The 461,373-nt window shown below is 44.8% G+C and carries 390 protein-coding genes, 9 tRNA genes, 3 rRNA genes, 1 other RNA gene, 1 pseudogene and 1 other annotated feature (2 of these 405 only partly in view); of the genes and pseudogenes, 253 read left to right on the top strand and 151 right to left on the bottom strand.

Annotation, left to right across the window (positions count from 1 at the left end):
- Positions 1-863: the 5' portion of an outer membrane channel protein TolC gene (gene tolC / locus OCU77_RS14820; protein WP_107303032.1), read on the bottom strand. 439 nt of this gene lie to the left of the window's left edge; only the first 863 of its 1,302 coding nucleotides appear in the window; the start codon lies at positions 861-863; its stop codon lies beyond the left edge, outside the window.
- Between the two features lie 287 nt (positions 864-1,150).
- On the opposite strand from tolC, the gene nudF reads away from it, so the two are divergent.
- The 8 genes from nudF to idi all read left to right on the top strand — a co-directional run bounded on the left by nudF (position 1,151) and on the right by idi (position 9,618).
- Entirely contained in the window at positions 1,151-1,795 is a 645-nt protein-coding gene (nudF, locus tag OCU77_RS14815; RefSeq protein ID WP_107303033.1) for an ADP-ribose diphosphatase, read from the top strand.
- A 38-nt stretch (positions 1,796-1,833) separates the two neighbouring features.
- Positions 1,834-2,226: a DUF1249 family protein gene (locus OCU77_RS14810; protein WP_048899497.1), complete on the top strand. Its 393-nt coding sequence runs from the start codon at positions 1,834-1,836 to the stop codon at positions 2,224-2,226.
- 107 nt (positions 2,227-2,333) lie between these two features.
- Complete coding sequence (gene cpdA, locus OCU77_RS14805; protein ID WP_048899466.1) at positions 2,334-3,158, top strand: 3',5'-cyclic-AMP phosphodiesterase; 825 nt, start codon at positions 2,334-2,336, stop codon at positions 3,156-3,158.
- Positions 3,158-3,754 (top strand): esterase YqiA, encoded by a 597-nt coding sequence (gene yqiA / locus OCU77_RS14800; RefSeq protein ID WP_239686011.1) that lies wholly within the window; start codon positions 3,158-3,160, stop codon positions 3,752-3,754. The genes cpdA and yqiA overlap by 1 nt, the downstream gene beginning before the upstream one ends.
- A gap of 83 nt (positions 3,755-3,837) precedes the next feature.
- Positions 3,838-5,721, top strand: coding sequence for a DNA topoisomerase IV subunit B (gene parE / locus OCU77_RS14795; RefSeq protein WP_048899468.1), 1,884 nt, complete (start codon positions 3,838-3,840; stop codon positions 5,719-5,721).
- Positions 5,722-5,826: 105 nt separating this feature from the next.
- On the top strand, positions 5,827-8,094 hold the full coding sequence (parC, locus tag OCU77_RS14790) for a DNA topoisomerase IV subunit A (RefSeq protein WP_107303034.1): 2,268 nt from the start codon (positions 5,827-5,829) through the stop codon (positions 8,092-8,094).
- Between the two features lie 163 nt (positions 8,095-8,257).
- Entirely contained in the window at positions 8,258-8,980 is a 723-nt protein-coding gene (locus tag OCU77_RS14785) for a 1-acylglycerol-3-phosphate O-acyltransferase (protein WP_048899469.1), read from the top strand.
- 101 nt (positions 8,981-9,081) lie between these two features.
- Positions 9,082-9,618: an isopentenyl-diphosphate Delta-isomerase gene (idi, locus tag OCU77_RS14780; protein WP_048899470.1), complete on the top strand. Its 537-nt coding sequence runs from the start codon at positions 9,082-9,084 to the stop codon at positions 9,616-9,618.
- A 58-nt stretch (positions 9,619-9,676) separates the two neighbouring features.
- On the opposite strand, the gene OCU77_RS14775 is transcribed toward idi, so the two are convergent.
- From OCU77_RS14775 to OCU77_RS14730, 10 genes are all read right to left on the bottom strand, one after another.
- Positions 9,677-10,063 (bottom strand): Rid family detoxifying hydrolase, encoded by a 387-nt coding sequence (locus tag OCU77_RS14775; RefSeq protein WP_048899471.1) that lies wholly within the window; start codon positions 10,061-10,063, stop codon positions 9,677-9,679.
- Positions 10,064-10,216: 153 nt separating this feature from the next.
- Positions 10,217-10,711 carry an arginine repressor gene (locus tag OCU77_RS14770; RefSeq protein ID WP_084711813.1) on the bottom strand — a complete coding sequence of 165 codons (495 nt, stop codon included), beginning with the start codon at positions 10,709-10,711 and terminating at the stop codon, positions 10,217-10,219.
- Positions 10,712-10,950: 239 nt separating this feature from the next.
- Positions 10,951-11,985, bottom strand: a complete 1,035-nt coding sequence (locus OCU77_RS14765) for a serine protease (RefSeq protein WP_084711814.1) — start codon at positions 11,983-11,985, stop codon at positions 10,951-10,953.
- Positions 11,986-12,200: 215 nt separating this feature from the next.
- Complete coding sequence (gene pyrI, locus OCU77_RS14760) at positions 12,201-12,665, bottom strand: aspartate carbamoyltransferase regulatory subunit (protein WP_048899472.1); 465 nt, start codon at positions 12,663-12,665, stop codon at positions 12,201-12,203.
- A gap of 16 nt (positions 12,666-12,681) precedes the next feature.
- Positions 12,682-13,611, bottom strand: coding sequence for an aspartate carbamoyltransferase (gene pyrB, locus OCU77_RS14755; protein ID WP_048899473.1), 930 nt, complete (start codon positions 13,609-13,611; stop codon positions 12,682-12,684).
- A 478-nt stretch (positions 13,612-14,089) separates the two neighbouring features.
- Complete coding sequence (locus tag OCU77_RS14750) at positions 14,090-15,100, bottom strand: ornithine carbamoyltransferase (protein ID WP_048899474.1); 1,011 nt, start codon at positions 15,098-15,100, stop codon at positions 14,090-14,092.
- 127 nt (positions 15,101-15,227) lie between these two features.
- Complete coding sequence (gene arcC / locus OCU77_RS14745; protein WP_048899475.1) at positions 15,228-16,139, bottom strand: carbamate kinase; 912 nt, start codon at positions 16,137-16,139, stop codon at positions 15,228-15,230.
- Positions 16,140-16,225: 86 nt separating this feature from the next.
- Positions 16,226-17,446 (bottom strand): arginine deiminase, encoded by a 1,221-nt coding sequence (arcA, locus tag OCU77_RS14740; protein WP_048899476.1) that lies wholly within the window; start codon positions 17,444-17,446, stop codon positions 16,226-16,228.
- A gap of 1,120 nt (positions 17,447-18,566) precedes the next feature.
- Positions 18,567-20,012 (bottom strand): YfcC family protein, encoded by a 1,446-nt coding sequence (locus OCU77_RS14735; protein ID WP_048899477.1) that lies wholly within the window; start codon positions 20,010-20,012, stop codon positions 18,567-18,569.
- 168 nt (positions 20,013-20,180) lie between these two features.
- Positions 20,181-20,399: a hypothetical protein gene (locus OCU77_RS14730; protein WP_144414912.1), complete on the bottom strand. Its 219-nt coding sequence runs from the start codon at positions 20,397-20,399 to the stop codon at positions 20,181-20,183.
- A 541-nt stretch (positions 20,400-20,940) separates the two neighbouring features.
- On the opposite strand from OCU77_RS14730, the gene rraB reads away from it, so the two are divergent.
- Entirely contained in the window at positions 20,941-21,342 is a 402-nt protein-coding gene (rraB, locus tag OCU77_RS14725) for a ribonuclease E inhibitor RraB (protein WP_048899478.1), read from the top strand.
- 63 nt (positions 21,343-21,405) lie between these two features.
- Here rraB and OCU77_RS14720 read toward each other — a convergent pair whose 3' ends face one another.
- Positions 21,406-22,320: a bifunctional helix-turn-helix transcriptional regulator/GNAT family N-acetyltransferase gene (locus OCU77_RS14720; protein WP_084711815.1), complete on the bottom strand. Its 915-nt coding sequence runs from the start codon at positions 22,318-22,320 to the stop codon at positions 21,406-21,408.
- A gap of 309 nt (positions 22,321-22,629) precedes the next feature.
- On the opposite strand from OCU77_RS14720, the gene OCU77_RS14715 reads away from it, so the two are divergent.
- Both OCU77_RS14715 and OCU77_RS14710 read left to right on the top strand, forming a co-directional pair.
- Positions 22,630-22,761 carry a hypothetical protein gene (locus OCU77_RS14715; RefSeq protein WP_261855992.1) on the top strand — a complete coding sequence of 44 codons (132 nt, stop codon included), beginning with the start codon at positions 22,630-22,632 and terminating at the stop codon, positions 22,759-22,761.
- The gene (locus OCU77_RS14710; protein WP_107303035.1) at positions 22,758-23,756 is read left to right on the top strand and encodes a M48 family metallopeptidase; all 999 of its coding nucleotides are present in this window, start codon (positions 22,758-22,760) and stop codon (positions 23,754-23,756) included. Before OCU77_RS14715 ends, OCU77_RS14710 begins: the two co-directional genes overlap by 4 nt.
- Before the next feature lie 86 nt (positions 23,757-23,842).
- Here the strand turns inward: OCU77_RS14710 and OCU77_RS14705 are convergent, their stop codons facing one another.
- From OCU77_RS14705 to pepA, 4 genes are all read right to left on the bottom strand, one after another.
- Positions 23,843-24,247: a DUF2061 domain-containing protein gene (locus tag OCU77_RS14705; RefSeq protein WP_048899481.1), complete on the bottom strand. Its 405-nt coding sequence runs from the start codon at positions 24,245-24,247 to the stop codon at positions 23,843-23,845.
- A 195-nt stretch (positions 24,248-24,442) separates the two neighbouring features.
- Positions 24,443-27,316 (bottom strand): valine--tRNA ligase, encoded by a 2,874-nt coding sequence (locus OCU77_RS14700; RefSeq protein ID WP_107303036.1) that lies wholly within the window; start codon positions 27,314-27,316, stop codon positions 24,443-24,445.
- A gap of 28 nt (positions 27,317-27,344) precedes the next feature.
- Positions 27,345-27,797, bottom strand: coding sequence for a DNA polymerase III subunit chi (locus tag OCU77_RS14695; RefSeq protein ID WP_048899482.1), 453 nt, complete (start codon positions 27,795-27,797; stop codon positions 27,345-27,347).
- A gap of 54 nt (positions 27,798-27,851) precedes the next feature.
- Positions 27,852-29,360 carry a leucyl aminopeptidase gene (gene pepA, locus OCU77_RS14690; protein ID WP_048899483.1) on the bottom strand — a complete coding sequence of 503 codons (1,509 nt, stop codon included), beginning with the start codon at positions 29,358-29,360 and terminating at the stop codon, positions 27,852-27,854.
- A gap of 196 nt (positions 29,361-29,556) precedes the next feature.
- Between pepA and lptF the strand changes: the two genes are divergently transcribed.
- Both lptF and lptG read left to right on the top strand, forming a co-directional pair.
- Positions 29,557-30,663 carry an LPS export ABC transporter permease LptF gene (gene lptF / locus OCU77_RS14685; protein WP_048899484.1) on the top strand — a complete coding sequence of 369 codons (1,107 nt, stop codon included), beginning with the start codon at positions 29,557-29,559 and terminating at the stop codon, positions 30,661-30,663.
- On the top strand, positions 30,656-31,726 hold the full coding sequence (gene lptG / locus OCU77_RS14680; RefSeq protein ID WP_048899485.1) for an LPS export ABC transporter permease LptG: 1,071 nt from the start codon (positions 30,656-30,658) through the stop codon (positions 31,724-31,726). The genes lptF and lptG overlap by 8 nt, the downstream gene beginning before the upstream one ends.
- A 66-nt stretch (positions 31,727-31,792) precedes the next feature.
- Here lptG and OCU77_RS14675 read toward each other — a convergent pair whose 3' ends face one another.
- A complete protein-coding gene (locus OCU77_RS14675) occupies positions 31,793-32,284 on the bottom strand; it encodes an RDD family protein (RefSeq protein WP_107303037.1) in 492 nt (163 codons plus the stop codon).
- A 420-nt stretch (positions 32,285-32,704) separates the two neighbouring features.
- On the opposite strand from OCU77_RS14675, the gene OCU77_RS14670 reads away from it, so the two are divergent.
- The 17 genes from OCU77_RS14670 to OCU77_RS14590 all read left to right on the top strand — a co-directional run bounded on the left by OCU77_RS14670 (position 32,705) and on the right by OCU77_RS14590 (position 47,380).
- Positions 32,705-33,019, top strand: coding sequence for a PTS sugar transporter subunit IIB (locus OCU77_RS14670; protein ID WP_048899486.1), 315 nt, complete (start codon positions 32,705-32,707; stop codon positions 33,017-33,019).
- Positions 33,020-33,127: 108 nt separating this feature from the next.
- Positions 33,128-34,462 carry a PTS sugar transporter subunit IIC gene (locus OCU77_RS14665; RefSeq protein ID WP_048899487.1) on the top strand — a complete coding sequence of 445 codons (1,335 nt, stop codon included), beginning with the start codon at positions 33,128-33,130 and terminating at the stop codon, positions 34,460-34,462.
- A 62-nt stretch (positions 34,463-34,524) separates the two neighbouring features.
- Positions 34,525-34,854 carry a PTS lactose/cellobiose transporter subunit IIA gene (locus OCU77_RS14660; protein ID WP_048899488.1) on the top strand — a complete coding sequence of 110 codons (330 nt, stop codon included), beginning with the start codon at positions 34,525-34,527 and terminating at the stop codon, positions 34,852-34,854.
- Complete coding sequence (locus tag OCU77_RS14655) at positions 34,847-36,157, top strand: 6-phospho-beta-glucosidase (RefSeq protein ID WP_048899489.1); 1,311 nt, start codon at positions 34,847-34,849, stop codon at positions 36,155-36,157. Before OCU77_RS14660 ends, OCU77_RS14655 begins: the two co-directional genes overlap by 8 nt.
- An 81-nt stretch (positions 36,158-36,238) precedes the next feature.
- On the top strand, positions 36,239-36,970 hold the full coding sequence (gene chbG, locus OCU77_RS14650; protein ID WP_107303038.1) for a chitin disaccharide deacetylase: 732 nt from the start codon (positions 36,239-36,241) through the stop codon (positions 36,968-36,970).
- Between the two features lie 106 nt (positions 36,971-37,076).
- Complete coding sequence (locus OCU77_RS14645; protein ID WP_048899490.1) at positions 37,077-38,072, top strand: LacI family DNA-binding transcriptional regulator; 996 nt, start codon at positions 37,077-37,079, stop codon at positions 38,070-38,072.
- Between the two features lie 178 nt (positions 38,073-38,250).
- Positions 38,251-38,335 (top strand) — tRNA-Leu (locus tag OCU77_RS14640).
- Positions 38,336-38,560: 225 nt separating this feature from the next.
- Positions 38,561-40,216 carry a methyl-accepting chemotaxis protein gene (locus tag OCU77_RS14635; protein WP_048899491.1) on the top strand — a complete coding sequence of 552 codons (1,656 nt, stop codon included), beginning with the start codon at positions 38,561-38,563 and terminating at the stop codon, positions 40,214-40,216.
- Between the two features lie 427 nt (positions 40,217-40,643).
- Positions 40,644-42,186 (top strand): 16S ribosomal RNA (locus OCU77_RS14630).
- Between the two features lie 99 nt (positions 42,187-42,285).
- Positions 42,286-42,361: transfer RNA gene (locus tag OCU77_RS14625), tRNA-Glu, on the top strand.
- Between the two features lies 1 nt (position 42,362).
- Positions 42,363-42,438, top strand: a tRNA-Lys gene (locus OCU77_RS14620).
- A gap of 31 nt (positions 42,439-42,469) precedes the next feature.
- Positions 42,470-42,545: transfer RNA gene (locus OCU77_RS14615), tRNA-Val, on the top strand.
- Positions 42,546-42,586: 41 nt separating this feature from the next.
- Positions 42,587-42,662 (top strand) — tRNA-Ala (locus OCU77_RS14610).
- A 310-nt stretch (positions 42,663-42,972) separates the two neighbouring features.
- Positions 42,973-45,864, top strand: a 23S ribosomal RNA gene (locus OCU77_RS14605).
- Between the two features lie 127 nt (positions 45,865-45,991).
- Positions 45,992-46,107, top strand: a 5S ribosomal RNA gene (rrf, locus tag OCU77_RS14600).
- The 16S, 23S and 5S rRNA genes sit together here with 5 tRNA genes alongside, the layout of an rRNA operon.
- A gap of 66 nt (positions 46,108-46,173) precedes the next feature.
- Positions 46,174-46,250 (top strand) — tRNA-Asp (locus OCU77_RS14595).
- 824 nt (positions 46,251-47,074) lie between these two features.
- Positions 47,075-47,380: an MliC family protein gene (locus OCU77_RS14590; protein ID WP_048900310.1), complete on the top strand. Its 306-nt coding sequence runs from the start codon at positions 47,075-47,077 to the stop codon at positions 47,378-47,380.
- A gap of 177 nt (positions 47,381-47,557) precedes the next feature.
- Here the strand turns inward: OCU77_RS14590 and OCU77_RS14585 are convergent, their stop codons facing one another.
- The 14 genes from OCU77_RS14585 to hemL all read right to left on the bottom strand — a co-directional run bounded on the left by OCU77_RS14585 (position 47,558) and on the right by hemL (position 70,418).
- A complete protein-coding gene (locus tag OCU77_RS14585; RefSeq protein WP_107303148.1) occupies positions 47,558-48,970 on the bottom strand; it encodes a phosphoglucomutase/phosphomannomutase family protein in 1,413 nt (470 codons plus the stop codon).
- A gap of 62 nt (positions 48,971-49,032) precedes the next feature.
- Positions 49,033-51,438, bottom strand: a complete 2,406-nt coding sequence (locus OCU77_RS14580; protein ID WP_107303147.1) for a GH36-type glycosyl hydrolase domain-containing protein — start codon at positions 51,436-51,438, stop codon at positions 49,033-49,035.
- Between the two features lie 32 nt (positions 51,439-51,470).
- The gene (locus OCU77_RS14575; RefSeq protein ID WP_107303146.1) at positions 51,471-53,408 is read right to left on the bottom strand and encodes a beta-N-acetylhexosaminidase; all 1,938 of its coding nucleotides are present in this window, start codon (positions 53,406-53,408) and stop codon (positions 51,471-51,473) included.
- The gene (locus OCU77_RS14570; RefSeq protein ID WP_048900311.1) at positions 53,408-54,307 is read right to left on the bottom strand and encodes an N-acetylglucosamine kinase; all 900 of its coding nucleotides are present in this window, start codon (positions 54,305-54,307) and stop codon (positions 53,408-53,410) included. The genes OCU77_RS14575 and OCU77_RS14570 overlap by 1 nt, the downstream gene beginning before the upstream one ends.
- Complete coding sequence (locus tag OCU77_RS14565; RefSeq protein WP_048900312.1) at positions 54,300-56,036, bottom strand: glycoside hydrolase family 9 protein; 1,737 nt, start codon at positions 56,034-56,036, stop codon at positions 54,300-54,302. The genes OCU77_RS14570 and OCU77_RS14565 overlap by 8 nt, the downstream gene beginning before the upstream one ends.
- 94 nt (positions 56,037-56,130) lie before the next feature.
- A complete protein-coding gene (locus tag OCU77_RS14560; RefSeq protein WP_048900313.1) occupies positions 56,131-57,126 on the bottom strand; it encodes an ABC transporter ATP-binding protein in 996 nt (331 codons plus the stop codon).
- A 27-nt stretch (positions 57,127-57,153) separates the two neighbouring features.
- The gene (locus tag OCU77_RS14555; RefSeq protein WP_107303145.1) at positions 57,154-58,125 is read right to left on the bottom strand and encodes an ABC transporter ATP-binding protein; all 972 of its coding nucleotides are present in this window, start codon (positions 58,123-58,125) and stop codon (positions 57,154-57,156) included.
- Positions 58,125-59,150: an ABC transporter permease gene (locus OCU77_RS14550; protein WP_107303144.1), complete on the bottom strand. Its 1,026-nt coding sequence runs from the start codon at positions 59,148-59,150 to the stop codon at positions 58,125-58,127. Before OCU77_RS14550 ends, OCU77_RS14555 begins: the two co-directional genes overlap by 1 nt.
- Before the next feature lies 1 nt (position 59,151).
- Positions 59,152-60,138, bottom strand: coding sequence for an ABC transporter permease (locus tag OCU77_RS14545; protein ID WP_048900315.1), 987 nt, complete (start codon positions 60,136-60,138; stop codon positions 59,152-59,154).
- A gap of 141 nt (positions 60,139-60,279) precedes the next feature.
- On the bottom strand, positions 60,280-61,959 hold the full coding sequence (locus OCU77_RS14540) for an ABC transporter substrate-binding protein (RefSeq protein ID WP_048900316.1): 1,680 nt from the start codon (positions 61,957-61,959) through the stop codon (positions 60,280-60,282).
- Positions 61,960-62,794: 835 nt separating this feature from the next.
- A complete protein-coding gene (locus tag OCU77_RS14535; protein WP_048900342.1) occupies positions 62,795-66,181 on the bottom strand; it encodes a response regulator in 3,387 nt (1,128 codons plus the stop codon).
- Between the two features lie 344 nt (positions 66,182-66,525).
- The gene (rsmC, locus tag OCU77_RS14530) at positions 66,526-67,545 is read right to left on the bottom strand and encodes a 16S rRNA (guanine(1207)-N(2))-methyltransferase RsmC (protein ID WP_048900317.1); all 1,020 of its coding nucleotides are present in this window, start codon (positions 67,543-67,545) and stop codon (positions 66,526-66,528) included.
- A gap of 106 nt (positions 67,546-67,651) precedes the next feature.
- Complete coding sequence (locus tag OCU77_RS14525; RefSeq protein WP_084711874.1) at positions 67,652-68,737, bottom strand: AI-2E family transporter; 1,086 nt, start codon at positions 68,735-68,737, stop codon at positions 67,652-67,654.
- A 382-nt stretch (positions 68,738-69,119) separates the two neighbouring features.
- Positions 69,120-70,418, bottom strand: a complete 1,299-nt coding sequence (hemL, locus tag OCU77_RS14520) for a glutamate-1-semialdehyde 2,1-aminomutase (RefSeq protein WP_107303150.1) — start codon at positions 70,416-70,418, stop codon at positions 69,120-69,122.
- 339 nt (positions 70,419-70,757) lie between these two features.
- Between hemL and clcA the strand changes: the two genes are divergently transcribed.
- Positions 70,758-72,092 carry a H(+)/Cl(-) exchange transporter ClcA gene (gene clcA / locus OCU77_RS14515; RefSeq protein ID WP_390624772.1) on the top strand — a complete coding sequence of 445 codons (1,335 nt, stop codon included), beginning with the start codon at positions 70,758-70,760 and terminating at the stop codon, positions 72,090-72,092.
- 59 nt (positions 72,093-72,151) lie between these two features.
- Positions 72,152-72,493, top strand: a complete 342-nt coding sequence (gene erpA, locus OCU77_RS14510; RefSeq protein WP_048900320.1) for an iron-sulfur cluster insertion protein ErpA — start codon at positions 72,152-72,154, stop codon at positions 72,491-72,493.
- A 112-nt stretch (positions 72,494-72,605) separates the two neighbouring features.
- Here erpA and OCU77_RS14505 read toward each other — a convergent pair whose 3' ends face one another.
- Positions 72,606-73,925, bottom strand: a complete 1,320-nt coding sequence (locus OCU77_RS14505) for a peptidoglycan DD-metalloendopeptidase family protein (protein ID WP_107303143.1) — start codon at positions 73,923-73,925, stop codon at positions 72,606-72,608.
- Positions 73,926-74,053: 128 nt separating this feature from the next.
- Here OCU77_RS14505 and tyrS point away from each other — a divergent pair, with 128 nt between their 5' ends.
- Entirely contained in the window at positions 74,054-75,241 is a 1,188-nt protein-coding gene (tyrS, locus tag OCU77_RS14500; protein WP_107303142.1) for a tyrosine--tRNA ligase, read from the top strand.
- Between the two features lie 78 nt (positions 75,242-75,319).
- Here the strand turns inward: tyrS and OCU77_RS14495 are convergent, their stop codons facing one another.
- The 9 genes from OCU77_RS14495 to gltB (OCU77_RS14455) form a co-directional block, all read right to left on the bottom strand.
- A complete protein-coding gene (locus tag OCU77_RS14495; RefSeq protein ID WP_048900321.1) occupies positions 75,320-75,736 on the bottom strand; it encodes a VOC family protein in 417 nt (138 codons plus the stop codon).
- 179 nt (positions 75,737-75,915) lie between these two features.
- Positions 75,916-76,524: a TRIC cation channel family protein gene (locus tag OCU77_RS14490; protein WP_048900322.1), complete on the bottom strand. Its 609-nt coding sequence runs from the start codon at positions 76,522-76,524 to the stop codon at positions 75,916-75,918.
- A gap of 54 nt (positions 76,525-76,578) precedes the next feature.
- Positions 76,579-77,412 (bottom strand): vitamin B12 ABC transporter substrate-binding protein BtuF, encoded by an 834-nt coding sequence (gene btuF, locus OCU77_RS14485; RefSeq protein WP_048900323.1) that lies wholly within the window; start codon positions 77,410-77,412, stop codon positions 76,579-76,581.
- Positions 77,413-78,369: a cobalamin biosynthesis family protein gene (locus OCU77_RS14480; protein ID WP_048900324.1), complete on the bottom strand. Its 957-nt coding sequence runs from the start codon at positions 78,367-78,369 to the stop codon at positions 77,413-77,415.
- Entirely contained in the window at positions 78,369-79,067 is a 699-nt protein-coding gene (gene mtnN, locus OCU77_RS14475) for a 5'-methylthioadenosine/S-adenosylhomocysteine nucleosidase (protein ID WP_107303141.1), read from the bottom strand. The genes OCU77_RS14480 and mtnN overlap by 1 nt, the downstream gene beginning before the upstream one ends.
- A gap of 147 nt (positions 79,068-79,214) precedes the next feature.
- Positions 79,215-80,627 (bottom strand): FAD-dependent oxidoreductase, encoded by a 1,413-nt coding sequence (locus OCU77_RS14470; protein ID WP_107303140.1) that lies wholly within the window; start codon positions 80,625-80,627, stop codon positions 79,215-79,217.
- A 12-nt stretch (positions 80,628-80,639) separates the two neighbouring features.
- Positions 80,640-85,103: a glutamate synthase large subunit gene (gltB, locus tag OCU77_RS14465; RefSeq protein ID WP_107303139.1), complete on the bottom strand. Its 4,464-nt coding sequence runs from the start codon at positions 85,101-85,103 to the stop codon at positions 80,640-80,642.
- 433 nt (positions 85,104-85,536) lie between these two features.
- On the bottom strand, positions 85,537-87,009 hold the full coding sequence (locus OCU77_RS14460; RefSeq protein ID WP_048900325.1) for a glutamate synthase subunit beta: 1,473 nt from the start codon (positions 87,007-87,009) through the stop codon (positions 85,537-85,539).
- Positions 87,002-91,549 (bottom strand): glutamate synthase large subunit, encoded by a 4,548-nt coding sequence (gltB, locus tag OCU77_RS14455; RefSeq protein ID WP_107303138.1) that lies wholly within the window; start codon positions 91,547-91,549, stop codon positions 87,002-87,004. Before gltB (OCU77_RS14455) ends, OCU77_RS14460 begins: the two co-directional genes overlap by 8 nt.
- Before the next feature lie 622 nt (positions 91,550-92,171).
- On the opposite strand from gltB (OCU77_RS14455), the gene OCU77_RS14450 reads away from it, so the two are divergent.
- The 4 genes from OCU77_RS14450 (at position 92,172) to OCU77_RS14435 (ending at position 98,092) form a co-directional block, all read left to right on the top strand.
- Positions 92,172-93,107 carry a TIGR01212 family radical SAM protein gene (locus OCU77_RS14450; protein WP_048900326.1) on the top strand — a complete coding sequence of 312 codons (936 nt, stop codon included), beginning with the start codon at positions 92,172-92,174 and terminating at the stop codon, positions 93,105-93,107.
- A gap of 147 nt (positions 93,108-93,254) precedes the next feature.
- Positions 93,255-95,084 carry a sensor domain-containing diguanylate cyclase gene (locus tag OCU77_RS14445; protein WP_239686055.1) on the top strand — a complete coding sequence of 610 codons (1,830 nt, stop codon included), beginning with the start codon at positions 93,255-93,257 and terminating at the stop codon, positions 95,082-95,084.
- 162 nt (positions 95,085-95,246) lie between these two features.
- Positions 95,247-97,610 carry an aerobic respiration two-component sensor histidine kinase ArcB gene (gene arcB / locus OCU77_RS14440; RefSeq protein WP_048900327.1) on the top strand — a complete coding sequence of 788 codons (2,364 nt, stop codon included), beginning with the start codon at positions 95,247-95,249 and terminating at the stop codon, positions 97,608-97,610.
- Entirely contained in the window at positions 97,607-98,092 is a 486-nt protein-coding gene (locus tag OCU77_RS14435; protein ID WP_048900328.1) for a hypothetical protein, read from the top strand. Before arcB ends, OCU77_RS14435 begins: the two co-directional genes overlap by 4 nt.
- Before the next feature lie 87 nt (positions 98,093-98,179).
- Here the strand turns inward: OCU77_RS14435 and arcA (OCU77_RS14430) are convergent, their stop codons facing one another.
- Positions 98,180-98,899 (bottom strand): two-component system response regulator ArcA, encoded by a 720-nt coding sequence (gene arcA / locus OCU77_RS14430; RefSeq protein ID WP_048900329.1) that lies wholly within the window; start codon positions 98,897-98,899, stop codon positions 98,180-98,182.
- Positions 98,900-99,567: 668 nt separating this feature from the next.
- Here arcA (OCU77_RS14430) and OCU77_RS14425 point away from each other — a divergent pair.
- Positions 99,568-100,059, top strand: a complete 492-nt coding sequence (locus OCU77_RS14425; protein WP_048900330.1) for a putative 4-hydroxy-4-methyl-2-oxoglutarate aldolase — start codon at positions 99,568-99,570, stop codon at positions 100,057-100,059.
- A 63-nt stretch (positions 100,060-100,122) separates the two neighbouring features.
- Here the strand turns inward: OCU77_RS14425 and OCU77_RS14420 are convergent, their stop codons facing one another.
- Both OCU77_RS14420 and aceK read right to left on the bottom strand, forming a co-directional pair.
- Positions 100,123-100,584, bottom strand: a complete 462-nt coding sequence (locus OCU77_RS14420) for a hypothetical protein (RefSeq protein ID WP_048900331.1) — start codon at positions 100,582-100,584, stop codon at positions 100,123-100,125.
- Between the two features lie 278 nt (positions 100,585-100,862).
- On the bottom strand, positions 100,863-102,578 hold the full coding sequence (aceK, locus tag OCU77_RS14415) for a bifunctional isocitrate dehydrogenase kinase/phosphatase (RefSeq protein ID WP_048900332.1): 1,716 nt from the start codon (positions 102,576-102,578) through the stop codon (positions 100,863-100,865).
- Between the two features lie 299 nt (positions 102,579-102,877).
- Positions 102,878-102,993 (top strand) — a sequence feature (Thr leader region).
- Positions 102,994-103,076: 83 nt separating this feature from the next.
- Here aceK and thrA point away from each other — a divergent pair.
- From thrA to thrC, 3 genes are read left to right on the top strand one after another with little or no spacing between them, the layout of a single operon-like run.
- Positions 103,077-105,548 (top strand): bifunctional aspartate kinase/homoserine dehydrogenase I, encoded by a 2,472-nt coding sequence (gene thrA, locus OCU77_RS14410; protein WP_048900333.1) that lies wholly within the window; start codon positions 103,077-103,079, stop codon positions 105,546-105,548.
- Position 105,549: 1 nt separating this feature from the next.
- The gene (gene thrB, locus OCU77_RS14405) at positions 105,550-106,506 is read left to right on the top strand and encodes a homoserine kinase (protein WP_107303137.1); all 957 of its coding nucleotides are present in this window, start codon (positions 105,550-105,552) and stop codon (positions 106,504-106,506) included.
- A gap of 2 nt (positions 106,507-106,508) precedes the next feature.
- A complete protein-coding gene (thrC, locus tag OCU77_RS14400; RefSeq protein ID WP_048900334.1) occupies positions 106,509-107,795 on the top strand; it encodes a threonine synthase in 1,287 nt (428 codons plus the stop codon).
- A gap of 126 nt (positions 107,796-107,921) precedes the next feature.
- Here the strand turns inward: thrC and OCU77_RS14395 are convergent, their stop codons facing one another.
- Both OCU77_RS14395 and grcA read right to left on the bottom strand, forming a co-directional pair.
- The gene (locus tag OCU77_RS14395; protein WP_107303136.1) at positions 107,922-109,100 is read right to left on the bottom strand and encodes a dicarboxylate/amino acid:cation symporter; all 1,179 of its coding nucleotides are present in this window, start codon (positions 109,098-109,100) and stop codon (positions 107,922-107,924) included.
- Between the two features lie 298 nt (positions 109,101-109,398).
- Positions 109,399-109,776: an autonomous glycyl radical cofactor GrcA gene (gene grcA, locus OCU77_RS14390; protein ID WP_048900335.1), complete on the bottom strand. Its 378-nt coding sequence runs from the start codon at positions 109,774-109,776 to the stop codon at positions 109,399-109,401.
- A gap of 409 nt (positions 109,777-110,185) precedes the next feature.
- Between grcA and nfo the strand changes: the two genes are divergently transcribed.
- The 3 genes from nfo to OCU77_RS14375 all read left to right on the top strand — a co-directional run bounded on the left by nfo (position 110,186) and on the right by OCU77_RS14375 (position 112,979).
- Positions 110,186-111,037 carry a deoxyribonuclease IV gene (gene nfo, locus OCU77_RS14385; protein ID WP_048900336.1) on the top strand — a complete coding sequence of 284 codons (852 nt, stop codon included), beginning with the start codon at positions 110,186-110,188 and terminating at the stop codon, positions 111,035-111,037.
- A gap of 531 nt (positions 111,038-111,568) precedes the next feature.
- Positions 111,569-112,249 (top strand): uracil-DNA glycosylase, encoded by a 681-nt coding sequence (gene ung / locus OCU77_RS14380; RefSeq protein ID WP_048900337.1) that lies wholly within the window; start codon positions 111,569-111,571, stop codon positions 112,247-112,249.
- Between the two features lie 190 nt (positions 112,250-112,439).
- Entirely contained in the window at positions 112,440-112,979 is a 540-nt protein-coding gene (locus OCU77_RS14375; RefSeq protein ID WP_048900338.1) for a hemerythrin domain-containing protein, read from the top strand.
- Between the two features lie 90 nt (positions 112,980-113,069).
- Here OCU77_RS14375 and OCU77_RS14370 read toward each other — a convergent pair whose 3' ends face one another.
- Positions 113,070-113,252: a DUF3545 family protein gene (locus tag OCU77_RS14370; RefSeq protein ID WP_048900339.1), complete on the bottom strand. Its 183-nt coding sequence runs from the start codon at positions 113,250-113,252 to the stop codon at positions 113,070-113,072.
- Between the two features lie 735 nt (positions 113,253-113,987).
- On the opposite strand from OCU77_RS14370, the gene OCU77_RS14365 reads away from it, so the two are divergent.
- Positions 113,988-115,415 (top strand): alanine/glycine:cation symporter family protein, encoded by a 1,428-nt coding sequence (locus OCU77_RS14365; RefSeq protein ID WP_048900340.1) that lies wholly within the window; start codon positions 113,988-113,990, stop codon positions 115,413-115,415.
- Positions 115,416-115,506: 91 nt separating this feature from the next.
- Here the strand turns inward: OCU77_RS14365 and OCU77_RS14360 are convergent, their stop codons facing one another.
- On the bottom strand, positions 115,507-116,235 hold the full coding sequence (locus tag OCU77_RS14360) for a hypothetical protein (protein ID WP_048900341.1): 729 nt from the start codon (positions 116,233-116,235) through the stop codon (positions 115,507-115,509).
- 260 nt (positions 116,236-116,495) lie between these two features.
- Here OCU77_RS14360 and yaaA point away from each other — a divergent pair, with 260 nt between their 5' ends.
- Both yaaA and OCU77_RS14350 read left to right on the top strand, forming a co-directional pair.
- Positions 116,496-117,275: a peroxide stress protein YaaA gene (gene yaaA, locus OCU77_RS14355; protein WP_107303135.1), complete on the top strand. Its 780-nt coding sequence runs from the start codon at positions 116,496-116,498 to the stop codon at positions 117,273-117,275.
- A 112-nt stretch (positions 117,276-117,387) separates the two neighbouring features.
- A protein-coding gene (locus OCU77_RS14350) for an IS3 family transposase (RefSeq protein WP_390624771.1) occupies positions 117,388-118,628 on the top strand; the annotation gives its coding sequence in 2 pieces (ribosomal slippage) (positions 117,388-117,760 and positions 117,760-118,628; 1,242 coding nt in all).
- A gap of 105 nt (positions 118,629-118,733) precedes the next feature.
- Here OCU77_RS14350 and srmB read toward each other — a convergent pair.
- Positions 118,734-119,993, bottom strand: a complete 1,260-nt coding sequence (gene srmB, locus OCU77_RS14345; RefSeq protein WP_048897978.1) for an ATP-dependent RNA helicase SrmB — start codon at positions 119,991-119,993, stop codon at positions 118,734-118,736.
- A gap of 152 nt (positions 119,994-120,145) precedes the next feature.
- Positions 120,146-120,862 (bottom strand): tRNA1(Val) (adenine(37)-N6)-methyltransferase, encoded by a 717-nt coding sequence (locus tag OCU77_RS14340; RefSeq protein WP_048897979.1) that lies wholly within the window; start codon positions 120,860-120,862, stop codon positions 120,146-120,148.
- A gap of 348 nt (positions 120,863-121,210) precedes the next feature.
- Here OCU77_RS14340 and brnQ point away from each other — a divergent pair, with 348 nt between their 5' ends.
- The gene (gene brnQ / locus OCU77_RS14335) at positions 121,211-122,518 is read left to right on the top strand and encodes a branched-chain amino acid transport system II carrier protein (RefSeq protein WP_048897980.1); all 1,308 of its coding nucleotides are present in this window, start codon (positions 121,211-121,213) and stop codon (positions 122,516-122,518) included.
- A gap of 86 nt (positions 122,519-122,604) precedes the next feature.
- Here brnQ and fldB read toward each other — a convergent pair whose 3' ends face one another.
- The gene (gene fldB, locus OCU77_RS14330; protein WP_107302801.1) at positions 122,605-123,123 is read right to left on the bottom strand and encodes a flavodoxin FldB; all 519 of its coding nucleotides are present in this window, start codon (positions 123,121-123,123) and stop codon (positions 122,605-122,607) included.
- A 281-nt stretch (positions 123,124-123,404) separates the two neighbouring features.
- Between fldB and xerD the strand changes: the two genes are divergently transcribed.
- The 8 genes from xerD to OCU77_RS14290 all read left to right on the top strand — a co-directional run bounded on the left by xerD (position 123,405) and on the right by OCU77_RS14290 (position 134,065).
- Complete coding sequence (gene xerD / locus OCU77_RS14325; RefSeq protein ID WP_239685906.1) at positions 123,405-124,259, top strand: site-specific tyrosine recombinase XerD; 855 nt, start codon at positions 123,405-123,407, stop codon at positions 124,257-124,259.
- Positions 124,260-124,514: 255 nt separating this feature from the next.
- The gene (gene dsbC / locus OCU77_RS14320) at positions 124,515-125,243 is read left to right on the top strand and encodes a bifunctional protein-disulfide isomerase/oxidoreductase DsbC (RefSeq protein WP_048897982.1); all 729 of its coding nucleotides are present in this window, start codon (positions 124,515-124,517) and stop codon (positions 125,241-125,243) included.
- Positions 125,244-125,405: 162 nt separating this feature from the next.
- Positions 125,406-127,130, top strand: a complete 1,725-nt coding sequence (recJ, locus tag OCU77_RS14315; protein WP_107302800.1) for a single-stranded-DNA-specific exonuclease RecJ — start codon at positions 125,406-125,408, stop codon at positions 127,128-127,130.
- 295 nt (positions 127,131-127,425) lie between these two features.
- Positions 127,426-128,524 (top strand): peptide chain release factor 2 gene (gene prfB, locus OCU77_RS14310; protein WP_107302799.1). Its coding sequence is split into 2 segments (ribosomal slippage): positions 127,426-127,500 and positions 127,502-128,524, totalling 1,098 coding nucleotides; the frame shifts between segments, so codons are not numbered across the junction.
- Between the two features lie 32 nt (positions 128,525-128,556).
- Entirely contained in the window at positions 128,557-130,062 is a 1,506-nt protein-coding gene (lysS, locus tag OCU77_RS14305; RefSeq protein ID WP_048897983.1) for a lysine--tRNA ligase, read from the top strand.
- A gap of 248 nt (positions 130,063-130,310) precedes the next feature.
- Positions 130,311-130,736: a hypothetical protein gene (locus OCU77_RS14300; protein WP_048897984.1), complete on the top strand. Its 426-nt coding sequence runs from the start codon at positions 130,311-130,313 to the stop codon at positions 130,734-130,736.
- 478 nt (positions 130,737-131,214) lie between these two features.
- Positions 131,215-132,489: a dicarboxylate/amino acid:cation symporter gene (locus OCU77_RS14295; RefSeq protein WP_048897985.1), complete on the top strand. Its 1,275-nt coding sequence runs from the start codon at positions 131,215-131,217 to the stop codon at positions 132,487-132,489.
- Between the two features lie 232 nt (positions 132,490-132,721).
- Entirely contained in the window at positions 132,722-134,065 is a 1,344-nt protein-coding gene (locus tag OCU77_RS14290; protein ID WP_107302798.1) for a VpsR-related response regulator, read from the top strand.
- A gap of 72 nt (positions 134,066-134,137) precedes the next feature.
- Here the strand turns inward: OCU77_RS14290 and OCU77_RS14285 are convergent, their stop codons facing one another.
- Positions 134,138-134,599, bottom strand: coding sequence for a PACE efflux transporter (locus OCU77_RS14285; RefSeq protein WP_048897986.1), 462 nt, complete (start codon positions 134,597-134,599; stop codon positions 134,138-134,140).
- A gap of 132 nt (positions 134,600-134,731) precedes the next feature.
- Between OCU77_RS14285 and OCU77_RS14280 the strand changes: the two genes are divergently transcribed.
- Positions 134,732-135,613 (top strand): LysR family transcriptional regulator, encoded by an 882-nt coding sequence (locus OCU77_RS14280; RefSeq protein WP_048898210.1) that lies wholly within the window; start codon positions 134,732-134,734, stop codon positions 135,611-135,613.
- Positions 135,614-136,019: 406 nt separating this feature from the next.
- Positions 136,020-136,265 (top strand): hypothetical protein, encoded by a 246-nt coding sequence (locus tag OCU77_RS14275; protein ID WP_048897987.1) that lies wholly within the window; start codon positions 136,020-136,022, stop codon positions 136,263-136,265.
- A 92-nt stretch (positions 136,266-136,357) separates the two neighbouring features.
- Here OCU77_RS14275 and OCU77_RS14270 read toward each other — a convergent pair whose 3' ends face one another.
- Positions 136,358-137,392, bottom strand: a complete 1,035-nt coding sequence (locus OCU77_RS14270) for an NADP(H)-dependent aldo-keto reductase (RefSeq protein ID WP_107302797.1) — start codon at positions 137,390-137,392, stop codon at positions 136,358-136,360.
- Between the two features lie 234 nt (positions 137,393-137,626).
- On the opposite strand from OCU77_RS14270, the gene OCU77_RS14265 reads away from it, so the two are divergent.
- On the top strand, positions 137,627-137,929 hold the full coding sequence (locus OCU77_RS14265; protein ID WP_048897988.1) for a DUF6482 family protein: 303 nt from the start codon (positions 137,627-137,629) through the stop codon (positions 137,927-137,929).
- 31 nt (positions 137,930-137,960) lie between these two features.
- On the opposite strand, the gene mutH is transcribed toward OCU77_RS14265, so the two are convergent.
- The gene (mutH, locus tag OCU77_RS14260; protein WP_048897989.1) at positions 137,961-138,644 is read right to left on the bottom strand and encodes a DNA mismatch repair endonuclease MutH; all 684 of its coding nucleotides are present in this window, start codon (positions 138,642-138,644) and stop codon (positions 137,961-137,963) included.
- A 745-nt stretch (positions 138,645-139,389) separates the two neighbouring features.
- Between mutH and rppH the strand changes: the two genes are divergently transcribed.
- The 5 genes from rppH (at position 139,390) to OCU77_RS14235 (ending at position 144,895) form a co-directional block, all read left to right on the top strand.
- The gene (gene rppH / locus OCU77_RS14255; RefSeq protein ID WP_048897990.1) at positions 139,390-139,911 is read left to right on the top strand and encodes an RNA pyrophosphohydrolase; all 522 of its coding nucleotides are present in this window, start codon (positions 139,390-139,392) and stop codon (positions 139,909-139,911) included.
- 41 nt (positions 139,912-139,952) lie between these two features.
- Complete coding sequence (gene ptsP / locus OCU77_RS14250; RefSeq protein ID WP_107302796.1) at positions 139,953-142,208, top strand: phosphoenolpyruvate--protein phosphotransferase; 2,256 nt, start codon at positions 139,953-139,955, stop codon at positions 142,206-142,208.
- Positions 142,209-142,217: 9 nt separating this feature from the next.
- Positions 142,218-143,021 (top strand): sulfite exporter TauE/SafE family protein, encoded by an 804-nt coding sequence (locus tag OCU77_RS14245; protein WP_048897991.1) that lies wholly within the window; start codon positions 142,218-142,220, stop codon positions 143,019-143,021.
- 31 nt (positions 143,022-143,052) lie between these two features.
- Positions 143,053-143,859, top strand: a complete 807-nt coding sequence (gene lgt / locus OCU77_RS14240) for a prolipoprotein diacylglyceryl transferase (RefSeq protein WP_048897992.1) — start codon at positions 143,053-143,055, stop codon at positions 143,857-143,859.
- A gap of 184 nt (positions 143,860-144,043) precedes the next feature.
- Positions 144,044-144,895, top strand: coding sequence for a thymidylate synthase (locus OCU77_RS14235; protein WP_048897993.1), 852 nt, complete (start codon positions 144,044-144,046; stop codon positions 144,893-144,895).
- A gap of 171 nt (positions 144,896-145,066) precedes the next feature.
- Here OCU77_RS14235 and OCU77_RS14230 read toward each other — a convergent pair whose 3' ends face one another.
- Positions 145,067-146,209: a Na/Pi symporter gene (locus tag OCU77_RS14230; RefSeq protein ID WP_107302795.1), complete on the bottom strand. Its 1,143-nt coding sequence runs from the start codon at positions 146,207-146,209 to the stop codon at positions 145,067-145,069.
- 487 nt (positions 146,210-146,696) lie between these two features.
- On the opposite strand from OCU77_RS14230, the gene nhaA reads away from it, so the two are divergent.
- The 4 genes from nhaA (at position 146,697) to OCU77_RS14210 (ending at position 149,520) form a co-directional block, all read left to right on the top strand.
- Positions 146,697-147,854 (top strand): Na+/H+ antiporter NhaA, encoded by a 1,158-nt coding sequence (gene nhaA, locus OCU77_RS14225; protein WP_107302794.1) that lies wholly within the window; start codon positions 146,697-146,699, stop codon positions 147,852-147,854.
- A gap of 1 nt (position 147,855) precedes the next feature.
- Entirely contained in the window at positions 147,856-148,119 is a 264-nt protein-coding gene (locus OCU77_RS14220) for a hypothetical protein (RefSeq protein ID WP_048897994.1), read from the top strand.
- A gap of 128 nt (positions 148,120-148,247) precedes the next feature.
- Positions 148,248-149,135, top strand: a complete 888-nt coding sequence (gene nhaR, locus OCU77_RS14215; protein ID WP_048897995.1) for a transcriptional activator NhaR — start codon at positions 148,248-148,250, stop codon at positions 149,133-149,135.
- A gap of 91 nt (positions 149,136-149,226) precedes the next feature.
- Entirely contained in the window at positions 149,227-149,520 is a 294-nt protein-coding gene (locus OCU77_RS14210; RefSeq protein ID WP_048897996.1) for an ArsR/SmtB family transcription factor, read from the top strand.
- Positions 149,521-149,591: 71 nt separating this feature from the next.
- On the opposite strand, the gene rpsT is transcribed toward OCU77_RS14210, so the two are convergent.
- Positions 149,592-149,852, bottom strand: a complete 261-nt coding sequence (rpsT, locus tag OCU77_RS14205) for a 30S ribosomal protein S20 (protein ID WP_048897997.1) — start codon at positions 149,850-149,852, stop codon at positions 149,592-149,594.
- Between the two features lie 210 nt (positions 149,853-150,062).
- On the opposite strand from rpsT, the gene murJ reads away from it, so the two are divergent.
- From murJ to ispH, 6 genes are all read left to right on the top strand, one after another.
- Complete coding sequence (gene murJ, locus OCU77_RS14200; RefSeq protein WP_048897998.1) at positions 150,063-151,622, top strand: murein biosynthesis integral membrane protein MurJ; 1,560 nt, start codon at positions 150,063-150,065, stop codon at positions 151,620-151,622.
- An 81-nt stretch (positions 151,623-151,703) separates the two neighbouring features.
- Complete coding sequence (gene ribF / locus OCU77_RS14195) at positions 151,704-152,666, top strand: bifunctional riboflavin kinase/FAD synthetase (protein ID WP_048897999.1); 963 nt, start codon at positions 151,704-151,706, stop codon at positions 152,664-152,666.
- Between the two features lie 5 nt (positions 152,667-152,671).
- Complete coding sequence (gene ileS, locus OCU77_RS14190) at positions 152,672-155,518, top strand: isoleucine--tRNA ligase (protein ID WP_048898000.1); 2,847 nt, start codon at positions 152,672-152,674, stop codon at positions 155,516-155,518.
- Complete coding sequence (lspA, locus tag OCU77_RS14185; protein ID WP_084711734.1) at positions 155,518-156,045, top strand: signal peptidase II; 528 nt, start codon at positions 155,518-155,520, stop codon at positions 156,043-156,045. The genes ileS and lspA overlap by 1 nt, the downstream gene beginning before the upstream one ends.
- A gap of 137 nt (positions 156,046-156,182) precedes the next feature.
- Complete coding sequence (gene fkpB / locus OCU77_RS14180; RefSeq protein WP_048898001.1) at positions 156,183-156,617, top strand: FKBP-type peptidyl-prolyl cis-trans isomerase; 435 nt, start codon at positions 156,183-156,185, stop codon at positions 156,615-156,617.
- A 12-nt stretch (positions 156,618-156,629) separates the two neighbouring features.
- Entirely contained in the window at positions 156,630-157,577 is a 948-nt protein-coding gene (gene ispH, locus OCU77_RS14175; protein WP_048898002.1) for a 4-hydroxy-3-methylbut-2-enyl diphosphate reductase, read from the top strand.
- A gap of 90 nt (positions 157,578-157,667) precedes the next feature.
- On the opposite strand, the gene OCU77_RS14170 is transcribed toward ispH, so the two are convergent.
- A complete protein-coding gene (locus OCU77_RS14170) occupies positions 157,668-160,802 on the bottom strand; it encodes an efflux RND transporter permease subunit (RefSeq protein ID WP_107302793.1) in 3,135 nt (1,044 codons plus the stop codon).
- A gap of 12 nt (positions 160,803-160,814) precedes the next feature.
- Entirely contained in the window at positions 160,815-161,966 is a 1,152-nt protein-coding gene (locus OCU77_RS14165; protein ID WP_107302792.1) for an efflux RND transporter periplasmic adaptor subunit, read from the bottom strand.
- 156 nt (positions 161,967-162,122) lie between these two features.
- Between OCU77_RS14165 and dapB the strand changes: the two genes are divergently transcribed.
- From dapB to OCU77_RS14145, 4 genes are all read left to right on the top strand, one after another.
- Positions 162,123-162,932 carry a 4-hydroxy-tetrahydrodipicolinate reductase gene (dapB, locus tag OCU77_RS14160; RefSeq protein WP_048898005.1) on the top strand — a complete coding sequence of 270 codons (810 nt, stop codon included), beginning with the start codon at positions 162,123-162,125 and terminating at the stop codon, positions 162,930-162,932.
- A gap of 519 nt (positions 162,933-163,451) precedes the next feature.
- Positions 163,452-164,591 (top strand): glutamine-hydrolyzing carbamoyl-phosphate synthase small subunit, encoded by a 1,140-nt coding sequence (gene carA / locus OCU77_RS14155; RefSeq protein ID WP_048898006.1) that lies wholly within the window; start codon positions 163,452-163,454, stop codon positions 164,589-164,591.
- A 17-nt stretch (positions 164,592-164,608) separates the two neighbouring features.
- Positions 164,609-167,833 (top strand): carbamoyl-phosphate synthase large subunit, encoded by a 3,225-nt coding sequence (carB, locus tag OCU77_RS14150; protein ID WP_048898007.1) that lies wholly within the window; start codon positions 164,609-164,611, stop codon positions 167,831-167,833.
- A gap of 588 nt (positions 167,834-168,421) precedes the next feature.
- Entirely contained in the window at positions 168,422-169,270 is an 849-nt protein-coding gene (locus tag OCU77_RS14145) for a magnesium transporter (RefSeq protein ID WP_048898008.1), read from the top strand.
- Positions 169,271-169,352: 82 nt separating this feature from the next.
- On the opposite strand, the gene dacB is transcribed toward OCU77_RS14145, so the two are convergent.
- Complete coding sequence (gene dacB, locus OCU77_RS14140; RefSeq protein ID WP_261855990.1) at positions 169,353-170,885, bottom strand: serine-type D-Ala-D-Ala carboxypeptidase; 1,533 nt, start codon at positions 170,883-170,885, stop codon at positions 169,353-169,355.
- Between the two features lie 116 nt (positions 170,886-171,001).
- Positions 171,002-171,985 carry a porin gene (locus OCU77_RS14135; RefSeq protein ID WP_048898009.1) on the bottom strand — a complete coding sequence of 328 codons (984 nt, stop codon included), beginning with the start codon at positions 171,983-171,985 and terminating at the stop codon, positions 171,002-171,004.
- Between the two features lie 492 nt (positions 171,986-172,477).
- On the opposite strand from OCU77_RS14135, the gene greA reads away from it, so the two are divergent.
- Positions 172,478-172,951: a transcription elongation factor GreA gene (gene greA, locus OCU77_RS14130; protein ID WP_048898010.1), complete on the top strand. Its 474-nt coding sequence runs from the start codon at positions 172,478-172,480 to the stop codon at positions 172,949-172,951.
- Between the two features lie 97 nt (positions 172,952-173,048).
- Here greA and yhbY read toward each other — a convergent pair whose 3' ends face one another.
- Positions 173,049-173,345, bottom strand: a complete 297-nt coding sequence (yhbY, locus tag OCU77_RS14125; protein ID WP_048898011.1) for a ribosome assembly RNA-binding protein YhbY — start codon at positions 173,343-173,345, stop codon at positions 173,049-173,051.
- A 178-nt stretch (positions 173,346-173,523) separates the two neighbouring features.
- On the opposite strand from yhbY, the pseudogene rlmE reads away from it, so the two are divergent.
- The 15 genes and pseudogenes from rlmE (at position 173,524) to nlpI (ending at position 189,765) form a co-directional block, all read left to right on the top strand.
- Positions 173,524-174,115 (top strand): annotated as a pseudogene (gene rlmE / locus OCU77_RS14120) (23S rRNA (uridine(2552)-2'-O)-methyltransferase RlmE).
- A gap of 49 nt (positions 174,116-174,164) precedes the next feature.
- Complete coding sequence (gene ftsH, locus OCU77_RS14115) at positions 174,165-176,126, top strand: ATP-dependent zinc metalloprotease FtsH (RefSeq protein ID WP_162845623.1); 1,962 nt, start codon at positions 174,165-174,167, stop codon at positions 176,124-176,126.
- Between the two features lie 93 nt (positions 176,127-176,219).
- On the top strand, positions 176,220-177,059 hold the full coding sequence (folP, locus tag OCU77_RS14110; RefSeq protein WP_048898012.1) for a dihydropteroate synthase: 840 nt from the start codon (positions 176,220-176,222) through the stop codon (positions 177,057-177,059).
- Positions 177,060-177,069: 10 nt separating this feature from the next.
- Positions 177,070-178,407 (top strand): phosphoglucosamine mutase, encoded by a 1,338-nt coding sequence (glmM, locus tag OCU77_RS14105; RefSeq protein WP_048898013.1) that lies wholly within the window; start codon positions 177,070-177,072, stop codon positions 178,405-178,407.
- Positions 178,408-178,661: 254 nt separating this feature from the next.
- Positions 178,662-178,994 carry a preprotein translocase subunit SecG gene (gene secG / locus OCU77_RS14100; RefSeq protein WP_048898014.1) on the top strand — a complete coding sequence of 111 codons (333 nt, stop codon included), beginning with the start codon at positions 178,662-178,664 and terminating at the stop codon, positions 178,992-178,994.
- Between the two features lie 11 nt (positions 178,995-179,005).
- A tRNA-Leu gene (locus tag OCU77_RS14095) sits at positions 179,006-179,090 on the top strand.
- 58 nt (positions 179,091-179,148) lie between these two features.
- Positions 179,149-179,225 (top strand) — tRNA-Met (locus tag OCU77_RS14090).
- A 173-nt stretch (positions 179,226-179,398) separates the two neighbouring features.
- The gene (rimP, locus tag OCU77_RS14085; RefSeq protein ID WP_048898213.1) at positions 179,399-179,854 is read left to right on the top strand and encodes a ribosome maturation factor RimP; all 456 of its coding nucleotides are present in this window, start codon (positions 179,399-179,401) and stop codon (positions 179,852-179,854) included.
- 22 nt (positions 179,855-179,876) lie between these two features.
- Positions 179,877-181,364: a transcription termination factor NusA gene (gene nusA / locus OCU77_RS14080; RefSeq protein ID WP_048898015.1), complete on the top strand. Its 1,488-nt coding sequence runs from the start codon at positions 179,877-179,879 to the stop codon at positions 181,362-181,364.
- 25 nt (positions 181,365-181,389) lie between these two features.
- Positions 181,390-184,131, top strand: a complete 2,742-nt coding sequence (infB, locus tag OCU77_RS14075; protein ID WP_107302790.1) for a translation initiation factor IF-2 — start codon at positions 181,390-181,392, stop codon at positions 184,129-184,131.
- Between the two features lie 112 nt (positions 184,132-184,243).
- Positions 184,244-184,648: a 30S ribosome-binding factor RbfA gene (rbfA, locus tag OCU77_RS14070; protein WP_048898016.1), complete on the top strand. Its 405-nt coding sequence runs from the start codon at positions 184,244-184,246 to the stop codon at positions 184,646-184,648.
- 3 nt (positions 184,649-184,651) lie between these two features.
- A complete protein-coding gene (gene truB / locus OCU77_RS14065; RefSeq protein WP_048898017.1) occupies positions 184,652-185,599 on the top strand; it encodes a tRNA pseudouridine(55) synthase TruB in 948 nt (315 codons plus the stop codon).
- A gap of 162 nt (positions 185,600-185,761) precedes the next feature.
- On the top strand, positions 185,762-186,031 hold the full coding sequence (gene rpsO / locus OCU77_RS14060; RefSeq protein WP_048898018.1) for a 30S ribosomal protein S15: 270 nt from the start codon (positions 185,762-185,764) through the stop codon (positions 186,029-186,031).
- Positions 186,032-186,413: 382 nt separating this feature from the next.
- A complete protein-coding gene (gene pnp, locus OCU77_RS14055) occupies positions 186,414-188,534 on the top strand; it encodes a polyribonucleotide nucleotidyltransferase (RefSeq protein ID WP_048898019.1) in 2,121 nt (706 codons plus the stop codon).
- Positions 188,535-188,856: 322 nt separating this feature from the next.
- Positions 188,857-189,765, top strand: coding sequence for a lipoprotein NlpI (gene nlpI / locus OCU77_RS14050; protein ID WP_193391644.1), 909 nt, complete (start codon positions 188,857-188,859; stop codon positions 189,763-189,765).
- A 272-nt stretch (positions 189,766-190,037) separates the two neighbouring features.
- Here the strand turns inward: nlpI and OCU77_RS14045 are convergent, their stop codons facing one another.
- From OCU77_RS14045 to OCU77_RS14035, 3 genes are all read right to left on the bottom strand, one after another.
- Positions 190,038-190,916, bottom strand: coding sequence for a U32 family peptidase (locus tag OCU77_RS14045; RefSeq protein WP_048898021.1), 879 nt, complete (start codon positions 190,914-190,916; stop codon positions 190,038-190,040).
- Between the two features lie 12 nt (positions 190,917-190,928).
- Positions 190,929-191,936 (bottom strand): ubiquinone anaerobic biosynthesis protein UbiU, encoded by a 1,008-nt coding sequence (gene ubiU, locus OCU77_RS14040; protein ID WP_048898022.1) that lies wholly within the window; start codon positions 191,934-191,936, stop codon positions 190,929-190,931.
- Between the two features lie 202 nt (positions 191,937-192,138).
- Complete coding sequence (locus OCU77_RS14035; RefSeq protein ID WP_048898023.1) at positions 192,139-194,178, bottom strand: sensor domain-containing protein; 2,040 nt, start codon at positions 194,176-194,178, stop codon at positions 192,139-192,141.
- A 243-nt stretch (positions 194,179-194,421) separates the two neighbouring features.
- On the opposite strand from OCU77_RS14035, the gene ubiT reads away from it, so the two are divergent.
- The 15 genes from ubiT (at position 194,422) to deoD (ending at position 208,293) form a co-directional block, all read left to right on the top strand.
- The gene (ubiT, locus tag OCU77_RS14030) at positions 194,422-194,943 is read left to right on the top strand and encodes a ubiquinone anaerobic biosynthesis accessory factor UbiT (RefSeq protein ID WP_048898024.1); all 522 of its coding nucleotides are present in this window, start codon (positions 194,422-194,424) and stop codon (positions 194,941-194,943) included.
- Complete coding sequence (locus tag OCU77_RS14025; RefSeq protein WP_048898025.1) at positions 194,933-195,436, top strand: GNAT family N-acetyltransferase; 504 nt, start codon at positions 194,933-194,935, stop codon at positions 195,434-195,436. The genes ubiT and OCU77_RS14025 overlap by 11 nt, the downstream gene beginning before the upstream one ends.
- 13 nt (positions 195,437-195,449) lie before the next feature.
- Positions 195,450-195,575, top strand: a complete 126-nt coding sequence (locus OCU77_RS14020; RefSeq protein ID WP_261855989.1) for a hypothetical protein — start codon at positions 195,450-195,452, stop codon at positions 195,573-195,575.
- Positions 195,576-195,588: 13 nt separating this feature from the next.
- The gene (locus tag OCU77_RS14015; RefSeq protein WP_048898026.1) at positions 195,589-195,990 is read left to right on the top strand and encodes a DNA polymerase III subunit psi; all 402 of its coding nucleotides are present in this window, start codon (positions 195,589-195,591) and stop codon (positions 195,988-195,990) included.
- Positions 195,980-196,426 carry a ribosomal protein S18-alanine N-acetyltransferase gene (rimI, locus tag OCU77_RS14010; RefSeq protein ID WP_048898027.1) on the top strand — a complete coding sequence of 149 codons (447 nt, stop codon included), beginning with the start codon at positions 195,980-195,982 and terminating at the stop codon, positions 196,424-196,426. The genes OCU77_RS14015 and rimI overlap by 11 nt, the downstream gene beginning before the upstream one ends.
- A gap of 242 nt (positions 196,427-196,668) precedes the next feature.
- Positions 196,669-198,249 (top strand): peptide chain release factor 3, encoded by a 1,581-nt coding sequence (gene prfC, locus OCU77_RS14005; RefSeq protein WP_048898028.1) that lies wholly within the window; start codon positions 196,669-196,671, stop codon positions 198,247-198,249.
- A 122-nt stretch (positions 198,250-198,371) separates the two neighbouring features.
- The gene (glgX, locus tag OCU77_RS14000; RefSeq protein ID WP_084711735.1) at positions 198,372-200,489 is read left to right on the top strand and encodes a glycogen debranching protein GlgX; all 2,118 of its coding nucleotides are present in this window, start codon (positions 198,372-198,374) and stop codon (positions 200,487-200,489) included.
- Between the two features lie 31 nt (positions 200,490-200,520).
- Positions 200,521-200,748, top strand: a complete 228-nt coding sequence (locus tag OCU77_RS13995) for a hypothetical protein (RefSeq protein WP_048898029.1) — start codon at positions 200,521-200,523, stop codon at positions 200,746-200,748.
- Positions 200,738-201,535, top strand: a complete 798-nt coding sequence (locus tag OCU77_RS13990; protein WP_048898030.1) for a TatD family hydrolase — start codon at positions 200,738-200,740, stop codon at positions 201,533-201,535. The genes OCU77_RS13995 and OCU77_RS13990 overlap by 11 nt, the downstream gene beginning before the upstream one ends.
- A 218-nt stretch (positions 201,536-201,753) precedes the next feature.
- Positions 201,754-203,019: a NupC/NupG family nucleoside CNT transporter gene (locus tag OCU77_RS13985; protein WP_048898031.1), complete on the top strand. Its 1,266-nt coding sequence runs from the start codon at positions 201,754-201,756 to the stop codon at positions 203,017-203,019.
- 341 nt (positions 203,020-203,360) lie between these two features.
- Positions 203,361-203,534: a XapX domain-containing protein gene (locus OCU77_RS13980; protein WP_048898032.1), complete on the top strand. Its 174-nt coding sequence runs from the start codon at positions 203,361-203,363 to the stop codon at positions 203,532-203,534.
- Between the two features lie 368 nt (positions 203,535-203,902).
- A complete protein-coding gene (gene deoC, locus OCU77_RS13975; RefSeq protein WP_048898033.1) occupies positions 203,903-204,676 on the top strand; it encodes a deoxyribose-phosphate aldolase in 774 nt (257 codons plus the stop codon).
- 143 nt (positions 204,677-204,819) lie between these two features.
- Complete coding sequence (gene deoA, locus OCU77_RS13970; protein WP_107302789.1) at positions 204,820-206,169, top strand: thymidine phosphorylase; 1,350 nt, start codon at positions 204,820-204,822, stop codon at positions 206,167-206,169.
- A gap of 12 nt (positions 206,170-206,181) precedes the next feature.
- The gene (locus OCU77_RS13965; RefSeq protein WP_048898034.1) at positions 206,182-207,402 is read left to right on the top strand and encodes a phosphopentomutase; all 1,221 of its coding nucleotides are present in this window, start codon (positions 206,182-206,184) and stop codon (positions 207,400-207,402) included.
- A 171-nt stretch (positions 207,403-207,573) separates the two neighbouring features.
- Positions 207,574-208,293, top strand: a complete 720-nt coding sequence (gene deoD, locus OCU77_RS13960) for a purine-nucleoside phosphorylase (RefSeq protein ID WP_048898035.1) — start codon at positions 207,574-207,576, stop codon at positions 208,291-208,293.
- 113 nt (positions 208,294-208,406) lie between these two features.
- On the opposite strand, the gene OCU77_RS13955 is transcribed toward deoD, so the two are convergent.
- Positions 208,407-209,021, bottom strand: coding sequence for a YtjB family periplasmic protein (locus OCU77_RS13955; protein WP_107302788.1), 615 nt, complete (start codon positions 209,019-209,021; stop codon positions 208,407-208,409).
- 307 nt (positions 209,022-209,328) lie between these two features.
- Here OCU77_RS13955 and serB point away from each other — a divergent pair, with 307 nt between their 5' ends.
- The gene (gene serB / locus OCU77_RS13950; protein WP_107302787.1) at positions 209,329-210,279 is read left to right on the top strand and encodes a phosphoserine phosphatase; all 951 of its coding nucleotides are present in this window, start codon (positions 209,329-209,331) and stop codon (positions 210,277-210,279) included.
- Between the two features lie 120 nt (positions 210,280-210,399).
- On the opposite strand, the gene OCU77_RS13945 is transcribed toward serB, so the two are convergent.
- Entirely contained in the window at positions 210,400-212,757 is a 2,358-nt protein-coding gene (locus OCU77_RS13945) for a PilZ domain-containing protein (RefSeq protein ID WP_107302786.1), read from the bottom strand.
- Between the two features lie 147 nt (positions 212,758-212,904).
- Here OCU77_RS13945 and radA point away from each other — a divergent pair, with 147 nt between their 5' ends.
- Positions 212,905-214,284: a DNA repair protein RadA gene (radA, locus tag OCU77_RS13940; RefSeq protein ID WP_048898036.1), complete on the top strand. Its 1,380-nt coding sequence runs from the start codon at positions 212,905-212,907 to the stop codon at positions 214,282-214,284.
- Positions 214,285-214,411: 127 nt separating this feature from the next.
- Here radA and OCU77_RS13935 read toward each other — a convergent pair whose 3' ends face one another.
- From OCU77_RS13935 to ettA, 3 genes are all read right to left on the bottom strand, one after another.
- Positions 214,412-215,401 carry a M23 family metallopeptidase gene (locus tag OCU77_RS13935; RefSeq protein ID WP_048898037.1) on the bottom strand — a complete coding sequence of 330 codons (990 nt, stop codon included), beginning with the start codon at positions 215,399-215,401 and terminating at the stop codon, positions 214,412-214,414.
- Positions 215,402-215,416: 15 nt separating this feature from the next.
- On the bottom strand, positions 215,417-215,785 hold the full coding sequence (locus OCU77_RS13930) for a PilZ domain-containing protein (protein WP_048898038.1): 369 nt from the start codon (positions 215,783-215,785) through the stop codon (positions 215,417-215,419).
- Positions 215,786-216,165: 380 nt separating this feature from the next.
- On the bottom strand, positions 216,166-217,833 hold the full coding sequence (ettA, locus tag OCU77_RS13925; RefSeq protein WP_048898039.1) for an energy-dependent translational throttle protein EttA: 1,668 nt from the start codon (positions 217,831-217,833) through the stop codon (positions 216,166-216,168).
- Between the two features lie 138 nt (positions 217,834-217,971).
- Here ettA and sltY point away from each other — a divergent pair, with 138 nt between their 5' ends.
- Together sltY and trpR are read left to right on the top strand one after the other, a co-directional pair.
- Positions 217,972-219,888, top strand: coding sequence for a murein transglycosylase (gene sltY, locus OCU77_RS13920; protein WP_244915174.1), 1,917 nt, complete (start codon positions 217,972-217,974; stop codon positions 219,886-219,888).
- A gap of 58 nt (positions 219,889-219,946) precedes the next feature.
- A complete protein-coding gene (trpR, locus tag OCU77_RS13915; RefSeq protein ID WP_048898040.1) occupies positions 219,947-220,255 on the top strand; it encodes a trp operon repressor in 309 nt (102 codons plus the stop codon).
- Between the two features lie 145 nt (positions 220,256-220,400).
- Here trpR and yjjX read toward each other — a convergent pair whose 3' ends face one another.
- Both yjjX and OCU77_RS13905 read right to left on the bottom strand, forming a co-directional pair.
- Positions 220,401-220,940, bottom strand: a complete 540-nt coding sequence (gene yjjX, locus OCU77_RS13910) for an inosine/xanthosine triphosphatase (RefSeq protein ID WP_048898041.1) — start codon at positions 220,938-220,940, stop codon at positions 220,401-220,403.
- Positions 220,941-221,219: 279 nt separating this feature from the next.
- A complete protein-coding gene (locus OCU77_RS13905; protein WP_048898042.1) occupies positions 221,220-221,858 on the bottom strand; it encodes a helix-turn-helix domain-containing protein in 639 nt (212 codons plus the stop codon).
- A gap of 517 nt (positions 221,859-222,375) precedes the next feature.
- Between OCU77_RS13905 and OCU77_RS13900 the strand changes: the two genes are divergently transcribed.
- Both OCU77_RS13900 and OCU77_RS13895 read left to right on the top strand, forming a co-directional pair.
- Positions 222,376-224,088 carry a class I SAM-dependent methyltransferase gene (locus tag OCU77_RS13900; RefSeq protein WP_107302784.1) on the top strand — a complete coding sequence of 571 codons (1,713 nt, stop codon included), beginning with the start codon at positions 222,376-222,378 and terminating at the stop codon, positions 224,086-224,088.
- Between the two features lie 673 nt (positions 224,089-224,761).
- Positions 224,762-226,333, top strand: a complete 1,572-nt coding sequence (locus tag OCU77_RS13895; protein ID WP_048898043.1) for a hypothetical protein — start codon at positions 224,762-224,764, stop codon at positions 226,331-226,333.
- 53 nt (positions 226,334-226,386) lie between these two features.
- Here the strand turns inward: OCU77_RS13895 and OCU77_RS13890 are convergent, their stop codons facing one another.
- Positions 226,387-226,854: a hypothetical protein gene (locus OCU77_RS13890; protein ID WP_144414894.1), complete on the bottom strand. Its 468-nt coding sequence runs from the start codon at positions 226,852-226,854 to the stop codon at positions 226,387-226,389.
- 106 nt (positions 226,855-226,960) lie between these two features.
- On the opposite strand from OCU77_RS13890, the gene OCU77_RS13885 reads away from it, so the two are divergent.
- Positions 226,961-228,076, top strand: a complete 1,116-nt coding sequence (locus tag OCU77_RS13885) for a hypothetical protein (protein ID WP_048898045.1) — start codon at positions 226,961-226,963, stop codon at positions 228,074-228,076.
- Positions 228,077-228,283: 207 nt separating this feature from the next.
- A complete protein-coding gene (locus OCU77_RS13880) occupies positions 228,284-228,979 on the top strand; it encodes an inovirus Gp2 family protein (protein WP_048898046.1) in 696 nt (231 codons plus the stop codon).
- Between the two features lie 39 nt (positions 228,980-229,018).
- Here the strand turns inward: OCU77_RS13880 and OCU77_RS13875 are convergent, their stop codons facing one another.
- Positions 229,019-229,414: a lecithin retinol acyltransferase family protein gene (locus OCU77_RS13875; RefSeq protein ID WP_239685892.1), complete on the bottom strand. Its 396-nt coding sequence runs from the start codon at positions 229,412-229,414 to the stop codon at positions 229,019-229,021.
- 687 nt (positions 229,415-230,101) lie between these two features.
- On the opposite strand from OCU77_RS13875, the gene OCU77_RS13870 reads away from it, so the two are divergent.
- Positions 230,102-230,239: a helix-turn-helix domain-containing protein gene (locus tag OCU77_RS13870; protein ID WP_239685908.1), complete on the top strand. Its 138-nt coding sequence runs from the start codon at positions 230,102-230,104 to the stop codon at positions 230,237-230,239.
- Positions 230,240-230,348: 109 nt separating this feature from the next.
- On the opposite strand, the gene OCU77_RS13865 is transcribed toward OCU77_RS13870, so the two are convergent.
- From OCU77_RS13865 to radC, 4 genes are all read right to left on the bottom strand, one after another.
- Positions 230,349-230,909: a tyrosine-type recombinase/integrase gene (locus OCU77_RS13865; RefSeq protein ID WP_031494450.1), complete on the bottom strand. Its 561-nt coding sequence runs from the start codon at positions 230,907-230,909 to the stop codon at positions 230,349-230,351.
- A 182-nt stretch (positions 230,910-231,091) separates the two neighbouring features.
- Entirely contained in the window at positions 231,092-231,535 is a 444-nt protein-coding gene (locus OCU77_RS13860) for a DUF2787 domain-containing protein (RefSeq protein WP_048898050.1), read from the bottom strand.
- Between the two features lie 27 nt (positions 231,536-231,562).
- Positions 231,563-231,997 carry a DUF2787 family protein gene (locus tag OCU77_RS13855; RefSeq protein ID WP_048898051.1) on the bottom strand — a complete coding sequence of 145 codons (435 nt, stop codon included), beginning with the start codon at positions 231,995-231,997 and terminating at the stop codon, positions 231,563-231,565.
- Positions 231,994-232,464, bottom strand: a complete 471-nt coding sequence (gene radC, locus OCU77_RS13850; protein WP_048898215.1) for a RadC family protein — start codon at positions 232,462-232,464, stop codon at positions 231,994-231,996. The genes OCU77_RS13855 and radC overlap by 4 nt, the downstream gene beginning before the upstream one ends.
- A 241-nt stretch (positions 232,465-232,705) precedes the next feature.
- On the opposite strand from radC, the gene OCU77_RS13845 reads away from it, so the two are divergent.
- From OCU77_RS13845 to OCU77_RS13810, 8 genes are all read left to right on the top strand, one after another.
- On the top strand, positions 232,706-233,143 hold the full coding sequence (locus OCU77_RS13845) for an RNase H family protein (RefSeq protein WP_048898052.1): 438 nt from the start codon (positions 232,706-232,708) through the stop codon (positions 233,141-233,143).
- Positions 233,144-233,262: 119 nt separating this feature from the next.
- On the top strand, positions 233,263-233,481 hold the full coding sequence (locus OCU77_RS13840) for an AlpA family transcriptional regulator (RefSeq protein ID WP_084711748.1): 219 nt from the start codon (positions 233,263-233,265) through the stop codon (positions 233,479-233,481).
- A gap of 118 nt (positions 233,482-233,599) precedes the next feature.
- Positions 233,600-233,770, top strand: a complete 171-nt coding sequence (mads1, locus tag OCU77_RS13835; RefSeq protein WP_048898053.1) for a methylation-associated defense system helix-turn-helix domain-containing protein MAD1 — start codon at positions 233,600-233,602, stop codon at positions 233,768-233,770.
- Positions 233,767-236,646: an SNF2-related protein gene (locus OCU77_RS13830; RefSeq protein WP_048898054.1), complete on the top strand. Its 2,880-nt coding sequence runs from the start codon at positions 233,767-233,769 to the stop codon at positions 236,644-236,646. The genes mads1 and OCU77_RS13830 overlap by 4 nt, the downstream gene beginning before the upstream one ends.
- Before the next feature lie 9 nt (positions 236,647-236,655).
- Positions 236,656-238,035 carry a DUF3696 domain-containing protein gene (locus OCU77_RS13825; protein ID WP_048898055.1) on the top strand — a complete coding sequence of 460 codons (1,380 nt, stop codon included), beginning with the start codon at positions 236,656-236,658 and terminating at the stop codon, positions 238,033-238,035.
- The gene (locus OCU77_RS13820) at positions 238,028-238,516 is read left to right on the top strand and encodes a hypothetical protein (RefSeq protein WP_239685893.1); all 489 of its coding nucleotides are present in this window, start codon (positions 238,028-238,030) and stop codon (positions 238,514-238,516) included. Before OCU77_RS13825 ends, OCU77_RS13820 begins: the two co-directional genes overlap by 8 nt.
- A 10-nt stretch (positions 238,517-238,526) precedes the next feature.
- Entirely contained in the window at positions 238,527-241,652 is a 3,126-nt protein-coding gene (locus OCU77_RS13815) for a site-specific DNA-methyltransferase (RefSeq protein ID WP_048898057.1), read from the top strand.
- Positions 241,652-245,587, top strand: coding sequence for a DEAD/DEAH box helicase family protein (locus OCU77_RS13810; RefSeq protein ID WP_084711736.1), 3,936 nt, complete (start codon positions 241,652-241,654; stop codon positions 245,585-245,587). Before OCU77_RS13815 ends, OCU77_RS13810 begins: the two co-directional genes overlap by 1 nt.
- 57 nt (positions 245,588-245,644) lie before the next feature.
- Here the strand turns inward: OCU77_RS13810 and OCU77_RS13805 are convergent, their stop codons facing one another.
- From OCU77_RS13805 to smpB, 4 genes are all read right to left on the bottom strand, one after another.
- Positions 245,645-245,947: a hypothetical protein gene (locus OCU77_RS13805; protein WP_048898058.1), complete on the bottom strand. Its 303-nt coding sequence runs from the start codon at positions 245,945-245,947 to the stop codon at positions 245,645-245,647.
- Positions 245,948-245,956: 9 nt separating this feature from the next.
- Complete coding sequence (locus OCU77_RS13800; protein WP_107302783.1) at positions 245,957-247,198, bottom strand: integrase domain-containing protein; 1,242 nt, start codon at positions 247,196-247,198, stop codon at positions 245,957-245,959.
- Positions 247,199-247,363: 165 nt separating this feature from the next.
- Positions 247,364-247,733: a transfer-messenger RNA gene (gene ssrA, locus OCU77_RS13795) on the bottom strand.
- Positions 247,734-247,839: 106 nt separating this feature from the next.
- Positions 247,840-248,322, bottom strand: coding sequence for an SsrA-binding protein SmpB (smpB, locus tag OCU77_RS13790; RefSeq protein ID WP_048898059.1), 483 nt, complete (start codon positions 248,320-248,322; stop codon positions 247,840-247,842).
- Positions 248,323-248,483: 161 nt separating this feature from the next.
- Between smpB and OCU77_RS13785 the strand changes: the two genes are divergently transcribed.
- Positions 248,484-248,918: an SRPBCC family protein gene (locus OCU77_RS13785; RefSeq protein ID WP_048898060.1), complete on the top strand. Its 435-nt coding sequence runs from the start codon at positions 248,484-248,486 to the stop codon at positions 248,916-248,918.
- Positions 248,908-249,222 carry an RnfH family protein gene (locus tag OCU77_RS13780; protein ID WP_048898061.1) on the top strand — a complete coding sequence of 105 codons (315 nt, stop codon included), beginning with the start codon at positions 248,908-248,910 and terminating at the stop codon, positions 249,220-249,222. The genes OCU77_RS13785 and OCU77_RS13780 overlap by 11 nt, the downstream gene beginning before the upstream one ends.
- A 113-nt stretch (positions 249,223-249,335) precedes the next feature.
- On the opposite strand, the gene bamE is transcribed toward OCU77_RS13780, so the two are convergent.
- The 3 genes from bamE to nadK all read right to left on the bottom strand — a co-directional run bounded on the left by bamE (position 249,336) and on the right by nadK (position 252,708).
- Positions 249,336-249,692, bottom strand: a complete 357-nt coding sequence (bamE, locus tag OCU77_RS13775) for an outer membrane protein assembly factor BamE (protein WP_048898062.1) — start codon at positions 249,690-249,692, stop codon at positions 249,336-249,338.
- Between the two features lie 220 nt (positions 249,693-249,912).
- A complete protein-coding gene (recN, locus tag OCU77_RS13770; RefSeq protein WP_107302782.1) occupies positions 249,913-251,580 on the bottom strand; it encodes a DNA repair protein RecN in 1,668 nt (555 codons plus the stop codon).
- Between the two features lie 237 nt (positions 251,581-251,817).
- Positions 251,818-252,708, bottom strand: coding sequence for an NAD(+) kinase (gene nadK, locus OCU77_RS13765; RefSeq protein ID WP_239685909.1), 891 nt, complete (start codon positions 252,706-252,708; stop codon positions 251,818-251,820).
- Positions 252,709-252,894: 186 nt separating this feature from the next.
- Here nadK and grpE point away from each other — a divergent pair, with 186 nt between their 5' ends.
- The 3 genes from grpE (at position 252,895) to dnaJ (ending at position 256,885) form a co-directional block, all read left to right on the top strand.
- Positions 252,895-253,518 carry a nucleotide exchange factor GrpE gene (gene grpE / locus OCU77_RS13760; RefSeq protein ID WP_048898064.1) on the top strand — a complete coding sequence of 208 codons (624 nt, stop codon included), beginning with the start codon at positions 252,895-252,897 and terminating at the stop codon, positions 253,516-253,518.
- Positions 253,519-253,731: 213 nt separating this feature from the next.
- Positions 253,732-255,651: a molecular chaperone DnaK gene (gene dnaK, locus OCU77_RS13755; RefSeq protein WP_048898065.1), complete on the top strand. Its 1,920-nt coding sequence runs from the start codon at positions 253,732-253,734 to the stop codon at positions 255,649-255,651.
- A gap of 88 nt (positions 255,652-255,739) precedes the next feature.
- Positions 255,740-256,885, top strand: coding sequence for a molecular chaperone DnaJ (gene dnaJ, locus OCU77_RS13750; protein WP_048898066.1), 1,146 nt, complete (start codon positions 255,740-255,742; stop codon positions 256,883-256,885).
- Between the two features lie 116 nt (positions 256,886-257,001).
- Here dnaJ and OCU77_RS25220 read toward each other — a convergent pair whose 3' ends face one another.
- Positions 257,002-257,433, bottom strand: a complete 432-nt coding sequence (locus OCU77_RS25220) for a type IV pilin protein (RefSeq protein WP_084711737.1) — start codon at positions 257,431-257,433, stop codon at positions 257,002-257,004.
- 100 nt (positions 257,434-257,533) lie between these two features.
- Between OCU77_RS25220 and OCU77_RS13735 the strand changes: the two genes are divergently transcribed.
- From OCU77_RS13735 to mepA, 6 genes are all read left to right on the top strand, one after another.
- On the top strand, positions 257,534-258,088 hold the full coding sequence (locus OCU77_RS13735) for a pilus assembly FimT family protein (RefSeq protein WP_107302781.1): 555 nt from the start codon (positions 257,534-257,536) through the stop codon (positions 258,086-258,088).
- Entirely contained in the window at positions 258,073-258,723 is a 651-nt protein-coding gene (locus OCU77_RS13730; protein WP_048898069.1) for a PilW family protein, read from the top strand. The genes OCU77_RS13735 and OCU77_RS13730 overlap by 16 nt, the downstream gene beginning before the upstream one ends.
- A 2-nt stretch (positions 258,724-258,725) precedes the next feature.
- The gene (locus OCU77_RS13725) at positions 258,726-260,057 is read left to right on the top strand and encodes a hypothetical protein (RefSeq protein WP_048898070.1); all 1,332 of its coding nucleotides are present in this window, start codon (positions 258,726-258,728) and stop codon (positions 260,055-260,057) included.
- A complete protein-coding gene (locus tag OCU77_RS13720) occupies positions 260,047-260,487 on the top strand; it encodes a type IV pilus modification PilV family protein (protein ID WP_048898071.1) in 441 nt (146 codons plus the stop codon). Before OCU77_RS13725 ends, OCU77_RS13720 begins: the two co-directional genes overlap by 11 nt.
- Before the next feature lie 339 nt (positions 260,488-260,826).
- A complete protein-coding gene (locus tag OCU77_RS13715) occupies positions 260,827-261,804 on the top strand; it encodes a sugar-binding transcriptional regulator (RefSeq protein WP_048898072.1) in 978 nt (325 codons plus the stop codon).
- Between the two features lie 126 nt (positions 261,805-261,930).
- Positions 261,931-262,791 carry a penicillin-insensitive murein endopeptidase gene (gene mepA / locus OCU77_RS13710; protein ID WP_084711740.1) on the top strand — a complete coding sequence of 287 codons (861 nt, stop codon included), beginning with the start codon at positions 261,931-261,933 and terminating at the stop codon, positions 262,789-262,791.
- A 123-nt stretch (positions 262,792-262,914) separates the two neighbouring features.
- Here the strand turns inward: mepA and OCU77_RS13705 are convergent, their stop codons facing one another.
- From OCU77_RS13705 to rdgC, 3 genes are all read right to left on the bottom strand, one after another.
- Positions 262,915-263,169: a YfhL family 4Fe-4S dicluster ferredoxin gene (locus tag OCU77_RS13705; RefSeq protein WP_048898073.1), complete on the bottom strand. Its 255-nt coding sequence runs from the start codon at positions 263,167-263,169 to the stop codon at positions 262,915-262,917.
- Between the two features lie 9 nt (positions 263,170-263,178).
- Positions 263,179-264,570 carry a prephenate-dependent tRNA uridine(34) hydroxylase TrhP gene (trhP, locus tag OCU77_RS13700; RefSeq protein WP_048898074.1) on the bottom strand — a complete coding sequence of 464 codons (1,392 nt, stop codon included), beginning with the start codon at positions 264,568-264,570 and terminating at the stop codon, positions 263,179-263,181.
- Positions 264,571-264,855: 285 nt separating this feature from the next.
- Positions 264,856-265,767, bottom strand: a complete 912-nt coding sequence (gene rdgC / locus OCU77_RS13695; RefSeq protein ID WP_193391647.1) for a recombination-associated protein RdgC — start codon at positions 265,765-265,767, stop codon at positions 264,856-264,858.
- 167 nt (positions 265,768-265,934) lie between these two features.
- On the opposite strand from rdgC, the gene OCU77_RS13690 reads away from it, so the two are divergent.
- The 5 genes from OCU77_RS13690 to OCU77_RS13670 all read left to right on the top strand — a co-directional run bounded on the left by OCU77_RS13690 (position 265,935) and on the right by OCU77_RS13670 (position 274,483).
- Positions 265,935-267,176 (top strand): exonuclease SbcCD subunit D C-terminal domain-containing protein, encoded by a 1,242-nt coding sequence (locus OCU77_RS13690; RefSeq protein ID WP_048898220.1) that lies wholly within the window; start codon positions 265,935-265,937, stop codon positions 267,174-267,176.
- Between the two features lie 20 nt (positions 267,177-267,196).
- Positions 267,197-270,997: an AAA family ATPase gene (locus tag OCU77_RS13685; protein ID WP_048898075.1), complete on the top strand. Its 3,801-nt coding sequence runs from the start codon at positions 267,197-267,199 to the stop codon at positions 270,995-270,997.
- Between the two features lie 207 nt (positions 270,998-271,204).
- Complete coding sequence (gene phoB, locus OCU77_RS13680; protein WP_048898076.1) at positions 271,205-271,894, top strand: phosphate regulon transcriptional regulator PhoB; 690 nt, start codon at positions 271,205-271,207, stop codon at positions 271,892-271,894.
- A gap of 80 nt (positions 271,895-271,974) precedes the next feature.
- Positions 271,975-273,285, top strand: a complete 1,311-nt coding sequence (phoR, locus tag OCU77_RS13675; RefSeq protein WP_048898221.1) for a phosphate regulon sensor histidine kinase PhoR — start codon at positions 271,975-271,977, stop codon at positions 273,283-273,285.
- 187 nt (positions 273,286-273,472) lie between these two features.
- The gene (locus OCU77_RS13670) at positions 273,473-274,483 is read left to right on the top strand and encodes a PstS family phosphate ABC transporter substrate-binding protein (RefSeq protein ID WP_084711749.1); all 1,011 of its coding nucleotides are present in this window, start codon (positions 273,473-273,475) and stop codon (positions 274,481-274,483) included.
- A gap of 98 nt (positions 274,484-274,581) precedes the next feature.
- Here the strand turns inward: OCU77_RS13670 and ppx are convergent, their stop codons facing one another.
- Genes ppx through OCU77_RS13655 form a run of 3 tightly spaced genes read right to left on the bottom strand, consistent with a single transcriptional unit; the run spans position 274,582 to position 278,748 of the window.
- Entirely contained in the window at positions 274,582-276,105 is a 1,524-nt protein-coding gene (gene ppx / locus OCU77_RS13665; RefSeq protein ID WP_048898077.1) for an exopolyphosphatase, read from the bottom strand.
- Positions 276,074-278,194 carry a polyphosphate kinase 1 gene (gene ppk1, locus OCU77_RS13660; protein WP_107302780.1) on the bottom strand — a complete coding sequence of 707 codons (2,121 nt, stop codon included), beginning with the start codon at positions 278,192-278,194 and terminating at the stop codon, positions 276,074-276,076. The genes ppx and ppk1 overlap by 32 nt, the downstream gene beginning before the upstream one ends.
- A gap of 38 nt (positions 278,195-278,232) precedes the next feature.
- Complete coding sequence (locus OCU77_RS13655; protein WP_048898078.1) at positions 278,233-278,748, bottom strand: glycine cleavage system protein R; 516 nt, start codon at positions 278,746-278,748, stop codon at positions 278,233-278,235.
- Between the two features lie 384 nt (positions 278,749-279,132).
- Between OCU77_RS13655 and OCU77_RS13650 the strand changes: the two genes are divergently transcribed.
- The 4 genes from OCU77_RS13650 to phoU are packed head-to-tail and all read left to right on the top strand — an operon-like array spanning position 279,133 to position 284,631.
- Entirely contained in the window at positions 279,133-281,409 is a 2,277-nt protein-coding gene (locus OCU77_RS13650; protein WP_048898079.1) for an ABC transporter permease subunit, read from the top strand.
- A 28-nt stretch (positions 281,410-281,437) separates the two neighbouring features.
- The gene (gene pstA, locus OCU77_RS13645) at positions 281,438-283,075 is read left to right on the top strand and encodes a phosphate ABC transporter permease PstA (RefSeq protein WP_048898080.1); all 1,638 of its coding nucleotides are present in this window, start codon (positions 281,438-281,440) and stop codon (positions 283,073-283,075) included.
- A 10-nt stretch (positions 283,076-283,085) separates the two neighbouring features.
- Positions 283,086-283,904, top strand: coding sequence for a phosphate ABC transporter ATP-binding protein PstB (gene pstB, locus OCU77_RS13640; RefSeq protein WP_048898081.1), 819 nt, complete (start codon positions 283,086-283,088; stop codon positions 283,902-283,904).
- Positions 283,905-283,914: 10 nt separating this feature from the next.
- Positions 283,915-284,631: a phosphate signaling complex protein PhoU gene (phoU, locus tag OCU77_RS13635; RefSeq protein WP_048898082.1), complete on the top strand. Its 717-nt coding sequence runs from the start codon at positions 283,915-283,917 to the stop codon at positions 284,629-284,631.
- Here the strand turns inward: phoU and OCU77_RS13630 are convergent.
- The 4 genes from OCU77_RS13630 to OCU77_RS13615 all read right to left on the bottom strand — a co-directional run bounded on the left by OCU77_RS13630 (position 284,624) and on the right by OCU77_RS13615 (position 288,082).
- On the bottom strand, positions 284,624-285,562 hold the full coding sequence (locus OCU77_RS13630; protein WP_048898083.1) for a LysR family transcriptional regulator: 939 nt from the start codon (positions 285,560-285,562) through the stop codon (positions 284,624-284,626). The two genes, phoU and OCU77_RS13630, sit on opposite strands and share 8 nt — an antisense overlap.
- A 77-nt stretch (positions 285,563-285,639) precedes the next feature.
- Positions 285,640-286,446: a polyphosphate kinase 2 gene (gene ppk2 / locus OCU77_RS13625; RefSeq protein ID WP_048898084.1), complete on the bottom strand. Its 807-nt coding sequence runs from the start codon at positions 286,444-286,446 to the stop codon at positions 285,640-285,642.
- 68 nt (positions 286,447-286,514) lie between these two features.
- Positions 286,515-287,270: a copper homeostasis protein CutC gene (locus tag OCU77_RS13620; protein WP_048898085.1), complete on the bottom strand. Its 756-nt coding sequence runs from the start codon at positions 287,268-287,270 to the stop codon at positions 286,515-286,517.
- A 203-nt stretch (positions 287,271-287,473) separates the two neighbouring features.
- Positions 287,474-288,082, bottom strand: coding sequence for a peroxiredoxin C (locus OCU77_RS13615; protein WP_107302779.1), 609 nt, complete (start codon positions 288,080-288,082; stop codon positions 287,474-287,476).
- 132 nt (positions 288,083-288,214) lie between these two features.
- On the opposite strand from OCU77_RS13615, the gene OCU77_RS13610 reads away from it, so the two are divergent.
- The 3 genes from OCU77_RS13610 (at position 288,215) to aceA (ending at position 292,786) form a co-directional block, all read left to right on the top strand.
- The gene (locus OCU77_RS13610) at positions 288,215-289,111 is read left to right on the top strand and encodes a hydrogen peroxide-inducible genes activator (RefSeq protein WP_048898086.1); all 897 of its coding nucleotides are present in this window, start codon (positions 288,215-288,217) and stop codon (positions 289,109-289,111) included.
- 649 nt (positions 289,112-289,760) lie between these two features.
- Positions 289,761-291,374 (top strand): malate synthase A, encoded by a 1,614-nt coding sequence (gene aceB / locus OCU77_RS13605; protein WP_048898087.1) that lies wholly within the window; start codon positions 289,761-289,763, stop codon positions 291,372-291,374.
- A gap of 107 nt (positions 291,375-291,481) precedes the next feature.
- Positions 291,482-292,786 carry an isocitrate lyase gene (gene aceA, locus OCU77_RS13600; RefSeq protein ID WP_048898088.1) on the top strand — a complete coding sequence of 435 codons (1,305 nt, stop codon included), beginning with the start codon at positions 291,482-291,484 and terminating at the stop codon, positions 292,784-292,786.
- Between the two features lie 182 nt (positions 292,787-292,968).
- Here aceA and OCU77_RS13595 read toward each other — a convergent pair whose 3' ends face one another.
- Both OCU77_RS13595 and OCU77_RS13590 read right to left on the bottom strand, forming a co-directional pair.
- Positions 292,969-293,565, bottom strand: a complete 597-nt coding sequence (locus OCU77_RS13595; RefSeq protein ID WP_048898089.1) for an acyl carrier protein phosphodiesterase — start codon at positions 293,563-293,565, stop codon at positions 292,969-292,971.
- Between the two features lie 107 nt (positions 293,566-293,672).
- Entirely contained in the window at positions 293,673-294,119 is a 447-nt protein-coding gene (locus tag OCU77_RS13590; protein ID WP_048898090.1) for a CBS domain-containing protein, read from the bottom strand.
- Positions 294,120-294,355: 236 nt separating this feature from the next.
- On the opposite strand from OCU77_RS13590, the gene OCU77_RS13585 reads away from it, so the two are divergent.
- The 6 genes from OCU77_RS13585 (at position 294,356) to secF (ending at position 301,218) form a co-directional block, all read left to right on the top strand.
- On the top strand, positions 294,356-295,420 hold the full coding sequence (locus OCU77_RS13585; RefSeq protein ID WP_107302778.1) for a S1 family serine peptidase: 1,065 nt from the start codon (positions 294,356-294,358) through the stop codon (positions 295,418-295,420).
- An 81-nt stretch (positions 295,421-295,501) separates the two neighbouring features.
- Positions 295,502-296,560 carry a tRNA preQ1(34) S-adenosylmethionine ribosyltransferase-isomerase QueA gene (queA, locus tag OCU77_RS13580; protein ID WP_048898091.1) on the top strand — a complete coding sequence of 353 codons (1,059 nt, stop codon included), beginning with the start codon at positions 295,502-295,504 and terminating at the stop codon, positions 296,558-296,560.
- A 333-nt stretch (positions 296,561-296,893) separates the two neighbouring features.
- Positions 296,894-298,021 (top strand): tRNA guanosine(34) transglycosylase Tgt, encoded by a 1,128-nt coding sequence (gene tgt / locus OCU77_RS13575; protein ID WP_048898092.1) that lies wholly within the window; start codon positions 296,894-296,896, stop codon positions 298,019-298,021.
- 22 nt (positions 298,022-298,043) lie between these two features.
- Positions 298,044-298,379 carry a preprotein translocase subunit YajC gene (yajC, locus tag OCU77_RS13570; RefSeq protein WP_048898093.1) on the top strand — a complete coding sequence of 112 codons (336 nt, stop codon included), beginning with the start codon at positions 298,044-298,046 and terminating at the stop codon, positions 298,377-298,379.
- A gap of 25 nt (positions 298,380-298,404) precedes the next feature.
- Complete coding sequence (gene secD, locus OCU77_RS13565; RefSeq protein WP_107302777.1) at positions 298,405-300,258, top strand: protein translocase subunit SecD; 1,854 nt, start codon at positions 298,405-298,407, stop codon at positions 300,256-300,258.
- Positions 300,259-300,270: 12 nt separating this feature from the next.
- Complete coding sequence (gene secF / locus OCU77_RS13560; RefSeq protein ID WP_048898094.1) at positions 300,271-301,218, top strand: protein translocase subunit SecF; 948 nt, start codon at positions 300,271-300,273, stop codon at positions 301,216-301,218.
- An 85-nt stretch (positions 301,219-301,303) separates the two neighbouring features.
- Here secF and OCU77_RS13555 read toward each other — a convergent pair whose 3' ends face one another.
- Positions 301,304-301,990: a leucine-rich repeat domain-containing protein gene (locus tag OCU77_RS13555; protein WP_048898095.1), complete on the bottom strand. Its 687-nt coding sequence runs from the start codon at positions 301,988-301,990 to the stop codon at positions 301,304-301,306.
- A gap of 181 nt (positions 301,991-302,171) precedes the next feature.
- On the bottom strand, positions 302,172-302,972 hold the full coding sequence (suhB, locus tag OCU77_RS13550; RefSeq protein ID WP_048898096.1) for an inositol-1-monophosphatase: 801 nt from the start codon (positions 302,970-302,972) through the stop codon (positions 302,172-302,174).
- Between the two features lie 247 nt (positions 302,973-303,219).
- Between suhB and trmJ the strand changes: the two genes are divergently transcribed.
- The 23 genes from trmJ (at position 303,220) to OCU77_RS13435 (ending at position 326,034) form a co-directional block, all read left to right on the top strand.
- Positions 303,220-303,951, top strand: a complete 732-nt coding sequence (gene trmJ / locus OCU77_RS13545; protein WP_048898224.1) for a tRNA (cytosine(32)/uridine(32)-2'-O)-methyltransferase TrmJ — start codon at positions 303,220-303,222, stop codon at positions 303,949-303,951.
- Between the two features lie 112 nt (positions 303,952-304,063).
- Positions 304,064-304,582 (top strand): Fe-S cluster assembly transcriptional regulator IscR, encoded by a 519-nt coding sequence (gene iscR, locus OCU77_RS13540; protein WP_048898097.1) that lies wholly within the window; start codon positions 304,064-304,066, stop codon positions 304,580-304,582.
- 31 nt (positions 304,583-304,613) lie between these two features.
- Positions 304,614-305,828, top strand: a complete 1,215-nt coding sequence (locus tag OCU77_RS13535; protein WP_048898098.1) for an IscS subfamily cysteine desulfurase — start codon at positions 304,614-304,616, stop codon at positions 305,826-305,828.
- Between the two features lie 34 nt (positions 305,829-305,862).
- The gene (gene iscU, locus OCU77_RS13530; RefSeq protein WP_048898099.1) at positions 305,863-306,249 is read left to right on the top strand and encodes a Fe-S cluster assembly scaffold IscU; all 387 of its coding nucleotides are present in this window, start codon (positions 305,863-305,865) and stop codon (positions 306,247-306,249) included.
- A 21-nt stretch (positions 306,250-306,270) separates the two neighbouring features.
- The gene (iscA, locus tag OCU77_RS13525) at positions 306,271-306,594 is read left to right on the top strand and encodes an iron-sulfur cluster assembly protein IscA (RefSeq protein ID WP_048898100.1); all 324 of its coding nucleotides are present in this window, start codon (positions 306,271-306,273) and stop codon (positions 306,592-306,594) included.
- 76 nt (positions 306,595-306,670) lie between these two features.
- The gene (hscB, locus tag OCU77_RS13520) at positions 306,671-307,186 is read left to right on the top strand and encodes a co-chaperone HscB (RefSeq protein ID WP_048898101.1); all 516 of its coding nucleotides are present in this window, start codon (positions 306,671-306,673) and stop codon (positions 307,184-307,186) included.
- A gap of 14 nt (positions 307,187-307,200) precedes the next feature.
- Positions 307,201-309,054 carry a Fe-S protein assembly chaperone HscA gene (hscA, locus tag OCU77_RS13515; protein WP_048898102.1) on the top strand — a complete coding sequence of 618 codons (1,854 nt, stop codon included), beginning with the start codon at positions 307,201-307,203 and terminating at the stop codon, positions 309,052-309,054.
- Between the two features lie 2 nt (positions 309,055-309,056).
- Complete coding sequence (fdx, locus tag OCU77_RS13510; RefSeq protein WP_048898103.1) at positions 309,057-309,395, top strand: ISC system 2Fe-2S type ferredoxin; 339 nt, start codon at positions 309,057-309,059, stop codon at positions 309,393-309,395.
- Between the two features lie 124 nt (positions 309,396-309,519).
- The gene (gene iscX, locus OCU77_RS13505; protein WP_048898104.1) at positions 309,520-309,720 is read left to right on the top strand and encodes a Fe-S cluster assembly protein IscX; all 201 of its coding nucleotides are present in this window, start codon (positions 309,520-309,522) and stop codon (positions 309,718-309,720) included.
- A gap of 266 nt (positions 309,721-309,986) precedes the next feature.
- A complete protein-coding gene (gene pepB, locus OCU77_RS13500; RefSeq protein ID WP_048898105.1) occupies positions 309,987-311,297 on the top strand; it encodes an aminopeptidase PepB in 1,311 nt (436 codons plus the stop codon).
- 114 nt (positions 311,298-311,411) lie between these two features.
- A complete protein-coding gene (gene pepB, locus OCU77_RS13495; RefSeq protein ID WP_107302776.1) occupies positions 311,412-312,689 on the top strand; it encodes an aminopeptidase PepB in 1,278 nt (425 codons plus the stop codon).
- Positions 312,690-312,735: 46 nt separating this feature from the next.
- Complete coding sequence (gene ndk / locus OCU77_RS13490) at positions 312,736-313,164, top strand: nucleoside-diphosphate kinase (protein ID WP_048898106.1); 429 nt, start codon at positions 312,736-312,738, stop codon at positions 313,162-313,164.
- 230 nt (positions 313,165-313,394) lie between these two features.
- Positions 313,395-314,516, top strand: coding sequence for a bifunctional tRNA (adenosine(37)-C2)-methyltransferase TrmG/ribosomal RNA large subunit methyltransferase RlmN (locus tag OCU77_RS13485; protein WP_048898107.1), 1,122 nt, complete (start codon positions 313,395-313,397; stop codon positions 314,514-314,516).
- A 177-nt stretch (positions 314,517-314,693) separates the two neighbouring features.
- Entirely contained in the window at positions 314,694-315,452 is a 759-nt protein-coding gene (gene pilW / locus OCU77_RS13480; RefSeq protein WP_048898108.1) for a type IV pilus biogenesis/stability protein PilW, read from the top strand.
- On the top strand, positions 315,442-316,437 hold the full coding sequence (gene rodZ / locus OCU77_RS13475; protein ID WP_048898109.1) for a cytoskeleton protein RodZ: 996 nt from the start codon (positions 315,442-315,444) through the stop codon (positions 316,435-316,437). Before pilW ends, rodZ begins: the two co-directional genes overlap by 11 nt.
- Positions 316,438-316,450: 13 nt before the next feature.
- Entirely contained in the window at positions 316,451-317,572 is a 1,122-nt protein-coding gene (gene ispG, locus OCU77_RS13470) for a flavodoxin-dependent (E)-4-hydroxy-3-methylbut-2-enyl-diphosphate synthase (RefSeq protein WP_048898110.1), read from the top strand.
- 94 nt (positions 317,573-317,666) lie between these two features.
- Complete coding sequence (gene hisS / locus OCU77_RS13465; protein ID WP_048898111.1) at positions 317,667-318,935, top strand: histidine--tRNA ligase; 1,269 nt, start codon at positions 317,667-317,669, stop codon at positions 318,933-318,935.
- 13 nt (positions 318,936-318,948) lie between these two features.
- Complete coding sequence (locus OCU77_RS13460; RefSeq protein ID WP_048898112.1) at positions 318,949-319,560, top strand: YfgM family protein; 612 nt, start codon at positions 318,949-318,951, stop codon at positions 319,558-319,560.
- Between the two features lie 12 nt (positions 319,561-319,572).
- Positions 319,573-320,730: an outer membrane protein assembly factor BamB gene (bamB, locus tag OCU77_RS13455; protein ID WP_107302775.1), complete on the top strand. Its 1,158-nt coding sequence runs from the start codon at positions 319,573-319,575 to the stop codon at positions 320,728-320,730.
- Between the two features lie 200 nt (positions 320,731-320,930).
- On the top strand, positions 320,931-322,433 hold the full coding sequence (der, locus tag OCU77_RS13450; protein WP_048898113.1) for a ribosome biogenesis GTPase Der: 1,503 nt from the start codon (positions 320,931-320,933) through the stop codon (positions 322,431-322,433).
- A gap of 86 nt (positions 322,434-322,519) precedes the next feature.
- On the top strand, positions 322,520-323,404 hold the full coding sequence (locus OCU77_RS13445) for an alanyl-tRNA editing protein (RefSeq protein ID WP_048898114.1): 885 nt from the start codon (positions 322,520-322,522) through the stop codon (positions 323,402-323,404).
- Positions 323,405-323,986: 582 nt separating this feature from the next.
- On the top strand, positions 323,987-324,217 hold the full coding sequence (locus OCU77_RS13440; protein ID WP_048898115.1) for a zinc ribbon domain-containing protein: 231 nt from the start codon (positions 323,987-323,989) through the stop codon (positions 324,215-324,217).
- Positions 324,218-324,414: 197 nt separating this feature from the next.
- Complete coding sequence (locus OCU77_RS13435; RefSeq protein WP_107302774.1) at positions 324,415-326,034, top strand: ABC transporter ATP-binding protein; 1,620 nt, start codon at positions 324,415-324,417, stop codon at positions 326,032-326,034.
- Between the two features lie 154 nt (positions 326,035-326,188).
- On the opposite strand, the gene ltaE is transcribed toward OCU77_RS13435, so the two are convergent.
- Together ltaE and xseA are read right to left on the bottom strand one after the other, a co-directional pair.
- Positions 326,189-327,199, bottom strand: coding sequence for a low-specificity L-threonine aldolase (gene ltaE / locus OCU77_RS13430; protein ID WP_048898116.1), 1,011 nt, complete (start codon positions 327,197-327,199; stop codon positions 326,189-326,191).
- Positions 327,200-327,544: 345 nt separating this feature from the next.
- On the bottom strand, positions 327,545-328,900 hold the full coding sequence (xseA, locus tag OCU77_RS13425) for an exodeoxyribonuclease VII large subunit (RefSeq protein WP_048898117.1): 1,356 nt from the start codon (positions 328,898-328,900) through the stop codon (positions 327,545-327,547).
- Between the two features lie 256 nt (positions 328,901-329,156).
- On the opposite strand from xseA, the gene guaB reads away from it, so the two are divergent.
- From guaB to OCU77_RS13405, 4 genes are all read left to right on the top strand, one after another.
- Positions 329,157-330,620: an IMP dehydrogenase gene (gene guaB / locus OCU77_RS13420; protein ID WP_048898118.1), complete on the top strand. Its 1,464-nt coding sequence runs from the start codon at positions 329,157-329,159 to the stop codon at positions 330,618-330,620.
- 119 nt (positions 330,621-330,739) lie between these two features.
- On the top strand, positions 330,740-332,323 hold the full coding sequence (guaA, locus tag OCU77_RS13415; RefSeq protein ID WP_048898119.1) for a glutamine-hydrolyzing GMP synthase: 1,584 nt from the start codon (positions 330,740-330,742) through the stop codon (positions 332,321-332,323).
- Between the two features lie 355 nt (positions 332,324-332,678).
- Complete coding sequence (locus OCU77_RS13410) at positions 332,679-334,238, top strand: AbgT family transporter (protein WP_107302773.1); 1,560 nt, start codon at positions 332,679-332,681, stop codon at positions 334,236-334,238.
- Between the two features lie 479 nt (positions 334,239-334,717).
- Entirely contained in the window at positions 334,718-336,274 is a 1,557-nt protein-coding gene (locus OCU77_RS13405; protein WP_048898120.1) for an AbgT family transporter, read from the top strand.
- 139 nt (positions 336,275-336,413) lie between these two features.
- On the opposite strand, the gene fghA is transcribed toward OCU77_RS13405, so the two are convergent.
- A complete protein-coding gene (gene fghA / locus OCU77_RS13400) occupies positions 336,414-337,259 on the bottom strand; it encodes an S-formylglutathione hydrolase (protein WP_107302772.1) in 846 nt (281 codons plus the stop codon).
- Positions 337,260-337,383: 124 nt separating this feature from the next.
- On the bottom strand, positions 337,384-338,514 hold the full coding sequence (locus OCU77_RS13395) for an S-(hydroxymethyl)glutathione dehydrogenase/class III alcohol dehydrogenase (RefSeq protein WP_048898121.1): 1,131 nt from the start codon (positions 338,512-338,514) through the stop codon (positions 337,384-337,386).
- Between the two features lie 211 nt (positions 338,515-338,725).
- Here OCU77_RS13395 and OCU77_RS13390 point away from each other — a divergent pair, with 211 nt between their 5' ends.
- The 3 genes from OCU77_RS13390 (at position 338,726) to OCU77_RS13380 (ending at position 340,592) form a co-directional block, all read left to right on the top strand.
- Entirely contained in the window at positions 338,726-339,595 is an 870-nt protein-coding gene (locus tag OCU77_RS13390) for a LysR substrate-binding domain-containing protein (RefSeq protein ID WP_048898122.1), read from the top strand.
- A 111-nt stretch (positions 339,596-339,706) separates the two neighbouring features.
- Entirely contained in the window at positions 339,707-340,174 is a 468-nt protein-coding gene (tadA, locus tag OCU77_RS13385) for a tRNA adenosine(34) deaminase TadA (RefSeq protein ID WP_048898225.1), read from the top strand.
- Between the two features lie 22 nt (positions 340,175-340,196).
- Positions 340,197-340,592: a VOC family protein gene (locus OCU77_RS13380; protein ID WP_107302771.1), complete on the top strand. Its 396-nt coding sequence runs from the start codon at positions 340,197-340,199 to the stop codon at positions 340,590-340,592.
- Between the two features lie 109 nt (positions 340,593-340,701).
- On the opposite strand, the gene OCU77_RS13375 is transcribed toward OCU77_RS13380, so the two are convergent.
- Both OCU77_RS13375 and mltF read right to left on the bottom strand, forming a co-directional pair.
- Positions 340,702-340,857, bottom strand: a complete 156-nt coding sequence (locus OCU77_RS13375) for a hypothetical protein (RefSeq protein WP_160314702.1) — start codon at positions 340,855-340,857, stop codon at positions 340,702-340,704.
- A gap of 245 nt (positions 340,858-341,102) precedes the next feature.
- Entirely contained in the window at positions 341,103-342,617 is a 1,515-nt protein-coding gene (mltF, locus tag OCU77_RS13370) for a membrane-bound lytic murein transglycosylase MltF (protein ID WP_048898124.1), read from the bottom strand.
- Positions 342,618-343,023: 406 nt separating this feature from the next.
- Between mltF and purL the strand changes: the two genes are divergently transcribed.
- The 3 genes from purL to glnB all read left to right on the top strand — a co-directional run bounded on the left by purL (position 343,024) and on the right by glnB (position 348,036).
- Complete coding sequence (gene purL, locus OCU77_RS13365) at positions 343,024-346,941, top strand: phosphoribosylformylglycinamidine synthase (protein ID WP_107302770.1); 3,918 nt, start codon at positions 343,024-343,026, stop codon at positions 346,939-346,941.
- A gap of 252 nt (positions 346,942-347,193) precedes the next feature.
- Positions 347,194-347,595, top strand: a complete 402-nt coding sequence (locus OCU77_RS13360) for a hypothetical protein (protein WP_239685896.1) — start codon at positions 347,194-347,196, stop codon at positions 347,593-347,595.
- 102 nt (positions 347,596-347,697) lie between these two features.
- Positions 347,698-348,036, top strand: coding sequence for a nitrogen regulatory protein P-II (glnB, locus tag OCU77_RS13355; RefSeq protein ID WP_048898126.1), 339 nt, complete (start codon positions 347,698-347,700; stop codon positions 348,034-348,036).
- Positions 348,037-348,260: 224 nt separating this feature from the next.
- Here the strand turns inward: glnB and OCU77_RS13350 are convergent, their stop codons facing one another.
- A complete protein-coding gene (locus OCU77_RS13350; protein WP_107302769.1) occupies positions 348,261-350,294 on the bottom strand; it encodes an acyltransferase family protein in 2,034 nt (677 codons plus the stop codon).
- Positions 350,295-350,653: 359 nt separating this feature from the next.
- Between OCU77_RS13350 and OCU77_RS13345 the strand changes: the two genes are divergently transcribed.
- Positions 350,654-351,127, top strand: coding sequence for a Dps family protein (locus OCU77_RS13345; RefSeq protein ID WP_048898127.1), 474 nt, complete (start codon positions 350,654-350,656; stop codon positions 351,125-351,127).
- A 118-nt stretch (positions 351,128-351,245) separates the two neighbouring features.
- On the opposite strand, the gene OCU77_RS13340 is transcribed toward OCU77_RS13345, so the two are convergent.
- Complete coding sequence (locus OCU77_RS13340) at positions 351,246-351,869, bottom strand: YitT family protein (RefSeq protein WP_048898128.1); 624 nt, start codon at positions 351,867-351,869, stop codon at positions 351,246-351,248.
- A gap of 466 nt (positions 351,870-352,335) precedes the next feature.
- Here OCU77_RS13340 and glyA point away from each other — a divergent pair, with 466 nt between their 5' ends.
- The 10 genes from glyA (at position 352,336) to OCU77_RS13290 (ending at position 362,092) form a co-directional block, all read left to right on the top strand.
- Complete coding sequence (glyA, locus tag OCU77_RS13335; RefSeq protein ID WP_048898129.1) at positions 352,336-353,586, top strand: serine hydroxymethyltransferase; 1,251 nt, start codon at positions 352,336-352,338, stop codon at positions 353,584-353,586.
- 152 nt (positions 353,587-353,738) lie between these two features.
- Positions 353,739-354,188 carry a transcriptional regulator NrdR gene (nrdR, locus tag OCU77_RS13330; RefSeq protein WP_048898130.1) on the top strand — a complete coding sequence of 150 codons (450 nt, stop codon included), beginning with the start codon at positions 353,739-353,741 and terminating at the stop codon, positions 354,186-354,188.
- Positions 354,189-354,194: 6 nt separating this feature from the next.
- A complete protein-coding gene (gene ribD, locus OCU77_RS13325) occupies positions 354,195-355,346 on the top strand; it encodes a bifunctional diaminohydroxyphosphoribosylaminopyrimidine deaminase/5-amino-6-(5-phosphoribosylamino)uracil reductase RibD (protein ID WP_107302768.1) in 1,152 nt (383 codons plus the stop codon).
- 30 nt (positions 355,347-355,376) lie between these two features.
- Positions 355,377-356,033, top strand: a complete 657-nt coding sequence (locus OCU77_RS13320; protein WP_048898131.1) for a riboflavin synthase — start codon at positions 355,377-355,379, stop codon at positions 356,031-356,033.
- Between the two features lie 27 nt (positions 356,034-356,060).
- Positions 356,061-357,164, top strand: coding sequence for a bifunctional 3,4-dihydroxy-2-butanone-4-phosphate synthase/GTP cyclohydrolase II (gene ribBA / locus OCU77_RS13315; protein WP_048898132.1), 1,104 nt, complete (start codon positions 356,061-356,063; stop codon positions 357,162-357,164).
- Between the two features lie 211 nt (positions 357,165-357,375).
- Positions 357,376-357,846, top strand: coding sequence for a 6,7-dimethyl-8-ribityllumazine synthase (ribH, locus tag OCU77_RS13310; RefSeq protein ID WP_048898133.1), 471 nt, complete (start codon positions 357,376-357,378; stop codon positions 357,844-357,846).
- Positions 357,846-358,316: a transcription antitermination factor NusB gene (nusB, locus tag OCU77_RS13305; protein ID WP_048898134.1), complete on the top strand. Its 471-nt coding sequence runs from the start codon at positions 357,846-357,848 to the stop codon at positions 358,314-358,316. Before ribH ends, nusB begins: the two co-directional genes overlap by 1 nt.
- An 82-nt stretch (positions 358,317-358,398) precedes the next feature.
- Positions 358,399-359,373, top strand: coding sequence for a thiamine-phosphate kinase (gene thiL / locus OCU77_RS13300; protein ID WP_048898135.1), 975 nt, complete (start codon positions 358,399-358,401; stop codon positions 359,371-359,373).
- Positions 359,374-359,376: 3 nt separating this feature from the next.
- Positions 359,377-359,862 carry a phosphatidylglycerophosphatase A gene (gene pgpA / locus OCU77_RS13295; RefSeq protein WP_048898136.1) on the top strand — a complete coding sequence of 162 codons (486 nt, stop codon included), beginning with the start codon at positions 359,377-359,379 and terminating at the stop codon, positions 359,860-359,862.
- A 163-nt stretch (positions 359,863-360,025) separates the two neighbouring features.
- The gene (locus tag OCU77_RS13290; protein WP_048898137.1) at positions 360,026-362,092 is read left to right on the top strand and encodes a hypothetical protein; all 2,067 of its coding nucleotides are present in this window, start codon (positions 360,026-360,028) and stop codon (positions 362,090-362,092) included.
- A gap of 108 nt (positions 362,093-362,200) precedes the next feature.
- On the opposite strand, the gene dxs is transcribed toward OCU77_RS13290, so the two are convergent.
- The 3 genes from dxs to xseB are packed head-to-tail and all read right to left on the bottom strand — an operon-like array spanning position 362,201 to position 365,225.
- The gene (gene dxs / locus OCU77_RS13285; protein WP_107302767.1) at positions 362,201-364,063 is read right to left on the bottom strand and encodes a 1-deoxy-D-xylulose-5-phosphate synthase; all 1,863 of its coding nucleotides are present in this window, start codon (positions 364,061-364,063) and stop codon (positions 362,201-362,203) included.
- Positions 364,064-364,087: 24 nt separating this feature from the next.
- Entirely contained in the window at positions 364,088-364,990 is a 903-nt protein-coding gene (ispA, locus tag OCU77_RS13280; RefSeq protein ID WP_048898138.1) for a (2E,6E)-farnesyl diphosphate synthase, read from the bottom strand.
- Positions 364,983-365,225, bottom strand: a complete 243-nt coding sequence (gene xseB, locus OCU77_RS13275) for an exodeoxyribonuclease VII small subunit (protein ID WP_048898139.1) — start codon at positions 365,223-365,225, stop codon at positions 364,983-364,985. Before xseB ends, ispA begins: the two co-directional genes overlap by 8 nt.
- 206 nt (positions 365,226-365,431) lie before the next feature.
- Here xseB and pomA point away from each other — a divergent pair, with 206 nt between their 5' ends.
- The 3 genes from pomA to thiI all read left to right on the top strand — a co-directional run bounded on the left by pomA (position 365,432) and on the right by thiI (position 368,854).
- On the top strand, positions 365,432-366,193 hold the full coding sequence (pomA, locus tag OCU77_RS13270; RefSeq protein WP_107302766.1) for a flagellar motor protein PomA: 762 nt from the start codon (positions 365,432-365,434) through the stop codon (positions 366,191-366,193).
- Positions 366,194-366,204: 11 nt separating this feature from the next.
- Positions 366,205-367,125: a flagellar motor protein MotB gene (locus OCU77_RS13265; protein WP_048898140.1), complete on the top strand. Its 921-nt coding sequence runs from the start codon at positions 366,205-366,207 to the stop codon at positions 367,123-367,125.
- 280 nt (positions 367,126-367,405) lie between these two features.
- The gene (gene thiI, locus OCU77_RS13260) at positions 367,406-368,854 is read left to right on the top strand and encodes a tRNA uracil 4-sulfurtransferase ThiI (protein ID WP_107302765.1); all 1,449 of its coding nucleotides are present in this window, start codon (positions 367,406-367,408) and stop codon (positions 368,852-368,854) included.
- A 128-nt stretch (positions 368,855-368,982) separates the two neighbouring features.
- Here thiI and OCU77_RS13255 read toward each other — a convergent pair whose 3' ends face one another.
- From OCU77_RS13255 to OCU77_RS13245, 3 genes are all read right to left on the bottom strand, one after another.
- Positions 368,983-369,651 (bottom strand): helix-turn-helix transcriptional regulator, encoded by a 669-nt coding sequence (locus OCU77_RS13255; protein ID WP_048898141.1) that lies wholly within the window; start codon positions 369,649-369,651, stop codon positions 368,983-368,985.
- A gap of 114 nt (positions 369,652-369,765) precedes the next feature.
- Positions 369,766-371,043, bottom strand: a complete 1,278-nt coding sequence (locus OCU77_RS13250; protein WP_048898142.1) for an L-cysteine desulfidase family protein — start codon at positions 371,041-371,043, stop codon at positions 369,766-369,768.
- A gap of 10 nt (positions 371,044-371,053) precedes the next feature.
- Complete coding sequence (locus OCU77_RS13245; protein ID WP_048898143.1) at positions 371,054-371,434, bottom strand: Rid family detoxifying hydrolase; 381 nt, start codon at positions 371,432-371,434, stop codon at positions 371,054-371,056.
- 298 nt (positions 371,435-371,732) lie between these two features.
- Here OCU77_RS13245 and OCU77_RS13240 point away from each other — a divergent pair, with 298 nt between their 5' ends.
- Complete coding sequence (locus OCU77_RS13240; protein ID WP_048898144.1) at positions 371,733-372,467, top strand: AzlC family ABC transporter permease; 735 nt, start codon at positions 371,733-371,735, stop codon at positions 372,465-372,467.
- A 1-nt stretch (position 372,468) separates the two neighbouring features.
- Positions 372,469-372,792: an AzlD domain-containing protein gene (locus tag OCU77_RS13235; RefSeq protein WP_107302764.1), complete on the top strand. Its 324-nt coding sequence runs from the start codon at positions 372,469-372,471 to the stop codon at positions 372,790-372,792.
- A 90-nt stretch (positions 372,793-372,882) separates the two neighbouring features.
- On the opposite strand, the gene OCU77_RS13230 is transcribed toward OCU77_RS13235, so the two are convergent.
- From OCU77_RS13230 to OCU77_RS13210, 5 genes are all read right to left on the bottom strand, one after another.
- Positions 372,883-373,500, bottom strand: a complete 618-nt coding sequence (locus OCU77_RS13230) for a DJ-1 family glyoxalase III (RefSeq protein WP_048898145.1) — start codon at positions 373,498-373,500, stop codon at positions 372,883-372,885.
- Positions 373,497-374,405 carry a ketopantoate reductase family protein gene (locus OCU77_RS13225; protein WP_048898146.1) on the bottom strand — a complete coding sequence of 303 codons (909 nt, stop codon included), beginning with the start codon at positions 374,403-374,405 and terminating at the stop codon, positions 373,497-373,499. The genes OCU77_RS13230 and OCU77_RS13225 overlap by 4 nt, the downstream gene beginning before the upstream one ends.
- Positions 374,406-374,539: 134 nt before the next feature.
- Positions 374,540-375,187, bottom strand: a complete 648-nt coding sequence (locus tag OCU77_RS13220; RefSeq protein WP_048898147.1) for a helix-turn-helix transcriptional regulator — start codon at positions 375,185-375,187, stop codon at positions 374,540-374,542.
- A 167-nt stretch (positions 375,188-375,354) separates the two neighbouring features.
- Complete coding sequence (locus tag OCU77_RS13215; protein ID WP_048898148.1) at positions 375,355-376,632, bottom strand: L-cysteine desulfidase family protein; 1,278 nt, start codon at positions 376,630-376,632, stop codon at positions 375,355-375,357.
- Positions 376,633-376,642: 10 nt separating this feature from the next.
- On the bottom strand, positions 376,643-377,023 hold the full coding sequence (locus OCU77_RS13210) for a Rid family detoxifying hydrolase (protein WP_048898149.1): 381 nt from the start codon (positions 377,021-377,023) through the stop codon (positions 376,643-376,645).
- 308 nt (positions 377,024-377,331) lie between these two features.
- Between OCU77_RS13210 and OCU77_RS13205 the strand changes: the two genes are divergently transcribed.
- Positions 377,332-378,066: an AzlC family ABC transporter permease gene (locus OCU77_RS13205; RefSeq protein WP_048898150.1), complete on the top strand. Its 735-nt coding sequence runs from the start codon at positions 377,332-377,334 to the stop codon at positions 378,064-378,066.
- 1 nt (position 378,067) lies between these two features.
- Positions 378,068-378,391, top strand: a complete 324-nt coding sequence (locus OCU77_RS13200; RefSeq protein ID WP_048898151.1) for an AzlD domain-containing protein — start codon at positions 378,068-378,070, stop codon at positions 378,389-378,391.
- A 580-nt stretch (positions 378,392-378,971) separates the two neighbouring features.
- Here OCU77_RS13200 and OCU77_RS13195 read toward each other — a convergent pair.
- The 6 genes from OCU77_RS13195 to OCU77_RS13170 all read right to left on the bottom strand — a co-directional run bounded on the left by OCU77_RS13195 (position 378,972) and on the right by OCU77_RS13170 (position 384,480).
- Positions 378,972-379,739 (bottom strand): outer membrane protein OmpK, encoded by a 768-nt coding sequence (locus OCU77_RS13195; protein WP_048898152.1) that lies wholly within the window; start codon positions 379,737-379,739, stop codon positions 378,972-378,974.
- A 427-nt stretch (positions 379,740-380,166) separates the two neighbouring features.
- Complete coding sequence (locus tag OCU77_RS13190) at positions 380,167-381,540, bottom strand: AmpG family muropeptide MFS transporter (protein ID WP_107302763.1); 1,374 nt, start codon at positions 381,538-381,540, stop codon at positions 380,167-380,169.
- A gap of 163 nt (positions 381,541-381,703) precedes the next feature.
- Positions 381,704-382,099, bottom strand: coding sequence for a hypothetical protein (locus OCU77_RS13185; protein ID WP_239685902.1), 396 nt, complete (start codon positions 382,097-382,099; stop codon positions 381,704-381,706).
- 17 nt (positions 382,100-382,116) lie between these two features.
- A complete protein-coding gene (locus tag OCU77_RS13180; protein ID WP_107302762.1) occupies positions 382,117-382,683 on the bottom strand; it encodes a peptidylprolyl isomerase in 567 nt (188 codons plus the stop codon).
- Positions 382,683-383,252: a YajG family lipoprotein gene (locus OCU77_RS13175; protein WP_048898154.1), complete on the bottom strand. Its 570-nt coding sequence runs from the start codon at positions 383,250-383,252 to the stop codon at positions 382,683-382,685. Before OCU77_RS13175 ends, OCU77_RS13180 begins: the two co-directional genes overlap by 1 nt.
- Positions 383,253-383,355: 103 nt before the next feature.
- Complete coding sequence (locus OCU77_RS13170) at positions 383,356-384,480, bottom strand: methyltransferase (RefSeq protein WP_048898155.1); 1,125 nt, start codon at positions 384,478-384,480, stop codon at positions 383,356-383,358.
- 104 nt (positions 384,481-384,584) lie between these two features.
- Between OCU77_RS13170 and bolA the strand changes: the two genes are divergently transcribed.
- From bolA to nqrM, 10 genes are all read left to right on the top strand, one after another.
- Positions 384,585-384,893: a transcriptional regulator BolA gene (bolA, locus tag OCU77_RS13165; protein ID WP_048898156.1), complete on the top strand. Its 309-nt coding sequence runs from the start codon at positions 384,585-384,587 to the stop codon at positions 384,891-384,893.
- A gap of 356 nt (positions 384,894-385,249) precedes the next feature.
- Positions 385,250-386,335, top strand: coding sequence for a TRAP transporter substrate-binding protein (locus OCU77_RS13160; protein ID WP_048898157.1), 1,086 nt, complete (start codon positions 385,250-385,252; stop codon positions 386,333-386,335).
- 415 nt (positions 386,336-386,750) lie between these two features.
- Positions 386,751-388,091: a Na(+)-translocating NADH-quinone reductase subunit A gene (locus tag OCU77_RS13155; RefSeq protein ID WP_048898227.1), complete on the top strand. Its 1,341-nt coding sequence runs from the start codon at positions 386,751-386,753 to the stop codon at positions 388,089-388,091.
- A gap of 3 nt (positions 388,092-388,094) precedes the next feature.
- Positions 388,095-389,339, top strand: a complete 1,245-nt coding sequence (locus tag OCU77_RS13150) for an NADH:ubiquinone reductase (Na(+)-transporting) subunit B (protein WP_048898158.1) — start codon at positions 388,095-388,097, stop codon at positions 389,337-389,339.
- Positions 389,329-390,123 (top strand): Na(+)-translocating NADH-quinone reductase subunit C, encoded by a 795-nt coding sequence (locus OCU77_RS13145; RefSeq protein WP_107302761.1) that lies wholly within the window; start codon positions 389,329-389,331, stop codon positions 390,121-390,123. Before OCU77_RS13150 ends, OCU77_RS13145 begins: the two co-directional genes overlap by 11 nt.
- Positions 390,116-390,748: an NADH:ubiquinone reductase (Na(+)-transporting) subunit D gene (locus tag OCU77_RS13140; RefSeq protein WP_107302760.1), complete on the top strand. Its 633-nt coding sequence runs from the start codon at positions 390,116-390,118 to the stop codon at positions 390,746-390,748. Before OCU77_RS13145 ends, OCU77_RS13140 begins: the two co-directional genes overlap by 8 nt.
- 7 nt (positions 390,749-390,755) lie before the next feature.
- A complete protein-coding gene (gene nqrE, locus OCU77_RS13135; RefSeq protein WP_048898159.1) occupies positions 390,756-391,352 on the top strand; it encodes an NADH:ubiquinone reductase (Na(+)-transporting) subunit E in 597 nt (198 codons plus the stop codon).
- A 21-nt stretch (positions 391,353-391,373) separates the two neighbouring features.
- A complete protein-coding gene (nqrF, locus tag OCU77_RS13130; RefSeq protein WP_048898160.1) occupies positions 391,374-392,597 on the top strand; it encodes an NADH:ubiquinone reductase (Na(+)-transporting) subunit F in 1,224 nt (407 codons plus the stop codon).
- Between the two features lie 273 nt (positions 392,598-392,870).
- On the top strand, positions 392,871-393,893 hold the full coding sequence (locus OCU77_RS13125; RefSeq protein WP_048898161.1) for an FAD:protein FMN transferase: 1,023 nt from the start codon (positions 392,871-392,873) through the stop codon (positions 393,891-393,893).
- Positions 393,894-393,902: 9 nt separating this feature from the next.
- The gene (gene nqrM, locus OCU77_RS13120; protein ID WP_048898162.1) at positions 393,903-394,124 is read left to right on the top strand and encodes a (Na+)-NQR maturation NqrM; all 222 of its coding nucleotides are present in this window, start codon (positions 393,903-393,905) and stop codon (positions 394,122-394,124) included.
- Positions 394,125-394,193: 69 nt separating this feature from the next.
- Here the strand turns inward: nqrM and OCU77_RS13115 are convergent, their stop codons facing one another.
- A complete protein-coding gene (locus OCU77_RS13115; RefSeq protein ID WP_107302759.1) occupies positions 394,194-395,426 on the bottom strand; it encodes a response regulator in 1,233 nt (410 codons plus the stop codon).
- 378 nt (positions 395,427-395,804) lie between these two features.
- On the opposite strand from OCU77_RS13115, the gene dinB reads away from it, so the two are divergent.
- Positions 395,805-396,836 (top strand): DNA polymerase IV, encoded by a 1,032-nt coding sequence (gene dinB, locus OCU77_RS13110; RefSeq protein WP_048898228.1) that lies wholly within the window; start codon positions 395,805-395,807, stop codon positions 396,834-396,836.
- Between the two features lie 93 nt (positions 396,837-396,929).
- On the opposite strand, the gene OCU77_RS13105 is transcribed toward dinB, so the two are convergent.
- On the bottom strand, positions 396,930-398,390 hold the full coding sequence (locus tag OCU77_RS13105) for an aminoacyl-histidine dipeptidase (protein ID WP_107302758.1): 1,461 nt from the start codon (positions 398,388-398,390) through the stop codon (positions 396,930-396,932).
- Between the two features lie 1,348 nt (positions 398,391-399,738).
- On the opposite strand from OCU77_RS13105, the gene OCU77_RS13100 reads away from it, so the two are divergent.
- From OCU77_RS13100 to OCU77_RS13075, 6 genes are all read left to right on the top strand, one after another.
- Positions 399,739-401,028: an NCS2 family permease gene (locus tag OCU77_RS13100; RefSeq protein ID WP_107302757.1), complete on the top strand. Its 1,290-nt coding sequence runs from the start codon at positions 399,739-399,741 to the stop codon at positions 401,026-401,028.
- 46 nt (positions 401,029-401,074) lie between these two features.
- Positions 401,075-401,533 (top strand): xanthine phosphoribosyltransferase, encoded by a 459-nt coding sequence (gene gpt / locus OCU77_RS13095; protein WP_048898164.1) that lies wholly within the window; start codon positions 401,075-401,077, stop codon positions 401,531-401,533.
- A 248-nt stretch (positions 401,534-401,781) separates the two neighbouring features.
- Positions 401,782-403,044, top strand: coding sequence for an esterase FrsA (gene frsA / locus OCU77_RS13090; protein ID WP_107302756.1), 1,263 nt, complete (start codon positions 401,782-401,784; stop codon positions 403,042-403,044).
- Positions 403,045-403,198: 154 nt separating this feature from the next.
- The gene (crl, locus tag OCU77_RS13085) at positions 403,199-403,606 is read left to right on the top strand and encodes a sigma factor-binding protein Crl (protein WP_048898165.1); all 408 of its coding nucleotides are present in this window, start codon (positions 403,199-403,201) and stop codon (positions 403,604-403,606) included.
- Between the two features lie 166 nt (positions 403,607-403,772).
- Positions 403,773-404,954 (top strand): glutamate 5-kinase, encoded by a 1,182-nt coding sequence (proB, locus tag OCU77_RS13080; protein ID WP_048898229.1) that lies wholly within the window; start codon positions 403,773-403,775, stop codon positions 404,952-404,954.
- Between the two features lie 90 nt (positions 404,955-405,044).
- Positions 405,045-406,286 (top strand): glutamate-5-semialdehyde dehydrogenase, encoded by a 1,242-nt coding sequence (locus OCU77_RS13075; protein WP_048898230.1) that lies wholly within the window; start codon positions 405,045-405,047, stop codon positions 406,284-406,286.
- Between the two features lie 99 nt (positions 406,287-406,385).
- Here OCU77_RS13075 and OCU77_RS13070 read toward each other — a convergent pair whose 3' ends face one another.
- The 5 genes from OCU77_RS13070 to OCU77_RS13050 all read right to left on the bottom strand — a co-directional run bounded on the left by OCU77_RS13070 (position 406,386) and on the right by OCU77_RS13050 (position 409,307).
- Positions 406,386-406,598, bottom strand: a complete 213-nt coding sequence (locus OCU77_RS13070) for a DUF2897 family protein (protein ID WP_048898166.1) — start codon at positions 406,596-406,598, stop codon at positions 406,386-406,388.
- Complete coding sequence (locus OCU77_RS13065) at positions 406,599-407,294, bottom strand: M15 family metallopeptidase (protein ID WP_048898167.1); 696 nt, start codon at positions 407,292-407,294, stop codon at positions 406,599-406,601.
- Positions 407,294-408,424: a succinyl-diaminopimelate desuccinylase gene (dapE, locus tag OCU77_RS13060; protein ID WP_107302754.1), complete on the bottom strand. Its 1,131-nt coding sequence runs from the start codon at positions 408,422-408,424 to the stop codon at positions 407,294-407,296. Before dapE ends, OCU77_RS13065 begins: the two co-directional genes overlap by 1 nt.
- 14 nt (positions 408,425-408,438) lie before the next feature.
- Positions 408,439-408,804: an ArsC family reductase gene (locus OCU77_RS13055; RefSeq protein ID WP_048898168.1), complete on the bottom strand. Its 366-nt coding sequence runs from the start codon at positions 408,802-408,804 to the stop codon at positions 408,439-408,441.
- 110 nt (positions 408,805-408,914) lie between these two features.
- Positions 408,915-409,307, bottom strand: coding sequence for an MAPEG family protein (locus tag OCU77_RS13050; RefSeq protein WP_048898169.1), 393 nt, complete (start codon positions 409,305-409,307; stop codon positions 408,915-408,917).
- Positions 409,308-409,754: 447 nt separating this feature from the next.
- On the opposite strand from OCU77_RS13050, the gene OCU77_RS13045 reads away from it, so the two are divergent.
- Positions 409,755-410,033 (top strand): winged helix-turn-helix domain-containing protein, encoded by a 279-nt coding sequence (locus OCU77_RS13045; RefSeq protein ID WP_048898170.1) that lies wholly within the window; start codon positions 409,755-409,757, stop codon positions 410,031-410,033.
- Between the two features lie 87 nt (positions 410,034-410,120).
- Here the strand turns inward: OCU77_RS13045 and OCU77_RS13040 are convergent, their stop codons facing one another.
- From OCU77_RS13040 to narQ, 3 genes are read right to left on the bottom strand one after another with little or no spacing between them, the layout of a single operon-like run.
- Positions 410,121-410,456 carry a DUF4156 domain-containing protein gene (locus OCU77_RS13040; RefSeq protein WP_048898171.1) on the bottom strand — a complete coding sequence of 112 codons (336 nt, stop codon included), beginning with the start codon at positions 410,454-410,456 and terminating at the stop codon, positions 410,121-410,123.
- Positions 410,457-411,083, bottom strand: coding sequence for a response regulator (locus OCU77_RS13035; protein WP_048898172.1), 627 nt, complete (start codon positions 411,081-411,083; stop codon positions 410,457-410,459).
- A 10-nt stretch (positions 411,084-411,093) separates the two neighbouring features.
- Positions 411,094-412,785 carry a nitrate/nitrite two-component system sensor histidine kinase NarQ gene (gene narQ, locus OCU77_RS13030; protein WP_048898173.1) on the bottom strand — a complete coding sequence of 564 codons (1,692 nt, stop codon included), beginning with the start codon at positions 412,783-412,785 and terminating at the stop codon, positions 411,094-411,096.
- Between the two features lie 319 nt (positions 412,786-413,104).
- On the opposite strand from narQ, the gene napF reads away from it, so the two are divergent.
- The 6 genes from napF to OCU77_RS13000 all read left to right on the top strand — a co-directional run bounded on the left by napF (position 413,105) and on the right by OCU77_RS13000 (position 417,648).
- Positions 413,105-413,596, top strand: a complete 492-nt coding sequence (napF, locus tag OCU77_RS13025; RefSeq protein WP_048898174.1) for a ferredoxin-type protein NapF — start codon at positions 413,105-413,107, stop codon at positions 413,594-413,596.
- 3 nt (positions 413,597-413,599) lie between these two features.
- Entirely contained in the window at positions 413,600-413,872 is a 273-nt protein-coding gene (locus OCU77_RS13020; protein WP_048898175.1) for a chaperone NapD, read from the top strand.
- Entirely contained in the window at positions 413,869-416,358 is a 2,490-nt protein-coding gene (gene napA, locus OCU77_RS13015) for a periplasmic nitrate reductase subunit alpha (RefSeq protein ID WP_107302753.1), read from the top strand. The genes OCU77_RS13020 and napA overlap by 4 nt, the downstream gene beginning before the upstream one ends.
- 76 nt (positions 416,359-416,434) lie before the next feature.
- A complete protein-coding gene (locus OCU77_RS13010; protein ID WP_048898176.1) occupies positions 416,435-416,908 on the top strand; it encodes a nitrate reductase cytochrome c-type subunit in 474 nt (157 codons plus the stop codon).
- An 11-nt stretch (positions 416,909-416,919) separates the two neighbouring features.
- Entirely contained in the window at positions 416,920-417,492 is a 573-nt protein-coding gene (locus tag OCU77_RS13005; RefSeq protein WP_048898177.1) for a NapC/NirT family cytochrome c, read from the top strand.
- A gap of 21 nt (positions 417,493-417,513) precedes the next feature.
- Positions 417,514-417,648, top strand: a complete 135-nt coding sequence (locus OCU77_RS13000; protein WP_084711743.1) for a TIGR02808 family protein — start codon at positions 417,514-417,516, stop codon at positions 417,646-417,648.
- Positions 417,649-417,714: 66 nt separating this feature from the next.
- On the opposite strand, the gene OCU77_RS12995 is transcribed toward OCU77_RS13000, so the two are convergent.
- The 3 genes from OCU77_RS12995 to OCU77_RS12985 all read right to left on the bottom strand — a co-directional run bounded on the left by OCU77_RS12995 (position 417,715) and on the right by OCU77_RS12985 (position 418,930).
- On the bottom strand, positions 417,715-417,927 hold the full coding sequence (locus OCU77_RS12995) for a hypothetical protein (RefSeq protein WP_048898178.1): 213 nt from the start codon (positions 417,925-417,927) through the stop codon (positions 417,715-417,717).
- A gap of 138 nt (positions 417,928-418,065) precedes the next feature.
- Entirely contained in the window at positions 418,066-418,515 is a 450-nt protein-coding gene (locus OCU77_RS12990; RefSeq protein ID WP_084711744.1) for a DUF1499 domain-containing protein, read from the bottom strand.
- A gap of 76 nt (positions 418,516-418,591) precedes the next feature.
- Positions 418,592-418,930: a DUF2956 domain-containing protein gene (locus OCU77_RS12985; protein ID WP_048898179.1), complete on the bottom strand. Its 339-nt coding sequence runs from the start codon at positions 418,928-418,930 to the stop codon at positions 418,592-418,594.
- A 496-nt stretch (positions 418,931-419,426) separates the two neighbouring features.
- On the opposite strand from OCU77_RS12985, the gene OCU77_RS12980 reads away from it, so the two are divergent.
- Both OCU77_RS12980 and OCU77_RS12975 read left to right on the top strand, forming a co-directional pair.
- Complete coding sequence (locus tag OCU77_RS12980) at positions 419,427-419,852, top strand: DUF2919 domain-containing protein (RefSeq protein WP_239685903.1); 426 nt, start codon at positions 419,427-419,429, stop codon at positions 419,850-419,852.
- Between the two features lie 5 nt (positions 419,853-419,857).
- The gene (locus OCU77_RS12975; RefSeq protein ID WP_048898180.1) at positions 419,858-420,262 is read left to right on the top strand and encodes a hypothetical protein; all 405 of its coding nucleotides are present in this window, start codon (positions 419,858-419,860) and stop codon (positions 420,260-420,262) included.
- Positions 420,263-420,283: 21 nt separating this feature from the next.
- Here OCU77_RS12975 and OCU77_RS12970 read toward each other — a convergent pair whose 3' ends face one another.
- Positions 420,284-421,744: a GGDEF domain-containing protein gene (locus OCU77_RS12970; protein WP_160314703.1), complete on the bottom strand. Its 1,461-nt coding sequence runs from the start codon at positions 421,742-421,744 to the stop codon at positions 420,284-420,286.
- A gap of 304 nt (positions 421,745-422,048) precedes the next feature.
- Here OCU77_RS12970 and OCU77_RS12965 point away from each other — a divergent pair, with 304 nt between their 5' ends.
- The gene (locus OCU77_RS12965) at positions 422,049-422,945 is read left to right on the top strand and encodes a Dyp-type peroxidase (RefSeq protein ID WP_048898182.1); all 897 of its coding nucleotides are present in this window, start codon (positions 422,049-422,051) and stop codon (positions 422,943-422,945) included.
- A gap of 187 nt (positions 422,946-423,132) precedes the next feature.
- Here OCU77_RS12965 and crr read toward each other — a convergent pair whose 3' ends face one another.
- The 5 genes from crr to cysZ all read right to left on the bottom strand — a co-directional run bounded on the left by crr (position 423,133) and on the right by cysZ (position 427,916).
- Positions 423,133-423,642 carry a PTS glucose transporter subunit IIA gene (gene crr, locus OCU77_RS12960; protein ID WP_048898183.1) on the bottom strand — a complete coding sequence of 170 codons (510 nt, stop codon included), beginning with the start codon at positions 423,640-423,642 and terminating at the stop codon, positions 423,133-423,135.
- 43 nt (positions 423,643-423,685) lie between these two features.
- The gene (gene ptsI / locus OCU77_RS12955) at positions 423,686-425,413 is read right to left on the bottom strand and encodes a phosphoenolpyruvate-protein phosphotransferase PtsI (protein ID WP_048898184.1); all 1,728 of its coding nucleotides are present in this window, start codon (positions 425,411-425,413) and stop codon (positions 423,686-423,688) included.
- Positions 425,414-425,468: 55 nt separating this feature from the next.
- Positions 425,469-425,726, bottom strand: coding sequence for an HPr family phosphocarrier protein (locus OCU77_RS12950; protein ID WP_048898185.1), 258 nt, complete (start codon positions 425,724-425,726; stop codon positions 425,469-425,471).
- Positions 425,727-426,038: 312 nt separating this feature from the next.
- The gene (gene cysK, locus OCU77_RS12945) at positions 426,039-427,007 is read right to left on the bottom strand and encodes a cysteine synthase A (protein ID WP_048898186.1); all 969 of its coding nucleotides are present in this window, start codon (positions 427,005-427,007) and stop codon (positions 426,039-426,041) included.
- A gap of 147 nt (positions 427,008-427,154) precedes the next feature.
- Entirely contained in the window at positions 427,155-427,916 is a 762-nt protein-coding gene (gene cysZ, locus OCU77_RS12940) for a sulfate transporter CysZ (RefSeq protein ID WP_048898187.1), read from the bottom strand.
- A gap of 458 nt (positions 427,917-428,374) precedes the next feature.
- On the opposite strand from cysZ, the gene zipA reads away from it, so the two are divergent.
- From zipA to OCU77_RS12925, 3 genes are all read left to right on the top strand, one after another.
- On the top strand, positions 428,375-429,763 hold the full coding sequence (zipA, locus tag OCU77_RS12935; RefSeq protein WP_053111778.1) for a cell division protein ZipA: 1,389 nt from the start codon (positions 428,375-428,377) through the stop codon (positions 429,761-429,763).
- A 120-nt stretch (positions 429,764-429,883) separates the two neighbouring features.
- Positions 429,884-431,899, top strand: coding sequence for an NAD-dependent DNA ligase LigA (ligA, locus tag OCU77_RS12930; protein WP_107302752.1), 2,016 nt, complete (start codon positions 429,884-429,886; stop codon positions 431,897-431,899).
- A 560-nt stretch (positions 431,900-432,459) separates the two neighbouring features.
- Positions 432,460-433,590, top strand: coding sequence for a porin (locus OCU77_RS12925; RefSeq protein ID WP_048898188.1), 1,131 nt, complete (start codon positions 432,460-432,462; stop codon positions 433,588-433,590).
- Positions 433,591-433,777: 187 nt separating this feature from the next.
- Here the strand turns inward: OCU77_RS12925 and OCU77_RS12920 are convergent, their stop codons facing one another.
- Positions 433,778-434,455 (bottom strand): YccT family protein, encoded by a 678-nt coding sequence (locus OCU77_RS12920; protein ID WP_048898189.1) that lies wholly within the window; start codon positions 434,453-434,455, stop codon positions 433,778-433,780.
- 657 nt (positions 434,456-435,112) lie between these two features.
- On the opposite strand from OCU77_RS12920, the gene OCU77_RS12915 reads away from it, so the two are divergent.
- From OCU77_RS12915 to gltX, 3 genes are all read left to right on the top strand, one after another.
- Entirely contained in the window at positions 435,113-436,252 is a 1,140-nt protein-coding gene (locus OCU77_RS12915; protein WP_048898190.1) for a porin, read from the top strand.
- A gap of 69 nt (positions 436,253-436,321) precedes the next feature.
- Positions 436,322-436,972 (top strand): YccT family protein, encoded by a 651-nt coding sequence (locus OCU77_RS12910; RefSeq protein ID WP_048898191.1) that lies wholly within the window; start codon positions 436,322-436,324, stop codon positions 436,970-436,972.
- Positions 436,973-437,114: 142 nt separating this feature from the next.
- Complete coding sequence (gene gltX, locus OCU77_RS12905) at positions 437,115-438,545, top strand: glutamate--tRNA ligase (RefSeq protein WP_048898192.1); 1,431 nt, start codon at positions 437,115-437,117, stop codon at positions 438,543-438,545.
- A gap of 81 nt (positions 438,546-438,626) precedes the next feature.
- Here the strand turns inward: gltX and OCU77_RS12900 are convergent, their stop codons facing one another.
- Positions 438,627-438,803: a hypothetical protein gene (locus OCU77_RS12900; RefSeq protein ID WP_162845622.1), complete on the bottom strand. Its 177-nt coding sequence runs from the start codon at positions 438,801-438,803 to the stop codon at positions 438,627-438,629.
- Between the two features lie 424 nt (positions 438,804-439,227).
- Between OCU77_RS12900 and OCU77_RS12895 the strand changes: the two genes are divergently transcribed.
- Entirely contained in the window at positions 439,228-439,767 is a 540-nt protein-coding gene (locus OCU77_RS12895) for a phosphatase PAP2 family protein (RefSeq protein WP_048898193.1), read from the top strand.
- A 584-nt stretch (positions 439,768-440,351) separates the two neighbouring features.
- On the opposite strand, the gene OCU77_RS12890 is transcribed toward OCU77_RS12895, so the two are convergent.
- A tRNA-Arg gene (locus tag OCU77_RS12890) sits at positions 440,352-440,428 on the bottom strand.
- A gap of 47 nt (positions 440,429-440,475) precedes the next feature.
- Positions 440,476-441,609 (bottom strand): flagellar assembly protein FlgT, encoded by a 1,134-nt coding sequence (locus OCU77_RS12885; protein WP_193391648.1) that lies wholly within the window; start codon positions 441,607-441,609, stop codon positions 440,476-440,478.
- Between the two features lie 211 nt (positions 441,610-441,820).
- On the opposite strand from OCU77_RS12885, the gene OCU77_RS12880 reads away from it, so the two are divergent.
- Entirely contained in the window at positions 441,821-442,456 is a 636-nt protein-coding gene (locus OCU77_RS12880; protein WP_048898195.1) for a FlgO family outer membrane protein, read from the top strand.
- An 8-nt stretch (positions 442,457-442,464) separates the two neighbouring features.
- A complete protein-coding gene (locus tag OCU77_RS12875; RefSeq protein WP_048898196.1) occupies positions 442,465-442,890 on the top strand; it encodes an LPP20 family lipoprotein in 426 nt (141 codons plus the stop codon).
- Between the two features lie 155 nt (positions 442,891-443,045).
- On the opposite strand, the gene OCU77_RS12870 is transcribed toward OCU77_RS12875, so the two are convergent.
- Positions 443,046-444,752, bottom strand: coding sequence for an ABC transporter substrate-binding protein (locus tag OCU77_RS12870; RefSeq protein ID WP_084711746.1), 1,707 nt, complete (start codon positions 444,750-444,752; stop codon positions 443,046-443,048).
- A gap of 281 nt (positions 444,753-445,033) precedes the next feature.
- On the opposite strand from OCU77_RS12870, the gene OCU77_RS12865 reads away from it, so the two are divergent.
- The 7 genes from OCU77_RS12865 to OCU77_RS12835 all read left to right on the top strand — a co-directional run bounded on the left by OCU77_RS12865 (position 445,034) and on the right by OCU77_RS12835 (position 454,124).
- A complete protein-coding gene (locus tag OCU77_RS12865; protein WP_048898197.1) occupies positions 445,034-445,804 on the top strand; it encodes an ABC transporter ATP-binding protein in 771 nt (256 codons plus the stop codon).
- Between the two features lie 105 nt (positions 445,805-445,909).
- Complete coding sequence (locus tag OCU77_RS12860; RefSeq protein WP_048898198.1) at positions 445,910-446,683, top strand: ABC transporter substrate-binding protein; 774 nt, start codon at positions 445,910-445,912, stop codon at positions 446,681-446,683.
- Between the two features lie 183 nt (positions 446,684-446,866).
- Entirely contained in the window at positions 446,867-447,607 is a 741-nt protein-coding gene (locus OCU77_RS12855; protein ID WP_048898199.1) for an ABC transporter permease, read from the top strand.
- Between the two features lie 3 nt (positions 447,608-447,610).
- Positions 447,611-448,288, top strand: a complete 678-nt coding sequence (locus OCU77_RS12850) for an ABC transporter permease (RefSeq protein WP_048898200.1) — start codon at positions 447,611-447,613, stop codon at positions 448,286-448,288.
- Positions 448,289-448,559: 271 nt separating this feature from the next.
- Positions 448,560-449,627 (top strand): efflux RND transporter periplasmic adaptor subunit, encoded by a 1,068-nt coding sequence (locus tag OCU77_RS12845; protein ID WP_048898201.1) that lies wholly within the window; start codon positions 448,560-448,562, stop codon positions 449,625-449,627.
- 3 nt (positions 449,628-449,630) lie between these two features.
- The gene (locus OCU77_RS12840; RefSeq protein ID WP_107302751.1) at positions 449,631-452,789 is read left to right on the top strand and encodes an efflux RND transporter permease subunit; all 3,159 of its coding nucleotides are present in this window, start codon (positions 449,631-449,633) and stop codon (positions 452,787-452,789) included.
- Positions 452,790-452,951: 162 nt separating this feature from the next.
- A complete protein-coding gene (locus OCU77_RS12835; protein WP_053111781.1) occupies positions 452,952-454,124 on the top strand; it encodes a BamA/TamA family outer membrane protein in 1,173 nt (390 codons plus the stop codon).
- Positions 454,125-454,344: 220 nt separating this feature from the next.
- On the opposite strand, the gene grxB is transcribed toward OCU77_RS12835, so the two are convergent.
- Positions 454,345-454,998, bottom strand: coding sequence for a glutaredoxin 2 (grxB, locus tag OCU77_RS12830; RefSeq protein WP_048898202.1), 654 nt, complete (start codon positions 454,996-454,998; stop codon positions 454,345-454,347).
- Between the two features lie 105 nt (positions 454,999-455,103).
- A complete protein-coding gene (gene xthA, locus OCU77_RS12825) occupies positions 455,104-455,910 on the bottom strand; it encodes an exodeoxyribonuclease III (RefSeq protein ID WP_048898203.1) in 807 nt (268 codons plus the stop codon).
- Between the two features lie 344 nt (positions 455,911-456,254).
- Here xthA and OCU77_RS12820 point away from each other — a divergent pair, with 344 nt between their 5' ends.
- The 4 genes from OCU77_RS12820 to OCU77_RS12805 all read left to right on the top strand — a co-directional run bounded on the left by OCU77_RS12820 (position 456,255) and on the right by OCU77_RS12805 (position 461,142).
- Positions 456,255-457,214, top strand: coding sequence for a glutathione S-transferase family protein (locus OCU77_RS12820; RefSeq protein ID WP_048898204.1), 960 nt, complete (start codon positions 456,255-456,257; stop codon positions 457,212-457,214).
- 205 nt (positions 457,215-457,419) lie between these two features.
- The gene (locus OCU77_RS12815) at positions 457,420-458,352 is read left to right on the top strand and encodes a LysR family transcriptional regulator (protein ID WP_107302750.1); all 933 of its coding nucleotides are present in this window, start codon (positions 457,420-457,422) and stop codon (positions 458,350-458,352) included.
- 257 nt (positions 458,353-458,609) lie between these two features.
- Positions 458,610-459,677: an alanine/ornithine racemase family PLP-dependent enzyme gene (locus OCU77_RS12810; RefSeq protein ID WP_048898205.1), complete on the top strand. Its 1,068-nt coding sequence runs from the start codon at positions 458,610-458,612 to the stop codon at positions 459,675-459,677.
- 46 nt (positions 459,678-459,723) lie between these two features.
- Positions 459,724-461,142 (top strand): YfcC family protein, encoded by a 1,419-nt coding sequence (locus tag OCU77_RS12805; protein WP_048898206.1) that lies wholly within the window; start codon positions 459,724-459,726, stop codon positions 461,140-461,142.
- A 156-nt stretch (positions 461,143-461,298) separates the two neighbouring features.
- On the opposite strand, the gene OCU77_RS12800 is transcribed toward OCU77_RS12805, so the two are convergent.
- On the bottom strand, positions 461,299-461,373 hold the end of the coding sequence (locus OCU77_RS12800; protein ID WP_107302749.1) for a response regulator. It continues 1,839 nt past the right edge of the window; only the last 75 of its 1,914 coding nucleotides appear in the window; its start codon lies beyond the right edge, outside the window — the gene reads right to left on this strand; the stop codon is at positions 461,299-461,301.

Genomic DNA, 461,373 nt, shown 5'->3' with positions numbered 1-461,373 from the left:
TTATCAGACGATGATGGGTCAAGTTCGTTGTAGTTGTAACCAGCGTTAAATCCTAGTGTTGGTAGGTGGCCAGATTCAGCTAAAGCAATGCTATCACGTGCGATATCTTGCGAGATACGTGCTGTAAGTAGTGACAGGTTTTCTTTCTCTGCGTCTTGGATCAATTGCAGCACTTTAGATTGTGGACGGCTAGCTGAGAAGCGAGCGGTATCCAAAATGTTGAGATCTGTGTGCTCTTGACCTGTGATCTCACGTAAACCTTCATAGCTGTTGGTTAACGCGTTTTCTTTCAAGATTTCATCAGCTAATACGCTATCGTACTGAGCTTGCGCATCATGTACGTCAGTGATCGCAGATAGACCCACTTCAAAACGTTGTTTGGTTTGTTCTAGTTGACGACCAACTGCCGCTTTTTCAGCACGAACAAACTCTAGGTCGTCCATCGCTTTAAGTACATCAAAGTACGCTTGGCTTACACGCAAGATCAAACCTTGCTGCGTTGCAGCAAAAGAAGCATCGCTTTGGCGCGCTTTTTTCTCAGCAATGTCTAGGTTTACCCAGCTAGCACGATTGTAGATAGATTGGCTAAGGGTCATACCAGCATTAAAGCCGTTGTCGTTTGATGCATTATTATCTGCTAGTTCAGTGGCATTGTAGCCAGCATTCAGATTGATCTGTGGCAGCAAAGTACTACGCGATGAATTGATTGCTTCAAATGACGCATCTTTGTCCGCAGCCGCTCTTAATAGTTGCGGATCATTTTGTTTCGCTTGTTGATAAATTTCGGCAAGGTCATCGGCCAATACAGAGTGGCTGATGCTACCTAGGGCTACGCTCATAAAGAGTGGGAGCAATTTTTTCATGGATGCCTTTCCTGGTCCTGACAGTCAAAATAGTGCAAGCGATCAGTGTAACGAAAGAATGCTGACAGTAAACTGATCAATTCGCTATTTTACTTATAATTGTTATTAAGTGTGAAACCTTGGTTCGTAAACTTGAATCACATCATTGATATTACTGTATAAGATTGTAAGCGATATAAAAAATTATACGACTTAAATAAAATCACAATAATTATCAAAAATGTTGAATAAAATCATTGCTGATATTCAACTTGAGTGGAAAAATAGTGCTAAAGGAGAACACAAACATGAGCAAAGATTCCACCACAGTGTCAGCGCAGGTAGTGTATACCAAGGATGATGTCGAAATTTTGTCAACAAAGCCGCTGTATCAGGGCTTCTTCAAAATGGTGTCTTACACCTTCAAGCATAAACTCTTTTCTGGCGGTTGGAGTGATGAGCTCAATCGTGAAATGTTTGAACGCGGTCATGCTGCGGTGTTGTTACCCTACGACCCGTTTCACGATCAAGTTGTGCTGGTGGAGCAATTTCGAATCGGTGCATTAGCGGCGGATTGTGAACCTTGGCAGCTTGAAATGGTTGCGGGCATGATTGAAGAAAATGAAGTGTCAGAAGAGGTTGCTCGTCGCGAAGCTCACGAAGAAGCTGGGATAGAGGTCAATGAGGTGGAGAAAATCACCCGTTACCTTGCCAGTTCAGGCGGTTGTTCTGAAACCCTCGACGTGTTTGTTGGTCGTGTTGAAAGCAAGCTTGCCTCGGGCATTCATGGTTTACCCGAAGAAGGCGAAGATATTCGTGTTCATGTGGTGTCGCGCGAACAAGCCTACCAATGGGTAGAATCTGGTAAAATAGAAAATGCGGCTTCTATCATTGCGCTACAATGGTTGCAGCTAAATTATTTACGTCTCCAACAGCTATGGTGCAAGGATTAAGTTTGAAGAACCGATATACCGTTGATCTTGCTGGTATCATGCGTTTGTATGAAACCAACTATGCGAAGCTGCTCCCATTACTACCAAAATCTGATGAGGTAGGAGACAGCTGTGTGTATCAAGTTTTTGGTCATGAATATACGATAACCATTACTGAGTCAACGCGCTATACCACGGTGATTGAACTGCTTCAGCAAGACGAAGCATCACTCCCTGTCTATATGTATCCGCATCTAATTATTCGCTTGTACCACGATGCACGAGTGGCAGAAGTGTGTTCAGCGCAGCAGATTTCGCGCTTGAAGCCAAGGTATGATTACCCCAATATGCGAATGCATCAACAAGATGAAAAACATCAAGTTAACCGCTTCCTTGGCGATTGGTTAGCTTATTGCCTGAAAAACGGCATCAGCAAACAATCGGTTTGTTGATATTCTATTGGTTGCTACCATTATAAAAAATAGATTGGGACAATGAGTGGTAACCCCTCTCGTGGTTACCCGTACATACATTGAGACATTACAGGATTTAAACGATTTTGCAGACGTATACGTTGCCTCAGCAAGGTCCAGATAAGGTTGTCTTGCTTCAAATTACTGATACGCATTTATTTGATGACATATCAGGAAGCTTATTAGGCATAGAAACAAAGAAAAGTTTTCATGCAGTGCTTGATGCTGTAGACGATGCTGCGCGTCCGTTTGATGCGATTGTAGCCACGGGAGACATATCCCAAGATCACAGTGAAAACTCCTACCAACGCTTTGCTGACGGCATAAGTCGTTGGAAACAACCTTGTTTCTGGCTTCCAGGTAATCATGATTACCAACCGACCATGCGCTCCGTGTTGCCTTCACAGCAAATTAAACCTTGCGAGCAAGTGCTTGCGGGGGATCATTGGCAAGTCATTTTACTCGACAGTCAAGTACCGGGCGTACCTCATGGTGCCTTGAGTTCGACTCAACTTGAAATGCTTGATAGCGCATTAAGCACACACCCAGAGCGCCATGCGTTAGTGCTGCTGCACCACCACCCGCTCGAAGCGGGGAGCTACTGGCTGGATCAGCACCAGCTACATAATAATGAAGCGCTATGGTATGTGCTGGATCAGCACCCACAAGTGAAAGCGGTACTGTGTGGTCATATTCATCAAGAACTGGATCGTATGTACCGAAATGTTCGGGTGCTTGCGACGCCGTCGACATGTATTCAATTCTTGCCTGATTCGAATGACTTTGCACTCGACCAAGTCAACCCAGGTTGGCGTTACTTAGAGCTTTATAACAACGGTGATATTTGTACTCAGGTGTCTCGTGTGCAAGGGCCACAGTTTGCCCCACAATTTGACGCAGCAGGGTACTAATGATGGAAACCGCACCTAAAAAGCCGTTGCTACTGTATATACATGGTTTTAATAGTTCGCCGAAATCATTGAAAGCTCAGCAAATGCTGGAGTATTGCCGTCAGTATCGCCCTGATATTCGCGTCGAGATCCCACAGATGCCGTGTTATCCCGCCCAAGCTGCGGAGTTCATTGATAATAAGGTACAAGCATTAGCGAAAGATCACCGCATTGGCTTAGTAGGCAGTTCATTAGGTGGCTATATTTCGACGTGGTTGAATGACCGCTACCAACTGCCCGCTGTCTTGGTGAACCCTGCGGTGAAGCCTTATGAGTTACTGGCTGATTTTTTAGGTGAGCAGGTAAACCCATACACTGATGAACGCTATTATTTAGCGCCTCATCATATGGACGAGCTACGCTTAATGGATGTCGTTAGTGTGACCCGCCCACATCAATTGTGGTTGCTGCAGCAAGAAGGGGATGAAGTGCTCGATTATCGCCAAGCAGTAACTAAGTATGCCGACTGTAAACAAACGGTTGAAGCTGACGGAGATCATAGCTTCGTCGGATTTGAACGCTTTCCTGCCGACATCATTCAATTTCTTGGTCTTTGAGCCGATTATAACGACCTCAGCTTGACAAGTGAGCTGGGGTTACTGACTATTGTTGCCAAAATTTTCTCGTAAACTTCCGTGATATGACAGATCAAAGCTATAACGCTGGAGCCATTGAGGTTCTAAATGGCCTTGAGCCAGTACGCCGCCGTCCCGGCATGTACACTGATACGGTACGCCCTAACCACTTAGGTCAAGAGGTGATCGATAACAGTGTCGATGAAGCATTAGCCGGCCATGCCCGCAAAGTTGAAGTCATTCTCCATGCGGACCAATCCTTAGAAGTTACTGATGATGGGCGTGGTATGCCTGTCGATATTCACCCTGAAGAAGGGGTGTCAGGGGTTGAGTTAATCCTCTGTAAACTCCATGCCGGTGGTAAATTCTCAGGCAAGAACTATCAGTTCTCAGGTGGTTTGCACGGGGTAGGTATCTCGGTCGTGAACGCCTTATCAAAGCGCGTGGAAGTCACGGTTAAACGTGATGGTCAGGTGTATCAAATTGCCTTTGAAAATGGTGATAAAGTTTCCGAGCTTGAAGTGATAGGGACTTGCGGCCGACGTGCCAAGGGTACTCGCGTGCATTTCTGGCCTGATGGTAGCTATTTTGATAGCCCTAAATTTTCAGCCTCGCGCCTGAAAAACAATTTGAAAGCCAAAGCAGTACTTTGCCCTGGCTTAGAGATTGTATTTACCGACAAAAATACTGATGAAACCATTCGTTGGTGTTACGAAGATGGCTTGAAAGACTATCTAGCCGAAGGCGTAAAAGGCTATACCTTATTGCCAGAAGAACCGTTTACAGGCGTATTCAGTGCGCAAACTGAAGCGGCCGACTGGGCGTTATTATGGTTGCCTGAAGGTGGCGAACTGATCACTGAAAGTTACGTTAACTTGATCCCGACGGCGCAAGGCGGTACGCACGTAAACGGCTTACGCCAAGGTTTGCTTGATGCCATGCGTGAGTTCTGTGAATTCCGTAACCTGCTGCCTCGTGGTGTGAAGTTAACCGCCGATGATATCTGGGAGCGTTGTGCTTACGTACTGTCGGTGAAGATGCAAGATCCCCAGTTTGCGGGTCAAACGAAAGAACGCTTGTCGTCGCGCCAATGTGCGGCGTTTGTATCGGGTGTGGTGAAAGATGCCTTCAGCCTCTGGTTGAATGAGCGCCCACAGCTAGCAGAGCAATTGGCGGAAGTATGTATTGCCAATGCCCATCGCCGTATGCGTGCCAGCAAAAAAGTGGTGCGTAAGAAAGTGGCTTCTGGCCCTGCACTACCAGGTAAGCTGGCCGATTGTTCGCAACAAGATTTAAATCGCACCGAACTCTTTTTAGTGGAAGGTGACTCGGCGGGTGGTTCAGCGAAGCAAGCTCGTGATCGTATGTTCCAAGCGATCATGCCGCTGCGCGGTAAGATTCTGAATACGTGGGAAGTCTCTGCTGATCAAGTATTAGCATCGCAAGAGGTTCACGATATCTCTGTTGCTTTGGGTATCGACCCTGACAGTGATGACTTGAGCGGCCTGCGTTACGGTAAGATCTGTGTTCTTGCCGATGCGGACTCCGATGGTCTTCACATCGCAACCTTGTTGTGTGCTTTGTTCATGAAGCACTTTGAAGCATTGGTTCGTGCTGGTCATGTGTTCATCGCAATGCCACCACTGTACCGAATCGACTTAGGCAAGGAAGTGTATTACGCCCTTGATGAAGGCGAGAAGAACGGCATTCTAGAGCGTCTGAGCAGCAAACGTGGCAAGGTGAACGTACAACGATTTAAAGGTCTGGGTGAAATGAACCCACTCCAGTTACGTGAAACCACCATGGATCCAAATACACGTCGCTTGGTGCAACTCACTATTGATGACGACAGCCAAACCAACGAGATGATGGACATGCTGCTAGGTAAAAAACGTGCAGAAGACCGTCGTCACTGGTTACAAGACAAAGGCGATATGGCTGAAGTGTAACGGCGAGCGTTACGTTCAGGTGGGGTTACCCCAATAACGAATGATGGAGGCTGGTGGCATGACGCTTACCAGCCTTCAAAGTAAGATTGAAACGGATTACCGACGATGACTGATGTCTCAATGGACGGCGTTGAACAGCTTCCGCTAAGGAAGTTTACCGAAGACGCTTACCTCAATTATTCCATGTACGTAATCATGGATCGTGCTTTACCTTTCATTGGTGATGGCCTTAAGCCTGTACAGCGCCGTATTATTTACGCGATGTCAGAGCTGGGTTTATCGGCCACCGCTAAATACAAAAAATCGGCGCGTACCGTCGGTGATGTATTAGGTAAGTACCACCCGCATGGTGACTCGGCATGTTACGAAGCGATGGTATTAATGGCACAGCCATTCTCATACCGTTACCCGCTCGTTGATGGCCAAGGTAACTGGGGTGCGCCGGATGATCCGAAATCTTTCGCAGCAATGCGTTATACCGAATCGCGCTTATCACGTTTTTCTGAAGTGCTACTGGCTGAACTAGGTCAAGGCACAGCAGATTGGGTGCCAAACTTTGATGGCACCATGAACGAACCAAAAATGCTGCCAGCACGTCTGCCGCATATCCTGCTTAATGGTGTCACCGGTATTGCCGTAGGTATGGCAACCGATATTCCACCGCATAATGCCCGTGAAGTGGCTAATGCTGTGGTGCATTTAATTGATAACCCTAAATCTGAACTTGATGATTTGATGGGGTTTGTACAAGGCCCTGATTATCCAACTGAAGCGGAAATCATTACCCCTAAAAGCGATCTTAAAAAGTTATATCGCACGGGTAAAGGCAGTATCAAAATGCGGGCGATTTGGCATAAAGAAAACAGTGAGATTGTCATCACTGCCTTGCCACATCAAACCTCTGGTGCGAAATTACTTGAGCAAATCGCGAACCAGATGCGCGCTAAAAAGTTGCCTATGGTTGAAGACTTACGTGATGAGTCTGACCATGAAAACCCAACGCGTATCGTGATTGTGCCGCGCTCTAACCGCATTGACTGCGATCAGTTAATGAATCACCTGTTTGCCTCGACGGACCTTGAGAAAAGCTTCCGTGTGAACTTGAATATGCTGGGGCTTGATGGTCGTCCGCAGGTGAAAGGGCTGGTAACCATTCTAGGTGAATGGTTGGAATTCCGTCGCTCAACGGTGCGTCGTCGTTTGCAATACCGTTTAGACAAAGTGCTGGCACGCCTTCATATTCTTGAAGGTTTATTAGCCGCTTACCTTAACATTGATGAAGTGATTGAGATTATCCGTAATGAAGATAATCCTAAAGCCGAGTTGATGTCGCGTTTTGATTTAAGTGCAATTCAAGCAGATGCGATTTTAGAGATTAAACTACGTCAACTGGCGAAGTTAGAAGAAATCAAAATCCGTGCAGAGCAAGATGAATTAGCGAAAGAACGTGATTACCTAGAGAAATTACTGGGCTCAGAGCGTCGCCTAAACACCTTGATCAAAAAAGAAATCATTGCCGATGCTGAGAAATATGGTGATGAGCGTCGTTCACCTTTGGTTGAGCGTGAAGAAGCGAAAGCGCTGACAGAGCGTGATTTGATCCCTAGTGAAGCCATCACTGTCGTGTTATCAGATAAAGGTTGGATCCGCCATGCTAAAGGGCATGATGTTGATCCTTCAACACTGAGCTACAAATCGGGTGATAATTACTTAGCGCATGCGCGTGGTAAGAGTAACCAACCTGCCATTTTCTTGGGAACCGATGGTCGTAGTTACGCGCTTGAGTCGCACTCATTACCATCGGCACGTAGTCAGGGGGAGCCGATCACAGGTCGCTTAAACTTGACGGCGGGCAGTCATGTACGCCAAGTGCTGATGTCGGAAGATGAGCAAATGTGGCTGATGAGTTCAGATGCAGGCTACGGCTTCATCTGTAAAGGTAGCGACATGGTATCGAAGAACCGTAATGGTAAAGCGCTACTTACTGTCCCTGAAAGTGCTTTGGTGCTACCACCGCAGCCGGTGAGGGATCTTGATAGTGATGATGTATTAGTGATCACCAATGAAGGGCGCATGCTGATGTTCCCTGTCAAAGATTTACCGCAGTTGAGTAAAGGTAAAGGTAATAAGATCATCAATATTCCAGCCGCACGATCGAAAGCGCGTGAGGAAATGGTGGCACACATGATCATCTTGCCAGCGAATAGCCATATTACTCTGCATGCCGGTAAGCGTAAGCTTGGTTTGAAACCATCGGATTTGGATAACTTCCGTGGTGAGCGCGGTCGCCGTGGTGCAATGTTGCCACGTGGCTTACAACGCGTGACAGAGATGGAAATCTCAGCACCGGAAGCTGACGCCAGCGAAGAATAAATGAGTGTGCGGTGAACAACATCGCACCTAGCTCAATGTTCTAGAACATAGATAAAGCCCTCAGTGATGAGGGCTTTGTTTTTTCTGATTGGTGCGGAAAAGAGGGTGTAATTTCCTGTTGCCTAAGTATACTAGCGAACGCTTGTACGCTGAGGAGATATCAATGATATTGTTGTTCCGCATGATCGCCATGGCACTTTTTGCCGTGTTCATGTTTGTATTTGGCTGTGGCTACTGCCTATTAAGCCCTCGTAATCCGACACACGTATATACCTGTGGCCGCCAATTTAGCAAAATGGCACGTATCTTAGGGATCAAACTTGAGGTTCGCTACGCTGATGGCGCTGAAGGTGTGGGCTCCAGTGTATATATAGCTAATCACCAGAATAACTACGATCTATTTACCGTGTCTGGTGCCATCATGCCACGCACTGTGACTGTGGGTAAAAAGAGCCTTGTATGGATGCCTTTATTTGGGCAGCTGTACTGGATCACAGGGAATATTTTGATCGACCGCGCTAATCGCAGCAAAGCGGTAGGGACGATTGGTCAGATCGTAGAAAAGATCAAACAACGTAATGTATCGGTATGGATGTTCCCTGAAGGGACACGTTCTCGTGGTCGTGGTTTGTTGCCATTTAAAACCGGCGCTTTCCATGCTGCCATTGGTGCAAACGTGCCTGTGGTACCTATTGTGTGTAGCTCGACGGAAAACGTGAAGCTGAATCGTTGGGATAACGGTGTGGTGATCGTTGAAGTTATGGCGCCCGTATCGACTGACGGTTTGACCAAAGAAGATGTACGTGGCTTATCTGATACTTGTCGAGAGCAAATGAAAGACAAGCTTGAACAGCTGAATGCAGAGGTCGCTCAACGCGCCGCATAAGTCTGATTACACCCGTACAATGAAAAGGATGAGCTTTTAGCTTGTCCTTTTTCTTTTGTTTTAAAATAAAAAATAGATGTAACGATTGGTAAGGCTGTCGTATGAAGAAAGAGCAAGTGGTACTTGTGACACCCGAAGGTGAAACGATTGGGTTGCAAGAGAAAATGCAGGCGCATTACGGTGGTCAGTTACATTTAGCCTTTTCAGTGCTTTTGTTCCGAGAGGGGCAAGATGAGCGTGAATACCTGCTGCATCAACGTGCGTTAGGGAAGTATCACAGTGGCGGCTTGTGGACCAATACCTGTTGTTCACATCCTCGCCAAGACGAGTCTTTTGTTGCGGCGGGCATTCGCCGTCTTGAGGAAGAGATGGGCATTGCTGAGCCGCTTCCATTACAAGACATCGCCACTTTCTTATACCGCGCAGAGCTTGATAATGGCTTGGTAGAGCACGAGCTCGATCATGTGCTTATTGCTAACTGTGGCCCACTTAATATTAATCCGAGTGAGGATGAAGTGATGGCGTATCACTGGTGGCCTGAATCTGAGTTGGTTGCCGCCTTAGCGGACAAGCCTGCTAATTTTACAGCCTGGTTTCCACAAGTGTGGCAGCTTGTTTTGGCGCATGTGACGCAATAGCTAATTAGAACTTATAAAAAAAGCTGCCATCGGCAGCTTTTTTTATGAGTGTTGAGCATTACTTACGAACAGCAATTGCTTCAATTTCGATTTTCACGTCTTTAGGTAGACGAGCAACCTCAACACAAGAGCGCGCAGGGTAAGGTGCGTTGTGCTCATCAAAGAATGCACCGTACACTTCATTAACCGCTGCGAAGTCGTTGAGATCTTTTACAAATACTGTCATTTTAACAATGTCAGCAACTTTAAGACCTGAAGATTCAACCACTGCTTTTACATTGTCTAGTGACTGGCGAGCTTGCGCTGCAATGTCTTCTGCTACTTCGCCTGTTTCAGGGTTAACTGGGATCTGACCTGAAGTCAGTACCATGTTGCCTAGGTCAACACCTTGTACGTAAGGGCCAATTGCTGCTGGTGCTTGTTCGGTGTGTAGAACTTGAGTCATTGATAATCCTTAAATAAGTATCAAAGTAAATACCAAGCGACATGCCATCATGCAGCACTCACCGTTAGGCTGCTTGGTATTGAGCAGTTGAGAGTCTAGAGGCTAGCAACTCTCATTGCTAGAGGTCAAAGATTTTCAATCGATAAAGGCAATTTAGGCAGGAATACCTAAACGGGTTTTGACCACTTTTTCACACTCATCAATGCGATTGATATCTTTCGGTGCCACCATCACGGTATCGTTACCACCAACGGTACCTAATATTTCAGCATGTGGTTGGACATCAATTAAGCGAGCCACCAATTGTGCACCACCTGGGTGGGTTTTAACCACCACAACAAGCTGGTTGTGAGTGATAAATTCAATTTGTGACGCGATTGAAGAGCCCACTTGTACTGGCTCATTCTCAACGGTGAGACAGTACACTTTCTTGCCATAAGCGTTAGGCACTTTTGCTACGCCCATGCGAGAAAGCAGGCGTGATACCGTTGATTGGCTGACATCGGTATAACCCATGTCGATCAAGCTTTGGCGAATATCATCTTGGGTAGAAAAGCTTTGCTGTTGCAACAGACGTTTACATGCGGTCATGATGTCTTCGTCAGATGCACTCAACTCTAGCGCGCCGTGTAATTCGTATCCATTCACGGGCAACTCCTTTTTATTTTAGTAGGTACAAAGATCGTATCTTGTAGCTATTCAGCGCAGAGCGTTGGGCTGTTGGTGTAGCAAGGTCAACAGCGTTAGCGAGCTGAATCGTTACTTTATTTGTTATGAGGTTTTGTGTGCGAGATTATTCAAGCCTTGCATAATCTTGCACAAGAATCATACCAGTAAGATCGTATCGTTTGTTTGACCCTAGTCACCAAAATAATGAACTGGTTGCACTACCAATAGGTAGGTTGAAACCCTATTTCATTTAGGAGCTTATTGTTTGCCTTTGGTGGTGTCTTTATTTGTTCTTTTTGTGGGGTATCTCCCTGTTTTTGTTGTGAATTAATGGTTGTTGCCTGACTGTCAGAAATCGTCGTTATTTGTGGTGTTAGCACGCTGGGAGAGGACGAGGTGAGCGACGAAGATAATGGGTGTTGTACTACAGCGTAATGGTTGAAAACAGAAATAGTTGCGCTGGTGTTTTCTTCACCATTATGCCCTTGGTGTGTGATTGAGTGAGTGCTGGATGAGGCTGGCATTGAACGATTACCAAGTAAATCGTGGGGGGTATTAATATGCTCGATATAGGGCGCGACTTGAATATTGGCAAGATCTGGGCTGGCGTAGGCAGTGTTAACGCCTAGTTGGGTTAACCAATCAAAGATCAAGGTGGCTGGTACAAATTGAGTATATCGCTCAGCGGCACGTAAGTTTTCAATGTCTTCTGGGTTATCTAATATTGCGACTGTGATCCCAACGATTTGCCCTTGTGCATTAAAGACCGGGCCACCACTCATGCCTGACATACTTGGCGCATCACTTAACGAATATAAGCACTTACTATTGGTATCGAGTACGTCTTGTAAGTATTTTCCTTCCCCTTTTATCGTGGTGCCCAGTAGTGAGTGGCCTTGATGACTGACGGCTTGATCGGGATAGATCAACCCCCATTGAGGAATTGCATCAGCAGGGGTACGCGATCGAACTAAGGATAAATCGCAGTACGGGTGATGAATGACATCCAGATCCCACGACAACTGAGCAACATGTTTGGCGGTGATCTGGTATTGCTCATTGATGGGTACTGAAGAGCCAAAGCCCCCGAACAACATAGGGACACCAATGACGACCATGTTATTGGCTTGATGTGAGCGGGTGTGTTCGACACTCCCATTGCTCGCGATACATTGGGTTAATGAAAGTGCGAGGATCGTGGTTAGCAATACCCTACCGTAGTGCTTGATTGTGAGTGAGGTTAATTGTGCCATTGCCGTATGCCTATTAATAATTGTTATGGGCAGCCAGCACGTAAAGCGAAAGTGTGGTGATACCGTGGGCTGCTTTTAACAAATTAGCCATCACGATAAAGCGGCGTTGCGGTAGAAATGAGAATAAAAAAGCCTGCTCATTTATGAGCAGGCTTTCTTGTTATTTGAGCATTAAAGCCAAGTATTAATACAAGGCTTAGTGATGCAAAAATGTCTTAGCGACGTTCTGTCATGATTTCGCGTGAGAATACTTTCTCGCAGTATTTACACTTAAGCTGTACGTCTTCATTTTTGTTAATCACTTTGAAGCTGCTATCAACAGGTTCACCGTGAGTAATACAGTTACTATTTGGACATTCGAAAATCGCATTGATTTGCTCTGGCAGTGTCAGGCTTAGTTTCTTCGCAACTTCGTAGTTTTCGATTTGGTTAACCGTTGCTTTCGGTGCGTACATCGCAAGCTGGTTAGCTTGATCTTCGCTGATGAAGACATTTTCAATTTTGATCAAATCTTTTGCACCCTGCGCCGAAGATGGCAGGTTTAAACCAACAGTGACACGTTGGTTAGTTTTGTGCATTTGAAACAGTTTTAGAATCTTGATACCAACGTTCGCAGGAATGTGATCGATAACAGTACCGTTCTTAATTGCTTCAACCTGTAGTTGAGTTTCTTTAGTCATGACTGCGCTCTCCTGCTTAAAGTTGTTCGTTTAGTACAAGTGCTAGTAGGGCTTCACGGGCGTAAACCCCATTTTCTGCTTGCTCGAAGTAGTAAGCATGCTTCGTTTTGTCGACATCAACGGTGATTTCATCCACACGTGGTAGTGGGTGAAGGACTTTCAGGTTGTCGCGTGCTTCTGTCAACATTGGTGCTGTCAGGATGTAAGCTGCTTTCATGTGCGCGTATTCAGATTCATCGAAACGCTCTTTTTGTACGCGAGTCATGTACAGTACATCGAGTTCAGGAATCACTTCTTCCATGGTGGCGTGCAGGCTGTAGTTGATGCCGGCTTCGTCTAATTCTTCGCAGATGTAATCAGGCATCGCCAGAATTTCTGGTGCGACAAAGAAGAAATTGATGTTATCGAATTTTGATAATGCTTGGGTTAGTGAGTGTACGGTACGGCCGTATTTTAAATCACCCACAAATGCGACGTTAAGGTTATCTAGGCGACCTTGGGTTTCGAAGATAGAGAACAGGTCAAGTAAGGTTTGTGTCGGGTGCTGGTTTGCACCGTCGCCGCCATTAACAATCGGCACACCGTTTGAAAACTCAGAAGCGAGGCGTGCAGCGCCTTCTTGTGGGTGGCGCATAACGAAAGCGTCAACGTATGAAGAAATAACCTGTACTGAGTCGGCCAGGGTTTCACCCTTTTTCGCGAGTGATGTGTTACCGCCGTTATCGAAACCGATAACAGTGCCGCCTAAGCGTTGAACAGCAGTTTCAAATGATAGGCGAGTACGGGTTGAAGGTTCAAAGAAACAGCTTGCCACTACTTTATCTTTAAGTAGTGTCGGATTTGGTTCAGCTTTTAGCTTTCCAGCCGTTTCAACAATCAGTTCTAGTTCACTGCGGTTTAATTCCGGTATGGAAATGATGTGCTTTTGGAACAGCGAATTCGCCATGGCTCTCTTCCCTTCTGTTGATTCAATATACGAACGAAACACTGTCTGCTCTCTCTTTCTTAGTAAAAAACAGACAAAAAAAAGCCCCCTTAAAAAAGGAGGCTCTTTTTGTAAAAAACAGAAATAATGAAAAACGCAACTAACGCCATTTTTCGGCGCGTCTTTAGCAAATTTTGCTGAAGAATAGTCATCATTTCCCATCTCTGTTTAGACAAATTGCGAAGGATTATACGCCCATTTTTTATGAGCGCAAGCGTTTGCGTAAACTATTCATTTAATGGAAGTTTATGCATATTTACCTGCATATTTTTCATGGCTTGTTATTGGGGTAACTGACTGAAAGTTTAAGTTTTTTGACAGGAGTATTGAGGGCGGTTATTCAATCGTGCTGTGATATAAATGCAAATGCCAACCCGAAGGTTGGCATTAATTATAAGAGCTTTACTATTCGTTCAGAATAAAAACTCAAGAGAGTCGATTATTGACCTAGCGTAGCAACCATTACAGCTTTGATTGTGTGCATACGGTTTTCAGCTTCGTCGAATACGATAGAGTGCTTAGACTCAACCACTTCGTCTGTTACTTCAACGCCGTCTTTTAGCATTGGGTATTCTTGAGCTAGTTCTTTACCAACAGTTGTGTCTTCACCGTGGAATGCTGGTAGGCAGTGCATGAATTTAACATGTGGGTTGCCAGTCGCTTTTAGCATTTCCATGTTTACTTGGTAAGGTAGCATTAGGTTGATACGCTCAGCCCAAGCTTCTTTCGCTTCACCCATAGATACCCATACGTCAGTGTATAGGAAATCACAACCTTGAACGCCTTCTTGAACGTCTTCAGTCATAGTGATTTTAGCGCCAGTTTCTTCTGCGATTGCACGACATTGTGCTACTAGCTCTTCTTCAGGCCAGTATGCTTTTGGTGCAACTAGGCGGATGTCCATGCCCATTTTCGCTGCGCCAACCATTAGAGAGTTACCCATGTTGTTGCGAGCATCACCTAGGTAAGCGAAAGTGATTTCGTGTAGTTGCTTGCCACGACCATGCTCTTGCATAGTTAGGAAGTCAGCTAGGATTTGAGTTGGGTGGAATTCGTCTGTTAGGCCGTTCCATACTGGAACACCAGCGTGTGCGCCTAGTTCTTCAACGATTTCTTGACCAAAGCCACGGTACTCGATGCCGTCGTACATACGACCTAGAACGCGTGCTGTATCTTTCATTGATTCTTTGTGACCGATTTGAGAACCAGATGGGCCTAAGTAAGATACTTGAGCGCCTTGGTCAAATGCAGCAACTTCGAATGCACAGCGAGTACGAGTTGATGTTTTTTCGAAGATAAGAGCAATGTTTTTGCCAGTTAGGCGAGGCTGCTCGTAACCGTTGTATTTCGCTTTTTTCAATTCTGCAGAAAGTTCTAGCAGATGTTGGATTTCACGTGGAGTGAAGTCTAGTAGTTTAAGGAAGTTACGGTTGCGAAGATTAAAAGCCATGATGATTTCCTCTTAAGAATCGGTATCTCTCTGCCGACAGCGACCTTGGTAGTTAATAGTGGTCAGCTGTCGGTAAGTAGTATCTATTGTTTATCGTATTATTGCGTTCTTGTGAATAACTATTTTGTTATTCTGAAATAATATTCGTGCCAGCTTCACCTTTCAGGATGCGTAGGCCATCTTCTAAAGCACCGATACCTACTAATTTGCCACCTTGATTGATGAATTCACATGACGCTTCGATTTTTGGCCCCATAGAGCCAGCATCAAATTCGTAATTCGCTAATTCTGCTGGAGTCGTGCTGCTCAATGCTTTTTGCGTTGGCTTGCCCCAATCCAGGAATACTGCTTGTGCATCTGTCAGAATCAACAGTGCATCAGCTTCAAGTTGTTTCGCGAGGAAAGCTGCTGACATGTCTTTGTCGATTACAGCTTCTACGCCAACTAATTTACCGTCAACTTTCTTCACTGGGATACCGCCACCGCCAGTACAGATTACAAGGTGACCTTGTTTAATCAGTGCTGTGATTGCATCGTCTTCTACGATACCGGTTGGTTGTGGGCTTGGTACTACGCGACGGAAGTATTCGCCGTCAGGTTTTACTGTCCAGTGGTATTTTTCTGCTAGGTCACGCGCTTCGGCTTCTTGGTATACAGGGCCGATAGGTTTTGTTGGGTCTGCGAATGCTGGATCTGCTGGATCAACAGTCATTTGAGTCAACATGCATGAAACGTGTTGTTCTGGTAGTAGGTTTTTCAGCTCTTGCATCAGCATGTAGCCGATCATGCCTTGTGTTTCTGAACCTAGTACGTCTAGTGGGTATGGATTTACTGCTTTGTATTCCAAACCTTGAAGTGCTAGTAGGCCAACTTGTGGACCGTTACCGTGTACTAACACCACGTTGTATTCTTCTGCGATAGCCGCGATAGTTTCAGCAGCTTTTGCGATATTGATTCGTTGAGTTGAAGCCTCTAATGGCTCACCGCGACGAAGTAGTGCGTTACCACCCAATGCAACAACAACAGTTTGCTTAGTCATGGGATTATTCTCTCTTGGTTTTAAAGTGGTTAGCCGATAGCTTTACCGGCTAACCGTCTGAGCATTGTCTAGTAAAAGACTATTGCTTAGATGCCGTCACGTTCGATTGGGCAGCTCATGCAGCGAGCGCCACCGCGGCCACGGCCAAGTTCGTCACCTGGGATAGGTAGAACTGTGATGCCTGCTTTGTCGTATTTTTCGTTAGTGTAAGTGTTACGCTCGTAACCAATTACAACACCTGGTTTAACAGTTAATACGTTGTTCGCATCGTTCCATTGCTCACGCTCAGCTTCGAAGCTATCACCACCAGTAGTGATTAGGTTTAGCTTGTCTACGCCTAGTGCTTTCTCGATTGCAGTTACGAAGTAACCTTCTTCTTTCACTTTAACAGCGCCAGACTCGTCACCAGTTAGGCTCCAGCATTGAACGTCTTTACGTACAACTTCTGGGTATACAGAGAATGTATCTTCACGCATGTGAGTCATTACTGTATCAAGGTGCATGCAAGAGCGGTGCTTAGGTAGTTGCATTGCGATAACTTGTTTCGCTTCGCCGTGTTTGAATAGGCTAGAAGCAAGTTGTTCAACACCTTGAGCAGTAGTACGCTCAGACATACCGATAAGTACTGCGCCTTTACCAATTACTAGTACGTCACCGCCTTCGATTGTTGAGTTGTCGTAGATTTTTTCTTCGTCGCCAAAGTATTTAATGAAGTCTTGGCCAGCGAAGGTTGGGTGCCAACGGTAGATTGCACGAACGTGGTTTGTTTCACGTTGACGAGCAGGTTTTGCCATTGGGTTGATTGAAACACCGCCGTATACCCAGCAAGATGTATCACGAGTAAATAGGTGGTTTGGTAATGGCTCAACGATGAAGTCAGTAGGCTCGTGCATACCTTGCATCATTGAAGAAGATTGAATTGGTAGCTCAGCGTAGCTTAGGCCGCCTAGAAGAATAGAAGATAATTCTTTGCTAGGAAGGTCAGCTAGGAAGCAGCGAACGTCATTTGCGAATGCTGGACCTAAGCGGTAGTCAGAGATCTGTGTGTTAAGAAGCCATTCTTTTGCTTCAGGCACTTCTAGCGTATCTGCTAGTAGGTCACCAAGAAGCATTACTTCAACACCTTGCTCACGTAGTGTGTTAGCAAATACGTCGTGTTCTTGGCCAGCGCGCTCAACAGCTAATACATCATCAAATAGTAGATCGTGACAGTTTGATGGAGTTAGGTGAGTTAGCGCACGCTCTGGACGGTGAATTAGAACGCGGCGTAATTGACCTATTTCAGAACCTACGTAGAACTTACTCATGATCGTATCTCTCTATTTAATATGCCAACAAATTCCGGTTGGCTTTATTTATTTTATGGCGGGGAAACTAACGTTTGTTTATTTCCCTGCTCTCCTTTGTTGTGAATCATTCTACTCTTAACGGGGTATTAGTCTTAGAGGTTTGTCACACTTTATATATTAACAAAATAACTTAACTTACTATTTTTTTAACATTTTCGATGCATTTGTTATTAGTTTTCAAGGCTGGGAATTTATGTTGTCTAAGTGGGTTTATGCACGCTTTAATTATTTTAAGTTGTTGTTTTTGTGTATTTTGGGTTGGGGGTGGGATACTTTATGCATTTTTTATGTGAGGGGGTAAATGCGTAAAATACAATCTTATGCACATAAAATGGCTGTCTATCTAAAAAATGAGTGTTTGTTAATTTGTTGGTAACAAAACTTTTTCTTTTAATTTGATCTTAATCTGTTTTTGTAATTTTAGAACATCAACTAAATAGCTCAAATTTGCTTTGTTTATATTAATGGTTTATGGCATTTCAATGAATGTTCGTTTTGAAAGTTGCCATATTTTCTTCATGGTGATGTAAGAAAATATTAATGGTTTATCTGTTCGGTTTTTATTTTGTGATTTTACATTTTAGTTATATTTTATCGCTGTTATTAGGGTGAGAGAAAATAAGTTAAAAAGTAGGGGGTTAATTTAAATAATTAAATAGTGCGGATTATTGGGGTAAATATTACTTTGAATCTATTCGTTAATTTGTAGAGGTGTGATGGCCAGTTAAAAGGTTGGTATAAGCTGAAAATGAGAAGCAAAGTATCAGCATCTAAAATCGCATGTGGGATACTACGACGAGAAGATACGAACGGATGCCTCATCAGCCGCTGGTCGCTTGTATCCATGGTGCATCAATGCACTCATCGTACCTGTAAAGGCGTCTCCTGTAGGCTATAAGCTTGACAGCCAGCGACCTGACGTTTTATTAGGCTTACTTAGCTTAGCCAAAAATGCATTTAACCAGGCTAAATGGTCGTGGCTTCGGTGAGGTAACCAGAGAAAATGAAGAATAGTTGTGGTGAAAAAAAAACCGCCCGAAGGCGGTTTTTGTGGGGATGAAGATAAAGCCAGTTTTACTTAAAGGACTGCGCCTACACTTAGCATAACCATGATAAGTACAGTCAGCATACCTAGTAGTGGTGCTACCCATTTTACCCAGCGAACGTAAGGAACGCGTGCGATAGCTAGACCACCCATAACAACCGCAGATGTTGGGGTCATTAGGTTTACAATACCAGATGCAGATTGGTAAGCCGTTACGACTAGGTCACGACTCACACCTGCGAAGTCAGCAAGTGGTGCCATGATAGGCATAGTTAGAACAGCTAGACCAGATGAAGAAGGTACTAGGAATGAAAGAACGATTTCTAACCAGTACATAACGTTGATGAACACGATAGAAGACAAACCTGTAACTGCGCTTTCAGCAGCAAACAGAATTGTATCTGTGATCATACCGCGGTCCATGATTACCACGATACCACGTGCGATACCGATGATAAGTGCAACACCTAGTAGGTCACGTGCGCCATCGATAAAGCTTGAAGTGAACTCTTCTTCGCTCATACGAGCAATCAGACCGATGATGATAGTTGACGCTAGGAACATGCCTGAAATTTCAGCCATCCACCAACCAGCAACAGATACACCGTAAATCATGATACCGAATGATGCAGCGAAGATAGCAAGAATGATTTTACGTGTTGTTGTGAACTCCAACATTTCGCCAGACTGGTTGCCTAGGAAGTGTGCTTTGTTCTCTTCGTACTTGTCGAAAACGATAGATTTAGTTTTGTCAGCACGTACCATTTTTGCATAGCGCATTACGTAGCCAACACAAATTAACCAACCGATAGCCAGCATAGCAACACGAAGCATGATGCCGTCTGTGAATGGGATACCCGCGGCGTTTGCTGCGATTACTGTTGCGAATGGGTTAATGGTTGAACCAAGCGTACCGATACCAGCACCTAGCAATACTGTTGCTGCTGCTACGACTGGGTCAAAGCGCGCTGCCATCATGACAGGAACAAGTAGGGTGTAGAAAGGTAGGGACTCTTCCGCCATACCGTAGATAGTACCGCCTGCAGCAAACAATGCCATCAGGATAGGTATCATCATTTCTTCTCGCCCTTGTAAGCGAGCAGTAACACGTTCGATACCCGCATCGATAGCACCTGTTTTAGTCACTAGACCAAGGAAACCACCGATGACAAGAATGAATAATGAAACATCGATTGCAGCAGCTTCGTAAGTATTGTGATCGTAGAAGCCATCAATCGGTGCAATAAGTACATCGATAACGCCTTGAGGGTTGCTATCTACAGCGTGGTAGGTGCCCGTTACTGGCACTTCTTTGCCAAGATCTTCATTCATTACGCGCTCATACTGACCCGCTGGAACAATCCAGGTTAACAGTGCGACAAACGCAATGAGGCCGAACAGGATGGTGTAAGCAGAAGGGAATTTAAAGTTGGCAAAGAAGCCGCCTTTCTCTTCTTGTTGTACCGTTTGAGTCGTCATTTTTATCTCCTTGCACCCATATCTGTGGTGGTTTATGGGTGTGATCCAGTACGCCGAACAATGAAGTGGGCGCAAAAGGGCTCCCTGAACAGTAGCGTTCAGTAAAACGTGTTATTGGAAGTTAGCTTGGTGTGTGTTGGTACACACATCCACGTTTGCTTGAGTTACTTAATTGGGTAACGTCGAAGCGAAATGGTGATCGGCTATTGAAGTTATGACTTTGGGCGCGTAACGCTCAGTCACCCCTTTATCGTTAACCAATACCTCGAAAGGCAACGGCACACTATGGTCAGAGTGGGTGAATGGAGTGAGCGCTCTTCGAGAACGGTGGAGTGAACTTCGTCGACGGACGTTGCGTGCTCCTGTATCGATAGTGAACTTACTCATGATCGTATCTCTCTTTATTTTATATAGTGCCCGGTTGGTCGTTGCCACCGAGTCATATCTCTTTGGACGGGGTGATTGTAATCTGCTACCAAAGAGGTAACTTTGCAGCCGTTCACACTTTTCCAGTAGGCTATTTTGGCGCAAATAACCACACACTTTGTGTGTTGGGGTATTTTTCGTTAATTACTGGGTGAATATGTTTTTTGCAGTTGTGTTGTTGGAGGGTAAATATTCATCAGAATGTTAATTTTTAGCCTAAAAGCCGCATAACACCGATAAATTATGCCTAGATTTTATAACATCTCCGTTTTCTTATGCGTTTTTTCATTTGAATTACGCAATTATCAGCTTGGTGCGTTTTGCATAACTTGAAACTTTATTCACTCAAGAAATTGGGACTCAGGCGACTTAGTACAATAATAAATCGACAATATTTTTGATTAAAATCAATTTTACCTTCTCGTAACATTAACAGGATGGTAATTCGTCTAAATCCATGCGATATTTGCCAGCAAATTTATTCCATAGTTGGAGTTACCCCATGTCTTATGCAGAACTGATTGAAGAGCAGAAGGAAGAGACTCGCGAAATTATTGCCGCTATCTTAGAAGATGGCAGCGAGCCTGAAGCGCTTTATACTATTGAGCACCACTTTTCAGCGGATACGTTTGAAGAGCTTGAAGCTGCGGCTGTAGAAGCATTCAAGATGGGCTACGAGGTGATGGAAGCGGAAGAGCTTGAACTTGCACCTGAAGATGGTGGCGGTAAAGTTGTTTGTTTCGATGCCGTAATGGAATCAGCACTTAAAGTAGAGCTTATTGATGAGCAAGCTGAGAAAATGATCCAGCTTGCTGAAAAACATAACATCGATTACGACGGCTGGGGTACATACTTCGAGTCGGGTGAAGATGAAGACGAAGACGGTGAAGACGACGACGAGTAATCGTGTTTTGCTGTTCTGAGTATGAAAAGTCGGCTTATGAGCCGACTTTTTTGTTTTTAAACCCTACGCTTGCTCGAAAGTTTTTAGCATTCGGACTTCACAGGCATCATGCCCGGTATTGCCTAATGCATGCGGAATGGTGACAAACCCGAGGGACTGGTACAAGGCAATGGCTTCTTTAAGGTTGGCTGTCGTTTCTAAATAGCAGCCGTTGTAGCCTTGCTCTCGAGCGAACTTTAATGCCCTAACGGCCAGCATCCGCGCTAATCCTTTTCCTCTTAGCTGCGGTAAAAAGTACATTTTCTGCAATTCACACAAATTATCTGAACCTGCCAGTGGGGCGATCCCGCCACCGCCTAAAACGCGTTGTTCTTGCTCGATCACCCAGTAATGACTTTTGGTATCAGCATATACTTCATGCATGCTATCTAAGGTGGGATCGGCAACACCATACCCTTTGTCTTCGGTTAAGCCATACTCAGCGGATACACGACGGATAACTGCTGCGACGGAAGGGTTATCATTCGGTGTAATGCTACGTACGATAATGCCTTGTTGCTTTGCTACTGCGGTAATAGCACGAGAATAACGCTGTAAGCTGCTTTTAAGTTGGCATATCTCATCGCTTTCCATTTGATCGAGCACCCCTTGAACTTGGTCGTTCAGCTGCTGGTGAAGTGTTGTCAGTGTTTGATGGCCTTTCCCAGTGAGTTGCGACAGTTGGCTGCGTTTATCCTTGGGGTTAACGCTTACTTCGACTAAGCCTTGGTTTAATAGGATGGCGAGGGTACGACTGGCATTGGATTTGTCGACATTGAGCTTTTTAGCCATCTGATTAACGGTACAGGGCGCCTCTTCTAGTTCTATTAGTGTATGGGCCTGAACCGGGGTGAGTTTGAATGATCCACATTGGTTGTCGAGCATACCTAGCTGGCGAACAAGTTGACGTGATAACTGACGAAGATGTTGTGGCTGCATAAATCACTCTTATTAGTTGTGCTAAACAACTAAATTTAGTTGCACTGCGCAACAATGTCAATGGGGTCTCCCTTTTTAGGTTTTCCGACTGCTTATCGACTAACATCGAGATCTATCTTCCAATATTACTGATAAGCACTTATTAGTGGGTTATGGGGTGTCATTATTCATACCTAGTTTTTATTTTTGCGCTTGATACCTAATGTAGGTGATATGGCGGTGTGCTAACGGTTTATTGATATTTCAATCAAGTGATTTACTTGAATGCGTGCTATCCGTGTGCGCTGCGAGATAGGGATGATAGGGGTAATGGATAACCAAAGTAAGTGTCATGGTAAAAAACAAGACGTTGAGAGTTGTTGGCGTGTTAGCACCTCGCTGGCGATGCTGATGGCTGTTAGGGGCGATGAAAAAGCAGGCTTCGATATGGGTGCAAGATGATTATCAAAGGCTTTTGTCATCCAGCTCGCAGTACAGACAAGTTTGCTGCAAGCGTGATGCTGCTGTCAGAAGGACGCTTACAGTTGAGCACGGCACAAGGTCATCAAGTGATGCCATTAGAAGTCGTGAGTATCAGTGAACCTTTGGGACGTTTGCCTCTTCGTCTTGCTTTTCCCGATGGATCGCAATTTATCCCTGATGATTCCTTGTTGCTCGAGTGTGTACTGAAAGCACGAAAACGGACTTGGCTACATTGGGTAGAGCGTTATCTTCCCATCTTAGCGAGCAGCTTGGTGTTAATGGGGCTGTTATTTGCTTTATTTTTCACTCACGGTATCCCTTGGTTAGCCAGCGGTATCGTCAAAGCCTTACCTCAGAGCGTTCCTATGCAAGTTGGTCAGCATGTAATGCAAACACTGGATGGGAAGGTATTAGCGCCCACAGAGTTGAATATCGCGCAGCAAGCACTGATCAATCAGCGTTTTCAGACGATGGTGGCGCAATTGCCGCCGATGCCTGTGAAGCCTAAGCTACGCTTTCGTCAGTGGCATGCTCGCCCGAATGCTTTAGCGTTAAGTGATGGCTCTATAGTGGTGTTTGATGCTTTGGTTGCGCTCGCTCAAACGCCAGAGCAACTTGATAGTATTTTGCTGCATGAGCTGGGGCATATTCAGCACCAACATGTCATGAAATCAATTGTACGATCAGCGTTGTTTACATCGTTAGTAGCGGTACTAACAGGAGAAAGTGCAGGGCTTGCCGAGAGTTTTAATCGTGCTGGGGTCTTTTATGTGATGCAAGGTTACTCACGCAAAGCGGAGCTGGAAGCTGATGAGTTTGCGGTTACTTCTATGCTGGATTTATACGGAACGACTCAGCCGATGCAGCAAATGCTACAGCTTTTCATTACGCCTAACGGTATCGATAATGAGTTACCTGAATGGATCAATACCCATCCTGCGCTCGGCACTCGAGTAGAAAGACTGGGTGAGTAACGGCAACTTGATGAGATGATGAAAAGCAGGGTGGGGAGTCGCCGATGAGTCCCCCCTTTTTTCGTTGAAGTACGCGTGCTGAAGCTTTAATGCTGACAAACCACGATATTGAATAGGTTTGTTGATTGCTGATGTTCTTTTTTCTGCCACACTCGCTCGTGAAAATAGTAAGCAAGGGTGTTGATAGCAGGCTCAATCATCGCCATCACACTACCGATCAAGATATCACCTGTTAATAGGTAAACCACGGTGAAGGCTACAGTGAAGTGAACAATTGCGAAGCTGATCGTTTTACTTGCGGGGGCACTGTAATGAGACTGCTTAAGCGTCTTGGTTTGCCATGCTTTTTCATGGAAGTAAAACGCCACCGTATTAACCATAGGCTCGATCATTGCAATCAGGCTACCGATCAAAATGTCACCTGTCAGTAGGTAAGCAACAGTAAAAGCAACGGTAAAGTGGATTGCGGCAAAGCTAATGGTCTTTTTCATGGTGGTGTCCTCATTCTCTATGCCGTCATTATTTCCTTTTTATTTTAATAGTTAAATTCGATTGTTTTTATTGTTTTGATAGTTTTTTTCTATTGCTTGTCGTAAGGAGGCTTGGCGGGTATTTTGTGGTGTTCAAAAAAAGCCCGACGATAACTCGTCGGGCTTGAGGTGCTTTATAGGCGTGTGCCGTATGGCTTATAGCGCAGCAATCGTTACTTTTTGCGTTTCTAGTTTAGCCAGTGTTTCTTGGTAGCCTTCTAGTTTCTCACGCTCTTTCGCGATAACCGCTTCAGGTGCTTTAGCCACGAAACCTTCGTTACCCAGTTTACCTTCGATACGTTTGATTTCGCCTTGGATCTTAGCGACTTCTTTGTCTAGGCGTGCGAGCTCTGCATCTTTGTCGATAAGACCAGCCATTGGGATCATCAGCTCAGATTTACCCACAAGTGCAGTTGCACATGCTGGTGTTTCTTCGCCATCAGCCAATACTTTAATGCTGTCTAGCTTCGCCAGTGATTGTAGAACCACAGTGTTCGCTTGAAGGCGTGCAGCATCGTTCTCGTCCGCTACTTTCAGCATGACGTCTAGACCTTTGCTTGGTGCGATATCGTACTCAGCACGTAGGTTACGTATGCTTGTAATGAAGGCTTTCACCCACTCGATATCAGCAACAGCATCAGCGTTAAAGTTTGCTTCATCAAACTGAGGCAATGCTTGCGTCATGATGGTTTCGCCATCTACGCCAGCCACTAATGGCTTCACGCTCTGCCAAATTGATTCTGTGATGTATGGTAGTACAGGATGAGCAAGACGTAGTGTCTTCTCTAGCACAGTGATCAAGGTGTAGCGTGTTGCACGTTGTTGTGCTTCAGTGCCTTTCCATAGAACAGGTTTAGTTAGCTCTAGGTACCAGTCACAGAATTGGTTCCAGATGAACTCGTAGATTGTGCCCGCTGCCATATCAAGACGGTAGTTCTCGATGTGTGCGTTGAAATCTTTTGCTGCTAGCTCAAACTGAGACTCGATCCACTTGTCAGCCAGTGAGAATTCCATCTCAGCAGCGTTAGTCAGATCTGCTGTCATGCCACAATCTTGATCTTCTGTGTTCATTAGCACGTAACGGCTTGCGTTCCATAGCTTGTTACAGAAGTTGCGGTAACCTTCTAGGCGCTTCATGTCCCAGTTGATATCACGACCGGTTGATGCCATTGCTGCTAGGGTAAAGCGCAGTGCGTCTGTGCCGTATGCTTCAATGCCATTTTCAAACGTTTTACGCGTTTGTTTTTCGATCTTAGCTGCTAGTTTTGGCTGCATCATGTTGCCACAACGCTTCTCTACTAGATCTTCTAGACCGATGCCGTCAATCATGTCGATTGGGTCGATAACGTTACCTTTCGACTTCGACATCTTGTCGCCGTTTTCGTCACGGATCAGACCCGTTACATAAACGGTTTTGAATGGTACTTGTGGTTTGCCGTTTTCATCTTTACAGAAGTACATGGTCATCATGATCATGCGAGCAACCCAGAAGAAGATGATGTCAAAACCTGTTACCAACACATCAGATGGGTGGAAGGTTTTAAGATCAGGTGTTTGTTCTGGCCAGCCTTGCGTACCAAATGTCCATAATGCCGATGAGAACCAAGTATCCAGTACATCGTCGTCTTGGCGTAGGACAACGACAGGTGCAAGGTTGTTGTTTGCACGTACTTCTTCTTCTGTACGGCCAACGTATACATTGCCTTCGTTATCGTACCAAGCTGGGATGCGATGGCCCCACCAAAGTTGACGAGAGATACACCAGTCTTGAATGTCACGCATCCAAGAGAAGTACATGTTTTCGTATTGTTTAGGTACGAATTGGATCTCACCGTCTTCAACTGCTTTGGTTGCCGTTTCTGCTAGAGGCGCAGCACGTACATACCATTGGTCAGTTAGCATCGGCTCGATAACAACACCACCACGGTCACCGTATGGTACGGTTAGATCGTGATCTTTAATTTCGTCGAGTAGACCTAGCTCTTCAAACTCAGCGACGATAGCTTTACGTGCAGCAAAGCGCTCCATACCGTGGTATTTCGCTGGCAGCTCCGTGTCGTATGCTGTGCTTGGTTCACCGTTAGTAGTGAAAACTTCAGCCGCATCACGGATGTCTGCATTGAAAGTTAGGATGTTGATCATAGGCAGGCTATGACGTTTACCTACTTCGTAGTCATTGAAATCGTGCGCAGGGGTGATCTTCACACAACCTGTGCCTTTTTCCATGTCAGCGTGTTCATCACCAACGATTGGAATGCGACGACCTACGATAGGCAGTAGAATTTCTTTACCGATCAGCGCTTGGTAGCGTGGATCTTCAGGGTTAACAGCAACACCTGTATCACCCAGCATGGTTTCTGGGCGTGTGGTTGCTACTACGATGTAGTCTTTGCCGTCGGCGGTTTTCACGCCGTCCGCTAGCGGGTAGCGGAAGTGCCACATGTGGCCTTTCTTATCTTTGTTTTCAACTTCTAGATCAGAGATCGCAGTGTGTAGCTTAGGATCCCAGTTAACTAGACGCTTACCACGGTAGATAAGGTCGTCTTCGTAAAGACGTACGAATACTTCTTGTACTGCATTGGATAGGCCGTCATCCATCGTGAAGCGTTCACGATCCCAGTCTACCGATGCGCCAAGGCGACGAAGCTGTTGGGTAATGTTACCGCCGGACTCCGCTTTCCATTCCCAGATTTTGTCGATGAAAGCGTCACGGCCGTAGTCGTGCTTAGTTTTGCCTTCTTCGGCTGCAATCTTACGCTCCACAACCATTTGGGTTGCGATACCTGCGTGGTCGGTACCGACTTGCCAAAGGGTGTTTTTGCCTTTCATACGCTCACAACGGATCAGGGTATCCATAATGGTATCCTGGAACGCGTGACCCATGTGTAGGCTACCCGTGACGTTCGGTGGTGGGATCATGATGCTGTAGGCATCTTTAGATGTGTCACCGTGAGGCTTAAAGTAACCAGCCTCTTCCCAGCGCTGATATAGCGCCTGTTCAATTGATTGTGGGTTGTATGTCTTTTCCATAGCGCTCTTAGAAGGATCTATATGGGAATTAGGGCGTCTCAGGGGCAGCGGTTGTCTGCAATTGAATGCCATTTAGCCGATAAGCTTTATAACGTTCGCGTGCTAGCTGCTTGAGTTTTTCGTCGCAAGGCACGAAGTCTATCACTTGTGCGAAGGTAACCGCAAAATTTGGTGCGTCTGGGCTTAAATTAATCAAGACATTTCGACGACCAGTATGACGAAGACCTTGCCAACCAATTTCAACCGGCGAGCCACCACGAGTGCCTTCACCGATTAAATTGTGAGGCACAAAGTTGTCAGGCTCTTGTTGCCAAAGGTATTCATCTATTTGTTCTGCTTGGTCTTTACTCTCGGCAAGAATATAGACTTTTTGCCCTTGCTGATAACTCCATGCTGCTTGATGACAGGCGAAGTGCAACTGGTAGTCACTATCAGCCGCTAAATGGGTGTCTTCAAGTATATAAAATGTAGCATGAGTCATCGTGTTTACTCGCTAAAAGAAAAGGGCCCTTAGGCCCTTGTTCTATGATTCGTCTTATTCGACGTTCTCTAGGCCAGCTCGGTTGAGTAAGAATTGGACTAGTAATGGGACGGGACGACCTGTCGCCCCTTTCGCTTTACCGCCAACCCAAGCTGTACCTGCAATATCAAGGTGTGCCCAGTTGTACTTCTTCGTGAAGCGCGACAGGAAGCACCCCGCAGTGATAGTGCCAGCACCTGGTGAACCAAGGTTAGCCATATCCGCAAATGGGCTTGCTAGTTGCTCTTGGTATTCGTCAGCCATAGGTAGACGCCAAGCACGGTCACCCGCTTGTTCTGATGCGTTGATCAGTTCGTGTGCCAGTGGGTTATGGTTAGCCACTAAACCACTGATGTGGTGACCAAGTGCAACAACACATGCACCAGTTAATGTTGCAACATCAACGACGCACTCCGGCTCAAAACGCTCAACGTAAGTTAATGCGTCACAAAGTACTAAGCGGCCTTCGGCATCAGTATTTAATACTTCTACAGTTTGACCTGACATCGTGGTTAGGATGTCACCTGGGCGATAAGCGTTACCACCTGGCATGTTTTCACAGCCAGCAAGAATACCCACGACATTGATTGGTAGGTTTAGCTTCGCTAGTGATTTCATTGCACCGAATACGGTTGCAGCACCACACATGTCGTACTTCATTTCATCCATCTGAGCGCCAGGCTTGATGGAGATACCGCCTGAATCGAATGTCAGACCTTTACCCACTAGAACAATCGGCTTCGCGTCTGAATCTGGGTTACCTTTATATTCGATAACCGACATCATGGCTTCGTTCTTAGAGCCTTGACCTACAGCCAGGTATGAGGTCATGCCTAGCTCTTTCATTTCTTGCTCACCAATGATCTTGGTATTTACGGTTTCAAAATCATCGGCTAGACGGCGTGCTTGAGAGGCTAGGTAAGCTGGATTCGCCACGTTTGGTGGCATGTTACCTAGGTCTTTACCTGCTTTCACACCAGAGGCAACAGCAAGACCATGAGCAATCGCACGTTCACCCAGTGATAATTCACGGCGTGTTGGTACGTTGAAAACTAGCTTACGCAGTGGACGACGCGTTTCAGGCTTATTGCTCTTGAATTGGTCGAAGGTGTACAGGCTGTCTTTGGTTGTTTCTACCGCTTGACGTACTTTCCAGTATGTATCACGGCCTTTAACGTGCAGTTCAGTTAAGAAACATACCGCTTCCATTGAACCTGTTTCGTTCAAGGTACTGATTGTTTTCTTGATGATTTGCTTGTATTGGCGCTCATCGAGTTCGCGCTCTTTACCACAACCGACAAGTAGTACACGCTCAGACAGTACGTTAGGTACATGATGAAGCAGTAGCATTTGGCCAGGCTTACCTTCTAGATCACCACGACGAAGTAGGGAACTAATGTAGCCATCGCTAATCTTATCTAGTTGTTCTGCAATTGGAGAAAGTCGACGTGGTTCAAATACACCCACGACAATACAGGCACTGCGCTGTTTCTCGGGGCTGCCACTTTTAACACTGAACTCCATGCGTACTCCTACATCCTATATAAAGACAATTAGGGCTAAATGTTAGATAATGCCGCACTGACTTGCTGGATCGCTGTAACAGTATAGGATCTAAAGTGCAGGCTAACATTTAGCTGAAAGATAAAAAAATAACTGGTTTACCGAGAAACTATAGTTATTCCAGCAAAAAAACAAGTTTTCTATGGGTATATAAAGCGTGATTATTGTTCGGTATTTGACACGTGAAACATTAAAGAGCCAATTTGCGATTCTTTTTGTGCTTTTTTTGATATTTCTCAGTCAAAAGTTTATTCGTATTTTAGCCTCCGCATCGGAAGGCTCGCTGCCTGGTGATCTAATATTGACCATTATGGGGCTTTACTTCCCATACATGGCACTAATGATGCTGCCGCTGAGTTTATTTGTCGGGATCTTGCTGACATTTGGTCGGTTGTATGCAGAAAGTGAGATTACTGTGATGAATGCCACAGGGATCGGCAATAAATTTCTGATCCAAGCGGCATTATTATTGGCGCTCATTTCTGGTTCTTTTGCCGCTTTTAATGCCTTATGGCTAACCCCGTGGGCAGCAGAGCAAGAAACTAAGGTAATGGAGCAAGCCGAATCTGACTCTGGTCTTAATCTGTTAGTTAAAGGTCAATTCCAAGGCTCGCCTGATGGGCGTGGTGTGGTGTTTGTTGACGACATAACTGAAAGCGGTAAGAAATTGCATCGCGTGTTTGTTGCTCAGCCTTTTGCAACGGATACGCTGCGTCCGAGTATTACGTTCTCTGACCGTGGCTATATCAGTGAATTACCTGATGGCCGTCAGGTACTCGATCTGAAAGACGGCACCCGTTATGAGGGATTACCGACCCGCTTGGATTACATGATTACGGATTTTGAAGACTACCAAGCTTTGATCGGTCAGCGCGCTGTCCGTGAAAAGACCCGAGATTGGGAAGCGGTACCTACGGTTGAATTGCTTAATCAAACTAATTTGTCGGCGGTTGCTGAATTTCAGTGGCGGGTGTCGATGTTCTTATGTATTCCACTATTAACCATGGTGGTTGTGCCATTGTCTGCGGTCAACCCTCGTCAGGGACGCTTTGCGAAACTATTCCCAGCGATCATGATTTACTTGGCTTACTTCTTGGCAATGAGTGCGGCTAAATCAGCATTGGAAGACGGGACAATACCGACTTACATTGGCTTGTGGTCGGTGAATGTTATGACCTTGCTGGTTGCTGTGGTCCTTAATATGTGGGACACCATGCCTATTCGTGTATTAAAAGATAAGTTCCGGAGACGTGGTAATGTTTAAGATCCTTGATTGGTACATCGGCCGTACCATCATTGCGACTTCTTCGCTAACACTGGCAACGCTGGTGGGATTATCAGCCATCATCAAGTATGTTGAGCAGTTACGTAAAGTCGGTGAAGGCACTTATGACCTATGGAAAGCACTCGGCTTTGTAGCCTTAAGTATTCCGCGTGATATTGAATTGTTCTTCCCGATGGCGGTGTTGCTGGGGGCTTTGATTGGCTTGGGTATGTTGGCATCGAGCTCTGAGCTGGTGGTGATGCAAGCGGCAGGCTTTTCAAAGCTAGATATCGGTTTATCCGTGTTAAAAACGGCAGTTCCTCTGATGTTGATTATCATGGCACTAGGGCAGTGGGGCTCGCCTCAAGCACAGAAGATGGCGCGTGAACTTCGTACTATCTGGACATCTGGGGGCAGTATGCTTTCGGTGCAAAGTGGCGTCTGGGCTAAAGATAACAATGACTTTATTTATATCGGGCGGGTAAAAGAAAAGCAGGGCTTAGAGCGCGTTAACATCTGGGAGTTTGATGATAACGATAAACTGCAAAAATCCGTTTATGCGAGTTCTGCACAGTACGTGGTAGATCAAGGTTGGCAATTACGTGATGTGACAGAAACCAGTTTTGATGAAGACCGCCAAACCAATACACGTTTTGAAACTAAGATTTGGGATACAGTTCTGTCGCCAGATAAGCTAGCAGTAGTGACGGTGAAGCCTGAAGAGCTTGCGTTATCAGGGGTTTATGATTACGTCACTTATCTTAAAGATTCGAAGCAAGATGCCTCTCGTTATGAATTAGCCTTTTGGCGTAAAGCCCTACAGCCTGTGACGATTGCGGTCATGATGCTGTTGGCTCTGTCATTTGTGTTTGGTCCATTACGTTCGGTTACCATGGGGGCCCGTGTTTTGTCTGGGGTGATCTTTGGTTTTGCTTTCTATATATCAAACGAAGTGTTTGGACCAATGAGTTTGGTGTATAGCTTGCCACCGATTATAGGTGCGATGGGGCCAAGTGCGGTGTTCTTGATGATCACTATCTACCTATTGCGCCGTAAGTTATAAGCCGAAGCGCAAACAGCATGATTAAAAAAGGAGCGTGAAGCTCCTTTTTTATTGGAAGAAAAGGGATCAGTGAACCTTTGGTGTGATGATCATTTCACACTCAGCCATAATGTCTTGGAAAGACTGTTTTTCTTTACTAAATAGCGCAATAAAGTTACCCAAGCCAAATGCAGATGTGGCCATGCGAATGAAGGCTTGCGTTAAGCGAATATTAGAGCCATCGCTGTTTTGTAAACGTAGTTTCCATGCTCGCATGCCTAAGGTTTGTCCCGCTTTACACCAGAAGAAGGCATAGAAAGCGATGATTACAGCCGCTAAATAACCCGAGTAAAGCATACCCGCGATAGGGTGCTTGCCTAGATACGCGCTCACATCTTCATAGCCACTGATATCTAGCATTCCAAGTTGTAATAAACCTGCGACGAGTGCCATGGCAATACCGCCAGCTAGCATAAGTACAGCGGCAACGATCAATACATCATAGAGCCAAGCTCCTAATCGACGCAGTAGCGTCGCGTATTCTTTAGAAGGTTGCACTTTTTGCTGCTTTTTTTTCATGTTAACTCCGATAATTCCATCTACTGATCACCGCATGGTATGGATGTTGTGGTGATATCACTGTCTCTAGGAGCAGTTTACCAACTATTTGTTGCCGTCGAAACAGACAAACTGAATGCCTCTTGCCTAAAATTGATAGTGATAAAGTATTGATAATAAATGGTCTGTTAGGTTTGTGATTAAAACCTAAATCAGAACTTTAAAATCAATTGTCGTAATCATATTTATTCGTACGTATTTATTTTTTTTAATTAAATAAATATCACCAACGGGTAAATGTAAAAAATTACATTTTTTAATAATTGAATTTCGATCTTTCTCACTGATAACGCAACCGGTTGCGCTTTAAAGTTTAATTGAGCTTGTATACAATTTGTACACAGTTGGAATAATACGAAAACATCAAGCAAGGAGCATAGAATGAAAAAGATTTTGTTATGTTGTAGTGCGGGTATGTCAACCAGTATGCTGGTGAAGAAAATGCAGCAAGCGGCTGAAAAACAAGGGATTGCTTGTTTGATAGAAGCACATGCGGTGAATAACTTTAATGAGCTAATACAAGAGTTTGATGTTTGTCTTCTTGGTCCTCAAGTACGGTTTCAGCAAGAAGAACTCCAAAAAATCGCAGACATGTACCACAAGCAAGTTGCGCCAATACCCCCTCAAATGTACGGCATGATGAAAGGTGATGAAACGCTCGCGTTAGCATTATCTTTGCTACCTGAAGTCGCATAATTTATGCATAGCCGCTAAATCCATTTAGCGGCTTTATTTTTAAATATATTTACTCTGCATCCTTTTATGCGGGGTGGGATGTTTCATATTCAAAAAAGGATTCATGTTATGAAGCTCTACGATTCAATAATTAAAATTGTTGAAGGGAAGATAGCGCCAATTGCAGTGAAGGTTGGTAACCAAAAACATATACGCGCGATGCGTGATGGTTTTATTGTTGCCATGCCCTTTATTATCGTGGGTAGTTTTATGCTGGTGTTTGCATTCCCACCGTTTGCGGAAGATACCGAGAATGCTTTTGGACGAGCATGGCTAAATTTTGCTGCTGAAAATTTTGACAATATTATGCTGCCCTACGAAATGACCATGGGGTTGATGGCGATTTTTGTCTCTATGGGGATTGGCTACAGTCTTGCGCGAGCTTATAACATGGATGGCATCACCAGCGCGTCGTTATCATTAATGACCTTCCTTGTCGCATCTGCCCCTGTAGCTGATGGTGCGTTATCGACTAGCCATTTATCGGGGACGGGGATATTTACGTCGGTGATTAGTGCGTTTTTCTCGGTCGAACTTATCCGTATTTTGAATAAATATAACGTCACTATCCGATTGCCAGAGCAAGTTCCGCCAGCGATAGCACGTTCCTTCGAAATACTGATCCCTGTGTTGTTTGTTTTTTTGACTGTCTACCCACTGAGCCTGTTCTTCCAAACGCAGTTCGATATGTTAATTCCTGATCTGGTATTGGAAATGTTCCGTCCACTCGTGAGCGCTTCTAACTCGCTGCCTGCTATTATTGGTGCTCTATTGCTGTGTCAATTGTTGTGGTTTGCTGGTATCCATGGGGCTGCTATCGTTGTTGGGCTTCTGTCACCTATCTTCCTGACAAATATAGGGGCTAACCAAGAAGCCTTCTTAGCGGGTGAGCCTATTCCGAATGTATTTACCCAACCTTTTTGGGATTTTTACATCTTCATTGGTGGTTCCGGTGCCACATTGGCCTTAGTGATTTTGATGGTATTTAGTAAATCGATCCACCTTCGTAGTCTCGGCCGAATGAGTGTTGTGCCAGGCTTCTTCCAAATTAACGAGCCCGTTATCTTTGGTAGCCCACTCGTGTTAAACCCGACCATGTTCATTCCTTTTATATTTGCCCCTGTGCTTAACGCCATTATTGCTTATACCGCCGTTCATATGGGGATGGTGGGGATGGCCGTCTCTCAAACCGCCTGGACAGCACCAGCTTTGCTTGGGGCGTCATGGGGAGCGGGTTGGACGCTTTCCCCTGTGTTGTTAGTTGTTGCCTTGCTGATTATGGATATTTTTATCTACTTACCTTTCTTCAAAATGTTTGAAAAACAATTGCTTGAGGAAGAGAGCAAAGTGGAAAAAGCCAATGAAGCAACAGCAACGCCAGAAGGTGAAGGTGTTGCCGCTTAATGGATGAACGAGGAGGTGAAGCATTGCCTCCTCAAAGAAGAACATGAATAGGGAGAATCAAGATGGATCAAGAAGCTGTAGTGATGGACATTATTGTTAATGCAGGGGAAGCGAGAAGCCTATGCTTTGAAGCTTTGGCGCATGCAAGAAAGCAACAGATTGATACTGCTCGCCATTGTTTAACACAAGCGAAAGCGTGTTTGAACCGCGCCCATTTAACGCAAACCAAATTGATCGAAGCTGATGAAGGCGAGGGCAAAGTGAAAATGACGCTAGTGATGGTGCATGCGCAAGATCACTTAATGACCACGATCCTTGCCCATGAGCTAGCCAACGAGTTGGTGGTGTTACACGAGTTACGACAAGCAGAGCAAGGAGTTCAACATGGCTAGAGGGGCGTTGAAATTAGCCATTATTGGTGGCGGTAGCAGTTACAGTCCGGAATTGGTGGAAGGGGTGTTAAAGCGACTGGAGTATTTACCGGTTAAAGAAATTCATTTTGTTGATGTTGAAGCTGGGCAAGAGAAGTTAGAAATTATTGCTGCATTAGCGAAACGCATGATTAAAAAATGCGGTGCAGACATAACGATTAATACCTCGCTAGATCGTCGTGCGGCTATTACTGGCGCTGACTTTGTGATGACCCAGTTTCGGGTCGGAGGGCTACAAGCTCGTGCTAATGATGAGCGGATCCCGCTAAAATATGATGTGATCGGACAGGAAACGACAGGACCTGGTGGTTTTGCCAAAGCCTTGCGCACTATCCCTGTCATTCTCGATGTATGTAAAGATATCGAAGCATTAGCCCCCAATGCTTGGATGCTTAACTTTACCAATCCTGCTGGGTTAGTCACTGAAGCTGTACTGAAGTACACCCAAGTAAAAACGATTGGTTTATGTAATGTACCTGTCTCTATGACCATGATGATTGCCGAAATGATGGGGTGCCAGCCAGAGGAACTGACGTTGGAAAGTGCTGGCCTCAATCATTTGTTGTGGGCGCATCGCGCTTGGCTCAATGGTGAGGATATAACGGAGCAGGTACTCGAGAAAGTCGGGGATGGTGCCAACTTCAGTATGAAGAATATCTTTGAGGAGCCTTGGGATCCGGACTTCTTACGTGCACTTGGCGCTATACCATGTCCTTATCATCGTTATTTTTATCAAACTGAAGCAATGCTCGCAGAAGAAAAAGAAACGGCAGCGCATGGCGGGACGCGAGCAGAACAAGTCATGGTAACAGAGCAAGCTTTGTTTGAACTTTATCAAGATACTTCGCTGGATGAAAAGCCTGCATTGTTAGAAGAGCGCGGTGGTGCTTATTATTCTGATGCATCCTTAAACTTAGTGGATGCGCTGTACAATAACCGAAATACCATCAATGTGGTGAATGTGCGAAATAGTGGCACGTTAAGTTTCTTACCTGATGATGTTGTTATTGAATGTAGTGCTGTTGTCGGCAGTGCGGGCGCGAGACCACTGATTATTGAATCATTAAGCCCAGCGGTATCGGGCTTGATCCACCAAGTGAAAGCCTATGAGCAATTAACCGTTGAGGCTGCTGTGCATGGTGACTATGACAAAGCGTTAATGGCATTGACCAATAATCCTTTGGTGCCTGATATCAGTAAAGCAAAGGCGATCTTAGACGATATTTTACGAACAAATTATGACTACCTACCGCAATTTCGCTAGGGTGTAATTGGAACTGACTAGCCTTGTTCGTCTGTGGTTACAAGGCTAGGCAAACCTGTGTGTCGTTTAAAAGGATAAATGATGAAACTGATCTTTAATGCCGATGACTTTGGGTTAACAAAAGGCGTAAACCTTGGCACTGTCGATGCGAGCCTATACGGTACGGTACGTTCCACGACTTTGATGGTGGGGATGCCTGCCGAGCAGCATGCACTGAGCTTGTTAGAACCGTCATTACCGTTAAATATTGGATTACATCTGCGTTTTACGGCTGGTAAACCATTAACATCTGGCCGTACATTAGCGGATCAGCAAGGTCAGTGTTGGTCTAAAGAAGTGATGAAGGGATATCGAGATTTTGATGAGGTAGAACTCGCTGATGAAATTGAAGCACAGATCAATGCATTTAAAGCATTGGGGATCCCATTAAGTCATTTAGATAGCCATCACCATGCCCATTTTCATCCTCAAATTTTACCCGTAATAACAGCCATTGCCACTTCTCATCACTTGCCTGTGCGCGGACTTTACGACAGTGAGCCAATGAAAGGTTGTCGTTATGAATTCAGCGATAAATTTTACGATACTGCCGTTGAGCTCGATAGCTTGTTAAGGCTCGTCGATCAACATAGAGAAACCTGTGATGTGTTAGAAATCATGTGTCATCCTGCTTATATCGATCAGCCGTTGTTGGAATGCAGTGGTTATGCGATACCAAGAGCGAAAGAATTGGCTGTGTTGACGTCTCCTTACTTCTTAGAACAATTAGATCAACGCGGTATTACATTGTGCGATTACTCTGTTTTTTCATGAGATGATTGATACCTTGTCGTGTTGTCGAGCGTGATTGGTTGTTGCTCTCGCGACTATGGTTCAATAGCGTGCACGAATAGTGTCAGAACAAAGGAATGAAGCCTGTATGGCAAGAATAAAAGATGTCGCATTACTCGCAGGTGTCAATCGATCAACGGTATCGCGAATCATCAATGGCGAAGGTAAGTTTCGCGCTGATACTAAACGCAAAGTTGAACAAGCCATGGCTGAACTGAATTATCGTCCCAGTGCCATCGCGCGTTCGTTAGCAACGGCATCATCGAATATGGTTGGGCTGTTAGTGACTTATTATACGGGGGGCTTCTTCGGTGAAATGATGGATCAAGTGCAGTCTGAATTAGATTGCCATGGTAAGTTTTTGATCACGGCTCAAGGTCATCATAGTGCGGAAGGTGAGCGAGAGGCTATTCAGCGCTTTTTCGATTTACGCTGCGATGGGTATATTCTGCATAGTCGCCATTTAAGTGATGAAGAGTTACGCGAACTAGCAAAACAGCCGACGCCCTTTGTGCTGCTGGATCGCTTAGTGAAAGGGTTGGAAGATAGGTGCATTACTTTCGATCATACACTGGCGGCACAATTAGCGGTTAACCACCTAATAGCGCAAGGGCACAGAAAAATTGCGTGTATTTCTGGGGCGTTGAACCGAGAAACAAGCAGGCAACGCTTTCAAGGATATAAGAATGCATTAGCTGCAGCTGGACTTCCTTTTGATCCTTCCCTGACGGGGGAAGGAGATTATGGGCGTGAAAGCGGTTATCAAGCAGCGCAGAAACTCCTCCAACAACATGAAGACATGGAAGCGTTATTCTCATGCAGTGAAGAAATGATGAGTGGGGCATTACAATTCTTTCATCAACATAAGATCGCAGTGCCTGAACAGCTATCTGTTACCAGTTTTGATAGCGTTGATTTATGCGCCAGCTTTTATCCTACGGTGACTGCAGTACATTTTCCTATTAGTGACATGGCACGAACGGCTGTCGAGGTACTTCATCATCTATTGAATAAGCAAGAAACTGATATAGAGCGCCATTTTTTACCGCAGTTACTCTCTCGGCAGAGTGTCCTGCCACGATAATTCAATATTTCATCGTGGGCAAACCTAAATATTTAGAGTGAAATCAGCAAAATAGCAGCTAAAAATGCTCAGCTTTCTCTCTGGTTGTTTGTTTATTCGGCAGTTGGTCGGTTTGGTGCTGTTTTTTCAAAATAAAGGCTTGCTTAGGAGAGGTGCATACGTATAATGAGCTGCATCTGCCCGAGTGGTGAAATTGGTATACACGACGGATTCAAAATCCGTTGCTTTCGAGCGTGACGGTTCAAGTCCGTCCTCGGGCACCAATTTTCGTAGAAAAGCCTCAGCTTACGCTGGGGCTTTTTTGCATCTGGCGATTCTCTCCTGCTACTCTCATCTCTCTATTCTTTTTCATAATATATTGAGCATTTAATGCTTCGATTTTGGGCAATAACATGCGTCAAAAGAATAAGGTTTTATTTTGAATCAATAATCATTGAACCCCGTTGTTATATTCGCTAGGGTGCACATTTTTTTATGCGGGGTGCACGATGCAACAATCAATGACTTTACAGCGCAAAGCCATCATTCTCGTTGTGAGTTTGGTCGTCTTGTTACTAGGCAGTATTTATTTGGGTGCTATGAGTCAAAAGCAAGCACTGGAAGCTGCCAACTATAAACGCGTAGAGCAATTGCTGATGAGTGCCAGCAAAATAGTGAATACTTTTGAAGACCTCGCACAAAACGGAACCCTGCCTGAAGATGAAGCGAAAGCACTTGCGTTAGAGGTGCTCAGAACCAATATTTACACACCGACAGAGTATGTTTGGGTGACAGATGAGAATCGTGTCTTTATCTCTGCACCGCTGGACCCTGAAATCCAAGGCGAAAACTTTAATATTTTGCGTGATGCCAATAATAATGATGTTGGTGAAATTCTAGCGCGAGCCATTGGCAATAAAACGGACACCATGGTCGACTATGTTTGGTCTTCACGAAATGGTGATCGGGAAGCTCTGATCCACTCTGTTGCGATTAAAACTGGTGTTTGGGGCTGGTATGTCGGCAATGGTATTGCCAATGATCATATTTTCAATGAGTTTATTGAGCAAATCTCTTTTCGTCTGACGATCGGTCTTGTCGTTGCCTTATTGATGGGCGCCGTCATTTGGTTTTCAATTCAGACTGTATTGAAGCAACTCGGTTCTGAGCCTGAAGCTTTAGCGCGCTTAGCGATGCGAGTGAAAGATGGGGATCTCACCGTACATCCTTCAGAAAAAAACTCTTCAGCAGGCGCTTCTAGTATTTATACGGCTTTCATTTCAATGAGGAATGACCTTAACCAAACCGTTAATAATACTGTCATGATGGCCGAGCAGTTGGAGCTAAACTCTCGCCAAGCTAAAAACTCTTTCGATGACCTCACGCAACATGCCCATAAGCAAACCGTCGAAACAGAATTACTTGCAAAAGCCATCGATAATTTGTCTCAAGTTTCTAATGAATTCACGCAAAGTGCAGAGCATGTGGCTACTGAGACACTACATTGTTCAAATCAAGGCAGTGATACGCAGACCATGACAAATAATGTTGTTCATATGATGTCTCTATTATCGTCTGATATCGATCAGCTAGTAGCAGCCATGACAGCATTGAATAAAGACATTAATGAAATTGAAAGTGTCGTCACTGAAATTGGCGGGATTGCAGGGCAGACGAACTTACTGGCATTAAATGCAGCCATTGAAGCTGCGCGTGCGGGGGAGCAAGGACGTGGTTTTGCTGTAGTGGCAGATGAAGTAAGACAATTAGCCACTCGAACTCAAGAAAGTACGGCAAGTGTTGATGGCATTATTGAGCGTTTAGGACAAAGCTCACAAGAAGCGCTCGCGATTGTGCAAAAAACCACTGCGGCGACGGAAGCGAACATCGGTGGAGTTAAGAGTAGTAGCGAGGCCATTGAGCAGCTTCAGCAATCACTCTCTATTATAGAGGAGCAAGCTGCTGCGATATCGAGCTCGGCGAATGAGCAAAGCCAAACTTGCTTGATGATAAAAGACAGCGTATCGAGTGTATCGAATATAGCGACTCATAATAATGAGGTTATCAATGAATGTAGCCAACAGCAGGAAGCATTGTTACAGCAGGTGGCTCACCTTAAAGCATCATTGATTAAATTTAAGCTGGAATTGCCCTCTCAGGTATAAGTTGTTCCACGGGGGGGCTGTAACAGCTCTAAGGAAACGCATTATGGTTGGCTCGAATTTAATCAAATTTAACCCTCTTGGTTGCATTTTAAACACTCGCCATTTAATTTGAATTTTTTTGAAAATTACACTTGCCAATGCGATCGGAATCTCTATAATGCGTCCTCACTGACACGGAGCAAGGCGCTTAGCCAGCAACGATAAGTCAGTTTGTTCTTTAACAATTTGACCATGCAATCTGTGTGGGCACTCGTGAAATGAATAGTCAAAAAGATTATATCAATGAACTGAGTGACCAATACAATTTAAGTTTACTGCTTCGGTAGTGAAAATAAGTTGGCACAGTCAATTCGAATATCATGACTAGCTTCTAGTTATCGATGTTCAATCAGTATTCATTGAGCCGGTCGCAAGACCAACAAAACTTTAATTGAAGAGTTTGATCATGGCTCAGATTGAACGCTGGCGGCAGGCCTAACACATGCAAGTCGAGCGGTAACAGGAAGTAGCTTGCTACTTTGCTGACGAGCGGCGGACGGGTGAGTAATGCCTGGGAATATGCCTTGATGTGGGGGATAACTATTGGAAACGATAGCTAATACCGCATAATGCCTACGGGCCAAAGAGGGGGATCTTCGGACCTCTCGCGTCAAGATTAGCCCAGGTGGGATTAGCTAGTTGGTGGGGTAAAGGCTCACCAAGGCGACGATCCCTAGCTGGTCTGAGAGGATGATCAGCCACACTGGAACTGAGACACGGTCCAGACTCCTACGGGAGGCAGCAGTGGGGAATATTGCACAATGGGGGAAACCCTGATGCAGCCATGCCGCGTGTATGAAGAAGGCCTTCGGGTTGTAAAGTACTTTCAGCAGTGAGGAAGGTGGTAGTGTTAATAGCACTGTCATTTGACGTTAGCTGCAGAAGAAGCACCGGCTAACTCCGTGCCAGCAGCCGCGGTAATACGGAGGGTGCGAGCGTTAATCGGAATTACTGGGCGTAAAGCGCATGCAGGCGGTCTGTTAAGCAAGATGTGAAAGCCCGGGGCTCAACCTCGGAACAGCATTTTGAACTGGCAGACTAGAGTCTTGTAGAGGGGGGTAGAATTTCAGGTGTAGCGGTGAAATGCGTAGAGATCTGAAGGAATACCGGTGGCGAAGGCGGCCCCCTGGACAAAGACTGACGCTCAGATGCGAAAGCGTGGGGAGCAAACAGGATTAGATACCCTGGTAGTCCACGCCGTAAACGATGTCTACTTGGAGGTTGGTGTCTTGAACACTGGCTTTCGGAGCTAACGCGTTAAGTAGACCGCCTGGGGAGTACGGTCGCAAGATTAAAACTCAAATGAATTGACGGGGGCCCGCACAAGCGGTGGAGCATGTGGTTTAATTCGATGCAACGCGAAGAACCTTACCTACTCTTGACATCCAGAGAATTCGCTAGAGATAGCTTAGTGCCTTCGGGAACTCTGAGACAGGTGCTGCATGGCTGTCGTCAGCTCGTGTTGTGAAATGTTGGGTTAAGTCCCGCAACGAGCGCAACCCTTATCCTTGTTTGCCAGCACGTAATGGTGGGAACTCCAGGGAGACTGCCGGTGATAAACCGGAGGAAGGTGGGGACGACGTCAAGTCATCATGGCCCTTACGAGTAGGGCTACACACGTGCTACAATGGCGTATACAGAGGGCTGCCAACCAGCGATGGTGAGCGAATCCCAGAAAGTACGTCGTAGTCCGGATTGGAGTCTGCAACTCGACTCCATGAAGTCGGAATCGCTAGTAATCGTGGATCAGAATGCCACGGTGAATACGTTCCCGGGCCTTGTACACACCGCCCGTCACACCATGGGAGTGGGCTGCACCAGAAGTAGATAGCTTAACCTTCGGGAGGGCGTTTACCACGGTGTGGTTCATGACTGGGGTGAAGTCGTAACAAGGTAGCCCTAGGGGAACCTGGGGCTGGATCACCTCCTTAACGATAGACTGCTTGTTTGATGCAGTGTCCACACAGATTGCTTGGTTAAAATGTAAAAGAACATATTCATGTTGCCCAACAACATGAAAGAAACACTTAGTCCCATTCGTCTAGAGGCCTAGGACACCGCCCTTTCACGGCGGTAACAGGGGTTCGACTCCCCTATGGGACGCCACGGGTCGTTAGCTCAGTTGGTAGAGCAGTTGACTTTTAATCAATTGGTCGCAGGTTCGAATCCTGCACGACCCACCATTCTTTCTCACGAAGGAATTCAAACTATCGTGGGCGATTAGCTCAGTTGGGAGAGCACCTCCCTTACAAGGAGGGGGTCACTGGTTCGAGCCCGGTATCGCCCACCATCTTCTCTTTTGAGAACTTCTCCTAAGAAGTAAAACTTTATGGGGCTATAGCTCAGCTGGGAGAGCGCCTGCCTTGCACGCAGGAGATCTGCGGTTCGATCCCGCATAGCTCCACCACTTTCTAAAAACATTCGTTTGAGTGTGTTTAGAAAGTGGATGTCTTCGGACTAACACATGTTCTTTAACAATCTGGAAAGCTGACTAGTAAATTGAATCGTTAGATTCAATTACAATAGTATTTTTGCTTCTTTATTTAGAATCAGAAATACGAGTTCTCAAAACAACACACATTCAAGTGTCTTGGTTTTTGTCTTCACTTTTTTAAAAAGTGGAAATGAAAATAACGAGTCCGGCGAAAAACCAATTTGTATCCTTATCAGATACACAACCTTGGTTGTTTGAACATACAGACCCCTTGGGGTTGTATGGTTAAGTGACTAAGCGTACACGGTGGATGCCTTGGCAGTCAGAGGCGATGAAGGACGTATTAACTTGCGATAAGCCCAGTTTAGATAGTAAAAATCACTTGAGACTGGGATTTCCGAATGGGGAAACCCAACTGCATAAGCAGTTATCGTTACGTGAATACATAGCGTAACGAGGCGAACCGGGGGAACTGAAACATCTAAGTACCCCGAGGAAGAGAAATCAACCGAGATTCCGACAGTAGCGGCGAGCGAAATCGGATTAGCCCTTAAGCTAGTCTTGCGTTAGGTGAACAAGCTGGAAAGCTTGGCGATACAGGGTGATAGCCCCGTAACCGACAACGCATTACAAGTGAAAACGAGTAGGACGGGACACGTGATATCCTGTTTGAACATGGGGGGACCATCCTCCAAGGCTAAATACTCCTGACTGACCGATAGTGAACCAGTACCGTGAGGGAAAGGCGAAAAGAACCCCTGTGAGGGGAGTGAAATAGAACCTGAAACCGTGTACGTACAAGCAGTAGGAGCCCACTTGTTGGGTGACTGCGTACCTTTTGTATAATGGGTCAGCGACTTAATTTTAGTAGCAAGGTTAACCGTTTAGGGGAGCCGTAGGGAAACCGAGTCTTAACTGGGCGTCATAGTTGCTAGGATTAGACCCGAAACCAGGTGATCTAGCCATGGGCAGGTTGAAGGTGAGGTAACACTTACTGGAGGACCGAACCGACTAATGTTGAAAAATTAGCGGATGACTTGTGGCTAGGGGTGAAAGGCCAATCAAACCTGGAGATAGCTGGTTCTCCCCGAAAGCTATTTAGGTAGCGCCTCGGACGAATACTACTGGGGGTAGAGCACTGTTAAGGCTAGGGGGTCATCCCGACTTACCAACCCTTTGCAAACTCCGAATACCAGTAAGTACTATCCGGGAGACACACGGCGGGTGCTAACGTCCGTCGTGGAGAGGGAAACAACCCAGACCGCCAGCTAAGGTCCCAAAGTTATAGCTAAGTGGGAAACGATGTGGGAAGGCTCAGACAGCCAGGATGTTGGCTTAGAAGCAGCCATCATTTAAAGAAAGCGTAATAGCTCACTGGTCGAGTCGGCCTGCGCGGAAGATTTAACGGGGCTAAGCTATACACCGAAGCTGCGGCAATATGACTTGTCATATTGGGTAGGGGAGCGTTCTGTAAGCCGTTGAAGGTGGTCTGTAAGGGCTGCTGGAGGTATCAGAAGTGCGAATGCTGACATGAGTAACGATAAAGGGAGTGAAAAACTCCCTCGCCGGAAGATCAAGGGTTCCTGTCCAACGTTAATCGGGGCAGGGTAAGTCGACCCCTAAGGCGAGGCCGAAAGGCGTAGTCGATGGGAAACAGGTTAATATTCCTGTACTGCTTATAACTGCGATGGGGGGACGGAGAAGGCTAGGTGGGCTTGGCGACGGTCGTCCAAGTTCAAGGGTGTAGGCTGATAGTTTAGGCAAATCCGGACTATCTTAAGGCTGAGACCTGATGTCGAGTCACTACGGTGATGAAGTCATTGATGCCATGCTTCCGGGAAAAGCCTCTAAGCGATAGGTTATACGTAATCGTACTCCAAACCGACACAGGTGATCAGGTAGAGAATACCAAGGCGCTTGAGAGAACTCGGGTGAAGGAACTAGGCAAAATGGTACCGTAACTTCGGGAGAAGGTACGCTCCTCACGGTGATGAGACTTGCTCTCTAAGCTGTAGGGAGTCGCAGATACCAGGTGGCTGCAACTGTTTATTAAAAACACAGCACTGTGCAAAATCGAAAGATGACGTATACGGTGTGACGCCTGCCCGGTGCCGGAAGGTTAATTGATGGGGTTAGACTTCGGTCGAAGCTCTTGATCGAAGCCCCGGTAAACGGCGGCCGTAACTATAACGGTCCTAAGGTAGCGAAATTCCTTGTCGGGTAAGTTCCGACCTGCACGAATGGCGTAATGATGGCCACGCTGTCTCCACCCGAGACTCAGTGAAATTGAAATCGCAGTGAAGATGCTGTGTACCCGCGGCTAGACGGAAAGACCCCGTGAACCTTTACTACAGCTTGGCACTGAACATTGACCCTACATGTGTAGGATAGGTGGGAGCCTTTGAAACCTCGTCGCTAGATGGGGTGGAGGCAATCTTGAAATACCACCCTTGTATGCTTGATGTTCTAACGTCGCCCCCTTATCGGGGGTGCGGACAGTGCCTGGTGGGTAGTTTGACTGGGGCGGTCTCCTCCCAAAGAGTAACGGAGGAGCACGAAGGTGGGCTAATCACGGTCGGACATCGTGAGGTTAGTGCAATGGCATAAGCCCGCTTGACTGCGAGAATGACAATTCGAGCAGGTGCGAAAGCAGGTCATAGTGATCCGGTGGTTCTGAATGGAAGGGCCATCGCTCAACGGATAAAAGGTACTCCGGGGATAACAGGCTGATACCGCCCAAGAGTTCATATCGACGGCGGTGTTTGGCACCTCGATGTCGGCTCATCACATCCTGGGGCTGAAGTCGGTCCCAAGGGTATGGCTGTTCGCCATTTAAAGTGGTACGCGAGCTGGGTTTAGAACGTCGTGAGACAGTTCGGTCCCTATCTGCCGTGGGCGTTAGATGATTGAGAGGGGCTGCTCCTAGTACGAGAGGACCGGAGTGGACGAACCGCTGGTGTTCGGGTTGTGATGCCAATCGCATTGCCCGGTAGCTACGTTCGGAATCGATAAGCGCTGAAAGCATCTAAGCGCGAAGCGAGCCTCAAGATGAGTCATCTCTAGACCTTTAAGGTCTCTAAAGGGTTGTCGAAGACTACGACGTTGATAGGCAGGGTGTGTAAGTGCTGCGAGGCATTGAGCTAACCTGTACTAATTGCCCGTGAGGCTTAACCATACAACACCCAAGGGGTTTTACGGACTCCATGAGCACTTGAATGACGTGTTTGAACGATATTGTAAACACTAGTTAGATTTTCCCAGATTGTATTTATCGCCTGATGGCGGTAAATAACCCGAATTTGCTTGGCGACCATAGCATTATGGACCCACCTGATCCCATGCCGAACTCAGTAGTGAAACGTAATAGCGCCGATGGTAGTGTGGGGTCTCCCCATGTGAGAGTAGGTCATCGCCAGGCTTCAAATTAAGATGAATGCGTTGAACGGCGTTTATCGGATAGACAGTTGACTGTTTATCACCGTGTGGAGCGGTAGTTCAGTTGGTTAGAATACCGGCCTGTCACGCCGGGGGTCGCGGGTTCGAGTCCCGTCCGCTCCGCCACTTATACTAAGCCCGAGTCGAAAGACTCGGGCTTTTTTACGTTTGTACTTTGGCGAATCATGGTGCGGAAGCGGTCGTTCAGTTGCTTAGCCTCTTTACCTTGAAGGTGGCGGCCTGTCACGCCGGGGATGCGCTGATTTTCGGTGTGGCAGTTTATCTATATAAAGTCCGGCCGTTTCGCTATTTCTTCGAAAGCCCTGTTAGCAATAGCAGGGCTTTTTTCCCCTTATTGTTTGTTTAAAGTGCAAATGCTGCTGATTGCTATAACAAAGTCAGTGGACTAGAGCTGTAAATCAGTTTTGTAATTTATATTGATTACGCATCCTATGTGCGCTTTATATATTAGATGTTGTCTTATTTCGTGATATTCATGCAGTCAATTGATGTAATGAATAGGACGCATTATTTATTCATAAGCTGACTCCGTCTGTTAACGATCTTTATCTGCCTGTTCATTGTTAACTATTTGTTTTTGATGTTTATTTTGTTATCGTATTGTTTAAATAAAGGCGATGAATACGCTTAAAAAAGAAAATAAATCAACGAAAGTAAAGTCAACGAGGTAATTATGTCTGAGTTTGAAATGTTAGTGATGACCGCTCTGGCGTGCGTCGGAATGGGAATGCTTGTTGTTGGTCCTGCTGTAGTCGCCTACGGTTTATATAAGAAGAAAAAGGCCCAAGCTTAATTGTAATAAATCTTCAAATTATGAAAGCCCCTGTAATGCGCTCATCATTACAGGGGCTTTTTGTTATTGAGGTATAAAGATCTTACCTACACTCAGTATTGATGATGTGCTGTACTTCGGATGAAGGGGACAATGAATGCGTAGGTTGATTCTTCTTGCTATAAGTTATTTATTCGTTGGGTGCTCTGTTGAGCAGTCGGCGCTTCCTGTAGAGATTAAGTATAACTGTTTAGAAGGGCAGTTCTTTACAGTGCGCTACCCGACGATAGAAACTGCTGTTATTTATTACTTAAACGATGTCAGGACGCTGCAACAGCGTGCTTCTGGCTCAGGTGCTAAATATCAAGATCTGGCTGGGGACACGTCATTGTTTACGAAAGGTGATGAGGCATTCCTTGAGTGGGATGGATTTCGAATCGCTGGGTGTATGGCTGAAGAGTAAGATCATGAAGTGGTGAAAAAAAGGGTGGCATAAAATACCACCCTGTTCGCGAACGCCTGAATCCAGTAGGAAGCGATAAAGTAACACAACAATGTGGTTACCGAAGGACTCAACAGTAGTCTATTACTAGACTCTAATAGCGCGATATAACTGGTCTATACCGCGTATTAGGGGGAACTACACAAGCAAAAACTTACGCATTTTTTCAAGTACCGCTTCTGCTCTTTCTTTGTTTTCCATTTCCACAAAAATACGCAATAGTGGTTCGGTACCAGAGAAACGAGCTAGCGCCCAACCACCATGTTTGAAATACACTTTGGCGCCATCAGCGTAACTGACTTTCTCTATTTCATCTGTAAATTCAGGTAGCTGCTTGTCGATGTAAATTTTGTTGTAAAGGTTTTCTCTTTCCGATGCTTTAAATGTACAGTCACCTTCCGCAGTGTAGGCATAGCCATATTTATCGTAGATCTCATCAAGCATTTCAGAGAGCTTCTTCCCTGTCACACTGATCATTTCAACAAGCAGGCTTGAAGCAAAAACGCCGTCTTTCCCTTTGATATGGCCGCGTATTGTCAAACCACCTGAGCTTTCACCACCTAGTAATGAGTCATCTGCTTCCATTTGGGAACTGATATGTTTAAAGCCAACAGGGACTTCAAAGCACTGTTCACCGTGAGCATGAGCGACTTTATCCAGTAGATGAGTTGTTGCTATGTTTCGTACAACAGAGCCTTTCCAGCCCTTATATTCAAGCAGGTAGTAGTAAAGTAATAGCAGCACTTCATTAGGATGAATGAAGTTTCCTTTTTCATCGATAATACCAAGTCTATCGGCATCGCCATCGGTCCCTATACCTATGTCGTAACCCTCGTGGGCAACGATGTGCTTTAAGCGGTATAAGGTAGCGGCATTAGGGGAGGGCATTAGTCCACCAAAAGAGGGGTTTTGACCATCGTTAATAACATCGACATCGCAGCGCCCAGATATTAAAACGGTTTGAAGTGCATTCTTGGCAACGCCAAACATCGGGTCAATAACAACCCGCAGGTTCGCTTTTTTGATTGCCTCTATATCAATAAAGTTGATGATGGAATCAACAAAATCGTTCATTGGGTTAATAACGTCGATTAACCCATCGCGTTGAGCCGTCTCGAACTCAACAGACTGGATAGTGTGTGGCAGAATTTGCGCTACCTGCCGTTCAATTTTTTCTGTGATGATCTCATCGGCATCTCGACCACCTTCAATGAATACTTTGATTCCGTTGTAGTCTGCTGGATTATGCGAGGCTGTTATACAGGCAGAGTAGGTCGCCCCCATATCTTTTGATTTAAACATGACAATTGGGGTTGGTACGTATTTATTGATAAAGCTAACTTTGATGCCATTACCCGCTAAAACTTCAGCAAACCATGCGGCTGCTTTATCGGATAGAAAACGGCGATCGTAACCGATAACAAAGCCATTATTGTGAACTTGTTCCGCCATCATAATATTGGCGAGGGCTTGAGCCACCAATCTAACATTGTCTTTTGTGAACTCTTCGCCTATCAGGGCGCGCCAGCCGCCTGTTCCAAACTTGATCATGTGGAACTCCTATTTCTCTCGATCTCAAAATAAGGGGGAGAAAGCCTCCCCCTAAAAAAGTATTAACCCATTACGACAGTAACAGTATTCACTGAACCTGCCGCTTGTGCGGGAATTGCCCCTGCAATAGCGTTGCCATTGAGGGTTATAGAGGCTATGCCCTTACTGACGTTAGCTGGATTTTCGACGGTAATATTGAAGGTCGCTCCACGCCATTGACGAGTGACTTCAAAGCCAGGCCAGGCTTTTGGAATACATGGATCTACAATCAAACCATCAAAGCTTAAACGTACGCCGAGAATGTAGTTTGTTGCTGCAATGTAAGCCCAGCCAGAAGTGCCGGTTAGCCAAGGGTGGTTTGCACGACCATGATCTTGATGATCGCGACCCATGATGAATTGCACGTATGAATAAGGTTCTGTCACGCGCGTTTCAATCATGTCATTTTGATTGTAGGGATTTAGGGCATCGTAGAATTTCATCGCCTGATCGCCTCGACCTAGTTTTGCTTCGGCAACCCATGCCCATGGGTTAGGGTGTGAGAAGATAGCGCCATTCTCTTTAACGCCTTGGTATACGCGAGTCACAAAACCAATGTCGTCATTAGGGGTAGCAAATGATGGTGCATTGAGGTGTAATCCATAGTCAGAGTAAAGGTACTCATCGACGGCATTCATGGCTTTTTCACCACGCTCTTGTGTTACCGCACCTGAAACAACCGCCCATGTATTTGATTCAAGGTGGACTTTACCTTCGGTCTGTTCGTGAGTGCCGACTTTGTCACCATTTTTAGTGATACCACGGATGTACCAACCACCATTTTCATCCCATAAGTGCGTTTCGCAAGCATGCTTCACACCACCTGCCATATCTTGATAGCGTGCGATATCGTCATCTTTACCCAGGAATTTGGCGAGCTCAATAAATTCAGTGATCGCCCAATAGTGGAGGAAAGCCACCATGGAGGATTCGCCACCGCCTAAGTTGAGGCAATCATTCCAATCTGCACGCAGGCCTTTGGCGATACCGGTACGACCTACATGCTCGGCGGTGAAATCGAGTGCCGCTTTCATGTGCTCATATACAGTTGCTTCGCCACCATCGGCATAAGGGATGACTTGATCGAAGAACTCGGTTTCGCCTGTTTCCATGACGTATTTACAGATGGTTGGTACTAGCCACAGGTGATCATCAGAGCAGGTATCTTCAATGCCGTGGATCTTGTCTTCATCACTTGGTGTTGGCACAACTGTCGGTGATTTTGATGGTGCAACATCCGCTTTTTCTGGGTCAAACCAATCTGGATCAAACAGGTGTAGACCATAGCCTGCTTTTACTTGGCCACGGAGTAGATCCACGAGGCGTTTTTTGGTCATCTCAGGGTTGGAATGTGGGACTGCCATGGCGTCTTGAGCTGTGTCACGGTAACCCAAGCCCGTACGCCCGCCCACTTCGATAAATGAAGCAAAACGAGACCAAACCACACAGGTTTCTGCCTGATAAAGGGTCCATGCATTCAACATGGTATCTAACCCTTCGTTAGGCGATTTTACTTGGAATTTGGCACAGCGCTCATCCCAGTGCGCCTTGATATCAGCAAAAGCGGCATCAACATTGGCATGATCTTGGTATTTTTCACGTAGTCTTGCACCGTTACCTTTACCCAAACCTAGGATATAAATAAAACGTATTTCTTCACCGGGTTGAATTACAAATTGCTTGTGTAGCGAGCCACAGTGGTTGTAACAGGTTTGCGCACTATTCGTACACTTGCCTTGTTCAACGGCTATCGGGTTTGACTCGTCGCGATACAGACCAAGGAAGCTATCACGTTGACCATCGTAGCTGTCAGGATCAAAGGTTGAAGCAAGGTAATAGAAGCCTTCGAAATCATTGGTGTTGTAATACAGATCGTATTCAATCACCCCTTGTTGATAAGCGGTGCCAGCAGAGTAAAGGCTCATCTGATGGTTTTGGTTATCAGATTCAATGTGGCTAAATGAAAATTCAACAAATGAGAATGCGCTGATGGTACGAGGTTTATTGCTGTCATTTTTAAGTACAACATCCCAGATCTCTGCATCTTCACCTTTAGGTACAAACAAGGTTTTTTGTGCTTTGATACCGTTATAGTCGCACTTAAATGTTGAGTAAGATAAGCCATGACGCACTTCGTATGTGGCTTCTTCTAAGCTTTTTGCGACAGGTTGCCACGAGATAGACCAGTAATCGCCAGTTTCATCATCGCGCAGGTAAACATAATGCCCTGGGCGATCAAAGGTACCGTTTGGGCGGAATTTAGTAACGCGATTGTACTCGGGTGAGTTGTAAAACGAGTAGCCGCCTGCATTGTGAGAGATCACAGTACAGAATTTTTCCGTGCCGAGGTAGTTAGTCCAAGGTGCTGGAACATCTGGTCGGGTAATGACGTATTCACGGTTGTCGTTATCAAAATAGCCGTATTTCATTTGTAACTATCCTTTTACTGTTCAATGCTGTGTTATACACAGTGGCGGTATTGGATACCGACCTTATCTAAATATTGATGTTGACCATTAAGACGAGCTGTAAAGTCGTCCCAGTGTCGTAAATTTGGTTGACTCCAGCAGACCTCCGCCAAAGCTAATAAGCGGGGGTAGAGCATGTGGTCAAAACGTTGTTGGGTATGGATCCGCTCACACCATAATGCCCCTTGGATCCCCATGATTTTTTTGTGAATAGGATCATGGGGTGAAAGTTCGGCAAGAGGTTGATAGCTATAAACTTTATCGAGAGGTAATTTACCAGCCCAGTCGACACCCATTTCATCTGGAGAGTAGCCTTGGACCAGATCGAGGTAAGTGAATTGGGCGGGTTGCATGATCACATCGAAGCCTTGTTGCGCTGATGTCAGTCCTGCTTCTTCACTGAGCCAAGAATAAATGACAGTGCGGTTATCAATTTTTCCGCCCTTGGTCACTTCTTCCCAGCCCATCATACGCTTGCCTTTAGCCTGTAAAACTTCATTGGCAAATCGTAATAGATGGCTTTGTAATGCCATTGGGTCATGGTAGTTATGCTCAGCCATGAATGCTTGGCATGCTTCACTTTTTTCCCATGCGCCAGCAGGTACTTCATCGCCCCCTATATGGACATAAGAGGCAGGGAATAACTCAGCGACTTCTTGTAAAACAGTCGAAATGAATTCATACGTGCCAGGTAAAGCCGCAGATAAGATGTTGTCGCTATAATTTTGGGCGCTGTTGTATTGTGATAGATCGTTAACGTCTAGCAATAGGTGCGGTAATGATTTAATCGCTGCGCGGCAATGACCTGGAATATCAATTTCAGGAATGATGGTGATCCCACGATCACTTGCGTATTGAATTAATTCTCGGACATCCTCTTTACTGTAGAAGCCACCATAGCGCTGCGTGAGGTTTGTATATTGCGGCTCTAGCTTTTCGTTCGGACCGCGCCATGCACCAATCGCTGTAAGCTCGGGGTAAGCATCGATCGCGAGTCGCCACCCCTCATCATCGGTTAAATGCCAATGGAACACGTTGAATTTGTAGCGTGCTAATTGATCAATAAAAGACTTGAGTCGTGGTAGCGGGTGAAAGTGGCGCGCACAATCTATCATCATGCCGCGATAGCTATGATGAGGATGGTCGGTGATTTCGACCATAGGTACACGATAACAAGCCTGATGCTCAGTGTGTAAAGGGAGTAACTGAAGTAAGCTGGCTGTCGCATGAACAAAGCCGGCAGCTGTACTCGCTTGTAGCCAAATATGCTCCTCTTCGATCAGTAAGTGATAACCATCTTGTTCGACTTTTTCGCTATGTTGATAATGGATATGGCCATCGCGCTGTAAAGGTAATTGAATTGCAAAGTGTTGCTCTAATTCCGATTGTAACCAGCGGATAGCCCCTTCAGCATGGGGGGTGGCTTGGGCGATGATGGTCGCAGCAGATAAGCTAAATTGGCCTGATAACGCAGTAAGCCGAGCGGGTACAGGAATGATATTAATGTCTTTTGCTGGGCATAATGGCGTGATGTAGCGATCTATCGGAGAGGAGCCCAAATCGACAGTGGTGACTTCTACTGGAATAGGATCCAATAGTCTTTGCTCTTTTTCATGCGCCGTTTTACTGGTTAAGAACGCATCATTAATGCCGTCATCATGAAATGAAAATGCCGTTGTGTTCATTTCAAATTCAGTATAAAAACTAGAGTTAGAGGCTAACACTGGTGCGTTATTAGGTGTGAATACACAATAGCTACCGTTTTGCTCCAATTGCCCATCAGTGAATGATGCGCCATTGATCTTACGACTGTTCGCAAAGTGTAGTACCCAGTGCGCTAGTGGTTTATCGGTGAGATTGTGCAGCGTAAGAGCAAAGCGAGTCGCTGTTTCGCTTTTGGCTATTACTGTCATATCCAGACGAAAGCTCATTATGCCTCCTCACTCAATGCGTAAAGGTTGTGATTAGCGCGAGCCATGGCGATAGCACCGTCCATTGCATCACCTTGAGGTTGAGCAATGCGCTGCTGCATGGGTGGTGTTAACCAAGGTTGAATACGCTCGGCAATGCTTCCCATCAAGCAAATTTGGTTAGCGCCCCGCTTGATTAATGCCTGCATCCACATTTCAGTATCTCTTGCTGTCTGCTGCAATAGTTCGATGGCTAAGCCGTCTCCTTCGTTAGCAAGCGCAAATATTTGTGGTGAGAATTGGCCGTAGTCGCATGGACGTGCGGTTTTAGACCAATCCACAATGGCATCGATATCATGGTTAAAGTGCTGCAGTACATGTTTTGTCAGCGGTGTTGACTCTATGATGCCATCAACGCTCAATAGCACTTGCTGAATCAGACGAAGCCCCATGACAGCACCGCCACCTTGGTCTGAAATAGGGAACTCACGACCACCGACGATGTGTTGTTGACCCTTGTTAATGAAGATGCCGCATGATCCTGTGCCACCAATGAGAATGGCACCATCGTTACCGCCCCATGCACCTAAACATGCACCGTAAGCATCAGTATTTAATGTCACCGCACCGTATGGGGTAGGTTGACGCATAAAGGCATACCAAGCTTTTTTCTGTTCAGCGCCAGCGAGTGCGAGACCCACAGACATTTCACAATAATTGTCTGCAGTTAAATTGGCTTGGGCAGTGGCAAGCGCGATCGCCTCATTGATTGAGTTGAGTGCCACGTCAGCACCCAATAAAATATTCGCGCTGCCTGTTTTCGCTTCGCCAAGTAGTGCGCCATTAAGATCGCAAATTCGGGCACGGCATGATGTTCCACCGCCGTCAATTCCGACCAGAAAACGAATAGTGTTATGCATGGTAGCGCTCCTTATATTGCAATGTAATAGCTAACAAATACCATGCACCATGAGGGATCCATTGCTCCCCCCAGCGCCAATTTTGGAGCATGTCATCTTTTTGTGGATCTGGGTTGAAGGCAATATCGCGTTCATTATTAAACCCTGAAGTGATCCCATTACAGACGCCACCTTTGGCGTTATAAAACCCAAGGTGTGGTAAGTAATCGGGGTTGTTGCGGCCGTGGCCATCAAGCATCGACATATCAAAAGGGTTCAGTCCTACAATCCAGTTAAGGGCTTGATGGCCATAGTCTTTTAGTTGGCGGGCTAACTGAGGATCTTCAATATAGGTTTGTGCCATAAAGGCCATTGCCGCTAATGAAGCGATGCGGGCATTCTCACCTTGCCACCAGTAGCCAGTTTCATTGTTGTGCGGAATAAAGAATGCACTCTGTTTTTCACCATCGACTGCTTTAGTGTATTGGCGGGGGTAACCAAATGGATTGTTCACTTCGTGGGTGATGGTTAGCTCAAATTGCAACGCTTGTTGTAAGGTTGCGGCAACCGGTTGATAGTGTTCAGTCTTACTTTCAATGCTGAGATAACGCATTAAGGCGATAGCAGGTAAACCTGCTTCTGCAGCATGGTAGAAAGGCCGAGAACCATCTTGAGTGGCAGACCAAAAATGCGTTTGTTGATTATCAGAACATTGTCGAGCACTCAAGCGAGCAGCCCAATCACGCGCTTCATCTAGAAAGACAGCTTGCTCTGTGGCTTTGTATAATTCGACACAGGCTAATAATGCGCAGTACTCATCGATAATATTTTCCTTACCATCATCAAGGTACTGGGTATTATTTTCTTTTAGGTGCCAGTAGCCTTTGCATGCTGCGGCAAGGTAATCGAGACTTGATATTGCGTAATCTGGTGACACGCGGCTGATAGACTGCTGCTGTGATAAATGTGCAGTAGCAGCCAGAGCGGCAATCGCAACTCCGCCACCTTGACGAAAACCTGCCTGATAGTCTGCGGTCTTATCGCCATTTTGGGAGGTATAGGCGCAGATGTCGCGTTGGCGGGTTGATTTGCTCCATTTATCAAAGACGGTCATGTAGAAGTAGCCTTGCGGCGATTGCATGCGTAGTAAGAAATCTGCGCCATGCACCAGCTCTTCTAATAAGCGGGTCCGTGTAAAGTCAGCGGTGTCTTGTTCATCTTCCAGTTGTGAATAGGCGTGGGCCATATTCCATACAACCATAGGAATTTGTTGTGGGTTGAGGTAGTTACCGTATGAAAGGTGACTGAGGTACTTGCTGACATCGCCTGATGCATCATACCAGCCGCCTCGTACATCAAGGGTTTGATCTGAATTTAAGATCGGCGCGGTTTGATCGGCAAGGTCGTATTGACCACTTGAACGTTGTGACTTGAAGTAATGGAGAACATCACTAAAGGTACGCGCCATCAACAGACCTTCCGCTATTTGGAAAGGCGCAGAGCGTGTATCACCAACAGATAGATAATATTCACCATCGGTTTGGATATGGCTAAAATCGACCTGATAAAGATCCCCAGTATGCCATTGATCAACCTTGCCACAGTGAACAATAGGCAGCTGTGTCATGGCATCGCCATCTGTAAGACAGACTAATTGCGCAGTGTCGAATGTGCATTCAGTGTGGGTCTGAATGAGTGCGTGTTTTACGCCAATACGCTCATAGCCTAGATGATTGATTAACAGCTGCATGTTTCCTCCCTTGACCGCTTTACAATGAAAGCGGTCAGATAACTAAAGTGTTTCTGCGTCTTTGTTCTTGGTTTCAAATATGGTTTTTTGAATATCAGTTTTCGTATAAGTAACAACGAACAAAGTGGTTATCAGATAGCTGAGTGATACCCGGTAGCTTGTCGCGACATTGTTCCGTCGCATGGGTACAGCGTCCTGCAAATGGACAACCTAGGCTTTCTGGTGTCCACAATGGGATCTCACCTTTATTTCCTTTGAGCTTTTCATGGATCGACTTACTTGGATCCGGTACCGCAGATACCAGCAGTTGCGTATAGGGGTGTTGTGGGTCGTGAATGATTTCTTCGGTATCCCCCCACTCAACCATGTGGCCTACGTACATAACGGCAAGATCTTCAGCAATGTAGCGTGCAGTTGCGATATCGTGAGTGATGTAGAGCAGGGCCATTTCACGCTCAAACTTCATTTCTTCCATTAGGTTAAGAACACCGGCACGAATAGACACATCCAGCATTGAAGTGGGTTCGTCTGCCAGTACAACTTCGGCCCCAACAGCAATGTTACGTGCAAGGTTAACCCGCTGGCGTTGACCGCCGGAGAGTTGGTGCGGGTACTTTGCTGCGGTTTCTTTAGGTGGTATTAACCCCACTTGTTCAAGCAGGCTGTAGACCCGCTCTTCCAACTCTTTTTTGTTGGTTTTGCTGACTTTGTTATGGATCAGCAAAGGACGCGCAATATGGTGAAAAATGGTATGGGTTGGGTTTAATGAACCGAATGGGTCTTGCCATACCATTTGTACGCCTTGGCGGTACTGCATCAGATCTTGATGATTTTCAATCTCTGCAATGTCGCGGCCAAAGTATTCAATGTGACCGGAGGTTGGCGCGTACATTTTGGCTATCATTTTAGCCGTGGTTGATTTACCAGAGCCTGATTCACCGACCACGGATAAGCCGCGGCTTTTATACATTTTGAATGAGACATCATTGATGGCCCGCATCATTGATTTCTTTAACGAGTTGCTGTTGACGGGAAAATCTTTAACGAGATTTTTCCCTTCAATAATTGGTGACCCTAGTGGCTTGCTCATCATGTTTCCTTACTGAATTCTTTTTTATTAACTGCTTTTATTGAATAGGTGGCAGTTTGAAAAGCGATGTGGTTCTAGCTGACGAAGCTGAGTAGGGATGCTAGAACATGCGCCATGCACTTTGTTACAACGGGCTTGGAAGCGGCAACCTTGCGGTACTTCTAATAAGTTCAAGGGGTTACCAGGAATACCTGTTAAACGCGTTTTTGGCCCTGTCAGTGGTGGGAATGAGCTACCCAAGCCTTCTGTGTAAGGGTGGAACGGTTTTTCCAGTATTTCTTTTGATGGTGCAACTTCAACTAATTCACCTGAGTACATGATGCCAATACGATCGGAGAACTCGACCATTAGTGATAAGTCATGGGTGATGAATAAAATAGAAAATCCAAACTCTTCTTTGAGTGCATAGATCTTTTGTAGAATTTCACGCTGCACGACAACATCCAACGCTGTGGTTGGCTCATCCATGATGATCATCTTAGGATTAAGCGCCAGGGCGATGGCAATCACCAAGCGTTGACGCATGCCCCCAGAGAACTGGTGTGGGTAATCGCGTAAACGATCAGGGTGAATATCCACGATCTCTAATAAGCCTTGTGCGCGACGTATCGCATCTTTGCGGCTCATATTGGTGTGACGCATAAGTACGTCACAGAATTGCTCTTCCATAGTGAGTACAGGGTTGAGTGCATTCATGGCACTTTGGAACACCATGGATATTTGGCTCCAGCGAAAAGCCGTCATGTCTGGTTCGCTGAGTTTCAAAATATCGCCCTGACCATCGAAGATCACTTCACCGCCCGTGATAAATGCTGGTGGCTTATGAAGGCGCATTAACGCCATCGCAACGGTGGATTTACCGCACCCCGATTCACCTGCTAGCCCAAATATTTCGCCTTTACCAATATCGAAACTGACGTTGTTCACGGCGCGGACATCACCAGCATCAGTAATGTAATCCACGCAGAGATTGCGAATGGAGATTTGTGGATTAGTCATTATTTATCGCCTCCTTGAAGAGCGGGTTGTGGTGCTTCCGTCATTGCTGGAGCTTTGGCTTGTTTATTGGCAAGGTTTTTCCAACGGCGCATGCCTTTATGTGAACGCAGTTGTGGGTTAGCAATTTCATCGACAGCAAAGTTAAGCAGAGCCAGACCGACAGCAATGAAAGTCAGTGCAAGACATGGCACCAGTAGTTCCCACCAAGCGCCCACTAGCATTGATGATGAGGTTTGTACGTTGTAGAGCATGATGCCCCAACTGATGGTGCTCGGGTTACCGAGACCAAGGAATGACAAGGTGGCTTCGGTCATGATGGCGAGCATTACTGAGCCAATGAAACTTGCACCCACGATAGAGATGAGGTTGGGTAGAATTTCAACAAAGATAATACGCGTTGAGGATTCCCCTAGCACTTCAGCGGCTTTGATAAATTCTTTTTCTCGAATCGAGAGGGTTTGCGCCCTAACTACCCGCGCACCCCAAGCCCAGGAGGTGATACCAATAACCAAGGCGATAGTGGTTGGCCCTGCTTCACCAATGAAAGCGGCAATAACGAACAGTAAGGGCATCTGCGGTATAACCAGCATGATGTTCATCGCAGCAGAAAGTATGTCATCTACCCGTCCACCAAAGTAACCAGCCGATACCCCGATAATGGTGGCAAGGAAGCACACCATGATACCTGCGCCAAAACCAACAGCGAGTGATGTACGCGCCCCGTAAACGACTTGTGACCAGACATCACGTCCCATGCGTGTCGTGCCGAGTACATGGTCCGCATCTTTTGACATACGCAGTGTACGTTTACTATCTGCTAGGTTGGTTGCGACCCAGCCATCAGGGTTGTTTTGTGCCGCTTTTACGACAAAAGCTGGGTACTCGTGCGGGTTACCTGTGCGTTTGTTGGGAGCGTGCTCAGTGATCACTGGGGCAAAAATGGCACCAAAAATGAAGACTAAGATAATCGATAAACCAAACAATGCTTTGGGGTTGCTTGAGAGTAACTTAATTAAACCTTTCATATTATTTGCCTCCTTTACGTAGGCGAGGGTCAAGTGCCACGATGAGGATGTCGGCTAAGAAGTTAAAGAACAGCATAAACAGCGTCATAATCAGTAACTGACCTTGTAGGACTTGGTAGTCACGTGCTTTGATGGCATTCAGTAACACTGTACCTAGGCCAGGGTAGTTAAAGATCATCTCGATGATTAACTGCCCACCGATTGCCATACCTAATGCCATTGAGAGTGCTGTAACACTTGGTAGCATGGCGTTACGCGCGGCGTAGTTGAATACCACGCGACTTTCACTCAGGCCCTTACCTTTAGCCATGGTGATGTAGTCTTCGTTCAGCAAGTTGATCATGTTGTTACGCATGTTGATCAAGAAGCCGCCGATTTGAATGATGGTGGCACAGAATAGCGGTAGCACAGCGTGGTAGGCCACATCTTTGAGGAATGCCCAGCTGGTCCAATCCGGTGTTGTACCTGCTGTGTAGGCGTAGGTTGATGGGAACCATTTGGTGCCGATAGCAAAGGTATAGAGTACTAACATGGCCACAACTACAGGTGGTACAGCTTGGACAACCATCATTCCTGGAGAAATAAAGGCATCATATTTACTGCCACGTTTCCATGCCGCGTAAATGCCCAAAACAGAACCTAAGCAGAATGCCAAGATAACCGCAGTACCTGCTAGGAACAGTGACCAACCAACAGCGCCAGCCATGACTTCGTTTACGGTTTGTGGAAAGGTTTGGATAGAGATACCTAAATCCCAAGCCAAAATACCTTTCAGGTAAATAAAGTACTGTTGATAAATAGGGCCATCAACAAAGCCCAGTAGTTCTTTCATTGCCGCAATACGCTCGGGGGTGACTTGTACCGACGCATTGGCGAACATCATAGTCACTGGGTCACCAGGCATTGCTCGCGGCAAAATAAAATTCAGTGTTATTGCAAACAAAAGTGCTATCAAATAAAACGATAACCGACGTATAAAGAATCCCATAACTCACACCTTAATCATCCAGCATTTAATCCCTGTGCTAGATTCAGGACAGAAATCCCCCTGACGCAAAGCGCCATAACTTTCAAAAGAGTGGGGGAAGAGGCGGTGCGCAAGGTGCACACCGCAAGTTAGTTACCTAAATTATGCTTTAGGTTTTAGATCAAGTACTTGTAGCAGACGTTCTTGCGTGTTGGTAATTGGCATTGGACGACCTTTCGGATTCTTCTCATTCCACCAACCTGTAAAGCGAGAGGTGTTGTATTGAGAAGTGTACGCACCAGACATTACAGGAACGGTCACTTGGTTTTCTGCGATGATTTTCTGGATCTTATGTGCGATCTGAACTTGTTCATCACGGTCTGCTGTTTTGTAGAAGCCATCAAGCAGCTTATCTAGCTCTGCGCTCTTCCAGTAGTGAAGTGCGAAACGAGGCATGCCTTCGTTTGCTTGGAAGCGTGAATGGTATGCACTATCCCAGTAAGTGTATGGATCCGCACCGTGGAAGTAGTTGGTGTAAGCCACGTCGTACTTCGCATCTAGCATGGTTTGGTTGTATACCGAGAAATCTGGTGTGCTTGCTTTTGCTTTGATACCGACTTCTTCAAGCATTTCAACACTTAGCTGCACTGTGTTGTTGAAGTCAGTCCAACCGTTTGGTGATTGGATCACTAGCTCAAGTTTCTTACCTGATGGGGTTTCTACAAAGCCATCGCCATTACGATCTTTAAAGCCAGCTTTCTTAAGAAGAGCCTTGGCATTATTGACGTTGTAAGTCATGTAAGGCTTGTACTTGTTATGAATCTTTTCGTCAGACCATGATTCGAATGCTTGACCAAGACCTGATGCGTAATCATTCACAACACCGCCGCCGTAGAATGCGATATCGATGATGGTTTCACGGTCGATAGCCATAGAGAATGCACGACGGAAATCAATGTTATTGATCGCTTCAGCGTTGCCCGCATTTGGAGACTTGTAGTTGAACATAAATGCTTGGCTACCGCCTGCTGGGTACCAGTACTTATTGTTCGGGCTTGCTGCTGCGTATGTGCTGTCTACATCAGGAATGAAAGAGTAAGTCCAGTCGAATTGACCGCTTAGTACCTGACCTAGGAACTGATCATTACCAGCAACTTGTGGTAGGCGAAGACAATCAACCTCTAGGTTGCCATTATCCCAGTAGTTAGGGTTACGACACTGCGTATAAAGTTGTGGGGTGAATGTTTCGATTTCAGTGAATGGACCCGTACCAACAGGGTTGGTGTTGGTAAAGCGTGTTGGATCGTCAATTTTGTCCCAAATGTGCTTAGCAACAACAGATACTTTAGAGATTAGGTAAGGAACGTTTGAGTTAGCTTCTGTGAGTTCAAACGTGACTTTATCACCCGATGCTTTCACACTTTTTAGGCGCTTGTTAATCCCTGTGCGGTCTAGCTCTGGGTATTCTTTTAGCATGTCGAAAGTGAAGGCTACATCTTGCGCGGTAAAGGCCTTACCATCAGACCACTTAACGCCATCGCGAATCTCAAATGTCACTTTCATTAGGTCGTCAGACATATAGTAGTCTTTCGCCAAACGCATGACAGGCTGATTACCTTTTAACTCATTGAATACGACAAGTGGCTCGTAGATGAAATCTTGAACTGTATCTAATTGAGTTTGCAGGTAAGGGTTAAAGTTACGAACAAATGTAGGGTAGAACTTAGGTACCATAGTCAGTTCACTACGATCAGCAGCAGCGGCAATTGGCGCTGTAAATACTGTAGTAGCAGCGGCAACTACCGCAAGTGCTAACTTGGTTTTCTTAATATTGGCAAGCATAGCTGTTCCTTACTTGTGCTTAGTTTCACTTAATGGAAATAAGTTCCGGACATATCGAACCTACTATGAAGGAAACCAACCGTGGTTCTTTCAAATGGTCGTGTAGGCTCTCAGTCCCTTAAGGAAACGCCTGAAACGGAAAATCGTCAATCTGCTCGCTCGTTAAAAACGTTAAAACATCAATAGGTGACGTTAAAAACGTTATTTTACGTTTGCTTGAGAGAATAGCGGTATTAATGGAGTGTGTTTTCCATCACGTTTGTAATTGGTTGTTACATTAGATTTGTTGGTGGTTACTAACTTTTTGGGTTTTGTTTTGACTGGGTTTTATTAGCTAGGGTTTTCTTTTGTGATGTAACTCAATAGCTGTTTTTTAGTTAATTCCTTGCGGAAAATTTATCGTGAGAATTTGTTGTGATTCGCTTCTCATAAACCACAATATTTTTATTGATTGGTAATAAATGCGCTTTTTTGCACTATTTTTCACCACTTAATGAACCCTGTTTTGACTGGTTTGAAGGTGGTTTTTAGGCTTTTTTCAAGCGTGAAATTAGTCCTTCTGAGCCGCTGTGTTTGCTTGGTATTATCGTTATTGGACAGAGAGTAAAACCCACTTAAGCGTGTTAGAGCGTGGCTATTATTGGCTTGTGGGGAGCTATAAATCTCGCGGGCTGTGAAGGCTGTCGTGAGCTCAAAACCTTAGATAGGACTAAGATATTTAAGGCTACCTGCTGAAGGTAGTGAGGTTGTTTTTTATTGAATGAAAAGTAAAAAGCCCGCAGAAATTTATCTTCTGTGGGCTTGGGGCACGATAGGCTTTAGGAGAACCATAGACTTATTGAGTAATAAGGTGCTGTAGTTTGTCGCGTTTAACTAAGAGTGATTGGTAAGCGGTAGACTGTTCATCACAGCGTGCCATAACAAAGTTAATGGTGCTCAGTACCGTGCGCCAACGTGGCGTTTTGGGTAGCGTTTCAACATGTAAGTATTTGTCTAATGTGCGTGTTTGAAGCGTGCTACGGTCGAGGTAGACGCGCCATAAGCCACTTTCTTCGGCCAGATCAAACTTGGTTTTTTGTGTTGTTTCTTCCCAAGTAGAAAGGGTTGTTTTCATCACATCTACCAGTAATTCCCGTACTATGCTGCCCCTATCTTTATTATCGCTACCAAGTTTATCGGCCAAGCGTGTGAATTCACCGCCGAGTTCGCGCAGCTGTTGCAGGTTATTTCTATCGCCATCAAAGGCAAATCCTGACAGCACATCAATGGCGCTTTCTAGTTCACTAATTCGGTGCTGAGCGGAAGGACCGACGTTATCAAAGATAAACATCCTTTTTAGTCCAGATTCTTCGGGTAGGTTAATCACATCGGTATCAAGTGCTTTAAGCTCATCGCCAATTCTAAAGGTGAGTTGGCCGTTGAAATGATGGCTTTGGCTAATGTCATCGGGTAAGTGCGTCATTAAGATATCATCGATTGTATGGCGCTCTAGTTGCTCTGGTGCTCGCTTAAAGAGCTTTCCTGCCGCTGCATTTGCGTAACGTACCCGGCCTTCATTTTGCACACAAACAATGGCCTCGCTGGTGGATTCCAGTAAACCCATCAAGCGAGTTTGAGTTTCCAATAAGCCTTCTTCCACTTGCTCTCTGCGGTCAATTTCCTGTTGTAGCATTTGGTTTTGCTGGCGTTGCTGCTCAGTTTTTCCTGCCTGAATATGGGCACCAATACGGGCAATTAATTCTTCTTTATTAAAGGGCTTAGCTAAATAATCATTGGCGCCATATTCAAAGCCCTTTACTCGATCCTGCACTTGTCCAAGTGCTGAGAGCATAATGATAGGTAATTCTCGTAAATCGTATTGTTGGCGTAAATGCTGGCACACTTCATAGCCGCTCATTTCTGGCATCATGATATCGAGTAGAATTAATGCTGGCTGGTGTTGTTCCATGAGCGATAAGGCTTGAGGGCCACTTTCTGCCGTTAAGACTTGATAGCCTTCAAGGCGCAAGAAGTTGTTCAGGACTTGTAGATTAACGGGTTCATCGTCCACAACTAGCAATAATTCACCATCAGGATTACTTGGTAGCGCTTCATCTTTGCAACTCGATACGCCTAATGTTGGCGCTTTAAAGTGGCTGCTGCTACCTAGCTTGCTGTCGGCAATGTCTTGTTCGCTGGCAAGGTTCAGTGTAAAGCTGAACGTTGCGCCTACCATAGGCTGGCTACTGACATACAAACGGCCGCCCATTAATTCAATTAACTGGCGACTGATGGATAGCCCTAATCCCGCTCCCTGACGGTAGTGTGCGGAGCCTGTATTGGCTTGAATCAGCGGCTCAAAGATATGTTCGAGTTGCTCAGGAGGGATCCCTTGTCCTGTATCAACGACCTGCACTCGAATTTGATTTTCGAGCACCATAGCAGATAAGACAATTTTACCTTCTGAGGTGTATTTGATCGCATTACCTATCAGGTTATACAGCACTTGCTCTAGGCGCTGTTCATCCGCTAAGACTGGAGGTAAATCTGTCGGGATTTGGTTAATGATCCGAATCGGTTTGCTGCCAACCAAGTGGCGCGATAGCTCAAGCACGAGATGAGTGGCAGACGATAGATCGACAGCATGTTTGTTGATGTCGAGATCGCCATAGCGCATCTTATGATAATCCAAGAGATCATCCACTAAGTTAGTCAGGCGCTGACCGCTGTTGATCAGCATTTCAAGCTGGCGACGTTGTGACGCTTGCACCGGGCCGTTGGCTCCCGCCAATAATGATTCCGCAATGCCAACCATACCGTGAAGAGGAGTACGCAGCTCATGTGAGGTAGTTGCCAGAAATTCATCTTTAAGTTTATCGGTAACTTGGAGTTCTTTGTTTTGTTGCTGTATGACAGTCAAGTTTTGTTCTAACTCTGTATTTTGGTCACGAATAAGACTGATTTTTTCCCGTACCGAGCGTTGCATACGCGCAAAACTAACGGCAAGACGGCCAATTTCATCACTTCGCTCTATCCCTTCAATCTTTTGGTCTAAATCACCAGCCGAGACGCGTTCTGCCGCCCAAGTCAGTCGCAGCAGTGGAGCGGTAATCGAGTTTGAAAGTAAATGTGATGCGATGATTACCAATACGATAGCGGTGATCATTGCGACTAAGAATATTTTTTCTAGCTGGCGGATCCGAGCAAAGGCTTCTTCTTCTGGGAGTTCAACCACTAACGCCCAAGTGTTACCGAGGACATTGATCGGAGAAAAGGCACTCAGTACCGGGGTTTGACTAAAGTTTAAAAAGCTACCGACACCTGTATTGCCTTCGAGAGCTTGAGTAATACTTTCACTATTGAGTGTGTTACTGCTATTGCTGGTTGTTGGGATCCTTGGCTGATGATCACTGCCCACAAGCACGGTTTGAACATAGTTGTTTGTTGGAGTGGTATCGGCAATAAGGCTGCTGATCTTGTCATTATTGAGTTCAAAAAAGACGTAACTGTGCAGATAGCCCTGTTGGATAACGGGGGCTGCAAACCAGGCGGTTTGTAATGTCTCACCTTGGTTTAGCGAAAAGTCCGTGAATGCAATCGGCACCTGCTCGGGCTGACCTTGGATATCACGGGTTTGTGCTTTAATTGCTTTGAAGGTGTTACTGAGTGCGCTGTCAGCAAATCGTGGGTCATTGAGACCTATACCAAATCGCTCCGGATGATTGACGGAGTACACTACATTGCCTTTGATATCGACCAACATAATGTCACTGAAATCAGATCGTTTTAAGTATTCTTCAAACGCCCAATGGTAGCGTTTGTACATTAAACGATAACGCTCGTGCCCTATGTAGTTGGTGCTGTGGCTATTCACCGATTTGCCTTTTTCTGTCAGCGTATGGGTGAAATAGGTGCTGCGATTATTATCATCCAGTTTACTGGGTAACTCGCCAAGCTGATGAAAAGCGCCAACTAACCCATAAAATCGACCGCCACTGGCATTCGCTAATTCGGAGCGTGAAAAGCTCTTAGCTTCTGATTCTTTCGCAATAAAGAAGTTATTGAGCTGTTTCTTTTTATTCTCGAGTAAGGACGCGAGGTGAGTTGTACTTTGCTCAACCAAATCTTTGGTGTGTGAATTCATGAAAAACATCGCTGAAAGCGTTAATGGCGTAATACTCAGCACCAAAAAAGCGATCATTAAGGTGTTTTGGAGGCGCTTAAACTGCGTGGTGTTCTTCATTGCATTGCCTGCGTTTAGGGTCATCATTTTGCGCGTTACATGGAGGTTAATACTGTGAATCTTTACTCGGTTAATTAATTGCGTGAACAAGGCATGTCATTTTAACTGACTGTATTAGCAGTAGATTATTTTGACGTTTTACGCGTATGAGAAAACCAGTAATGATAACAAAGCGACGAATAAAAGGAGCATTGTCTACTTGTTATACTGAGTTTTTTTGTGGGATCAAGCAAGTGGGTAATGAAGCGTGTGTCAAAACACAAAATTGACGAACTTAACGGAGAGGGCGCGTGATAAATGACGTAATTAAAAGCAGGCTGAGCAATTTCAGCCTGCTTAAGATGTTATTTTTTCGCGGCGTAAATATTGAATTTATTTGTTGTCGCTGCAGTACGACACTCACCGAAACTTTTTTCAATCAGTGGCGGGTACTGTAAGAAACTATTGGCAACAATGATCAAAGCGCCATCATCATGAAGGTGTTGAGGTGCCTGCGCGATGAAGTCTTCTGTTGCAGCATAAAAGGTTTTTAATCCCGCATGAAAGGGTGGGTTACTGATCAGGTAATTGTATGAACCTGGCAATTCTGCATAGACATCGGTCGCTGTGAATTTGGCTTCAAGATTGTTGATTCTGAAGGTCTCTTTGGCTGACTCAATCGCCAGTGCGCTAATGTCACACAGTTCTAATTCAATGCTAGGGTTATTCGTTTTCATGACCGCACCAATCACGCCAGCACCACAACCGAAATCAAGCACTTTACCGCGTAACTTAGGTAGCGTGTTAAGCAATAACTCTGAGCCTTTATCGAATTCACCGTGGCTAAATACACCCGGTAAAGAACGAATGGTCAGTTCTGTACCCGCAACTGTGATTGGGTAATTACGGAACCATGCTGATAGCTCAAATGCTTGTACTTCGTTATCGCAACGGCCCCAATAAAAACCACAACGACGGGCTGAGTCATATTTAGTCAGTGGGCCGTATGGCGTGAACATTTTTTCTGCACTACGCACACCACTACGGTTTTCACCCACAACACAAATCTCAGTGCTAGTACCAAATTTAGCGAATAGCATAGAGAGCAAATAATCCGCTTCCGCTTTGGCTTTTGGCCAGTACAGCAGGATCATATCGATATCTAAATCTTCGGTTAATTCAGCGCCAAAGTAGCTAGTTACTTTATTTGAGCGGCTGATTTGTCGATGGTAGCCATAATTGGTGGTAAATACGGATACTGACTGCGCAACGTCTACCAATGCCAGTGGGTAGTCATCGCTGAGTTCGCCAACGACGAGTACTTTACGGTTTTCAAAAAACTCAAGTTGACGGGCAACGACCTGACTGGCTGCGGTATAGGACATAATGGGCCTCAAATAAACATCACGAAGGGCGCGAATTGTTCCATAAAACCAGCAGTAAAGGAAGATGAGCACCGCCGTATCAAGGCTGATACGGCGGGTTTAGTGGTTAATTTCGGTCTTGTTGCTCTAGGAAGTCTTTAAATTCAACTTCATACATGTGGAATAGCACAGCAGTTACCGCAAAAATGATTGGACCGTAGATCATGCCGATCAGGCCAAACAGGTGTAAACCACCCAAGATTGAGAAGAAGATCAGCAAGGTATTCATGCTTGAATTGCCTTGCATCAGCAATGGACGAACCACGTTGTCGATAGAGCCGACGACAATGATGCCCCATGCAGATAAGAACAGCGCCCATTCCCATTGATCCACCAGTAATAAGTAAATCGAAGCCGGTAGCCAGATCAACGCTGTGCCGACAACGGGAATGAAAGAGGCAAAGGCCATCATGGAGCCCCAGAATAATGCGGGGAACCCTGCTAACCACATCGCGAAACCACCGACAAACCCTTGGACTATCGCTGTTAGAAATGCGCCGAGTACTGCTGATTTAGCGACTTGCTCAACTTCGTTAAGCAGGGTGTCTTCTTGGCTACGAGAAAGTGGGATGATCAAACGCAGGGTGGAGACCATCTTCTCGTGATCGCGCAGTAAGAAAAATAACACAAACAGCATGAGTAGAAAGCTCACCAAAAAGTTGGTGGCATCACCGAGTAGTTTGGCGCTCATATTGATGAGCTGTGAACCAAATTTGGATGCTGCTGACGCAATTTTTTGAATAATAACTTGGGCGTCAACGCCTTCAAATGGTGAATATTTATCAATTAAAGCAAGGGCGGATTGAGCATATGGGTGGTTGAGCATTTGTTCTGCACCACCACTTGTTAACCACACATAGCTGCCTTTTGAAAACGTTGTACCTTGTTGAATGATAGAGCTAAAGACGACAAGTAGCGGGATCACAATAATGAAGGTTAATAGCGTGCATGACAAAATCGCCGCGCTATTAGGGCGCTTCGGCATTTTTGCTTCAATTCTTTCGTGAATAGGGTAGTAAAGTAACGAAATAATGAAGCCCATAACGATAGGGCCCAGATAAGGTTCAATCAGGCGGTAGCTGGCATAAGCTGCAATGATCAATGCCGCAATTAACATCCAATGTCTGGATTCGGCTTTAAATGGTTTTGGCACTTTCATGTCCTTACAAGGTCAATATACCGAAAGGTGAATACCTATCAGCGAAATAAGCAGTTAATTATCAGTTGATAGCGCTTATCATCGCATCAATTTCTGTCTATGCAATAGTGATGACAAGAAAAGACTAACATGCTGTTTTAGTTATAATGCAAAGAATAGAATAGCTTCAAAAATATTGATGGAACAAACGTAATAAGAGGATGATGAAATGGGATGTTGTGATAATCAGTGTGATAAAAAGCCGAAACGCCGTCCGCCTTTTGCACTAATGGTATTACTTGGCTTGGTGGTGCTAGCCATTGTCTTTTGGCAATAACAGGCATAAAAAAACGCCACGACGAGCGTGGCGCTTTGGTCATACTTTTAACGCATTTGTTTACGCGTTAGCTTCTTCAGCCAGAGTTGCGAATGCACGATCAGCCGCCGCTAGGGTTGCTTCGATCTCTTTATCGCCGTGTGCTAGTGACGTAAAGCATGCTTCGTATGCCGATGGCGCAAGGTACACACCATTTTTCAGCATAAGGTTGAAGAAACGCTTGAAGCGCTCAACATCACACTTAGTCACATCTTCGTAGCAGGTTACGCTTTCTTGCGTGGTGAAGAAGAAACCAAACATTGCACCCACTTGGTTAGTTGCTAGCGGGATACCGTGTTTTTCTGCTAGGGCTTTAAAGCCTTCCGCTAGGTGTTTCGTTGTCGTAGATAGGCGACGCTCGTTGCCTTCTTCTGTCAGTACAGTCAAACATGCATGACCTGCTGCCATAGCGACAGGGTTACCAGATAATGTCCCCGCTTGGTATACAGGGCCAGTCGGCGCGACATATTGCATGACTTCTTTACGACCACCGAAAGCACCCACAGGCATACCGCCACCGATCACTTTACCGAGTGTCGTTAGGTCTGGCTTGATGTTGTAGTAACCTTGCGCGCCACCGTGAGAAACACGGAAGCCAGTCATCACTTCATCAAGAATCAGTAGTGCACCATACTCGTCACAGATCTCGCGAAGACCTTCAAGGAAGCCCGGTACAGGTGGAATGCAGTTCATGTTACCCGCAACAGGTTCAACGATAATACAAGCAACGTCTTCTGGGTTTTCTGCAAACACAGTGCGTACTGATTCTAGATCGTTAAAAGTACAAGTTAGGGTGTGTTTTGCAAAATCAGCCGGTACACCAGGTGAGCTTGGTTGACCCAGCGTTAGTGCGCCCGAGCCAGCTTTAACCAGTAGGCAGTCAGCGTGGCCGTGGTAACAACCTTCAAACTTAATGATTTTGTCACGGTTAGTGAAACCACGTGCGAGGCGAATTGCACTCATGGTTGCTTCAGTACCTGAGCTAACCATGCGTACTTGTTCCATTGATGGCACTAAGCGTGACACCATTTCAGCCATGGTGATTTCCATTTCAGTTGGCGCACCAAAGCTAAGGCCACGTTGTGCTGCGTCGATAACGGCATCACGGATAGCAACATGGTTGTGACCAAGAATCATAGGACCCCATGAGCCAACGTAGTCAATGTACGCTTTACCATCAGCATCGAAAATGTAGGCACCGTCAGCACGTTCGATAAATAGTGGGTGACCACCAACGCCGGCAAATGCGCGAACTGGTGAGTTTACGCCACCCGGGATGGCTTCTTGTGCTTTGGCAAATAATTCTGCTGATTTGCTCATTAGTAGTGTCCTATTTAATTTATTTAATTCAGGCTGCGGCATTGTACCCAAAGGAAAAGCGCCAGCGCTAGGGATGTTTGTCACCATTTCGCAGTTCTTTTCGATTTCTCCCCTAGCGATCAGTGATGGAAAGCTAGTTTTCAACATTGTGAGTGTTAACTTGATTAACTATTGGCTAAGCTTGCTGTAGCAAATCGCTGCATATTCTTGCAGGGTTTGCACTACAGACAATACAAATCATGTCTATCCTTTCTGCTGCTTACTAATTTATACGGTTTAACCATGACGGAACCTGCTCAACCTCAGGCGACAGCTTATCGTCGTCGTCCTACGCGCCTAATGCGGCGTTTTTTATCGCAAGATAAAACCCCAGTATCAGTATTAATTCTTTCTGCCATTGTCGGCGTTATTGCAGGCTTGATGGGGACACTGTTTGAAATTGGTGTTCACTGGGTATCAGAGCAACGTACCGACTGGCTACGGGCTGAAATTAGTAGCAGCTTACCTTTATGGTTAACGGCTTTTATGGTGAGTGCTGGTCTGGCATTTATCGGTTATTTTTTAGTGCAGCGCTTTGCACCAGAAGCGGCAGGATCTGGGATCCCAGAAATTGAAGGGGCAATGGAAGATATTCGTCCTGTTCGCTGGTGGCGAGTATTACCGGTGAAATTCATCGGTGGTTTAGGGGCATTAGGTTCAGGCATGGTGTTAGGGCGTGAAGGCCCAACGGTACAGATGGGCGGTAATGTGGGTCGTATGATCACCGATATCTTCCGTTTAAAAGACAAAGAAGGGCGACATGCATTATTAGCAGCAGGGGCCGCGGGGGGTTTGGCTTCCGCATTTAATGCACCAATGGCTGGAATCATGTTTGTGGTCGAAGAAATGCGTCCACAGTTTCGCTATAGCCTGATTTCAATTAAGTGCGTCATGATTTCATCAATTGTTGCCACGATTGTATTTCGTAGCATTCGAGGCCAAGAGGCGGTGATATCGATGCCGCAATATGACGCGCCGATGCTGACTTCGCTTTGGTTGTTCCTTTTATTGGGGATGTTTTTTGGTGTGTTCGGGGTGATCTTCAACCGTTTAGTGACCCTTTCTCAAGATTTGTTTGCTCGAATTCATAAAAATGATCGTCGCCGTTATTTGATTACAGGGACTTTGTTAGGCGGCTGTTTTGGTTTGCTGTTGCTTTATTTACCTGAGCTGACTGGTGGTGGTATTGCGATCATTCCTGATGCGACCAATGGTCAGTACAGTGTCAGTCTACTGTTCATCTTGTTCTTAGCGCGTGTGGCGACCACCTTATTGTGCTTTGGTTCGGGGGCTCCAGGCGGCATTTTTGCACCTATGTTGGCGTTAGGGACTTTATTTGGCACTTTCTTTGGTTCAGTTGCACAAGCGTCGTTTCCAGAGCTGGGTTTAGAGCCAGGCATGTTTGCGATTGCTGGAATGGGGGCGCTCTTTGCTGCCACTGTGCGTGCGCCAATCACGGGTATTTTGCTGGTTATTGAAATGACCAATAACTACCATTTGATTGTACCGCTTATTATTACTACCCTTGGTGCTACTATGTTGGCGCAAGTATTAGGCGGGAAACCGATATATTCTCAGCTATTGCACCGCACAATTAAAAAAGAAAAATTACGTGCAGAGGTGGTCAATACTTGAACGAGCTAGTCAGGTATTAGATAATCCTCTTAATAACTCGATATGTTTGTGAGGTCTTGATGAGCGACACCAATTTGCCGCTAAATTTTTCAGATGTTGCCGCGAATAAAGTGAAAACGCTAATCGCTGAAGAAGAAAACCCAGAACTGAAGCTACGTGTGTACATCACAGGTGGTGGCTGTAGTGGTTTCCAATACGGTTTTACTTTCGATGAGAAGGTAAACGAAGGCGATATGACAATTGAAAAACAGGGCGTAACACTTGTTGTTGACCCGATGAGCCTACAATACTTGATCGGTGGTACGGTTGATTACACAGAAGGCCTAGAAGGTTCTCGTTTCTTCGTTAATAACCCTAATGCCACCACAACGTGTGGTTGTGGTGCGTCGTTTAGCGTTTAATTTATTGCGAATGATGCGAGAAGACTGATGAGTCTTCTGGTGGATAAAAAGATAATAAAAAGCCGTCACTTATTGTAAGTGACGGCTTTTTTGTTGCCAGTAAGCGAGAGAATTAGCCTTGGTTGATAATCAATGGGCTGTTTGTCCCTGCCAGCAAGTTACTGAACTGCGCTAATTGATTTAAGCGTTTGTCAGCATGCTTTTTAAAGGCAGTCTTTTGCTTACCGCGTAGCGACTCAGCTTGCGGTAGCTTCACGGTACGAGGGTTTTTGTGTACGCCGTTGACCAAAAACTCATAGTGTAGGTGTGGGCCCGTCACGCGACCTGTACCGCCGAGTGTTCCTACCGTTTGCCCTTGTTTCACTCGTTGACCTGTTTTGACTTTACGCTTGGTCATGTGCAGGTATTTAGTGATATAGGTAGAGCTATGGCGAATAAAGACATAGTTACCGTTAAACTTGTTGTACGACGACTTCATGACAATGCCATCACCTGCTGCCCAAATGGGGGTGCCGACAGGGGCAACATAATCAGTACCGCGGTGTGCTTTTACTCGGCCCGTTACTGGGTGTAGGCGACGAGGATTAAAGTTAGAACTCACATAACGGAAGTTAATTGGTGAACGTAGGAAGGCCTTACGCATGGCATTACCATTTTTATCGTAATACTTGCCGTCTTCACTGCGCACAGCGGTAAATGTTTGACCTAAGTTGGTAAATGTCGCAGCAAGGATATTGCCTCGGCCAATGGATTCACCTTCTACAAATTGTTCTTCGAACAAGACAGAGAACTTATCACCGCCACGAATATCAAGTGCGAAGTCGATATCCCAACCAAAAATCCCCGCAATTTCCATGATTTGGTTAGCTGTTAGCCCTGCTTTGTCACCCGCATTCCAAAAGCTGGATGTGATGGTGGCTTTCGCAAAGTTCAGCTGAGTATCTACGGTTTTTGTTTCTTCCTTCGAGATAAAGCTATCAGCAGTGCGCGTTATAACAAGGGTATCTGTTGCCGTGTTGGGCTTGATGAGCTGAACCAAGTCATTATTTTCATCAAAGCCAAATTTTAATGTGTCGCCTGGGCGCAGATTGGTGAGAGAGCGCGTGCCTTCATCTGCATTGACGAGGCGGTATAAAGTAGCAGGGCTTAATCCGACTTTATCGAAGACGACAGCAAGGCTTTCACCTGATTTTATGGTGTGCTTTTTCCATGTCAGTGGCGCGGAGGGTAAAGGTGTACTTTCTGCGGGTAGCAGTTGCGGAGTCTCCACATTGACAGCAACGGGATACGCCTTGCCTACTTCAAATTTACGATCAGCCGGCGCCATATTGTCGGGTGAGGGTAGAAGAAGCAGCAGCACGATAAGAGCACTGATCGTGGCGATCAGTATCTGATGAATCTTGGGTAATTGAGCTAGCTTACGAAACGGCATGGTGTATCTATAAATGGCCTGAATAAAAAAATAGACAACACCCAGTCTAACTGGTTTCAAAAAACATCGCTATTCAAGTAAGATGGTCGATTATTACTTTTTTGCCAATTCTGTGGGAGCGAACAAGAATGGCCAGCATTGAACAGGCTTTAGCTGAAATTAAGCGTGGTGTCGATGAGCTTATTCCAGAAGAAGAGCTGATTGCCAAGTTAAAAGAAAACCGTCCATTACGTATTAAACTGGGTGCAGATCCAACAGCCCCAGATATCCACTTAGGTCACACAGTTATCCTAAACAAGCTTCGTACTTTCCAAGAGCTTGGTCATGATGTGACGTTCCTGATCGGTGACTTCACCGGCATGGTGGGTGACCCAACTGGCAAAAACACCACGCGTCCACCGCTGACACGTGAAGATGTTTTAGCAAATGCCGAAACATACAAAGAACAAGTATTCAAAATTCTCGATCCAGCGAAAACCAAGATTGAGTTTAACTCAACATGGTTATCTGAACTGGGTGCTGAAGGTATGATCCGTCTAGCGGCAAACCAAACGGTTGCACGTATGCTAGAGCGTGATGACTTTAAAAAGCGCTACGCTGATGGTCGTCCTATCGCAATTCACGAATTCATGTACCCGCTGCTACAAGGTTATGACTCAGTAGCGATGGAAACTGACGTTGAGCTTGGTGGTACGGATCAGAAGTTCAACCTTCTGATGGGTCGTGAGCTGCAAAAAGCAAACGGTCAAAAACCACAGGTTGTGCTAACTATGCCACTATTGGTTGGTTTGGACGGCGTGAAGAAAATGTCTAAGTCGGCGAACAACTATATTGGTGTGAATGACGTGCCAAACGAGATGTTTGGTAAGATCATGTCTATCTCTGACGATCTTATGTGGAACTACTTCGAATGCTTGTCATTCCGTCCACTTGAAGAAATCGCGCAGTTTAAAGAAGACATGGCAAACGGCAAAAACCCACGCGATGTTAAGATCCTGCTGGCGAAAGAAATTATTGCTCGCTTCCACTCTGAAGCTGATGCTGACGCAGCAGAGCAAGAGTTCATCAACCGTTTCCAAAAAGGTGCGATGCCAGAAGAAATGCCAGAGCTTGAGTTTGAAGCAGGCATGGCTATCGGTAACCTTCTAAAAGAAGCGGGCTTAGTTAACTCGACATCAGATGCGATGCGTATGATCCGCCAAGGTGCAGCAAAGATCGACGGTGATAAAATCGAAGATACTAAGCTAGTGCCAGCGGCAGGTACTGCTGTTTACCAAGTTGGTAAACGTAAATTTGCACGTATTACGCTGAAGTAATCATAATTGCTGATTCAGAGTATCAAAGGGCGCTTCGGCGCCTTTTTTAATGCCGTTACACTATCTAATTATCCAATATTAAAGTGCATAGTCATTACGCTGCGTTGCGTGCTGGCTTAGGTATTCAATAAATTCCCATTCCACACCGTCTTGGTCAAAGAAATAGATACGTTTGCGCCAAGGATGGTCGGTTGCCAGGTCATTTTGTACATAGCCAGCTGCCAGTAATCGCACTTTGGCTGCATCCACATCCTCAATCACTAAGCCCACATGATTAATCCCAATATCGACATATGGATTACGGTCGACCTGAGTGCGTTCTATCACTTCTTGTAGTGCTAAATAGCTGTCTTGTGTACCTATGTGACACCAGTGGTAAGCCTCGCTTTGTCCACGATGCCGAACTTTAAATTCAGGTATTGCTGTTTGTAGAAACCTGATGGTGTGGTCGAGATCTTTGATCGTAATGTTGGCATGCTCAACGTAGGGGGTCATGATTACTCTCCGCTTTCATTTCAAATGGAATAAAGGTTATTAAGTAATGCTTATATTTTACATATTAGTCTGACTTGGCATTAAGTAAAGTTTTTACATTACTTAAGTGATGTGGGATATAAAAAAACCGCCAAAGTTGGCGGTTTTTTGCAACAGGGAGGTAATTAACCGTTTGGTTATTAGCGCAGCGTTAGTGACGGTAGCGATAAGTGCCAACGAATCGCCGCGAGACGGATGGTTAGTGTGGTGATGATACCTGCAAGTGAGGACACTTCGGTAGCAAAGCCAGTTAACAAGCCTGTCGTGTGGACAATACCACCCAGAATACACGCAGTGGCGTAGACCTCGGTACGTAATACCATAGGGATCTCACGTGCTAATACATCACGGATCACCCCACCACCACAGCCTGTGAGCACACCCATGATAACGGCGACCATAGGGGAGGCGCCAAATCGTAAGGCTTTTTCAACACCTATGGCCACAAACACGGCTAACCCGATGGCATCGGCAACGGGGAGAACATACCACGGCAATTTTTGTGGTCGACGAATACCGGCCATAGTGAACAAGCATGTAACAAAGATCACCCAAAGGTAATTGGTATCGGTGATCCAAAACACTGGCGTTGCGCCCAGTGCCATATCACGAATCGTACCACCACCAATAGCGGTTACACTGGCGAGTACCACGACGCCAAAGGGATCCATACGTAACCGTCCAGCCAAGAGCACACCTGACACTGCAAATACAGCAGTACCAAACATATCAAGGAGATAGATAAGCATTAAAGTATTACCTGATAAAGAAAGCGAAAAGAAAGATGACGGCAGAGCAGCGAACTACTGTGTCGCACGTCGTTGTTTTCGTACCGTGTCTAGGTGATCGCATACCTGTTTGATCGCTTTTAGCGTTCGAGGTGTCGGGCGGTTAAGCCAGTCTGAATTCACGGTAAAAACCTGCCGATTATCGACAGCAGGTATTTTACCCTGCCAGTCTTGCCATATATCAACATTTGTATTGGCATGAGAGGTACCAAATATGATTTCTGGTTGACGGATCACAACTTGCTCTTGTGATACCTGCGGATATGGGGCTTTACTCGTGGCAAAAATATTCTCACCGCCACACACTTGGAAAACTTGAGTGGGCCAATGACCGTCCGCGACAGTGATCATTGGGGCGGCACTGATTTGGTAAAAGTAGCGAACTTTCTCTTGGTTTTGATATTTTTGGGTTAATTGGGCTAGCTTTTCACGGTAATCTTTTGCGGCTTGCTGTGCCTGTCGAGGCGAGTCAGCATATTGCCCGAGACGTTCAATGGTATCAGCAATGGCAGGTAATGCCTTGGAGGTGGAGTACACCACATTGAAGCCGAGTTGCTCAAGTTTGGCCATCTCTCTTGGAGGGTTACCGCTTTTCCACGCTAAAATTAGGTCGGGTTTTAGCGCAACAATGCGTTCGAGTTTGATGCCTCTGTGGTTAGCCACGCGTTCTAGTTCAAGTGCGGCTTTGGGGTAGTCACTGTAGTCAGTTGCTGCAATCAGTTTATCGCCTAACCCTGCGGCATACGCCAGCTCTGTCATGTGAGGCGATAAGCTGATCACTCTTGTGGCCGGTTGCGTTGCAAAACTCATGGTTGAAAAAAACAATAAACAGCAGCAAGCGAAACGCACTTAAAAAGCTCCTTGAAAAAGAATGATGAGACTGCTTTGCAACACCAGCCAAATGATGATTCGGCTTTTCGCGACTTGTTCTATTTGAGCGAGGTGTAAGGCGGCTGGGGCTATTTTCCCCCCTAGGCGTGGGCGCTCTAATTTGCGTTCGCCATACATAGCAGGCCCGCCGAGTGAGAGCGATAACTTATTCCCGGTTGCCACCAGTAACCACCCAGGCCCTGGTAGTTGCCAGCTTTCCCCTTGTTGCCATAAGCTGCGCAGCGCGGTCTTGCCGTTTTGCCCAAGGGCGATGAGCAACGCAAACAAACGTAATGGTACGATATCAAGCACGGCCAAAATACGAATGGCGGGATAGCCAAAAAAGGCGTATTGCTCGCGGCTTGGTGACCATACTCGGGCGAGGCATACAGCTAGGCGATACATGAGTGCGCCTATGCCGCCGGCGAGTCCGTACCAAAATAGCACGCCGATCACTTGGCGACCGTAGCCGAGCAGTTGTGTTTCCGCACTTGCTTTACCGAGCCCTAGTAAAGATAGGCTTTCTGTTTGGCGGTTAAGTGTGGTGCTGAGTAGTTGTCGGCAGAGGGTTTTGTTTTCAGTACTGTACGCTTTGATCAGTTGCTGGCTGAGTTGGCTGATATTTTTCCAGCCTAAGGCAAACCACAGCAGAGTAAGATCAAAAAGGGCATCAACCCACACGAGTTGTTTGCAGGCAATCAACATGATGAGTACGGTAAGCCACATCAGTAGCCAAGTTAGTAAACCTGATAGCAAACGCTGGTGGCGGTTGTCACTAGGTTTATTAACGCGACTGGCGAGCATGATGGCCATGCGCTGCCATAAGTTAAGCGGGTGAATATCTTGCGGAATGGCAATAAGCCAATGCAATGCAATGGCACCCCACATTGCCAGTAGGGTGCTATTGTTAGCGAGTATCGCTAAAAAGTCGTTCATTACTTATTCAGTAACTCGGCCATTTTAGCCACCATGACTGAAGAGCTTTTTGCTGCTAGTGGTAGGAACTCATCAAAGCTCATTGGCGATTCTTTGTCAGCAACATCAGAAATTGCGCGAACCACAACAAAAGGGACGTTGAACTGGTGACATGCTTGTGCGATCGCTGCCGCTTCCATTTCTACTGCGATAACTGTAGGGAAGTTATCGCGGATAAATTGTTGTTTTTCAGCGCTGCACACAAAGGCATCACCGGTACAAATTAGACCACGTACTGCGTGTACATTTTCCATTGTCGCAAGTGCTTGCGCAGCGATGTCCATCAGTTTTTCGTCTGATGCGAAAGCGGCAGGTTGTTGTGCCATTTGACCGATTTCGTAACCGAATGCAGTAACGTCAGCATCGTGGTAGCGAACTTCTGTTGAAATCACTACGTCACCCACGTTTAGGCTGCTATCAAAACCGCCAGCAGAACCTGTGTTAAGCACAACATCGGGTTGGAAAACTTCAAGCATAATTGCAGAACCTACCGCCGCAGCCACTTTACCAATGCCAGATTGCAGTAACACGATATCGGCACCGTTTAGTGTACCTGTGTAGATGGTACAGCCTGCTTTTTTGTGTGTTTCACAGTTAGTCAGTTGGTCTTTTAGGATCGCAACTTCTTGCTCCATTGCACCAATAATGCCGATTTTCATAGCTAGCTTCTCTTTGTTGTTCAGTTGTGCGCTCACACTGAGCACATAATGGCGAGATTGTAACAAATAAAAAGCGAGAGGTCAGAGCTTAACGCACTGTCTCTCTCGCTGTTTTGACCTTTCTTTGTGGGGTTAATTTGTTAGTGATTAGACATCAAGATAATCCATGATGCCATCAGCAGCGCGTCGCCCTTCATCAATTGCTGTCACGACTAAATCAGAGCCTCGTACCGCATCACCGCCCGCAAAAATTTTAGGGTTCGATGTTTGGAAGGGGAAGGTAGTGTCGCGTGGAGCTTTGATGCGTCCCCATTGATCCAGCTCGACATCATAAGCACTGAGCCAGGGCATTGCATGGGGCTGAAAACCAAACGCCATGATCACAGCATCAGCGGCAATAAGGTGTTCACTGCCTTCGACCGGTTCAGGGCGACGACGGCCTGCATCATCAGGGGCTCCCAGTGCGGTTTTGACAACCTTGACCCCAGTGACACGTCCTGTTTGGTCAATCTCGATACCGAGCGGTTGTAGGTTAAACATAAAGTTAACCCCTTCTTCACGGGCATTTTTCACTTCCCGTTTTGAGCCTGGCATATTGGCCTCATCACGGCGGTATGCACAAATGACGCTGCTAGCTCCCTGACGAACAGAGGTACGGACACAGTCCATCGCGGTATCACCACCGCCGAGTACTACAACCCGTTTGCCTTTCATGTCGGTAAAAGGCGTTGATGTGTCCAGCCCCATGACTTTATAAGTATTTGATATCAGAAAAGGTAGCGCATCATACACGCCTTGTGCATCTTCATTTACCAGCCCTGCTCGCATGTTTTGGTAAGTCCCCACGCCGAGAAAGACAGCATCATAGTCTTTGATGAGATCGGCTAATGCCACATCTTTCCCTACTTCCGTATCGAGTTGGAACTCAACCCCCATTTCAGTGAAGATCTTGCGGCGGTTAACCATGACTTCTTTTTCTAATTTAAACGAAGGAATACCAAAGGTCAGTAAGCCGCCAATCTCAGGGTAGCGATCAAAGACCACGGGTTTGACCCCATTGCGCACTAATATATCGGCGCAAGATAGCCCCGCTGGGCCCGCCCCGATAATCGCGACTTTCTTGTCAGTCCACTCAACATGAGACATGTCGGGCTTCCAGCCCATTTCAAAGGCTTTATCGGTAATGTACTTTTCTACGTTGCCGATAGTGACAGCGCCAAAATCGTCATTAAGGGTACATGAACCTTCACATAAACGATCTTGAGGGCATACGCGGCCACACACTTCTGGCAAGGTATTGGTCTGATGCGATAACTCTACGGCTTCAATGATCCGTCCTTCATTGGCGAGTTTTAGCCATTGGGGAATATAATTGTGAACGGGACACTTCCATTCACAATAGGGGTTACCGCAGTCGAGGCAGCGATCCGATTGGGCACTGGCTTGTTGCTGGGTAAAGGGTTCGTAGATTTCGACAAACTCGATCTTCCTGATCTTGAGTGGTTTTTTTGCCGGATCGACGCGCGCAACATCAATGAATTGGTAAACGTTCTGGCTCATGAGGTTCCCTCCTTATTGTGCTTGAACGCGCAGTTCAGCGGCTGAACGACTTTGATGACCCAGCAGCGTATTCACATCGGCTGACTTGGGTTTTGCCAAATAGAACTTAGGGATCCATAGGTCAAAATCAGCCAGTATTTCTTGTGCTCGGCTAGATCCTGTTTCTTCAAGGTGGCGGTCAATCAGTCCGCGAAGATGTTCTTGATGGATAACGAGATCATCAAGTGGTAGTGCCTCGACCAATTCTGGGTTAACGCGTCCTGCAAAATCGCCATTTTGGTCAAGGATATAAGCAAACCCGCCAGTCATACCTGCGCCAAAGTTCACCCCGGTATTGCCTAAAATCGCCACAATGCCACCTGTCATGTACTCACAAGCGTTATCTCCAGCCCCTTCGACTACTGCGATTGCTCCTGAGTTACGTACTGCGAATCGTTCGCCAGCTGTACCTGCAGCAAACAGCTTGCCGCCTGTCGCACCGTATAAACAGGTGTTACCAATAATGGTTGCTTGGTGTGTTTTGAAGGCTGAGCCCATGGGTGGATGAATGGTGATTTTCCCGCCAGCCATACCTTTGCCCACATAATCGTTCGCATCACCAATAAGGTGAAGGTTAAGGCCACCGGCATTCCATACCCCAAAAGACTGCCCAGCGGTGCCCGTTAAGTGGATATTAAGCGGTGAAGCTGCCATGCCTTGATTACCATAGCGGTGGGCTATTTCACCTGACAAACGGGCCCCAATAGAGCGATCCGTGTTGCGGATATTGTGGTAGAGATCGGCGCTACTACGTGACGTTATTGCAGGTAATGCTTCTTCCAATAAAACTTGGCTTAATGCTGCTTCATCAAATGGGGTATTGGCTTCACTGCAGTACAAGGTTTTGCCTTCAACGGGGGTTGGTGCATGGAGTAACCCTGCTAGGTCGAGCTTTTGTTGCTTGGCGCTCACGCCATTAAGAGCGACCAATAAATCGGTACGGCCAATTAAGTCGGTCAGTTGCTCGACCCCAAGTTGAGCCAGTAATTCGCGAACTTCTTGGCCTAGCCCGACAAAGTAATTCATCACTTGCTCTGGTAAGCCTTTAAAGTAATCACGGCGCAGTTTTTCATCTTGCGTTGCTACGCCAGTTGCACAGTTATTGAGGTGGCAGATACGCAGGTACTTACAGCCTAATGCCACCATTGGGGCGGTGCCAAAGCCAAAACTTTCCGCACCCAAAATGGCGGCTTTAACGACATCCAACCCTGTTTTTAGTCCCCCATCGACCTGCAGGCGGATCTTATGGCGTAAGCCATTGGCCACAAGGGCTTGCTGGGTTTCTGCGAGCCCGAGCTCCCACGGGCTACCTGCATATTTCACCGAGGTTAATGGGCTGGCTCCTGTCCCGCCATCGTAACCAGAAATTGTGATTAAATCGGCATAGGCTTTGGCCACACCGGTTGCGATGGTGCCCACACCAGGTTCGGAAACGAGTTTGACGGAAACCATGGCACTAGGGTTGACCTCTTTGAGGTCGAAAATGAGCTGAGCTAAGTCTTCAATTGAATAAATATCGTGGTGCGGTGGTGGCGAAATCAAGGTAACGCCAGGTACGGCATAACGCAGTTTGGCAATTTCGGTGGTGACCTTATGGCCGGGCAATTGGCCTCCTTCACCGGGTTTTGCGCCTTGGGCGACCTTGATTTGAATGACATCAGCATTGACCAAGTAGTGTGGTGTAACACCGAAACGGCCTGATGCGACCTGCTTGATCCTTGAGTTGCGCTCGTTACCAAATCGGCGAGGGTCTTCACCGCCTTCACCTGAATTGGAGTGTCCGCCTAAGCGGTTCATTGCGATAGCGAGCGCTTCGTGTGCCTCGGGGCTCAGGGCGCCAATTGACATCGCGGCGGAGTCAAAACGTTTATAGAGTTCAGTAGCAGCCTCGACTTGCTCGATAGCAATAGGGTTATCACTGCGCTTGAGTTGTAATAAATCACGAATTGCTGCAATAGGGCGTTCATTGACCTCGCGAGCAAAGGCGATATAGTCTTGGTAATCCCCAGATTTCACAGCCTGTTGAAGTGTGCCAACCACATCGGGGTTATAGGCATGAAACTCACCACCGTGGACATATTTGAGTAAACCACCGTGCTCAATCGGTTTGCGCTTAAGCCATGCTTTACGGGCTAAGTTGACGGCATCTTGCTGGAAATCCTCAAAATTAGCACCAGAAATGCGGCTCGCTGTGCCTTTGAAGCAGAGTTGAATAACATCCTGATGAAGGCCTACGGCTTCAAATAAATGCGAGCAACGGTATGAGGCGATGGTAGAGATTCCCATCTTAGACATGATCTTAAATAAGCCCTTATTGATGCCATCACGGAAGTTGATCATCACGGCGCGATAAGGCTTATTGATCGCACCTTTATCGATCTGTTGGCCGAGAGATTCATAGGCTAAATATGGGTAAACCGCGGTTGCGCCATATCCCAGTAAGACGGCAAATTGGTGTGGATCACGCGCAGTTGCGGTTTCGATGATTATGTTGGCATCGCAGCGTAAGTTGGTTTCAACGAGGCGAGTTTGTACTGCGCCCACAGCCATAGCGGCAGGGATCGGCAGTTTGCTGACATTAATACCGCGATCGGAAAGGACAATGAGCACAGTGCCACTGCGGACTAAGCGTTCGGCTTGATCACACAGATCGAGAATAGCTTGCTGTAAATCTTTCTCGGCGGGGTCGTAGTTAATGTCGATGATGCTGTTGCGGTAATACTGGCTGTCGAGCTCAAGTAACTGAACCAGATCGGAATACAGCAGCACAGGGGATTTAAAGGCGACCCGATAAGCATGGCCATCGGTTTCACAAAACACATTCATCTCGCGACCAATGCAGGTGGCCAGTGACATCACATGCTTTTCACGCAATGGGTCAATGGGTGGGTTGGTTACTTGGGCAAACATTTGACGAAAGTAGTCGGTGATCCCGCGTTCTTTGGAAGAGAGTACAGCCATTGGTGCATCATCGCCCATCGATCCTGTCGCTTCTTGGCCGTTTTCACCAATCACGCGAAGGACTTGATCGATTTCTTCACGGTTCATGCCAAATTGTTTTTGGTAGGTGCTTAATTCATTGTCTGATAACGAGCGGCTACCGACTTGCTCATCATCCAATTGCTCAAATGGCGTGAGATGTTTGACATGGCTATCGAGCCACTCTTTATAAGGGTGACGTGCCATTAAATCGTTATCTATATCTTTGGAGTGCCAAATCTTGCCAAATTTGGTGTCGATAACCAGCAGCTCACCAGGACCGACACGGCCTTTTTCTAAGACTTCATCGGGAGCGTAATCCCAAATGCCGATTTCAGAAGCCAGAGTGATGAGCTTATCTTTTGTGATCACATAGCGAGCTGGGCGTAAGCCATTTCGGTCTAGATTACATGCGGCGTAGCGACCGTCTGACATGACGATTCCTGCGGGTCCATCCCAGGGTTCCATGTGCATGGAATTAAAGTCGTAAAAAGCGCGTAACTCAGGATCCATGTCGGGGTGATTTTGCCATGCGGGTGGCACGAGCATCCGCATCGCGCGGAAGAGATCCATCCCTCCTGCGAGGAAGAGTTCGAGCATATTATCCAGGCTTGAAGAATCAGAACCGCTTTCATTGACAAAAGGGGCGGCGGTTTGTAAATCAGGCAGCAGCGGCGAGGAGAACTTATAACCGCGTGCACGTGCCCATTGGCGATTACCCGCTATGGTATTGATTTCGCCGTTATGCGCTAAATAACGAAACGGCTGAGCCAGAGGCCAGCGTGGTTGAGTATTGGTAGAGAAACGCTGGTGGAATAAACAAATGGATGACTGTAAGCGAAGGTCGCCTAAGTCGGTATAAAAGCGCGGTAAATCTGCAGGCATGCAAAGGCCTTTGTAGACAGTCACTTGGGTCGACAGGCTACAGATATAAAAATCAGGATCTTCACTGATCCGCTGTTCGATACGACGACGTGCAATATACAGGCGGCGATCGATATCACGAGGTTTCCAGCCTGCTGGGGCATTAATGAAGACTTGAACAATGTCAGGTAGGGACTCTTTGGCAATAGGCCCTAGGACTTGAGCATTGATTGGCACGTCGCGCCAACCTGCGACAGAAAGGGTTTCTTTACTGAGCTCTTCAGTGATAATTGTGCGGGCTTGCTCAGCTTTGACTGGATCCGTGCTGAGAAATAGCATGCCAATGGCAAATTCGCGGGCTAATTTCCAGTTGTGTTCATCCGCAATAATACGGTAGAAGTCGCTGGGCTTTTTCATTAATAGCCCGCAACCATCCCCAGTTTTTCCATCGGCGGCAATGCCACCACGGTGGGTCATACGATCCAGTGCTGAAATCGCTGTTCTTACTAATTTATGGCTTGTTTCCCCTTCAATATGGGCAATTAAGCCAAATCCACAATTGTCTTTTTCCAGCCTTGGGTCATACAGTGTCATGACAACTCTCCCTTGGTCTGCTCATCCTGAGCGTAAACTTTTAACCCTATAATTTGTTTATTGATACGGTTAAAAGTGGTCTGACTGCATAGTTATGGCGTTAATGGCTCACCATGGCGCATCCTGCGATCATCCAAGTTAACGGCAATTTACAGAAAGGTCAAATTTCAACCATTTACGTTTCCATTGACCTAAATGGCCATATTAAAAACTGTAATTAATTGATTTTAAATTCAATTTTAACGAGTTGTTAACAGTCGAGGTTGAAATGACATCGTCTTAATGTTGCGACTATTTTGATGAAATATGGCGATGGTAAGTCATTTTGGGAAAAGAGATGCAAGGTGGTGGTGAGGGCTATCTACTGAATAATCATATAAAAAAAGCCAGCTCTATTGAGCTGGCTTTGATATGTAGCATTTTGAGGTGCAGTTTAACCGTTAGAGAGCATTAATGAATCAGCTTTGGCTTCAAGGTTAGAGCCTCCCATTAAGAAATTATCGATTTCACGGGCAGATTCTCGACCTTCATTAATGCAACGAACAACCAGAGACTGGCCTGTACGCATATCACCTGCGGCAAATACACCGGATTGATTGGTGGCAAAGCCTTCTGTGGCTACGTTGCCACGCTCGTCCAATTTTATATCCAGTTGCGCCAGTACACCTGTTGGTTCTGGGTGTAAAAAGCCCATCGCAAGGAAGGCGAGATCACACGGGATAATACGCTCAGATCCTGCGACTTCTTCAAAGTTAGGGCGTTCGCCTGCTGTTGCTTCTTGCCACTGAATATCGGCGATGCGCAGGGCTTTGACATTGCCAGCATCATCACTGATGAACTCTTTGGTTAAGATGTTCCAGTGACGATCACACCCTTCCTCGTGCGAGGTCGAGGTTTTCATGATCATCGGATACGACGGCCATGGTTGATTAACCGGTCGCTTCTCTGGTGGGATCGGCATGATTTCTACTTGTGTAATACTTGCAGCGCCATGGCGGTTTGAGGTACCCACACAGTCTGAGCCTGTATCACCGCCACCTATCACGACCACATGCTTACCCTTGGCATGAATTTCTGCTGTTTTTAAATCCATGTCGTTCGCACGGCGGTTATTTTGGGCGAGAAATTCCATTGCAAAATGCACCCCCTTGAGCTCACGACCCGGAATAGGCAGGTTGCGCGGTACGGTTGATCCGCCCGTTAGCAAAACGACATCAAAGTCTTGGCGGAGCTGTTGGGCATTAATGTCGACACCAATGTGCGCATTTACTTCAAATTTAACCCCAGCATCGGCCATCAGGTTGATCTTGCGATCTATGATGTCCATGCCGAGCTTAAAATCTGGGATGCCAAAGCGTAGTAGGCCGCCGACTTTTTCGTCACGCTCGAACACAGTTACGCAGTGGCCCGCACTGTTTAATTGCTCGGCGGCGGCTAACCCTGCAGGGCCGCTACCAATAATCGCAACGGTTTTTCCGGTACGGGACCGCGGGGATTTCGGTTTGGCGTAGCCTTCGCGGTAGGCGGTTTCAACGATGGTTTTTTCAATATTACAGATAGTGATTGGGTCTTGATTAATACCCAGTACACAGCCACTTTCACAAGGGGCGGGGCACACACGACCAGTAAATTCTGGGAAGTTATTGGTCGAACTTAAAATGTTCCATGCTTCTTCCCAGCTATCGCGGAAAACCGCATCGTTAAACTCAGGGATAATATTCCCAATCGGGCACGAGTTATGACAAAACGGTACACCACAGTCCATACAGCGTGACGCTTGTGTGTTGATTTTGTCGCCAAACTCCTCGTTCAAAACAAACTCTTTGTTATCTTGAATACGAACGCTCGGATCTAACTTTTTTGGTAGCTCACGACCATGCTCTAAAAATCCAGTAGGCTTACCCATTTACGGCCTCCAACTCTTCCTTGTTTGCAGCTTCCGCTTTACGTTGTTGTAATACCGCTTTGTAATCCCTTGGCATTACCTTCACCATCTTTTGAAGGTTAGCTTCAAAGTTAGAAAGGAAGGTTTGGGCCACAGTACTACCCGTGTATTCAACGTGCTTACTGAGCATGCGCTGTAGACGTTCTTTGTCTTCTTGCTCGATAGGATCGAGGTCAACCAATTCAGGGTTAAGCTTGGTTTCGAAATCGCCAAACTGATCCCAAACATAGGCGACTCCCCCGCTCATCCCTGCGGCGAAGTTACGGCCTGTTTGACCAAGAATAACGGCTACCCCGCCTGTCATGTATTCACAGCCGTGGTCACCCACGCCTTCAACAACGACTTCTGCCCCTGAGTTACGGACACAGAAACGTTCACCCGCAAGGCCTCGAATGTAAGACTCACCTGATGTTGCGCCGTAGAAACAAACGTTACCAACGATGATGTTATCTTCAGGGGTGATGTTTGAATTGGCATCAGGGTAGAGCACTAGCGTACCGCCTGACAGTCCTTTACCCCAGTAATCGTTCGCATCACCCTCGACCTCAAATTTCACACCTTTGGCAAGGAAAGCACCAAGACTTTGTCCTGCCGATCCTGTGAACTTCACATTCATAGGCTGCGGTAGACCTTGGTCTTTGTAGATCTTAGAGATTTCATTCGACAGCATGGTGCCGACACTGCGGTCGGTGTTAATGATCTCAAGTTCGGTATCGACTTGCTTACCTTGAGTCAGTGCAGGTGCTGCAGCTTCAATCAGTTTGCGATCTAATACCTTTTCAAGGTTATGGTCTTGCTCTCGCTGATTGTAGATACCATCTTCTTCACGTGCAGGCTCAACAAATAACACTGGGCTCAGATCGAGGTTTTTGTATTTCCAGTGACCGATATCCTCACGGATTTTCAGTTTGTGTGACTGGCCAACCATCTCATCAATGGTGCGGAAGCCCAGTTCAGCCATGACTTCTCGTAGCCCTTCTGCCATGTATTGGAAAAAGGTCACTACGTCTTCGACGCGGCCATCAAAACGCTCACGCAGGGTTTTGTTTTGAGTCGCAATACCAACAGGACAGGTGTTTTTATGACACTTACGCATCATGATACAGCCTTCAACCACTAGGGCCGCAGTGGCCACACCCCATTCCTCTGCACCTAATAATGTCGCCACAGCAAGATCGCGTGGTGTTTTCATTTGGCCATCAGACTGCACGACAATACGGTTACGTAAGCCGTTCTTTAGTAGGGTTTGGTGCGTTTCAGCTAGGCCGAGTTCCCACGGTAAACCTGTGTGGCGAATGGATGACATTGGTGATGCCCCCGTACCGCCATCAAAGCCTGCGATCAAGACCACATCGGCTTTGGCTTTGGCCACGCCAGAGGCAATGGTGCCTACGCCAGCTTCAGAAACCAGCTTCACGTTAACGCGGCCAGCACGGTTAGCATTTTTCAAATCGTAGATCAGCTGAGCCAAATCTTCGATAGAGTAAATATCGTGGTGTGGTGGTGGTGAAATCAGCCCCACACCAGGGGTTGAGTGGCGGGTTGCCCCAATCCAGTCATCAACTTTATCACCCGGTAGCTGACCGCCTTCGCCTGGTTTTGCCCCTTGCGCCATCTTGATCTGAATTTCATCAGAGTTTGTGAGGTAGTAAGAGGTAACACCGAAGCGGCCTGAAGCGACTTGTTTGATCGCTGAGCGTTCCCAGTCGCCGTTTTCTTTTTTCTCAAAACGATCCGGGTCTTCACCGCCTTCACCTGAGTTAGATTTAGCCCCGATACGGTTCATTGCCACGGCAAGGGTGGAGTGCGCTTCATAAGAGATAGAACCAAAGCTCATCGCACCAGTTGCAAAGCGTTTTAGAATGCTTTCAATCGGCTCCACTTCTGCGAGTGGAATGGCGCCTGCTGGGCTTTTGATGAACTCAAGTTGGCTACGCAGTGTTGCTGCATTATCACCTTGTGAGTCCACAGCATGGCAGTATTCTTTGAACTGACTGTAGTCTTTGCCGCGAGTGGATTGCTGCAGCAATGAAATTGTCTCTGGGTTAAAGAGGTGTTTTTCACCGCGCTGTTTCCATTGGTAAACCCCGCCCACATCTAGCATTTGAATTGGGATTTCACGGGTTGGGTAACCCACACGGTGACGGATCAATACTTCGTGTGCAATGTCATCAATCGTGAGGCCTTGAATACGTGAAACAGTCCCTGTGAAGTATTTATCAACCACAGCTTTGCTGATACCTAATGCTTCAAAAATCTGCGCGCCGTGGTATGACTGTAGCGTCGAGATGCCCATTTTAGAGAAGATCTTTAATAGGCCACCGTTCACCCCTTTACGGTAGTTGTTGAACAGTTCTTCGGTTGGTAACTCAGGATCGAGCTTACGTTTTCTCTGAAGATCAACCAGCGTTTCAGTCACTAGGTAGGGGTTGACTGCGTTCGCGCCGTAGCCGACCAAGGTAGCAAAGTGGTGAGTTTCACGTGCATCACCGGTTTCAACTATGATGTCACACTTAGCACGAAGCCCTTTGCGGATCAGGTGGTGGTGAACTGCGCCGACTGCCAGCATGGCAGGAATGGCTGCATGGTTAGAGTTAACTGCACGGTCAGTCAGAATAATGATCGAATAGCCATCTTGCACTGCATCTTCCGAGTATTGGCAAATACGCTTAAGGGCACGCTCTAGCTTGCCGTTTTCACCATTGGCGCGAAAGACGATGTCTAAGGTTTTGGCTTGTAAGTGTTCTTTATCTATCGCACGTAGTTTTTCTAATTCAGCATTTGATAAGACTGGCGACTCTAACTCTACCTTTTGGCAATGTTCTGGTGTTTCGTCGAGCAGGTTTTGGTCTTTGCCTAGGTAGGTGTTGAGTGACATCACCATACGTTCACGGATCGGATCGATCGGTGGGTTAGTCACCTGTGCAAATAGCTGCTTGAAGTAATTAGAAAGGTGTTGTGATTGGTGCGATAGCACAGCCAACGGCCAATCGGCGCCCATTGCACTGAGGGGTTCGTACCCAGTTTTTGCCAGCGGAACGATAATTTCGTTCACTTCTTCTGAACTCATACCAAAGGCTTGTTGGTGATGCAGTAGACGTTCAGGTGTTGGCTGGTGGTGCATGTTATCGGCATCAGGCAGCGACTTAAGTGTAAGCAGGTTGTCTTTCACCCATTGTTCATAAGGCTGCGCCGAGGCAATGCTGTCTTTCACTTCTTCATCTGAAATGATACGACCTTGCTCAAGATCGGCGACAAAGATACGTCCAGGCTGCAAGCGACCACGGAATTGCACATTCTCCGGTTCAATTTCTACCACACCAGATTCCGATGCCATTACTAAGAAGTCATCTTTGGTAACTGTGTAGCGTGATGGACGGAGGCCATTTCGGTCTAAGGTTGCACCTACTTGCACACCATCGGTGAAACAAACTGATGCTGGGCCATCCCAAGGTTCCATCACGTTGGCGTGGTATTGGTAAAACGCGCGACGCTTAGGATCCATGTTGGTATTTTCTTGCCATGCTTCCGGGATCAACATCATCAAAGCATGCGGTAGGCTACGACCAGAGAGTACCAGTAACTCCAGCGCCATATCAAAGTTTGATGAATCAGAGCTGCCTTCTTGGCAGATAGGGAGCAACATGTCGATTTCTTGTTGGCTGAACAGGTCAGACTCAAGAATCGCTTCACGCGCTTTCATCCAATTCAAGTTACCGCGTACGGTGTTAATCTCACCATTGTGCGCGATGTAACGGAAAGGCTGGGCGAGGCGCCAGCGAGGGAAAGTATTGGTTGAAAAGCGAGAGTGGACAAGGGCAAGCGCCGTCACCATGGTTGGGTTTTGCAGGTCAAGGAAGTACTGAGGCACCTGCTCTGTAGTGAGCTGACCTTTATATACCAATGTCTTATAAGACAATGAGTTAATGTAGAAGTCATCGCCAATATTCGACACGCTTTCTAGACATACACGTACCGTATAGTTACGAAGCACGTAGAGTTTGCGTTCGAGTACAGCTGGATCTAGGTTACTCCCCCCCGTGATAAAGACATGTTCAAACTGGGGTTCAGTGCTGAGAGGATCTTCACCTATCATCGAATTATCAACGGGTAAGACGCGATAACCGATCACTTCAAGGTCGAGGCGATTCGCATTACGTTCTAGGATATCGCGACACTGTTGACGTTTGTGTTCGTCTTTTGGAAAAAGCACCACACCGACACCATATTGCTCAAAAGAGGGCAACTTGATACCGAGCTTAACGGTTTCTTCGAGTAAGAATTCGTGCGGTTTCTGCAGTAAAATACCCGCGCCATCACCACTTGATGGATCACAACCTTGGCCGCCGCGGTGTTCCATACGGGCAAGCATATCAAGGGCTTGAGTGACAATCTCGTGGGATTTACGGTTCTTTAAATGGGCAACAAAGCCGATACCACAGGCATCGTGCTCTAATTCAGGTACATAAAGCCCCTGAGCATTAAGCTCTTGATCTGTCATAGATACATCCTTCCAGTGTTCAACAGACCTGTCCCAGGTCTGTATTATCCCTAATCGTTATATCGTCACATCTTGTCACTTTGAATGGACTACCTGTCCAGTGAACAAAACGGTGCGTTTGCTGTGGGATGATGTGTAAATCATTTAGCAAACTTAATTTTGCAGCACATCCATTCTGGTAATTAGATGTACTGTCATTTAATGAACTAGTGACATAAATCACTGCTTTTAGCGGGTTTTATGTCACAAATGTTGCTCATTATTTGCACATAAGTGTAACTATCCTACAGTTTTGATACTTTAATTACCAACAAAAAATAGCGTGATTAATCCACTATATCGACTGAAGCTGCATGTAAGTGTTACATGGTTGCGTAAATATTCGATAATCGTTCTCATTTTGCATATTCGTCCAATTTCATTTTTATTTATCCTTATTTACTATGTGGGTAATGAATGCAAGGGGCAGTTTCTTATGTTGTTTTAAATTTACAAGGTATAAACACGGGGGAAGTGAGCGGGGATTTACGTGCTTTTCTTGTTTTAACACAATTTTCAGCATTGGCTTTGGTGCTACGCTGCGCGGCTTATTTTTCCCATGGCCGAATACTCAGGTGATTAAATGCAACTACACGAACTCGTAAATACATTCGGACAAGATTTACATCGCCGCTATGGTGAAAAAGTGCATAAGTTAACCTTACATGGTGGCTTTAGTTGCCCTAACCGTGACGGCACGATTGGTCGTGGTGGCTGTACCTTCTGCAATGTCGCCTCATTTGCCGATGAAAAAGCGCAATATCTACCGATTGAGCAGCAGCTAAACCAGAGAGCGGGTGAGATCCACCGTGCCAAACGCTATTTGGCGTATTTTCAGGCGTACACTAGCACCTACGCTGAAGTACAAACCCTAAAAAAAATGTATGAAGAAGCCCTTAAAACAGCAGATATTGTCGGTTTATGTGTGGGAACGCGGCCAGACTGTGTGCCAGATGCTGTGTTGGAATTATTGGCAGAATACCATCAACAAGGCTATGAAATTTGGCTGGAGCTAGGCTTACAAACAGCGAATGATAAAACCCTTAAGCGGATTAATCGAGGGCATGATTTTGCATGTTATCAAGCGATCACTCAGCGCGCGCGTGCGCTTGGGCTGAAAGTGTGTACGCACTTGATTGTGGGTCTGCCCGGCGACACTAAAGCCGATAACCTTGACACCATTGAGAAAGTGGTGGCAACGGGGGTGGATGGGATCAAATTACATCCGCTACATATCGTGGAAGGCAGTAAAATGGGACAGGCCTGGAAGGCGGATCGTTTGAGTGCAATTAGCCTTGAAGATTATACGGATATTGCAGCGGAAATGATCCGTATGACACCGCCGGAAGTGGTTTATCACCGCGTTTCAGCCAGTGCGCGTCGTCCGACCTTGCTCGCACCAGAGTGGTGTGAAAATAGGTGGTTAGCCATGACAGAGGTTGGCCGTAAGCTTGATAAGCTCGGCGCGCAAGGCAGTCAATTGGCGACTCCTTTTGTTTATGAGCCATTTGCAAAGTAACTTGGTACATAGATTGAGTTGTGCAAACACTCAAAAACTGGAGGGGATTGTGGTAACGTAAGCGTACTATTGCGTTGCTACTTAATAGCATGCGCCATCAAGATGCTTAATGAAGCGAACATCCCCTAAGGTAATGTGTTCAGACCTATGACGACTCCTAAATTTGCCGTTCACATGGCCTGTTTTTTCTTGTTAACTGGATTATCCCCGATGGCGCAAGCGGCATCTTTGTCGCTAGAGCAACCGCTTTTCATTTTTGCTTTGATCCTTGCGATGATAGTGTTCGCTGGATCAATTTTGGCACTCGTCTTTCATAACGCGGAAGCCTTTTCATTCCGTAAGCTCTATTCCATGCTCACTAACTTGCCTGTCGCGGCCATGATTGTATGCAGCAAGGACGGCAAGTTGATGTATGGCAATAAAGCAAGCCGAGAGCTACTGGGTATTCGCAAAGTAGGCAATAGCTACTTTTACCCGCCTGAAGTTGAAGCGCAAATGATGTGCGATATTTTGCGTCCACATACATCGCTATTGAGCTTTAAAAGCTGGAAAGAAGAGTTACAGTTTTCAGGTAAGCACCCGCTCTCTGTTTTCGTTTCAGGCCAGTATGTGCGTTACAAGTGGCAACCCGCGTGGCTACTTTTTATTTCCCCATCCAATGAAACCATATCGCCTGATACCACCAGTAAACGAGAGCACCGTGTGTTACAAGGGGTGTTGAATTCGTTGTCTGAGTTAGTCTATTTCCAAGATAAGTCTGGCAAGGTGATGGGTACCAACAAGGCGTATGATCGCTTTTGGCGTGATCGTGAAAGTGAAGGCTTGATTGACAACATTGAAGTGTCATCAAAAAATAACTCGACCCATACATGGACCACATCACCAGATGGTGCCAGCCGTTTATTGGAAACCAATAAAACGGCTTTGATCGGTGATTTTGGTGAAATATTAGGGTCATTAAGCATTAGCCATGACGTGACCGATTGGCATGAAATGCAAGAGAGTTTGAAGCAAGAAATCGAGAAGCGTGAGATCACCGAGCAAGCGTTAGCACACCGTAATAATTTACTTGATACGATCCTTAGCGCTAGCCAAGACCCCATTGGTTTGTATAACGAGCATTGGGTTTATGTAGGGTGCAATGAACCGTTCGCGCGCGCGCTGGGCCATACCCAAGAATCTCTGTTGGGGAAAAAAGCCTCTGACGTTATCGACCCTGATAAGTGGAAAGAATTTAAAAAGGTTAACGAGCAAGTGATCAAAGAAGGGGTCACGGTTAAAACAGAAGATTACGTTATTTTGCCTGATGGAGAACCCATTTGGTATGAAGTGGCTACCTCGCCATATCGTGATCCTATAGAGGGGACTGCTGGGGTCTTGGTGATGGGACGTGATATTACGGAACGTAAGCATGCCCAGCAACAGCTCGCAGATGCCATTATGGAGCTGCAAGAGCTTAGCTTTATTGACAGTTTAACCAAGGTGGCGAATCGCCGTAGCTTTGACGAGCATTTACGGAAAATGTGGCATAGCCATATTCGTGAACAAAAATCGCTGACCTTGATCTTGTGTGATATTGATAACTTCAAGGCTTACAACGATAACTATGGTCACCAGCAAGGGGACCGTGCGCTGCTTGATGTCGCCAAGACACTGAGCCAAGTCATCAAGCGTGAGACCGATGAAGTGGCCCGCTATGGGGGGGAAGAATTCGCTTTCTTATTACCTTGTACTAACTTAGATGGTGGCCAAATTGTCGCGCGAAATATTCATCGTTATGTGGCACAAGCAGCGATTGAGCATGCGTACTCTGAAGTGAAAGATGTGCTAACTGTCAGCTTGGGGGTTGCGACAGTGACTCCAGTTCCTAACCAAGATTATGGCGAACTGGTGCGTATGGCTGATATTGCGCTGTATAAAGCAAAAGCATCGGGGCGGAACTGCACCATGGTGATGTCGGATAATCATGATTTTTAAGCGCGAACGGCATCAGCTTAAATGAATGGAATCAATACAGAGAAGAAACCTGCGTCAGCAGGTTTTTTTTGCTCTGGATCACACGAACTGAGGTACTTCTCCTTGGGGAAATAGCCGCAGGCACTTATGATGAGAGCAATGCTGCGAATAATGGATTAAATCATGAAACAAATCAAAGTGCTGGCCCAATTCTATGTCGACTTGCTGGTCAAACTTGGACTTGTCCGCTTCAGCTTGCTGCTCGCGTTGGCCTTGGTGGCGTTAGCGGTCGTTGTGCAAGTAGGGGTGACCTTGGTACTGCAAGGTGAAGTGAATGATATAGATATCGTACGATCGGTATTCTTTGGCTTGTTGATTACGCCATGGGCGGTGTATTTCCTGTCGGTGGTGGTGGATCAATTAGAAGACTCACGTCAGCGCTTATCGAAATTGGTGACGAAATTAGAAGAAATGCGTTCACGCGATATGCAGCTGAATAATCAGTTACAGGAAAATATTAGCCAACTGAACTCTGAAATAGAAGAGCGTGAAAAAGCCGAAGAAGGGCGCCAAATTGCGATGCAAGATCTCGAAAATGAGGTCTATCAGCGTGAAAATGCTCAACTAGAATTAGCGGAACAAAGTGCGCTCCTTAAATCCTTTCTCGATGCCTCTCCTGATTTAATTTATTACCGCAATGAAAAGGGACGTTTTTCTGGTTGTAACCGTGCGATGCAAGAGTTGACGGGGAAAACAGAAAAAGAATTAGTCGGCCTTACCCCTTGGGATGTTTATAGCGAAGAAGTCGCCAGTAAGATAGCGGAAACTGATCAGCAGGTCTTTAGTCAAAATGTTTCGCTGACTTACGAGCAATGGTTGGAATACCCAGATGGACATAAGGCTGTATTCGAACTGCGTAAAGTCCCTTTCTACAGCCGTGATGGGCGCCGCTTAGGTTTGATGGGCTTCGGTCGTGACATTACCGAGCGTAAGCAATATCAAGATGCCCAGGAAAAAGCGAGCCGCGACAAGACCGCCTTCATCTCAACCATTAGTCACGAATTACGCACGCCATTGAATGGCATTGTCGGTCTGAGTCGTATGTTGCTAGATAGTGAGTTAAATGCCGAGCAGCGTGGCTACATGCGAACCGTGCATGTGAGTGCGATAACTCTGGGCAATATTTTTAACGACATTATCGATATGGATAAATCTGATCGCCGTCGTTTAGAACTGCTGCCGAAACCCCATGATTTCCTAGAGTTTGTTGATGAAATGGAAAACATCTCAAGCTTGATGGCAGAACAGAAAAACCTACGTTTTGATTTAGAACGTTTATCAGATTTACCGAAATGCATTGAGGTCGATGGCACACGCTTGCGCCAAGTGTTGTGGAATTTGATCAGTAACGCGACCAAGTTCACCAAAGAAGGTGGGGTGGTTTTATCGGTAAGCAGTGAATTACTGGATAATAATCAAGCCGAGATCGTTTTTGAGGTTGAAGATAGTGGTATCGGTATGCCACACGATGAACTCGATAAAATCTTTGCCATGTACTACCAAGTGAAAGACGAGAACGATAATTTACATGCGGTTGGTACCGGGATTGGACTTGCCGTTTCGCGTCAACTGGTCCAAATGATGGGCGGGGATATTACCGTGATGTCAGATGTGGGCGAAGGCAGTACGTTTACCGTCACGATTCGAGTGCCTGTTGTGGAAGTTGCAGCAGAAGAAGAGACCATGCCTGACGTGCCGCAAGCCAGCCTCAGTATCTTGATGGTCGAAGATATCGAGTTGAATATCACGGTTGCAAAATCATTGCTCGAAAGCCTAGGGCATGAAGTGACGGTCGCAATGCGTGGTGATGAAGCATTACAAATCTTTGATCCTGAAGCGTTTGACTTAGTGCTGCTGGATATTCAATTACCCGATATGACGGGGTTTGATATTGCGCAGAAGCTGCGGGAGCAATATGACTATTTACCCGCTCTGGTGGCCCTGACTGCAAACGTGATTAGCGATAAAAGCGAATATTTAGCCAAAGGCATGGATGAAGCGTTAAGCAAGCCATTGAGCGTGAAAGCGATTTCTGATGTGATTCAAAATTTAGTGCTGACCTGTCCGCTTGATTGCGACGATGAAGCCGAGGTTGTCGAAAGTCGCGTACCTCAGAGTGATGAAATCATCAATCAGTTGCTGGATTTAGAAATGCTTGAGTCGTATGTAGACATTGTGGGTACGCAACCTGTGCATGACAGCATCGCGATGTTTGAAAAAATGATGCCTGATTATATTGCAATCCTTGATTCAAACATGGTGGCTAAAGACAAAGACGGCATTAAGTTTGAAGCGCATAAAATCAAAGGTGCTGCAGGCTCTATTGGTTTAAAGCATATCCAGCAAGTGGCTCAAAAAGCGCAATCACCGGAGCTGCCAGCGTGGTGGGAAAACATTAACGACTGGGTTGATGAAATTAAAAACGGTTATAAACCTGATCTGCAAGTGCTACGTAATTGGCTTGCACAGAAAGAGGATAAATCATGAAGGGATTGAAAATGGCAGGCGTGCTGGCAAGCAGCATGGTGTTAATGGCCTGTGCAGGGCAAAGCGGCACGTCGTCAACACAACAGAGTGATATTTGGCAGTCACCGGGTCAGGTTATGCTAGCAGAGACCCCTGCGAAGCTAGATAGCTATTTATGGCTCAATAGTATGCCTGTTGTTGGAGAAGGGGATAACCAGCAAGGTACGTTGTTGGCGTCAGTGAAGGTGGTGAGTGCGACTCAGCAAGCCTTGCCTAAAGACGTGACAGTGACGCAGGTACTATTGGCAACTGACGATCAGCAATGGTTGTCGAATAGCCAGCTAGAAGTGAACCCTATGGATAACAACGGCATTGAAGTAATGTTACGTAAAGGTCCGAATTGGCCTGCAGGGACGGCAGTTAATGTGGCATTGACCTTAAACTATCAAGGCAAAGAAATGACCCTGACCCAGCGCCAAGTCAAAATCGATCAGGTTTTCTAACTACGCGGTTTTGATGTGATTGATGGCGGGGAATAGAAACAAAAAAGGCACTTTTCAGTGCCTTTTTTTATCGAATAAACCTTGGGCTTATTCTTCGCCTAAGTCACCACAAAAACGGTAACCTTCACCGTGAATTGTTGCGATGATTTCAGGGGTATCAGCAACAGACTCAAAGTGCTTACGGATACGACGAATCGTCACGTCAACAGTACGGTCATGTGGCTTAAGTTCACGGCCAGTCATCTTCTTAAGAAGGTCTGCACGTGTTTGAATTTTGCCTGGGTTTTCACAGAAGTGAAGCAGTGCACGGAATTCAGAGCGTGGTAGCTTGAATTGATCACCACTTGGGCTTACTAGTGAACGGCTGTTGATTTCAAGTGACCAACCATTGAACTCGTAACGTTCTACAAGTTTCTTGTCTTCCGTTGGTAGACCTTGATTCATTGCACGAGTCAGTAGGTTGCGCGCACGAATAGTCAGTTCACGAGGGTTGAATGGTTTAGTGATGTAGTCATCAGCACCAATTTCAAGACCAAGGATCTTATCAACTTCGTTGTCACGGCCAGTGAGGAACATGAGTGCCATGTCACCTTGCTCGCGTAATTCACGCGCAAGCAGTAGGCCATTTTTACCTGGAAGGTTAATGTCCATGATGACTAGGTGTACATGGTGCTCCGAAAGCATCTGGTGCATTTCTGCGCCGTCGTTTGCTTCAAATACAGTATAACCCTCAGCTTCAAAGATGCTTTTAAGGGTGTTACGTGTTACGTGCTCGTCTTCTACAATTAGAATATGAGGGGTTTGCATTGGCAGTACCTAATTAAAAAACTGAATCTGGTCAAACACAGAATAGTTAAATTCTATAAAAAAAATTCACATACAGGCAAAGTCTTCTACAAAAAAACGCAGTTTATTGCGGATATAACTACCTGTGTGGTACGCCATCCTAAATCTCTATCGTTAGTTTCACTAAACAACGACAAAATCGTCCGAATTTCGGACATTGGCTTACAATTCCCTTGGATGGCGATGATTCTAAGCACTTAACAGCACGCTAACAATAATGGTGTATTGTTTCGTTACCGCTTTCTTGGTATTTCTTGATTTATATCAAACAGAGTGATGAATCATTACGACTATCGACAATGTTTAACAATCTCTACAAATACCTTGTTGCTTCACTGGCTTGAATCTAGCTATCTGTAAATATTTATCATGGAAGTGGTCTTCAACGTGCATGGTAGCTGAGGTTGAATAACACTTTGTTTACTCAAGTTTTGCAATTCTAACAGCATTTGAGTGAATCCGCATGGTTCTTCAACATTATCGTGCTGTTTAATCGTAAATAGTCAGCGCATATTCTGAACAATATTAACAAGCCTGCAATTCATTAGGTCAATTCTGCCACGTTACCTACACTGATTAACAAGATGATGATTTTTAGCGCTGTTTTATCGGGATCAGAGGAGGATGAGATGAAAGACTTATTACCTGATTTATGCGATCACTATGAGCAGGATGTTCGTTGGTTGCCCGTGTCATTTGTCGATTATGGTGGAAAGTCGATTTTTTTCGGGGAAGTTGTCACCTTACGTTGTTTTGAAGATAACAGCTTAGTCCGCGATATCGTTAGCCAAGATGGCAAAGATAAGGTGTTGTTCATTGATGGGCATGGTTCATGTAACCGCGCTTTACTTGGTGACCAACTCGCAATGTTGGCGGTAAAAAATGGCTGGCAAGGCGTGGTGATCAATGGCGCAGCACGAGATGTTGCGACTTTGGCTGAGTTGGACTTAGGCGTGAAGGCGTTGGGTGCGTGTCCCATTAAAACCGTGAAACGTCAAACTGGGGACTTGAATGTCACATTAACCGTGGGGCATACCATGGTTTACCCAGGTGATTATCTGTACGCTGATCTCAACGGGGTACTGCTTAGCCGAGACGCACTCGACCTATCTGTGTTGTAGTGGGTTGTTCTCCTCCTCATGCATGAAAAAAGGGCAAGCTACTGTGTAGCTTGCCCTTATAACCTAAAACCTAAAACCAATACCCAGCTGGTAAATCTGCTCTAAATCTTCGTAATCGACAGTTGCATGCAAATTAACTTTTTCGCTGACGTTAAACTGGCTCGATACTTCTAAGCCCATGGTTGCTTCTTGATTGATTTTTTTCTCAGTCGTTACTGCGCTGCGTAAGCTCATTTTTGGGGTGAGGTTATATTTTACGCCCGAGAGCATGCCGCGGCTGGCCGCTTGATTTTCATTGCCCGAGGTGAGTCGCGTACTCAAATACAGCTCAACATCATTATTTAAAGAATATGAGTAACCGCTATCTATCTGCCACAGATCGAACTGTTCGGCATTTTTTGATTGCGATGACATAAACCAGCCTGATGCTGTCTCGCCACTTATAAGACCGAGTAGGCCCTTTTCTGCTGCTGTTGTTGGTAATGCCACTACCAGCAGGGTAATTGTGATCAGCAAATATCGCATTGCTTCACCTTCCCTGTTTGTTGTTATTTATTGGTCTTGTCGCAAATTTGCCATGAAATATGAGGGATGCGACATTGCTAATAATACTAGGACAGATTTCTTATTTTTGACATGTCATCTCAAAGTTAATGAGATATTCAACGAAACTTTTTTGCTCTTTTTGCGTCATTTGATATAGCTATCAAAAGGAATGTGATCTAGGGCTCGCAGGGGGTATTTGCGATAACTTGCCCACATAACAACGTACATATCGGCGAGGGTATGTGGGCTAACTTGGCTTATTGCCGAAAGCGTAGCGCTTTGGCATAAGGATAAACATCCTCGTATTGCTGATTAGTGATATTTTGTTGGAGTTGACGCCAATAACTGGCTTCGAACAAATCACTATGAAGCTCATTAAACAGGGCGCGGATCTTTGGGTTGATCAGTAAGAAGGTGCGAAACTCCTCAGGGAATACATCGTAGATCCCAACGCTGTACCAAGGTTCGGCGGCCATTTCATCTTCAGGATAACGAGGCGGTGGGATCTCACGGAAATTCATTTCCGTCATATAGCTGATTTCATCGTAATCATAGAAAACGACACGGCGGTGGCGGGTGACACCAAAGTTCTTAAACAACATGTCACCCGGGAAAATATTCGCGGCTGCCAGTTGTTTAATGGCTTTGCCATATTCATCAACGGCATGGCGAAGATCCTCATCATTGGCTTGGTCGACATAGATGTTAAATGGCACCATGCGACGCTCCATATAGAGGTGCTTGATTATGATAGTATCGTCGGTCACATCAATGATCGATGGTGCCACTTCAAGTAGCTCCTCTAGTAATTCATCGCTGAACCGGGCTCTGTCAAAACTGAAGTTACGATATTCTTGTGTATCAGCCATGCGGCCAACCCGGTCGTGTTCCTTAACGAGCTTATATTTCTCTTTTACCGTGTCGTGGCTGATGTCTTTTTGTGGGGCAAACTTATCTTTTATGATTTTAAAAACGAAGCCATAAGAGGGAAGTGTAAAGACAGACATTACCATGCCTTTGATGCCTTCGGCTGTGACAAATTGATCGTCGGACTGTTCCAAATGGGAGAGAAACTCGCGGTACAGTTCTGTTTTTCCATGTTTCTGACAGCCTATCGCTGTGTACAGTTCAGCCCGTGTTTTGTTGGGCATTAGCTCGCTCAGAAACTGGACCAAAGCGGCTGGTGCAGGAGCGTAAACCATGAAATAGGAGCGGGCGAAGCCAAAAATAATACTCGCATCGTCGACATCGCAGATACAGGCGTCGACATACAGCTCACCATTTGCGTTGGTTAATATCGGTAAAATAAAAGGGTATTGCTGTTGGTTTTCAAGGGTTATACGGCCAATCAAATACGCCGCTTTGTTGCGGTAAAAGGGTTCGCGGATTAATTCGAGCGTACTCGTGTTATTCCGCGCCTTTCCAAAGACTTGCTCTAGGCGTTGGCTAACAAGGTCGATGTCACGGTTTTTATCTTCCCAATCAGCGGTAAATGGGGTGTCGTTGAACAAGCGAGTAAATAAAGATTGAATACCGTTCGTAGCAAAGTAAGTGCGGGTTAAAGGCGTTGGGTAAGTGGGTAAACGGCCTTCTTGTGAGCTATGAACAAATAGCTTATCGCGGTTGATATTACGGTGTTCAAAGATACGGCAATAGACGGAGTTAAAGAAACTCTCTGCGATTTCATAGCGTGGGTAATCTAATAAGAGATCTTCATAAGCGGCTTTGACACCCATTAAAAAGTCACGATTTGCATAGCGTTCACCCAGCATGATCTGGATCTGGCTGGTGACGAGTCCAACATGGTTGGCATAGAAACTAATACGCTTTTTAAGGGCCAGATGTACGGCTGGCCAATCACGCTTTTCAAAGCGATCCTGTGCACCAGCGGTAACGTCTAAAAATCGACCGTACATGGCATCAAAGCCTTGCAAGATGGTATGAGCGACAAGTTGTTCCATGGCTGCGGTCATTCGGGTCCCTCCAGAATGATGAATGGCTATGCGTCAACACTGCATGTTCGTATTCGTTAAATAGAACGCTGATGATATATGCACACTATGCAACGACTGGCGTTTAACTGCAATCAAAGCGGGTGGTTTTTTATACGTATTACCAATAATGAACAATAGCAGCTTGTCCTAAGAAAGGTGTTTTTATACTGGGTTCTTGCACAAGGAAAAAGAGAAATTGGTTGACTCGTCACCAAATGTTCGGTAAACGTTAACTAATCCAGCATATTGAGAACGACTTTTAGTCATGATGAAAAACGTATTCAGCACAATTACCACGATTATTATTACCGGCACCATGGGTGTTGGGGCTAGCTGATACGTACAAGAATTATCAGAGAAGCCCGCACCCCAATCAGGTGCGGGCTTTTTTTTCACTTTTTACATCACAATTTTGGTTGACCGTTACACTGCGTTTTATGCAGTAGTCTGAAAATTTAAGGGATTTGGGAGTAGGGAATGCGCGTATTAAAGTTTGGTGGTTCATCGTTGGCAGATGCCGACCGATTTTCAAGAGCGGCAGACATCATTGCGAATAATGCTCGTCAGAGTGAAGTGTCTGTCGTGTTATCCGCGCCGGGTAAAGTAACCAATAAGCTGGTGTCAGTGATCGACAATACCGTCGCGAATGGGGAAGCTGAATTACAGCTTGCTGATTTGGAGAACGTGTTTCAAACCTTGTTTACAGATTTAAAAGCTGTAGAGCCCAATTTCGATAAAGCATTATTAGATGCCAAGTTAGCGAGTTCACTTGGTCAGCTAAAACAATACGTTCACGGTATTAAGTTGTTGGGATTATGCCCTGATAATGTGTACGCAAAAATGATCAGTAAAGGTGAGCGCTTATCGATTGTGGCGATGAAAGCCATGCTCGAAGCCAAAGGCTTACAAGGTAACCTCATCGATCCAGTCGAATACCTTTTAGCACATGGTGAGTACCTTGAAGCGCACGTAGATATTGAAGCATCGACGCAGAATTTTAAGCGTAACCCTCTGCCTGAAGGCCATGTGAATATCATGCCAGGTTTTACAGCGGGTAATGAAAAAGGCGAATTAGTTACGTTAGGGCGTAATGGTTCTGATTACTCGGCGGCGGTACTGGCGGCTTGTTTACGTGCAGAGTGCTGTGAAATCTGGACGGATGTCGATGGGGTTTACAGTTGCGATCCACGTATTGTGCCTGATGCGCGCCAAATTAAATCCTTGAGCTACCAAGAAGCGATGGAGCTCTCTTATTTTGGTGCTTCTGTCTTACACCCTAAAACCATCGCGCCGATTGCACAGTTCCACATTCCTTGCCTGATTAAAAACAGCTTTAACCCGCAAGGCGCTGGCTCTCTTATTGGCCAGGATACGGGGGAAGATAAGCTCGATATAAAAGGGATCACAACCTTAAAGGATCTGACCATGGTGAATGTGTCAGGCCCAGGTATGAAAGGCATGGTTGGCATGGCAAGCCGTGTATTTGGTGCGATGTCGATTGCGGGTGTCTCCATCGTGCTGATCACTCAGTCTTCATCGGAATACAGCATCAGTTTTTGTATTGAAAGTGAAGATAAAGCAGCGGCCAAACAAGCCCTGCAAGATAATTTTGAATTGGAATTGAAAGAAGGGTTGCTAGAGCCTGTTGAATTTTTGGATGACGTTGCCATTGTGACTTTAGTTGGTGATGGCATGCGTACTTCGCGTGGTATCGCCTCACGCTTCTTTACATCGCTTGCGGAAGTGAACGTCAATATCGTTGCGATTGCGCAAGGATCCTCTGAGCGGGCGATTTCTGCGGTTATCCCTGCGGATAAAGTGTCTGAGTCGGTGAAAGCTTGCCATGAAAATCTCTTCAACAGTCAGCATTTCTTGGATGTATTTGTGGTTGGTGTTGGTGGCGTCGGCGGTGAGCTGGTGGATCAGATTCAACGCCAACAAAGCACGTTAGCTGAAAAGGGCATAGTGATCCGCGTGTGCGGCTTAGCCAATAGCCGTGGCTTGGTGCTTAACAGCAATGGGTTAGCGTTGGAAAATTGGCGAGATCAAATGGGCCAAGCGCAGCAAGGCTTTGAACTTTCAAGCCTGATCCAGTTGGTTCAGCGTAACCATATCATTAACCCTGTCATCATCGACTGTACCTCAGAACAAGCAATTGCCGATCAGTACGTTGATTTCTTAAGCGCTGGTTTTCACGTTATTACACCCAATAAAAAGTCGAATACGGCTAGCATGGCTTACTACCATCAGCTTCGCCAAGCGGCACGTAGCACACGTCGTAAATTCATGTACGACACAACTGTGGGCGCGGGGTTGCCTGTCATTGAAAACTTGCAAAACTTATTAGCTGCCGGTGATGAGCTTTCGCGTTTCGCAGGGATCCTATCAGGCTCAATGTCATATATTTTCGGTAAGTTAGATGAAGGCATGAGCTTTAGTGAAGCGACAACGGTTGCCCGTAACAATGGCTTTACTGAACCCGATCCTCGTGATGATTTATCTGGGATGGATGTCGCGCGTAAGCTATTGATCTTGGCACGTGAATCCGGACTTGCATTGGAGCTTGAAGATGTGATTGTTGAACAAGCATTGCCACCGGGTTTCGATGCAGAAGGTTCGGTTGATGATTTTATGGCCCGCTTACCTGAAGCCGATGCTTACTTTAAGCAGTTATCGGATGCAGCAGCAAAAGAAGGCAAAGTATTGCGTTATGTTGGTGAAATTGATCGTGAAGCCGAACAAGGGCAGTGCCGAGTGAAACTGGCCGCGGTTGATGGTGACGATCCTATGTTCAAAATCAAAGATGGTGAAAATGCTTTGGCATTCTACAGCCGCTATTACCAGCCAATTCCGTTAGTATTACGAGGCTATGGAGCGGGTACAGAAGTAACAGCAGCAGGTGTATTTGCTGACTTGATGCGTACATTAGGCTGGAAATTAGGGGTATAAAATGAGTGTAGTGGTATATGCGCCAGCATCGATTGGCAATGTTAGCGTTGGTTTCGATGTACTGGGAGCGGCAGTCTCGCCGCTAGATGGCTCGCTATTGGGTGATCGCGTTAAAGTTGAAACCAGTGACCAGCCTTTTGTATTGCAATGTGTTGGCAATTTTGTGGCTAAATTACCCCCAAAAGCCGAAGACAACATAGTGTTTGATTGCTGGCAGGTATTTGCGCGTGAGCTCGATAAAAAAGGCTTCGCGGTAAAGCCTGTGAAAATGACACTAGAGAAAAATATGCCGATTGGTTCGGGGTTGGGATCAAGTGCTTGTTCTGTGGTTGCTGCGCTTGACGCGCTTAATCAGTTTCATGATCTGCCATTAACTGAAACCGAATTATTAGCTTTAATGGGGGAAATGGAAGCTAAGATTTCGGGGAGTCTCCACTATGATAATGTGGCACCTTGTTATCTGGGTGGACTGCAATTTATGGTCGAAGAGCTCGGCATTATTAGCCAATCTGTACCGTGTTTTGATGACTGGTACTGGGTGATGGCTTACCCAGGCATCAAAGTACCGACAGCAGAAGCGCGCGCGATTTTACCGTCGCAATACCGCCGTCAAGATGTGATAGCCCATGGCCGTCACCTCGCTGGGTTTATTCATGCGTGTTACTCTCAGCAACCTGCACTTGCCGCTAAGATGATTAAAGATGTCGTCGCAGAACCTTACCGTGAGCAGTTGCTGCCAGGATTTGGAAAAGCGCGTGAATATGCCTTACAAGCGGGTGCATTGGCGAGCGGGATCTCGGGGTCGGGCCCGACCATGTTTACCGCATGCGATAACCTTGAAGTGGCCGAACGCATTGCTCGCTGGCTTCAAGAGAATTATGTGCAAAATGACGAAGGATTTGTCCACGTCTGTCGCTTAGACAGTCAGGGCTCAAAAGTAACAGGAAGTGAGCTATAACCATGAAGCTGTATAACTTAAAAGAACATCAACAACAGGTATCGTTTTCTCAAGCGGTACGTCAAGGTCTTGGCCGTAACCAAGGTTTATTTTTCCCGTCTGAGTTACCTGAACTTGGCGATATTGACGCGTTACTCGAGCTCGACTTTGTCAGCCGCAGCAGCAAAATCCTATCGGCATTCATAGGTGAAGAGCTTGCTAGCGAGACAGTAGCTCAAATGGTTGAAAATGCGTTTCAATTTGAAGCGCCAGTCGCCCAAGTCAAAGAGGGCGTTTACGCACTTGAATTATTCCACGGTCCTACTTTAGCGTTTAAAGACTTCGGTGGTCGCTTCATGGCGCAGTCTTTAGCTGCAGTGACGGATAGCGATGGCCAGATTACTATCTTAACGGCGACATCGGGTGATACGGGAGCTGCTGTGGCCCATGCATTCTATGGCATGGATAACATCAAAGTCGTGATCCTTTACCCGAAAGGTAAGATCAGCCCGCTGCAAGAAAAACTTTTCTGCACCTTAGGGGGTAACATCACCACAGTGGCGGTCAATGGAACGTTCGACGATTGCCAAGCCTTGGTTAAGCAAGCGTTTGATGATGCAGAGCTGCGTGAAGATGTTGGGTTAAACTCTGCGAACTCTATCAATATTAGTCGCTTAATGGCGCAGATTTGTTATTACTTTGAAGCGGTTGCACAACTGCCTAAAGCGGCACGTGGCGAGCTTGTTGTGTCGGTACCAAGTGGTAACTTTGGTAACTTAACAGCGGGTCTGCTCGCTAAATCATTAGGTTTACCAGTGAAGCGCTTTATTGTGGCCACCAATGCTAACGATACCGTACCGCGTTATCTTGAAACGGGTGAATGGTCACCGAATGCGACTGTCCCAACTATTTCCAATGCGATGGATGTGAGTGAACCCAATAACTGGCCACGTATCGAAGAACTCTGCCAACTAAAAGGGTGGGGACTTAACGAATTAGGTTATGGTTCTGTGACCGATCAGCAAGCCGCAGAAACATTGCGTGACATGCACAATGAGGGCTACTTGTGTGAGCCTCATGGGGCGATTGCATACCGAGTGCTGAACGAGCAGCTACGCGATGGAGAAACTGGCTTGTTTTTATGTACAGCGCATCCAGCTAAGTTTATTGAGGTTGTTGAAGAGATTTTGGAGCAAAAAATTGATTTGCCTGCGACCTTAGCCAAACATGGTGCGATGGACTTACTGTCACTTGAGCGTGATAAAGATTTTGAGCAGCTTAAAGCTGTCCTGTATAGCGTCCAACGCTAAATAGAATAGCAATCCAAGAGCGGAACAAAGAAAACGGTAGTCGATGACTACCGTTTTTTTGTCTACGGGATGTTTTTTATAACCTTATATCAACTTGGCTCACGGACTCAATCCGCATCAAGTTTATTAGGCTTCTTCCTGTACTGCTGGAGCTTCTTCTTGGTTGGGTTTCGCAAAGCGGTTTACCCAGAGTGAAATAGCGCCATCTCCAGTGATATTACAGGCAGTACCAAAGCTATCTTGTGCCATGTAGAGCGCAATCATGAGAGCGAGTTCAGCTTCACCAAATCCTAGCATGGTCGACATGAGACCAAGCGCAGCCATCACAGCACCGCCTGGTGCACCAGGGGCTGCAATCATGGTGATACCTAACATCATGATGAAAGGTAGCATTTCCAATAGCGAAGGAATCGCAATGTGTTGACTCAGGGCCATTACTGCCGTTGAACAGGTGACTAAGGTGATGGTAGAGCCTGATAGATGGATGGTGGCACATAGCGGCACAGTAAAGTTTGCGATTGATTCATCGACACCATTCACTTTAGTTTGACGTAAGGTTACAGGAATTGTTGCCGCTGATGACATAGTCCCTACTGCCGTAAAGTAAGCCGGTAGCATGTTTTTAATTAGAGTAAATGGCGACTTGCCTAACGCCAGACCTGTGACTGTGTATTGGATCGTGATCCAGACCCAGTGCATCATAATGGCGAGCGCTAACACTACCCCAAAGGTTTTCAAGGTTGTAAATACAGTGCCTTCTGCGGACATTTCGGCAAAAACACCGGCAATGTAGAAGGGTAGAAATGGAATTATCACTTTCGCTAATAACAAATCAATGACGCCACGGCCTTCATCTGCCAATTTACGTAAGCTATTGCTGTTTGTAATGCTAATACCCATACCGAATAGGAAAGCAGTCGCAAGTGCAGTCATTACCCCAAATAAAGGCGGGATCTCAATGGTAATAAAGCTAGTGAGGGAGTCTGACGTATTGGCGGCTGCAGCGGTTGGCTCTGGTAGTCCAGCAATAACTATGCTGGCGACGATAAAAGCAAGACTACCTGCAATGATGGTAGAACCGTAGGAAAGGGCGACTGTTTTACTGAGCAGTGAGCCTGAGTTTTTCGGTAAGCTAGCAATACCGCTAGTGATATAAAACAGAATGATTAACGGGATAGTAAACCCGATTAACTGTCCTCCAAGTTGTTTGATGGTGAGTAGAAGACGAATGACGCCATCTGGTGCGTAAAACCCGAGTAAGATACCGACTAAAATACCGGTGATCAGTTTAAGGATTAACTTCATAACGCTGACTCCTGAGATGCATACCGTGGATAAATCGCAGAATATATATTGTGTGGCTAACTAACTGGTTGTTAATTAGACAATGCCAATAACCTACTCTTTTTCTGGTTTTATTCGCTATTGACTGTCTCGAATTGAGATATATATATTAAATTGATTGCATTTTGTGATGAGCGTTTTATACACAAAGGTAACAAGTGGTAAGGGTGACACTAGAAGTGTGAGGTTCTCTCAGGACATAAAAAAAACGGCATCCGAGAGGATGCCGTTTTTATAAATTTTTGCTATCAGGCTGTGATTACAGGCTGTTAGTGAAAGTACGAGCGATAACGTCGCGTTGCTGTTCAACAGTTAGAGAGTTGAAACGTACAGCATAACCAGAAACACGGATAGTTAGCTGTGGGTACTTTTCAGGGTGCTTAGCTGCATCTTCTAGCGTTTCACGCTTAAGAACGTTTACGTTTAGGTGCTGACCGCCTTCGATTTTAGCTGGTGCTTCGATAGCGATCTCACGGCTTTCATATTCGCCTAGGTCTGCAGTAGGGATAACTTGATCCGCTTCAAAACCAGCAGAAGCAGCAACACAACGCGCTTCGTTAGTTTCGCTATCTAGTAGCCAGATAGAGTTTAGTAGATCGTCGTTTACTGCTTTAGTGATTTGAATACCTGTGATCATGACTTACTCCTTGAAGGATTGTAGTTAATTTTTTCGATTTTAATGTCGAGCTGGGCGTATTATATATGTCGATCGACACAAAATGATATTGATTTAGATCAAATAACAACAAAAAACCTTAAAAAGTTTAGGGCTGTTTTATTGAGCTACATCAATAGAATTGCATTATTGTTGATAAGTTACAGCTATTTTATATTTTAAAATATTTTTTAAACTTTCATTTGTAATTTTATTACTACACTTTTAGCTGTGAATTATGGCGCAATCCCTTGAAAAACGTGTTCGCTATCTACCCATTTTGTTGTAATTGTCGTGCAAAAATAACAGTAATCAAAAAGACAAGAATGCCTTTTGCGCTTCCGTTAAAATGCGTCGCAAGAAAGTAAATTATCAATAAAAAGGGTCAAGAATGAAGTTAATAGGTGCACATGTTTCTGCTGCGGGTGGTGTTCAAAATGCGCCGCAAAATGCCTCAGCCCTTGGTGCGAATGCATTTGCCTTGTTTACTAAAAATCAACGCCAATGGGTAGCTAAGCCGCTAGAGCAAGATGTGATCAACAAATTTAAGGCATGCTGCCAGTTACTAGGTTACGGCCCAGAATCGATTTTACCCCATGATTCATATCTGATTAATTTAGGGGCTCCTGAAGCGGAGAAGTTAGAAAAGTCGCGCAACGCGTTTATTGATGAGATGCAGCGTTGTCAGCAACTTGGTTTAACCTTGCTGAACTTTCACCCTGGCAGCCACCTTAAGAAGATTTCTGAACGTGATTGTTTAGCCTTAATTGCGGAATCAATTAATTTAGCTCACGCCGAAGTACCTGAAGTGGTTGCGGTTATCGAAAATACGGCGGGGCAGGGCAGTAACCTTGGTTGGCGTTTTGAGCACCTCGCTGAGATTATTGAGCAAGTAGAAGATAAGTCGCGTGTTGGTGTGTGTATCGATACTTGCCATACATTTGCAGCAGGTTATGACTTACGTAGTGAAAGTGCCACGGAAGCCACATTTGCCGAGTTTGATCAGGTTGTCGGCATGCAATATTTACGTGGTATGCACCTGAATGATTCTAAAGGTAAATTGGGCAGCCACCTCGATCGCCATCATAGTTTAGGTGAAGGCGAGATTGGATGGGATTGTTTCCGTTTTCTGATGCAAGATTCGCGTTTTGACAATATGCCGTTGGTGCTTGAAACGATTAACCCAGACATTTGGCGTCAGGAAATTGAGACGTTACGAAGCTTTATTCCGTCAAATAGCTAGTGTTGGTGTTTACGTTGATGCGATAACGGGTTCGATAAAAAAGAGAAGAATAAAGACGTTATCCAAGAGAGGTTGGATATACATAGAGTGTGCATCGGCTGCTTGTCGATGCACTATGATGGCTCACGGTTGAACACATTCAGTGCTTGGTTTCTTTTTCTCGATACTAATAACAAATGACAACATTGTTTAGTTCTTGTTTTTAAATGGTTTTTTGTTGCTTTGCGAAGTTGGCATTTTTCTTCCATTCGTTTTGATAACCAAGGTAGCCGCTGATTAAAAGCGGCTGGTAGCAGATAAGCGATGAAGGAAATGATCATGAAAAGTATCAATGAACAAAGACTAACTTTAGCCTACACCACTCAACTTCCTCAAGCATACCGCCCTATTCAAGGGCGAGGTCATTGGCGAACACCTGTGGTACCGCATAAATGAATGGTGCTAGTGCCAAGTTTAAATGTCAGGGCTACTGTTCTTATTAGGATGGCTCGGTAAAATACGGGCCATTATCATTGGTAATAGGACATATCCATGAGCCAGACTTTCAATTGGCAAACCTTATTTGCTCAAGAAACCGCGAAAGAATACTTCCAATACATCGAAAGCTATGTCGATAACGAGCGTGCACAAGGAAAAGTAATTTTTCCGCCGGCATCTGATGTATTTAATGCTTTTGACGCCACGCCTTTTGAGCAAGTGAAGGTCGTTATTCTGGGGCAAGACCCATACCATGGTCCCGATCAAGCGCATGGCTTGAGCTTTTCTGTTCTACCTGGGGTAAAAACGCCTCCGTCTTTGGCCAATATGTATAAAGAGTTGGCAACAGACATTCAAGGTTTCACTGTGCCAAACCATGGTTACTTACAACCTTGGGCTGAGCAGGGGGTATTACTGCTAAATACTGTTCTGACTGTTGAGCAGGGTAAAGCGCATTCGCATGCTAAAGTCGGTTGGGAGACCTTTACCGATAGTGTGATTGATACTTTAAATGCACAAGGGGAAGGCATTATCTTTTTATTGTGGGGAGCACATGCCCAGAAGAAAGGAAAGAAAATAGATACCCAGCGCCACCATGTACTGACGTCGGCGCACCCATCACCATTATCAGCCTACCGTGGTTTTTTTGGTTGTCAGCATTTCTCCCAGACAAATACACTGTTATCGCAGATGAATAAGTCAGCCATTGATTGGCACCTAAAAGATATTGCTTAAAATTTCCTAAATACTGGTGGTTTTATTCGTATTGACGATTAAATAATCAGGATCAAACCATCAATTACCTTCCTTTAATACGCTTAACATATATCGAGATAAATGTAGCGTTAGCTTGATAACACTGCTTAAAGGATCAGAGAGTAATGATACTCAGATGCTATCAAGGAAGATAAGCTGGGAGGTTAGTATGATGTTAGAAAAAATTCACGCTGAACATGGGTATATCAATCGCTTATTAATTATTTTGGAGCAGAAGCTCAATGCCATTCAGCAGGGACAGCCTGTAAACTACAGTTTGATTAAGGATATTGTTGAGTATCTTCATAAACATGCTGAATGCTGCCACCATCCAAAAGAAGATGTGATTTATCACTATTATCAACAAAAGTACGCCGATCAAGGGGTGATGAAAGAGCTGGATATTGAGCATCAGGAATTGGCCTTATTAACGGATGACTTTGCCAATACCCTTGATATGATCCTGATGGATGCGGTGATCCCACTTGATGTTTTTGCTGATAAATTGAATCAGTTCGTCACTCGCCAACGCATGCATTTAGAGTTTGAAGAAAAATATGTCTTTCCTTTAATCCGTCGTCATTTCACTACCCAAGATTGGGTTGAAGTCGGAAAACAATATCAAGAGTGCGAATGTGATCCCTTGTTTGGTGAACAGGCATTACCTCGTTATCAACGTTTGCGCGCACGCTTAGCTGAGTCAGCGTAATGGGAGAGAGGCAGTCAAATGAGTTGGTTTTGGTGAGTTGATGTATTTATGAAGGCAAGCGCCAAGGGTTGGCGCTTGTACGGTTAGTAGTCAGTAGTCATGAAGATCATCTGAGAAGTCTCTCAGCATGTCGATACCTTCAAGTTCCTTTTGTAGTCGTTGTCTATCTTTCAAGGCTTCAATTTCACGCCATTTACGTTTAACCGGCTTACTGCGGCTAGCACGAGCAGGACGTTCGATTGCAAGAATGTCGTCGAATGCATAGTTATCCATAATTAGCACCTCTTTCCTTACAGGGATGAAGCAATCTGACGGATGCATATAAAATGCTGACGAAATAGCCAGATTGCCTTCTAGTTAAATAGCACACTGACAAATAAAATAAAATTGATGTATTTCGCAAATGTTATCGTTATATGAAGTTTTTATGTGGATGACTTCACAAGTACAATTTTAGTGACTAAAAAACACACAAGGTAAACGTTTGCGCTGTGTGTTAAACACCCTGAAACTTTCTGTTTTTGCACTGATCTATTCGTCGATAAGGACTGTGAAATACACGTGTTACAAGCCCATAATCACCGCTAGGTTATTCACTGTGTTGGCTTCTTCGCAATTAATGATGATTAATTCGGAAAATCAGAGACTAATGGAGTGTTGCGTAATGTTTTAATAAATGTTGCAATTACTTGTCGTTCGAGCCTTTCTCAAGTGAGCATAATGGCAGGATATTACTGCTTTATTGATCGTGATGCATATTGCGTTAATGACCTTTTCTTTGGCATGATCATCCGCCATCAGTTGCTTGGTCGATGACCAACGCATCATTTTCAGCTCTTCAAATCTTACTGAATAGCTGACAGTACGCTTATTTGTCTACGGTTTTGTACCGCAAACACATAACAACAACTAAGGTTGATAATAAACAACCGATTTTGATTTTACGTCTTCTGGCTCGCGTTTGGGCGCAGAAGTGTTTTTATATTTTATGATTTTAGAGGGGGAAACGTGACAAGTCAGATTAACTTCTTAAACGATCTGTTATGGGGTTCCGTACTTATTTACCTCCTTATCGGGGTAGGTATCTACTTTACTTACCGTCTTGGGTTTATTCAGTTCCGTCACTTCGGCCACATGTTCAGTGTGATGAAAAATAGCCGTAAGTCCGACAAGTCAGGTATTTCATCATTCCAAGCGCTATGTACAAGCTTAGCGGCACGTGTTGGTACGGGTAACATGGCGGGGGTTGCTGTTGCTTTAACATTGGGTGGCCCAGGTGCCATTTTTTGGATGTGGCTGATCGCTATGTTGGGTATGGCAACAGCCTTTGCTGAAAGTGCACTTGCACAGCTATATAAAACCCGAGATGACGAAGGAAATTACCGCGGTGGTCCAGCTTATTACATGGAAAAAGGCTTGGGCATGCGCTGGATGGGTGTCGTTTTTTCTATCTGTTTGATCATTGCTTTCGGCCTCGTTTTTAATTCGGTGCAAGCCAACTCTATTACGCAAGCAATGAATGTCGCTTTTGGCTGGAATCCGATGTACGTCGGTGTAGCCTTGGTGATCATGGCGGGTTTCATTATCTTTGGTGGCATGCGCACCATTGCGCGTACTGCAGAGTTACTGGTTCCGACAATGGCGCTGTTTTACTTATTGATTGCGATGTACATCATGGCTGTGAATATCGAAAAGCTGCCTGATGTATTAATGCTGATTTTCCGCAGTGCGTTTGGTCTAGAAGAGGCCGCATCGGGCGCATTGGGCTACACCATAGCGCAGGGCATGATTAATGGCTTGAAGCGTGGTTTGTTCTCGAATGAAGCGGGTATGGGTTCTGCGCCGAATGCTGCTGCTTCTGCAACGCCGTATCCACCACACCCAGCTTCACAAGGTTACGTTCAAATGCTAGGTGTATTCATGGACACCATAGTGATTTGTTCAGCGACGGTGGCGATCATTTTAATGTCGGGTGAATATGTACCGCATGGTGAGATCACTGGCATTGAATTGACGCAGCGCGCGCTAAGCTCGCAAGTGGGTGGCTGGGGTGCAATCTTCATTGCTGTAGCGATCTTCTTCTTTGCGTTTACCTCGCTCGTGGCGAACTATTCGTATGCCGAAACTAACCTGATCTTTTTAGAACATAACCATAAAGCGGGCTTAAATGTATTCCGTGTGGTTGTACTGGGCATGGTGATGTTTGGTGCGGTTGCTGATTTACCTACGGTATGGGCGATGGCCGATGTCTCGATGGGAATGATGGCGATTATCAACCTGGTGGCAATAGTGCTCTTATCCGGCACTGTGGTGAAGCTGGCGGCAGATTACAATAAGCAGCTCTCGCAAGGTAAAGTGCCAACATTCGATAGTAAAGATTACCCAGAACTGCATGCCCAGCTTGAAGAGGGCATTTGGGATCAGGATAAGAAGTAATACCTGAACTTTTATTGGCAATTAAAAAGCCCCGCACTTTGAAACATCAAGGCGGGGCTTTTTGTTATTTATAACTTAGGGTAGATACAATTTAAGGCGTTGTTTTTTCAGGACCGTAAAGTGTTACTAGGTTTTCATTACTTTCAAGTGCATGAATGCTTACCAATAGCTGATCTGTTGTATCAAGTTTAAACATAGTGAAGACGATACTTAATTGAGCTGAATCTGGAATGCTATCGTCTTTGAGAAGAGATCGAACATCAGATGCAGATACAAAACGTTCATATACGTTTGTTGAAAGCTTTTCTAGATTGTATCGGTTGTTTGCAATTAGAACCGATGGTTCATCGCCAATCTCTTCGATCTTGATATCTACATTTTCAACAAGGAAGTCACCCTTATTTTTCCAATGGTTTTCGATACGTTTTGCTGTAACGAATTCATTTTTATCATCAGGATTTGAGAGTGTTAGAATATCCTTTTCGATGTTTGCTTTCACTTTATACGTCGTTTCACTTTTTAGTGAGCCATCGTCGTTAAATGTATATTGTTTGGCGCTGGCTTCTGGCGCGCCTGTTAATGCAATCTGTGTTGACATGGCTGGTGTGTCATTTAAGTCTGTAAACCCAACTTTATAATCTTTAACGCTCAGTTTAACAAACTCAGGAGCCTTTTGATCTGCAACGTTAAAGTTGCTATCAAGGAATACACCTTGGTGATTCTGAAGGGCTGGTTCAGGATCGACATTATCATTTTTCTTAGAGCCGCCACAGCCAACAAGTGTTGTTGCAATTAGCGCTGACAAAATTAATTTTTTCATTTTTATTTTCCAATCAAAGGTTAGAACTTGCACGCTAATTTTACGAATTGATTTGTTATTGAACCAGTGGGTTGAGTGTAATAATTCCGTGTTTATCGGTACTTGTCAGCTATGTTTGAAAGGGGCAATATTCTGCTTGTTAATGCAATGCTTGTTGCACTTGTCATCGATATTGGTAGGGGGAGTGTTTGTTCTTTTAAAAGCGCATGATACTCTTTTGAGCATAATTAAAACTTCAGCTGACCAAGGAAAAACATCTTATGTTGATTGTGGTTTCTCCTGCAAAAACGCTCGACTATGAATCGCCATTAGCTACTCAAACTTATACCCAGCCAACTCTGACCGATCACTCTGCAGAACTGATAAAGGTGTGCCGTGAGCTGACACCTGCTGATATATCGACACTCATGAAAGTGAGCGACAAAATTGCAGGCTTGAATGTGGCCCGCTTTACAGAGTGGCAGCCTGAATTTACGACACTAAATAGCCGCCAAGCGATTCTGGCGTTTAAAGGTGATGTTTATACCGGCCTTGAGGTCGAGACCATGACTGAAGGTGATTTTGCGTGGGCACAAAATCACCTGCGTATGCTATCTGGGCTTTATGGCTTACTGCGTCCACTTGATTTAATGCAGCCTTATCGTCTAGAAATGGGGACTAAGTTAGCCAATGATCGTGGTACTAACTTGTACCAATTCTGGGGCAACATCATCACGGACAGCCTAAATACGGCACTGGCTGATCAAGGTGACGAGACGCTGATTAATTTAGCTTCGAATGAATACTTTAAAGCGGTTAAGCCAAAAGCATTGAAAGCCAAAGTGATCACGCCTGTTTTTAAAGATTGTAAGAATGGCACTTATAAAGTGATCAGCTTTTATGCCAAAAAAGCGCGCGGCATGATGGCACGCTACATTATTGATAATCGTGTGGATTCAATTGAAGCACTTAAAGCGTTTGATACTGCGGGTTACTACTTCGTCGAAGCAGAATCCACAGCGACAGAGCTTGTGTTTAAGCGTGAAGAACAGGCTAAATAAGCGCTTAACTTAACGGTCATACTTAGGTATTAAAAAAGGCAGTGTCATTGACACTGCCTTTTGTATATTGGGTGTCCCGTCCTGAAATGTGTTTACACATTGAGGACTAATGATGACCATTCCAAATAAACACTACGTTAAGCGCACTCAGCGTGATTACACACTAGGCTTTAAATTACAGGTTGTAGACGCCATCGAAAAAGGCGACATGACCTATAAACAAGCCCAATCAATTTACGGCATACAAGGTCGTTCGACCGTTCTTACTTGGTTAAGAAAGCATGGAAAATTGGATTGGACTACCTGTCCAAGGAAGAACACGATGCCAAAGTCACCAAGAGCGAATGAAACGCCGGCCCAGAAAATAAAACGACTTGAACAAGAGCTCGAAGATGAACGCCTTAGATGTCTTCTTCTCAACAGAGTTGTCGATATTCTTGACGCTGAGCATGGGATGTCGCTAAGAAAAAAGTATATAGCGAAGGAGCAAGAAGCCTTCAAAAAGAGAGGAAAGTAAGCTTAAGTAAAGCTTGCTCATTGCTCGATATATCTCGTCAATGTGTCTATCAGAGAGAAAAGCGTGAGGCAACTCGTCAGGCTGAGCTTGCTCCTGTGAGAGGAATGGTACTGGAACTAAGACGCTTCATGCCTCGACTAGGAACTCGTAAGCTCTATTTCTTACTGAAACCTAAGCTGATAGCCAAGGGAATAAAACTTGGTCGTGATGCTTTGTTTAATTACCTCAGAGAAGAACGCTTACTCGTTAAGCCGAAACGGAGTTACACCAAAACAACGAACAGCAGGCACTGGATGAAAAAACATCCGAACTTGCTAAAAGAAGTCGTTCCGTCAAAACCAGAAGAGGTTCTGGTGAGCGACATCACTTATGTTCAGTCGAGCGAGGGCGTTCACTACTTATCATTAGTTACCGATGCCTTCAGTCGTAAAATTATGGGGTATGAAGTCAGTAATGAAATGAAAGCGAGTGATGTTGTGAAGGCTTTAGATATGACGCTAAAGACTCGATGTTATCGTCATGCGACAATCCATCATTCAGATAGAGGACTTCAGTATTGCTCTAGCCTTTATCAAGAGAAGCTTAAAAAGCATGGCATAATACCATCAATGACGGATGGATATGACTGTTACCAAAACGCGTTAGCTGAGCGGGTCAATGGTATCCTCAAGCAAGAGTTCTTGCTTACTCAGTGCAAAGGTCTTAACGAGTTAAAAACGCTTGTTGAAGAGTCTATATATACGTATAACGAAATGAGGCCGCATCTTAGCCTTGGCATGGATACGCCAAATAAAATGCATGAAAAAAGCCAGCAACTTGCGTTACTGGCTTACTAAAATCGTCAACGTATTTTAGGACGAGACAGGGTACTAATTTATACTGTGTACCCAATTGATAAGCAACATGATGGTAACTGGCATTGAGCTAGTTACCTTACCGCATTACTTCGCGTCTTTTGTCGCTGTTTTTTTCTTTTGCTTTTTCAGCGCTTTCTTTTGCTTCGCTGCTTTTAGCTTTTTATCAACTTTGACTTTTTTCTTCTTGATCGTTTTCGCTTTTTTCGTTCTTGGGCGTAGGCCTTCAAGGAAGCGCTCTGGCACTTCTTCTTTCATGTAACGACCGATACGTTCCATCATGCCTTGGTCATGCGCTTCTACCAGAGAAATCGCGGTTCCTTTTTTACCGGCACGTGCAGTACGGCCAATACGGTGCAAGTAAACATCTGCGGTACGTGGCAAGTCGTAGTTAATAACATGGCTAACGTCAGGTAAATCGATACCACGCGCTGCAACATCGGTTGCAAGTAGCACAGAGACTTCACCACTACGGAAACGTTCAATGGCGTTAATGCGAGACACTTGTGCCATTTCACCTTGGATCCAGCTACATTTGATATCCATTGAGGCTAATTGGTCACGAAGCTCACCAAGGCGCTCACGCGTTTTGATGAACACGATACTACGCTCGGTTTGGTTCTTTAATAGCTCTTCAAGGATAGCCAGCTTATGCGGCATATCATCACAGCGTAGGTATAGCTGATGGATTTTCTTACGTTCACGACGTGAAGGCTCAGCATCCACTTCAACAGGTTCGTTTAGAATCGTTTCAGAAAACTCACGAACACCTTTGCCTTCAAGCGTTGCTGAGAACAGCATACTTTGGTTGCGCCAGCGACATTCTTTGTGAAGGCGATCAACGACTTTAGCGAAGCCCATATCGAGCATGCGGTCGGCTTCATCAAGGATCAAACATTCGATAGCACGGCAATCAAAACGCTCAGCTTCAATGTATTCCATAAGACGCCCCGGTGTTGCAACAACAAGATCTTGCGTCTTGCCTAGCAGGTCTGCATGGTCGTCGTAAGAAATACCACCTGTGATGGTGAAGATATTGAGTGCTGTATGTTTAGCTAGATTACGTGCTTCTTCAGCAACTTGAATAGCAAGCTCACGAGTTGGTGTGAGGATCAATACACGTGCAGGCCCTGGCTTCTTACGTGGGAAGTCCAACAGGTGTTGGATCATAGGAAGAAGAAACGCGGCGGTTTTTCCGGTACCCGTAGGAGCAGAAGCCAACACATCGCGGCCGTCCAAGGCATGAGGGATAGCCTGCGCCTGAATATCTGTCGGGCGTGAATAACCTATTTCTGCAATTGCTTGTAATAGTTCGCTATCTAACTCTAATTCGGAAAAGTCTCTCACCAGTCATCTCTCCTCGGGAATAAGACCAACGCCAGCCATTACAAAATGTACGAGGTAATGGCAAGAGGCATAAATATAAGGGGCGGCATTATATACCCAAATGAAGGCAAGATGCGAGGTTCCCTGTGCTTGCGTTTATATCACGGCATTTATTACATTTTTAAGTAGAAGTTTTGCGTTAATTTGATGAATTCTTCTGAATACTGGCCCTGCTGATGGATATTCAGTTGCTGCTGTTCCGCTATGCATTCTGCCAAGGTTAATGAAAACAGCAATCGGTTGATCGGTTTTCGCTCCGTGGTACGGATTTCGCACAGGCGTTGGCAGTATAGCCCGCGTTGTTGGGCTGCTTGAATGAAGCGTCGTCCTTCATATTCAGGCAGAATGAAGTTCGCCACCCCTGCTGGAGTGAGTAAATTTTTCACACTATCGAGTAACGCATGGTGGCTTAACGTATCAGTGTGACGGGCAGTGGCACGCTTATCGCAATCAGCCTGTTGACCAAAGTTAAAATAAGGTGGGTTGCACACTATGGTATCGATAGAGTGTGGTGTTTGATGAGTTTGCCAATGGAGAAGATCGTCGTGAATGACAGTCAGGCGATTTCCCCAGGGTGATTGCAGAAAGTTATGTCGAGCAGCTTTTGCTGCGTAGGGATCGATCTCTAGCGCGATGATACTGTTTTGTGTCTCAATACTACGTTGAGCGCTCATTAGTGCTAAGAGTCCACTTCCCGTGCCTATATCAAGAATGGTACCGCTCATTTTTAGCGATGCCCAAGCGCCTAATAAGACGCCATCAGTGCTTACAGGCATGCCACAGCCTAAGTCATCAACGTGAAATTGTTTGAAAGTAAAGCCGTTTGCCATGTTTCCTCCTGTTTCGTCCTTTATTATATCGGTGTTTTTGTTACTTGATTAGGGAATAATTTTTGGCATGTCGGTCACTGGATAGAATATTCATCTGTTTGGGATCTGTTATATAAGTGTTCGTTATTGGTCTTTAGTTTTGGTTGTAACTCTTAATTTGGAGTTATAATCTGCTTTTTGCGGTTGTATGTGCTGGATAGTGGTGTTTTACCCTATGAGGTTGCTTATTGCGCAATTTTTCTTCATTATGCTGACATATTTGTTACAACTTACTATTAGTATCTAGTAACAAAATAATAACAATATGCAGACATAAATCATGAAATAGACAACGAGTGAAGGTGCAGTTTGAAAAATACACTCAAAGTAACAGACATCCTAGCATTGGGTTTTATGACCTTTGCGTTTTTCTTGGGGGCGGGAAACATCATATTTCCGCCACAGGCAGGTCAACTTGCAGGTGATAATTTATTCCCTGCTATGTTTGGTTTTCTTTCTACCGCAGTGGGTCTTCCACTGATCGCTATCATTGCAGTTGCAGTTGCTGGTGGTGGTTGGAAAGGCTTAACCCGTGATCTTCCACCTTCTGTAGCAACCCTGATGGCAGTGCTGATTTTTATCATTATTGGTCCAGCTTTTGCAGCACCACGTACAGGGCTAGTTGCTTACGAAATGGCGGTTAAACCCTTTATTGCAGATGCAGGTCAAATGAGCTTGACTGTGTTCTCTGTGGTTTTCTTTGCGATTGCTTTGTTCTTCGCATGGTCGCGCGGCAAGCTGATCGACATGATAGGTAAGTTTTTAACACCAGCTCTGTTTGCGGTATTAGCAGTATTAGCCATTGCGGTGTTTGTGAACCCTCAGGGTGATATTCTTCCTGCACAAGGTGATTACGTAGCGCAAGCGTTCACAACGGGCTTCTTGGAAGGCTACAACACCATGGATACCTTCGCAGCACTGATGTTCGGTATGCTGATTGTTGATGTTATCCGTAAAAAGGGTGTAACAGATGAAAAAGCGACTTGTACTTACTTAGTGTATGCCGGCGTGATTGCTGCTGCGGGTCTGGCTTTTGTTTATATTTCTCTATTCTACCTTGGCGCAACCAGTGCGGGCATTGCGCCTGGTGCTGAAAATGGTGGTGCAATCTTAAGCATCTACGTTCAAGCACTATTTGGTGGTACGGGTCAGGTGATTCTTTCAGCTATCGTGTTACTGGCATGTTTAACTACGGCGATTGGCCTTATCAGTGCATGTTCTGATTACTTCAGCTCATTGACTAAGCTATCTTACGAAAAGTGGGCGGTTATCTTAGCGGTAGTATGTGGTGTTGTGGCAAACGTTGGTCTTAGTCAGCTGATTTCATTGTCTATTCCTGTACTGTTTGCTCTGTACCCAGTTGCGGTTGCTTTGGTCGCGCTGACATTTGTACGTGGTTGGTTACCTAACCCGCGTGTTGCATACCGTGTAGTGTTATTGGTATCACTACTGTTTAGTTTCATTGATGCTGCTAAATTTATGGGTATCGATGTTTCTGCGCTAAATATCTTGCCACTGTTTGATTACGGCATGGCATGGGTTATTCCAACAGTTGTCGCGTTAGTGGTTACACGCTTTATTGGTGCGCCAGCACAACAAGAAGCACAAGCAGCGTAAGTTTGTTGCGTTAACCTTACTTTGTAAGGAAAAGGGATGCCTCGGCATCCCTTTTTTGTTGTTAAGTCTTGCTAGGAAGCGCTGTGCTATAAGGTTTCAGCGTATTCCGTCATGATTTGTTCACACCAAGTAGTGATTCGCATATCGCTTTGCTCAAACTGGCTGTCTTCATCGAGCGCTAAACCAACGAAGAACTGCTCATCTTCGGTGAGGGCTTTAGAGGCTTCAAACTCGTAGCCTTTGTTTTCCCAGTAACCGACAAAGTTTGCACCTGTTGGTAGCAGTTTTTCATGCAGCATGCCCATCGCATCCAGGAACCACTCGGTATAGCCTTCTTGATCACCTAGGCCAAAGAGGGCGATGGTTTTTCCTGCTAGTTGTAAGCCGTCAAGTTGTTCCCAAACCGCTTCCCAGTCTTCTTGTAATTCGCCAAAGTCCCAAGTGGAAATCCCTAAAATCAGCATGTCATATTGATTCATTTCGCTGACGTCGGTTTCTTTGATGTTATGCAGTGTGACTAGCTCAGGTCCGATACAGTCTCGAATTTTTTCGGCTGCCATTTCGGTATAACAGGTGGTCGAGCCGTAGAATAGGCCTATGTTCATGAGGGCTTCTCGTCGGTTGAGGGCGTACCTATCGGTATGGAATAGCGAGAGTGTACCTGTGTTGTAATTAATCCTCTATGGTTTGCTGGTATTGAGCGCAATACAAAGGTGACTTTTTTGCGATAAATAGACTACTATAGCTAAAACTACTGTATTTATACCCAGTAGGTGAGCGTTGAGTTTATACCTAGGACTTATGTCTAGGGCTGATACCTATTAATTAAAGGTCCGAGGTTGTAGTGGAAAACGATGAAATCAGTATCGAGCGCTTTCTCGATGCAATGTGGATGGAAAGAGGGCTATCGGAAAATACCCTAATGTCATACCGCAATGACTTATTGAAATTACAGCACTGGCTGGCCGATAACGGATTAACGGTTCTGACAGTATCAGAAGATGATTTACACCAATACCAGCAGTGGTTATTTGATGCCGATTATAAGCAAACTTCTCGTGCAAGAATGGCTTCTGCAATTCGTCGTTTGTTCCAATATTTGAACCGAGAAAAAATGCGTCCTGATGATCCCAGTGCGATGCTTGCAAGTCCTCGGTTACCGAAACGTTTACCGAAAGATATCAGCGAAGCGGAAGTGGATGCGTTATTGGATGCCCCAGATCCCAATGATCCGCTCGAACTGCGTGATAAAGCCATGTTGGAGCTCTTGTATGCGACTGGCCTGCGTGTAACCGAACTGGTGAGCTTGACCATGGAAAACGTCAGCTTGCGCCAAGGTGTAGTACGCGTTATCGGTAAAGGTGAGAAAGAACGGTTAGTACCGATGGGAGAAAATGCCATCGATTGGATTGAGCAGTTTATCGAAACAGGACGGCCGCAGCTTTTAGGTGAAAAAAGCTCGGATGTGGTATTCCCCAGCCGCCGAGCCAAGCAGATGACACGCCAAACATTTTGGCACCGCATTAAGCACTATGCGGTATTGGCGGGAATTGATACGGAAAAATTATCACCGCACGTGATGCGTCACGCCTTTGCCACACATCTATTGAACTACGGGGCCGATTTACGTGTAGTACAAATGCTATTGGGTCATAGTGATCTCTCGACCACACAGATCTATACTCATGTTGCAACAGAGCGCTTGAAGCAACTTCATCAAACGCATCACCCACGAGCGTAAACATTGCGGATATGTTCGCAAACTGGAAGTATGATCTGTTGCGTATTAGTGCGGTTGCTTTATGCTGCCCATCGAATAAATAAACGCACTACGCTTTATTGCTTTGAGTTTTAGCGATAAGAATAGAACAAGCCTGTAAGAAAGGAACTTTGAAAGTTTTTTGTACTCATACAGGTCTGTTCTTGTAGTGGGTAGTGATCGCATCACTATTTTCTGCGGACATTCCGCTTTTTAGACGTAAAAGGAAAGAATCGAATGCACTTTTTTGGTCGTACTCTGCTTGCCACTGCTGTCGCTTTGACTGCGTTTTCAGTTTCGGCAAAACCTGATAATGCCGCTATTGAATCGAAGTTGAGTGCGCTAGGTCTTGCACCTACATCGATTTCTCCTTCACCTGTACCAGGAATGAATGAAGCGCTAACAGAGCGTGGCATTGTGTACGTGTCTGACAATGGCGAATATTTCATTGCAGGCCACTTATACCAAAATACAGGTGCTCAGCCGGTGAACCTTACCGAGCAAAAAATGGCGAAAATCAATAAAGATAAGCTGCAGGGTATGGAAGACGAAATGATCGTTTATCCAGCTAAAGATGAGAAGTATGTAGTTACTGTCTTTACTGATACCAGCTGTGGTTACTGCCGTAAATTGCACAGTGAGATCCCTGCCTATAATGATGCGGGCATTACTATTCGCTACCTTGCCTTCCCTCGTGGTGGTGAACGTTCACGTAACCTCGATGAAATGGGGGCTATTTGGGGGGCAAAAGATCCTGCGCAAGCAATGAATGATGCTAAGAATGGCACTTTCAATATGGATGGTGTGAAGCCACGTAACGATATTGTGATGAAGCAATTTGAATTAGGTCAAGCGATGGGCGTGTCTGGCACACCAGCTTTGGTGCTTGCGGATGGCACTTTGATCCCTGGCTACCAACCCGCACCTATGCTGCGTAAAATGCTAGATAGCAAAGCGAAAAGCTAACTATTATCAGGCGTTAAGATTATAGAAACCCGTAGAGCATAGCGCTGTACGGGTTTTTTGTTATTTGAGATCTGACAGTGATAGCGTGATTTGTTGTAGATCGATAGAAAGAGTGCGGTAGAATAAAATTTCAGCCCTCAATAAGAATCGATAGCCGTCACTATGATTGAAGTTAAACGCCGCCCTGATGCTGATACCTCAGGCTTCTCTCCAGCAACCCCCTCCATATTGCAACGAATTTATGCCAGCCGTGGTATCCAAAGCGAAGCGGAGCTTGAACGTGGTGCTAAAGGCTTACTTAGCTATAACCAATTACATGGAATAGCACCAGCGGTTGATTTATTAGTGAAAGCCCTGAAAAAGAAGACTCGCATTATTATTGTGGGGGACTTTGATGCCGACGGTGCGACAAGCTCTGCACTATCGGTGTTGGCACTGCGTATGCTGGGTTGTACCAATGTCGATTATTTAGTGCCTAACCGTTTTGATGATGGCTATGGCTTGAGCCCTGAAGTGGTTGAGCAAGCGCACGCTAAAGGGGCTGAATTGATCATGACGGTCGATAACGGCGTGTCATCCATTGCTGGTGTGGCGGCGGCGAAAGCTAAAGGTATTGATGTCTTGGTGACAGATCACCACTTGCCAGGGCATGAGTTGCCGCAAGCCGATGCTATCGTGAACCCGAACTTGCATGAGTGTGACTTCCCATCAAAGGCGTTATGTGGTGTGGGTGTAGCTTTTTACCTGATGCTAGCGGTACGGGCAGAGCTACGTAAAACCACTTGGTTTGCTGAGCAAGGTATTGCTGAGCCTAATTTGGCTGAGTTACTCGATTTAGTGGCGTTAGGCACAGTCGCTGATGTGGTGGCGCTGGATGGTAATAACCGAATTCTTGTGCATCAAGGTCTACAACGTATTCGCGCTGGTAAATGTCGTCCGGGTATTCAAGCTTTGATTGAAGTGGCAAATCGTGATCCTTCACGGATAGTGACCAGCGATTTAGGCTTTGCTTTAGGCCCACGTATCAATGCGGCAGGCCGCTTGGATGACATGTCTTTCGGGGTCGAGTTGCTACTATGTGACAACATACAGGCTGCGCGACGAATGGCCTCTGAACTTGATGGGTTAAACCAAACTCGGAAAGAAATCGAGCAGGGCATGAAAGATGAAGCTCTGGCTATCTGCGAACGCCTTAAATTTAATAAAAATGATATGCCTTATGGCTTAGTCTTGTTTCAGCGTGATTGGCACCAAGGGGTGATTGGTATTTTAGCCTCGCGCATTAAAGAGCTATACCATCGCCCAGTGATTGCTTTTGCTGATGCGGGCAATGGTGAAATTAAAGGGTCGTGCCGATCGATTGTGGGTTTACACATGCGTGATGTCTTAGATCTAATTGATACTAAAAACCCCGGCATGATTACAAAATTTGGTGGGCATGCGATGGCGGCAGGGCTGACTATTCCAGAAGATAAGCTTGAAGCGTTTAGCCTCGCCTTTGATGAAGCGGTGCGTGCTGAATTGGATGAAGATGCCCTTAAAGGCGTATTACTCACAGATGGTGAATTAAGCGCGGGGGAGTTGAACTTACCTACGGCAGAAATATTACGTAGTGGCGGCCCGTGGGGACAGCAATTTCCTGAGCCGAGTTTTGATGGGCAGTTTCGTTTATTGCACCAAAAGCTGGTGGGCAGTAAGCATTTAAAAATGATGGTTGAGCCACTTAGCGGTGGTGCTGTGATTGATGCCATCGCCTTTAATGTCGATTTACGTCGTTGGCCTGATGCCTCGGTACAAATTATTGAGCTTGTGTACCGATTGGACATCAATGAGTTCCGTGGTAACACCAGCGTACAACTGATGGTCGAACACCTTGATGCCAAGTAAGGCACTGGCTGCTGTGTTTTAATCAATAAGATTGTCATTTAAATTAAAAGGCGAAACTGCATAAAGTTTCGCCTTTTGCTTTTAAAGGTCAATAAGGCTGAATAATCAGTGATCTTTGTTTGAATATCTTGTCGGGAATCAGGCTTCTGGCTAGATATCAAGCCATCTTAGCCTCGCAATTTGTGAGCGGTTTCAGAAAATAAAATCACACATAACCTTGTTCCAGCTCTGTATATTCTATCTACAATTCGATAGAATCTTTCGGTTATGTCCATTTCGGCTATGAAGAGTGGCAATGTTCGAGATTAATCCAATTAAAAACCGACTTGAGGATGTATCAGCGCGTACTGACATTCTTAGGGGGTACCTTTGACTACGATGCTAAAAAAGAGCGTCTAGAAGAGGTCAATGCTGAACTAGAGCAACCTGATGTATGGAACGAGCCAGAACGTGCTCAAGCTTTAGGTAAAGAGCGCTCTGCGCTAGAAGCAGTCGTAGATACAATCGACCAATTAGATCAAGGCGTAGAAGACGTTGAAGGTCTACTTGAGTTAGCGATTGAAGAAGAAGACCAAGAAACATTTGACGAGATTGAACCTGAGTTAGCTGAGCTTGAAGCTAAGCTAGAAAAACTAGAGTTCCGTCGCATGTTCTCTGGCGATCATGATGCATCTGATTGTTACATCGATTTACAAGCGGGTTCTGGTGGTACAGAAGCGCAAGATTGGACATCGATGATGCTGCGTATGTACTTACGCTGGGCTGATGCCAAAGGTTTCAAAACCGAAGTGATTGAAGTCTCTGATGGTGACGTTGCAGGCCTAAAATCGGCAACGGTACGCATCAGTGGTGAGTACGCTTACGGCTGGTTACGTACTGAGACCGGTGTTCACCGTTTAGTGCGTAAATCGCCATTCGATTCAGGCGGCCGTCGTCATACCTCGTTTGCTTCTGCATTTATTTATCCAGAAGTGGATGACAATATCGCTATCGATATTAACCCATCTGATCTACGTATCGACGTATACCGTGCATCGGGTGCGGGTGGTCAGCACGTTAACACCACCGAGTCAGCGGTACGTATTACGCACTTGCCGACCAATACTGTGGTGCAGTGTCAGAATGACCGTTCTCAGCACAAGAACAAAGATCAGGCGATGAAACAGTTGAAAGCAAAACTGTTTGAGCTTGAAATGCATAAACAAAATGCTGAGAAACAAGCCAATGAAGACTCTAAGTCTGACATTGGTTGGGGTAGCCAGATCCGTTCATACGTACTGGATGACTCTCGCATTAAAGACTTACGTACAGGGGTAGAAAATCGTAATACCCAAGCTGTACTGGACGGCGATTTAGACCGTTTTATTGAAGCCAGCCTGAAATCAGGTCTCTAACCATATTTGGTTAATAATTAAGGGTTCCCCCCATGACTGATCAATTACAAGATGAAAATAAGCTGATTGCTGAACGTCGTGCGAAGCTAGATATGATTCGCCAAAACTGTAAAGCAAACGGTCACCCGAATGATTTCCGTCGTGATAGCCTAGCGGCTGATCTACAGGCTAAATACGGTGAGCTAAGCAAAGAAGAGCTAGAAGAAGCGAACAACGTTGTTGCGATTGCAGGCCGTATTATGGCTAAACGTGGTCCATTCCTAGCGATTCAAGATGTGTCTGGTCGTATCCAAGCATACGCAGCAAAAGACGTACAAAAAGAGCTGAAAGAAAAACTTTCTGGTCTTGATATCGGTGACATCATCGGTGTTAAAGGTGCGCTTCACAAATCAGGTAAAGGCGATCTTTACGTGAACATGGAAGAATACGAATTGCTAACTAAAGCACTTCGTCCACTTCCAGAGAAGTTCCACGGTCTAACAGACCAAGAGATGCGTTACCGTCAACGTTACGTTGATCTGATTGTAAACGACGACTCGCGTACTGCGTTTATTATCCGTTCTAAGCTGGTAACGGCTATCCGTAACTTCATGGTCTCTAAGCAGTTCATGGAAGTTGAAACCCCAATGATGCACGTGATCCCAGGTGGTGCGACTGCACGTCCTTTCATCACGCATCACAACGCACTAGACATCGACATGTACCTACGTGTTGCACCTGAGCTTTACTTGAAGCGTCTAGTGGTTGGTGGTTTTGAGCGTGTATTCGAAATCAACCGTAACTTCCGTAACGAAGGTCTATCGCCACGTCACAACCCAGAATTCACTATGATGGAATTCTACATGGCGTACGCTGACTACAAAGATCTGATGGATCTAACTGAAGAAATGTTGTCTTCAGTAGCTCAAGAAGTACTTGGTGCGTCTGCAATGCCTTACGGTGACGAAATGGTTGAGTTTGGTGGCAAATACGCACGTATGACGATGCTAGAAGCGATCAAGCACTACAACCCTGAGCACGCTGAAATTCAAGCGCTAACAGAAGAAGGCGTTCAAGATCGTGACCTTATGGTTAAGATTGCGAAATCTGTTCACGTTGAAGTAGAAAGCTTCTGGACATGTGGTCAGCTACTTGAAGAAATCTTCGGTGAAACCGCTGAGCCACAGCTAATTCAACCAACCTTCATTACTGGTTACCCAGCGGATATCTCTCCACTGGCACGTCGTAGCGATGACAACCCATTCTTCACTGACCGCTTTGAGTTCTTCATCGGTGGTCGTGAAGTAGCAAATGGCTTCTCTGAGCTTAACGATGCTGAAGACCAAGACCAACGCTTTAAAGCGCAGGTTGATGCAAAAGACGCAGGTGATGACGAAGCAATGTTCTATGATGCAGACTACATTACTGCGCTAGAACACGGCTTACCGCCAGCGGCTGGCCAAGGTATCGGTATCGATCGCTTAGCAATGTTATTTACAAATACGCACACAATCCGTGACGTAATTTTGTTCCCTGCAATGCGCCCTCAAGCAAACTAATCGAGTTCGCTTGATGTAAAAAAAACCACTCGCCATGCGAGTGGTTTTTTTATGCATGAAAGAAAATTGACGTGCAGAGATTGCAGTAAAAACACTATAAATACAGTATGATAGCGAAGCAATAAATTGCTCGCTGTTTGCGTTTATCACTATGCGTCATTTGAACTCAACTTACCCGTTGATATGTCGACAAGTAGGCTCTGACAGCTTGTTATAAAGCGCATTATTAAAAATAAAATGGATTTATTATGACAATTAAACCCCTTTCCTTGCTTGCCGTGGCGACTGTTGCTGTAACCTTATCTGGGTGTGCTACGACTAAACTGACACCACCAGCGACTGATTTTATCGGTAGCGTGCCTGCTGATTATAATGCGGAGCTAATGACGTTTAACGATGAGCCGTCAACTGGATTCCATGGCGGTAATATGACTTATCAATACACGCCAGAAAATGCACTGTTGACTGTGGTGATCCAATTACAAAATGCCCGTTGGTCATGGAATTTTGATCGTCGTACAGTCGAAAAAGAGTTGTTCCCTCATGCTTGTGAGCAGTTTGAAGCTCCATTAGCGGCAGGCATGGGCTTGCGCTATTGGTATGCGGGCAGTGGCGGCTTTGTCACTCAGGTGCTTACAAGCGCGACCTGTCAAACACTCGGGTATACACAATAACGACAGCTTATTGCGTTAAGTATAATCTGCTATGCCATGCCAGCCTGTCATAAAATATTGGCTGGCATTTTTGTTTCTGTTTGATGTGTGCAAGTTTGGTACTTTGTGCTGTTGTTGATTTTGTAAATTGTGTTTCTTTTAAGCAATGAATGTTTCTTCTTATTCCTATAGTGGATACATGGTGTGATTTCATTCACATTATTAAGTATTTAATTGCTGTCATTTATCCCTCGTAATCCTCTGCAAAATTCATACAAGTGTTTATTGATAAGTTACCGTTTTAACGTGACTTTAGTTTTTTGTGCTACAGAAAAGCCGGTTATAAAGTGTTTAAAATTGGTGGTTAAATGTATCAAAAATGTAAAATCAACACTTTCCAGTTAAGTCCATCTATGTAAAATGTCGCTGAACTCACGAGGAACAGTGAGATTGGGTAGTACACAAAGTATTAACAAGCACAACCAACTGGAGATGGACGATGAACAAATCGCTATCAGGAAAGATATTCACAGGCCTATTTGCTGGCTTGATTATTGGTACGGCAATTCAGTACCTATTTAACGGCGTAACCTTGATGGACACTTATGTACTGGGCTTAGCGGAAGGCGCTGGCGGTATGTTTGTTTCACTGATTAAACTGCTTGTAGTGCCACTGGTATATGTATCTATCGTATGCGGCATTGTCGAGTTAAAAGACATTACGGCATTTGGTCGTCTTGGTGGTAAAACCTTTGGTCTTTACATTATTAATACCATCATAGCGATCACAGCGGCCTTAACGGTGGGCATGATCTTCCAACCCGGTGCTGATGCTAACTTAGCTGGTACAGTATCTGAAGCGGTAGAGCTGACCACAACAGAAACGCCGGATATCTTCTCATTGATAGTTAATATTGTCCCGAGCAACCCGGTACAGGCATTTGCTAGCGGCGATATGCTTCAAATTATCTTTATGGCAATCTTGACTGGTCTTGCTATTCAAGCGCTTGACTCTCGTGGTGGCCCTGCAATCAAAACCTTCAAAATGGCCAATGAGATCATGATGAAGCTGATTGGTCTAGTGATGAGTCTTGCACCATACGGTGTATTTGCGCTGATGATTCAACTAGGTGCGACACTGGATGCTAACACCTTGATGTCAGTCGCTGGTTATGTTGGCCTTGTGGTTGCGATGCTAGTGTTCTGGATTTTCTTCTTCTACCCAATGATGGTCGGTCTAACAACGGGCATCAAGCCATCAACATTCCTACGTCATATTCGTGAGCAAATTTTGTTCTCGCTATCCACAGCCAGCTCGAATGCGACAATTCCTGTCACTATGCGTACCTTAACTGACAAGATTGGTGTGTCGAAGTCAGTTGCTGGGTTTGGTGTTCCACTGGGTGCAACCATGAATATGTCTGGTGTATCTATCTATATTGCGCTAGCGACTATCTTTGTTGCGAACGCATTTGGTCAACCTATCAACTCGGCTGATTTGTTCACGCTTGGTTTAACAATTCTTCTACTATCAATTGGCGCTGGTGGTGTACCAGGTGGTGGTGTAGTGATGGTGGGTGTGTTACTTCACCAACTAGGTTTACCGCCAGAAGGTCTTGCAATTATTGCTGCTGTTGACCGCATTAACGATATGTTCTGTACGAGCTCTAACGTTGTCGGTGATACTGCAGTAAATACAATCGTTGCGAAAAGTGAAAATGAAATAGGTGTAGAGCAAGCGGATGAAGGTGGTGAAACAGTAACCGCTAGCTAAAATTGTAATAACGCCATTCTGAATATAAAAGCGCCCATTGGGCGCTTTTTGCGTATAATCTCTCTCTTTTTTATGAAATTGCATCAAGTGCAATCTTAACTATAGTAAACATGTTGCATTTATTTAATTGTGCCATATATCATCAACCACATCTTGTCCGATAATTGGCAAAATTGTGCTCTCAGCACATTGAATGTCGGGTAATAAGTAGTTCAGATATAAGGCGAAAAAGATGGGGAGCGCATTATTCATGAGTTCAGACCCTGGTGCATTAGTGGTCTTTGGTGGCGGGAAAGCAGATTGGCTGACCACATTAGAACAGGCTGGCTGGATGTGTCATCGCTGTTATGACTTACGTGCAGCCGAAGGCTTGCTGATTGATGTTGGCCCGTGTATTGGTGTGATAGATCTGAGTCATGACGACTTCAGTTTACAGGGTATTGCGGCGTTGGTTAACCGTAATAAACAGGTGCGCTGGTTAGCATTGGTTCGTGACGATCAACTAAAATCGGATGCGATTTGCCAGTTCATTGTTAACTTTTGTATTGATTACTTTACTGCACCTTTACCGATTTCTCAGTTTCAAAAAACGATCGGTCACCAGATTGGGATGTTGCAATTAGAGCGAAAAATTTGGCCTCAACTGGGTCAATTTGGTCACTTAGGGCTTCAGGGTGATAGCGATAGCATGAAGAAGTTGCGTCATCAGGTACGCCGTGTTGCTGCAACCGATGTGCCCGTGTTTATCCAAGGCGAAGTGGGGACAGGCAAGGAGCTTGCAGCGCAGGCTATATTTCAAGCATCCAAAAGGGCGCGCGCGGGATTTATTCGGGTTGCTTGTCAGCAATTGACATCATCATGGCTTCAACAGCGAGACAGCGAAACGGCAGGCATGGGATGCATCCTTGAAGCAGCTAAAGATGGCGTACTTTATCTGGATGAGATAGCTGACTTAAGTGATGCCCGCCAACGAGAGCTACTTCAATATATTGAAGACGGTGAATTCACGACACAATGTGGCCGTCTTGTTGGTGGTGATATCCGATTGATACTTGCAACCAGACACGATCCTGAAGAGTTGTTAGCGGAAGGAAAGTTGCGTAAAGATTTGTATTATCGACTCAATGTGTTGAATTTAGTTGTGCCTGCATTACGAGAGCGGCAGCAAGATATCGTTGATTTAGCCAATTTCTTTTTGCTTAAGTTTGCTCGTCAGTACAACAGTGTTGCCCGTCAGTTTTCTGATGAAGCCATCCGGATGCTACAAACGTATTTGTGGCCTGGTAATGTGAGAGAGTTGCTGACCCAAGTGAAACGTGCGGTTTTGTTGGCGGAACAATCAACCCTTGATGCTGATCAGCTTGATATCCCCCGTTTGGTGGATGATAAGCAAAGCTTAAAAAAGATTCGGGAAGAATCAGAGCGCAGTGCATTATTAGCAGTATTGGAAAATAATAAAGGGCAAATATCAGCTGCGGCACGTGAATTAGGTGTTTCTCGAGCGACCATGTACCGTTTATTGAATAAACACGATTTGATCACGTCACCAAAAAGCTTCCGTCAGAGTACGACATAACCGTAAGGCTGGTTTGGTAGGTAATAAAAAAGCGCATTATGCGCTTTTTTCGTTTTTCTAGACTGCATCCGCTTAGCAGTTGGTGCATTGCTGTGCATCAGAGGATGTTTCAGTGACTGCTGATTGATGAATGGGGAATAACTTATCGTACGCTAAGTTATAGCCATAAGCATAAAATAGGAAGAAGACGACCATGCCTAAATCAAGTATTAGTGCATCCACTAAACTCATGTTCAACCACCACGCCATAATTGGTAGCGTGATGACCAGTAAGCACAGCTCAAAAATCATCGCGTGAATAATGCGGATTTTGGTTGTTTTCACTACGGTACCAAAACGCTTAAGCATCGCTTTATCAAACATAAGGTTATAGGCGTAATTCCAGCCTGTCGCTATGATTGAAAATCCTAGCCCCATTGCGCCCATACGTGTTGGATCTAAGCCAACGAGGTGGCTCACCACGAAAGTAATAAGGAGTAAGGCGATCACTTCAAAGCCAATGGTATGGCGAATTCTGTCTAAGGTAGTACGCATAGTCTGTTCTCACTCTCTTTTATATCTTGGATTGCGGCGTTATTTCGCTTTGATGGAATAATAATAACGGCTTTCACGGTACATAAAAGTTAGTTAGTATCGTTAAAAGCGATAGATTTGGGTGGTTATGTCATGCAGTTTTCATTGGAACAATTAGAAGCTTTTGTCGCTTCAGCTGAAGCCGGATCATTTTCAGCGGGGGCGAGGCGGTTAGGCAAAGCGCAGTCGGTTGTGAGTGCCGCCATTGCGAACTTAGAAACAGATCTTAATCTAACTTTGTTCGATCGCAGCCGGCGTTCGCCTGTATTGACCGTACATGGTGAAGCATTGCTGATCAAAGCACGCCATATTTTGGAGCAGTGCGGCAGCTTTCTGGCAAGCGCAGAAGAGTTTCAAGCTGGGGTTGAAACTAAAATTACGCTGGCGGTTGAATCCATGACCATGACGCAAGCATTGGCCGATCAGCTTCAAGCCTTTGAAGCGCAATACCCTATGGTTGAGTTAGAAATTTTGAATGCTGCGGAAGGGGATATCTTAGAGTTGCTAAGGACAGGTCGAGCTCAACTTGCTTTGATGATTCAACTTGAAGGCCTGGTTGAAGGCTTTGATTTTTATGGTATTGGTCAACTTGAAATGTGTCATTTAGTCTCCCCTCAACATGCTTTGGCTAAAGAAAAAGCAGTAGATTGGCACCACCTTAAGTCACATCGCCAGATTTTATTGAGTGGCCGTTATCGAAAACTCGCACACCGCTGGCAACTGTCTGATTCGATGTGGGTTACTGATAGCGCGCTCTCTGCCATGCTACTTGTGAGTAGTGGCATAGGTTGGACAGTGTTACCTCGCAATATCGTTGGTGATTTGATCCAGTCAGGCTTACTCACTGAATTGGTGACTAAGATGGATGTTGATGGCTGGCGTCAATCGGTAGATGTAGCATATTCCAATCAACGAGCAATGGGACCTGCATCTAAGGCTTTGTTAGCTTTATTAAAAGAAATCCAGCTCCGGTAATCTTGTCGATATAGCTAACGGCAATAAGATAGAGCGATTAATTTGATTATGCTGATTTTTTAGGCGTATTTAACGGTTTATTGGTATAAAGCATGTCGATGGTAAGGTGCGATAGCATAATATTGCTTTATTCATTTTGCTGAATATTTGTGCTTGTTTAATTATTTGTAATGGTTAAAATTTACACATCCTTAACACTTATCCCACTCATTCACTAGGAGGCGACAATGATGATTTTCCCTATGCATACGTGTATCGCGCCTTGTAGTGATACCTCAAAAACTTCAACACAATAACAGCCTCCGCTGTGACTCTGGGCCGCGGATACTGTCGCGGTTACTTGCAGTAAAAGTTTGATCTCGTCAGCATCTGTGACCCTCCAATATTAATTATGGAGAGTTAAATTATGCGCCAATCAGTTTATTTACGCCTAGCTGTACTTTTAGTCCGTGCTGATCTTCACCGTGAACAACAAGCATGGCGACGTGTAAATCGTCGTATCGAAGTTGACTTCCCACAACTATCTGAGCACTTGTTGCAAGATATTGGGATTGGTAAAGACCGTCGTTTAGACGTTGAGTTTGGAGCGTCTCTTGCTCAACGCAAAACGCGTCACCTTCGTCGGGAGTTTCGATCTAGACAGCTCACGTAATAGCCGCCCTGTCGCTATTACGTATCAAGGTGACAGGGCAGAATAAAACACTAATAACAGATAATCATCCCCGCCAATGCGGGGATGATTCGTTATGGGCAAGGGTTAGAATATTGCACCCCGACTTGGGCTAAATCCTGTAACACATCTTCAGTTAAGCAAAGATCTAGGCTCTTGATATTGGCATCTAATTGGTCAAGGTTGGTCGCCCCTATAATGTTTGAAGCCACAAAGGGACGTTGATTTACAAATGCTAATGCCATTTGTGCGGGATCGAGCCCATGTTTATGTGCAATGTCGACATAGGCTTGAGTCGCAGCCACACCTTGAGGATTAAAGTAACGTGAAAAACGTTCAAACAAGGTGCAGCGTGCACCAGCAGGTTTTGCATCATTGAGGTATTTACCACTGAGGGTACCAAATGCCAATGGTGAGTAGGCTAAGAGCTCGACGCCTTCTTGGTGACTGATTTCAGAGAGCCCGACTTCGAAGCTACGGTTGAGTAAATTATAAGGATTTTGGATAGAGACAACGCGGGGAAGATTGTGTTTTTCGGCTAATTTAAGGAAAGACATCACTCCCCATGGTGTTTCATTAGAAAGGCCAATATAACGAATTTTACCTGCACGTTGCAGTTCAGCAAGGGCTTCAAGCGTGTCGAGAATGGTAACGCCAGAGTTGTCTTCTTTATACTCGTAGTTCAGTTGACCAAAACAGTTGGTTTCGCGTTGTGGCCAGTGTAATTGATATAAGTCGATGTAATCGGTTTTTAAGCGCATCAGGCTGGCATCAACGGCATCATGAATGTTGCGATGATCCAGAGCCATATTATCGCGAATATAGGGAAGGTTACGTGGGCCCGCAATTTTGGTTGCCAGCACGACTTTGCTGCGTAGCCCTGTTTTTTCCAACCAATTACCAATATAGGTTTCCGTTAATCCTTGGCTCGTTTTATTGGGCGGAACGGGATACATTTCGGCAGTATCGATGAAATTGATGCCCCGCTCAAAGGCGAAATCAAGTTGGCTGTGTGCTTCTGCTTCTGTGTTTTGCTCACCAAAGGTCATGGTGCCAAGACATATTTTACTGACGTCGAGTGAGGAATGGGGAATGCGGTGATATTTCATTAGCCCTCCTTGGACTGCAAGTACCAACAAGTCTGCTGCATGCACTGTCCCTGCGGCTGCCCAACAGGCAAAGAGGTATATTCCCCCTAGCGTGCAAGCAAAATAGCATGTGTTGGCTGGGTATATGTTATTAACTTAACGAGAGTTTATGCAGATGTCGACAGCCATTTACTTGCTGAGTAAGGGAATGTGACACATAGTTATATCTATGCTTAGCTGAAAGGAAGCGATTCAATGCAACTTACACAGTTTAAACATTGGCTCAACTCGCCAGAAAAGCCCCAGCCTAAATGTGTAGTAACAAGTCATGCGGGTATGGCTGATTACTTGATGGAGATTGAATTTAAGCATCAGTTGGTGCCGCTTAAAGATGATACCGATAGCATGCTCACGTTTCGGAATATGGAGCAAGTGGGTGAGCTATTAAAACCTTTGGGGATCGATAGTGTTATCTTACGCATAATCGATCCTTACGATGAATTTTCGGCGGATAATCAGCTATCAAACTGCAAGGAAGATATGACGATCATTTTATGATGGGATAGTAGGATGGTGCTCTTACACTCGTTTAAACAATAAAGTGTTTAGCCAAAATCGCGGCAGTAAAGTGTGTTTTGAGATAAAAGCCCCGAGGGAGTGTTTTGATTGGCTGGCCATTCGCGCCATAGGCTTCAGTTAATGCTTTATTGTTGGCTGCCTTCGGGCGCAACTGCAGCACTTCACCATGTTTAGCTGTGATTTGTTCGACCTGCCCCAATACAATCATGTCCATTAATTCTTCCCAATCTTGGCGAAGTTGATCTTCTTCTTCTGGTGACGGTTGCCATAATAGCGGTGAACCAACGTGACGATCTGTCAGTGGAATATCACGCTCACCTTCGACTGGAACCCACAATACTTTGGCTAATTTATGACGAATATGACTATTGTGCCAATTAAGGCCGTGCAAGCCGATCAGCGGAGCCACACAAACAAAAGTCGTTTCCAAAGGCCGGCCATGGTAGCCAATTGGAATGGTTTTAAGCTCGATACCTAATTCAATGAAATCAGGTACTGGCTTGCTCCCCGCACTTGCCCCTAAGTGCCATTCAAGCAATTGACCCACCCAACCTTTGTCACGGCGAAGATCTTGAGGGGGAATAATACCGGCTTGTTCGGCGAGCTCTCCGAGTGTGAGTCCTGCTAGAGCTTGCGCTCGTGTAAGCAGTTCTTGTTCTGTTTGTGGCGGTAAAGGAGAAGAAATACACGTCATACAAAGGCACTTTAGGTTTTAACGAGTGAAGGTAAAGCAACGCTGGTATTTTACCATAAGCAGGCATTGAGCTGATGGTAAAAGGGGAGGATCTTTACACCACCTTGATGGCTGTATTTTAGTAACCTGTTTTTAATAAAGAATCAAGCTATCTGTCATCTTATCAAGTGGCATCTTGTATTGTGGTATACGAGAGTCTAGAACAAGAGTAAGGATCTTTAAATAAAGATATCCACAGGAGTTTTGGTTAAAAAAAACACAGCACCAAACTCTGGATGTATACACAGGGGTTAGTGTGGTTTTTGAGCAGCTTGGTGGCCTAGTTAGCAGTGGCTTAGCTCCGAGAGTGTGGATAATTCAATGGTTGGTTGATCTTTAACCGATCCGCTTTTGCTGATGTTTTAGTCATTAAAAGCATATGAGGTTCGATTGTTTTGTTTGTGTAGTTCATTGTTTTTAATTGTTTTTATATTTGTTTTGGTGCTTTTTTAAACTTGGTTAAGTGTTGTTGATAAGTCACTTTATTCACGATAAAACCGCTTCTTCACAAATCTATCCACAGAAAAAGTGAATAAATGTGGCTTATGTCTCACTTGGCTGTTTATAAAGTATTCCTTGTGATTGAGTTATCCAGAAACTGAGTGCTAGGTAGGAAAAAACAGTTAATAATTAGAATGTTTGTTAACCTTTGCCGCGATCTATGAAAAAATCGGGTGTAATAGAGATTTATAATTGAGGTCGTCTAGTGATTGATGGCGATGGATACCGTCCTAATGTCGGGATAGTTATCTGTAATAGCCACGGCCAGGTATTCTGGGCTCGACGATATGGACAACATTCTTGGCAGTTTCCACAAGGTGGTATTGATGAAGGGGAAACCCCTGAGCAAGCCATGTACCGAGAATTGTATGAGGAAGTAGGGCTTACCAAAAAGGATGTAAGGATCATAGCCTCCAGCCGCCATTGGCTGCGCTATAAATTACCCAAGCGTCTAGTTAGGTGGGACTCGAAACCCGTTTGTATCGGGCAAAAGCAAAAGTGGTTTTTGCTTAGCCTAGAATGCGATGAGTCAAAGGTGAATATGCAGCGTGGGAGCACGCCGGAGTTTGATGGTTGGCGATGGGTCAGTTATTGGTATCCGGTGCGTCAGGTGGTGTCTTTTAAGCGCGATGTTTATCGACGTGCATTGAAAGAGTTTGCTGCGATGGCGATGCCTTTTAAGGAACGTAAAGAGCGTAGAGTGAAGCGTCACAAGGGTCGCCGTTAAGCTTGCTGATGCCCACTCTAAAGTAAGGCGCAAAACAGCTTATGCTGACACAGCTCAGAGAAATTGTAGAAAAAGTTGCCAGTGCTGAAACCCTGATCGATGCGCTCGATCAGTTAGTGATCAGCACATGCGAGGCAATGGATACCGACTGCTGCTCGGTGTATATCGCTGACTTTAAACGTCAGGAATACACCTTGATGGCAACGCAAGGCCTAGTCAAAACCCGCCACCATGTTGGTTTGGGTTTTGACGAAGGCTTAGTTGGATTAGTTGGCCGCCGAGCCGAGCCTATCAATATCGCCGATGCGCGATCACATCCTCAGTTTAAACACCTGCCTGGTACAGGCGAAGAACACTTTGGTTCTTTCTTTGGCACGCCTATCACACACCAGCGTAATGTCTTAGGTGTGTTGGTTATTCAGCAAAAAGATCGTCGTGAGTTTGACGAAAGCGAAGAGTCTTTCATGGTGACGCTTGCAGCGCAGCTTGCGGTGATCCTTGCCCATGCCAAAGCGCAGGGAATGTGGCCTGATCAACATGACGGCTTGCACCTTATTGGTTCGGCATCATCGCAAGGGGTCGCGGTTGCCAAGGCGTGGTGGGATGATAACCAACCACGGTTAGAGCATGTCCTGCCTGCCTCTTCACTGAATTTAGAGAATGAACAAGAGCGCTTAACGATTGCGATTGATTTGGCGAGCAATGAGTTTCGCCGGTTGCGAAAGCGCTTTGATAGTGAATTACACAAAGAAACATTAGCGATTTTTGATCTGTTTAGCCACCTGCTTAACGATCCTATGTTGCGTAAAGATTTGTTCGCTAAAGTGGCATCGGGCGATCAGGCTGAGTGGGCTATCCGCCAAGTGGTAGAGGCCTACTCCACCCGTTTTGCCAACATGAAAGATGCGTACCTCAAAGAGCGCGCGCACGATATTCGAGAACTTGGCCAGCGCTTGTTGTTCTTTTTGCAAAATGAAGATGTGATCGAATACCAGTGGGACGAACCGCGAGTATTGTTAACGCGTGAATTAACCGCGGCCATGCTGGCAACTATTCCTCGTGATAAATTGGCTGGGGTCGTTGCCCAAGAAGGTGCGGCGAACTCTCACGCGGCGATCTTATCGCGGGCGCTGGGTATCCCTGCGATCATGGGGGTCGATTTTATCCCTGAAAAAATCCATAACTGCCAAGTGGTTGTGGATGGTTACCGTGGTGATTTCTTAGTTAACCCAAATCGTCATGTTTTAAAAGAATACCGACGTTTATTACGTGAAGAGAATGAATTAGATAAAACGGTTGAAACGGCATTAGCTAAATGTGCAGTCACCAAAGATAACCAGCGTGTGTATGTTCACCTTAACGCGGGTTTAAGTGCAGATACCAGTATTGCGGTTAACCGTGGTGTCGATGGTGTTGGCTTGTACCGCACCGAAGTGCCGTTTTTATTACAACGTAGCTTCCCATCGGAAGAAGAACAAACAGCACAATATCGCACTATTTTGGCCTCGTATCCGAATAAACCTGTGGTGATGCGAACGCTCGATATTGGTGGTGATAAACCACTGCCTTATCTATCTATCGAAGAAGACAACCCTTTCCTTGGCTGGCGGGGCATTCGCTTTACCTTGGATCACCCGGAAATCTTTTTAATCCAAGTCCGCGCCATGCTAAAAGCCAGTATCGGCTTGGATAATATGGATATCTTATTGCCCATGATTTCAGGGGTCGCTGAGCTTGATGAAGCGATGATCTTGATTGAACGTGCCTTTGAAGAAGTCAGCAAGCATGCACAATTACAAGGTAAATCACTAAGACGCCCTCGGTTAGGGATCATGATTGAAGTCCCTTCTATTTTGTATCAGCTGCCAGCCTTAAAAGGCAAAGTGGACTTTATTTCGGTGGGGAGTAATGACCTAACTCAATATTTATTAGCCGTTGATCGGAACAATGCACGGGTTGCCAATGTCTATGATGCATTACACCCTGCGGTTTTACATGCTTTGAAGCATATTTTAGCGTCTAGTCAGCAACTTGGTATTCCTGTTAGTGTGTGTGGTGAATTAGCGGGCGACCCTGTTGGCGCACTTTTATTGGTGGGGATGGGGTATCGCTCTTTAAGTATGAATACCCGTAACGTTGCCAAGATAAAATATATCCTTCGCCAGATTTCGTCAGAGGATATGTCGACCTTAGCGCAACAGGCGCTACAGTCGTCATTGGCGACAGAGGTAAGAACCACAACAACTCGTTTCGTCGAAGGCAAAGGCCTCGGCGGCTTTATTCGTGCTGGTAAGTAGGGTAAATAAATGGAATCCACATTGTGGCTTTTTGCCATGTGCTTGGTGTTAGGTAGCGTTGTCGGCTTGTTAGCTGGGTTATTAGGCATAGGTGGTGGCTTATTAGTCGTACCAGCCTTAGTGTGGTTATTGCCACAGGCGGGTATTCCCAATGAGATGGTCATGCACATTGCATTGGCAACGTCATTAGCCAGTATCGTGTTAACATCGGGCTCCTCTGCGCGAAATCACTTACGGTTAGGTAACGTTGATGTAAAAGCGGTGAAAATGCTGGCGCCAGGTATTGTGCTTGGTGGGTTAGGGGGCAGTGTTATTGCAGAATTAGTCCCTGCAGCGCTGTTACCTAAAATATTTGCCGCGATAGTGTTGTTCTTAGCAGTGCAAATGTTGGCATCTATTCGTTTATCTACGCAGGAACGTACACTGCCGAGCACGACTAAATGTGTGTGTAGTGGTGGTGTCATTGGTGTGATATCTAGTTTAGCGGGAATAGGCGGTGGGTCACTGACTGTGCCTTACTTAAACTGGCATGGTTTGGAAATGCGCCGTGCTATTGGTAGTGCTTCATTAGCTGGGGCCATTATTGCCGTGGCAGGTATGCTAGGGTTTATTGCGGCTGGCGTTGGTGATGAGGCATTACCTGCGATGAGCGTCGGCTATGTTTATTTGCCTGCGCTGGTGGGGATTGTATCGACGTCAGTCCTTACTACCCGCTATGGTGCGGCATTAGTCAGTAAAATGCCGACACCGACGTTAAAGAAAATATTCGCTGTATTTTTACTTTTTATCAGCTTCAAAATGTTCATTGGCTAATCCCAATGAAAAACACAATGAGATAACTTGAATGAGCCAAGGATTTTTTACATTCCCTAATATCGATCCGATATTAATTGAAATCGGTCCGCTAGCTATCCGCTGGTACGGATTGATGTACTTACTCGGTTTTGTCTTTGCGATGTGGTTAGCTAACCGTCGTGCTGATAAGCCGAATAGTGGCTGGACGCGTGAGCAAGTTAGTGACTTATTGTTTGCTGGTTTCTTGGGTGTGGTACTGGGTGGCCGTATTGGCTACGTGCTGTTCTATAACTTTGGTTTGTTCCTTGATAATCCACTTTATCTTTTCCAAGTTTGGACGGGCGGTATGTCCTTCCATGGTGGTTTACTGGGTGTGATCACAGCAATGTTCTGGTATGCCCACAAAAATGGTCGCACTTTCTTTGGTGTTGCTGATTTTGTTGCGCCACTTGTGCCATTTGGTTTAGGCGTTGGTCGTTTAGGTAATTTCATTAACGGTGAACTATGGGGACGAGTCAGTGATGTTCCTTGGGCTATCGTGTTCCCAACGGGGGGGCCACTGCCACGCCACCCTTCACAGCTCTATGAGTTCTTCCTTGAAGGATTAGTACTGTTAATTATCTTGAACCTGTTTATTCGTAAACCACGTCCAGCGGGTGCGGTATCTGGCTTGTTCTTGTTTGGTTACGGCAGCTTCCGTTTCATTGTGGAGTACTTCCGTGAACCTGATGCGCAGCTTGGCTTGTTTGGTGGCTGGATCAGCATGGGACAAATTTTGTCGCTACCTATGGTGATAGGTGGTTTGTTAATGATGCTATGGGCTTATAAAACACAACCTAAAGGCAAAACGGCATAATCACCCTTTTGAATAGAATAAAAGAGCAGCTCATTAGAGCTGCTTTTTTTATGCTTGGTTTTCGAGGGAAGATGACATTTCACCAAAAAAGAAGCGCGATTTCTGGTAGGATCGACCACAATTTTTTTGAGTAGCTGAAAGGCCTTGTGCATGCTTTCGGTATTAATGACAAGCGAGTAGAACGATGAAGCAGTATTTAGATCTCTGTCAGCGTATTGTTGACGAAGGTGTTTGGATTGAAAACGAACGCACTAACAAACGTTGTTTAACCGTTGTGAATGCTGACTTAACGTTCGATGTTGCCAATAATGAATTTCCTTTGATTACTACCCGTAAGAGCTTTTGGAAATCAGCGATCGCAGAATTGCTCGGCTACTTACGTGGTTATGATAATGCGGCAGACTTTCGTGCGCTTGGGACTAAAACGTGGGATATGAACGCCAATGAAAATCAAGCGTGGCTGAATAACCCACACCGTAAAGGCCATGATGACATGGGTCGCGTGTACGGTGTTCAAGGCCGTAGTTGGCAAAAACCAGATGGGACAACGATCGATCAGCTGCGTAAAATTGTTGATAACCTGTCTAAGGGGATCGATGACCGTGGCGAAATCATGACGTTCTATAACCTAGGTGAATTCGACTTAGGTTGTCTTCGTCCTTGCATGCACACCCATACTTTCTCGTTACTTGGCGATACGCTTTATCTAACCAGCTACCAGCGTTCGTGTGATGTGCCGCTTGGCCTTAACTTCAATCAAATTCAAGTCTTTACCTTGCTTGCCTTGATGGCACAGATCACGGGCTTGAAAGCGGGTAAGGCATATCACAAAATTGTGAATGCACATATTTACGAAGATCAACTTGAGCTAATGCGTGATGTGCAGCTGAAGCGTGAACCCTTTGCATCACCACAATTAATCATTAACCCTAAAATCAAATCATTAGAAGATTTAGAAACTTGGGTGACAATGGATGACTTTGAAGTGGTGGGATATGAGCACCACGAAGCGATTAAATATCCATTTTCTGTATAAAACCGTCGCACAGTTTCGTTATTTGCTGTTTTGTGGAGTCACTTTAGTGCTCACAAGAATGAATATTCTTTTCGTGGATTCGTTATAGCGCTAAGTGACAAGCATTAAAAAAGCCCCGTGAGACTCAATCTCACGGGGCTTTTTGTTATCGGTATACAGCAGTAATCAAACTTAAGCAGTTAGGCCTAGGATTGTTAGTGGTAGCACACCGAAGACTAAGCTGATGTAACCGAATACGGCAGCCTTGCTCTTGGTTGCTAAGTCACCTAGGTAGAATGCACCTTTAAGCGGTAATTCACGTAGGAACGGGATACCAAAGATAAATACAGTCGCCAGAATGTTGAAGGCTAAGTGTACCAATGCAATCTGCAGTGCAAATACTGCGTTATCACCAGAGATAGCCGTTGCTGCAAGCAATGCCGTGATACAAGTACCAATGTTTGCACCAAGTGTGAACGGGTAAACGTCACGTACTTTCAGTACACCTGTACCTACAAGTGGTACCATCAAACTTGTTGTCGTAGAAGACGACTGAACAAGGATAGTCACGACAGTACCTGAAGCGATACCGTGCAGTGGACCACGACCAATTGCACTCTTAAGGATATCTTTTGCACGGCCAACCATAAGGCTACGCATCAGCTTACCCATAGCGGTAATTGCGATGAAGATAAGTGCAATACCAATAAAGATAAGTGCCACGCCACCCATAGTACCCAATGCTTCTAGCGGGCCCTTTACAAGGTTAACAGCTGGTTGTGTTAATGGCTTCATGAAGTTCAGGCCCTTCATGCTCATGTCGCCAGCACCCATGAATGGGGTCACTAACCAAGTTGAAATCTTATCAAGTAAACCGAACATCATTTCTAGTGGTAAGAAAATAGCAACGGCTAGCAAGTTAAAGAAGTCGTGAACGGTTGCACTTGCGAACGCGCGACGGAACTCTTCTTTACAGCGAGCATGCCCTAGGCTTACCAAGGTGTTGGTTAGTGTTGTACCAATGTTGGCACCCATAACCATTGGAATAGCAGTTTCTACAGGTAAACCACCTGCTACTAGACCAACAATGATTGATGTCACTGTGCTTGATGATTGGATCAGCGCAGTCGCGGTTAGACCAATCATTAGGCCTGCAATTGGGTGAGACGCAAATTCAAATAAGGTTTTTGCTTGTTCACCAACAGACCATTTAAAGCCGCTGCTGACCATAGATACAGCAACGAGCAGAATGTACAGCATGAACGCTAGGTTAGCCCAGCGGACCCAACGCATAGAGCTGTTTTGTGGCGCAGCAGTAGTGGCTTGGGTATTCATAATCATTTCTCCATGACAATAGGATGTCGTTTGGGTGTCATTTTGTTGAATTCTGCGGCGATGGTAGAGGGCTAATATTTCAGAAATATGACACTTTTAATTACAAGGCATTTTTGTGCTTACTTTGTGAGCGGTAGGTGTATTTGACTTTTAATGGCAAGTTTTAGCTTTGTCTTGTAAGGTTATGATTATGTAAGTTTTTTATGCTTGTTTAGTGGTGTTACGATTTGGTTTATTATTCTGTGAAAATTATTCAGGTTGGTGATAAAAAATCGCAAATATTTCATTTCTAGCGAAGAAATATGACACTCACAAATTGCATGAAAATTTATTCTGCGGATATTACTTGGTTATAGGTCTAATTATTCGGAATTTACGATGTATTAGCTCTAAACAAACGATTGTTCAGGTAGCGGCTTTGCCGACTACACTAATGAAACACAATCTATGTTGTGAAAATTGTTTTTGTGCAAAGGAGTGACGGTCAATGACCGATGCGATTCGTAAATTTTTAAAATTAGAGTCTGCTGGCGGTATTATCCTTATCATCGCAGCAGCTATCGCAATGATTATTGCGAACTCACCACTACAATCAGTTTACTCTGGTACGCTTCATTCCTATGTAGCTGGCCTATCTGTAGAGCATTGGATCAATGATGGCTTGATGGCTATCTTCTTCATGCTTATCGGATTGGAAGTAAAGCGCGAACTTATTGAAGGTGCGCTTAATACGAAAGAAAAAGCGATTTTCCCTGCATTAGCAGCTGTCGGCGGTATGATTGCGCCAGCGCTAGTCTATGTACTGTTTAACTACTCTGATCCTGTTGCCATTACAGGCTGGGCGATCCCTGCTGCAACGGATATTGCATTTGCTTTGGGTATTATGGCGTTACTGGGCAAACGTGTCCCTGTGAGCCTAAAAGTCTTCCTGCTTGCGCTGGCAATTATTGATGACCTTGGTGTTATCGTCATTATTGCCTTGTTCTACAGCAGCGACTTATCAACGTGGGCATTGGCGGTTGCATTTGCTTCAACTGCGGCGCTATTTATCATGAATGCGAAGAACGTGACTAAGATATCCCTTTACTTAATTGTGGGTGCGATCTTGTGGTTCAGCGTACTTAAGTCTGGTGTACACGCAACACTTGCTGGTGTGGTATTAGGCTTTGCGATCCCACTAAGTGGTAAAGATGGTCGCTCAGACAAGCATTCACCACTGAAGCATCTTGAGCATGTGCTTCACCCATACGTCGCTTTCTTGATTTTACCTATCTTTGCCTTTGCAAACGCAGGTATCTCATTGGACGGTGTATCTGTGGATGGCATGACAGGCATGTTACCGGTTGGTATTGCACTGGGCCTATTCATTGGTAAACCGCTAGGTATCTTTACGGCAAGTTACTTAGCAGTAAAAGGCGGTGTTGCGACGCTACCTGATGGCATTAACTTCAAGCATATCTTTGCGGTGTCAGTGCTGTGTGGTATCGGTTTCACCATGTCGATTTTTATTTCTTCATTGGCCTTTGCTGGCGCGCCAGCAGACTTCAACACCTACTCTCGTTTAGGTATTTTAGTTGGGTCAACGGTAGCAGCCATTGTGGGCTACATGATGCTAGACCGCGTGCTACCTAAATCGGAGGCGTAATATGAAACGTTATCTTCTCACTGCAATGGTACTGGCATCATCAACAGCGATGGCTGTTCCTGATTATACAAACTGTACCTCTAGCGATGAAACGGAACTTTGTCAGGCTTATTTAGCTGGTGTTAGCCACGGTAAGGCAGCGACTACAACAGTGTTGACGGAACAGGATGATTCGTTCCGTTCACGTGCACTGGAGCAGCGAGTAGGAGAGCGTTATCGTAAAACCCTTCAGGATGAAAAAAAGGCTGTCCAAGCAACGAACTGAGTAGTTAAAACACAGATTTGTTGAAAACTGCTTTCATTGCCTGAAAAATAGTAGATAAAGTTGAAGACCCTAGATGTGCCGCGTAAGCTGCATGTCTGGGGTTTTTTATTATGGCAATGAAATAACGGATGTCTCATCTTAATTATAACCACCTGTATTACTTCTGGATGGTCTGCAAGCAAGGGTCTGTCACTAAGGCGGCTGATGCACTCTTTCTCGCGCCCCAAACGGTAACAGGGCAAATTCGTGCGTTAGAAGAACGAATGAAAGGGAAGCTGACCAAGCGTGTTGGACGCAATATTGAGCCAACGGAGCTGGGGCAGCTGGTTTTTAAGTACGCCGATAAGATGTTTGATCTTAGCTACGAGATGCTGGATATCGTCAACTATACCCAGCGTGAGAATCAATTGCTGGAAGTTGGTGTTGCTGATGCACTGTCGAAGCGACTTGTCAGTAAGGTGCTATTGGAAGGCATTCCAGAAGATGAGCGTATTCATCTGCGTTGCTATGAATCTACCCATGAAATGCTACTTGAGCAGCTATCGCTGCATAAGTTGGATATGATCTTGTCCGATTGCCCGGTAGATTCAACCCAAAGTCCAGGGCTTTATAGTAAGAAATTGGGCGAATCGAGCATGAGTTTTTTCTGCTCTAAGCCTGAGCGCACGCTTCACTTTCCTGCCTGCATTGAAGACTTTAAGCTCTTGATCCCTGGCCGTCGTACAGCGATGGGACGCAAGCTGCATCAGTGGTTTGATCAACAAGGGATAACGCCTAATATCTTGGGTGAGTTTGATGATGCCGCGCTGATGAAAGCGTTTGGCGCTTACCATCAGTCTATGTTTGTCGCGCCATCTATCTATGCCGAAGAGATCGAAGAGTCAAACAACATTCGCGAAGTGAAGCGAGTAAAAGAAATTAAAGAAGAGTATTACGTTATTTTTGCTGAGCGGATGATCATGCACCCTGCGGTGAAAAAAATATGTGAAGCAAACTTTGGAAAGTTGTTTAAATAGCGCTAATTAGCGCTATTTTTTCATGGATTTTTGCCGTTAAGTCACTTAGTATTTAAGTATATTAGCGTTAACTTAAATTAGTGGTGAGAATATGGATCTGCAACGAATGGAGCAGAATGCTGGGCAGGCAGTCGTATTACTCAAAGCCATGGCAAACGAAAGACGTTTATTTATTCTATGCTATTTGCTAGAAGGGGAAATGTCCGTCGGGACGATGTGCGAAAAGCTTCAGTTGAGCCAATCTGCATTATCTCAACACTTAGCGTGGCTAAGGCGTGATGGCTTGGTTGATACGCGGAAAGAGTCACAAACGGTGTATTACCGCTTAAAGAGTGAGGAAGTCCGTGCGATGATTCAATTGCTGCACAATATGTACTGTCATTGAAAACATGAATTACAGACACAAAAAAACCGGCTTAGTGCCGGTTTTTTTATCGCTGTAAAACCAAGTCTCTATTAAAGAGCTTTGATTTTAGCCGCTAGGCGAGCTTTGTGACGTGCAGCTTTGTTTTTGTGGATTAGGCCTTTAGTAGCCATACGATCCATAACAGGTTGCATTTCAACGAAAGCAGCAGTTGCAGCTTCTTTGTTGCCAGCTTCAATAGCAGCGATAACTTTTTTGAAGAAAGTGCGCATCATAGAACGACGGCTAGCGTTGTGCTGGCGACGTTTTTCTGAAGTTAGTGCACGTTTCTTAGCAGATTTGATATTTGCCAAGGGTGTAACTCCCAAATTCTTTGGTACGGTGACAATTTAAGGCCGAGGACTATGCCAACAAAGCGAAAGATTGTCAAATGATTTGTGTAAATAACCGTCAAGCCCATGAAGTTGGCACTTACGGAATAACACGGTTAATATGGCGGCAGATTTTACCAGCATTTTGCCCCGTAAGTCACCTTTCTGGGCTATCTTTTATGAGGTTTTTTTGTGAGTAAGCGTCTTTTACGCTCAGGACTGATAGTTAGCGCCATGACTTTGGTTTCTCGAGTGCTTGGTTTGGTCCGAGATGTCGTGGTTGCGAACTTGATGGGAGCTGGTGCTGCCGCCGATGTTTTCTTTTTCGCGAATAAAATTCCCAATTTTTTACGCCGTCTATTTGCTGAAGGGGCTTTTTCTCAGGCGTTTGTTCCTGTGCTGACGGAATATCATGCAACCGGTGACATGGATAAAACCCGTCAGCTGATTGCCAAAGCATCAGGTACCTTGGGCGTACTGGTGTCTATTGTGACGTTATTGGGGATTTTAGGTTCGGGGGCAGTGACAGCGCTGTTTGGTGCGGGTTGGTTTATTGACTGGTTAAACGATGGCCCTGCAGCGCCTAAATTTGAATTAGCGAGTTTACTCCTAAAAATCACCTTTCCTTATTTATGGTTCATTACCTTTGTTGCTTTATCTGGTGCCATCCTTAATACCTTAGGTAAGTTTGCGGTTTCTTCCTTTACCCCAGTGTTTTTAAATGTCGCTATCATTGGTTGTGCATGGTTTTTATCGCCGCAGTTAGCTCAACCAGAAATAGGCTTAGCGATCGGTGTATTTCTTGGTGGTTTGATTCAGTTTTTATTCCAAATTCCTTTCCTTATAAAAGAAGGGGCCTTGGTGCGTCCGCAATGGGGCTGGAATGATCCAGGGGTAACCAAAATCCGCACTTTGATGATCCCAGCCTTGTTTGGTGTATCTGTTAGTCAAATCAATTTATTGTTTGATACCTTTATTGCCAGCTTCCTCGCGACAGGCTCGATCAGTTGGTTGTATTACTCGGATCGTTTATTAGAGTTTCCGCTAGGGCTATTTGGCATTGCGATCGCCACAGTGATTTTGCCTGCGCTGTCGCGTAAACACGTAGAAAAAACCTCGGGTCAGTTTGCCAGCACTATGGACTGGGGCGTGCGTATGGTATTGCTGCTGGGTATTCCCGCTATGTTAGGGTTAATGGTGTTGGCCAAGCCAATGCTAATGGTGCTCTTCATGCGTGGCGAATTTACCCCGAATGACGTGCAGCAAGCATCCATGTCTTTATTGGCTTACGCATCGGGCCTTTTAAATTTTATGTTGATAAAAGTGCTAGCACCAGGTTATTACGCAAGGCAAGATACCAAGACACCAGTACGCTTTGGTATTATTGCGATGATCACCAACATGTTCTTTAATGCAATTTTTGCGTATTTCTATGGTTATGTTGGTTTAGCGATGGCAACGGCACTGTCGGCTTTCGTGAATGCAGCACTGCTATACCGTGGTCTACATATTGCAAACGTGTACCGAGTAACCAAAACGACCCTGATGTTTGTGGCACGCCTTGCGATTGGTGGTGTTGCTATGGTGGCGGCACTATTATGCTTGATGCCTGCAATGAGTGAATGGTTAAGTTGGAGCTTGAGTCATCGCGTTATGTGGCTATCGGGATTGATCGCGGTTGGCGCCTCGGTTTATTTGGTTATTGTGATGATTTTAGGCATTCGTCCTCATCATCTTCGCACTGATAGCTGATTGACAGGGCGGAGTAGTATATAATCCGCCAGTTTTTATCGTGAATTTTGAAATTTAACTTAGCGAAATAGCAAGCGGTACATGGAATTAATCCGAGGAATACATAATATAAAGCCTCGTCATCACGGTTGTGTTCTGACGATTGGCAATTTTGATGGTGTCCATTTGGGTCATCAGGCGGTGTTACGTCAGGTGATTGCCAAAGCGGAATCTATGTCGCTACCAGCAACGGTGATGTCTTTTGAGCCTCAACCGTTAGAACTTTTTGCTGGTGATAAAGCGCCCGCACGGTTAACGCGTTTTCGTGATAAATATCAGCAATTGAAAAAAGTGGGTGTCGAGCGTTTGCTTTGCATCAATTTTAATGCCCATTTTGCCAATATGACCCCGCGTGACTTTGTTCGTCGCTTGTTGGTTGAGCAATTGGGTGTTAAGTTTCTGGTAGTTGGTGATGATTTTCGCTTTGGTCAAGGTCGAAGCGGCACATTTGAAATGCTACAAGCGGCTGGCCGCGAATGGGGTTTCGAAGTGGTAAGTACGCAGAGTTTTTGTGTATCAACCCAACGTGTGAGCAGTACCGCGATTCGTCAAGCATTAGCAAATGACGAGTTAACATCAGCATCAACCATGCTAGGACGACCTTATAGTGTGTGTGGGCGAGTATCCCACGGACGCAAACTAGGCCGAACCATTGGCTTTCCAACGGCAAATGTGCCCTTGAAACGACGCGTGTCGCCTGTTTCTGGTGTCTACGCGGTTGAAGTCTTTGGCTTAGATGGCGCCCCTTACCCGGGTGTCGCTAATGTTGGTCATCGACCAACAGTCAACGGTGTACGCCAACAGTTAGAAGTACATTTGTTTGATTTTACTGGTAACTTATACGGTTGTCAGATTGAAGTTGTGTTGCACCATAAGCTACGCAACGAAATAAAATTCGAATCGTTTGATGCGCTGAAAGCACAAATTGAGCGAGATGCCCAAACAGCACGGGTGTGGCTGTCTGAGCGTAATAATGTCCAACTTCGCCCAAGTAACGGAATCTAGAATCAATGAGCGACTATAAAGATACCCTGAATTTACCTGAAACAGGGTTTCCGATGCGAGGCAACCTAGCTCAACGTGAGCCAGCAATGCTTAAGCGTTGGAATGATGAAGATCTTTACGGTGAAATTCGTAAAGCTAAGAAGGGTAAAAAATCCTTCGTATTGCACGATGGCCCTCCATACGCCAACGGTGATATTCACATTGGTCACGCGCTAAATAAGATTCTTAAAGACATTATTATTAAGTCAAAGACGCTTTCAGGCTTTGACGCACCGTACGTACCAGGTTGGGACTGCCACGGTCTACCAATTGAATTAATGGTAGAGAAAAAGTGGGGCAAGCCAGGTCGTAAACTGACAGCTGCAGAATTCCGCGAAAAATGTCGTGAATATGCTGCGGGTCAAGTTGAAGGTCAAAAAGAAAGCTTCATTCGCCTAGGTGTACTAGGTGAGTGGGCTAAGCCTTACCGCACAATGGATTTTGCAACAGAAGCGAACATCATTCGTTCTTTGGGTAAAATCGCAGACAACAACCACCTACTGAAAGGTTTTAAACCTGTTCACTGGTGTACTGATTGTGGTTCAGCATTGGCTGAAGCGGAAGTGGAATACCAAGACAAAGTTTCACCATCAATTGATGTGAAATTTAAAGCGGCAGACGAAGCGGCAACCGTGGCTAAGTTTTCTTGCCCTGAAGGCCACCAAGGTCAAGGTGACGTATCTATCGTTATCTGGACAACAACGCCTTGGACACTACCTGCAAACCGTGCAGTTGCTGTTCGTGACGATCTTGAGTATGTATTGGTTCAAGTTGAAGCGGATGCTGAAAACAATCAGCAAGCATACCGTCTGATCGTTGCTGCTGAATTAGCAAAAGATGTGATGGATCGTGCAGGTATTAAGCACTTCCATAACCTTGGTTTCTGTAAAGGTGAAGACTTAGAGCTAGTTCGCTTTAACCACCCATTCTACAGCTTCGATGTGCCCGTAATTCTTGGCGATCACGTAACGACTGAATCTGGTACTGGTTGTGTTCACACAGCCCCTGGCCACGGTCAAGAGGATTTCGCGGTTGGTCAAAAATACGATCTAGAAGTAGCGAACCCTGTTGGTAGCAACGGCGTTTACCTACCTGATACTGAACTATTTGCAGGTCAACACGTATTTAAAGCGAATGATTCAGTACTCGAAACACTAAAAGAGCACGGTGCGCTGCTGCATCACCATGCTTACGAGCACAGCTACCCACATTGCTGGCGCCATAAAACACCTATCATTTTCCGTGCAACGCCACAGTGGTTCATCTCAATGGATAAAGCTGGCCTACGTACGAAAGCGCTAGGTGAAATTAAGAGCGTACAATGGTTACCTGAGTGGGGCCAAAGCCGCATCGAAGGGATGATCGAAGGTCGCCCTGAGTGGTGTATCTCTCGTCAACGTACTTGGGGTGTGCCAATTGCTCTATTCGTACACAAAGAAACACAAGAACTGCACCCTAATTCTCACGAGTTGATCGAGAAAGTTGCACAACTTGTTGAACAGCAAGGCATTCAAGCATGGTGGGATCTTGATCCTGCAGAGCTAATGGGTGAAGCAGACGCTGCGAACTACGAAAAAGTGCTCGATACACTGGACGTATGGTTCGATTCTGGTGTAACTCACGCATCTGTTGTTGATAGCCGTGAAGAGTTTAATGGTAACTCTGCTGATCTTTACCTTGAAGGTTCTGACCAACACCGTGGTTGGTTCCAGTCTTCATTGATCACATCTGTGGCAATGAAAGATACGGCACCGTACAAACAAGTACTAACCCACGGTTTCGTTGTTGATGGCCAGGGCCGTAAGATGTCGAAATCGGTAGGTAACGTTGTTGCACCGAAAGATGTGACGAACAAACTAGGCGCAGATATCCTTCGCCTATGGGTTGCATCAACGGATTACACTGGTGAAGTAGCGGTTTCAGATGAAATCCTAAAACGCTCTGCGGACGCTTACCGTCGTATTCGTAACACAGCACGTTTCTTCCTAGCGAACCTAAGCGGCTTTAACCCAGAAACAGACCTAGTTGCACCAGAAGATATGGTAGCACTGGATCGTTGGGCGGTTGGTCGTGCGATGGCTGCACAAGAAGAAATCGTAAAAGCATACGACGAGTACAATCTACACGGTGTAACACAGCGTCTAATGCAGTTCTGTTCGGTTGAAATGGGTTCATTCTACCTAGACGTAATCAAAGACCGTCAGTACACAGCGAAACAAGGTGGCCACGCACAACGTAGCTGTCAAACTGCGCTTTACTACATCGTTGAAGCCTTAGTACGTTGGATGGCACCTATCATGTCATTCACTGCTGATGAAATCTGGAATGAAATGCCAGGCCAACGTGACAAGTTTGTATTCACTGGCGAGTGGTTTGAAGGTCTATTCGGTCTTGCTGAAGATGAAAAACTGAACAACGAATTCTGGGCTGAAATTCAGCAAGTTCGTGGTGCAGTGAACAAGCTTCTTGAAGGCGCACGTAAAGACAAAGTTATCGGTGGTGCTCTACAAGCAGAAGTAACACTTCACGCAAATGCAGCACTGGCTGACAAGCTGAATACATTAGAAGACGAACTGCGTTTCGTACTACTAACGTCGAAAGCTGCTGTTGTTGTTGCTGATAGCATGCCTGCTGGCGCACAAGAAACCGACGTTGAAGGCTTGTTTGTGACTGTTACTGCATCTGAAGCTGCGAAGTGTGACCGTTGTTGGCACCATGTTGCAGATGTAGGCACTATTGAAGGCCACGAAGAAGTATGTGGTCGTTGTGTAAGCAACATCGATGGTGAAGGCGAAGAGCGTAAGTTTGCCTAATGACAATGACATCGCCTAAACAGACCGAACTGTCATTGAAACAATCAGGAGTGCGCTGGCTGTGGCTAGCGGCTCTGGTTTTCATTGTTGATGTGGGTAGTAAGCTACTTGTCATGAACACCATGGAATATGGTTGGCCCAATCGTATAGAGGTCCTGCCATTTTTTAACTTGCTGTATGTGCATAACTACGGCGCTGCATTTAGCTTTTTAAGTGATGCAGGTGGTTGGCAGCGATGGTTCTTTACAGCGATAGCATTAGGTGTTTGTAGCTTACTGATTTTTTGGATGCGCCGTTCTTCAGCAGAAAATCGACTTGCAAACAGTGCTTACGCACTGATTATCGGTGGGGCACTCGGTAATTTGTTTGACCGTATGTACCATGGTTTTGTAGTCGACTTCTTAGACTTCTATGTCGGGAACAGCCATTGGCCTGCATTCAACATTGCGGATTCCGCAATTTGTATTGGTGCAGCCATGATCATTCTTGAAGGCTTTATCGCTGACAAGAAAGAAAAAGCCAAATAAAAGCTAAACCCAGTAATACCCTTAAGCGCTGTCCGTTGATACGGACGGCGCTTTGTTGTAAAAGGGGACTGGAAAATTTTTTATTCGCAATAGCCCATAACTAAGTATCATTTAGATACACTTAAAGGACCCTACACATGTCGGTAATCAAGGAAAACAGTGAAGTGCTAATGCACTTTTCGATCAAGCTTTCAGATGGCTCGGTAGCAGATTCAACCCAAGCAATGGGTAAGCCGGCAAAATTTAGAATGGGTGATGGAAGCTTAACGGACAATTTTGAGAAATGTCTGTTAGGGTTACAGCAAGGACAAAAAAGCAGTTTTGAGTTAGCGCCAGAAGATGCGTTTGGTCTGCCTAACCCAGATAATATCCACCATATAGAGTTAAGTAAGTTTGGTGCAGATGCACCAGCTGAAGTGGGCACTATCGTTGCGTTTGCAGGGCCTGATGGCCAAGATATCCCAGGCGTGATCACCCAAGTGGTTGGTGACTCGGTAACCGTCGACTTTAATCACCCATTAGCGGGGCAACGCGTCACGTTTGATGTGGAAGTCGTGACAATAGAAAACTAAGAGCTGTTAGCAATGAATATCTTACTAGCAAATCCGCGTGGCTTTTGTGCCGGTGTTGATCGAGCAATCAGCATTGTTGAGCGTGCGCTTGAAATGTATCAACCCCCTATCTACGTACGCCATGAAGTGGTACATAACCGCTTTGTTGTGGAAGGTTTGAAACAGCGTGGCGCGGTCTTTGTTGAAGAACTGCATGAAGTGCCTGATGACAGTATCGTGATTTTTTCAGCTCATGGTGTGTCGCAAGCCGTACGAACAGAAGCAAAAGCACGTCAACTGACAGTGTTTGATGCAACTTGCCCGCTGGTAACGAAAGTGCATATGGAAGTGGCGCGAGCTAGCCGTAGAAATATGGAAGTGGTTTTGATTGGCCATGCGGGGCACCCAGAGGTGGAAGGCACCATGGGGCAATATGCTAGTGAAACAGGCGGCATGTATTTGGTTGAGAAACCAGAAGATGTCGAGAAGATGGTGGTGAAAGATCCAAGCCATTTGCACTATGTTAGCCAAACCACATTATCTGTTGATGAAACGGCGGATGTGATTGAAAAACTACGTGAAGTCTTCCCTGAGATCCAAGGCCCGCGTAAAGATGATATTTGTTACGCAACCCAGAACCGTCAAGACGCGGTACGTGAAATGGCTGAAACTGTTGATGTTATGATCGTGGTGGGTTCGAAGAATTCTTCAAACTCGAATCGTTTACGTGAGTTATCTGAAAAGTTGGGCACCCCCGGTTACTTAACGGACTGCCCTGAAGACGTTAATCCAGCGTGGTTTGATGGCCAGAGTAAAGTGGGCGTGACGGCAGGAGCATCGGCACCAGAAGAGCTGGTAAATCAAATTATCGAACGTATTCAAACGCTGACCCAAGCCACAGTTGAAGAGCTGTCTGGCCGAGAAGAAAATATGTTCTTTGAAGTGCCACGTGAATTGCAGGTGAAAATCATTACTGACTAATCACATCTTTACAAAATAAGTGGTGAATAAATGAAAGCCCGAGCATTCAATATGCCTCGGGCTTTTTGATTGTTGGTCGCGATAATAAAGCTAGTTCTGCTTGGCAATACCGCCCATATCCACTTTCTTCACTTTCTCGCGAATTGACTGGATGGCAAAATACAGCACTGGCGTTAGGATAGTCCCCACCACGACGGCTAAGGTCATGCCGCCAAATACCGCATTACCAAGAGCGCGTCGACTTCCCGCACCAGCACCGCTGGCGACCACTAATGGCATTACGCCTAATACAAACGAGAAGCCTGTCATGAGTACGGCCCGGAAGCGCAATCGTGCTGCTTTCACTGCTGAGTCACGAATAGACAGACCCACTTCTTCGCGCTGCATTTTGGCAAATTCTACGATTAAGATGGCATTCTTACTGGCCAAGCCTATCAGCAGAACCAAGCCAATTTGAGTGTAGAGATTGACATCACTACCGAGTACCCACACAAACAAGAAAGCGCCTAAAATCGCAATTGGTACTGAGAAGATAACTCCCAGCGGAACGGTCCAACTCTCATACTGAGCGACTAAGAATAAGTAAGTAAAGACTAACGCCAGTGAGAAAATCAAAGGTGCTAAGTTACCGGCTTTGATTTCTTGGTAGGTCATTCCGGTCCACGAGAAGCTATAGCCATCAGGTAAACTTTCGGCCGCTCGCTCCATGGCCGTTACGGCTTCACCAGAGCTAAACCCGGGAATTGGGATCGCATTGATGGTCGCTGAGTTATAGAGGTTATAGCGATCGACAACGTCAGGCCCCAGTGATGGGCGAGTGCTAACTAAGGTGCTTAATGGCACCATCTGGCCACCAGTTCCCCGCACATAGAAGTGTTGAATGCCCGCTTCGTCAGATCGAAACTCGGTTTCCGCTTGCATCATAACGCGGAAGTTTTTACCGAATTTAGTGAAGTCATTGACGTACATCCCTCCTAACTGTGTTTGGAGGGTGAAGAAGATCTCATCAAGTGGAACGCCAAGTACTTTGGCCTTTTCACGGTCTATATCGGCAAAGATCTGCGGTACATCGGCAGTGAAATTACTAAAGGCAAAAGCGATCTCAGGTTGTTCGTTAGCCTTAATAATAAAGCCCCGCATGACAGAGGCGAGCTCTTGTGCTGAGCGCCCTCGGTTATCTTGCAAGACAAACTCAACCCCTGCAACGCTACCGACACCAGGAAGTGGTGGCAGAGCAAAAGCTTGGGCGACCCCTTCTGGCAGCTGGTTATATTTCTGCTGAAGGCGGGCGATGATTTGAGTTTGATGTAGGTTTGGATCGCTGCGATCTTCCCACGTGTCCAATGTCACGATCAATAGACCGCCATTAGACTTCAAAGAGCCGGATAAAATGCTAAAACCGCTGGCATGAATAACATCGGCTACGCCTTCTTCATTACGGGTGATATCAACCAACTCCGCCATCACCTGTTCGGTACGGTTAAGCGAAGAACCATCAGGCAGTGAGACATCCACCATGAATGATTTTTTATCTTCGTCTGGAATGAAGCCACTTGGTAAGACTTTGGCTAAGAGGCCAGTTCCTGCCAACATGACCACAAATAAGATGCTCACGATCACTACGCGGCGGATCATAGTCGCAACGACATTGGTATAGCGGTCAGTGATCTTATCGAAGATACGGTTAAAGGCTGCATGGAAACCTTTCTCATGCTTTTTCGGTGGCTTAAGCAGTGAAGCACACAAAGCGGGAGACAGGGTCAGAGCATTAATTGATGAAATGAGTACTGAGATACAAATGGTGATTGAGAACTGCGCGTACATTTGTCCGGTAATACCTGGCATGACAGCAGTTGGAGCAAATACGGCTAGCAGTACCAGCGTGGTTGCAATGACGGGACCAGTAACTTCATCCATCGCTTTTAGCGTTGCATCACGAGGACTTAACCCTTCATCTTCCATTAACCGAGTCACGTTTTCGATCACCACAATGGCATCATCGACCACGATCCCGATGGCCAGAATCAAGGCGAACAGTGAGACGGTATTGATGGTCATGCCGAAAATCAGCAAGAACACAAAAGTACCCACTAACGACACAGGGATCGCTATAGCGGGAATTAAGGTTGAACGGAAATCCTGTAAGAAAATAAAGACAACTAAAACAACCAGTACAACCGAAATAAAGAGGGTTTGCACCACTTCATTGATCGATGTCTCAACGAATTCTGTGGTGTCATAAAGTACTTTTTGTTCGAGATCTTCCGGGAAGCCCGACTCTAGTCGGTGCATGGTATCGCGAACACCTTCTGCGACCTCAAGTGCGTTGGCATCAGGGGATTGGTAGATTGCAATAATGGCGGAAGGTTGGCCGTTAAGCTTGCCTTGTGCATCGTAGGTTTGTGAGCCTAATTCAACTCGAGCAACGTCTCTGACACGTAGTTTTCGACCATCTTGCGTGGCACGGATGATGATGTTTTTAAATTCATCAGCATCGACCAATCGACCTTGAGTTTGTAACGTATATTGGAATTGTTGATCGGGGGGCGTTGGTGAAGCACCGATACGACCTGCGGCAACCTGAATATTTTGCTCTTTAATGGCTGCCAGTACATCTTGTGGGGTAACCCCGAGTGGCGCCATTTTGTCTGGGTCGAGCCAAATACGCATAGCGTAATCAAGTGAGCCAATAATGTTTACTTTACTCACACCTGGTACGCGAGCTAATTCATCCTTAAGGTTCAAGCTAGCGTAGTTAGTAATATAAAGTGCGTCGTAGCTGTCTTTAGGGGAGAACAGGTTTACCACCATCAAAATACTAGATGATTGCTTCTCTACTGCAATACCTTCACGTTTTACTTCTTCAGGTAAACGTGAAGTGGCCTTTTGGACTCGGTTTTGGACCTGGACTTGGGCATCATCGGCATTGGTTCCAACGGCGAAAGTCACAGTGAGGTTATAGCTGCCGTCATTGGAGGATTTCGATGACATGTAAATCATGTTTTCGACCCCGTTGACCTCACTTTCGACCACTTGGGCAACGGTCGCTTTGACCACTTCAGCATTCGCGCCAGGGTAACTGGTACTGACACTGATACTCGGTGGGGCAACTTCAGGAAACTCTGCCACGGGTAAAACAGGAATCGCGAGCAAACCACAAAGCGTCAATACAATAGCAATGACGAAAGCGAATTTGGGCCGATAAACAAAAAAGCGACTGATCATGGGTGATCTCCTTTACTGCTGATCGGCAAATGGTTTGATTTGCTGTACTTGTGGTTTTACCTCTGCACCGACACGGACACGCTGCAAACCTTGAATGATCACGCGCTCATTAGGCATTAAGCCTGCGTCAATTATCCAGTAAATACCTTGGCGGGTATGCACCTCTAAATCTCGACGCTCAACGATGTTTTCATTGTTAACCACCATGGCAAAGCGTCCTTTTTGATCTTCCTGCACAGCCACTTGTGGGATCAATAAGGCTTCAATGGGATCCGATGAAGCAATGATGATATTACCGAACTGACCTGGTTGAAGTACGTGATCTGGGTTAGGGAAGCTCGCTCGAATTTGGACTGTGCCCGTGGTTGGATCAACGCGGTTATCAATGAAGTCAATCTTGCCTTTTTGATCGTAAAGGCTTTTGTTTGAAAGCTCTAAGCTAAGAGATAGCTCATTTAACGCAGGGACTTGCTCCGATTTTCTCAGTTCATAAGCATCAAGTATTTGAGTTTCACTGGCATTAAAAATAACGTGCATAGGCTCTTGTTGTACCAGTGTCGCCAACTCACCCGTTGATGGGTTAATTAAATCACCGATCGAAACGTTTGATGCACCAATGCGTCCATCAATTGGGGCTAATATTTGGGTGTAACCTTGGTTAAGGCGAGCGGCATCGAGTGCGGCTTCGGCTTGTGAGACTGAAGCTTCTGCGGTGATTTTGGCGGTGGTGATTTCGTCAAAATCCACAGCACTAATACTGCCTTTAGGTAGCAGTTTTTTTCCGCGTTTATAGTTGATCAGTGAAACTTCATATTTGGCTTTAGCTTGTTTTAGTGCCGCTTCCTTTTGACGTACTTCGGCAGCGAACGGTTTTGGATCAAGTTCAAACAGCAAAGTGCCTTTCTTAACGTAATCCCCTTCATGAAATGGACGAGCCATTAAATAGCCTTCGACCCTAGCTTGTAAGGAGACATCTTCGACAGCTTCAATGCGGCCACTAAATTGTGTGGAAGGGTTAATTTGCTGTTTGGAGATGGTTTCGACAATAACGGTGGGCGGTGGTGGTGCGACTTGCTGTTTTGCTGCTTCTTCACATCCACTGAGTAAGCCGATGGATAACAAAATAGCGGTGCAAGTTGTGCTGCGCTTTAGAATCCATTTCATGATTTAACATCCTGTTTTCCAAATATAACATTAGTTGATTATGCGTACATTCTTATTAACAGTAAATAAATTGCTCCTAATAACGAGAGTTGCTGTAACTTTTTTGTCGGGGTAGAGTGGTTTGCAATAATTTTTAGGTCATTAAATGGAGTAAGCATGGTACGTATCGCGATAGCTGGCGCAGCCGGGCGCATGGGGCGCAATTTAATTAAAGCCGTCGAAGCATCGGATTTTGCAACCTTAGGTGCGGCAAGCGAACGCCCTGAATCAAGCATGATTGGTGTTGATGCCGGTGAGCTAGCTGGCATTGGCAAATGTGGTGTAGCTGTTGTTGATGATCTTGCTACGGTTGCAGATGAATTTGATGTGGTCATTGACTTTACCGCGCCTACACCAACCTTGGCGAATTTGGCACTGTGCCAGAAGTATGCAAAACGTATCGTGATTGGGACTACAGGTTTTACCGAAGACGAGCGTCAGGTCATAGATGAAGCCGCTAAATCATTGGGTGTTGTTATGGCACCTAATTACAGTGTAGGGGTTAACCTTGTCTTTAAACTGCTAGAAAAAGCAGCCAAAGTGATGGGTGATTACTGTGATATTGAAGTGATTGAAGCGCATCATCGACATAAAGTCGATGCGCCATCGGGGACAGCGATAGGTATGGGCGAAGCGATAGCTGGTGCTATGGGCAATAAATTGAGTGATGTTGCGGTATACGCACGCGAAGGAATTACGGGTGAGCGTAGCCGTGATGAAATTGGCTTTGCGACGATTCGAGCTGGCGATATTGTGGGTGAACATACAGCGATGTTTGCTGATATTGGTGAGCGCGTTGAAATCACTCATAAAGCAACAGATCGTATGACATTTGCTAATGGTGCTGTGCGTGCTGCGTCATGGTTGGCCCTTCAACCTGCGGGTTTTTACACTATGCAAGATGTACTAGGACTCGACGAACTTTAAACTTGAACAACTAAAATAAATATTCGTGCTGTTTATGCATCAGGTCCCTTTGGTGCATAAACCCACATTATTGGCATGGCTGCTATCAATAATATTTTATCTCCTGTTATCTTGTCTAAATACCTCCAGTAAATCATAGTAAATCTAGCTTTCGCTGCGCTTCCACTTGTTAATTGTTGAAAATTACACTATTCCTTGTGTTTATAATCGTTTGCTTGTGGTTTTATCTTTATTAATCTCTGGTTACATTTTGGCAAACGATAAAATGAGATCGGCCACAACTTTCATGTGACAAATTGTGGGGTTGTTGGTGTGTTTTGGTGCTTTCGCTTGGTTTTACTTCTCTAGTTGATATATTTTGTAGTTATTTCAGGGCTTTTATTGACAGAAAAATAAGCGCTCTATAGAATACGCGGAATTTGTCAAAAATCAGCTTTCAGTGGTTATTGGCACAGTATTGAATGGGTAGTTGCAAATTTATCTGTTTTAATTGCATTTTTATATTTTTTGGAGGTTGTCTTGAGCAAATCTGCGCTGTTAGTCCTTGAAGATGGGACAGTGTTCCGCGGCGTGTCCATTGGGGCAGATGGTTCGGCCGTTGGTGAAGTCGTTTTTAATACCTCGATGACGGGGTATCAAGAAATTCTCACTGACCCTTCTTATTCTCAACAGATAGTTACTCTTACTTACCCTCATATTGGCAACACCGGAACCAATTCCGAAGACGAAGAATCTACCGCAATCCATGCGCAAGGCCTGATTATTCGTGACCTCCCTCTTATTGCTTCAAACTTCCGCAGTGAACAAACCCTTTCTGATTACTTAAAATCACAAAACATTGTTGGTATCGCTGATATTGATACCCGTAAGCTGACACGCATCTTGCGTGAAAAAGGCGCGCAAAACGGTTGTGTGATTGCAGGTAATAACCTAGATGAAGCGTTAGCACTGGCAAAAGCAAAAGAGTTCCCTGGTCTGAAGGGCATGGACTTAGCAAAAGAAGTGACAACGTCTGAATCTTACTCGTGGAAACAGGGTTCTTGGACATTAACGGGCGGTTTACCTGAAGCGAAAGACGATAGCGAATTACCATTCCATGTGGTGGCTTACGACTTTGGTGCCAAGCGTAATATCTTGCGTATGTTGGTTGACCGCGGTTGTCGCTTAACGGTTGTTCCTGCACAGACTTCAGCAGAAGAAGTTTTGGCCCTGAATCCAGATGGTGTGTTCTTATCGAACGGCCCTGGTGACCCAGAACCATGTACTTACGCAATTGAAGCAACCAAGACCTTCCTTGAAAAAGGCCTACCAGTATTTGGTATCTGTCTTGGTCACCAAATTCTTGCTCTGGCAAGTGGCGCACAAACAGTGAAAATGAAATTTGGTCACCACGGTGCAAACCATCCAGTGAAAGACCTAGATCGTGATGTCGTAATGATTACGGCTCAAAACCACGGTTTTGCCGTAGACGAAGCAAGTTTGCCTGAACACCTACGTGCAACTCACAAATCATTGTTTGATGGCTCACTACAAGGTATTCATCGTACAGACAAGCCTGCATTTAGCTTCCAAGGTCACCCTGAAGCAAGCCCAGGTCCACACGATGCAGCACCTTTGTTTGACCACTTTATTGAATTGCTAAAAAAGCACAGCGCCTAAGTTCGGAGTAGTAAAAGATGCCAAAACGTAATGATATTAAAAGTATTCTTATTCTAGGTGCTGGCCCGATTGTTATCGGTCAGGCTTGTGAATTTGACTACTCGGGTGCACAAGCATGTAAAGCACTTCGTGAAGAAGGCTACCGTGTTATCCTTGTTAACTCGAATCCTGCAACAATCATGACTGACCCAGACATGGCTGATGCGACCTACATTGAACCTATTCACTGGGAAGTGGTTCGTAAAATCATTGAAAAAGAACGCCCAGATGCAGTGCTACCAACGATGGGTGGCCAAACTGCGTTGAACTGTGCACTTGATTTAGAAAAGCACGGTGTATTGGAAGAGTTCGGCGTGGAAATGATTGGTGCAACGGCTGACGCGATTGATAAAGCAGAAGACCGTTCCCGTTTCGATAAAGCGATGAAGTCTATCGGCCTTGAGTGTCCTCGTGCTGATACTGCAAAAACCATGGAAGAAGCTTATGGCGTGCTAGATATGGTTGGCTTCCCATGTATCATCCGTCCTTCGTTCACCATGGGTGGTACGGGCGGTGGTATCGCGTATAACAAAGAAGAGTTTGACGACATTTGTCGCCGCGGTCTTGACCTTTCTCCGACGAATGAACTGCTTATCGATGAGTCATTAATTGGTTGGAAAGAATACGAGATGGAAGTGGTTCGCGACAAAGCGGATAACTGTATCATCGTATGTGCGATTGAAAACTTTGATGCCATGGGCATCCACACTGGTGACTCAATCACAGTTGCACCCGCGCAAACACTAACAGACAAAGAATACCAGTTGATGCGTAACGCATCGCTAGCGGTACTACGTGAAATCGGTGTAGAAACTGGTGGTTCAAACGTACAGTTTGGTATCAACCCGAAAGATGGCCGTATGGTTATCATCGAGATGAACCCGCGCGTATCTCGTTCATCGGCGCTAGCATCGAAAGCAACAGGCTTTCCGATTGCAAAAATTGCGGCAAAATTGGCGGTTGGTTTCACGCTTGATGAGCTAATGAATGACATCACAGGTGGTGCTACGCCTGCATCATTTGAACCAACAATCGATTACGTAGTAACTAAGATCCCTCGCTTTAACTTCGAAAAATTTGCAGGTGCGAATGACCGCCTAACAACGCAAATGAAGTCAGTGGGTGAGGTGATGGCGATTGGTCGTAACCAACAAGAATCACTGCAAAAGGCACTACGCGGCCTAGAAGTTGGCGCGAATGGCTTTGACGAAATGGTTGACCTAGATGCGCCAGACGCACTGACAACAATTCGTCATGAACTAAAAGATGCTGGTGCTGAGCGTATTTGGTATATCGCGGATGCATTCCGTGCGGGTATGTCAGTTGATGGTGTGTTCAACCTAACCAATGTTGACCGTTGGTTCCTCGTGCAAATTGAAGACCTAGTAAAAGCAGAACAAGCGGTTAAAGATGGCGGCTTTGCGGGTTTGAATGAAACGGTACTTCGCCAGCTTAAGCGTAAAGGTTTTGCCGATGCCCGTCTTGCTAAGCTACTTGGTGTTGCGGAAAGTGAAATTCGTCGCCTACGTGACCAGTTCAATATCCACCCGGTTTACAAGCGTGTTGATACTTGTGCGGCTGAGTTCTCATCGGACACGGCTTACATGTACTCATCGTACGATGAAGAGTGTGAAGCGAACCCAACAGATAATGACAAAATCATGGTACTTGGCGGTGGTCCAAACCGTATCGGCCAAGGTATTGAATTTGACTACTGTTGTGTACACGCCTCGCTTGCCCTGCGCGAAGATGGTTACGAAACCATTATGGTTAACTGTAACCCTGAAACAGTATCGACAGATTACGATACATCAGACCGCCTGTACTTCGAACCAGTAACGCTGGAAGATGTACTTGCTATCGCCCGAATTGAAAAACCGAAAGGTGTAATTGTTCAGTACGGTGGGCAAACACCATTGAAACTGGCGCGTGCACTTGAAGCGGCAGGTGTGCCAATTATCGGCACAAGCCCAGATGCTATCGACCGTGCAGAAGACCGTGAGCGTTTCCAGGCAGCAGTGGAGCGTTTAGGTCTGCTTCAACCAGAAAACGCAACTGTAACTACCATGGAACAAGCGGTAGAGAAGTCGAAAGAAATTGGCTTCCCGCTGGTTGTGCGTCCTTCATATGTACTGGGTGGTCGTGCGATGGAAATCGTTTACGACGAGCAAGACTTGCGCCGTTACTTCAATGAAGCGGTTAGCGTATCTAACGAATCGCCAGTACTGCTTGACCGTTTCCTAGATGACGCTGTTGAAGTGGATGTAGACGCCATTTGTGATGGTGAACAAGTTGTCATTGGTGGCATCATGGAGCATATCGAACAAGCGGGTGTTCACTCAGGTGACTCAGCATGTTCATTGCCTGCTTACACGCTAAGCCAAGAAATCCAAGATGTAATGCGTCAACAGGTTGAGAAGCTTGCTTTTGAACTCGGTGTTCGCGGCTTGATGAATACCCAGTTTGCCGTTAAGGATAATGAAGTTTACCTTATCGAAGTGAACCCACGTGCAGCACGTACCGTACCATTTGTATCGAAAGCAACGGGGGCACCTCTTGCTAAAATTGCCGCTCGTGTCATGGCGGGGCAATCTCTTGAGTCACAAGGCTTTACTAAAGAGATTATTCCACCGTACTACTCAGTAAAAGAAGTGGTACTGCCGTTCAACAAATTCCCTGGTGTTGACCCACTATTAGGCCCAGAAATGCGCTCAACCGGTGAGGTGATGGGGGTGGGCGATACTTTTGCAGAAGCATTTGCTAAAGCTGAGTTAGGTTGTAGCAAAGAGAAGCAAGCAAGTGGTCGTGCGCTACTGTCTGTACGTGAAAATGACAAACAGCGAGTGGTGGATCTAGCGTCTAAGCTAATCAAATTGGGCTACGAGCTAGATGCAACTCACGGTACTGCGGTTATTCTAGGCGAAGCGGGCATTAACCCACGTCTAGTGAACAAGGTACATGAAGGCCGTCCTCACATTCTTGATCGTATTAAGAACAATGAGTACACCTACATTGTGAATACAGCTGAAGGTCGCCAAGCGATTGAAGATTCAAAAGTACTTCGTCGCGGAGCATTGGCCGAGAAAGTGAACTACACCACAACGCTAAACGCCGCGTTCGCAACATGCATGGCATGGACTGCAGATGACCGTAACAAGGTGACGTCTGTCCAAGAATTGCATGCGCGCATTAATAACGCGTAATTATGCTACTGCTGTAATCTAAAAGCACAAATCACAAGCCCGCCACTATGGCGGGTTTTTTTATGATGCATAGAAAATACGGTATCTAGCGGCTTTATTCGATCTTGCTGCGTTAACTGGAGCTGAAGAAATATTTTGTGGCAAATTCTTGATTTAAATACCTTGCACGCATGAGTGAATGCCGTAGAATTACGGCGTCGCGCTAATGCGGCATCTTTGGAGATTTTAATGAACGATACCGACCATCCCCCGAGTATGAAGGTGGAAAATCAAGCCCGCTAACGGTGTCGGTCTCCTATTGTCCGAACCCGTCGCTGGTTCGGAATATATGTCTACAAGTATCACTTCTTGATACGTGCTAATCACTCTATTCCTCGATTTTCTTCCTTATATCTCACGTTGAATTGTCAGTTAGTTGAAAAACGGCTTACCGCTTATCGACATTTATTCTTGCCTATTTGGGGTAATAATAAATGCTGTTTGGTTGTGAGGTGTGTTGGCTTTTAGGTTAATTCTGGTGGTCGTTACTGTTAGCTAAGTAACTAGTGAGTACTAGCTGCTTGGTCCTTGCCAATCGGGAGATTCGCTATGGCGGTAATGAACTGTGCAGTACAAACTGCAAACGAACAACTAGCACATAATGATGTGTTAGCAGCAAAAAATGCATTTTTGAAATATAACGCGCAAGAGCAAGCAAGGTTATTGGTCGTAATGCCAATTTCAGAAGCCATTGCTGTATTGCACGAGTGTCCTTTAAGGCACGTGCAGTGTTTACTCGATCGTCTTGATGAGATGAACGAAGAGAAGCGTATGCGTCATTTGGCCAATGGTCTTGGTTTAATCTGCTCAGAGGCTGAACCTGCAGGGCATTACCTGCAAAACAGTGTCATGTCACATGTACGTGAGCGTATTGGCTGGATTGTTGGCTTGGCGCTGTTAGGGATAGTATCGGGCCTTATTATATCGCACTATGAAGACACGCTAAGCCAGTTAGTGTTATTAGCTATCTACATGCCTGTTATTGCGGCTGCGGGTGGTAATACGGGGTCACAAGCGGCAACGCTGGTGGTGCGAGCCTTGGCGATGGAAGAGATACGCTGCAAGGATTGGCTAGCGGTACTGTGGAAAGAGTTCCGAGTTGCGCTGGTTATCGCAGGCGTCTTGGCTGGCGTCATTATTGCGCGAGTCATGCTGTTCAGCGATGCATCCAGTTTACCCTTTGGTATTCAGTTGGAAGATATCGCTGTGGCGATAGGCATGGCCATATCAATTCAGGTTGTATTATCGACCAGTATTGGTGGTGTATTACCTATGGTTGCTCGTGCATGCCGACTGGATCCCGCTGTACTGGTGAGCCCTGTGCTTGCTTCTGTCGTTGATATTACCGGTATGATGATTTACTTCACGACAGTGAATTGGATGCTTGGACTCGCGTAGCGTTTTCGCTTTTATCATCAGATCGTATCGAGCCCACTGCTCGTCTATTAGCCCCAGAGCGAGATGTTCTGGGGCTTTTTCTTTACTGTGTGTTCTGTGGTTTTACAGCAAGTGTGTTGATGTCTGCACGATACAGGGTTTCATAGAAGACTTTTTCGAACTGCGTAATAGCAGGGGTAATCGGCTTATCGTCTACTGGTTTAATCGGGTGGTAGTTATTGATCAGTTGGATCACGATGAGTGATTGCCCCGATTGTGTTTTAAGTACGCCTGCAAGGTTGTAAGCACCATATAAGGAGCCACTCTTTGCCGTTAAGTTACCAGCCAGTGGCGGTTTACGTAAGCTTGGGCGGTAGCGCAGCGTGCCACTTTGGTTGGCTACGGGCAGGGTAGATAGAAGGCCAAGTTTCGAGTCATGGCTAATTAAGTAATCCATAACATGCAGGAGCTGCTCTGCGGTTAAACGGTTATTGCGCGATAAGCCTGATCCATCCACTAATACGGCATTGTTGAGATCTATCCCTGCTTCCTCTTTTAGAATAGCCTTAATAGCAGCAGTGCCGCTGGCAAAATTACCAGGCTGCTTAAAGTAGTAGTGCCCTAAGGTTTTGGCCAAATTATCAGCGATAAGATTGTCGGAATCTTTTAGCATGATGGCTAAAAGTTCGGGTAGAGCTGCAGATTGATGGCGAGCAATCCGTCGACCTTGACGGTCGTCATTGCGTTTGATTTCGCCCGTAAACCGAATGCCCACACGCTTTAGTTCAGCTAACAGCACCTGCTGGGTGAATGCGGCAGTATCTTGGACCGCAAAATTGAGTGGCAGGGGGTTATCGCGCTGTAATAAACAGCCATTTAATTGGTAGCTGTTATCTGGTTGAGCATGCAGCTCTAAATCGCAGAAGCGTGATTTTTGCTGAGATTTACTGACTATCGTGGCATGGGTTGTTACGGTAATTGGCTGGTGGGCTGGCACGTTAACACGTGTTGTAGCACCTACCGCTTTGTTACTGTAAATCGCGCCTTGTACACAGTTATGCTCAAGGCTGATGCTACTTGATGGTGCGCTATAGCAAACGCCTAAAATATCCCACGGCCAGCCTACCGCACGCTCATAGCCATTAAACACGCCACCACTCAGGTAAATATCTCCATCAAGTTTTGATATGCCTTGTTGTTTTACTTTTTTGAGTAAAGCTGTGAGGTCGCTCCGGCTAAACAAAGGATCACCGCTAAAGCGAAGAACTAGGTCTTGCTTTGCTGTATTTGAAATAAGCTCGATATCAGTATTAAAGGTAAAGCTCGACGGAAGATATAGCTTAGCGGCTAAGGCAGTTAATAGTTTTTGGGTACTGGCTGGTGAGGCGAGTTGCTGAGGGCTTTGTTGCCATAGGATGGTTGGCGCGCTTTGCTGTGATTGGCTACCTTGAGCGATGATAATGCTACTGCTGTTACCAGCAGGCAGTAATGAGAGAGACTTTGTTATGTCTGCATCGAGTGATGCGGATGAACTTGCTATTACGTGATGAGAGAGTAAAGCCGTAGAAAGCAGCAATAAGGCATTTGTTTTAGAACGTAAAGAGTGAGTCATGATACTGGCTTGATATGAAAGCATTGATAGCATCATAGCTGAATTATTTGCATGAATGTCAGAGTAAAGATGAGTAAAACAAAAAAACGCAGACCGAAGTCTGCGTTTATCAGCATATTGCGCTTTTAATCCAAACGGGATTAGAAGTCGTAACGTGCACCAAGAACGAACTCATCTTTGTTACGCTCGCCAGCAACATCAGTCTTAGCTTGGTCTAGTTTGTAAGACGCGTAAGTACGGAAGTTGTTAGTGAAGTAGTAAGTTGCGTCAACCGCGTACTCGTTCTTAACTGCTTTTTCTGAAACGTTAGCATCACGGTTTTCAAGGTAGTTGAAAGTACCTGAGAATACTAGCTTGTCCATAGTGTATTTAGCTGCTAGTTCGTAACCACGAGCTTTCTCAGCTACAGTGTTACGTGCATCTTGGTAAAGACCAGCAACGTAGATATCACCATATGTGTAAGAGATAGCTGCGAAAGCTTGCTTTTGCTTCTCATCAACTTCCTTACCAGATGTGATGTCTTTACCTTGATCTTGTTGTGCGTAACCCGCACCGAAACCAAGACCCATGTCTAGTGTGTACATTGCACCAGCTGAGTAACCATCTTTGTTTGAACCATTGTCAAACACGTAGTTAGCTTTAACTACTAGGTTATCGAAAGAACCGATGTATGCAAGGCTGTTGTCAGCACGGTCAGCAGCGTTGATTTTAGAACCAGCAGCGTTACCGTGGTAAGCCATGATATCTGTAAAGTCAGTGATCATGCCTAGAGAACCGTCGATTTTACCGTATACAACTTGACCGTAGTCAGAGCCGATACCAGCGTAAAGTTTACGGTTTTCATCGTTTGGAGAAACCTTAACACCTGCAACTTCAGTACCAGCGCGGAATTCACGCTCGAAGAAACCAAGACCGTATACAGAATCAGTAATGTCTGATTTAGCGCCAATGTTTACACGTGTACGAGTGTTGTCAGTAACGTTACCGTCTTTTAGAGCACCACGTGCTTCGATACGACCGCCAATTGCTAGGCTTGAAGTTTCGTCTGAGTATACTTCTGCCGCTTGTACTGCACCAGAAAGAGTCGCTGCTGCTACTGCTAGAGCAATCAGGTTCTTGTTCATTGCTGAATCCTTTTAAAATATTTTTTTATTTGATGCACTTCAATGTGTAAATGCATGGCGTTCTTTTTACTGGTAATAGGGAGTCAGTGTTAGTAAAAAAAGCTAAAAAAAACATTTTTGGTGCATCTTGGTTTGATGTGTTACTAGGTTTTATGTATCTAAAACAGTAGGTTGGGGTCGATATTAAAAGTTCATCTTAAAAAGTATGTTTTAGTATGTTTTAGAAAAATGCAGGTGTTCTGTTGTGTTTGTTTTCGCTTTCTTGTGGTTCAAAATGTGACCTTTGCGGCATTATTTTGTTGTTTAATCAGATATGTGGCGCTTGATTATTGAAAGTAAGAACAATGATATCAAGACACAGCAATAGGTGACCTCTCGATGATATTTGTTTAAAATGAGCAACAATCTTTTGTGAATTAATGACACTCAGGTCGTTACTGAGTGGCTTTTATTTGTCTGAAATGCGTGGCATGAAGACATGAGGAAGTTGAAATGGATAAAGTACCAATGACAGTTCGTGGCGAAAAGAAGCTGCGTGAAGAACTGGATGTGTTAATGAAGCGTCGCCCTATTATTTCGCAAGCGATTGGTGAAGCGCGTGAGCTGGGTGATCTAAAAGAAAATGCGGAATATCACGCAGCACGTGAAGAGCAGGGTATCTGTGAAGCGCAAATCCGTGATATCGAGTATAAGCTGTCTGTTGCACAGGTTATTGATGTCACTAAGATGACAAATACAGGCAAAGTGATTTTCGGTACAACAGTACACCTTATCGATGTAGAAACTGACGACGAAGTGACTTACCAAATCGTGGGTGATGACGAAGCCGATATTAAAGCGGGTCGTATCTCAGTGAACTCACCAATTGCGCGTGGTTTGATTGGTAAAGAAGAAGGCGATGAAGTGGTTATTTCTACGCCGGGTGGTCAAAAAGAATTTGAAATCGAAAAAGTTGAGTACATTTAATCACCAACATTGAAATGGCGCGTGCTATTAATGTGTTAGAGAATGTAACTTTTTCGTTTTGTTGTAAAAACAAAAAAGGCCGCATCGGCGGCCTTTTTTATTTGCGTGGAAGCTCGATTTTGCGCGCTTCGCTTTGGCGGTAAAGAACAAGAGTTTTACCAATTACTTGAACTTTTTCAGCTTTAGTTTCACGAACAATTGCATCTACGATCAATACTTTAGTTTCACGATCTTCAGTTGCAACCTTCACTTTAATTAATTCGTGATGGTCAAGCGCAAGCTCGATCTCTGCCAGTACGGCTTCTGTTAAGCCGTTTGCACCCATAAGTACAACTGGTTTTAGGTTGTGAGCAAGGCCTTTTAGGAACTGCTTTTGTTTGGTGCTTAGATTCATGACGACTCTATTTTTTATTACTAGGGTTGAAAACGAGGTATTCTAACGCCATCTAGTCGAGAAGACTAATTTGTTTAGTATGCATCGTGGTTAAATCGCAATGTATACTTAATAAGTACCCAAACTCGTTAGGTAAATCATGAGTAGAAAAAAATAACCTGATAGCTCCAGACGTTGGCTGAAAGAGCATTTTGATGGTAGAGATGCTCAAGAAGTACAAAAGAAAGGCTATCGCTCCCGTGTAACCTTCAAAATAGAAATATTCAAAACAAAGATAAACTGCTGAGACAGACAAGGCATGATAGTTGTCGAACTTAGCGCAGAACTAGGTGGTTGGTCACAGTATGCAGCTGAAATTGTTGGCGGTAGTGAGTAAGTGATTGCTTGGATACCTTGCCAATGAATTCAATGCCTGATGTGAGCTTCTTATCTAGGTGTTTTCGCGAAGAATCGGTACTTAATGCACTGTTAGAACTTATTCAACCTGATATGGTTGATGGAGTGATGTCTGATATGGCACTCAACATGAGTGGCAACTTAGCATTCGATCAGCCTAGAGCTATGTATCTTGTTGAGCTAGCATTAGATATGTGTCGACAGATACTTGCGCCGAATGACAGTTTGCGGTAAAAGTTTTCCAAGGTGAAGGCTTGGACCAATATTTAGCTGAAGTTCGTAGCATGTTCAAAGCGGTCAAAATTCGGAAACCTGACTCATCGCGAGATCGCTCGCATGAAGTCTACATAGTAGCTACAGGTTACAAACTGTAGTAGTCTACATTCATCTATTAGTTATCGCGAGGTTAACACCTTGAGTGACATGGCAAAAAACTTGATCTTGTGGCTAGTTATCGCAGTTGTACTGATGTCTGTTTTTCAGAGCTTCGGTCCAGGGGATAATGCAGGCCGTCAAGTCGACTATACAACCTTTGTCCGTGAAATCGGTCAGGATCAGATTAGGGAAGTGCGATTCAATGATCGTGAAATCACTGTTTTCAAACGTGATAACACCCGATACCTAACGTACCTGCCTGTTTATCAAGATCAGAAGCTGTTAGACGACCTTATTAACGCAAATGTAAAAGTAATGGGTACACCACCTGAAGAGCCAAGCCTACTGGCTTCAATCTTCATCTCATGGTTCCCTATGCTTCTACTTATTGGTGTTTGGATATTCTTTATGCGTCAGATGCAGGGCGGTGGTGGCAAAGGTGCCATGTCGTTCGGTAAATCAAAAGCACGCATGATGAGTGAAGACCAAATCAAAACCACGTTTGCTGACGTTGCAGGTTGTGACGAAGCGAAAGAAGACGTGAAAGAGTTGGTGGATTACCTACGTGATCCTAGCCGTTTCCAGAAATTGGGCGGTAAGATTCCAACGGGTGTTTTGATGGTTGGTCCTCCTGGTACAGGTAAAACGCTATTGGCGAAAGCCATCGCGGGTGAAGCGAAAGTACCTTTCTTTACTATTTCTGGTTCAGATTTTGTTGAAATGTTCGTTGGTGTGGGTGCATCCCGTGTTCGCGATATGTTTGAACAAGCGAAGAAAGCTGCACCTTGTATTATCTTCATCGATGAAATCGATGCCGTGGGTCGCCAACGTGGCGCGGGTGTAGGTGGTGGTCACGATGAACGTGAACAAACCCTAAACCAAATGCTAGTTGAGATGGATGGTTTCGAAGGTAACGAAGGTATCATCGTTATCGCTGCAACAAACCGTCCTGACGTTCTTGACCCAGCGCTACTTCGTCCTGGTCGTTTCGACCGTCAGGTTGTGGTTGGTTTACCAGACGTACGTGGTCGTGAGCAGATCCTTAAAGTTCACATGCGTAAAGTTCCGCTAGAGAATGATGTTGAGCCTGCGCTAATTGCGCGTGGTACACCTGGTTTCTCTGGTGCAGACCTAGCAAACCTTGTTAACGAAGCCGCACTATTTGCTGCGCGCGGTAACAAGCGTGTGGTGTCTATGGTTGAGTTTGAGCTGGCGAAAGACAAAATCATGATGGGCGCAGAGCGTAAATCTATGGTGATGTCTGAAGAGCAGAAAGAATCAACGGCATACCACGAAGCAGGTCACGCGATTATTGGTCGTTTAGTACCGGATCACGATCCAGTGTACAAAGTATCGATTATCCCACGTGGACGTGCGTTGGGTGTGACCATGTACTTGCCTGAGCAAGATCGTGTGAGCCACTCGCGTGAGTTCCTTGAGTCAATGCTTTCAAGCCTATACGGCGGTCGTCTTGCTGAAGAGTTGATCTACGGTGCAGATAAAGTATCAACTGGCGCTTCTAACGATATTGAACGCGCAACTGATATTGCACGCAAGATGGTTACTCAGTGGGGCTTCTCTGACAAAATGGGTCCTATTCTGTATGCAGAAGATGAAGGTGAAGTATTCCTTGGTCGTTCTGTAACGCAGACTAAGCATATGTCAGATGATACTGCGCGTGCTATCGACAGCGAAGTTCGTGCTGTCATTGACCGTAACTACGAGCGCGCTCGTGAAATTCTATCGCAAAATATGGATATCATGCATGCAATGAAAGATGCGTTGATGAAGTATGAGACGATTGATGCGGGCCAAATTGATGACTTGATGGATCGTAAAGCCGTTATCCGAGCACCTAAGGGCTGGGGTGATACTGACGATACATTAAAAGCATCAGATGACGCACCAAAAGCGGAAGCACAGCCAGAAGCAACAACTGATGACAACACATCAGACGTTGCGGATGAGCCTGCACATAAAACGAATGAAGATGATAAACCTCAAGCATAACGCTGAGTGTTGATCCTAAAAACCCCGACTTGTTCGGGGTTTTTGTTTATCTGGATACCGACTTTCCAGCTTGGTAGAAATGGAAGATAGCCGATGATTTTGACAAATAAAGATAAAACACTCGATTTATCTTATTCCCACGCAATGGGGATTTTAAACGTAACACCAGATTCCTTTTCAGACGGTGGTCGCTTCAATCAATTTGATAACGCGTTGCGCCATGTTGAGCGCATGCTTGCTGCTGGTGTCAGCATTATTGATATTGGTGGCGAATCAACGCGCCCCGGTGCAGCAGATGTGTCTCTGGCGGAAGAGCTAGATCGAGTTATTCCCGTTATAGAAGCCATTCATCAACGTTTCGATTGCTGGGTTTCAATCGACACCAGTAAAGCGCAAGTGATGACAGCAGCCGTTAATGCTGGGGCTGATTTAATTAATGATGTGCGTGCATTGCAAGAACCTGGTGCACTAGCAGCTGCAGCAGCAGCAAATGTGCCTGTTTGCTTAATGCATATGCAGGGGCAACCACGTACAATGCAGCATCAACCAAGCTATGAAAACTTGCTAACGGATGTTAGTCGTTTTTTAGCTGAGCGTATTCAGGCATGTGAACAGGCTGGTATTGCGAAAGAACAGCTGTTGCTTGACCCAGGGTATGGTTTTGGTAAAACAATTGAGCATAATTATCAATTGCTTGCCCATTTAGAACAATTTCACCAATTTGGTTTACCTTTGCTGGTTGGCATGTCGCGTAAATCGATGGTTTTTAAATTATTAGATAAAAAACCTGCAGAATGCGTTGCTGGTAGCTTAGCGTGTGCCGCTATTGCCGCAATGAAAGGTGCACAAATCATTCGAGTACACGATGTTGAAGAAACGGTTGATGTACTTAAAGTGTGCCAAATGACAAAAATGCAGATGAATCAAAGCTAGGAGCGAAAAAATGGCTGAACGTAAGTATTTTGGTACCGATGGAATTCGAGGCCTTGTAGGCGAAGGCGCAATCACACCAGAGTTTGTATTAAAGCTTGGTTGGGCGGCTGGTCGTGTATTGTCTCAGCAAGGTACTAAAAAGGTACTTATTGGTAAAGATACGCGTATTTCTGGCTACATGCTTGAATCTGCACTTGAAGCGGGCTTAGCTGCGGCTGGCTTGCAAGCGGCATTTACAGGTCCGATGCCAACACCAGCTGTTGCATACCTAACCCGTACATTCCGTGCAGAAGCGGGTATTGTGATCTCTGCATCGCATAACCCTTACTATGATAACGGTATCAAGTTCTTTTCAGCGCAGGGCACAAAACTGCCAGATGAAATCGAATTGGCCATTGAAGCGGAATTAGATAAGCCATTAACGTGTGTTGAGTCAGCACAATTAGGTAAAGCGTACCGTATTAACGATGCTGCGGGGCGTTACATCGAATTCTGTAAAGGGACTTTCCCAACTAAGTATGACCTGTCTAACTACAAAATCGTCGTAGACTGCGCACACGGTGCGACTTATCACATTGCCCCTGCTGTCTTTAAAGAATTAGGCGCAGAAGTGATCACCTTAGGTTGTGAACCTAACGGTACTAACATTAACCACGAAGTTGGTGCGACAGACATCCGCGCGCTACAAGCTAAAGTGCTAGAAGAAAAAGCGGACTTTGGTATTGCCCTTGATGGTGATGGTGACCGTGTAATCATGGTTGACGAAGAAGGTAATAAAGTCGATGGCGACCAAATTGCTTATATTATTGCCCGTGATGCGCTACGCCGTGGCGAACTAAAAGGCGGTGTGGTTGGTACGCTAATGACTAACCTTGGTATGGAAGTCGCGCTTAAAAACCTTGGTATTCCTTTTGTTCGCGCCAATGTGGGTGACCGCTATGTGATGGAAGAGTTGAAAAAGCATGATTGGTTGATCGGTGCTGAAAACTCAGGCCATGTTATCTTGCTTGATAAAGTGACTACGGGTGACGGCATTGTGGCGGGCCTTCAAGTAATGGCATCTATCGTGGGTAGTAAAATGACGCTTAAAGAGCTGTCTGATGGCATGACGATGTTCCCACAAGTGCTAGAGAATGTACGCTTCAAAGGTGAATCTAACCCACTGGAATCTGACGCTGTTATTGCTGCAACCAAAGCGGTGGAAGCTAAACTGGGTGAAGCTGGTCGCGTTTTATTGCGTAAATCAGGTACAGAGCCTTTAATTCGCGTAATGGTTGAAGGTGAAAATGCTGAATTAGTGCAAGCTTCTGCATTAGAAATTGCTCGCGCTGTAGAAGAAAACTGTTAACGGTTAACAAGTTAACGGCTGGTGTTTCTGTAAACAGGGTAATAGTTTGCAGAAACACCCAATGAAGTATTATGCTTTAAATCTTGATTTTGCTTATTTGTTGTCCAAGTAATACTTAATCATGGAAAATCCGCATTTTTTACTTGTCAGTCTTGGCTGCATTCGCTAGTATCTTCTCCGCTCCCTGATGTGGGAGAGCGCTGGCACTGCTTTAGCAAAGCTGGCACATCCAAATGGAAACATAGGTGGAACCCATGTACGAAATTCTACTTGTGATTTATCTGTTGGCTGCGCTTGGTGTTATTGGCCTAGTTTTGGTTCAACAAGGTAAAGGCGCAGATATGGGAGCCTCATTCGGGGCTGGTGCTTCAGGAACTTTGTTCGGCGCTGGCGGCTCTGGAAACTTTTTAACTCGAATGACAGCAGTTTGTGCAACGATCTTTTTCGTTATTAGCCTTGTACTGGGTAACCTAAGCGCAAAACAGCATGCAGAAACAAGTGGTTGGGAAAACCTAAGCGCTCCTGCAACTGAACAAGCTGTTGAAAAAACTGAGAATGCACCTGTAAACAGCGATATTCCTCAGTAATTAAAGATTTAGCCGAGATGGTGAAATTGGTAGACACGCTAGCATGAGGTGCTAGTGCCGCAAGGTGTAGGGGTTCAAGTCCCCTTCTCGGCACCATTATTCTGGTTACTTGAAATAGTAACGTCTGACGCGTATAATCGCCCTCAGATTCGGACGCGGGATGGAGCAGCTTGGTAGCTCGTCGGGCTCATAACCCGAAGGTCGTTGGTTCAAATCCAGCTCCCGCAACCACTTTTCCGAAAATCAACTATTCTTACGAAAGGTTGTTTTTCTATCACAGTACTGCTGTGATATCAGGGTCCAGTAATAAAAAACCCCGTATTCGGGGTTTTTTATTATCTGAAACATGACCATTCAGGTATTTACTGGGCTTTATGCCCTTTTTTTGTTTCCGGGGGGTTGTTTTGACAGCTTTAGAGATGCAATTAACCGAATTGCTTGAAGCACCAGTTGTTGCTTTGGGCTATGAGCTTGTTGGCTTGGAGTTTATTCGAGCTGGTGAGCATTCTACATTACGTGTTTTCATTGATCATGAAAACGGCATATTTGTAGAGGACTGTGCGGAAGTTAGCCGTCAGATCAGCGCAGTAATGGATGTAGAAGATCCTATTACTGTCGCTTACAACTTAGAAGTGTCTTCCCCTGGGATGGAAAGGCCGCTTTTTAAAGTTGCACATTACCAACAATTTATTGGCCACGAGGTCAGCCTGGTATTGAAGATGGCGATGGGTAACCGTCGCAAGTGGAAAGGTGACATCATTTCTGTTGAAGGTGAATTAGTCACTCTTAAAGTAGATGGCAATGATGAAACGTTTGCACTAAGCAATATTTCCAAGGCCAACCTGGTTCCAAAATTCTAACCGCTAAATTGGGGCATTAGAAATGAACAAAGAAATCTTGGCTGTCGTAGAAGCGGTATCCAACGAAAAAGCTGTTCCTCGTGAGCGTATCTTTGAAGCGCTTGAAATCGCATTGGCGACAGCAACAAAGAAAAAACATGAAGCTGAAATTGAAGTTCGTGTAGAAATCGACCGTAAAACAGGCGAATTCGAAACGTTCCGTCGCTGGAAAGCTGTAGAAGAAGTGACTCAGCCTACGCTAGAGATCACTTTAGAAGCTGCGCAATTCGATGATGAAACTATCGAATTAGACGGTTACGTGGAAGATCAAATTGAATCTGTAACGTTTGACCGTATTACGACCCAAACGGCGAAGCAAGTTATCGTACAAAAAGTACGTGAAGCTGAGCGCGCACAAATCGTTGAGCAATTCGTAGATAACGAAGGCGAACTGATTACTGGTGTTGTTAAGAAAGTTAACCGTGACGCAGTGATCGTTGACCTTGGTAACAATGCAGAAGCTGTTATCCAACGTGAAGACCAACTTCCACGTGAAAACTTCCGCTCTGGTGACCGTGTGCGTGCGCTACTGTACGCAGTACGTCCTGAAGCACGCGGTTTCCAACTGTTCATGACACGCTCTAAGCCAGAGATGCTGTCTGAACTGTTCCGTATTGAAGTACCAGAAATCGCAGAAGAAGTGATTGAGCTAATGGGCGCAGCACGCGATCCTGGTTCTCGTGCAAAAATCGCTGTTAAAACTAACGACAAGCGTATTGACCCAGTGGGTGCGTGTGTTGGTATGCGTGGCGCACGTGTTCAAGCGGTTTCTAGTGAACTTGCTGGTGAGCGTATCGATATCGTTCTGTGGGATGAAAACCCTGCTCAATACGTGATCAATGCGATGGCACCTGCGGAAGTTAGCTCTATCATCGTTGATGAAGATAACCATACAATGGACATTGCGGTTGAGCAGGATAACCTAGCTCAAGCGATCGGTCGTAGCGGTCAAAACGTACGTCTAGCATCTCAACTAACTGGTTGGGAACTAAACGTGATGACTGTTGCTGATCTACAGAAGAAACACCAAGAAGAAGCACAAGAGTCAATTGACGCTTTCACTAAGCACCTTGATATCGACGCTGACTTTGCAACCGTTCTTGTAGAAGAAGGTTTCACCACACTAGAAGAAATTGCTTACGTACCAGTAAGCGAGCTACTAGAGGTTGATGGCCTAGACGAAGAAACAGTTGAAGTTCTACGTGGTCGTGCGAAAGAAGCACTTACAACACTTGCTCTTGCACAAGAAGAGTCTTTAGATGGTGTAGAACCAGCAGAAGACCTTTTAGGCCTTGAAAGCCTTGAACGTGAAATGGCATTCAAGTTAGCGGCTAAAGGTGTAATTACACTGGAAGACCTAGCTGACCAAGGTACAGACGATTTGCTTGATATCGAAGGTCTGGACGAAGTTAAAGCGGGTGAGCTAATTATGGCTGCTCGTAATATCTGTTGGTTCAGCGACGAAGTTTAAAACTTACTAGCAAGGGAGGCGCAACATGTCAGAGGTTACAGTTAAAGCATTAGCCGATGAGATTGGTACATCAATCGATCGACTGCTTCAACAGTTTGCCGACGCTGGTATCAGCAAGAAAGCTGAAGATAGTGTTAATCAAAATGAAAAACAGGATCTACTTTCGCACCTTAAAAAGGAACACGGCGGAAGTGGTGACGATGCCGCTCCAAATCGCTTAACTTTGCAACGCAAGACTCGTAGCACACTCAGTGTGTCTGGTACGGGTGGTAAGAACAAAAATGTTCAGGTTGAGGTACGTAAAAAACGCACCTTTGTAAAACGTTCTGCTCTTGAAGAAGAGCAGCGTGCCGCTGAAGATGCTGCTAACCGCGAAGCGGAAGAAGCAGCGAAGCGACAGGCTGAAGAACAAGCCCAACGCCAAGCAGAAGAGCAAGCAAAACGTGACGCTGAAGAAAAAGCGAAGCGTGATGCTGAAGAGAAGCGTTTAGCTGAAGAAAAGGCAAAGCGTGAGGCAGAAGAAGAGGCAGCACAAGAGACCAAGGGTAAGGTCGAAAGTGATGCCGAGGTTAAGCGTAAGGCTGAAGAGAAAGCTAAACGCGCCGCCGCTGATGAACAGGCTAAGAAAGAAGCTGAGTCGCTACAACGTCGCCGGGAAGAGGAAGCCAAGCGTAAAGCCGAAGAAGATAGTCAGCGTCAGCTAGAAGAGGCACGCAAGATGGCAGAACAAAACGAAAAAAACTGGTCAAAACCTGATCAGGCAACAGCAAATATGGAAAAAACAGATTACCACGTAACGACGTCTACTCACGCTCGTGCTGCGGAAGATGAAGCAGACCGTAAAGAAGAAGGCGGTCGTCGTAAGAAGAAGAAGCCAGCAGCTAAAGCTGATGACCGTAATAAAGGTCGCGGTGGTCGTAACCAACGCGGTGGTCGTGGCGGTCGTGGTAAACCACAAGTTAATGCACCAACGTCAATGCAACAAGGCTTCGATAAGTCTGCAACTGTAGCAAAATCTGACGTTGTTGTTGGTGAGACGATTGTTGTATCTGAACTGGCAAGTAAAATGTCAGTAAAAGCGACTGAAATCATCAAAGTAATGATGAAGATGGGCGCAATGGTAACAATCAACCAAGTTATCGACCAAGAAACTGCACAGCTTGTTGCAGAAGAAATGGGTCACAAGGTTATTCTTCGTAAAGAGAATGAGCTTGAAGAATCACTAATGTCTGATCGTGAAGAGACGGCAGAAGCTGTTTCTCGTGCTCCAGTTGTTACTATCATGGGTCACGTTGACCACGGTAAAACATCAACACTGGATTACATTCGTAAAGCGCACGTTGCCTCTGGCGAAGCGGGCGGTATTACACAGCACATCGGTGCATACCACGTAGAAACTGAAAACGGTATGATCACTTTCCTTGATACTCCTGGACACGCAGCGTTTACTGCAATGCGTGCTCGTGGTGCTCAAGCGACAGATATCGTTGTTCTAGTTGTTGCAGCGGATGATGGCGTAATGCCACAAACAATCGAAGCTATCCAGCACGCTAAAGCGGCAGGTGTACCTCTGATTGTTGCTGTGAACAAGATCGATAAAGAAGATGCTAACCCAGATAACGTGAAGAACGAACTGGCACAGTACGATGTTATCCCTGAAGAGTGGGGTGGTGAGAACATGTTTGTTCACATCTCTGCGAAACAAGGTACTAACATTGATGGTCTTCTAGAAGCTATCCTACTGCAATCTGAAGTTCTTGAACTGAAAGCGGTTGAAGAAGGCATGGCAAGCGGTGTTGTTGTTGAATCACGTCTAGATAAAGGCCGTGGTCCAGTTGCAACTATCCTTGTTCAATCTGGTACGCTACGTAAGGGCGACATCGTTCTTTGTGGTCTAGAGCATGGCCGTGTTCGTGCAATGCGTGATGAACTAGGTAAAGATATCGAATCTGCGGGTCCTTCTATCCCAGTTGAGATCCTAGGTCTTTCAGGTGTTCCTGCATCGGGTGATGAAGCGACTGTTGTACGTGATGAGCGTAAAGCACGTGAAGTTGCACTTTACCGTCAAGGTAAATTCCGTGATGTTAAACTAGCACGTCAACAAAAAGCGAAACTAGAGAACATGTTCTCTAACATGACTGCTGGTGATGTTGCTGAACTGAACGTAGTACTGAAAGCTGACGTACAAGGTTCTATCGAAGCAATCGCTGATTCACTACTGAAACTGTCTACTGACGAAGTTAAAGTGAACGTTGTTGGTTCTGGTGTTGGTGGTATCACAGAAACTGATGCAGTACTTGCAGCAGCATCTAACGCTATCATCCTTGGTTTCAACGTACGTGCTGATGTTCCTGCGCGTCGTATGATCGAGAATGAAAACCTAGACCTACGTTACTACTCAATCATTTACCAATTGATTGACGAAGTTAAAGCAGCAATGGGCGGCATGCTGGCTCCTGAATTCAAACAGGAAATCATCGGTCTTGCTGAAGTACGTGATGTATTTAAGTCACCTAAGATCGGCGCAATCGCTGGTTCTATGGTTACTGAAGGTATCATCAAGCGTAATAACCCTATCCGCGTTCTACGTGATAACGTTGTTATCTACGAAGGTGAGCTAGAATCACTTCGTCGTTTCAAAGATGACGTTAACGAAGTTAAGAACGGCTACGAATGTGGTATCGGCGTTAAGAACTACAATGATGTTCGCGTTGGTGACCAAATCGAAGTATTCGAGATTGTTGAAATTCAACGTACACTTGACTAATTGTCAGGTTGTTGATTTTTAAAAATATTCCAATGGGGAGCTTCGGCTCCCCATTCTTTCAACAGAGCATTCTTCGCAAAAAAGAGTCCTCTTTTAACGAGAGATAGCAAATATGGCAAAAGAATTCAGCCGTACCCAGCGTGTAGCGCAGCAGCTACAAAAAGAGCTGGCGGTTATCCTACAGCGTGAACTAAAAGATCCACGCATTGGTATGACAACCATTTCAAGTGTCGATGTGTCACGCGATATGGGTTACGCAAAGATTTATGTAACTTTTCTGACGATTGGTGAACAAACACCAGAAGGCAGCCTTGAAGTTCTACGTGAAATGGCACCATACATTCGTTCACTACTTGGTAAGCAAATCCGTCTACGTGTAACGCCAGAATTGACGTTTATCTATGACCAGTCGCTAACTGAAGGTATGCGCATTTCTAACCTAGTATCGCAAGCGGTACGAGATGATGAAGAACGTCACGTAGACGACGAAAACAGCGCAGAAAAGGGCGAGGAATAATCTATGGCACGTCGTCGTAAAGGTCGTCCTATTGATGGAGTTATTTTACTCGACAAGCCAACGGGTATTTCTTCCAATGACACGCTACAAAAAGTAAAACGTATCTTCTTCGCGCAAAAGGCGGGTCACACAGGTGCGCTTGATCCTCTAGCAACAGGCATGCTGCCAATCTGCTTTGGTGAGGCGACCAAGTTCTCGCAATTCTTACTTGATTCAGACAAGCGCTATCGCGTGATTGCTAAATTAGGTGAGCGCACTGATACCTCAGACTCTGATGGTGAAGTGGTACAAACGCGTGAAGTGAAAGTGGATCGTGGCCAGCTTGAACGCTGTATTGCTAAGTTCCGCGGTACAACTGATCAAATTCCATCTATGTACTCAGCATTGAAATACCAAGGCCGTAAACTTTACGAGTATGCGCGTGAAGGTATTGAAGTGCCGCGTGAGTCACGCAAAATCACTGTGTATTCGGTGGATTTGCTGCGCTTTAGCGATAATGAAGTTGAGATGGAATTACACGTCTCAAAAGGTACCTACATCCGTACGATTGTGGATGACCTTGGAGAGATGCTGGGTTGTGGTGCCCACGTAACTTACCTTCGCCGTACTGGTGTTGCTAAGTATCCGATGGAGCGCATCGTGACGCTTGAGCAACTGCAAGCCTTGCTTGATCAGGCAAAAGAGCAAGATATCTCACCGGGTGATTTACTTGATCCTTTGTTGTTGCCAACGGATACCGCAGTACAAGATTTACCGGAAGTGAATATAACCCCAGCGTTGGCGGTTTATATTCTGAATGGTAACCCAGTCCAAGCAGGTACAGTGCCAGCTGAAGGTACGATTGTTCGTATTACTGTCGGTGAAGCACGTGAATTCGTTGGTGTCGGTGTCATCGATGCTGATGGCATGCTAGCACCAAAGCGTGTTATGGCGAATCAGCAGGCAGAATAAGGCCCGTTGTTACCCCTAAAGATAGATAAAAGAGCGATTACTTAGGTAGTCGCTCTTTTTGCTTGTAGTCGGTAAAGCTGCCACGTATAATCCGCGGCTTGGGTGCGGCTGAATCAGAGATTGGCTGCACAAATTTTAAATTTAATGTATTAGGATAAAGTTATGTCTCTGAATGCAGAAACTAAAGCAGCAATCGTTGCTGAATACGCACAATGTGAAAACGACACTGGTTCTCCAGAGGTTCAAGTTGCTCTTCTAACAGCGCAAATCAACCACCTGCAAGGCCACTTTGCTGATCACAAACACGATCACCACAGCCGTCGCGGTCTACTACGTATGGTTTCTCGTCGTCGTAAACTTCTAGATTACCTAAAAGGTAAAAACCTAGATCGTTACCAAGACCTAATCAAGCGTCTAGGCCTACGTCGCTAAGATTGCTTATCAGAAAGGAGCCTATTGGCTCCTTTCTTTTTATGTTTCTTTGTTTATCACTTCCTCAATTGCAACGAAAGTGCTGACTTGTTGTCTTACATTTGGTTCTTTCTTAGTGTGTTTAAGTGACACGGCATAAGAAACTCATATTCCTAACTTTACAGTAATAACGCGGTCGTTTTCGTCGACCATTAGGTCGCGGCTAATAACAGCTCTTTTCGGTGCACAAAAGCAAAACGTTGTGTAGCAAGGTTAAAGAGAACTGTCATTAGTCGCGATACGTGAAATTATCGTAAAGTGGGTTTCATCACATGACGCTTTTATTTATGTCGGATATACTTACCGACGAAAATAGAAAGCGGAATAAATTAAGGAAATTCACGTGAATCCTATCGTAAAGACTTTCCAGTACGGTAACCACACGGTTACTATCGAAACTGGTGTAATTGCACGTCAAGCTACTGCTGCTGTAATGGTTAGCATGGATGATACTTCTGTATTCGTATCTGTTGTTGGTAAGAAAACAGCGGTTGAAGGTCAAGACTTCTTCCCACTAACTGTTAACTACCAAGAGCGTACTTACGCTGCAGGTAAAATCCCTGGTGGTTTCTTCAAGCGTGAAGGCCGTCCATCAGAAGGCGAAACACTAACTGCACGTCTGATTGACCGTCCAATTCGTCCGCTATTCCCAGATGATTTCAAAAACGAAGTACAAGTAATTGCTACTGTTGTTTCTATCAATCCAGACGTTAACCCAGATATCGTGACTATGATCGGTACTTCTGCGGCACTAGCTATCTCTGGTATTCCGTTCAACGGTCCTATCGGTGCGGCACGTGTTGGTTACATCAACGACCAATTCGTACTAAACCCAAGCAATACAGAACTAGAAGAAAGCCGTCTAGACCTAGTTGTTGCTGGTACTGAAGGCGCTGTATTGATGGTTGAGTCAGAAGCTGACCGTCTATCAGAAGAACAAATGCTACAAGCTGTTGTATTTGGTCACGACCAACAACAAACAGTTATCAATGCGATTAAAGAATTCGCAGCAGAAGTTGCTACTCCAGCATGGGACTGGACAGCACCAGCAGTAAACACTGAGCTTAAAGCTCTTGTTGCTGATAAAGCTGAAGCACGTCTAGCAACTGCTTACCAAATCACAGAGAAGATGGCGCGTTACGAGCAAGTTGGCGCAATCAAATCTGACGTAGTTGAAGAGCTACTAGCAGAAAACGAAGCGCTTGATGAGCGTGAAATCCGCGACATGCTTGGTTCTCTAGAGAAGAACGTTGTACGTAGCCGCATCATCGCGGGTAACCCACGTATTGATGGTCGTGAAAAAGACATGGTTCGTGCGCTAGACGTACGCACTGGTGTACTGCCACGTACTCACGGTTCTTCACTATTTACACGTGGTGAAACTCAGGCGCTTGTTACTGCAACGCTTGGTACACAACGTGATGCTCAAATCATCGATAGCCTAATGGGTGAGAAGAAAGATCACTTCCTTCTACACTACAACTTCCCTCCATACTGTGTAGGTGAAACTGGCTTTGTTGGTTCGCCTAAGCGTCGTGAAATTGGTCACGGTAAACTGGCTAAGCGTGGTATCGCTGCAGTAATGCCTTCTGTTGAAGAATTCCCATACACAGTACGTGTAGTATCGGAAATCACTGAATCTAATGGTTCATCTTCAATGGCTTCTGTATGTGGTACATCTCTAGCACTTATGGATGCTGGTGTGCCAATCAAAGCATCTGTTGCGGGTATCGCAATGGGTCTTGTGAAAGAAGGCGACGATTTCGTTGTTCTTTCTGACATTCTTGGCGATGAAGATCACCTTGGTGACATGGACTTTAAAGTAGCAGGTACTGACGACGGTATCACTGCACTTCAAATGGACATCAAGATCGAAGGTATCACCAAAGAGATCATGCAAATTGCGCTTAACCAAGCTAAAGGTGCACGTAAGCACATCCTTAGCGTAATGGATGAAGCAATTGGTACTCACCGCGATGATATCTCTGAGTTTGCTCCACGCATTCACACAATGAAGATCAACTCAGACAAGATCAAAGACGTTATCGGTAAAGGTGGTGCAGTTATTCGTGCACTAACTGAAGAAACTGGTACTACGATTGAGATCGAAGACGACGGCACAATCAAGATTGCTGCAACTGAAGGTACAGCTGCGAAAGAAGCGATTCGTCGCATCGAAGAAATCACAGCAGACGTTGAAGTTGGTCGCATCTACACTGGTAAAGTAATGCGTATCGTAGATTTCGGTGCATTCGTATCAGTAATTGGCGCGAAAGAAGGTCTAGTACACATTTCTCAAATCGCTCAAGAGCGTGTAGAGAAAGTGACTGATCACCTTGAAATGGGTCAAGAAGTTCAAGTTAAAGTGCTTGAAATCGACCGTCAAGGCCGTATCCGTCTAAGCATGAAAGAAGCAGTAGAAGCACCAGCGGCTCCTGCACAAGACGAACAGCCACAAGGCTAAGTCTTAATCATGTGATAAAAAGGGGCTAATTAGCCCCTTTTTTGTTGCGTGTCATTTATGACATTTTGATTGGGTCGTACTGACTCAAATCCGTATTATACTTGGTTGACTGGCTTATCTTGGCGTTATCTCTGTCGTGAAAAGCGCATTTAGGCTATTGTATTAACGGTCAACTTAACTAAGATCAGCTGCTTAGCTAATGTAGATTATGAATACGTGGTTGTTATAGCAACCACAACGACTGCCGAGACGCCCCTTATTTCAGGTTATTGTTTCCAGGCGATTGTATTCAGTCACCTCATCTATCTCAGGGAGAATGGTATTGATTGCTAACAGGTTAAAGCTAGCATGTCTTGCAGCCGTAATGATGCTAACGGGTTGTGCTACATCGACTAAAACGATGTGGACACATCCCCCGATGGCTATTCCCTTGCAGCCGACAATTCAACAGCAAATTCAACTCGCGCGCATTGATCAACTTATGAAGCGTGATGACTTAGATAACGACACGCTGGCGCAGATGTTTTACGAGCGCGGCTTACTGAACGACAGTTTGGGCTTGCGTGATCTTGCGCGCTTAGACTTTAATCAGTCATTGTCGATGCGTCCGAATCAGCCCGATGTGTTTAACATCTTAGGGGTTTACTTCACCCAAGGTGCGCATTTTGATGCGGCCTATGAAGCCTTTGATTCAACCTTAGAACTGAACTTCCAACACCCGTTTGCCCAGCGAAACCGTGGTATTGCCCTCTATTATGGTGGTCGTTTAGATCTCGCACATGAAGATTTGATTGTGCATTATCAGCAAAATGTTAACGATCCTTATCGTGTTATTTGGCTGTACTTGGTTGATGTAGAACGTACGCCAGAACAAGCGCTAGATAAGCTAAGGTTGCGTTACGATGCCAGTGATAAGCAAGACTGGGGCTGGTTAATCGTACGTATGTATTTAGGGGATATCAGTGAAAGTGATTACCTTAAAGAGATTGCGAGTGGCAGTGAAAGTAATGATCAACTGGCAGAACGTTTAACCGAAGGGTACTTTTACCTCGCTAAACGCTACCAGCACGAAGAAAATTATTCAGCGGCACTGATGCTGTACAAGCTAACCTTAGCAGGTAACGTCTACGAGTTTGTTGAGCATCGCTTTGCGTTATTAGAAACAGGCCGAGTGTTGTCGCAATATCAAGCGCAGCAACAAGCAGCCCTCCAGGCACAAACGAATAAATAAACACAGTGATCTCATCGATCAAAAAAAGCCGCGAATTTTAAGTTCGCGGCTTTTTCATGCGTGGTATCTCATACCAATCTAACTAAGTAACTGATCGTTCTTGCTGGTTAAAATCAATGATAACTGCGTTATAGATTTTGTAGATAGAGCAACTAGCTATCTGCAATCTACGCCTTGTTTTCAGTGCTTTTTCCTGCGCAATCACCTGAACATTTACTTACCCAGATTGGTATCACTCCGTCACCAATTAGGAGGTGAGAGTAATATCGAAATTAACTTTCGATATTTAACCCCGCAACATTGTGCCAGTAGCCATTACAGTGGTGGCCATCTTTGAGTGGATGGCGTGTTTGTCCTTGCTCGTTGTGCTTGAAATCAGCCACTAAATCTAATGTCTCCACGCCCAATGGACTCAAGCGGATGACATCAACAATTTCGTGCATGGTTTTCAAATCGTTGATCAGGTTGTAACAGTAGCCAGATTGGGTCTGGATGCCGTTCAGGTTAAACACGCTTTGACCTTCTTGGCTATGCACTTGAATACCCGTTGGGTACTTGATGCAGCAGGTCTCACAATCATCTTTGGCTTTGTCTTCAGCGCGAGCGGTAAAGCAGCGAGCGGAATACGCCAGTGGGAGATAGCCATAGCTGAACACTTCGGTTTCAAACTTGCCACGAATGCCCAGCTTCTCACAATCAACTAATACATTCTGTAGCCATTCACGTGATAGTTCGACGGGCATACACCAACGTACCATGCCCTGCTTCAAGAACAGGTTCAGTGTTTGGGCGTTGTAGCAGTTCACAGCCGCACCGACGACAAACGGTACTTTGCTTTGATGCGCTAATTGGATCGCCGATACATCATTGGCTTCAATGATGAAGTCGCCATTATCAACATACTTTTTCATGATGTTGACTTCGCTAGGCGCTTCTAGCAATGCCATGGTGGATAGCACCACTTGTTTGCCTGAATCAGCTAAATCTTTAGCGATGTCAAACCAATGGGCAGGTTTCATCTCACGGCGTTTCGAGCACACGCTTTCGCCAAGATAAATGATATCGCTATCTGATTGCTTTGCTTGTTGATAAAACGCTTCAACGTCGGTTTTAGGCCAAAAATAAAGTAGTGGGCCAAGAGAGTATTTCATTCGTTGGCTCCTTTATTGCCATTTACGGTGGTAAGCACCAAGTGTGGTTTGTTTACCTTCAGAAACGTTACCTAAGCAGGTATTCCAAGCAGGCTCAACACTGTAGCCTTCTGGGTTAGCTTTATAGCGATCAATCGCCGCGCGCCAAGTACGGGTCACCTGTTCAACGTAAGCTGGGCTACGTTGACGGCCTTCGATTTTCACCGAGGCAATATTGGCTTTAAATAGCTCTGGTAAAATCTCTAGCGTATTTAAGCTGGTTGGCTCTTCGAGTGCATGGTAACGACGGTTCTCACCACTGATATTGACATCAAAACGGCCTTTACACAGGGTAGGGTAGCCCGCGTTTTCGCCTTCAGCGTATTGATCAATCAGAATGTCGTTAAGGCGAGACTCTAGGCCTGTTGCTGTTTCTTGCCAACGTACGTATTTGGCTGGTGAACATGCGCCAACTGTGTTTGGTGACTCACCTGTCATGTATGAAGACAGGTAACAGCGACCTTCAGACATGATGCACAGGCTGCCAAAGGCAAACACTTCAAGATCCATGTCCGTATTACGGGCGAGTTGTTTCACCTGATGGATCGATAATACGCGCGGTAATACGACCCGCTTCACATTGAAGTTGTTTTTATAGAAATCAATGGCCGCGGTATTCGTCGCGGATGCTTGCACTGAAAGGTGTAATTCAAGATCTGGGTATTGGGTTGCTGCGTATTCAAGTACCGCGATATCAGCCACGATGAGTGCATCGACCCCCATAGCTGCTGCGTTATCTACCGCTTTGGTCCAACGATTAAAACCGTCTGGATGGGCAAAGGTATTAAGGGCAACATGCAGTTTCTTGTCGTGATCGCGTACGTATTCCACTGCTTTTTCTAATTTACGTCCTGTAAAATTTAAACCAGCAAAGTGGCGGGCATTTGTATCGTCTTTAAAGCCGATGTAGACCGCATCTGCGCCATTATCGATGGCGGTTTTCAAGGCCGGAAGGTTACCAGCGGGGCAAAGCAGCTCCATATTATATTTATCTACCAGTGCTTGATGAATAAAGGTATATCAAGGCATACCACAAATACCTCAAAAGTATTAATGGCTGTTACTCAATATATGTTTTCAGTTTTGATAGGAGAAATACTAGGGGGCTTAGCCTGCCTAAGTTTTGATTTCAGGCAGGTTTTTATTGATTTAGGACAATTTTTTACGCGAATATGCGTACGGATTATGCACTCTGACGGCTATTTTTCACTAAAACGGCTTCTAGCTCATGCTTTGGCTGTGGGCGGAAAAAGTGGAAACCTTGAATGGAATCGCAGTTAAGGTTCGATAGCAGTGTTGCTTGCTGGTGGGTTTCTACGCCTTCTGCGACCACACTCATATTGAGTGACTTACCTAAATTGATGATGTTTTCGATCAGGGTCACTTGCTTGGGGACGGTTTCAATGTCTTTGATAAAGGCGCGATCGACTTTTAGCTCATCGAGTGGGAAGCGGGCTAAATAAGACAGTGATGAATAACCGGTACCAAAGTCATCGATAGACAGGGCAAAGCCCAGTTTTTTAATTGCTTTGAGCATTTGAATGGCGTGCTCACCATCATTCATCATGGCGCTTTCGGTCAACTCAAACGTAATATCACTTGGGTTGATCCCTGTGCTTTTACGTAGCTTATCGATGAACAAAATCAGATTGGGATTACCAAACTGTTGGGGAGATAAGTTAATGGCAACACGGCCCTGTAAAAGTCCCTGCTTTTTCCATTCACGTACTGTCGTAAAGACTTCTCGCATTACCACGCGGCCTAGCTGTTCAATCAAGCCTGAGCGTTCTGCGACCGGAATAAATTGCGCTGGGCTGATGTAACCCTCTACTGGGTGTTTCCAGCGTACTAAGGCTTCAGCACCATCTATAGAGAAGTCTTTGGCATTGACCTTTGGCTGGTACCACACCTCTAAGCCGTTTTTTTGCAGTGCTTTTTGTAATTCGATTTCAAGCCACAAACGCATTCGCGCTTCTTTATTCATGCTTTCATCAAACTTCACTAAGCGATTACGACCACGGTTTTTGGCTTCGTACATCGCAGTATCGGCATTTTGAAGCAAAATACGGGCGTCGTTGCCGTTGCCTGGGTAGTTCACCAAGCCAATTGAGCAGGCGATGTGTTTACTAAAATGGTGCAAGTTAAACGGTTGACTCACTAGCGCGATGATTTGTTGCGACAGTAAATCACCAATTCGTTCGTGCTCTGGGTTTAATAGCAAGATGCCAAATTCATCGCCTCCTAAGTGACCAATAATGGAGTCATCTGGTAAGAGTTGCTTGAGGCGTTGAGCAATTTCTTGTAGCACCCGATCACCGATGTGGTGACCCAGCGAGTCGTTAATGTTTTTGAAGTTATCGACATCAAGGTACAGCATCACCAAGGGGATATTAGCCGTGATGTTTTGTTCGAGTTTACGAGTAAAGCCGTGACGATTGTACAGGCCCGTTAGCGCATCGGTTTGGACTAATTGATCGATTTGCCCTTGTGGTAATCGATTGTTGGTTGGCGTTCGCAACAGTACCAGCTTTGCGGGGGAGCCCAGCATGGTGACATCAGACAGAGATAATAAAAAAGTATTGTCTTGTGTGGCTTCAGGGCCGATATAGCAGCGACGTGATTCACTGTTTGGCTGATGGTGGAGTTGAGCGCCCAGTAGACGTTGGCTTTGGAAATCAAAAACAATGCGGCCAAGATCTTCACCGAGCAAATCTTTAGCTGAGCCAAACCCGAGCATAGTGGCAGCTCGTTGGTTCGCAGACAGCACGATATTGTTCTCTATCATGCAAATCCCATCACTGCTGCTTTCATGCAGTTGATTCAGTTGATGCTCTAACTCCTCCAATGATTTCACCAGTACTTGACGTTCCGATGTATCGGCGGAATGCAGCACGATATACGACACATTGCCTGCATCATCACGAAGTGGTGTCAGACTAAAATGCATGGATGTGTCGAGGCGGTTATCGTTGAGTACCACTTCCCCTTCGACTGATTCGCCATTAAAGGCGCGATCGTAATATGGCTGAAGGGTTTGGTAATAGGCGTGACCTAGAATGTCTTTATCGCAACAACCGATGAGATCTTCTCGTGTATAACCACTGAGTTCGCAGTAGCGATTATTCACAATCAGGTAGTTGTGCTCTTTATCGAGAACGGCAAAAAGAAACGGACTATTGTCTGTTAGCAGTGGAAACCAATAAGTAAGCTGCTCTGTTGGCATCGTTCTGACGTCACCTATTTTGTTTGATTTGGTTAGGGTCTCAAAGGGGTATGAGAATGTGAAAAATAGGGCTCATTATACCTGCCAGCCGTTATGAGCGCTAAACTTTCCCTTTGTAGACGCATTTTTTTTGACTCAAGGCATGATATTTATCAATCGCCCTGCTTACAATGATCATCAACCTTCGGGGAAGGTTAACTTTCTCCTACTCATATACATGTAAGCATAATAGGAAACACATCGGTGATTGCTCAAATTCGTAAACACATGGTTCAGCATGGCCCAGCTTTGTTACGCATTCCTGCGAAGGCTATGCCTTTTGCAGTACAACAAAAAATGATGCTAGAAGGACTGTCTCTAGTATTTAAAGAAGCATTGGACGATGGTGACTTTGAGTTTTTAGAAGATCGCTGGTTGAAAGTGGAAGTACGTGACTTAGGCTTACAGTGGTTTATCAGTTTCCAAAACGAGAAACTGGTGGTGTCTCAACATGTTGAGCAAGAAGACGTGAGCTTTAGCGGTGAATGTAATGATTTAGTGTTAATTGCTGCTCGTAAGGAAGACCCAGATACATTATTCTTCCAGCGTCGTCTTCGCATTGAAGGGGACACTGAATTAGGTTTGGAAGTGAAGAATCTGATGGATAGCATCGATCTTGACGCACTGCCAAAACCATTAACATTTTTCCTGCAGCAGTCGGCAGACTTCATCCAACAAGGAATGAAAGACGCGGCTGCTGAGCAAGAGGTAGTGAATGCTCATTAGAACCGAGGCGCCCGCTGATATTCTGCCTGTCGATCGTTTGTTGAAGAAAACGTTTGAGACAGACGCCGAAGCAAACCTTGTGATGGCGTTGCGTGAAAATGGTAATCGTACATTGTCGCTGGTGGCATGTAGCGATGAGGGGGAAGTGGTAGGCCACCTATGCTTGAGCCCTGTGACTGTTGACGGCCAAGATTGTGGCTGGCAAGGGCTTGCACCATTAACGATCTCGCCTGAGTATCAACGCCAAGGTATTGGGTTGGCGCTACTTGATGAGGCTAAAAATATTCTCGCTGAATTAGGTTACCCAGCGGTTGTGGTGCTAGGCGATCCTAGCTATTACCAGCGTGCTGGTTTTACAACGGCTGCCGATCATGGCTTAACCTGTCGTTGGGATGTGCCTGTTGAGGCATTTATGGTGATAGAGTTATTGCCAGATACGTTAGCAAATCATCAAGGTAAAGTGGAATACAGTGCGGAGTTTGCTGCGTTGTAATCACAAGCTGTATATGACATCGTATTTGACCAAACCACCTGCGGGTGGTTTTGTTTTATCATTAGCTAGAGAGCGTGAATTCACCTTGGTGGTGTTCGCCGAATTTGGTAGCATTGCCGCCCTTAATGGCAGCAGATAAGAGTAGAGTAGGCATGAAGCAACGAGATATTCAGGTGTTGCAAGAAATGGGACTGACATACTGGCAGATCCGTAAGCCAGAATGTTTTCCTGCGCTTGAAGTACCTGTTGTCAATTTACCTGATGACTGCAAGCTGCTTTTCATTACTGAAGAGACGCTTACCGATCAGGATGCATGGCTATTTGGTCGTATTTTGAAAAGTATGAAGCTCTCGCCAGAACACGCATTAATGTTGCCACCAAGTGCGTTAGAGCAGCTTGGTCAGCACCAACTGGTATGGTGTTGGATCGCGGGCTGTACAGCAGCGGCTCCTGTTGGAGTTCAAGTGCTTCAGTCTGCGGCTATTTCAACGATGCATACTCATCCCGCAGCTAAAAAAGCCCTATGGCAACAGATCTGTTCTTATGACAATTAATATCGTTCCGTTAGATACACAACACCTTGATGCCGTATGGCACATCGAGCAGGCTGCACATGCATTTCCTTGGGCAGAGTCTATGGTGCGCGCCGAGCCGAATAAGCGCTCCCTTAATTTAGCCTTGTTGGTTGATAATACGCTAGTGGGTTATTGTTTTGGTCAGCTCGTCGCTGGTGAAGCAACCTTGCTCAATATTGCGATTGACCCGCGAGCACAAGGTAAAGGCTACGGTAAAACCTTGCTTGATGGCTTTATGGCGCAAATGCGTGAGCAAGGTGCTGAAGATATCTGGCTTGAAGTGCGAGCAAGTAATACCCGTGCTGCGCAACTTTATGAAGCCCTAGGCTTTAATGAAATCAATCGACGCGAAGGGTACTACCCCGCAGAGAATGGTCGCGAAGACGCATTAATCATGACGTACATGGTAATGTAATCGAATCTTACACTGGGTTAACGCTGTTTCTTTGCGATGACTTTGCGTATAATTCCGCCACTTTTCTGCGCGATACGCGTTTTTCTTTTCTGCATACGATGAGGTTGAGATGTAATTACTGCGATCGGTTAATTATAACTCCCTGCTGTGCAGGCATTTAATTCTAATTCTCGGGTGAACCATTGGGCTAGACTCAAATGGTTCATCGGTTATTGAAATCTCTAACAGGATTATCAACGCTTATGTCTTTTCTACAAGAAGTGGGTAAACGCCGTACGTTTGCTATCATTTCTCACCCCGATGCGGGTAAAACAACAATCACTGAAAAAGTATTGTTATTCGGAAACGCGATTCAAAAAGCAGGTACGGTAAAAGGCCGTGGTTCTAACCAGCATGCTAAGTCTGACTGGATGGAAATGGAAAAAGAACGTGGTATCTCGGTAACAACCTCTGTGATGCAGTTCCCATACAATGATTGTCTAGTCAACCTGCTAGATACCCCTGGGCACGAAGATTTCTCGGAAGATACCTACCGTACATTGACTGCGGTTGACTCATGTTTGATGGTTATCGATGCCGCAAAAGGTGTCGAAGATCGTACTCGTAAGCTAATGGAAGTTACGCGTCTGCGTGATACGCCAATTGTAACCTTCATGAACAAATTGGACCGTGATGTTCGCGACCCAATGGAAGTGCTAGATGAAGTAGAAAGCGAGCTAGGTATGGCTTGTGCTCCTATTTCATGGCCGATTGGTTGTGGTAAAGAATTTAAAGGTGTTTACCACATCCACCGTGACGAAACGATCCTGTACGAATCAGGCCATGGTCACGAAATCCAAGAAGTACGTATCATTAAAGGCCTAGACAACCCAGAGCTAAATGCGGCAGTGGGCGATGACCTAGCTGAAAGCGTACGTGAAGAAATCGAACTTGTTGTGGGTGCATGCCCTGAGTTTGATCACGACTTGTTCCTAGCTGGTGAGCTAACGCCAGTATACTTTGGTACAGCATTGGGTAACTTCGGTGTTGACCACATGCTAGATGGCTTAACGCAGTGGGCACCTGCGCCACAAACGCGTAAAGCGAACGAGCGTGATGTTGAAGCAAAAGAAGAGAAGTTCTCTGGTTTTGTATTCAAAATCCAAGCAAACATGGATCCTAAGCACCGTGACCGTATCGCCTTCATGCGTATTGTGTCGGGTACTTACAACCAAGGCATGAAAATGAACCACGTACGTACTGGCAAAAATGTCAGCATTTCGGACGCGGTAACTTTCATGGCGGGTGACCGTTCACGTGCAGAGCAAGCCTTTGCTGGTGATATTATTGGTTTGCACAACCACGGTACGATCCAAATTGGTGATACCTTTACGCAAGGCGAGAACCTGAAGTTTGCGGGTATTCCGAACTTTGCACCAGAATTGTTCCGTCGTATTCGTCTAAAAGATCCACTGAAGCAAAAGCAATTGCTTAAGGGCTTAGTACAGCTTTCTGAAGAAGGTGCAGTACAGGTCTTCCGTCCGCTACAAAATAACGACCTTATCGTTGGTGCGGTAGGTGTACTTCAGTTTGATGTGGTTGTTGCGCGCTTGAAAGCGGAATACAACGTAGAAGCGATCTACGAAGGTGTTAACGTTGCAACGGCGCGTTGGATTGAGTGTGATGACGTGAAGAAGTTAGAAGACTTCAAACGTAAGAACCAACAAAACCTCGCGCTTGATGGTGGCGATAACCTGAGTTATATCGCACCGACTATGGTTAACCTTAACCTAGCGCGTGAGCGTTTCCCTGACGTTGACTTCCGTGCAACTCGCGAACACTAATCACCGCGACAATGGATTATTTGCTAAAGCCGTCACTGATGTGACGGCTTTTTTTGTATCTGATAAAGGGCGGTATATAGTTACTTCATTATGCAACTTGTTTGTTTTGGCTGGAGGCTATCATGGACGTGGCGAGTGTAGTAAAAATTAAGAAGCAACAAGCGTTAGCAGAAGAGCAAGATATTTACTCATGGCCGGGTAAAGCCTATCCGTTAGGGGCGTCGGTTAAGAAAACCGGGGTGAATTTTAGCTTATACTCCAAGCATGCCACCCAAGTTGTATTGCACCTCTTTCATCACCGTAACGACAGTGAACCATTCCTTTCTTTCGACCTCGATCCTTCTATTCATAAGCGCGGCCATTATTGGTTTGTGTTTATTGCCAATATCAATCATGGCCAAGTGTATGCCTTTCAAGTAGATGGTCCATGGCAGCCTGATAAAGGGCTGAGGTTTGATAAAAACAAAGTGCTGCTTGATCCCTACAGCCACGCCATCTGTTTTAGTGATAACTACCAAAGGCAACGAGCAATCGATGCGGGCTCCAACATGGATGCTTGCATGAAAAGCGTGGTCGTTGATCATCAGACGTTTGATTGGCAAGACAGTCAATCGCCTCGTCACTCGTTAACCGATACCGTGATCTATGAAATGCATGTGGCCGGTTTTACGCAGCATCCAAATTCCGGTGTCGAGCAGGCTAAGCGTGGTACCTATGCCGGCATTATCGAAAAAATCCCCTACCTCAAATCGTTAGGGGTCACTGCGGTTGAATTGATGCCTGTGCAGCAGTTTGATACTTCGGATGCCCCCGAAGGCCGAGATAATTATTGGGGTTATAGCCCGATTAACTTTTTCGCCGTGCATGCGGGTTACAGTATTGAGCAAGATCCGTTAGCCGCTATCAATGAATTTAAGCTGTTGGTCCGTGAGCTGCATAAAGCGGGGATTGAAGTGATTTTGGATGTGGTGTTCAACCACACCGCGGAAGGCGATGAGAATGGCCCTACCTTTTGTTTCAAAGGGCTACAGAATCGCACTTATTATCTGACCGATAAAGAAACGGGCAAATACGCCAATTACAGTGGCTGTGGAAACACCTGTAATGCGAACCACAGTGTTTTGCGCCGAATGATCATCGATGCACTCCACTTTTGGGTCACCGAAATGAAAGTGGATGGTTTTCGCTTTGATTTGGCGTCGGTATTAGCCCGAGACGGTGATGGTATCCCGATGCGTCAACCACCGTTACTTTGGTCTATCGATTCCGATCCTATTTTAAGCAGTACTAAAATTATCGCCGAAGCCTGGGATGCGGCAGGTTTGTATCAAGTCGGTTCTTTCATTGGTGATCGTTGGAATGAGTGGAACGGTAAGTACCGTGATGATGTTCGTACTTTTTGGCGAGGCGATGCCAATTGTATTAGCCGCTTTGCATCACGTATTTTAGGCTCGCCCGATATTTATGGTCGCCAGCATCATTCTCCTCACCGCTCGGTGAACTTTATATGTGCTCATGACGGCTTTACCCTTAATGATTTAGTGAGCTACAACGAAAAACATAATTGGGCCAATGGGGAGGAGAACCGTGATGGTGATAACCATAATATTTCCTGCAATTATGGCGTTGAAGGGCCAACTGACATTGTCGAAATAGAAAGTCTGCGTCACCGCCAATGTAAAAATATGATGGCTACCCTGTTTTTGTCGTTAGGGACACCCATGATCAATATGGGCGATGAAGTACGACGTACCCAGCAAGGCAACAATAATGCGTATTGCCAAAATAACGAACTCAGTTGGTTTGATTGGACGCTGGTGGACAAGTATCCAGATTTACATCGCTTTGTGGCCTTATTGAGTAAGCTACGTAGCGCTGAACCAACGCTTGAATGGAATATGCACCGTTCACTGAACTCGGTACTCGATTCGGTTGAAATATGCTGGCACGGTGTTGAGCCGAATCAACCTGACTGGGGCGAGCGCTCTCACTCCTTGGCCTTAACGGTTATTCATCCTCTAACTAACGATGAGCTCTATGTGGTGTGCAATGCGTACTGGGATCCACTGGAATTTACCATTCCCGATTGTGATCAAAGTGATTGGCATTTGGTGATAGATACGTCAGCAGAAAGCCCGCATGATATTTATGCTATTGATGATGCACCACGTTATCCTCACAATAGTATCTTGGTGAAAGGGCGAAGCATGGTGGTGATGGTCGCTAAAACGCCTGATTAGCCGTAGTTGGGTCAAGTGATTAGGAAAGAGTATGTTACAGCAAATTAAGCAGGGGATAGGGCGTGTTATCGCAGGCTACGGCGCATGGTGTCAGCACATGGGGCTAACAGCGGAGAACCGCCGTAGCTGCGCGCCTGTGCGGTATGATCTCCATGATCCTCGCCATCCTAGTTATAGTCAGTGTGGTAAGCGTGATGGTATCGGTGATGGTTGTAAACAATCATCACCGAGCGTTAAAGGAAACCAGCATGCTGATTGATAGCCATTGCCATTTTGACTTTGCGCCCTTTGCACAAGATCCTGCCCATTACCTTGCTATGGCGCAGCAGCACGGTGTTGAGAAACTCGTCGTGCCTGCCATAGGGCAGCGAAACTGGCCATTAGTCATGGAGCTTGCTGCGCAGTTTCCTACTATTTACTTTGCCCTTGGTTTACATCCTTTCTTTAGTGCTGAACACAGTGAAGACGCAGTGGCACAGCTAGATCATCTGTTAGCTCAACAGCAAGCAAACTGTCAGTGCGTGGCGATTGGAGAGTGCGGGTTAGATTTTGCCGTTGCCGATAAAGGCAGCGAGCCTCAAGCGCAGCGTCAGCAACAACAAGCTTGGTTAGCAGAGCAGTTAGAGCTCGCCAACCGTTATCAGCTCCCCGTGATACTGCATTGCCGCAATGCCTTCCCTGAACTGCTGAAACTATTGAGACAAAATCCACCCAAACGGGGTGGTGTGTATCATGCTTTTAGTGGCAGCTATCAGCAAGCAACCCAGCTAGTTGATCTAGGTATCAAAATTGGGGTTGGTGGGACGATTACTTATAGTCGTGCGCATAAAACTCGCACTACAATGACTAAGTTGCCATTGGCAGCCTTAATGCTAGAAACTGATTCACCCGATATGCCCGTTGCCGGTTTTCAAGGACAGCCTAATCGTCCTGATCGCTTACGCAATGTATTGCAAAGCCTTGCGACTCTCAGAACGGAATCTGAACGCGAAATAGCAAGGGTTACGAGCTTAACTACTGCTGAACTTTTCGCCATTCCTTTGTGAGATCGATCTCAAAAGACAAACGTTTGCGTTAACCGATTGCGTTAATCGCTTGCTTTGATGTGATCCTTGTCACGCTTAGCGTTAAACTTTCACATCCTTTCCTTGGAAAGTGTGAACTTGGCATTACTTTATCAGCCCTAGCATCAGTATAATGCGCCCAACTCATTTATGAGCCTAATTGTCGAGACGCCAAATTTAACTAAAGGATGCCATAAACCATGAGCCTGTTTATGAGCCTGGTTGGGATGGCGGTATTGCTAGCAATCGCAGTGCTGTTATCGGACAACCGCAAAGCTATTAATCTACGTACTGTTGGTGGCGCTTTTGCCATCCAATTCTGTTTAGGTGCATTCGTTCTGTATGTACCAGTTGGTCGTGATGTGCTTTACGGCATGTCACAAGCTGTAGCAAATGTAATTGGCTACGGTAATGACGGTATTAACTTCCTATTCGGTGGTTTAACGTCAGATAAAATGTTTGAAGTGTTCGGTGGCGGCGGTTTCGTATTCGCATTGCGTGTACTACCAGTTATCGTATTCTTCTCTGCATTGATCAGCGTACTTTACTACCTAGGTGTGATGCAGGTTGTTATCAACGCACTAGGCGGTGGTCTACAGAAAGCACTGGGTACATCTCGTGCGGAATCTATGTCTGCAACAGCGAACATCTTCGTAGGTCAAACGGAAGCACCATTGGTGATTCGTCCGTTCGTACCTAAAATGACTCAATCTGAGCTGTTTGCAGTAATGTGTGGTGGTCTAGCATCTGTAGCGGGTGGTGTACTAGCAGGTTACGCATCAATGGGTGTACCTCTAGAATACCTAATCGCAGCATCTTTCATGGCTGCACCAGGTGGTCTACTGTTTGCTAAAATCATCAAGCCTGAAACTGAAGAGCCAATTGAGCAATTAGCTGGCGACGAAGCACATGGCGATGACAAACCAGCTAACGTGATTGACGCAGCAGCGGCAGGCGCATCTTCTGGTATGCAACTAGCACTTAACGTAGGTGCAATGCTACTAGCATTCATCGGTTTGATTGCACTAATCAACGGTATGCTAGGTGGTATCGGTGGTTGGTTCGGTATGCCTGAACTAACACTAGAGCTAATCCTTGGTTACATCTTCTCTCCACTTGCATTCCTAATCGGTGTGCCATGGGAAGAAGCAACCATCGCAGGTTCTTTCATCGGTCAGAAACTGGTAGTGAACGAATTCGTTGCTTACCTAAACTTTGCCCCTTACCTAGGTGAAGCGGCTGAAGTTGTTCTTTCTGAGAAGACCAAAGCAATCATCTCATTCGCACTTTGTGGTTTTGCTAACCTTTCTTCTGTAGCAATCCTACTAGGTGGCCTTGGTGGTCTAGCACCAAGCCGTCGTCATGACATCGCACGTTTCGGTATGAAAGCCGTTGCTGCAGGTACATTATCTAACCTAATGTCTGCAACAATTGCTGGTCTATTCGTGACTATCAACGCAATGTAATACGACACCTCGTCGAATTGAAAAACGCCACGGCTTTGCTGTGGCGTTTTTGTATCTGCTAATTACCCTAGATGCTGAATCATAACGAAGTGAAGTTTTATGCTTTCGTTGTTTGTTCACAGCGACCTCCAATGCACTTATGCATGAATAATCTGATGGTTTTTATTCTTTCAACAAAATAGGTAAAAACCTAGGTCGAGCTTAAAATTAAAGCCATAAAATCGATTGCGCTCCCTTTTATGGCCATTCACTTTGCTAACATTAGTTGCATGAACAAGGTCGGATAGAGCGAGATAAGGTCTACACTCATAGTTGAATTTCACAGCACAAAGAGAGCTGTTATGGGTGAAGTATTATTATCTATCTTTGCTGGTTTCATTGTCGGTATGTTGTTTTCGGCGATCAAGCTGCCCATTCCTGCACCACCTGTGTTATCTGGGGTGATGGGGATTGTCGGTGTTTACTTAGGTGGGATTTCGTATCAATGGATTGTTGAGCGATTTTTCACTGGATAAATCGAAGAGTGTTTATTTCAAGTTATTGAAAGTAATGAGCTTAGTTTGAATTTTGTAGGTAAACATATTGTCTACACCTGGAAACACGACTTTGATGGTGGCATGAATCTTACCTTGGTATGATGGGGTTATCATCCAAATGCGATGAGTGCTTTAACAGCATTCCCTAACGTGATGGGAGATGTCACGTTTCTGCTGTGAATGGCAAAAGCAAGGTGTACCCTCCACCTTGCGCGGTGAAAAAGGATGTCGATTGAGTGCAATAATGAGATTGCCTCGATTCTTCAAGGAGCAAGTCCGCTCAGTGAGCAGTTCACGCTGTGTGAGCTGTTTGACTTAGTAATGATAATTGGACTCTGGAGATAGTCATGAGCGAATTAAAAACTGCTGCACTACGCGCACTAAAATTAATGGATCTTACCACTCTTAACGATGACGACACTGATGCAAAAGTGATCGAGCTTTGTAAGAACGCTAAGACAGCCGTAGGCAATACTGCAGCAGTATGTATCTACCCACGCTTTATCCCAGTTGCTAAAAAGCAACTACGTGAGCAAGGTACACCAGATGTACGTATCGCAACTGTTACTAACTTCCCACACGGTAACGACGACATTGAAATCGCAGTAGCTGAAACAAAAGCAGCTGTTGCATACGGTGCAGACGAAGTGGATGTAGTATTCCCATACCGTGCACTGATCGCAGGCAACGAAGAAGTTGGCTTCGAGCTAGTTAAACAATGTAAAGCAGCATGTGGCGATATCCTACTGAAAGTAATTATCGAAACAGGTGAACTGAAAGAAGAAGCGCTAATCATCAAAGCGTCTGAAATTTCTATCAAAGCCGGTGCTGATTTCATCAAAACATCAACAGGTAAAGTGCCTGTAAACGCAACGCCAGAATCAGCAGAAATCATGCTGACTGTGATCAAAAACATGGGCGTAGCAAAAACTGTTGGCTTCAAGCCTGCAGGTGGTGTGCGTACAGCGGAAGACGCACAAACATACCTAGCAATGGCAGATCGCCTTCTAGGTGCTGAGTGGGCTGACAACATGCATTACCGCTTTGGTGCATCAAGCCTACTAGCAAATCTGCTTCACACGTTAGGTGAAGGCGAAAAAGCTGCTGAAGGCGGCTACTAAGCCTGAACAATAAGGTGGCGCAAGCCGCCACCTTAATTCCCCATACTTTGCCAAGGCTAGATGCTTATTCGTAAGCGTCCGACCTCTTACACTCAAAATACAGCAAAGTATGTACCCTACACCCAAGCTAACAGGGGCAGATAATGTACTTACCTCAAGAAATCATCCGTAAAAAACGCGATAACGTTGTTCTAACAGCAGACGAAATTAACTTCTTTATTCAAGGCATTGCAAAAGACACTGTATCTGAAGGTCAGATCGCGGCGTTTGCGATGGCTATTTACTTCAACGACATGACCATGGACGAGCGTGTAGCACTTACGTGTGCAATGCGTGATTCAGGCATGGTGATCGACTGGAGTCACATGGACTTCGGCGGCCCAATCGTTGATAAGCACTCTACAGGCGGTGTGGGTGATGTAACCTCACTAATGCTAGGCGCTATGGTTGCGGCATGTGGTGGCTTTGTTCCTATGATCTCTGGTCGTGGTCTTGGTCACACTGGCGGTACACTGGATAAACTTGAAGCGATCCCTGGTTACAACATTACCCCAACCAATGATGTGTTCGGTAAAGTGACCAAAGAAGCAGGTGTGGCGATTATCGGCCAGACTGGCGACTTAGCACCAGCGGACAAGCGCGTGTATGCAACCCGTGACGTGACGGCAACCGTTGATAACATCTCGTTGATCACTGCCTCTATCTTGTCGAAGAAACTGGCGGCAGGTTTAGGTTCATTGATCATGGACGTAAAAGTAGGTTCTGGTGCATTTATGCCAACTTATGAAGCGTCTGAAGAGCTTGCAAACTCAATCGTTGCAGTAGCAAATGGTGCAGGTACACGTACTACAGCACTACTTACTGACATGAACCAAGTGTTGGCATCAACAGCAGGTAATGCGTTAGAAGTGCGCGAAGCGGTGCAATTCTTAACAGGTGAATACCGTAACCCTCGCTTGTTTGAAGTGACCATGGCACTGTGTGCTGAAATGCTATTAATTAGTGGCCTAGCAAGCGATTTAGAACAAGCGCGCGCTAAGTTACAAGCAGTACTTGATAATGGCCAAGCGGCTGAACGCTTTGGCAAAATGGTAGCCGGTCTTGGTGGACCAGTAGATTTCATGGAAAACTACAATAACTACCTCGACACAGCAGAAATCGTGAAGCCTGTGTTTGCAGATGCAGCACAACTTGCGGGTGCAACAAACTTTGCATCGGCAATGGATACACGTGGTTTAGGTATGGCAGTTGTGGGCATGGGCGGCGGTCGTCGTGTTGCTAGCGACACTATTGATTACGCAGTAGGCCTGAGCGATATGATCCGCCTAGGTGATGAAGTTTACGCTGATACGCCACTTGCTATGGTTCACGCACGTAGTGAAGCACAGTGGGAAGAAGCAGCGAAAGCGGTTCGCCAAGCGATCAATGTGTCTGAGCTAAAACCAGAAGCTACCCCAGAAGTTTACCGTCGCGTTCGCGCGGAAGATGTTTAATTCGGAGTCAATATGAAACGTTCAATAATCCTAGTACTAGATTCATTCGGTATTGGTGCCACAGAAGATGCCGTTAATTTCGGTGATGTAGGCGCAAACACCATGGGTCACATTGCACAAGCTTGTGCACGCGGTGAAGCGGATAACGGTGAACGTAGTGGTCCTCTACACCTACCTAACCTAAACAAATTGGGCCTAGGTAAAGCATGTGAAGAATCATCAGGCTACTTCCCTGAAGGTTTGGATGCACAGGTAGAAATCACTGGCGCTTACGGCCATGCGAAAGAGTTGTCTTCGGGTAAAGATACCCCGTCAGGCCACTGGGAAATCGCTGGCGTACCTGTTCTGTTTGATTGGGGCTACTTTACCGATCACAGCAACAGCTTCCCGCAAGAGTTACTAGATAGCATTGTTGAACGTGCCAACCTACCGGGTTACCTAGGTAACTGCCATGCATCAGGTACACAAGTACTGGATGACTTGGGTGAAGAGCACATGAAAACGGGCAAGCCTATTTTCTATACCTCTGCTGACTCGGTATTCCAAATCGCATGTCATGAAGAAACATACGGCCTAGATAACTTACTAGCGCTATGTCAAATCGTGCGTGAAGAGCTGGAAGACTACAACATTGGTCGTGTTATTGCGCGTCCATTCGTTGGTGCAGGTAAAGGTCAGTTCGAGCGTACGGGTAACCGTCGCGATCTGTCTGTTGAGCCACCTGCGCCAACCGTATTACAAAAACTGGTTGAAGAGAAAAACGGTGACGTGATTTCAATCGGTAAGATCTCTGATATTTACGCTGGCTGCGGTATCACTAAAAAAGTGAAAGCAACAGGCATTCCAGATCTGTTTGATGCAACGCTTGAGCAAATTAAACAAGCCGGTGACAACAGCCTAGTATTCACGAACTTCGTAGATTTCGATTCAGCATACGGCCACCGTCGTAATGTTGCAGGCTACGCAGCCGCGCTTGAATACTTTGATAAGCGTCTACCAGAAGTGCTTGAACTACTGCAAGAAGACGATGTACTTGTCCTAACAGCAGACCACGGTTGTGATCCAACGTGGGAAGGTACTGACCATACGCGTGAGCATATCCCTGTGATTGTGACTGGCCCTAAAGTGGCTGCGGGCTCATTAGGTCGTCGCGAGACATTTGCAGATATCGGTCAAAGCCTTGCGGCGCACCACGGTCTGACAGATATGGATTACGGTAAGTCGTTCTTGTAATGCAAAAAAGCGATTCGATACTTAATCGCATGAATTTGTAAGTACAGAGATCAAAGTCAAATCGCTGTTTCTGGTTATGATGAATAAGAGGCAGAAACAGCGATCACTAATTATGATTTATCAATGAGTACAGCTCGAATGGGCACTTGTTGAAACGAAAAGGAAATAACCATGGCTACTCCACATATTAATGCTGAAATGGGTGATTTTGCAGACGTAGTGCTAATGCCGGGTGACCCGCTACGCGCAAAATACATCGCAGAAACTTTTTTAGATGATGCGAAAGAAGTGTGTAACGTTCGTAGCATGCTAGGTTTCACTGGTACTTACAAAGGTCGTAAGATCTCTGTTATGGGCCACGGTATGGGTATCCCATCGTGCTCTATCTACGCGACTGAATTGATCAAAGATTTCGGCGTGAAGAAAATCATCCGTGTTGGTAGCTGTGGCGCGGTACGTGACGATGTAAACCTACGTGATGTTGTTATCGGCATGGGCGCATCGACGGACTCTAAAGTAAACCGTATTCGTTTTGGCGATCACGACTTTGCAGCGCTAGCGGATTACGGCATGGTACAAAACGCCGTAGATGCAGCTAAAGCAAAAGGCGTTGACGTTAAAGTGGGTAACATCTTCTCTGCGGATCTATTCTACAACCCAGATTTCGATTTCTTCCAAACAATGAAGAAATACGGCATTGTAGGTGTGGAAATGGAGGCAGCAGGTATCTACGGCCTAGCGGCTGAGTTTGGTGCGAAAGCACTGACTATCTGTACTGTATCTGATCACATTCTACGTGGTGAAGCGACAACATCTGAAGAACGTCAACTTACGTTCAACGACATGATGGAAATCGCACTAGAGTCTGTACTTCTAGGTGATGCTGAATAAGTGTAATAGCCTTTAGGCATTACCTTTAAGCGACAAAAAAGACGACTACGAGTCGTCTTTTTTTTTGCTTATTTGTGAGCAATATAGATGTTATATCAGTGAGCAGTAGAGCGTTAATCTTTGGCGTTAGCCGTAAGCAAATACGGGAAATGCCAAATGTCTTTACGGCGACCGAAGGTAAAGGCAAGGAGGAAGCCAATAAAGAGCGCGGCAATCACTAATCCACGGATAGTGTTGGTCATACTTTCAATTTGGCTACTGGCATTTTCAACCAATTTGCCGTGTTCGAGCGTGATACGTAAAAAGCCAATGACTTGTTCGCCAGACAATATAGGCTCGATCACTTGTTGACGACCATAACTGGCAACAGCCAATGGGGTGGATAGCCCTGTGACTTGCTCAATCGGCATCGATTCTTCGGTGCGAGCAACGGTGAGACCTTTGAGGTCGTAAATGGTCGCATCTAAAATCAGCGGCTCTTGCGATAAACGCTGTACCAGCACTTGTAATCTATCTTGGTTTTTATCAATCACATCGCTAGAGGCTGTCTCTGCGGCTTGGCGGACTAAAATACGCGACAGGGTTTGCGTTTGTTCACTGAGCATTTGATAGTTACGATTATTGAGCTGCGAACCGTATTCCAGCATGGCGACAATACCACCAAAACATGCCAACAAGACAAAGACTTGCCAGAAGCGTTTGAGTCGCGTTGTTTTAAATTTCATCATAGTTAGTGTCTTCCAAAAAACGCCCTAGTGCATTGCCTTATGCTGTCATTCGCTAAGTAGATTGCATAGTATCCATCATTTTTGCCATAGTGGGGCGGTGGCTTATTCTATGGTGATCGGGTACTTTGATGGTGCAGAGCAGTATACCAGCGTTTCTCTAAAGCGGTAAAAAACTCGATAATCCTCTTGTTAAAACGCTAGAGTAATTAAGAGGGACATTGAAAGAGAGTACGATATAGAGTGTTTATACCCATGGCTGTTTCACTCAACACCATGAGTATAACTATTTCAACAAGGATGATGAATTTTGCTGCGCATTAGAAAACATACGTTGCTTCAACAGCGATTTCCCGAAATTATTGCTACGCCAAATTTAGTGAAACAAAAAGCCGCGACCTTGATTTACGGTCGCGCAGTCACGCCGACACAACTCGATGAAATCGGTGATCAAGCGAATGAAACCTTACAAGTCGTTGCCGCTTGGAAAGTTGGTAACTATGATGCGGTATTGGTCAGTAATCCTTTGCAGCCGACATTATTGCAAGCAATTATTGATCATTCACTCGATACCGTCGCAACGGCAGATTTACCGGATCTGTCCGATCCAGGCTTAGTCTTGATGGACATGGACTCGACGGCAATCGAAATCGAATGTATTGATGAAATCGCGAAATTGGCCGGTGTGGGTGACGAAGTGGCTGCGGTAACCGAGCGTGCCATGCAAGGTGAACTCGACTTTGAAGCAAGCCTGCGTCAACGCGTGGGGACGCTGGAAGGGGCAGATGAAGCGATTTTAGCGCAAGTTCGTGAGCACCTTCCTCTCATGCCAGAACTTCGCCAATTGGTTACTACTCTTCAACATTATGGCTGGAAAGTGGCGATTGCCTCGGGAGGCTTTAGCTATTTATCTGATCACCTCAAAGATGAGCTAGGTTTAGTGCATGCTCATGCCAACACTTTGGAGGTTGTTGATGGCAAACTCACGGGTAAAGTTTTAGGCGAAGTGGTTGATGCGCAAATGAAAGCCGATGTGTTGGTTGAATTAGCCGAGCATTTCGACATTCCGTATCACAATACCGTAGCGGTTGGTGATGGTGCGAATGATCTTGTCATGATGGCGACAGCAGGGTTGGGAATTGCCTATCATGCTAAGCCGAAAGTGGAAGCCGAAGCGGACTCCGCCATTCGTTTTGCTGATTTAGGTGGGGTGATGTGTATTTTGTCTGCGTCGCTGGTACCCCAAGGGTTGAATTGGTGATCGCCCGCTTACTAATAGAGTGAGCCATGGAACACAGATAAAATAAACGCCAGTCATTGACTGGCGTGGCGTTATTGTTATTGGTGGTTAAGTCTAGTGACTCGAAGCGATGTTTAGCGCTCAGCTCAGCTCTAGGCGAACTAACACTTCATCGGTCACATCGTAGATCTCGCCACAACCAATTAAAGAGGTAAATTCAACCTCCAAGGCACGAGCTCGGTGTAAGGTGAGCCGGGCTAATTCACCGAGTTCTTCACCGGTTAATGCTGTTAATGGATTCAGTACAGGCACGGCGGTAACGCGAATCGCAAAAAACTCCCCCTTGGCGCGAGCTTGCTGAATGAAACGGATACGGTGCTCGACGTTAATGAATTCTTCCACTAACTTACTGCACATGCGCTCGACCACGCCCCCTTCACGTTTAACCCACAAGTATATTTCATGAATGTATGGGGCTTTTACCTCAACAGGGCGCATAGTTTCCGACAGCATCTTGTTGACGCGGTTTTGGAAAATTGGTGCGACGGAAAAAAGAGGGTTAGTGGATAACTGGCTCAGTAGTTTAGGAAGTGGTGCCAGTGGGAAGTTACACCCTAGGGCTTTGACTTTGGCTTTGTGATCGACTTTCTCTGCAAAGTAAGGCGTGCTGTTTAATCGCGTGAGTAGCATTTGGTGCATCGCGAGTAATAACTCACCTTCAGGTAACGACTCTTTGCTTACCCGTAATCGTGCTTCATTATTTTTGATCAAATGGCGCAGGAAGTTTTCACCTCGGGCGGCATCTCTGCCACTGCCCGTGGTGAGCTGAATATTACACCGATTTGGACTGACACGTACCACCCGATAAGGCATACAGTGCAAGGGGGCGTTACGGTCAATCTTTTGTAAATCGTTGAATCGAATATTGACTAAATCATCGCGCTTTAAGGCAACAGGTTCGCTAAGCTGCAAGTTGAGCCCGCGGGTTGAGAAGTCGATGGAAATCCCCACTTTTTTGCCAAGGGTGGCGTGGGTCAGCTCTAGCGGTGTCTTAAACAGGTAGCGTTCTTCACTGCGCTGCGGTTTAGGGTCGAAATAAATCCCTTGCGCCTTCGCGATGGGGTTACGCGGGTGGCGAAACACTTGAAGCGCATTCGAACTCAATTGCGGTTTTGCAGGTAATCGGTAATCAGCTTTGGCTTCTTGATGAGTCAAATCTTGCAAAATACCTATGTGGGTCAACGATTTTAGCTGCTCTTGCATCTCTGGCGCGAGAGACTGTAAGTAGTTTAAATCTTCCTCACCTAGTGGGTATACCGTGACTTTGGTGACTCGCCAGCTTGGACGTGACGCGCCAATATGCCAAAACAAACGGCGTTGTTCTTGGCTCATCTCGGGCAGTGCTGCAGAGTAAAAGTGTGTTTTATTTTCGTGCTCATGGGTAAAGCTATACAGTAAGGTGCTGCATTGCTTTAAGCCTGCCTTGCCCAATATCGCCATGCGACTATCAGACAGCAGGTGATTAATGACAGATTGGTTGCGTTCATCGTGCCAGTAATCCCAGATATGGCGGTTGTGGTCTGTCAGTAAACCGTATTTCAGTTCATTACCTGCAAAGAACAGCGGTATGTTGGCAGTATGTTTTAAATAACAGTGTTCGTAGCCAATGGTACGGGTTTGGATCACCTTGTCTTCATGATCGTTGCGTGAGCGGTTCGGATTCGCAGCTTGATAGCGTTCAATCGCCGATTGGATCCCTTCGCCGTCAGACAGAGCGAGCAGACGTAACCATTTGTAGCTGTCATTATCGGGGTTATCGTCGATGCCTAATACCCGATAAGTCACTTCTGTATTGTTGCGTAAGTCGGGAAAACGTTCTGCAATCTCAGGAAAGGTCGCATTGATGGTTTGACCAAGGTGGTAGTTAAACGCCGATGGCACTTTAATTTTCGCACCAGAACAGGAAATATCAGAAGTGATGCCATGCACGCTTTGGCCAAGCGGTAAGGTTAAGTTTACCGGGGTGGATACCTGAGTACGTTTTTCCCCACGCGTCAAATAATGACCAAAGCGAATCGCATTCACGTTGAATTGATCGTCGTGGCTAGCGCTCGATGCTGGTGTTGTCGTGGGGCTGAATTTGCCTTGTTTGTGCAATACTCGAAAGTTATTGCGGGTATTTACGAGCGCTTCATAAACGCCGACACGGTACTGGTTACCGTATTGCTTAAAGCGTTTGTGATAAGTATTGATGGCGACGTCATCAAGGTAATGTTTTAGCCCATCCAGAGTATACTCTCGGCATTCACCGTTAACGCGTCCACGCAGATCGACCGCTTTATGGCATCGCGCCATTAGACGGTTTAATTCCAATTTAATCTGTAAGCGCGTTGGCCCTGTTTCATCTTGAGTCAGCATTTGAAAAACGTGATCAAAATCGCTGCTATCGTAAACAGGGATGAGTTGCTCAATCAGTCCTTTATAATCGTCTAGCTGCATGGGTTCTTCTGATAGTTTACGTCTTCAGATATTATCTGTATTTTGGCGTAAAAGTTTAGTCAATAAAGGCAATAATTTGACAAAAGAGTCATTTTATTATGCTTTTTGCGAATGATGAATAAAATAGCAATAAAACTAGGGTAAAAAATGGCCAAAACAAAGCGTGCGTATGTGTGTAGTGATTGTGGCGCTGACTTTCCAAGATGGCAAGGACAGTGCAGTGCATGTGCTGCGTGGAACACAATTACCGAGTTTACTATTCCGAAAACAAAAGCCGCTGTAGGTGTCGCGAGTGCAACGAATAGTTATGCAGGTGCGTCGACCAAAGTACAGAAGCTTTCGGAAGTGAAAGCGACAGACGTACCACGTTATAGCTCTGGTATCTGCGAGTTAGATCGCGTACTGGGTGGTGGTATAGTGCCTGGTTCGGTTTTATTACTCTGCGGTGACCCAGGTGCCGGTAAATCGACGCTACTGCTGCAAAGCATAGGTTCGGTGGCTGAGCATAAGTCTGCGTTATATGTTTCGGGTGAGGAATCGATCAATCAGATCTCGCAACGAGCGGTGCGCTTGAAAACGCCTAACCTAGATAAAATCAATGTTGTGGCTGAAACCTCAGTAGAACAGATCTTAAATTTGGTTTCGCAGCAAAAAGCAGACTTTGTGATTATCGACTCGATCCAAACCATGACAGTGGCGCACAACGAATCGGCGGCGGGTAGCCCGAGCCAAGTAAAAGAGTCGGCGGCAGCGTTAACGCGTTACGCGAAAACCGAAGGCGTGACCTTTTTGATCATCGGCCATATTAACAAAGATTCGAACGTGGCGGGCCCGATGCAGCTGATCCACATTGTGGATGGCTTGTTTGCCTTATCGTCAACCTCAGATGAGAAATTCCGCGTACTGCGTACCTCGAAAAACCGTTTTGGTGCCGATTCAGAATCGTGCTTTTTTGCCATGACTGAGCAAGGCATGAAGCAGGTGAAAAACCCATCGGCGATTTTCTTGAGTCGCTCCGATAAAAACCATGCGGGCTCAACCTGTACCACCTTGTGGGAAGGAACACGGCCACTGCTGGTGGAAATTCAAGCCTTGTGTAATACCTCGGTCACTGAAAATCCACGTCGTTTATCGGTGGGTTATGATCATAACCGACTGGCCATGTCGATTGCGGTTCTGGCGCGTCATGGTGGGGTGATGCTGACCGACATGGATATCTTTGTAAACTGTGTCGGCGGGATCAAGATTGAGGAAACCTCGGCTGATTTGGCGGTGCTGTTAGCGATCTTCTCTAGCTTTAAAAACGCACCTATTCCGCAAGATGTCTTAGTGTTTGGTGAGATTGGTTTGAACGCAGATATTCGCCCAGCCGCGAATGGGGTCGAGCGTATTCGTGAGGCCGCTAAACAAGGCTTTACCCGTGCGATTGTGCCGAAAGCCAATGCCAGCCGTCAGGTGAGCGGGATTGAAATCATAGCGGTTGAAGATCTGCAAGAAGCGCTGGCGGCCTTTGATCGCGTGAGCTGATTACACCCATTGATAGCATGAGCTAATCGCTCCTGCTTGCATCTGGACAAAATACGGCGAATAAAAAAGCGAGTACTGTGATACTCGCTTTTTTATATCTAAATTGGCGCTTTACCCCAAGGTCAGGCTATAGCTGGCGCTGATCCGATTGACGAGAGGCCGTATTGGCCGTTTTAATCGTCGCTTCTAGCGATGGCGCTTGGGTCAGTTGCACTTGCATAGCAACCACGTTATTGATCATTTCCAGCATGGTTGCCCACTGCACGGATTTCTCTTTTTCAAATAATGAATCAAAGTTATCAGGTGTCCACATGACAAAGTTACGTGGATTCAGAGCGCGGCCTAAAAAGCGGATTTCGTAATGCAGATGCGGACCGGTTGATAAGCCTGAGTTACCCGTCCAGCCCAGTAAATCGCCTTTACGAACAAATTGACCACGCTTTACATTGAATTTCTTCATGTGTGAGTAGGTCGACATAAAGCCGAAGGAGTGGCTCAGCTTAATGAAGTTACCAGAGCCTTTATTACTCGGACGCACATTTTCAATCACACCGTCGGCAGGGGCATAAATCGGGGTGCCAATGTTAGCGGCAAAATCGAGCCCATTATGGCGTTTACGTTTGCCTGTCACGGGGTGAATGCGAGTGCCAAAGCCTGATGACATTCGAATGTTTGGCGTCGGGCTACCATTTGGGATCAAACGAAACAAAGTCCCACGCACTGCCGAGCTGATCGCGGCACTGTCGACACGCTGTTCCAGTGGTACATTGGTGTTTTCAGCTTGTAAGCCCAGAATCGCTTCGACGTCATCAATCCGCTGCTCTAGCATCATGAGTTCGTTTTTCTTGTCTTCCAACTCTTGGCTGAGCACTTGGTTGGTGGCGTTTTCTTCCGACAGGGAGTCACTGAGCTGTTCTGCTTGAACATTCAGTTGACTTAGCTGGACGTTAGAAACTTCATTTTGTTGATAAAGCTGGTAAATGTTAAAGCTACCGTAGCCCAACATACCGCCTAGGAATAAAACAAAAAAGGCCGCGTAGCGTTTCTTAAATCGATTGATCAAATAATGGGATGTCCCACGACGGTGGGACACCGAGATACAAATAGTGTCTGACATGATGATTCGTTACAGTTAAATGTTATGTAAATCCGTTAGGTGTTCGAGTTCGCGATGTAACAGTTCATCAGTGCCGACGTTCAATTCGACGAGGCGTTTTAAATGACTAGCGCTATCGATATCGATGTGGTGGATTTTCATGCGAAGGCAATCTTCGTTGTTATCCACTAATTGAGTTTCCATGCTCAATTCAATATCACACTCATGTAAACAAAAGGTGATGGTGTAAGTGTCATCGCGACTCGGGTGCCAGCCTGTAGGGCGGGTGATTAAAATCCCTTGTAACGATAGATCTCTTACATCTGTCTGCCAGTTGCCATCAGTTTGATGCAAGGTAGCAGGTGCTTGATACATGATGCGTTTAAAATGACGACGTTCAACCATAATTATTTATTCTTATTAGTAATTATAAAGGGTCGTGAGACATAACAAGCTTTGTGTAACAGTGTACGGTTAAATGGCCAAACACGCCAGTTAGATGATCACAAATTAAGCGCTTTATCAGCTAATTATACCGTGATAGCAAGGGTGTCGAGACCGAAAAAGGCACTAAATGCATGGCTGCTGAGAAGGAAGTGGCTCGGTGATCAAGTGGAAGGGTGGCGTAAGTTATGACCTATGGGACCTTGTTGCTGAGTGCCAAAAAGTGGAGACAAAATGCTAGGTACAGAACGCGAGGTACAAAAAAGGGCAGCCGAAGCTGCCCTTGATGCAATTCATACCTGAAATCACCAATAGTTGATGGGATCAGGCTGAACAGCGCATTACTTAGCAATACGCTTGTATTTAATACGGTGTGGTTCAGCCGCTTGTGCGCCCAATGTTTTCTTCAGCCACTCGGTGTATTCGGTGTAGTTACCTTCGTAGAAGTTAACTTGGCCTTCATCACGGTAGTCAAGAATGTGGGTTGCGATACGGTCAAGGAACCAACGGTCGTGCGAGATAACCATGGCACAGCCAGGGAATTCAAGCAGCGCTTCTTCCAATGCACGTAGGGTTTCTACGTCAAGGTCATTGGTCGGTTCATCGAGTAGCAGTACGTTACCGCCCGCTTTTAGCAGTTTTGCCAAGTGAACACGGTTACGCTCACCACCCGATAGGTCGCCAATCAGTTTTTGCTGATCGCTACCACGGAAGTTAAAGCGAGATGCATAAGCACGTGCCGGAATTTCAAAGTTGTTGATACGGATAATTTCCGCACCTTCTGAAATCTCTTGGTACACCGTGTTGCTGTCGGTCATGCTGTCACGGAACTGCTCAACCGATGCTAGGCTAACGGTGTCACCCAACTCAATCGTACCAGAATCAGGTTGTTCTGCGCCGCTCAGCATTTTGAATAGCGTTGATTTACCTGCACCATTGGCACCGATAATCCCCACGATTGCACCCTTAGGCATGCTGAACGATAGGTTGTCGATCAGTACACGATCGCCGAACGATTTCGTAAGGTTGTTCACCTCAAGCACTTTATCACCTAGGCGTTCACCTGGCGGGATAAATAGCTCGTTGGTTTCGTTACGTTTTTGGTGATCGTTTGTATTAAGCTCTTCAAAGCGCGCCATACGTGCTTTTGATTTCGCTTGACGGCCTTTAGGGTTTTGACGAACCCACTCCAGCTCTTTTGCGATCGTTTTCTGGCGTGCATTTTCTTGCGCAGATTCTTGTTGTAAACGTGCGTCTTTTTGCTCAAGCCATGAGGTGTAGTTACCTTCCCATGGAATACCTTCACCACGGTCAAGCTCTAGGATCCAGCCAGCAGCGTTATCAAGGAAGTAACGGTCGTGCGTGATTGCCACAACAGTACCGCTGTAATCGACCAAGAAATGCTCAAGCCAAGCCACAGATTCTGCATCCAAGTGGTTGGTTGGTTCATCAAGCAGTAGCATGTCTGGCTTATCAAGTAGTAAGCGACAGATTGCCACACGACGACGTTCACCACCTGAAAGGAATTTGATTTTCGCATCCCACTCAGGAAGGCGTAGGGCATCTGCCGCACGCTCTAGTTGCATGTCTAGGTTGTGACCGTCTTTGGTCTCAATTAATGCTTCTAGTTCACCTTGCTCTTTCGCAAGTTTATCGAAATCTGCATCTTCTTCTGCGTATGCTGCATAAACGGCATCAAGACGGGTTAGTGCGTCTTTTACATCAGCGACGGATTCTTCAACCACTTCGCGTACCGTTTTTTCTTCATCAAGCACAGGTTCTTGCGGTAGGTAGCCAACTTTAAGGCCAGTTTGAGGACGCGCTTCACCCTCAATATCGGTATCGATACCCGCCATGATGCGAAGCAGGGTAGATTTACCCGAACCATTTAGACCTAAAACACCAATTTTGGCGCCAGGGAAGAAGCTTAATGAAATATCTTTTAAGATTTGACGCTTAGGTGGAACAATTTTGCCCACGCGCGACATGGTATAGACGTATTCAGCCATATCCGTTGCTATCTCTAATCGTAAAGGAAGGGGGTATTTTACTCGACCTTGACCTAAGTTTAACAGTAATGTTCATAATTAGTGTTTAGTATGAGTGATACCAAATCGAAATGGAGTTTTCTTGTGTCAATGACTGTTATGAAAAAGGTGCTATATGCCGCGTGTATCGGGCTGGGAATTGGGGTTGCACCTGCATTACAGGCTGCCACACTCGATGAACAACGGGCATGGTACGAACAAGCACAAGATGCGCTTGAAGATAACGATGCCGAAAAATTCAGTCAGTTGCGGAACAAATTGGATAATTATCCATTAACGCCGTATTTGGACTATCGTGACTTTTCTCGCAGTTTAACAAACAAATCACCTGAGGAAGTCCACGCCTTTTTAACCCAATATAAAACCCTGCCTTTTCACCCCACCATTCAATATCGTTACGCCAGCTATTTAGCCATTGCGCAGCGCTGGGATGAGTTCCTTGCGTTTCAGCCAACCAAACCGCGTGGCGAAGTGCTGCAATGCCAGTTCTATTACGCCAAATTGCAGCAAGGTCAAAAACAAGAAGCCTGGCAAGGCGCGGCAGACATTTGGCAAAAAGGCAGTTCCATTGCCGATGAATGTGACCCGTTATTAGAGGCATGGCACAAGGCAGGTAAACGCCACGATGAAGACATTCTCGATCGGATGCTGCTGGTGTATGGCAAGGACAACAAACAGTTTCTAACGTATTTAAACAAGCAGTTATCAACCTCGGGCCGTATTAGCGGTAACAAGGTGATCCAATTGCTTGAGAAGCCCGCCATGGTGGCGGACTTTGCTAAAGCCAGTAAAGTCACCCCGTTCAATCAAAAGCTGACTGTGGTGGCGTATCAGCGCTTAGCCCGTAAAGATGTGAAAGAAGCGGTCAAACAATACACCCGCACCATGGATGGTCAGCACTATAGCAAAGCTAAACGCCAACAATTGGCCGACTATGTCGCCTCGCGGTTAATGACCACAGACAACGCTGATTTGATCACTTGGCGCGATAAGGTGATCGCCAAAAGTACCAAGGTGAGCTTGATTGAGCGTCGTATTCGCACTGCCATGCGTGACGCTGACTGGCAAGCGGTGAATGTGTGGGTAAAACGCTTACCCGCCAAAGCTAAAGAGACCACCCGCTGGACATTCTGGCAGGCGTACTTGTTAGCGCGTGAAGGTAAGCAAGCCGAAGCGAATAAAATTTATGAGTCTTTGCTTGGTCAACGTGATTTCTACAGTGTGGCCGCAGCGACCATTTTGAAAAAGCCGATTGAATACCCTATCAGCAAAAGCAAATTGGTAGTCAAAGACACCGATGACGATCGTGAATCGTTAAATCGCATTAAAGAGCTGGTCGCGGTCGATAAACTGTATGCTGCCCGTAGTGAGTGGGCGTATTTACTGCGCGGTAAAAAGCCAGATCAAGCCTTGAAGCTCGCTACTTATGCAGCTGCGAACCGTTGGCACCATCTTGCAGTACAAGCCACCATTGCAGGGCGCTTATGGAGCTACCATGAACTGCGCTTTCCTTTAGCGCATAAGTGGTGGTTTGATTTCTTCAGTAAAGAGCGCGATTTACCGACCACCACTATGATGGCATTAGCGCGCCAAGAGAGTGCTTGGAACACCGAAGCGCAATCGCCCGTGGGCGCTCGTGGTTTAATGCAGTTAATGCCTGCCACTGCCAAAGAAACGGCCAAGAAGCTAGAGCGTAACTACAAAGGCAAAGACAGTTTGTTTGATCCTGGCGTGAACATTCGCCTCGGCAGTGGTTATTTGAAGATGATGCTAGATCGACATGACAATAACCGCGTTTATTCATTTGCGGCTTATAACGCAGGGCCAAGCAGAGTCAGCCGTTGGCAGAAACAAACCGATGGCCAACTGGATGTGTTCACCTTCATTGAAGCTATTCCGTTTAATGAAACCCGTGGCTATGTGCAAAATGTGCTGATGTTTGATGTGTACTACAGTAAGCGCATGGGCCAGAAAAAGCCTTTACTCACGCCCGAGGAATTACAAGCAAGCTATTAACTGCCCAGAGAAACAGGTAATATTTGCGTCAGAACGTAATGCCCAGAATGAGGTTTAAATGTCCACTACCACTGAAACACCGGAATTTACCGAGTGGCAACAGGTAATTGATTTGTTGCGTCAGGCATCGGATGAGCAAAAAGACGATGTATTGATGAAGCTGTTACTGACGCCAGATGAACGTGATTCTTTATTATCTCGTGTGAATATTTTTCACGAATTGCTAAATGGTGAGCGTAGCCAGCGAAAAATCAGTGAATTACTGGGTGTTGGGGTAGCGACGATTACACGGGGTTCTAACGAGCTCAAGCATCATGATGCTGATGTGAAAGTGTGGCTGGCGGAATTACTGAAAAAACAGCTATAACGAACGCTGTAAGCGTAACGTTAACCTGCGATTAAAATGAAAGCCCGTGAGATTGACCCTAAGCTAAGGTCGATGTCATGGGCTTTTTGCTGGCCAGCGATTGGGTACTGAGAGCAGAACGCAAAGGCCTAGCATTAACGCTGAACTAATCTTGTGGGAAAAGTGCAGGGTTTAAAAACGGGATCAACGCCAAGATCAAGGCTTGTTGATACACAGAACTGCGACTGAGTTTATGGTTCGTCAGCATCGCAATCGCGCCGCCTTTTTGTTTAATGTTGGTTTCATTAAACATGGTATCCATCACATCACCGAGTTCGAGGCCTTGTTCTAGCTGTGCCAATGCCGCTGGTGGCAAAGGTAGCGATGCTGAACGCGCTTCACCACGTAAGGCGCCAGATGCATGCTCACCACTTTCAATCACCATCCAAGCGAAAGTGTGCGAACCATCTATGCCTGCTTCTAGCCCAACATAATAGTCAGCATTCGACACAAGTGCGCGGGCATTTTTAACACGGTTACGTGCGCCGAGTAAGGTTTCTTCTGCCGTCATGGGTTGGTCACGCACTTCGCTTGCCACGCTGACACCTTCAAAATTACACGTTAGGTGAGGCAGTGCTTCAGCAAAGGCATTTTCGACCGCAGAAATTTTAGCGGGGTTGGTTGAAGCAACAATAATCGTGGCCATGAACATAATCCGTTAACGAATAAAGAGAGGCCATGATTGTACAAATACAAACAGGCGCCGTGAAGTAATACCAATCTGGGTAAGTAAATGTTCAGGTGATTGCGCAGGAAAAAACACTGAGAACAAGGCGTAGATTGCAGATAGCTAGTTGTTCTATCTACAAAATCTATAACGCAGTTATCATTGATTTTAACCAGCAAGAACGATCAGTTACTTAGTTAGATTGGTATCATAGCGCCTATTTAAATCATCTACTGAGCGGGAATCATCGTTTAAAGATTAACGATCGTAAGCCCAATCAGACTGAATGATGTAACCGTGGATTTGGAACTCATCATTGTTCACAAATAGGTTAGGGAAATCAGGTTGCGAGGTCGAGAACACCACACCATCGGCTAGTTGCGTCATGTGGTAGAAATCAGGTTCGCTGCCACGTACCGAAGCAAACACGGGTTGCTTCGGGCGGTAGCTTGCTGTGCGTGTAGCCAGCGCGTAGCTGCCGACTGGCGCACAAAGTGAGATGTTTTCGTTATCAACAAACAGGCCCAGGCACTCGTCACGATCTAGGTGAGCGGGGATTGCACGTTTGCTAACAACATCCACGGTTGCGCCTTGGCGAAACGAAGAGAAATCTTTACGGTGAATAACCGGAATGTAAGTGGCGGTAGAACCTTGGCTTACTTCATTGTTAATGGTTGTTGTTGCTTGCGTGCCTGTGTCTACTTGGCCTGTTAGCAAGTAACTGATCGAAGTGTTTAGGGTTGTCGCGATGGTTTCTAGCTCGCGCACTTCAATACCGTATTTACCTGATAGCTTACGGCTCATTGTACCTTGTTGAAGGCCTAAGGCTTCACCCAGTTGCTTTTGGCTAATGCCTTGAATTTTAGCTAATCGCTTAATTCTTTCTAAATATTCCATAATGTAGCTTCCTGCTCACAGTAGATTTGAATGCAAAAGGCATTCTTAAAAGTCATAACTTATTTTACTGATAACAAAATCAAAGGAATTACTGGGGTATAAAAAGTGCGATGGGTTTCGTTAAAGGAATATATTTCAAAAAGGTTATGGGTAAAAAAAGGGACAAAATTCGAGTTAAGAAATAAGGGGGAGCTAAAAATGTGTCACTTTAGCGGTGTTTTTGGGAGGAGGGTCATGATTTGTACGTGCTTCAGGGATTGAAATATCTTCTTTATGTGATATCAGGCCGTATTATGATTCAGTGCTCATACTTTTGTTATGCGCTTAGTTGTCTTTTGGGACAAAAGTGACTTTCGTATAGCGTATATTGATGTGAATGACGCCGTCAATAGATGAAAAACCTATCTTACGCTGTTTTCACCTATATGCTCTATAAAGGTGGGACATTATACATCTTGTTTGCTAACCGCAGGCCACTCCTCTATGATGCAATAAGTTTAATAATCGACCTATCACTATGTCTGCAACGCTCTCATTTTACCAACAAAATACCATAAGCCTTTGTCAGCAATATAACTCGTTGGCATTTGAGGATGTTCACGCAAGCTGGAAGCCGTTTTGGCCGTACAGTGGCGATCAGGTATTGGATGTTGGTGCAGGGAGCGGTCGAGATGCAAAATGGATGGCAGCCCAAGGTTGCGATGTTATTGCGTTAGAACCTTGTGATGCATTGCGTCAAGCAGGGAAAGCGCACACAGACGCCGCGGTAACTTGGCTTAACGATGCCTTGCCCGCCTTGAGTAAAACTGAAAACTTAGGGATGCGTTTTGACTGTATCTTAGTCAGTGCGGTTTGGATGCACCTTGCCCCAAGTCACCGAGAACGCGCGTTTCGCAAGCTGTCTAATTTACTGGCCTCCAATGGTCGGTTGGTGATCACCTTACGCCATGGCGGGTTTGATGATGGTCGCCAAGACTATGGTGTATCGGTAGAAGAAATAGAGCAGCTTGCTAAAAACAGCGCGCTGTTAGTCAAGCACACTAGCGACAGCCAAGACTCACTCAATCGCGCTCAAGTGCATTGGCAAACCGTGGTATTAAGCCTACCAGATGATGGTTCGGGTGATTTGAATCGCGTGCGCCATATCATTGTCAATGACAGCAAATCAGCCACCTACAAACTCGCGTTACTACGTACCTTGCTACGGGTGGCGGATGCCCATGCAGGTGCTGTGATTGATCGCAGCGACGGTAAGGTTGCGATCCCCGCAGGGTTAGTGGGGCTGTATTGGATGCGCCAGTTCAAGCGTTTGATTGATATCGACATTGAAGGTAGTGGGGGTATTCAACAAAACTCCAATACCAGCAAAGGGTTGGGTTTTGTTAAAGATGATGGCTGGAACAAACTTAAACATTTAGCCGCCGATGATTTAACCGTTGGGGCGATGTTTCTTGGTGACGAAGCCCAAGCATTACAAAAAGCGCTGTCGCATACCTTAGCGACGATTAAAAGCGGGCCTGTAACCTTTATATACCAAGGTGATAAAACGAATCGCTTATTTGATATTCAGCCTTCATCGCAACGTCGCAAAACTTTATCTTCACTTGTTATCGACAGTGACTTTCTAGCTAGTTACGGCAGCTTTGTGCTGGATGAAAGTTTGTGGGAGTGTTTCCTTTTATACAACGCATGGATAGAGCCGTTAGTGGTTAACCAATGGATTTTAGAAATGCAGCGCTTTGAGCTAAACCGCACCCGCAATATTGGCCTGCAAATTTACCATGATTGCTTGGTATGGATAGACAAAGATCATGATACCCGCGATGTGCGCAAGCGGGTCGCTGAACTTAAAAAACAAGATGCAGATTTATATAGCGTGTGGAGTGGCAGCAAGCTTAAAGATACCTTCCACATCGATCACTGTCTGCCATTTGCTTACTGGCCCAATAACGACAAGTGGAATTTGCTACCCACGACCGCCAGTGAAAACCTGAAAAAGAGCGATAAAGTCCCAACCTCAAATCGTCTACAAGCCTCAAAAAGCCGTATTCTCGATTGGTGGCAATTGGCGTGGGGCGAAGACTACGCGCTACAAACACGATTCTTCTCTGAAGCCGCATTATCACTGCCTAATATTCCCCCACAATGCCACGACTTCGAGCAAGTGTTCGAAGCCATGGGGCTACAAGTACGGGGCGTAAAGAGCCGATTGCTAGTAGGGGAGTGGTAGTCATAATGGGTATACTAAATAGGGCGCTAAAAGCAGTGTTCCTTGCTGTGTACCTAAAAAGCAAAGATATCTGAGGGGGCGTAACGCATAGGTACGTTAAGTCTTTGGTTTATTGCAGATACAAAAACGGGACATCCGAAGATGTCCCGTTTCCAAACGTTTGGTGGGCTGGCGTAAGTTGATCTGACTGTTTAAGCTTTTGATTTAAATTGATAACTATCAGTTTGATTTTTCACTGTGTACCTTGTGGTGTACCCATTTTTGTTTATCACCTCAGATCTATTCATAATTAGCTTATCTTTACTTGCTGTTTTTAAAGTCGTACTGCTAACGCATTTCTACTTTAAGGTGGCTACAGAGTGAGTAAGCTTTGTACAAGTTGGTGTTATATCCAATATATTCGAAACTTGTTGCCAATATGCAGGTAGAGAAACTACCGTAAACATATTAATTTTATCAATGAAGTCCTCACATACTGTGATGATTTTTACTATATGATATATAAGGATTAATTATGTCTAAAGGTAACAGTACTCGTGGTCCATCAAGTCATCCAGGTCCTGGCGGTAATTGGCCTTCTACAACTGGTGGCAAGTCTGGAGGCGGGCGCGGTAATGCTCCTGCTAAAAAGTAAATAATATTCAAGGAAGGGCCTGTAGGCCCTTTTCAATATATGAAAAATGAACATTGTAGTTTTCCTACCATTGGTGATTTGATTAGGGGAATCTTCAACGCTTCAGGGTTACTCGCTAGGAAAAACGCTGAAGAACGAATTATTAATGAAAGTAATAAAAAAACAATCCAGATGAAACTTAAGAGGTTGTCAGATGAAACCTCAAGGCTTGATGATCAACTTAATGAACTACTCTCTTTATTGACAGATTTACTATATGAGGTAATTCGTGACGAAAAGGTTGTGTTGGCTATAATGGCTTCATTGGATGATGTTTTAGCTCAATACAAAGACTTGATAAGGGAAGAAGGGACTTACTTATCTTATAGTGATAGTGTGAAATGGTTGATTTACTCTCGAGGTTTGGAGAGATTAGTAATATCGATTAATAAAAATCAGCTAGCTTTTAATATTTCTCAATCTAATTTTAACTTTCCAAAAGATTTTCGATGGTGGCTCCCAACTTTTAGTGAAGAGGGCGTTGTTTGGCCTATTAAAAAAGTGTGGTTATGGATTTACTCTGAAATGGATATGTCTCAACGTCAGTTTCATTTGATATCCGGAAAACATGCTGAACAACAAGAGCGATACTTAGAAAATGTACAACGTTGGAGTTGTGATAGACAATTACCTTCTACCAACGCAATGTTAGATTGTTTGGATAGGTCATTATTTTTATTAAAAACGGATAAGAATCTTAATGTTTCAGAGTGCCAGGAAAATGCCTTTCGCACTGCGTTGCTTATCGCCAGGATTTCAACTTACGTATTTAAATCAATTCAAATACACTTTGGTAATCACTTTACTAAAAGTATAACTAGAACGATTTCTGTTCAGTATAATAGATTGAAAAAAGAGTCTGAAGATATCAGGGGAATATGCAAAAAGGTAAATGACCTCTCTGGTAATATACCGAAAAATATCACAGATAACTTGATATTTGATGCCGTTACTCAATACTGGTATAACAAATCAGATAAAATAATAAAGTGTTCTCACTTGAATGAAATAATGTCTCTTTCAAAAAATAACAAGTTACCGTCTAGGAGTAAAATTCGGCAGATAAGGAATCAGGTTGGAGGGTTTATGCTTTCCTCTGTATTAAGGCAATATAAGATTGATTTTATAATGATGCCAAGTCAAGAATTTGGCAACTTATATTTTGAAGGGCTAAGGATAAAGAAAGGACCGAAATCGACAGAAGAAATTGTTAGCTATAGAAATAAATTAATAAATAACAAATTGATTGAACAATTAGAATGGTTAGTGAATTGGTCCTATGCTAATTACTATTACCGAATAGAGTCTTTTTCAGATGCCTATCCTTATTATAAAATGGCTTTTGAACAAGGAAAGTACAGTGCTGGTAAAAATCAATATATGCTAGTTAATCAGTATATTGAGATTTGCGCAAAAAATAACAAACTAAAAGATTTTAAAAAAGGAATCTCTTGGGCTAATTATTTAGGTTTAGATGTTCGTTGGTTAAGGAATATGGAAGATCCTGAATCAGAGGAAAGTATAAAATGCTTATATGCTTTATTTAGTAAAGCAAGATATTTTGATGTATAACTTTTAATATTGAAATTTAGTTTTTGTTTTTATTTGTATTTTTGAAATGTTGCTTATTTCTGTTTTAGTCTAGATACTTGATTGTCTAGACTTTTAATTTTATTTTCTAATCTTGATATTTCTCGTTTAAATGCAGAGTTATCAATTAAAGATTCAATACTTTGGCTAATATTCTTTAGTTTTAGAGTCTTTTTTATATACTTTAATTTTTCGTAAGTATCCCTATTCAAGGTTATTGTTATATCCTTATTATCTTTATTTTTCCTTCTCTCAAATTGATGCCAGGAATCCTTCATTTTTTTTAAGTCCTGATAACGTATCAGTTGATCTTTTAATGGGGTGAAATATTTAGCGGATTGTTCTAGTAGATGATCTTTTGTTGGGTCTTTTTCCGTTGAGATGAACTGTAGTAGATCTGGGTTAGAAATACCATTTTTCTCAAAATACTGGCTCAGCCAAATTCGCATTCTTTTGCTTTTAAAGTTAACCCATTGTTCAAATTCTTGATGTTCTTTTGTCATCAGAAACATATCTCTAGTCTTCATAATTACATGTAACTTTACATGTAAGATTTGTGGTGTCAAACTATGCCTGATTCATATTTTAATAGGTATTATAAGATAAATTATGTTGTTGATTGATGATTTTTTGTTGTTAGATTGGAAAGGACAGCCACAAGACAAATTGATTTACATTCGCTGGCTAATGTTGGTAAAAGAAGAAAGCCATCAATCAATGTCTGTTTCTTGTCTGGCAAAACATCTTAGACTTAAAGAGTCATTAGTTAGGAGTTCTGTAGCTCGCCTACTTCAGAGTGGGGTAGCGGAACTATCTGAACTTAGAACGTATGAGCCAATTTATCCTTCTAGCGTAAAAAAATATAATGGTGGCAATAATACCGTAGTAATACCAGTTCAAAAGATCGCTTACATTAAAACGCTGCTAGGGTGTGGTAGTGACCTTGTTGATCAGAGAGCGGAGAGTTTAGCAAAAAGATTACTGCAAGCCATGCTTGTTGTGCTATGTGATGATCTTGGTGTTATTAAAAGTGTTAGTTTGAATCAGCTGGCTGTATTTACAGGAATGACAGTTCAGCGCATTAGAAGATATAAAGACGATCTTTTAAAATCTGATTTTATTTTAAAGTATATCCCTGGTGGAAATGCCCCTAGTCTGTATCAGAAAGTTAAGTCTATATGTATTATTGATCCGACAAAGTTCGGTTGTGGGAAGTTGGTTATTATAAACTGTCTTACGGAATATACCTTAGGAGTAGACCCAAGTAGAACGATAACGAAATTATTTTGTAATGAAATGATAGGTGATCAGTTGGTCAGAGATATTGATAAATTTAGATTTTTCCAACGGATAAAGCACATATTCGAGGAAATGGTGATAGTCAGGTTAGTCGAACTAATGGGAAGTAGTCGTAATATCAATGAAAGAGTTTTTACTTCCCTAACAGTTAATGAAAAGTTTAATGATACTTTCAAGTATTCACTTTCAGGTGATGTAAATGGAGTCTCTGAGTTTTTATTTGATGTTCTTAAAATAATTGAAAATAAAGTTAATGGTCGGAAGATAAAGGATGTATTTTTTTTACTTCGTAATTCAGATATTTTAGTGTTATTTGATTTGGAGGTCGATATTTCAGGAGAGTTGCAGCCTAAGTTTGAAAATTGTGTGGTTTTTAAATCGATCTGTGGGAAGTATGACTTTAAGCTTGATTGTTCAATCATATGAGTTACTCTTTTAGATAGTGTAACTGTAGAGTTTTTTAATTATTGTTTGTTTTTTCTTATGTTGGTTTTATCGGCTGTTTTAACCTTTATTAGTGCTCAGGAATTGTCGGTAAAGGTAATATATGTTACTTCTAACAAAAGTAATATTCAGTAAAAAATAATGAGAGTGTAGATATATTTGATGAGTAACTGATTCAGGTATCTACAAATGAGAAAGAAGGTATTCAAAAACTTAAGAATTGTTTATCCACTAGGTAAACTAGAACAACGCTACTTAATAAAATTAAAGAAAGTCTTGGATACGTCACTAGAATCATATCCGAGAGTGTTTGCAATACGGTTGGATTTAAGGTTCCCAGATCCTCAGAGAGTGTTGTGTAACGATATTATTTATTCTGATATAAATAATATCGCATTTGATGAGGATTATGACGTTCCGCTTTCATCTAGTAATAATTGCTCTAATATTATGAAAAGATTTATTGATTCTTTGAAGGCTAAGTTAGTTGCAAAAGAACGGAGCAAGAAAAAGGTAGGGGTAAGAGTACATCCGAATACCCTACGGTTTGCTTGGTGTAGGGAGCGCAAAAATTCGGAGAATGATCACTTCCATATCGTCCTTTTCTTTAATAAAGATGCGTACCATCGTTTGGGGCATGCAAGATATCCTCGGTCTTTGGCCTCATTGATTATTGATGCTTGGGCTAGTGCTCTCAAATATCGACATGTAGGTTCTGATGGATTAGTTCATTTTTCTAAAAATCATAGCTACTATGTCAATAAACGATCTATAGATTTTACTAAAGAATATAATGACCTGTTCCATCGAATTAGCTATTTGGCAAAAAAAGAAACCAAGCACTATGGTGAGGGATACCGCTGCTTTGGCTGTAGCACTAGGTAAGTTCGCATGGTGATAAAAAATAAAGGGGAGCGAATCCCCTTATCCTTTGTGACGATGTTTTAAGTCCCATACGCGCCACTGACTAGCTTGAATGTGCGCACGAGCGTCACGTTTAAGCTGAGTCAATGTGAAGGTGCTTGAGAACATATCACCATCTAAACAGTAACTACAGAACTGATGGCAGTTTTCATTTAGCAGGGAATAGTCTGTTTGTGCCCCTAGTGTGGCCTCTGCTATCTGAGCACAACGCTCACTCCCAACGGCATTGCTTTGTGCATTGCAACTGATGTAAATGGAAATAGCTGTAGTGTCTGCTAGAAACTGACGAATCGATACGGCTTCGATAAGACCTTTCCTATTGCGATGGATGATACGTCCCTCTCCTACGTACACACCTGAATGTTCAGCAGAACCAAATACGAGATCGCAATACACAATGCTGCCTCTTTCTGGAGCCTGAGTTGTATGAAAGAGATTGTCGGCAAGACTTCTCCCTAATTGAGTTAGCCCTAGGGCTCCTAGTATTTTTAATAAGTTCATTATTTACCTGGAATAGATATATCCAAAATTGCAATGGACTATGAGTATGAGAGTTGTTGATTTGGCTGGAATGTTTGATTTGTTTGGAAACGGTAGCTTGCTTAGATGTTGTGTGAGTGGTTAATCTCTAATTACTTACTACCGTTTTTAGTTCCCGTTAGCCTGTTATGATTGCCAGGTGGTTTATCACCTGTTTAATTTAAAGGAAGGGATGGGGTTGTGGTGATGATAGAGTTTGAGGCTTTTTAATCGGCAACAACTTTATAAAGAATCCATGCCAATATAGGGTCAATTACCAGTCCGAGTAAAAGCCACCATCCAAAGCTGCGGCCGTTACTCTTAGCATACATCGCCAGTATAAAAGCGAAAAATACCCATAAAAGCACTAATATCATAATTTATTCTCCTATTTGAATTCCTTGCACCGATACGGGTGCCATGTGAATAGTACATTAAACATAATCTATCTGCACCCATAAAGGTGCAGGTGTGTTTGTGAGTAAGATTGAAAAGAACATTACTGGAAATCAAATCCGCAATATCAGATTGTCTAAGCAGCTCTCTCAGCAAGATGTTGAACGAATGTGTAGTCTCAAGGGGTTTGATATGACAAGAAGTAAATTAGCAAAGGTTGAGTCTGGGATGGTACGTGTGACGGATGAAATGTTAAAGAACCTTGCAGATGTACTGAATGTTGGTGTCGAAGAGTTCTTTTATTAATAGTTGCTCTAGGCGGTGAATAATTTATTTAATATTGCGGTTGAAACAATCGCTCAAGCTATGTGCTGCAAGGGATTGTTGCTCCCGCCCCCTCACGAAATGATCTGGCTTAAAGCTCAAGAGAAACAAAGTCTTTATCGACTTCATCTTGAGTAATACCTATATAACGAAGCGTGACACCTTCTGATGTGTGGCGTAGCATCTTCATGACTCGACCGATATCTTTTGTTGATTGGTAGAGGAAGTACCCACGAGTTTTACGCATACTGTGAGTACCCAGAGAAAGCTTGAGCTCTTGCCCCACTTGTTGAAATGCCATAGATACAGCACGTCGCGAGAGCGGTTGTGGCGGTTTATGCTTTAGTTGCTGGCATTGATATGATTGAAATAGGTAAACATGATCAGGGTGCTTTTCTCGTACTTTAGCAATGTGTTCACGTGCTTTAGTGTTTAACTGGATGTTTGCCAGCTTGCCCGTTTTGCTTTCACGAATAATGAGTCGGTCATCATTAATGTCTTCAAAGCGGATAGAGAGTAAGTCCGATATCCTCAATGCTAGGTTTAATCCTATGTGCCAAACATCAGCCATTTGTGGGTTACAACGAATACTCAGCAAATGACCAATCAGGCGAATTGTGTCGTCATCTTTAATCGCTTGTACCTCAGCCATAGTCTGCTTCCTTTTTTGTCTGTAGCAATGTGTTTTGGGAAGCACAGAGCCGACGATATTAAGAAACCCTTGTGCAATAAGGGATTGAAGCTTCCCGTTTTAACAATATGGGAAGCAGCCTCGTTTTAGCTCTGTGCTGGTGGTTGTGTTGAATGTTTGTGAGGGGGAATGGGGTGATGTGTCTAATTACACTCGACTTGGATTTGATCGTAGGCGTCCATCGACATATAGCTAAGAAAGTTTCCTTCCCATAGCTCGTAGAGTTCCGTCATTGTCGGTAAGCGAATGCTTTGCCATCCCGCATAACGCGAAAAGACCACTGAGTTTCCGATATCAAAATCAATATCTCTTTCCAGCTCGGGGTAAGCATTACCGCAATAACTGAAGTCTGTGATGTAAAGGATTGAATAGTGATCATCTGAAACCTGACTTAAAGCAATTTCAACAGGATGATAACCACCATTTTCAGCGCTGTAGCTTTTATCTCTGAAGTTTACAATGATGCTCTTTTTGCCCTGGATCTCGGAGTGTTTACTAAGTACATGGTTTAAGCCGTTGTGAAGCTTTTTGGAAATAGGTAAGCATGAAGAGCTGAAGGTAATAATGGGTGAATTAGAGTTTTGCATAGTCGGTCCTTGTTTTTAAATATGAGATTACTTGATGGCCGTTGCAGCGAAGTAATCAAAGCTTTGCTGGTGGAATGTATTGGTTAAAGCGTTTTGCCAAGAATGAAAGAGTTCGATGACTTGTGGTTGGTTTAGGTCGCAACGTTTGATATCAGGCTGATAGAACCACTGATGGTTAAAATTGAAATAAAGTTCTACCTCTAACTGTTCACTGTCTTCATACGGAAAAGCGAAGCTAGTCATGGTCGCAATTTGCCAAGCCTGATTAGGATGCTCTCTGAATAAATGAATCTCTAACGGGTGTGGCCCCGCTCTTTTCGTTAGGTAGGCTGAATGTCTGAAATTGAGTGCGATACGTTCCGTTGCTTCAGAAATAGCGCATAAGCTAACGGAGGCTTCTAAATATCGTTGTAGCACTTGTGACAATGGCGCATAAGTACAAGGTGAAGTGACGGTATTCATAACAAGCCTCTCTCTGCAAAGGAGAAAGTACGTCTGCCGACAACGATATGATCGAGTACCTGTATATCAACTAAAGAGAGAGCGTCGGTGAGCTTTCTGGTAATCCTTTTGTCTGCATTGGAGGGTTTAGAGTCGCCTGACGGATGGTTGTGAGCAAAGATCACTGCTGCCGCATTGACTTCAAGTGCAGCCTTCACAACTTCACGTGGGTAGATAGATGCAGCGTCTATCGTGCCAAGAAATAACACTTTAAATTCCAACAATTGATGCTGGTTATCTAAAAACATCACAGCAAAGACCTCGCGATCCCTCCTACCTAGTTTGTATTTAATGTAATCCTTCGTTGCTTCTGGATTAGTGAAGACATCTCCACGTAAGTAATGGCGTTCAATAATTTCAGCCGCCTGTTCTAGTACCTGCTGTTCATTAACTGTTTTTACCTTGCGGTAGCGGGGGGATTTGTTCATGCGCATACGTACCTCATTAGATAGTGAGTGAATTCATGCTGATGAAATATATCTAAAAAAGGTTCGAATCAGGTGGGATAGGAAAGTAACTAGTGTATTAGAAAGAAGGTTCGTCGAACGGTAAAAAATAAGTCAGTCACCGTTGTTATGTAGCAATCGCAGCAAAGCGACAGATTAATAATCAACACAATCGAGTTGGTGTAAGAGTGTATCGGCTCTTTAGTCTCTGGAGAGAATAAAAATGAACAAAGGAATTTATGTAGAAGCGGCCATCGTAAAGAAACAAAGAGGGTACTGTGTTGGTGGGATTGGATTGATTGCACTCGATGATACTGAATGTATTGATGGTGAGGATTGGCAGTCCTTTGACAGCATCACAGATTGTAATTACTTAGAGTTATCAGCACTCGCGTTTGGACTAAAGTGTGCCAGTGATGGCGATATTATCTATTCAAGCAGTGACTATTGCGTTGATGGTTTTAATTATTGGCTTGATGGCTGGAAACGTCGAAATTGGCGTAAAGCAAATAAAAAGCCGATAGCTAATCAAGACCTTTGGGTACTAGTGGATAAACGAAGTGCAGATAAGCAAGTTGAGGTGAGGAAAGTGGCTGCTTGCTCAGCAGGAAAAGATGCCGCTTATAGATACGCTCTTGCAGCGGCGAATCGTCAGTTGTAATAAGAATGAATCACTTGCTGGCACAGCCAGCAGGTGTTTTTTTGTTGTTACTGGATTTGAAGGTGGTATTGAACACCATAAGGTACAAAACGGTATTTTTCTACGTGCCAGGTAATCACATGGGAACCAATGACATAGGAGGACGTCCCATGAGATTTCTAAAGCTAAAAGAAGTAATGGAAAAAACAGCACTAAGCCGCTCAGCGATTTATAGGAAGATGGAAGAGGGTGAGTTTCCAGAAAAAGTTAGTTTGGGGGATCGCGCAGTTGCTTGGGTGGAGAGTGAGGTCGATGACTGGATGGAAGAGAAGCTAGAGGGACGAACGCTTGCTGTTTGACCAATAAGCATAGCAAGAGTTAACAATAAACTATAATGCATTGCTGATTCCTCAATTTTCTCATATTCTCTCATTTGTATACTTTCCCTCAAAACTCTGACAAGGCTAGCGCAATCAAATGACGGACCAAATTTTAACTTTGAAAGAGGTGGCGGCTTACCTAAAGCTGGCAGAGAAAACCGCTTATCGACTTGCCAGTGAAGGCAAGCTACCAGGCTTTAAGGTTGGTGGTTCATGGCGCTTTAAGCGCGAAGATTTAGAAGCGTGGATTGAGGAACAGAAAAAATGATTGAGAAGCTAACTCCATTTCATGCCAAATACTTTGCTCATGAGCTTTCTATACTTCATGCAAATAATGGAGTAGATCGCCTTTCTCAATCTCTATTTGATGCAAGTGTCGATTTAAACCCACACCAGATAGATGCTGCTCTTTTTGCTATTGATAATCCGCTTACCAAAGGTGTTGTTTTAGCGGATGAAGTTGGTCTTGGTAAAACAATTGAAGCAGGCTTGGTCTTATGCCAATACTGGGCGGAAAGAAAGCGTAAGCTTCTTATCATTTGTCCTGCATCACTGCGTCGTCAGTGGGCAACTGAGTTGCTAGAGAAGTTCAACCTTCCATCTCGTGTATTAGATGCCAAAACGTTTAATCAACTTCAAAAACAAGGCATCTACAATCCACTGAATAATAAAGAAGTTGTGATCATGTCTTATCATTACGCCGCTAGGCTTGAAGATAAGCTCGTGGCTGAAATGTGGGATTTGGTTGTTATCGATGAAGCCCATAAACTCAGAAATGCTCACCGTGAAAGCAACAAAATGGGGCAGGCTCTTAAGCGAGCTCTCGATGGAAGGAAAAAGCTACTGCTAACTGCGACACCATTGCAGAACTCGCTAATGGAGCTGTATGGGATGTCTACTCTCATTGATGAGCATATCTTTGGTGATCATAAGGCTTTTCGAAAACAGTTTATGCAAGCTGATAGCGACAGAGGTGAGTTAAAGGAGCGTTTGGCTGGCTTTATGAAGCGGACGCTACGAAAGAATGTACTTGAATACATTAAGTACACTGAACGTAAAGCCATTACTATTCCTTTCTATCCAAGTGAGCAAGAACAAGAGCTGTATGATCGAGTGCAGCTCTTGCTAGAGCGTGAAGATAGCTATGTGTTACCAAAGAGGCATAGACACTTAACAGGATTGATTCTGAGAAAGCTCCTATCTTCTAGTACCAAAGCGGTTATCAATAACCTGCAAATTCTGAAATTTAGGTTAGAACAGCTTAAAAAAGATGGACAACAAACAGATGAGTTAGACATCATTCAACAAATCATTACAGATGACGATCTTGAGGATGACATATACGAAGATACAGAATTAGCTGAGGTTGACTCTGGAAAAGTAGAGTTGAACCTGAAAGCTCTGGATTCAGAGATTGCTGAGCTTGAAGCTATTATTGCCAAAGCGGAACTCATTGGTATTGATACAAAGTCCAAGGAGTTACTGCAAGGGCTTGATAAGGGCTTTGAGCAGTTAGCTGAAATGGGTGCGGCTCGTAAGGTCATCATCTTTACTGAATCAATGAGAACTCAGCAGTATCTGGCTCAATTTTTAGAAAATAATGGTTACGCTGAAAAAGTAGTGACATTCAGCGGCACCAATAACACGGCTAAAGCAACTCAAATCTACCAACAATGGAGAGAAGAGTATCAAGGCTCATCTCGCGTGACAGGCTCGGCTCAAATCGATAAGCGGTCAGCATTAATAGACTACTTTAAAGAACATGCAGAAATCATGATTGCTACAGAAGCAGCTGCTGAAGGGGTTAACCTTCAGTTTTGTTCACTTCTGATCAATTACGATTTACCTTGGAACCCACAACGAGTTGAACAGCGTATTGGCCGCTGTCATAGATACGGTCAGAAGTTCGATGTGGTTGTCGTTAACTTTTTGAATCAACGCAATCAGGCTGATTCAAGGGTACTGGAGTTGCTTACTGATAAATTTAATCTATTCGATGGTGTTTTTGGTGCATCGGATAGCGTACTTGGCAATATAGAAAGCGGTGTTGACTTTGAAAAGCGGATTCAACAAATCTATCAATCTTGCCGCACACCAGAAGAAATAGAATCTGCGTTTGAGTCGCTACAAAAAGAGCTCGAAAATGACATCAATGAAAAAATGCAGAAAACTCAAGAGCAGCTTCTTGAGCATTTTGATGAAGATATCCATGATATTTTAAAGATTAAGCTTGATGAAGCCAAAGAGCGTTTAGATAAAGTCGGTAGATGGTTCTGGGCAGTAACCTACCAGCAGTTGAAAGACAGAGCTTGCTTTGACCATGAGAATCATAGCTTCTCTATCAATGAGCCAATAAACGACTCTTTCTTTGGTAAATATCAGTTGATAAGAAAAGCTGGTGGATACAGTCGAGAGGTTGAACAACTCGATCACCATACTCAAGCTTATCGAATTAATCACCCATTAGGTGAGCAAGTTATTGCTGAGGCGAGGGAATTTGAAACCGAACGATGTGAGCTGGTTTTTGATTACACGGGCCATAGCACGAAGGTGTCAGTTGCAGAGCAACTAAAAGGTCAATCAGGCTGGTTAACACTCAACCTACTTTCAGTAGAAGCCTTTAATACTCAAGAGTTTCTCGTATTCTCAGCTAAGACAGACAAAGGACAAATAGTTGATTCAGAGGCGTGTAAAAAGCTCTTTAACTTAGGTGTATCAAAATCTATTCAAACTGAGTTAACCATGCCAGGTGAGCTTTGTTCTCTTCGAGCTAGACAGATTGATGCAAAACTTGCAGAAGTGATGGACAGTAATAATACGCTTTTCGAAGTAGAGAGAGACAAGCTTGAGAAGTGGGCTGAAGATAAGGTGATGGCTGCTGAAGAAGCACTGCGTGATACTAAAGCCCAAATACGATCATTAAAACGAGAAGCAAGACACGCACAGTCTGTAGAAGAGCAAAAGACAAGCCAAGAGCAAATTAAGAAACTTGAGCGACAACAGCGACGCCAGCGTTCAGAAATCTTTGACGTAGAAGATGAGGTCGCAGATAAACGTGATGAACTAATCGCAGCGCTTGAAGAACGCATGAAGCAGAAAACAAACGTCACTGAGCTATTCACAGTTCGTTGGTTGGTGGCATAGGAGGCATACGTGTTAGAAACAATTAAACTCAATAACTTTAAAGCTTGGGAAAAGCTAGAGATAAAGTTTGGGATGGTGACCGGTTTGTTTGGTACGAACAGCTCTGGTAAAAGTAGCTTGATTCACTTCTTGCTCATGCTTAAACAAAGTAAAGATAACAGCGATAGAGCGATTGCTGCCGATTTTGGTGGTCATGACAAGTTAGTTGAATTAGGAACTTACCATGATGTGGTATTTAAGCATGATAGCTCAAGAGATATCTCGTGGGCCCTGTCCTGGGACTTGCCTAAAGAGCTGAAAATACAAGATGTTGAGAAAAGCTCTACTAGTGTTTTGTTTAAAGCTTCTAGTTTAGAAATCTCTTCTTCTATCGGTTTAGAAGATAAGCTTTTAGGTGTGAAAGCATTGGGTTATGACTTTGCGGACCATCAATTCTCAATACAAAGAAAACCTGACTCTAAAGATTTTGATCTTGTAGCAACGGGTAGGTCGAAATTTCGCTTCACTCGCACTCAAGGTCGTATGTGGAAATTACCTAAACCAACCAAGAACTATCTTTTCCCTGATCAAGCCAAAACTTATTATCAGAATGCAGATTTTTTAAGTCAATTTGAAGCGTCTTTTGAAGCTGCGATGGATAATATTTACTATTTGGGACCACTTCGAGACTACCCAAAACGTACTTATCAATGGTCTGGCACTAGCCCAACAGATGTTGGAACTAGAGGTGAACTCACTATTAACGCTATATTAGCCGCCTCAACGCGCAACGAAAAAAGAAGTTTAGGATATAAGAAGCACAATAAATCTTTTGAAGAGATGATTGCTTACTGGTTGAAAGCTCTAGGTTTAATTAATTCTTTCCGTGTTGAAGAGGTTGCACCAAATTCGAATATTTTTCGCACACTAGTAAAAAAAGAAGCAGGCAGTAGTGAGGTTGGTCTAACCGATGTTGGTTTTGGTGTATCGCAAATATTACCAGTTTTGGTGCTAATGTATTATGTCCCCGAAGGCAGTACAGTTCTACTAGAGCAACCTGAGATTCATTTACATCCATCAGTGCAAAGTGAACTTGCTGATTTAATTTTAACTGTGTCGGAAACCAGAAATATTCAAGTAATTGTTGAAAGCCATAGTGAGCACTTTATCCGCCGTTTACAGCGTAGAGTTGCAGAGAGTAGTGCAGAAAAAAATGATATTGCTCTTTATTTCTTTTCGACAAAACAAGGCCGTGCAAATTATGAAACACTGCAATTAGACGAATTTGGTGCAATACATAATTGGCCAGAAAACTTTTTTGGTGACGAGATGGCAGAGATAGCCGCTACACGTAAGGCTGCTTTGTTAAAACGAAAAGCCAAACATGATTCGGAGCAATGTAGTGAGTAATGCTGCTAAAAAAGTGATTGATAGCAATGTTGCAATTGTCGCCAATGGTCGTTCACCACAAGCTTCAATAGATTGTGAGCTGGCTTGTATTGAACTTTTAGAGCGTTGCGAGCACCTTTCAATTTGTCTTGATCAAACAAGTTTGATAATGGATGAATATGCTAAACATCTTAGCTATGCAGGAAGTCCTGGTGTTGGAGATATGTTTTTTAAGTATCTCCATGATAATCAATACGCCGGCAAGAATATCGAATTGGTCACAATCACTCCAATTCTTGCAGAGAATCGCGGTTTTGAAGAATTACCAGAAAATCGCTTTGACCCATCAGATAGAAAATTTTTAGCAACGGCGGTTTCCGGTGGGGCACAAGTCGTTAACGCGACTGATAGTGATTGGGTTGAGCAGCAAGAGCTAATGAACCAACTAAATATTACCGTACAGCAGTTATGTCCTGACTGCTGTACACGACAGCAAAATTAAGAAGAAAACAATGAATAATTACAATGAATTAGTATTAAAGCTAAAAGAGATTTTCCAAATCGATAAGCCAGAGCTCGATTTTGGTATTTACCGCATTCTTAATGCTCGTGCTGATGAGATCAACGACTACTTAGAGAACAAGCTAAAAGCAAAAGTCCAAGCAGCACTTTCTGAAGCGGGTAATGCGAACAAGGAAGAACTTGAGAAGCATCTTGCTGAAGCAATAAAAGGAGCCGAAGCGCTTGGTGTCGATCCAAGTGGCATCCCAAAAGTAAAAGACCTTCAAAATCAAATCGCACAATCGGCTCAAGGTGCAAATGAGCATGAGAGTGCAGTGTTCTCTCATCTTTTGACATTCTTTTCTCGTTATTATGATGACGGCGACTTTATCAGCAAGCGCCGCTATAAAGGCGACACCTACGCAATCCCTTATGCTGGTGAAGAGGTTATGCTGCACTGGGCAAACAAAGACCAGTATTACATTAAAAGTGGAGAGAACTTCGCTAACTATTCATTCAAGCTTGATGATGGTCGTAAGGTCAGCTTTAAGCTATTAGCTGCTGATACCGCAAAAGATAACCGAAAAGATAATGATGCGGACCGACGCTTTGTACTCATCGAGCCTCACAAGCGAACTAAACTGGATGAAGACGGCGAAGAGTGCGAAGTAGAATATCAGCCAGTGGAAGTTCATAAAGCTGATGGTGAAGAAGAACTTGTTATTCACTTTGAGTACAAAGTGATGAAGAAAGGTACTAAACAAGATGTTTTAGTCCAAGCTTCGATTGCTTCTGTTCTAGAAGATGAATTAGTTCAAAGTAGTTGGGCTGACATTACGAAGAGAGCTCCGACAGAAAAAAATCCGAATCGAACAGAGCTTGAGCGCCATTTAACTACTTATACGCAACGTAATACAGCAGATTACTTCATTCATAAAAATCTTGGTGAATTCCTCAACAATGAGTTGGATTTTTATATCAAAAATGAAGTGATGAATCTGGATAACCTGCAGAATGCAGAGGTATTTGGAAATATAGAAAAGCAACTGAGAATGATTCAGTGTTTGCGCTCGATTGCACAAGAACTTGTTACGTTTTTAGCTCAATTGGAAAACTTCCAAAAGAAACTTTGGGCCAAGAAAAAGTTTATTGTGTCATCCAATTATTCAATCACATTAGATAAGCTAGATGAGTCGCTATATGAAGCAATTTCTGTGGTTGATGCGCAATGGCAGCAATGGCTTGATTTAGGTTTTATCGAGCCTAAATCTGATAGAACAACAGAGTATATGAAATTGAATAGAGGGTTGATAGTTGATACGACTCTGCTTCCACTTCAACTTAAATCTGAGGTATTGAATCAAATTGAGAATCTAGAAGAATCTACGGATGGCCTTCTAGTGCAAAGTGATAATTATCAAGCTCTTCAACTGCTTCAAACTAAATATCAAGGTAAAGCAAATGTTCTTTACTTAGACCCTCCATATAACACCGATGCTGGTCCTATTTTATATAAGAATGGATTCAGAGACTCATCGTGGTTAGCCTTAATGGAAGAACGTTTAATCCAAGGTAAGTATCTTCTCGACCAAAGCGGCATTGCATGTGTCACTATCGATGATTACGAGTTACACAATTTAGCAAAATTGATGGAGCAAGTTTATGACGAACTCGCAGGAACCGTTGCTATTAGAATTAAACCATCTGGTAGGCCTATTCCGAATGGATTTGCATTAGCACATGAGTATGCTTTGTTTGCGAGAAATAATGAAGATACGGCAATTCAAAGGTTAGAACGCTCCGAAGACCAACTTGCGAGGTACAGAGATAGTGATGAACATGGTCGCTATTTCTGGGAAATGCTTCGAAAAGCAGGCGGTGGCGCAGCACAAAAAGACCGTCCAACAATGTGCTACCCATTTCTTTTAGATTCAGATGGTGTGCTGTCTCTTGCCGAGTGTACATATGATCCTGAAACAGAAGAGTATATAAATGTGCAAACAGAAAGCGCCGGTGAGAAGCTGATTTGGCCTGTGCGTGATGATGAGACTATGGGCCGTTGGTACTTAAGCCGTGATCGTGTCAGAGAAATGATATCTGAATTAAAAGCAGTTCAACAAGATGACGGTAGGTACTTTGTCTATTATCGTAGAAGACCTAACGCAGGCGTTCAGCCATTGTCATTTTGGGCAGATGCAAAATACTCTGCGACTGAGCACGGAACAGCATTAATTAAGAAAATGTTTGGTACTAGTAGTGCGTTCTCTTACCCAAAATCAATTCACGCTGTTGAAGACTGTTTAAAGGTAGCGGGAGCGGGCGAAAAGGACAGTTTAGTTGTTGATTATTTTGCAGGCTCTGCTACTACAGGGCATGCTGTCTTAAATCTTAATAGGAAGGATTCAGGTAACAGGAAATTTATACTTGTTGAACAAGGTCAATATTTTGAACAGGTGACTAAGCCGCGAGTTCTCAAAGCTGCATTTTCAAGTCTATGGAGTGAGGGGAAACCACAAAACTCTGAATACCAATCCGTGATTTTTAAAACGATTAAGTTAGAAAGCTATGAAGATACTCTGAATAATATTGTTTTAAGAGAGCACACGTTCACTAAAGATCTGTTTTCAAGTTCAGATAAACAGTTGGAAAGTGATTACTTAGTCAAATATATGCTTGATGTTGAAAGTAAAGATTCGTTACTCAATACAGATGATTTTAGTAAACCATTTGATTATCAAATGAATATTGCTACTGATTCGGCAGGGGCAATTGAGTCGGAAGGTATTGATCTGGTTGAGACTTTTAATTACTTAATTGGTTTAAATGTAAAAACGAGAGAGTCAAATGTAAAACATGGTTACATTAGGTTGGAAGGTAGTCTCCCTAATGGTGAGCGTGCGTTGGTGTTATGGCGAGATTGCGACAAGATTGGTTATGAAGAATTGACAAAGTACGCTAATCGATTTGATCTATATGCTAAAGAGCAGACATTCGATGTTATCTACATCAATGGTGACCACAACTTACCAACGGCATTCACTTCTGATGATGAAGATGGTGAAATTACCCGTACGTTGAAACTACGTCAGATTGAACCTGAGTTTCTGAGCAAAATGTTCGCAGAGGAGACTCTGTAATGGCTAAGAGATCAGCAGCTAAAGCCATTAAAAAAGGTGCCAAGAAGCTGAGCTTCCATAAACAGCTTGTATTGAACCGATACATGTATCGATTCTTTAAAGACGGCACACTAGAGGGGTTAAAAGGTCGTTTAGGCGATGATCGCTTTGAAGGCATTCATGAAGACGGACAAACCCTGTTTTTCCAAGAGCTAAGCAGTAACTTATTTGAGGTCGATCGTATCGACCTTGATGAACTGCGTCGTTATGACCTGAATGTTGTCAAACATTGGAACCAAATAACAGAGTATCGTAACCGTAAAGAAGATACGGTAATGAATATGAAGTACTTCCAGTACTTGTCGCTGTTATTTACAGAGATCTATTTGGACTGGTATTTCAATAAGAAGCAACAGCTGCTCGATGGCTTGAACGCTGAGTTAACAGAGTTTAACAAAGAACAAGGCAAGGCAGACATGTTTCAGCTTTACGTGCTTAGCGATCTAAACAAACTGGCATTTTGGAATGCAACAGGCTCAGGTAAGACTCTGTTACTGCACGTTAATATTTTGCAATACCAGCATTATTTTAGAAATGGTCATAGCAACGTACATCCAGACAAGATCATCTTGTTGACACCAGATGAGCGTCTTTCTAATCAGCATTTGAAAGAATTGCATGAATCAGGGTTTGATAAGGTAAAACCTTTTAATAAAAATGACCGTCATCACGACCGCGAGTTTATTGAAGTTATTGATATTAATAAGCTTGCCGATGAAATGGGTGATAAAACGGTTGCTGTCGAAGCATTTGAAGGCAATAACCTCGTTTTGATTGATGAAGGTCATAAGGGGACTGGTACTGCTGCGGGTGCTTGGATGCGTCGCCGAGATACTTTAACTAAAGGCGGCTTTGCCTTTGAGTACTCAGCAACGTTTGGGCAAGCCGTTGCTAAAGGTAATACCGTTGCAAAGAACGAAGAAGAGTTACAAAAAACAAAAGCTAAAACCTTATTTGATACTAAAGCAATCAATAAACTCGATGATGAACAGAAAGCTCAACTAGTTTTAACCGATGCTGAAAAAAGAAAGGCGCGTATAGAAGCGACGCGTGAAGTGTATGGTAAGTGTGTTTTATTCGATTACTCGTACAAGTTCTTCTACAGTGATGGCTACGGTAAAGAGTCCTTGATTCTTAACCTAAACCCAGAGAATGACAAAGATCCGGATGCGGATGATAGTAAGCGTTATGAGTACTTTACTGCGTGTTTGCTGAGCTTTTACCAACAGCAATATCTCTACTCAAAGCATACCGACAAGCTCAACGAATATAACATCGAGAAGCCACTATGGGTATTTGTTGGTAACTCTGTATCAACGAAGAAAGACGGTGAATCGTCTGATATTCATGAGGTTCTTAAATTCCTAGCTTGGTTCTTAAATAACGAACATCAAGCAAAGTCTTGGATTGCTGACTTCATACAGAACAAGGCTCGAATTTTAGATACTAAAGGGCGCAGCATCTTTGATAAGCGTTTCTTACCATTAATGACTTTTAACGGTGACGTATACGCTGACATCATTAAAAAGTTGTTTAATGCGACACATACTGGCCAACGATTACTTGTTCAAAACTTAAAAGGCAGTAAAGGTGAACTTGCTCTGCGCGTAGGTACTTCTGAACCGTTTGGCTTGATCAACGTTGGTGACTCTCCAAAGCTTTATCAAGCTTGTGAGGAAGACGAGGATTTTGATTATGAGTCGAACGACTTTGCTTCAACGTTGTTCCACACAATCAACGATAAAGATTCAGATATTCATGTTCTTATAGGTTCTAAGAAGTTTACTGAAGGCTGGAGTAGCTGGCGCGTATCGACAATGGGCCTACTTAACATGGGTAAAGGTGAAGGTTCGCAGATCATTCAGTTATTTGGGCGTGGTGTTCGCCTTAAAGGGCAAGGCTATTCGTTGAAGCGCAGTACAGTGACACAACGTCCAAAAGGCGTACATTTAGAAAGACTGGAAACACTCAATATCTTTGGTGTCCGTGCTGACTATATGTCAACGTTTAAGCAGTATCTTGAAGATGAGGGCATTCCTCAAAGTGATGAAATCTTAGAACTAGATTTTCCGACTCGTGCAAATGTGCCAGCAAACAAATTGAAAACACTAAAGCTCAAAGATGGCTATAAAGATAACCAGAAAAAGGGCTTCAAGCGTGTCTACTTCCCTCATCTTTATGAAGTCCCAGAGGATTTTAAAGGCAAGCTAAAACCCGCACATGTCAAACTGGATCTGTATCCAAAGCTTGAAGCACTAAGCACTACAGATAAAAAAGAAAAGGTATTAATTGATCAGCGTAATGAAGGTAAATTGGACCCTAAAGTTATTGCTGCTTTTGACTTCGATAGGCTGTATCTAGAGTTACAAGCTTTTAAGCTTCAACGTGGTTGGTCAAATTTACGTTTAGATAAACAAAAACTGATGGATTTCTGTTTAGGCAATACTGAAGATCAGAACCACTGGTATACCTTGCTGATTCCATCTAGTGAATTGACGCTGAAATCATTTGCTGATGTTCGTAAGCAAGAAGACATAATGCTCCGTTTATTGTGTGACTTTACAGATCGCTTCTATAAAGCGCTTAAGAATGCTTATGAAGGTCAGTTCTACGAAGTGACAAGGGTGCATGAAGAAGATCCTGGAATGATTAATATGTATCATTTTGAGATTGATGACACGAGTGATGGTGAAGTCTACAAAGAGAAGTTAGAAGAGTTGTCCCAACTTGTTGCAAATGGAGATTTAGGTGCCGCTAAAGAGTGGGATGCTCCAGGCGTTATTGCTGTGAGCTTCGACAGACACCTGTATTATCCATTGATGTCACTCGACAAAAAGCAAGATGTGCCTTTACGCATGAGACCAAAAGCTTTTGATGGTGACAGTGAGATTCAATTTATTGAAGACTTGGAGAAATTTCTTAAAACACCACGAGGGCAAGAGATCGTTGGTGATAAGAGTTTGTACCTACTAAGAAATGCAGACACGAAGGCTAAGGGTTTAGGCTTTGCTACGGCAGGCAACTTTTATCCAGATTTCCTACTGTGGTTAGTCGACAATGAAACGAACAAGCAGTGGTTGGCTCTGGTTGATCCAAAAGGTATTCGTAACCTTAATTTGGATGATGCCAAGTTTGGCCTTTACCAAGAGATTAAAGAGCTTGAGGGTAAACTCAATGACAAAGACCTGTCACTGAGTGCATTTGTTGTTTCTGCTACCGAGCATAAAGATCTTATTAATGTCAGTGAGTTCCAAGATCAACTAGAAGAGAGAAACATCCTGTTTATGGATGACAATACATATCTTGAAAAGATGCTATTGAAAATGCTCGCTTTTAGCCATATGGCTATCGAAGATATGTCTGAAGATCAACTAGCTAACTTGTTGCTTGCTAAAGTTAAATGGGCTGATCAATCGACACAAACTCGCGCTAAGTCTCTTCATGTAATGCACGATTCCGTACAGTTTATGAAGTGCTTAACTGTAAATGGGGCTGATGGGAGTGGTGGAGCGACTTATCAAAAGCTTCCAGGGTTCATGAAGCTGCTTAAGAATATAGTATCAGTCGACGGTGATTTCTCTCTTGGTCTTCTTTCTGATGTATTGTGTCTAGGTGCAATCGTTAGGGCAATGGAGACCGTATTAACAAAAGAAATTAAACTATCTCCTGAAGCTGCATTAGTTCTATTGGGTTTTCCCAAGCAAATGAAACGTACTGCGCGTGAACTGTTGGATGAGATTGAGAAACTATGCAAAACATATGGACGTGGGCGATTAGATGAGAGTAGCGTTCAATCGATTCTTGCTCATTTGGAAGAACATGATGTAGTTAAGAAAGTTTCTGGTGAAGAAAGTGCTTGGGAGCTTAACGAGCGTTTCTCTATAAGTCCGTTTTAGGTTGTTCCTACATGGAGGATGCTAATTAGCATCCTCTGTACTGGCTTAAAGCTTAAGCTATAGCCAGTGCTTAGGAATTTTTAAATCAAAGCTTTTAGCTGCGTACTGAAGCATCGTGATTATTTCTCGGTGCTTTTTTTCGTCATAAGGTTGACCGTTTTGCTTTTTCTGAACGATGTCTTTGAGCTCGGCGAGATTAAACATATCTAGCTTGTAGAAGTTTCCCCAGCTTGGTATACCGAATAAGTTATAGATTGTTTCTGTGCTGTCACGTTCACTAGCAAGGCGTTTAGGCTCATCGATTTTCGCTAGTGCCGCTTCGCCTTCTTCTTTTGTGTCATAAGAGTTGAGTTGTTTCATGAATATTCCTCAGCCAATAACTTTTAGGGTTTTAGTACCTGTTACCGAGAGGCTGCCTTTGGCGGCCTCTGTTATATGCCCGCTCCACCAGCTCATCATTGGCTTGCGTCGCTCAAGGTAATCGGTACGGTTATATGCGCTGCGAACTTGGTTATCGTCAACGTGGGCCAGTGCTGCTTCAATTAAATCAGCTTCGAAACCTTGCTCGTTAAGTGTTGTACTTGCTAGTGAGCGCAGGCCATGACTAACAAGCCTTCCTGCAAAGCCCATACGCTTAAGTGCCATGTTCGCCGTTTGGCTGTTACATGGTTTCTTAGGATCTCGATCAGATGGAAACACGAACTCTCTATGTCCACTGATAGGTTTTATCACTTCAAGTAATTCAAGCATCTGTTCCGTTAACGGGATGCGATGATCTCTTCTTTTTTTCATTCGTTCAGCGGGAATAGTCCAAACTTTTTCATCCCAGTCAATTTCGCACCAACGAGCTCCAGAAGCTTCGCTAGGGCGTGTCATAGTATGAAGCTGCCATTCAATTAAACAGCGTGTAGTGCGCTTTATACTGGCATTTGCAATAGCTCCCATTAACTCTGGTAATTCAGTTGGCTTGAGAGCGGCCATATTCTCTTTTTTGGGCTTTTTAAAAGCAGCACGAATACCAGTTAGGGGATTGGCTTTTACGAGTCCACAGTTCGCAGCATAGTTCATGACTTCATTTAGACGTTGCGATAGTCGCTTAACCGTTTCTAAACTTCCTTTCGCTTCAATGGGTTTTAGAAGGTCGATAATTAAGGGAGCATCAATATTTTTTACTGGGATAGTTGCGATAGATGGAAAAGCATGAAGCTCTAGAGAGCGCCAGATATCAACGGCATAGTCTGGAGTGACGGAGTCCTTTTTTATTTCAAACCATTTTTGTGCAACGTTAATGAAAGTATGTTCGTGAACCGCTTTGTGTTCATGTTGCTGTCGTTTTCTATCTTCTTGAGGATCTATTCCCAGTGAGATCAGCTCTTTTGCTTCCATTGTACTTTTACGTGCATTAGCAAGAGAAAGGTCTGGATACTTACCCAAGCTTAGATTTGCTCGCTTACCATTTGTTGGTCTGTAATAGTTCAATAACCAGTGTTTTGAACCATTGGGCTTAATTCGTAAACGTAAGCCATCGCCATCAAAAAGGTTGTATTCTTTATCATCTGGCTTAGATGCTTTGATCTCTTTGTCTGATAGTCTAGTTGTCGTTTTAGCCATAATGGGTACACCAAATTAGGGGACTAAAATCAGTGTACCCTTCTGTGTACCCATAATGCAAAGAAGCAGTGGGATGCTATGGAACCTTATAGTACGCTAAGTCATTGATTTTGCGTTATTGCAGGCACAAAAAAAGACGTCCTGGGACGTCTTTAAATGTGTATTTGGTGGAGCTGGCGGGATTTGAACCCGCGTCCAAAATCAGTCTAACCAGAGGCGCTACATGCTTAGTCTGTCTTTATTCTCGTACCCGACACTGCGAACAGACACGCTATGCGAATACATACCAGAATTCTATTTCGCGGTTCACCTCTCTAGTCAAAGGTTCCCTCGCTATCTTGTTTGGGTTTGAACCCCTGTTATTCCCCGTCTTACAAGCGGAAGCTAGGGCAGGAGCGCTCTTAGCAGGGTATTAAGCTGCTAGTGCGTAGTTTTCGTCGTTTGCGACTATTTTTTTGCGGCTTTTAACGTGGCAAACCGCCCCACGACATGCTCCCAAAGCCTTCGTGATCCTGTCGAATCCTAAATCAGCCCCAGAGGTGTTACGCGTTCGATACTAGCATACTTTATATATGCGTCAACAAAATTACAGTATGGCCAAGTGTTTATGGATGAAATTCGAACACTTAGCCACAAGTTGACTATCTTACGCTGTGTTTCATGATGCGCGCTTTATCACGCTGCCAATCACGATCTTTACTGTCACTACGCTTATCGTGCAATTTCTTGCCTCGCGCTGTGCCTATCTTAATTTTAACCCAAGATGCCTTCCAGTACATGGTTAATGCCACAATGGTTTCGCCATCACGGTTCACCGCGTGCTCTAACTTCTGGATTTCACGGCGGTTAAGCAGTAGCTTACGTACGCGTGTTGGATCGGCAACAACGTGGGTAGAAGCGGCATTCAGTGGGGTGATCGTCACACCAGAGATAAAGGCTTCGCCGTTACGTAGGAACACGTAACTCTCTGAAATGTTGATTTTACCGTCACGAATGGCTTTTACTTCCCAGCCTTGTAGCGATAGGCCCGCTTCGTATTCGTCTTCAATCGAAAACTCATGACGCGCGGAGCGGTTTTTGGCAATGGTATTGCTACCCGGTTTACTTGGTTTTTTCTTGGCCATAAATACTCTTTTTATTCTGTGTCCCGCCAGATTTTGGGCGGTCGAAGGGGATACTGGCTTCATTTGGCTTACTGGGTAAGCGATTATGCGCTGCATTCCCTATTTTGGCTGTTAGCGCAGTAATGGTATCATTACTTTCGTCTAAGGGTTAAGGAGAAACTATGCCTCAGATCACTCGCTCTGCGTTAGTCCCTTTTAGCGCCAAGCAAATGTTTGATTTAGTTAACGATGTTGAGTCTTACCCTGCCTTTTTGCCAGGTTGTTCGGGCTCCAAAGTGATTGAAAGTTCCGATCTGCACATGATGGCGTCAGTCGATGTGGCGAAGGCGGGGATCAAGAAAACATTTGTTACCCGTAATCAGTTAACCAGTTTTCAAAATATTGAAATGCAGCTCGTTGAAGGGCCGTTTCAGAAGCTAGCTGGTGGTTGGAAATTTATCGAACTTGATGCTGAAGCATGTAAAGTTGAGCTGAATTTAGACTTTGAATTTACCAATGCGATTGTTGAAATGGCATTTGGCAAAGTCTTTAAAGAGTTAACCAGTAATATGGTGTCTGCTTTTACGCAACGAGCAAAAGAAATTTATGGCTTCTGACGACAAGTTAATTCATGTGGAGGTGGTGTATGCACTGCCTTCCGCTCAGCGAGTGATTAAACTCGCGATCACCTCAGATACCAAGGTACAGGCGATCATTGAGCAATCGGGTGTATTAGAAATGTACCCAGACATCGACCTGAAGAAAAATAAGGTGGGTGTGTATAGCCGTAACGTGAAATTAGATGCGACCGTGCGTGATGGTGATCGATTAGAGATCTACCGTCCGTTATTGGCAGATCCGAAAGAGATCCGCCGTAAGCGTGCCGAGCAAGCGAAGAAGGCGGCAGAAGCAAATAAATAACATGATTTATTGTTTGCTGCTTCAAACATAAAAAAGCTCGCAATATGCGAGCTTTTTTGTCTCTGCCATTTGGTGATGAGGCCAAGATGGACGCGTTCATAGCCTAGCTTTGATCAGTTCATGCCATCCATGAACTGCGGGCTTGGCTGGTAATCACCCGATAAGCCTATCAATTTGTTGTTTTTATCAAAGCTTAGCTTGAGGTCTTTTTGTTGTGGTTCATCATGACCTGGCTTGTGGTAGTAAACATAGTACCAAGTGTCAGGGTGGCCTTGCTCTACTAGCATTGGCGAACCTAATACATAGCGTACTTGTTCTTTATTCATACCAAATCGTAGTGTATCCACATCTTTTGCTTCCAAGAAGTTACCTTGGTTGATGTCAATACGGTAAACCAATCGTTCAACAACTGAACAGCCACCCAGTAGACTCAGTGCTAACGTAAGTGCGGCAATGTTTTTCCAACTCATAGCATCCCGGCGTATTCGCTTTAACTGCTGCGATAATAAACAAGCTCGAAGCAGAAGTAAAAAGGCAGATAAAAAACAGTGGATCTCAATCAATACGATACCTGCTTAGGTATTGATTAAGTATACAGACTGCCATTACTTTAATAAGTTGCATGGCAGTACTGGTTATTTTATCACGTTGTACGGGCTGGCGCTGAAAATAGATTGCGATAAGTCTTTGTTACGCCGCAATCAGCAATTCTTTTGCATTGGCTAGGGTACGTTCGGTGATTTCACTGCCCCCTAATAGACGAGCCAGTTCTGCAATGCGGTCGTCTTGTTTGAGTGGGCGCATGCTGGTTTCTGTTTGGCCTTTGCTGGCCGTTTTGGCAACAAACATTTGCTGATGGCCACAGCCTGCTACTTGCGGTAAGTGGGTAACACACATCACTTGGGTTGATTCCCCCAAGGTACGTAGCATTTTGCCGACAATCGCGGCTGTCGGGCCACTGATACCTACGTCGACTTCATCGAAAATCAGGCTTGGTGTTTCCACTTTTTGCGCGGTGATCACTTGGATTGCCAGTGAAATACGTGATAGCTCACCACCCGATGCCACTTTGCCTAATGGTTGTAGTGGTTGGCCTGGGTTGGTTGATACCAAGAAAGTAATGGTATCGAAACCCAGCGGGCTTAGCATGCCAGTGGCGTCGCTTTGAATGTCGATATTGAAAATGCCGTGTTCCATGCTGAGTTGGTGCATGCTTTCCGAGATTTTCTTATCTAATTCTTTGGCGTAACGCTGGCGGCTCTTACTCAGTTTTTCTGCGCGGGCAATAAATTGTTGGCGCCTCACTTCAACTTCGTCGGCTAGGCCATCTAGGCGCTCGTCGCTGCAATCTAGATCGTCTAATTCTTTCAGTAATTCTTGGTGTTTCTGGTAAAGATCGGCAGGCATCACATAATGCTTGCGCGCCAATGACATGATTTTGGCTAAACGTTCTTCAAGGTAGACCAGACGTTGTGGATCCATGTCCATTGCATCTAAGTAGCAGCGTAGCTCTTGACTGGCTTCTTGTACTTGGATGATCGCTTCTTCCAGCATTTGTGGCACGGTATTTAGCTGGCTGTCCAGTTCGCCAAGGGCGCACACTTGCTGGCTGGCCATTTGCAGTAATTGTAGGGCGTTAGCATCGTCGTTATCGTACAAAATCGCTAAGGCACTTTGGCTCGACATCGCTAATTCGCCTGAATTAGACAAGCGTTTGTGCTCTTCTTCGATCTCTTGATATTCATCTTCACCCAGTGCCAATTCATCCAACTCTTTCACTTGGTATTGGATTAATTGTTTTTGGGCTTCGTTTTCTTCTCGGCTTTGGCTTAAGCGTTTTAGCTCGTTACTCGCTTGGCGCCACACTTGGTAGGCTTGGCGCGTTTTATCCATTAATACGTGGTGACCGGCGTATTGATCCAGCATTTGTTGCTGATGATCAGCGCGCATCAGTTGTTGGTGTGCGTGCTGGCCATGAATATTGATCAGCAGTTGGCCAAGCGCTTTTTGCTGGGAAGCGGGCACAGGACTACCGTTGATAAAACCACGTGAGCGACCTTCTTTGGTGATCACTCGGCGTAAAATACATTCGTCGCCATCACATAATTCATTGTCTTCTAACCAGCGACGGGCGGCTTGGTTATTGGCCAGTGAAAACGCGGCTGAAATTTCAGCTTTGTCTTCATTGGGGCGAACCATGCAAGCTTCGGCGCGATCACCAAGGCACAAGCCTAAGGCATCAATCGCAATGGATTTACCAGCACCTGTTTCACCAGTAATAGTGGTCATTCCTGGCTTTAGTTCAAATTCAAGACTTTTGACAATAGCAAAGTTAGAGATCGTCATATGAGCGAGCATGTGTTCACCTGTTTAAATCAACACCTGTGTTTTCATACAGTATATACTGTATCTACATACAGTAAAGATACCTGTGCATATTTTTGTGATGAAAGAAGCAGAGTGATTATTTTTTATCTAACTTGATGATAAGTAGTGAAATATTTGAGCGGGTAAAAATAAAAAAGCCAGCGCGATGGCTGGCTTCTCAATCATGAATAAGGTGTTTTTATTACTGTGTACAGGTATTACGTGCGATTAGAACAGCTTACTCGACCAGCCTAACTTGCCGCGCAGGACTTCATAATAACTGTAGTTTTTCGGGTGGATCAGCTGCAAGCACTCAGGGCTTTGGTAAATGTGAATTTCATCGCCAGGGCTGACAGGCAAAGAGACTTGGCCGTCGCAGCTCACCTCAAGGGTACTGCCGTTGTCGGGTGAGACCAACAACTTGATCCTGCGGTTACCATCAACCACCAATGGGCGGCTAGAAAGGGTGTGCGGGAACATAGGTACTAGAGTGATGGCGTTGAGGCTTGGTGATAAAATTGGACCGCCACCAGACAGTGAATAGGCGGTTGAGCCTGTTGGCGTGGCAATGATTAAGCCATCTGAGCGCTGTGAAAAGGCGAAGGCTTCATCGATGTAGACTTCAAACTCTATCATGTGCGCGACTTTGCCCGGGTGCAATACGGCTTCATTTAAGGCGGCGTTACGGCTTTTAATTTGGCCGTGACGGTGCACTTCGGCTTCTAATAAAAAGCGTTGCTCGGTAACAAATTCGCCTTGCAGCACGGCGTTTAATTCTTGATCGAAGGTATCGGGGTCGAGATCGGTTAAGAAGCCAAGGTTGCCTCTATTCACCCCTATAACGGCAATATCAAAGCGTGATAGAACGCGGGCTGCGCCCAACATATTGCCGTCACCACCAACAACGATGGCAAGGTTGGCTTTATCGCCGATGGTGAGTAAATCACAAAAACAATCGGCAGGAATGTCGATCTCGTTTTCAAGGCGGTGATCAACCAATACATTATAGTTTTTAGCCGTAAGCCAATCGTACAGTGATTTGTGCGTTTGCAGGGCATCTGGATTTCTCGGTTTACCAATTAACGCGACAGTGTCAAAAATGCGCTTCATGTCCTTGATCCGACGAGTGATAGTGGGGGCAGTATAGCCTTTGGATGAGAAGAATGTCGCGCTTTGTGAACGATATCAGCTTGAATCATTGAAGTTCATCCCCATAATATGCGCAAGACTGTTTTTTGTGAGGGGTTTTATGTTTCAATCCCCCGCAATATTTTGAACTCAATATCTTGGCGGAGAAGCGAAAGCATGAGCAACGAAGAGAAAAAAGTACAGGACGAGCAACTACAGCAAGAAGAATCTGTAGAAACGGCTGAGACTGTATCTGCTGAGGAAGAAGTTGTTGAAATGACAATGGAAGAACTTCAAGCAGCACGCATTGCTGAATTAGAAGCTGCATTGTTAGCAAGCGAAGCGAAAGCGAAAGACGCCGTTGATGCATCACTACGTGCACGTGCAGAAGGTGAAAACGTTCGTCGCCGTAGTGAGCAAGAAATTGATAAAGCACGTAAATTCGCGCTTAACAAATTCGCTGAAGAGCTATTGCCAGTGATCGATAACATGGAACGTGCTATTGAAATGACTGACAAGAACGATGAAGCACTTAAGCCAATGCTTGAAGGTGTTGAACTAACACTGAAAACCATGACAAGCACGGTTGAGAAATTTGGCCTTAAACAAATTAACCCTATGGGCGAAGCGTTTAACCCAGAATTCCACCAAGCGATGACGATTCAAGAAAGCGCGGATTTTGCCCCTAACTCAGTAATGCTAGTCATGCAGAAAGGTTACGAGCTAAACGGCCGTGTTATTCGCCCTGCGATGGTGATGGTATCTAAAGCCCCTGCGGGTAACATTGATACGCAAGCGTAATCGTTGCGAGCAAATGATAAAAAGCTCGCTTCGGCGGGCTTTTTAATTTTTTTGCATTTTTTTTCTTGGGTCCCCTTGAAAAGCTGTCGGCTGACCTTATTTATTAGTCATACGACATCGTAATGATATTTTTCGGGGAACATCCCCAATTGCTAGTGCCACTTTTGATGTGTGACTAGCCAGTACAATTAAACGAATTTCGGAGAGAGCCTGATGGGTAGAATCATTGGTATTGACTTGGGTACAACTAACTCTTGTGTAGCAGTACTTGATGGTGACAAACCACGTGTAATTGAAAATGCAGAAGGTGAGCGTACAACGGCATCTGTTATCGCTTACACTCAAGATGGTGAAACATTAGTTGGTCAACCAGCTAAGCGTCAGGCGGTAACAAACCCTGAGAACACTCTTTTCGCTATCAAGCGTCTTATCGGTCGTCGTTTTGAAGACGAAGAAGTACAGCGCGATATCGAAATCATGCCTTTCAAAATTGTTAAGGCTGACAACGGCGATGCATGGGTAGAAGCGAAAGGCCAAAAAATGGCTGCTCCTCAAGTATCTGCTGAAGTACTTAAGAAAATGAAGAAAACTGCAGAAGACTACCTTGGTGAGGCAGTAACTGGCGCAGTCGTAACCGTACCGGCTTACTTTAACGATGCACAGCGTCAAGCAACAAAAGATGCTGGCCGTATCGCAGGTCTAGACGTTAAACGTATCATCAACGAACCAACAGCAGCAGCACTAGCTTACGGTCTTGATAAGCAAGGCGGCGACCGCACTATCGCTGTTTACGACCTTGGTGGTGGCACATTCGATATCTCTATCATCGAAATCGATGAAGTTGAAGGCGAGAAAACATTTGAAGTTCTAGCAACTAACGGTGACACACACCTTGGTGGTGAAGACTTCGATAACCGCATGATCAACTACTTAGTAGACGAATTCAAAAAAGAGCAAGGCATCGATCTGAAGAACGATCCTCTTGCAATGCAACGTGTTAAAGAAGCAGCTGAAAAAGCGAAGATTGAACTATCTTCTGCACAGCAAACTGACGTAAACCTACCTTACGTTACTGCTGATGCAACTGGTCCTAAGCACATGAACGTTAAAGTAACACGTGCGAAACTAGAATCACTAGTTGAAGACCTAGTTCAACGTTCTCTAGAGCCACTAAAAGTAGCACTAGCAGACGCAGACCTCTCTGTAGGCGACATCACTGATGTTATCCTAGTGGGCGGTCAAACACGTATGCCTTTAGTTCAAGCTAAAGTTACTGAGTTCTTCGGTAAAGAACCACGTAAAGACGTGAACCCAGATGAAGCAGTTGCAGTAGGTGCAGCGGTTCAAGGTGGTGTTCTAGCGGGCGACGTTAAAGACGTTCTTCTACTAGACGTTACTCCTCTATCTTTCGGTATCGAAACGATGGGCGGCGTGATGACTAAGCTAATCGAGAAAAACACAACTATCCCAACAAAAGCGGATCAAGTGTTCTCAACAGCTGAAGACAACCAAAGCGCGGTAACTATCCACGTGCTTCAAGGTGAGCGTAAGCAAGCGACTTACAACAAGTCTCTAGGTCAATTCAACCTAGAAGGCATTCAAGCAGCACCACGTGGCATGCCACAAATCGAAGTAACTTTCGACCTTGATGCTGATGGTATCCTGAATGTGTCTGCGAAAGACAAGCAAACAGGTAAAGAGCAGAAGATCACTATCCAGGCATCTGGCGGTCTTTCTGAAGAAGAAATCGAAAAAATGGTTCAAGAAGCAGAAGCTAACAAAGAAGCGGACAAAAAGTTCGAAGAGTTAGTAACTGCACGTAACCAAGCTGACCAAATGATCCACGGCACTCGTAAGCAAATCGAAGAAGCTGGTGAAGCACTTCCTGCTGACGAGAAAGAAAAAATTGAAGTAGCAATCAAAGAGCTAGAAGAAGTGAAAGGTGGCGAAGATAAAGAAGCTATCGACACTAAAGTTCAAGCGCTTATGACTGCAGCTCAAAAGCTAATGGAAATCGCTCAGCAACAAGCTCAAGCACAACAAGCGCAAGCTGGTGGCGCTGAGCAAGCTCAACCACAAGATGACAACGTAGTTGACGCTGAATTCGAAGAAGTTAAAGACGAAAAAAAATAAGATAGTTAATTCATAATCTTATTTATGCACGGGCGTTAGAGTAAACCTCTCACGCCCGTAGCTGTATTAAAGGCGGGTGACTTTTAGTATGTCAAAACGTGATTTATATGAAGTTCTGGGTGTCGGTCGCGATGCATCAGAGCGTGATATTAAAAAGGCGTATAAGCGTCTTGCCATGAAGTTCCACCCTGACCGTAACCAGGGTGATGAGAGCGCGGCAGAGAAATTCAAAGAAGTTAAGACAGCATATGAAATCTTAACGGATCCACAAAAGAAAGCAGCTTACGATCAATACGGTCATGCAGCCTTTGAACAAGGCGGTATGGGTGGCGGCGGTGGCGGCTTCGGTGGTGGTGCTGACTTCGGCGACATCTTTGGTGATGTGTTTGGCGATATCTTTGGTGGCGGCGGTGGCCGACGTCAACAACAGCGTCAACAGCGCGGTGCAGACCTACGCTACAACATGGAACTAACTTTAGAAGAAGCTGTACGTGGCTGTTCTAAAGAGATCCGTGTACCGACATTAGTCGCTTGTGACACATGTGACGGCAGCGGTGCGAAGAAAGGCTCATCTGCGACAACCTGTGGTACCTGTCATGGTCAAGGCCAAGTACAGATGCGTCAGGGCTTCTTTGCTGTTCAGCAAACTTGTCCACATTGTAATGGTCGCGGTAAGATCATCAAAGACCCTTGTGGTACTTGTCATGGTCACGGCCGTAAAGAAGAAACTAAAACGCTATCAGTTAAAATCCCTGCTGGGGTGGATACTGGCGACCGTATTCGTCTTACTGGTGAAGGTGAAGCGGGCGAGTTTGGTGCACCAGCCGGTGACTTGTACGTACAAGTGCACGTAGCAGAGCACCATATCTTTGAGCGTGATGGTAACAACCTTTACTGTGAAGTACCGGTAAGCTTTACAATGGCTGCACTGGGTGGCGAAGTTGAAGTCCCTACCTTAGATGGCCGTGTAAACTTGAAAGTACCAACAGAAACGCAAACGGGCCGTATGTTCCGTATGCGTGGTAAAGGTGTGAAATCGGTACGTGGTGGTGCGGTAGGTGATTTGATCTGCAAACTTGTTGTAGAAACACCTGTTAGCTTAAGCTCGCGTCAGAAAGAGCTACTGCAAGAGCTTGAAGAAAGCTTTGGTGGTAAAGCCGCAAGCAAGCATAAGCCTAAATCAGAAGGCTTCTTCAATGGTGTGAAGAAGTTCTTTGACGATTTGACTGGCTAAGCGTTAAGCTCGCAAAGTTAAAGAAAAGCCGCAGCGTTTAACGACACTGCGGCTTTTTTGTGGCTGTTTATTTGATGCAATACAAGCTCTGTAAAGAGGGGTTAAGGCTTCATGGGTTACCAACATTCAGCGCTACTTGGTGACCCCTTCTTGGCTCCTGAAGCATCAATAGTGAGAGACTTACAAGGATCGCCCTTCTGAAGTCCGGTAGTTTTTACCACGGCTTTTAGAATAAAACGCTGTGTGCCAGTACCGCTGTTATTAATGCTGAATGTGTATTCATCTGATAATGAACATGATGTACATTGAGGGTTACCCGCACTGAGATCTGTGCTGCTCGGGTATGTTGTATTTTCGGTATAGTATTGTTCTGCCCACAGGTGTAATTCAATCAAGCCTGTCTGTGCTTCAATACGACGAGACTTTTCGATATGTGAAGTATAAGCAGGAACTGCAATCGCACTCAAGATACCGACAATCACTACAGCGATTAATATTTCAATCAATGTCATCCCTTTCTGAAAAGCATACATATCAATTACATCCATTTTATGAAGTGATTCTAAAATAAAAATCAGTTTTAATACGAGAATCTATACCTTGTGATACTTTTATTTCAATTACAAGGATTAAATAATTGAAAATAATATGTATGACTGGAAGAAAAATCAAGGTATCACATTATTAGAGTTATTATTTACCGTTGCAATAATCGGTATTATCTTGGCTTCGTCGGTGCCCAGTTTTGAAACCTTAGTAGTGAACAATCAAATTAAAGCAAAATCAGAAGAGTTATTTAGATTTGTTCGTCTTGCTAAATATGAAGCAGTGAAAAGAAATAAAAAAGTAGAAGTTTATTATGATTCAACATCCCCGGGTTATTACTGCCTTGGGATGAGAGGTGTGGGAGAAAACATTACATGCAGCAATCAATCTCATACTTACTCATTACTTAAAATAAACGACGATATTAAATTCAAAGTGAAAACGGTTGATGGGCAAGGGAATATAGCCGATATTTCGAATGGTGCTTTGTTTTCATTTAGTCCACAAACTGGAAAATCATCGGCCAATAAGCGCGTTCTTTTTCAAAGTAATACAGATACAAACGTTGTTTCAGGTGTACGAGTAACAAATGTTGGTTTGGTTAACCCATGCTCTGATCAGGCTTGGGGAGGGAAAATGCAATGCACCAGCGGTTAAATAAAGGCTTTACGCTTACTGAGCTATTAGTATCTAGTGCTATTGGATTGAGCTTGATTACTGTCGTAACGTCGAATTATTTTCATAGTGTTGCATTAAGTAATCAACAAATTAAGCGCTCAGTGCTCAGTGCTGAGTTGGATAGTCTGCTTTATTTGATGAACGCTGAAATTAAACGTGCGGGTTACTGCGGTGATTGTAAATCTTCTAATGGTTTTTTGATCTCAGATGCAACGGGGGCTAATCGCTCCAGTGTTGCTATTAATGATTCTGTAACGGCTTTAACAGGAACTTGTATTCGCTTTGCTTATAACGAAGATTCCTCACTGGGTGTACTCACTCCTCGAAACGGTGATGCCCGAGGATATCGATTAAAAATGGAAAAAGATGGTACCAAGTCGTTTGAAATTTATCGTAATTATGGCGGAATTGCTAATTGGAACTGCAATGATGGAACGCATTGGTTAGATTATCAAAATGACATGATTTCTATTTCTCAGTTTGATATTCACCGTGAAGAAGTTATTGGTATATCGAGGAAAAAACAAAATATAACTATCACATTAACGGGGAACATTGATGGTGTTAGTTTGTCTCGAACAACACGTATTGCCATTAATAATGTGGACTATTAATTATGGATATAAAAAAATCACACGGGTTCTCAACCTTATTAATTACTGTGGTTATATCATTAATCATGGCGCTCTATGTTTTTAGTTTATTATCTGTCGAGCTATTTAATAGTAAAAAAACGCAAAATGTTATTATTTCTCAAGAGTTAAAGTCTAAATCAGCCAGCGGACTACAGTGCGCAGTTGATATTATTTTACGCTCAGGACAAAAGCCAACCAGCACCAGTATTGATTATGCGCCTTGTGTTGATGCTGTTATTACAGCAATTCAAATACCAGCTACAAGCACCTATAAAGTCACATCAACGGCAACAGCGGGCGATGCAGAATCGACAATGAGCCAGCTGTTTATGTCGTCATCTATGAATGGGGTGAAATCGGCTTTTAGTTCATCCGGTGATATTGTTTTTAATGTGTCTCAAACAATTGATCCTTATGAAGGGGTCAAGGCTGGTACGGGCTACAATTGTTCAGCAATTCGAAGTGGCGGTAAGGTCATTATTGAGAATGGTGGTGATATCGTTGTTCGCCATCCCCATGATCAAAATGGCCACCAGAAAAAAGATGCTGATAAACAGCTTATAAATTGTAATTCTAGCCACTTAACAGTCAGTCCTAAATCTTCAGCCGATTACTTAGGTGATATAGAAGAAAATATTACTGATCTTGATTTGTTCTACGATAACTTTGGTATGAAGCGGGATAGCTGGGCGGAAGCAAAAAACTTGTTTGATACAGTGATTACAGGGGAAAAACGGGTCGAAACAATTGAAATTAATCAAGTATCAACTGATGTTGAATTTTTATATGTACCGGGTTGTGGTGGTAAGATTCAAACAATCATCGATGCAAATCAGAAAGAAATAGATAAAGTTAAAGTAACACCTGATTATAAGCCAGCATTAACGAAGTATATCTGGATCGATGGTACCTGTAGCTTAAACGGGATGACCTATAAGCAAACCGCAGATGACGCCGCAGGCATAACTGTGGTGATTAAAGATGGCTTAGTTACAAACGGTGGATCGCCGACATCATTTCATGGCAACTTGTTTGTGTTTGATTACAGCATGACAGATGCGCAGTTGTTAGCGGCATGGCAAACGGCGACAGTCGATGAAAAGGCTAACGTTGCTAATTATGATTTAAGCCAAATGCCATTTTACTTCCGAGGAACATTTCAAACTCGCGGTGCATTTAACCTCGATTCACCCAATAGGCAATGTCGTGTTGAAGGTTCTTTTCAGCCTGGTTACTCAAAAGGTAAGGTTGATTATGAAGAATCACCTTTCGGTAAAACAGTGATGTTAGAGGGCAGCTGGCATGACTTTTAAATTACCAAATCAGCAACGGGGCTTTAGCTTGGTTGAAGTTTTAATCTCGGTACTGGTGATTTCAATTTCTTTTGTGTCTGTTATGAAATTGCAGAGTTATGTTGAAGTGCGCAGTGAACAAAATGAGCTTCAACTGCATGCGATGCGCATTGCTCAGCGTCAAATTGATTTGTGGGAAAATGTTGGTGGTGATGTGAGCTGTAATGGCGTTACAGTGACATTAACACTCGCGAATTTAGAATCTTGTAAAACGAATTTTGAGTCGTTTACGGGTCAGGTTACTAAGCTCAATGAGATCACAGATAGCAGTGGGAATATCCTCCAAAAACGTTTGAGTATTGATGTGACTTGGACTGATCGTCAAGGTAGTAGCGGGACAGTCACTTTATATTCAACGCAAACGGCCTCTAATGCTTTACTGCGAAGTTAGGCATCTATCGACATTAAGATATACCGTGAATCATTTTGAACACATTCTTTATGCTGTGTGCGTGTAACTTATTTTTTTTGTCTTTCTTTCGCTATTAAATAGCTTTTGGGTTCCAATACACCAAAAGCTGTACGAGTTAATATATCCTAATAAATCAATCTCTTAACTTTTAGTCTTGGTGTGCTGTTTACTACTATTGAAAAGTGTTCAGCGCTAAGCTGATTATCGCTGTATTTGCTGTACGCGCTATTTTCTACTTGCTGTTTTGATCTACGTCTCGCCTGATTTGATGCATCTCTGTATGATGAACATATTGATTCTTAAGTAATAGATCCTGTAATGACCACACAGCCTGAATCCTCCCATGTCGACAGTGACCAACTGACTGAAATTGCGATTGCTTACTATCAAGAAGGCGCAACCCAAGAAGAGATCTCTAAAAAATTTGGGATGTCGCGTGCCAAAGTTGGCCGTTTATTACGCCGTGCACGTGATGAAGGTGTGGTTGAAATTACGGTCAAATATCACCCAGTATTTAGTGAGAAACTGGAGCAGCAGCTGGTAGAACGCTTTGGTTTGAAGCGCGCTCTGATAGCACTGGATCAACCCGATGATGAAAGCCAACGTCAGCAAGTGGCGAGCCTGATTTCAAGTTACCTTTCTTCGATTTTAACCGATGACATGGTGGTTACTGTAGGGCAAGGGCGTAACATTGCATCTATCGCAAATCATGTCGGTGTAGTGCCGCACCGTAAGTGCCGTTTTGTCTGTGGTATTGGTGGTACGCACCGCTCAGGTAACGCGATTAACGCTGACCATATTTGTCGTCAGCTGGCGAAGAAGTACGATGGGATTAGTGAGACCTTATATGCCCCTGCCTATGTGGAAGATATAACGGTAAAAGAAGCCTTCATGAAAAATGGTACGGTTAAAGAAACCCTAGACCGTGCTCGTCGCGCCGATGTCGCTTTGGTTGGTGTGGGTGATATGAACGAGAACAGCCACATGGTGAAGTTAGGCTGGTTTACGCCGCAAGAGATTGTTGAAGCACGGATCCGTAAAGGCGTAGTCGGTGATATTGCTGGTTATGATTTTTTTGATAGCCAAGGCAATAAAGCCGACACCATGATGAGCGATCGAGTGATTGGTCTGAGCATGGAAGAGCTACGTAATATTCCTACCGTGGTGGTGACGGCGGCAGAAAACAGTAAAGCGTTAGCCTTGTTAGGCGCGTTACGTTCAGGGGTCGTCGATGTGTTGGCAACCAGCGTGAGTAATGCCCTGACAATTTTGAACCTAGACCAACAAATGAAGTAATCTCCCTGAATTTCTCGGATACTTTTTGAAGCTGCCTCGTGCAGCTTTTTTAATGGGCGTGATCTAGGACTGCTATGCTATATCCAAGCGCCACGCTCAATTTGCGTGAACCACGGAGGGCGGCTTGTGTATCGATTAGTACTATTGTCATGCTTATTATTCAGCTTTGGATCCGTATCTTTGTCTGTTGTGGCCAGCCCGTGGGAAAAAGTTAGTGAACCCAGTAAAGGTGACTCTGAGTCCATTGGGACTTACAGCAATGGCTGTATGGCTGGCGGTGAAGCGCTCCCTCTGCAAGGTGATGGCTATCAAGTGATCCGCTCCCACCGTGGTCGCTACTATGGCCATCAAGAGATGATAGTGTTTCTGCAACAGCTCTCGAAACAAGTCAATGAACTCGAATTGGGTAATTTATTAGTCGGTGATATCGCGATGCCACGAGGTGGCCGCTTTTCTTCTGGTCATGCGAGTCATCAAACGGGTCTTGATGCCGATATTTGGTTAAAAATCACCGATAAACCACTTGATAAAAACGCCTTGGTTGAGGCGCAGCCGCTGCCTATGGTTCACATTAAAGATTATAAAATTAACAAAGCGAATTGGAGTGATAAGCAGGCATTGCTTGTGCAGTTAGCGGCTGCGGATGAACGGGTTGCACGGATATTTGTTCACCCAGTGATCAAAGAGCAATTGTGTAAACGCGAGTGGAAACAGCGCGATTGGCTACAAAAAGTCCGTCCATGGTGGGGACACTATTATCACTTTCATGTGCGTTTACATTGCCCCGAAGGCAGTGATAATTGTAAAGCACAAAAAGCGCCGCCAGCAGGTGATGGTTGTGGGGCTGAGCTTGCTTCCTGGAAACCCAAACCAAAAGTGAAATCGGACAAGAAAAAAACAGCGGCTAAAGCAACTGCAACAAATACAACCAAGAAAAAGAAACCCGTTAAGATACCGCCTGCGCAGTGCATGGCTTTATTAAAGTAGCGGCCCTTTCTTAGGTAACTTATTGATAAATAATTGATATAGCAGATACAAAAAAAGCGCCTAGCGGCGCTTTTTTGATCGAACCTATTTGTGCCTAACCGTGCCGGTTAGAAAGATTAGCCCTTAGGTTAATCCTTGGATAATCACAAACTTTTCGAGTAGCTCATCGTCAGTTTCAACGTGGTTAGGGTCAACGATAATACAGTTAGTGATAGGACACACTGACTGGCACGTTGGCTTGTCGTAGTGGCCTTTACACTCAGTGCAGAGGTCGACATCAATCTCATAGATTGAGTCGCCCATGGTGATCGCTTCGTTAGGGCACTCAGGATCACACATGTCGCAGTTAATGCATTTATCGGTAATTAATAACGCCATAACCTTGGATTAGCCGTTTTGTTGTGCGTGTGGGTTACGCGTGTCTTGACCTGAGTTTAGGTTACGCATTAGCAGACCAAACTCAAGATCCATGTCTTGTGGTACAGGGATGAAGACAAAGTGGCCGTTACCTTTTGCATCATCGATAACTTCAGACTTACGGTTTTCCATTGTTTCAAGGTTGAAGATAACGTTACCTTTTGGTGTCATTACTTCTAGGCTATCGCCAACAATGAATTTGTTCTTCACTTCAACTTCTGCAAGATCACCACGGCGTTTGCCTGTGAACTCACCAACAAACTGTTGAGAATCAGAAATTGAGTAGCCGTAGTCGTAGTTTTGGTACGCATCGTGAGTGTGACGACGAAGGAAACCTTCAGTGTAACCACGGTGTGCTAGGCTCTCTAGCGTACCCATTAGGCTTTCATCAAACTCTTTACCCGCTACTGCATCATCAATGGCTTTACGGTAAACCTGCGCAGTACGTGCACAGTAGTAGAAAGACTTAGTACGACCTTCGATTTTCAGTGAGTGAACACCCATCTTAGTCAAACGATCAACGTGCTGAACCGCGCGTAGGTCTTTTGAGTTCATGATGTAAGTGCCGTGCTCATCTTCAAATGCCGCCATTTTTTCTTCAGGGCGGTGGCTTTCGCTCAGTAGCACAACTTCATCTGTTGGTTTACCTAGACCAAGCGTGTTGTCTGGGCGCTCTTCTGCATCTTGCATTTGAACGGCAGCAGCGTCTTGTACTTCAACGATTTGACCTGCATCGTTTTCAGTCGCTTTTTCGGTTTTGTATTCCCAACGACAAGCGTTAGTACAAGTACCTTGGTTTGGATCGCGCTTATTGATGTAGCCAGACAGTAGACAGCGACCAGAGTACGCCATGCAAAGTGCACCGTGTACGAAAATTTCTAGTTCGGTATCTGGGCAGTTTTCGCGGATCTCTTCGATTTCTTCTAGTGATAGCTCACGAGAAAGGATCACACGCTCAACGCCTTGAGTAGACCAGAATTTAACGGTTGCCCAGTTTACTGCATTCGCCTGTACTGATAGGTGGATTGGCATTTCAGGGAAGCTTTCGCGAACCATCATGATAAGGCCTGGATCTGACATGATTAGGGCATCTGGGCCCATGTCGACGATAGGCTTAAGATCGCGAATAAAGGTTTTTAGTTTCGAGTTATGCGGCTGAATGTTACATACCACGTAAAGCTTTTTGCCTTGAGCATGGGCTTCATCGATACCGATTTTTAGGTTTTCGTGGTTGAATTCGTTGTTACGAACACGAAGACTGTAACGTGGTTGGCCAGCGTAGACGGCATCTGCGCCGTACGCGAACGCGTAACGCATGTTTTTAAGACTACCGGCAGGGGATAACAATTCAGGTTTAAACATAGCTCTATAATTCTCGTGTCTGATTGCAAATCAGGCCGCAATCACCTAGTGATGCGGAAGGAGGCGCGATTTTACTGTGAACTCGCCCACAAAGGCAATATAAGTATAGAAATGCGGCTAGATTTGGTGTGGTGTTGCGAAGTGTTATCAAGTAGAGGCGAGAGAGGAGGCTATTTGCGTGATTCACATCGTAAATAAAGAGCCATTGTTTGGATTAGAGGGGGCAGATAAAAAGAAGGCTACCACTGTGGGCAGCCTTGCTTAGATATTAACGTGGCGAGTACTTTACTCTTTGGCTTCTAAACCGCCAAGTACTTCAAATAGATTCGGTAAGAACGCCGAGAATTCACCGCACATCAGTGACAGATCAGCATCAATACGTGCTGCCACTTCTTCGCGGTCAATGTCTTCGTTTTCATCTTTTAATTCATCGCTGAATTTCAGACGTTTGACTGATAGATCGTCGCTAAGGATGAAGTCGATGCGATCTTGCCAGTTTAACGCTAGCTTAGTCACCAGCTTGTCTGCTTCAATGTGTGCCAGAATTTCATCACAGCTTAAATCTTGCTGTTTACAACGGATCACACCACCTTCTTCAAGCATGGCTTTAAATTCAGCTTCTTCACCGATAGTGAAACCGGTTGGGCTTGCATTTGAACGTACCCATTCTGTCATCGTCAGTTCTGCTGGTTTTTCTGGTGTTACAGGCACAACAGGCAGGCTACCAATAGACTTACGAAGCAGTGCTAGCATGTCTTCTGCTTTTTTGAAGCTACCTGCATCCACAATCACATAACCTTCTTTAGGCATGATCAGTGCGTAAGTTTGAGAGTGACGGCTGAAGGCGCGTGGCAGCAAGTCCATCACGATTTCATCTTTGATGGTGTCTTTTTCTGTTTTCTTCAGCTTACGACCAAGATCTTTTTCTTGCATCTCGATCTTGTTGTTCATTGATTCTTTAATCACTGAAGCTGGCAGCATTTTTTCTTCTTTGCGTGCACAAATCAGAATGTTGTCACCTGCAACATGGGTAAACATATCACCGTGTTTACCTAACGCGTGCGCCCAGCCAAATTTGTGTTGGTCTTGGCTTCCACAAGGTGTGAAGCGGAATTCTTCCAACTGCTTTTCAAGTTGATCTGGATTAAGGTCGATTTCGCGAGTAAAGCGATAGGTCAGTATGTTTTTAAACCACATCATGGCTGCTTCAAATCCTAGGTTGGGCATTAGGTTGCCAATCTTATTGTATTTCTGATTTGTTTGCTGTGGTTTTTAGCAAATTCCTTGGCTTATCGCTTTGCTCTTAAAGCCAGTAGGTTACAATCGACAGCAGTAAATCACTGGGTAGCGTGAATAAAATTGTTATGAAAATCCTCCACACTTCTGATTGGCATCTCGGCCATCAACTGCACGGGTATAGCCGTGACTATGAGCATCAAGCCTTTCTTGATTGGTTAGCTGATACCTTAGAGCAGCACCAAATTGATGCCTTATTGGTGGCAGGGGATATTTTCGATACCGCGAATCCACCGGCAAGTGCGTGGCGGATGCTTTATCGCTTTCTAGCGCGACTGGCGAAAAATATGCCGCAGCTTGATGTGGTCATGATAGGCGGTAACCATGATTCGCCAAGTAAACTGGATGCCCCTCATGAGCTGCTCAAAGCCTTTGATCTGCATATGGTCGGTGGGATCCATCGCCATGAAAACGGTGAGTTAGATTGTGATCGTATGTTGGTGCCATTGACTGATCACAGTGGTAAACAAACGGCTTGGGTGCTGGCAGTGCCATTTTTGCGCAGCGCAGATTTACGTACTGAAGCATTAGAAGACGATGATGACCGTTTGATCAAAGGCGTTGAAACTTTATATGCTGAAATGACAACGGCTGCTCGTGCCCGCTGTACCGAACAGCAAGCCTTAATTGGTATGGGGCACGCGTACATGGCGTCGGGCAAGTTGTCTGAAATGTCAGAGCGCCGCGTATTAGGTGGCAACCAGCATGCGCTACCAGCCTCTATTTTTGCCGATGATATTAGCTATGTCGCGTTGGGGCATTTACATCTAGCTCAGCGTGTTGCTAAGCAAGAGCATATTCGCTACAGCGGCTCACCATTGCCATTATCCATGTCGGAACGTGATTATAAACACCAAGTGGTGATCACTGAACTATCGGGTTCACAGGTGAGTGATATTGAACAAATCTTTATTCCACGTACGGTCGACATGCTCAAAGTACCCACCAAGCCAGCATCATTGGTTGAAGTGATTAGCGCGCTTAAAGCTCTTGAGGTTGACGCGCTACCACGCGAACAACAACCGTTCTTAGAAGTGCATGTGCTGCTGGATCAACCACAAGCTTTGCTGCGCGAGAAAGTGTTGCAAGCCTTAGAAGGCAAAGCGGTTCGTCTGGCCAAAATTACCCCGCATTATCAGCAAACCGAGCAGGAAAACCCGCTCAATCAGCGTCGATTGTCTGAAGTGTCGCCTCAGCAAGTGTTTGCCTTGAGCTGGGCGAAAAAGTACGACGGCGAGCCAAATACCGCCATGACCAGCGCGTTTGAATCTTTGCTGGTGCAAGTTGAAGAAAGCGATACGGTACAATAAGTCGGCTTGGGAATTAAACAATGAAAATATTAGCGTTACGTGGTGAGAACCTTGCCAGTCTTCAATCGAGCTTTGAAATTGATTTTGCCAATGGTCGTTTAGGCGATAGCGGCTTATTTGCGATCACGGGTAAAACAGGATCGGGTAAATCCACCTTGCTGGATGCCATTTGCTTAGCTATTTATGATCGTATTCCTCGCTTGCAAGCCAACAAAAAAAACGATGCCGAAATCGGTCGAGATAACGATAACAGCCGTATCAAAGCCAATGATGTCCGCAGCATTTTGTCGCGCGGTAAAGCCGAAGGTTTTGCCGAAGTGGACTTTGTTGCTAATGATGGCAGTTACTGGCGTGCACACTGGCATGTACGTCGTGCACGTGGCCGGGCTGATGGCCGTATTCAAGCCTCGGAACAGTGGCTCGAAAACATTGACACAGGCCAGCGTTTTGCAGGCAAAAAGCAAGAACTTCAAATTGAAATAGAGCGCTTGATTGGCCTGAGTTTCGAGCAGTTTCGTCGTGCTGTGATGCTGCCACAAGGGGAGTTTGCGGCTTTCCTAAAAGCGGGCGCCGATGAGCGTGCAGCGCTGTTAGAGCGTATGACGGGCGGTGAAATTTATGGCCGTTTGTCAGTCGCGGCTTACGAGCGGGCCCGTGAAGAAAAACAGCAGTTAGAACAGCTTCAAAAACAGCTGGGTGATATTGCGCTGTTATCTGATGAAGACAAGCAAGCGTTAAATGAACAACTGGCCGCTTTAAAACAAGCGCTCACCCAACTGAATACGAATATTCAAGTATTCAAGCAGCACCAACAAGCTGTGGTGTCTGAACAGCAATTGACGTTGCGGGTGAGTGCCACCAAAGAGCAGTTATTGGCAGCAACAGAACAACAAGAGGCAGCCAAGCCGCGTTATCAGCAACTCGAACAGATTGAAAAAGCCCAGCCCGCTCGCGGTGACTATGTCTTACTGCAACAAGTACAACAGCGTATTACCACCTTGGTTTCAGCTTTGACTAAGGCTGAGCTGAGTGTGAGTGAGCAACAAGGTCATGCAGATACTGTGCTGGCAACGGTTGAGCAAGCCAAGAAAGCGCTAGCGGATGTTGAACAAGCTTGGTTGCAACTTGAGCCGAAATTAAAAGAAGCGGCACGTTTTGATCAGCAGTTAGAGACACACCGCCAGCAACTAGCACAGCAACAAAAAGAGCAACAGCAACTTGCTAGTCAAGCGGCGGAGCAGCAGCAATTGTTGGCTGCCAATCAGCACCAGCAGCAAGAATTGCAGCAACGTCAGCAACAGTTGGCGATTTTCTTTGAGCAACAACAGATCATTAAGCAGGTATCGGCGCAATACGATGCGGTGCAGAGCAGTTTAAGCCAATATTTGGCAGCGCACCGTCAGTTGAGTAGTTTGAGTAAAGACAAACAGCAGATCGAAAAAGATCAGTTAGATCATCAAGCCCAGCAAGTGGCACTTGATCAGCAATTAACGGATCTTCAAGTGCAGCGCCAGCAAAGTGAAAGCCAATTAGCGGGGCTTGATTTTGATAAGCTAGCTGCTGAACAAGCGGCCGATCAGCAGCAATTACAGCACCATCAGCAAGCACTCGATGATGTGCGCAGCGGGATGGCAGCGCTGAGAGAAAGTGAAGGTTATCTGGCACAAATTGAAACGCGTTTTGATGAATACCAGCAGCAATGCCATGAACTGCAGAGTGCAGAGCAACGCTTGACGTTACTCCAGCCTGATATTGTAGGCTTGAAGCTCCGTCATCAAGAAGCTGATAGCATTTTGCAGCAAAGCCGCGCCGTTTTGAGTTTGAATGATTACCGCGCTCAGCTACAACCTGATGAGGCCTGCCCCTTGTGTGGGTCGCACGATCACCCGTATGCCAGTGATGAACCTCTGGTGGACAGTGTGCTCACCGTGCAAACACAAAATGTTGCCGCTTTGCAGCAGCAGTTACAACAGCTGGAAAGCGAAGCCCATGCATTGCAACTACAGCAACCGAAAATTCAGCAACGCATTAGCGAGTTAGGCCAGGAGCTAAAACGCCTGCAACCTTTGTGCACTGCACCGCTTGCTAAGCATGACACCCTGCTACAAACACTGAAAGCGGATGCTGCGGTATTTGCTTTGCAGCAGCTTGATGTCTTGAGTGAGGACCGCCCAAATCGTGCGGTACTGATCGAACAACAAAGTGTTTGGCAACAGCAGCAGGAAGCCTTACTTGAAGCGTATCAAGTGCTACAGCAAGGTGTAGCGCAGCGTCAAAGTCAAATGAATGGGGTGCGTCAGCAGCAGCAAATATTGCAAAACATTCAGCAGCAAGAAAGCGCATTAAAAGACACCCTAAGTCAGCACAACCAGCGTACGACTCAGTGGCAAGAACGTTTGAATTCACTGCAACAGCAAAGTGCTGTACAGCAAGAGATTTTACACGCCCGTGATAGTGCGTTAAACCATGTTTTTGGCAGTGATGAATGGCTACAACAACTGCGTCAGTACGGCGAAACTCAGTACCTTGAGCAGTTACAACAGGCTGTGGATCATTATCATCAACAGGTGCTGGCACAGGAACAGGCAGAGAAACAATTAAATGAACTCGCCCCTGTGCTTGCGACTCAAGCATTGGCATTGAAACAAGTGCAGGATGAGCAGCAACATATTGAAACTGTGCTAGAGCAGGGCAATCAAACTATAGCGCAGTTATGGCAACAACGTTGTGCGCTGATTGGTGAACAAGCTATTACGAGCTTGGAAGAAAGTCATAAGCTCTCGCTAGCGCAAAACCAAGCCAAATTAGCAGGTGCTGAAGCGCAGTTGCGCCAAGTACAAGACGCGTTAACCGCTGCTAATACTCATGTGGTGAATATCAAACAGCAACAGCTGGATGCAGATAAAGAGCATCAACATCATCAAGCCACATGGCAGCAATGGTTAGAAAAGCTGGTGGTTGATGAAGCCCAGTTGATTGGATTATTGAATAAAGATGAGCAATGGCTAAGCCAAGAGCGCCTTGCTCTAAAAGCCATTGAACAAGCCGTTTCGGCTGCGCAAACGTTATTGGTCGAACGTGAACAAGCCTTGGTTGAGCACCAACCTGTGCTACTGGCCGCGAAAGCTTGGTTTAGCGAGCATGAGTTTGCCGATGATCTTGCTCAGCAAGGCGAGCAACTCGCTGAGTGGGAAAACGAGAAATCAGCGCAAGAAGAGCAGGTGTTTCAGCTTCGTCAGCAAATAGAGCATGCTGACAAAGCCGAGCTGCAAGTGGGTAACCTCAAACAGAAGTTGATCACTCAGCAAGAACAAGCCGAGCTGTGGCTACAGATGAATGAGCTAATAGGCTCGGCGACCGGCAATAAGTTCCGCACCTTGGCACAAGGGTTAACTTTGCAGCAGCTGGTGGTATTGGCAAATGAACATTTGCACGACTTAGCGCCACGCTATGCGTTGCAACCAGTACCCAATAGCCCGCTGGCATTGCAAGTGATCGACCACGATATGGGGGATGAAGTCCGCAGTGTTGAATCCTTATCTGGTGGCGAAAGTTTCTTGGTCTCATTAGCCCTAGCATTAGCACTGGCTTCACTGGCAGCTGATACTCGTCAGCTTGGTTCACTCTTTATTGATGAAGGCTTTGGTACGCTCGACCCTGATAGCCTTGAAATGGCACTGGCTTGTTTGGATGCGCTGCAAGCTGATGGCCGTCAGATTGGCGTGATTTCTCACGTCGGCACCTTGGTGGAACGTATCGGTGTGCAAGTGGCGGTGGAAGCCATGGGCGGCGGTCGCAGTCAGATTGCAATTCGAGGATAGTTGCGATTTATTGTCTCTAATTGATTGATTTGTAAAGTAGCACTAGCAGGCTTGTTGGTGTTGCTTACATCATACAATTATTATTGAGAGGCTAAGCAAAGCTTTCATCGTGACGATGACTTTTATTACAGTAGGTCACAAAAGTGTCATAATTAACCCTGATAATGACGCCGACGACAGCAAACGACAATTAGGTAATAGATCACTATGGTAAGACGGATTCTTGTTGTAGAAGACGAAGCACCCATCCGCGAAATGCTGTGCTTTGTACTTGAGCAAAAAGGTTATCAAGCTATTGAAGCTGAAGACTATGACAGCGCGCTTGAAAAAATTTGTGAACCGTACCCTGAACTTATTCTGCTCGATTGGATGTTACCGGGTGGTTCGGGCATCAACCTCATCAAGCACCTCAAGCGTGATGAAATGACGCGCCAGATCCCGGTTGTTATGTTAACTGCCCGTGGTGAAGAAGAAGATAAAGTCCGTGGGTTAGAAGTCGGTGCCGACGACTACATCACTAAGCCTTTCTCACCGAAAGAGCTGATGGCACGTTTAAAAGCTGTGATGCGCCGTGTATCGCCAACGTCTTTGGATGACGTGATTGATGTCCATGGCTTGAAATTGGATCCTGTCTCTCACCGTGTGACGTCGAATGAAGCACCGTTAGACATGGGCCCAACTGAATTTAAAATGCTGCATTTCTTTATGACGCACCAAGAGCGTGTTTATAGCCGCGAGCAGTTGCTGAATAATGTATGGGGTACCAATGTATACGTAGAAGACCGCACGGTAGATGTGCATATTCGTCGCTTACGTAAAGCGTTAGAACCTGATGGTCACGATAAAATGGTACAGACAGTACGTGGTGCTGGTTACCGTTTTTCGACGCGCCTTTAGTCAATAATCACGAAGAGTAAATAGCCGCAAAGGGTAGATAGGGTTCAGTATTTATCTCGATGCGCGGTGTTGAGGTAAACATGGTTGAACGCTTGTCGTGGAAAAAAATGGTGTGGGAATTGTTGCTCATGTATTTGCCTTGGGTGGTACTCGGGCTAATTTTTGAGTCAATTTCTATGTCATGGTTTCTGCTTGTTGGTACATGGCTACAGTTGCTATGGCATTTTCATCATCAATTAAAAATGTCGAACTGGCTATGGAAAGAGCGTAGCTTGACCCCCCCTTCTGGCTCTGGCAGTTGGGAACCCTTGTTCAATGGTATCTACCGTCTGCAGCAACGTAATCGTCGCCGCCGTAAAGAGTTAGCCACTATTATTCGCCGTTTCCGTAATGGTGCTGAATCCCTACCTGATGCCGTGGTGGTGTTTCGTAGCGAAGGCAATATAGTGTGGTGCAATAAACTCGCCCAACATTTACTCGGTTTTCGTTGGCCTGATGATGCGGGGCAGCCAATCAGTAACTTGCTGCGTAGCCCTGATTTTGTTCGTTATCTTGCTAAACAAGAATTTGAACAACCGCTCGAAATTACCGCGCCTTTTAATTACGACCGAACCTTAGAATTGCGTATTATGCGTTACACCGAAGGTGAATACCTGATGGTGGTACGTGATGTGTCTCAGGTGAAGCAGCTTGAAGGTATGCGCCGTAACTTTTTCGCGAACGTATCTCATGAATTACGTACCCCTATGACAGTGCTACAAGGCTATCTTGAGATGTCGAAAGACCCAGAGATGCTAGCAGGCCCGATGTGGGGGAAAGCGCATGGGGTCATGACAGAGCAATTGGTTCGAATGAACTCGCTGGTGGAGCAGCTGCTCACCTTATCTAAAATTGAAGCTGCGCCGAACATTGAACTTGAAGAAGTGGTTAATGTCCCTGCGATGTTGGAAATTTTAGAAAAAGAAGCGGTATCACTAAGTGGTGATCGAGGCCATCATTTCACCTTTGATGTGGATAATAAGCTGCATGTCTTTGGCGATGATGATCAGCTGCGCAGTGCGATTTCAAACTTGGTTTATAATGCCGTTAAACACACCCCGAATGATGCAGCGATTACCGTACGCTGGTATCAATCGTCAGAAGGGCCTCGTCTAGAGGTGACGGATAGCGGTGATGGTATTGAGCTACAGCATATTCACCGTTTGACCGAGCGTTTTTATCGCGTAGACAAAGCGCGTTCTCGTGAAACTGGTGGCAGTGGTTTAGGGTTAGCGATTGTTAAACATGCCTTGAGTCACCATGATTCGCAGTTAGAGATCACCAGTGAAGTGGGAGAGGGCTCGACCTTCGCCTTTACCCTACCAAGCCGATTGGCTTCACAGGCGGCATAGCTATTAAACCTAGGTATTAAACATTAGGTACGAGAAATTAAGTCTTAAAATTTGTCGTAATTATAGAGCGATCACCCTGTGATCGCTTTTGTCGTTTCATTGGAGAGGTTGGAGCTGAGAAATGAAAGCTAATGCTAACAGGCTTGCGAAGCTGATAACACGCACAGGTGTGATTGCATGTTGCAGCATGGTGCTGAATGCATACGCATCGACTGTGGATCAAACCTTATCTGTATCTACCCAATCTCAGGCTCAAAAAACACCGTCGAGTTTGTCTCCAGAACAAGTCGCGAGGCTGCAACAACTGCCTCGTTATCAGCGCGTGACAGGGATCTCGGGCAACTTATCGTCTGTGGGATCTGACACGCTTGCCAACCTCATGACCTACTGGACCGAAGAATATAAGCGTCTTTATCCTAATGTGAATATCCAAGTACAGGCGGCAGGTTCATCCACTGCGCCGACCGCATTAACGGAAGCGACGGCGCAGCTAGGGCCAATGAGTCGGATGATGAAAGCACGTGAAGTGGAAGCTTTTGAGCAGGAATATGGCTATAAGCCGACCTCCATCCGCGTGGCCATTGATGCACTGGCGGTGTTTGTCCATGAAGATAATCCCCTCCAAGGGATCAATTTTGAGCAGTTAGACGCCGTGTATTCAAGAACCCTACGTTGCGGGGCGACTCAGCCCATAGAGCGTTGGTCACAGCTAGGGCTAACAGGCCGCTGGGCGGATAGGCCCCTGCAATTGTTTGGTCGTAACTCGGTGTCGGGTACCTATGGTTATTTCAAAAAGCGCGCCTTGTGCCACGGTGATTTTCGCAATAACGTGAATGAGCAGCCGGGCTCGGCATCTGTGGTGCAGTCCGTGTCCACCTCGTTAAATGCGATTGGCTATTCGGGGATTGGTTATCAAACCACAGGGATCCGGGCTATCCCAGTTGCGCGAGAGGGTACCGATTATGTCGAAGCGACAGTCGCTAATTCAGTCTCGGGAGCTTACCCGCTTGCGCGCTATTTATATATTTATGTGAATAAGCATCCGACTCAGCCTTTAGCACCAATGGAAGCGGAATTCTTCCGTTTTATCTTGTCGCAGCAAGGGCAGCAAGTGGTAGAGAAAGACGGTTATATTCCGGTTCCCGCTCATGTGGTACTTGAGGATCTCGCACGCTTGGGGCTTGTTAACGCTCATTAACAAGCCTTCGAATAAATAACGCCCGCTCAGGAGTATGCTGAGCGGGCGATATTGCTTTGTTTATCGGTATCGTTGCGCAGGGTTGGGCGAGTTTGGCTCTAATCATCCTCGTTAGCGAGTGGTGTGATGTTTAGCTCCCAGCCCACTTTACGCCAGTACTCTTGCTCCTTGCGTAAATCGGCAGCCAGCAGCTTGTTGTCTTGCTCCCAGTCTTCTTCAAGTGTCAGGGTCCATGCTTCTTTATTCGAGGTGACGGCTATTTGGGGGAGAGCGATGTCAGTTCGCTGACCGTTAAGTGCGACGGCAAGACGCAGGGTACGGATCAGAGGGTAAAGGTGCTTACGTTTGTAAATACTCAATACAGGCATGTCTTCCAGCTTGAGTGACTTACGCTGAAAGCGAACCAAGGTGGCCAGTACGGTTTGCTGCTCAAGGTTAAACCCTGGCATAGTACTGTGACGAAGCAAGTAAGCCGAATGGCGGTGAAAGCCGGGGTAACTAATGCTCAGGCCAACTTCATGAAGTAACGCGCCCCAACTCAATAGAGGCTGTAATTCTGATTTCGCTAAGCCAGGGTGAGCTTCGATTTGGTCGTAAATGGTTTCCGCAGTGTGCTTCACCCGCTCCGCTTGGGCGGTATCGACATTGTATTGTTGCGCCATTGCTTCTGCGGTGCGAGTGCGAATATCGCTGTGACGAAAGCGCTCTTCCATCTCGTACAGCAAGCCTTCGCGCAATGCCCCGTCAGAGAAAATCATTTCATCGATATTGAGTGATTTAAACACCCCACTGAGAATAGCAACGCCAGCTGCAAACACAGGTTTCCGATCCTCGCTGAGCCCCTCAAGTGCAATATCATCGGTATGTTTAAACGACAATAATTGATCTTCTATCCATTGCAGGCGTTTTGCTGTGATCACGCCATCGCTATGGCCTTTAGCAATCAAGACTTCTCGAATGGCTTTGATGGTGCCCGACGAGCCAATGGCCGTTTGCCAGCCTCGCTTTTGGTATTTGGTCGCAATACTTTCAATTTTTTGTTGAGCCGCTAATTGTGCAGCATTGAAGTTTTTGGCGCTGATTTTGCCTTTTTTGAAGTGATGCTGATTATAGCTGACGCACCCCATATGCTTGCTGTAGGCCAATTGTGGGGTGAAGTTATCGCCTATGACCAATTCGGTACTACCACCACCAATATCAACGACTAACTTCTGACCGCTATCAGGTTGGGTATGAGCGACGCCTAAATAAATTAAACGGGCTTCCTCGGTCCCAGGAATGATCTCAATTGGGTAGGGAATTATGGTTTCAGCACGCTTGAGGAAAATATGGACATTACGTGCCTGACGTAGGGTATAAGTGGCAGCAATGCGGACATTTTCAGGATCAAAGCCTTGTAGCCGTTCTGCAAACATGGCTAAACAATTTAAGCCACGTTGAATGGCGGCTTGGTTTAAGTTCAGGTGATCATCAAGCCCCGAGGCGAGGTGAACCCGCAGCTTATGGCGGCTGATGATTTGCAAGCTTTGCCCGACGATGCGAGCAACGACCATGTGAAAGCTGTTCGAGCCAATATCAATGGCGGCAATTTCACGCGGTGACGAGTGGTTGAGTGCTGTCATGCTTGATTATCGCTTTTTCTGCTTGTTTTTTGAGTTGCCGTTCGCTGTATTTCAGGTATTCGTAAATGGCCATCTGAGAGCGAACTTTACGTCGGTTACCGCGAGCGACATATTGATTACTCATGTCTTTATCAAGAATACGCGCTTTTACGGTATCAGTGAGTTGGATTTGGAGAATATCGATGATTTTTTTCTTCAATATGGGATCGTAAATTGGGCAACCGACCTCAATTCGGTTGTCGATATTACGTGTCATCCAATCGGCTGATGAAATGATCACGTCGGGATCGCCATTGTTGGCAAAGATGGCCACCCTTGGGTGCTCTAAGAAACGATCGATAATGCTAATGGCACGGATATTTTCACTGATCCCTTTAATACCAGGTACTAAGGTGCACATGCCTCGCACAATTAAATCTACTGATACACCCGCATTGCTGGCTTGATACAACATATTGATGAGCCCTTTATCGACCAAGTTATTGACCTTTAAAGTGATGCTGGCTGGTAGTTGTTGTTTGGCGTGGGCTATCTCGCGATCAATCAAATCGTATAGGCGAGCACGTGAGTTTTTAGGTGATACGATCAGGTGTTCAAATTCGATCGGGCGGTATGGGTTCTCGATATAGGCAAAGACTTGGCGAACTTCGTTGGTGATATCTTCATCGCAGGTGAACAAAGAGAAATCGGTATAAATACGCGCAGTTTTTTCGTGGAAGTTGCCTGTTCCAAGGTGCGCATAACGCACGAATTGATCAGCTTCTTTACGCGTAACTAAGCACAGTTTGGAGTGGATCTTCAGCCCTGGTACACCAAATAAAACGTGTACGCCAGCTTCGCGTAAGCGGCGTGCCCATTCAATATTGGCCTCTTCATCAAAGCGCGCTTGCAGTTCAACCACCACGGTGACGCGTTTACCGTTGTTGGCGGCATCGATCATTGAATCGATGATCCGTGAGTTTTTCGCTACTCGGTAAATGTTGATTTTGATGCTGCGGACCTTTGGATCAAACGAGGCTTGGCGAACAAACTCCGTCATATGATTGAAGGTGTGGTACGGGTAGTGCAGCAAAATGTCTTGTGCTTTTATCGCATCAAAACTATTGCGTGATTGCGCAAAATGGAAGCTTTCTATTTGTGGCAGTGGTTTGTTTTCTAGGTATTTTCGACCAACATTTGGAAAGCCAATGAAGTCTTTGAAGTTATGGTAACGCCCACCAGGAATAATACTGTCGAAGTTCGATACTTTGAGCAGATCACTGAGTACGTTGATCATATCGCTCGGCATGTCTCGTTGGTAAACAAAACGCACTGGCATGGCGGTTAAGCGTTGTTTTAAGCCTTCCGACATTTGTTCCAGTAAGCTTTGTTCAAGCTCTTGCCCTAAATCATATTCAGCATCGCGAGTCATTTTCATGGAATAGGCTGCGAGGCTTTCGTATTCGAATAAGCCACAGAAAATATCATCAAGGAAAAAACGAATAATGTTATCGAGCAACATCAGTGTTTTTCGACGTTTTCCTTTGGCTTCAGGTAATTCAATAAAACGCGGTAGTTGATCGGTCGGGATTTCGATCAGCGCATAACGGGTTTGGTTATGGTGGCGCATTTCAATGGTAAGGTAAGAGTACTCATCTTTTAAAAATTGCAGTAAATCAATATCATCCGTGATCAAGATCGGCGTGATGTGCGGTAAGATATTGTGACGAAAATAGCGACGAAGCCAAGGTTTTTGGTGGTCATCAATTTGCTGATCGTTGACTAAAAAAATATGGCGGCGTGCCATTTCTAGCAATATTTCACTGTAAAGTGCATCGAAATCTTGATTCATTTTGAGTGCACGGCTTTGAATCTTACTGAGCAGATGTTTAGCGCCGTCATCAATGCCTTGTTCTTGATTGATCAGGATACGACGCTTGATGTCGGAAAAGCGGACTTTGTAAAACTCATCTGTGTTGCTTGAGAAAATACCTAAAAAACGAACCCTCTCTATCAGTGGAACTGATTTGTCAGCGGCTTCTTGCAATACGCGCTCGTTAAATGAAAGCCAGCTCAGTTCTTTATCAAGATAGAGAGTGTCAGTGCTCATGAAAGTCCTATTGTTCGCTGTTGCCGATTAAGTCAGAGTTAACTCGCGATGAGGTTCTCGTCAAAGTCTACGGTGAGATCATCGGCAAGATTTTCTAACTCTTGTTGTACTGTGTCGAGTTCTAGGGTTGCTGGTAGCTCTAGATCAAAATGGGCGGTGAAAATAGGGTAACCCCAGTTAGGAGCGCTCTGGGTTTCAGTTGCTAATTTGTCGATATTGACACCGAGTTGACTCAGCAGAGTTGTCACATCTTTGATGATGCCAGGGCGATCATTCGCAGTGACACAACAGTGATGTAATTGTGCGACTGGATGGGTTTCATTTTGTTCTTCAACAATCTGGATCTGAAGTGCATCGATTTGAGATAATGCCGAACGTAAAATCGCAACATGCTGTGAGGCGACTTCAATATGAAGGATCCCCGCAAATTGGCCTGCAAGTTTACTGAGGCTGCTACTCAACCAGTTACCATGATTGCTGTATACCGCATCGGAAAGTTGTTCAACTAAGCCTGGACGATCTTTGCCAATGACAGTAATCACTAAATGCTTCATACGAATATCCTTCTTCGATTAAAAAATGCACATAACTTCATTATCAGAGGCGAGTCAGGATCTGTCCAGAATGGTGAAGAAAGACCTTGGTGAAATATGGCAAAGGTCTAACTTTAAGTGTGTTGGTGCATAGCGCTACCTAAAGGTATTGGTGCTAATGAATAAGCTCATACTTAAGCATGGCAACTGTGGCTTTTCAGGCGATTAAGTTAGCACCAGAGTACAACGGCCAGTGTAAGCACCAACTATTGCAATTTCATGTCAGTACAGTGGCATATAACATGCTGAAAATGACAGACTTTATGCATCTCAGATTGACTTGTCACATAATTGTCATCTAAAAGAAATAGTATTCTATTACGTAAAAATAGGTTAGAGGTAAAAATGGCAGACGCCAGCACATTGTTCATCGGAGAAAGCCGCAGCCGTCGATTAAAAGACAAGATGGTGCGTATGGGCGTAATCGCTGGTGGGATCTCTGTGTTGATAATGCTGGTCTTGATTTTTTTCTACCTGCTGTACGTCATTTTACCTAGCTTTAAACCTGTTACGGTTGAACCACAAACATCCTTTGTGGTGCCAACTCAAGATCGTACTTTAGCGATCGGTATTGAAGAGCAGAACTTGTTGGCTTATCGCTTTGGCAGTGATGGCACGCTACAGTTTGTTTCTTTACTGCCTTCCTCATCAGAAGCTTTGTCTGATGAGGCGCAAAAAAATATTTCAATTGTTACTCAACCGACGGCCTTTGCATCGTCATTACCGCGTGATCAACTGTTTGCTTTCGGCACTGCTGATGGTGGTGTGCTTGTGGTGAGCCCGAATATCAAAACGCATTTTACGGGTAGCACGAAGCTGCAAGTCCCGAGTGTGGATTACCCGCTGGGCCAAGCCCCATTACAGCTAGATCCTAATGCTCAGCCACTGGTGCAATTAGCCCTAGCAGTGCAACGGCAACAAGGGGTCATTGTAGGGGTAACCGCTGATCAGCGTTTAGTTGGGGTGCGCTTGTCTGCGCCGCGCAATGCATTGCAACAAAAAGTGTCGCAATGGTCAGCGCAAGCTATCGATTTTTCTGGGTTACCTATAACGACGCTGCAAGATATTCAGCGCATGGCACTAACACCTGATGGGCACACTTTGTATCTACAATATGCTCGTCAACTGGCTGTTATTGCGTTGGATAAAGCGTCGGATAAGACCTATGCACGATTACGCGATATGGTGACGGTTGCCGATGAATCCACCACCATCACGGACTTTAATTTGTTATCGGGGGCCAATTCCCTTTTAATCACCACGGATAATCAGCACGTATCGCAATGGTTTGAAGTGTTGAAAGATGGTCAGTGGTCGCTCACTCATATTCGAGATTTCCCCTTGTCTGATAGTCCTGTGACCCAGTTAGCCCCTGAGCACTTTCGGAAAAGCTTTTTGACTTGGCAGCAAGATGGCACCTTGTCGGCTTTTTATGCAACGGCGAAAGAGCCTGTGTTTCAGTCAAAAAAGGTGATGACATCGTTTTCACCGTCTGCTTCGGAGATTGCTATCTCGCCGCGTGCGGATCGACTTTTGGTGGTGGAAGATGATAACTGGCAGATTTTTGATATCGATAACCCTCACCCTGAAATGAGCTTTGCTTCATTGTGGCAGCAGGTGTGGTACGAAGGGTATCCCGAGCCTGATTATGTGTGGCAATCAACCTCGGCCAGTGATGAGTTTGAACCCAAATTTAGCTTAGTGCCGATTGTGTTTGGTACTCTGAAAGCCGCCTTATATGCGATGTTTTTTGCCATTCCTTTGGCATTAGCTGGCGCGATTTATACTGCGTATTTCATGTCATCGAAAATGCGCAGCATAGTAAAACCAACGGTTGAAATCATGGAAGCCCTTCCGACGGTGATTCTGGGCTTCTTAGCGGGTATTTGGCTGGCGCCTATCGTCGAGAGTAACTTGGTTGGCATTATGCTCAGCATAGTGATGTTCCCGCTTATGATTTTTATGGTAGGGGCGATATGGTCAGCTTTACCTGATCGCTGGGTCAATGGTTTGCCAAATGGACTGCATATCTTATTGCTTATGCCCATTATTGTACTCACTGTATATGGTTGCTTTTCGCTTGGCCCTTGGGTTGAAAGTCTTTGGTTTGCAGGTGATGCGCGGATTTTCTTAAGTAATGAGTTAGGAATTGGTTACGATCAGCGTAACGCGCTGGTGGTCGGTATTGCGATGGGCTTTGCGGTTATTCCAACTATTTTTTCGATCGCAGAAGATGCTATTTTTTCAGTTCCCGGTCATTTAACCAGTGGCTCGTTGGCGCTTGGAGCAACCCATTGGCAAACCCTGACTCGTGTGGTGCTACTCACTGCCAGTCCCGGGATCTTTTCAGCCATTATGATGGGGCTTGGGCGAGCGGTTGGTGAAACCATGATTGTGTTAATGGCAACAGGTAATACTCCGATCATGGATTGGAATGTGCTGGAAGGGTTACGGACATTATCAGCTACGATTGCGATTGAAATGCCAGAGTCTGAAGTCGGGAGTTCACACTATCGGGTGCTGTTCCTCGCCGCTTTTGTACTGTTTGTGTTTACGTTTTTCTTTAACACCATCGCAGAGCTCGTGCGCCAACGTTTACGCGATAAATACAGTTCACTGTAAAACAGGATTGAGCAAAGAATGAGAATGCATGGGTAAGTGGTTTAAATCTGGTTCGCCGTGGATTTGGTTAACGGCTGGCGCAGTGAGCTTAAGCTTGATTACGGTATTAGGGCTATTGTTGTTAATTGGCTGGAAGGGGCTTAGCTACTTCTGGCCTGCGCCTGTTTATCAGTTTGATATCAGCGTCAATGGCAAAGCGCAGACCGTGATTGGGGAAGTCTACGAACGTAAAATGATCCCGCTTACTCAATTGCAAGATGCAGGGATCGATACCTCGGCAATGTCAGACACCCATGAACCGCGCTATCTCATCAAAGTGGGTAACCGTGAGCGCGTTGGGCTCGATTTCATGACCATTCTTGGTAGTCAAATCAAACAGCAAACCCTCGCTGATGATATTGCAGTGATAGATCGCGATAAAAATGGCAAGTTCTATGGTTACCCTGTCAGCTATATTGATGATGGTAAGGTGCTACCGATCAGTGAGCTGACCGCTGGGTTGGCGCAAGCAGAAGTGATTCGCCAAGAACTAGAACGCATTAAGCAAGAAGAGTTTAGCCATATTAATTGGCAGCTTGAGAACTTACGGGTTGAAGAGCGTAAGCAAGTACTTGCGAAAACCATGACAGAGGCGGAGCAAGCACGCATCAATACAGAGCGTGAGGCGCTCAATCAAGCGTACTTAGTGTTAGAAAAACACTTGTTTTCTCTACAGGCTCGGCTGGAAACCGATGCCTTGATTGTGCGGGATATGACGGGGGAAGATGTTACCTTGCCGCTTGAGCAGGTGCTGGATGTTTGGTACCCCAATAACCTCAGTTATGTTGGTAAATTAGAGCACTGGGTGCATCAGGTCGGTAAATTTTTGCGTGATGACCCGCGTGAAGCTAACACCGAAGGCGGTGTTTTCCCCGCTATTTTTGGCACCGTTTTTATGGTGATGCTAATGAGCGTGATTGTGACGCCATTAGGTGTAATGGCAGCGATTTATCTTCACGAATACGCAGGCAAAAATGCGCTCACTAAAATTATTCGAGTCGCAGTGATCAACCTCGCGGGTGTGCCATCGATTGTGTACGGTGTGTTTGGTTTGGGGTTCTTTGTTTACATGGTGGGTGGCACGATTGATGATGTCTTCTTCTCTGCCCAGTTACCTGCGCCTACATTTGGTACGCCGGGTGTGTTGTGGTCGGCGCTGACTTTGGCGATCCTGACTTTGCCTGTCGTTATTGTCTCGACAGAAGAGGGGTTGGCCCGTATTCCTAATTCGGTGCGTCATGGCTCGTTGGCATTGGGGGCGACGCAAGCAGAAACCTTGTGGCGGATCGTATTACCTATGGCTAGCCCAGCTATTATGACGGGCTTAATTTTGGCGGTTGCCCGTGCAGCTGGCGAGGTTGCACCTTTGATGTTAGTCGGGGTGGTGAAAATGGCACCGACATTGCCAATTGATGGTAATTTTCCTTATGTACACTTAGATCGTAAGTTCATGCACCTTGGCTATCATATTTATGATGTGGGCTTTCAAAGTCCGAATGTTGAGGCGGCAAGACCCTTGGTATATGCCACCTCCTTTTTATTGGTGACGGTGATCATTGGCTTGAACTTAACAGCGATTGGTATTCGTAATCACCTGCGTGAGAAATTCCGCTCTTTGGAACAATAGCGAGAGAGATATGTTGTCAGTAAATCCAAGCATAGGCTTATTTGAGCCACTCGATTTAGCCTCGTTACCTGAAGAGCAAACAGCGCTATCGATTGAAAACCTCGATTTATATTATGGCCAAACGCAGGCGTTATTTAATATCAATATGCGGATTGCGAAAGGGCAAGTGACATCCTTTATCGGCCCTTCTGGCTGTGGAAAGTCAACGCTACTACGCTGTATTAATCGGATGAATGAGCTGGTGGAAGGCTGCCGCGTTGACGGTAAAGTGATCCTCCATAATCACAATATCTACGATAGTCGCGTCGATGTGGCTTCACTGCGCCGTCGTGTTGGCATGGTATTCCAACGACCTAACCCGTTCCCTAAATCCATTTATGAAAATGTGATTTACGGGCTGCGTTTACAAGGAATTAAAGACCGTCGTGTATTAGACGATGCCGTTGAAAATTCACTGCGTGGCGCGGCCTTGTGGGATGAAGTGAAAGATCGCTTACATGAAAATGCCTTTGGCTTATCGGGCGGCCAGCAACAACGATTAGTGATTGCCCGTGCAATTGCCATAGAGCCTGAAGTCTTACTATTGGATGAGCCAACCTCGGCATTGGACCCGATTTCGACCCTGACGATTGAAGAGTTGATCAACGATCTAAAAAACAAATATACCGTTATTATCGTCACCCATAACATGCAACAAGCAGCGCGTGTTTCCGATCAAACGGCTTTTATGCACATGGGAGAGTTGGTGGAATACGCCAATACCAACGATATTTTTACGACACCAAAAGAAAAAAGTACCGAAGACTACATCACTGGACGCTACGGTTAAGGAGCAATAAATGTTAGATAATTTTAGCCTTGGCCGTCATATTTCAGGTCAATTTAATGCTGAGCTTGAGAGTATTCGTACCCATGTATTAGCCATGGGCGGCCTGGTCGAGCAGCAACTGGCTGATTCACTTAAAGCATTGCATAAGCAAGATGCGGAATTGGCTAAGCGGGTAATTCGAGATGATCACAAAGTGAATTCTATGGAAGTGGCGATCGATGAAGCTTGCACTCGCATTATTGCGAAACGCCAGCCAACGGCCAGTGATTTACGTTTGGTGATTGCGATTATTAAGACCATTACCGATCTTGAGCGAATTGGTGATGTAGCTGAGAGCATTGCTAAGGTCGCGCTTGAGAACTTTACCAACAAACAATATAGCTTGCTGGTATCGTTAGAAGCCTTAGGATTGCATGCGGTACGTATGTTACACGAGGTACTCGATGCCTTTGCGCGTATGGATGTCAAAGCGGCGATTAAAGTGTATCAAGATGACGATCGTATTGATCGTGAATACGAAGCGGTTGTGCGTCAATTGATGACTTATATGATGGAAGATCCTCGATCGATCCCTAACGTACTTAAAGTGATGTGGTCAGCCCGCTCGATTGAACGTGTCGGCGATCGCTGCCAAAACATTTGCGAATACATTATTTACTTTGTGAAAGGTAAAGATGTTCGCCATACCTCGCCAGAGGAAATCGAAGATATTTTGAAGCTTAACTAGTGATTGGGTTATTACGTTGGGTTAGCAGTTCGCTGACTAACCCCATCACCCATAAGGTGAGTGGCTCTTTACTGTTTTTATTGGGGTAGAAAGCCACGAGTTCGTATTGATTGGAGTAGCGATCGAGTTTGACAGTAATCTTTCTAAAATCTGGGTGGGAATGTGAAAACAGATCACTCACACATGGAAACAGCATGTCGGTTTCTTTTACCACTTCTAATACAGTCTGCGCGGATGTTGAGCGAAAACAAATGTTTGCGGGTAACCCATACAGCGCAAAGATCTTTTCAACATCGGTAATTTGCTCGGTTCTATCTGGGATGATAAGGCAAGCAAATCCATACTGTGCGGCTTCTGTGGGGGTAATAACCGATCCGCGATAAGGATGATTTTCTCGCACAAACACCAGCGCTTCTCCTTTCATGAGCTCTTTTCTGACTAATTCTTTACTTGTATTTTCTATATCGTAATTGATACCCAGCAGTGTTTCGCCTTGGTGAATATCCATTAATGTGGTTGTTGACCAATTAAGGATTTCCACTCGAAGTTGAGGTGCAGCTTGATGGATCTTCAAAAAGAGCTCACTGCCAATAGAGGCGAGAAATTGCGGGGCAAGGGCGATACGTATTTTCCCATCAAGCTCAGCAGGGGTGAATGTCAGAGTGATATTCAGTGCCTTTGATAGGCTATCCATCGCAGGTTGTAAGTGGTGGTAAAGCTCTTCAGCGTAAGGCGTTGCGCTTAAGCCCTGCTTGGTTTTGGTAAAGAGTTGATCATCAAAATGGTTTCGCAGCCGTTGTAGTGCATGGCTAACAGCGGGCTGAGTGACAAACAGGCGTTCAGCCGCTTTACGCAAGTTTTGCTCTTGAGCAATAATAATGAAAGTGCGTAGTAGGTTTAAATCTAAATTCGCCGACAGATCCTTTGCCATGTTTTTCCTAACCATCCAGCTGTGTTATTTCAAATTATCACAGTGGCTTGGGAATGCTAGCGTTATGGCTCAATACTTTATTTGTTAAAGCGATCAGGCACAAAGGTTTGTTGATCGAGTGGGGCACGAACATAACCATCTTTATTGACTTCGGGAAGGTCAATATCGGGGTAACTCAAGGTTTGATATGGGATATGTGCCAAGAGGTGAGAGATGCAGTTAATGCGGGCTTTCTTTTTACTGTCGGCATCCACCACCCACCATGGGCTTTGTTTTGTATCTGTATAGGCAAACATACGATCTTTTGCTGCAGAGTATTCAGCCCAGCGATTACGTGACTCTAAGTCCATAGGGCTGAACTTCCAGCGCTTAATTGGCGTATTGATACGCTCTAGAAACCGTTTTTCTTGTTCTTCGTCAGACACTGAAAACCAATATTTTAACAGTATAATGCCAGAACGCTGCAGCATACGTTCGAACTCGGGACATGATCGTAAGAACTCTTCGTATTCCTCTTCATTACAAAACCCCATGACTTTTTCAACCCCAGCGCGGTTGTACCAACTGCGATCAAAGAGCACCATTTCACCAGCTGCTGGTAGGTGCGCAACATAGCGTTGAAAGTACCACTGTGTTTTCTCTTTTTCAGTGGGCTGAGGTAAAGCAACAACACGACAAATACGAGGGTTGAGTTTTTCGGTAATACGCTTAATGACACCACCTTTTCCTGCCGCGTCTCGCCCTTCAAAGATAACCACGACTTTCATGCCTGAGTGTTTTATCCACTCTTGCAGTTTTACCAATTCAACTTGAAGTCGCTCAAGCTCGGTCGCGTAGTCTTTCTTTTTTAATTTATCAGCAGAATCGGTGAGAGCTGGGGTCATGCATCCTTCCTTGGTCGCAACAGTAGGTGGCCTTATTGAGCTTAGCGCAATACGAACCTTTTGATGGGTTAAGCCTGTTGGATCTGCGCTACCACGGCTTTTATTTTTTCCACCGAAGTGACAGGAATCGCAAAGTCATCCACATTGGCGTTGCCCATGTGTGCTGATGCATCAATATGTTGCATTAAGCTTGGACGAGTGCTTTTTCCCGATAGATGGATTTCATGGACGCCCGTTTGTTTGATGATTGACGCTGCGTTATCGGCTGTTACACCAGCGCCCGGCATGATACTGAACTGGTCGCCATAATGCTTAACGCAGTGTTCCACCATACGTTTAATCATGGTGATACCTTCAGGAGCACTCGGTGCCAATCCAGAGGTAAGTACACGCTCACAGCCTGCTTGCATGACAGTATCTAATGCAGCAAAGGGGTCGGCACATTGGTCGATAGCGCGGTGGAAAGTAACACCTAGCGTGCCTGCTTGTTTCATCAAGGCGTGAAGAATATCGCGATCAACATGACCATCACAGGTTAGCGCACCCACAACAATGCCTTGTAGTTGCGCGTGCTTAGCGGCATGAATATCCGCTAGCATGATTTCTACATCGTCGCTTGAGAATAAGAAATCCCCTTGGCGTGGACGAATCATGGCATAGACAGGAATTGTGGCATGTTTTGCGGCGAGCTGCATGAATCCAGCACTGGGTGTTAAGCCCCCAAGCGCAAGTGATGAGCAAAGTTCAATACGGGTAGCGCCGCCTTGTTGGGCGTAGTGTAGGGATTCTAAATTATCAATACAGACTTCGAGTTGCATGGTGATCTATCAACAAAGGATGGAGGTCACTAGAGTCTAATATAAATTATGTATGGAAGCTGAATTAGCCGATATTTTTGCGGGGATAGAAACGAAAAAGGGCCCGGTGCGTCCGGGCCTCATTCTATTTTTGCCTGTTGGCTGACTTTGGCTTTACGCTATTGCGTTTGTCGCCTTATTAACACCGTGAGCGTGGTGTTAAGTGGTAATTACTTACCTAGGTCTGAAGTGTGCTCAGATAGGTAGTCTGCAACACCTTTTGGAGATGCATCCATACCTGCTTTGCCTTCTTCCCACTGTGCTGGACAAACTTCACCGTTCTTCTGGTGGAAGTTTAGTGCGTCAACCATGCGTAGCATTTCATCGATGTTACGGCCTAGTGGAAGGTCGTTAACTACTTGGTGACGTACTGCACCGTCTTCGTCGATTAGGAAAGAACCACGGAAAGCAACGCCTGCTTCTGGGTGCTCTACATCGTATGCTTTACAGATTTCGTGCTTAACGTCAGCAACTAGAGGGTATTTAACTTGACCGATACCGCCGTCTTCAACAGCAGTGTTACGCCATGCGTTGTGAGAGAATTGAGAATCGATTGAAACACCGATTACTTCAACGCCTTTCGCTTGGAAATCTTCAAAACGCTTATCGAATGCGATTAGTTCTGATGGGCAAACAAAAGTGAAGTCTAGTGGGTAGAAGAAAACTACCGCTTTTTTACCTTTGGTAAATTCTGCGAAGTTGAAGTTATCAACGATTTCACCGTTACCTAGAACAGCTGCAGCAGTAAAATCTGGTGCTTGACGACCTACTAGTACCATTTTGGTGCTCCTAATAAAATTCAATGTGGTGCTACTCTTTGAAGCAGCTCCCTGTTTGGACGAGACAAACTATAACGAAACTGGTAGATTCAAAAAAGCGGAATAAATAGATTGATGTAATCGAAAAATACGATGAACAAGTTTCCTTCCTTAAAGCAACTTAACTATATAGTCACATTGTCAGAAACGCGCCATTTTGGTGAAGCGGCCAAACTGTGCTTTGTGAGCCAGTCCACCCTGAGTTCGGGGGTACAAAATCTTGAAGAGCTAATCGGTTGTCAGCTGATTGAGCGGGATAACAAGTCCCTTGTCTTTACCTCTATGGGCGAAGAAGTCGTAACGCGTGCGCGTGAGCTGCTTGCGCGTTCGCGTGATTTGATGGAGTTATCCAATTGCACGGGCGATGGCATGGAAGGGCAGCTGCGTATTGGTTGTATTCCCACGATTGCCCCTTTCTTATTGTGTGATTTAGTCCAAGAAGTGAATCGATGCTTTCCTAAGCTGGATTTATTGCTACGTGAAGACACAACAGCCAACTTACTGACAGCGCTGCGTAACGGTGAGATGGATGTGCTTATCTTGGCCTTGCCGATGGAAATCAACGGCATGCAAAGCAAGATCGTCGGCCGTGATGCGTTTAAGATGGTCATTAGCCAAAAACAGGCCAATACAGTGCGGGTGCCGATTCGTTACGATGATTTACCTGACGCATCCGTATTTTTACTTGAGCGAGAGCATTGCTTAACCGACCATGCGGTGTCGGCATGCCAACTGACCAGTAAAGATAAGATAAATCCGTTTTCAGCCACGAGCCTGCATACTCTAGTGCAAATGGTAGCGAACGGTATGGGGATGACGTTTATTCCACAGATGGCGATTGATCATGGTTTGTTAGATAATCAAAATCTTGTGGTTGTTGAACCACCTGGCCATGAAGCTTACCGTGAAATCGGCCTCGTCTGGCGTCCGACGTCTAGTCGTATTCATACTTTTAATCAACTGGCCGATGTGGTTCAAGGGTTACTTTAAGTGCTGTAATTTCCTGTCTTTGGCGGCAAATTCCCATCTTTTTCCCATTTTCTTTATAGCGCTGGCATAAAAATCAATATGTCAGCACATTCCTCTGGTTTTTCTCCAAAATTTAGATTCATAACCACTAATGCCGAAGTGGTAACTCACTGCTATTTGTAGGTTTATTATGTTTCGCTTTAGAAATAAATGAAACTAGGTGAGTATTTTTGTATGCGGTTGGCGTATGAATATGACCTGACTGCATCTTCTATCTGTATGTTATTTAATCGATCTTTGGGTTTTCATTTTATCCTCCCTGTTTAAAACGCTTTTTGGGATTAATAAATTTGCAATTATTTCTGTAATTTAATTACGTAATTAAATCAAAAAGTGACATTTTTTAAGGCTCTGATTAAGAACCGAATTTTTAACTGGAAAATGTTTTAATTTAGTGTTTTGAGTTTTAGCTCTAGTTTGTTTAAGTGGCTGATATTAAAGAGAACTACTTGGTGTTTTGTCTTGTCTTTAGAAATGGGGCGCTTGCAATTGTGCGTTTGTTAATGCAACGTAAATAGGGCGTTACGCAGTTTGACTCGCAAAAACGCCTTGTTAGTCATCATTGATAAAAGTGGTGATAAAGTTACAAATGGAATTGTAGGAGATAGCCATGTCCACTGATAACACTTTGTCCTCTCATCATGTAAAGCTATCGCTTCAAAAAGCGCTATCTCCCGATCAGCAAGAAATTGTCAGTGATGAAGCACTGGCTTTTTTAGAGCGTTTGGTTGAACGCTTTGCTGAGCAAGTGCCGAGCCTACTCAATGCAAGGGATGAGCGACAACAACGTATTGATGCTGGCGAGCTACCTGATTTCTTAGCGGAAACGGCCAATATTCGCGAAGGGAGCTGGTCGATTCAAAATATTCCTGCTGATTTGCAAGATCGTCGCGTTGAGATCACGGGGCCAGTCGAACGTAAGATGGTCATCAATGCTTTGAATGCCAATGTGAAGGTGTTCATGGCGGATTTTGAAGATTCTTTTTCACCTGCCTGGGATGAAGTTGTCGCTGGGCAGCGAAATCTACGTGACGCGGTGAATGGCACTATCAGTTACACCAACCCCACTAACGGTAAGCAATATCAGCTTAACGATGATCCTGCCGTATTAATCTGTCGTGTGCGCGGTCTTCACCTGCCTGAGAAGCATTTGCTATGGCAAGGTGTGCCTATTCCTGGTGCTTTGTTTGATTTTGCTTTGTATTTTTTCCATAACTACAAGCAGCTACTTGCAAAAGGCAGCGGCCCGTATTTTTACTTACCTAAACTGCAAGCGCATCAGGAAGCGGCATGGTGGAGTGATGTCTTTAGCTTTGCAGAAGATGAAATGGGCTTATCGCGCGGCACCATTAAAGCGACAGTTTTGATTGAGACCCTACCTGCTGTGTTTGAGATGGACGAAATCCTCTATAGCTTGCAAGAACATATAGTGGGTTTGAACTGCGGCCGTTGGGATTACATCTTTAGCTACATCAAAACCCTACGCAATTACCCAGATCGCATTTTGCCTGATCGTCAAGTTGTCACCATGGAAAAGCCTTTCTTAAATGCTTACTCACGCTTGCTGGTACGTACCTGTCATCGTCGTGGTGCCTTTGCTATGGGAGGCATGGCGGCCTTTATTCCATCAAAAGATGCCGAGAAAAATGCTTGGGTACTCAATAAGATCCAGACTGATAAGTCACTGGAAGCCAATAATGGTCACGACGGTACTTGGGTTGCTCACCCAGGTTTGGCTGATACAGCCTGTGCGGTTTTCAATGAAACATTGGGTAACCGTCATAACCAACTTGATGTGAGTAGAAGTGAGGATGCGCCTATTACTGCCGCAGAGTTGCTTGCGCCGTGTGATGGTGAGCGAACGGAAGAGGGAATGCGTCATAACATTCGTGTGGCGGTGCAATACATTGAAGCTTGGATCACAGGTAATGGTTGCGTACCGATTTACGGTTTGATGGAAGATGCAGCAACGGCTGAAATATCACGTGCTTCCATTTGGCAATGGATTAAGCACGGTAAAGATTTGAGTAATGGCAAAGTGGTTACCGCAGCTTTGTTTGAGGAGATGCTTGCAGAAGAAATGCAAGTGCTAGAGCAAGAGTTGGGAAGTGACATTTTCGCGGCAGGGCAATACCAAGAAGCGGCTGAATTAATGGCGCGATTGACGACCAGCGATGAACTTATGAATTTCTTAACGGTACCGGGGTATGAGTATTTACCTTAGTCGGACCATACCATGAAGTAACTGAATGCAATGTGAAGCGTTAAAGACTAAAGCGGATTAACAAAGACGTTATACCTATTATCGCCAAATGAACGAGGGACATCATTATGACACTGACTCGCCAACAACAAATTGAAGCTATTGAAAAAGATTGGGCTGAGAACCCACGTTGGAAACACGTGAAGCGTACTTACACAGCAGAAGAAGTGATTAATTTACGTGGTTCGTTTGCACCGGCTAATACGATAGCTCAGCGTGGTGCTGATAAGCTATGGGACCTTGTTAATGGGTCGGCGAAAAAAGGATACGTCAACTGTCTTGGTGCGCTAACAGGTGGCCAAGCCGTACAGCAAGCGAAAGCCGGTATTGAAGCGATTTATCTTTCTGGTTGGCAAGTGGCGGCGGATAATAATACCGCATCTACTATGTATCCAGATCAGTCTTTGTACCCAGTTGATTCAGTACCCGCAGTGGTTAGCCGTATTAATAATGCGTTTCGTCGTGCCGACCAAATCCAATGGGCCAATGGCAGTAACCCAGAAGAAGGAATTGATTATTTCCTACCGATTGTTGCTGATGCAGAAGCGGGTTTCGGTGGCGTATTGAATGCGTATGAGTTAATGCGCAATATGATTGATGCTGGTGCGGCAGGTGTGCACTTTGAAGATCAGCTTGCGTCGGTGAAAAAATGTGGCCATATGGGCGGTAAGGTTTTAGTACCGACCCAAGAAGCCGTGCAAAAATTGGTTGCGGCACGTTTGGCGGCTGATGTGGCAGGCACAACAACCTTGGTGATTGCACGTACCGATGCTAACGCAGCAGATTTGTTGACGTCTGATTGCGACCCATATGATCGTGACTTCATTGAAGGTGAACGTACTCAAGAAGGCTTCTACAAAGTCCGTGCAGGTATTGACCAAGCCATTTCTCGTGGTCTGGCTTATGCGCCATATGCGGATCTTATTTGGTGTGAAACCGCGAAACCATGTCTTGAAGAAGCCCGTAAATTTGCCGAAGCGATTCATGCGCAGTACCCAGATCAGCTATTAGCTTATAACTGTTCTCCATCGTTTAACTGGGAGAAAAACCTAGATGCAGAGACGATTGCGAAATTCCAGCAAGAGCTATCAGATATGGGTTATAAGTACCAGTTTATTACCTTAGCGGGTATTCATAATATGTGGTTTAACATGTTTGAACTGGCGCACTCATATGCACAGGGTGAAGGCATGCGCCATTACGTTGAGAAAGTACAGCGTCCTGAGTTTGCTGCGGCTGAAAAAGGCTATACCTTTGTTGCGCATCAGCAAGAAGTGGGTACAGGTTATTTCGATAAGATGACCAATACGATTCAAGGTGGTAATTCTTCAGTGACGGCACTGACGGGCTCTACTGAAGAAGACCAATTTTAATCTAGCGAGAGGGCGGGAACACCGCTCTCTTTCCTCTCCCCCGAGAGAACTGAGTGACTCTTTTCCTAGTACAAGCCATGGCGTAACAACCATGGTTACCGTTTGTGACTTGTTAGTTTGTTATCGCTGGAGCACTTAGTGCTCCTTTTTTTTGTTTGGAAAAAGGATCTTAGTACGATCAACTATGAAGCTGTGTTTTGCTGTTGGCGATAACCTAACGCAGCTTGCTGAATTTGCGGGTAAATCGCGTGAAATGTGGTTTCAAGTTGTTGGTAGTGCGTAAAAATGTCTGTTGGTGTGTTGGCAAGTTGATGTAATTTGGGACGGCGAATTGCCATTCGTGTCAGGGCTGTTTCTATGGTGGCGGCTTCTTGGTATTGAATGAGCCATTGTTGCTGCCACATACGAGCACTCATTTGTTGGTAGCTTTCAGGTAAGTTGTACTGATAACGTTCTACATCTTGTTGGGCTTGGGTGACAAATTCGAGTAGGGAGTGCGAGTGATAGCGGAGCCAGTGCTTGGCAAGGAAATGATCCCAAGTGAGATCAAGGGCTATACCACTGACACGACGCGTCTCTGGCCTAAACAAGCGTTGGCATTGTTTAACCTGTGGCATGGCGTCGATATACCCATCAACAAAGCGATGTAGCTTGATACCATCAGCTGCAGCTTTAGTATGTTGTTTGTAAGGATCGCCTCGGACAAAATCAGCCAGTAAGTTACCTGCCAAATGGCTTTGGCAAAAATCAGCGAGATCCAAATGTGCTAAAAAGTTCACGACTACCTTATGTCCATGTGCCAAATTGAGCACTGAGTTTATAAGAGAATAGTGAATAGGTTAGCAAATAACAGCACAATCTCGTTTACGACTAAACACTTGATGAATTATGCCTCAACTTCTGTTGGCTCGACCTCATCTTGGATTTCCAACAAAGTAATTGCAATAGAGACAAAATCACTGTCGGTAATAATCCCCACTAAGACTTTATCTTCTACCACAGGTAGGCAGCCAATCTTATGCTTTTGCATATACAAGGCCGCTTCTTTCAAGCCTGCATGACAATCCACACTCATTAGCGAACGATTCATGCATTTTATCAGCTGAATATCGAGTGCTGACATAAAATTGCTTTGGGTGATCATTTCTAAGCTCGACTCTTGTGCTGAGAGCACATCGCGCTGGGTGACTAAGCCTAGAAGGTGGTGGTTTTCATCAATGACAGGAACGTGGCGAATCGTGTGTTTTTCCATTAAATCTTTCGCGTCAGCCAAGGTGCTGTAAGGGCCTAGTGCGTATGGATTTTGAGTCATCATATCTGCGACAGTGAACATACTTGCCTCCATTAACGGGGTAACAAATCCCTGTCTATTGAATGTAGCGAATATAAACCTAACTACCTATGACCACAGTCAAAAATTCACAAAATTATCTATAGCTGTTTTGATGGCGCTTTTTCGGGTAAAGCTTCGGATGTGGCATATACTAAATAAATCAATATGCTTATTTGGCATTAAAAATGGACTAAATATTCATATTGATTGTTAAGTCAATAAGAATAGGTAGAGTTATGGCTAGGTATATTGTTTTACTGCTGTTGTGCTACATAAGCTTACCTGTATTTGCATCATCCCCAGTTGCATCCCCTCGTATTATTGGTGGCGTGACCAGCCAAAATGATGAACTCCCTTGGCAGGTTTATCTCAATATCTCATTCCCGAATGATGGCACCTATGTTTGTGGTGGCGTGCTGGTGGCGCAAGATGTTGTATTAACGGCGGCTCACTGCTTACAAAATGGCGGCCTTATTGCCGATGCGGCTGATATTAAAGTTTGGGGGGGGATCTCAAGCATATTTAGCGCGACATCGCGTAATGCATTGTCTGTTAGCAGTCGCATTATTAATACGAATTATAATGCGTCCCGTTTTTCCAATGACATTGCCGTTCTAAAATTGCGTTCACCTGCACCAGATAGTGCTAAACCAATACTCATTGCCACCCAAGATCAACAAGAACGTGCTGATCTTGCTTTTCGAACCAATTATACCCAGGGTGGAAATAACCCCGCTAACCTTTTGGTATCTGGCTGGGGTAGTACCAGTGTGAACGGCTCATCGGGTTCGTCGTCTTTGCAACAAACCTTATTAACTGGGGTACCTGATAATATCTGTAGTAACCAATGGGGGGCCGGTGTGACTGATGGTGAAGCTAACATTTTTGTTTGTGCCATTTCGCCTTCTCCCTTGGTTGTGCGTGATAGTTGTTTTGGTGACTCTGGTGGACCATTAGTATGGCAAGACCCGCTACGAGCTAGCGACCCTGACTTTGGGCTACGTTTACTTGGGTTGGTGAGCTTTGGTGATGGTTGTGCCAGCTCGTTACCGGGGGTGTATACCGAGGTACTCCCTTTTGTTGGCTGGATCAATGGATTAACGACTAACAGCTTATTAGCGGTGAGTACACCAGCACTGAGTATTGATCCGTTTGCAAAGGATTACAGTAACGCTGGAACCGATATTGCAGTGCCAAGTACTGATAATATCTCAGGAAGCGATGGTGGAGGCAGTGTTGGTATTCTCGTCATCTTAGGGCTATTTAGTTTAGCCATGAAGCGTTCGCGAGCGGCTGTTTAGTAACGCAACAGCTCGAACTTTCCTTGATATTGCAGTGTGGCAGCCTATACTAGCTGCCTCTGTTTTTTGAGGCGCGACAAAATGCAAGTTTCTGATTTTCACTTTGACCTACCTGATGAGCTGATTGCTCGTTACCCACAACCTGAGCGTACTGCCAGCCGACTCCTTCAGTTGACGGGCAATACTGGCGAACTGCAGCATAAAGGCTTTAAAGATATGCTGGATTTGGTTGAGCCGGGTGATTTACTCGTGTTCAACAATACTCGAGTGATCCCTGCTCGCGTTTTTGGCCGTAAAGAGTCAGGTGGCAAAATTGAAGTGTTAGTTGAGCGTATGCTAGATGAAAAAAGCATCCTAGCTCATGTTCGTGCTTCTAAATCACCAAAACCGGGTAATGTCCTGTTTTTAGGCGATAATGATGAGCACCAAGCTGAAATGGTTGCGCGTCACGATACCTTATTTGAAATCCGTTTTACGGGTGATAAAACGGTACTGGAAGTATTGGAAGAAGTGGGCCACATGCCACTACCGCCTTACATTGACCGCCCAGATGAAGATGCTGATAAAGAACGTTACCAAACGGTCTACAATGCTAAACCAGGTGCAGTTGCAGCACCAACGGCTGGTCTTCACTTTGATGACGAGTTATTAGCGGCTATTAAGGCAAAAGGCGCTAACTTTGCTTTTGTAACCTTGCACGTAGGTGCGGGTACTTTCCAACCTGTTCGTGTAGATGATATTAATGATCACCACATGCACTCTGAATACGTTGAAGTTCCACAAGACGTGGTTGATGCGGTACTTACGACTAAGGCTAATGGCGGTCGTGTGATTGCAGTGGGAACAACATCAGTACGTTCGCTTGAGTCAGCAGCACAAGATGCACTGAAAAATGGTACAGAATTGGTGCCTTTCTTTGGTGATACCGATATCTTCATCTACCCAGGTGGCTATGAATTCCAACTGGTTGATGCGCTTGTGACAAACTTCCACTTGCCTGAATCTACTTTGATCATGCTAGTGAGCACGTTTGCAGGTTACGACCATACTATGCATGCTTATCAAGTAGCGGTTGAAAATCAATATCGCTTCTTTAGTTACGGTGATGCGATGTTTATTACGCGTCGTACCCAAGGCTAACTGCATTTTCGCTGATGCGTGTATTTGTTGATTTTCGTTGTCGGAATGAACAAATACATGAAGAGACAGGTCTAATTAGCGACTTACTCAGTTAAGTCAGTGTCATGTAAGGCTGCATTTGTTAAAATTGCAGCCTTTCTTGCGCTAAGCGCACCAGAATTTGGTCGTTATGTTTATCATAATGGCCTGTATTGCCGAAAAATCGTCAATACTATCGCTAAAATACATTAGGCATTCCGCCGTTTGTATTTGCCCTGATAGAGGTAGTGATTTTTCACGACTGTTACTGTCAGGTTGTTATGTCAGATTGTTTCTCTGGCTTTTGGAGGTTGTGTGAAATTTGAATTAGATAAAACGCAAGGTCGTGCTCGTCGCGGTCGCTTGCAGTTCGAACGCGGTACGGTTGAAACCCCAGCGTTCATGCCAGTAGGTACTTACGGTACTGTTAAGGGTATGACACCTGAAGAAGTAAAAGACACAGGTGCACAAATCCTACTTGGTAATACGTTCCACCTATGGCTACGCCCAGGCCAAGAAGTGATGAAACTTCACGGCGATTTGCATGACTTCATGCAATGGCAAGGCCCTATCCTGACTGATTCAGGCGGCTTCCAAGTATTCAGCCTAGGTGCAATGCGTAAAATCACTGAAGAGGGTGTTCACTTCCGTAACCCTGTAAACGGTGACAAGATTTTCATGGACGCTGAAAAGTCGATGGAAATTCAATACGATTTAGGTTCTGACATCGTGATGATCTTCGACGAGTGTACGCCATACCCTGCGACACACGACGAAGCGAAAAAATCGATGGAGATGTCACTACGTTGGGCACAACGCAGCCGTAACCACTTCGACAAACAAGAAAACCCGAATGCACTTTTTGGTATCGTGCAGGGTGGTGTGTATGAAGATCTGCGTGATGTATCGGTTGAAGGCCTAACAAAAATTGGCTTTGACGGTTATGCCGTTGGCGGCCTAGCAGTGGGTGAGCCGAAAGAAGACATGCACCGTATTCTTGAGCATACGTGTCCACAATTGCCTCAAGATAAACCACGCTACTTAATGGGCGTAGGTAAACCAGAAGATTTAGTAGAAGGTGTTCGTCGCGGTATCGATATGTTCGACTGTGTAATGCCTACTCGAAATGCCCGAAATGGCCACCTATTTGTGACCGGCGGTGTGATCAAGATCCGTAATGCGAAACATAAAACAGACACAACGCCTCTAGATCCGCATTGTGACTGTTACACTTGTCGTAATTACTCTAAGGCGTATTTATACCACTTAGATAAATGTAACGAGATTCTTGGTTCACGTCTGAATACAATTCATAACTTGCGTTACTACCAACGTTTGATGGAAAGTATCCGTAAGGCGATTGACGAAGATCGTTTCGATGCGTTTGTAGAAGAATTCTATGCGCGTCGTGACCGTGAAGTTCCACCACTAAAAAATGCTTAACAATTAACGAGGACGTTATTAAATGAGTCTTTTCATTTCTCAAGCTCATGCCGCAGCTGAAGGTGCACCACAAGGCGGAAGCATGCAGCTTTTCATCATGCTTGGTCTGTTTGCTGTAATTTTTTACTTCATGATTTACCGTCCACAGGCGAAACGTGCGAAAGAGCATAAAGATCTAATGTCTTCGATGGGCAAAGGTGATGAAGTGCTAACAAACGGCGGCCTACTAGGTAAGATCTCTAAAGTATCTGAAGATAACGACTACATTGTTATCGCGCTTAACGACAGCACTGAAGTAACAATTAAGAAAGACTTCGTGACTGCTGTTCTGCCAAAAGGCACGATGAAGTCTCTATAATTATTCGCTCTGAAGGATCATAGCAGTGCTAAACCGTTACCCTTTGTGGAAGAACCTGATGGTAGTGTTTACACTTATCATCGGTTTGCTTTATGCACTTCCCAACATATACGGTGAAGATCCAGCGATTCAAATCTCCGGGGCGCGTGGCGCCTCGGTAGATATGTCTGCTCTGGATGTTGTCACCGAAGACCTAGAAAAAAGTCAAATCTCCTACAAATCTATCGCGTTCGAAAACGGTGCTGTCCTGGTCCGCTTTAATGACACTGATACACAAATTAGTGCTCGCGATATTCTCAATGATGAACTCGGTGAAGACTACGTTGTAGCCTTAAACCTTGCACCTGCAACCCCTAGCTGGCTTGAATCAATTGGTGCTTCACCGATGAAACTCGGCCTCGATCTACGTGGTGGTGTTCACTTCTTAATGGAAGTGGATATGGATGCAGCAATGGAAAAATTGCTGGGTCAGCAGGAAGAAACATTCCGTACCGAACTGCGTGAAGCGAAAATTCGTTACCGTGCAATCAGTAAAACTGATACTGCCGTTGAAGTGCGCCTACGTGATGCAGAGCAAATGGCTCAAGCAGAGCGTGAGCTTGCTAAACTTCACCCTGATATGGTCTTTACCGACAGCACCAGTAATGGTCGCTTTGTGGTGAGCGCGACATTCTCTGAAGAGCGCTTAAAAGAGATTCGTAACTATGCGGTAGACCAAAACATCACCATTCTTCGTAACCGTGTGAATGAGCTAGGTGTTGCTGAACCTTTGGTACAGCGCCAAGGTGCTAACCGTATCGTTGTTGAGTTACCTGGTGTTCAAGATACAGCGCGTGCTAAAGAAATTTTGGGTGCGACAGCAACACTTGAATTCCGAGAAGTGGACAGCAGTGCTGATTTAGCGGCAGCAATGGCAGGTCGAGTACCTGCTGGTAGTGAAGTGAAAACAACACGTGACGGCCGTCCGGCGGTACTGAAAAAACGTGTCATCCTAACGGGTTCTCACATCACAGATGCAAGCTCAAGTGCTGATGAATACGGTCGTCCGCAAGTTAACATCTCGCTAGACAGCGAAGGTGGTAGCAAAATGACAGCCTTCTCACGTAATAACGTTGGTAAGCTAATGGCTACCATGTTCACTGAATATAAAGACAGTGGCGAGCGTGATGAAAATGGCAAAGTGATCCTAGAGAAGCACGAAGAAGTCATCAACCAAGCAACGATTCAAACTGCGCTTGGCCGTAACTTCCGTATCACAGGTATCGACTCAGCAGCTGAAGCGCACAACCTAGCCTTGCTACTACGTGCGGGTGCGTTGATTGCACCTATCTCCATTGTTGAAGAGCGTACTATCGGTCCATCAATGGGTCAGCAAAACATCGACATGGGTGTTCAGGCGTGTCTATGGGGTATGTTAGCCGTAATGCTATTTACGCTACTGTACTACCGTAAGTTTGGCTTGATTGCCAACATGGCACTGATGATGAACTTGGTAATGATTATTGGCATTATGTCGATGATCCCAGGTGCTACCATGACCTTACCGGGTATTGCCGGTATCGTACTGACTGTTGGTATGGCCGTCGATGCGAACGTACTGATCTTTGAACGTATCCGTGAAGAGCTGCGTGAAGGCCGAAGCCCTCAGCATGCGATTCAACAAGGTTACGCGAATGCATTCAGTACCATTGCCGATGCCAATATCACTACCTTAATTACAGCAATCATTCTGTTTGCCGTAGGTACAGGTGCGATTAAAGGCTTCGCTGTAACACTGTCGATCGGTATTTTGACCTCGATGTTCACAGCTATCGTGGGTACGCGTGCTGTAGTTAACTTTATCTACGGCGGTAAGCGCGTAGATAAGCTGTCGATCTAAGGGGACGCTAGAATGTATCAATTATTGCAAACGGGTAAAGCCATAGACTTTATGCGTTGGTCAAAAGTGGCCTTCTTTGTATCACTGGTGATGATTGCAGCTGCAATTGGCACCGTTGCCACTAAGAAGCTTAACTGGGGCCTTGATTTCACTGGCGGTACCTTGATTGAAGTGGGCTTTGAACAGCCAGCTGATTTAAGTTTGATCCGTGAGTCGCTTGAGAAAGCGGGCTTTGGTGATGCGATTGTTCAAAATTTCGGTACAGCACGCGATGTATTAGTACGCCTTCAGCCTCGTGAAACCCTAAAGGGTGAGAAGCTAGGTCTACAAATCATCGATGCGCTGAAAGCAGGTACAGAGCAAAACGTTGAAATGCGTCGTATTGAGTTCGTTGGCCCGAATGTGGGTGATGAGCTAGCAGAAGCGGGCGGTCTAGCAATTATTGCTTCACTGCTATGTATCTTGTTATACGTTTCGATGCGTTTTGAATGGCGTCTGGCTGCAGGTGCGGTATTAGCACTGGCGCACGATATCATTATTACTATCGGTATCTTCTCGTTCTTACAAATTGAAGTGGATTTAACCATAGTTGCAGCCTTGCTAACTGTGGTCGGTTACTCCCTCAACGATACTATTGTTGTCTTTGACCGAATCCGTGAAAACTTCCGTAAGATGCGTAAAGGTGATTCTGCTGATGTTATGAATAACTCGATCACTCAAACATTAAGTCGTACCTTGATTACCTCTGGTACTACCTTGTTTGTAGTTATCGCGCTATTCCTACAAGGCGGCACTATGATCCACGGTTTTGCGACAGCATTGCTGATTGGTATCGTAGTGGGTACTTATTCGTCTATTTACGTGGCTTCTGCACTTGCTCTGAAACTAGGTATTGTTCGTGAACACCTAATGCCACCGCAAGTTGAAAAAGAAGGTGAAGAGTTTGAATCCATGCCTTAGTGGCGTGTGATGCTTACTGATAAAAAACGGTGCCCATGTGGCACCGTTTTTTTATGTCTGTATGACTATATAGATATGGGATAGCTTAGTTAGCCCATTCACTGGCAGGGCGTTGCTTGCCACCATTCATTTTATTGCCTTGCTCAATTAAGGTCGTTAGTTTGGTGTTGTGGCTGAGATCTAATTCAGTGAGATCATTGTCCATCACATTCAGTAGTTCAAGCTCGGTCGCTGTGCTTAGATCCAAAGTCGAGAGTTCGTTGGATGGGAGTGCAAGGCGTGTTAACCGACTTTTTTTACTCAGCACGAGACTCTCCAATTGGTTATGACCTGCCAGTAATTTTTCTAACTTAGGGTTAGCGCGAATATCGAGTGTTTCTAGCTCGTTTTCGGTCACAACCAGACTGCGTAAATTTTCATTTTCACTCAGATCCAATGACTGGATTTCGTTATCAGCAAGATTAACCTGGCGTAGCTCGGGATTATTGGTTAAGTCAATGGTTGTAAGTTGGTTATCTTTTAGCGATAGCTCACGTAGGTTTTCGAAGTACTTTAATTCATCGACAGACTTGATATCACTGTTATCGCAATCAAGCTCGGTAATATCTTCAGAATACTGTTCGTTGGCTTCTAATACACAGCTTCGAAAATTTTGATCGGCAAAAGGAATTGCATCCACGGTTTCGTAATGTTTATCGCAGCCGCTTAATAGTGAAGTACAAACAATTGCGATTGCAGAAAGGGGCAGGGTGCGCGAGAAAAGTGATGACATAACAGTGACCTACAAGAGGGAAATAAATACGTATTCTACATAATCAATACGATGTTTTATAAGTGCTAGATCAGGTTATCAAGGCTGCTGCTATTCGATAATGAAGGAAATGATCAAATTCAGGGCAAAAAAAAGCCCCGCACAGTGTGCAGGGCTTCGAATTTGACGCGTAATCTAAAAATTACTTAGTCAGTGCATCGCTACCGTGTTCACGGATTTTAGCAAGCATTGGTTTAACTACACGTGCGTTACCAGCAACGATGTTGCCAGATGTGATGTAGTTAGTGTTACCTGTGAAATCTGTACAGATAGCACCAGCTTCGCGAGCAATTAGTTCACCAGCAGCAATTTCCCAAGGCTTAAGGCCTAGTTTGAAAACGCCATCAACGCGGCCAGCTGCTAGGTAACATAGGTCTAGTGCACTTGAACCCATTTGACGCATGTCGTCACATTCAACGAAAAGTGCGCTTTGGATTTTTAGGTAGCTTTCTGAATGTTGCTTAGCTGCAAACGGTAGACCTGTTGCTAGGATAGTACCTGCAAGGTTACGCGGTTGAGTTGCACGTAGACGTTGGCTGTTCAATTGAGCGCCAGAACCACGTGTTGCTGTGAATAGTTCGTTACGAGCAGGGTCGTAAACGGCAGCTACTTCAGTACGGCCACGCATGCGTAGTGCTACTGAGATAGCGAAGTGAGGCAAACCTCGTGCGAAGTTTTTGGTGCCATCCACTGGGTCAATGATCCATTGACATTCTTTGTCACGGCCTTCTTTAGTACCAGTCTCTGCACCAATGATGCAGTGATCAGGGTAAGACTTAAGAATTGTTTCGATGATGAGAGCTTCAGCTTCAAGATCGATATTGGTAACTACGTCATTACCTTTTTCAGCAACCTCGATTGATTGAGGCTTCTCTAGTGATTTCATGACATGGTCACCGGCCTTTCGTGCAGCACGAATGGCGATGTTTAGCATCGGATGCATAGGATCTTCCCAACGGATGTTAAAGAACTAAAAAGCGGCGGCGAGTATAACAGAGCCTAGCGAAAATGGAAGTGGTTATTTTTTATTCGTTCAATGTAACGACTAAAAGCGTAAAAGGAATGCGGCAGCAGCAATTGATGCATAATTCTGATAATAATGTTGATTGAATCTACATGTTTTCCCCACTTTCAAAATGGCTGTGCTAAAATCCCTCGGCTTTAACAAAACGTCGGAAAATTGCTACGCCATGTTAGATAAAATCAGCGTTGTTTTAATTGGTACATCCCACCCTGGAAATATTGGCTCTGCTGCCAGAGCAATGAAGGTGATGGGCTTAACGAATCTTGTCCTTGTCGATCCTGCTTGTGAGATCGATGAGAAGTCTATTGCCCTTGCTGCAGGGGCGGCGGATATTGTTGAGAACGCCAGAATCGTCAACACCCTTGATGAAGCAGTGGCTGATTGTGGCTTAGTGATTGGCTCAAGTGCTCGTTCCCGTACCTTGGAATGGCCTCAGCTCGATCCACGTGAATGTGGTATCAAGACGATTGAAGAAACCAATTCTCACCCTGTCGCTATTCTTTTTGGTCGTGAACGTACAGGTTTAACCAATGAAGAGCTGCAAAAATGTCACTGTCATGTCTACATTCCTGCAAATCCTGAATATAGCTCACTGAATTTAGCGATGGCTGTACAGACAATTAGCTACGAGATCCGCATGGCGCATCTTGAAGCTGAAAAGTACAAAGGTGAAACGCAAGAGGTTGAATATCCTCGTGCGAAGGAACTCGAAATGTTCTATGAACACCTTGAAAAAGTGACTCGTCAAACCCGATTTATCAATAAGAACCATCCTGGTATGGTGATGAATAAATTGCGTCGTTTATTCAACCGTGCTCGACCAGAGCAACAAGAGCTGAATATCCTGCGTGGTATCCTTTCTTCAGTTGAGAAATCGTTAGCTTCCCGCGAAAAGTAGACCTACATAGCAAAGGGTTAAAAGCCTGACTAAATTAGTCAGGTATATACTTGACTGTTTTAGTCGGGTATGCAAAACTGCTCCCATATACATGAGTGGGTAGCGGTGTGTTATGAGATTGACTTCAAAAGGAAGATATGCAGTAACAGCGATGTTAGACGTCGCCTTGCATTCTCAAGATGGCCCTGTGCCTTTGGCTGATATTTCAGAGCGCCAAGGTATCTCGTTGTCTTATTTAGAACAGCTTTTTTCTCGGCTGCGTAAGGCTGGTTTAGTAGCAAGTGTGCGTGGTCCAGGTGGTGGTTACCGCCTTGGTGAAGAAGCCAACGACATTGCTATCGGCATGGTTATCGCGGCGGTTGATGAATCAGTAGATGCAACTAAGTGTCACGGAAAAGGTGGTTGCCAGGGCGGAGCCCGTTGTTTAACCCATACCTTGTGGCACGATTTAAGTTCACGTATTAGTGGCTTTTTAAACAACATCACGCTCGGTGAGCTGATGAAAGACAACGATGTTCAAGCTATCTCTGACCGTCAAGATCAGTATTTACAAAACAACGTTGCTAAGTCGAATTTAGTAAATAAAAAACAACACGATAACGCCACCATTGGTGTCGATGTCCGCTCCTAGAGACTAGCTGTCCGTGTTTTCGGAGATGAAAATGAAATTGCCTATATATTTAGATTATTCTGCTACTTGTCCTGTTGATCCACGTGTTGCCGAAAAGATGGTGCAGTGCATGACTATGGACGGCTGCTTTGGTAACCCAGCTTCGCGCTCTCACCGTTACGGTTGGCAGGCAGAAGAAGCGGTAGACAACGCTCGTGAACAAATTGCAGATCTTCTAAATGCAGACCCTCGTGAAATTGTTATCACGTCGGGTGCAACTGAGTCAGATAACTTAGCAATTAAAGGTGTTGCGCACTTTTACCATAAAAAAGGCAAGCACATCATTACATGTAAAACAGAGCACAAAGCTGTTTTAGATCCATGTCGTCAACTAGAGCGTGAAGGTTTTGAGGTGACATACCTTGAGCCTGAAGAAAACGGCCTGATCGACATGGCGAAATTGCGTGACGCACTGCGTGAAGACACCATCTTAGTGTCTATCATGCATGTGAATAACGAGATTGGTGTGATCCAAGACATCACAGCAATTGGCGAACTATGTCGCGAACGTAAAATTGTCTTCCATGTTGATGCAGCACAATCTGCAGGCAAGTTGCCAATCGACGTGCAAGAAATGAAAGTTGATTTAATTTCGATGTCTGCGCACAAATTGTACGGCCCTAAGGGTATCGGTGCATTGTACGTACGTCGTAAACCTCGTATTCGCCTAGAAGCGCAAATGCACGGTGGCGGCCATGAGCGTGGTATGCGTTCAGGTACGCTAGCAACGCATCAAATCGTTGGTATGGGTGAAGCATGCCGTATTGCAAAAGAAGAGATGGAGCAAGATCGTGCTCACGCTGCTGCAATGCGTCAACGTTTACTTGATGGCATCAAAGACATCGAAGCAACAACAATTAACGGTGACCTAGAGCAACGTGTAGCAAACAACCTAAACGTAAGTTTTGCATTCGTTGAAGGTGAATCACTGCTAATGGCACTGAAAGATCTAGCGGTTTCATCAGGCTCTGCATGTACATCGGCAAGCCTAGAACCTTCGTACGTACTTCGTGCGCTTGGTTTGAACGATGAACTGGCACACAGCTCAATCCGTTTCTCTTTTGGTCGTTTTACGACTGCAGAAGAAATTGATTACGCAGTAAATCAAATCAGCACCGCAGTTGAAAAACTACGTGAAATGTCGCCTCTTTGGGACATGTACAAAGAAGGTGTAGATTTAGATACCGTTGAGTGGGCACACCACTAATCTTTGCGGTCATATAGCATTCGAGGAAATTATCATGGCGTATAGTGAAAAAGTCATCGATCATTATGAGAACCCGCGTAACGTGGGCTCATTTGATAAAAACGATAAAAGTGTTGGTAGCGGTATGGTGGGTGCACCAGCTTGTGGCGACGTAATGAAGCTGCAAATTAAAGTTACCGAAGAAGGCATCATCGAAGATGCGAAATTCAAAACATACGGTTGCGGCTCGGCAATTGCTTCTAGCTCACTGATTACTGAGTGGGTTAAAGGTAAAACATTAGACGAAGCTGCATCAATCAAGAACTCAGCAATCGCTGAAGAACTTGAATTACCGCCTGTAAAAGTTCACTGCTCGATTCTTGCAGAAGATGCAATTAAAGCAGCTGTAACTGATTACAAAAAGAAACACGAAGAAAATTAATTCCGTTGAGGGTTGTTGTACATGGCCATTACTATTACTGAAGCGGCAGCAAGTCGCGTAGCTACTTTCTTAGAAAACCGTGGTAAAGGCATTGGCCTGCGTCTCGGCGTCCGAACTTCAGGATGTTCAGGAATGGCCTATGTGCTCGAATTCGTTGATGAACTCGATGAAGGCGATCAAGTATTTGAACAACAAGGTGTGAAGGTGATCATTGATCCTAAGAGCCTTGTTTACCTAGATGGTACTGAGCTTGATTTCGCCAAAGAAGGCTTAAATGAAGGCTTCCAGTTCAACAACCCGAACGTATCGAGCGAATGCGGTTGTGGCGAGAGTTTCAACGTGTAATCGCCTTTTCTATGCGTAGTAAAAAGTGTGAATTATCCCACTTTCTACTGCGCATTTTACTGATACTAGATGCGATATGAATCATTTCGAATTATTTGGGCTACCTTTCCAATTTGAATTGGATGGTAGCCTTCTTTCACACCAGTTCCGTGAACTGCAGCGTCGTTTCCACCCTGATAATTTTGCAACGGCTTCAGAGCGTGACCGCTTGATGTCAGTGCAAAAAGCCGCCCAAATTAACGATGCCTTCCAAACGCTTAAGCACCCAATTACTCGTGCCGAGTATATGCTTTCTGAACGCGGCCTTGATATCCGTGGTGAGCACAAAACATTGCAAGATCCGATGTTTTTGATGCAGCAAATGGAACTACGTGAAGAGCTGGAAGAAATCCCTGATGCTAGCGACCCTGCCGAAGCGTTATTCGATTTTGAGCAACAGACCAAAAAGCTCTATAAAGCACAGTTAATCGAACTAGAAAGTTTGCTCGTTGCGAGTAATTGGAATGATGCGGCAGATGCCGTGCGTAAGCTTAAATTTATTGATAAGCTGCGTGATGAAGTTGAGCGTCTGGAAGAGACGTTACTAGATTAAAAACAGGAATCACCATGGCACTGTTACAGATTGCTGAACCCGGTCAAAGCGCTGCACCGCACCAACATCGTCTTGCGGTGGGTATCGATTTGGGTACGACAAATTCATTAGTTGCGGCTGTTCGCAGCGGTGAACCCGCAACACTTGTCGATGAAAACGGTCGTTCATTACTGCCGTCTATTGTTCACTACGGTGAGCAAGCAACGTTAGTGGGGTTTGATGCGAAAGCACATGCTCAACAAGATCCTGAGAATACTATCATCTCGGTAAAACGTATGATGGGACGTTCTTTAGCTGATATTGAACAGCGTTACCCGCATTTACCTTACCAGTTCACTGCAACTGATAACGGTTTGCCACAACTGGTTACACGTCATGGTGCTGTTAACCCGATCCAAGTCTCTGCTGAGATCTTAAAGACACTGACTGAGCGTGCAACGCAAACGCTAGGTGGTGATCTTGAAGGCGTGGTGATTACGGTGCCAGCTTACTTTGATGATGCGCAACGCGCAGGTACCAAAGATGCGGCGCAACTAGCGGGTCTTAATGTATTACGTTTATTGAATGAACCGACAGCGGCTGCAATTGCATACGGCTTAGATTCAGGCCAAGAAGGCGTGATTGCGGTTTACGATTTAGGTGGTGGTACTTTTGATATCTCGATTCTACGCCTATCAAAAGGTGTCTTTGAGGTATTAGCTACAGGCGGTGACTCAGCACTAGGTGGTGATGACTTTGATCACCTACTTGCAGATTGGATTATGACGCAAGCAAACTTAGCTGAAAATCTGACTGCGCAGCAACGCCGTATTCTCCAAGACGCAGCAACAGACGCTAAGATTGCTTTATCTGATAGCGACACGACAACGATTGAAGTCTTGGGTTGGCAAGGTGAGATTTCTCGCGAACAATTTAACGAAATTATTCGACCATTAGTGAAGAAAACGCTGATGTCATGTCGTCGTGCTTTGCGTGATGCAGACGTTGAAAGCGAAGATGTCATTGAAACGGTAATGGTCGGTGGTTCTACGCGTGTGCCACTTGTCCGTGAAATGGTGGGTGACTACTTTGGCAAAACACCATTAACCTCTATCGACCCTGATAAAGTGGTTGCGATTGGTGCATCGATTCAAGCTGATATTTTGGTCGGCAACAAGCCTGACACTGAAATGCTCCTGCTCGATGTAATCCCATTGTCGCTGGGTATTGAAACCATGGGTGGTATGGTTGAAAAAATCATTCCTCGTAATACAACAATTCCTGTTGCACGCGCGCAAGAATTTACGACGTTCAAAGATGGCCAGACAGCTATGTCTGTTCACACGGTGCAAGGTGAGCGTGAAATGGTGAGCGATTGCCGTTCACTGGCACGTTTTACGCTACGCGGTATTCCAGCAATGGCGGCAGGTGCTGCTCATATTCGAGTGACGTACCAAGTTGATGCTGACGGTCTACTGTCTGTAACCGCGATGGAAAAGAGCAGCGGCGTACAATCTTCTATTCAAGTTAAGCCATCTTACGGTTTAAGTGATGACGAAATCGCGACAATGATTCGTGATTCGATGACCTATGCACAAGACGATAAAGATGCGCGAGCACTTGCTGAACAACAGGTTGAGGCCGATCGTGTATTAGAAGGACTTATCGCGGCATTGGCGCAAGACGGTGATACGTTACTGTCGAAGGAAGAGCGTGATGCATTGGAAGCTGTAATGATGGAATTGGTTCAATTGCGTCAAGGTACTGATGTACGCGCAATTGAAAATGGTATTAAGAAAACAGACAAAGCTAGCCAAGAGTTTGCCTCTCGTCGAATGGACAAATCTATTCGTCAGGCATTGGCTGGTCAATCTATTGATGAGGTTTAGGCATGCCTAAAATTGTTGTATTACCCCACGAAGATCTTTGCCCAGAAGGCGCAGTGCTTGAAGCCGAAGAAGGTCAAACGGTACTGGACGTTGCACTGAAAAATGGCATCGCAATTGAACATGCTTGTGAAAAATCATGCGCATGTACGACTTGCCATGTGATTGTGCGTGAAGGCTTTGATTCGTTGGATGAAAGTGATGAGCTAGAAGATGACATGCTAGATAAAGCATGGGGTCTTGAGCCTGAATCACGCTTAGGCTGCCAAGCGAAAGTTGCGCAAGAAGACCTTGTGGTCGAGATTCCGAAATACACGCTAAACCTAGCGTCGGAACAACACTAATCACAAGTTCTGCTCTGGCAGACAAAGTGACAATAAAATATAGCTTTCCTGTTAACTGTTGCACAGCAATAGTGAAGTGGGGGAGCTATATTTTTATGTACTATTGAAAGAACAAGGAATGCTTATGAGTTTGAAATGGATAGACTCACTTGAAATCGCGATTGCACTTTGTGAGCAGTACCCAGAGCAAGATCCCCACACAGTACGCTTTACTGATCTTCGTGAGTGGATAATGGCACTTGATGAGTTCGACGATGACCCTACCCATTGCAACGAACGTGTATTAGAAGCGGTGCAAATGTATTGGATTGAGGAAGCCGATTAGATCCCATTCTTGGTGTTACATTCCGAATAAGTATGACAAGTCGATCTTGCTCTTACTTTCATGGCTCTAACTTGTTTATCTTCAGTAGACAGGGCAAAGTATCGTCAAACTTGATTGAAAGCGGACTATCGGTCCGCTTTGTTGTATCTAAATGTTTTTTCATCTTGCAAACCCGCGGCAACACCCCCATAACAAACGTAATGATGTTACCGCGCTGAATTTATTGCGCTATCCATTAGATTGGAACAGAACCCAAGGAGTTTTACATGTCTGCCAATATGCTTGTTTTCTTATCTCAAGAGCCCGCTGATGCGAAGTGGGGTAGCAATGCACTTGTATCATTTGATGCTGAAGGGACTACCGTACATGTAACAGACGAAAATCAACTTGCAGCAGTACAGCGTGCTGGCCGTAAGCTTGATGGTCAAGGGATTAAGCAAGTCACGCTATCTGGTGAAGGCTGGGAACTAGAAAGCATTTGGGCGTTTGTTCAAGGCCACCGTAACTCAAAGTCGACCAGCGAGGTGCAATGGCCGACACTCGAGCAGGCTGATGAAGCAGAACTGCAGGCACGTATTCAAGCGACTAACTGGGTACGTGAAGTGATTAACCAGTCAGCAGAGGTCGTGCGTCCATCTCAATTAGCATCACGCGCTGGTGAGTTCATTAAATCATTGGCACCTGATCACGTGACTTACAAAATCGTTAAAGGTAACGATTTGATTGATGAAGGCTGGATGGGGACGCATACCGTCGGTCGTGGTTCAGAGCGCTCTCCTGCAATGTTACGTCTCGATTACAACCCAACCGGTGATGCCGATGCTCCTGTGCATACTTGCCTTGTAGGTAAAGGTATTACTTTTGATTCAGGTGGCTACAGCTTGAAGCCATCGGGCGGTATGTCAGCAATGAAAGCTGATATGGGTGGCGCAGCAATGGCGACAGGTGGTTTAGCGCTTGCGATTGCTCGTGGTACTCAAAAACGCATTAAGTTGATCCTATGTTGTGCAGAAAATATGGTTTCTGGTCGTGCTTTCAAATTGGGCGATGTGATCACTTATAAAAACGGTAAAACAGTAGAGATCTTAAATACCGATGCTGAAGGTCGTTTAGTCTTGGCTGATGGCCTTATTTACGCGAGCTCTCAAAACCCTGAAATGATCATCGATTGCGCAACCCTAACAGGTGCAGCGAAGAACGCACTGGGTAATGATTACCACGCACTATTTAGCTTTGATCATGATCTGGCTCAGCGTGCACTTATGGCAGCAAGTGAAGAAATGGAAGGTCTATGGCCACTACCATTGGCGGAAATGCACCGCAGTATGATGCCATCGAATTTTGCAGATTTGTCTAACATCTCGCAAGGTGATTTCTTACCGGGTGCAAGTACGGCTGCGGCATTCTTATCTTACTTCGTTGAAGATTACCAAAATGGTTGGATGCACATTGACTGTAGCGGTACTTACCGTAAGAGCGCGAACGACAAGTGGTCGGCGGGTGCAACGGGTATGGGCGTACGTACACTGGCTAACATCTTAGGTGATGACGAGCTAGTAGAAGAAACGGCAGAATAATCGCAACAATAAAATAAACATTGCGGGGCTGCATGGTGATGATTCTCTATTGCTATGCAGCCTAAAACGCAAGTACCTACCCAGTGTAGAAACAGAAAGTAGAGACAGTAAATTATGTTAAGGATTACACTATCATCTGAAGCCTATTCAGGTGCTTGGGGCGATAATGCCCTAGTTGCTTTTCAAAACGAAGGCGCAGCAATTCACTTCTCTGGCGATTATCCTCTTCGTCGCATTCAACAAGCCGGTCGTACTTTACAAGCCCAAGGAGCAACCCAAGTTGTACTTGAAGGTGAAGGTTGGAGCTACGAGCGCCAATGGGCATTTTACTGTGGCTTTGCGGCAACCTCTAAGCCTGTTGAGCTAAAATGGGCATCGGTTGATGAAGATGAGCTTGAGCTGTTAAATGCACGTCGTCGCAGTGCTGATTGGGTACGTCAGGTTGTTAATGCAACCCCAGAAGATATGTATCCAGAGAAGTTGGCCAATGATGCGGTTAAATTCCTGACTCAGATCGATGGCGATAACATTAGCCATGAATTAGTCGTTGGTGATGAACTGCTAGAGAAAGGCTGGATCGGCACACACAGTGTTGGTCGTGCAAGCAGTCGACCACCTGTGATGCTGACCTTAGATTTCAACCCAACGGGCAACCCTGATGCACCAGTATCTGCGTGCTTAGTCGGTAAAGGTATTACCTTTGATTCAGGTGGCTATAGTATCAAGCCAAGTGCGGGTATGGTTGCCATGAAGTGCGACATGGGCGGAGCAGCGACAGTAACCGCTGCTTTGGGGTATGCGATTGAGCAAGGTTTGAGTCAACGTGTGAAGTTGATCTTATGTTGTGCCGAAAACTTAATTGCAGGCGATGCCTATAAGCTGGGTGATGTGTTAACGTACAAAAACGGTGTGACCGTTGAAGTCGTGAATACCGATGCAGAAGGACGTTTGGTTCTTGCCGATGGTTTGATTGCTGCAAGCGAAACCAAAGCACCGCTAGTGATTGATGCCGCAACCTTAACTGGTGCCGCAATGATGGCGGTGGGTAGTGATTACAATGCCATTTTTGGTTTAGATAAACCATTGCTTGCGAAAGCGCAGCAGCTTTCAGATTTGGTGAATGAACCAGCATGGCCACTGCCGTTAGAAAAATGGCACCAAAGCCAGTGTCCATCTCATTATGCTGATACGGCGAACAGCCGTGTGCAAAAAGGTGGGGGTATGGGCGGCGCATCGAATGCGGCTGGCTTCTTATCCCGCTTTGTAGATAGCGATACAACAAGCTGGATTCACTTTGATTTAGCGGCATGTTTTAACGATAGCCCTAATGCTCGTTGGGCAGCGGGGGCAACAGGTTTAGGTGTCGCGAATATCGCTGCATTATTGCTGTAGTTGTTAACGCGCTGACAGGTAATAGATTCAAAAAGGAAGAATAATAATGACAATTCAAAGAACATTTTCAATCGTAAAACCTGACGCTGTAAAGCGTAACCTTATTGGTTCAATTTACGAGCGTATTGAAAAAGCGGGTTTTAAGATTGTTGCGGCTAAAATGCTGCATCTTACAGAAGAGCAAGCCAAGGGCTTTTATGCAGAGCACGAAGCAAAACCTTTCTTTGGTGATTTGGTGGCGTTTATGACATCAGGCCCTGTGATGGTGCAGGTACTTGAAGGTGAACAAGCGATTGAACGTTACCGCGAACTGATGGGCAAAACGAACCCAGAAGACGCAGCATGCGGTACCATTCGCTCTGATTTTGCACTAAGTATGCGTCATAACTCAGTTCATGGCTCAGACAGTCCTGAATCAGCAGCACGCGAAGTGGCTTACTTCTTTGCCGATGACGAGATTTGTCCTCGCGGTTAATAATAAACACAGATTGAAAACAAAACGGGAAGCTTTGGCTTCCCGTTTTTTTATCTAAAAAGAAAATGATGACTTTGAAACTCGCTACACTGTGATAAGTGGAAACCTTGGGGTAAAGCCTGTACAATTTCGCGCCTTAAACAATGTCCTGTCGCATACCACGACGTTTTTCATTTCTAGTGGGTGCTCAAGGCGCAGAATTCGTCATGAATTATATGAGGCAACAACCGATGACAACTGTTAAAACTAATCTACTGGATTTCGATCGCAAAGGTCTGCGTAAATATTTTGCTGAAGAGCTTGGCGAAAAAGCATTCCGTGCTGATCAAGTAATGAAGTGGATGTACCATTTCGGTTGTGATGACTTCGACGATATGACGAACATCAACAAGAAGCTACGTGAGAAGTTAAAGGCGCGAGCTGAAGTACGTGCGCCTGTGGTTTCTGAAGCGCAACATTCAAGCGATGGCACCATTAAATGGGCGATGCGTGTTGGCGATCAAGACGTTGAAACGGTTTATATCCCAGATGAAGATCGTGCAACGTTATGTGTTTCTTCTCAAGTAGGTTGTGCATTGGAATGTAAATTCTGTTCAACGGCACAGCAAGGTTTCAACCGTAACTTACGTGTATCTGAAATTATTGGTCAGGTATGGCGTGCAGCGAAAGAAATCGGTATTGAGAAAGAAACAGGCCGTCGCCCAATCACCAACATCGTAATGATGGGGATGGGTGAGCCGTTGTTGAACATGAAAAACCTGATCCCAGCATTAGAAATCATGCTAGATGATTTAGGCTTTGGTCTGTCTAAGCGCCGTGTAACCGTATCAACGTCTGGTGTTGTTTCTGGTCTTGATCAAATGACAGGTAACATTGATGTTGCGTTGGCAATTTCTTTGCACGCGCCTACTGATGAACTACGTTCAAGCATCATGCCAATCAACGATCGTTACAACATTGAAACCTTCCTTGACTCGGTTCACCGTTACATTGAATCATCCAATGCTAACCGTGGTCGTGTGACTATCGAGTACGTATTGCTTGATCATGTTAATGACGACATGGATCACGCGCGTCAGTTAGGTGAGTTACTAAAGAATACGCCATCGAAGATTAACCTGATCCCATTCAATCCATACCCAGGTTCACCTTATAAAAAGCCAAGTAATTCACGCATTGATCGCTTTATGAAAACCTTAATGGAATACGGCTTTACGGTTACTGTACGTAAAACGCGTGGTGACGATATTGATGCGGCATGTGGCCAGCTTGTTGGCGATGTGATTGACCGCACAAAACGTACCCAAGGTAAAGCGCAAAAAGGTGAACAAATTCCAGTAAAAGCAGTCTAAAACTGTAATCTAATGTGTTTATCGAGCTAAGTCAGATACCATCTCCTGACAACAGTTATCGCCTGATACTATTGGCCTTTTTTCGTTATTGATAGACTTGAAAGGGCCATTAGTGGACACCGAGTACCTTGCTTGAGTGCCAACTGTTCTCAACATGGACGAGAGTAGGATGATATTATGGCTCGATTAACATTAGCACTTGTACTGTGCGGGTTTTTAGCTGGCTGTGTCACCGTCGACCCTAAAAAAAATAGTGGAAAAGCCTTTGATAGCATTGAAGCCTCAGAAGCGCGAATTGCACTGGGATTAAGCTATTTAGATGTGGGACAGTGGCAGCGTGCACGCAAGAATCTAGAGCAAGCGTTAGCTTATGCCCCTAAATATTACCGTGCGCAAAATGCGATGGCGTATTATTACCAGAAGGTGGATGAAGGCGACAAAGCGGAAGCTATGTACAAGCGAGCCCTCAAAGATTCACCAAAAAATGGCGATGTCCGTAATAACTATGGTGTATTCTTGTGTGGGCAGGGGCGTTATGATGAAGCCATTGATGCATTTGAACGTGCCATCAAGCAACCTTATTATTATTTAACGTCAGCAAGTTATGAAAATGCGGGTTTATGTCGCTTGAAACAAGGCGAGGATGAAAAAGCGAAGTTTTACTTTGAACGCGCTTTGGCACATGACCCACAACGAGCCAGATCATTATTACAGCTTGCGCAATTGAACATTGCATCAAAGAATTACAAAGATGCGCGAGTGTTGTTATTTACGTTTAACAAGAGATATGGGTACAAAGCCGATAGCTTATCGTTACTCATTCAGCTTGAACAGCAGTCGGGAAGACTGACTCAAGCTGAAAAATATGCCGATTTGCTACAAGAGCAGTTTCCAGACTCTCAGCAATATCAGAACTATCTAGCCAATGAAGACTGAACAGAACGAAACGCAAAAAAATGAAGAAGTAATGCGTCCAGGGGATGTACTGCGTCAGGCTCGTGAGGAGCAAGGCTACTCACAAAAGGATATTGCCAGTCGCTTACGTCTACGCCAGACGGTTATCGATGATATCGAGAACAACAACTTTGAAGCTGCACAATCAGCCACGTTCACACGTGGCTACGTTCGTTCATACGCGAAATTTGTGGGCTTAAACGAAGACGAATTACTGAGCCAGTTAGATAAGCTGGGCCATGCGCAACCGAAAGAGCAAGAAATGCAAAGTTTTTCACGCCGTACTAAGCGTGAAAAGCATGATAACCGCATCATGAGCCTTACATGGGTCCTGGGTACGGTATTTGTTGGTTTAACAGCATGGTGGTGGTGGCAAAGCCAACAAATCAGCCAAGAAGCTGAAATTGTCTCGGTGACCTCTGCAGCGCAGCCGCTAGATGAATCGCTAGCGAATGCGAATACGCTAGCGCCATCAGTGAATCAAACTACAGCCTCTGATGCGTCAGCGGCAAACAATTCCGCGTTGCTTGGTGAAACGAGCCAAGCAACAACCGACCAAGCTCCAACGTCACCAGCGTTAACTTCTCCTGTTACTGAACCTGCAACCCTACCTGAACTTGAAGCAACGTTCTCGCCAGAACCTGTCATAGCTCAAGCACCAGACATGGCAGAAGAAGTATTAAAAGAAGTGACCCTTGAGGACGAGGCGACATCACAAGTGGCACCTGATACCGATCTCGCTTTAACCTTTGCTGGTGACTGCTGGATCGATATTCGCGATGCGAACGGTAAACGCCTCGATACAGGCATTAAAAAAGCGGGTGAAACCCTCAATTTGAATGGTACTGCCCCGTATAAGATAGTGCTAGGTGCGCCTGGTGTTGTTAAAATGCACTATAAAGGCGAGCAGGTTGACTTAAGCGTTTATCCTGCTGGTAAAGTTGCACGATTGAAACTGCCGCAGTAATAGAGTAAGAGCAATGCATAACGAATCTCCGATTAAACGTCGTCAGTCCACACGTATTTATGTGGGCGACGTACCCATTGGTGACGGTGCTCCAATCGCCGTTCAATCGATGACCAATACCCGTACTACAGATGTAGACGCGACAGTTGCACAGATCAAAGCACTTGAAAACGTAGGCGCAGACATCGTTCGTGTGTCAGTACCGACGATGGACGCCGCTGAAGCATTTAAGGTGATTAAACAACAAGTCAATATTCCGCTTGTTGCCGATATTCACTTCGATTACCGTATTGCACTTAAAGTCGCAGAATACGGTGTGGACTGTTTACGTATTAACCCAGGTAATATCGGCAACGAAAGTCGAATTCGCTCTGTGGTTGATTGTGCTCGTGATAAAAACATTCCAATCCGCATCGGTATCAATGGTGGCTCGTTAGAGAAAGATATTCAGCAAAAGTACGGTGAACCCACACCCGATGCGCTAGTTGAATCTGCAATGCGTCATGTTGATATTCTTGACCGCCTGAACTTTGATCAATTCAAAGTGAGCGTGAAAGCGTCTGATGTTTTCCTTGCGGTAGACTCTTACCGTAAATTAGCGGCACAAATTCAGCAACCTCTTCACTTAGGTATCACTGAAGCTGGTGGTGCACGTGCTGGTTCGGTGAAATCAGCGGTTGGTCTTGGCATGCTGTTGTCTGAAGGCATTGGCGATACCTTACGTATTTCACTGGCGGCCGATCCGGTTGAAGAAATCAAAGTTGGTTTTGATATCTTAAAATCGTTACGTATTCGCTCTCGTGGCATTAACTTCATCGCTTGTCCAACATGTTCACGTCAAGAGTTTGATGTGATTGGTACAGTGAATGAACTTGAGCAACGTTTAGAAGACATTACCATCCCAATGGATGTGTCTGTGATTGGTTGTGTGGTTAACGGCCCTGGTGAAGCGGAAGTCTCTCACCTTGGTATTGCGGGCAGTAACCGCAAGAGCGCCTTCTATGAAGATGGCCTTCGCCAAAAAGAGCGTTTTGATAACGACAATATCATCGATCAGCTCGAAACTAAGATCCGTGCAAAAGCAGCAATTTTAGACGTTAATAACCGTATTAACGTTCAAGAAGTCGAGAAATAAGCTAAAACGCCTGTTGTAATGCGGCAGGCGGTTCACTATTTCCTTCAATACCTATATATTCGATTCAATTCCCCATCGGTTAACGAGAATAAACGTGGCGAAACAAATTCAAGCAATTCGAGGCATGAACGACTGCCTACCAACACAGTCTCCACTTTGGCACAAAGTGGAAGATACGATTAAACGCGTAGTAAGTGCATACGGTTACAATGAAATCCGCATGCCTATCGTAGAATCGACGCATCTATTTAAGCGTGCTATCGGCGAAGTAACCGATGTTGTTGAAAAAGAGATGTACACTTTTGACGATCGTAATGGCGATAGCCTAACACTGCGTCCAGAAGGTACTGCTGGTTGTGTACGTGCTGGCATTCAAAATGGCTTGCTATACAACCAAGAACAACGTTTGTGGTACACAGGCCCAATGTTCCGTCATGAGCGTCCTCAAAAAGGTCGTTACCGTCAGTTCCACCAGTTTGGTGTAGAAGTCTTTGGTCTAAACGGCCCAGACATTGACGCTGAATTGATCATGATGATGGCGCGTTTCTGGCGTGAGCTGGGTATCTTTGAACATGTACGTCTTGAACTGAACTCAATTGGTTCACTACAAGATCGTGCAGAGTACCGCACAGCATTAGTGGCATTCCTTGAACAACATATTGATGTTCTTGATGACGACTGTAAGCGTCGCATGCACACCAACCCGCTACGTGTTTTAGACACTAAAAACCCAGACGTTCAAGCGATCTTGGTAGACGCACCTAAGCTATCTGAATACTTAGGTGAAGAATCTAAAGAACATTTTGCTGGTTTGTGTGAACTATTAGACGCTGCTGGCATCGAATACCAAGTAAATGAGCGACTTGTACGTGGTTTAGATTATTATAACCGTACTGTATTTGAGTGGGTGACTGAAAGCCTAGGTGCGCAAGGCACTGTTTGTGCAGGTGGTCGCTACGACGGTTTGGTTGAACAGTTAGGTGGTAAAGCAACACCTGCTGTTGGTTTTGCTATGGGTATTGAACGCCTTGTTCTACTAATGGAAACACTGGAACTGACGGATGTTCGTCGTTCAGTGGATGCTTACGTAGTAACTATGGGTGACGGTGCTCGTATGGCTGGTATGAAACTGGCTGAGCAACTACGTGAAGAAGTACATGGCCTACGAGTGATGAGTCACTTTGGTGGTGGTAACTTTAAGAAGCAATTTAAGCGTGCCGATAATGTCGGTGCAGCTGTTGCGCTTGTGCTGGGCGAAAATGAAATGGCCAGCAACACGGTTGTAGTCAAAGATCTACGCGGTGGCGAGCAAGTAACAATGGCACAGAATGAAGTCGCTGCGAAACTTGCAGAATTGATTTAAGAGAGGACAGGAAGTGGACGTCTACGAGACCGAGGAACAACAGGTTGAAGCGATTAAATCGTGGTGGAAAGAAAACGGTAAAGCCGTTGTTCTAGGTGCTGTGATTGGTCTGGGTGGTCTTTACGGCTGGCGTTTTTACCAAGGTGAAATCCAAGCAGGTAAAGAGCAAGCCTCTGATGCGTATACGCAAGCGATGACAGCATTAGAAAGTGGTAACGATGCAGCAGTTGCGGATGTGAAAGCTTTCATTGCGGGTCACGAAAGTAGTCAGTATTCAGTACTGGCTTCGTTACAGCTAGCAAAAGTACAAGTTCAAAAAGGTGAGCTTGATGCCGCAGCAGAACAGCTAAACTGGGCTATCGCAAAAACGTCAGATGAAGCTATTCTTCCTCTAGCGCAAACTCGTCTTGCTCGAATTTATGCTGAACAGCAAAAATTTGATCAAGCGATGACAGAGCTAGATAAAGTCACAGCAGAAAGCTGGAAAGCGAAAGTTGAAGAGCTTCGCGGTGATATTCTTTTACAACAAGGTGATTCAGCTGCCGCGCGTGAAGCGTATGTTCAAGCGCAGCAATTGGGTACATCACCAGTTGTACAAATGAAGCTAGACGATTTAGCGCAGTAAAGGCGGAATTGTATGCAGAAGGTGTTCAAGCAAGCCATCACTATCGCACTAACGTTAGGTGTGCTTGCGGGCTGTGCTGGTGAAGAAGAATCAATTCAAAAGGCACCGCTTCCTGTTGTCGAAAGCAATTTCACGCCAGTGAAAGTATGGGGACACAAAGTGGGTAGTGGCGTTGGTCAGTACTTTTCTAAATTGTCACCAGCAGTAGGCTACGGCAAAATTTTTGTTGCAGACCGAGACGGTATTGTCCAAGCACTTGAGCCAGATACTGGCAAAGTGATTTGGTCACAAGATCTTGAATCTGATATTACAGCGAAAATTTCAGGCGGTATCACGGTATCGTACAGCAAAGTATTCCTCGGTACTGAAAACGCAGAAGTGATAGCGTTGGATGAAGAAACGGGTGAAGAACTGTGGCGTACCAGCGTTGAAGGCGAAGTGCTTGCTGCACCGTTAGTGGATGAAGGTCTTGTCATCGTTAACACTAGCCGTGGTGTACTTGAAGCGTTAGATGCAGATACCGGTGAAGACAAGTGGCGTTTAAGTGGTGAAGTACCAACGTTAACGCTACGTGGTGACAGTGCACCAGTTGCTATTTCTGGCGGTGTTTTTTGGGGCCAAGCTAACGGACGTTTAGCGGGCGCACTCATGGGCACAGGTCAAATGTTGTGGCAACAACCGATTGGTTCGCCAAAAGGTTCGACTGAAATCGATCGCTTAGTGGATGTTGATGCATCACCGGTTATTGCGGGCGAACGTCTGTTTGCTGTTGGCTATAACGGTAACTTGGTATCTATCGACTTACGCACAGGTCAGCCAGCGTGGAAACGCAGCTATTCTTCTGCGAACAACTTTATTGTTGCGGGTAATCAGGTTTATCTGATCACCGATAAAGATCATGTTGTTGCAGTGGATGCGCGAAGCGGTACAGAGATTTGGCAAAACAAAGATCTGGAATACCGTTTATTGAGTTCTCCTGTTGTGATTGATGGCAGTGTTGTTGTCGGTGATAGCGAAGGTTACCTCCATTGGCTTGACCCATACACAGGTGAGTTTACTGCGCAGCAAAAAATTGATGACAGTGGTATTGCTATCCCACCTGTAAAAGTTAGCGATGGCTACTTGGTGGTAACAAGAGACGGTCAGATCAATAAAATGCAAATGCCGTAAGCTCTGCTATAATACCGCGTAATATTAAGTCGGCTCCTGCTGTTTAGACAGTCAGGGGCCGTTATTTATAGTAATTTAGCGTAAACTAATTGATAAGAAACGTTAGTTTTCAAGCTGGATTCCGTTCCTAGATTATTGTCGTGAAGAGATAAAAATATAGGAATTAGCATGATTAAGACTATGAAAAGTAAGAGGTACTTATGATTCCTGTTGTTGCCCTTGTCGGGCGCCCTAACGTGGGTAAATCGACGTTATTCAACCGTCTTACCCGCACAAGGGATGCGCTGGTAGCTGATTTTCCTGGCCTAACAAGGGATCGTAAATACGGTAGAGCTCAGCTAGAAGAGCACGAATTTATTGTTATCGATACCGGTGGTATTGATGGCACAGAAGAAGGCGTAGAAACAAAGATGGCTGAACAATCGCTAGCGGCGATTGAAGAAGCTGATGTTGTTCTATTCATGGTTGATGGACGTGCAGGTCTAACTTCATCTGATGAAGCGATTGCTGCGCACCTACGTAGTCGTGAAAAACCAACCTTCTTGGTCGTAAACAAAATCGATGGTATCGATGCAGATAGCGCATGTGCTGACTTCTGGAAGCTTGGCGTTGATGCGATGTACCAAATCGCAGCGGCACAAAACCGTGGCGTAACAGCATTGATGGAGCGTGCGTTAGCACCGTTTGCTGATTCTTTAAATGAGAGTGAAGAAGGTGAAGACGGCGAGTTAGTCGATTTGACCGAGCTGAACTCTGCAGAAGAAATCGAAAAAGCGAACCTATCTGAAGAAGATGCAGAAGCTGCGTACAAACGCCTTCAAGAGCAACCGATTAAGATGGCGATCATTGGCCGTCCTAACGTAGGTAAATCAACACTGACTAACCGTATTCTTGGTGAAGAACGTGTTGTTGTTTACGATATGCCGGGAACGACACGTGACTCTATCTACATTCCTATGGAACGTGATGGCCAAGAATACGTGTTGATCGATACCGCAGGTGTTCGTCGTCGTAAGAACATGAGCCTGGCAGTCGAGAAGTTCTCTGTTATCCAAACGCTTAAAGCAATTGAAGATGCTAACGTTGTGTTGCTGATTATCGATGCACGTGAAAACATCTCAGATCAAGACTTAAGCCTACTTGGTTTTGCGCTGAACTCTGGTCGTTCGCTAGTGATTGCTGTGAACAAGTGGGATGGTTTGGATAATGACGTGAAAGATCGCGTTAAATCTGAACTAGACCGCCGTTTAGGCTTCGTTGACTTTGCACGTATCCACTTCATCTCTGCATTACACGGTACAGGTGTTGGTCACTTATACGAATCTGTGATTGAAGCTTACCAGTCTGCAACTAAGCGTATTAGCACTTCATTGCTAACACGTATTATGCAAATGGCACAAGATGATCACCAGCCACCAATGATCCGTGGTCGTCGTGTGAAACTGAAATATGCGCACGCAGGTGGTTACAACCCACCAATCGTGGTTATTCATGGTAACCAAGTTAATGAACTACCGGGTTCTTACAAACGTTACCTAATGAACTACTACCGTAAGTCTTTAGAATTGATGGGTACACCGATCCGTATCCTATTCCAAAGCAGTGATAACCCGTTTGAAGGTAAAACGCAGAAGCTGACTATCTCGCAAGAGCGTCAACGTAAGCGTCTAACATCTGCTTTGAAGAACCGTGATCGTGACTAATCATCGTTCGAAAGCATAAAATGAAACCCAGCCTTCGCGCTGGGTTTTTTGTATCTATTATCCAAAACATTTATAGCAGGAACGTCATGACTTCGATTTGCCCTACAGTAGTTGTTTTCCCACAAAAACAGGTTCAGATAAATACATCCGTACAACTCTGTGTATCAGCTGTACCTTCGGGTACTTGGTTGGTGACAGAGCAAACGCCTTTTCACCCAGTTAGCCATATTTGGCCTGATCATCCTGCGGATCGTGGCACTGTCACTGTGAATGGTTGCCATTATGACGTAATAACCTGTCAGGTTGGCGCGGTGGAATTAGCCACTAATCAGTTGTTCGTAGGTCAGGATATCCCTGTGAAGCGTGATACTGAAGGGTGGGCGTTTGTTGTGGTCCATTGTCTTGCTGATGTCATCGAGCTAGAGCAAGCTTGTGTGGTTGAGTTAACTGTTGATACCGATTATCAGCAGGCTTTAAGCCGTGGCCATAGTGCGGGCCATCTGTCGTCTTTAGCGATCAATAAAGTGCTACACCATGATTTTTGGCGCAAAGAACCGACACGCTGCGATGAGCTAGGTTATTTTGATTTTCACAGTTATGCACAAACAAAAAGTATAGTGTCACCCGATTGTAGTACTGATACGTACCGCCTTGGTAAAACGCTGCGCAAACGCGGTTTAAACAGTGCTGACTTTGTTAGCCAGCTCGATGAAGTTGCAGAGAAAATTAATCAGCAACTGGAACTATGGCGAGTAAAAGGGGCAGATGTTGTGATGCGTAAAGAAGGCGAAGCGCTGACCGATTCACGTTATTGGCAATGTGATTTAGGTGAGGAGGCTGGGTTAATTGAAATTCCATGTGGTGGTACACATATCAATTCGCTCTCAGAGTATGCCCAGTTAACGGTTAGTTTTGAATTAGTGTCTGACCAAGAGCTGGTAATGGTGACATCTGTTGTCCCAGCGAAATAATTAGGGATACATGCTGTTTGATACGACTTACAGAGTAAGGGATATCTATCCTTGTTAGCGGTTATTGACTGGTATTTGGCGACATTAATAAAGAAATAACCGCTGATTATGGCTAAGATCTTGTTTTGTCATCTGTCGGATCCTCTAATTTAACCGCAATCACTTGGAGTTATTGTCTGTTTAAAATCCAAAAACAGCATATGTAACTTATGCTTTCGGGAAGTGTATTGATAAATGTTCTTTTGGGGGGTGATCGCTGATCAAGATGGCTTTTGGCTGCGATCACCATAAAGATCCATGATCATGTAGCTTGATCTGGTGGAGAATTGAACACTAAGTATTCAGCTGATTGTTTGGTATGGTTAAATTCAGCTCGCTTGTCGGAAGCATGAAAACAGTTGTCGTGGTGGCGGCTATGGCTGGTGGTGGCTTTCAGTAATCGCACTTGCTTATGGCTTTGGTATTTCTCTTGTTGTCATTGTTGCCAAAAAGGGGGCTTGTGATAGATCAAGCTTGTGTTGGATCGACTTAGTCACAGTAAGTAAAGTATTGATATGATAGGTAGGTTACAAGGAGATAACGATGAAAACTGAAAATAAATGTCCGTGCTGCCACAGCGAACTGGCTTGGCAAGCTAACCAATATCGCTGCGAAACTTGCCAGACAACCCTGATTAAACAGGCGTTTTGTCCCGATTGTGATACAGAACTAGAGAAGTTACAGGCGTGTGGTTCTGCGAGTTATTTTTGCAATAGCTGTAACGAGCTAAAGTCAAAATCTCGAGTACGTATTGCTTTTACCACAACAAAATAATCCCTATTTCCATGGCATCTTCGCCATCAACTGACTTTATCCTGCTTAGTCACTAGCGAAAACCGTCATCAGAGTGCGATTTTCGCTATATTTTCAAATACAACATACAAAAGTATTAGTTTTTTATACTGGTGCTTTATTTTTAGTTGTGATAATAATTATCAATTGCAATTATTGTTACTGATAAGGATATTAGTATGGCTGTGCAGCATCCATTGTTAGAAGTAAATGATCTTTCTGTCTCCTTTAAGATGGAAGATGAATGTTTTGATGCCGTTAAGAATATTTCATTCACGCTAGAAAAAGGTCAAACATTGGCACTGGTGGGCGAATCGGGATCTGGCAAGTCGGTATCATCGAGTAGCATCATGGGCCTATTACCTAACAATGCACGCATTGGCGAGCAAAGTGCTATTCGTTTTCAAGGACAGGATTTGCTCGGCATGGATGAAAAGGCATTCCGCAATATTCGGGGTGACCGTATTGCAATGATCTTCCAAGAGCCGATGACCTCTCTGAATCCGTATATGCCTGTGGGTGAGCAAGTCGCCGAAGCTATTATTCATCATCGTGGTGTCTCAAAACGCGAAGCGATGGAACAAACGCTGGCTTTATTTGAAAAAGTACACCTCCCAGAGCCGGGTAAAAGGCTTAACCATTATCCTCATGAATTTTCTGGCGGTCAGCTGCAACGCATTATGATTGCGATGGCGCTCGCTAATACCCCTGATATTTTGGTTGCTGATGAACCAACCACAGCATTGGATGTGACCGTACAGGCTGAAGTACTGAACCTACTAAAAGAAATCCAAGCTGAAATGGGCATGGCAATTTTGTTTATTACCCATGATCTGGGTGTGGTTCGCCATTTTGCTGATGATGTGGTGGTGATGTGTAAAGGTGAAGTGGTAGAAACAGGAACAGTCGAAGGGGTATTTACAGCACCAAAGCACGACTATACCAAAATGCTGTTAGATGCAGAGCCTAAGCCTGGCATGCATGAGACGGATCTTTCTTCGCCTAATATTCTCGAAGTACGGGATTTAAGAGTGAATTATGTGCTTAAAAATAATTGGCTGGGTCAACCTACCGAACTGCTCCAAGCGGTCAAAGGTATCGACTTAACATTAAAACAGGGTCAAACCGTTGGGATTGTTGGGGAGTCGGGTTCAGGTAAGTCCACGATGGGCCGTGCTATTATGCAGTTGCTTGATTCACAAGGTGATATCACTTTTCAAGGAAAGCGCTTTAGTGACATGACCAATCAGCAACGTTTTGAGTTAAAACGCAATATGCAGATGGTATTCCAAGATCCGTTTGGATCTTTATCGCCCCGTATGACTGTAGGGGAGATAGTGACGGAGCCATTGACTGTCTTTACCGATTTAAGCCATCAAGAGCGGTTAGCAAAAGCTAAAAAGGCGTTGGAAGAAGTACGGTTAGATCCTGCGAGTATTAACCGTTACCCGCATGAATTTTCAGGTGGGCAACGCCAACGTATTGCGATTGCACGTGCATTGATTTTAGAGCCGCAGTTCATTTTGTTGGATGAGCCAACGTCAGCACTTGATCGTTCGGTACAACTGACAGTATTAGAATTACTCAAAGATATTCAGCAGCGTCGAAACATTGCTTATTTGTTCATTAGCCATGATTTGTCTGTTGTACGTGCGATTTCTGATGAAGTGATTGTGATGCAAAAAGGTGCAGTGGTAGAGCGAGGTACGCCAGAGCAGATCTTTGATAACCCACAGGAAGCCTATACACAGCGTTTGATCAGTGCGTGTATGTTGATTGATGAAGGTGCTGCCGCATAATACCGATATCGGAGCGTAGATTAAAAAAGAGCGATGATTCGCTCTTTTTTGTTTTTATCTAAAATCAATGATCAACACGGATTATCTAATAACCTGCTATTAACTGCCCGCTATCTAGCAGCCATTTATCGAGTAGCTCACTACTTACTGCTTACTAGAGCTGCTGTTTTAGTGCCTTGATAAAGGTATCGATATCTTCACGCGTAACGTTCAGGTGGGTCACTAAACGCATCGGATGATAACTAGGTGAGAATAGTATTCCTTGTGATTTCAAATGTGTTGCAATGGCTGTAAGGTCGATTTTTCTATCAACATTGGCATAGACAATATTGGTTTGGGTAGGGAAGTCTGCGGTATTAAAGCCGTCGAGTTGGCCTAACTGCTGTGCTAAATAATGAGCATTAGCATGATCATCAGCCAGTCGTTCAATATTCTCTGTGAGGGCAATTTTACCCGCTGCCGCCAAAATACCCGCTTGGCGCATGCCACCACCGACCATCTTTCTGAGCCTTCTTGCTCGTTCAATATACGCTTTTGAGCCTAATAATAGCGAACCAATTGGTGCGCCTAGCCCTTTGGATAAGCAAATGGTCATTGAATCAAAGTGCTGGCTTATTTCAGTGATATCAACATTTAGCGCAACGGCTGCGTTATAAACACGTGCACCATCAAGGTGAAGTAATAGGTCATGTTGGTCGACAAACTTACGGGCTTTAGCTAGGTATTCCAAAGGGAGGACTTTACCGCCTATGGTGTTCTCTAAACTCAGTAATTTAGTTTGGGCAAAATGAATGTCATCAGGCTTGATGGCTGCAGCTAACTTTTCAAAACACAAAGTGCCATCAGGATTATTTTCGATAGGTTGCGGTTGTACCGACCCTAAAATCGCGGCACCGCCGGCTTCGTATTTATAATTATGTGCTTGCTGGCCACATAGATATTCATCGCCACGTTGGCAGTGGGCAAGAATACCCAATAAGTTAGCTTGGGTACCAGAAGAGGTGAATAGGGCGGCTTCAAAACCATGACGCTGGGCGGTCCATGCTTCAAGCTCATTCACGGTAGGATCGTCACCATAAACATCATCCCCAACAGGTGCCTTTGCCATGGCTTCACGCATGTAGGGGCTAGGCTGTGTGACTGTGTCAGATCGAAAATCTATCATTCCTTGGTTTCCTCTTCCTGCTGAATGTACGTTGTATCTGTCTATTTGCTCGACTTATACCAATCTAACTAAGTAACTGATCGTCTTTGCTGGTTAAAATCAATGATAACTGCGTTATAGATTTTGTAGATAGAACAACTAGCTACCTGCAATCTACGCCTTGTTTTCAGTGCTTTTTCCTGCGCAATCACCTGAACATTTACTTACCCAGATTGGTATTAGCTATTAGAGAGACTACTCCGCATTCGGCATGAGAAAAACCATTATTTGGAAGATTTAGTTATATTTTGAAGATATTAATGCACTCGTTTATACGAGTGCATGTAAGCAGAAAATGAGTTGGGGTTATTGATGGTCTTTTGAAACGACCGATTGGATTTCACCGTTAGCCACTTTGGTCGTGATGGTATCACCATGGCTCACCTGGTTAGTATCACGGATCACCTTGCCTTTACTGTCGCGAGTAATCGAATAACCACGGCCAAGCGTCGCGAGTGGACTGACAGTTTCTAGCTTTTCCGCTGCCATTGCAAGCTGGTGGCGTGCGGTGAGTAAGCGGCGATCCATGGCATCATGTAAGCGGCTCTCAACACGTTCTAAACGGTTCGCTTGTTGTTTTAGTGTTTGCACTGGTGAGTGCAGGGCTAGTTTGTGTTCATTACGGTTAAGATGCTGGCGATGATGAACAATATAGTTTTTCATCGCGCGTTCTAAACGGCTGCTTGCATCATCAAGTCGCTGGCTTTGCTGATTGAGCCTTAGCTGTGGATGTTGGCGCTCTAATCGATGTTGGAGCTGGGTTAAGTGACGGCGACGATCAGACAGATATTGACGAACACTGTGAGTCAGTTGTTGTGTTTTTTGGTTAATTTTTTGGGTTTGGTGGCTGTTATCTCGGCTCACTAATTCTGCTGCGGCAGAAGGCGTTGGCGCGCGCATATCAGCGACAAAATCAGCAATCGTGACATCCACTTCGTGGCCAACCGCACTGATAATAGGGATCTGACTTGCGGCAATGGTTCGGGCGACGATTTCTTCGTTAAATGCCCACAGATCTTCAAGCGAACCACCGCCACGACCGACAATCAATACATCACATTCTTGGCGTGCATTCGCGCGGCCAATGGCTTGTGCAATTGAAATAGCAGAACCTTCGCCCTGTACCATGGTTGGGTAAATCACTACTGGCAGGCTAGGATCACGACGCTGTAAAACGTTCAAAATATCGTGCAGCGCTGCCCCTGTTTTTGAGGTAATGATACCCACACGTTTAGGTTGCTCTGGCAGCGGTTTTTTCAGTGACTGAGCAAACAAGCCTTCAGCCGCCAAATTCATTTTAAGTTGTTCAAATTGCTGCTGTAAGCGACCATCACCTTCAGGCTGCATGCTCTCGATGATCAGTTGGTAATCACCGCGAGGTTCGTACAGAGATAAGCGAGCCTTGACCAAGACTTGCGTGCCATTAGCTGGCTTAAAGGTCACACGGCGATTATTACCACGGAACATGGCACACTTTACTTGGGCACGTGAGTCTTTCAGCGTGAAGTACCAATGACCAGAGACGGGCATGGATAAGTTCGACAGTTCGCCCACAAGCCAGACAATGCCCATTTCATTTTCGAGCAATAAGCGAACTTCTGCGTTGAGGCTTGAAACAGTAAAGATACGATCGTTGGATTGAGTTTGAGCGAATAGAGTCACGAGGTGAGGCACCTGTTATCGAAGGCTAGGTAGTGTGCAGAAAGAGTATAAAACATACAGGCAGATCTATGGACAGATCTTGGCCTTACATGCGAGACCGCAGCACCGGAAACTTAACCGAAATATATTACTTATCAAGCAAAAAGAGTCAATAAAAAAATATAATTTTTTTGTAGCCAAACGATTGCATCATACGTATAATTCGTTCGCAATATTTTATCCTCCTTTAAACCTTAACTCGGTGTGAGATATTGCAATGTTACGTATCAAACAAGAAGCTTTAACTTTTGATGATGTTCTGCTGGTTCCAGCACACTCTACGGTTCTCCCTAACACTGCCGATCTGCGCACCCAACTAACGAAAAAGATTTCGCTAAACATTCCAATGGTTTCTGCTGCTATGGACACAGTAACTGAAGGTCGTTTCGCGATCGCGTTAGCTCAAGAAGGTGGCATTGGTTTCATTCACAAAAACATGTCTATCGAACAACAAGCTAACCAAGTACGCATGGTTAAGAAGTTCGAAGCGGGCGTTGTGTCTGAACCTGTAACGGTAAAACCATCAGCAACGATTGCTGATGTAAAAGCACTAACAATTGAAAACGGTTTTGCTGGTTACCCAGTAGTAAGCGAAAACAACGAGCTTGTGGGTATTATCACTGGTCGTGACGTTCGTTTTGTTACTGACCTTTCAATGAAGGTTGAAGATGTGATGACGCCAAAAACTAAATTGGCGGCAGCGAAAGAAGGTGCTTCTCGTGAAGAAGTTGAAGCTATCATGCAAGAACACCGTGTAGAGAAAGTGCTACTGGTAAATGATGACTTCCAACTGAAAGGCATGATCACCGCAAAAGATTTCCAAAAAGCAGAACGCAAACCTAATGCATGTAAAGATGAGCGTGGTCGTCTACGTGTAGGTGCGGCTGTTGGCGCAGGTGCTGGTAACGAAGAACGTGTTAAAGCGTTAGTTGAAGCTGGTGTTGATGTGCTACTTATCGATTCTTCTCACGGTCACTCTGAAGGCGTGCTACAACGTATTCGTGAAACCCGTGAAGCATTCCCTGAACTACAAATTATTGGCGGCAACGTCGCAACAGCAGAAGGTGCGCGTGCACTTATCGATGCTGGTGTAGATGCGGTTAAAGTGGGTATCGGCCCTGGTTCAATTTGTACAACACGTATCGTTACAGGTGTTGGCGTACCTCAGCTTACTGCGATTTCTAATGCGGCAGATGCTGCGGCAGAGTTTGGCGTTCCTGTTATTGCCGATGGTGGTATCCGCTTCTCTGGTGATATGTGTAAAGCGATTGTGGCTGGTGCATCATGCGTGATGGTGGGTTCTATGTTCGCGGGTACTGAAGAAGCACCGGGCGAAGTTGAACTTTACCAAGGCCGTGCCTACAAGTCTTACCGTGGCATGGGTTCACTAGGCGCGATGTCTCAAGGTTCTTCTGACCGTTACTTCCAAACAGATAACGCAGCAGACAAGCTAGTACCTGAAGGTATTGAAGGCCGCGTTGCTTATAAAGGTCACATCAAAGAAATCGTTCACCAACAAATGGGTGGCTTGCGTTCAAGCATGGGCCTAACAGGTTCTGCAACGATTGAAGACTTACGCACAAAAGCAGAGTTTGTTCGTATCTCTGGTGCCGGCATTAAAGAGTCACACGTTCATGATGTGACCATTACAAAAGAAGCGCCAAACTACCGTCTAGGTTAATTTGACCTAACGACGATTGATTAGGCGAAAACGTTTGCCTAATGATGAAACTTCTATAAGATCGGGGGCGCTTTAAAGCCCCCCACTATTATTTCAATTATTTTTGAGACTTCTCGATAATGACTACATCTACAAATATTCATGACCAGCGCATCCTTATTTTGGATTTTGGTTCTCAATATACTCAGCTAATTGCTCGTCGTATTCGTGAAATCGGTGTTTACTGTGAGCTATGGAGCTGGGATGTCGATGAAGCCGACATTCGTGACTTCAATCCGAACGGCATTATTCTTTCTGGTGGTCCAGAAAGCGTAACGGAAGCGGGTTCTCCACGCGCACCTCAATATGTGTTTGAAGCTGGCGTACCTGTATTTGGTGTGTGTTACGGCATGCAAACTATGTCTGAGCAACTTGGCGGTAAAGTTGCTGGTTCAGATGAGCGTGAATTTGGCTACGCACAAGTTAAAGTTGTAGAGCCAACAGGCCTATTCAAAAATATTGAAGATGCTATCGCAGAAGACGGCACACCACTGCTTGACGTATGGATGAGCCACGGCGATAAAGTTGTTGAAATTCCATCTGATTTCGTAAAAGTTGCCGAGACAGAAACTTGTCCGTTTGCTGCAATGGCGAATGAAGAAAAACGTTTTTACGGTGTACAGTTCCACCCAGAAGTAACGCACACGCGTCAAGGTATGCGTATGATCGAGAACTTTGTTCTTGAAGTGTGTGGCTGTGAGAAACTGTGGACCTCTGCCAACATCATTGAAGATGCAGTCGCAAACATTAAGGCGCAAGTGGGTGACGATGAAGTTATCCTTGGCCTATCTGGCGGTGTAGATTCTTCGGTTGTTGCTATGCTGATCCACCGCGCGATCGGTGACAAGCTAACATGTGTATTTGTTGATAACGGCCTACTTCGTTTAAATGAAGGCGAGCAGGTGATGGAAATGTTCGGTGACCACTTCGGTCTGAACATTGTACACGTTAAAGCGGAAGACCGTTTCTTAGCAGCCCTTGCTGGTGAGAACGATCCAGAAGCTAAGCGTAAGATCATCGGTCACGTATTTATCGATGTATTCGATGAAGAATCGAAAAAGCTGAAGAATGCAAAATGGCTAGCACAAGGTACGATTTATCCTGATGTTATCGAATCAGCAGCATCGAAGAACGGTAAAGCACACGTAATCAAATCTCACCACAATGTTGGCGGCCTTCCTGATGACATGGAGATGGGCTTAGTTGAGCCACTACGTGAACTATTTAAAGATGAAGTGCGTAAGATTGGTCTAGAGCTAGGCTTACCTTACAACATGCTTTACCGTCATCCATTCCCTGGACCGGGTCTTGGTGTACGTGTTCTTGGTGAAATCAAGAAAGAGTACTGTGACTTGCTACGTCGTGCCGATGCAATCTTTATTGAAGAGCTGCACAAAGCTGATTTGTACAATAAAGTGTCACAAGCATTTACTGTTTTCCTACCTGTACGTTCTGTTGGCGTAATGGGCGATGGTCGTAAATACGATTGGGTTGTATCGCTGCGTGCGGTAGAAACTATCGACTTTATGACAGCGCATTGGGCACACCTGCCGTACGACTTCCTTGGTAAGGTTTCTAACCGAATCATCAATGAAGTGGATGGTATTTCCCGTGTTGTTTATGATATTTCAGGTAAACCACCAGCAACTATCGAGTGGGAATAATACCCAATAGGTATTGTTAACTTACACGATAAAAAAGGCACCTTCGGGTGTCTTTTTTTGTTTTTGCCTGAGAGACAGCGAACAATGGAGTAAGCCATGCACATCATAAAAGTTGCCAAATTGGATCTTTTTGGTGCTTTATTTGTTAGAGGTATGTTTTCTGTTAATCTCCATTTACAATATTAATAAGTGCAATTTGCTTGATCCTTGGTCTAACGCGCTTTTTTGGGCCGCATTTACATTACAATTTCTTGCAAGTTTTCTCCTAGTCTGAGAAAAACGATGATCAACGGGCGTATACAAGTACATGAAAAAAATTCGCCGCAAACCAACACTATAAATCCATGGAGTTCCCATGAGTAATCAAGCAGCAAAAACAGCACCAGAAGCGTCATCTGGTGGCATGAATAAGTTCTTAAACTTCATCGAACGAGCAGGAAACAAGATCCCAGATCCTGCATTGTTATTCTTCTGGGGACTACTGATTGTATGGGCATTATCAGCATTGTTATCGCAGGTTGATTTTGGCTTTATTCACCCAGTAACTGGACAGGCCGTAGAAGTTAAAAACCTGTTAACAGGTGAGTCTTTTGCTAGCTTCTTAGCAAATATGGTGAAGAACTTCACTGGTTTCGCACCGCTAGGTATCGTACTGGTTGCTATGTTAGGTGTTGGTGTTGCTGAAGCATCAGGCTTCATTAACACGGGCTTGAAGAAGATGCTGAACTTCACGCCAGCAAAATTATTAACACCTATGCTGATTTTGGTGGCGATTGTTTCGCACACCGCAGCAGATGCTGGTTATGTACTGGTTATTCCACTTGGCGGTATTATTTTCCACGCTGCAGGCCGTCACCCTCTAGCGGGTATTGCAGCAGCTTTTGCTGGCGTATCGGGTGGTTTCTCAGCAAACTTCATTCCTTCAGGTATCGATCCACTTCTAGCTGGCTTTACACAATCAGCAGCGCAAATTTTAGATCCTGAATACATAGTTAACCCACTGTCTAACCTAATGTTCACAGGCTTATCGTCAATCCTTGTGATTGCAATTGGTTGGTATGTGACAGAGAGAATCATTGAACCACGTCTTGCGAATACGCCAGTCGACGAAGATGCTGAAGAAGCACCTGATATGGGTTCTTTCACTGAGATCGAAAGTAAAGCTTTCTCTCGTGCGGGCTGGGCAATGATTGCGGGTATCGTGGTTCTTGTTGCTTCGGTTATTCCTGAAACATCACCACTTCGTTCACCAGATGGTGAAATCACGGCGTTCTCTGCACCTTTGATGCAGTCGATTGTGCCTTTGATCTTTATCCTGTTTGTCATTCCTGGTGTAGTTTATGGCAAAGTAGCGGGTACATTTAAGGCTAGCGACGATGTGATTAAAGCGATGTCAGCGACCATGAGTAGCATGGGCAGCTTCATGGTAATGGCCTTCTTTATTGCACAATTCTTGGTTGCCTTTACCCAATCTAACCTAGGTACGCTATTGGCACTATCGGGTGCAGAACTGCTACATGCAATGAATCTACCGGGTCAGGTTACTATCGTGGGTATGATCCTGCTTACTGCCTTTGTTAACTTGTTAGTTGGCTCTGCGTCAGCGAAGTGGGCCCTGATTGGTCCAATTCTGGTACCTATGTTAATGGCTGTTGGTATTTCTCCTGAACTAACTCAAGCAGCTTACCGTGTTGGTGATTCAGTATCTAACATCATCTCGCCTATGATGGTGTTCTTCCCACTGGTTGTGGTTTACATGCAGCGTTATGTGAAAACATCGGGGATTGGTTCTCTGGCGTCTATGATGATGCCTTACTCGATTGCTATGCTGATTGGCTGGACTATCTTCCTGCTTGTTTACTGGGCGTTGGGTATTCCTCTAGGTATCCAAGCACCATACACTTACTCAATGTAATGTCAGATACCCTCTAATCTAGTACATTATTCTAAAGCCTCGCATTGCGAGGCTTTTTTTATAGCTTCAGCATGAGTAAAGAGCATTTTGTTGCAACTATATTTAACAGGGCTTATGTGGTGAGCGGTTGCTTATTTAATAGCAGCAAATAGTAGGGGGTTGATAACTGGTTTGAGTGTAAGTACATGATAAAAAAGTCGTTATGTTAATGTTTTGGGTTAAATTTATATCATATATCGATAATTGTAAAAAAACTGAAATTATATGCTAAAGATTATAATGCTAATTGATTGTAATTAATTAGTGAAATGGTCTGATCCCTTCTTGTGCTGTGGCGCTATTACCTTCTGATACTTGTTGTTATGGATATTAAAGCTAAGAAAGGTCATTTAGCCGTGTTTTACTCTATAAAGTGGCTTTGCTAGGGTGTTTTCCACAACATCATATATAACTCGATCGATAAAATAGGAAGTACGATAATGAGTGAAGCGTTTAGCCCCCCTCCGAGGCAGTCGGGAATCATTGGATTTATTGAACGAGCGGGTAAAAAGATCCCGGATCCAATTATTATTTTCATGTTTCTTTTTACATTTTCCCTTTTCTTAACGGCGGCAATTGGCGGCCTGACCTTCCAAACGGTAGGTGCAGGTGGTGAAGCGGTCGATTACACTTTAAAGAACATGTTAGCGACTGAAAACGTTCGCTGGATCTTTGATAACGCTTTGTTGAAAAACTGGCTGTCATTTGGCCATGGGGTATTGGGAATTATCCTGATCGTCATGCTAGGTGTCGGTATTGCTGAAAACTCAGGCTTATTGACTGCGGTGATTAAGAAAGTCGGTTTAAGCATTAGCGATCGCTGGTTACCGTTATTGGTTGTATTCCTGGGTATCATGAGTTCGATTGCAACGGACGCGGGTTACTTAGTACTGATCCCTCTAGCGGGTTTATTGTATGCCGGTTTAGGTAAAAACCCATTAATTGGTATGGCGGCAGCGTTTGCCGGTGTATCGGCAGGTTTCAGTGCCAACTTGATCCCAGCAACCCCTGTGGATGTTGTACTGGGCGCCAATGCTCGCATTTTCGCTGAAGCGCAAGGCGTACCTTTTGAGACAGCAAAAGGGGAAGCGCTTAACCCTGCGACTATGCATTACTTCTTCATTTTCGTTTCGACTTTCTTGCTGGCGGGTTTAGGTGCTTGGGTTACCAAGCGTTTTGTTGCCCCACGTTTAGAAAAAATGTCTTACGTGATCCCTGAAGACATGAACTTGGATGACTTCCAAGTTAGTGATAAAGAACAAAAAGGTCTACGTTGGGCGGGCTTAGGTCTGATTGCAGCTCTGCTTGCGGTATATGGCCTGGCGGTTGGTCCACTAGCGACCTACACCAATGAGGCGGGACGCGAAGTCACACCTTATCTTGATAACGTGATTTTATTGATTGCTATGGTCTTTGCGATTGTCGGTATCAGTTTTGGTTACGCAACCGGCAAATTTAAGAAGGTACAAGATGTTGTAAAAGCCATGGTGACCCAAATGAATACCATGGGTTATATCTTAGTTTTAACTTTCTTTTGTTATAACTTCTTGGCGCTACTGAGTTACTCTGGCCTAGGGACTTATATTACTTACTTAGGTGCAACGCTGCTTGAGTCTATGCATCTGCAAAATTACCCAATTGCGTTGATCATTGGCTTTGTCCTAACTACCGCGTTAATTAACCTGTTTGTCGGTGGCTTAACCTCGAAGTGGATGCTGCTTGGCCCTATCTTTGTACCTATGCTGTACCAAGTGAACCCGAATATGACGCCAGATTTGGTGGCTGCGGCATACCGTATTGCAGATTCATCAACCAATATCATCACCCCTATGATGAGCTACGCAGGTGTTATTCTTGCCTTTATGCGTAAGTACAAGCCAGAGCTATCTTTTGGTGATGTGATTGCGATGATGGTGCCGTACTCGCTGGCGTTCTTATCAGTATGGACAACTGTGTTGGTTTGTTTCTTTGCGTTTGAGATTCCATTAGGTTTCTAAGCGATAGAGCATGCGAAAAGGTCATGCTCCAAAAGATCAGGAACTGACAGTGTATGATTAATAGGCTGCACTGAATAAGACAAAGCCCAGCTCATTATTAATGAGTCTGGGCTTTGTTGTTTTTTATAGCGCTTGGTTGTTATAAACCTAGGTGTTTCGCGTGGAAGCGTAGGTGATCATCGATAAAACTTGAGATGAAGTAATAGCTGTGATCAAAACCTTCTTGCATACGAAGCTCTAGTGGGTAGCCCACTTGCTCTGCGGCATCTAATAAAGCTTGTGGCTTTAATTGCTCGGCTAAGAAGTTGTCTTGCGTACCTTGATCGACCAAAGCGGGTAGGTGTACTTGGCTTGTCTTCATTAGCTCTGTGGTATCGTATTGTGCCCAATCGTCTTGGTTTGTACCCAAGTAACCAGTAAAGGCTTTTTGTCCCCAAGGGCAGTTAATCGGGTTCGTGATAGGGCTGAACGCCGAGATTGAACGGTAACGCTCAGGGTTCTTTAGTCCAATCGTTAGCGCACCGTGTCCACCCATAGAGTGACCACTGATTGCACGTTGACTTGTCACTGGGAAATTAGCTTCAATCAGTGCAGGCAGTTCAGACACCACGTAGTCATACATGCGGTAATGGCGATGCCATGGTGCCTCCGTTGCGTTGACATAAAAGCCCGCACCTAAGCCGAAGTCGTAGCTACCTTCTGCATCATCTGGCACATCTTCACCACGAGGGCTGGTATCTGGAGCCACAATTGCCATACCTAACTCGGCAGCTAAGCGCTGTGCACCTGCTTTTTGCATGAAGTTTTCATCGGTACAGGTTAAGCCTGATAGCCAGTAGAGCACAGGAACTTTTTGACCTTGCGCGATTTGTGGTGGTAAGAAAATCGCAAAACGCATGTCGCAATTTAGGGCTGTTGAGCGGTGTGTGTATTGTTTGTGCCAGCCGCCAAAGCTTTTATTGGCACTGATGTTTTCTAATGTCATGGTCGGCTCTCATGTTGAAGTGCTGATAAGAAAAATAAAAAGAAATAGTGTTTGAACTAAATAAAAAGAACAAACAGCACTGCCTTTGCAGTGCTGAATGAATATCGGGAACGAGGAGGAACGGTTACTTATCGTAGTGGATAACGCTACGAATGCTCTTACCTTCGTGCATTAGGTCAAACGCATGGTTGATGTCTTCAAGGCCCATAGTGTGGGTAATGAAATCATTCAGTGCGAATTCACCTGCCATGTAACGTTCTACAATCTCAGGCAGTTCTGAACGGCCTTTAACACCACCGAATGCAGAACCACGCCATACACGACCTGTCACAAGTTGGAATGGACGCGTAGAGATCTCTTGACCTGCACCAGCAACACCGATGATTACAGATTCGCCCCAACCTTTATGACAGCACTCAAGTGCTGAGCGCATAACATTAACGTTACCGATACACTCGAATGAGAAATCAACGCCGCCATCTGTCATTTCTACAATCACATCTTGGATTGGCTTGTCGTAGTCGTTCGGGTTGATGCAATCTGTTGCGCCAAGTTTTTTCGCAAGTTCATATTTGCTTTCATTGATATCAACACCGATGATGCGGCTTGCACCTGACATTGCTGCACCAATGATGGCAGATAGACCAATGCCACCAAGACCGAAGATAGCAACAGTGTCGCCTTGTTGTACTTTGGCTGTTTTAAGTACGGCACCCATACCCGTGGTTACGCCACAACCTAGTAGACAAACTTCTTCTAGTGGGGCTTCTTTGCTGACTTTAGCCAGTGAAATTTCAGGCAGTACAGTGTACTCAGAGAAAGTTGAACAGCCCATGTAGTGGTAAATTGGCTGACCATCTTTGTAGAAGCGTGTTGTGCCGTCAGGCATTAGACCTTTACCTTGGGTCTCACGAACAGCACCACAAAGGTTCGTTTTACCAGACTTACAGAACTTACATTCGCCACACTCAGCCGTGTAAAGTGGAATAACATGATCGCCGACTTGTACGCTTGTTACGCCTTCACCGACTTGCTCAACAATACCACCACCTTCATGGCCTAGTACGGCAGGGAAGATACCTTCAGGATCGTCGCCTGAAAGGGTGAATGCATCGGTATGGCAAACACCTGTTGCGATGATGCGTACGAGTACTTCACCAGCACGTGGGAGCATTACGTCAATTTCTTCAACAGATAATGGCTGGTTAGGGCCCCAAGCAATGGCTGCTTTTGATTTGATAAATTGGTCAGACATTTTCATTCTCTCTTTAAGACGCTAGGTCTGTAGTTATTAGTCACACTTTGCTTCGTACTAATAGACAGTAGAAGATAAAAGTGAGAACGACGTAGCTTTCAATCGTAATTCGTGAGCGCGCTGTCGTTTGTTTTGATGGAGGCTATTGTATTTATTTCTACATGAATGATAATTACCCTAATTATCAAATTACTTTTACTCAGGTGTAATAATGTTTCTGTGGGAAGGTGTGATGGAGTTCGTGGCCGTTGCAGAGCGTGAGAGTTTTACGAGTGCGGCTAAGAAACTTGGTATTTCAACGGCTCAGGTGAGTCGGCAGATCAGTGCACTGGAGAGTCGCTTAAGCACCAAATTATTTTATCGTACGACGCGCAAAGTCTCGCTGACGGAAGAAGGGGCGATTTATTATCGTCATTGTCGTCAAGTTTTAGATGGCTTGGAAGAAGCGGAGCGAGCGATCACCAGCTTACGTGATAAACCACAAGGACTGGTTAAACTAACGGCACCAGTTACCTACGGCGAGCAGTTCATCATGCCACTGGTTAACGACTTTCAGCAGCTATACCCTGATGTATCTATCAATGTCGATTTGACCAACCAGCAAATAGATTTAGTTGAAGCTGGCTATGATTTAGCGATTCGATTAGGTCGACTATCCAGCTCGACCATGATGGCGAAGCGTTTAACAACGCGTACCCAGTTTGTGTGTGGTTCACCTGATTATTTGACTAAGTATGGTATACCGCATTCGCTGTCTGAGTTGCACCAGCACAACTGTTTAGTGGGGAATCACGATCATTGGCGTTTTCAGGATCAGGGAAAAGAGAAGTCGATCAAAGTGGACGGTAGCTTACGTTGCAATAGTGGCTATGGTTTATTAGACGCAGTACGTAAAGGTCTCGGACTTACCCAGCTTCCTGATTACTATGTTAGCGAAGACTTAGCCGAAGGTAACCTAGTGGCGGTACTGACGCAGTATCAAGAGCCTGAAGAGGGGATCTGGGCGCTTTATCCACATAACCGCCACTTATCACCTAAGGTGAGGATGCTGGTGGATTATCTCGCGCAACAGCTGGGTTAACTATATAATCCAGCACCCAACAATGCCTGTAAGATGAGAGAGACTGTGACTGAGCAAGAACCTAACCAGAATCCGGAGCAGAACCTGACTCAGAGTCAAGATGAGCTGTACATGCGACGTGCCATAGAGCTAGCGGGTAATGCCGAAGCTGAGGGTGAAGTGCCTGTGGGCGCTGTGGTCGTATTGGATGGTCAGGTGATAGGTGAAGGTTGGAATCGATCCATTGGCCAGCACGATGCGACTGCGCATGCCGAGATCATGGCATTACGCCAAGCAGGTAAAGTCGTACAGAACTACCGTCTGCTTGATGCTGTGATGTATGTTACGTTAGAACCTTGCCCTATGTGTGCTGGTGCGATGGTGCACTGCCGAATTGGTAAGGTGATATACGGTGCCCCCGATCTTAAAACTGGGGCTGCAGGCAGTATTATGAATTTGCTGAGTTACGAGCAAGTGAATCATCATGTGATGTGCGAATCGGGCTTATTGGAGCAAGAATGCCGAGCGCAATTACAAGCTTTCTTTAAACGCCGTCGCGCGGAAAAAAAAGCGGAAAAGCAAGCACGTCGAGCGCAGTGAGATAAAAAATAGAAGGCGCATTATGAAGCAGCAACAAATAGGCAATGTGGCATTAGTGGTTGATAATTATGATGATGCGATTGCTTTTTATACTCAAAAGCTGGGTTTTGAGTTAATTGAAGATACCGATCTTGGTGGTGGAAAGCGCTGGGTACAAGTGAGTCCGCCAAATTCAAACGGTACGAATTTATTGCTGGCGCAAGCGAGTACAGATGAGCAACGTCAGTCTGTGGGTAACCAAACGGGTGGACGCGTGTTCTTGTTTTTACAAACGAATGATTTTTGGCGTGATCACCAAGCGATGCAGCAGCAAGGGGTTAAATTTAACGAGGCACCTCGTGTAGAAGAATACGGCACTGTGGCGGTATTTGAAGATCTGTATGGTAATAAATGGGATCTTTTGCAACTTAACCGTTAAGTCGCAATTGTTTTAAATAGGGTCTCAAATGCCCTTTCAAAAAGAGAAAGCTCGCATGTACAAACCAATGCGAGCTTTTTTATTTGTGTTCATTTGGGTAACTCAAAACTTATGCCATATCATTAAGCTGCGTTAACGTAAAACTACGTTGGCGCCATAATATTTTACGTCGAATATTGACGCTCAATCGCTTACGTCGAGTGGCCGCTGATGTCATTCTTTTATTAAAAGCGGTAGAGGCTGATTTTCGTTTAAATAATTTCATATTTTCTCCCTGTGCTTGAGCACATCGTATCTTGCTTAATTTTACTCTTTCGTACGTAGCAAGAGAGGATAGGGATCGAAAACCCTAGTGTTAGCTCTCATTATTTATCACACCAAGTGTGAGGCTGCTGCTAAATTGAACAATGTCATTGTTTAAAACTAACAGCATTAATGCGGTTGGATTAATAAAAAAGCCTGTTGATTAACAGGCTTTTAGAGGTTTACTGTTCAGCGTGAGCCCCGTTGTTACTGGGCTGGTTTGCCATTGCTCGATACTGGCTCTGCTGCAACGCCTTCACTTAACACTCCAGCTTGTTTTTGTGGAGCTTGAATAATTTGCAATCCATCAACGTTGGCAACACCTTCATCGTTAACCGGTTGGCTGTGTGCCTGTTCGTAACCAATGATACTTTGATAGTAGCGACGAATGTTCTCTACGTAATTGAGTGCTTCATCGCCACGAGCATAGCCATAGCGGGTTTGGCTGTAGTACTTACGTTGACGAAGTAATGGTAAGCGCTGCTTTACATCACTCCATGCATCAGGGTTACCACCTTGCTTTTTGGTTAAGCGACGGGCATCCATCATGTGGCCAAAGCCGACATTGTAAGAAGCGAGGGCAAACCACACTTTTTCATGCTCTTCGATGCTGTCTGGCACGCGTGCAATCATCTTGCGTAAATAGGCGCTGCCGCCACGAATGCTTTGTTCGGGATCCAAGCGGTTATTAACACCAACGGATTTGGCTGTTGGCAGCGTTAGCATCATCATGCCACGCACACCTGTTGGCGATACTGCGCGAGGGTTCCAGTGGGATTCTTGGTAAGACAAGGCTGCTAATAGCCGCCAGTCAAATTCGTTGGAATATTGCTTAAAGAGTGCTTCCCAGCGAGGTAACTTTTTCTCTATGGCTCGTAAGAATGCACGGGTGTCAACATAATCAAATGAATCCACATGGCCGAAGTATTTCTCTTCTAGGTTTGCCAGTTCGCCGCTCTGCTGGATATCGCCAAAAAACTCAATCAGTAGTGCATACAGGCTGTCGTTAGGCGATTGATTGACAAACCATGCAATGGGTTCGTCTTCGGTTAGTTCCATCGCAATAGCTATATCAGGGTGAATACGCTGCAGCAAAGCGACATCGACTGAGTCAGCCACGGTGAAGTCGAGTTCCCCCGTTGCAACAAGCCGTAGTAGTTCATCACTGTCTGTGTCGTCAGAGGCTTCCCACGCTAAATCTGGGTATAACTCTTTTAATTGCAGTAAGCGTTTTTCATGGCTTGAACCTTTGACTATTTTTAAGCTTCCCTTATTCAATGCGAGATCGCTGGGCTTACGTGGGCGCCAATTGCCTTTTTTATATACAACGACTTGGCTAGCAAAATAGTAAGCAGGTGCCGCTTTGAATGCCTCGATACGATCAGGGGTAATGGTGAGTCCTGCCGCAATGATATCGACATCGTGACGTTTTAACGCAGGGAAAAGCCCAGAGAGGGTGAACATAGGTTGCATTTCAAGCTTAACCCCCAGCTTTTTGGCAAAGCGCTGGGCGAGTTCGTAATCAAGACCTGTCGGGCCATCACTACCGATATAGTAAGAAAGCTGATTATTCAGCGTGCCAACACGAAGCACACCGCTTTCGCGGATACGCTCTAAATCGTCTTGAGGTTGGCTTTGCCATTTACATCCGCTGAGTCCGAGACAGGCTAGGGTAACTAGCAGCAAGGTTTTGAAGCGGATACTGAATGAATGACTGTTCAAATATACATGCTCATCGTTATAGTTTGGTGTTCTTTATACCAAATGACGACGAATCCTCAAAGTAACCTGATAGTAATCATCTGCTCAATACCGCATTTAAGATAGCCGGCGAAGTGCATATGTGTGAACGGTTTTGTGGCAAGTATGCTACGGAAATGATCGAAAAATGCTTTTTTTATGCTGAAACACCGCATGAATGAAAAAAAAACACGCAAACGGTTGCGTCAGGTGTTACGTCACCAAACAATTTCCCTTATACTACGCCCAAACATGAGCCATACACCTCGAAACTTGAGTCGTGTAAGTGCTGAAAAAGGTGACATTGATGTGGTTATCGAGCATTTAATGTTGAGATAACCAGATCAATATCACCTTCATTCAACTGCTAATCGAGAGTCGTTCGCACATGGAAATTTTGCGTGGTTCACCCGCACTATCTGAGTTTCGCGTTAATAAGCTATTAGAGCGTTGTCGCGAATTAGGTCTGCCTGTGACTGGCATCTATGCCGAGTTCATGCACTTCGCTGATTTATCAGCGCCTCTTACTGCTGACGAGCAAAGCAAGCTTGCGAGCTTGCTGACCTACGGTCCAACGATTGCCGAGCATGAGCCAGTTGGCACTTTGCTGCTGGTAACGCCACGCCCTGGCACTATCTCGCCATGGTCTTCTAAATCTACTGATATCGCTCGCAACTGTGGCTTAACACATGTTAAGCGTTTAGAGCGTGGTACGGCATATTACGTAGAAACCACTGCAACATTAACGGATGAACATCTTGCTGAGCTAAAAGGCTTGATCCACGACCGCATGATGGAAGTGGTTTTCGGTGAGTTTGAAGCCGCACAAGCTTTGTTTGTTCAAGCTGAGCCTGCGCCAGTGAAATCTGTTGATATTCTTGCTGGTGGCCGTCAAGCCCTTGAAGAAGCTAACGTAACATTGGGTTTAGCATTAGCAGAAGACGAAATTGACTACTTAGTAGAAAACTTCACTAAGTTAGGTCGTAATCCAAATGACATTGAACTCATGATGTTTGCTCAAGCAAACTCAGAGCACTGCCGTCATAAAATCTTTAATGCTGACTGGACGATCGACGGTGTCGAACAAGAAAAGTCATTGTTCAAGATGATCAAAAACACCTACGAGAAGAACCACGATTACGTGCTGTCTGCTTACAAAGATAATGCAGCGGTAATGGAAGGCTCTGAAGTTGGTCGTTTCTTCCCAAATCCAGAATCTCGCCAATATAACTACCATCAAGAAGCGGCACATATCTTGATGAAAGTAGAAACGCATAACCACCCAACGGCGATTTCACCTTGGCCGGGCGCATCAACAGGTTCAGGCGGTGAAATCCGTGATGAAGGCGCAACGGGGATTGGTGGTAAACCTAAAGCGGGTTTGGTTGGTTTTACCGTTTCTAACTTGCGCGTACCTGGCTTTGAACAGCCTTGGGAAACGGATTTTGGTAAGCCGGGTCGTATTGTTAATGCATTAGATATTATGCTTGAAGGCCCGCTGGGTGGCGCGGCATTCAATAACGAATTTGGTCGCCCAAACCTATTGGGTTATTTCCGTACTTACGAAGAAAAAGTAACGTCTCACAATGGCGAAGAAGTTCGTGGCTACCACAAACCAATCATGATTGCGGGTGGTATGGGTAATATCCGTGCCGAGCATGTTCAGAAGAAAGAGATCCCTGTTGGTGCGAAGCTTATCGTGCTTGGTGGTCCTGCGATGAACATCGGTCTGGGTGGTGGTGCTGCTTCATCAATGGCATCTGGTCAGTCGGCAGAAGATTTAGATTTTGCTTCAGTACAGCGTGAAAACCCAGAAATGGAACGTCGTTGTCAGGAAGTGATCGACCGTTGTTGGCAGATGGGGGAAAACAACCCAATCGCCTTTATCCACGATGTGGGTGCAGGCGGTATCTCAAATGCATTGCCTGAGTTGGTCGATGATGGTGAGCGTGGCGGTAAATTCCAGCTACGTGATGTGCCAAATGACGAACCCGGTATGAGCCCGCTAGAGATCTGGTGTAACGAATCACAAGAACGCTATGTGATGGCCATCGCGCCAGAAAACATGGCTGCTTTCGATGCAATTTGTAAGCGTGAGCGCGCGCCGTACGCCGTAGTTGGTGAAGCGACTGAAGAGCGTCACCTAACGCTAGAAGATAGCCATTTCGACGATACGCCAATTGATATGCCAATGGATATCCTATTGGGCAAAGCGCCGAAAATGCACCGCGATGTGAAAACGCAAAAAGTGCAAGGACAAGCTATCGACCGCTCAAGCATTGATTTAGAAGAAGCGACTCAACGCGTACTTCGTTTGCCTGCGGTTGCAGAAAAAACATTCCTTATTACCATTGGTGACCGAACTGTTACTGGCCTCGTTGCTCGTGACCAAATGGTGGGTCCATGGCAGGTGCCTGTAGCTAACTGTGCAGTAACGGCTGCAAGTTACGATACTTACCATGGTGAAGCGATGTCTATGGGTGAACGTACACCGGTTGCATTGCTTGATTTTGGTGCATCAGCGCGTTTAGCTGTCGGTGAAGCGATCACTAACATCGCAAGTGCTGATATCGGTGATATGAAGCGTATTAACCTATCGGCTAACTGGATGTCACCAGCGGGTCATCCAGGTGAAGATGCAGGTCTGTACGAAGCAGTGAAAGCGGTTGGTGAAGAGCTGTGTCCCGCACTTGGTCTAACGATTCCAGTGGGTAAAGACTCGATGTCGATGAAAACCCAGTGGGAACAAGACGGTGAACACAAAGAAGTGACATCACCGCTATCGCTAGTGATTACTGCTTTCGGTCGTGTTGAAGATGTACGTAAAACCGTTACGCCTCAGCTGCGAACAGATAAAGGTGATTCAAGCCTAGTGCTTATCGATTTAGGTTGTGGTCAAAACCGCCTAGGTGCGACGGCTCTAGCGCAAGTTTACAAGCAACTTGGCGATAAGCCAGCAGACGTTGATAGCCCTGAGTTACTAAAAGGTTTCTTCACTGCTGTTCAGCAGCTAGTGCGTGATGAGCAAGTATTGGCCTACCATGACCGTGGTGATGGTGGCTTATACGTGACGCTAGCCGAAATGGCGTTTGCGGGTCACACTGGTGTCGAAGTTGATTTGAACACCACTGATGGCGATGCGTGTGAAGATGTGCTGGCAACCCTATTCAACGAGGAGTTGGGTGCGGTGCTACAGGTTCGCACTGAAGATTTAGACGCAGTACTCGCTGTGTTGGCTGCAAACGGCTTAGAAGCATGTAGCCACATTATTGGTACTGTGGTTGACGAAGACATTGTTCGCATCTGGAATGGTAACGACCAAGTGCTAGAGCAAAGCCGTACTGAACTTCGTACGATTTGGGCGGAAACAACGTACCAAATGCAAGCGATGCGTGATAACCCTGCGGGTGCATTGCAAGAGTTTGAAGCGAAGAAAGACAACAGCGACCCAGGTCTAAACACTAAGCTAACATTTGATATTAATGAAGATGTGGCTGCGCCGTTTATTGCTCCTGCAATTAACCTGGGTGCGAAACCACAAATGGCTATTTTGCGTGAGCAGGGTGTCAACTCACACGTTGAAATGGCTGCTGCTTTTGACCGTGCTGGCTTTGAAGCGAAAGATGTTCACATGAGCGATATCTTATCGGGTGATGTGAAGCTAGATGGCTTTAACGGTTTAGTTGCATGTGGTGGTTTCTCATACGGTGATGTCTTGGGTGCGGGTGAAGGTTGGGCGAAGTCTATCTTGTTCAACAACATGGCACGTGACCAATTTGAAGCCTTCTTCCATCGTAACGACACGCTAGCTTTAGGTGTCTGTAACGGTTGTCAGATGATGTCAAATCTGCGTGATTTGATCCCTGGTGCAGAGCTATGGCCACGTTTCGTGCGTAATGAGTCTGAGCGTTTTGAGGCGCGCTTTAGTTTAGTTGAAGTCCAGAAGAGTGATTCTTTATTCTTCAATGAAATGGCGGGGTCTCGCATGCCGATTGCTGTCTCTCACGGTGAAGGTCGCGTAGAAGTACGTAATGCTGACCACCTAGCTGCGATTGAACAATCAGGTACAGTGGCACTACGTTACCTTGATAACTTTGGTAATGTAACGCAAAACTATCCGGCTAACCCGAATGGTTCGCCAAACGGTATTACCGGTCTGACAACCCAAGATGGCCGCGTAACTATTATGATGCCGCACCCTGAGCGAGTATTCCGCACAGTGGCGAACTCATGGCATCCAGATGACTGGAGTGAAAACAGCCCGTGGATGCGTATGTTCCGTAATGCACGCGTTAATATCGGCTAATTAGCTGGTTATCACGAAACGAATAAAAACCGCAGCTTAGCTGCGGTTTTTTTGTTTTAAAGCAAAAAAAAGTGTGAGAATTATTGGAAAAGTTGAGCAGTTGCCCAAATTGTTGAGTTTGGTGTTGAGTCATTATCGTGTACCTCTTAGAATGCACGCCTTATCATTTAGCGTTACATCACAGATCACAGTCTGTATCACATGGAATAAGTGATTAAGACAGCAGCTGTACTTTCAAGGATGAAATACACATTGGATACTGTAAAACAATATACATCCACACTGGCATTGCGCGTATTGGGCTGTATTGTTACCGTTTGTTTGCTGCGCAATCTTGATGCCTTCATTTTGGCGTTTAGTTATAACCAGTTGGGTATAGTGCCTGTCGTGATTACCGTTTTGGTATTGATGTCAGGGATTATGGCCAGTGTTGGGTTACTAAATGGTCGCCATTGGGGCTTCTTACCGCTTTATTTTTTTATACCCGCCGCGACTATGTTTTTTAGCTTTAGTTTGGTGCCCTTCGTCCCGTTATTTTTCCCTGTTGAAATAAGAGCCTATATTGTGCTCGCTCTTAATGTCAGTATTTTGCTTTATGCCGTCTTTTTATTGTTGAAAAAGATGGATCCTCCCATTGATCTTCACTCGCAATGATAATGATCCTTTATGATCTAAGTGCTTAAATACATTGAGGCACAGTAGGGGTTTCTGAGATAATCCCTGTATTAGCCTCCGCTCAAAAAGGACGATGAGAAAATGAAAAAAATCGAAGCCATTATTAAGCCGTTTAAGTTAGATGATGTACGTGAAGCTTTGGCCGAAGTTGGCATCACTGGGATGACAGTCTCTGAAGTGAAAGGTTTTGGGCGTCAAAAAGGCCACACCGAGCTATACCGTGGTGCAGAGTACATGGTCGACTTTCTACCGAAAGTGAAGCTTGAAATTGTTGTTGCTGATGAAGTGGCAGAGCAATGTATAGAAACCATTATCGAAATCGCCCAAACAGGCAAAATCGGTGACGGTAAGATCTTCATGTTTGATGTCGAGCGCGTTGTTCGTATTCGTACCGGTGAAGAAGACGAAGACGCAATCTAAATCTGGCGTCGTTGTTTCATCCTCTGGCTGTATCGGAAGTGCTCATTTATGCTTATAAACTCCGCGCTTCCTCTTTGCCAGAGAATGAAACATCTTATCCATGGGTGATGTGAACGCTATAAATTCCGCGCTCCCTCTGTCTTGAATGAAATTTGCCAAGTGTTTTCAAGGCCAGCCTTCAATTGAAAGTGATTGATAAAGGTGACGGTTAAGCCACCTTATTATCATTGTTCTAATGTAGCTTTCAGGTTGGAAGACGCTTTTTGTTGTAAGTACTCTCTTATCAAAATCCTTGCCCCTTCATAACTCAAGTGATTGTTATCGTTGTAGAGTGGGACGCCATCAAGCTTACTTTTACAAATATTGCCATCACATAAGACTGATTGAGTGTTGATAATGATGATTTCAGAGTACTTTTTAGCTAATTGGCTGAATATATCTTTGTGTGCTTTCTGCCTTTTATTGACCTCTTCCTGAGGGATGTCGCAATTTTCATGGCGAAAAGATTCGTACATTGATTTTTTTAACCAGCAATTACTTGGGTTGAAATCATATGCGGGAGCTTGATCGAAGATAATCGGTACTTTTCCATTTTCAATCAAAAATTTAACCGTAGCTTCCAAACTTTTAGAGAATGTTTGGCGGCTATTCTCAATGCTTTCTGAATAGTCATTGTCCATGCCTAGGTATACACGAGAGCCTCTTTCCCCTACTGCACGTGTTGTTTCGGTATACATTGACCAGCGCCCTGCGAGAAATACATATTTCACGGTGGATTGTGCAATAACTTTGGCTAATTCATTATTATTATCGGTACATCGTGTTTCAGGTTTTCCACCTTTCAATAAGCTAGCCCCCAGTAGAGGAGGGCACCCACCTAGGCCACCATATAGGGCCGAGAACCCATACTCTTTGCCCAGAATGTCAACGGCGCTTCGGAAGTGTCCGCCATGAGAATCTCCCCAAAGAAAGGCATTTAAGTTTTGTTGTTCATCAGACTGAATACCAAGTAATGTCGGTTGGAAAGGTTGCTCTCCCTCCAGAACCTTATACTCATCTTTGTGGAACTTAAATTCATCCAGTGATACTTGGTAAAACTCAACAACGTCATTAGGAAATCTATCGGCATAGCCTTTATTTTCAACGATATTTTTGGCGATAGAAATCGACAGGGCGATAGGTAAAACTAAATAAAATAAAACTACCCAGCGTGACTGTATTTTTGTGTGGCGTAGCGGCTTTTCAACAAACTTCCAAGAGAGTAACGAAAGCACAATGATCAGGGTAATACAAAGCAACATATCGCTAAAAGTAAAAGAGTTATCAAAGTAACGATAAAATGCTAGTACAGGCCAATGCCATAGATAAAGTGAGTAAGATAAAGTGCCAACAAAAACCACTTTACGATGACTTAACAGCTGGAATACTCGACTATCCTGACGTTCACCAGAGAAGATAATTAAGCTGGTCACTAAAACAACCCATAGTGCCGAAAAGCCTGGAAAGATCATTCCTTTATGGTACGTAATAAACATGGTGATTATAGACGCAAAGCCAAGCATGCCTACGAGGTTGTGAGTGAATGGCGAAAAGTGAATATTGCGCTCACGTTTTAATATGCTAGCTATAGCTAATATTGCACCACCAAGTAGCTCAAAGCCGCGGCTTTGTAATAAATAATATGCTGATGAAGAGGACATCAGGGTTGAGTATTGCGAATAACAGACTAGGCCAATGAATGAAGCGACTAATATTTTTAACAGGTGCTGTTTAGCAAAGAGTTTTGTACTGCACAATAAGAGTATCGGCCATATAAAATAGAACTGCTCTTCCAGTGATAAAGACCATATATGCAGCAATGGTAGTGAATCGGAAGTAGGCGCAAAGTATCCAGACTGTTTTTCAAAGTAGATATTTGCAATGAATCCACTCGCATACCGCATGCTATCGGCATAATTGATAAGGTCATTTGGTAAGAATAAAATATAGGCGACGACTAAACTAGAGAATACGACCAAGTAAAATAAAGGCAGGATCCTCTTAATTCTCTTGATATAAAAGTCAGAAAAAGAAAAAACATTGGAATCGATACTTGGGTATAACGATGTAGTAATGATGAAGCCAGATATGACAAAAAAAACATCGACACCGACAAAGCCACCAGGCAACCATGCTGGGTTTAAATGAAAGAGAATAACGGCGATGACAGCGACAGCTCTCAACCCGTCGACATCTGCCCTATACTTAATAGGTTGCATACTTCAGTTCCAAAAAATACAGAAGCTGTCGATTATAATGTTTTAGACATTAATTACACCTATTGATCGTGGCTGCTTATATGGGGACTGATACTCATTGGTCTCAGTGGGTAGGAAACGTACTCATTCATTTCATTTGCAAGCTCCTCTTTTACTCCTCCTTGCTTTTTAGATTCTAAGTTTATTTTGGCTTCCAGTATTAAACGTTGATGTTGATTTTTGCATTTTAAAATCACTGAATCTTGAGGTTTACAAGCCCCTAACTTGATAGTTTTTATCTATCAAATGTATAAAGCAAGACGAATGGTGTCAGCGTGTCCGCAGCCGTAATATTGCAGAAAATAAAGAGGAATCGAATTATGTTGAAGCAAAATATTATTGGTCTTGATAGCGGTAAATCTGAAGAATTGGCAGCACAACTCAATACGCTACTGGCGAACTATCAAGTACTTTACATGAACACGCGTGGTTATCACTGGAATATAAAAGGCAAAGAGTTCTTTGAACTGCATGCAAAATTTGAAGAAATTTATACTGATCTACAAGTAAAAATTGATGAGTTAGCCGAGCGTGTGCTGACACTGGGTGCCACACCATCACATAGCTTTACTCAGTATCTTCAGGTGAGTGATATTCAAGAGCACCTTAATGCGCATGCGGGGAGTGAATGTGTTAGCGGCTTACAAGCGGGTTTTAAGACGTTACTCGGTATGCAACGCAGTATCTTAGGATTAGCGGGTGAGGCTGAAGATGAAGGAACAGCGGCATTGATGGGCGATTATATCCGTGAGCAAGAAAAGCTAATGTGGATGCTGAATGCTTACAATCAATGATCGTTTAATTAAACAGATAACCAATTACCAAAAAGAGGTCGCATATCGCGACCTCTTTTTGCATCTGAGATTTAGTATTCAGCCATTTAAACGTTTAAGCACTTAGACGTTAAACAAACTAAGATGAGCTTGTTTGTGCTTTTAACTCACTGCTATAGCGACCTGGTTTGTGGTTCATTGCCAAGACCAAATTCAGCATGAAGGCACCCACTACCGAGAATAACAAAATCATAGGGCTAACGAGGAAGAAAGAGGCAACCAGTATGCTGAAATCAATGCCCATTTGCAGCTTGCCAGCAGACCATCCCATTTTCTCTTGTAAAAACAGCACTAGCACGTTAAAGCCACCAAGGCTGGTTTTATGGCGAAAAAGGATCAGCATACCTAATCCCATTAAGAGGCCACCGATTAAAGCGCAGTAAAGCGGTTCAAGGCGACTGATTTCTAATACGTGATGAAGGTTGTCGGTGATGATAGACACTAAGCCACCAGACAGAATACTGGTGAGTGCAAATGACTTACCCATACGGAACCAAGCCATCAAGTAAAATGGACAGTTCATCATAAAGTACAATTGGCCAAAGGATAGGTCGATAAACTGGCTCGCAAGTAGGGCAAGACCTGTTGTGCCACCTGTCAGTAAGTCGGCTTGCTGAAGAAAGAACACGCCTTGGGCTACAACGAAAGTACCTGTAAGAATAGCGATAATGTTTTCTGAAATAGAATGCTTGTTACTGCTCAAAAAATAGCTCCTTGTATCATCCGCATTCAGTTAATGCTGGTTGAGTTTTATTGCCGCTAGGTGGCCAGATGAAAATGTATGATGTATTGGAGCGCATCATATAGTCATTTATGACAAGAAAGAAGGTTACGGCTGTAGGTGGTTTTTATCGCCTGTAATTATATATTTACGGACTTGTAAATATTAATTTCAATGACTTTCTTGATAAATCTATTCACTTGGTATGTGCATTTTGAGTGAGGATTGTAGAAAAGATGAAACGAATTCATGGTGACATTGAAAATAAACATGAAGAAATCCAATAAAAAGTAATTTGAAGGGTATCTGATTTAGATCAATTTATGTAAAATATGGCATCAGTTACTGGTCAGACGAAAACGTTTGCGTCCGCATGGTTACTCGCTTTGCGTGAATCCAGTTTTTGTTAGATTTTTGTGGTTATACCTATCTGAGTCAGGAGATACAGATGCTAAAGCGCGACATGAATATTGCCGATTACGACGTTGAGCTGTTTGCAGCTATTCAGGAAGAAACTGCACGTCAAGAAGAGCACATCGAGTTAATTGCTTCTGAAAACTACACAAGCCCACGTGTAATGGAAGCACAAGGTTCTCAGCTAACAAACAAATATGCTGAAGGTTACCCTGGCAAGCGTTACTACGGTGGTTGTGAGTTCGTAGATAAAGCAGAACAACTTGCTATTGATCGTGCATGTCAGCTGTTTGGTGCAGAGTACGCGAACGTACAACCTCACTCAGGTTCTCAAGCGAACAATGCTGTGTACATGGCATTGCTAAATGCTGGCGATACTGTATTAGGCATGAGCCTAGCGCACGGTGGTCACTTAACACACGGTTCACCTGTTAACTTCTCTGGTAAGCTTTACAACATCATTCCTTACGGCATTGATGAAGCGGGCCAGATTGACTATGAAGAAATGGAAGCACTAGCAGTAGAACACAAACCGAAAATGATCATAGGTGGTTTCTCTGCTTACTCTCAAGTGTGTGATTGGGCTCGAATGCGTGAAATTGCAGATAAAGTTGGCGCATACTTCTTTGTTGATATGGCTCACGTTGCTGGCTTAATTGCTGCTGGTGTATATCCTAACCCTGTACCACATGCGCACGTTGTAACAACAACTACGCACAAAACGCTTGCTGGCCCTCGTGGCGGTCTTATTCTTTCTTGTGAAGGTGAAGACCTATACAAGAAACTGAACTCAGCAGTATTCCCTGGTGGTCAAGGTGGCCCACTGATGCACGTTATCGCAGCAAAAGCAGTAGCGTTTAAAGAAGCAATGGAGCCTGAGTTTAAAGAATATCAAGCGCGTGTTGTTGAAAATGCAAAAGTAATGGTTGGTGAGTTCCTAGAGCGCGGTTACAACATCGTTTCTGGTAGCACTGAAAATCACCTTTTCCTTGTTGACCTAATCAACAAAAACATCACAGGTAAAGAAGCAGATGCTGCACTAGGTGCTGCTAACATTACTGTGAACAAGAACAGTGTACCAAACGATCCACGTAGCCCGTTTGTTACTTCGGGTATCCGTATCGGTACGCCTTCAATTACACGTCGCGGTTTCACGGCTGAAGACACCAAGCAACTTGCGGGTTGGATTTGTGACATTCTTGACGATATCGAGAACCCTGCAGTGATTGAAGCAACAAAAGCGAAAGTATTAGAGATTTGTAAGCGTCTTCCTGTTTACGCATAATTTCATATCACGCGTATAAATAAACGGCACCTTTAAGGTGCCGTTTTGCGTTGGGGAATAAGAAGGCACTAAATAAGCGTAAAAACCGCGGATATATACTCAATAAACGTTTGAAATGCGGTACACTGATTCGACGAAAATGAGGAGGCACGATGCACTGTCCTTTTTGTGGTGCGAATGACACCAAAGTAATCGATTCTCGCTTGGTTGCTGATGGCCACCAAGTACGTCGCCGTCGTCAATGTTTAGCTTGTAATGAACGTTATACTACGTTTGAAACGGCTGAGTTGGTGATGCCGCGAGTAATAAAAACTAACGGTAACCGTGACCCATTCAACGAAGATAAGTTGCGTGGTGGTATTCAACGTGCGTTAGAAAAACGTCCTGTCAGCGCGGATGATATTGAAAAAGCGATCAATACCATCAAGTCTCAACTGCGTGCGACAGGGGAGCGTGAAGTTGCGTCTGACATGATCGGTAATTTGGTCATGGAAGCGTTAAAAGAACTCGATAAAGTAGCGTATATCCGTTTCGCATCTGTTTATCGTAGTTTTGAAGATATTCGAGAGTTTGGCGAAGAAATCGCTAAATTAGAAAAGTAGCCACGCATGTTTTCTTCTCTAGATCATTCTATGATGTTACGCGCTTTGCAGTTAGCAAAGCGTGGCCGTTTTACTACGGCTCCTAATCCCAATGTGGGCTGCGTGATTGCCCAAGGCGATCGCATTGTTGGTCAAGGCTACCATTACCAAGCTGGACAACCCCATGCCGAAGTCTTTGCGCTTCGCGAGGCGGGTGAGCTTGCCCAAGGAGCGACGGCTTATGTCACGCTTGAGCCATGCTCTCACTATGGCCGGACCCCTCCTTGCGCTGAAGCGCTCGTTAAAGCAAATGTTACACGTGTTGTCTGTGCCATGGTGGATCCAAACCCTAAGGTTGCAGGGCGTGGCATTGCAATGCTTGAAGCCGCGGGCATTGAGGTGCAAACAGGTTTACTTGAAGCCGATGCCAAAGCGCTGAATCGTGGTTTTATCAAGCGCATGCAAACAGGGTTGCCATTTGTGCAATTAAAGCTAGCAGCGAGCCTTGATGGTCGAACCGCGCTGGCTAATGGTGAGAGTAAGTGGATCACTAGCCCGCATGCCCGCGCTGATGTTCAAGCCTACCGTGCTCAAGCGGGCGCGATTTTATCAACTAGCGCCACGGTACTTGCTGATGATCCGTCGTTGAATGTCCGCTGGTCTGAATTAAGTGCGGATATACAAGCTGATTACCCTCAAGACAATCTCCGTCAGCCAACGCGGATTATTATCGATAGCCAAAGCCGCGTTTCTCCAACCTGTCGTCTTGCTCAATTGCCAGGGCAGATATTGCTTGCTCGTCAACAGTGTGATCAACTGGCTTGGCCTGAATCTGTTTCGCAGATCCTCGTGCCAAGCCCAGAGCTTGATATAACGGATACCTCGAACACGGCACAGCTAGACCTTAAAGCGCTGATGCAGCAGTTAGTGCGTGATCATGATATCAATCATATCTGGGTTGAAGCGGGGGCGGGGTTAGCTGGCGCGTTAATCAAAGCGCAGTTAGTCGATGAGCTTATCTTGTATCAAGCGCCTAAACTCATGGGGGCTGATAGCCGTGGTCTTATCGATGTATTGGGCTTAACCTCAATGACGCAAGTGCCAGAGCTTACTATTTCAGATGTACGTACCGTAGGCCCAGATATTCGTATTACAGCCGAAGTATCACAGCAGGTTTAACACCGTAATCTGCGGAAAGGAAAAATATTCATGTTTACAGGTATTATTGAAGCAGTGGGCACTATCACTGCACTGACGCCAAAAGGCAAAGATATTTCAGTGACGGTTGCGTCAGGTGATTTGGATTTAGCTGATGTTAAGTTAGGCGACAGTATTGCGACTAACGGTGTTTGCCTGACGGTTGTACAGCTAACGGGTAATGGCTATGTTGCTGACTTATCGTTAGAAACACTAAAACGCACCGCATTTGCAGATTACCAAGCAGGGCAAGTGGTTAACCTTGAAAAAGCCATGCTGCCAACCACTCGCTTTGGTGGCCATATGGTATCAGGGCATGTTGATAACGTTGGTGAAATTATCGAACGTCATCATACTGGTCGTGCTATTGAGTTTTGGGTCAGCGCACCTGAACACCTTGCTAAATATTTAGCAGAGAAAGGCTCGGTGGCAATTGATGGTATTAGTCTGACGATTAATGCCATTCGCGGTAATGAATTTAAGCTTACTATTGTGCCGCATACTGCGGCAGAAACGACAATGGAAGCCTTTAAAGTTGGCCGCAAGGTGAACTTAGAAGTAGATGTGATTGCTCGTTATCTTGAGCGTCTAATGTTAGGTGACAAAGCAGCAGATAAACAGTCAGAAGTGACCATGGATCTGCTCGCGCGTAGCGGCTTTTTAGGTTAAGCGGCTTTCTAAGTTAAGGAGATTAAGATGGCTTTAAGCAGCGCAAAAGAAATTATTGACGACATTCGCCAAGGTAAGATAGTTATCTTGATGGATGATGAAGATCGCGAAAATGAAGGCGATCTTATTATTGCTGCCGAAAAAATCACACCAGAGGCAATCAACTTCATGGCAACCAATGGCCGTGGCTTGATTTGTCTTACATTGACTCAAGCGCGTTGTCAGCAGCTAAACTTACCCTTGATGGTACAAGAAAATACTGAGCAATTTAGCACCAATTTTACTGTTTCTATTGAAGCTGCAGAGGGTGTGACTACTGGTATTTCTGCTGCTGATCGCTCACGTACCGTTGAAGCGGCCGTTGCGGCTAATGCATCCGCTGCTGACATTGTTATGCCGGGCCACATCTTCCCATTGATGGCGCAAGCGGGTGGTGTGTTGTCGCGTGCGGGTCATACCGAAGCAGGTTGTGACATCGCACGTCTTGCTGGTTTAGAGCCATCGAGTGTGATTGTTGAAATTCTAAATGAAGACGGCACCATGGCGCGTCGTCCTCAACTTGAAGTGTTTGCTGAAAAGCACGGTTTGAAGTTAGGTACTATTGCGGATCTGATTGAATACCGTAATAACAATGAAACCACCATTGAGCGCATTGCTGAATGTCAGTTGCCGACCGAGTTCGGTGAGTTCGATATGATCACTTACCGTGACACTATCGATAACCAAATCCACTACGCATTGCGTAAAGGTGATGTTCAAGCGGATCAACCAACGGTTGTTCGTGTCCACTTGCAAGATACGTTTAAAGATATTCTTCATTCTGGTGCGACTCAGTGGACACTGCCAAATGCCATGAAGCGCATTGCTAAAGAAGGTGGTGTTCTCGTCGTATTAAGTAAGCAAGAAAGCCAAGAGGCTGTTATTGCGAAAGTGAAGCACTTGTCTGCAGATAGTGCGGGTCAACCTAAGGTGAAATTGAACCCTAAAGATCAATCTCGTCAAGTCGGGGTGGGGTCGCAGATTTTATCTGACTTAGGTGTCTCTAAAATGCGTCTGCTATCATCAAGCACACAGCGTTACCATTCGCTTTCAGGCTTTGGCTTAGAAGCAGTTGAGTACATTTGTGAGTAATATTTACATTTAAGGTTATGGCGCACAGGGCGAATATTATTGTTTAGCATTGTGCAGCCGTTAAGTTCATCAGCCAGCTTGATAGCAGAGTGCTGATGACAATTTTTCATCAATAGTGAGATTCCACCGTTTGACCGTAGCGACGTAGCTACGAAGTGTGGTAGACTCCCGCGGTTTCTCAAACCGGAAAGACATAGTCACAGGAAGGCCCATGAAGGTAATTGAAGGCGCCATCGCGGCACCAAATGCAAAAGTTGCTATTGTAATCGCTCGCTTCAACAGCTTTATTAATGAAAGCCTACTTTCAGGCGCATTAGATGCACTGAAACGTCAAGGTCAAGTTAGCGAAGACAATATCACTGTTGTTCGTTGCCCAGGTGCATACGAACTACCATTGGTTGCACAGCAAGTTGCTAAAAGCGATCGTTACGACGCGATTATCGCGTTAGGCTCTGTGATCCGTGGTGGAACCCCACACTTCGATTATGTTGCCGGTGAGTGTAATAAAGGTTTAGCGCAAATCGCTCTTGAGTTTAATACTCCAGTTGCGTTTGGCGTTCTAACTGTCGATTCTATCGAACAAGCCATCGAGCGTGCCGGTACCAAGGCTGGTAATAAAGGGGCAGAGGCTGCACTTAGCGCGCTTGAAATGGTAAATGTTCTGTCCCAAATTGAATCCTAATGGGGGTTAATGTGAAACCAGCCGCACGTCGTAATGCACGTCAGTTTGCTGTGCAAGCTATCTATTCTTGGCAGATTACTAAAGGTAATGTTGCTGATATCGAACTTCATTTCTTATCTGATGATAAGTTTGAAGAAGAAGAGCACCAAGCAGAAGCGCCAGTACTTGCTGCACCACACAGTGATGTAGAGTACTTCCGCGACCTACTAACAGGTGTTGTTCTTAACCATCAAGAACTTGATAGCAAAATGCGACCATACCTATCTCGTCCACTACAAGATTTGGACCAGATGGAACTCGCGTTACTTCGTCTATCTATGTACGAAATGGTTAAGCGTGAAGACGTACCTTTTAAAGTGGTTATCAACGAAGCTATCGAACTTGCAAAAATGTTTGGTGCTGAAGATAGCCATAAATTTGTGAACGGTGTACTTGATAAAGCGGCACCAAGCCTTCGCAAAAACAAATAATCGATTCTGATTATAAGAGGCCAGCTTAGCTGGCCTTTTTTCTTTCTAAGTGATTGTATTTTTCTTTCTAAGTAATTGTATTATGGCTGGAAATGAATTTGATTTGATCGCTCGTTATTTCGAGCAACAAGCGGTCGAACGTCGTGACGTAGAACTCGCTATTGGTGATGATTGTGCGTTACTCAAAGTACCGGAAGGTTGCCAACTGGCTGTTAGCACCGATTCACTAGTGGTAGGTACCCACTTCCTTGCTGATGCAGATCCTAAATGGGTCGCTCATAAAGCATTAGCGTCTAACCTGAGTGATTTAGCGGCAATGGGCGCAACACCTGCTTGGGTGTCATTGGCCCTGACGATGCCAGAGCCTGATGAAACTTGGCTTGATGGTTTTTGCCAAGGCTTTTTCGCGTTGGCTGAATATTACAATGTTCAGCTTGTGGGCGGCGATACGACCAAAGGCCCACTCAGTATTACTTTAACTGTCCATGGTTTTATTCCCCAAGGCCAAGCACTCACCCGTAGTGGGGCGAAAAATGGTGATTGGATCTACGTGACGGGCAACTTGGGGGATAGTGCGGCAGGACTGGCGTATATTCTCGGAGAGCGTGAAGATGCAGGTTCAGCATTAGCCGATACCTTAATCCAGCGCCACTACTTGGCTCAGCCAAGGGTACTGGCCGGTCAAGCACTACGTGGTATTGCGTCGGCTGCATTAGATATTTCTGATGGCGTGGTGTCTGATTTGGGGCATATCCTTAAACGATCAGGTCTCGGGGCGATGATTCATATTGAGCAGCTGCCATTGTCCGATGAACTCCGCCAATTTGAACCCGATTTAGCAAAGGCTCAGCAGCTAGCGCTCACAAGTGGCGAGGAGTACGAACTCTGTTTTACCGTACCAGAAGCGAATCGTGGTGCGGTTGATGTCGCATTGGCACATGCTGGTGTTACAGCAACTTGCATTGGTCAGCTTTATACTGGGAGTGGTGTTACGTTACAATCAGCAGGCAAAGCCATTGATTGGCAGTTGCACGGTTATGATCATTTTGCGGAGTAAGGTTTGACGAACCCAAAAGAACACATTCAATTACGCAACCCCTGGCACTTATTAGCAACAGGTTTTGGCAGTGGCTTATCACCGGTTGTACCTGGCACCATGGGTACTGTAGCAGCGATCCCTTTTTATATGCTAATGACGCAGCTCCCTTTTGCTGTGTATTTAGCGATCACCTTTGTTGCTGCAATAGTCGGGATTACGATTTGCCAGAAAACGTCAGATGATATGAAAGTCCACGATCATGGCAGTATCGTCTGGGATGAATTTGTGGGGTTCTGGATCACCATGGCTGTCGCGCCCGTATTAAGCTGGGAATGGGTCTTAACAGGGTTCGTTTTATTTCGTTTCTTTGACATGATCAAGCCTTGGCCGATTAGCTGGTTGGATAAACATGTCCATGGCGGTTTTGGCATTATGGTTGATGATGTATTAGCAGGCTTTATGGCGATGATTTCGCTTTGGGGCGTAGGGCACTGGCTCGGCTGGTAAGCCTCCACTCCTCAACAAGGTACAGGATTTGAAAGGCCGCTTATTGTAAGCGGCCTTTTCTTTTTTATTATTTACACCAGTGTAAGTCATTGTTCGTCTAATCTTAATTCTATGCCGACCTTATTTCGAACGAGGTGGGTATCTTGATATAAGGCAGAGTGCAATGACGAGAAATGGGGTTAGGATTGCTGGCTGTATTTTCAGTTTTATTGGTTTCACCGCGCAAGCCCAAGTGTATCCATCGACAGGGACAGGCTGGGTATTGCCAGGTAGTTGGGAAGCACCGTTAACCACCTCTAGGTTCGATACCGCTAATGATGTTAAACGTTGGGAAGCACAACACGCAGATATTGTATTTGGCAGTATGCAAAATAAGGCCATCAACCAACAGCTGATCAGTATGGGTTATATGTATAGCCAGAAGCTGGATTGTAAGCCGAGTAAACCATCATCATGGCTTAGTCAGCATGCGCAGCTGGCTGGGTTGGAGTTCGAAGACCTATTTTTACATTTCGCTGAAGACACGCAACTTGAAGCCACTTCAATCAGCCAAGGGTTAAAGTATTTACTTGAGGGGCAAGCCTTTCATCTGATTCTTATCCGAAATGGCAATTATGCTACGGCGCGCTTGCCGCTGAATTTGCAACCTAATGATGAGTTGGTGCTGATCTCGTCATACCCTTCAAACTCTCTTGTCATTGAAGCTGATATCGCACCTAGAGTGGAGCAAGCCATTGCATTATCCAGTCCAAGTGAAGGAATCGCCCAATGGCAAGCGGTTCATAGTGATTGGCAACGCGTACAAGGTAAGTGGCTAGGCTCACTTGAGGTTCAACACCCTTGGCAAAGTGCATCGGCAAGGATTGAAGGACGAGAACTGAATACGGGCAAGCAAGCGCTCAGTGATGGTTTGCAAGTTTGGATGTTGAAACTGAACTGGCAGGCAGAGAGCAAGGTGGAGCAAGTTGCATTTAAACCTTGGCTTGACTATCAAGATCAACGCTTGGTGATACCGGGCTGGGATGCAGAAAATGATCGTAACCAAGATGGGTTTATCAGTGATCAAGAATTCTATTCACGTAAAAATGTTAAGGCCAGTGCGCGTTTTCGTCATCAAGCGCGCTTGATCCCTGCGGGACATATGTGGCCTGGTACTTGTTGGTATCGCGTTAATTTTGGCAATAAATTACTCAATGATTTGCATGCTAAGTGGTATCGCTATGATTGGGAGCAGCAAGGGCTCAGCGGTGCCTACAACGATGATATGGCAAAGCTGTTGGGACGAAATCAATTTACTGTCGACACAGGTGGTCAGCTGCAAGAATTGCCATTGAAAGCCGGAAATGATGAATCGTCTTTGTACTATGCAAAACAAATGGCTGCTTTTTTAAAGCTGGTGAAAGCGCAAACTCAAACTCATTGGCTAGCGGCAAATATTTCAGATTTAAATCTCTGGCATTATGATGGTTGGCCAAGAGAGTTACGTGATGTCGTGGATGTTTGGCTACGCGAGCATTACTTAACGCCAGCAATGGGGTTAGATCGACTTTATCGCTATTGGGATAACTTTGCTCTGGCTAAGCTTGGAGATAAGAGCTTAATCATGGTATCGGTGAAAAGTGGACGCAGTCAGGTGGCGCCATTATTGCCTGCGGCTTGGCATCAAGACATCGAAACTGGCCTTGCCTTGTATTACCTTTTTAATATCCCACAGCAGACTTATTATCATAGCTGGAATGCGGGCTTTTATTACGGTAGCGGTAATACCGATGAGAAAAACTGGTACCGGCAAGGCGTACCTAAAAATTGGGTTTACCAGCCAAGTGCGATGTTAGAGGTGGATATTGGTCAGCCAGCGCTCGTACCGAAAGGCCATCGAGTTGTATATTGGCGTAACAAGACCAAAGATATTGATATTAAAGCGAAAACATCCACTACAATGCTTGGTGATACTGGCGTGGTACCTGCTAACTGGTTTTGGTTATATCGTTCAGGCTGGGGCAGTAATTTTCCTCGTCATGGTGTGATTGCGCGGCAATACAGCAAAGGCTTAGTGGTTTATCGTGCGATGAATGAACCGAATAATCCTGCGTTTATGCAGACCGAACCATTACGCGTGTCGCTACCGGGAGACTATCGTCGAGTGATGCCTAATGGTACCTTAGGTGAACCGATGCGTTATATTGAACTTGGTGGCTATGAAGGCGCTGTGCTTAAAAAAGTAGAGTAGCCCATATAGTCGATATAAAAACGGACTTCAGCGAAGTCCGTTCTTTAATACTATGTGGCGAGCTTGTGTATACAATGCTAGGTATCAAGCAAGGCTAACTATCGACGATTAAGCCATGTATTCGCGAATTTGACGCTCAATACCAGGGCCATCAATGCCTAATACTGCGTGTAGCTCTTGCTGTGTCCCTTGCTCTACAAAGCGATCGGGTAAACCAATGTTCAATACAGGTTTCAAGCATTTTGCTTTCATCATGTATTCAATGACACCGCTTCCCGCACCACCTGCGATTGCATTCTCTTCAACCGTCACAAGAACATCATGGGTAGCTGCAAGCTCTTGGATTAAGGCTTCATCAAGTGGCTTAACAAAACGCATATCCGCAACGGTTGCATTTAAGTTTTCAGCCGCCTCTAGAGCGTAACTTAACGTGGTGCCGAAGTTTAGAATTGCAATTTTCTCGCCTTGGCGACGAACAATCCCTTTACCAATCTCAAGTGCTGTCATTGCTTTGTCTGGAGCAATTCCCGTACCGCTACCACGCGGGTAACGCACCGCGCTTGGTCCTTGATGTAAATGGCCAGTGTAGAGCATTTGGCGACATTCGTTTTCATCGCTTGGGGCCATGATGGTCATATTTGGAATACAACGCATGAAGCTTAAATCAAATGCACCTTGGTGTGTTTGGCCGTCAGCACCGACTAAACCACCACGGTCAATGGCAAACATCACTGGCAGATCCATAATGGCCACATCGTGGATCAGTTGATCATAACCACGCTGCAAGAAGGTTGAATAAATAGCGACAACAGGGTTATAGCCCCCTATCGCCATACCTGTTGCAAGTGTCACGGCATGTTGCTCAGCAATCGCTACATCAAAATACTGGCTCGGGTATTCTTTCGAGAAACGCACCATGCCTGAACCTTCGCGCATCGCTGGCGTAATCGCCATGAGCTTGTCGTCTTGTTCAGCCATATCACACAACCAGTCACCAAAGATATTGGAGAACGTTGGTTTAGCGTTTTTCGCTTTTGGCAGTGGGTTCTTGGTTAAATCAAACTTAGGCACAGCGTGATAGTTGATTGGATCCGCTTCTGCTGGTGCATAGCCTTTGCCTTTTTTGGTCATAATATGAAGGAACTGCGGCCCTTTAAGGTTACGCATGTTCTTCAGGGTTTTGACCAGCTCTTCTACATCGTGACCATCAATTGGGCCAATATAGTTAAAGCCGAGTTCTTCAAACAAGGTACCAGGGACAACCATGCCCTTGATGTGTTCTTCTGCGCGTTTAACCAATTCTTTAATGGGTGGCGCACCCGATAATACTTTTTTGCCACCTTCACGGATGGTGCTGTAAAGATTGCCAGACAGTACACGTGCAAGGTGATTATTTAATGCACCCACGTTTTCTGAAATTGACATCTCATTGTCATTTAACACCACTAGCATGTCTGAGTGAACATCACCCGCGTGGTTCATAGCTTCAAATGCCATGCCTGCAGTGATTGCACCATCACCAATAACGCTGACCACTTTACGGCCTTGGTTTTCTTTTTCAGCTGCGATAGCCATACCAAGACCGGCGCTGATCGAGGTTGAAGAGTGACCGACAGACAAGACGTCGTATTCGCTCTCTTCACGCCAAGGGAAAGGGTGAACCCCATCTTTTTGGCGAATGGTCGACATTTGATCGCGACGCCCCGTCAAAATTTTGTGCGGGTATGCTTGGTGGCCTACGTCCCAGATCAGGTGATCAAATGGGGTGTTGTAGACATAGTGTAGGGCGACAGTCAGTTCAACTGCGCCAAGACCAGAAGCAAAGTGGCCGCTGGTTTGGCTTACTGAGTTCAGTAAGTAGGTACGTAGTTCGTCACATACCGCAGGCAAGCTGTCTTGCGGTAATAAACGAAGCTCATCAGGCGTGTTCGCAAGGGCCAGATGAGGGTATTTTGAAATATCCAGTGTCATAACAGTTCGGCGCTTTTACTGATTTTAGTTATTGCGCTCGATGACATATCGGGCAAAAACTTCTAGTTGTTCTGTATTGTAGGGGATTGCATCCAGCGCGTGTAGTGCTTCTTGATAAAGTTGTTGTGCTTTTTCTTGCGCACCAGCTAAACCAAGTAAAGCAGGATAAGTGCTTTTTTCCAGTTCAATATCAGAACCTTGTGGTTTACCTAACGTTTCAGTATCACCAATTACATCAAGAATGTCGTCTTGTACTTGGAATGCTAGCCCTACAGCTTCGGCGTATTTGTTCAGTTGCGGCAAGATAGCCACGCCTTTTTCACCCGCAGCCAACGCACCTAAGCGAATGGCACAGCGGATTAACGCACCGGTTTTCTTTTTGTGGATGGTCTCAAGTCGTGCTAAATCAACGCGTTGACCTTCGGCTTCCAGATCAAGTGACTGACCCAAACACATGCCTGCTGCGCCAGAAGCGCGTGCAAGCTCTTTAACCATAGTAATACGTTGTGGCTCAGCATTTGGATTTAATTTGCCATCAGCCAAAATTTCAAAGGCTAAGGTTTGCAGTGCATCGCCTGCTAAAATCGCAATGGCTTCGTCAAATTCAATATGACAGGTTGGTTGGCCGCGACGTAATTCGTCATCGTCCATCGCAGGTAAATCATCATGGATCAGCGAGTAGGCATGAATGCACTCAACAGCGGCGGCTGGAGCATCAAGATCGTCAAGCGAAGTACCAAGCATTTCCCCTGTCACGTAGGTCAGAAAAGGGCGCGCACGCTTTCCACCAAGTAAGGTTCCATGTTTCATCGCCTTAAGTAGCGATTGATCTGAGTGGGGTTGAGCCGCTAGCCAGCTAGCTAGTTGCTGATTACTGCGTTCTTGAAAGAACGTCAGAGACTGTGACAGAGAAAAAGTGTTATTCATTATGGGTATCAAATTCGGTCAGAGGCGCTTCGTCATCAGCTTGAAGCAAAATATCGACGCGTTGCTCCGCTTGAGTCAGTTTTTGTTGGCTATTACGGGCAAGCGCAATCCCACGTTCAAACTTTTTAAGCGCATTTTCAAGTGAAATGTCGCCAGATTCGAGCTCAGCTACAATCGAATCAAGTTCATCAAGTGCGTCTTCAAACGCCATATTTTCGGGTTTTTTAGCTGCCATAAGAGTTTCACTATTTTGAAAGTGCAGGAAAAATAACGCAGTGACTGGGTAGCGTCAAATTATCGCACATCAATGTGTGTGTCAGAACAGTAATTTTCACCTTTTCGCTTATCTGCGCTAAATCAATTTTGGAGGGTGCCGATACAGTAGTTGTTCGGTAGAATAGATTGGTTTTTAGCAACGCGTCGCAAGTTGGAGAGTTTCAGGTGGATTTGGCAACCCTTATAGGCTTAATCGGGTCTTTTGCTTTTATCATAATGGCAATGGTACTCGGTGGCAGCATCGGTATGTTCGTAGATACACAGTCAATATTGATTGTTTTCTGTGGTTCTTTGTTCGTGGTACTGATGCAATACAGCATTGGGCAATTTTTTGGTGCAACCAAAATTGCAGGCAAAGCCTTCATGTTCAAAACTGACGTACCTGAAGATCTGATTGCTAAAATCGTCGAAATGGCCGACGCCGCCCGTAAAGGGGGATTTCTGGCATTGGAAGAGATGCAGGTTGATAACTCTTTTTTACGTAAAGGGGTCGATTTGCTGGTGGATGGTCATGACGCAGATGTGGTGCGTTCAGCCTTACAAAAAGACATAGTGCTGACCAATGAACGTCACGAACAAGGTATCGGTATCTTCAAAGCGCTAGGTGATGTTGCGCCTGCGATGGGGATGATAGGTACCTTGATCGGCCTTGTTGCCATGCTATCAAATATGGATGATCCCAAATCCATCGGCCCAGCCATGGCCGTTGCACTTTTAACCACCTTATACGGTGCCGTCTTTGCTAACATGGTTAGCCTCCCTATCGCAGCTAAATTAACCTTGCGTAAAGATCAAGAAAAGCTAAACCGAATGTTGATTTTGGATGGTGTATTAGCTATCCAAGATGGCCAAAACCCACGCGTGATTGACGGCTACCTGAAAAACTACCTCAATGAGAAGAAACGCTCATTCGATCCTGAAGGGTAAAGGGGCGCGAGATGGAAGAAGAATGCAAATGTCCCCCCCCGGGGTTACCAGCATGGATGGGCACCTTCGCAGACTTAATGTCATTGTTGATGTGTTTCTTCGTCCTGCTGCTGTCGTTCTCTGAGATGGATGTCTTAAAGTTTAAGCAGATCGCTGGCTCGATGAAATTCGCGTTTGGTGTTCAGAATATGCTTGAAGTTAAAGATATTCCAAAAGGCACCAGTGTAATCGCACAAGAGTTTCGTCCGGGGCGCCCTGAACCGACACCGATTGAAGTGATCATGCAGCAGACCATTGATATGACTCAGCGCTCACTTGATTTCCATGAAGGTGAATCTGACCGTGCGGGCGGTACTCAGCGCGATGCGGGCAAACTCACCGGTGGTCAAACGGCTGAAAAAGCGACACAAGACAACCAAAACAGTGAATCTGAAGAGAGTCCATCACAAGCTCAATTGCTAGAAATGCTGAAGCAAGCCCTTGATCGCGAAATTGATGATGGGGCGATTGAAGTGGAAAATTTTGGTCAGCAAGTGGTGATTCGAATTAAAGAAAAAGGGGCCTTCCCTGCAGGATCGGCATTTTTACAGCCCAAATTCCGACCTTTAGTTCGTCAAGTGGCCGATCTGGTTCGTGATATACCGGGTATTATTCGCGTTTCAGGCCATACCGATAATCAGAAGTTGGACTCTGAGTTGTATCGTTCAAATTGGGATTTATCGGCGCAGCGTGCTGTTTCTGTGGCTCAAGAAATGGAAAAAGTGGAAGGTTTCGATCATAAGCGCCTACGTGTTGTGGGTTTGGCAGACACTGCACCGCTAAATAAAAATAAAACCGAAGAAGAGCGCCGCGCTAACCGTCGCGTTGAAATCTCAATTATGCAAGGCAAACCGCATTATTCGGAAGCGGTTTCGAGTGTTCCACAGTCATGACGTTAACTCTCACGCCATCAACTTGATGGCGTGAGGTTGAACCCCCCGATAATCCTTACTAAGGTATTACTACTATTGCTGACAACTTGGGTGAATTTCCCCCAATGGAAGGCTGAGACTCGTTTCAGCCAATTTGCTAGTGATCACATTATCGAATGCAGCTCAACAATCACTAAATCAATGGATTATTCGTTGAGTAACCGTCTCTGCTGGTTTCAGCGACAGCGAGCTTGCTGTATAATTCGCGCCTTTAGTTTGGCCCTGTGTAGCGAAGCGTGTTATGAAATTTATCGTAAAACCCCATCCAGAGATTTTTGTAAAGAGTGAGTCTATTCGTAAACGCTTTACTAAAATCCTAGACAGCAACATTCGCATTATTCTTTTGCGTTTGACTGATACTGTATCGGTTGTCAATCGCCGTACTTACATTGAAGTCACGGTAAAAGACGAGACGATTCGCGAGCAGGTACTTGCTGCGTTAACGCAAACCTCGGGTATCCACCATGTACTAGAAGTGAATCAAACTGAATTCACTGATATGCACGATATCTACGAGAAAACGCTAGAATTAGTGCGCGAAGATCTTGAAGGTAAAACTTTCTGTGTACGTGCTAAGCGTGTTGGTAAGCATGACTTTACCTCGATTGAACTGGAGCGTTATGTTGGTGGTGGCTTGAATCAAGCCATTGAAACGGCAAAAGTGAAGCTGAAAAAACCCGATGTTACTGTCAATATCGAAGTTGAAAACAACATCCTGAATCAAGTGCTTGCTCGTCATAAAGGCCTTGGTGGATTCCCGATGGGAACGCAGGAAGATGTACTAAGCCTGATTTCTGGTGGTTTTGACTCTGGTGTTTCTAGCTACTTACACATTAAACGCGGTAGTAAAGTACATTACTGTTTCTTCAACTTAGGTGGCCCAGCACACGAAATTGGTGTTAAGCAGGTTTCGCACTTCTTATGGAAGAAATACGGCTCATCGGCAAAAGTGAAGTTTATCTCGGTAGATTTCGAGCCTGTGGTTGCTGAGATCCTAGAGAAAGTGGAAAACGGTCAGATGGGTGTGGTGCTGAAGCGTATGTTCATGCGTGCGGCTGGCCAAGTGGCTGAACGTTTTGGAATTCAAGCGCTAGTAACCGGTGAAGCATTGGGTCAGGTATCAAGCCAGACACTGACTAACCTGCGCATGATCGATAACGTGACTGATACCTTGATTCTTCGTCCTCTGATCAACTGGGACAAAGAAGACATTATCAATGTTGCGCGTGAAATCGGTACTGAAGAATTCGCGAAAACCATGCCAGAGTTCTGTGGTGTGATTTCGAAGAACCCGACAGTGAAAGCATCAAAAGCGAAGCTTGAAATCGAAGAAGCGAAATTTGATTTCACGGTACTAGACCGTGTGGTGACTGAGGCGCGTGTCATGGATATTCGTGATATTGAAAAAGAAAGCCAAGAACAAGCACCTGAAATTGAGTTAGTCGATCAAATCGATCAAGGTGCTATCGTACTTGATATTCGTAGCCCAGATGAAGAAGATGAAAGCCCACTTGTGATTGAAGGCGTTGAAGTTCAACATCTACCGTTCTACAAGCTAGCAACCAAGTTTGGTGATCTACCACAAGACAAAACATACTTGTTGTACTGTGATCGCGGCGTAATGAGCCGTCTTCAGGCGCTGTACTTGCAAGAAAATGGTTTTGCTAACGTGAAAGTGTACCGTCCATAACAGTACGGTTTCATGAGTTAATCGTGCTTCAACTAGTAACGATTAGCGAACAAAAAGAAACCCAGCGATAAGCTGGGTTTTTTATTGCCTGCTTGTTAGCGAGAGAGTCTTGCTCCTGGGTCAAGCAATTAAACCGCTTCTTTAACCGCTTCGTTTTTTAATTCGCGTAAGTAGCGATACACAGTATCACGAGAAACATTCAGTGATCGGGCTGTGATAATTATTGAGTCTTTAATGCTGAAAACACCGTTATCAAATAATTGCTCAACAATAACGCGATTGCGCTTACTGATTGGAATAGTTTGGTTTTCCATGGTGGCATTGATAATGCGTTCAATGGAATCATTGAGCATCTCATCTGGAGATTTAGCAAAGGTTTCTGGTGAGGTGACGGGCTGTTCTAAAGCGTTACTGCTAGGGAGCATTGAGCCTAAAAATGAATGAATGGGGGCGTCCATGTCTGAATTGATACAAAGCAAACCAATGGCTGTACCGATATCATTACGAATGATGGTGGTGACAGAGCGCAGCAACTTACCTTGCGGCCCTTTACTGAAATAAGGCTCCGAAACATCAGATCCTGATTTGAGTTTTTCTAACGCTAAGTTGGTGATTGGGGCGCCAATATCACGACCTGTTACGTCACCATTCGCGATTTTTATAATTGATGGATTTTCAATATCAAGGCTGTGAAGTGCAACTTCCGTGTGCTGCCCATACATGGCAGCTATACCATCTACAACGTTAAACGTTGCGTTTAAAATTAGTTTGTCGCTAAGTGATAATGTGACCAACATATCCCATTTCCTAAATTCGCAAACGAAAGTATTTTCATTGGACTACCAGAAAATACTTTCGTTTCACGTAGCGAAAAATAATCGCCATCCCTTGTTAGATGGCGATTATGGCCTTTATGCTGACATGATTTCAATAATTTCTTTGTCAGTTTCTAGCATGCCTGTGCTGACCATACGACCTACATTACGAATTGTATGTTCAATATCGTTTGCAATCACACCTTGTTTGTTAGCTGCATGGTTGTTCATCGCAAGGAGCATAGATTTAACCGCAGCTTGCGACGAGCTACCTACCTTCATGGCACAAGTCGCTTTTGCACCATCGCAAACCATTCCTGTGGTGTCACTTAGTACGTTTTGGATAGCAAAACAGGATTGTGCAAAGTCACCACCGCGTAGGTACACCATGGCCATGGCAGCTGCTGAGCTGGTTGCTGTGTTACCACAGAATGCAGAAAGTGGTGGGTAGTAAGACTTAATGTATACCGCACCTAGGTGGCTCATAATGAGCGCACGTGCCAGCGTTTCATCATTTGCACCCACGAACTCAGCGGTTTTGACAACAGGAACGGTGGCAGCAATGCCTTGGTTACCACTGCCGTAGTTGCTCATTGCTGGTAGGGTTGCGCCGCCCATACGTGCGTCGGATGCGGCAGATGTGTACATCAGGATCTCGTTAGATAGGCATTTACCCATCATGCCGTCTTCCATGCTGTTATCCATAGTACGGCCGATTTGTAGGCCGTAAGGATTATCCATGCCTTCTTGCGATAGGGCGATATTAAGGTTTTTAGCTTCAAGGATGAATGCAATGTCAGCGAAATCAGCTTGAGTTGCAAAGTCGTAAATGCCACGAATGCTAATATCTACACCGTCGCAAATAGAGGCCGTTGACGCTGAGTTATCTTCTTTGCTTGCTGAAAATGTCACTTCATCGTTAAAGCGTTGTTCAATAATCAGAGTGTGGCCACCGCTAATGGTTACTTCTGCGGTATCTGTACCTTTGGTTGCAATCACGCGGCAGAAAATGAACTCATTGGTGTTGTAACGTGACACTTCAACCTTACCTGCATCGATCAAGGCTTGTGCGTTTTCAACATCTGTAGGTGTGATCTTTGCTAATACTTCAAGGTCTGCATTAGCATCGCCACCGACAGCGCCCGCTGCTGATGCGATATGTAGACCAATTTTACCTGTGCCGGGTACAAACACGCCCATGGAGTTTTTGTAAAGGTTATCAGACACAAAAACGTTCAGTGTTTCTGGTGTGCCGCCAAGCATTTTTGCAACAGTTGCAGATGCATAAGCGGCAGAGATAGGTTCAGTACAACCCAGTGCAGGTTTTACAACTGAGTTGATGATATCGATGTACTGTTTCCATTGTGCTTTCATGACTTACCCCTTATTTCGCGTGTGCAATTGCTTCAACTTCAACTAAAACGCCTAATGGCAGATCTTTTACTGCGAAGCAGCTACGTGCTGGGCAGTCGGTTTCAAAAACGGTTTTATACACTTCATTAAATGCAGCGAAATCCGAGATGTTCGCTAAGTAACAGGTTGTTTTTAGAATGGTATTTACATCGCCACCGCCAGCTTCAACCACACTGATAAGATTTTTTAGTGACTGAATGGATTGCGCTGTAATCCCCCCTTCGGCAACTTGATTTGTTGCTGCATCAACGGGTAATTGACCCGAAGTAAAGATCAAGCTGTTGTAAGCCGTTCCATGAGAATAAGGGCCGATTGCAGCGGGTGCATTATCTGAAGTGACGACAGTTTTCATGTTCTTTACCTTTGAGTAGATTTTCGTCTGCAGTTTGTTTGTTATCAAATCTAAACTTTATCCTGCAATGTAATTTGCAATAATAGTACAAAAATATTTGCATTAATCAATGGTGGTTTTACGTTAAATTTGATCTCGATCATTATTATTCGCTGGTTTTATCGATACTTTGCCTTTTTTATGATCAAAGTCTACTTTCAAATAAATTTGCATTTATTAGGCTTGCTGAGATATTTGATGTCGAATATATTTGCATCTGAAAATAAATTTGATGTTTTTCTTATTAAGAGTTGAAACGATGAAAAAACAATTAATGAGTGCGGGACTAAAAGCGATTGCGCCCTTGTGTATAGGTGCTTTTCCATTTTCCTTCATTGTGGGTGCGGTTAGCATCCAAGCTGGGATGGACATAATGCAAAGTACATTGTGGGCATTTACGGTGTTTGCAGGTTCTGCACAAATGGTTGCGCTAGGCTTATTTCAGTCTGGAGCAAGCATGGCGGTGATTATGCTGACCACCTTTATCATTAATTTACGTCATGTACTCTATAGTGCTTCGTTATCAGAGCACGCCAAGGAATACCCGCTGCATATTCGTATGCTGATGGCTTATGGACTCACGGATGAAGTGTACGCCTCTACAATCACAGAGGTACGTAAAGAAAAAGAGGGCCGTCACTGGTTTTATTTAGCGGCAATGTTCGGTTTTTGGGGAAACTGGGTATTAGCGAACTTAATGGGGGCACTGGTTGGGTCGTCATTCCCTGATATTGCAAATTATGGGCTTGAATTTGCAATGGTTGCAGCCTTCATCGCAATTGTTATTCCACAAGTTAAAAGCCGTGAATGTATCGTCGCTGCTGTAGTGGCAACGATTTCGGGTATTTTACTATCAGGTTTACCGCATTCTTTAGGGCTAGTGATCGCTGCTGCAATTGGTGTACTTGCTGGTTATCAGATGGATTTGGCGACAGAGAAAGAACAACGTGAACAACAAGAATCAAACCAAGCAACTGAAGTAGAAGGTGCATAGCATGGACATGACTACATTTTTAATCTTTACCTTAGGTATGGCTGTGGTGACTTTCGCAATTCGCTTTTCAGTGATAGGTATGGCTGGTTCATTTGAAATGTCTGAGCGTATGAAGCGTACGCTGCGTTTTGTTCCTGTTACTGTATTACCAGCGATCATTGCGGTTGAAATTCTTGGTGCGGGTTCGAATATGGTGTTTAGCCTAGAAAACCCCCGCGTGCTTGCCGCTATCGTTTGTACCATTGTGAGTTTACGTTTTGATTTGGTATGGGTTGTATTAAGCGGGATGGGTTCACTACTTTTATTTCAAAGTTTACTTGGCTAATGGTTGTTAGCTTACTGGTTAGACAAAACGCAGCGAATTTGCTGCGTTTTGTCTTTCTGGGGATTTATTTAACGTTGGCTTAGCAGTGTGTTATTTCTGCGGCAGTACGTCGTAGTGCATGTTTGGCCACACCACCATGGGACCGGCCACTTCTGCTGCTCGTTCTTTACCTGCTAGCTGTATCACAATGTCTAATGCGAACTCTTGTGCTGTACCTGGCCCTTGACTGGTGAGTAGGTTGTGGTTGGTATCAAAAAACACACGTTTGACTTTACGTTTACTTGCTGGGATTTGATCCATCACAGAAGGGTGAGCAGTCATGTACGCGTCAGGGTACATAGTGTGATGCTGCAACAAAATGGCTGGTGTCGCACAAATAGCAGCGACTAGTTTGCTGTCGTAACGGTGTTGATTGACAAACTCAACTAACAAGGGACTATCACGGAAGCATTCTGCGCCACCAAGCCCGCCTGGTAATACCACACAATCAAATTCAATATCTGCGACTTCAACTAGTGCGACATCGGCAACCAGTTTAATACCGCGAGAACCTTCAACAATCAATGCGCCGTCAGAGGCGACACTGGCAATGGTAACCTCGAAGTTGGCACGGCGAAGGACATCTATAGCGGTAATGGCTTCCATTTCTTCAGTGCCAGGGGCAATACAAACCGCAATCTTCGGAGTGGGCGTGTGTAGAAAGGTCATGAGGCTTTTTGCTCCATTGTTTTAATTTGTTGCCAAAGCTGGGCATTAAAAGGGGTGCGTATGTTGTAGTGTTGACCACATCGCACAATATGCCCAGTAATATAGTCGATTTCAGTCTGGCGGTGGTGACAAACATCTTGATTCATCGACGAAAAATTATTTGCTGTCGCTTGAATAACCCGATCAACTTGTTCTTTGAGACTATCTGCTGTGGTGAGATAACCCTCTGCACACATGATTTCCGCCACTTCTTGGCAAATAGTGATGAGTGCAGTTTGGTATTTCGGGTGGGCTAGTTCGCCATTTTTACATTGATGCAGCGTGGTTAACGGGTTTATAGCACAGTTAATGGCTAACTTCTGCCACAGTGGTTGCTGAATATCTGAGTGCCATTGACAGGGGGCGAGCATCTTATCGAATTTATCCGCTAAGACCTGTAATTGTTGCGCGGCAGGGTTAATTGCACCGAGCCATGTTTGCCCTATGCCCGTATGCTGAACATAATCTGGTTGCGGCTTGAAGGCGGCCTGTGACGTGGTGGCATACAAAATAGGGGTCTGCGGCAGTTTTTGCAATGCGACTGCTTGGCTACCCATACCATTGTGCATGATAACAATCGGTGTTGATGGCGATAGCCAAGGTTGAATGGCTTCAATTGCTTGCTCGACTTGAAAGGCTTTAACGGTGAGCAGAACACAGTCGCTCTGTTGCAGTAATTGGGGTTGGTTACTTGCTAGTTTGAGTATTTTGGGCGCTTTAGCCGCAGAGTTGGATATTAAGGAGCTGAAAGCAAATTCGTGCTGGGGCTGAGCGCTGCGTGTCCAAAGGTGAACTGTGTGGGCTTTAGCAAGTGAAGCCGCCCATAGGCAGCCTATGGCACCCGCCCCAACAATGGTGAACTGCATGAATTACATTCCTTAGCTACGTCGAGTCATCATACTAAGGGGTAGGGTAGCATTTTGGCAGTTGATGGTGAATTTAGCGCAAAGAAAAAGGCGTACAGTGCGCCTTTTACCAGAGAGCTCAATGTTCTTTATCACTATTTTTTCAGATCGCGTAAATAGCGGTAAACGGTATCACGTGAGACACCTAATGATTCAGCGGTGATCACTATGGCGTCTTTTATATTGAATACGCCATTTTCAAATAATTGCTCAACAATAACACGGCTACGTTTATGGGTTGGAATTGAACGATCTTCCATTGTGGCGTGTTTGACTCGTTCAATAGAGTCATTCAGCATTTCATCTGGGTTTTTAGCGAAAGTTTCTGGGGAAACTGAGGCTGAGTCGAGTGGCAAAGTATTTGGCAGCATCGAACTTAAAAATGAATGAATAGGCGCATCCATGTCGGCATTAATGCAGAGCAGAGCGATTGCTGTACCAACATCGTTGCGAATAATGGTGGTCACAGAACGAATCAATTTACCTTTAGAACAGCGGCTGAAATAAGGTTCTGAAATATCAGCACCAGATTTTAACTTCTCAAGGGCTAAATTGGTGATCGGTGCACCAATACCACGATCGGTTACATGGCCGTTAGCTATTTTGATAATGGATGGATTTTCAATGTCTAAGCTGTGAAGCGCAACCTCTGTGTGTTGGCCATACATTGCAGCGATACCATCAACGACATTACACATCGCATCGAGGATTAATTTATCGCTCACTGATAAGGTGACTAGCATTTTCCATTTCCTTTAAAAGCAAACGAAAACCTTCTAACGAGATGCATGCTTTTCCATGTATTCCTCTGGATTATGAATAGGCATGCAAGTGAAACTGCTTTCGTTTGCAACTGTGATTCTTGGGGTGAAATATAATCGCCACCCGATATAGGTGGCGATTATGGACTTTAAACAGACATAATTTCAATGATTTCTTTGTCTGTTTGTCCCATTCCAACACTAACCATACGGCCAATATTGCGGATGGTTTTTTCAACATCACGTGAAATAACGCCTTGCATTGCTGCAGCGTGGTTGTTCATTGCAAGTAGCATAGATTTGACGGCTGCTTGTGAAGAACTGCCGACTTTCATAGCGCAAGTTGCTTTGGCGCCATCGCAAACCATACCTGTGGTATCACTCAGTACGTTTTGGATAGCAAAGCAAGATTGTGCAAAATCACCGCCACGAAGGTAAACCATAGCCATTGCCGCTGCAGAGCTGGTAGCCGTGTTACCGCAAAATGCAGATAGCGGTGGGTAGTGAGACTTGATATAAACTGCACCCAAGTGACTCATGATTAATGCACGTGCTAATGTTTCGTCATTCGCACCCACAAAATCAGCTGTTTTAACTACAGGCACAGTTGCAGCGATACCTTGGTTACCACTGCCGTAGTTACTCATTGCAGGTAATGTTGCGCCGCCCATGCGAGCATCGGATGCTGCCGATGTGTACATAAGGATTTCGTTCGATAGACATTTGCCCATCATGCCATCAGCCATGCTGTTATCCATGGTACGACCGATCTGTAGGCCATATTCGTGTTCCATGCCTTCTAGCGATAGTGCGACGTTTAGCTTTTTTGCTTCGAGGATGAATTCGATATCAGCAAAGTCTGCTTGGGTTGCAAAGTCGTAGATATCACGAATACTGATTTCTACGCCGTCACAAATAGATGCCGTTGACGCAGCACCTTCTTCTTTATCTGCAGAGAAAGTCACTTCATTGTTGAAGCGTTTTTCCACGATACGTGTATGACCACCACTGATGGTGATTTCCGCCGTATCCTTACCTTTAGTGGCAATTACGCGGCAGAAGATAAATTCGCTGGTGTTGTAACGAGAGACTTCAACATTACCAGCATCAATCAAAGCTTGTGCTTGTTCTACATCGCTTGGTGTGATTTTAGCTAGCACTTCAAGGCCTGCTTCAAAATCACCCGCCACCGCACCTGCTGCAGAAGCAATGTGTAAACCGATCTTACCTGTGCCCGGTACAAAAACGCCCATGGAGTTTTTGTACAGGTTGTCTGAAACAAACACTTTTAATGTTTCAGGCGTGCCACCTAACATGCTGGCAACCGCAGATGAAGCGTAAGCCGCTGAAATTGGCTCAGTACAGCCTAGGGCTGGTTTAACGACTGAGTTGATGATGCTTATGTATTGCTTCCATTGTGCTTTCATGATGTCCCCCTTATTTCGCGTGCGCGATAGCTTCAACTTCAACCAGAACGCCTAACGGCAGATCTTTCACTGCGAAACAACTACGTGCTGGGCAGTCGGTCTCAAAAACGGTTTTGTATACTTCGTTAAATGCTGCGAAATCCGAAATGTTTGCTAAGTAACATGTTGTTTTTAAGATGGTATTCACATCGCCACCACCTGCTTCAACAACGCTTACCAAGTTTTTAAGTGATTGGATTGATTGTGCCGTAATGCCACCTTCAGCAACTTTGCTGGTTGCTGCATCGACTGGTAACTGACCTGAAGTGAAGATGAGGTTGTTGTACGCCGTGCCGTGAGAGTATGGACCGATAGCAGCTGGAGCATTGTCAGAAGTTACAACAGTTTTCATTGTTTTAGCCTTTGTCATTAATACGAATGCAGTGCAGTAGGGAAAGTTACATTGCAATTTAATTTGCATCTATAATACAAAATAATTTGCATCTTGCAATTAATTATTTCCAGGAAATGCCCAGTTCTTTTTGTCGATCCTCGTTTGTTGTGTGATTTTTTACCTTACAAATCAGTGTTTATTGTGTTTTGTTTGATCTAGTTAACACTTTTGAGTTATCTGTAATTAATCGCTTGTTGAAAGTTGCAGCCTCCAATATATTTGCATCTGCAAATAATTTTGAAGTTTTCTTTTGAAGAGTTGAAGCAATGAAAAAACAATTAATGAGCGCTGGTTTTAAAGCGATAGCGCCTTTGTGCATTGGGGCATTCCCATTCTCATTCATCGTCGGAGCTGTCAGTATCCAAGCGGGAATGGATATCATGCAGAGTACACTGTGGGCATTTACTGTTTTTGCAGGTTCTGCGCAAATGGTTGCACTTGGCTTGTTCCAATCAGGAGCAAGCATGGCGGTTATTATGCTAACTACCTTCATCATTAATTTACGTCATGTGTTATACAGCGCATCGCTATCTGAGCATGCGAAAGAGTACCCGCTGCATATTCGAATGCTGATGTCATACGGCCTAACAGATGAAGTCTATGCATCAACCATTACTGAGTTCCGCAAAGAAAAAGAAGGCCGTCATTGGTTTTACTTAGCGGCAATGTTCGGGTTTTGGGGGAATTGGGTACTGGCTAACTTAATGGGTGCCTTGGTTGGTTCATCTTTCCCTGATATCGCTAACTATGGGTTAGAGTTCGCGATGGTCGCTGCCTTTATCGCGATTGTTATTCCACAAGTGAAAAGCCGTGAATGTATTGTTGCTGCTGTGGTTGCCACTATCTCAGGTATTTTACTTTCGGGTTTACCGCACTCTTTGGGTCTAGTCATTGCTGCCGCAATCGGTGTATTGGCGGGGTACCAAATGGATCTGGCAACTGAAAAAGAGCAACGTAAACATCAAGAAGAAAACCAAGTAACTGAAGCAGAAGGCGCATAACATGGACATGACAACATTTTTAATCTTCACCTTAGGTATGGCGGCAGTCACTTTTGCTATTCGCTTTTCAGTGATTGGTATGGCAGGTTCATTTGAAATGTCTGAGCGTATGAAGCGTACGCTACGTTTTGTGCCTGTTACTGTTTTACCTGCAATCATCGCGGTTGAGATTTTAGGCGCGGGCTCAAACATGGTTTTCAGCCTTGAAAATCCACGTGTATTAGCTGCTATCGTGTGTACTATTGTGAGCTTACGTTTTGATCTGGTATGGGTAGTATTAAGTGGTATGGGATCATTATTACTATTTCAAAGCCTACTAGGTTAAACCCAAATATTCATATTGTTTTCCTCGGTTAAATTCCCCCCCTTTTTAAACGCAGCTTTTTAGCTGCGTTTTTTTGTTTGACTAAACACTGTGTATTTTTCTAATTGCTGGTGACAGCGATACCGACTTTGTTAGGGATTATATGTAGTTAGATCGCAATAAGACTAAAATAGCTATGCCATTGATCATACGGGCTTAATCATTAATAAGCCTACACTTCAGTTCGACAAAAAAGTTTTGTATGGCATGGGTTAACAACAATCAACCTAGCTTAGCTACGGATTGATTAACGCTTCCGAGAGGGGCGTTAGTCCATTTACCGTTTATTATTTTTATTATGCAAGCACCTGAATGGCAACTTATTTAGCTGGGTATAAAGGTGTGTAGGATTATGGTTCGCAGAGGGTAATTCGTTGCTGGAGATCGCAGAGTGTGTCGATGAGATCGTTGAGAGGCCTGTTTGGTAATAGGGGGAATGTTATTGCTGAACGGGGGGAAGTCGATGAGTACAATCATTACTGAATTTTAGGCAATAAAAAAGGCGCTCTAGGCGCCTTTTTTGAAACTGTAATTTAAGCTATTACAGGTGCATACCGATACGCCAGATCATCGCATCACCGTAACCTTCGTAGCCTAGCTTGTTGTAGAAGTAACGGTATTGAACACCAGTGTAGAAAGTGTCTGTGATATCAAACCATAGGCCTACCGCACCATTGTGGCCCGTTTTACCGTGTTGAGAAGCAGCGTAACCTTCGTTACGAGCAAGCTCAGTTTCGTGCCAGTTAGTTACCATTAGAGGTACACCAGCTACGTCAAATTTGAAGCCTGCGTTCCAACCAACCATGTAACCGTTGAAACCGTTAGCATCGATACGAGTAGTAACTTTGCCATCTTTATCTGTTTCAGTGTAATCACCAGCAGATACATCGTGCATACCAGCGAAAGGTTTGAACCAGAAGTTGTCGCCAGTTAGACCAGTGTAACCAAAACCGAATACGCGGTTTTGTTCGCTGCTGAATTTGTTATCGATGATGTTGTAAACTTGTGCGTAAGCCGTGAAGTCACCAACGATTTTGTAGTGCATAGAGAATTTAGCTGCTTGGCTACGGTCAGTAGAAGCCATATTTAGCTTTTCGTACTCGTAGAAACCGTAGATTTCACCCCAATCAAAACCTGCACCGCCTTCTGCACCAATAGTGTAGTGTGCTGGACGGTTAACTTCTTCTGCGCCTTGTTCCCAGTTTAGGTAGTCACCGTAAACATTCGCAAAACCGTAGTGGTATTCAGCTTGTGCTGGAAGTGCTGCAGTTGCTGCTAGTGCAGTTAGAGCTAGTAGTGATTTACGCATTGTTCAAACTCTCGTTGATTATGTCGTCGTTATTTCAGGCTGGTTTAAAAGGGCTGCCCGATTTGATGGCGAGCATTTTATGGGTTTATGTCACCATTGTGAATGTAACGATTGCGCAAACCTTTGCTAAATGTGATCTGGATCCACTGTAATCGGTTACATTTGACGTTTTTTTGTGAGCCATTCGGGAAAATAATTTGAACTTTTTGAAAATAGTATGAGGTCGATGTGTTTTATGGTGATTAATTGCACGATTTTAGCGGTAGGTTTAGCGGCATAAACGCCCAAAAGGTTTGACATCAACAAGAATGAGCACCTTGTTGATGTCTATTTTTATTAATCTATTGCTAGAGCTGGTGTGCAGGCAAAAAAGTGCAATTGTGCATGGTCCAACTAATCAGTCATTAACGTCCGTATTTGGTGGCATTTAATTGCAGTGATGTGCGCTATTTTGCCCATTATTCACTAAATAAATAAGCACAAGTACAGGTAAACCAATTAAAGCTGTAGTAAAGAAAAAGGTGTTATAGCCGAAGTTATCAACGTATACACCAGAAAATCCGGCTATAAACTTAGGAAAGAGCAACATGATCGAGCTAAATAGCGCATATTGCGTCGCTGAAAAAGCGACGTTAGTCAGGCTCGACATATAGGTAATGAAAGCTGCTGTTGCGATACCCGCACTCAGGTTATCGAGTGAGATAACGGCAGTGAGCATAGGTATGCTGTTTCCCATATAAGTGAAAGCAACAAAGAGCAAGTTGGTACATGCAGAAAGCACTGCACCTAAAGCTAAAATACGCATGGTACCGTATTTACTTACCATGATCCCGCCAAGTCCAGCACCCGCTAATGTCATAATAACGCCGTATATTTTAGATACGGAAGCCACTTGAGTTTTGGTAAAGCCCATATCAACGTAAAATGCATTGGCCATGACTCCCATTACGACATCAGAAATACGGTAGCAACCAATCAATACTAAAATTAATAAGGCGTGACGACCATAGCGCGAGAAAAAGTCCTTGAATGGCATAATGGCAGCTGTATAGAACCAAGCAACGCCTTTTGCAGTGACTGGATTCATCCCTTTATCGAGTAAAGATAAGCGGAATTCTTTTTCAATATTGTCGATTTGGCTTGAATCTATGGTTGGTTCTTTAATACAAAGGGCTGTGATTAAGCCCACTAGCATAAAGCCAGCCATAATGAAGTAGGCCATTTTCCAGCCTGTGACATCGTATAAGGTGTCAGAGCCAAACCAAGCAGCAAAGGCTAATGCACCAGCACCTGCCATGATCATGGCTAAACGATAGCCTGTCATATAGGCTGCAGCTAACGCGGCTTGCAAGCGCTCTGTTGCTAACTCAATACGATAAGCATCGATAACAATGTCTTGCGAAGCGGAAGCAAAAGCCACGATGACAGCAAAAATGGCTAACTGAATCAGATCCACCTGTGGGTTACTGATTGCCATGCCACACAATGAGGCAATGATAAGCAACTGTGAGAAAACCATCCAACCTCGACGGCGGCCCAATAGGTGTGAAAATAAAGGGATAGGGAAGCGGTCGATCAAGGGAGACCAGATCCACTTGAAACCATAGGCTAATGCCACCCAGCTAAAGAAGCCAATGTCGGTGCGGCTAACTTCGGCTTCGCGTAGCCAAAACGATAGCGTTCCGAAAACAAGCAAAATAGGGAGGCCAGACGAGAACCCCAGCGCCAGCATGATCAGCACTTTACGCTCTAGGTATACTCGCCACCCTAGTTTTGCACTGTTTTCTAACGATTGATCCATGGTTACCTCAATGACGAATAGATTCTCTGCCAATCGAGTCCAATGAATGATCAGCGTGTTTGCTTTGAACACTAGTGCAGTCAATCTAGTGTTATAGAGGTAATCTATTGTGAATTAAGGCAGTAAAGCAAGGATGTAACGGTTATTTTTGCGTTAAATGATGCTATGGCCTAGCTCCATGCGTGTTTTCGGGGGCAGGGCCTAGTCCTAGTAGATAGTTTGCGCAACTGATTACCTTGTGTTGGACAAACATATTTCCTAAAAGTTGATGTTCTTCGATGGCTTCGAGTAGATGGAGTAAATACCAATAGGTTGATTCGTAGCGGTTATCAGGTTGCCCGGTTGTAATTGCAAGTCCCCACCACTCATGTAGGTGTTCGGTGCATATTGCTTCTAGCGAAGAGAAGCAGGTTCGGCCATGGATGGTGTTTAATGTGGTAAGCGCAAGGGCAGGGGCAAACTCTTCCACATGAGTATGCACGGCTTGGGTAATGGCGTCGTGCGAAAGGCTGTTATCAGAAATTAATGTAAGCATAAAGTCACCAGAGTGTCGGATCACACTCTGGTGATCGTCACTTAGTTATTAATAGTTTTAATTGTCTTAATAACTATAGGTTGTTGCGGCACATCTTTCATACCCATCGAACGGATAGTCGTGGTAGGAATTGTGGCCATTTTTTCAATTACTGCGAAGCCCTTCACAACTTTACCGAATACGGCATAGCCAGCTTGATTACCATTGGCATTCAAGAAGCCGTTATTTTGGTAATTAATGTAAAACTGGCGTGTGGCAGAATTTGGATCTTGGGTACGTGCCATCGCGACAGTCGCTCGATCATTCTTGAGGCCATTGGTTGCCTCATTCTTGATAGGCTCGTACGATGGGCGACGAGTTAAATCTTCATCAAAACCGCCTCCTTGTGCCATAAACCCAGGGATGACACGGTGGAAAATAGTACCTTCATAGCTACCGTCTTCAACGTAGCGTAGGAAGTTTTTGCTACTTACTGGTGCTTTTTGCTCATCAAGTTGAATCGTAAAATCACCAAGGTTAGTGCTTACTTCGACTTGTGTTGCTGCGTGTATGGACAAAGAGACTGTAGCCGAAGCCATAATGGTTAAGGCCGCAAAAAACTTGCGCATTATAGGTTTTCCTGCATGTAATTATTTAGTTCAGCATCGGCATAAATATCGTTAAGCACAGCAGTCATTAGGTTGTTCAGTGCTAGTTCCATGTCTTCTGTCGATGCGCTCATTGCACCTGTTTTATCTGATTTGCCTGCGTAACGTTTTACGAATTTACCTTTAGGCGAATCTACCACTAATTGTAGTTGTAGCTTGGTGCTTAATTCGTGGCTCATTACGCTGTGTTTAACGTTTACCATGGCTTCTAGAATATCAAGGCGCAGCGTACCTTTACTGTTTTTATCAAGTTTATAGCCTTGCGCTGTGAGCTGACGAGCAAGCGCATCTTCTAGAGTGACACGTAGGTTTTGAGAAGCGTGGATCGGTTCCACATTTTGGCGACCCGTATCAACCACGGCAATAAATTGAGCTGGACGCAAGTCTTGGCTAGTTAGGTTGACGTGCGTGCCATTAACACTTGCCTGAGTCGCAATGACAGGCGTAGGTGCCAGTGTAAGTTGCGGTGCTTGTGGTGCGGAACATGCTGATAGCGCAAGAACAGATGCCACTAATAAAAACTTCTTCATTTTCTTATCCTTAGCTGAAGTATCGACTGCCATGACACCTTGGTACTGAGAGATACAGAGACACATAAGTACGTAGGCAAATCATAAATGATTGTTGTTCTGGTTATTTGCCAGATAGGTAAATTATAAATTTGCTATTTTGCGCAATCTTTTTAACGTTGCCAAATATGCGTTTCATTTTTTCATCGTATCCCAGTTGACGGTTACCAATGACGATTAACTGTCCACGAGGGCGAAGAACTTGCTGTGCGTCACAGAACATCTGCCAAGCAATATGGTCTGTGATAGCGTTTTGCTGATGGAAAGGTGGGTTACACAACACCAGATCTGCCCAGTCAGCTTCCAAACCGTCTAAACAGTTGTTGACGATAGCATGAATTTGTTCTGGGTTATCAAGGTTTAACTTTGCATTTTCTTGGCAAGATGCCACCGCCATGTAACTTTCATCGACGCTGGTTATTTTTGCCTGCGGGTTTAGTTGTGCCGCTTTTAGACTGATCACACCATTGCCACAACCTAGGTCGATAATATTGTTAAGGCTTGGGTTTTGCGGGATATGTTCGAGTAGGAAACGTCCGCCGATATCCAAGCTTTCACCTGAAAAGACATTAGCGTGGTTGGTCAATGTGAGGCCATGCTCAGGGACATCCCATGTTTTGGGTGCTGGCATAGGTTTAGCGAGTGTTTTATCTGCCTTAATAAAGACCAAACGTGCTTTTTTAACCGCAAGTGATGTTTTAGTTTCACCCAGATACTTTTCACACAGTTTTAAGGTGGAGGTATGGATTTCTTTCGCTTTCCCTGCACCTATGATGATGCAATCATCAGGGACTAGGTGGCACAACTGCTGAAGCTGCCAAGTAAGAAGACGATTGTTTTTAGGAAGCTTAATCAGCACTAACTGCGGGTTGGCAGGTAATTCTGCTAAGCAATCGAACTGTGTAACGTCAGGTAATGCATTTGCCGCTAAGTTTTGGCGACAACCTTGTTGAGCAATGTAAGAATCACTGACGCTAGTCACTGGGCCTTTTTCTGCGAACCAACAACTTAAAGCCCCGAAACTATCATTGAATATTAAGATCGGTCGCTGAGGATCAAGCACCATGTCGTGGGAGTGGTTGATCAGATATTCATCTGCGGCATCCCATGCTTGCAGGGTTTCGTTTTTACGTTGCGGATAGCGGGCAAGGTGCAAGGTACGATCAAGCAGAGTTAGCGCTGGTTTCATTACGGATAACTTTCAGGTATGTTTACGAATTACTACTATTGTCGCAAAACCTTCGGGATGCGTCACATAGATTTTTCAGCTCGTAGCCCCTTTCGGTGATTGACATGTTGCAAGAACGTATTATTGAAAAACTAGAACACGCATTTTCACCTACACACCTTGATGTAGTGAATGAGAGCTACATGCACAATGTACCTGCAGGTTCTGAAAGTCACTTCAAAGTCGTGATTGTATGTGCTGAATTTGAAGGTAAACGCTTGATTGCGCGTCATCGTGCCGTTAATAGCGTACTCGCTGATGAATTAGCGAATCACATTCATGCTTTGGCTATGCATACCTATACCGATCTTGAGTGGAAAAACATGATGGACGGCGCCCCTCTTTCACCCGCTTGTCAGGGTGGTGGCAAATAATACAGATACCGTTAATTGGTACTGGATTAGAAAATGAAAGAACATAAATCAGCTACTGTTAGTGGCTGATTGTGTCTTTACCATCGATGGCTTTCTGTTTTTCCCTCCTTATCTTCCATAACAATGAAACATCATGTTTTTCTTGATGCTTTTTTGCGCGCTACACCTCAATTTGAACGAAAGATAGCTAATCCTTTTGTCTTAAAGAGAGGGATCTTTGATGCGCAAAGCATTATTGCAATGAAACATCTTCTATCATCAAAACCGAATCATCATTCACTGACTATACTGAGCGGGTAGCGCAGCAAGCTCTCTCGTCTCGATAATTATAAAAAGTGCGATACAAGGAAGATTGAATGATAAAGCGTTTTTTTTGCCTAGTACTGATAACGACGACGGTTTTCATTTTAAGTGCATGTAATCGTGAGGTGTCCTCTGATAGCACGGTCGAAGAACCGCTTGTTGAATGGAAGTTAGTGACATCATGGCCCAAGGGGTTTCCTGGTTTAGGCTTTGCTCCTGAATATTTCGCCGAGCAAGTTGCACGCTTAAGCGCAGGTAAAATGGTCGTAAAAGTATACGGTGCAGGCGAGTTAGTACCGAGTTTTGAAGTTTTTAATGCGGTATCTAAAGGTACCGCGCAAATGGGACATTCAGCAGCTTATTATTGGGAAGATAAAATCCCGGCTGCGCCTTTTTTTGCTGCGGTTCCTTTTGGGATGACAGCGCAAGAAATGAATGCGTGGCTACACTATGGTGGTGGATTAGCATTGTGGCAGGAGTTATATGCCCCTTACGGTGTGATTCCTATGGCTGGCGGTAATACAGGTACTCAAATGGGAGGCTGGTTCAATACTGCGGTTAAAGATGTCAGTGATCTAAAAGGGCTGAAAATGCGTTTACCCGGGTATGGTGCCGAGGTATTGAAGCGCGCTGGTGGCATCCCCGTTAGCTTGCCAGGCGGTGAACTCTTTACGGCGCTAGAAACGGGAGCCATTGATGCGACAGAGTGGGTCGGGCCTTTTAATGACCTTGCCTTTGGATTACATAATGCGGCTCGTTATTACTATTACCCTGCTTGGCACGAGCCAAGCACGAATATGGAGTTTTTAATCAACAAAGATGCTTTTCAGGCACTTCCTGACGAATTAAAAGCCATTGTTGAAACGGCCGCCCGTGCGACAAGCCAGAATATGCTGGATGAATACACGGTCAAAAATGTTAACGCTCTCAGCGTGTTGCTCAATGAGCATGATGTAAAGTTAAAAGCCTTCCCTGAACCTGTTCTGATGCACTTAAAAACAATCAATAATCAATTGCTGCAGGAACTGAGCCAACAAGACCCAAGTATTAAGAAAATCTATGCATCGTATCACGGGTTTTTAATCGCTGTGCGTGAGTATGGCAGGGTAACAGATAACGCAGATGTGAATATCGATTAACATTTTGTAAAAAGTGAGACACATTTGCTCGTGCCGATTGCTGAGCACATGTTGCAGGTGTTTAAAACTTGTTTGGTTGTTGTAGGCGTTTGGCCTCAACTGCAAATGAGATGTACAAAAGCACTATCAGTTCGAATTGTGCATTAGTTCAAATTTATTCGCTACTGAAAGTATTGTCATCTCATTCATTGCCGATTTTCGCCCCGATCAGTACGGATTAACATAGTAAAAACCGTATGTTTAATGATAGAATCGCGGGCTTGAAAAAAGCCTATCACAATAATTTGTGATGAGGTGGTTAATAGGATGTTGCGGTGTCGGTGTAGGATATGAAGCCGGCTTCGGACGATGGAAAGTCGTGTCTTAATTGCGCAATAGAAAATTTCTTTTTCCCGTTAATGTAGTGCAAGTGCGTATGATTACAATAAAAAAGGGTCTGGATATCCCAATTTCAGGGACTCCTACCCAGGCGATAAATGATGGCAATGCCATCACACGTGTTGCCTTGCTTGGCGAAGAATATGTTGGTATGCGTCCTACAATGCATACTCGCGTAGGGGATGTAGTGAAGAAAGGTCAGGTTCTTTTTGAAGATAAGAAGAACCCAGGCGTTAAATTCACTGCTCCGGCCGCTGGTAAGGTTACTGAAATCAATCGTGGTGCTAAGCGTGTTTTACAGTCGGTTGTTATCGATGTAGAAGGCAACGAGCAAATCACATTTAACAGCTACAAGGCTGACCAACTAGCACAGCTTGATCGTGCTGTTGTTGTTGAGCAATTAGTAGAATCTGGCATGTGGACAGCGCTTCGTACCCGTCCATTTAGCAAAGTGCCTGCTATTGATGCAGAAACAAAGGCTATCTTTGTTACTGCTATTGATACCAACCCGCTAGCTGCAAACCCTGAGCTAATCATCAACGAACAAAGCGATGCGTTTGTTGCTGGTCTAACGCTACTTTCTCGCTTAACAAGCGGCAAAGTTCTGGTTTGTAAAGCAGGTTCGAGCCTACCACGTAGTTCTGAAGCAAATGTTGAAGAGCACGTATTCAACGGCCCGCACCCATCAGGCCTTGTTGGTACTCACATCCACAAACTATTTGGTGCAGATGCAGCAAATGTTGCGTGGCACATCAATTACCAAGACGTTATTGCGTTCGGTCAGCTTTTCCTAACGGGTGAGCTATACACAGATCGCGTTATTGCCCTTGGTGGTCCTGTTGTGAACAACCCACGTCTTGTGCGTACTCAAATCGGTGCTGCTATCGAGCAAATCACTGATGCTGAGATGATGCCAGGTCAAATCCGTGTGCTTTCAGGCTCTGTTCTGAATGCAACGAAAGCGGTTGGTCCACATGCATACCTTGGTCGTTACCACCTTCAAGTAACGGCACTTCGTGAAGGCTATGAAAAAGAATTCATGGGCTGGATCGCACCAGGTAAAAACAAATTCTCTGTAACGCGTTCGTTCTTGAGCCAATTCTTCCCAGGTCAGTTGTTCAACATGACAACGACGACTAACGGTAGTGAGCGTTCAATGGTGCCAATTGGTAACTACGAAAAAGTAATGCCACTAGACATCGAACCAACACTGTTACTTCGTGACCTTTGTGCTGGTGATAGCGATAGCGCGCAACTACTGGGTGCGCTTGAGTTAGATGAAGAAGATCTGGCTCTATGTACGTATGTATGCCCAGGTAAGTATGAGTTTGGTCCATTGCTACGTGAGTGCTTGGACAAAATTGAGAAGGAAGGGTAATTCATGGGTCTCAAGAATTTCCTCGAAAATGTTGAACATCACTTTGAACCGGGTGGTAAGCACGAGAAATGGTTTGCGCTTTACGAAGCATTCGCCACTCTTATGTACACACCAGGTCAAGTGACACGTACTGGTTCACATGTCCGTGATAGTATCGACCTGAAGCGTATCATGATCATGGTATGGTTCGCGGTCTTCCCTGCAATGTTCTGGGGTATGTACAACACGGGTCACCAAGCAATCACTGCACTTAACCACATGTACGTTGGTGAGCAACTAGCGACTGTACTTGCAGGTGATTGGCACTACTGGCTAACACAAATGTTAGGCGGCACCCTTACAGCTGATGCTGGGTGGGGTAGCAAAATGCTACTTGGTGCGACTTACTTCCTACCTATCTATGCAGTGGTATTTGCTGTAGGTGGTTTCTGGGAAGTACTTTTCTGTATGGTGCGTAAACACGAAGTGAACGAAGGTTTCTTCGTAACGTCTATCCTGTTTGCACTGATCGTTCCAGCAACACTTCCACTTTGGCAAGCTGCACTAGGTATTACCTTTGGTGTTGTTGTTGCGAAAGAAATCTTTGGTGGTACTGGTCGTAACTTCCTTAACCCTGCGCTTGCAGGTCGTGCCTTCCTGTTCTTCGCATACCCAGCTCAGATCTCTGGTGATCTAGTATGGACTGCGGCTGACGGTTTCTCTGGCGCAACTGCTCTTAGCCAATGGGCGAACGGTGGTCAAGCTTCTGTAATCAACACAGTTACAGGCGAAGCGATTACTTGGATGGACGCGTTTATCGGTCGTATCCCTGGTTCTATCGGTGAAGTTTCTACGCTAGCTATCATCCTTGGTGGCGCAATGATTGTATACATGGGCATTGCTTCATGGCGCATCATCGCGGGTACTATGATTGGTATGGTTGCAGCTGCGACTCTGTTTAACATTATCGGTTCTGACACTAACGCAATGTTCAGCATGCCATGGCACTGGCACCTAGTTCTAGGTGGTTTTGCATTCGGTATGATGTTCATGGCGACTGACCCTGTATCTGCAGCATTTACTAACAAAGGTAAGTGGTGGTACGGCGCGTTAATTGGTGCGATGGCAGTGATGATTCGTGTGGTTAACCCAGCGTACCCAGAAGGTATGATGCTGGCGATTCTATTCGCGAACCTATTCGCTCCTCTATTTGACAACCTAGTTGTTCAGGGCAATATCAAACGGAGACTAGCTCGTCATGGCAAGTAATAACGATAGCATTAAAAAAACGCTGATTGTTGTTGTCGCGCTGAGCCTAGTCTGCTCGATCGTGGTATCAACTGCAGCTGTTGCATTACGTCCTCTTCAGCAAAAAAATGCGGTAGAAGATGTTCAGCGTAACATCTTGTCTGTTGCTGGCCTGCTTGACGGTGCTGCAAACATTCAAGAAGCATACGGTCAGTTCATCGAGCCTAAGCTTGTTGACTTAAACACTGGCGAGTTTGTTGATCAAACTGAAGCAGGTCAAACTGCTGCACAGTACGACCAACGTTCTGCTGCGAAAGATCCAGCGCAATCTGTGAAGCTAAGTGCTGAGCAAGATCTTGCTAAGATCATTCGTCGTGCAAACGTGGCAACTGTTTACCTCGTTAAAGACGCTAACGACAACATCGAGAAACTGATTCTACCGGTACACGGTAACGGTCTGTGGTCTATGATGTACGCGTTCGTAGCGGTTGAAACTGACGGTAACACTGTTTCTGGTATCACTTACTACCAACAGGGTGAAACGCCTGGATTGGGTGGTGAAATCGAAAACCCGAACTGGCGTGCACAGTTTGAAGGTAAGAAACTGTTTGATGACAACAACCAACCTGCTATTCGCGTAGTTAAAGGTGGTGCAACGCCTGGTGATATCCACGGTGTTGACGGCCTTTCTGGTGCGACGCTAACTGGTAATGGTGTACAACACACCTTCGACTTCTGGTTAGGCGACAATGGCTTCGGTCCTTTCCTAGCTAAGGTTCGTGAGGGAGGCCTGAACAATGGCTGATTCTAAAGAAATGAAAAAGATTCTGTTTGCGCCGTTTATCGACAACAACCCGATCGCGCTTCAGATCCTTGGTGTATGTTCTGCACTAGCGGTAACAACGAAACTAGAAACAGCGTTTGTAATGACGCTAGCGGTAACTTTCGTTACAGCATTTTCTAACTTTTTCGTATCGTTAGTTCGTAACCATATTCCTAACAGTGTACGTATCATCGCGCAGATGGCGATCATTGCATCACTAGTAATCCTGGTTGACCAAGTACTAAAAGCATTTGTTTACGATATTTCTAAACAGCTTTCTGTATTCGTTGGCCTGATCATTACTAACTGTATCGTAATGGGTCGTGCGGAAGCATACGCAATGAAGTCTGCACCACTACCATCACTTATCGATGGTATTGGTAACGGTCTTGGTTACGGTTTCGTACTAATTACTGTTGGCTTCTTCCGTGAACTACTAGGTTCAGGCAAGCTATTTGGTATCGAGGTTCTACCTCTAGTATCTGACGGCGGTTGGTACCAACCAAACGGCATGATGCTACTAGCACCATCAGCTTTCTTCCTGATCGGTTTCATGATCTGGGCAATCCGTATTGTTCGTCCAGAACAAGTAGAAGCGAAGGAGTAAGGGGAACATGGAACATTATCTAAGCCTTTTAGTTCGTTCGATTTTTATCGAGAACATGGCACTTTCGTTCTTCTTAGGTATGTGTACATTCCTTGCGGTATCTAAGAAAGTTAAAACCTCTTTTGGTCTTGGTGTTGCGGTAATCGTTGTACTAACGATTGCGGTACCTGTGAACAACCTTGTTTACAACCTACTACTGAAAGACGGTGCGATTGTTGAAGGTGTGGACTTAAGCTTCCTTAACTTCATCACGTTCATCGGTGTTATTGCAGCGCTCGTTCAGATTCTAGAAATGATTCTGGATCGCTTCTTCCCACCGCTATACAACGCACTTGGTATTTTCCTTCCGTTGATCACAGTTAACTGTGCAATCTTCGGTGGTGTATCTTTCATGGTACAGCGTGACTACAACTTCCTTGAGTCTGTAGTCTACGGTTTCGGTTCAGGCACAGGTTGGATGCTTGCAATCGTTGCCCTTGCGGGTATTCGTGAAAAGATGAAGTACTCAGACGTACCTCCGGGTCTACGTGGTTTGGGTATCACATTCATCACTGTTGGTCTTATGGCGTTAGGCTTTATGTCTTTCTCTGGCGTACAGCTGTAATCAGGATAATAGGAATAGTCAATGGATATTATTCTTGGCGTAGTCATGTTCACTCTGATTATCCTGGCTCTAGTTTTAGTGATTCTTTTCGCTAAATCTAAGCTAGTACCATCAGGTGACATTACTATCTCAGTAAACAACGATCCGGAAAAAGCGATTACAACCGCTGCCGGTAGTAAACTACTTAATGCTCTTTCAGCAAGTGGTATCTTCGTTTCTTCTGCTTGTGGTGGCGGTGGCTCTTGTGGTCAGTGTCGCGTTAAAGTGAAATCGGGTGGTGGTGACATCTTACCGACTGAACTTGACCACATCACAAAAGGTGAAGCACGTGAAGGCGAACGTCTAGCATGTCAGGTTAACGTTAAATCTGATATGAACATCGAGCTTCCAGAAGAAATCTTTGGTGTTAAGAAGTGGGAATGTGAAGTTCTTTCGAATGACAACGAAGCAACGTTCATCAAAGAACTAGTGCTTAAAATCCCAGAAGGTGAGGAAGTGCCTTTCCGTGCGGGTGGTTACATTCAGATTGAAGCTGAACCGCATCACATCAAATACGCTGACTTCGATATTCCAGAGGAATACCGTGGTGATTGGGACAAGTTTAACCTGTTCCGTTACGAGTCAGTAGTGAAAGAGCACTCAATCCGTGCTTACTCTATGGCGTCATACCCAGAAGAGAAAGGCCTGATTAAGCTTAACGTGCGTATCGCAACGCCGCCGCCAAACAACCCAGACGTACCACCTGGCATCATGTCATCGTACATCTGGTCACTTAAGGCTGGTGACACTTGTACTATCTCTGGTCCATTCGGTGAGTTCTTCGCGAAAGATACTGACAATGAAATGGTATTCATTGGTGGTGGTGCCGGTATGGCGCCTATGCGTTCTCACATCTTCGACCAGCTTCTACGTCTTAAATCTAAGCGTAAGATGACTTACTGGTACGGTGCTCGCTCTAAGCGTGAAATGTTCTACATTGAAGATTTTGATACGCTTGCAGCAGATAACGAAAACTTCGATTGGCATGTTGCGCTGTCTGATCCACTACCAGAAGATAACTGGGATGGTTACACAGGCTTCATCCACAACGTGATTTACGAGAACTACTTGAAAGATCACGAAGCACCAGAAGATTGTGAATACTACATGTGTGGTCCACCAATGATGAACGCAGCTGTTATTGGCATGCTTAAAGATCTTGGTGTAGAAGACGAAAACATCCTATTGGATGACTTCGGTGGCTAATTAGCCCTTCGAGCACAATAAATTGGCTGACCCCGTTAAGGGTCAGCCTTTTTTCATCTTGGCGCTAGTTATACCAATCTACATAAGTACTTGATCACAATTAGTTATTCACTGACCAATTACTTATCCAGATTTGTATTCTTGAAGACAGTACACTTGGTTTGCGCTGCATAATGTCATAACGCAGGCCGATTTATTCAAGTAGCATCAGATAGAATGTTAATTTTGCTGTTTATACAGACAAAATCCCCCCTTCATTTTGGAGTTGATTAAATGAAGAAGATGTTAAGCCAAGCTATCGTATTGGTAGTAATGGTACTTACTTTAGCGGGCTGTGGTGACAAACGAGAGCTTATCCATCTTAATGGCTCAACCATGGGTACTTATTATTCAATCAAGTTGATTAAGCAGGAAGGCTTACCTGATGCTGAGGCGATTCAGGCTGAAATCGATCGTCGACTTGAATTGGTCAACGATCAGATGTCGACTTACCGTAAGCATTCCGAGCTCAGTCAATTTAATCAACACACCGACGGCACCCCTTTTACCGTTTCTGCTGATACTGCTAAAGTCGTTAAGGAAGCCATTCGTCTAGCGAAACTTACCAACGGTGCATTGGATGTTACGGTTGGACCTGTAGTGAACCTATGGAGCTTTGGCCCAGAAGCGCGACCAGAGCATACGCCAACAGATGCTGAAATCGCCGAGCGTAAAAAGATAGTGGGTATTCACCACTTAAGTGTGGAAGGGAATACGTTAACGAAAGACATTCCTGATCTTTACGTTGATTTATCGTCAATCGCTAAAGGCTTTGGTGTCGATGTAGTTGCTGATTATTTCGATGAACTCAACGTTGCTGATTACCTTGTAGAAATCGGCGGTGAGTTAAGCCTAAAAGGGAAGAACCTTGAAGGCGTGCCATGGCGTATTGCGGTGGAAAAACCAACCGATGATGGTTCGCGTGCTATTCAAGAAATTATTGAACCTGGTGATATGGCTGTCGCAACATCGGGTGATTACCGAAATTATTTTGAAGAAAATGGCGTTCGTTATTCGCACTTAATCAACCCAAAAACCTGCAAACCAATTGATAACCATGTGGTTTCAGTTACCGTGCTACATGAGTCAAGTATGACAGCCGATGCGTTAGCAACAGCATTCTCTGTTATGGGTGAAGAGAAAGCGATAGAATTAGCAACAGCAGAAAATTTACCTGTTTTGTTAGTGGTGAAAACCGAACAAGGCTTTAAAGAATTCATGACAGATGCGTTTAAAACGTACCTGAAGACAAAATAGAGAAGCGTTATGGCGGTATATTTAACAACCTTCGCGGTTTTTCTACTGGTTATTGCAGCTATGGCTGTAGGCTACATTTTCCAGCGTAAAACGGTTAGTGGTAGCTGTGGTGGTCTTGATGGCATCGGCATTGCTAAAGAATGTGATTGTCCGGAGCCATGCGATGCACGTAAAAAACGTGAAGCGCGTGAAGCTCGCCAAGAAGAGTGGAAAAAGAACCAGATTCTTTAATCACTCCTCTAATAAAACGAAAGCCTGAGTGTCTGACTCAGGCTTTTTTATTACGTGTCATTAATATGATCAGGGTGTAGTTGAAACCACTTGGTTTCGCCCGTTTTCTTTGGCGCAATATAATCGTTTGTCGGCAATAGATAACAAGCCGTCAATATCAAAGCAATCCGCATTAGCAGAAACAGCCCCAACACTCATAGTGACTTGAATATGGCCATTTTTGTAGGTGATTTGCTGAGCTTCAATATCACGGCGTAGCAGTTCAAGCCGTTGTTGGAAGGTGTCAAAAGGGCCGCAGAGTTGGATACAAAACTCTTCGCCACCAAAGCGTGCCACAATGGCATCTTTAAAGTGTCGTTGCAGTAATTGACTAATATGTACTAACACCGCATCGCCGCCATCATGACCGTAGGTATCATTGACCTTTTTGAAAAAGTCGATATCCATCATGGCAATGTTGGGTTGATGACAGTGCGGTTTACATTGTTGATTAAAGAAATAACGGCGGTTCCACAGCCCGGTTAACGCATCTTGATTAGCCATACGATAGAGTTTGTCGGCGGTATCTTTCATATTCAGAATATGGTGCAGGCGACAGTTAAATTCTTCTTGATTAAAGGGTTTGTAAAGAAAGTCATTTGCCCCTGCTTTCAGAAATTGTGCTGTCATAGAATCATCACTGCTGGCTGATAACCCAAGGATCGCAATTTGATTACGGCTATGAAGCTTGCGAACTTCGCGGGTGAGGGTGATCCCGTCTTTTTCTGGCATATCGTTGTCAGTGATAATCAAAGATATGTCAGTATGCTTACTGAGTTGGATTATTGCGTCATTGCCATTTTCAGCTTCGACTGTCGTGAGATTTTGTCGTTCTAATAGATTGACCAAGTAATTGCGCACGACGGTTGAATCGTCGACCACGAGAACTTTATGCTGGTCATTGGCTTGGAGGCGTTGAAGTAGCGGTACTAAATAAGAAACGGACTCCGCGCTATCTTTAAGCAAGTAATCTAACACCCCTTTAGCGAGTACCTTCTCGCGAATAGCTTGGCTAAATTGAGCCGTAAGAACCACTGATTTTATATTGCAGCCTAAGACAATATCGATGATTTCACCGTCTTGCCCATCGGGTAAACAGTAATCTAGAACCGCGCAGAGAAAGTTATTGTCTTGAGCAATGAGGAGCTGCGCTTCTTCGACATTTGCCGCAAATACTGGGGTAAATCCACCTTGTTGAAGTTGCTGTTTAAGAAAATTACGAAATGTTTTACTGTCTTCAACAACCAGAATACGACGGCACAAAAGACACTCCTTGTTCATATTTGCTCTATAAATGTATCGACTCGATTTTAAGCCCGTTCGTATTCGCAATGTAACTGATAAAGCACTTTAGTCTGATGTTGCTCACAAGAAATGCATCATTTTGCTCTGCGCAATGGTTTCGTATGGCTTGTCGTGTGGCCTGAATGCTCAGGCTATTCGATGTTGGTTCTGATAGGGAAGCGTGGAGTCTATGTTGTGCAGTCTATGAACAGCTTTGTCGGCATTCTTACTTCCCTTCTAGTGGGAACGCCTTATAATTGCACTGTATGTATAAACAGGTCTGGCGAGAGCGTTAGCCACAGCAACGGGTAATTGTAGGTGCAAGAGACACGGCAACGAAAAATCATTCATGTTGATATGGATTGCTTTTACGCAGCGGTTGAAATGCGGGATGATCCTAGCCTGCGAGATATACCGATTGCCATCGGCGGTCGCTCAGAGCAACGGGGGGTGATCAGTACGTGCAATTACCTTGCCCGTGAATACGGTGTGCGCTCTGCTATGGCAACTGGCCATGCGATGAAGCTGTGTCCAAACTTGACGTTGGTTCCTGGGCGGATGGCTGTTTACAAAGAAGTGTCTCAACACATACGAGAAATATTCTCTCGCTATACCGATAAAATTGAACCTCTTTCACTAGATGAAGCCTACCTTGATGTAACAGAGTGCGAGCTAATGCATGGCTCGGCGACGTTAATCGCACAAGATATTCGCCGAGCAATCGAGCAAGAGTTACACCTTACCGCTTCAGCAGGGATCGCCCCTGTAAAGTTTATCGCTAAAGTCGCATCGGATTTAAATAAACCCAATGGTCAATTTGTGGTTACGCCAGATCAAATTCCAGATTTTGTTGCTGATTTAAAGTTAGAGAAGATCCCCGGTGTTGGTAAGGTGACGATCCAAAAACTCCATGACAAAGGGATGTATACAGGCAAAGATGTACAGGCTTATGATCGCCATTTATTGTTGCAGCAATTTGGTAAGTTTGGTCAATCACTGTGGTCGCGTGCCCATGGTATCGATGAACGGGAAGTAGTTGTTGAACGACAACGTAAATCGGTTGGGGTGGAGCGTACGTTTTCGGTCAATATCAGTGAATACCAAGAATGCTGGCAAGTGATAGAAAAACTCTATCCTGAACTTGAGAAGCGACTGGCGAAAGTCCGACCTGAACTTAATATTGCTAAGCAAGGGGTGAAGATAAAATTCGCTGATTTTCAACAAACGACTGTAGAGCATGTTCAAGCGAAGCTGGATAAAGCCCAATTTGTTGGCTTGTTGCAAGAAGCGCTGACGCGTCAGCAAGGGCGAGAGATCCGTTTGATAGGCTTAAGTGTTGGGCTAGAAACCGGCACTAAAGCTCAACAGCTGTCGTTTGACTGGAATTAGCACGAGTAGTGCAGTGTTATTCGCTCCCTCGTTAAATGAATGAAAAAACGCCCGCCAACTGAGTTGGCGGGCGTTTGTATCTCAGCTTAGCGATTAGGCTTTAACTGGGATGTTTTTCAGAATAGCGACCATTTGCTCCCAGAATAGGGCAACAGTTTCAATCTGTACTTTCTCGTCTGGAGAGTGTGGGAACTTAATCGTAGGGCCGAAAGAAATCATATCCATGTTCGGGTATGGTTCTTTAAATAGACCACACTCAAGACCAGCGTGGATCACCATGATATTTGGTGTGCGGCCGTAAATGTCGTTATAAGTTTCACGGAATAGCTTCATCACTTCAGAATCCGCATCTGGTTTCCAGCCTGGGTAAGCGCCAGAGAACTCACATTGTGCGCCAGCAAGTTGAGCGATTGCTTTTAGCATACCTTCAACATTGCTACGACCAGAGTCGATCAATGAACGGATAAGACAAAGAATAGTCACTTTGTCTTCTTCTGTTGTAATCACACCCACGTTTAGTGATGTTTCAACAACGCCAGCAATGTCATCGCTCATGCGAATAACACCATTAGGACAAGCGTTTAGCACTGAAAGTAGACGAGTTTGATCTGCCGTTGCAAATACATTCGCAGGAAGTTCAGCTTGTTCGGTAAACAGTGTAATGTCAGTTTCCACACGACCAAGTTCTGCGGTAAGTAGCTCTTGGTAGTAGCTGAATAGGCTGTTTAGCTTATCGACATTAGCAGCGGGTACAGTAACAACTGCATTTGCTTCACGAGGAATGGCGTTGCGAAGGCTACCGCCCGTGAAAGAAGCAAGGCGAAGGCCTAGTTCTTCAGCGTGAGAGAATAGGAAGCGACCCAGTAATTTATTTGCGTTACCACGGCCAGTGTGAATATCACAACCAGAGTGGCCGCCTTTAAGGCCTTTAAGAACCAGCTTCACAGCTTGATGATCGGCAGGGGCGTCTTCACGTGTAATGTCGACAGTGATAGAGCCGTCAACACCGCCGGCACAACCCATGTACACTTCGCCTTCTTGCTCTGAATCGGTATTTAGTAGGATATCGCCTTCTAACCAACCTTCTTTCAGACCAAATGCACCTGTCATGCCTGCTTCTTCATCAATCGTAAGCAGAACTTCCAATGGGCCGTGTTCAACATCTTTTGAAGCTAATACAGCAAGACATGCAGCCATGCCCATACCGTTGTCGGCGCCTAGTGTTGTGCCTTTTGCTGTAACCCATTTGCCATCAATGAATGGCTGGATAGGGTCTTGTAAGAAATCGTGATCAGTATCTTCGTTCTTTTGTGGAACCATATCGATGTGAGCTTGAAGCACAACGCCTTTACGATCTTCCATACCAGCTGTTGCAGGCTTCTTGATGAATACGTTGCCTACATCATCACGGCGAACTTCAAGGCCTTCGCCTTGTGCGAATTGGATGATGTGTTGAGCAAGTTGCTCTTCATGCTTTGATGGGTGAGGAATAGAACAGATTTGATCGAAGAATTGCCACACAGGTTGTGGTGACAGTTGGCTGATTTCAGACACAGGAGTCTCCCTTTGAATATCAGTAGTGACATCTTAACGAGCTAGTCGATCTATAAGGTTGTCACTGAATTCACTAGATGAATATCTATTAATAAGCCGTCTTTTGTAGCACAACTTACTACCCAAGTGCATTCAAGGATACCACTGTGGATGTAGGGGGAACAGGGAAATATACCCCTAGTAAAGTCAGGATAAGAGGTAGGGCACGTTACAAAGCGAAGAGGAGCTTTAGAGTCAGCTATTAAAGAGGTAATGCTGCAACCTACGTCATTTTTAGACCATTACACTAGATGGAGCACAATATACCTTTTATGAATGCTCTATTGATATAAAAAACGTTATTTGGTGGCTTATATTCCAAATAGTGATTACTAAGCTTGTTGCTTATCTATGTTTGGTAATTAAATTACATTTATAGCAGTTAAAACCAAATCAAAGAGAAAAAGTGTGATCCAGTTAAAGAAAATGCTTGTAAGTAAATTACGATTTGGTTATAGTTTCTGCATCTCTTGAAGAGACGACAACGACACACTAACTGTTCAGGATGAACCCGAGATATCGCCTCCAAGGAACCGAGATTAAGTGTACCAGTGACGGTTATTGCTCCAGGGAATTGAGCCATGCTAACTGTGCATGTGTTTGGATAACTTATGAAAAGGTGATTTAAAATGAAAGTTTTTGACTCTATTGCAACATATTGGAATAACCGCTCTGTTTACACTGCGAACTTCCAATACCCGAGCTACTTCGGTTACTAATTTTCAGAAAATAGTGAGTGATGAACACTATTTTCTTCGAACAGTATTGTTCACCCCCCCCCTTATTTAAGAATTTAAAATAGCGTTATGGCGTTATTTGCAACATTCTATCGCCACCCCACTTTGGGGTGGCGTTTTTTTATCTTCCAAGCTTTCTGTGGTATTGCTCCTCATTATAAAACCAATCTCGTATATATCAGCTGGAATTGATTGGCGTTTGTATATTGTATTCGATTACATTATTCATAAAGGCCCATATTAATGACTGATCTTGATGAAATATTTGTTAATGAGAAGTAGATAATTTTCAAAGTGATTAATTAACGCACAACATTAATGTTATTAAGTTTATGATTTTAAACAGTAAAATTATTAGCTCTAATTGTTTGGTGAGTTTTTTGTTCACTTGGCGATAAATTACAGCATTCTGCATCTCATTACTGGATCTTCATAGGGTAGCGGCATATAATTGCGCCCCTAAACCCGAAATAGCAAACGTTTACCTAATCGTTTACCTAACGTTTATGCCAACGCTTGTTGATGAATTTACCTTTATAACTGCTGCGTAAATCTCCAAGGAATCGAGAGCAATGCTTGAGAAACTATTTAAACTAAAAGAACACGGTACTGACGTTCGCACTGAAATGTTAGCTGGTTTAACGACCTTCCTGACTATGGCGTATATCATCTTTGTTAACCCAACGATGTTATCGCAAACTGGTATGGATCACGGTGCTGTTTTTGTTGCGACTTGTTTAGCGGCAATGATTGGTTGTTTCATTATGGGCTTTGTTGCTAACTACCCAGTCGCTCAAGCACCTGGTATGGGCCTTAACGCCTTCTTTACTTATAGTGTTGTATTAGGCATGGGGCATACATGGCAGGTCGCGCTTGCAGCGGTATTCCTGTCGGGTCTATGTTTTATCGTATTGAGCGTGCTAAAAGTGCGTGAATGGATCATTAACGCGATTCCATTATCATTGCGTACAGGTATCTCAGCAGGTATTGGTTTATTCCTTGCGTTTATCGCACTGCAGAATTCAGGCATTGTGGTGGGTAACCCTGCGACCTTGGTGCATGTGGGTGACTTAACTAGTTTACCAGCGGCATTAGCAGCATTAGGTTTTTTCTTAACGATTGCCTTGGTGCATCGTGGTTATAAAGCCGCAGTACTGATGGCGATTCTTGCGGTAACATTGCTGGGTATTTTGTTTGGTGATGTGACTTATGGTGGGGTGGTGTCAATGCCACCAAGTATTGCACCGACTTTCTTGCAACTTGATTTTTCAGGTGCAATGGAAGTGGGCTTGATTTCAATTGTCTTCGCTTTCCTCTTTGTTGACCTGTTTGATACAGCAGGCACACTAGTTGGCGTTGCAACGAAAGCAAATTTAATTGGTGAAGATGGCAAACTGCCGCGTCTTAACCGCGCACTATTGGCGGATAGTACAGCAACTTCTGTTGGTGCATTATTAGGTACATCAAATACTACGTCATTTGTTGAAAGTGTGTCGGGTGTGGCAGTTGGCGGTCGAACCGGTCTTACTGCTGTGACGGTTGGTGTATTATTCTTCTGCGCATTGTTTTTTGCCCCATTGGCGGGTATGGTGCCAGCCTATGCAACGGCAGGTGCACTATTTTATGTTGCCATTCTAATGATGTCTGGCTTAGTAAGTGTTGATTGGCGCGATTTAACAGAAGCTGCGCCAGTTGTTGTGGTGTGTTTATTAATGCCACTGACTTACTCTATTGCAGAAGGTATTGGCCTTGGCTTCATCACTTACGCAGTTGTAAAATTGATGAGTGGTAAAGGGCGCGAAGTAAATGCAAGCGTTTGGGTTATTGCCACGCTATTTCTTGCTAAAATTATTTTTCTATAACACAGGTTAACAGTGAAAAGTTTCGCTGATTAGAGGTTCATCGGATATGAGTAATAAGTTCGTCATTACATGGGACAACATGCAAATGTACACACGTCAGCTAGCAGAAAAATTGCTACCAGCTGATCAGTGGAAAGGTATTATTGCAGTTAGCCGTGGTGGTTTGGTTCCTGCGGCAATCCTAGCGCGTGAGCTTAACATTCGTCACGTTGATACCGTATGTATCTCAAGCTATGACCACGATCACCAGCGTGAAATGAAAGTACTAAAACAAGCAGACGGCGACGGTGAAGGTTTCATCGTGATCGATGACCTTGTGGATACTGGCGGCACTGCTGAAATGATCCGCTCTATGTACCCAAAAGCGAAGTTTGTTACAGTTTGTGCTAAGCCTGCTGGTAAGCACCTTATTGATGACTACGTGGTTGATATTGCTCAAGATACATGGATCGAACAACCATGGGATATGGCTGTAACTTTCGTTGAGCCGATCTCAAAGAAATAATCCGCTATAGCTACAAAGACCGATTTGAGAGAGACGCCACGGCGTCTCTTTTTTTATCTGGAGTTTGTGGTTTGCTCTCCATCAAGAATACCCGTAAAAGCCAGCAGTGATGAGTGTTATACTTGGCGTAGTCGGTATATATTATCCCTCAGGTACTATTTCTCGGTAATGACTGCTTTTAAGGACTTGTGTTCACAACAAGCGCCCCGTTTTTTATCGTTATTATCGTTGTTGCTATGGAGAACACCGTGTCTGAACCATCAAAGTCGAATTTATCCGAAAAGTTGTTTGCACCTCGTCAGACATCCAAAGAAACCTCAAGTTTAGTCCGTATTGCGCATGCACAAGCATCAAGTGTTCATAACGCACTGGATGGTGATACTGAACATGGCTGGTATCGCAGTTTACGTCGCCCACAGTGGATTTGGCAGGGCGTCGAGCCCATAGAAATGGAAGCACTCTTTGCACGTTTAGCCGGAAGTGATGCGCCCCGTACGTCGGAAGAACAGCTTGATACTGTGATTGGCTATAAGCCCGGAAACTGGATCTACGAATGGTCACAACTTGCAGGCCAACACCATAAAAAATCACGTGAACATGTTGAAGCTAAACAGCCTGAAAAAGCCGTTGATGAACTGCTTAAGTCGAGTACTTACTACAGCATTGCTGCTTATCCTCACTTAAAAGGGGATGTGTTAGCAGCGCAAGCAGAAGTACAGGCAAACCAAACCTACCGTGAGGCGATGGAGCTTTCACCACATCAAATGAAAACCATTGATGTAAAATACGAAGGTAAAACATTTCAAGCCTTCATTCACCTACCACGTACCGATAAGCTATTGCCTACTGTTATTGTGAGCGGTGGCTTAGACACCTTGCAAAGTGATTTGTGGCCACTATACCGTGATTATTTAGCACCCGCAGGCTATGCGATGGTGACTTTGGATATGCCATCAGTGGGTCACAGTGCCCGTTGGCCACTAACTGAAGATACCAGCCGCTTGCATCAGGCATTATTGCAGCAAATCAAAGATGTACCTTGGGTTGACCACCATCGAGTTGCTATGCTTGGTTTACGCTTTGGCGGCAATGCCGCGATTCGTTTAGGGTTCCTTGAGCCTACTCGCCTAAAAACCTGCATCAGTGTTGGGGGGGCTATCCATAGCTTTTTATCACAGCCAAAATTACTCGATAAAATGCCACAGATGTACCTAGATATGATTGCATCCCGCATGGGCAAACATGGTGTATCAAGGCAGAGTTTGTTGGCGCATTTACCGGCATGGTCACTCAAACATCAAGGGTTATTAGGTCGCCGCAAGGTCGCAGTGCCTATGCTTGGTATCAGCCTTAAAAATGATCCTGTTTGTCCGGAATCCGATAACCAATTAATCGCGATGTCTAGCTATGGTGGTAAGGCGGTTACTTTACCTGAAAAGCCATTGCATGATGGTTATCACCGCTCAATGCTGACAATCATGGAGTGGTTGGCAGATAAGCTTGAGAAATAGCTTAAGATTGGCAGCAAAAATGTAAATATTTTGTTGCCAATTGGTCTTTTTTTAGGCTTAAATGGAATTGATACGTTGTGAGAATAAGCAGTAAGTTATTGGTTGTTAAGTCAATAGCAAATTGCGTACTGTAACTATGGATGGGAGATACGCGATGACGACTCAAACAGCTTTTCCACCTTATGGCCGCCTATTAACGAAATTGACCGCAATTGGCCCTTATTTACGTCAGCAGCAGTCGAAAGAGGGGGCTTTTTTCTTTGACTGTTTAGCGAGCTGTATTAGTGCCAAGAAAGAACCTGATGAGCGTGAGTTCTGGGGCTGGTGGCTTGAATTGAATGCTAGCGATAAGGGTGGCTATGAATACCGTTACTTCTTTGGTCGCTACAACAGCGCAGGTGAATGGGTTGAAGATAAAGTCCCTGCGAAACACAGTGATGCTGTTCTAAAAACCCTCAATGATTTCTACCTTAAATTGACGAAAGCCTTGGATGAAAACTTTGAGTTGTCTGTGGCTGCAGCCTCTGATTTGAAAGAAGCCGTATTAGGCGATAATGACTAATTAACGATTTTCTCTTCTTCGTCTAAGTGCTCATTGTTGGCAGCACTTAGGCCTTTCCCCTCAAAACAAAGAAAATACGGCCTTCTTGGCAGTATTTTCTTGTGATCTTAAGGTGGGATTGATAAAACAAATGAACAAAAATTTGTTCACTAATTTGTTTGATCCCATGGCAGAAAATACAAACCTAAATGCAAAAGAGCAGGACCTCGCGGGAACTCATACATCACAGTCTGAGACCCAAGTGGTAAAGCAAAAAACAGTAGTTGTTAAACTTGGTACTAGCGTACTAACTGGCGGTACATTGAAGCTCGATCGTGCTCATCTCGTTGAGCTTGTTCGTCAATGTGCGCAGTTACGTCGTCAAGGTCATAAAGTTATCATAGTAACGTCTGGCGCTATTGCCGCTGGCCGTGAGCATTTAGGTTACCCCGAACTGCCCAAAACCATGGCCAGCAAGCAGTTACTTGCCGCTGTTGGTCAGAGTCGTTTGATTCAAGAGTGGGAGCACCTTTTTGGTATCTACGGGTTACATGTAGGCCAAATGCTACTAACTCGTGCAGATCTTGATGATCGTGAGCGCTATTTGAATGCGCGCGACATGATAGTGGCACTGCTCGACAACGGCATTATTCCTGTCGTGAATGAAAACGATGCCGTTGCGACCACTGAGATCAAAGTGGGTGATAACGACAACCTATCGGCATTGGTGGGCATTTTAGCCGGCGCTGATAAGTTACTGTTACTGACCGACCAACCGGGTTTGTTCACCGCCGACCCGCGTAATAGCCCAGATGCCGAACTGATCCGTGAAGTACACACTATCGATGAAACTTTGCGTAAGCTTGCTGGTGGGAGTGTTGGTGGTTTAGGTACTGGCGGTATGGCAACTAAACTGCAAGCGGCAGATGTTGCACGTCGTGCTGGCATTGAAGTTGTCATTGCTGCGGGTAGTCGTCCTGATGTTATTGCCGACATCGTAGGTGATACATCGGTTGGAACGCGCTTTTTACCGCTAGAGTCACCGCTAGAAAGCCGTAAACGCTGGATCCTTGCTGGGCCTCCACCTGCGGGCGACATTATCATAGATGTTGGTGCGGCTAATGCCGTTCAGCAGCGAGGCAGTAGCTTACTGTCTAAAGGTATTACTCAAGTGAAAGGTAGCTTTGAGCGTGGTGCTGTAGTACGAATTTATTCGACGGAAGGCGCGTTACTTGCTCGTGGTATCTGCCGTTATAGCAGTAAAGATATGACTAAAATTGCGGGTAAGCACAGCCAAGATATTTATCATGTTCTGGGGTATGAGTATGGCCCAGTTGCAATTCATCGTGATGATCTTGTTGTTATTTAATGTGATAGGTTGTGAGCTCTTCACTTTTAGCCAATAGCAAATTGCCTTGAAAAGAGAAGAATAAAGGGAAGCATTGTGAACTTAGAATTAATGGGTAAAGCGGCGCAACAAGCGGCGTTTGAACTAGCAACATCCTCGACAGCGCAGAAAAATCAAGCGCTGGCTATCATTGCGAATGAACTTGATGCAAACCAAGCGGTTATTTTAGCTGCGAACCAAAAAGACATTGATGCAGCTCGTGAGTCTGGCATGTCAGATGCCTTGGTCGATCGTTTATTACTGAATGAAGCGCGTTTACGTGATATCGCAAATGACGTGCGTAATGTGATTAACCTCAACGACCCTGTGGGCGCAGAGCTAGATAGCCGTGTACTAGAGAATGGTATGCGCCTAAGTCGTCGTCGCGTGCCACTGGGTGTCGTTGGCGTGATTTACGAAGCGCGTCCGAATGTGACTATCGATATTGCTGCTCTGTGTTTAAAAACCGGTAATGCGAGTATCTTGCGTGGCGGTCGTGAAACCTTCCACTCCAACATGGAATTGGTAAAGGTCATTCAAGTCGCGCTAGAAAAAGCTGGCCTGCCAGCGGCTTCAGTGCAGTACATTGAGAAACCAGATCGTGAGCTGGTGTCACAACTGCTTCGCTTAGATCAATATGTAGATATGATTATTCCTCGCGGTGGTGCGGGTTTGCACAAGATGTGTAAAGAGAACAGTACCATCCCTGTGATCATTGGTGGATTTGGTATCAGCCATGTGTTTGTGGATCAAAGTGCAGATTTATCACGTTCGCTAGATGTGGTTGAAAATAGCAAAGCACAGCGTCCGTCAGCGTGTAATGCATTGGATACATTGCTTGTGCATGAAAAGGTTGCGGAAGCCTTCTTACCGCGTCTGGCGGATCGCTTAAACAAAAGCAAAGTTGCGTTAGTGGCCGATGAAAGTGCTTATGACTTGCTGGAAGGCAAAGCGTCTGAGCTACGTCATACAGTGGAAGGTGATTTTGATACCGAATGGCTGAGCTTCACGCTGGGTGTGAAGGTCGTTAAGGATGTGGATGAAGCGATTGCGCACATGCGTAAGCACAACGCGAGTCATTCAGATGCGATTCTAACCAATGATATTCAGTCGGCAGAACGCTTCGTAAATGCTGCGGGTTCTGCAGCCGTTTATGTGAATGCATCAACACGTTTCACCGATGGTGCTCAGTTTGGTTTAGGTGCTGAAGTTGCAGTGTCTACTCAGAAGCTGCATGCGCGAGGCCCGATGGGCTTAGAAGAACTCACCAGTTACAAGTGGGTAGGGCAAGCAGATTACTTGTGCCGTTCGTAGTCAGCATGTGATGACAAAAAAGGTTGCCTCGGCAACCTTTTTTAATGGCTGATAGCCTAGAATATGAATAACGCTTAATAGTGTTACTTCACAATCAAACTATTTATCGGATAGTGAGCTGTCGTTGGCTTGCTTAGCTTTTTCTTCTTCGGCCAGTCGTGCTTGCTCTCTATCGTGTTTTTCTTTTAAATACTTAATCTTATCTTTATCGCCGAACTTCATGTTAGCCGTGTACTTCAAGGCCATAATATTACTGACAACAACGCTTAATATGATCGCTGTGATCACCCACGGATTGAGTAACCATTCCATTTAGACCTCACAAATATTAATAATGAACCTGCTATAAAGATTATCAAGGTTTGCTAAGATCTGCGACTTTCCTGCGACCTGACTGTGACTAATTGTGCGATGAAGCAACTCTGGTGTGAAGTGCTCTAGCAAGGATTGGCTGATTGCATGATAACTCAGATGCCAAGGTTCAGCAGAGACGCCGCCAAGATCGTCTCGATACGGCAAATAAAAGCCATATTTTCTCATATTTTCAGCGAGCCATTGAGCAAACTCAGCTTGATGCCCCCCCGCTTGATATTCCCACGGCTCTAACTGGAGTTGAACACCAGAAGGAAGGCAATTACGGGCGTAGATGTCGATATCTGTTCCCCAGTGGTGTCGACTGGCACCGGGTAGGGCCGACCAACGTAGGATCGCGATGATCTTTTCTTTATCAGACAAAAGCGCAGGATCTAATGGCTGACTGTTGTGATCTAGAATAGGACGTAGTCCATTGAACTTATTGTCCCAAATCATTTGTTGGCGTTCGAATGACCGAAAGCCACTGGCTAGGCATAGCTCAAAGCCTGCAGTTTTAGCGGCTTGTTGCATTGCTAGAAAGTCTGGCTCAATGCCCTGATGAATAAAGTGTTGCTGATGGCTAACAAGGTGATCGCTTGATTGGCCTGTTAGTAGCCCATCGCTAATGCGATGGGCAAATGGAGAGGTCGCCATTAGAGCGCATTTTCCAATACTTTTTGGTACATATCAGTCAGCTTCTCAAGGTCAGCGACTTTTACGCACTCATTAACTTTATGAATGGTGGCATTCACAGGGCCAAGTTCTACAACTTGCGCCCCCGTACGGGCAATAAAACGCCCGTCAGACGTGCCACCTGTGGTGAGTAGTTCAGGGCGTTTATGATTAACCGTTTCAATCGCTGTCACCACTGCATCGAGCAGGGTGCCATGATCGGTTAAGAAAGGCTGGCCACTTAAGGTCCATTTTAGGTCGTAATCTAAACCGTGCGCGTCCAGTACCGAGTGGACCTTGCGTTTGATGTCTTCATCTGTGAGTTCGGTGCTAAAGCGGAAGTTGAACTGTACATTAAACTCCCCAGGGATCACATTAGATGCCCCTGTACCTGCCGCAAGGTTAGCAATCTGAAAACTGGTTGGTGGGAAGTAGTCGTTACCATTATCCCAGGTCGTCGCAGCTAACTCTGCTAGTGCAGGCATAGCGCGGTGAACAGGGTTATCAGCCAAGTGCGGATAAGCAACGTGCCCTTGCGTTCCTTTAATGGTGACATCGCCGGTTATTGAACCGCGACGGCCATTTTTCACCACATCACCGACTTCATGGGTGCTAGAGGGCTCACCTACAATACACATATCGATCTTTTCGTTACGTGCTTCTAGGGTGTCAATCACACGGGTTGTTCCGTTAATGAATGGCCCTTCTTCATCTGACGTGATCAATAAGGCGATTGAGCCTGTATGGTCAGGGTTTTCAGCGATGAAACGTTCAATAGCAACAATCATGCATGCCAGTGAGCCTTTCATGTCAGCAGCACCACGACCGTGTAAGTAACCATCGATAATGGTCGGCTCAAATGGTGGGGTATGCCATTGCGCCACATTGCCTGAAGGGACCACATCGGTATGGCCTGCAAACACAAACAATGGTGCCTCACTGCCACGTCGAGCCCACAGGTTGGTTGTATCTTCAAACACCATGGTTTCTATGGTGAAGCCGATCTTTTCAAGGCGCGCAATCATAACGTCTTGGCAGCCTGCATCCTCAGGCGTGACAGATTGGCGGCTAATAAAATCTTTAGCCAGTGCAATTACCGGGCTTTCTGACATCCTTGTATCCTTCCTTATTTTTCTGCAACTTGAGATGCAAAGATCTCTTGATATTGCGCAGGTTTAAAGCCGAGGTGATGGCTTTCGTTGTGAACAAGCAGTGGACGCTTGATCATTGCTGGGAACTCCAGCATTAAGTTGATTGCTGTGTCACGGTTTAGACCTTCTTTTTGCTCATCGCTGAGCTGACGGTACGTTGTGCCGCGTTTGTTTACCATTGCTTCCCAGCCTAATGCCGCTTCAAATGCCGTTAGCATGTCGATATCTAAGCCATCGACACGGTAATCGTGAAATTGATATTCGATATTTTCAGCTTCAAACCACTTTTTCATTTTTTTGATGGTGTCGCAGTTTTTGATGCCGTATGCAGTTGTTTTCATTGTGAGCCGACTTACCTAATGAGTTATTAAAATGAGGTATAGCTCTCCTTTATAACCAGAATGTGACCTAGGTGCAATATTAGGAGAGGGACTGATTACGTCTTAGTGTGTCACACCATTACGGCCATTTTAATTAACCAGCCGCAAGCTACGACGCCTAGTGTAAAAACGATGGTGCGCCAAGGGCTGAGCTTAAAGATGTAGCACAAGATATATAGCGCCCGTGAAACCACGAATAAATAGGCGGGAAGGGCGGATTGATGCGCTGGTACACCGGCTAAATGGGCGATGAAGACACAAATAGCAAATACGAGAATCGCTTCCCAGCCATTAGCTTGAGAAGCTTTGACACGGGCAACTGTACCCGTGAGTTCACGTTCTTGTACTCTCGGGTGGTTAATGTCGAAATGGCCTGTTGAGCGTTTGGTGAGCCAGCTTCCGAGTCCCGCTAGAGCGTAATTAACAATTATTAGGATCAGAATGCTCCAAAAAGCCGGGGTCATAGGATGTGTCCTTGTATGTGAAGGGAATATTGTCAGTGTAGATGTTTAATTTATTTTGAAAATAGAATGAAGCAATAATAAGTGGCAAATCAAGCGACTTGAAAGTGCTGTTGTGGCAGAGGGTTAGCATTAAATTGTGTCGGTATTGCTTGCGAAGTGAGCAATTTATTGCTGCTGTGAGTAAATGCTTACTTGTCAGAGTTTAAAGTGGTTGCAGAAAAATGCCACCAAAGTGTGATGGATGCCCATTTATAGAATGGAATATACGGTAAACAGACACGCATATTGATCGAACTCAACATGTTATTTGTGATTGTCGCAATAATGAGTGCGCCTTGTTCATTCAAGGTGTCTGCCAAGGATATACCTATTTGAGTAGTTATTTGTGACCATGTTTAGCGACGTTCGCTTCAGATGATTACTCAAATGAGTATTGTGGAGGTCTCAATGGAATTGAATCCAGTATTTGCACGCCGCCTTTATTTGGCATTGTTAGTTGAACACATTGAACGTCCTAATGTGCCTAAGTTAATCGAAAAAACGGGCTGGCCCCGTCGAACGATTCAAGATGTATTAAAGGCATTACCAGGGCTAGGTTTTGAATTAACCTTTATTCAAGATGGTAAACGTCATAACGACGGTTACTATAAATTAAGTGACTGGGGGCCGTTTGATCCTGCGTGGGTTGAAGATCGTGAAAACGATTTAATCAGCGCATTGGCTTAGCGATAAAAATGTGTAATTAAAAGAAAACCGCCTTTGGGCGGTTTTTTATTTTGTACTGATGAAGTCTTGTTGTGACGCTAACGTATTCTATTCGGGTGGTGGGCAATCATAGGCATTTCCCACATAAGTAACCGAAGAGACATACGGCAACGGGGCACCCAGTAACAGAGTATTAGCACCTACCTCAGCGGCTTGGTTGCGTAGCTGGTTCAGTGCACCCACGGTAAGTGAGCGGTTTGATATTAGCCAAAAGTTATACCATGCTCCTTCAGAGCCAACAAAGGTGGACTTGAGTTGGCATTGTTTGCTGGTGGTTTCCACATTCCAAACAATATCTACTTGTTCACCTTTTTCTGTTATCGAGCTTGTAGTACAACCACTTAAAGCTAATAGTGCAACGCCAAGTGCAAGGTATTGCTTCATTTATAGGCCCTGTGATTCTAGGTAGAGCACGGTTGCAGCAGTACGTGATTTTACCTGCAGTTTCTTTAGCAAGCTTTTCATGTGTACTTTAACAGTTGCTTCTGAAATAAAGAGAGTATCTGCTATTTGCTTGTTACGGTGACCTTTAGCAACTTCTTGCAAAATTTGTGTTTCACGATCAGTCAAACTGTTGAGTAAGCAATCTTGCTCTACATTATCGGTTAGGTACTCTTTAACTAAACTGCTGTAGGCCTTACCACCACACATGGCTTCTTTTAATAAGCGTACGAGTTCATCAGGCTCAGTATCCTTAAGTAAGTAACCATCCGCGCCTGCTTGGATCAGTGTTTTTACATCGTTGCGGCTATCTGAAACGGTGAGTACGACTATGCTACTTTCGATACCTTCTGCACGCATAGTGTTTAAGGTATCTAATCCTGACATCCCTTTCATATTGAGATCTAATAGGATCAGATCCGGCTCTTTTTCATGGGCAATACCAACAGCATCTGCCCCATTACTTGCCTCTGCAACTAATTCAAAATCTGGTTCAAAACTGAGTAATTGGCCAATACCACGACGCATTAGCGGGTGGTCATCGACAATCATTACTTTCCAACACGTCATTTTATTATCCTTATGGCGTTAGCAAGAAACTGAGTGTAACGCAGCAACCTTGCTCTGGCTCTGAGGTTATTGTTACTTTACCATTTAAGCGATCAGCCCGTTCAGCCATAATAGCCAATCCGTAATGGTTGAGTTTTTCATTACTTTGATCGAAGCCTAAGCCATCATCACAGATCGTAATGTTGACCTGTTCATCTTGTTGTTGGCAAGTAATGATGATTTCATCAGCTTGCGCGTGTTTGATGGCATTCAGTGTGGCTTCCCGGATCAACTGTAATAAGTGTACTTGGCGGTGCGCATCAAGATTAAGCGACGATAATTGGTTATCGACGATGATCATGGCATCGCTTTGCTCATCTAGCGGCTTCATCATTTCAACCAGAGCTTCACCAAAGTTAGCTTCTTTGATGGTTAAGCGGAAAGTGCTTAATAGTTCGCGTAACTGGGTGTATGCGCCAGATAAGCCGTTATCTATTTCCGCAATAATCTGCTCCGCGTGCTCATGCTCTTGCTTTGCTAGCTGACGCTTTAATAATGTGACCTGAATTTTCAGATAAGACAGTGACTGCGCCAGCGAATCATGAAGCTCACGTGCTATGGTGGCACGTTCTTCCATTAATAGTAATTGATCTGCCTGCTTTTGAGCGCGGTTATAGTAAATACCTCGCCCTAATAGCCGAGAGACGTTATCAATTAATGCATGATCAGGACAGGGTAATGTTTCTTGCCAAGACAGCTGTCCCAAAATTTGACCATCAAGCATCAGATCGCGGTGATGCCAGTGCCGCTCTGTGGCTATGCCTGCTTTTATGACGGTTTCAGCACCATTACTTTCATCAATCGTTAATGTGACTGCCGTTAACCCTTCTATCTCAACCAGCGTGTCGAGCATGTTCTTAAAGTTCTGAGTGGTTAGACGTGTAACTGATAGCTCTTGGGAGCAATTATATAGCACTTGTAATGATTCATTTGCGTGACGTAATCGGCGTGTTTTTTCATTCACCGACTGTTCTAAATTACGGTAATGTTTGCCTAACTCTGCAGCCATTTTCGAGAAAGTTTCCGCTAAAATGCCAAGTTCGTTATCACTCTTCACTTCGATCTTTACATCGAAATTACCACTTTGTACTTGCTGGCTCGCAGCAACTAACTGGTTCAGTGGGCTGACGATTTTACGCTGGGTAAAGTGAATGGTAAAAAGTGCTATCACCAAAATCAGGCTCAGGCCAACCCCACCTGTTATCGATAATATTTGCAGTTTTATGACTGAAAATTCCTGTAACTCAAACACGAATCTATCAATGTTATCGACAAAGGTTGCGACTTCATGCACGAAGCGCATCTCATTTTCGGTGGCCAGTGATGGGTTTAGGCTCTCCCAGCGATCAATAAGGTTGTAGTAGTGGCGCTGAATATCGGCGGGCACAGTCCAATGCTCAAGGGCGGCCATGGAAGGTGAAAATAACGATTGCTCAAATTGGTCAAGGTGATCATCGAAAAGTGGGGATTCAGCTTGGATATCGTATGCCAATCGATAGCTTTGCATCCGCAGTGAACCAGAGACGTTGATGGCCTCGGCATCATTCAAACTCGATGCAAGGGTGAGTAAAGCAAAGCTGGTGGTGGCAATCGAGAGTAGCAATATGGCCAACATGGCACGAGCAATGGTGGTTGTGACGGGCTTTTGTGGCCTATTCTGCACGCAGCATCCTTATGTTCTATTCTTTTTAGTAGTGATTGATGGCTGGTCGAAAAATCGACAATGCGTTCGTTAATGCAATTGTAAGCTAAATAGTGTGAGGGTTGTCATTTCAGTTTATTGATCCAAAACAAATAAAACAGTTAATTAACCCTAACTGGGTATTTAAGCATTTATTAAGAGTTCTAAACTTGCCGTGAAGAATAATGAGCAATTATGAACAGTATCTAAGGGCATTAATACCTTTTAATACACCTATTGATTATTGCCAGCCAATATCTGTTCATCTTATTTCATAAGTGCGTATTTGAGGTAGCAATTGATGTTTGATCGTGGACGGCGAAACTTATTATCTCGGCGTCGTACCCCAGCACTACCAAGGATGCCTTGGATTGTTGACGAGGACACTTTCGTAGATAACTGCACACGATGCAACAAATGTCTTTCAGCCTGTGAAACCGAAATTATTGTAAAAGGCGATGGTGGTTTTCCTACCGTCGATTTTAATCGTGGTGAATGTACCTTCTGCACTTTGTGTGCGCAAGCATGTCCTGAGTCGTTATTCCGCCCTACAACGGAATCAGCGTGGGATGTAAAAGCACAGGTAAATCAACAATGTTTAGCTCAAAACAATGTTGAGTGCCGCAGTTGCGGTGACATGTGTGAAGTACAAGCCATTCGATTTAAGTTACAGGCAGGTGGTGTCGCGCAGCCTGCTTTTGAATTGGATATCTGTAATGGTTGTGGGGCATGTGTTGCTACTTGCCCAACGTCAGCCATAACCATGGTGACCAGCCAACAAGAAGAGAAATAGCATATGGCGCTGGATGAAGTACATATCTCTAGCCTTGTGGTGCATGTTAAGCCTGAGTCCCTAGCAAGCGTTAAAGCTCAGATCTTAGACATGCCAAACACAGAAATACACGGCGAGAGTGAAGAGGGAAAAATCATTGTAGTACTTGAAACGGAAAATCAGGGCTACGTGACGGAAACAATAGATAAAATCAATAACTTAGAAAACGTATTAATCACTTTTTTAGTGTATCACCAAATTGAACACTTCGATTCGCAATCTGAGGACGACTCATGAAAATGACACGACGTGCGTTTGTGAAAGCAAACGCGGCAGCATCAGCCGCTGCTGTTGCGGGTATTACCCTGCCTGCGTCAGCAACTAACCTAATCGTTAGCTCTGACCAAACTAAAATTAAGTGGGACAAGGCACCTTGTCGTTTTTGTGGTACAGGTTGTTCAGTACTTGTCGGTACGCAGAATGGTCGTGTTGTGGCAACACAAGGTGATCCTGAAGCGCCAGTAAACAAGGGCTTGAACTGTATCAAAGGCTACTTCCTATCTAAGATCATGTACGGTAAAGATCGCCTGCAAACCCCAATGCTGCGTATGACAGATGGTAAGTTTGATAAGAATGGTGACTTTGCGCCGATCTCTTGGGATCAAGCGTTCGACATCATGGCTGAGAAGTGGAAAGACGCCCTGAAAGAAAAAGGCCCAACAAGTGTGGGTATGTTCGGTTCAGGTCAATGGACAGTAATGGAAGGTTACGCTGCATCAAAAATGATGAAAGCAGGTTTCCGTTCTAACAACATCGACCCGAATGCGCGTCACTGTATGGCATCGGCTGTAGGTGCGTTTATGCGTACTTTCGGTATCGATGAGCCTATGGGTTGTTACGATGATTTTGAAAACGCAGACGCATTTGTTCTGTGGGGTTCAAACATGGCTGAGATGCACCCTGTTCTGTGGACACGTATTACTGACCGTCGTTTGAGTCACCCACATGTTAAAGTAAACGTGCTTTCTACTTACTATCACCGCTCATTTGAGTTGGCTGATAACGGTATGATCTTCGAACCACAAACAGACCTTGCGATTGCGAACTTCATTGCCAACTACATCATTCAAAACGATGCGGTTAACTGGGATTTCGTTAACAAGCACACTAACTTCAAACGTGCAGAAACCGATATTGGTTATGGCTTGCGTGATGAGCATCCGTTGCAACAAAAAGCGGCACATGCAAACTCGGGCAAAATGCACGCGATGAATTTCGAAGAGTACAAAGCATCTGTTGCCGAGTACACCTTAGAAAAAGCATCGAAAATGTCGGGCGTTTCGGAAGAGAAACTGCTTGAGATGGCGAAGCAATACGCTGATCCAAATACCAAAGTCATGTCACTTTGGACTATGGGTATGAACCAACATACGCGTGGCGTATGGATGAATAGCCTGGTGTACAACATTCACCTACTAACAGGCAAAATTTCTACTCCAGGTAACAGCCCGTTCTCACTAACAGGTCAACCATCGGCGTGTGGTACCGCACGTGAAGTAGGTACTTTCTCACACCGTTTACCTGCAGATATGGTAGTTGCGAATCCTAAGCACCGTGCGATTGCAGAAGGTATTTGGAAGCTACCTGAAGGTACTATCCCACCAAAACCTGGCTACCATGCTGTCTTACAAGATCGCATGCTAAAAGACGGCAAGCTAAACGCTTACTGGGTAATGTGTAATAACAACATGCAAGCAGGTCCAAACATTAACGAAGAGCGTCTACCGGGTTACCGTAACCCTGAGAACTTTATCGTATGTTCAGACCCATACCCAACGGCAACAGCTCAAGCAGCTGACCTTATTTTGCCAACTGCAATGTGGGTAGAGAAAGAAGGTGCTTACGGTAACGCAGAGCGTCGTACACAAGCATGGTACCAACAAGTTGAAGCTCAAGGTGATGCGAAATCTGACCTTTGGCAGCTAATGGAATTCTCTAAACGCTTCAAAATTGAAGAAGTATGGGGTGAAGAGTTACTTGCTCAGAAACCTGAATACCGTGGCAAAACCATGTACGAAGTACTATTCCGTAATGGCCAAGTTGATAAGTTCCCGCTATCTGAAGCGCAAGAGCTGAACGATGATGCAAAAGCACAAGGCTTCTACTTACAGAAAGGTCTGTTTGAAGAGTACGCAATGTTTGGTCGTGACCATGGACACGATTTAGCACCATACGATGTTTACCACCAAGTACGTGGTCTACGTTGGCCGGTTGTGAATGGCAAAGAAACAAAATGGCGTTTCGCTGAAGGGTCAGATCCATATGTCCCTGCGGGTGAAGGCTTCCGTTTCTATGGCCACGGTGATGGTAAGGCAAATATTATCTTTGCACCGTTTGAGCCTGCGCCAGAAATGCCAGATAAAGAATACGACATGTGGCTATGTACAGGCCGTGTTCTAGAGCATTGGCATACAGGTACGATGACACGTCGTGTTCCTGAGCTATATAAAGCAGTACCGGATGCTGTGTGTTACATCCACCCTGATGATGCGCAAGCACGTGGTCTGCGTCGCGGTGATGAAGTGAATCTAGCTTCTCGTCGTGGTGAAGTACGCTGTCGCGTTGAAACGCGAGGTCGTAACCGTCCGCCTGTTGGCTTGGTTTTCGTACCGTTCTTTGATGCGCGTATTTTGGTTAACAAGTTGATTCTGGATGCGACGGATCCACTGTCTAAACAGACAGACTTCAAGAAGTGTCCAATCAAAATTACAAAAGTAGCGTAATTGATTAGCCAATCCTGCCCTTGCTGAAAGGGCAGGAGATTAGCCTCGAATTTAGCCATGATAGGCGGAGAAAAGAATGAAACGATTAATGCTTGCCCTTATGACGGTAGGGCTTTTATTCACAGGTATTGCGCACAGTAACGATGCTCAGTTTGAGCGCGGTATTGGCGGAGTAGAATCACTTCGCGGTGCAAGTGAGCTTGAAACAACACGTCCTGCTGATGACTTTAAACGTTATCCGCGTGACCAAGGTGTGATCGATAGCGATTATGTTTATCAGCCACCACTTATTCCACATACTATTCGTAACTACGAAGTATCTTTGAATGCGAATAAATGTTTATCGTGCCATAGCTGGAAGAACGCGAAAGAAATGGGCGCTACAAAAATTAGTGTTACTCACTATGAGACCCGTGAAGGCCAAGTACTTTCAGATGTATCGCCTCGTCGTTACTTCTGTCAGCAGTGCCACGTTCCCCAAGCTGATGCTAAGCCTTTAGTTGGCAACACCTTTGAGCGTGTTGATGCATTACGCGACAGCGTGGAATAAAAGGGGCATTTATGAACATATTAAAGGCGTTTTGGCGCCGAATGACATCACCAAGTAAGGTGGCTGTTGGTTTAGTGTTGTTTATGGGGTTTATTGGTGGTTTAGCTTTCTGGGGCGCGTTTAACACCGGCATGGAAGCAACAAACACCGAAGAGTTCTGTTCAGGTTGTCACGCGCCTATCGTTAAAGAGATCCGCGAAACTATCCACTACTCTAACCGTTCTGGTGTACGTGCAATTTGTTCTGACTGTCACGTACCGCATAATTGGACGGATAAAATTGTACGTAAAGTACAAGCGTCTAAAGAGCTAGTAGCATTTGCGATGGGGACAATCAGCACGGAAGAAAAATTCCAAGAGCGCCGAGGTCATTTAGCTCATCGTGAATGGAAGCGTATGAAAGATAACGACTCACAAGAGTGTCGTAACTGTCATAACTTCGATTACATGGATTTCTCAGAACAAGGTCCTCGCAGTGTTAAACAGCACTCGACAGCATTGGCTTCAGGCGATAAAACATGTGTAGACTGTCACAAGGGTATTGCACATAAACTGCCTGATATGAAAGATGTTGAAGGCTGGTAATAACTAAGGGGTAAATGAGCGATGAGTACTTTAGAGTCGATTATCTGGCATGTACTTGGTTATGCCGCAATGCCAGTAATCATCTTATCAGGCTTTGCTGCGGTTGCCGCTATCTCAATTTGGTTGTTGTCTTTAGGTAAAGATAAGAACGCTTGATAGCATAGTATCTGCTTACAAAACTAAAAAACCACGTCATTTGGCGTGGTTTTTTTATGGTTGCTATTATGGGTGTACATGAGGTGGTTGTGTGGTAGATATACGCTTAAACAGCCCAATAACAAGAAGCATAATCCAGACGGTATAAAGCGGTAGCCACTCTAAAATGAAATGCGCCACATTCAAGGTGTCATGGTTAAGCCAAATTTCGCCTAGATGCAGCATCGCCATTAGGAGTAAACCAATAAAGCTAAAAACAAGAAATGTTGGTCGATCCATGATGAGCTCCATCTAAATATGTTGATGGAAACACTATAGATCTAAATGAGAATTATTACCAATTTGTTTTTTGCTAAACCTGTTTAATAGATAAATGCTCTACATTGAATGGGGCTGTATTAGCAAGTACGCCCCCTCCTAATCGATAAGCAGCTTCGCTTGGCGTAATTGCTCCCTAAATGTATCAGCACGTTCACGGTTTACGCCAAAATCAGAGTAGCCCGTTCGGGACTCTGAGCGAACTTGTAGCTTGCTACCTACTTGGTGAATTTCAAAATCATCAACAAACTTGAATACGCTACTGACACATTCGACGCGAATATACTGCTGAGATCGCGCGCCTAATCGAGCCCCTGGTAACGCTAAAGCAATTTCTTCAATTTGCTGCCAATTGCTGCTGCCTGCTTCTGATAGGTCAAATACTGCAAGATGATACTCAGCGCGCTCATCAGAGGTAGAGACGCAATTAGGTTTATCCTTGCAAGGTAAGCCTGTACGATTTGCGATATCGACGCTATCGGCATTAGAACATGCTTGCAGTAATGTGAAAGTTGCGAGCAAAGGGAGTCGAACTAAGTACTTTTTCATACAGATCCTTGTAATGACGCTGACTAACGGAACACGATTCGCATAGAGATACAGTGTTAGCTATAACTTCTTGATATTACCCTAGCAGATAGAAGGCAAATACACCCCATGAGGCGACCAGTAATACCCAAGGTAGCCAATGCTGCTTGTATTCAATCTGTGGGGCTGTTGAAGCCTCTTCTGTTTTTACTGCTGATGTATTGTTGTCTTTAGCTTGTTTCTTACGCAGTTTATCACGTTCACGTGCTTTCGATTTTTGTTGTTTCTTGTACTGCTCAATGCCTTTCTGAATACCCTGAGCTATTAATTTTGTCTGCTCTTTTGTCTGACCTGTCTTTTGGGTTGCACGTGCAATTTTTAGTGCTTCGTCTTGTGTTTCTTGCGATGGGGCTTGACGTTGCTTTGAGTTAGTCATTGAAATCCATAAGGTTAGTGCTCATTGGTGCTAATTATACGTGAATTTTCATTGAATAGGAGAAGGAGAAGGGTGATGGATATTTTGTGGTTATGTAGGAATATTTCAACAAATTAATATAAGCTGAAATATTATTCACACCTCGTGGTTTTTATATAAGCTGTTGAATTTAAATGCCTAAGAGGGTAATTGCGCTGTGTTTTATTCTTCGGTGATAAATCTGTTACTTATGTCTAAAATTCATTTTTATTGAAAGTTTTACTCAAAATTTGTGATCTAAGCTACAACTTACTAAGTGAAAGAGTGCGATGCACCACAGAATTACAAAAGTAGGGTTTTTATTTGTACTGGATAATTTATGGTGCTACGACAAACTTAATGTTGGGTTGAATATAGAGTACTGCGCCACCATAGCTTAGACATAGGTATAGCAAGACACCCGTGGTAAGTAGGAGCAATTTTGCGGTATTCATTTAGTGCTTATGATGAGCATGGTTTGTTAAAGCCTTCTCCAATGTTATGGCTGACATTAGCGTTTAGCGCTAAAGCCTGGATTGTGTTTGTGATGGCAGGAGCCAGTCGTCAGCAGGGATCACAGCTGCTCACTCTATTCTATCCAATAAAAGAAAGTCTCTATGTTGGCCTGCTGCTAGGGTTACCAAGCATATTGTTAGCTTGGCTCAGTGGGCAAAGGCATAAGCATAATAAAATAAGCAGTTATATATGGCGGCACGGAAAATTATTATTACTCGCCGCTTATTTGTCAGATTGTTTATTGCAAACGTATCACTTGTTCATGACACAAGGTGTGTTTAGTTGGCCTAATGGCGTAATGATCGTCATTACAGCTTGGCTGACTATGTATTTGCTCAGAAGCACGCGTGTGAAGAATACTTTTGCAGATAAACCTTTAGAGAGGTAAAGCAAATGAACGAATGGAGTAAAGGGCTAGTCCTTTTCAGTGCGCTACTAAGCCCGTTAGCAATGGCTGACTGGCTATTGGATGTCAATTTTGAATTAACGGGTGCAGACAGCAAGCAAACCGTTAATACATCGCTGTCCTTGCTACCAGGCGAAGAAACTGTATTTTTTGATACTGATGAGCAAGGCACTACACGCCGAGAGCTTGTCGGCAGTGCTGAGTTGTTAGAAGTTTCAGCAGAAGAGTTGAAAATTGCCTTTAAAGTGCAAGAGCGCTTAGATGATGGTGGTTGGAGAACGATTATTGCGCCAACATTATCAACGGGTTTAAACACCCCAGCTTCATTTGAATCGGTCGATGACGATGCAAATCAGCAAGTGAAATTACAAATTGAAGTGACATCGGTATAACTCAAAACGTGGCTTAGCTGTCTATATCACTTCTTTAAAGCGCTCCTGACGGGAGCGTTTTTTATTGCCGTACATATGGCTGTCAGCGCGTGAAAGGAAATACTCAGGTGTGTCACCATTGCGGTAATAAGTAACCCCAATACTGGCTCCGATAGAGACAGTATTACCACCAATCACAAACGGTTTTTCTGCCTGTTCGGTGATCTTGTTGATCAAGGTGTCGACATCTTCTGCGCTGGATTTTGTCATTAAGATAATAAACTCATCGCCTGCTAAGCGAGCGAAGAAAGCAGACCCTTGCAATAACCCATTCATTCGAAAACAAAACTGCTGAAGTACTCGATCTCCCGTTTGGTGGCCAAAGGTATCATTGACGATTTTGAAGTTGTCGAGATCAATAAATAGTAAAGCAGGCGGGGATTGTTGAATCGCTTTGCTATTTATTGTTTTGTGAAGGGTTTCTATTAAAGCATAGCGATTGGCAACCCCCGTAAGCATGTCTTTGCGTGCAATTTTTTCTGCTTTTTCTTCCGATTGGATGCGGCGACTTATCTCTTGCTTGAGTTTATGGTTAATCCACAAATAATACCCAAGTGCCATTAAACATAAGATAAAAAGTACAGCGATAATATTTAGCCAAGGTTTAAGTTGAAGGTACTGGTTCAACTCTTGTAGCGGAAAGATAAACTTATCATCAATATGAGTAGAAGGGATGATATTGAGGTGATACAGCTCATCAGCAATGCCCTGCCAACGCGTAATATTCATATGACCCAGCTCAACCAGATCTGGCATGATCATTGTTTTACTGGCTAATAATTCACTGTAGAGAAAGGCACGACTTTTACCTGTGTCGTATGTTTCTAACACATCGAGCGTTTCAGGTAGGTTTTTTAGTGCGTATTCCCAGCCTTTTAAACTAGCAGCACGAAAGGCTTTAACGACATGCGGACGCTTGGCAATGAGATCTTGATGAGTGAATATGATATCGCTGTAAAAGTAGATCCCATAATCCGTAGGATCATAGATAGTTGTTTCTATTCCCTGTTGGTTTAACAAGAAAGGCTCATTGGTCAGGTAGCCACTATAAGCATCCACCTCGTCTGTAAGTAAATCCTTAATGTTACTGCTGGTTTTTATTTGCTGAAAATCATTAATGCCAACCCCATTTTTGGTAAGCATCGCAATGAGTTCTGCGTCTTCGTTACCACCAAACATCATAATACGCTTGCCAGCAAGCTGCTTAATCGAGTCGATCCTAGCGTTTTTTTTGGTGATTAAAACAGAAGGGGAGCGTTGATAAATATTCGCGAGTGCAACCAGTGGTAACCCTTGGCTATAAGCGACCAAAACCTCGGTATTACCTACCCCAAAATCCACATCACGGTTAAGCACAGATCCTAGTGCACTCTGTCCGTTACCGCCAGGGTGAATGGTAACGTGAAGCCCCATATCTCGGTAAAACCCATGCTCTTTCGCCATATAAAATCCTGCAAATTCCGCTTGGTGTGACCAACGTAACTGTAAAGAGACAGTTTCAGTTGCACCATCGCTTGCGCTAGCAAATATAGTTAGTAAGAGTAATATGGTAAGTCGAATGTGGTTCACAATATGAAACATCGTCAGTCAAAGAGAAAGCCGCGAGTAATATATGTAAAACCAGTCAGCTGTGTAAAGGTTTTATCGCTACCTATGTGATGACTGACTGTGTTCTGGAAGTTATTGATAATTGGCTTTATAATCAATAATTAAGAATGTCTTAGCAATAAATATTCGGGAGATAAATATGTCTATCGCTCAGCCTGCAATAATCCCTAGTGCGGGACCATTTGCGCTGTATGTTGTCATGAAAGTGATTGGTGACAAACACGCTGTACTTGAGCAATGTAAGCGTCTTCACTCTGTTGTTGAAAGTTTGAATACACAGCAGATTGACGCCAATTTACGTGCGAGTGTTGCATTTGGTAAAGCTTTTTGGACATCGCTAGATCGAGGTTGCCCTGAAAACTTTGAAGATTTTAAAGCGCTAGGACAAGGGGATATTGTGGCACCGGCAACGGGTGGCGATATTCTACTTCACGTTAATGCAAGTCGTCATGATCTTAACTTCTATTTATTACGTCAGTTCTTAACGCCAATTGCTACAGATGTAGAAGTCATGGATGAAACCTATGGCTTTAAGTATCTTGACGCGCGTGACATGACTGATTTCATTGATGGCACTGAAAACCCGAAAACCGATGAATCTCGCCAAGAGGTTGCGGTGATTAAAGATGGCGATTTTGCTGGTGGTAGTTTTGTGATGGTACAGCGTTTTGTACACAACTTACCGGCTTGGAATCGTTTGAACGTAGCAGCACAAGAGAAGGTGATTGGTCGTACTAAGCCTGACTCTATTGAGCTTGAGGATGTTCCCGCTCAATCTCATGTTGGTCGTGTCGATATTAAAGAAGAAGGCAAAGGGCTTAAGATTGTTCGTCACAGTCTACCGTATGGCTCTGTAACAGGTGACCATGGTCTGCTATTCATTGCTTACTGTCATACACAGCATAACTTTAAAACAATGCTAGAAAGCATGTACGGTGAGATTGATGGCAAAACAGATCAAATGCTACGCTTTACCTCTGCAGTGACAGGTGCATACTTCTTTGCACCATCAGCAGAAATGCTAGCAGGTTTATAGTTGTGAGTTGCTTAGTGTAACGAGGAGGTCTCGTCGTTAGACTGGCAGAGCAATGTAAGAAGCGAAGATACTGATACCTATTTGGATAAGTAGCTTCGCTTTTTTGTATCTGCAATGTATTTGAGCATAGCTCAGATACAAAAACGCCACCCGAAGGTGGCGTTTTTTATTTAAGATTTAAACAATCTTATTTCTTGATGCGTAGAACTGGAGTTTCACCCACAGTTGTAGCACCAGATAGCTTGTTCAACTCTTTGATTTCGTCCATGTTAGAAATAACAACAGGCGTTAGAGTTGATTTAGCTTTCTCTTCAAGAAGCGCTAGATCGAATTCGATGATAGTGTCGCCAACTTTAACTGACTGACCTTCTTCAGCGATGCGAGTAAAGCCTTCACCTTTTAGTTCAACAGTATCGATACCGAAGTGAACGAAAAGCTCGATGCCGTCGTCAGATTCGATAGAGAAAGCGTGGTTAGTTTCGAAAATTTTACCGATAGTACCGTTTACTGGTGCAACCATTTTGTTGCCAGCAGGTTTGATAGCGATACCGTCACCAACGATTTTTTCTGCGAATACAACATCTGGCACATCTTCGATGTTTACAATTTCGCCAGATAGTGGAGCAATGATTTCAATTGCACCAGCTTCGCTGCTATCGTCAGAAACCAGCTTCTTTAGTTTGTCAAACAGACCCATATTGTTGCTCCTAAGCGTTGTTATTTTACCTGTGACTATTCTATTAGCACATGGTCTTTTCTGCGATGAATTTTTCTACGTGGGCTTCGATTTCAGCCGCGGTTGGAAGAGCAAGTGCATGCTCAGCCATCGCTTTAACATCAGCAAAGTTAGCGTTGCGGATAACTTTCTTAATGCGAGGAATCGAAATAGCACTCATGCTGAACTCGTCTAGACCCATACCAAGAAGAAGTAGGGTTGCACGCTCATCACCTGCTAGCTCACCACACATACCTGTCCACTTACCTTCTTTATGAGAAGCATCGATAACTTGCTTGATCACGGTAAGTACTGCAGGTGATAGTGGGTTGTAAAGGTGAGAGATCATCTCATTACCACGGTCAACTGCTAAAGTATACTGGGTTAAGTCGTTTGTACCAATGCTAAAGAAGGCTACTTCTTTCGCTAAGTGGTGTGCAATTGCAGCTGCTGCTGGCGTTTCAACCATAACACCGATTTCGATGTTTTCGTCAAACGCAAGTTCTTCAGCGCGTAACTCTACTTTGTACTCTTCGATTGCGGCTTTCAGTTCGCGGATTTCCTCTACAGAGATAATCATTGGGAACATGATACGGATTTTACCGTGAGCCGATGCACGTAGAATAGCACGTAGTTGGTCGCGAAGAATTTGACGACGGTCTAAGCTGATGCGAATTGCACGCCAACCCAAGAATGGGTTCATTTCTTTTGGAAGATCTAAGTAAGGAAGATCTTTATCACCACCGATATCCATAGTACGGATAATCACTGGTTCACCGTGCATAGCTTCAGCAACATCTTTGTAAGCTACGTATTGCTCTTCTTCTGTTGGAAGTGCATCACGGTCCATAAATAGGAATTCTGTACGGTACAGACCAACGCCTTCACCGCCGTTACGGTTAACGCCGTCACAGTCTTTAACTGTACCGATGTTACCACATACTTCTACTTGCTTACCGTCTAGGGTAATAGCTGGTAGGTCTTTCAGTTTTGCTAGTTCTTCTTTTTCAGCTAGGTATTCATCGCGAGTGGCTTTGAATTGCGCTAGTTCGTCTTCAGAAGGGTTGATAACAATTTTGTTATTGATACCGTCTAGCATTAGCATGTCGCCATTTTTCACTTTCGCTGTAATATCGTTAGTACCAACGATAGCTGGAAGCTCTAGTGAACGCGCCATGATAGATGTGTGAGATGTACGACCACCGATATCTGTGATGAAACCCAGTACGTAATCAAGGTTGATTTGTGCTGTTTCAGATGGTGTTAAGTCGTTAGCAACAAGGATAACTTCCTCGTTGATTGCGCTTAGGTTAACAACGTTAATGCCTAATGCATTTTTAACAAAACGTGTACCGATATCGCGGATATCCGTTGCACGTTCTTTTAGGTATTCATCGTCAAGTGATTCTAGCGTTACCGCTTGCTCTTCAATGATAGAGTGAATAGCAAAATCAGCTGATGCGTTGTTTTCTTTAATGAAGGCTATGATTTCTTCTTCAAGCTCCTCATCTTCAAGCAACATGATGTGACCTTCAAAGATCGCTTCTTTCTCTTCACCAAAGGTGACACGTGCTTTTTCTTTGATTACTTCTAGTTGCTCTGCAGATTTTTTTCGAGCGTCGAAGAAACGTTGAATCTCGTTTTCGATCTGGTCTGCTGGAATAGATGATTTATTTAGGACAATCTCATCTTCTTGCAGAAGTAGTGCTTTACCAAAAGCAATACCAGGAGATGCCAGGATACCTGAAATCATAGCCTTACCTTAATTTGTTCTATAAAAACTAGGGACTTAACGAAGAAATTGCAACTTAGTGCAATGTATCCATTAGAGCAACAAGGTGGTCAACTGCTTCTTGAGCTTGTGCGCCTTCAGCAGAAATTGTTACTAGAGTACCTTTTACTAGGCCTAGAGTTTGTAGTTTGAATAGGCTTTTCGCGCTTGCGCTTTTACCGTTAGAAGTAACAGTAATGTCAGCGTCGAATGCTTTAGCTTCTTTTACGAATTGCGCTGCTGGACGAGTGTGTAGGCCGTTTTCTGCAGTGATTTCAACTTGCTTCTGATACATTTTTCACCCCGATATTTGAAATATTATGTAATCTTTGCGTAAAAATATTTTAGCTTATAGTGACTGAGATGGTTTGTTTATCTCGATGAATAAATTAACCAACTGCGCGTCATAATTGCTTAATCCAAGTCAAAGTTTGATGAGTTATTTTGCCTTGGTCACATCAAATGGACTGTTTTATGTCCTTTTATTTTGATGCTAAAAATAAAACGCCTCGGTTTTATAGTAAAACCTCGTTTAAAAAGCAACAAAAAAGCCCCTTGAGGGGGCTTTTTTCGTCAACAAACTGTCATGATTCACTTAAAAGTGTGATCACTGTTGGGTTTCTTTTTCTGTGAAGATACCCGCAAATAATGCTGTCGATAGGTATCGCTCACCCGAACTTGGTAAGACAACAACGATATTTTTATCTGCATATTCTGGACGCGATGCGATGTTATTCGCAGCCACAACCGCTGCACCTGATGAAATTCCCGCCAAAATACCTTCTTCTTTCATGAGGCGTTGCGCCATTTCAATCGCATCATCTGAGCTGACAAGTTCAACTTCATCGATAAGGTCTAGTTCAAGGTTACCTGGAATGAACCCAGCGCCAATACCTTGGATTTTGTGTGGTGCGGGTTGAACAGCATCACCATTACGCACTTGAGTAATCACAGGTGATTCACTTGGTTCTACAGCCACGGTCGTAATCGCTTTACCTTTGGTTTGCTTAATAAAGCGGCTCACACCCGTTAGCGTGCCACCAGTACCGACACCAGACACAAAGACATCGACTTCACCATCAGTGGCTTCCCAAATCTCAGGGCCTGTGGTTTTCTCGTGGATCTCTGGGTTGGCTGGGTTATTGAATTGTTGAAGCAATAGGTAGTGTTCAGGGTTCGACGCGACAATCTCTTCGGCTTTTTCAATTGCCCCTTTCATGCCTTTAGCGGCTTCCGTGAGCACTAGATTAGCGCCTAAGGCTTTGAGTAGCTTACGACGTTCTAGGCTCATGCTTTCAGGCATAGTCAGCGTCAGTTTGTATCCACGCGCAGCTGCAACGTATGCAAGGGCAATCCCTGTATTACCAGATGTTGGCTCTACAAGTTCAATACCTTCTTTTAGGGTACCTTTTTTCTCTGCATCCCAAATCATGTTGGCGCCGATACGGCATTTCACACTGAAGCTAGGGTTGCGTGCTTCAATTTTTGCTAACACTTTGCCATTACTGACACGGTTCAGGCGAACCAGTGGAGTGTTACCGATAGTAAGAGTGTTATCTTCGTAAATTTTGCTCATGATTGCCGTTCCTTCGTAACACGTTTCAACTTAAGACACACTAAGCATAACCTTGTTGCTGCGTTTGCAAAGTAATAAATCGTTATATCTTATTGTTATAAAAAGTATAACGATTAAAGACACTTTGATATTAGCTTTTCGTAGGCTTTACGACTGAGCATAATCCTTTCGGTAGTGGTCAACCCACATTGCAGTTGCACCACACACGGCAATTGGCATCACAAATAAATTAAGAATCGGGGTCATGGTAAATAGCATCACGAGGCTACCAAAGCTCAATGACTTACCACGCTTCACTTTTAGTGCGTCTCGCATCGATACGAACGGGACTTTGTGATTATCAAACGGATAGTCAGCATATTGAATCGTCATCATCCATGCGCTGAAAAGAAACCACAGTACAGGACCAACGGTTTGGCCAACCGCAGGGATCCATAACAAGATCAGTAACCCCAGCGCTTTAGGTAGGTAGTATTTTAGCTTTACCCACTCGCGGTGCATGATTCTCGGTATATCCTTCAGCAGATCTTTTACACTGGTATCAGGCAGTTTTTCACCGGTTAACTTGGCTTCTAACTGTTCAGCTAGTAGGCCATTAAAAGGGGCGGCAATCCAATTTGCGATGGTGCTAAAGAGGTAAGAGAAAATCACTAATGTAGCAATAGCCAATAGTGGCCAAAGTAAGTAGCTCAACCAATCCAACCATTCAGGCAGCATGGTTAGCCACCCTGTGATCCATTGGTCAAGTTGAGAAAGGACAAAACCAAAAGCACTACCAAATAGTATGATGTTAACTAAGAGTGGCATCAGAACAAAACGGCGAGTTCCGGGCTCTAACGCCAGCGATAATCCGCGAAAGAAATAGCCAGCACCACTGATAGGGTCTTTTATTGGTGAGTGTGTTTGCATATCTGCTCCTTGTTAAGGCTCGTCATTGTGAAATAAACAAAAGAGGTTGAGCCAAATAGCATGTTAACGAGGAGTAGCGGCGATAAGCAAATATTCGATCTTTTGTTGGTGCTTAGCGCTAAATATTAACGCACCGCTTAGCTTGAAAAATAACCAAAAGTGCGCTCAAAGGCACGATATTTGATGATTATACGGTTAGAAGTTCTCATTATTTAGTGAGTTTTGGTAGAGTAAAGCAACCAGCATGTATTCTTTACCACAGTGATTGGGTTGCCAGACTGAGGAAAGGTTAGGCTTAAAGTAATAAGTTGTGATCTTTATTACGCTCTGTCAATGTCAGTGTGCTAATACGTAATGTTGGATTGAGTTAGTCACTGAGTATGGTAATACTTAGGTCTGGCGAATACATGTTTAACACGTTACCCCGATGGGTTAACAAGCTAATTTCAGAGTATTGTATGCAGGAATTGCGTCTGGTTCTTATTATTGTTGGTGCGCTGATGATCTCCGCGCTATTGTTGCATGGTCTTTGGACAAGTCGAAAAGAAAAACCGACTAAGTTTGGTGATAAACCAAAGCCTGTAGGTAAACTCGATGGTCAAAAGTCGCTTGATAACGAAGGTTTTGATCAAGATGGTGTTGGTGCTGTCCGCGTGAAAGGTAGTGAGAGTGAAGAGCCAACGCCTTATTTTCAATCGGAACCCGTTAAAACCGGCTCTGTTAACTTTGGCGAAAAAATCGATGCAGATCCTCTGTTAGACACTCCAACACCAACAGTGAACCGACATGAAGCCACTGATCTTCCTGCCATGTCAGCGAAGTCGGCTCCTGAGTTTGCCCCTCAGCCTGAGGTTGCTACTGCTCCTCAAGCTGCAGAAAACCCATTTGCTCACCCTGCAGAAGCCCCGGTGGTTCAGCAACCAGCACCTGTTCAACAACAGGTTACGCCCGAAGTGGCGGTGCAAAGCCAAGCTGCGGTAGCTCAACCAACTGTTTCTCAGCCTGTGCCTAAAACAAACAAGGATAACGAACCTGGTTTGGGTAATTTAGACATTGTGACAGGCTCTTCTGATGTGGTTAAGCAAGAGCCTATTGAAACGAACACATCACAGCACCTTGCTCAGCCAGTGATGGCGACAAGTACATCTGTGGATGCTTCACAAGATGCCGTCGCAGAGCCTGCACTAGATACTAATACTGTGATTGTTTCTGAGACTGAAATTACTTCTCAGCCTGCACCACAGCAAGACATGAAAATGCCAGAGCAGGCGTCACAACCTTCTCCTGAACCTGTGATTGAAGAGCGCTCTTCTCAAGAAAGCCATGTTCAAGAAAGTGCTGTTCAAGAGCATCGTGTTGAAGACGCGATTATTGAAGAGAAAGTGGAAAGCCCTGTTGAACCTGAAGTGGTTGCACCTGAGCCAGCACCACTTGAGCGTTCTTACATTGCTTTAAACATTCATGCGCGTAATGGTGAATTACTTCGAGGCGTGAAATTATTCAATAGCCTTGAGCAAAATGGCCTTATTTTTGGTGAAAACTCGGTTTATCACCGCCATGCCGATAAAGCAGGTTTAGAGCCCGTTATTTTCACTGTTACCAACATGGTACAACCGGGTAACTTCCCACAACAAGATATCGAAAACTTCGAAACACCGGGCATTGCTTTTTACTTAATGTTGCCTTGTCACGGCCGTGCTGATTTGAACTTCAATATGATGCTACAAACCGTTCAGCAAATTGCGGACGAGTTAAGTGCTGATGTGCTGGATCAAGATCGTAATATGATCACACCGTATCGTATTTCAGAATACCGTGAGAAAGCGAAGTTCTACACCCAAGCTTAAGCTTGAGTGTTACCCCAATGGTTTATGACGGGCTCCTCAGGGAGCCCGCTTTTTTTATAGAGTAGAACAGGCCTGCACCTTATCGCGGCTTGATAATTATGTGAGTGAATAGGATTAGCCATGAGTCTTGATATTCAGCAGCAGCTTACTGAGTTGCGTCAACAGCTTACTTATCACGGGTATCGTTACTATGTTGAAGATAACCCAGAGATCCCAGATGCTGAATATGATCGTTTGATGCAACAGCTACTGGCTATTGAAGCCGAGCACCCTGAGTGGGTAACAGATGACTCACCAAGTCAGCGAGTCGGTGGTACACCATTAGACGGCTTTAGCCAAATAAAGCATGAATTACCTATGCTTTCGCTTGATAACGCTTTTAATGATGAAGAACTTCAAGCATTCGAAAAAAGACTGTTAGATCGCTTACCTTCAGAGCAGCAGGTTACTTATTGCGGTGAGCCTAAACTGGATGGCCTAGCTGTTAGCTTGATGTATGAAAACGGTGTATTAACCCAAGCAGCAACACGCGGTGATGGTACGACCGGTGAGAACATTACGGCTAACGTACGCACAATCCGCTCAATACCATTAAGACTCCGTGGTGATGACTGGCCTGCTCGTTTGGAAGTGCGTGGCGAAGTCTTTATGCCTAAAGCCGGTTTTGAAGCGCTAAATGAACGTGCTTTAAAGAAAGGTGAAAAAACATTCGCCAACCCTCGTAACGCTGCAGCAGGTAGTTTACGTCAGCTCGATTCTAAAATTACCGCTTCACGCCCGCTCAGTTTTTATGCTTATTCAGTGGGCGTTGTTGATGGCTTAGAGCTTGCGCCTAGCCAATATGACCGCCTATTACAGCTTAAAGGCTGGGGCTTACCTATGTGCCCTGAGATCCGTCCGCTAACGAGTATCCAAGCTGTAATCGCTTACTATCAAGAGATCGGTGAGCGTCGCGATTCGCTACCTTACGAAATTGACGGTGTGGTCTTTAAAGTTGACACTATTAGTTTGCAAGAGCGTTTAGGCTTTGTCGCTCGTGCACCGCGTTGGGCAATTGCGTATAAGTTTCCTGCGCAAGAAGAAATGACAGTGCTTAATAATGTCGAATTTCAGGTTGGACGCACAGGGGCTGTTACACCCGTAGCTAAATTGGAGCCTGTATTTGTCGGTGGCGTTACAGTGAGCAATGCTACCTTGCACAATGCCGATGAAGTCGCACGTCTGGGTGTCATGGTTGGTGATACTGTCATTATTCGCCGTGCGGGCGATGTGATTCCGCAAATTGTGTCTGTGGTAGAGTCTCGTCGCCCTAGTGATGCAAAACTTATTACTTTCCCTACTGATTGTCCTGTGTGTGGTTCGCGAGTTGAGCGTGTCGAAGGTGAAGCGGTTTCTCGTTGTTCTGGTGGCCTATTTTGCCAAGCGCAGCGTAAAGAAGCGTTAAAGCACTTTGTGTCGCGTAAAGCATTAGATGTTGATGGCTGTGGCGAAAAGGTGATTGAACAGTTGGTGGATCGTGAAATGGTTGCAACACCAGCCGAACTATTTAAGTTATCGGCGGGTGTCGTGACGGTTTTAGATCGCATGGGTCCTAAGTCGGCGCAAAAATTAGTGGATTCACTGGCTGCTTCTAAAGTGACGACCTTACCGCGTTTTCTATACTCGCTAGGTATTCGTGAGGTAGGTGAAGCCACTGCGGCAAACTTGGCCAATCACTTCGAATCTTTGGATGCAATAAAAATTGCGACCAAAGAGCAGCTCATTGAAGTGAGTGATGTTGGCGATATCGTTGCCGAACACATCTACAATTTCTTCCGTGAGCAGCATAATACCGATGTGATTGAGGATTTACTGCAAGTGGGAATTGAATGGCCGGCGATAGAGAAGCTAGAAGAAGGTGTCGAGCGCCCATTAGAAGGCAAAACTGTGGTTTTAACAGGGAGTTTGTCACAACTTGGCCGTTCTGAAGCCAAAGAGCTACTGCAATCTATGGGAGCAAAAGTCACGGGTAGCGTTTCTAAAAAAACGGATTTGTTGGTTGCAGGTGAAGCCGCAGGGTCTAAATTAGCTAAAGCCCAAGAGCTTGGAATTGAAATTTGGGATGAACAAGCATTAGTTGATTTTACACAACGTTAATTCTCGTCAATATTATTAAATATTAGTCTAAATACCTGCCTTTCAATGCGCATCTGATTAATTTCAAGGTGCGCATTTCTTTTTTGTAGCACATCATAAAATATATTCCGGCCTAAATGACTAAACGCGATTAGTACTATTTCTGCTTTAAAAATATGATCTGTGATCAATGCGATCTTTACTATGTAAGCCGTTTAAGCGTAGTAATGTTTTTACGTGTCTTCTCACGTTTGATGTTTTTTTATATTTGTAACTCATTGTTTTATAGGTGGTTGGTAGGTTATTGATAATAAAATAAGAAAACATTTGAAGTGGATCACTGTTAACAGCAAAGTTTGCACTGAGTCATATTTTTTAAACAATAAATTAAGTTCTAATTGATGTTTTGCGCTGCGAAAGTAGTCTAGTTAGTGAAGTGAACGGTGACGTTCATAAACTAAAAAAATATGATTTAGCTGATTTTAGAAATTTAGCTTACATATTGGGAGAGTTACTTGATGCCATCGGCGGCCAACCTTTTAAGGCTCAAGTAAACAGCTAGTATATTTAGGAGTTATTCCATGGAAAATGTATTCAAACGTTCAGTTCTTGGCGTTGCTGTAGCAGCTGCAGCAATGGCTTCAATGTCAGCAAATGCTTACGAAATCGGTCAAAATAATGATTTCAGTGTTGAAGTATACGGTGTAGCAGCAATCTCGATTGTTAACTACGACATTACTGAGAATGGCGCAGATACTGCAACAGGCTATGACTACGAAAACGAATCTCGTATTGGCTTCCGTGCTGGTAAAGAGATGTTTGATAACGTTGAAGTTTTCATGCAGGTTGAATCGGGTTATGTAGGTGAAGACGGTACAGGCGGTACATTAGGTAACCGTGATACTTTCCTTGGTCTTAAAGGTGACTGGGGTAAAGTGCGTTTCGGTCGTATGTTAACACCTATGTACGAAGTGATTGACTGGCCATACGCTAACCCAGGTCTTGGTGCATCATGGGACTGGGGCGGTGACGTGAAATATAACCGTGATCGTCATGGTGATATGGCTCGCTACGATTCACCTTCATTCGGTGGATTTACGTTTAACCTTGCAACAGGTCGTGGTGACAAAGCTGTTGAAGGTAACAACTGGTTTGGTGGTGCAGCGCACTATACTTTTGCTGAAATGATCACACTACATGCGGCATTCGAAACTGAATCAGATCGTCAGCTTGAAGAAGCTAAAGCAGCGACTGATGGTTCTTGGAGCTACAAGCCAAATGGTGACCAAGATAAGTGGACTCCAGGTGAAGCGGCTAAAGATGCTGTAATGGCTGATACTTTTGGTTACTTAGTAGGTTTTGAAGCATCACTTCCTGCAGGTTTTGGACTTGCGGGTGCTTATAAAGCTGGTGAAAGTAAAGTTCAAAACGGTGATAAATCAGAGCAAGCTTCTTACGCTGTGATTGGTCAATACTGGAATGGTCCATGGGGCTTCAAACTAGGTTACACAGCTAACTTAGAATCTGAAACTGCAGGTGTTAAACAGAATGATGAAGATAGCATCATTTCTGGTCAGCTAATGTATGTTAAGAATGGCTTTGTTCCTTACATCCGTGTTGCTCAACGTGACCTAAAAGCAGCTAACGATAAAGGTAAAATCGACGAGACTGATATCTTTGTTGTTCGTGTAGGTCTTGAATACGGTTTCTAAATCGTAATTCAAACTTAACATTCTTGAAAATGGAGGCTTAGGCCTCCATTTTGCGATCTGATATTAAATAAAAGAATCATGCGGGATTAACAGTTTGGGGGGAAATATTAAGGTGGATTAAGTGTTAGGTGCTGGAATATAAGGAAAGGAGAAAGCTCCTTAGTGAAAAGGAACTTTCATCAAAAGATTATAGGTTTTGGACTGCCCAGCTAATAAATTCTTTTTTAGTTTCTTTATCGGCTTGATTGAAAAGAGTTTGTAGTTGCTGTTTGATTGGCGCTTCACTTTGAGTCGAAACATTCGTTTTTGACTGTTTTGGCGCTGGTTCTACTTTATGAGTTACTGCCGTAGCCGTAGCCGTAGCCGTAGCCAGTGCAGCTGGACCTCCTAACTTATTATATTGTTTCACATATTCATGATAGTCATGTGAAATCGAAAGTCCTTTTAATTCAAGTTTATCATGTTTAAACGGGATGTTTTTACCAGCTGTTGTTTGCACATTCACTGTCGGTGAATAGTTGAATTCATTTGCTTGCTCTACGCGGCGAAAGTTCGGGATCTCTAATTGCAATGATGAATTTTCAGCAGAAAACGTCAGTATATAAGGAGAGGAACGGAAGCGTTCGCTTTGTTTGTCTCCTTTATAAAAGTACTGATCAATCTGGTATACGATTTGGTTCTCGCCATTATTAAACGTTAGTTTGTCATCGGTAGCAAAAAAAATATCAGTAATATTTTTTGATGGGTCTTGCTCATTGACAGCCAGCAGCCTGACATTATCTGGTAGTTGAAGTGTCACTTCTGCAAATGCTGATGAAGCTAATGGCAAGAGCGCAACTGCAAGGGCAATGTGTTTTACCTTCATTCTTTTTCTCCCTGAAGGACTCGCAATGTATTAGCGGTTGTCCATCCATAGTTAATTCGTACCACGATTTTACGTTGCTTATTGCTGACAAAAAAGTTTATTCCAGCATAGAACTGGTGAACTCAGACATCAGTCACACGATCCAATTCCTTTCTATTTCCTTCTTGTTTCATTGCATTATCAATCAACTAAATAAGGTGGGTGTTCTTGCATCCATTTGCTTGATATCTAAATTACGATAAAACACTGGGTTTTAAATAAGTTCATATTTTCCTAAATGAGTTCGATATAGATCACTTTTTTGACCCATAAAAAAACTAAATAACGATCTTCTTGTATAAAAACATCTAATTTTTTAACGTTTTTCACCTCTATTGCATATAAAAGTGAGACTTTACCCGCGGAATCTATTTTTCTGGCCTCCTTATGTTTAATTATGTTTTTTGTTTAAGTGTCTAATTTTAAAGTGTTTATGTTTTTTTACTTAGTCTGTTTTTGAAGGGGTTCAAGATTTTACTTTGAATATATTTGCGTTGTGAAAAAAGCTTGTAGTCTTATCCACGTTCTCAATATGAAACATTAAATTTCATTGTGCTAACCTTCGGCGGCCACTGAGGTAAGTGCATGAATTCAGCTATATTTTTTAGGAGTTTTTCCATGAGTAAATTTTTCAAACGTACCTTATTAGGCGCAGCTATTGCGACTGCTGCACTGGCAACGGTCCCTGCTCAAGCTAGTGAGAGTGGTGCTAAGTATGAACACAGCATTTACGGTTTGATTGCCATGCAGGTGGCACATCGCGACTATGATCACGAGAAAAATAACGAAGGCGTGCAGTTTAATAATGAGTCACGTTTAGGCTGGCGTGGTACTGCTCAGTTCGATCAGTTGCAAGATTGGACTTTCTTATGGCAGATCGAATCTGGTTACGTAGATGAGTCGTTTGCGGGTGAAAACGGTGGTAATGGCTACTTAGGTCGTCGTGATACTTTTGTCGGCTTTGAACACGATAGCATTGGTAAAATACGTCTTGGTCGTGTGTTAACACCTATCTACGAATTGATTGACTGGCCTGCTACAAACCCGGGTATGGGTAATGTTTGGGATTGGGGCGGTAATATTGGTGGTAATAACTTCAACGATCGTCAATCTGACACTATCCGTTGGGATACCAATGAGCTGTGGTCTGGTTTTACTATGGATATTGCCGCTGGTGCAGGTGAAGATCGTGCAGGGGCAACGGATAGTTCTAAAGCATCAAGCAACTACTGGCACGGTATGGCCGCGCATCAACAAGTGAAAGGCGATTGGGGATGGGCGCAGTTCGATTTGGCTTACGAAATGAACTACGACACGCTTGATAAAACCAAAGGCAAATTTAAAGACACTTTCTGGAATAACCAAACCTACTTGATGGGTGCGCAAGGTGGTTTCTCTAATGGCTTAGGTTACTTCGCTTATTACCGTATCGCAAAAGCGGATAACAACACGTTTAATCAAGACGAGCGTGAAGATTCATACTCAGTTGGTCTAACGTATACGTTTGATAAGTGGCAAGCCAAAATTGCTCGTGCAGAAAACCTTGGTCTAGATGTAAATGGTAAAGAGATTGCCAACACCAAAGATAACGTGACCTCGGTACAAATGATGTACTTTGTCGACACCAACGCAGTGCTTTATGCGCGTTATGCGATGAATGACTTAGATCGTGTAAATGCAGATGATAAAGGCTATGAAGGTCGTTGGAAGTCAGATAGCTTTAATGAAGCATCTGTCGGTGTTGAATACTGGTTCTAACATGCTGAATAAAGTTAAATAATACAATGATTAGGGCGAGGTTATCTCGCCCTTTGCCGTGGAGGTTTTATGAGAAAGTTAATTGTTGCCTTAACCCTTTTGGCTGGTTCCTTGTCTTGGCAAGTGAGTGCAGAGAGCACACTGACATTTAATAAAGAGATAGGCCCTTTGGTGCTCAATGGTAGTGAGGTTGCGACGGACATCTTTTCATCACCGAGTAAACTAACGTTAGAAGCGGGTACTAACCAAGTCTTATTTGCACTGGGGCAGTTAGTGGTTGAAGACGGCCGTCGGACTAAATTTAATTCCGTCCCTTTTATCCTGCGTTTTAGTGCGCCAACCGATGATGTTGTTTTGTCATATCAGCCATTTAGAACCATGGAAGAAGCAAAGAAGTTTGATCATGACCCTCGTTTTGTTCTGAAGTCAGCGTCAGGTGAAATGATCCCATTTCAGCTTGAGTCATTGCATGTAAATGGCATGCAAGGAATGAAAAATTACGAAAAAGCGGTTCAAAAATACAATCAAAAAGGCACGGGTATTGCGGTTCTATCTACCGAGCAGCTTGCCCCTGTCGGTAAGCCATCTGTTAAGCCTAAAACCGTAAATGCAGCCTCATCACAAAGAGCGATTTTGGAAGCGGGTTTTAATGACTTATCAGCTCAAGAGCAACAAGCCTTTATGATGTGGGCCATGAAAAACTTGAAGAACGCATCTTAAGTGACAGTGACCGATGATATAACGCGTTAATTAGCTAAAGGATGATGATTGTAGAATTGAGTGACAGTGTTAAAATAACGCCCAATTATGGGCTTATAGCGGTAACGCTGTCAGTCGATCCAGTCACTTTAAGGTAAATCAAATGACGATTAAAACTCGTTTTGCACCAAGCCCAACTGGCTTTTTGCACGTAGGTGGTGCCCGTACTGCATTGTACTCATGGCTATTTGCTAAAAAACAAGGCGGTGAATTCGTTCTACGTATCGAAGATACTGATCTAGAGCGCTCTACTCAAGAAGCTATCGATGCCATTATTGAAGGCATGGAGTGGATCGGTCTTAACTGGGATGAAGGTCCTTACTACCAAACAAAACGTTTTGATCGTTACAACCAGCTAATCGATCAGCTATTAGCTGAAGATAAAGCATACAAGTGTTACTGCCCGAAAGAGCTGCTTGACGAGCTACGTGAAGAGCAAATGGCTGCGGGTGTTAAGCCTCGCTATGATGCAAACCACCCTAAAATTGTTGCGGCAAATGCGGCAGCAACAGAAGCATCACCATTCGTTATTCGTTTCCGTAACCCGAAAGAAGGTACGGTTGTTTTTGATGATAAAGTACGTGGCCGTATTGAAATCTCAAACAGCGAATTAGATGACCTGATCATTCGTCGTACTGACGGCAGCCCAACGTACAATTTCTGTGTAGTGGTTGATGATTGGGATATGGGTATTACTCAAGTTGTTCGTGGTGAAGACCACATCAACAACACCCCACGTCAAATTAACATCTATGAAGCACTAGGTGCACCAGTTCCTGAGTTCGCTCACTGTGCAATGATCCTTGGCGATGATGGTGCGAAACTATCTAAACGTCACGGCGCTGTCAGTGTGATGCAATACCGCGATGACGGTTACCTACCACAAGCACTATTGAACTACTTAGTGCGTTTGGGTTGGTCTCATGGTGACCAAGAGATTTTCTCTCTAGAAGAAATGATCAACCTGTTTACACTAGAGTCTATTAGTAAATCTGCATCAGCATTTAACACTGATAAACTACTTTGGTTGAACAACCACTATATTAAAACCGCTGAACCTGAATACGTGGCTAAGTACCTACAATGGCACTTAGATCAAAAAGAGATCGATACAGCGAACGGCCCTGCGATCACTGATGTTATCAAGCTAGTGGGTGAGCGTTGTAATACGCTGATCGAGCTTGCTGAGCAGTCGCGTTACTTCTACCAAGATTTCAGTGAATTTGAAGCCGGTGCTGCGAAGAAGCACCTTCGTCCAGTTGCTAAAGAAGCACTGGAACTTGCTCTAGCTAAAGTTGAAGCTGTGTCTGACGATGCATGGACCACGGAAAATCTTCACGATGTGATTAAATCAACATGTGAAGACCTAGAGCTAGGTATGGGTAAAGTGGGCATGCCATTGCGTGTTGCTGTTACTGGCCAAGGTCAGTCGCCATCGGTTGATGCTGTGATGCAACTTGTTGGTAAAGAGCGTGTTATGGCACGTATCAAGCTAGCACTTGCTTTCATTGCTGAGCGTGAAGCTAACGCATAACGCAATAATAAGCTGATATAAAAACGGGCGTAGAGGTGACTCTATGCCCGTTTTTTTATGCTTCACGCTATATGCGGCAAGCTATAGATTATTGCGTTGCTTATAGTTATCAACACACACCCAGAAGTTACTGGATGTTGCGCAATATTGCATTGCACCTTCAGGAATATCTTCAGGTGTACCTGAGAGGGTGTAAGCAGAAGTAGCAAAACTCGCAGTAAGTAATAGTGCTGCGCATACCGAAGTTATCTTTTTCATGTCGTATCTCCCTTGGATTTATCCAATATAGATCACGTATGGTCTGATGCCATTTCAGTGATACTCATAAATAGTAGATTAAGATCATATTTTTCATACATTAATAAGCGATTTTTTGCTTACTTTATAAAAAGAACTGTTTTTTAGATGATTTATTTCATCAGAATGACACATTGGATGTAATTAACATATTTGTAGTTTATATGCTTTTGTGACCTCTCAGACGTTGACAAGTATTTACTTACTTCTTACAATCGCGCTGCACGTGTAAAAAAACAGTGTTTAATATCTACAGTTGTATTTGTAATTTGTGTTGTATCCAAACGACTTCATGCTTATGCAGTAGATTTTTTATTTCTCATATTGAGATGCCATTGATGGTGCCTTGTTATTTTCAAGGCTTAGTGTTGTTGAAAGGTAAAGCATGAAAATAAAGTCAGGAGTTGTTGCTCTTATATTAGCAATGACGACATGTTCAGCGTCTGCCCATAATAAAAATTTAGAAAAATATGGGGACATAGCTCAATTTGGTATTCCACTTACTGCTGGTGCTATCTCTTTATATAAAGGCGATACAGAAGGTTTATTTCAGTTAGCAGAAGGTGCGTTATACACTGCGGTTGCAACACATGCGATCAAATTCTCTGTTAATGCAGAACGTCCTAACGGTGGTGATCACTCATTCCCATCAGGGCATACTTCTGCGGCAACACAAGGTGCAGCGTATCTTCAATTCCGTTATGGCTGGGAGTATGGCGTTCCTGCATACGCAGCTGCGGCTTTAGTTGGTTATTCACGTGTCGACAGTAAACACCACTACTGGCGCGATGTAGTGGCAGGAGCCGCATTAGCGACAGGGATTCAATATGTTGTTTCTGAGATGGGTTACTCAATGAGTAACTACGTGATTTCACCTTATGTAAAAGGTGACGAGGTTGGTTTGTACGCAAGCATTAACTTCTAAATCATTAAGCTAAGAATTTAGAGAGGAGCCTATCAGGCTCCTTTTTTATTTGTGTTGATTTGATCTTATTCCGTTTATTTGACGAATTATCAATTATCGTCAATATTTTGGCGGGCTTGTTTGACGGTATTAACTGATGATTTTTATTTTATCTTAACGGTGTTGGCTTTCAGATAATAAGATCGTAGAGAAAAGTACAAATCAAAAGATACAAAGCCAGTAGCGTGGAATGTTTATTTATCTGTATATAAGGAATAGGCGTCATTAATTAATGTGCAATTGTTTTTATATAATGTGAGCCATATTTAACCGTAGCTGGAAAATAACGAAAAATAGCTGCAAATATACATGGTACGTAACTAGCTATTATATTTATTCTTTACGATAAGTCTCTTTGGCGTAATAAATATAGCAATGGGTATTATATTTTGTTGTGAAAACAGCGATCTATAACTTTAAGTGAGGCTTCAGGAGAGAGTTGAATACTGGCATTATCAAACAGGCATCGCTCAATGCGCGGTATGGGATTTAAGCCGTTATGACGAAAAAAGGCTAGTCATCATTAATGACTAGCCTTTCTAATATGGCGCTCCCTGCAGGAGTCGAACCTGCGGCCTTCCCCTTAGGAGGGGGACGCTCTATCCAGCTGAGCTAAGGGAGCATGGTCACCATTATACGCAATTATTGCTTAAGATTAAGTATTTTGTATCAACGAGTTATCTGTTTGGTGAGCAAATCACCAGGTTGAATGCTTGCTGCAAGATCTGCTCGGTCAACACTGAGCTCCGATGATTTATCATAAACGCGTTCTACCGTGAGTGTCATCTCGGTTTGAACCATGCGGGCGCGGCTAATCCCTTGTTGATCGATAAAGGCGGCGTTGTGCCATAGGCGCAATTGATCACCCTGCTTGACGCCATGGATCCGACCTACATTGGTCTGTATCTTGTCATTAAAAACATTGATGACTTCTGGCAAGCTAGACCGGCACGCTAAGGTTGTTTCTAGATCGAGCATCATATTGCGGCTGGTTCGTTGTACAGCTTGGCCATAGCCTGATTGCCAGAAGCGAGCACTCTTGGTATCGACTTGGCTGATCCGTGAAAAAGGCCATTGAGCGACTTCACGGTAATTTTTTTGAAGCAGCATCTCGCCTGTTTTGCCGTTGATTACCTCAAGTGTGACTGCAAATTGGCGGTTGTATTGATCATCTTGTAATAGTTTTTCATCGACAGTCGACGTTAAATCAGTGATCTCACCAGTAATTAAATACTGGGCATCGTAATCTTCAGCCAGCATGGTGAGTGTATTCGGTTGTTCGATGCGAAAGGGAACACGGGTAATGCCTGATACCACAAAGCTTTGTGATTTTCGCTCGATCTGACGTTGTAGCATCACGCTAAAATCGTCACCGATTTGGTAAATACCGCCCAAAGCGGCATGCTGAGGAGAGGTAAGAGTAAAACCACTGATTAAAATTGCCTTTTTGTACTGTATTTTGTGGCAAGTATTTGCCGATGGATAGATGTCTATCCGTGCCGTGACGTAATAATTGCCGCCTGACTTTTTGGCTTTAACGATACTGACGTTACGCACTTCGTTGCCACTAAACTGATACTCGCTGCGTTCTTGGCTTAAATAAGGGCGTAAATGTGAAAATGAGCTCGCATCGGCACCGGAGTAGAGAATTGCTTGGTACACCGCATCTTCTAGTGCATTGTTACGGGCTGCTTTATCACTTTCTAGGATTTGTGCTTGCCCTGTGACTTCTAACCAAGCGGCCAGTGCTTGAGATGGCACTGCTAACAGCATGAATAGATAAAGCGTGAGTGTTTTTTTCATCATATTCTCAACTTCGGTATGAAAATTGCTTGGGTAGTTGAACTTACTATATAGTATCAAGCTGAAGAAAAACGGTTGTGATTCATTCAGAGTGGATTACAAACGGGAGTATGCAAAGAGTATTCCTGAATATAAAGCAGCTCGCTATAAAGTTTTACTTTTTTTGAACGATAACAGGCTATAGGTCTTTTTGCATCCGGAGCGGGATAGAATGAAAAAGTGGATAGTCGTGTTGCTGTCGTTGTTGACGGCATCATGCTCATACTCGCCGATTTATAATGGTAAAGAACCATACACGGGCAATGAGTTCCTGTTAAAGAAGACGCCTCGCCATACCATTGATTTCTTCATTGAAGGGATGACAGTGCAACTGGTCGAGTCTAATCAGTACTTAACGGCGAAAACACCGCTAGCGGTCACGTCTTTTGTTGATCTTCAGCAGATGGATGAAACCAATTGGCTAGGAAACACAGTGACTGAAGGCTTTATGTACCAGATGCAGCAGCGAGGCTTTACTGTTGTTGATTATAAAGCGACGGGCGCAATTAAAGTCACCAAAGATGGCGACTTTACTATCAGCCGTAACTGGCGCGAGCTAGCTTCAGAGCAACCAGTCGATTATGTGTTAACAGGAACCATGCTGCGCCAAGGCGGCGGTGTGTTAGTGAATGCACGTATTATTGGTATGCGTTCACGCGTTGTTATTGCTTCTGCGCAGGGCTTCTTACCTGCTGACCGTTTAGGCCGTGACTTAGATACCTTGAATAAGATGCGCATGCGTAATGGTGTTATTATTCGTTCTGAAGTTAACGAATTTGACCGCGGTAACGTGGTACTGAAACCCTAGGAGAAACTATGCGTATCTGGATGGCTGCAATTTTATTGCTACTTGTTGGGTGTCAGCCGCTTGTTGAAATTCGTAATAATGATGTGATCACTGCTGTTGGTTATGCATCGATCAGTGAGCAACGAGGTCGTACGCTAGAAGAAAAACAAGTCCGTGCGATGCGAGCATCAAAGATTGATGCATACCGAGAGTTAACAGAACAAGTATATGGTATGCGGATCAGTGCCCGTGCTGGCATGGAAGATCAACAGTTAGGTGTTGAAAACACAGATGGTGCCGTGGACGGTATTATTCGAGGTGCACGTGTGATCCGTAGTTATCCGGTTGGTGATAGCTATGTCACTGAGATGGAAGTTGATCTTAAAACCATGGAAAGAATGAAAGACCATGGTGAGGTTTTCCATGTTCCGTCAAACCAAGAGACAATGTTCTAACGCTGATACGTTGAGCTTACTTGCAAGTGGTACAAAAAACGATGGCACGGCCATCGTTTTTTTATGCCTGCTATTTATAGCAATCCCACCAATGATTTCTAACATCCAAGCCGCTATTTGATTTGGCTATTGTGATGCTTCCATATTGATAATCGCTACTTAGGTCTTAATGCTAAAAGGTGCAATAAACGCTCAGGTGCTTGAGGCCAGATCAGGGGACTTGCCACTGGATTACGCTCGTTAAACCAACCGGTAAAGCGCTGAGTATTGTATTGGTAAAACTGCACGGTATTAAAGAGAGGTACTGTGATTTGCTTGCTGGCGATGGTCTCGTTGAGTTGATTAATAATACTCGCGCGTTGGCTCACTGTAGAAGCGGTAGGAAATGAGGCCAGTAGTTGGTCTATGTCAGGATCTTTATAGAAGTGCTTCGCGTACCTTGGGTACTGTGGTGCTTGATAAGCACTGTTAAATCCTGAGTTAAAGTATTTATACGGGGTGAGTCCTTGCGGGTAGTTAGTGAGAGCCGTGACATAATCCCCGTAGGATAAGCGTTCAGCAAATTCTTCAAAGCCTGTTTGAATATGGGTCGTGCGGATCCCAACGTTTTCTAACATTTCTGCCAGTAACATGGCAGTGGTATTAAAATCCGTCCAACCCGATGGGGTTAGTACCGATAATGTCAGGGGTTTGCCTGATGGTAAGTCACGCCAGCCATCGTCATTTTTATCTTCTAGCTGGAGCTCATCCAGTATTGTATTGGCCCGTTTTGGGTTGAATGTCATGAAAGGGCGGTACTTTTCAGTGATCGCTGTATCAGCCCATGGTGTAAATCGTTGGCTCATGCCTGAAGCAAATTCGGATGGCACACCTTGGCCAAACGCGGCGATATCAATTAAAAGTTGACGTTGGAAAACCATAGAAATTGCACGTCGAAAATCGACCTTCTCTATGATTTGGCGTAATTCATTGTCTGCGACTTTGTAATTGAAGATCAGGCTAATCGTACTCGCTGGCGGGAGCCAGTAATGAAAATCTTCGGAGTAAGACGCATAGTGGCGTTCAATATCGGGAATAAATGATCCCGTCCAATCAAACTCACCCGTTACAATTCGAGCAATAAAGTCATCGTTGTTTTGTACCAAAGGGTAGCGTAAGCAATCAATATGGACTTCACTTGCTTGCCAATAATTGGGGTTTGTGCACTGCTGATAGTGGCTTTCATCCATGGATGTAATGGTGGTAAATGGGCCAGTACCTATTGGTGTCGGGTTGGTATATTTCACAGGGTCTTTTACGTTTTTCCACTGATGTTTTGGCACTATGGGTAATAACACGAGCTGATGCGCAGCTAATGCATTGGCCTGCTTTAATTCGATCTCTATTTCATAATCAGACAACTTCTGAATTGACTTCAGTTGGGTACGGATCGCGTGTGAATCAAGTTCTGGATACTTTTGGATCAAATTAAACGAGTAAAGCACATCCTCGGCAGTGAATGGTTTTCCATCTGACCAAAGCACCCCACGCCGTAGTGTAAATTGAATTCGAGTGAGATCACGGCTGAGGCTATAGCCAGTCGCAAGTCGGTATTCTGGCTTATTATTTTGTAGCGAGTTGAAGATGATCAGCGGTTCAAAGATGAATTCATGCGTTGTTGGCATGCTCAGCAGTGTGAAAGGGTTAAAATTACGTGTAATACGATCACGATACTCAGGGACAACAGTCAGTACGGTAGGTGATGACGCCTGTTTTGAAGTCGGTACTGAAGGGGAAGTGGCGTGAACGGAGGCTGGCAAAAGGAAAGTAGCGAAAAAAAGAAAGGAAAAGCTGTGCCACAAAGAGATAAAAGAGCGTTGCATTATATTTTCATCCGAAACTACGAGGAACAAGACAAAACAGATGATTCGAGCAAGATAAGCTACCGTAAGATTGACCGATTAGCAACTAACCCGTTTGCATAGAAAGTTGTTTTTATATTCATATATATTGAACTACTATTCGCTTTTGATTTGGTTAACAAAATGTTGCCAAATATGCTTCTCGGTGATACCGTCGATAAAGCATTAACAAAATAGCAAAAGATTTTGTTAGTAATTACGAGCAAATTTCCTTTTGATGGAATTTAAAGGAGTAAGAGCGCATGACGGATGCAGTAGCGCTTGAGGTCAAAGAATTACACAAGTCATTTGGTCAAAATGAAGTCTTAAAAGGGATATCACTGACTGCGCAAGCTGGCGATGTGGTGTCTATTATTGGTTCATCTGGCTCTGGAAAGAGTACTTTCCTGCGTTGTATCAATCTACTTGAAACACCAACTCAAGGCGAGATTTGGGTAAATGGCGAACAAATTAAAATGTCCACTAATCGCCGTGGTGAATTCCTTCCTACTGATGAAAAGCAAGTTCAGCGTATTCGTTCCCGTTTAGCCATGGTGTTCCAAGGCTTTAACCTGTGGTCGCATATGACAGTGCTAGGCAATGTCATTGAAGCGCCCATTCATGTGCTTGGTGTCCCGAAAGCTGAAGCGATCGAAAAGGGCGAAGCATTATTAAAGAAAGTGGGTTTGTATGAACGTCGTCATTATTACCCTGGTCACCTTTCTGGTGGGCAGCAGCAACGTGCGGCGATTGCACGTGCGTTAGCGGTTGATCCTGAAGTCATGTTATTCGATGAACCAACATCTGCACTTGACCCTGAATTAGTCGGAGAAGTGCTGGGAGTCATGCAAGATTTAGCACAAGAAGGGCGCACCATGTTAGTGGTTACTCATGAAATGGCCTTTGCGCGTGACGTATCGAATCAAGTGATGTTTCTTCACCAAGGTTTGGTGGAAGAACAAGGGCACCCTGAAAAACTATTCACGAATCCAGAGTCAGAACGACTTCAACAATTTATATCATCGATATATTAATAAAAACGGTGTCAGACACCGAGGGCGTGTAGCCGTTTTCACTTTGTAGAGCACAGTATTTGGGGCATAGAGGCTTTACAAGGTAAACACAACAGGAGATAGACAATGAAAAAATGGATTTTAGCTGCAGCATTAGTATCTGCATTAGGCACTACAGCGGTTCAGGCGAAAGAGTGGAAACAAATTCGCTTTGGTATTGAAGGGGCTTACCCTCCATTTAGCTGGACTGAGCCAAATGGCGAACTAAAAGGTTTTGATGTCGACATGGCCAATGCGCTGTGTAAAGAACTGAAAGCAAAATGTAAGATCGTCGCGCAAGATTGGGATGGCATTATTCCATCGCTACTTGCTCGTAAATACGACGCCATTATTGCTGCTATGTCTATCACTGAAGAGCGTAAAAAGAAGATCGACTTCACGGGTAAATATGCCCTGATCCCTAACAAATTTGTCGCGAAAAAAGGCACTGAAATTGATTTTACTGAAGCGGGCTTGAAGGGGGTTAAAGTTGGTGTGCAACGTGCGACAACCCATGATAAATACCTGACAGATAACTTTAGCTCGGTTGAAATCGTTCGTTATGGTTCATTTGATGATGCGTACCTTGATTTAAAAGCAGGCCGAATTGCGACTGTGTTAGGTGATGCATCGGCACTGGAAGAAGGTCTACTGCACAAAGACGGTGGCGATGGTTACGAATTTATTGGCCCGTCATTGACTGATCCTAAGTGGTTCGGGGATGGATTTGGTATCGCATTACGTAAGCAAGACAAAGATCTCACCAAAAAACTGGATGCTGCGATTCTATCGCTACGTGAAAAAGGCATTTACCAAGAAATTGCTGCGAAATACTTCGCTTACGATGTTTATGGTCAATAACATCGTTATCCAGCGTTAACAATCGGTAAGGCATAAGCTGATTATGCCTTATCACTCTCACTCTCGCTTTCAGCATGCTCGGAATGATTTTAGCTGTTGATGATTAACAGCATCGAGGCTGAAAGTGTGTCTCACTTTCCTTGGTGTTTTAACACTGCTTTTGGTGTGTAAAGGAGTACCCAATTGTTAGATTTAAAAGGCTATGAATGGTCACTGGTGGAAGGCGCATGGGTCACATTGCAGGTGGCGCTATTGTCTTTACTGCTTGCGGCGATATTAGGGATGCTTGGGGCATTAGCTAAACTTTCACCTTATCGGTGGGCACGCGCGATTGCGACTGTGTACACCACAGTGATCCGCGGGATCCCTGATTTAGTCTTGATGATGTTGATTTTCTTTGGCGGCCAAATGCTGCTAAATGACAGTCTTTATAACATCAACGAATGGCTAAACAATTATTTCACCTCGTCTGATCCTAATCACGAGTGGGCACAATATCTGCCTGATTACATAGAAATTAGCCCTTTTGTTGCAGGTATCCTGACGATAGGTTTTATATTTGGCGCTTACATGGCTGAAACCTTTCGAGGTGCGATCATGGCGGTAGACAAAGGTGAGCTCGAAGCTGCCAAGGCATATGGAATGAGTGGCGTGCTGGCTTTTCGACGTATTCTTTTCCCACAAATGATCCGCCATGCTTTACCTGGGTTTGGTAACAACTGGTTAGTGTTATTAAAAACCACGGCACTTGTTTCAATCATCGGGCTTGATGACATGGTACGTAAAGGTTCATTAGCTGCGGGTACGACACAGATGCCCTTCACGTTTTACATGACGGTTGCCGTTATCTTTCTTTTGTTTACGACCTTATCGACTTCAGCGTTGAAGTGGGCTGAGCGTCGTTTCAGCATACACACGAGGTAAGTGATGGACTTTAGTATTCTTACCGAAAGCTGGCCGATTTATCTCGAAGGCTTTTATACCACCTTATGGATGGTGGCTGTGGCCTTAGTGGTTGGCTTGGTGGTCGCGATTCCGATTGGTGTGGCACGAAATAGCAAACATTATTGGCTATCATTGCCTGCTTGGGGCTTTATCTATTTCTTTCGTGGCACCCCATTATTGATTCAGCTGTACTTAATTTATTACGGTCTAAGTCAGCTTATTCAAGTGCAAGGGACGTTATGGCAGGAAGCATGGTTTTGTGCGCTGGTGGCGTTTGTTCTGAATACGGCCGCCTATACAGCCGAGATTATCCGTGGTGCTATTAATGGTATTCCGCAGGGTGAAGTGGAAGCGGCAAAAGCGTATGGCATGAGCACGCTACAAGCATTTCGTCGGGTAATTTTACCCAGTGCGCTGCGCCGTGCGTTACCAGCATACAGTAATGAAGTGATCTTTATGGTGCATGGCTCTGCGGTGGCAGGAATTGTAACCATAGTTGATCTGACGGGGGCGGCTCGTATTGTTAACTCGCGTTATTACGCACCGTTTGAATCCTTCTTGTTTGCGGGCTTGTGCTATATGGCACTGACCTTCGTGATTATCTGGGGCTTTAGACGATTAGAAGGGCGCTGGCTACGCCATTTAAAACCGCTGAGTTGATCACAAGTATGGCAATACACCAAAGGCTGAATCTTTCACGAGATTCAGCCTTTTTTATGGTTATCAGAGGTTTACTTACTGGCTATGCGAGAGCTGTAAGTGAGCCTTAACTGTCCTTATTTCTCATCTTACAGGCACTTTCTTACTATGCGCCACGAGTCCATCCTTGTACTGCAACAAATGTAGTGGCAGTGAAGTCCCATAAAACCAATAAAGTCAGTGACTTATAAAGGCAGTGATGAACTCATTTTTCCATGACTAAGGTGGCAATATGAACATACGCACTGTACTACTTCCTTTAACTTTCCCTTTAATTCTTGTGGGGTGCCAAGAGCAACTGGCGCAAGCTGTCGTGGCTGATATCCCTCAACCTACAGTCAAAACGCAATTAACCTATATCGAAAATATCAATATAGACCGCTCATACCCAGGTTATTTAGAGCCGATGGAGTCGGTTGATCTTAAAGCGCGAGTCTCTGCAACTATTCTTGAAAAACACTTTGTCGCAGGGCAGGAAGTGGAGAAAGGCGATTTGCTTTTTCGGCTTGATAGTCAAGAGTTCGAGCTGGCCTTGCTTAAACTCGATGCAGAGAAGGCCCGTATCGCGGCGCGATCTATGTCGGCACAAAAGAACTATTCTCGGGCAAAAAAGATGGGGCAAGCCATCAGTCAGCAGCAGTTGGAATCCCATGAAACAGAATTAAAACTGACCAAAGCTGAACTGGCGGCGGTTGAACATGAAATTAAACATGCTCAAATTATCTTATCGCGTACTGAAATTTTCTCTCCCATTACAGGGCGGATTGGGCAAACAGATTGGTCTGTGGGGGATTTAGTTCAAGACGGTGAGCTGTTAGTGAATGTGGTGGATGACAGCAAAGTCAGTATCGACGAAGAAACCGTATTGAAGGCCGTTGATGATTACCGTCACAGCGACATTGACTACTCCGTGCACCTTAATTTTGTCGATGGTCGTTACTACGACAACCAAGGTCGACTGGAGTACGTCGACAACACAGTAAATAGCAAAACGGGCAGCTTACAGGTTGGTTTTTTGTTTGATAATGATGATTCCGTCTTTGCTGGTCAATACGCCAAGCTCACCCTGCGTAACAGTATTGACGGGACGTTATTACCAGAGAAAAGTGTAACGGCAGATCCTGCTGGTCAGTTTGTTTACTTGGTGGAAGAGGGCATTGTTGCGCGTCGTGCTGTTGAAACTAAGCCGTTTGAAGGCGATCAAGTGGTGATCACCAAAGGGCTTGCTGCGAACGAGCTAGTGATAGTTGAAGGAGTTCAAAAACTTGCGCCTGGGATGGCCGTCAACATTGAGGGCTAAATCATGGTTAAGTTTTTTATCGATCGTCCCAAGTTTGCCATAGTGCTATCCATTCTCATGACCTTAATGGGCGTGCTCAGCATTATTAATATGCCTGTTGGTCAGTATCCTGATGTCGCACCGCCTTCAGTTAATGTGTTTACCAACTACCGTGGTGCGAATGCTCAGGTGGTGAATGACACGGTTGCCTCTGTGATAGAAAAGCAGGTCAATGGGGTAGAAGGCATGCAATATATGCGTTCTAACAGCTCAAACGATGGTAGCTACAGTTTAGATATTACTTTTGAGGTCGGCTTCGATGCTGATCGTGCTGCTACTTTAGTTCAGAACCGTGTGAATGCAGCGATGCCGCTGTTACCTGATGAAGTCAAACGCGGTGGGGTTTTTGTTGAAAAAGTCAGCCCAAGCATGTTGATGATTTTAACGCTGCAATCACCTAACGGAACACATGATGGTTTAACACTGTCGAACTATGCTTCTTCAAACGTGAAAGAGCGTTTAGCGCGTTTAAGTGGGGTCAGCAAAGTTGACCTACTGGGTGAAAAAGAATATGCGATGCGTATTTGGGTTAAGCCTGATCGCCTCGATGCATTAGATATTACCCCAAGTGAAGTGATTGCTGCTGTCGTCGACCAAAATGCGGTTCGTGCTGCGGGTACGGTCGGTGCCGAGCCCGTGGTGGGTAACAATGCCTGGCAGTATACGGTGAATGTCCGTGGTCGTTTAGCTGGTGAAAAAGAATTTGGTGACATTCGTCTGCGTACTGATGCTGATGGCACCATTATCCACCTCAAAGATGTGGCAGATATCGAGTTAGGGGCCAACCAATATATGGCCGATGCTTACATCAACAATGCAGACTCTATTGGCCTGGCGGTATATCAAGACCCGTCAGCCAATGCAATGGAAGTTGCGCGTCTAGTTAAAGATACCATGGCTGAGTTTGAGCAGAGTTTCCCTGAGGATATGACATGGGCGACGCCATACGACTCGACACTGTTTATCGATGTGAGCCTGTATAACGTTTATGAAACCCTGATCATTGCGGTGCTGTTAGTGACTTTAGTCACCTATGTTTTCTTACAAACATGGCAGGCGACGTTAATTCCTGCCATTGCCATTCCAGTGAGCTTAATCGGTACCTTTGCTGTCATGGATATGTTGGGTAGCACCATCAATACCATCAGTTTATTTGGCTTAGTATTAGCCATCGGGGTGGTGGTGGATGCCGCTATTGTGGTGATTGAAAACGTCGAACGCTTATTGCATGAGAGTGACAAACCCGTCAGAGAGTGTGTGATTGAAGCAATGGCAGAAGTGACGGGCCCTTGTGTGGCATCAGCTGCTGTGCTGTTGGCTGTATTTGGTCCCACGTTAGCCATGCCGGGTATGACTGGTATTTTGTATAGCGAGTTCGGTATTGCGATCAGCATTTCCGTTGTGATCTCAACCATAGTCGCGCTGACACTGACGCCTGCTTTGTGTGTACTTTTAATGCACCGAGGCATGAAGCCACCGGCGTTTCTACAAGGGTTCAACCGTGGCTTTGATCGCCTGACGGCTGGTTTTTCTTCTACCGTGAGTTTTTTGATCCGTAAGCTGGTGGTCAGTGCGGGTATTTTCGCGCTCATGATTGCGGGATTAGCGTTCTTAGGTAAAACACTACCGTCAGGCTTCTTGCCCGATGAAGATCAAGGGGCATTCTTTGCCACAGTGCAATTGCCTGAAGGGGCATCATTGCAGCGTACTCGTGAAGAAATGAATTTATTAGCGGCACAAATTCAGCAAGATCCTGCGGTGGATTTGGTGATGACAGTACCTGGCTATGACTTACTAAATAGCTCGACCAACTCTAGTGTGGGCATGGTTGTTGTAAGCTTGAAGCACTGGGATCAACGCAAAACCGCCGAGCAACATCAAGATGCTGTGCTAGCCAAAGTCCAAGCTGCGATTGATGCCCTGCCTGATGGGGTTGGCTTTGCCTTCTCAATGCCTGCGATTCCAGCCCTTGGCATGGTGAACGGTTTTGAAGTGGTGTTAAAAGATGATGCAGGTAAAGGTCCTGAAGCACTTAATCGTGTGTTGCAAGAAACCTTAGCCAAAGCGTCTGACAAGCCAGAGATTGCAGCGGCATTCTCAACCTTTAGTGTCACCACGCCTAACTTATATCTTGATATTGATGAAGAGCGCGCCAGCTTAATGGGTGTCGATTTTGGTGACATCGTCAATACCATTAATAGCCACTTTGGTGGGGTTTATATCAATGACTACACCTTAGATAGCCGTAACTATCAGGTGATGCTGCAAGCGCGAGCAGACAGCCGTCAGTCGGCAGATGACCTGTCAGGTTTGTACGTGCGCAGTGCCAGTGGTGAAGCGATTCGAGTCAGTAACTTGGTGAATGCATCGATTGTGTATAAGCCAACTAGCTTGTTGCGCTACAACGTGTCGGGCTCTGCTGTGATTAATGGTGTACCAGCGCCGGGTGTTACCAGTGGTGATGCGATCAAAGCGATGGAGGCCGTGCTTAGCGAGCTACCACACGTCTACAACTTCGAATGGACAGGTTTAACGCTTGAGCAGAATAAAGCCGGTAATGCGACAATCATCGCTTTTAGCTTGGCACTAATCTTTACCTACTTGTTTTTAGTTGCCCAGTACGAATCTTGGCTGACCCCAGTATCGATTTTATTGACGGTACCGAGCGCGCTTATTGGTATTTTTGCAGCGGTGAAACTGACAGGTGGAGACATCAACCTGTATACCCAAATCGCGATGATTCTCTTGATCGGGATGGCGAGTCGAAATGCCATCTTGATTGTCGAGTTTGCCAAGTTGTTGCGAGAAGAGCGGGGTTACAGCGTGTTTGATGCCGCGTTGAATGCAGCTAAGTTGCGTTTTCGTGCACTACTGATGACAGCCTTCTCTTTTATCCTTGGTGTTGCTCCTCTCATGATTGCGAGCTCGGCTGGGGCACAAGCGCAAAAAGCGATTGGCTTTGCTTCTTTTGGCGGCATGCTGACAGCGACGATTATCGGAACGCTACTGGTGCCAGTGTTCTTTTACGTTTTCCAAACATTACGTGAGAAATTTCATCGTCAACCGAGTGAGTTGGTAACAGAAAGCGCCGTGATAAATACCAGTACAGATAACGTAAAATAACCCTATCTAATACGCCAGTGGGCACGGTAATAGTGAGCGCGGTGATAGTGGTCGTGTAATTATGCCAGTAGTTACGCATTGACAATGCCGTGCCCACACTCTTTATATGTTTAAAGGAAGGAACATTGACTCGCACAGAAGTGCATCATCAGGTTTTAAAAAATGATATCCAAGAAAGTGTTATCACTGAATATCAGTGCGCTTGCGATCCGTGTACTTGCTATAGGTACCTTGTTGGGCACAAGTACAGTAGCAACAGCTGGTTTTGATGAGTTTATTGATCCATTAGATGGCCGTCTTGATGCCAGCCAGTGGATTCTTAATAATGCTCATGGTTTTATGCCTGTCCCGCTGATGGTGACGGATCCCAGCGTGGGTGTGGGTGGTGGAGCGGCACTGCTATTTTTCCATGAAACGGATGAGCAAAAAGCCAAACGCCAAGCCGACATTGAAAGTGTGTCAGATATTCCGCCGAGCGTGACTGGGGTTGTGGGGTTAGCGACATCAAATGGCAGTAAGCTAGCTGGGGTCTTTCATTCAGGCAATTGGATGAATGATCGTGTGCGTTACTTAGGTGGGCTGTTTGGCGCAAAATTCAATCTGAAATATTACCCGGAAGCGCAATCAGAAGCATATGATTACGATATTGGTGGTTTATATTTCTTTCAAAATCTCGACGCGCGTATTCAAGATACCAACTTTTTTCTTGGGGCCGATTATACCTTGATGCGATCAGACGTGAGCTTTGCGACACCCAAAGCACTCGTAGGGGTATTACCTGCGACCTTAAGCGGTAAAGGGCAAGATGCCAGTGTTGCAATCAAGTTCATGTACGATAACCGCAACAACCAGTTTTCACCGGATGAAGGCACGAAAGCGGGAATAAAAACGTCGTTCCATGATAAGCATATCGGCAGTGATTTTAATTACACCGAGTATCAAGCTTATATCAACCATTACCAACCGATTAATGGTCAATGGACTGTGGCTGTGCGTGCCGATGTAAAATCGATAGATGGAGAGGCACCTTTTTATGCCAAGCCATTTATTGATTTACGAGGTATTCCTGCGATGCGTTACCAAGGTGATGATATGGGATTAGCTGAAGTGCAGGTAAATTATGCCTTGGATAGTCGTTGGACATTGCTCGGCTTTGCAGGCGTAGGGCAAGTGAAAGATAGCCGTTCGCAAAATACGGATGAGAAGATCCATCAAACCTATGGTGGGGGCTTTCGCTACTTAGTCGCGCGTCAGTTAGGCTTTAAAGCGGGTATTGATGTTGCCAAAGGACCTGATGAGTGGGCCACTTATATTCAATTTGGTAGCGCTTGGTAAGGGGAGGGCGAGCTATATTTCGCTTGCTTCAAGCGTATTAACTGTTTCAGGCTTATATGGCCTTGCTTTGAAATGGCCTTGCTTTGAAATGGCCTTGCTTTGAAATGGCGTTGAAATAAAAACGGTGAACATAGTGTTCACCGTTTTAGTTTTTGTCTGTTTACGTGTTCGGCTTAGCTCGTGGCTCGTGGCTCGTGGCTCGTGGCTCGTGATTTATGATTTATACAGCCACATCATCGTACAAGCTGATGCCTGTTAGTGCCGCCACTTCATCGATGTACTTGCGAACATGGCTTGGGAAGTCGACACCCTTAATCACGGTTAAGTTGCGTAAGAACGGGAACAGATTGACATCATCACACGCTAATTCGTTATTGCGCTCAGACGGTAATCGTACCCAGTTCAGGTGCTCAGCCAATGCTTGGTTTAGGCCATCTAAATACTCTTCGCTACGGGCAAAGGCATCATCAAAGTCTTGCTCAATCATTTTTGATTTTTTAGCGATGAACCAATCTTTCGCTTCTTGGCATTGGAACTCAGGTAAATCAATCATCAACCAACGTGGGTAAAGTAAACGCGAGCTAAAAGGCCCAGCGGCATCAAGATAACGTGCAATATCTTCTTTGTGCTTATTGGCAAGCAGTAAAGGATTGCCATCAAGGGCATCAAGATGGATTACGATATCTAAACTTTCAGCCATGAAACTGCCATCCTCTTTTTGCAGGATAGGCACGAGGTTTTCACCTACTTTCTCGATACGTGCATTAATATCGTGGTTTTGTAAGTAGACGATCTCAAGGTCGATTTTTTTCAGCCCAGCGACCATCATCGCTTTAATACAAAACGGACAGTGATCAAAAACGAACAGTTTCATAGCATTTCCTTGTTAGTGATGGCTTATTGTTTACGACTGTCTATTCCGTCAATAAGCCAGATTGAAGGGATGAACATACGCGCAATAGCTCTATTGAGTCAATAATCAGCTAAAAGTAGACCAAATTGGCGCGTGATCAGAAGGTTTCTCAATGCCACGCAACTCGTAATCAACATCTGCTTCTACACAGCGCTCAGCCAATGATGGCGTTGCTAGAATCACGTCAATGCGTAGGCCGCGGTTATCAACAAAGCCTTTTGAACGGTAATCGAACCATGAGTACTTATCGTTGGTATCTGGGTGTAGTTGACGGAAAGTATCAACAAAGCCCCAATCCATTAGTGTTTTTAGCCACTCGCGCTCAATGGGCTGGAAAGAACACTTACCGGTTTTCAACCAGCGTTTTGCGTTTGCCGGGCCAATGCCAATATCATTATCGGCAGGGCTAATATTAATATCACCCATCACAATCACTTCTTCTTCATTGCTATGGTGATCGTTTAAGTAGTGCATTAAGTCAGCATAGAATTTTTCTTTGGCTGGGAATTTGGTTTCGTGGCTAATATTTTCACCTTGTGGGAAATAGCCATTGAGTACGGTGACTTTTTTGCCGTCAGCTTGCTCAAACGTCGCCATGATCATGCGGCGTTGTGCATCTTCATCGTCGGTTGGAAAGCCTTTTTGGACTGAGATAGGCGCTTGCTTACACAGCATTGCCACGCCGTAATGGGCTTTTTGACCATGGTGGTAAACTTTGTAGCCCATGGCTTCAACATCCGCCAACGGGAAAGCTTCGTCGTGTACTTTGATTTCTTGTAAACCAATCACATCAGGTTGATGCTTTTCAATTAAGGCTTGTAATTGATGAAGGCGAGCGCGTAAACCATTAATGTTGAACGAAATGACTTTCATTGTTTTTCCTACCTAGCAAAATCCACAGACTCGATTTAACGAGTATTATCTCCCGATGGTATCAGACCTTTATAGATTTACCACAGAGTCAAAATAGGGATATTAGAAAATTGCGCTACATCGTCTGATTTATGAGTGATTTATTTGCAATAGGTACTGTTGCTCTCTGCATTGTTTTTATCGTTTGTGCGAAGATAGCTTTCATCGTTTCTTCCAAGAACACCCATTTTCCTATTACAGGTTTCATCAGAAATTTTGATGATCTTGGTTTAAATTGTTCTACCGACTTAACAGTAATGACTTCCTATACTTAGAGCATATTCAGGCCAGAAAGGACGAGTAAGATGGGAAAGTTGGTGAAGGGTGTTTGGCATGATATTTGGTATGACACCAAAGAAAATGATGGCAAATTTGTACGTGAAGATGCAGGTTTTCGTGATTGGGTGACTGCAGATGGTGAAGCTGGTCCGCAAGGGCAGCGTGGATTTAAGGCCGAATCAGGCCGTTATCACCTCTATGTGTCGTTGGCTTGTCCATGGGCGCACCGAACCTTGATTTTCAGACAGCTTAAGCAGCTAGAAGAGCACATAGGTGTCACTGTAGTGAGTCCAGATATGTTGACCGAAGGTTGGGTATTTGATGAGCCTGAGCCGAATTATGGCCTTATGTATCTGCACCAGCTTTATAGTAAAGCGAAGCCTGATTACACCGGCCGAGTGACAGTGCCCGTACTGTGGGATAAGCAGACCCAAACGATTGTCAGTAACGAGTCCGCTGAAATTATTCGCATGTTTAACCAAGCTTTTGATGCGTTAACTGGGAACAATGACGATTATTACCCTTATCACTTAGCGACAGCGATTGATGAGTGGAATGATTTTATCTACCCAACGATTAATAACGGGGTTTACCGCTGCGGATTTGCAACAACACAAGCCGCATATGAAGAGGCGTTTGACGGTTTATTTACCGCTCTGGATCGTGTTGACCATCATCTATCTACCCATCGTTACCTAGCGGGTGACAGTATTACAGAGGCCGATTGGCGCTTATTCACCACCTTGATCCGATTTGATGCTGTGTATGTCGGCCATTTCAAATGTAATCGCCAACGGATTGCGGATTATGCGCATTTATCGGGTTATCTAAAAGAACTGTATCAACACGATCAGATCGCAGATACCGTCGATTTTTATCATATTAAGCGTCATTACTATGCTAGTCACAGCACAATAAACCCGACTCGGATTATTCCACTTGGACCTGAATTAGATTTATTATCATTACATGGTCGTGAGATGTAAATATTACTGTGATCTTATTCAATGTTTTAAATCATAGTAAACATTATTGAAGTGAGTAATGCCCCAGATAATAAAAGCCTTACTCGCTTCGCATTATAATTTATCGAGCGCATTATAATAACGCACATTCTTGAACAGGCAGTTTGGTTTGAATAATTGATTTAGAGGGGTTAATGCACTAAATCAATGAGAGTGAATAATTATAATGAAAAAAATTGATGATATAGATATTCGATTATTGCAGCTTTTTCTTATTATTGTTGAGAGTGACGGGTTTTCAGCCGCGCAATATCAGCTCAATATGCATCAATCAAGTATCAGTAAAAAAATGAATGATTTAGAAACACGCTTAGGGATGACGCTGTGCCATCGAGGACGCAGTGGTTTTAAATTGACCCCTGATGGGCTGAAAGTCTATGAAATGAGCCGTCAGCTGTTTGGCCAAATTGATGTGTTTCAAAAGCAGATAGATAATATACGCAGTGTGTCTTGCGGTAACATTCAGTTTGGTATGGTAGATAACTTAGTCACTAATCCTGATTGCTTGATTTCTGCCGCGATCGCGTCATTTGTCGATAAACATCCGCAAGTGCGGATTGATTGCGCGATCGCGGATTCTTACCAGATTGAAAAAGGGTTACTAGAGGATAAGTTTGATATTGGCATCACCTCATCGGAAGTCAAAAAAAGTGGGCTAGACTACCACTATCTCTTTGAAGAAAAACAAAGTTTATACTGTGTGCCGCAACATGCCATTCTTGATATTCAACGCCCTGCAAGCCTCGAAGATATCCAAAATAATGCCCTGGTTGAACGAGGACTTGCCCATCATATTACACCTATGAGTGAGGTGATGGCGGCTTGCTGCACGGCCTACGCACCAAACATGGAAGCCACAGCGCATTTGATTTTATCAGGGCGTTTTATGGGGTATTTACCTGATCATTATGCCGATATTTGGCTACAAAAAGGGATGATGGTTAAAGTCCCTGTGGTGGAAGAGCTTGCTTATTCGACCCACTTTTACTTAACCACTAATGAGCAACATGACTTATCGTTGGCGTCGAAAGCATTAGTGAATGATTTGAAAAAGTCTCATGATATAAAAAGTGTGATGGCAGAGTTGTCATTGAACTAAGCAGGTAATCATTAAGGTGATGTAGTGGCAAGGATATCCCTGCTGTGATTATCATCATTGATGAATGGAATACGTGAAAATATATCCTGGCCAGTTGAAAAATATTTCAGCTGGCTTTTTTGTTTTTGAAATATAATTACGCATCGAAATTGTTGTTTTATTTAATTGGCATGTAAACATGACAAACTAACTATTTTAACAAGAGGGTGAATTTCGGTTAATAGCACCAAGGCGTTGTACTATTAACAGGATGAAATATGCAGTACCCACAACTATCCATTAATCTCGATACGATTGAGTCAAATGCCGTCAATATGGTGAAGTCTTGTAAAGACTACGGTATTAAGCCTGTCGGCGTGACCAAACTATTACTCGGTGCACCCGAATTAGCACAAGCTATGGTAGCTGGTGGTATTGAAATTCTGGGTGATGCTCGGCTCAAAAACCTTGCTCGTTATCAGCACTTACCTGTCGAGAAAATGCTAATTCGGCTACCGTCATTTTCGGAAGTGGATGAGGTGGTGGAGCTGGCGGATATTTCTCTGAATTCTGAATCTACCGTGTTGTGCGCTTTGTCAGAAGCGGCTGTTAAAGCTAACAAGCAGCACCGTGTGGTACTCATGCATGATTTGGGGGATTTACGAGAAGGTTGCTTTGATGAAAGTGAAACCTTATGGCTCGCTGAGCTGGTTCTGTCGTTACCTAATCTTGAATTAATAGGGTTAGGGAGTAACTTAGCCTGTTATGGTGGCGTGGCACCAAGTGCAGAGAATCAAAACCACTTGGTTGCGCTCGCTGAGAAAATTGAATCCAAATACGACATTAAGTTATCTGTTATTTCAGGCGCAAGCTCAGCGGGATTAACTTTAATGATGGCAAAAGAGATGCCATCGCAAGTGAATCAACTCCGCCTTGGCGCATCCGTGATCATGGGGATTGGCCTTAACGACGAGCCCGTTCCGCACACTCAGCAAGATGCCATCCATCTGCATGCTGAACTGATTGAAATCAAACACAAACCTTCCGTTCCCACACTCTCTACAGCACTTGATGCGTTCGGTAATACACCTGAGTTTGTTGATCGTGGTATCCGTTGTCGCGGCTTATGTGCCATTGGCCGTCAGGATGTCGATATCGATCAGATCATTCCAAGTGATAGCCGTATCACTGTGGTTGGTGGTAGTAGTGACCACCTTATCTTAGATCTCACAGACTGTGAGGCTGACTACCAAATTGGCAGCGTGGTGACCTTTGAATTGGGTTACGGCGGTGTATTGCAATGCGCTACCTCTGAGTTCGTACATAAGTCTTATGTACGTGGTTAATCAAATTTTCCTTGTACGTCGCGAATAATAATAATGCGAGGGTTCCATGTTTAAGATTAAGAAATTTCCAAATGCGTTCACTATTTTATTGGGGTTAATTGCTTTTTTTGCTTTGCTGACACACATACTGTCAGCGGGGCAATACGAACGGGTATTTAACGAAGCACTAGGGCGTGATGTGCCTATTCCTGGCTCATACCATCAAATAGAGGCATCACCTCAAGGGGTACTTGATACCTTAATGGCACCGATTTCAGGCTTTTACGATCCTGCGACCAATATTGTTGGTGCCATGGACGTAAGTTTGTTTGTGCTCATGGTGGGGGGCTTCTTGGGCATCATCACCAAAACGGGGGCCATTGATGCGGGGATCACTCGTATTATGATCCGACTAAAAGGTCGAGAAATCATGATGATTCCTATTTTGATGACCTTATTTGCACTGGGCGGTACCAGCTATGGTATGGCAGAAGAAACCTTGGCGTTCTATGGTTTGTTAATTCCTATCTTCATTGCGGCGGGTTTTGATGCCCTTGTTGCGGTGGCTGTTATCTTTGTCGGCTCGGGTATCGGGACTTTAGGTTCAACCATTAACCCATTTGGTAACGTGATTGCATCAAATGCGGGTGGAGTCGATTTCCTTGATGGCTTTGGCCTGCGCCTCGGCATCTTAGTGATTGCACTGATCATCGGCTGCGCGTACGTGATTCGCTATGCCAAGATGATCCAAAAAGATCCGAGCCGATCACTGATTGCAGATATTAATAAAGCCAATGCAGACCACTTTTTATCGAACCGTAACGACAGTGATTTAGATATCGCACTAACCTTGAAGCAAAAAATTGTCCTCGCACTGTTCGCTGCCACCTTCATTATCATGATTTATGGTGTATCTACCCTAGGTTGGTGGATGGCAGAAATGAGCACCTTGTTCATTGTGATGGGGATCATCTGTGGCATCGTGGGTCGCTTGAGCGAAGATGATTTGATCAACTCTTTTGTTGCGGGTGCAGCTGATTTAATTGGGGTAGCCCTGATTGTCGGTGTGGCACGCGGCATCGTGGTGGTGATGGAAGCCGGCAATATTACCGATACTATCTTGTTCTACGCCGAAGGCTTAGTGGCTGATAAGAGCTCAGTGCTGTTCATTAATGCGGTGTACTGGATTGAAATGCTGTTGGCGTTTGTGGTGTCGTCAACATCAGGTCTTGCGGTAATGAGTATGCCTATCCTGGCACCTTTAGCGGACTTCGCGAATACTGGGCGTGAGTTGGTGGTGACTGCATTCGTTTGTGGTATTGGTACTGTGCTGTTTGTTACACCGACGTATGGTGTGCTTATGGGCGGCCTTGCAATTGGCCGTGTTCCTTACATCACTTGGTTGAAGTTCATTGGCCCACTGGTTGCTTTCTTTGTGGTACTTAACACCATTATGTTGTCATTGGGGGCCAGTGTTTTGGGTTAATGCCTAAATCAGCGCTGTAGTACAAATCAAACAGTGAGAATTTAAACGTTAGAAATTAAAAATATAGTGATAGATACAATTTATGCCTTCATGTTCAATAGTCGTCTGAACATGAGGGCATTTTTTTGCTCACTATAGCAGCAGGTTTAGGTCTGGTTATTGGATGTGATTGGTTGGCGCCAGTTCAATTACGTCTGGTCGCGAACTGTTACTGTCATTATCTGCAGCCCT

The sequence above is a fragment of the Photobacterium swingsii genome (assembly GCF_024346715.1).
GTDB lineage: Bacteria > Pseudomonadota > Gammaproteobacteria > Enterobacterales > Vibrionaceae > Photobacterium > Photobacterium swingsii.
Note: the sequence above shows the minus strand (reverse complement) of the source record. Positions and strands in the feature narration are given on the sequence as shown.

What these genes read in the sequence shown, in the direction of transcription:
- nudF (WP_107303033.1), top strand. Translation starts at nt 1,151, where the DNA reads ATGAGCAAAGATTCCACCACAGTGTCAGCGCAGGTAGTGTATACCAAG.
- OCU77_RS14810 (WP_048899497.1), top strand. Translation starts at nt 1,834, where the DNA reads ATGCGTTTGTATGAAACCAACTATGCGAAGCTGCTCCCATTACTACCA.
- yqiA (WP_239686011.1), top strand. Translation starts at nt 3,158, where the DNA reads ATGATGGAAACCGCACCTAAAAAGCCGTTGCTACTGTATATACATGGT.
- parE (WP_048899468.1), top strand. Translation starts at nt 3,838, where the DNA reads ATGACAGATCAAAGCTATAACGCTGGAGCCATTGAGGTTCTAAATGGC.
- parC (WP_107303034.1), top strand. Translation starts at nt 5,827, where the DNA reads ATGACTGATGTCTCAATGGACGGCGTTGAACAGCTTCCGCTAAGGAAG.
- OCU77_RS14785 (WP_048899469.1), top strand. Translation starts at nt 8,258, where the DNA reads ATGATATTGTTGTTCCGCATGATCGCCATGGCACTTTTTGCCGTGTTC.
- idi (WP_048899470.1), top strand. Translation starts at nt 9,082, where the DNA reads ATGAAGAAAGAGCAAGTGGTACTTGTGACACCCGAAGGTGAAACGATT.
- OCU77_RS14775 (WP_048899471.1), bottom strand. Translation starts at nt 10,063, where the DNA reads ATGACTCAAGTTCTACACACCGAACAAGCACCAGCAGCAATTGGCCCT.
- OCU77_RS14765 (WP_084711814.1), bottom strand. Translation starts at nt 11,985, where the DNA reads ATGGCACAATTAACCTCACTCACAATCAAGCACTACGGTAGGGTATTG.
- pyrI (WP_048899472.1), bottom strand. Translation starts at nt 12,665, where the DNA reads ATGACTAAAGAAACTCAACTACAGGTTGAAGCAATTAAGAACGGTACT.
- pyrB (WP_048899473.1), bottom strand. Translation starts at nt 13,611, where the DNA reads ATGGCGAATTCGCTGTTCCAAAAGCACATCATTTCCATACCGGAATTA.
- OCU77_RS14750 (WP_048899474.1), bottom strand. Translation starts at nt 15,100, where the DNA reads ATGGCTTTTAATCTTCGCAACCGTAACTTCCTTAAACTACTAGACTTC.
- arcC (WP_048899475.1), bottom strand. Translation starts at nt 16,139, where the DNA reads ATGACTAAGCAAACTGTTGTTGTTGCATTGGGTGGTAACGCACTACTT.
- arcA (WP_048899476.1), bottom strand. Translation starts at nt 17,446, where the DNA reads ATGAGTAAGTTCTACGTAGGTTCTGAAATAGGTCAATTACGCCGCGTT.
- OCU77_RS14735 (WP_048899477.1), bottom strand. Translation starts at nt 20,012, where the DNA reads ATGACGACTCAAACGGTACAACAAGAAGAGAAAGGCGGCTTCTTTGCC.
- OCU77_RS14730 (WP_144414912.1), bottom strand. Translation starts at nt 20,399, where the DNA reads ATGAGTAAGTTCACTATCGATACAGGAGCACGCAACGTCCGTCGACGA.
- rraB (WP_048899478.1), top strand. Translation starts at nt 20,941, where the DNA reads ATGTCTTATGCAGAACTGATTGAAGAGCAGAAGGAAGAGACTCGCGAA.
- OCU77_RS14720 (WP_084711815.1), bottom strand. Translation starts at nt 22,320, where the DNA reads ATGCAGCCACAACATCTTCGTCAGTTATCACGTCAACTTGTTCGCCAG.
- OCU77_RS14715 (WP_261855992.1), top strand. Translation starts at nt 22,630, where the DNA reads ATGGATAACCAAAGTAAGTGTCATGGTAAAAAACAAGACGTTGAGAGT.
- OCU77_RS14710 (WP_107303035.1), top strand. Translation starts at nt 22,758, where the DNA reads ATGATTATCAAAGGCTTTTGTCATCCAGCTCGCAGTACAGACAAGTTT.
- OCU77_RS14705 (WP_048899481.1), bottom strand. Translation starts at nt 24,247, where the DNA reads ATGAAAAAGACCATTAGCTTTGCCGCAATCCACTTTACCGTTGCTTTT.
- OCU77_RS14700 (WP_107303036.1), bottom strand. Translation starts at nt 27,316, where the DNA reads ATGGAAAAGACATACAACCCACAATCAATTGAACAGGCGCTATATCAG.
- OCU77_RS14695 (WP_048899482.1), bottom strand. Translation starts at nt 27,797, where the DNA reads ATGACTCATGCTACATTTTATATACTTGAAGACACCCATTTAGCGGCT.
- pepA (WP_048899483.1), bottom strand. Translation starts at nt 29,360, where the DNA reads ATGGAGTTCAGTGTTAAAAGTGGCAGCCCCGAGAAACAGCGCAGTGCC.
- lptG (WP_048899485.1), top strand. Translation starts at nt 30,656, where the DNA reads ATGTTTAAGATCCTTGATTGGTACATCGGCCGTACCATCATTGCGACT.
- OCU77_RS14675 (WP_107303037.1), bottom strand. Translation starts at nt 32,284, where the DNA reads ATGAAAAAAAAGCAGCAAAAAGTGCAACCTTCTAAAGAATACGCGACG.
- OCU77_RS14670 (WP_048899486.1), top strand. Translation starts at nt 32,705, where the DNA reads ATGAAAAAGATTTTGTTATGTTGTAGTGCGGGTATGTCAACCAGTATG.
- OCU77_RS14665 (WP_048899487.1), top strand. Translation starts at nt 33,128, where the DNA reads ATGAAGCTCTACGATTCAATAATTAAAATTGTTGAAGGGAAGATAGCG.
- OCU77_RS14660 (WP_048899488.1), top strand. Translation starts at nt 34,525, where the DNA reads ATGGATCAAGAAGCTGTAGTGATGGACATTATTGTTAATGCAGGGGAA.
- OCU77_RS14655 (WP_048899489.1), top strand. Translation starts at nt 34,847, where the DNA reads ATGGCTAGAGGGGCGTTGAAATTAGCCATTATTGGTGGCGGTAGCAGT.
- chbG (WP_107303038.1), top strand. Translation starts at nt 36,239, where the DNA reads ATGAAACTGATCTTTAATGCCGATGACTTTGGGTTAACAAAAGGCGTA.
- OCU77_RS14645 (WP_048899490.1), top strand. Translation starts at nt 37,077, where the DNA reads ATGGCAAGAATAAAAGATGTCGCATTACTCGCAGGTGTCAATCGATCA.
- OCU77_RS14635 (WP_048899491.1), top strand. Translation starts at nt 38,561, where the DNA reads ATGCAACAATCAATGACTTTACAGCGCAAAGCCATCATTCTCGTTGTG.
- OCU77_RS14590 (WP_048900310.1), top strand. Translation starts at nt 47,075, where the DNA reads ATGCGTAGGTTGATTCTTCTTGCTATAAGTTATTTATTCGTTGGGTGC.
- OCU77_RS14585 (WP_107303148.1), bottom strand. Translation starts at nt 48,970, where the DNA reads ATGATCAAGTTTGGAACAGGCGGCTGGCGCGCCCTGATAGGCGAAGAG.
- OCU77_RS14580 (WP_107303147.1), bottom strand. Translation starts at nt 51,438, where the DNA reads ATGAAATACGGCTATTTTGATAACGACAACCGTGAATACGTCATTACC.
- OCU77_RS14575 (WP_107303146.1), bottom strand. Translation starts at nt 53,408, where the DNA reads ATGAGCTTTCGTCTGGATATGACAGTAATAGCCAAAAGCGAAACAGCG.
- OCU77_RS14570 (WP_048900311.1), bottom strand. Translation starts at nt 54,307, where the DNA reads ATGCATAACACTATTCGTTTTCTGGTCGGAATTGACGGCGGTGGAACA.
- OCU77_RS14565 (WP_048900312.1), bottom strand. Translation starts at nt 56,036, where the DNA reads ATGCAGCTGTTAATCAATCATCTAGGCTATGAGCGTATTGGCGTAAAA.
- OCU77_RS14560 (WP_048900313.1), bottom strand. Translation starts at nt 57,126, where the DNA reads ATGAGCAAGCCACTAGGGTCACCAATTATTGAAGGGAAAAATCTCGTT.
- OCU77_RS14555 (WP_107303145.1), bottom strand. Translation starts at nt 58,125, where the DNA reads ATGACTAATCCACAAATCTCCATTCGCAATCTCTGCGTGGATTACATT.
- OCU77_RS14550 (WP_107303144.1), bottom strand. Translation starts at nt 59,150, where the DNA reads ATGAAAGGTTTAATTAAGTTACTCTCAAGCAACCCCAAAGCATTGTTT.
- OCU77_RS14545 (WP_048900315.1), bottom strand. Translation starts at nt 60,138, where the DNA reads ATGGGATTCTTTATACGTCGGTTATCGTTTTATTTGATAGCACTTTTG.
- OCU77_RS14540 (WP_048900316.1), bottom strand. Translation starts at nt 61,959, where the DNA reads ATGCTTGCCAATATTAAGAAAACCAAGTTAGCACTTGCGGTAGTTGCC.
- OCU77_RS14535 (WP_048900342.1), bottom strand. Translation starts at nt 66,181, where the DNA reads ATGAAGAACACCACGCAGTTTAAGCGCCTCCAAAACACCTTAATGATC.
- rsmC (WP_048900317.1), bottom strand. Translation starts at nt 67,545, where the DNA reads ATGTCCTATACCGCAGCCAGTCAGGTCGTTGCCCGTCAACTTGAGTTT.
- hemL (WP_107303150.1), bottom strand. Translation starts at nt 70,418, where the DNA reads ATGAGCAAATCAGCAGAATTATTTGCCAAAGCACAAGAAGCCATCCCG.
- clcA (WP_390624772.1), top strand. Translation starts at nt 70,758, where the DNA reads ATGCGGCGTTTTTTATCGCAAGATAAAACCCCAGTATCAGTATTAATT.
- erpA (WP_048900320.1), top strand. Translation starts at nt 72,152, where the DNA reads ATGAGCGACACCAATTTGCCGCTAAATTTTTCAGATGTTGCCGCGAAT.
- OCU77_RS14505 (WP_107303143.1), bottom strand. Translation starts at nt 73,925, where the DNA reads ATGCCGTTTCGTAAGCTAGCTCAATTACCCAAGATTCATCAGATACTG.
- tyrS (WP_107303142.1), top strand. Translation starts at nt 74,054, where the DNA reads ATGGCCAGCATTGAACAGGCTTTAGCTGAAATTAAGCGTGGTGTCGAT.
- OCU77_RS14495 (WP_048900321.1), bottom strand. Translation starts at nt 75,736, where the DNA reads ATGACCCCCTACGTTGAGCATGCCAACATTACGATCAAAGATCTCGAC.
- OCU77_RS14490 (WP_048900322.1), bottom strand. Translation starts at nt 76,524, where the DNA reads ATGCTTATCTATCTCCTTGATATGTTTGGTACTGCTGTATTTGCAGTG.
- OCU77_RS14480 (WP_048900324.1), bottom strand. Translation starts at nt 78,369, where the DNA reads ATGAACGACTTTTTAGCGATACTCGCTAACAATAGCACCCTACTGGCA.
- mtnN (WP_107303141.1), bottom strand. Translation starts at nt 79,067, where the DNA reads ATGAAAATCGGCATTATTGGTGCAATGGAGCAAGAAGTTGCGATCCTA.
- OCU77_RS14470 (WP_107303140.1), bottom strand. Translation starts at nt 80,627, where the DNA reads ATGAGCCAGAACGTTTACCAATTCATTGATGTTGCGCGCGTCGATCCG.
- gltB (WP_107303139.1), bottom strand. Translation starts at nt 85,103, where the DNA reads ATGACACTGTATGACCCAAGGCTGGAAAAAGACAATTGTGGATTTGGC.
- OCU77_RS14460 (WP_048900325.1), bottom strand. Translation starts at nt 87,009, where the DNA reads ATGGGTAAGCCTACTGGATTTTTAGAGCATGGTCGTGAGCTACCAAAA.
- gltB (WP_107303138.1), bottom strand. Translation starts at nt 91,549, where the DNA reads ATGACAGATCAAGAGCTTAATGCTCAGGGGCTTTATGTACCTGAATTA.
- OCU77_RS14450 (WP_048900326.1), top strand. Translation starts at nt 92,172, where the DNA reads ATGCAACTACACGAACTCGTAAATACATTCGGACAAGATTTACATCGC.
- OCU77_RS14445 (WP_239686055.1), top strand. Translation starts at nt 93,255, where the DNA reads ATGACGACTCCTAAATTTGCCGTTCACATGGCCTGTTTTTTCTTGTTA.
- arcB (WP_048900327.1), top strand. Translation starts at nt 95,247, where the DNA reads ATGAAACAAATCAAAGTGCTGGCCCAATTCTATGTCGACTTGCTGGTC.
- OCU77_RS14435 (WP_048900328.1), top strand. Translation starts at nt 97,607, where the DNA reads ATGAAGGGATTGAAAATGGCAGGCGTGCTGGCAAGCAGCATGGTGTTA.
- arcA (WP_048900329.1), bottom strand. Translation starts at nt 98,899, where the DNA reads ATGCAAACCCCTCATATTCTAATTGTAGAAGACGAGCACGTAACACGT.
- OCU77_RS14425 (WP_048900330.1), top strand. Translation starts at nt 99,568, where the DNA reads ATGAAAGACTTATTACCTGATTTATGCGATCACTATGAGCAGGATGTT.
- OCU77_RS14420 (WP_048900331.1), bottom strand. Translation starts at nt 100,584, where the DNA reads ATGCGATATTTGCTGATCACAATTACCCTGCTGGTAGTGGCATTACCA.
- aceK (WP_048900332.1), bottom strand. Translation starts at nt 102,578, where the DNA reads ATGACCGCAGCCATGGAACAACTTGTCGCTCATACCATCTTGCAAGGC.
- thrA (WP_048900333.1), top strand. Translation starts at nt 103,077, where the DNA reads ATGCGCGTATTAAAGTTTGGTGGTTCATCGTTGGCAGATGCCGACCGA.
- thrB (WP_107303137.1), top strand. Translation starts at nt 105,550, where the DNA reads ATGAGTGTAGTGGTATATGCGCCAGCATCGATTGGCAATGTTAGCGTT.
- thrC (WP_048900334.1), top strand. Translation starts at nt 106,509, where the DNA reads ATGAAGCTGTATAACTTAAAAGAACATCAACAACAGGTATCGTTTTCT.
- OCU77_RS14395 (WP_107303136.1), bottom strand. Translation starts at nt 109,100, where the DNA reads ATGAAGTTAATCCTTAAACTGATCACCGGTATTTTAGTCGGTATCTTA.
- grcA (WP_048900335.1), bottom strand. Translation starts at nt 109,776, where the DNA reads ATGATCACAGGTATTCAAATCACTAAAGCAGTAAACGACGATCTACTA.
- nfo (WP_048900336.1), top strand. Translation starts at nt 110,186, where the DNA reads ATGAAGTTAATAGGTGCACATGTTTCTGCTGCGGGTGGTGTTCAAAAT.
- ung (WP_048900337.1), top strand. Translation starts at nt 111,569, where the DNA reads ATGAGCCAGACTTTCAATTGGCAAACCTTATTTGCTCAAGAAACCGCG.
- OCU77_RS14375 (WP_048900338.1), top strand. Translation starts at nt 112,440, where the DNA reads ATGATGTTAGAAAAAATTCACGCTGAACATGGGTATATCAATCGCTTA.
- OCU77_RS14370 (WP_048900339.1), bottom strand. Translation starts at nt 113,252, where the DNA reads ATGGATAACTATGCATTCGACGACATTCTTGCAATCGAACGTCCTGCT.
- OCU77_RS14360 (WP_048900341.1), bottom strand. Translation starts at nt 116,235, where the DNA reads ATGAAAAAATTAATTTTGTCAGCGCTAATTGCAACAACACTTGTTGGC.
- yaaA (WP_107303135.1), top strand. Translation starts at nt 116,496, where the DNA reads ATGTTGATTGTGGTTTCTCCTGCAAAAACGCTCGACTATGAATCGCCA.
- OCU77_RS14340 (WP_048897979.1), bottom strand. Translation starts at nt 120,862, where the DNA reads ATGGCAAACGGCTTTACTTTCAAACAATTTCACGTTGATGACTTAGGC.
- fldB (WP_107302801.1), bottom strand. Translation starts at nt 123,123, where the DNA reads ATGAACATAGGCCTATTCTACGGCTCGACCACCTGTTATACCGAAATG.
- xerD (WP_239685906.1), top strand. Translation starts at nt 123,405, where the DNA reads ATGTGGATGGAAAGAGGGCTATCGGAAAATACCCTAATGTCATACCGC.
- dsbC (WP_048897982.1), top strand. Translation starts at nt 124,515, where the DNA reads ATGCACTTTTTTGGTCGTACTCTGCTTGCCACTGCTGTCGCTTTGACT.
- recJ (WP_107302800.1), top strand. Translation starts at nt 125,406, where the DNA reads ATGATTGAAGTTAAACGCCGCCCTGATGCTGATACCTCAGGCTTCTCT.
- lysS (WP_048897983.1), top strand. Translation starts at nt 128,557, where the DNA reads ATGACTGATCAATTACAAGATGAAAATAAGCTGATTGCTGAACGTCGT.
- OCU77_RS14300 (WP_048897984.1), top strand. Translation starts at nt 130,311, where the DNA reads ATGACAATTAAACCCCTTTCCTTGCTTGCCGTGGCGACTGTTGCTGTA.
- OCU77_RS14295 (WP_048897985.1), top strand. Translation starts at nt 131,215, where the DNA reads ATGAACAAATCGCTATCAGGAAAGATATTCACAGGCCTATTTGCTGGC.
- OCU77_RS14290 (WP_107302798.1), top strand. Translation starts at nt 132,722, where the DNA reads ATGGGGAGCGCATTATTCATGAGTTCAGACCCTGGTGCATTAGTGGTC.
- OCU77_RS14285 (WP_048897986.1), bottom strand. Translation starts at nt 134,599, where the DNA reads ATGCGTACTACCTTAGACAGAATTCGCCATACCATTGGCTTTGAAGTG.
- OCU77_RS14280 (WP_048898210.1), top strand. Translation starts at nt 134,732, where the DNA reads ATGCAGTTTTCATTGGAACAATTAGAAGCTTTTGTCGCTTCAGCTGAA.
- OCU77_RS14275 (WP_048897987.1), top strand. Translation starts at nt 136,020, where the DNA reads ATGCGCCAATCAGTTTATTTACGCCTAGCTGTACTTTTAGTCCGTGCT.
- OCU77_RS14270 (WP_107302797.1), bottom strand. Translation starts at nt 137,392, where the DNA reads ATGAAATATCACCGCATTCCCCATTCCTCACTCGACGTCAGTAAAATA.
- OCU77_RS14265 (WP_048897988.1), top strand. Translation starts at nt 137,627, where the DNA reads ATGCAACTTACACAGTTTAAACATTGGCTCAACTCGCCAGAAAAGCCC.
- mutH (WP_048897989.1), bottom strand. Translation starts at nt 138,644, where the DNA reads ATGACGTGTATTTCTTCTCCTTTACCGCCACAAACAGAACAAGAACTG.
- ptsP (WP_107302796.1), top strand. Translation starts at nt 139,953, where the DNA reads ATGCTGACACAGCTCAGAGAAATTGTAGAAAAAGTTGCCAGTGCTGAA.
- OCU77_RS14245 (WP_048897991.1), top strand. Translation starts at nt 142,218, where the DNA reads ATGGAATCCACATTGTGGCTTTTTGCCATGTGCTTGGTGTTAGGTAGC.
- lgt (WP_048897992.1), top strand. Translation starts at nt 143,053, where the DNA reads ATGAGCCAAGGATTTTTTACATTCCCTAATATCGATCCGATATTAATT.
- OCU77_RS14235 (WP_048897993.1), top strand. Translation starts at nt 144,044, where the DNA reads ATGAAGCAGTATTTAGATCTCTGTCAGCGTATTGTTGACGAAGGTGTT.
- OCU77_RS14230 (WP_107302795.1), bottom strand. Translation starts at nt 146,209, where the DNA reads ATGAATACCCAAGCCACTACTGCTGCGCCACAAAACAGCTCTATGCGT.
- nhaA (WP_107302794.1), top strand. Translation starts at nt 146,697, where the DNA reads ATGACCGATGCGATTCGTAAATTTTTAAAATTAGAGTCTGCTGGCGGT.
- OCU77_RS14220 (WP_048897994.1), top strand. Translation starts at nt 147,856, where the DNA reads ATGAAACGTTATCTTCTCACTGCAATGGTACTGGCATCATCAACAGCG.
- nhaR (WP_048897995.1), top strand. Translation starts at nt 148,248, where the DNA reads ATGTCTCATCTTAATTATAACCACCTGTATTACTTCTGGATGGTCTGC.
- OCU77_RS14210 (WP_048897996.1), top strand. Translation starts at nt 149,227, where the DNA reads ATGGATCTGCAACGAATGGAGCAGAATGCTGGGCAGGCAGTCGTATTA.
- ribF (WP_048897999.1), top strand. Translation starts at nt 151,704, where the DNA reads ATGGAATTAATCCGAGGAATACATAATATAAAGCCTCGTCATCACGGT.
- ileS (WP_048898000.1), top strand. Translation starts at nt 152,672, where the DNA reads ATGAGCGACTATAAAGATACCCTGAATTTACCTGAAACAGGGTTTCCG.
- lspA (WP_084711734.1), top strand. Translation starts at nt 155,518, where the DNA reads ATGACAATGACATCGCCTAAACAGACCGAACTGTCATTGAAACAATCA.
- fkpB (WP_048898001.1), top strand. Translation starts at nt 156,183, where the DNA reads ATGTCGGTAATCAAGGAAAACAGTGAAGTGCTAATGCACTTTTCGATC.
- ispH (WP_048898002.1), top strand. Translation starts at nt 156,630, where the DNA reads ATGAATATCTTACTAGCAAATCCGCGTGGCTTTTGTGCCGGTGTTGAT.
- OCU77_RS14170 (WP_107302793.1), bottom strand. Translation starts at nt 160,802, where the DNA reads ATGATCAGTCGCTTTTTTGTTTATCGGCCCAAATTCGCTTTCGTCATT.
- OCU77_RS14165 (WP_107302792.1), bottom strand. Translation starts at nt 161,966, where the DNA reads ATGAAATGGATTCTAAAGCGCAGCACAACTTGCACCGCTATTTTGTTA.
- dapB (WP_048898005.1), top strand. Translation starts at nt 162,123, where the DNA reads ATGGTACGTATCGCGATAGCTGGCGCAGCCGGGCGCATGGGGCGCAAT.
- carB (WP_048898007.1), top strand. Translation starts at nt 164,609, where the DNA reads ATGCCAAAACGTAATGATATTAAAAGTATTCTTATTCTAGGTGCTGGC.
- OCU77_RS14145 (WP_048898008.1), top strand. Translation starts at nt 168,422, where the DNA reads ATGGCGGTAATGAACTGTGCAGTACAAACTGCAAACGAACAACTAGCA.
- dacB (WP_261855990.1), bottom strand. Translation starts at nt 170,885, where the DNA reads ATGCTTTCATATCAAGCCAGTATCATGACTCACTCTTTACGTTCTAAA.
- OCU77_RS14135 (WP_048898009.1), bottom strand. Translation starts at nt 171,985, where the DNA reads ATGAACAAGAACCTGATTGCTCTAGCAGTAGCAGCAGCGACTCTTTCT.
- greA (WP_048898010.1), top strand. Translation starts at nt 172,478, where the DNA reads ATGGATAAAGTACCAATGACAGTTCGTGGCGAAAAGAAGCTGCGTGAA.
- yhbY (WP_048898011.1), bottom strand. Translation starts at nt 173,345, where the DNA reads ATGAATCTAAGCACCAAACAAAAGCAGTTCCTAAAAGGCCTTGCTCAC.
- ftsH (WP_162845623.1), top strand. Translation starts at nt 174,165, where the DNA reads ATGGCAAAAAACTTGATCTTGTGGCTAGTTATCGCAGTTGTACTGATG.
- folP (WP_048898012.1), top strand. Translation starts at nt 176,220, where the DNA reads ATGATTTTGACAAATAAAGATAAAACACTCGATTTATCTTATTCCCAC.
- glmM (WP_048898013.1), top strand. Translation starts at nt 177,070, where the DNA reads ATGGCTGAACGTAAGTATTTTGGTACCGATGGAATTCGAGGCCTTGTA.
- secG (WP_048898014.1), top strand. Translation starts at nt 178,662, where the DNA reads ATGTACGAAATTCTACTTGTGATTTATCTGTTGGCTGCGCTTGGTGTT.
- nusA (WP_048898015.1), top strand. Translation starts at nt 179,877, where the DNA reads ATGAACAAAGAAATCTTGGCTGTCGTAGAAGCGGTATCCAACGAAAAA.
- infB (WP_107302790.1), top strand. Translation starts at nt 181,390, where the DNA reads ATGTCAGAGGTTACAGTTAAAGCATTAGCCGATGAGATTGGTACATCA.
- rbfA (WP_048898016.1), top strand. Translation starts at nt 184,244, where the DNA reads ATGGCAAAAGAATTCAGCCGTACCCAGCGTGTAGCGCAGCAGCTACAA.
- truB (WP_048898017.1), top strand. Translation starts at nt 184,652, where the DNA reads ATGGCACGTCGTCGTAAAGGTCGTCCTATTGATGGAGTTATTTTACTC.
- rpsO (WP_048898018.1), top strand. Translation starts at nt 185,762, where the DNA reads ATGTCTCTGAATGCAGAAACTAAAGCAGCAATCGTTGCTGAATACGCA.
- OCU77_RS14045 (WP_048898021.1), bottom strand. Translation starts at nt 190,916, where the DNA reads ATGAAATACTCTCTTGGCCCACTACTTTATTTTTGGCCTAAAACCGAC.
- ubiU (WP_048898022.1), bottom strand. Translation starts at nt 191,936, where the DNA reads ATGGAGCTGCTTTGCCCCGCTGGTAACCTTCCGGCCTTGAAAACCGCC.
- OCU77_RS14035 (WP_048898023.1), bottom strand. Translation starts at nt 194,178, where the DNA reads ATGCCAACAGAGCAGCTTACTTATTGGTTTCCACTGCTAACAGACAAT.
- OCU77_RS14025 (WP_048898025.1), top strand. Translation starts at nt 194,933, where the DNA reads ATGCTCATTAGAACCGAGGCGCCCGCTGATATTCTGCCTGTCGATCGT.
- OCU77_RS14020 (WP_261855989.1), top strand. Translation starts at nt 195,450, where the DNA reads ATGACATCGTATTTGACCAAACCACCTGCGGGTGGTTTTGTTTTATCA.
- OCU77_RS14015 (WP_048898026.1), top strand. Translation starts at nt 195,589, where the DNA reads ATGAAGCAACGAGATATTCAGGTGTTGCAAGAAATGGGACTGACATAC.
- rimI (WP_048898027.1), top strand. Translation starts at nt 195,980, where the DNA reads ATGACAATTAATATCGTTCCGTTAGATACACAACACCTTGATGCCGTA.
- prfC (WP_048898028.1), top strand. Translation starts at nt 196,669, where the DNA reads ATGTCTTTTCTACAAGAAGTGGGTAAACGCCGTACGTTTGCTATCATT.
- glgX (WP_084711735.1), top strand. Translation starts at nt 198,372, where the DNA reads ATGGACGTGGCGAGTGTAGTAAAAATTAAGAAGCAACAAGCGTTAGCA.
- OCU77_RS13995 (WP_048898029.1), top strand. Translation starts at nt 200,521, where the DNA reads ATGTTACAGCAAATTAAGCAGGGGATAGGGCGTGTTATCGCAGGCTAC.
- OCU77_RS13990 (WP_048898030.1), top strand. Translation starts at nt 200,738, where the DNA reads ATGCTGATTGATAGCCATTGCCATTTTGACTTTGCGCCCTTTGCACAA.
- OCU77_RS13985 (WP_048898031.1), top strand. Translation starts at nt 201,754, where the DNA reads ATGAGCCTGTTTATGAGCCTGGTTGGGATGGCGGTATTGCTAGCAATC.
- OCU77_RS13980 (WP_048898032.1), top strand. Translation starts at nt 203,361, where the DNA reads ATGGGTGAAGTATTATTATCTATCTTTGCTGGTTTCATTGTCGGTATG.
- deoC (WP_048898033.1), top strand. Translation starts at nt 203,903, where the DNA reads ATGAGCGAATTAAAAACTGCTGCACTACGCGCACTAAAATTAATGGAT.
- deoA (WP_107302789.1), top strand. Translation starts at nt 204,820, where the DNA reads ATGTACTTACCTCAAGAAATCATCCGTAAAAAACGCGATAACGTTGTT.
- OCU77_RS13965 (WP_048898034.1), top strand. Translation starts at nt 206,182, where the DNA reads ATGAAACGTTCAATAATCCTAGTACTAGATTCATTCGGTATTGGTGCC.
- deoD (WP_048898035.1), top strand. Translation starts at nt 207,574, where the DNA reads ATGGCTACTCCACATATTAATGCTGAAATGGGTGATTTTGCAGACGTA.
- OCU77_RS13955 (WP_107302788.1), bottom strand. Translation starts at nt 209,021, where the DNA reads ATGATGAAATTTAAAACAACGCGACTCAAACGCTTCTGGCAAGTCTTT.
- OCU77_RS13945 (WP_107302786.1), bottom strand. Translation starts at nt 212,757, where the DNA reads ATGCAGCTAGACGATTATAAAGGACTGATTGAGCAACTCATCCCTGTT.
- radA (WP_048898036.1), top strand. Translation starts at nt 212,905, where the DNA reads ATGGCCAAAACAAAGCGTGCGTATGTGTGTAGTGATTGTGGCGCTGAC.
- OCU77_RS13935 (WP_048898037.1), bottom strand. Translation starts at nt 215,401, where the DNA reads ATGTCAGACACTATTTGTATCTCGGTGTCCCACCGTCGTGGGACATCC.
- OCU77_RS13930 (WP_048898038.1), bottom strand. Translation starts at nt 215,785, where the DNA reads ATGGTTGAACGTCGTCATTTTAAACGCATCATGTATCAAGCACCTGCT.
- ettA (WP_048898039.1), bottom strand. Translation starts at nt 217,833, where the DNA reads ATGGCTGAATACGTCTATACCATGTCGCGCGTGGGCAAAATTGTTCCA.
- sltY (WP_244915174.1), top strand. Translation starts at nt 217,972, where the DNA reads ATGAAAAAGGTGCTATATGCCGCGTGTATCGGGCTGGGAATTGGGGTT.
- trpR (WP_048898040.1), top strand. Translation starts at nt 219,947, where the DNA reads ATGTCCACTACCACTGAAACACCGGAATTTACCGAGTGGCAACAGGTA.
- yjjX (WP_048898041.1), bottom strand. Translation starts at nt 220,940, where the DNA reads ATGGCCACGATTATTGTTGCTTCAACCAACCCCGCTAAAATTTCTGCG.
- OCU77_RS13905 (WP_048898042.1), bottom strand. Translation starts at nt 221,858, where the DNA reads ATGGAATATTTAGAAAGAATTAAGCGATTAGCTAAAATTCAAGGCATT.
- OCU77_RS13900 (WP_107302784.1), top strand. Translation starts at nt 222,376, where the DNA reads ATGTCTGCAACGCTCTCATTTTACCAACAAAATACCATAAGCCTTTGT.
- OCU77_RS13895 (WP_048898043.1), top strand. Translation starts at nt 224,762, where the DNA reads ATGAAAAATGAACATTGTAGTTTTCCTACCATTGGTGATTTGATTAGG.
- OCU77_RS13890 (WP_144414894.1), bottom strand. Translation starts at nt 226,854, where the DNA reads ATGACAAAAGAACATCAAGAATTTGAACAATGGGTTAACTTTAAAAGC.
- OCU77_RS13885 (WP_048898045.1), top strand. Translation starts at nt 226,961, where the DNA reads ATGTTGTTGATTGATGATTTTTTGTTGTTAGATTGGAAAGGACAGCCA.
- OCU77_RS13880 (WP_048898046.1), top strand. Translation starts at nt 228,284, where the DNA reads ATGAGAAAGAAGGTATTCAAAAACTTAAGAATTGTTTATCCACTAGGT.
- OCU77_RS13870 (WP_239685908.1), top strand. Translation starts at nt 230,102, where the DNA reads ATGTGTAGTCTCAAGGGGTTTGATATGACAAGAAGTAAATTAGCAAAG.
- OCU77_RS13865 (WP_031494450.1), bottom strand. Translation starts at nt 230,909, where the DNA reads ATGGCTGAGGTACAAGCGATTAAAGATGACGACACAATTCGCCTGATT.
- OCU77_RS13860 (WP_048898050.1), bottom strand. Translation starts at nt 231,535, where the DNA reads ATGCAAAACTCTAATTCACCCATTATTACCTTCAGCTCTTCATGCTTA.
- OCU77_RS13855 (WP_048898051.1), bottom strand. Translation starts at nt 231,997, where the DNA reads ATGAATACCGTCACTTCACCTTGTACTTATGCGCCATTGTCACAAGTG.
- radC (WP_048898215.1), bottom strand. Translation starts at nt 232,464, where the DNA reads ATGAACAAATCCCCCCGCTACCGCAAGGTAAAAACAGTTAATGAACAG.
- OCU77_RS13845 (WP_048898052.1), top strand. Translation starts at nt 232,706, where the DNA reads ATGAACAAAGGAATTTATGTAGAAGCGGCCATCGTAAAGAAACAAAGA.
- OCU77_RS13840 (WP_084711748.1), top strand. Translation starts at nt 233,263, where the DNA reads ATGGGAACCAATGACATAGGAGGACGTCCCATGAGATTTCTAAAGCTA.
- mads1 (WP_048898053.1), top strand. Translation starts at nt 233,600, where the DNA reads ATGACGGACCAAATTTTAACTTTGAAAGAGGTGGCGGCTTACCTAAAG.
- OCU77_RS13830 (WP_048898054.1), top strand. Translation starts at nt 233,767, where the DNA reads ATGATTGAGAAGCTAACTCCATTTCATGCCAAATACTTTGCTCATGAG.
- OCU77_RS13815 (WP_048898057.1), top strand. Translation starts at nt 238,527, where the DNA reads ATGAATAATTACAATGAATTAGTATTAAAGCTAAAAGAGATTTTCCAA.
- OCU77_RS13810 (WP_084711736.1), top strand. Translation starts at nt 241,652, where the DNA reads ATGGCTAAGAGATCAGCAGCTAAAGCCATTAAAAAAGGTGCCAAGAAG.
- OCU77_RS13805 (WP_048898058.1), bottom strand. Translation starts at nt 245,947, where the DNA reads ATGAAACAACTCAACTCTTATGACACAAAAGAAGAAGGCGAAGCGGCA.
- OCU77_RS13800 (WP_107302783.1), bottom strand. Translation starts at nt 247,198, where the DNA reads ATGGCTAAAACGACAACTAGACTATCAGACAAAGAGATCAAAGCATCT.
- smpB (WP_048898059.1), bottom strand. Translation starts at nt 248,322, where the DNA reads ATGGCCAAGAAAAAACCAAGTAAACCGGGTAGCAATACCATTGCCAAA.
- OCU77_RS13785 (WP_048898060.1), top strand. Translation starts at nt 248,484, where the DNA reads ATGCCTCAGATCACTCGCTCTGCGTTAGTCCCTTTTAGCGCCAAGCAA.
- OCU77_RS13780 (WP_048898061.1), top strand. Translation starts at nt 248,908, where the DNA reads ATGGCTTCTGACGACAAGTTAATTCATGTGGAGGTGGTGTATGCACTG.
- bamE (WP_048898062.1), bottom strand. Translation starts at nt 249,692, where the DNA reads ATGAGTTGGAAAAACATTGCCGCACTTACGTTAGCACTGAGTCTACTG.
- recN (WP_107302782.1), bottom strand. Translation starts at nt 251,580, where the DNA reads ATGCTCGCTCATATGACGATCTCTAACTTTGCTATTGTCAAAAGTCTT.
- grpE (WP_048898064.1), top strand. Translation starts at nt 252,895, where the DNA reads ATGAGCAACGAAGAGAAAAAAGTACAGGACGAGCAACTACAGCAAGAA.
- dnaK (WP_048898065.1), top strand. Translation starts at nt 253,732, where the DNA reads ATGGGTAGAATCATTGGTATTGACTTGGGTACAACTAACTCTTGTGTA.
- dnaJ (WP_048898066.1), top strand. Translation starts at nt 255,740, where the DNA reads ATGTCAAAACGTGATTTATATGAAGTTCTGGGTGTCGGTCGCGATGCA.
- OCU77_RS25220 (WP_084711737.1), bottom strand. Translation starts at nt 257,433, where the DNA reads ATGGATGTAATTGATATGTATGCTTTTCAGAAAGGGATGACATTGATT.
- OCU77_RS13735 (WP_107302781.1), top strand. Translation starts at nt 257,534, where the DNA reads ATGTATGACTGGAAGAAAAATCAAGGTATCACATTATTAGAGTTATTA.
- OCU77_RS13730 (WP_048898069.1), top strand. Translation starts at nt 258,073, where the DNA reads ATGCACCAGCGGTTAAATAAAGGCTTTACGCTTACTGAGCTATTAGTA.
- OCU77_RS13725 (WP_048898070.1), top strand. Translation starts at nt 258,726, where the DNA reads ATGGATATAAAAAAATCACACGGGTTCTCAACCTTATTAATTACTGTG.
- OCU77_RS13720 (WP_048898071.1), top strand. Translation starts at nt 260,047, where the DNA reads ATGACTTTTAAATTACCAAATCAGCAACGGGGCTTTAGCTTGGTTGAA.
- OCU77_RS13715 (WP_048898072.1), top strand. Translation starts at nt 260,827, where the DNA reads ATGACCACACAGCCTGAATCCTCCCATGTCGACAGTGACCAACTGACT.
- OCU77_RS13705 (WP_048898073.1), bottom strand. Translation starts at nt 263,169, where the DNA reads ATGGCGTTATTAATTACCGATAAATGCATTAACTGCGACATGTGTGAT.
- trhP (WP_048898074.1), bottom strand. Translation starts at nt 264,570, where the DNA reads ATGTTTAAACCTGAATTGTTATCCCCTGCCGGTAGTCTTAAAAACATG.
- rdgC (WP_193391647.1), bottom strand. Translation starts at nt 265,767, where the DNA reads ATGTGGTTTAAAAACATACTGACCTATCGCTTTACTCGCGAAATCGAC.
- OCU77_RS13690 (WP_048898220.1), top strand. Translation starts at nt 265,935, where the DNA reads ATGAAAATCCTCCACACTTCTGATTGGCATCTCGGCCATCAACTGCAC.
- OCU77_RS13685 (WP_048898075.1), top strand. Translation starts at nt 267,197, where the DNA reads ATGAAAATATTAGCGTTACGTGGTGAGAACCTTGCCAGTCTTCAATCG.
- phoB (WP_048898076.1), top strand. Translation starts at nt 271,205, where the DNA reads ATGGTAAGACGGATTCTTGTTGTAGAAGACGAAGCACCCATCCGCGAA.
- phoR (WP_048898221.1), top strand. Translation starts at nt 271,975, where the DNA reads ATGGTTGAACGCTTGTCGTGGAAAAAAATGGTGTGGGAATTGTTGCTC.
- OCU77_RS13670 (WP_084711749.1), top strand. Translation starts at nt 273,473, where the DNA reads ATGGTGCTGAATGCATACGCATCGACTGTGGATCAAACCTTATCTGTA.
- ppx (WP_048898077.1), bottom strand. Translation starts at nt 276,105, where the DNA reads ATGACAGCACTCAACCACTCGTCACCGCGTGAAATTGCCGCCATTGAT.
- ppk1 (WP_107302780.1), bottom strand. Translation starts at nt 278,194, where the DNA reads ATGAGCACTGACACTCTCTATCTTGATAAAGAACTGAGCTGGCTTTCA.
- OCU77_RS13655 (WP_048898078.1), bottom strand. Translation starts at nt 278,748, where the DNA reads ATGAAGCATTTAGTGATTACTGTCATTGGCAAAGATCGTCCAGGCTTA.
- OCU77_RS13650 (WP_048898079.1), top strand. Translation starts at nt 279,133, where the DNA reads ATGGCAGACGCCAGCACATTGTTCATCGGAGAAAGCCGCAGCCGTCGA.
- pstA (WP_048898080.1), top strand. Translation starts at nt 281,438, where the DNA reads ATGGGTAAGTGGTTTAAATCTGGTTCGCCGTGGATTTGGTTAACGGCT.
- pstB (WP_048898081.1), top strand. Translation starts at nt 283,086, where the DNA reads ATGTTGTCAGTAAATCCAAGCATAGGCTTATTTGAGCCACTCGATTTA.
- phoU (WP_048898082.1), top strand. Translation starts at nt 283,915, where the DNA reads ATGTTAGATAATTTTAGCCTTGGCCGTCATATTTCAGGTCAATTTAAT.
- OCU77_RS13630 (WP_048898083.1), bottom strand. Translation starts at nt 285,562, where the DNA reads ATGGCAAAGGATCTGTCGGCGAATTTAGATTTAAACCTACTACGCACT.
- ppk2 (WP_048898084.1), bottom strand. Translation starts at nt 286,446, where the DNA reads ATGACCCCAGCTCTCACCGATTCTGCTGATAAATTAAAAAAGAAAGAC.
- OCU77_RS13615 (WP_107302779.1), bottom strand. Translation starts at nt 288,082, where the DNA reads ATGGTACTAGTAGGTCGTCAAGCACCAGATTTTACTGCTGCAGCTGTT.
- OCU77_RS13610 (WP_048898086.1), top strand. Translation starts at nt 288,215, where the DNA reads ATGAACAAGTTTCCTTCCTTAAAGCAACTTAACTATATAGTCACATTG.
- aceB (WP_048898087.1), top strand. Translation starts at nt 289,761, where the DNA reads ATGTCCACTGATAACACTTTGTCCTCTCATCATGTAAAGCTATCGCTT.
- aceA (WP_048898088.1), top strand. Translation starts at nt 291,482, where the DNA reads ATGACACTGACTCGCCAACAACAAATTGAAGCTATTGAAAAAGATTGG.
- OCU77_RS13590 (WP_048898090.1), bottom strand. Translation starts at nt 294,119, where the DNA reads ATGTTCACTGTCGCAGATATGATGACTCAAAATCCATACGCACTAGGC.
- OCU77_RS13585 (WP_107302778.1), top strand. Translation starts at nt 294,356, where the DNA reads ATGGCTAGGTATATTGTTTTACTGCTGTTGTGCTACATAAGCTTACCT.
- queA (WP_048898091.1), top strand. Translation starts at nt 295,502, where the DNA reads ATGCAAGTTTCTGATTTTCACTTTGACCTACCTGATGAGCTGATTGCT.
- yajC (WP_048898093.1), top strand. Translation starts at nt 298,044, where the DNA reads ATGAGTCTTTTCATTTCTCAAGCTCATGCCGCAGCTGAAGGTGCACCA.
- secF (WP_048898094.1), top strand. Translation starts at nt 300,271, where the DNA reads ATGTATCAATTATTGCAAACGGGTAAAGCCATAGACTTTATGCGTTGG.
- OCU77_RS13555 (WP_048898095.1), bottom strand. Translation starts at nt 301,990, where the DNA reads ATGTCATCACTTTTCTCGCGCACCCTGCCCCTTTCTGCAATCGCAATT.
- suhB (WP_048898096.1), bottom strand. Translation starts at nt 302,972, where the DNA reads ATGCATCCGATGCTAAACATCGCCATTCGTGCTGCACGAAAGGCCGGT.
- trmJ (WP_048898224.1), top strand. Translation starts at nt 303,220, where the DNA reads ATGTTAGATAAAATCAGCGTTGTTTTAATTGGTACATCCCACCCTGGA.
- iscR (WP_048898097.1), top strand. Translation starts at nt 304,064, where the DNA reads ATGAGATTGACTTCAAAAGGAAGATATGCAGTAACAGCGATGTTAGAC.
- OCU77_RS13535 (WP_048898098.1), top strand. Translation starts at nt 304,614, where the DNA reads ATGAAATTGCCTATATATTTAGATTATTCTGCTACTTGTCCTGTTGAT.
- iscU (WP_048898099.1), top strand. Translation starts at nt 305,863, where the DNA reads ATGGCGTATAGTGAAAAAGTCATCGATCATTATGAGAACCCGCGTAAC.
- iscA (WP_048898100.1), top strand. Translation starts at nt 306,271, where the DNA reads ATGGCCATTACTATTACTGAAGCGGCAGCAAGTCGCGTAGCTACTTTC.
- hscB (WP_048898101.1), top strand. Translation starts at nt 306,671, where the DNA reads ATGAATCATTTCGAATTATTTGGGCTACCTTTCCAATTTGAATTGGAT.
- hscA (WP_048898102.1), top strand. Translation starts at nt 307,201, where the DNA reads ATGGCACTGTTACAGATTGCTGAACCCGGTCAAAGCGCTGCACCGCAC.
- fdx (WP_048898103.1), top strand. Translation starts at nt 309,057, where the DNA reads ATGCCTAAAATTGTTGTATTACCCCACGAAGATCTTTGCCCAGAAGGC.
- iscX (WP_048898104.1), top strand. Translation starts at nt 309,520, where the DNA reads ATGAGTTTGAAATGGATAGACTCACTTGAAATCGCGATTGCACTTTGT.
- pepB (WP_048898105.1), top strand. Translation starts at nt 309,987, where the DNA reads ATGTCTGCCAATATGCTTGTTTTCTTATCTCAAGAGCCCGCTGATGCG.
- pepB (WP_107302776.1), top strand. Translation starts at nt 311,412, where the DNA reads ATGTTAAGGATTACACTATCATCTGAAGCCTATTCAGGTGCTTGGGGC.
- ndk (WP_048898106.1), top strand. Translation starts at nt 312,736, where the DNA reads ATGACAATTCAAAGAACATTTTCAATCGTAAAACCTGACGCTGTAAAG.
- OCU77_RS13485 (WP_048898107.1), top strand. Translation starts at nt 313,395, where the DNA reads ATGACAACTGTTAAAACTAATCTACTGGATTTCGATCGCAAAGGTCTG.
- pilW (WP_048898108.1), top strand. Translation starts at nt 314,694, where the DNA reads ATGGCTCGATTAACATTAGCACTTGTACTGTGCGGGTTTTTAGCTGGC.
- rodZ (WP_048898109.1), top strand. Translation starts at nt 315,442, where the DNA reads ATGAAGACTGAACAGAACGAAACGCAAAAAAATGAAGAAGTAATGCGT.
- ispG (WP_048898110.1), top strand. Translation starts at nt 316,451, where the DNA reads ATGCATAACGAATCTCCGATTAAACGTCGTCAGTCCACACGTATTTAT.
- bamB (WP_107302775.1), top strand. Translation starts at nt 319,573, where the DNA reads ATGCAGAAGGTGTTCAAGCAAGCCATCACTATCGCACTAACGTTAGGT.
- der (WP_048898113.1), top strand. Translation starts at nt 320,931, where the DNA reads ATGATTCCTGTTGTTGCCCTTGTCGGGCGCCCTAACGTGGGTAAATCG.
- OCU77_RS13445 (WP_048898114.1), top strand. Translation starts at nt 322,520, where the DNA reads ATGACTTCGATTTGCCCTACAGTAGTTGTTTTCCCACAAAAACAGGTT.
- OCU77_RS13440 (WP_048898115.1), top strand. Translation starts at nt 323,987, where the DNA reads ATGAAAACTGAAAATAAATGTCCGTGCTGCCACAGCGAACTGGCTTGG.
- OCU77_RS13435 (WP_107302774.1), top strand. Translation starts at nt 324,415, where the DNA reads ATGGCTGTGCAGCATCCATTGTTAGAAGTAAATGATCTTTCTGTCTCC.
- ltaE (WP_048898116.1), bottom strand. Translation starts at nt 327,199, where the DNA reads ATGATAGATTTTCGATCTGACACAGTCACACAGCCTAGCCCCTACATG.
- guaB (WP_048898118.1), top strand. Translation starts at nt 329,157, where the DNA reads ATGTTACGTATCAAACAAGAAGCTTTAACTTTTGATGATGTTCTGCTG.
- guaA (WP_048898119.1), top strand. Translation starts at nt 330,740, where the DNA reads ATGACTACATCTACAAATATTCATGACCAGCGCATCCTTATTTTGGAT.
- OCU77_RS13410 (WP_107302773.1), top strand. Translation starts at nt 332,679, where the DNA reads ATGAGTAATCAAGCAGCAAAAACAGCACCAGAAGCGTCATCTGGTGGC.
- OCU77_RS13405 (WP_048898120.1), top strand. Translation starts at nt 334,718, where the DNA reads ATGAGTGAAGCGTTTAGCCCCCCTCCGAGGCAGTCGGGAATCATTGGA.
- fghA (WP_107302772.1), bottom strand. Translation starts at nt 337,259, where the DNA reads ATGACATTAGAAAACATCAGTGCCAATAAAAGCTTTGGCGGCTGGCAC.
- OCU77_RS13395 (WP_048898121.1), bottom strand. Translation starts at nt 338,514, where the DNA reads ATGTCTGACCAATTTATCAAATCAAAAGCAGCCATTGCTTGGGGCCCT.
- OCU77_RS13390 (WP_048898122.1), top strand. Translation starts at nt 338,726, where the DNA reads ATGTTTCTGTGGGAAGGTGTGATGGAGTTCGTGGCCGTTGCAGAGCGT.
- tadA (WP_048898225.1), top strand. Translation starts at nt 339,707, where the DNA reads ATGCGACGTGCCATAGAGCTAGCGGGTAATGCCGAAGCTGAGGGTGAA.
- OCU77_RS13380 (WP_107302771.1), top strand. Translation starts at nt 340,197, where the DNA reads ATGAAGCAGCAACAAATAGGCAATGTGGCATTAGTGGTTGATAATTAT.
- OCU77_RS13375 (WP_160314702.1), bottom strand. Translation starts at nt 340,857, where the DNA reads ATGAAATTATTTAAACGAAAATCAGCCTCTACCGCTTTTAATAAAAGA.
- purL (WP_107302770.1), top strand. Translation starts at nt 343,024, where the DNA reads ATGGAAATTTTGCGTGGTTCACCCGCACTATCTGAGTTTCGCGTTAAT.
- glnB (WP_048898126.1), top strand. Translation starts at nt 347,698, where the DNA reads ATGAAAAAAATCGAAGCCATTATTAAGCCGTTTAAGTTAGATGATGTA.
- OCU77_RS13350 (WP_107302769.1), bottom strand. Translation starts at nt 350,294, where the DNA reads ATGCAACCTATTAAGTATAGGGCAGATGTCGACGGGTTGAGAGCTGTC.
- OCU77_RS13345 (WP_048898127.1), top strand. Translation starts at nt 350,654, where the DNA reads ATGTTGAAGCAAAATATTATTGGTCTTGATAGCGGTAAATCTGAAGAA.
- glyA (WP_048898129.1), top strand. Translation starts at nt 352,336, where the DNA reads ATGCTAAAGCGCGACATGAATATTGCCGATTACGACGTTGAGCTGTTT.
- nrdR (WP_048898130.1), top strand. Translation starts at nt 353,739, where the DNA reads ATGCACTGTCCTTTTTGTGGTGCGAATGACACCAAAGTAATCGATTCT.
- ribD (WP_107302768.1), top strand. Translation starts at nt 354,195, where the DNA reads ATGTTTTCTTCTCTAGATCATTCTATGATGTTACGCGCTTTGCAGTTA.
- OCU77_RS13320 (WP_048898131.1), top strand. Translation starts at nt 355,377, where the DNA reads ATGTTTACAGGTATTATTGAAGCAGTGGGCACTATCACTGCACTGACG.
- ribBA (WP_048898132.1), top strand. Translation starts at nt 356,061, where the DNA reads ATGGCTTTAAGCAGCGCAAAAGAAATTATTGACGACATTCGCCAAGGT.
- ribH (WP_048898133.1), top strand. Translation starts at nt 357,376, where the DNA reads ATGAAGGTAATTGAAGGCGCCATCGCGGCACCAAATGCAAAAGTTGCT.
- nusB (WP_048898134.1), top strand. Translation starts at nt 357,846, where the DNA reads ATGGGGGTTAATGTGAAACCAGCCGCACGTCGTAATGCACGTCAGTTT.
- thiL (WP_048898135.1), top strand. Translation starts at nt 358,399, where the DNA reads ATGGCTGGAAATGAATTTGATTTGATCGCTCGTTATTTCGAGCAACAA.
- OCU77_RS13290 (WP_048898137.1), top strand. Translation starts at nt 360,026, where the DNA reads ATGACGAGAAATGGGGTTAGGATTGCTGGCTGTATTTTCAGTTTTATT.
- dxs (WP_107302767.1), bottom strand. Translation starts at nt 364,063, where the DNA reads ATGACACTGGATATTTCAAAATACCCTCATCTGGCCCTTGCGAACACG.
- ispA (WP_048898138.1), bottom strand. Translation starts at nt 364,990, where the DNA reads ATGAATAACACTTTTTCTCTGTCACAGTCTCTGACGTTCTTTCAAGAA.
- xseB (WP_048898139.1), bottom strand. Translation starts at nt 365,225, where the DNA reads ATGGCAGCTAAAAAACCCGAAAATATGGCGTTTGAAGACGCACTTGAT.
- OCU77_RS13265 (WP_048898140.1), top strand. Translation starts at nt 366,205, where the DNA reads ATGGAAGAAGAATGCAAATGTCCCCCCCCGGGGTTACCAGCATGGATG.
- thiI (WP_107302765.1), top strand. Translation starts at nt 367,406, where the DNA reads ATGAAATTTATCGTAAAACCCCATCCAGAGATTTTTGTAAAGAGTGAG.
- OCU77_RS13255 (WP_048898141.1), bottom strand. Translation starts at nt 369,651, where the DNA reads ATGTTGGTCACATTATCACTTAGCGACAAACTAATTTTAAACGCAACG.
- OCU77_RS13250 (WP_048898142.1), bottom strand. Translation starts at nt 371,043, where the DNA reads ATGAAAGCACAATGGAAACAGTACATCGATATCATCAACTCAGTTGTA.
- OCU77_RS13245 (WP_048898143.1), bottom strand. Translation starts at nt 371,434, where the DNA reads ATGAAAACTGTCGTCACTTCAGATAATGCACCCGCTGCAATCGGCCCT.
- OCU77_RS13240 (WP_048898144.1), top strand. Translation starts at nt 371,733, where the DNA reads ATGAAAAAACAATTAATGAGTGCGGGACTAAAAGCGATTGCGCCCTTG.
- OCU77_RS13235 (WP_107302764.1), top strand. Translation starts at nt 372,469, where the DNA reads ATGGACATGACTACATTTTTAATCTTTACCTTAGGTATGGCTGTGGTG.
- OCU77_RS13230 (WP_048898145.1), bottom strand. Translation starts at nt 373,500, where the DNA reads ATGACCTTTCTACACACGCCCACTCCGAAGATTGCGGTTTGTATTGCC.
- OCU77_RS13225 (WP_048898146.1), bottom strand. Translation starts at nt 374,405, where the DNA reads ATGCAGTTCACCATTGTTGGGGCGGGTGCCATAGGCTGCCTATGGGCG.
- OCU77_RS13220 (WP_048898147.1), bottom strand. Translation starts at nt 375,187, where the DNA reads ATGCTAGTCACCTTATCAGTGAGCGATAAATTAATCCTCGATGCGATG.
- OCU77_RS13215 (WP_048898148.1), bottom strand. Translation starts at nt 376,632, where the DNA reads ATGAAAGCACAATGGAAGCAATACATAAGCATCATCAACTCAGTCGTT.
- OCU77_RS13210 (WP_048898149.1), bottom strand. Translation starts at nt 377,023, where the DNA reads ATGAAAACTGTTGTAACTTCTGACAATGCTCCAGCTGCTATCGGTCCA.
- OCU77_RS13205 (WP_048898150.1), top strand. Translation starts at nt 377,332, where the DNA reads ATGAAAAAACAATTAATGAGCGCTGGTTTTAAAGCGATAGCGCCTTTG.
- OCU77_RS13200 (WP_048898151.1), top strand. Translation starts at nt 378,068, where the DNA reads ATGGACATGACAACATTTTTAATCTTCACCTTAGGTATGGCGGCAGTC.
- OCU77_RS13195 (WP_048898152.1), bottom strand. Translation starts at nt 379,739, where the DNA reads ATGCGTAAATCACTACTAGCTCTAACTGCACTAGCAGCAACTGCAGCA.
- OCU77_RS13190 (WP_107302763.1), bottom strand. Translation starts at nt 381,540, where the DNA reads ATGGATCAATCGTTAGAAAACAGTGCAAAACTAGGGTGGCGAGTATAC.
- OCU77_RS13180 (WP_107302762.1), bottom strand. Translation starts at nt 382,683, where the DNA reads ATGCGCAAGTTTTTTGCGGCCTTAACCATTATGGCTTCGGCTACAGTC.
- OCU77_RS13175 (WP_048898154.1), bottom strand. Translation starts at nt 383,252, where the DNA reads ATGAAGAAGTTTTTATTAGTGGCATCTGTTCTTGCGCTATCAGCATGT.
- OCU77_RS13170 (WP_048898155.1), bottom strand. Translation starts at nt 384,480, where the DNA reads ATGAAACCAGCGCTAACTCTGCTTGATCGTACCTTGCACCTTGCCCGC.
- bolA (WP_048898156.1), top strand. Translation starts at nt 384,585, where the DNA reads ATGTTGCAAGAACGTATTATTGAAAAACTAGAACACGCATTTTCACCT.
- OCU77_RS13160 (WP_048898157.1), top strand. Translation starts at nt 385,250, where the DNA reads ATGATAAAGCGTTTTTTTTGCCTAGTACTGATAACGACGACGGTTTTC.
- OCU77_RS13155 (WP_048898227.1), top strand. Translation starts at nt 386,751, where the DNA reads ATGATTACAATAAAAAAGGGTCTGGATATCCCAATTTCAGGGACTCCT.
- OCU77_RS13150 (WP_048898158.1), top strand. Translation starts at nt 388,095, where the DNA reads ATGGGTCTCAAGAATTTCCTCGAAAATGTTGAACATCACTTTGAACCG.
- OCU77_RS13145 (WP_107302761.1), top strand. Translation starts at nt 389,329, where the DNA reads ATGGCAAGTAATAACGATAGCATTAAAAAAACGCTGATTGTTGTTGTC.
- OCU77_RS13140 (WP_107302760.1), top strand. Translation starts at nt 390,116, where the DNA reads ATGGCTGATTCTAAAGAAATGAAAAAGATTCTGTTTGCGCCGTTTATC.
- nqrE (WP_048898159.1), top strand. Translation starts at nt 390,756, where the DNA reads ATGGAACATTATCTAAGCCTTTTAGTTCGTTCGATTTTTATCGAGAAC.
- nqrF (WP_048898160.1), top strand. Translation starts at nt 391,374, where the DNA reads ATGGATATTATTCTTGGCGTAGTCATGTTCACTCTGATTATCCTGGCT.
- OCU77_RS13125 (WP_048898161.1), top strand. Translation starts at nt 392,871, where the DNA reads ATGAAGAAGATGTTAAGCCAAGCTATCGTATTGGTAGTAATGGTACTT.
- nqrM (WP_048898162.1), top strand. Translation starts at nt 393,903, where the DNA reads ATGGCGGTATATTTAACAACCTTCGCGGTTTTTCTACTGGTTATTGCA.
- dinB (WP_048898228.1), top strand. Translation starts at nt 395,805, where the DNA reads ATGGATTGCTTTTACGCAGCGGTTGAAATGCGGGATGATCCTAGCCTG.
- OCU77_RS13100 (WP_107302757.1), top strand. Translation starts at nt 399,739, where the DNA reads ATGCTTGAGAAACTATTTAAACTAAAAGAACACGGTACTGACGTTCGC.
- gpt (WP_048898164.1), top strand. Translation starts at nt 401,075, where the DNA reads ATGAGTAATAAGTTCGTCATTACATGGGACAACATGCAAATGTACACA.
- crl (WP_048898165.1), top strand. Translation starts at nt 403,199, where the DNA reads ATGACGACTCAAACAGCTTTTCCACCTTATGGCCGCCTATTAACGAAA.
- proB (WP_048898229.1), top strand. Translation starts at nt 403,773, where the DNA reads ATGGCAGAAAATACAAACCTAAATGCAAAAGAGCAGGACCTCGCGGGA.
- OCU77_RS13075 (WP_048898230.1), top strand. Translation starts at nt 405,045, where the DNA reads ATGGGTAAAGCGGCGCAACAAGCGGCGTTTGAACTAGCAACATCCTCG.
- OCU77_RS13070 (WP_048898166.1), bottom strand. Translation starts at nt 406,598, where the DNA reads ATGGAATGGTTACTCAATCCGTGGGTGATCACAGCGATCATATTAAGC.
- OCU77_RS13065 (WP_048898167.1), bottom strand. Translation starts at nt 407,294, where the DNA reads ATGGCGACCTCTCCATTTGCCCATCGCATTAGCGATGGGCTACTAACA.
- dapE (WP_107302754.1), bottom strand. Translation starts at nt 408,424, where the DNA reads ATGTCAGAAAGCCCGGTAATTGCACTGGCTAAAGATTTTATTAGCCGC.
- OCU77_RS13055 (WP_048898168.1), bottom strand. Translation starts at nt 408,804, where the DNA reads ATGAAAACAACTGCATACGGCATCAAAAACTGCGACACCATCAAAAAA.
- OCU77_RS13050 (WP_048898169.1), bottom strand. Translation starts at nt 409,307, where the DNA reads ATGACCCCGGCTTTTTGGAGCATTCTGATCCTAATAATTGTTAATTAC.
- OCU77_RS13045 (WP_048898170.1), top strand. Translation starts at nt 409,755, where the DNA reads ATGGAATTGAATCCAGTATTTGCACGCCGCCTTTATTTGGCATTGTTA.
- OCU77_RS13040 (WP_048898171.1), bottom strand. Translation starts at nt 410,456, where the DNA reads ATGAAGCAATACCTTGCACTTGGCGTTGCACTATTAGCTTTAAGTGGT.
- OCU77_RS13035 (WP_048898172.1), bottom strand. Translation starts at nt 411,083, where the DNA reads ATGACGTGTTGGAAAGTAATGATTGTCGATGACCACCCGCTAATGCGT.
- napF (WP_048898174.1), top strand. Translation starts at nt 413,105, where the DNA reads ATGTTTGATCGTGGACGGCGAAACTTATTATCTCGGCGTCGTACCCCA.
- OCU77_RS13020 (WP_048898175.1), top strand. Translation starts at nt 413,600, where the DNA reads ATGGCGCTGGATGAAGTACATATCTCTAGCCTTGTGGTGCATGTTAAG.
- napA (WP_107302753.1), top strand. Translation starts at nt 413,869, where the DNA reads ATGAAAATGACACGACGTGCGTTTGTGAAAGCAAACGCGGCAGCATCA.
- OCU77_RS13010 (WP_048898176.1), top strand. Translation starts at nt 416,435, where the DNA reads ATGAAACGATTAATGCTTGCCCTTATGACGGTAGGGCTTTTATTCACA.
- OCU77_RS13005 (WP_048898177.1), top strand. Translation starts at nt 416,920, where the DNA reads ATGAACATATTAAAGGCGTTTTGGCGCCGAATGACATCACCAAGTAAG.
- OCU77_RS13000 (WP_084711743.1), top strand. Translation starts at nt 417,514, where the DNA reads ATGAGTACTTTAGAGTCGATTATCTGGCATGTACTTGGTTATGCCGCA.
- OCU77_RS12995 (WP_048898178.1), bottom strand. Translation starts at nt 417,927, where the DNA reads ATGGATCGACCAACATTTCTTGTTTTTAGCTTTATTGGTTTACTCCTA.
- OCU77_RS12990 (WP_084711744.1), bottom strand. Translation starts at nt 418,515, where the DNA reads ATGAAAAAGTACTTAGTTCGACTCCCTTTGCTCGCAACTTTCACATTA.
- OCU77_RS12985 (WP_048898179.1), bottom strand. Translation starts at nt 418,930, where the DNA reads ATGACTAACTCAAAGCAACGTCAAGCCCCATCGCAAGAAACACAAGAC.
- OCU77_RS12975 (WP_048898180.1), top strand. Translation starts at nt 419,858, where the DNA reads ATGAACGAATGGAGTAAAGGGCTAGTCCTTTTCAGTGCGCTACTAAGC.
- OCU77_RS12970 (WP_160314703.1), bottom strand. Translation starts at nt 421,744, where the DNA reads ATGGCGAAAGAGCATGGGTTTTACCGAGATATGGGGCTTCACGTTACC.
- OCU77_RS12965 (WP_048898182.1), top strand. Translation starts at nt 422,049, where the DNA reads ATGTCTATCGCTCAGCCTGCAATAATCCCTAGTGCGGGACCATTTGCG.
- crr (WP_048898183.1), bottom strand. Translation starts at nt 423,642, where the DNA reads ATGGGTCTGTTTGACAAACTAAAGAAGCTGGTTTCTGACGATAGCAGC.
- ptsI (WP_048898184.1), bottom strand. Translation starts at nt 425,413, where the DNA reads ATGATTTCAGGTATCCTGGCATCTCCTGGTATTGCTTTTGGTAAAGCA.
- OCU77_RS12950 (WP_048898185.1), bottom strand. Translation starts at nt 425,726, where the DNA reads ATGTATCAGAAGCAAGTTGAAATCACTGCAGAAAACGGCCTACACACT.
- cysK (WP_048898186.1), bottom strand. Translation starts at nt 427,007, where the DNA reads ATGAGCAAAATTTACGAAGATAACACTCTTACTATCGGTAACACTCCA.
- cysZ (WP_048898187.1), bottom strand. Translation starts at nt 427,916, where the DNA reads ATGCAAACACACTCACCAATAAAAGACCCTATCAGTGGTGCTGGCTAT.
- zipA (WP_053111778.1), top strand. Translation starts at nt 428,375, where the DNA reads ATGCAGGAATTGCGTCTGGTTCTTATTATTGTTGGTGCGCTGATGATC.
- ligA (WP_107302752.1), top strand. Translation starts at nt 429,884, where the DNA reads ATGAGTCTTGATATTCAGCAGCAGCTTACTGAGTTGCGTCAACAGCTT.
- OCU77_RS12925 (WP_048898188.1), top strand. Translation starts at nt 432,460, where the DNA reads ATGGAAAATGTATTCAAACGTTCAGTTCTTGGCGTTGCTGTAGCAGCT.
- OCU77_RS12920 (WP_048898189.1), bottom strand. Translation starts at nt 434,455, where the DNA reads ATGAAGGTAAAACACATTGCCCTTGCAGTTGCGCTCTTGCCATTAGCT.
- OCU77_RS12915 (WP_048898190.1), top strand. Translation starts at nt 435,113, where the DNA reads ATGAGTAAATTTTTCAAACGTACCTTATTAGGCGCAGCTATTGCGACT.
- OCU77_RS12910 (WP_048898191.1), top strand. Translation starts at nt 436,322, where the DNA reads ATGAGAAAGTTAATTGTTGCCTTAACCCTTTTGGCTGGTTCCTTGTCT.
- gltX (WP_048898192.1), top strand. Translation starts at nt 437,115, where the DNA reads ATGACGATTAAAACTCGTTTTGCACCAAGCCCAACTGGCTTTTTGCAC.
- OCU77_RS12900 (WP_162845622.1), bottom strand. Translation starts at nt 438,803, where the DNA reads ATGAAAAAGATAACTTCGGTATGCGCAGCACTATTACTTACTGCGAGT.
- OCU77_RS12895 (WP_048898193.1), top strand. Translation starts at nt 439,228, where the DNA reads ATGAAAATAAAGTCAGGAGTTGTTGCTCTTATATTAGCAATGACGACA.
- OCU77_RS12885 (WP_193391648.1), bottom strand. Translation starts at nt 441,609, where the DNA reads ATGAAAAAAACACTCACGCTTTATCTATTCATGCTGTTAGCAGTGCCA.
- OCU77_RS12880 (WP_048898195.1), top strand. Translation starts at nt 441,821, where the DNA reads ATGAAAAAGTGGATAGTCGTGTTGCTGTCGTTGTTGACGGCATCATGC.
- OCU77_RS12875 (WP_048898196.1), top strand. Translation starts at nt 442,465, where the DNA reads ATGCGTATCTGGATGGCTGCAATTTTATTGCTACTTGTTGGGTGTCAG.
- OCU77_RS12870 (WP_084711746.1), bottom strand. Translation starts at nt 444,752, where the DNA reads ATGCAACGCTCTTTTATCTCTTTGTGGCACAGCTTTTCCTTTCTTTTT.
- OCU77_RS12865 (WP_048898197.1), top strand. Translation starts at nt 445,034, where the DNA reads ATGACGGATGCAGTAGCGCTTGAGGTCAAAGAATTACACAAGTCATTT.
- OCU77_RS12860 (WP_048898198.1), top strand. Translation starts at nt 445,910, where the DNA reads ATGAAAAAATGGATTTTAGCTGCAGCATTAGTATCTGCATTAGGCACT.
- OCU77_RS12850 (WP_048898200.1), top strand. Translation starts at nt 447,611, where the DNA reads ATGGACTTTAGTATTCTTACCGAAAGCTGGCCGATTTATCTCGAAGGC.
- OCU77_RS12845 (WP_048898201.1), top strand. Translation starts at nt 448,560, where the DNA reads ATGAACATACGCACTGTACTACTTCCTTTAACTTTCCCTTTAATTCTT.
- OCU77_RS12840 (WP_107302751.1), top strand. Translation starts at nt 449,631, where the DNA reads ATGGTTAAGTTTTTTATCGATCGTCCCAAGTTTGCCATAGTGCTATCC.
- OCU77_RS12835 (WP_053111781.1), top strand. Translation starts at nt 452,952, where the DNA reads ATGATATCCAAGAAAGTGTTATCACTGAATATCAGTGCGCTTGCGATC.
- grxB (WP_048898202.1), bottom strand. Translation starts at nt 454,998, where the DNA reads ATGAAACTGTTCGTTTTTGATCACTGTCCGTTTTGTATTAAAGCGATG.
- xthA (WP_048898203.1), bottom strand. Translation starts at nt 455,910, where the DNA reads ATGAAAGTCATTTCGTTCAACATTAATGGTTTACGCGCTCGCCTTCAT.
- OCU77_RS12820 (WP_048898204.1), top strand. Translation starts at nt 456,255, where the DNA reads ATGGGAAAGTTGGTGAAGGGTGTTTGGCATGATATTTGGTATGACACC.
- OCU77_RS12815 (WP_107302750.1), top strand. Translation starts at nt 457,420, where the DNA reads ATGAAAAAAATTGATGATATAGATATTCGATTATTGCAGCTTTTTCTT.
- OCU77_RS12810 (WP_048898205.1), top strand. Translation starts at nt 458,610, where the DNA reads ATGCAGTACCCACAACTATCCATTAATCTCGATACGATTGAGTCAAAT.
- OCU77_RS12805 (WP_048898206.1), top strand. Translation starts at nt 459,724, where the DNA reads ATGTTTAAGATTAAGAAATTTCCAAATGCGTTCACTATTTTATTGGGG.